We start from the raw sequence: 451,091 nt of genomic DNA on the forward strand, positions 1-451,091 counted from the left end.
TGCGGGCAATCCGCTGCAGATCACCTCGCTGGAAGACCTGCGCCGCCCCGGCGTGCGCTTCGTCAATCGCCTGGAAGGGTCCGGCACGCGGCTGTTGTTCGACCTGCTGCTGCAGGCACGCGGCATCGCACGCGAGCAGATCGATGGGTACAGCAATGGCGAGTTCACCCACGCTGCGGTGGCCGCCTATATCGGCAGCGGCATGGCGGACGTGGGATTCGGCGTGGAAACGGCAGCGCGGCGCTTCGGGCTGGGCTTCGTGCCCGTGCTCAAGGAGCGCTACTTCTTCGCCATCGAGCAGAAGATGCTGCAAAGCCCCGGGCTGGCGCGCGCCGTGGCGGCGCTGCGCAGCGAGAGCTTCCGCGAACGGGTGGACGCCCTGCCCGGCTATGACGCCGCGCTCACCGGCACCGTGCTGACGCTGGAACAGGCCTTTCCCGGCTATGGCAAGGTGGCGGCGTAGCGCCCCGGCTGCGCGCTGCCAGCGGCGCCAGCACTACCTGCAAGCCGGGACTGCGTAGTCAGCCGCGCTCCAGGTAGGGCAGCTTGCCCGTGCGCCGTGCCCAGGCTTCGTGCTCGGGCAGCGGACCCTTGGCCTGCAGCAACGGCGGCCAATCAGGCCGGCGTGACAGCTCGGCATTGAGTGCGATGAAATGGCGCTGCTCCTCGGGCACGTCATGCTCCGAGTGGATGGCGCCGACCGGGCACTCGCCCACGCACATCGAGCAGTCGATGCAGTGGTCGGGATCGATCACGAGAAAGTTCGGCCCTTCATGGAAGCATGACATCGGGCAGACCTCCACACAGTCGGTGTAGCGGCACTGGATGCAGGCATCGGTTACGACGAAGGTCATTGGGGGGGCGGGATACGGCAGGAAAACGGAGGAAATACTGGCCGCGCAGCGCATTCGGCGAGGAATGCACGCACGCGCTGCAGCCCCGACATGCTAGCGCGCGGTGGCTGGCCGCGGCGGGCGGGGTCTTGTAGGAGTCGGTCAAAATCCTTCACGAAGCGGAGGGGGGTGGCGCGAGACGCAGAGCACCAGCCGAAGCCGACAAGATGCGCCAACGCCGCTGGCCAAGCATAGCGTCTTGGCTCCCTCTCCCCTCATGGGGAGAGGGCTGGGGAGAGGGGTGGTCTAGCAAGGCGCCACGTACAGACGAAGCCGTCGGTGTTGTCCAGCACGCCGACGCAAAGAGGAAGCCGTCGGTATGATCCAGCACGTCGCCGTTTGCAAGCGCCTGCCCTCACCCCCGGCCCCTCTCCCGCAAGCGGGAGAGGGGAGCAAACCGGCGCGGGGCGAAACCCAGCGCGCTTGCCGGAGCCGGCAGGATGCGCCAAAACCAACCGCCAAGCATAGTGTCTTGACCCCCTCTCCCCTCATGGGGAGAGGGCCGGGGTGAGGGGTGGTCTAGCAAGGCACCACGTACAGACGAAGCCGTCGGTGTTGTCCAGCACGCCGAGGCAAAGACGAAGCCGTCGGTGTTATCCAGCACGTCGCCGTTTGCAAGCGCCTGCCCTCTCCCCCGGCCCCTCTCCCGCAAGCGGGAGAGGGGAGCAAACCGTCGCGGGGCGAAACCCAGCGCGCTTGCCGAAGCCGGCAGGATGCGCCAAAACCAATCGCCAAGCATAGCGTCTTGGCTCCCGTGCCCCGTCGATTTACCCGTTCCCTACTCAATACACTTCCGGCACGATCATCTCCGCTGGCACCGGCTGCCGCACATAGTCCTTGCGCCGCTCCCGCGCAGGCAGCACCACGTCGACGTGCTCGGTGTCCTCGTAGGGCATCTGCCCCAGCAGATGGTGAATGCAGTTGAGCCGCGCACGCCGCTTGTCCACCGCCTGCACCACCCACCACGGTGCTTCCGGAATGTGAGTGCGTTCGAGCATCACTTCCTTGGCGCCCGTGTAGTCTTCCCAGCGCCGGCGCGATTCCAGGTCCATCGGGCTGAGCTTCCACTGCTTGAGCGGATCGTGGATGCGAGCGAGGAAGCGCAAGTGCTGCTCGTCGTCGGAAATCGAAAACCAGTACTTGATGACCTGGATGCCCGAGCGCACCAGCATGCGTTCGAACTCCGGCACGGAGCGGAAGAACTCTTCGTACTGTTCGTCGGTGCAGAAGCCCATCACGCGCTCCACGCCGGCGCGGTTGTACCAGCTGCGGTCGAACAGCACGATCTCGCCGGCCGCGGGCAGGTGCGAGACATAGCGCTGGAAATACCACTGGGTGCGTTCGCGGTCATTGGGCGCGGGCAGCGCCGCCACGCGGCATACGCGCGGGTTGAGCCGCTGCGTGATGCGCTTGATCACGCCGCCCTTGCCGGCGGCATCGCGGCCTTCGAACAGGATGACGACCTTGTGGCCGGTGGCCACCACCCAGTTCTGCAGCTTGACCAGCTCGCCCTGCAGCCGGAACAGTTCGCGGAAGTAATGGTGCCGCGCCTCGCGCTCGGCGTCATCCGGTCCGGCATTGGCTTCGCTGAGCGACTCCGTCGGCCGGTCTTCCATCTCGAGCTCGATTTCCTCATCGTAGTGGTCGGCCATCTCGCGGTAGATGCGCCTGACCAGCGCCTCGTCAGCTTGTTCCATCGTTTTTCTCCAAGAGTTGGCGTCGGGTCTCCTCCGATGGTAACAGCCGAAGATGTCGGCTTTATGACACACGGGACACACTCAATTCCCGCTCCGCCGGAACGCCCAGCGCCCCGCCAGCACGGTGAAGGTGGCCACCAGCACGACCAGGATCCAGAAGCCGTGCGGGTGGTCGCCCAGCGGAATGCCGCCCACGTTCATGCCGAAGAAGCCGGCCACGATATTGATCGGCAGCGCCAGCACGGTGACCAGCGTCAGCGTGAACAGCGTGCGGTTGGTCTGCTCGTTGAGCTTGGCGGCGATCTCTTCCTGCAGCAGCTTGATGCGCTCGACCAGCGCGGCCAGGTCGTTGAGCACCAAGGAGAACTCTTCGGTGGAGGCGCGCAGCTCCAGCAGGTCGTCCTCGTGGGCCCATTCCGGTGGGCGGTTCAGCAAGCGGAATAGCGCGCCCGGCTCGGGCGCCAGCAGTCGCTGCAGCCGCACCAGGCCGCGCCGCATCGCACCCAGTTCGGCACGATTGCCTTGCAGGCGCTGCGACAGCAACTGGTCCTCGACCTTGTCGACGCTGACGCTGGTTTCGCGCACGATCTGCACCAGCACGTCGGCCTGGTCGCGGAACAGGTGCACCAGCACCTCCAGCGGTGAGCGGAAACGCTCGCCGGCGCGCACCGAGGCGCGCAGCCGGTCCACCGAGCGCAGCGGCTTGGCGCGCGCCGTCACCAGCAGACGGCGGTCGGCGCTGGCCCATAGCGTGGAGATATCGGTGGAAGCGACACCGAAGTTGTAGATGACGTCGTTCACCACGGCCAGCAGCGAGCTGTCGAGCCGCTCGATGCGGGTGGAGCTGGAGCCCTGGCGCAGCGCCTCGAAGAAGTCCTCGGGCAGGCCGAGCTGGGTCCGCAGCCAGCGCTCGCAGGCGCTGTGGGACAGGTTGAAGTGCAACCAGACGAACTCGTTGCCGACACCTTCCTGCGGCTCTCCTTCGCCGTGCCGGTCCGCGCGCGCCCCATTCAGCCAGGCCGCGGCGGCGGCGGCCGAGTCGATCTCCTGTCCGGCCTGCCCGGGGCGGAAACGGAAACCGCTGACGAGACCCACCGGGTCCGAGCCATAGGTGGATTCGACCAGGCCTGCTTGCATATCGGCATCTCGTAAAACACGATGCGCCACCTTAGCACGAGCCGATGACAGGCCGTTGCGCGCGCCCGACTAAGCGCTGGCGCGAGGTGCCGGAGGGCGAGGTTTGCTGCCGGCGAAACTACGGCGGAAAGGCAGCAGCAGAAAGACAACGCCCCGGCCATCTTTCGATGCCGGGGCGATGATGCGATGCATCGCAGGTGGATCAGGCGGAACACCGCCGATCCACGTGCGAAAAGGATCAGCCAGCGAAGTTCTTGCTGACGAAGTCCCAGTTCACGATGTTCCAGAATGCCTCGACGTACTTCGGACGGGCATTGCGGTAGTCGATGTAGTAGGCGTGTTCCCACACGTCGCAGGTCAGCAGCGGCTTGGCGTCGGTGGTCAGCGGGGTGGCGGCGTTCGAGGTGGAGACCAGGTCCAGCGAACCGTCGGCCTTCTTGACCAGCCAGGCCCAGCCCGAGCCGAAGGTGCCCACGGCGGTCTTGGTGAACTCTTCCTTGAACTTGTCGAAGCTGCCCCACTTGGCGTTGATGGCGTCGGCCAGTGCGCCGGCCGGTGCGCCGCCGCCGTTGGGCTTCATCGAGTTGAAATAGAAGGTGTGGTTCCAGACCTGGGCGGCGTTGTTGAAGATGCCGCCGGACGACTTCTTGACGATCTCTTCCAGCGATGCGTTCTCGAACTCGGTACCCTTGATCAGGTTGTTTAGGTTCGTGACGTAGGTCTGGTGGTGCTTGTCATGATGGAACTCCAGGGTCTCCTTCGAGATGTGCGGAGCGAGCGCATCATGTGCGTAGGGAAGCGGGGGGAGAGTATGTTCCATTGTTCTGTCTCTGAGGTTGTGGGTCAGGAATAAAGGATTGTAGGGGACTTGCCAGACCCGCGCAAACGCGCCCGGCAATGTCCCTGCGGCCGTATCCATCGCGTGGGGCGCCGCTGCCTCCGCCTCGGCGGCCTCAGAAGTCGGACAGTTTGGGCTGCACGCTGGCGATCGCCACATCGGCCACGCCTTCGGCCAGGTGCGTCTCCACCACGCTGCCGGCGCGCAGCTCGGACGGCGAGCGCAGGGCGCGGCCGCGCGTGTCGAGCAGCACCGCATAGCCGCGCTCCAGCGTGCGTTGCGGCGCCAGCAGCTCGAGCGCGCCGGCGGCGCGATGCAGCCGTTGCGCGGCCCGCTCCTGCCCGCGCTCGGCCGCGGCCTGCATGCGCATGGCGAGCCGGCCCAGTTCGGCACGTGCGGGCGTGACATCCGGACGCGCCGCCGCCCAGCGCATGCCGAGCAGCTGCTGGCGATGGCGCCGTGCCACCATGGAGTCGCGCAGCGCCGCGCGCAGGTGACGGGCAAGGTTGTCCAGGCGCACCCGATGTTCCTGCAACTGCGCCTGCGGGCTGCGCAGGCGGCGCGCGAGCCAGTCCAGGTGCTGGGCGCGGCGGTCCATGCCGCTGCGCATGGCGCGCGTCAGCAGGTCGCGCTCGCGCGCGGCGTGGCGCAGCAGTTGGGCGCGGTCGGGACTGACCAGTTCGGCGGCGCCGGTGGGGGTCGGCGCGCGGACATCGGCAACGAAATCGGCGATGGTGAAATCCGTTTCGTGGCCGACGCCCGACACCACCGGCAGCACGCTCGCCGCCACGGCGCGCGCGACCACTTCCTCGTTGAAGGACCACAGGTCTTCAATGCTGCCGCCGCCACGGCACAGGATCAGCACATCGCACTCGGCCCGCGTTCCGGCCAGCGCCAGCATGGCGGCGATCCTCTCGGCGGCGCCGGCGCCCTGCACCGGCACCGGGTAGACCACCACCGGCACATGCGGCGCGCGCCGGCGCAGCGTGCTCAGCACATCGCGCAGGGCGGCCGCCTGCAGCGAGGTCACGACACCGATGGCGCGCGGATGCGCGGGCAGCTGGCGCTTGCGTTCCGGGTCAAACAAACCCTCTGCGGCCAGTTTTTCCTTGAGGCGCAGGAAGGCTTCGAACAGGCTGCCGACCCCGGCGCGGCGCATCGCCTCGACATTGAGCTGGACTTCGCCGCGCGCCTCGTACATCGACACCAGGGCCCGCACCTCGACGGCCTCGCCTTCGCGCGGCGCAAAGTCGACATGCTGGTTGCGGCCACGGAACATCACACAGCGGATCTGCGCGCGTGCGTCCTTCAGGGAGAAATACCAGTGTCCGCTGGCTGCCCGCGTGAAGTTGGAGATCTCGCCGCGCACCCAGGCCAGCGGGAAGCTGCGCTCCAGCAGGGTGGCGATGGCGTGGTTGAGCTCCCCGACCGGAATCACGTCGCGCCCGCCGGCGGGCGCAGGGGACCGCATTTCGCGCGGGAAGTTCATGGGTTCAGGCATGCTTGGAGCCCTCGTAAACGGCGGGAAGTGGACATGTCCACAGCATAACGGGTCTGTCAAGTAGGTGGCGGAAATGTGACATGACTTACCCGGATTCCGCATGGAATTCCACAAGCCTTTGATTCTAATGAGGATTCAGCTATGCCAAAAATTAGGCAAGTTAAGCAAATTCCTTATGCGTCAACGACTTACCGGGCACACTCAAGGCTTGTTCACAAAGTTATCCACAGTATCTCTGGAAAACCCTAATACGCCGGCGCGCGGCCGGTGGAAAAGTCGGGAATGGCCTCCGGCAGGCGCCGCGAACGCCGCGCGCCACGTGCGGCAAACGATACGTCACCTCGACGAGATGGCGGCGGGCAGATTGCCCATTTTTTGGGCGGCGACGGCCAAACGTATACCAATCAAGGACTTGCCTCGCCCCTCCCCAAGTTATCCACAACCCGTCCACAGCACTATCCCTTACCGGTGTGGAAAGCCGCCCGGCCAGCGCCGGGCGGTCCAACCCCGGCTCGCCGACGGGTGTAGCGCCAGCGCTGCACATTTTTTAAGCAGAGGCATCACATTCCTTATCAATCAACAACTTAGACGGCTTCTCCGAAGTATTTCCACAACCGATCCACAGCACTGTCCCGCTGCCATGTGGAAATCCGCCACCATGGCGGGGCAAACCACGGCCGGGTGGCCCATCCGCCCCTCGGCCGGCGGATCGCAGACGGCTCCCGACCTCCCGCAGGGCACCGATGCCAGTTCTGCCCATTTTTTAGGCAGGAGTGCACTTTCCTTTCCATATCAATGACTTAGCGTGCTTTTCCGGTGGCTTTCCACAATCCGTCCACAATCCTGTCCCTGTCCTGTGTGGAAAGCGTCGCCCCGCGCAGCGATGCGTGCCGCCGACACTCGCTCACGCCAGCTTGCCCGCCATCTTGGCGCGCGTTAGAGTTGCGCCTGATTTTTCGAGAACAGCCGGCACACGACAGATGGCCGGCGTCATCCAGCAGTCGTTTCCGGGGTTCCACGTGTTTTCCATCATTCAAGCGGCCGGCTGGCCGATCTGGCCCTTGTTGCTGGCCTCGGTGCTGGCGTTGGCGCTCATCGTCGAGCGTTTCCTGAGCCTCAAGCGCAGCAAGGTGCTGCCCCCCAAGCTCTACGACGAGGCCCTGGCCGTTGCGCAGCAACGCCGCGCCACGCCGGAAGCGGTCAACACGCTCGAGCAGAGTTCGCCGCTGGGCCGCGTGCTGGCGGCCGCGCTGCGCCATGTCGTGCTGCAGCCCCAAACCTCGCGCGACGCCGCCAAGGAAGTGGTGGAGGAAGCCGGCCGCGCAGTTGCCCACGAGCTGGAGCGCTACCTGAACGCACTGGGCACCATCGCCTCGGTGGCGCCGCTGATGGGGCTGCTGGGCACGGTGATCGGCATGATCGAGATCTTCGGCAGCCAGGGCGGCACCGGCGCCAATCCCGAGCAGCTCGCCCACGGCATCTCGGTGGCACTGTACAACACGGCGCTGGGCCTGATCGTGGCGATTCCCGCACTGATCTTCTGGCGCTTCTTCCGCCGCCGCGTCGACGATTACGTGGCCGAGCTGGAATTCCGCGCCACGGCCTTCCTCGACGCCATCCTGCCGCAGCGCCGCGCCTAATACCGGAAACCTGCCGCCATGCGCTTCCGTTCCCGCCAGCGGCGCGAGGAGCCGGAGATCAACCTGATCCCGCTCATCGACGTCTTGCTCGTGATCCTGATCTTCCTGATGATCACGACCACCTACTCGCGCTTCACCGAACTGCAGATCCAGCTGCCGACCGCCGATGCCGACCGCGCCCAGCAGCGCCCCGCGGAGATCGTGGTCTCCGTGTCCTCGCGCGGGGTCTACGCGGTCAACAAGGAAGTACTGGAATTCAAGGACGTGACCAGCCTGGCCGACCACCTGCGCAGCGCTGCCGGCCCGGCCGGCACCGGCCAGCCGCCGGTGGTGATCGTCAATGCCGACGCCCAGGCCACCCACCAGGCCGTCATCAATGTGCTGGAGGCTGCGCGGCTGGCCGGACTGCCGCGCCTGACCTTCGCCACGCAAAGCCAGCAGCCACGCTGAGCCCGCGCGAGGGCGGGCGAGCGGGCCCGGCAGTGCCGGGCTTGCAGCATGCGCCGCGCAATGCCCATAATGATTAAGGTCGCCGTGCCCGTATCCGGTGCGCGGCGCCGCCCCGCCCGGCCTCGCGCGTTCCGCACGCGAAGGAGCCGGCCCCTTCCCTGCCACCCTCCTGCCCGCCGCGCCATGCCCGTTCCCCGCCACGCCCTTGCCGACTTCGTCACCGCCCAGTGGCAGCGCCGCGGCTGGTTCGCCTGGCTGATGTGGCCGCTGTCGCTCCTGTTCGGCGTGATCAGCGCCGCGCGCCGGCTGGCGTTCCGGCGCGGCTGGCTGCGCTCGACGCGGCTGCCTGTGCCGGTGGTGGTGGTCGGCAACGTCACGGTGGGTGGCACCGGCAAGACGCCGGCGGTGATCGCGCTGGCGCAGGCGCTGCAGGAAGCCGGGCTGCGCCCGGGCGTGGTGTCGCGCGGCTATGGCGTGACGCTCAAGCATCCGCGCCGCGTCAAGGCCAGCTCGCAGGCCGCCGACGTCGGCGACGAGCCGCTGCTGATCGCGCGCAGCGCCGATGTGCCGGTGTGGGTCTTTCCCGACCGCGTGGCCTGCGCCCAGACGCTGCTGGTCGGCCATCCCGGCGTCAATGTGCTGCTGCTCGACGACGGCCTGCAGCACTACCGGCTGCAGCGCGATTTCGAGATCGTGATGTTCGACACCCGCATGGGCGGCAATGGCTTCCTGCTGCCCGCCGGCCCGTTGCGCGAGTCGCTTTCGCGACGGCGCGACGCCACGCTGATCAACGATCCCGACTTCCGTGCCTCGCCCGAACGGCCCGAGGTCTACGGCATGCGCCTCGAGCCAGGCGATGCCTGGCAGCTCAAGGACCCCGGCATGGCACGCCCGCTTGCCGATTTCGCCGGCCAGCGCGTGCTGGCTGCGGCAGGCATCGGCAACCCCGAACGCTTCTTCGCCAGCCTGCGGGCGGCCGGCCTGGCGCCTGCCACGCTGCCGCTGCCGGATCACTACGACTTCGTGATCGACCCGTTCGGCGACAACGAAGAAGCGCGCGCCGCCGACGCTATCCTGATCACCGAGAAGGATGCCGTAAAATGCGAGCGCTTCGACGACCCGCGCATCTGGGTCGTCCCCACCACGCCCGTGATCGACGCGGGCCTGATCGACAAGATCCGCCGCGCCGTGGCGGCGCGCGCACAGGCAGCCGCCCCGGCCGCCGCCGCGGCCGTAGCGTCGGCGGAAAGCCACACCAAGGAACACCGAGATGGACAACCGGCTGCTTGAAATCCTGGTCTGCCCCCTTTGCAAGGGCAAGCTCGAATACGACCGCAACACCCAGGAACTGATCTGCCACGCCGACAAGCTGGCCTACCCGATCCGCGACGGCATCCCTGTCATGCTGGCCGATGAAGCCCGCCAGACGGTGCCCGGCCGCGTAGTGAATCCCGAGTGAGCCTCGTGCCATGAGCATCCCCGCCTTCACCGTGGTGATCCCGGCGCGGCTGGCCTCGACGCGGCTGCCCAACAAGCCGCTGGCCGACATCGGCGGCAAGCCCATGATTGCGCGCGTTGCCGAGCGCGCGCATGCGTCGTCGGCGCGGCGCACCGTGGTGGCCACCGATGCCGCCAGCGTTGCGCAGGCCTGCCAGGCACATGGCGTGGAAGCGGTGCTCACGCGCGCCGACCACCCCACCGGCACCGACCGGCTGGCCGAAGTGGTGACGCTGCTCGGCCTGTCCGACGATGCCATCGTGGTCAACGTTCAGGGCGACGAGCCGCTGATCGCGCCGCAGCTGATCGACGAAGTGGCCCTGCACCTGGCGGCGCACCCCGACTGTGCCATCAGTACGGCCGCGCATCCGCTGCACGAGATTGCCGAGGTCTTCAACCCGAACGTGGTCAAGGTGGTGTGCGATGCCGCCGGCCGCGCGCTCTATTTCTCCCGCGCGCCCATTCCCTGGGCGCGCGATGCCTGGAGCGGCGTGCCCGGCCAGCCCGCGGCCACCGCCCAGGTGCCGCTGCCGGCCATGCCGGTGCTGCGCCATATCGGGATCTACGCGTACCGGGCCGGCTTTCTGCGCCGCTTTCCGGCCCTGGCGGCGGCGCCGGTCGAGCAGACCGAGGCGCTGGAGCAGTTGCGCGCCATGTGGCACGGCGAGCGTATCGCCGTGCTGCAGACCGACGCCGCCCCCGCGCCGGGCGTCGATACCCAGGCCGACCTGGAGCGCGTACGCGCGCTGTGGGCCGAGTCGATGGCGCAGGAAGGCCCCTGACCCAGGCCCCCGGCGCCGCGCCCCGGGGCGCGCGCGGCATGCGCGCGCCATACACGAAACCCGGTGCCGGCACCTGTATCCAGCGCAAAGATTGCGGTCAGCACAGCTTAACTCCTTTGCACAGGCCGATTTCGCGCTCCCTCGTGGCATAATGCTTGACCATACAGAGCCGCCAGTCGCCGGGAGCGATCGGACAAGGCTCGGTGGGGAGATAGAGATCGAGCCAGTTCGGCGGCGTCGGCCCCTGCCCTTGCGGCAGGCCGCGGGCGTACCGACCGTCACCTGACCTGAACCCGATGCGGCCCGCGGCACCAGACCCGTGGTAAGCCCTGCGTCAAGTTCCGGCGTTATCCTCAGTCTTGATTCCCCCTGCCTGACCAGATTCAAAACTCTGAGGACCCGTAAATGCGTTTGATCCTGTTGGGCGCACCTGGCGCTGGCAAAGGCACGCAAGCCAAGTTCATCTGCGAGAAGTTCGGCATTCCCCAAATCTCCACCGGCGACATGCTGCGCGCCGCGGTGAAGGCGGGCACGCCGCTGGGCGTGGAAGCGAAGAAGGTGATGGACGCGGGCGGCCTGGTATCGGACGACATCATCATCGGCCTGGTCAAGGATCGCCTGCAGGCGGACGACTGCAAGAACGGCTACCTGTTCGACGGCTTCCCGCGCACCATCCCGCAGGCTGAAGCCATGAAGGAAGCCGGCGTGGCGATCGACTACGTGCTGGAGATCGACGTGCCCTTCGACGCCATCATCGAGCGCATGAGCGGGCGCCGCGTGCACGTGGCCTCGGGCCGCACCTATCACGTCAAGTACAACCCGCCCAAGGTCGAGAACGTCGACGACGAGACTGGCGAGCCGCTGATCCAGCGCGACGACGACAAGGAAGAAACGGTGCGCAAGCGCCTGGACGTCTATTCGCAGCAGACCCGCCCGCTGGTGGACTACTACTCGGACTGGGCCGCCAAGGGCGATGCCAAGACCAAGGTGGCTCCGCCGCAGTATCGCAAGATAGAAGGCCTGGGCAGCGTGGATGACATCACTACGCGCGTGTTCGCGGCATTGAAGTAAGCGCGGCCCTTCCCCGCACACCAGAAAAAGCGACCCGTACGGGTCGCTTTTTCTTTGGGCGGTGTTAGGGGTTCGGTACTAGGCAGCGGCTTGCGCCGCAGATCGCTCCGCGTCTCGTCGGCACACCCCCTTGCGCAATGCGCGCCGCCCCGTACAATACCCAGGCATTGACGTTTACGTAAACGTCACAGGAAACGTCACTGCCGGCCGGACCCGCAGGATCCCAAGCAGCAAACCCGAGACGCCAAGCAAAAGGAAGAGACAGCAAATGGAAATCCGCGATAACGCATTCATCGTCACCGGCGGTGCCTCCGGACTGGGTGCCGGCACCGCACGCATGCTGGCCGAGGCCGGCGGCAAAGTGGTGATCGCCGACCTGAACGAGGCTGTGGGCAGCGCGCTGGCGGCCGAGATCGGCGGCCGCTTCGTCAAGTGCGACGTCACCTCGGAAAGCGATGGCCAGGCCGTGGTCGCCGCGGCGCAGGCACTGGGGAAGCTGTCCGGCCTCGTCAATTGCGCCGGCATCGCCACCGCCGGCAAGACGGTCGGCAAGAACGGCCCGCTTCCGCTCGACCAGTTCGACAAGACCATCCGCATCAACCTGGTGGGCACCTTCAACATGATCCGCCTGGCAGCCGCCGCCATGGTGCAGAACGCACCCAACGGCGAAGGCGAGCGCGGCGTGATCATCAACACCGCCTCGGTGGCAGCCTTTGACGGCCAGATCGGCCAGGCCGCCTACGCCGCCTCCAAGGGCGGCGTGGTGGCCATGACGCTGGCCATCGCCCGCGACCTGTCGCGCGACGGCGTGCGCTGCGTGACCATCGCCCCCGGCATCTTCGAGACGCCGATGCTGCTTGGCATGCCGCAGGAAGTGCAAGACGCGCTGGGCCGCTCGGTCCCGTTCCCGCCGCGCCTGGGCCGGCCGGCCGAATACGCCAAGCTGGCGCGCGCCATCCTGGACAACACCATGCTCAATGGCGAGGTGATCCGGCTGGACGGGGCCATCCGCATGCAGCCGAAGTAAGGCCAGCCAGGAAGGCCAACCAGGCCGGCCGTGTTCAGGCCGGCAGCAGCATCACCAGCATCAGCCCCGGCGCCGCCGCGGGCAGCAGCGTCAGCTGTTCAAAATGCAGCAGTCCGCGCGCCGGGTGGCGGAAGCCGCGCCGGCCGCCCTGCCGCTCCTCCACATCCTGCGACAGCCAGTCAGCACGAAAGGCCGCGCTGTCGCGCAGCAGGCCTTCGACCAGCGCCCGCGTCGGCGGCTCGTCCGCGTAGCGGATGCTGTGCGCGCGGAATTCCGCCACCAGCCGCGCCGCCCGGTGCGGCCAGTCTTCGACCAGCGCCTGCAGCGGCGCCGACAGGAACATCGCGCGCAGCAGGTTGCGCTCCTGGCTGGCGGGATCCAGCCAGCCGACGAACAGATCGGCCGCGGCCGCGTTCCAGGCCAGCGCATTCCACTGGCGGTCCAGCACATAGGCCGGCCCGGCAATGGCCCGTACGCTGGCGAGCACCGCCGGCGGCGCTTCTTCATCTCCGCTCAGTTGCGAATCGCGGCGGCCAGCCAGTTCGAACAGATAGGCGCGCTCGGCGCGCGACATCCGCAGCGCCGCTGCCAGGCTCGCCAGCGCCCGCGCCGACAGGGCGACCGCCCGGCCTTGTTCCAGCCAGGTCACCCAGGTCGCGCTCAGCCCGGCCAGTTGCGCCACTTCCTCGCGGCGTAGGCCCGGGGTGCGGCGTCGGCGCCCCGGCGGCAATCCGACCTCGGCTGGACTCAGGCGCTCACGGTGGGCGCGCAGGAAGCCGCCGAGCGCCGCTTCCCGGCTGAGGGGCACGGGCACGCCGGGCAGATCGGTGTCTGCCAAAAGTTCGGCGGCGCTGGCGGCGCTGGCGGCGCTGGGAGCGGGAACCGCGGGAGCAGGCGTGGATGGCTGCATGGCAGGCTAGTGATTCTTATACCAGGATAAATTGCTGACTTGTACCGGGAAACCGGCCTGCTTACATTAAGCCCAGGCCGTGCCGGCAGCAAGACCGGCGGCGCGGCGCACGACGCTCCACGCCCAACCCCACCCAGGAACCGACCATGCAACAACAAGAACTCGTCGCCTCGCAGTTCGGCGCCACCGCCAGCGCCTATCTCACCAGCGCCGTCCACGCCCAGGGCCCGGACCTGCCCCGCCTGGCCGCCGAGCTGGCCACGCTGGCGCAGCCGCGCGTGCTCGACCTGGGCTGTGGCGCCGGCCACGCCAGCTTCGCCGCGGCGCCGGTTGCCGCCGAAGTGACGGCTTACGACCTGTCCGAGGACATGTTGCGCGTGGTGGAACAGGCCGCGCGCGACCGCGGCCTGGCCAATGTGCAGACCCGCCACGGCGCGGCGGAGGTACTGCCGTTCGAGAACGCGGCCTTCGACGCGGTGATCTCCCGCATGAGCGCCCACCACTGGCGCGACGTGCCAGCCGCGCTGCGCGAGGTGCGCCGGGTGCTGGCACCGCGCGGCAAGGTGGTGCTGATCGACATCGCCGGCTCGGTGGACCCGCTGTGCGATACCTGGCTGCAGTCGGTCGAACTGCTGCGCGACCCCTCGCATGTGCGCGACTACACCGGCCCGGCCTGGCTGGAAATGTTCGCTGAGGCGGGCTTCGAGGCCACGCTGTCACCGCTCTGGCGCATCGAGATCGAGTTCGACAGCTGGGTCAAGCGCATGCGCACGGCGCCGGTGGCGGTCGAGGCCATCCGCCATCTGTGGCAGTTGGCTCCGGCCGAGGTGAGCCGCCACTATCAGGTCGAGCCCGATGGCAGCTTCGCGCTGGAGGCGGTGATGGTTACTGCGGTGGTGCGCTAGCCGGCTTCAAGCCGGCAGGGAGCGGGTACGCTCCCAGCGCCCGCGATCATCGCGCAATCGGCGTGTCACGGCGCCGCGGCACATCGGGCATGTCCGGCATCGTGCCACCCAGGGCGGCCAGGCGCCTGGCCGCCTGCACCCGCACGAAGGTCCGGAGGGCCTCACGGAATAGGTCCGCCTTGTCCATCGAGGGATCGGCCAACTCCAGCGCCAGTGCGTAGAGTTCGTCGTCAATCGTGACCGTCGTTCGCATTCTCGCCCCCAGAATCAGGTTTGACGCCATCTTTCATCTAGATGCGCATCACATCAAGTGACTGCCACCTGGGACAGTGCTGAAACAGGGCCACAGCCTCCGCAGGACAATCCGCCGGCGCCGCCGCTTTCCGCCTCAACCCGCACCGGCATCGGCCGGCAACGGCAGCGTGTGCACCATCTGCCACACCGCCGCCGCCGCGGGCGACAGCGAGCGGTCCTCGCGGCGCACCATGACGATGCTGCGCTCCTCCCTTGGCACCAGCGGGCGCCACACCAGGGGCGAGGCCTCGGGCAGCGGCAGTGACAGGGAAGGCAGCACCGAGGCGCCGATGCCAGCCTCGACCATGCCGAACACGCTGGCCGAGTGGCCCAGTTCCTGCACCACCTGCGGCACGACGCCATGCCGCGCCAGAATACGGTCGATCAGGGGCCGGCTGCCCGAGGCGAAATCGAGCAATGCCAGCGGCACGCCATCCAGCGCGCTCCAGGGCACGGTGGCCGCCTGCGCCAGCGGATGGTCGCGCCGACAGACAAAACAGAAGGGATCGGTCGCCAGCGGCTCGATGGTCAGGCCCTCGCGCGCCTGCGGATCGACCAGCACACCGAAGTCCACGGCACCTGCGCGGATCTGCTCGAGACCGCCGGCCTGGACGTTGTCGCGCACCGACAAGCGGATCTCGGGGAACTGGCGCGCACATTCCGCCACATAGAGCGGCATCAGGCGCGCCGAGATGGTGGGCGCGCTGGCAATCACCACCCGCCCGCGATAGCGCTCGCCCAGCTGCCGCGTCTCTTCCAGCGTGTCGTCGAGCTGGCCCAGCAGGCGTTCGAGTGCCGGCACCAGTGCCAGGCCGGCGTCGGTCAGCACGACCTCGCGCGTGGTGCGGTCGAGCAGGCGGACGCCCAACACCTCCTCCAACTCCGCCACGCCGCGGCTGACCGCGGGCTGGGTCAGGCCCACCGCATCGGCCGCGCGGCTGAAACTGCCGTGAGCGGCCACTGCCAGGAAGACGCGCAACTGGCGCAGCGTGTAATTCATACGTTCAGCGCATCAATTGATTAGATAAATGAATTTGCATTCTAGACATCGATGGCGTCCAATACCAGCCAAACTCTCATTGCCGCCCCAGTCCCAATGTCCACGCTGCTTCTGCCCTTCAAGAAACTGTACGACCTGATCGATGGCTTCATCCTGGTGATGCTGACCGCCATCGGCATCGCGCTGCTGGCGCCCGAGATCGGCACCGGCGACGGCCCGCTGCACCTGGGCCTGGTCACCAACCTCGGCGTGGCACTGGTCTTCTTCCTGCACGGCGCGGCCTTGTCGCGCGACAAGCTGGTGGCCGGCGCGCGCCACTGGCGCCTGCATCTGTTCGTGCAGAGCTTCACCTACGTGGTCTTCCCCATCATCGGCCTGGCCTTGATGCTGGGCCTCGGCAAGGCGCTGCCGCCCGAGCTGCTGCTCGGCGTCTTCTACCTGTGCGCGCTGCCGTCGACCGTGTCGTCCTCGGTGGCGATGACGTCGATGGCCCACGGCAATGTGCCTGGCGCCATCTTCAACGCCACCATCTCCGGCCTGATCGGCATGCTGGTCACGCCCCTGCTGATGGGCCTGGTGATCAGCGCCAGCGGCGCCTCGATGCCGCTGGGCAAGGCGCTGATGGGCGTGGCGCTGCAACTGCTGCTGCCGTTCGCGCTGGGACAGCTCGCGCGGCCGCTGATCGGCAACTGGCTGGCCAAGAAGAAGCAGATCACCAACAAGATCGACCGCGGCGTGATCGTGCTGATCGTCTATTCCTCGTTCTGCGACGCGACGGCCGCCGGCCTCTGGCACAAGTATCACTGGCAGACGATCGGCAGCGTGATGGCGCTGGCGGCGGTGCTGCTGTTCGTGATCCTCGGCGCCACCACCTTCACCGCGCGCCGCCTCGGTTTCTCGGTCGAGGACGAGATCACGGCGGTCTTCTGCGGCTCGAAGAAGAGCCTGGCCAACGGCATCCCGATGGCCAAGATCCTGTTCGCCGGCCATCCTGCGCTGGGCCTGTTGGTGCTGCCGCTGATGGTGTACCACCAGCTTCAATTGATTGTCTGCTCGGTGATTGCGGCGCGCTATGCGGACCGGGATCAGGTTAAGGGTGCTGCGCCGGCGCGGGCGTGACGGGTTGGGGTGCGAGCGGTGGCTTCGGCAAGTGCGGCGGTTTGCTCCCCTCTCTCGCTTGCGGGAGAGGGGCCGGGGGTGAGGGCAGGCGCTTGCAAACGGCGACGTGCTGGATAACACCGACGGCTTCGTCTTTGCGTCGGCGTGCTGGACCACACCGCGGGCTTCGTTGTTCGTGGCGCCTTGCTAGACCACCCCTCACCCCGGCCCTCTCCCCATGAGGGGAGAGGGGGTCAAGACACTATGCTTGGCGATTGGTCTTGGCACATCCTTTCGGCTTCGGCTGGCGCGATGGGCCTCGCGCCAGCCGGTGTGCGCCCCTCTCCCGCTTATACCGACGGATTCTTCGACAACGGCGGATTACGCGAAAAATACCCGCGAATACCGCGCAGGATGGCATTGGCAAGCTGCTCCTGGTGGCTGTCGTCATTGAGCTTGCGCTCTTCCTCCGGATTGCTGATGAAGGCGGTCTCGACCAGGATAGACGGGATATCCGGCGCCTTCAGCACAGCGAATGCCGCCTGCTCCACGCTGCCCTTGTGCAGCCGGTTGACACCGCCGATCTCCGACAGCACCGCCTTGCCGAGCTGGAGGCTGTCATTGATCTGCGCCGTGGTCGACAAGTCCAGCAGCACGCGCGCGACCTGGGCGTCCTTGTTGCCCATGTTGGCGCCGCCGATCAGGTCGGATGAATTCTCCTTGTTGGCCAGCCAGCGTGCCGCGGTGCTCGACGCGCCGCGCTCGGACAGCGCGAACACCGAGGCGCCGCGCGCTTCGGGCGACAGGAAGGCGTCGGCGTGGATGGACACGAACAGGTCGGCCTGCACGCGGCGGGCCTTCTGCACGCGCACGTTGAGCGGGACGAAGAAGTCGGCATCGCGCGTCATCATGGCGCGCATATTGGGCTGGGCATCGATCTTCGCGCGCAGGCGCTGTGCGATCTGCAGCACCACGTCCTTCTCGCGCGAGCCCGCCGCGCCGATGGCACCGGGATCCTCGCCGCCATGGCCTGGATCGATCGCCACGGTCAGCAGCCGGCGCATCTTGAAGGGGCGCTCGGACGGGATATTGGCCTGGGCCACCGGGGGCGGTGTCACGGGCGCCGCCGGTGCGGCGGGCGCAGGCGCGGGTGTAGGCAGGAGCGGCTTGGTCCTGGCCGCTGCCAGCGGCGGCAGCGGCGGCACGGCCGGGCCTTTCTCGTCGAAGCGCCGCACCAGGGCGCCGATCGCGTCTTCCTCGGCGCCGGCGCTGGAACCCGCCACGCCGTCCGCGCCCTGCTGCGGCGGGGTCTCGGCGAAGCGGCGCTGCTTGTCCTCGGTCTCCCGCACCAGCTTCCACAGCGGGTCGGGCGGGTTGACCGGGTACAGGTCGAACACCAGGCGGTTGCGGTAGTTGCCGATCGGCGCCAGCGTAAACACCTGCGGCGAGACGTCTTCCTTCAGGTCGAATACCAGCCGGACCACGCGCGGCCGGTTCTGGCCGACGCGCACGCTCTGGATATAGGGGTCGTTCGGGGTAACCTTCGCCACCAGTTCGCGCAGCGTGGGCGAGAGGTCGAGACCATCGACGTCCACCACCAGGCGGTCCGGGTTGTGGACCATCGTGTGTGTGGCGGCCAGCGGCGCATCGGACTCGATGGTGACACGCGTGTAGTCCTCGGCCGGCCACATGCGCACGGCCACGATGCCGGCGCCGCGCGCGATCTGCGGACCGGCCAGCGTCAGCACCACCGTGCCGGCACCCGCCTTCAGGCATTGCGCCATCCATTTGCGGCGGGCCAGCAGCAGGCCGTCAGGTCCATCGGGTCGGTCGGTGGCGAGTCGCTTGATCAGCATGCGTTCAGCAAGGTAAGTCCAGTGGGAGTATAGGCGCGCAGCACGGCGACGCGGCCCTCGGCCGCCACATCGGCCGCCGTCGTGTCCGTTTGAAGCAACAGGTGCAGGTCTGGTTCCCCGAGCAGGCGGCCTGCCTTCTCGGGCCATTCGACCAGGCTCAGCGCCGGTTCGGCGAAGCAGTCGCGGAAGCCGGCATCGATCCATTCCTCCGGATCGGCGAACCGGTACAGGTCAAAGTGGTAGACCGTCAGCGGCGAGCCGTCGGCGCGCGCCACGTGATAGGGCTCGCACAGGGTATAGGTGGGACTGCGCACCTTGCCCGCGTGACCCAGCGCGCGCAGGATGGCGCGCGAGAGCGTGGTCTTGCCCGCGCCGAGGTCGCCGGAAAGCTGCACGTGGATGGCCTGGGCAGGCAGCGCGCGCGCCGCTTGCGCGAGCGCGCTGCCCAGCGCGGCGGTGGCTGCCTCGTCGGGCAGGGGCAGAATGCGTTCTTCAAGCAGGGGCATTGCGTACAATTCAGGGATGATCGACCGAGTCGCAGAAGCGCCAGCCGCCTCTTCCTCATGCGCCGCTGGCACGCCGGCGGCACTCCGCGGCAGCCAGGACGCCCCGCCGGAGCGCGCCGGCGCCGGCGGGCTGGAGACGCTTGTCCGCGACATCCGCGGCTGGGGCGCCGAACTGGGCTTCGACGCCGTGCGCATCGCCGACGTCGATCTCAGCCACGCCGAAGCCGGGCTGCTGGCGTGGCTGGCACAAGGCTTTCACGGCGACATGGATTATATGGCGAACCACGGCCCCAGGCGCGCGCGTCCGGCGGAACTGGTGCCCGGCACGGTGCGCGCCATCGTCGCGCGCATGCCCTACCTGCCGGCCGCCACCGGCGAGGGCTGGCGCCGCCAGGAACTTGACCGGCTGGACGACCCGTCCACCGCCGTGATCTCCCTCTACGCGCGCGGCCGGGACTACCACAAGGTCCTGCGCAGCCGCCTGCAGCAACTGGCCAGCCGCATCGAGGCCGCCATCGGCCCCTTTGGCTACCGCGTCTTCACGGACTCGGCGCCGGTGATGGAGGTGGCGCTGGCAGGCAACGGCGGACTGGGCTGGCGCGGCAAGCATACGCTGCTGCTCGACCGCGCCGCGGGCTCGATGTTCTTCCTGGGCGAGATCCTGGTCGACATCCCCCTGCCTGCCGACCCGCCCGAGCCCGGGCACTGCGGCCAATGCCGGCGCTGCATCGACATCTGCCCGACCCAGGCCATCCTGGCCCCCTACCGCCTGGACGCGCGCCGCTGCATCTCCTACCTGACCATCGAACACAAGGGCGCGATCCCCGAACCGCTGCGCGCGCCCATGGGCAACCGCGTCTATGGCTGCGACGACTGCCAGCTCGCCTGCCCGTGGAACAAGTTCGCGCAGCGCGCCACCCTGCCCGACTTCGACGTGCGCAACGGCTTCGACGCGCCCGACATGGTCGAGCTGTTCGGATGGAGCGAGGCCGAGTTCAACCGCAGGCTCGAGGGCAGCCCGATCCGGCGCATCGGGCATGAGCGCTGGCTCCGCAATCTGGCGGTGGGACTGGGCAACAGCCTGCGCGCGGCCACCGCGGCAGCGCAGACGGCCGATCCCGCGCTGGCGGCACGCATCCGCGCGGCGCTGGCGGCGCGCAGGGAAAGCGCCACGCCGCTGGTGCGCGAACATATCGACTGGGCGCTGGCGCAGGACGGCAACGCGCCCGGCGCAGCCCCGTAGTCCACTGAATCACTGAAATCGGTCGGTGCCTGCCATGCCATGCGGGCTCATCGCGTCGTTGCAAATGCTCGCAATAGCCGTGCTATTGCTGCGCTTTGCGCCTAGCGCTGATTCCCGCACGGCATGTCCTTCACCTCCCATTTCAATGATTCAGCGGACTAACTGACCAGCGCCAGCCAGAACGGCATCGTGAAGATGGCGCCGACCGTCATCGCCGAGATGGTGGCCGCCACCATCGGACCGTTGCCGCCCATGCGCACGGCCAGGATGTAGCAGCTCGACGCGGTCGGCAGCGCAGCATAAAGCACCACGATCTGCAACTGCAGATCGGTCAGCGGCAGGTGGCGGCCGAGCAGCCACGCGAAACAGGGCATGGCCAGCAGCTTGACCGCGGTCCACCACGCCATCGGGCCCACGGAACCATTAGCGGCGCGCAACTGCAGGCCTGCGCCGACCGCGATCAGGCCGAGTGCGGTGGAGGCCGAGCCCAACCGGTTCAAGGTCGTCGCCAGCACCTCAGGGGCGTGCAGGCCGAGCAGGTTCGTGGCCAGGCCGCCGGCCGTGGCGAGGATCAGCGGATTGCGCGCCAGTTCGCGGAGCAGCCGCGATTCGCCTTGGCGGGCCAGTGCCCACACCGCAGCGACATTGCACAGCGGCACGGTGCAACCCACCATCAGCGCCATCATTGCCAGCCCGGAACTGCCGCCCAACCGCGACGCCAGCGCCAGCCCGATATACGAATTGAAGCGGAAGGCCGTCTGCAGGCCGGAGGCGAAGCTGAGCGGCTCCGGACGCAGCACCCATTTGACGCCATAGCCGGCCACTATGCCGAAACCCAAGGTGAGCACAGCCAGGCCCAGCATGGCCGAGGTCGAGGAGAAATCGAACTCCGCGCTGTTCGTGGATTGCAGCAGCAGCGCGGGAAACAGCACGAAATAGACCAGGCGCTCGACGCCGGACCAGAAGACGCGATCGAAGGAGGTGTAGCGCACCAGCAGCCATCCGATCAGGATCAGGCTGAAGTCGGGCAGCAGCAGCAACGCGGAAGACATGTCGGCCTTGTTCTTATAGGTCGGCCGTGGGCGGCCGTGCGGACCTGGGCAGGCCCGGCAGGGGAGCGCACAGCCGCTGTTTCGAAACGTTGTTGCGGAATGTGCGCCCTAGGGCAGATACGGATAGGTATTGTTCCAGATTTCCGGCAGCATGGCACGCCTTGTCGTACCGTTTTCGTCGCAATGTTGTCCGGTAGCACCCCCTCCAAGCCGCTGCGCTCCAGCCGCCGCCTGCTTGCCGCGCTCTGCGCCGGCGCGGCACTGGGCCTGCTTGCGCCCGGCGCGGGCGCAGACACCATCGAGGGCCTGCGGCTGGACGACGCCGCCCGCGTCGGCGGCAAGACGCTGCAGCTCAACGGCGCTGGATTGCGCTCGGGCTTTTTGCTCAAGGGCTATGTCGCCGCCCTCTACCTGCCCGAAAGGGCACGCAACGCCGCCGTGGTGCTCGGCGCCGGCGGTCCCAAGCGCCTGCAGATCCGCCCGCTGCGCGAAGTGGAGCCGGATGCCTTCATCAAGGCGCTGAACAAGGGGCTGCGCGGCAATTTCAGCGAAACGCAGATGCAGAAGCTGAATGACCGCCTGACACAGTTCTCACGGACCATGAACCAGGTCGGCACCGCGCACAAGGGTGACGTGATCGACCTGGACTTCACACCCGACAACGGCATGGTGGTGGCGATCAACGGTACGCCGCGCGGGCGCCCGATCCCGGGCGAAGACTTCTATGAGGCCGTCCTGCGGACCTACCTGGGCAACAACCCGATGGACCGCGAACTCAAGCGCGGCCTGCTGGGCGGCTAACGCCGCCGGCCGGCCACCCCGGGAGCCCGCGGCCTGCACAGACACCGCCGGCGCAGCGCCCGCCACCTGCGAGCGCGGCGCGCCGGTTTTCACACCCCGGGCCTGATCCTGGCCCGGTTTTCAGACGGGAGACACGATCTCATGCAAATGCAGCACAGCAAAATCGCACTGGCCCTGACGCTGGCCGCCTCGGCAAGCTTTGCCCAGGCACAAGGCTTTCCGACCAAGCCGATCCGGCTGATCATTCCCTTCGCGCCGGGCGGCACCACCGACATCGTCGGCCGCGGCGCTGCCGACCAGATGAGCCGCATCCTGGGCCAGCCGGTGGTCGTGGAAAACCGCGCCGGCGGCGGCGGCTCGATCGGCGCCGACGCCATCGCCAAGGCTGCTCCCGACGGCTACACCATCGGCATCTCGACCGTGTCGACGATGGCGGTCAACCCGGCCTGCAACCCGCGCTTGCCGTTCGACCCCATCAAGGACTTCAAGCCCATCACCAACCTGGCTAACGTGGCCAACGTGATCGCGGTCAACCCGAACTTCCCGGCCAAGAACTACAAGGAATTCCTGGCCGTGCTGAAGGCGAACCCGGGCAAGTATTCGTACGCCTCCTCGGGCACCTGCGGCTTCGGCCACATGCTGGGCGAGCAGTTCAAGGTCTCGACCAAGACCTTCATCGTGCACGTGCCCTACCGTGGCGCCGGCCCCGCGCTGAACGACGTGATCGGCGGCCAGGTGCCCATCATGATGGACAACCTGCCGTCGTCCATGCCCTTCATCAAGTCCGGCAAGCTGCGCCCGATCGTGGTGGCCTGGAACAAGCGCCTCGAGTCGATGCCCGACGTGCCGACCTTTGCCGAGATGGGCCTGAAGGAGCCCAACGATCCGGCCTGGTACGGCCTGGTCGCACCGGCCGGCACGCCTGACGACATCATCAACAAGCTGCACGACGCGGCCGTCAAGGCACTGCAGGACAAGGGCCTGCAGGAACGCCTGCGCGCCGCCGGCGCCGAGCCCTCGGGCAACACGCCCGCGCAGCACGCTGCCGAGATCAAGAAGGAATACGACAAGATGAAGAACCTGGTGAAGGTGCAGAACATCAAGCTGGAACAGTAAGTGAAGCAGTAAGGCTGGAGCGATAAGTCCGGCCTGGGCCGCCTCCTGACGGGACGCGGCCGCCTCTTGGGGCCTCCGCGCGGAGGCCCCTTTTTGTTGCCCTCTGTATTGCCCTCTGTGTTACCCCTTTAGGCACCGGGTGCCCGCCCCCTGCCTAAAGGCACTAGAATTCCCGCATGCCAGCCGCCCTGCCTGCCCGCTTCGACGCCGTCTTGCCTGCTCCCTTCGGCAAGGTCGGCGTGCGCGTGGACGAGACCCGCATCCACGAGATCGTGTACCTGCCGCCCGACACGCCGGTGCGGGACAGCACGGCACCGCTGGTGCGCCTGCTGGCCGCGCAGCTCGACGCCTACTACGCCGACCCCGACGCCTCCTTCGACCTGCCGCTGGCGATCCACGGCACGGTCTTCCGCCAGCGCGTGTGGGAAGCCATCTGCGCGGTGCCGCGCGGCGCCGTGACCACCTACGGCGACATCGCCAGGCAGCTCGACAGCGAGCCGCGCGCGGTCGGCCAGGCCTGCGGCGACAACAACCTGCCCATCGTCATCCCCTGCCACCGCGTGGTCAGCCGGCAAGGACTGGGCGGCTTCGCCCACCACTCGGACGGCTACCTGCTGGACGTCAAGCACTGGCTGCTGGTTCACGAAGGCGTGCTGCTGCTATGAGCAATATGCGTGACCTGGGCGAGGTGCTGGCCGCGGTCGAGGCCGCCCCCGCCGACCTGGCGCTGATCGAGCGCTTCTGCGACGCGCTGTGGCTGGAGGACGGACTCTCGCGCAATACCATCGACGCCTACCGCCGCGACCTGACCCTGCTGGCGCGCTGGCTGCACCACACCGGCGCTGGCGCGCTGGCCGGCGTCGACGATACGGTGCTCGCCGCCTACTTCTCCGCGCGGCACCATACAACGCTGGCCTCCTCGGCCAACCGCCGGCTCACGGTGTTCAAGCGTTTCTTCCGCTGGGCGCTGCGCGAGCACCTGATCGAAACCGACCCCTGCCTGCTGCTGCGCCCGGCCAAGCAGCCGCCGCGTTTTCCGAAGACCTTGAGCGAGGCGCAGGTCGACGCCCTGCTCGAGGCCCCCGACACCGCCACCCCGCTCGGCCTGCGTGACCGCACCATGCTGGAGCTGATGTATGCCAGCGGACTGCGCGTGTCCGAGCTGACGCAGATGAAGACGGTGGAGATCGGCTTGAATGAGGGCGTGACGCGCGTGGTGGGCGGCAAGGGCAATAAGGAGCGCCTGGTGCCCTTCGGCGCGCAGGCGGGCGACTGGTTGCGCCGCTACCTGGCCGAGGCGCGCCCCGCGCTGCTGGCCGGCCGTGCCTGCGACGCGCTCTTCGTCACCCAGCGCGGCGAGGGCATGACGCGCCAGACCTTCTGGCACCTGATCAAGCGCCACGCGCGCGAGGCCGGCATCCACGCCCCGCTGTCACCGCACACGCTGCGCCATGCCTTCGCCACCCATCTGCTCAACCATGGCGCCGACCTGCGCGTCGTGCAGCTGCTGCTGGGCCACGCCGACATCTCCACCACGCAGATCTACACCCACGTGGCGCGCGAACGGCTGCGCGAACTGCACCAGCACCACCATCCGCGCGGCTAGTCCGCGCCGCTTCCTGCCTCGCCGGCCGGCTGCAGGCCCAGGGCACGCAGCCGCGCCGTCGAATTGCGGATGTGCTCGCGGGCCAGTCGCTCGGCCTGTTCGCCATCTCCGCTCTCGATCGCCTCCACGATGCGCAGGTGCTCGTCGATGGCGGCGCGCGCGCGGTCCTGCGCAAACAGCACGCGCGGCGCGAAGACTTGCGAGGTCATGTGGACGATGGGCACCTGGCGCGCCAGGTATTCGTTGTCCGCCAGTCCGATGATGGCGGCATGGAACTCGACGTTTGCCGCCGTGTAGGTTTCCGGCTGCCAGGGTGCGAGACTCTCGCGCTGGCGCGCGACGATGGCGCGCAAGGGCGCGCCGGCCTGCCCGCCCAGGCGCTGCGCGGCCAGGCGGGCAGCCAGGCCATCGATCATTTCACGCAGCGCGTAGGCATCCATCAGTTGCTTGAAATCGGCACTGACGACGTTGACGCCGCGCGCCGTCTCGGCGCTGACCAGGCCCTCGCGCTCTAGCAGGCGCAATGCCTCGCGCAAGGGCGTGCGGCTGATCTTGAGGTCTTCCGAGATCTCGACCTGGCGCAGCGGCTTGCCGGGCGGATAGACGCCGCGGTAGATGCGCTCGCGCAATACCTGCGCGACCTCCTCGACCAGGCGTACCCGGCTCTGCCACTCGAACGTTTCCGCCATTTCCCCCTCTTCTCCTGTGTTCTCCCTGTGCGTCTGCTGCCCTGTCCCTGCTTGCGCGGGATCGCCGCCCCGTGGATGCACGCAGTTTACAAGGCCGGTACGCAGGTCTACTATAGACCCGAACACTGGATTCTGGATCCAAAGAACAATATAAAGGCATCAACCAACCAGGGATGCTGACGGCATGGGCACGCCATAGAACACATGGCCTGCCCTGGCTGGACCACGCCGGCGCCGGATTGCCATCCCTCTGCCTTCGGAGACCCCTCGATGCACGAGGACCCCTGCCTCTTGCCCGCCACCGAGCTGCGCGGGCGGATCGCACGCCGCGAACTGTCGCCCGTCGAACTGACCGAGGCCGTGCTGGCGCGCGCGACCCGGCTGCAGCCGGAACTGAACTGCTTCATCACGCTCTGCGCGGAGCAGGCCATGGACGCCGCCCGCGCCGCGGAGCAGGCCGTCATGTCCGGCCAGCCGCTCGGCCTGCTGCACGGCATTCCGTTCACGGTCAAGGACATCGTGAACACACAGGGCGTGCGCACCACCTTCGGCGCCATCTCTCACCAGCACAACGTGCCCGCCCAGGATGCCGTGTCGGTGGCGCGGCTGCGCGAGCAGGGCGCCATCCTGATCGGCAAGACCACCACGCCCGAGTTCGGCTCGAAATGCCTGACCGATTCACCGTTGTTCGGCCGCACCCGCAATGCCTGGAGCGCCGAGCGCACCAGCGGCGGTTCCAGCGGCGGCGCGGCGGTCGCCGTGGCCAGCGGCATCGCGCCGCTGGCGGTGGCCACCGATGGCGGCGGCTCGACGCGCATTCCGGCGGCCTGCAACGGCGTGGTCGGCATCAAGCAGAGCCTGGGCGTCATCCCCCACAGCCAGGCACAGGACCTGTTCGGCAACCAGACCTATGTCACGCCGACCACGCGCACGGTGGCCGACACCGGCCTGATGATGCAGGTCATGGCGGGCGAGCACGGCTGCGATCCGTGGTCGGTCGGCGTGCCCAAGCCAGACTACGTCGGCGCCGCGCGCGCCGAGGGCGACCTGAGCGGCCGCCGCGTGCTGTATTGCCTGGCACCGCCGGGACGGCCGGTCGCGGCGGACGTGGCACGCGCCTTCGAGGCCAGCCTGCACAAGCTCGCCGCGCTCGGCGCCGAGCTGGAGCCGTTCTCCGGCGAGGGCTTCGACGTCGAACCGATCTGGCGCGCGATCAACCATACGGTCTGGCGCACGCGCTTTGCGCCCATCGTGGCTGCACACGGCGAGCAGCTCAGCGATACCTTCAAGCGGCAGATCGAGTCGGCCGCGCAGTTCAGCGGCGTGCAGTACCAGCAGGCCATGTTCGAACGCTCCGCGCTGTTCCTGCGCGTGCAGGCGCTGCTGGAACGCGCCGACCTGCTCGCCATGCCCACGCTGATGCGCACCGCGCTGCCGATCGGGCAGGACCTGTTCGGCACCATCGACATCGACGGCCGTGCCTGCGAGAACGTGCGCGCGCACTGGTTCCCCTGGACCATGCCCTTCAATATGACCGGCCACCCGGCCATCAGCCTGCCCTGTGGCTTCGGCGACGATGGCCTGCCCGTGGGCCTGCAGCTCGTGGGCCGCCTGCGCGGCGATGCCGCATTGCTGCGCGCCGCCGCGCTGTTCGAATCCACCCACGACCTGCTCGCGCGCTGGCCCGCCTGAACGCCGCGCTGCCATCACCCGACCCGCCACCGCACCACCGCCCCCACCATGATGAAGACCGACGCCATCCGCCGCCGATTCCTGATCCAAGCCTTCGCGCTGTCCGCCTGTGCCGCCGCCATCGCCCTGCCGCGCCCGGCGGCCGCCGAGGACGAGGTGCCCACGCGCATCATCGTCGGCTACGCGCCGGGCGGCGCCGCCGACAGTCTCGCGCGCATCTATGCCGAGCAGCTGCGCCAGGACGGCCATGGCACGGTCATCGTCGAGAACCGGCCCGGCGCGTCCGCGCGGCTTGCGCTGGACTACGTCAAGCGCGCCAAGCCCGATGGCAAGACCATCTTCATCGGCCCATCGCCGCTGTTCACCATCTTTCCGCTGACCTACCGCAAGCTGTCCTACGACGCGGACAAGGACCTGGTGCCGGCCGCGCTGCTGACCGAAGTACCGACGGTGGTGGCCGCGGGCGTGCACCAGCCGTACAAGGACATGAAGGAGTACATCGCCTGGGCCAAGCAGAACCCGTCCCGCGCCAGCCTGGGCCTGGCGACCATCGGCAGCGCCGGCCACCTCGGCGCGGTCGCGCTGGGCAAGGCGACCGGCGCGCAGATCACGCCGGTCGCCTATCGCGGCGCCTCGCCGATGCTGGTGGACGTGGTGGGCGGCAATGTGTCGATCGGCTGGGATGCGGTGGCCAGCATGATGCAGCTGTACAAGGGCGGCAAGCTGCGCTTCCTCGGCGTCAGCGGCACGCGGCGCGCGAAGGCGCTGCCCGAAGTGCCCACGCTCAAGGAGCAGGGCTTCGACCAGTTCGAATTCGCCACCAGCTGGTACGGCGCCTTCCTGCCCGCGGGCACGCCGCCGGACGTGGTGGCAGGCGTGGGCAAGATGTTCATCGCCGCCTCGGGCAACACCAGCACCGCGGCCAAGCTGGAAACGCTGGGCCTGGAGGTGGACGCCAAGCCGGGCGCAGAGGCCCTGCGCCGCATCAAGGTGGAACGCGCGGCCTGGAAGCCTATCGTCGAGGCCTCCGGCTTCGTCGCCGAGGACTGAGCCGGCGCCCCGGCTGCCGGCCGGGGCCGGCAGCGCAGGCCCGGCCTCGTGTATCCTTCACGGCATCGGGCAAGCCGCGCCATCATGAGCAAGAACAAACACGTATCCGAAACGCCAGCCACGCAGTTGCTGCGCAAGCACCGCATCGACTTCGGCGAACACCCTTACGAATATGTCGATCACGGTGGCACCACCGAATCGGCGCGCCAGCTCGGCGTGCCCGAGCATCAGGTGGTCAAGACGCTGATCATGGAAGACGAGCGCGCCCAGCCGCTGGTCGTGCTGATGCACGGCGACTGCTCGGTCTCGACCAAGAACCTGGCGCGCCAGATCGGCTGCAAGAGCGTGCAGCCCTGCAAGCCGGAGGTGGCGCAGCGCCATAGCGGCTACCTGGTGGGCGGCACCTCGCCCTTCGGCACGCGCAAGCGCATGCCGGTCTATGTCGAGTCCAGCGTGCTGGCGCTCGAGCGGATCTACATCAATGGCGGCAAGCGCGGCTACCTCGTCAGCCTGGCACCCGCGGCGCTGACCGCGCTGCTGGAGGCCAAGCCGGTGCAATGCGCGCTGCAGGACAGCTGACGGCGGCCGTGCGCCCGCGCCGCCGGAAAAAATAGGGGAAGTCACCAAGGCGGCACCCGCCATGCCGCCCTCCCCGCCGCGCTACAATCGCGCCAGCTTCAGAACACACTCCCCCACATGGCCAATCTGCTCTTCGCCCTCGCCGCCTACCTGATCGGTTCGATCTCCTTTGCCGTCGTCGTCAGCAAGGCGATGGGACTGCCCGACCCGCACACCTACGGCTCCGGCAACCCCGGTGCCACCAATGTGCTGCGCTCCGGCAGCAAGAAGGCGGCCGTGCTGACCCTGCTGGGCGACGCCCTCAAGGGTTGGGTGGCGGTTTGGCTGGCGCAGAAATTCGGCCCGGCCTACGGCGTCGACGACACCGGCTTCGCCATGGTGGCTGCGGCGGTCTTCCTCGGCCACCTGTTCCCCGTCTTCTTCCGCTTCGCCGGGGGCAAGGGCGTGGCCACTGCGGCCGGCATCCTGTTCGCCATCCATCCCCTGCTGGGCGCCGGCACGCTGGCAACCTGGCTGATCATCGCCTTCTTCTTCCGCTACTCTTCGCTGGCGGCACTGATCGCGGCCATCTTCGCGCCCGTCTTCTACGTGATGATGTTTGGCGTCGACGTCATGGCCGGCGCCGTGCTCGCCATTGCGGTGCTGCTGATCGCACGCCACCGCCAGAACATTGCCAAGCTGCTGGCCGGCAAGGAAAGCCGGATCGGGGAGAAGAAGAAGGCGCACTGAGGGGCGGCAGGTTGGAGCCCGGCTGGCTTGCACGCTCGAGCACTGATTGACGCGCCATCGCATCGGCCGGCGCCTGCCCTCTCCCCCGGCCCCTCTCCCGCAAGCGGGAGAGGGGAGCACACCAGCGCGGGGCGAAACCCAGCGCGCTTGCCGAAGCCGGCAGGATGCGCCAAGATCAATCGCCAAGCATAGTGTCTTGGCTCCCTCTCCCCTCATGGGGAGAGGGTTGGGGAGAGGGGTGGTCTAGCAAGGCACCACGTAAAGACGAAGCCGTCGGTGTGGTCCAGCGCGTCGACGCAAAGACGAAGTCGATGGTGTGATCCAGCACGCCGCCGTTCGCAAGCGCCTGCCCTCTCCCCCGGCCCCTCTCCCGCAAGCGGGAGAGGGGAGCACACCGGCGCGTAGCGAAGCCCATCGCGCTTGCCGAATCCAACAAGGATGCGCCAACGCCGCTGGCCAAGCATAGTGTCCTGGCTCCCTCTCCCCTCATGGGGAGAGGGTTGGGGAGAGGGGTGGTCTAGCAAGGCACCACGTACAAACGAAGCCGTCGGTGTGATCCAGCACGCCGAGGCAAAGACGAAGCCGTCGGTGTTATCCAGCACGTCGCCGTTTGCAAGCGCCTGCCCTCACCCCCACCCCCTCTCCCGCGAGCGGGAGAGGGGAGCAAACCAGCGCGGCGCGAATCTCAACGCGCTAGCCGAATCAACGCGCTAGCCGAAGCCGACAAGATGCTCCAACGCCGCTGGCCAAGCATAGTGTCTTGACCCCCTCTCCCCTCATGGGGAGAGGGCCGGGGTGAGGGGTGGTCTAGCAAGGCGCCACGTACAACGAAGCCGTCGGTGTTGTCCAGCACGCCAACGCCAAGACGAAGCCACTAGCACCCACTCAAGCCGCCTGCGCCACCTGCGCAAACGGAAACACCATCTCCACCCGCAACCCGCCCTCGGGCAGGTTGCGCAGCGCCAGCCTGCCGCCACCCTGCCGCACCAGGCGGTCGACGATGGCCAGGCCCAGCCCGGAGTGGGCATTGCCCCCGCGCGCGGGGTCGAGCCGCACGAAGGGCAGCGTGACCCGTTCCATCGCCTCGGCCGGGATACCCGGCCCCTGGTCTTCCACCAGCAGGTGCCAGCCATCGGCCTGGCGCTGGGTGACGATGCGCACTGGCGGCATGCCGTAGGCATAAGCGTTGTCGACCAGGTTGCCGACGATGCGGTCGAGCTGGGTGGCGATCATGCGGAAGCCCTCGCCGGCGCCCAGCGCCAGCTCGACGGGGCGGTCCTGCTCGGCCAGCGAAGCCGCCAGCTCGTGCATGCGCTTGTCCACCGGCACCGGCCGCGCGGTAGGCTCGCCGCTCTGGGCGAAGGTCAGGAACTGCTCGACGATGGCCGACATCGACTCGACGTCGCGCGTGACGCCGGCCGCAGCCTTCGGGTCAGACAGCATCTCGGCACGCAGGCGCAGACGCGCCAGCGGCGTCTTCAGGTCATGGGCGATGCCCGCCAGCATGGTGTTGCGCTCCTGGTCGATGCGCGCCAGGTCGGACATCATGCCGTTGAAGCGCACGATCAGCTGGCGCAGTTCATGGGGACCGCGCTCGCGCAGCGGCGGCACCGCCTGCTGGCGCGCGAGCTGCGCCGCCGCCGCGGCCATGTCGCGCACCGGGCGCTGGATCTGCCAGGCGACGATCAGCGCGAACAGGATGGCGACGCCGACCACCAGGATCACGCCAGGCACCAGCCGATTGTCGGGCGGCGGGTTGACCACCCACAGCATGGGCATGGCGATCCAGTCATGGCGCGTCGGCAGCTTGATCCACAGCCGCGGCGTGCTGTCGTCTTCCACGCGCAGCTCGGTACCCGGCGGCAGCCGCCGCGAGAACTGCTCCACCAGCCGGCGCGAGCGGCCGCCCTTGGGTACCGTCGCGTGCTCGACGGCGCTGGTCGAATTAGCGACCTCGACCAGGCTCGGCAAGGGCGCCGGCGGCCTGGCGTCGAGCGCGCGTTCGATGCTGGTGAGCTGGAACAGCATCTGCTCGACGGAATAGTCCACCTGCTGCTGGCGGCGGTCCAGGCGCAGGATCGCCAGCCAGGAAAAGTGACTGACCACCAGCACGGCCGCGATCAGCAGGGCCATGCGACCGAAAAGCGTATCGATGCGTAGCTTCATCGCGCGCCGGGATCGGCCTCGTCCGGGACGAAGGTATAGCCGCGTCCGCGCACCGTCTGGATATAGCGCGGACGCTGTGCATCCTCGTCGAGCAGGCGGCGCAGGCGCCAGATCTGCACATCGATGCCGCGGTCGCTGATGCCGCTGGCGGTGCCGTACATCAGTTCGACGATGCGCTCGCGCGACAAGACCTCGAGCGGGTGCATCAGCAACAACTTGAGCAGGGCGAACTCGGTGTCGCTGATCGCGACCTCGCTGCCGCTGCGCGCCAGCGAGCGCTGGCGGAAATTGACGCGGAAGGGCCCGAAGCTGATCGCCTCGCGGTCTTCAGGCGCTGCGGCGGCCCGGGGCAGCTTGCGGCGCAGCACCGCATTGATGCGGGCCAGCAGCTCGCGTGGCGAGAACGGCTTGCCGAGGTAGTCGTCGGCGCCGATCTCCAGCCCGACGATGCGGTCGATCTCGTCGCTGCGTGCAGTCAGCAGGATGACCGGGATATCATCGTTCTTCGCGCGCAGGTTGCGCAGCGCGGTCAGGCCGTCGGTCTTGGGCATCATCAGGTCCAGCACGATGAGTGCCGGCCGCTCGCGCTCGAGGCGGGCCGGCAGGCCTTCCCCATCGTGCAGCACGGACACGGCGAATCCCTGCTGGCTAAGATATTCGCGCAGCAGGTCACGCAATTCGGGATCGTCGTCGACGACAAGGATCTGGATAGGCTGGTTGGCTCGCATAAGCAGATGATAATCAGACTGGAACGCACATGCGGCCGCTTTTGTTTCTGCAGATTACACCCGTGAGCACCGCGTAAACATCTGTAATATTTCTCTCGGCGCTAGAAACACATGCGGCCGGGCAGGCACATTATCCTTAGCATAAGTTGGAACCGCCGGGCCGCGCCTGCCGCCTGGCCTCTGCCCTATGCGCCCGAAGGCGCTGACGCGGCACCACGTGGCAAGCCCCCCGCCGACTGGCTGTTCAGCTCGATACGGCATACTTCTGCTTCCTTTTTCTTCAAAACCGTGCCGATGCGCAAGGCGCATCGCCCCCTGGAACCCGGTCATGGCCCACCCTGAACAAGATCCGTCGCTCAATCCGCCTCCGGCAGGCTCCGGGCAGCATGCCCGCTCGCCACGCCGCAAGCTGATCGCAGCCGTCGTGCTTGTGGTGCTGGCGGGAGGCGGCTGGTACTGGCACAAGCACCGCAGCGCCGCCTCGGCCGACGCGCCCGCGGCGGCCGCCGCAGGACGTGGCGCACCCGGCGCATCCGCGGCCGCGGGCGGCAGGGGTGGCCCCGGCGGGCCGGGCGCGGGCATGCCGCGCTCGCCGGTGGTGGTCAGCCGCGTCATCCAGCGCGACATGCACGTCGTCCTGAACGGCCTCGGCAACGTCACCCCGGTCGCCAATGTGACCGTGCGCGTCCAGGTGTCCGGCCCGTTGCTGCGGGTGCTGTTCAAGGAAGGCCAGATGGTCAAGGCCGGCGACGTGCTCGCCGAGATCGACCCGCGCCCCTTCCAGGCCGCGCTCGACCAGGCCGTGGGCACGCTGGCGCGCGACCGCGCGCTGCTGGAGAACGCGCGCCTGGACCAGAAGCGCTACCGTACCCTGCTGTCCCAGGACTCGATCTCCAGCCAGCAGGTCGACACGCAGGATGCACTGGTGCGCCAGTACGAGGGCACGGTCAAGACCGACCAGGCCAATGTGGACAATGCTCGCCTGCAGCTCGGCTACACGCGCGTGCTGGCGCCGGTTTCCGGACGTATCGGCCTGCGCCAGGTCGATCCGGGCAATATCGTCAACACCACCGACACCAACGGCATCGCGCTGATCACCCAGATCTCGCCCATCGCCGTGCTGTACACCATTCCCGAGGACAACCTGCCGTCGGTGCTCAAGCGCCTGAACGCCGGCGAAAAGCTGCCCGTGGTGGCGCTGGACCGCCAGGCGCGCAACCAGCTGGCCGAAGGCGAGCTGCTGACCACCGACAACCAGATCGACACGACCACCGGCACGGTCAAGCTCAAGGCCATCTTCCCCAATACCGACGGCCTGCTCTTCCCCAACCAGTTCGTCAATGTGCGCACGCGCGTGGACACGCTCAAGGACGCCACCGTGATCCCGGTCGCTGCTGTGCAGCGTGGACAGCAAGGCACCTTCGTCTATGTGGTCGACAGCAACAACCAGGTCAAGGTGCAGACCGTCACGCTGGGCCCGGGCGACGAGAGCCACGTGTCGATCTCCCAGGGGCTGCGGCCCGGCCAGCGCGTGGTGGTCGATGGCGCCGACCGGCTCAAGGAAGGCATGACGGTGGTGACGGTGGACCCGGCGGCACGCGCCGCCGAACTGGTGCCGGCCAGCCAGCCGCGCGGACGCCGCCACCGCCGCGACGGCGCCGGAGGTGGCGCCAGCGGCGCCGCCGCGGCTGCCGGTGCGAACGGTGCCAGCGCGCCCGGTGGCGAGGGCGGGCAACGGCGACGCGGCGCCGACGGCGCGGCCAGCGGTGCCGCGGCAGCGCGCGGCGACGCCGCGGCTGCACGCCAGTAAGGATCACGCATGAACCCCTCACGCCTGTTCATCGAGCGCCCGGTAGCCACCGCGCTGCTGATGCTCGCCATCCTGCTGTCCGGCCTGGTGGCCTTCAAGCTGCTGCCGCTGTCGGCGCTGCCGGAGGTGGACTACCCCACCATCCAGGTCACCACGCTCTATCCCGGCGCGAGCCCCGACGTCATGACGTCGTCGATCACCGCGCCGCTGGAGCGCCAGTTCGGCCAGATGCCCGGGCTCAAGCAGATGTCGTCCACCTCGTCGGGCGGCGCCTCGGTGATCACGCTGCAGTTCGAGCTGACGCTGTCGCTCGACGTGGCCGAGCAAGAGGTGCAGGCGGCCATCAATGCCGGCGGCAACCTGCTGCCCGCCGACCTGCCGATGCCGCCGGTCTACAGCAAGGTCAACCCGGCCGACGCCCCCATCCTGACGCTGGGCATCACCTCCGACACGCTGCCGCTGCCCAAGCTGCAGGACATGGTGGACACGCGTGTGGCGCAGAAGATCTCCCAGGTCCAGGGCGTCGGCCTGGTCACGCTCAGCGGCGGCCAGCGCCCCGCGGTGCGCGTGCAGGCTAACCCGACCGCCCTGGCCTCGCTCGGCATGTCGATCGACGACCTGCGCACCGCCATCGGCAACGCCAACGTCAACGGCTCCAAGGGCAGCTTCGACGGCCCCGCGCGGGCGTCCACCATCGACGCCAACGACCAGCTCAAGTCGGCCGACGAGTACAAGCAGATCATCATCGGCTACCAGAACGGCGCGCCGATCCGCATCACCGACGTCGCCAACATCATCGACGGCGCCGAAAACAGCCGGCTGGCGGCCTGGTCCAACGACAGGCCCGCCGTCATCATGAACATCCAGCGCCAGCCCGGCGCCAACGTGATCGAGGTGGTGGACCGCATCAAGACGCTGCTGCCGCAGCTGCAGAAATCGCTGCCGGCGGCCGTGCACGTGCAACTGCTGACCGACCGCACCACCACCATCCGCGCCTCGGTGCGCGACGTGGAGTTCGAACTGCTGCTGGCGGTGGCGCTGGTGGTGATGGTGATCTTCGTCTTCCTGCGCAATGTGCCGGCCACCATCATCCCGGGCGTGGCCGTGCCGCTGTCGCTGGTGGGCACCTTCGGCGTGATGTACCTGGCCGGCTTCTCGATCAACAACCTGACCTTGATGGCGCTGACCATCGCCACCGGCTTCGTGGTGGACGATGCGATCGTGATGATCGAGAACATCATGCGCTACATCGAGCAGGGCGAGAAGCCGATGGCCGCGGCGCTCAAGGGCTCCAAGCAGATCGGCTTCACCATCATCTCGCTGACCTTCTCGCTGGTGGCCGTGCTGATCCCGCTGCTGTTCATGGGCGATGTGGTCGGCCGCCTGTTCCGCGAGTTCGCCATCACGCTGGCGGTGTCGATCCTGATCTCCGCAGTGGTGTCGCTGACGCTCACGCCGATGATGTGCGCGCGCCTGCTGCACCACGTTCCCGAAGAAAAGCTGTCGCGCCTCCACCGCGCCAGCGGCCGCTTCTTCGACGGCGTCATCGCCGGCTACGGCCGCGCCCTCCAATGGGTGCTCGACCGCCAGACGGCCACGCTGCTGGTGGCCATCGGCACGCTGGTGCTGACCGTGCTGCTCTATATGGTGGTGCCCAAGGGCTTCTTCCCGGTGCAGGACACCGGCGTGATCCAGGCCATCACCGAGGCCTCGCAGAGCACCTCCTTCACAGCCATGGGGCAGAAGCAGGAGGCGATCGCCAAGGTGGTGCTGCAGGACCCGGCGGTCGAGAGCCTGTCGTCCTTTATCGGCGTGGACGGCACCAACGCCACGCTCAACGCCGGGCGCATGCTGATCAACCTGAAGCCCAAGGACCAGCGCAGCGACAGCATCGAGGACATCACGCACCGCCTGCAGGCCTCGGTGGAGAAGCTGGGCGGCGTGTCCCTGTACCTGCAGCCGGTGCAGGACCTGACCATCGAGGACCGCGTGGCGCGCACGCAGTACCAGTTCACGGTGCAGGACCCCGATCCCGCCAACCTGGCCACCTGGGTGCCGCGCCTGGTCCAGCGCCTGAAGCAGGAGCCGGAAATGCGCGACGTCGCCAGCGACCTGCAGATCAACGGCCTGCGCGCCTACGTGGAGATCGACCGCGACGCCGCCGCCCGCTTCGGCATCACCACCGCGGTGATCGACAGCGCGCTGTACAGCGCCTACGGCCAGCGCCTGGTGTCGACCATCTTCACGCAGTCGAACCAGTACCGCGTGGTGCTGGAGACCATGCCGGACTTCCGTACCGGGCCGCAATCGCTGTCCGAGCTGCGCCTGCCCTCCTCTTCCGGCGGCCAGGTGCCGCTGGGCTCGGTGGCGCGCATCAGCGAGCGCACCGGCCCGCTGGCGATCAACCACCAGGGCCAGTTCCCCTCGTCGACCATCTCCTTCAACCTGGCGCCGGGCACGTCGCTGGGCGCCGCGGTCGACAAGATCAGCCAGGTCGAGCGGGAGATCGGCCTGCCGATCTCGATGCAGACCGACTTCCAGGGTGCGGCGCTGGCCTTCCGCGCCTCGCTGTCGAACACGCTGTGGCTGATCCTCGCCGCCGTGGTGACGATGTACATCGTGCTCGGCGTGCTGTACGAGAGCACCATCCACCCGGTCACCATCCTCTCCACGCTGCCCTCGGCCGGCGTGGGCGCGCTGCTGGCGCTGCTGGTGTCCGGCGAGGACCTCGGCATCATCGCCATCATCGGCATCATCCTGCTGATCGGCATCGTCAAGAAAAACGCCATCATGATGATCGACTTCGCGCTGGAGGCCGAGCGCGAAGGCGGCATGAAGCCGCGCGACGCCATCTTCCAGGCCTGCCTGCTGCGCTTCCGGCCCATCCTGATGACCACCATGTCGGCACTGCTGGCCGCCCTGCCGCTGATGATGGGCACCGGCATCGGCTCGGAACTGCGCCGTCCGCTGGGCATCACCATGGTCGGCGGCCTGCTGGTGAGCCAGGTGTTGACGCTGTTCACCACGCCGGTCATCTACCTGGCCTTCGACCGCATCGCGCAGCGGCTGGCGGATTGGCGCAAGCGCCATATCGGCGACCCGGGCAAGCCCGATGACGATGGCGACGGCGGCTGGGGCGGCGGCATATCAGAGCCCGTGGAGCCGCGATGAACCTGTCCGCGCTCTTCATCCGCCGGCCGGTCGCCACCGCACTGCTGACGCTGGGCATCCTGCTGGCCGGCATAGCGGCGCTGCGCATGCTGCCGGTGTCGCCGCTGCCGCAGGTGGACTTCCCCACCATCTCGGTGTCGGCGACGCTGCCTGGCGCCAGCCCGGAGACCATGGCCGCCACTGTGGCCACGCCGCTGGAGCGCGCGCTCGGGGCCATCGCCGGCGTCACCGAGATCACCTCGTCGAGCTCGCTGGGCTCGACCCGGGTGACGCTGCAGTTCGACCTGTCGCGCGATATCGACGGCGCGGCACGCGACGTGCAGGCGGCCATCAATGCCGCGCGCGGCACGCTGCCCACCAGCCTGCCGAACAACCCGACCTACCGCAAGGTCAACCCGGCCGACGCGCCCATCATGATCATCGGCCTGACCTCGCCGACCATGACGCGCGGCCAGCTCTACGATGCGGCCTCCAGCATCCTGGCGCAGAAGCTGTCGCAGATCGAGGGCGTGGGCCAGGTCACGGTGGGCGGCGCCTCGCTGCCGGCCGTGCGCGTCGAGCTGAATCCGACCGCGCTGAACAAGTACGGCATCTCGCTGGAGGATGTGCGCACGACCATCAGCGCCAGCAACGCCAACCGGCCGCTCGGCACAGTCGAGAACCGGGACAAGAACTGGCAGGTCTACGCCAACGACCAGAACAAGACGGCGGCCCAGTACGAGCCGCTGATCATCCGCTACGCCACGCCGGGCACCTTTTCGTCCACCTCCGCCGGCGCGCTGATCGCCAGCACGGCCAACGCTACCGCCGGCGGCGGGGTCAGCACCAAGACCGTCAACGGCGTCACCATCACCACCATCACCACCAGCAGCGGCACCACCACCATCAGCACCGGCGCCACCGGCGGCAATGCCTCCGGCAAGGGCCCCAATGCCTTCGCGGTGCCGGTGCGGCTGTCCGACGTGGCGAACGTGATCGACTCGGTGGAAGACATCCGCAATGCTGGCTCGGCCAACGGCAAGCCTTCCGTGCTGCTGGTGCTCTTCCGCTCGCCCGGCGCCAACATCATCGAGACGGTCGATCGCGTCACGGCAACGCTGCCGCAACTGCAGAAGATGATCCCGGCGGCCATCCAGATGGACGTGATGATGGACCGCACGCCCACCATCCGCGCCTCGCTGCGCGAGGTCGAGCACACGCTGATGATCTCGGTGGGCCTGGTCATCATGGTGGTCTTCCTGTTCCTGCGCAATGTGCGCGCCACCCTGATCCCCAGCGTGGCGGTGCCGGTGTCGCTGATCGGCACCTTCACCGTGATGTACCTGGCCGGCTTCAGCCTGAACAATCTCTCGCTGATGGCGCTGACCATCGCCACCGGCTTCGTGGTGGACGACGCGATCGTGGTGCTCGAGAACATCTCCCGCCACGTGGAGGAAGGCATGAAGCCGATGGCCGCGGCGTTCCGCGGCGCGCGCGAGGTGGGCTTCACGGTGCTGTCGATGAGCCTGTCGCTGATCGCCGTGTTCATCCCGCTGCTGATGATGGGCGGCATCGTCGGCCGCCTGTTCCAGGAATTCGCCATCACGCTGTCGGTGGCGATCCTGGTCTCGCTGGTGGTCTCGCTGACGACCACGCCGATGATGTGCTCGCGCCTGCTCAAGACGGCCGAGCCCGAAAAGCAGGGGCGCTTCTTCCGCGCCAGTGAGCGTGTGTTCGACTGGCTGCACCGCGGCTATGCGCGCTCGCTGGACCTGGCGCTGCGCCACAGCAGGGTGGTGTGGCTGATCCTGCTGGCCACGGTGGGCCTGAACGTGTGGCTCTACACCGTCGTGCCCAAGGGCTTCTTCCCGCAGCAGGACACGGGGCGCCTGATCGGCTTCATCCGCGCCGACCAGGCCACCTCCTTCCAGGCCATGCGCACCAAGCTGGACAACTTCATCCACATCGTGCGGTCGGACCCCGCCGTGGTCAACGTAACCGGCTTCACCGGCGGCTCGCAACGCAACACCGGCCAGATGTTCGTCACGCTCAAGCCGCTGTCCGAGCGCAAGGAGACGGCCGACCAGGTGATCGCGCGGCTGCGCGGCAAGCTGGCCAAGGAGCCGGGCGCGACCCTGTTCCTGCAGTCGGTGCAGGACATCCGCATCGGCGGCCGCCAGAGCAGCTCGCAGTACCAGTTCACGCTGCAGTCCGACGACCTGCAGGTGCTGCGTGAGTGGGAGCCCAAGGTGCGCGCCGCGCTGACCAACGTCAAGGGCCTGGAAGATATCGACACCGACACCAACGACAAGGGCTTGCAGACCTCGGTTATCATCAACCGCGACGCGGCCTCCAGACTGGGCGTCACCGTGCAGCAGATCGACGCCGTGCTCAACAACGCCTTCGGCCAGCGCCAGGTGGCCACCATCTACAACCCGCTGAACCAGTACCGCGTGGTGATGGAGCTGAGCCCGGAGTATCTGCAGAGCCCGCAGGCGCTCAAAGACATCTATGTGGTGGTGGGCGGCGGCAGGCGCGTGCCGCTGTCGGCCTTCGCACACGTGGAGCCGACCAGCACGCCCCTGGGCGTGAACCACCAGGGCCAGTTCGCCGCTTCCACCATCTCCTTCAACCTGGCCGAGGGCTTCTCGCTGTCGCAGGCCACCGAGGCGGTGCAGCAGGCGATGGCGCGCATCGGCGCGCCCGAGACGCTGCGCGCCAGCTTCCAGGGCAGCGCGCGCGCCTTCCAGGACTCGCTCAAGAGCCAGCCGCTGCTGATCCTGGCGGCGCTGATCACGATCTATATCGTGCTGGGCATGCTCTACGAGAGCTACGTGCACCCCCTGACCATCCTGTCGACGCTGCCGTCCGCCGGCGTGGGCGCGCTGCTGGCATTGCTGGCCACCGGCACGGACTTCACCATCATCGCCCTGATCGGCGTGATCCTGCTGATCGGCATCGTGAAGAAGAACGCCATCATGATGATCGACTTCGCTATCGACGCGGAGCGCCGCGAGGGCCTGCCGCCGCAGGAGGCGATCTACCGCGCCTGCCTGCTGCGCTTCCGCCCCATCCTGATGACCACGATGGCGGCGCTGCTGGGCGCAGTGCCGCTGGCGCTGGGCCGCGGCGACGGCGCGGAACTGCGCTCGCCGCTGGGCATCTCCATCGTCGGCGGCCTGGTGATGAGCCAGTTGCTGACGCTGTACACCACGCCGGTGGTCTACCTGACGCTCGACCGCTGGCGCCTCAAGGTGCAAGCCTGGCGCCGCCGCCGTGCCGGATCCGGCGCGCGCGCGGCCGGCCTCGAATCCTGAATGCGATACATGAACGCCATCTTCCGTCCCTCCCGACACTACGCCCCGCTGGCACTGGCCTGCGCCCTGCTGCTGGGCGGCTGCGCGGTCGGCCCCGACTACAAGCGGCCCGACGCGCCGATGACGCCCGCCTTCAAGGAAGCCGCGTCCGCGGCCGCGGACGCCGGCACGCCCAGCACACAATGGGGCGAGTGGAAGCCCGCCGATCCGCAGGACGCCAGCGAACGCGGCAAGTGGTGGGGGATCTACCAGGATCCCGAGCTCGACGCGCTGATGTCGCAGGTGCAGATCTCGAACCAGAACATCAAGGCCGCCGAGGCACAGTACCGCCAGGCGCAGGCCCTGCTGCAACAGGCGCGCGCGGGCTACTATCCCACGGTGGACGCCTCGGCATCCGCCAGCCGCGGCCGCAGCGGCACGACCACGGGCGGCGTCGTGCGCATCGCCAACAGCCAGAACGTCACGCTGACCGCGAGCTGGGAGCTCGACCTGTGGGGCAAGGTGCGGCGCCAGGTGGAAAGCAGCGATGCGAGCGCGCATGCAAGCCAGGCCACGCTGGCCTCTACCCTGCTGTCGACCCAGGCCACGCTGGCGCAGACCTATTTCCTGCTGCGCATCGCCGACCAGCAGAAGGCATTGCTCGACCGCACCGTGGGCGACTACGCCCGCTCGCTGCAACTGGTGGAGAACCGGTACGCGGTCGGCACGGCCCAGCGCTCCGACGTGCTGCAGTCGACGACCCAGCTCAAGAGCGCCCAGGCCCAGCAGATCGACATCCAGATCACGCGCGCGCAGCTTGAGCACGCCATCGCCATCCTGATCGGCAAGCCGCCCGCCGAGTTCTCGCTGGCCCCGCGCGACTTCACTGCCAAGGTGCCGCACGTGCCGCTGGCGATGCCCTCGGCGCTGCTGGAGCGCCGCCCCGACATCGCCACCGCCGAACGGCAGATGGCCGCGGCCAACGCCCAGATCGGCGTGGCGCAGGCCGCCTACTACCCCACGCTGACGCTTGCCGCCTCGGGGGGGCTCTCGGCGGCCACGCTGGCGCGTTGGGTGTCGCTGCCGGACCGGGTCTGGTCAATCGGCCCGGCCCTGGCCGGCACGCTGTTCGACGGCGGCCTGCGCAGCGGGGCCAAGGCACAGGCTGTGGCCGCCTACGACCAGTCGGTGGCCAACTACCGGCAGACGGTGCTGGCGGCCTTCCAGGAAGTCGAGGACAACCTCGCCGCCGCGCGCCTGCTGACAGACGAAGCGACGGTGCAGAACGATGCGCTGTACTCCGCGCGCGAAGCCCTCTCGCTGGTCTACAACCGCTATCGCGCCGGCACCGCCGCACTGCTCGACGTGCTGACGGCGCAGACCACCGCCTACACGGCCGAAGTGACGGCGTTGACCATCTACGGACGCCAGTTCACCTCGAGCGTGGTGCTGATGCGCGCGCTGGGCGGCGGCTGGCACGTGGAACCGGTGGATGCCACACTGGGCGCTCCTACTGAGGCGCTCGGCGCGGCCGGCGCCCCCGGCAATCCCGCCGCGAACAAGGCGCAGGGCGCCGGCGCCGCGCTTGCCGTCGATGTCCCCACGTGGACGCCGTTGGCGGCACCGACTGCACCAGCGGCACCGGCGGCACCGGTCTCCCGGGGAGCCCCGTCCGGGGCGCCCGCGCGCGCCGCCACGCAGTCGGTCGCGCAGGATACGCCCGCCGGCCGCGATGCCGGCGCAGGCAGCCGATCGCGCTAGGCCTGCCCGCGCGGGCACAGCAGGCGGCTTACGAAGCCAGCCGTCAGGTGGCCGGCGCCGGCTCCGCGAACACCACACGCACGCGCAGGCCCGCGCCCGCGGCGCCCGCCTGCAACGCCAGCGCGGCACCGTGCGCCGCGGCGATCTCGCGCACGATGGTCAGGCCCAGGCCGCTGCCCCCCGGCCCTGCACCCTTGCCCCGGTGGAAGGGCTCAAGCACCGCCGCGCGCTCCTGCTCGGGGATGCCGGGCCCGTCGTCCTCCACCTCCAGGACCCGCGCCGCACCCTCCGCCCGCGTGCGCACGGTCACGGTGCCGCCGCGCGGCGTGTAGCGCAGCGCGTTGTCCACCAGGTTGACCAGCAGTTCGTGCAGCAGCTCGGTGCCGAGCACCATCTGCGGCCCCATCTCCTCCAGGCCCAGGTCGATGCCCCGCGCGCGCGCCGCCGGCATCAACTCCACGCAGACCTCACGCGCCAGCACGCTCAGGTCCAGCGGCGCTGCCGGCGCGGCACCGCCATGCGCGGCGCGCGCGGTGGACAGCAGCTGGTCGGCCAGGGCCGCCATGCGCGCGCTGCTGTCCGCCAGGCCTTGCGCGATGCGGCGCAGCTCGGCCGGATCCGTCTCGCGTGCCGCAAGCTGTGCCTGCATGCGCAGCACCGCCACCGGCGTGCGCAACTGGTGCGCGGCGTCGGCGATGAAGCGCCGCTGCGCGGCCAGCGCCTGGTCGAGGCGGCCCATATAGCCGTTCATCGCCTGCACCAGCGGGAGCGCTTCGCGCGGCGCAGCGTCCAGCGACAGCGGCGTGGTGGCACCGGGCTGGCGCGCGGCCACGGCATCGCGCAGCGCATCGAGCGGCGCCAGCGCGCGCCGGGTGAACAGCCAGATGACCAGCGTCGCCGCCAGCGTCAGGATCAACTGCCCCCACAGCACTTCCAGCAGGATCTTGCGGGTCAACGCCTGGCGCGAGCCCACCGTCTCGGCCACCTCGATCAAGGCCATGCCGCCGTGCGCGCCGGTGGCATCCATCACCGGCTGGTGCAGGGCGGCCACGCGCACCGGCCGGCCACGGTATTGCGCATCGTAGAAGCTCACCAAGGCCGGGTAGAGCGCGGTGCGCGGCTGTGCGGCGTCATAGGGCGGCAGGTCGCGATAGCCGGAGACGAACTCGCCATGCACACCGGTGACGCGGTAGTACATGGTGGCGTTCATGCCGACCTCGAAGGTATCCAGCGAGATATAGGGCGCGTCCACGCGCACGCCGGCCGGCGTCAGCGAGATGCGCTCGGAGATATTGCGCGCCGAGGCCAGCAGCGTGCGGTCATAGGCGAGGTCGGCCGAGGCCAGTGCCTTGCGGTAGGCCACCACGCCGTAGGCGGCCTGCAGCAGCAGCAGCGGGGGAATCAGCCACCACAGCAAGCGCGCACGCAGGCTGGCGCCGGCGCGCGGCGCGGCCGCGGCGTCAGGCACCGACGGGCTCCAGCAGGTAGCCCAGCCCGCGCAGGGTCACGATGGCCGCGCCCGAGCCTTCCAGCTTGCGCCGCAGGCGGTGCACGTAGACCTCGATCACGTCGGGCTGGGTGTCCTCGGCCAGGGTGAAGATGCTGGCGAAGATCTTGTCTTTGCTGGCGGTACGGCCCGGCGGGCTCATCAGCACCTCGAGCACGGCGTGCTCGCGCGGTGTCAGCGGCAGCGCTTCGCCGTGCACGCTGAAGCTGCGCGCCACGGTGTCGAAGCGCAGTCCGCCGCAGGCCACCTGCGGCAGCTCGGTCTGGCGCGATCGGCGCAGCAGCGCCTTCACGCGCGCCTCGAACTCGGACAGGTCGAAGGGCTTGGCCAGGTAGTCGTCGGCACCGAGGTCGAGGCCGCGCACGCGCTCGCCCACCTCGCCGCGCGCGGTCAGGATCATCACCGGCACGCGGCAGCCGCGCCGGCGCAGCGTGGCCAGCAGGTCGAGGCCGTCGCGATCGGGCAGCGTCAGGTCCAGCAGCACGAGCGCATAGTCGCTGCCCGCGCCGGAGGCGCCGATGCCGCCGCCCGCGTGCATGCTGAACAGCAGGGCCTCGGCAGTGCCGGCGTCGGCCGCGCGCTCCACGGTGAAATGCAGGGCGCGCAGCGCCTGCGCCACCCAGGTGGCGAGTTCATCGTGGTCCTCGACCAGCAGTACTCTCATGACAAGCGCTCCCCCGTTTTTTTCTTGTGCCCGTTCTTGTGCCCGCCCCAGGCCCGCACGCAACCGACGTGGCTTGCGCGCCGTCGCCAGGCGCTATTCTCGCACCGACGCCGGCGCGCACCGGCTTCGCCAGAACCGGCTTCGCTAGAATCTGCCCCGCACCCGCAAGGAAACCGCCGATGATCCACGCCCTCCCCCGCGCGCTGCAGCGCGCCGCCCGCCTGCTGCTCGCCGCCTGCGCGGCGCTGCCGCTGTACGCGGCCGGCGCCGCGGGCGTGCCCGAGTGCATCGTGCCGGCCAAACCCGGCGGCGGCTTCGACCTGACCTGCAAGCTGGTGCGCGCGGCCCTGCCGCTGGTGGTGCCGCAGATGGCGCCGCAGTCGCCGCCCATGCACGTGACCTACCTGCCCGGGGGCATCGGCGCGGTAGCCTACAACACGCTGATCACGCAGCGCGCCGCCGAGCCCGACACGCTCGTGGCCTTCTCCGGCGGCTCGCTGCTGGCGCTGGCGCAAGGCAAGTTCGGAACCTACGGGGTGGATGACGTGCGCTGGGTCGGCACGCTGGGTGCCGACTATGGCGTGATCGCCGTGCGCGCCGACTCCCCCTTCCACTCGCTGCGCGACCTGGTGCGCGCGCTCTCGTCCGATCCCGCCCAGGTAGTGTTCGCCGCCGGCGGCACCATCGGCAACCAGGACTGGATGAAAGCGGCACTGGTGGCACGCGAGGCCGGCGTCGATTTCAAGCGCTTCCGCTTCGTCGGCTTCGAAGGCGGCGGCGAAGCCTTCACCGCGCTGCGGGCCGGCTACGTGCAGGTGGTCTCGGGAGACGCTTCGGAAGCGGTGGCACAGCTTGCCACCGGCAAGGTGCGGCTGCTCGCCGTGCTGGCCGAAGCGCGCTTGCCGGGCCGGCTCGCCGCCGTGCCGACGGCCAGGGAACAGGGCTACGACATCGTCTGGCAGATCGCTCGCGGCGTCTACATGGGCCCGCGCCTGCCCGAGGCGGACTACCGCCGCTGGGTCGACAGGCTGGCGCGGTTGCAGGCCAGCCCCGAGTTCGCCAGGCTGCGCGAGCAAGCGGGCCTCTTCCCCTTCGACCGCCATGGCGACACGCTAGGCGCCTATGTGCGGGAAAGCGTGGCGCGCTACCGCGTGCTGGCGCGCGGCATCGGCCTGGAACCGTAGCCGCCGCAACCGGCGTGCGCCGGCGCACACGGCTGCCCCCTCCCTCCGCTCTTCGGCTTAGTACAAGCGCCTAAGGGCACCCAGGGCATTAAGACATCCGGCGGATTGCGGTGCCGGGTGTCGCCTCCGACACTGAAGATACGGGCAGCAACGATGCTGCCGTCGTCGCACACGCCGCGCATGCCGGCCTTGCGAACGCAATGATGCCGCTTGCCGGGACCGGCGCGCAACAGACGCGCCCCAACCCCGCACCGGCCACCTGACCCCGGGGGATCCAGCCATGACACCCATCAGCCCGTAGCCGGTCGGCCCAGCCCGTCCAGCCCGGCCGGCAGCCAGGTGGCAGCCGGCCGCATTCGCAGCTTTCCAGCCTACGGAGAGAGCTGTCATGGATCGTTCCAGCGAACGCGGCACCCGTGCGTGCGCGCGGCGGACCCGCCATGGCCACGCACCGGTCCGCCCCTGGCTTGCCACGCTGACGGCCTGCCTCGCGCTGCACGCACAGGCGGTATGGGCAGCCGACGCGCCCGCCGCCCCCGAGACGGGTACACACGCCGATGATGTCGCCAGCGATGTCGCCAACGATGTCGCCAACGATGTCGCCAACGATGTCGCCAATGAGAGCGCCAATGAGGGCGCCAATGAGGGCGCGAGCGTGCCCGCCGCGCCCGCCGGCAAGCCGCCGTTCCAGCAGCAGGTCTGGCTCGATGCCGGCTTCCTGTCTTACCACTTCGAGGACAGGGACACGCTCAACGCGTACAACTGGGGGTTCGGCGCGGCATGGCGCTTCACCGAGGACTTCACGCTGGTGGCGGGCACCTATCACAACAGCATGCGCGACCAGTCGACCTACGCCGCGCTGGCCTGGCAGCCGCTGCACCTGGGACCGTTCCGCCTGGGCCTGTTGGCCGGGGTAATACGCGGCTATCCCGATGTGGCGAACGGCGGCTGGTTCCCCATGGCCCTGCCGGTGATCAGCGTGGAATACGGCCGCGTCGGCGTCAACCTGGTGGTAGTGCCGAGCACCAGGGCGACCGGCACGGGCAGCCTGTCATTTCAGATCAAGGTACGGGTCTGGTAGCCGGCGGGCTGTGCATCCTGCCTGGCGCACTCAGGCCGGCGCTCAGGCCGGGAGGGGCTGCCGCAGCGCCTGCGCCGGCCTGGGCAAGGGCTGGCGGCAGATGCGCTCCTTGAGCCAGGCCGCCGCCTTGCCCAGCGGCCGCTGCTTGTGCCAGACCAGTTCCAGCGCCACCGGCCAGTCACGCTCGTCGAAATCCAGCGCGGGCGACACCAGTTGCGCCGCCGCCGGCGAATTGGCCGCCACGTGCCAGGGCACGAAGGCCCAGCCCAGCCCGCGCTTGACCAGTTCGACGATGACCCACTGGCTCTCCACCCACCAGACGTCGGCAGCCACGCGCAGCCGCATCTTCTCCTGGCTGGCCGTGCGCGTGGCCACCATCAGCTGGCGGTAGCGCTTGAGTTCCTCCCAGCCCACGCGCTGGCTGGCGAGCGGATGGTCGGGCGCGCAGATGATCTGCAGCGGCACCCATCCTAGGCCGTGGAAAGCCAGCTCGGGCGGCAGCACTTCCTGCCGCCACATGATGCCCAGGTCCGCCCCGCCCTCGATCACCAGCCGGCTCACGTCCTCCATCAGCGGAAACAGCAGTTCCAGCTCGACCGCGGGAAAGCGCGCGGAGAACTCCTCCAGCAGCACGCCCAGGGTTTCCTCAGGATAGAGCTCGTCGACGGCCAGCACCAGCCGCGTCTCCACGCCTTCGCCCAGGCTGGCAGCCACGCCGCGGAAGTGCTCGCAGCGCTCCAGGATCACGCGCGCCTCCGCCAGCAGCCGCTCGCCGGCCGGCGTCAGCGCGGGGTAGCGGCCGGCGCGGTCGAACAGGGCGTTGCCCAGGTCGATCTCCAGGTTGGACACCGCCGTGCTGACCACCGACTGCGCCTTGCCCAGGCGCCGCGCTGCGGCGGAAAACGAGCCGCAATCGGCCGCGGCCACGAAGGCCTGCAATTGGTCGAGTGAAAGACGCATCACCTTATCCCTTCATCTATCTGCTTTTCAGATATTACCCAACTTGATAGTCAGGGCCCATTGGATAGACTGCCCACCTTCGGCACCCCTGCAGACAAGACCATGAAGATGCGCACCCCCAAGGACAGGATCCGGCACACGATCGGCTTCGAGCTGATCGGCCTGGTGATATTCGCCCCGCTGGGCAGCTGGGTGTTCGGCTACGCCCTGCACCAGATGGGCGTGATGGCGGTGGTAGCCTCGGCCGTCGCGGCGGTCTGGAACTACGTCTACAACGTGCTGTTCGACAAGGCCATGCTGCGGCTGACCGGGCAGCTGCGCAAATCGACGCTGGTGCGCGTGCTGCACGCCATCCTCTTCGAGCTGGGCCTGCTGGTCGTCTTCCTGCCCGCGGTTTCCTGGTACCTGGGCATCAGCCTGCTGCAAGCGCTGCTGATGGACATCGCGGTGGCAGGCTTCTACATGGTCTACGCCTTCTTCTACAACCTGGCCTACGACTATGTGTTCCCGCTGGACGCCGCCGGGTCCGGCGGCCAGGCGGATTCCGTGGCCGCCGCCTCCACCGCCCCCGCCGCAAGCACCAAAGCCGCGAAGACCACCAAAGCCGCCAAGACCGCCAAGACCGCCGCGCTCGGCTGACGCGGCCACGGGTTTCCCCCAATCGTCCCCGGGCTTGCGGCTGTCGATTCGATTGTTATACTGCATAACAATATTTCGACAACCGGATCATCGCCCGCCGCCATCCGGCGCGCCGGGCAGGGGGAGACATCATGAAGATCGCGATCGCAGGCGGCGGCATCGGCGGGCTGGTGCTGGCGCTGATGTGCCATCGCCGCGGCATCGAGGCCGAGGTATGGGAAGCCAGCGAATCGCTGCGCCCGCTCGGCGTGGGCATCAACCTGCTGCCGCACGCGGTCCGCGAGCTGGCCGAACTGGGCCTGCAGGATGCGCTCGCCGAGATCGCCGTCGAGACCAGTTCGCTGTCCTACTACAACAAGCTCGGGCAGCGCATCTGGCACGAGCCGCGCGGCCGCGCCGCCGGCTATGACTGGCCGCAGTTCTCCATCCATCGCGGCGAATTCCAGATGCTGCTGCACCGGACCGCGGTGGAGCGGCTGGGCGCGGACCGCGTGCATACCGGCCATGTGTTCGAAACGGTCGTCGATACCGGCGAAAGCCGCCGCGGCCCGGGCGGCCCGGCCAGCTTCCGCCTGCGCCGCCGCGCGGACCAGGCCGAGGTGATGGCACAGGCCGACGTGCTGGTCGGCGCCGACGGCATCCATTCCGCGGTGCGCCGGCATTTCTATCCCGAAGGCGACCTGCCGCGCTTCTCGCGCCGCATGCTGTGGCGCGCCGTGACCGAGTCGGCGCCCTACCTGGACGGCCGCTCGATGTTCATGGCCGGGCACCAGGACCAGAAGTTCGTCGCCTACCCCATCTCCGAACCGCTGCGCCGGCAGGGGCGCTCGCTGGTCAACTGGATCGCCGAACTGCGCGTGCCGGACCACGTCAGCGATACGCCGCCGCGCAGCGACTGGAACAAGGAGGTCGACAAGTCCGTGTTCCGCGAGGCCTTCGCCGGCTGGCGCTGGGACTGGATCGACATCCCGGCCCTGATCGACGGCGCCGCCGCCATCTACGAGTTCCCCATGGTCGACAAGGACCCGCTGCCGCGCTGGACCTTCGGCAGAGTCACGCTGCTGGGCGATGCCGCGCACCCGATGTACCCGATCGGCTCGAACGGCAGCGCCCAGGCCATCATGGACGCGCGCCACCTGGTCGATTGCCTCGCCGGCAGCGGCGACATCGCCTATGCGCTGCGCGAGTACGAGGCCGAACGGCTGCCGCGCACCGCCGGCATCGTGCTGCGCAACCGGCTCAACGGCCCCGAGCAGGTGATGCAGCTGGCCGAGGAACGCGCGCCGCGCGGCTTCGCCGACATCGAGGCCGTGATCCCGCGCACGGAGCTAGAAGCCATCGCGCTGCGCTATAAGCAGCTCGCCGGCTTTGACCGGCAGTCCTTGCAGGGCGCTGCACGCTAGCCCCCTAGCCCGCTAGCCCGCCAGCCGCGCCGACAACCCACACTAAAAACACGAACGAGGAGACTCCCATGCCGCGCCCCCGCCTTGCCCACCTGCTGTTGTCGCTCGCCGCCAGCCTTGCCTGCGGCGCCGCGCTGGCCGATGTCACGGTCGGCGTCAGCCTGTCCGCCACCGGCCCGTCCGCCTCGCTGGGCATTCCCCAGCGCAACAGCATGCCGCTGCTGCCCGAGCGCATCGGCGGCGAGGCGGTGCGCTACGTGGTGCTCGACGACGCCTCCGACCCCACGCAGGCCACCAAGCTGGCGCGGCGCCTGGTCAGCGAGGACAAGGTCGACATCATCCTGGGCTCGTCTGCCGTGGCGCCATCGATCGCCATCGCCGAAGTGGCAGAGGAGAGCAAGACCGTGCAGCTCGCCTTCTCGCCCATCGAGCTGCGGCCAGGCCACGGCGAGTGGACCTACCGGCTGGCACAGCCCACCGGGCTGATGGCGCAGGCAGTGGCAGCCGCGGCGCGTAAGAACGGTGTGAAGACCATGGGCTTCATCGGCTTCGCCGACGCCTATGGCGAAACCTGGCTCAAGGAATTCAGCGCGGCAGCGGCGGCCAACGGCATCCGCATCGTCGCTACCGAGCGCTACGCGCGCTCGGACAGCAGCGTGACCGCGCAGACGCTCAAGCTGATCGCCGCCCGCCCCGACGCGGTGCTGATCGCCGGCGCGGGCACGGGCGCGGCCCTGCCGCATACGGCGCTGCGCGAACGCGGCTGGAACGGCCCGGTCTACCACACGCATGGCGCGGCCACCAAGGACCTGATCCGCATCGGCGGCAAGGCGGTCAACGGCGCCATCCTGCCCGCCGGCCCGGTCATCGTGGCCGAGCAGCTCGCCGCCGGCACGCCATCCAAGGCGGCGGGACTGGACTACGTGGGACGCTACGAGAAGCAATACGGCGCCGAGAGCCGCACCCAGTTCGGCGCGCACGCCTATGACGCCGGCCTGGTGCTGCAGCGGATCGTGCCGGTCGCGCTGAAGCAGGCGCGCCCTGGCACGCCGGCCTTCCGCCAGGCGCTCAAGGATGCGCTGGAACACGAGCGCGACATCGTGGTCTCGCACGGCGTGCTCAACTACACCGCGCAGGACCATTTCGGCTTCGACCAGCGCGGCCGCGTGCTGCTGACCATCGACAACGGCAACTGGAAACTGCTGCCATGAACCGCGCGTGATCCCGTTCCCGGCGGCCATGCGATACTTTGCGTGACCCAGCGTCCCGCACCGACCTGCTTATCATGACGACAGCTTCGCCACGCCCGCACGGCCACCGCGATCCACTCGCCCCGAACCCGGCACTGCAGGATGCCGGCTTCGACCCGCACCTGCCCGACGTCGACTATGGCGTGCTCGACGGCCTGGTCGGCTATGCCATCCGGCGCGCGCAGATCCGCATCTACGAAGACTTCGTGCAATCGATGGCACCGTGGCAGATCACGCCGCCGCGCTTCTCCGCCCTGGTGATCATCGCGCGCAATCCGCACCTGAAGCTGACCGACCTGGCGCGCATCCTGGGCATCGCGCGTTCGGGCGCGGTGCTGCTGGTGGACGCGCTCGAAGAGATGAAGCTGGTCGAGCGGCGGCCCGCGCCGGCCGACCGCCGCGCGTACAGCCTGGCACTGAGCCACACCGGACGCAAGACGCTGGCCGCCGTGACCGAGGCGGTGCGCGCGCACGACTCTCGCATCGCGCAACAGCTCACGCCCGAGGAACAGGCCACGCTCAAGGCACTGCTGGCGCGGCTCGGGCCGCCGGCAGCGCAATCCTAGTCCACTGAATCACTGAAATCGGTCAATGCCTGCCATGCCAAGCGGCGCGCAAGCCGCCCGGCAGGCACGGCGCCAACTTTTTTCTCGCGGCACGGCACATCGCTGCCTGCCGGCCGTCATCCGGATGCAGGCGGCCGTGCGTTAACATCGGCACCATGCCCAACCGCCCTCTCCTGCTCCGTCGCGGCCTGCTGCCGCTTTGCGCCGCCGCCCTGTTGTGCGCCGGCCACCTCCCCGCCGCCGATGCCAAGGCGCGCGCCGCCAAGCCCCATCACGAAAGCCATGCCAGGAACGCCGAGCCCGTGCAGCGCCTTGGCGGACTGCCCGCCAGCGTGGTGAGCGCGCTGGCGCGCGCCAATGTGCCGGCCTCGGCGGCCAGCTTCTATGTGATCAAGGTCGGTGCGCCGCAGGCGATCGCCAGCTGGAACGCGCAGGCGCCGATGAACCCGGCCTCCACCATGAAGCTGGTGACCACCTTCGCCGGCCTGCAATTGCTGGGGCCAGGCTTCCGCTGGCAGACCTCGCTCTATGCCGACAACCAGCCTGACGCCAACGGCACGATCAATGGCAACGTCTACCTGCGCGGGCGGGGCGATCCCAAGCTGGTTCCGGAGGAGATGGCCAAGCTGGTGGCCAGCGCCCGCACCGCGGGCGCCACCACCATCAACGGCGACCTGGTGCTGGACCGCAGCTACTTCGACGGCGGGCTGGACAACACCAGCACCATCGACGGCGAAAGCCTGCGCGCCTACAACGTGCAGCCCGATGCGCTGCTTTATTCCTTCAAGACCCTGTCCTTCACCGTCTCGCCGGACTCGTCCACGCAGTCGGTGTCGGTATCGGTCACGCCCGCGCTGGCGCAGCTCAAGCTCGACAACCGCCTGACGCTCACGCGCGGCAAGTGCCGTGACGGTGGCGCGCACGCCGATCCCGTGCTCTCATCGCAAGCGGACGGCACCGTGCTGGCCACCTTCGACGGCAACTATGCCGCGGAATGCGGGGAGCACATGGTCAATATCGCCGCGCTCTCGCACAACGACTTCGCCTGGGGCGGCTTCGTCGCGGAATGGCAGCGGGCCGGTGGGCGCTTCGCCCATGCGCCCGCGCTGCGCCTGGGCAAGGTGCCGCCGCGCGCCTACCTGCTGGCGCGGCACTACAGCGCACCGCTGTCCGACATCGTGCGCGACATCAACAAGTTCTCGAACAACGTGATGGCGCGCCAGCTCTTCCTCACCATCGGCGCCGAGCAGGACCACAGCGGCCCGGCCAACACCGCGCGCTCGGCACAGGTGATCCAGCGCTGGCTGCAACGCCAGAGCCTGAACATGCCTGACCTGGTGCTCGACAACGGCTCGGGGCTGTCCCGCGAGGAACGCATCAGCGCCTACGACATGGCACGGCTGCTGCAGCAGGCCGTGGCCAGCGACGTCGGGCCGGCGCTGATCGACTCGCTGCCCATCCTGGGCGTGGACGGCACGCTGCGCCATCGCCTGACGCGCACCAACGCGGCGGGCAACGCCTACCTGAAGACCGGCACGCTGCAGGGCGTGCGGGCGCTGGCGGGCTATGTCGATGCGCTGGATGGCAACCGCTATGTGGTGGTCGCCTATATCAACCACCCCAACGCCGCGCGCGCGCAGGAAGCGCACGATGCGCTGATGCAGTGGGTGTACAGGGGGGCTAAGTAGGAGGGAGGCTGGCGCTTGCTGGCGTTGGGGTGATGGATGACACCGACGGCTTCGTCCTGACGCTGGCGTGCTGGATCACACCGACGGCTTCGTTGTACGTGGCGCCTTGCTAGACCACCCCTCACCCCGGCCCTCTCCCCATTGTATGGACCGGGGACATAGGTAACGAGTGTTCGGAGACATAGGTAACACGTGATCTGCGCGCATCATGATGCGCGCAGATCAATTTCTCCGATCTCGAACCGACTGAACCACACACCAAAGCAGCCATCCTGCGCCTTGGGCCGCAAGGCAATGCGCTGGCCGATGAAGGCCTTGCCGATCCGCAACCGTTGGCGGCCCACCTCGATGCGCGCGGACCTGTCGACTTTATAGACCTTGTCTGAGGACAAGTACTCCACCGCAGGCAACGTTTCCGGATACACCACGACGCTGGCGCGATAGCGCTGCAGCGGCACGGCCATGCCCAACGCCTGATGAGGACGCTTGCCGTTGTACACCTCGCGATATTGATTGAAGGCACGCTGCGCCTGTGCGTTGTCGACAAAGCGCCGATGCTGTAGCAGCTCGACCTTGAGCGTGCGGTGAAACCGCTCGTCCTTGCCCTGCGTCTGCGGATGATACGGTCGCGAATGACTGACCCCGATGCCCAACTGCATCAGCCAGACCGTCAGCGCGGTATAGCCCAGCCCGTCGAGGTCCCCGCCCCAGGGTGGGCCATTGTCCATCGTCATGCGCCGTGGCAGGCCGTAGCGGCGGAATACGGCGATCAGGTGCGGCTTGACCGTGTCGCTGCGCTGGTCTGCGCAGGCGGCCAGGCACAGGTTGAAGCGCGAATGGTCGTCGAGCACCGTGAGCGGATGGCAGCGCCCGTGCTCGTTGAGCACGTAGCCCTTGAAATCCATCTGCCACAAGGCATTGGGCGCATCATGCTCGAAACGCTGGAACGGCCGCTGGCCGCCCGCTGCCCCTTCGCCAAGCCGCCCATGGCGGCGCAGGATCTCGTGCACCGTGCTCGGCGCCGGCACCGACGGCAATCCAGCGTTCTGCAGCAGCCGCGCCAGCTTGCGCGCGCCCCAATACGGATGCGCGTCGCGCAGCGCCAGCACCTGCTGCTCGACCTCGGTGCTCGTCTGCCGCGGACTCGCGGCCGGCCGCCGGCTCTGGTCCGCCAGCCCGTCAGCACCATCCTGCGCATACCGCTCCAGCCATTTGTAGAGCGTCTTGGCCGCGATGCCCCAGCGCCTGGCCAACTCCCGTCGGTTCGCGCCAGGCTGGCTCGCTAGCATCACCAATTCCCTGCGTTGTTCCATGCGTGACACCTCCTTCCATGGCATGGCAGGTCTCCTTAAAGGCACTGCCAACCAGTCTAGATGTGTTACCCATGTCTCCGAACAGGTGTCACCTATGTCCCCGGTCCATACACCCATGAGGGGAGAGGGGGTCAAGACACTATGCTTGGCCAGCGGTGTTGGCGCATCTTGTCGGCTTCGGCTGGCGCGATGGGCTTCGCGCCGCGTCGGTTTGCTCCCCTCTCCCGCTTGCGGGAGAGGGGCCGGGGGTGAGGGCGGGCGCTGGAAAACGGCGACGTGCTGGATAACACCGACGGCTTCGTCTTTGCGTCGGCAAGCTGGACCACACCGAGGGCTTCGTTGTTCGTGGCGCCTTGCTAGACCACCCCTCTCCCCATGAGGGGAGAGGGAGCCAAGACACTATGCTTGGCCAGCGGTGTTGGCGCATCCTGTCGGCTTCGATAAGCGCGCCGGGTTTCGCTGCCGCGCCGGTTTGCTTTACAAATCGAGAAGGCGCAAGCCGCCCGTTTCACGAAAGGGCCAGCCTTGGCAAGGCTGCCGGCAGCCCGTGCCAGCACGCCCACCACGAAACCAGCCACGACCGGCAGGAAGTGGCGGCCAGCCGCGGTAACGGCAGGATGGTCGAACTACTACCGCGGCCCGGCATCAGGGGCGCAGCAATCCATGCTCCCGGCATCGGCAGCGTCGACCACTTTAAGCACCGGACGCGGCAGCGATCAGCAGAGGCGACACGCCCACCTCAGCTGGCGATAACCCAAGCGAGCCTTATTGCTCTGCCCCCGGCAGGGTCTGCTTTCTTTTCGTTAGTTTTCTTTGCAGAACGCAAAGAAAAGTGACCGGCAGCCCCCGAAGGGGGATGTCGTATGGCCTTTGGGTGCAACAGCCAACACCGCTCAGAGCAAGGATGCGATGCAGCCACCTCACGCGATATAGGCAATGCGATATCAGCAACGTCTACTCGAACGCCGCGGCCGCCCGCTGCAGGCGGTCGCGCACACCGTCCCACTCATGCCCCTCGGGCAAGCGTTCAAAGACCAGGCGGACAAACCCTTCCTTATCCAGCCGCCGCAGCAAGCGATACAGCTCGCGCGCGTAGGCCTTGGGATCGGCCGGCGCCTGCACCCAGGTGCAGCGCGCATCAACCGGCGCGGAACTGCCCACCCAGGCGATCCGCGCATCGGCAGGCAACGCGGCCAGTTGCTCCGCCAGCGTGCTGGCATCGGCGAGGAACAGCGGCGTGCGCGGCGCGTAGTGCGCTTTCAGCGTGCCCGAGGCGCGCGGCGCGGCGGCATCCGGTGGCAGCGGCGCGGTGCCCAGCACGGCAGCCATCATCGCCGGCGTGATCGCGCCCGGGCGCAACAGCACCGGCCCCACGCCCTGGTCCAGCCGCGACAGGTCGACGATGGTCGATTCGATGCCCACTTCCACGCCATCGCCTTCCAGCACGTAGACGCTGTCGCCGAACTCGTCGCGCACATGCTGCGCGGTGGTCGGGCTGACCTGGCCGAACTTGTTGGCCGAGGGTGCCGCAATGCCGCCGCGGCCACGCTTGAAGCGCGACAGCAGCGCCTGTGCCACAGGGTGCGAGGGACAGCGCAGGCCGATGCTGTCCTGGCCGCCGGCCACGGCGGCGGGAATGTGCGCGGCACGCTTGAGGATCAGCGTCAGCGGGCCGGGCCAGAAGGCTTCGATCAGCTTGCGCGCGGCCTCGGGCACCTCATCGACCCAGTAGCTGATATCGGCGCCGTCGACCACGTGGACGATCACTGGATGGTTGGACGGGCGTCCCTTGGCGGCAAAGATGCGCGCCACCGCCTCCGGGTTCTCGGCATCGGCGCCCAGGCCGTAGACGGTCTCGGTGGGAAAGGCGACCAGTTGGCCGGCCTCGAGCAGGCGGACGGCTTCGTCCAGTTCAGCGGCCGTGGGCATGCGCGGCGACATGGTGATCCTCGTGATGCGGTGTTCGATGCTTCAATACTGCGGTGTGTCGTCTGGCCGGGGCGGCCGCGGCCCCCTCAGAGCGGGATGTGCAGCGCGGCCGCGGCCGCGGCGAAGGCTGCTGCCGCGTCGGCGGCGTGATCGCCCACGCAGTTGATGTGGCCCATCTTGCGTGCCGGGCGCGCATCGCTCTTGCCGTACAGGTGCAGCTTGGCGCCGGGCTGGGCCACCACTTCGTCCCAGGCGGGCGTGCGTTCCAGGCCGAACTCGTACCAGACGTCGCCCAGCAGGTTCAGCATCTTGCCGGCCGAATGCTGGCGCGTGCGGCCCAGCGGCAGCCGCGCCATCGCGCGCACCTGCTGCTCGAACTGGCTCGTCTCGCAGACGTCCATGGTGATGTGGCCCGAGTTGTGCGGGCGCGGCGCCATCTCATTGGCCACCAGCGTGCCGTCGGTCAACACGAAGAACTCGATGCACAGCACGCCGACGTAGCCCATCTCGGTGGTCACGGTGGCGGCGGCGGCGCGCGCGCGATCGGCGATGTCGTCGGAGACGCTGGCCGACGGCATCACGGTGGAGAACAGGATGCCGTCGCGGTGCACGTTCTCGGCCAGCGGCCAGGTGGCCGTGCTGCCATCGGCGCCGCGCGCGGCCAGCACCGAGACCTCATAGGCCAGCGGCAGCATCTTCTCCAGCACGCAAGGCACGTGCTGCATGGCCTTCCAGGCGGCGCGCACATCCTCGCGCGTCTTCACGCGGGCCTGGCCCTTGCCGTCATAGCCCATGCGTGCGGTCTTCAGGATGCCGGGCAGCAGTTCTTCGGGCAGTTGATCGACGTCGGCGTCGTGCTGGATCACCCAGTGCGGCGCGGGCGGCACGCCGGTGCGCTCGGCGCAGGCGGCGAAGAACTTCTTCTCGCCGATGCGGTTCTGCGCGATCGACACGCAGTAGCCGCGCGGCGCGACGAAGGCGCCGAGCTGCTCGAGCCGGTCCAGCGAGATCGACGGCACGTTCTCGAACTCGGTCGTCACCGCCTGGCACAGCCTGCCCATCTCGGCCAGCGCCGCTTCGTCGGTATAGGGGGCGCAGATATGCTTCTCCGCCACCGAGCCGGCCGGGCTGTCCTGGTCCGGGTCAAGCACGCACACCTTGTAGCCCATCGCCTGCGCGGCGTGGGTGAACATGCGTCCGAGCTGGCCGCCGCCCAGCATACCCAGCCAGGCGCCCGGCAGGATGGGCGCGTCGGGGCGGTCGACGCCGAACTCGGCGCGCGACTCAGGGGTGTGGGCTTCGACCAGGTGGGGATGGATGTCGGTGGGCATGCTTGTATTCCAGGTGGGCGGGTGAAGGGCCGGCGGGTCCGCGCCGGCCTCAGACCGGCAGGGTCATGGCGCGCGCGGCCTCGGTCTGGCGGGCGCGGAAGGCTTCCAGCGCAGCGGCCAGCGCGTCGTCGGTCGCCGCCAAGGTGGCGATGGCGTGCAGCGCCGCATTGGCCGCGCCGGCCTCGCCGATGGCAAAGGTGGCCACCGGCACGCCCTTGGGCATCTGCACGATGGACAGCAGCGAATCCTCGCCGCGCAGGTACTTCGACGGCACCGGCACGCCGAACACCGGCACGATGGTCTTGGCGGCGATCATGCCGGGCAGGTGGGCCGCCCCGCCCGCGCCGGCGATGATGGCGCGCAGGCCACGCGCACGCGCGGTCTCGGCATAGCGGTACATATCGTCGGCCATGCGGTGGGCCGACACGACCTGGGCCTCGAAGGGCACGCCGAAGTCCTTCAGCATGGCCACGGCGTGCTGCATCACGTCCCAGTCGGAACTGCTTCCCATCACCACGCCGACCAGCGGCTTCGCGGTATTGCTCACGTTGGATCCTTCCAAAATCTTACATCCGGCGCCGCGGCAAACGCACCGCGCCGCACTCGGTTTGCTCCCCTCTCCCGCTTGCGGGAGAGGGGTTGGGGGAGAGGGCGGGGGCTTCGTCGAGACTGCGGAGTTGGACAACACCGATGGCTTCGATGTACGTGGCACCTTGCTATACCACCCCTCTCCCCCACCCTCTCCCCATGAGGGGAGAGGGAGCCAAGACCTCGTGCTTGGCACTTGGTGTTGGCGCACTACTTCGGCTTCGGCTGGCGTGGCGCCTTGCTAGACCACCCCTCACCCCAACCCTCTCCCCATGAGGGGAGAGGGGGAACACCTGTTGGCCAGTTCAAACGGCGCTGGCGCATCCTTCCTGGCTTCGGCTGGCGTGGTCCCTTGCTATACCACCCCTCTCCCCCACCCTCTCCCCATGAGGGGAGAGGGAGCCAAGACCTCGTGCTTGCACACGGTCTTGGCCCATCGTCTTACTGCAGTTCTTCGCCGGTCAGGCGCGTCAGCGCCTCGCGGTACTTGGCCGCGGTCTTCTCGACCACGTCTTCCGGCAGCTTCGGCGCCGGCGCGGTCTTGGGCCAGGGCTTGCCGTCGATGCGCACGGCTTCCAGCCAGTCGCGCACGAACTGCTTGTCGAAGGACGGCGGGTTGGTGCCGACCTGGTAGGAATCGGCCGGCCAGAAACGCGAGGAGTCGGCGGTCAGCACCTCGTCCATCAGCGTCAGCGTGCCGTTCTCGTCCAGGCCGAACTCGAACTTGGTGTCGGCGATGATGATGCCGCGCGTGGCCGCGTAGTCGGCGGCTTCCTTGTACAGGCGGATCGAGATGTCGCGCATCTTCTCGGCCAGTTCCTTGCCGATGCGGGCTTCCACCTCGGCGAAGGAGATGTTCTCGTCGTGCTCGCCCATCTCGGCCTTGGCGGCCGGCGTGAAGATCGGCTCGGGCAGCTTCTGCGCGTTCTGCAGGCCGGCGGGCAGCGCGATGCCGCACACGCTGCCGGTGGCCTGGTAGTCCTTCCAGCCGCTGCCGGCCAGGTAGCCGCGCACCACGGCTTCCACCAGGATCGGCTTCAGGCGCTTGACCACCACGGCGCGCCCACGCACCTGCTCCACTTCCTCGGGCTTGACCACGCTCTCGGCGGCCACGCCGGTCTCGTGGTTCGGCACGATGTGCGCCAGCTTTTTGAACCAGAAGTTGGCCATCTGGTTCAGCACGCGGCCCTTGGCCGGAATCGGCTCACCCAGGATGACGTCGAAGGCCGACAGCCGGTCGGTGGTGACGATCAGCAGCTTGTCTTCGCCGACGGCGTAGTTGTCGCGGACCTTGCCGTGGCCCAGCAGGGGCAGCGAGGCGATGGAGGACTCGTAGAGAGCGTTGGACATGGTGATTCCAATCTTGCGTCGCGCGGAGGAAAAGCGAGGCGCTCAAAAATGCGTCGTCCCCGCGCGGGCGGGGACACAGGAAACAGGCTTGCGGCCCCGCCTGGGCGGGGACGGCCGGCCGATCTTACTGGACAACCTGGGCGAGCGTGCCCGCCTTGTATTGCTGGGCGATGTCGGCGAGCGCGATCGGCTTGATCTTGCTTGCCTGGCCTTCGCAGCCGAAGGCGATGTAGCGCGCCTTGCACACCAGCTTGGCGGCTTCGCGGGCCGGCTTCAGGAACTCGCGCGGGTCGAACTTGCTCGGGTTCTCGACGAAGAAGCGGCGGATCGCGCCGGTCATGGCCAGGCGGATGTCGGTGTCGATGTTGATCTTGCGCACGCCGTACTTGATCGCTTCCTGGATCTCCTCGACCGGCACGCCGTAGGTTTCCTTCATGTCGCCACCGAACTGGCGGATCTCTTCCAGCAGCTCCTGGGGCACCGAGGAGGAACCGTGCATCACCAGGTGGGTGTTGGGGATGCGGGCGTGGATTTCCTTGATGCGGCTGATCGCCAGGATGTCGCCGGTGGGCTTGCGGGAGAACTTGTAGGCGCCGTGCGAGGTGCCGATGGCGATGGCCAGCGCGTCGAGCTGGGTGGCCTTGACGAAGTCGGCGGCCTGCTCGGGGTCGGTCAGCAGCATGGAGTGGTCCAGCTTGCCTTCGGCGCCGATGCCGTCTTCCTCGCCGGCTTCACCGGTTTCCAGCGAGCCCAGGCAGCCCAGTTCGCCTTCCACGGTCACGCCGATGGCGTGCGACATTTGCACCACCTTGCGGGTCACTTCGATGTTGTACTCGTAGTCCGACGGGGTCTTGCCGTCTTCGCGCAGCGAGCCGTCCATCATCACCGAGGAGAAGCCCAGGTCGATCGCGGCCTGGCAGACCGCCGGCGACTGGCCGTGGTCCTGGTGCATCACCACCGGGATGTGCGGGTAGGCTTCCACGGCTGCTTCGATCAGGTGGCGCAGGAAGTGCTCGCCGGCGTATTTGCGGGCGCCGGCCGAAGCCTGCATGATCACCGGCGCGTTGACTTCGTCGGCCGCCTGCATGATCGCCTGGACCTGCTCCAGGTTGTTGACGTTGAAAGCCGGCAGACCGTAACCGTTTTCGGCGGCGTGGTCGAGCAGCTGGCGCATCGATACGAGTGGCATGTCAGACTCCTAAAGAAAGAATTTGGGGTGTCTCGGTTTCTTCTACTGATCGTCTAGCGATCGATTCGTCCTGGGCGGCGGGAGCGCTGCGCGCTCAACCGCCGACGCGGACGATCTTCAAGGTATTGGTTCCGCCCGGCTGGCCCATCGGCTCGCCCACCGTCAGCACGATAAAGTCGCCACGCTGCACCACGCCCTGCGCCAGCAGCAGGTCTTCGGCCTGCTGCAGCGCCACGTCGCGGTCCGAGCTGGCGTCCAGCGGCAGCGGCACCACGTTGCGGTAGAGTTGCATCTTGCGCTGCGACGTCAGGTTGGGCGTCATGGCGTAGATCGGCACATGGATGCGATGGCGGCTCATCCACAAGGCGGTGGCGCCCGAATCGGTGAGCGCGGCGATGGCTTTCACCTGCAGATGATAGGCGGTGAACAGCGCACCCATCGCGATCGACTGGTCGATGCGGGTGAAGGTCTGGTTGAGGAAGTCGGTGTCGAGCTGCACGACCTCGGATTTCTCTGCCTCGACGCAGACCGCGGCCATGGCCTCGACGGTCTCGACCGGGAAGCGGCCGGCGGCGGTCTCGGCCGACAGCATCACCGCGTCGGTGCCATCGAGCACGGCGTTGGCCACGTCAGACACCTCGGCGCGGGTCGGCACCGGGTTGACGATCATGCTTTCCATCATCTGCGTGGCGGTGATGGCCAGCTTGTTGGCCTCGCGGGCCAGCCGGATCATGCGCTTCTGCAGCGCCGGCACCGCTGCGTTGCCGACCTCCACCGCCAGGTCGCCGCGCGCCACCATGATGCCGTCGCAGGCCTGCAGGATCTCCTCCAGCACGCCGGGGCGGATCGCCTCGGCACGCTCGATCTTGGCGATCATGCGGGCCTTGTGGTTGTGCGGCTGGCCGGCCACCAGCGCAAGCTGGCGCGCCATCTCCATGTCGGTGGCGTTCTTCGGGAAGCTGACCGCGACATAGTCGGCGCCAAGCGCCATCGCGGTCTTGATGTCTTCCATGTCCTTGGCGGTCAGCGCCGGCGCCGACAGGCCGCCGCCTTGGCGGTTGATGCCCTTGTTGTTGGACAGCTCGCCGCCCACCTTGACGGTGGTGAAGATCTCGCCGCCGAACACGCGCTCGACCACCAGCACGATCAGGCCGTCGTTGAGCAGCAGAAGGTCGCCAGGCCCCACGTCGCGCGGCAGGTCCTTGTAGTCGAGGCCCACCCGCTCCTGGTTGCCCAGGGCGCAGGCGGCGTCGAGGATGAAGGGGTCGCCCGGCTTGAGGGTGATCTTGCCCTGTTCGAACTTGCCGACACGGATCTTGGGGCCCTGCAGGTCGGCCATGATGGCCACCTCGCGGCCGCAGGCGCGCGCCGCGTCGCGCACCAGGCGCGCGCGTTCGAGGTGGTCCTCCGCGGTGCCGTGCGAGAAATTCAGGCGCACCACGTCGACACCGGCCGCGATCATGCGCGTGAGCATCTCCAGCGTGCTGGAGGCGGGGCCGATGGTGGCGACGATCTTGGTCGAACGGGTCATGAACGGGTTTCCTGGTTGACGGCGGCGCGCCCATGCGCCTGCAAGCTCATGTGGCGCGCCCGGTTGTGCCCGGTCGCGCCCTCGCGGCGGACTCAGCCCGCCGCGCGCTGCTCCAGTACCTCGAAGGCGGGCAGCTTCTTGCCCTCCAGGAACTCGAGGAAGGCACCGCCGCCGGTGGAGATGTAGCCCACGCGGTCGGCGATGTTGTACTTGGCGATGGCGGCCAGGGTGTCGCCGCCACCGGCGATCGAGAATGCCGCGGAATCGGCGATGGCCTGGGCCAGCACCTTGGTGCCGTTGCCGAACTGGTCGAACTCGAACACGCCGACCGGGCCGTTCCACACGATGGTGCCAGCGGCCTTGAGCTGCTCAGCCAGTTGCGCTGCGGTCTTCGGGCCGATGTCGAGGATCATGTCGTCGTCGGCCACGTCCTTGACGTCCTTGACCGTGGCCGTGGCGGTGGCGCTGAACTCCTTGGCGCAGACCACGTCGACCGGGATGGGCACCGAGGCGCCGCGCGCGCTCATCACGTCCATGATCGCGCGCGCCTCGGCCACCAGGTCGGCCTCGGCCAGCGACTTGCCGATCGTCAGGCCGGCAGCCAGCATGAAGGTATTGGCGATGCCGCCGCCGACAATCATATTGTCCACCTTGTCGGCCAGCGACTTCAGGATGGTCAGCTTGGTCGAGACCTTGGAGCCGGCCACGATGGCGACCAGCGGCCGCGCCGGCTGGCCCAGCGCGCGGCCCAGCGCGTCGATCTCGGCGGCCAGCAGCGGGCCGGCGCAAGCCACCGGCGCGTACTTGGCGATGCCATGCGTGGTGGCCTCGGCGCGGTGCGCGGTGCCGAAGGCGTCGTTGACGTAGACGTCGCACAGCTTGGCCATCTTCTGCGCCAGCTCGTCGCTGTTCTTCTTCTCACCCTTGTTCACACGGCAGTTTTCCAGCAGCACCACCTGGCCCGGCGCCACCTGCACGCCATCGACCCAGTTCTGCACCAGCGGCACCTCGCGGCCCAGCAGTTCCGACAGGCGTGCGGCGATCGGCGCCAGCGAATCCTCGGGCTTGAACTCACCCTCGGTCGGGCGGCCCAGGTGCGACGTCACCATGACGGCGGCGCCGGCCTTCAGGCAGGCCTCGATCGCCGGCACCGAGGCGCGGATGCGCGTGTCTTCGGTGATATTGCCCGCGTCATCCTGGGGCACGTTCAGGTCGGCGCGGATAAAGACGCGCTTGCCGGAGAGTTTGCCTTGGGAAATGAGATCGGAAAGACGCAGGACAGAGGACATGTCGGTTCGGAGATAGCGGGAAAGGGAAGAATGGAAAAAAATCGGCGTAATCGGGCATTTTAACCGATCGAGCCTCCCGGATCGCGGAATCCGGACGGCCCCGATAATGGGAAGTGGCGATTTCGCCATACCCCTCGGCAGCAATCCCGCCTATCTCTTTTCTCTACCCTCCCAACGTTGGGTTTCGAGAACGAGCGTCCCTCCAAGCGTTGGGATAATGTACGCAAAAGTCTGCACGCACGAACGGGCAGATCCGCTAACTCTCTAAGAAGAGCAGCGATATCCACTAAGAAGAACTAAGAATAATCGGGTTGTGTCGCGTCCGTCATATGCAGTGGACCAGCGCGACCGCCACTGGGAAAAGGGGTCGATGATGAGTGAGCCGGCCATGCACGCGGTCATCCGCGGCTTGTACGACGGCATTCTTGCGCCGGAAGCCTGGCAAGAAAGCCTGCGCATACTGAGCGGGATGGCAGGAAGCGCGCATGCTTCGATGCTGGTGCGGGACACCGTGCAGGACCAGATGACGCACGGCGAGACGTTCAATCCGGTACGCGAGCTCCACGAGCGCTACGAGCAGGAATTCCAGACCATCGACCCGGCCAGGGGCTTCGCCTCCGGCCTGTCGGTGGGCAGCTGGTACGTCGATGCCCGCGACTTCGGCGAGGGCGCGATGGCGCGCCATCCCTTCTACCAGGACTTTCTCCATCCATTCGGGCTGCGCTCCTATATGGCCTGCCTGGTCGAGCGCCAGCCGCACTACGAGGTGTATTTCTCCGTGCAGGGCGCTCGCTCGCGTCCCGCATTCACGCAGGAAGACGCGCGCGTGCTGGATTGGGCCATGCCGCATATGCGCAGCGCCATGCGGCTGCGCGACCGCACGCTGGAAGTGGCGGCGCTGGCCAGCATGGCAGACGCCATCCTGGAACGCCTTGCCTTCGGCGTGATCGTCTACTCCGCGCAGCGGCACGTGCTGATGAGCAACCGCATCGGCGATCGCTGGGCGCGCCGGCTGGATCCGCCCGGCAAGGTCTCGGCGTGGACCTTGTCGCGGCCCTTTGCCGCGATGCTGCGGGCCGCCTGCGATCCGGCCCAGCCGCTCGGGGCACAAGCCGCGCTGGCCGCGGATGGCGCCGGCAACGAGGCACAGGTGATCGTGCTGCCGCTGTCGCCCTCGCACCAGCTTGCCAGCGCGTGGCAGCAACCGGCGGCGCTGGTGGTGGTCCATGAGCGTGGCGCCACGCCGCCGCCGCTGGCAGACGTCCTGCGCGGCCTGTACGGCCTCACGCCGGCCGAGACCCGCCTGGCCTGCGAACTGGCAAGCGGGCAAGGCCTGCCCGAGGCCAGCGCGCGCCTGGGCATCCGCCACGAGACCGCGCGCTCGCAAGTGAAAGCGATCTTCCAGAAGACCGGGGCAAGCTCGCAGCCGCAGCTCGCGCACCTGCTCACGCAGCTCGCCATCGCGTTGGCTCAGGCCTGACGCGGGCACCGGTGCAACGAGGAGGGTCGAGCGGCATGGACGACCGCGAAATGCATGAGACGATCCGGGATCTCTACCTGGGCATCGTCGAACCCGACGCCTGGCAGCGCGGCCTTGACGCGCTCTGCCGGGCCACCGCCAGCGCGCACGGCTCGCTGGTGGTGCGGGACACGATCAACGACCGCTTCACGGTGGACCAGGTGGTCAACCCGAAGCCGGACGCACTTGCCGCCTACGAGCAGCACTTTGAACCGCTCGATCCGGCGCGCCCGTTCACGGCGCGGATGCAGGAGGGCGACTGGTATATCGACACGCGCGAGCTCGGCGGCCAGGCCATGCGCAAGCTGCCGTTCTACGGCGACTTCATCCGTGCCTACGGCATGTCGTCCGTCGCCGGCTGCCTGGTCGATCGCCGCCCCGACTACGATGTCTTGATCGCGCTGCAGCGCGCTGCGGACCAGGATGCCTACCTGCCGGACGAGCTGCGTGCACTCGACTGGGCCATTCCCCACCTGCGGCAGGCCATCGCGCTGCGCGAGCAGGCTCAGGCCAGCCTCGCCATGAACGCGCTGTCGGCGCAACTGCTCGACCAGCTTTCCTTCGGCGTCATCGTGTTCCTGGCGGACGGCAGGCCGCTGTTGAGCAACCGCAATGGCGAGCGCTGGATCCGCTGGCTGCTGCCGTCCGGGAGCAAGAGCGCGGACTGGGTCTTCTCGCAGCCCTTTCGCACCATGCTGCAGGCCGCCTGCGACCCGGCCAGCGCAATGCCGGCGCGCGGCACGCGGGCGCGCGCGGCCGATGGGCGCGAGGCCAGCGTCGTGGTGTTGCCGCTGCCGCCCCAGCACCCGCTTGCCCACCGCTGGCAGCTGCCCTCGGCGCTGGTGGTGATCCACGAGTTCAGCGAGGTGCCGCCGGAGCTGGGTGCCGTGCTGCGCGACCTCTACGCACTGACGCCGGCCGAGATCCGGCTGGCCACCGCGCTGGCCACGGGCGCCGGACTGCCCGAGGCCTGCGAGCGGCTGGGCATCCACCGCGAGACCAGCCGCTCGCAGCTCAAGAGCATCTTCTACAAGACTGGAAGCAGCTCGCAGGCTCAGCTCGCCCACCTGCTGACCCAGCTCGGCACGGGACTGAGCGCCGCGTGAGGACGAGGACGGCGCCGGCAATCTCGCCGACAAGCGCGGCGCAGCGCGCCTCCGTTCTCAGCCGAGCAAACGCAGCGCCGTGTAGACGGCCATGCCGGCCGCGATCATGCCGACCATGCTGCGCGTCACCAGGTAGAAGACGGTCGCGGCGATGCCCGACAACAGCTTGATATTGTCGAGCGCCACGGTGAAATGCCCCTGCCAGGTGAGCAGGTCGGGCAGCACGATGGCGGCCAGGGCCGCCGCCGGCGCATAGCGCAGCGCACGCTGCAGGCGGTCCGGCACGGTCACGCGCTCGCCGGCGATCAGGAAGAAGGCGCGCGTGATGACGGTGACCACGGCCATACCCACCAGCGCGATCCAGATCTCGAGATGGCTCATGCGGCGTCTCCGGCATCGGTTCCGGCGCGGCGCCGGCGCAGCCCGCGCAGCGTGGCGCGCGCGGTCAGCTCGTCGCTGGCCATGCCGGCGGCAATGGCGCCGCACACGGCCACCATCAGCCCAAGCCGGTACGGCAGGTTGAAGCACAGCAGCGCCAGCACGGCCGATGCCGCCACGGCGAGCAGCGTGGAACGCGTCTTGATGGTGGCCACCATCACCGGAATCAATGCCAGCGTGCCGGCCAGGCCCAGGCCCCAGCTGTCCGGGAAGGCGCTGGCCAGCAGGATGCCGACGATCGACGAGACTTGCCAGGTCGCGCAGTTGGTCAGCGCCATGCCCCAGAAATAGCCTTCCTTGCCGGGCTCGTAGCCGGGCGTGGTGTAGCGCCGCAAGAAGTAGACGAAATGCAGGTCGCCGTTGAAGGTGCCCAGCAGCGTGCGCCGCCACAGCGGCAGGTAGCTGAAGTGCGGCTGCAGCGCCGCGCTGAAGATGACGAAGCGCAGGTTGATCACCGCGGCCGTCAGCCAGATGGTCCAGAGCGGCAGGCCCGCGGCGAACAGCGGCAGCACCGCCAGCTGGGCCGAACCGGCATAGACCAGCAGCGACATGCCGATGGCCTCGGGCACCGTCATGACCGACTTGCTCATGGCCACGCCGGTGACCAGGCCCCAGGAAAAGGTGGCCGGCAAGGACGAGGCGAAATAGCGGGCGCCCTCGAAAAAGGTGGCGCGCTCGGCTGGTGCAATGCGATGCCAGGGCCGCAACAGGGCCTGGGGCAGTCGGAAGATCATGTCAGAGGGCGAGGGGCAGCACGCCCGGGGCCACCGGTACCGCGCCACGGGCGCGGCCGGCGCAGCCGGTCGTGAGGGGATGCCGTCCGCCGGACAGCGGACGTCACGCCATTATAGGGCCCGGGAAGTCCCTGCTAAGCGCTCGCTTAAGAATTTGTTGCGCAGCGCGCAGCGTTGCGCGCTGCCCCCCCACCGCGCGGCGAGGGACGAGCCGATCAGTCGATCGAGGCGCCGACCGTCTTGACCACGCCGGCCCATTTCTGGCGGTCGGCCTTCACGGTGGCACGGAACTGCTCGGCGCTCTCGATGCGCGGCGTGTTGCCCGCGTCGATCAGTTTCTGGCGGACGGCGGGGTTGTCCAGCGCCACCTTGACCGCCTCATTGAGCTTGTTGACCACCTTCGGGTCCAGCCCTTTGGGCCCGAAGAAACCGAACCAGATCGAGCTGTTGAAGCCCGGCAGGCCGCTCTCTGCCACGGTCGGCACCTCGGGGATCACCGGCACGCGCCTGGCGGTGCTGACGCCGAGCAGGCGCACCTTGCCGGCGCGGTACTGGGGCAGCACGCTCTGCACCTGGTTGAAGATGCAGCAGACCTCGCCCTTGAGGACGGCCTGCAGCGCGTCGGGGCCGCCCTTGTACGGCACGTGCACCATGTCCAGGCCGGCGCGTGCGTTGAACTCGGCGAAGGCCAGGTGGGTGCCGGTGCCGTTGCCGGTGGAGGCGTAGTTGTACTTGCCGGGGTTGGCCTTGACCTTCTCGATGAACTCCTTGACCGACTTCACGTCGATCACGGCCGGGTTCACCGTCAGCACATTGGACACCTCCACCAGCGGCGCCACCGGGGTGAAATCGGCCTCGGCGTCGAAGGGCAGATGCTTGTACAGCGCCGGATTGATGCCGTGCGTGGCGGCCGTGCCCAGCAACAGAGTATAGCCGTCGGGCTTGGCATGGGCGACCACTTCCGAAGCGACGTTGCCGCCCGCGCCCGGACGGTAGTCGAAGATGATGGTGGCCTTGAGCGATTTCTGCAGCGATTCCTGCAGCGTGCGTCCCACCATGTCCACGCCCGAGCCCGCGGTGAAGCCCGTCAGGATAGTGATCGGCTGGGCGGGCCATTCCGCCCCCTGCGCCCGCGCGGGCGCGGCGGCGATCGACAAGGCGGCCGGCACGGCGGCCAGCAGGGCGAGGGACGAGTACAGGCGGGAAGCGGGACGGTTCATGGGGGCAGCCTGGCTGGATTGGATGAGGTGGTGTGGTGCGGCAGTCGGTTCGGCGGCAGAGCGGCAGAGCGGCACAGCGGCACAGCGGCGAACTAGCCGTGGCCCGGCGCGCTGCCGCGCATTGCGTGTCTTCTTGTCTGTGTTCTTGTCGGTGGCGTTGCGCTTGTCGGCGCTTGCCCCGGCGCCTGCATGCCGCGTCACGGGGCAGAACTGCACGATACCAACGATTGCGCACATCACCAACGACTCTTATCGCTTGACGGTATGCCGTTGCGGCATAAGACGCACATTGATGCAGGCAAGCCACACCCATGTCCCGTGCCTGCCCCGAGCATGCGGCGGGGCATCGAGTCGGGTCAGCTGCGCAGCAGCATCACCAGTTCGTCGACATCCGGCAGCGGGGCTGCCGCGCCCTCGCCCGCCGCGAGAATGCCGTCCGCCAATTCGCGCTTGCCTTGATGCAGCGCGACAATGCCCTCCTCCACGGTGCCGGCGCTGATCAGCCGGTACACCGTCACCGGGCGCTGCTGCCCGATGCGGTGGGCACGCCCCATGGCCTGGTCTTCGGCGGCCGGGTTCCACCACGGGTCGGTGATGATCACGTAGTCCGCGGCGGTCAGGTTCAGGCCGAAGCCGCCTGCCTTCAGGCTGATCAGGAAGACTTCCCCCTCGCCGGCCTGGAAGGCGGCCACTCTCCGGTCACGTTCGGCGGCGGGGGTGGCGCCGTCGAGGTATTGCCAGCACATGCCCACCGCATCGAGCCCGGCACGCAGCAGCTGCAGGAAGTCGACGAACTGGCTGAACACGAGCGCCCGATGGCCCCCCGCGGCCAGTTCGCGCGCCAGTTCCACGAAGGCGCGGACCTTGGCGCCCGGCCGCGTCAGCTCGGGCGTGACCAGCCGGGCATCACATGCGGCGCGCCGCATGCGCGTGAGCTGGGCCAGCACGTGGACGCGTGCCTCGGCCTCGGTGGTGGCGGCGGTGGCGGCGGTGGCTGCCGTGGCCGCGGCCGCGGTAGCGATATCCGCGCCTGGCGCGCCGCCGCCCGCCGTCGTGCCCTGCGCGGCCTTGGCACGCGGCCGCCCGGCGCCGGCCGCGGCACGCAGCGCGCGCTCGGCCGCGTCCTGGGCCTGGCGCCGCAGCGCCTCATAGTGGGCGGCCTCGGCAGAGTCCGGCTCGATGCGCAGCAGCAGCTCGGTGCGGGGCGGCAGTTCCTCCAGCACCTCGGCCTTGGTCCGGCGCAACACGAACGGGGCGATCATCCGGCGCAGCCGCAGGCGCGGCTCGCGTGCCCCGGCCTGTTCGATCGGAGCGGCGAAGTGCTCATTGAAACGGGCCAGCGAACCCAGCAGCCCCGGATTGCAGAAACGCATCACCGACCACAGCTCGGCCAGCCGGTTCTCCAGCGGCGTACCGCTCAGCACCATGCGGAAGTCGGCCTGCAGCGCGAACATGGCCTGGGCACGCTTGGCGCCGGCATTCTTGAAGGACTGGGCCTCATCGGCCACCACGGTATGCCAGGCGCGCGCGCAGAAGGCGGCGCGCGCCTGCTGCAGCAGGGTGTAGGAAACGACCACCAGGTCGCCGGCGCCGGCCTGCGCCAGCACGGCATCACGCCCGTCCACGGCATAGGCGGACACGCGCAGCGCGGGCGCAAAGCGGCGCGCCTCGGCCAGCCAGTTGCCGCACACGGAGGTCGGCGCCACCACCAGCGCGGGACCGCCGGCGGCGCGCGCGGCCAGCACGGCCAGCGCCTGCACGGTCTTGCCCAGGCCCATGTCGTCGGCCAGGCAGGCGCCGAAACCGGCCTGCGCCAGTTGCATGGCCCAGCGATAGCCGTCCTGCTGGTAGGGCCGCAGTTCGGCCGCCAGCGTGGCGGGCAGCGGCGGCGCGGCCTCGCGCGCGCCGCGCAGGCGGGCGACCCGTTCGCGGAAATGGCGGTCGGGGTCGATGCCGGCGCCGGCCAGCACATCGTCCAGCCAGGGCGCGGCCATGGCGGGCACGCGCACGCCGGCATCCCGGGCGGCAGAGCCGGCCATGGCGGACACGGCGGCCAAGTCGCGCAAGCGGCCGCGCAACTCGCGCGTCAGCGCCACGTAGACGCCCTCGCCCATCGGCACGAAGCGCCCGGCATGGCTGGCGGCCCAGGCCAGCAGCCGCTCGAGCTCCAGCACCAGCCCCTCTGCCACGCTCAGCTCGCCCGCCAGCTTGAACCATTCACCGGCGGCGGCGACACGCACCGCCAGCTGCGGCAAGCCGGCGCCCAGCACGCGGATGGCGCGGCCCTTGGGCCATTCCAGCGCCTGCACGCCCGCCAGGCCGGGCAGGTGTTCCAGCACCTCCAGCGCGGTCTCGGGATCGTCCAGCGTCCAGCCCAGTTCGCCGTCATCGGGCGCCAGCGGCACCAGGGCCGGCAGCGCGGCGAACACCTCGGCCACATGGGCGCGCTCGGCGGCCAGGTCGCGCCGCGTGGCGCGCGTCTCACCCTGCAGCGTCGCCATCAGGCGCTCGCGCCCGGCGCCGGGCGCCAGGCGGGGACCGAGCGGCCCCAGCGGCGTCACCACCAGCCGCAGTTCCAGCCCCTGGCCGTGCGGCGCCAGTTCGGCGCGCAGCCGGCTTTCGGGCGCCACCTCCAGCGCCAGCCCGCCGTGGTCGGCCTGCACCTGGAAGTGCACGGCGAGGGCGCGCAGCGCGGCGTCGAGTTCGGCCTGGGCATCCAGCGGCACCGCCAGGCCCTTGGCCAGCACCCGCGCCGCGGCCAGCTGGGCCGGCGTGTGGCGCACCACTCTCAGGCGCTGCGGACCGTCACGCACCACGGTGATCTGGCGCAGGGCCTCCGCCTCCTGGCGCGCGGCCGCATCCAGATAGCCTTCCAGCAGGCGCGACTCGCGCACCGGCGGCCAGGCGCGCAGCAGGTAGCGCCCCGGCTCGCGCACCACCTCCAGCACCGGCTCGCCGGCCACCACGGCCAAGGGCAGGTCGGGCCGGCCGGCCAGCACCACCGCCGGATGGCCCACCAGCGCCAGCATGGCGGCCGCGCGGTCGAGCGTGCAGCGCCGCCCGTAGCCGCGCTCGTGGCGGATCGCGCGCGCCACGCGGGCATCGTCGGGCGTCAGGCTCTCGCTTTCCGCGATGCGTGCCAAGGGCACCGGACGCGGCTTGCTCCAACCGCGCGCGCCCAGGCTCTGCTCGACCGGCTCGACGGCCGCGACGGCGCCGTCCGGGTCCAGGCTCACCATCCAGAGCAGCCGGGTGCGGGGCCCGGCCGGCGCGCCGCCGGCTTCGTCACTTCTGCCCTCGCCTTGCCCGGCAAGCGCGCGCAGCGCTTCGAGCGCCACCCGCCAGTCCTCCGACGGCGCGGCTGGCTGACTGGGAAGCGGGCCTGAGGGCGGCTGGGCGGCGGACATCGGCAATCGGGTGGATTCTGGCGAAGGGATTCTGGCAAAGGCGGCGGACGGGCTGCAGGCCCCGTACGGAGCGCCCCGAGAGACGCAAACGGCACGGGAGCCAACTGCCGATTCTAGCCCGCCGCGCGGCCGTGCGTTGGCACCTCAGCCCCCGCGGCTTACAATGTGGCTTTTGCAACTTCACGGCGGCGGGAGGAAACCATGTCAATGGCAGATCGCGACGGCAAGATCTGGATGGATGGCAAGCTGATCGACTGGCGCAGCGCCAACATCCACGTGCTGACCCACTCCCTGCACTACGGCATGGCCGTCTTCGAGGGCGTGCGCGCCTACAAGACGCCGGAAGGCACCGCAATCTTCCGCCTCAAGGAACACACCCGCCGGCTGTTCAACTCGGCCAAGATCTTCCAGATGCAGGTGCCGTTCGACGAGGCGACGCTGGAGGCAGCGCAGCTGGAGGCCGTGCGCGCCAACCAGCTCGAGTCCTGCTACATCCGCCCGCTGATCTGGGTCGGCTCGGAAAAGCTCGGCGTGTCGGCCCGGGGCAACACCATCCACGTGGCCATCGCCGCCTGGTCGTGGGGCGCCTACCTGGGCGAGGAAGGCATGGAACGCGGCATCCGCGTCAAGACCGCCTCGTTCAACCGCCACCACGTCAATGTCTCGCTGGTGCGCGCCAAGGCGAGCGGCTACTACATCAACTCGATCCTGGCCAACCAGGAAGCGACCGGCCTGGGCTACGACGAGGCGCTGCTGCTCGACACCGACGGCTACGTCAGCGAAGGCTCGGGCGAGAACGTCTTCATCGTGCGCAACGGCGTGATCTACACGCCGGACCTGGCCTCCTGCCTGGACGGCATCACGCGCGACGCCATCATGACCATCGCCCGCGACCTCGGCATCGAGGTGCGCGAGAAGCGCATCACGCGCGACGAGGTCTACTGCGCCGACGAAGCCTTCTTCACCGGCACCGCCGCCGAAGTCACGCCGATCCGCGAGCTGGATGACCGCGTGATTGGCGAAGGCCGCCGCGGCCCGATCACCAAGAAGCTGCAAGACACCTTCTTCGCCGCCGTGGGCGGCACCGACGAACGCTATAAACACTGGCTGACGCTGGTCTGAACCCGGCAGCCGACAACGACAAACCCTCCCTGCAACACCATGACGCAAACCGCCAACGTAATCGAGATCGGCGCAGAAGACATTCCGCTGCATTGCCCCACCAGCAAGACCCCCGCGTGGAACTACCATCCGCGCGTGTTCCTCGACGTGGCCGACACGGGCGAGGTCAAGTGCCCGTACTGCGGCACTCTGTACAAGCTCAAGCCGGGTACCGTCCTGAAAGGCCACCACTGACCGGATCCCACCCGCACGCTCCGCTCGCCCCCCGGCACGCCCTCGCGCGCGCCGGGGTCTTCGCGCTGGCGGCGCGCGCGGTGCATGCAACCCGGCCTGACGTATCCCACTCATGAAGAAAGCCCTCGTCATCGCCCCGAACTGGATCGGCGACGCGCTGATGGCGCAGCCGCTGTTCGCGCTGCTCAAGGCGCGGCACCCGCGCATGCAGATCGACGCGCTGGCGCCCAAATGGGTCGCGCCGGTGCTCGCGCGCATGCCCGAGATCGGCAAGGTCTTTCCCACCGACCTCGCGCACGGCAAGCTGCAGCTCTCGGCGCGGCTGCTGTTCGCGCAGCAGCTCAAGCACGAAGGCTATAGCGCCGCCTACGTGCTGCCCAACTCGCTCAAGTCCGCGCTGATCCCCTGGATGGCCGGCATCCCGCTGCGGGTGGGCTATCGCGGCGAAGCACGCATCGGCCTGCTCAACATCCGCCACGCCAACCCGCCGCGCGACCAGCGCCCGCCGATGGTGGAGCACTATGCGCGGCTCGCCCTCAAGCCCGGCGCGCGGCTGCCCGACGACCTGCCCGAACCGCGCCTGCGCATCGACCCCCAGCGCGTGGCCGCGACCGCGCAGCGCTTCGGCATCCCGCCGCAGACAAGGGTGATCGCCTTCTGCCCCGGCGCCGAGTACGGCCCCGCCAAGCGCTGGCCGGCCGAGCACTTCGCCGAGCTGGCGCAGATGCTGCGCCGGTCCTTCCCCTATGCGCAGATGATCGCGCTGGGATCGGCCAAGGACGCCGAGATCGCCGCCGAGATCGTCAAGGGCGCACCCTTCGTGCGCAACCTGTGCGGCCAGACCTCGCTCGACGACGCGGTCGACCTGCTGGCGCTCTCCGAAGCCGCGGTCTGCAACGACTCCGGCCTGATGCACGTGACCGCGGCGCTGAACCGGCCGCAGGTGGCCGTGTTCGGCTCCAGCGACCCGCGCCACACGCCCCCGCTGTCACAGGCAGCGAGTATCATGTGGCTCCAATTGGAATGCAGCCCGTGCTTCAAGCGCGAGTGTCCGCTCGGCCACCTGCGCTGCCTGAAGGACATCCAGCCAGAAATGGTGTTCGTCGAGCTGCGCAATCTGTTGCAGCAGCCCTGACGCCCGGACCCAGCCGGATCGATTCCCAGACCATCGCCACCATGCCCCGCTTCGCCCGTTTGTTCGATTCCGCCGAAGACATCGTCGACGCCTTCCGCGATGCGCTGAAACTGCGCGACGCCGATGGCGCGCTGCGCTTATGGCTCGACGAGGACTCCATCACCTGCGTGATGCCCGACGGGCAGCGCATCATCGGGCACGAGCAGCTCCGGCTGGCCTTCTCGCAGCTTCTGGAGGAGCAGCCGGTGCTGGTCGACGTGATCGAGACCAGCAGCCACGCCTCGCTCGGCGTGTCGATCTTCGACGTGACCGAAGCCCTGCGCTTCGGCAGCGAGAGAGTCGAGGCCGACCTGTACGTGCACACCACCTACGTGCTGATGCAGAACCACGAAGGCTGGCGCCTCGCCCATATCCACTGCAGCCCGGCCAACGCCACCCAGGTGGCCGGCGCTACAGTCGGCGTGCCCGGCCAGGCGCTGCACTGACACGACCCCGGGGCCGCGCCGGCACCCGGGCCCAGCAGGCATGCGGCACCCGCAGCTCTCCCGACTTTCCCCGCCAACGGCGCCCGATGCCGTGCCGGGCACCGCGCCGGACACCATGCCGGATGCCGCGCCCGGCTTCGGCGCGGGCCTGAGCATGCCCTGGTGGCTGCGCGACGGCCACAGCCAGACCATCATCCCGGCGCGCTTCACGCGGCGGCCGCAGGTGCGCTTCCGGCGCGAGCGCTGGACCACGCCCGACCAGGACTTCATCGACCTCGACTGGACCACCCACGCCGCCGCGCCGGGCACACCGCTGGTGGTGATGTTCCACGGCCTGGAAGGCGACTCCGGCAGCCACTACGCACAGAGCTTGATGCATGCGCTGGGCGAGCGCGGCTGGCAAGGCGTGGTGCCGCACTTCCGCGGCTGTTCCGGCGAGCTCAACCTCGCGCCACGCTTCTATCATTCGGGCGACGCCGAGGAGATCGGCTGGATCCTGGCGCGGCTGCACGCCCTGCACTGCCCGCCGGTGCGCAAGCTGCTGGTGGTGGGCATCTCGCTGGGCGGCAATGCGCTGCTGCGCTACCTGGGCGAGCAGGGCCAGGCCGCAAGCCGGCTGGTCGACAGCGCCGCCGCCATCTCGGCGCCGCTCGACCTGGCGGCCGGCGGCGCGGCGCTGGCGCGTGGTTTCAATCGCGTCTATACCCGCATGTTCCTGCAGACGCTCAAGCGCAAGTCGCTGGCGAAGCTGGAGCAGTACCCGGGCCTGTTCGACCGCGACACCATGCTCGCCAGCCATGACCTGTACGCCTTCGACAACGTGGTCACGGCGCCGCTGCACGGCTTTCGCGACACCGACGACTATTGGGCGCGGGCAGCCAGCAAGCCGGTGCTGTCCAGCGTCGCCGTTCCCACGCTGGTGCTCAACGCGCGCAACGACCCCTTCTTGCCCGCCCGCCACCTGCCCGGCCCCGGCGAGGTCAGCGCCCAGGTGTGGCTGGAGCAACCGGAGAACGGCGGCCACGTGGGCTTCCTGACCCCGCCCGACGGCCTGCTGCGCCACCTGCCGCTGTTGCCGTATGGGGGACACATCGGCTGGCTGCCGAGCCGCATCCTGCGCTTCTTCGACGGCGTCGCCTAGCGCGGCGGACCGGAGGCGCGCGGCCGGCAGCACCACGCAACGCATCGCATCACGCGGGCATCGCGCCCGCGCAGGAGACAAGAAAAATGGATGACATCGTCAAGCAGGCCATGGCCCGCTGGCCCGACGTGCCCAACTGCTACGGCTGGCTGGCGCTGGACCGCCGCGGCCAATGGCGCGTGCACAATGAATACGCACAGCAGCACGGCTTGTCGGGCGACCCGATCCGCCACGAAGCCCTGATCGCCTTCATCGAGCGCAATTACCAGTGCGATGCGCGCGGCGGCTGGTACTTCCAGAACGGGCCGCAGCGCGTGTTCGTCTCGCTGGGCTACGCGCCGTGGGTGGCACGCCTGCACCAGGGACGGCTTGCCACCAGCAGCGGCCGCGCCTTCACGCCGGCATCCTGCTTCGCCGACGAGCACGGCAATGTGGTGCTGGCCGGCGCAGTCGAAGGTGAGAGCGGCGTGCAGGCCGCGCTGCTGCACGACCACGATCTCGACGCCTTCAGCAGCGCCAGCACCTGGCATGGCGAAGCGTGTGGCGCGGCGCTGGGCGTGTTCCACCACGCCGGTCGCGACCTGTCCATCGATCCCATCACGGAAAAGGAAGTGCCCGCGCGCTTCGGCTTCCTGCGCGTGCCGCAGCCGGAATAGTTCGGGTCGGGCCGTCCGGCCCGAGCCGCCTAGTTCGGCATGCCCTTGTTGTCCTGGCGGTCCTCGCGGAACAGGCGCTGCAGCTGGTGCAGGCGCGCATCGACCTCGGACAGCGTGTAGAAATCGCCGTCGCCTGACTTGCGCGCGATCTGCAGCTGCTCGATGGCTTCCTGGTAGGAGCCATCCATCGCATAGCGCTCGGCCAGCGCCTGGTGCTGTTGCAGTTGCAGGCCCTTGCCGGCATAGGCGCGCGCCAGCAGTTCCCACCACTCGGGCCGGGTGTTTTCTTCGCGCGTGCGGTCGCGCAGGTAGGCGATGGCCTCGTTCCACTTGCCGGCGGCGATCAAGGTCTCGCCGTAGCACAGCGCCACCGCATGCGACAGCGGGAAGACGCGCATCGACGCCTGTGCCTGGCTCAGGGCTTGGGGAATACGCCCCTGGGCGCGCGCCAGCTCGATCGCCATGACGTCCAGCATCGGGCTGCCCGACGTCGCGCCGGGAATATTGCCGTAGAGACGGCGTGCCTCGCCCAGCGCAGTCTCCGCGGCAGCGGAGCGTCCGAGGCGCTGCTCCGTGAAGGCGATGCCGTACAGCAGGGCCGGCTGCCGCGCGGGCGTGGCGCTGGCCAGCTGCGTCTGCATCGCGCTGCGCAGGTTCTGCAGGTCGCTGGGCGTGGTCTCCTGCAGCACACGCGCACGCACGCGCGCGAACTCATAGTCAGGCGTGGTGACCACCTTGCGCGCGGCCACGTGGCTGGCGCGGTCCTGCATATCGGCGATACGCTCGGACGTCAGCGGGTGGGTGCGCACGTAGGCGGGCAGCGAGTTCTCGGAGATCCCCATCACGCGCTGCAGGCGGCGGAAGAAGTCCGGCATGCCCTGCGGATCGAAGCCCGCCGCCGTCATGATCTGGAAGCCGACGCGGTCTGCCTCGCGCTCGGCGCCGCGCGAAAAGGACAGCTGGTTGGCCACGGCCATGCCCTGCCCGCCCATGGCCAGCGCCGCCGCGGCATCGCCGCTCTTGGTGGCGGCCAGCCCCGCCAAGGCCATCGCGGCCAGCGCGATCCACATCGACTGGTCCTGCTTGGTGATGCCGCGCGCGATATGGCGCTGCATCACGTGGCCGATTTCGTGGCCCAGCACCGAAGCCAGTTCCGACTCGGTTTCCGCCTGCACCAGCAGGCCGGTGTGCACGCCGACATAGCCGCCCGGCATGGCGAAGGCGTTGATGGTGCGATCGCGCACGGCGAACAGCTCGAAGCCGGTGGCAAAGGTGCCGGCGCCGTTGGCGCCGGAGATGTTCTGCTTGCGCGCGGCCTCCACCAGCCGGTAGCCGAGCGCGTTGAGGTAATCCGACAGCAGCGGGTCGCTCAGGTAGTCGGGATCGCGGCGGATCTCGCGCATGATGCGGTCGCCCAGCCGCTTCTCCATGTCGGGCGACAACGCCGCGCTGGACGGATCGCCCATGTCGGGCAGTTGCGGCCCGCTGCCCTCCACCACCGTGCCGCCGCTGTGCGCGCCGAAGTCCGACTTCTGCCCGGCCTTCACGCTGCGGTTCAGGTTGTCGTAGACCTGGTCGCTCGCTTCCGCAGCGCCCCGCGCGCCGATGTTCAGGCCCGGCGGGGACTGCGACCAGCCGGGCATGGCGAGGCTCAGCGCCAGCAGCAACGCCAGCGGCCGCTTGATGCCGCGCGGCCGCGCGACGGCGTGGCCGGCCGGATTGCGGCCGGAGGCATGCGGGGCGCGGCCGGGGCCGGTGCGGGGCAGTCGAGGCAGTTGCATATTGCTATGATAGCGGCGTTCCGCAGCCGTTCCCACGGGGCATCCCCTGCCCCGGGAACGGCTGCACCGGTCGCGCCGCGCCCCAACCGCCCCTTGCCAAGCCATGAGCCAGCTCACCCATTTCGACACCGCCGGACAAGCCCATATGGTCGATGTCGGCGCCAAGGCAAGTACTCACCGGGTGGCCGTTGCCAGCGGCACCATCACCATGCAGCCCGCCACCTTCGCGCTGGTGCGCGACGGCAGCGCCAAGAAAGGCGATGTGCTGGGCATTGCACGCGTGGCCGCCATCATGGCCACCAAGCGCACGTCCGACCTGATTCCCCTGTGCCACCCGATCGGCCTGACCAAGGTCGCCGTCGACTTCGCGCTCGACGAAGCCGGCGCCAGCATCACCTGCACCGTGCGCACCGAAACCCATGGCCAGACCGGCGTGGAAATGGAGGCGCTCACGGGCGTGCAGGTGGCGCTGCTGACCATCTACGACATGTGCAAGGCGGTAGACCGCGGCATGGTGATGGGCAATGTGCGGTTGATGGAAAAGCACGGCGGCAAGTCGGGAGACTGGGTGGCGGAAGCCTAAGGCCTTGATTTGAAAGCCGACTGGCGCATGCCTGCATTCCGGGCCGCGCACCATCCGCAAACGCAAACGCAAGCGCAACAAACAAGAAACCCGCCGAAGCGGGTTGGTGGGTCGGGTGTCGGAACGAAGCGCAAGTGAGGTTGCGGCCCGATATCGGTGGCCGCCTTGGGTTAGGTTCGTTCCGACGCGAGACCAGTCTACGAGCATCCGATTGCCTGCCCTATTGGGGGAAATCGTGATGGCGAGACCAGGAAGTGATTCCGCGTGATCCACCTCAATCTCTGCAACGAATCTCCGACACATGCGTGCTGTCGTGCAGCCTCGCGCCACGGCTTTGCGTTGCTCCGCCAAGAAGGTCTCACCTAGACTGAACATCTATCAAAGCGATGGGGTAAGCCACGGTCCGGACTGCCGCGATCCGGGGCAGCCCCCACGACCGCACCAAGGAGACCAACCATGCTCACCCAGAAGACGAAGGACATCGTAAAGGCGACCGCGCCGGTGCTGGCCGAACACGGCTACGACATCATCAAGTGCTTCTATAAACGCATGTTCGAGGCGCATCCCGAACTGAAGAATGTCTTCAACATGGCGCACCAGGAACAGGGCCAGCAGCAGCAGGCGCTGGCACGCGCGGTCTACGCCTATGCGGAGAATATCGAGGACCCGAGCAGCCTGATGGCTGTGCTGAAGAACATTGCCAACAAGCATGCGAGTCTCGGCGTGCGGCCGGAGCAATACCCGATCGTCGGGGAAAACCTGCTGGCTGCCATCAAGGAAGTCTTGGGCAGTGCAGCAACCGACGACATCATTTCCGCATGGGCACAAGCCTACGGAAATCTCGCCGACGTCCTGATGGGCATGGAAAGCGAGTTGTATGAACGCTCCGCCGGGCAACTGGGCGGATGGACCGGCTGGCGCACCTTTGTCGTGCGCGAAAAGCGGCCCGAGAGCAGCGTGATCACGTCGTTCATCCTCGAGCCTGCCGATAGCGGGCCGGTGGTGAACTTCGAACCCGGTCAGTTCATCAGCATCGCCGTTGACGTACCTGCCCTGGGCTTGCAGCAGATCCGCCAATACAGCCTGTCGGACATGCCCAATGGGCGCAGCTATCGGATCTCGGTGAAGCGCGAGGGCGGCGGCGCGCAGCCGCCGGGCTATGTCTCATGCCTGCTGCACGATCACGTCAATGTCGGCGACGAGGTCAAGCTGGCCGCACCCTATGGCAGCTTCCATATCGACGTCAACGCCAAGACACCCATCGTCCTGATCAGCGGCGGCGTGGGGCTGACCCCGATGGTCAGCATGCTCAAGCGGGCCATACAGGACCCGCAGCGCCAGGTGGTGTTCGTGCACGGCGCACGAAACAGCGGGGTGCATGCCATGCGCGACCGGCTGCGCGAGGCCGCCAAGACCTATGCCAATTTCAGCTTGATCGTGTTCTACGATGATCCGCTGCCGCAGGACGTTGCGGGCCAGGACTTCGACCACGCGGGGCTGGTCAACGTCAAGTCGATCAAGGATGCGATCCTGTTGCCCGACGCGGACTATTACATCTGCGGCCCGATCCCGTTCATGCGGATGCAGCATGACGCGCTGAAGGAGCTGGGTGTCCGTGAGGCACGCATCCACTATGAGGTATTCGGTCCGGACCTATTTGCCGAATAGGCCCAGGCCAGGAAGCCGGTGGGAAGCCGGTGGGAAGCATTGGTCGTGCCGATCGCTGTTCGGCGCTGTTTTCTACCGGCTCGCTCTGCGCCATTCGACTCGCATGAGCTGACGACGAGGCAAGCCGCCTGATGCCGCACCCATCGGCACTTCCTCTATAGCGCTTCAGCCGAAGCGGCATGGCGCGGGTGCCGCCCCGGCGTCGCCGAATCAAATGTCGTCAGCGGAAGGGAAGCCACGCCCTGCGCCGTTGATTCATCGGACCATTCGCGGCACCGGATACTGTTGCGGCCGGACCCCTTGGCCTCATAGAGCAAGGCATCGGCGGCGGCGATCAAGGACGCTTCGGTCACGTCATCCCCCGCCACCGAAAAATCGACGGACAACACACCAAAGCTGGCCGTGGCTGCGATGCTTCGACCGGGACCATCCATCGTCGGGCTGTCTGCAATCGTCGCGCGTAGCCGTTCCGCAACGTCCAAGGCGCCATCGAGATCCGTTTGCGACAAGACCAGGAGAAATTCCTCGCCGCCATAGCGCACTACGCTGTCGGTGTACTTGCGGGTTGTCGCCTGAAGCGTCGCCGAAACATGCTGGAGCACGGCGTCGCCGGTCTGGTGCCCATGGGCGTCGTTGATCAACTTGAAGTGATCGATGTCGCAAACCACCAAGGTCAACCAATTCTGGTACCGCCGCGCCCGCACGATCTCCGTCGGCAACAGCACCTCATGCAGATGGCGCCGGTTGTAGCACCCGGTCAGGTGGTCGCGTATCGAGAGATGCTTCACTTCCATCAGCCCCCGATACTCGCCGCGCCACAGCCGATGGTAGCGCCGGGCCGCGACAATGCCGAAGCTGTTGGCAAGCAGCAAGAGCATCGACATGGTCAGCGCATCGGAGGGTGTCAGGTTCCCCTTGCTCAGTGCGATCACGATGAAGGCTGCCGTGGCAGCGACAGCGATGCCCTTGGCAATGATCAGCCGATTGGGGATGAAGACGTAGACCACAATCAGCATGATGCACAGGGACATCGCATGCAATAGGATTTCCCTTGGGCGGAACCAGACGATGAGCATGAACGTTGCCATCCCCACCACCTCGGCGGCGCTCGCGACAAGCCAGTGAGCCGCCATCGATTCGGACTCATCGCGGATCAGGTGCAAGCCCATGATTGCCGTGATGGCCACCAGCATGCGGCCTGCGAGCAGGATCAATGCGGCCCGCCCATAACCCAGGGCGGCGACATCCGTCAGGGAAAAGGCCAGGTAGAAGGCAGAACAGAAAATCAGCGTGAGCCGCAAGGACGCATGGCTGACGTTCAGGTGGTGGCGCTGGAAGGCAAGCTCCGTTTCGGCATGACGGAACTCCACGTGCAGCGGCGCGATGGCAAATTTGGATTGGGATTCGGGATTCAAGGTCTTGTGCGGCAACGTCTGCCTTGAAAGGCTTCATACAGCCGGCATTCTACGGCGGACAGCGACGGAAACGGTGATTCGCGAACCGATCTGCGTGCCGGCAACGATCAACGACACGCGACGTCGATGGCGCATCGACACTGCAAACCCGCTCGCGCCCAACCGCAATCCTCCAACCCCGCGGGGACGAGACCAGGCGCTTTCGCCTGTTGAAGAATCTCGTCCGCTTGCGGCATTGGCACCTGCCGATCGTCGGCGTCCTGCAGATCATCAGTCGACCTCAGTCGATCGAGCGCCGCCAGTAGGTCCGGTAACGCCGGCCCAGCACGGGTCCCTTTGGCGTGAACACATTCGGGCCGCTGACGACCGCCTGGTAGTCCTTGTTATCGATCTGCACCGAGATCGGCACCGGCGTCGGCGCAAAGCCACCGCCGGGGAGTACCACATAGCGGGTGTCGGCGCCGCCCGCAGTGACATCAACGTTCGAAGCCCCGGTCAGGTAGCTCACCATGTAAAAGCGGGCCTCGCCAAGGTTCGAGGTGCAGGCATTGGCGGCGACCGTGGCGGGCACGTTGGTGGTGAAATTGACCGTGCCATTCATGGTCGTCGAGCCGCTGACCACCTTTTCTCCCGCACCGAGCGTGATATACCAGCCGCTGGCGTTGGACAGGGCCTGGTTGGCCGCCGCGGCCTGATCCGCGGTCCCCACCTGCACCAGGTTCGAGGTCGCGTCGTACAACTGGCCGGCCACCCCCGTGGTGGACCCTGCCGCGCCTTCGACGATCGGGGTCGAGCGCTGCGCGTACATGGCGTGATCGTCCTTGATCATGTAGTAGCGATTCGTGACGCTCGTGTCGAACGGGTGCTCGCGGTCGCCGGAGCCGATCAGCAGGCTGTCGGTCGGATTCAGCGTGGAGGCGGGAACGATATCCGGCGCGAACAGGAACCTGCGTGCGTTGGCACCGGTGCCCCCCAGCGATGCCAGCTGCGATACGGTCCACTTCGCCGGCGACGGGTCATTGATATTGATGCGCCAGATATTGCCACCGGTGTCGGCCGCGTAGAGGCGGTCGACGTTGCCGTCGCGATTGGAGTCGTAGATCGCGATATTGGCGGGGATCGGGTAGGTCATGCCGGGCACATTCAGGGCATTGGCCCCGGTGGTCACGGCGGGTCCTGCCTGCCAGACGATGGCGCCCGTGGTGGCATTCAGCACCATCACGCCGCGCCCCTGCGGCGCCGTCGGCACCTGGCCGAAGTCATTGACGACAGGGTCATAGCCCAGTCCGAAGATCAGCACGGGGCCGCTCGTCACGGCGGGAATGTTCGCCACGCGCAGGTCCGACCAGGTCTGCCCGAGTTCGCCGAATCCCGCATCGCTCGCGCTATGCTTCCACAGCAGCTTGGGCGTCGAGGGATCGGTCACGTCGAAGGCATACATGACCCGCCCGCCCCGGCGCATCGTCACGAACAGATAGGCCTGCGTGACGGTGCCAGAATTGGCATCGGTCACGGTGTAGACCGTTGGGGAACCGTCGACGAAGTAGGGCTTGGGCGTGCTCGACGTGATCTGCGGCGAATGCTGGTACATCCGCTTGAACTTATCGAAGCCCTCGACCGGCGCGAACGCCCACAGTTCGGTGCCGCCGTTGGTGCCTTGGCCACCGGTGATGGCGTGCAGCATGCCATCGTTGGCGCCGTAGAAGACCACGATGTCGTTCGGGTCCTGGTTCCGATAGTAGTTGACCACCGCCGGCCTGGAATGCAGCACGTCTCCGTGTACGAAGCCGCGGATGTTATAGGTCGTCGGGGCATTGGAGTTGGCCGTCGCGGGATCGTCCTGCAGGACATTGCCCCCGCGCACCCAGTTGATGATGGACGAGGCGCTGATCGTGTCGGTGCTCTGCAAGCCGAGCATCGACGCAACGATCGAGGCATTGCCCGTGCTGAAAGGCGTCGCCGACAGCAGCGATCCATTGGCGCAGTTGCCGGTACAGGTGTAGACCTTGCGGCCGGTCTGGTCAGTCGCGAACGCGGTGCGCAGATACTGCGCCGCTGCACCTTTTTCCACCAGGTCGCCGTCCGGCAAATCGGATTTGCCGCCAGCCCCCTGCGAATTACCGTAGAAGCTGGGGTCCCAGAACGTGGATGCCTTGGTCCAGAAGCTGATCGCTCCCGTCTTGAGGAAGCCGGTGGTGGGGCTCTGGGCGGCAACGTTCTGGCTGTCAGCCAGGTACAGATTGCCGTTGGCATCCGCTGCAAGCTTGTATTGCTTCAAGTTGCCGACCCAGTTGGGGCTGGCATTGGCGTCGGGCCGGAACATGCCCAGGTACACCTGGTTCAGGTAGGTGCCGCGCACGCTTACCGAGACCGGCAGCGAAACCGAGGCGAAGGTCGAGTTCACTGCCTGGATCTGATTCTGGATATCCGTCAGCGCCGCCGCCAGGGCGGAATCGCTGCCGGCCTGGTAGTAGGTGCCCTCGCCATTCTTTGCCATGCGCTTCATCATCGCGGTGAAGTCCGGATTGTTCTGCGCATTGAAGGCGTCGATGGTAAAGGTTTTGACCGCGCCGTTCGCTGCGGCCGCAGTACCGGCGCCGAGATCCGGGCGCTGGTAAAGGAACAGCGTCCAGGCAGCCTGCACATCCGCGATCGAGGAATACCCGGGATACTTTGCCAGCGTCGTGCTGGAGGGATCCGTCGAGGCCGGCGTCGGCGGCAACCCGCCCTGGCGGTTGTTGCCGATGAAGATGATGTAGGTCTTCGCGCAGTTGCTGCCGCTGCCGAGAGGGCTGTTGTAGGCCGAGGTGGCAGCGGAGCCTTTGTAGCCATAGCCGCCGCTCAGGCCGCCAATGCCTGAGGTCGTCAGATTGTTGGCGATCTTGTTACCTTGGACCATGCCCGTGTTGCCCGGGAAGTCCGCCAGCGGGTCCATGCCGGCCCAGCTGTTGGCACCCTTCAGATACAGCCAGGCTTCGTACAGGGCATTGGCATAATCGCCGGAGGCCTGGTCCACCTCCTCTTCGGGCGCGTTGACGTTGATGTTGCTGACGATATTCTGCAGCGCGGTTACATTGGGCTGCTGGCCCATGTCGCGTATGCCATAGCGCAGGTAGCCGCCATCGCGCTTGTTCTGCAGCGTGAACTCCATCAGGCCGACGTTCGCCCGCACCCCCTTTGCGTAGAGGTTGCCCACGAAATTGCTGATGGCCGCCAGTTCGGCCTGCCCCTGTGTCGACATGCCAACCCATTTCTGGGAGCTCTTGGACCAGTTGGACGTGTTGTCCAGGATGAACAGGATATTCGGCGCCGGAGAAGCGACTGCCGGGGGCTGGTTATAGATGTCCGTATCATCACTGCGGCCCGGGATCGAAACCAAGGCCAGCGCAGTCATCAAAACAAGCTTCAGCAGGCTTGTCTTGTTCATGTGAAACCCTCCAGGGCAAGGGAAGTTGTCGGTCAGGCGGGGCACAATGCGGTCGAGTTCATCCGCACCTTGGCGCCCTGGTGCACGGTGACGGTCGCACCGGTGCGGTTGTCCAGCACGGACGCGGTGATGTCCCAATAGGTATCCTTGGGCGCGGACGCGGCGAAGTCGGCACTGTATCCGTCGGCAGCAGTCAGCTGCAGGCATGAGGGCTTGGCCACCTGGACGGTGTAGTCGGCCACGCCATCGTTGTTGATATCGATGTTGAAGGTCTGGGCCGTCGGGTTGTAGAAGCTGTTGGTGGAACTCATGACCTGCTCGATGGCCTGCTGCGCGGCGGCCGTGGCCTCTGCGCTGGCCTGCTGGTTGCTCACCGCGCGCAGGTTGGTCCTGCCCATCCGTACGGCGGACACCACCAGCAGCGTCAGCACCACCAGCATCACCAGCCCCACCACCAGGCTCACGCCTGCCTGCCGCGCAAGGCGTCGGGACGATCCGTGCTTCATCTCACTCTCTCCGGCTGCTGGGATTGACCACGCGCACGGTGCCAGCGTAGACGTGCCGCTTGAAGTTGTCCGAGAAGGGACCGACCGATCCCGCCGCGCCCAGGCTGTAGGTCTTGGTTGCCGTAGTGGCCGCACTGACGGACGCCTCCGTATTGCGTGCCAGCAGGTTGACCTGCACGGCCATCACATTGGGCCAGTCGGTCACGGCTGCCGGCACGGTGAGGAAGGGCACGGCCGGCGAGCCGGAGCCGATGCCGTCGATGCCGTAGTCGAGCTGCAGATTCTCGATGCCATCCACCAGCGGTGTGATGACGAACGCCGGCGCGTTGTTTGCCACGGTGAGCTCCAGGCGCTTGAGGGTCGGCACCGGCTTACCGCTGTCCGCGGCCGCGGTGCAGGTGGTGGCGCCGGCAGCGAAGATGTTGCAGGGGCTGACGAAATAGATGTGCTCGATATAACGTCGCAGCGCGGCCGGCGTGATGCCATCGTTTTGCGTCAGCGTGTAGAGCGAAGGCGCGGTCGGCGTCGGGTCGGGGCCGATGCCGGGCACAACGGCGCTTGGCGTGCTCTGCACATAGACCTGGCCCACGACCGCATTGGCGAGCGTGGGCAGCGTGTCCAACGTTTCCAGTCGCCGCACGACGAGGATATCCGTGCCCGCCACATGATTGGCATCCGCCAGGCACGCCGACAGGGGTGCCGGCACGGTGGCCGGCGCATCGTAGCCCTGCAGCGGCATGGCGAGCGCGTTGGAGATCGAATTCACATCCGTCGCGCAGGGGTCCGGCAAGGCGGTCGGCGGCGTGAAGCTGCCGCCGTACTGCCCGTAGTAGCCGGCATGCTGGATATCATCGCTGAGCAGCGAGAAGGCGTAGCGGCCGTTCTCGATCTGGCGCGCGGCCCTGTCGAGTTCATAACGCTCACCGCTTTGCTGGCTGATGAGGGCGGCAACGCCCGCCATCAGGAACAGGCCGATGGTGATCGCGACCATCAGCTCGATGAGCGAAAGGCCGGTCTGGCGCGCGAGTAACCTGGATGTCTTTGCCATGGCGCCGGACTCAGTTCAGGTTGGCGATCTGCAGCGTCGCGCTGACGACGCGCCGTTGCGTCTCGTCGCCATACAAGCCCATGGCACAGCCCAGCCCGGCGCCCGGGGCGACCGTCTTGCTGTTGCCCTGCCAGGCGACGCTGACGAGGTAGACGCCGCGCACAGCGTCGTAGCTGACACAACCGCGCGCGCCGATCATGGCGCCCACGCTATTTCCGCCCAGCGTCTCCGCGGAGCCGGACAGCAGATTGCTCCAGGTGGCAAGATCGTTGTTGGCCAGCGTATAGGCCTGGGCAGTGCCCAGCGAGCATGCGGGCGCCGCCGCCGCACCCGTGCCGAGATAGGGCACGCCGTTGACGGCGTCGGTGGTAAAGGCATAGCAGCCGGCGGCCACGCGATTGGTGTTGATGCGGTTGACCATGTCCTGCAGCAGGACCAGGGCCTGGGCGCGCTGGTAGGACTCGGTCTCGGCGCGCTGCGTCACCAGCAGCAGGCCGACCAGCCCGAGCAGCCCCACCAGCAGGATGACCAGGGTGACGAGCGCTTCGATCAGCGCGAAGCCGGCTGCGCGGCGGTGGAATTTCGGCGTGCAGACGCGCATCAGCAACTCCCCGCCTGGCTGCTCGGCATGCCGCTGAGCGTGACGCTGACGCAGCGCCCCTGCACCCCGGACGAGCTTGTGCTGATACTGAACGGCGCGACGCCCGCGGTGAGGCGGCCGTTTCCGCCATACACCAGTCCGGCGGTCGGCCCGCTCACCGTAAGCCCGGTCAGCGCCTCTTGCTGCATCAGGGTGGTCGTGCCGCTGGCGACCGTCCACCCGCTCTGCCATCCGCCCGACGCCGCGGTGATGGTGATATTGGCGTTGCGCTTGATCGCCTCGCTGCGCGCGAAGATCAGCGCGGACGTGATGTTGTAGGCTGCGGCGCGGACCTTCTGCCCGACAATGAACTGCGTAAAGAGGGGGGTGGCAATGCTGGCCAGGATGGCAACGACCATCACCGTCGTAAGCAGTTCGATCAGCGTGAAGCCCCGGCCCAGACGCGAGCCGGCAAACCCTTGCCCGATGGCGGAACGCATATTCCCGCTCACCAGCAAGTGGAAACGGTACCGGTACCGCTGACACCCTTGGTGCCGGCCTGATCGACGGTCAGGTTCTGGCAGAGGGTATCGTTGGTGGCTTGTCCACCGATCGGTGTCGCGGTCACCAGATAGGTTGGCGGCGCCACAGCGTTGCTGGCGGCGACGGTGACCGTGTAATTTCTCGCCACTTCAGAAGGAATCGTGGCGTAGCCGAGCGCCGTCATGCTCGTGGCATATTGGCGCGCGTCCATGTTGTACTGCTCTTGCTGGTTGGCCACGCCGAGGATGAAGCTTTGCGCCGCCGAGCGATTGCTGCGCACGATGTACTGCAAGTAGGACGGATAGGCGGCCATCGCGAGGATGGCGACGATCGCCACCGTGATCATCAGCTCGATGAGCGTAAAGCCGGATTGCGCGCTGGTGCCTCGCAACGCCCTTGATGCTTCACCAGCAGTGACGCGGCGCGCAGCGACCCCCGCAACCGATGCCTGGCGGCAAAGGAAGTGACCCATGTTGACCCCACATTTATATTTTTTTGATTTGACTTGCTCATCGGCACAGCAAGTGTGCGCAAGGAGACAGTCTGTCTGCAGATTTAACAACTTTTTTTGTGAATTTGCCACCAGTTTGTGGAGGAGCAGGCCGTTGTACAACATGACGACTCCCTACAGACATGGCCTATCACGCATGTGTCGTGCCATGGAATTCCGGCCATTGGCGCAGCGAACATTGCCCTGACAATGCCTTGGATCCGCAGCGGCTGCGGGAAAATCACGGCGGGGAAGTCGGGGACTGCGTGGCCGCCTGGGGCCGCCGCGAAGAGCGAGGCACCATGCTGCTGTGGTGCCGGCGATTCTTACCCGCCATGTCTCCGACTTACAACATCACAAGCCGCTCTGTAATAAGCGTAACGGCCGATCTCAGCGGCATCGGCGACATGGGTTCGCGCGCTAAATTGGTATTCAATTAGCAGAGGGACAGCCGCACTGCCGCCGCTGTCCAGGGAGTACCGAGGTGAGCATCATGAACGCGCGAAATCTGGGCCGGATCGGCCTGTTGGTTGCGGCGCTTGCCGTGGCCGGCGGCGCAAGCGTGCCAGCACAGGCCCACGGCGGCCACGGTGGCGGCCACGCGCATGTCGGGGTGGGCTTCTACTTCGGGCCGGGTTGGGGTTGGGGCTATGGCTACCCCTATGCCTACCCTTATCCCTATCCCTACTACTATCCCGGCTACTATCCGCCTGCCGCGGCGGCAGTCCCTAGTTCGCCGCCGCAGTATATCGAGCAGGGCGACGTGAACGGCGACATGAGCGGCGACATGAACGGCGGCGAGGCCGCCGGCACCGGCGATCCGGGCGCGACGGCTCCCGGCGTCTGGTACCACTGCCGCAAGCCCGACGGCTACTACCCCTATATCAAGGACTGTCCCGGCGGCTGGGAGGAGGTACCGGCCCAACCGCCTTCGAGCTGAGCGCGCGATCCCGCTCCCGATGACCCACGAATCGCGCCGCTAGCGTGCCGCCACTTCTCCGAGGTATGCAAATGAAAGCCCTACCCCTCTTCGGCCTGCCGCTCGCCGTGCTGGTCTTGAGCGGTTGTACGGTGCTGCCGACCGGGCCGAGCGTGATGGCGCTGCCCGGCACCGGTAAGAACTTCGACCAGTTCCGTGCCGACGATGCAAGCTGCCGGCAGTTCGCCTATGTCCAGGTGGGCGGCGTGACTGCCGACCAGGCGGCGACCCACAGCGCGGTCGGCAGCGCGGTGGTGGGCACGGCGCTGGGCGCTGCCGCGGGTGCCGCCTTCGGTGGCGGCGAGGGAGCAGCCATTGGTGCCGGCGCCGGCCTGCTGACGGGATCGGCAATCGGCTACAACAATGCGGCGTATTCGGGCTACGGCAGCCAGCAGCGCTATGACGCGGCCTATATCCAGTGCATGTACGCCAGCGGCAACAAGGTGCCGGTGTACGGCCACATGGCCACGCAGGTGGCGCCGCACCCCGGCACGGCCTACTACAGGCCGGCGCCGCCGCCACCGCCACCGCCGGGCTACTACGCCACGCCCGCCTATTGATCTCGGATGGATCCCCGATTGATCCCGCCGATTGAACCCGGATTGATCCCGGACCCCGGCCGGGGTCGCTGGCCCCGGCGCGCAGACGCTCAGTCCTCCTGCATCGTCGCGCCCTTGCGGCGCGCCCAGTCGCAGAAAGCCTGCGGCCTGTCCTCGGCGCGCAGGCCGGTGCATGCCTTGTTGACAGTGCCGAACTGCGCCGCCTCGTCGCCCGCATAGTAGAAACGCAGCCGCAGCAGCCACGTACGCGCGCGCGCCTCATCGCCCGTCAGCGCGAGCAGCCAGGCCGTGCGCGCGATCATCTCTGGCGTGGGCAGCAGATGCACCGCCGCGATATGGCCCGGCAGCAACTGCGCGGCATTCGCCGGCGTGATGCGCGCCAGTTCGGCGCGTTCCGCGCCCGCCTGGGTGCAGAACCAGAGGCGCGGCAGCGGCAGGGCCTCGCGCTTGGCGCTGCTGGCGTACTCGCGCGCTTCCAGGCGGCGGTAGTCCTGCCACATCGTCGTCAGCACGGCACCGGCGGCCACGATGAACACTGCCGCCGCCACGCGGCGCAGCCCTCGCGACGGCTGCCAGCGCAGCAGGCCGGATGGCTCCAGCCAAGCGATCAGGAAGCAGAACGGCAGCAGGAAGTAGGCGTAGTGCAGCGGGTATTCGAGCATCGAATGCGCGCACAGCATCGCTAACCAGGTCAGCACCAGCACCGTCTGCGCGCGCTCGTCCGCGCCGGCGCGCCACAGGCGCGCGCGCACCACGCGCCACAGCCAGCCCGCCAGCACCAGCGCCACGCCCAGCGCGCCCACCACGCCGGTCTTGGCCAGCAGGTCGAGCACGCCGTTGTGCGCGTGCAGCGACATCTCCACCGTCACGCCCACTGCCTCGAGCTGCTCGAACTGCGCCCAGCCGAATTCGCCCCAGCCCACCCCCAGCCAGGGATGGGCGCGGAACATAGCCCAGGCATGCGTCCACAGTGCGCCGCGCGCCGAGATCTGGTCGGACGCCTGCAACTGGGCGATGGTATCGAACAGGTTCCAGCCGAACATCTGCCCCGCCGACTTGATCAGCGGCTGCAGCACCAGCAGCATGACGACCAGCGCCACGGCGGCGAAGACCAGGCCGGCCGGACGCGCCATCGGTTCGCCTCGGCGCTCTGCGCTGGACCCGCCGAACATACTGCCGCGCTGAAGACCGCCCAGGCCGCCGCCCGCGCGCGCCAGCCAGGCCGCAACCAGCGCGTAGAGCGTCGCCAGCCCCACGTGCATCACGCCCGTGCGCGAGCCCGACAGCACGATGCCGCTCTCCAGCAGCAGCACCGCCGCCAGCCAGGCCGGCGCGCGCAGCCGCCCGCGCGAGGCCAGCCAGACCGAGGCCGCCAGCGCCAGGCCCTCGACTGTCGCCTGGTGGTTGGGCTGGTTCAGGTTGCCCCAGAGCCGCCGGTTGTCATCGTAGAAGTAGGAAGAGACCAGGCCGAGGCTTGCGGGCTCCATGTGGAAGACCTGGGCCCACTGCGCGACCGTGCCGAGCAGCCCGGCCACCAGCCAGGCCGCAGCGAAGGCGTCGACCAGTTGCCGCCGGCCATCGGCACCCGCGGCCTGCCCGTAGCGCCAGGCCGCGAACATCACCACGGCGGCGAGCGACAGCGACAACTGGGTGGTCAGGCGGTTGCCGGTCAGGTCCGGCATGCCCGCAGCGGCTTGCAGGAAGCCGGTAATGACGAGCCACAGCGGGAACAGCAGCACCCACGGCAGCAGCGGCGCATCGGCGCGATCCGTGCGCCGCGTGCCTGCCCTGCACAGCCCCCAGGCGGTCAGCGCGAACGCCAGTACCGAGGCCCATTCGCCATAGAAGGTGGCGAGTGGCAGGGTGTGCCGGGAAACCAGCGGGGGAAAGGTGACGGCGAGAAATACGGCTAGGGCCGGAAACGAGGTCCTGATCGGCGGCATGCGGGTGCCTGGTGGGGGCAAAGCGGCATGATAGCTTGGGGGGTGGGAAAAGAAAAAGCGCCCCGGAGGGGCGCCTTTTGGCAGGACACGGTCAGGCCGGAGCCTGGAACGCTGATCAGCAGATAGAAGCGCCCGTGCACGTACCGGTCTTCGCCCAGGTCAGTGCGGCAGAACCACCAGCCGCTCCGGCGGTAGGCGTCAGAATGTATGTTTCACCGGACAGCCCATTGACAGCTGCGCCAGCGGCACCAACTGCAGTCGCCGTGATCACACCACCTGCCGTCGTCGTCACCGACGCCACCAAGCCCGCCGAAGCCGTGGTATCCGCCGGAATACCATTCGTCCCCGGTTTGCCACATTGAGTGATGTCATTTGCCATTTCTTGATAGCACGCGTCGACGGCAAGCTTGTACGGCGCGGCAGCGTTCACAACTTCGGTGAATTTTGCCTTCTTGGTGTATTGCTGGTACTGAGGAATGGCAATCGCTGCCAGGATGCCGATGATCGCGATGACGATCATCAGTTCGATCAGCGTGAAGCCCTTCTGGACGCGGCGGCCCAGCTTTTTCATTTGTTGTACCCGTTGCATTTGGATTGACCCCTTGAAGAAATTTTCTTGATGTGACGAAGCATCGTGTTTCATGTGATGCGGGACATGTTTAGCAGGCTTTGTGCCAGCCCTTGCAACCGCCCTTTGTCTGCAAGAAGTGACAATTTTCGGCAGTTCCGACGCCGCCAGCTTTGCGCCAGCGCAAAAAATTGTCACCCATGCTGACAGCTTGCGGCAGCCGATGAAAGCAGTGTTTCATTCAGCATCAAATTTTCTGAAGACCACTTTCCCGATCCGGGAGAGGCTGCAGGAAACGAGAACGGCCGCAATCTGCGGCCGTTCGTGCAGCGGCGCCCGGCAGGCGCCGCCATCCGGATTGGGATTGGCGATCAGGCCGCCTGCGTGGCGCGGCGCTGCATCAGCTTGCCCACCAGCACCACCAGCGCGGCGCCGATCAAGCCGAACACCAGGTGCGCGTGCGACACATTGGCCTCGAACCAGGCATCGACGACCGGATCGGTGACCAGCATCTCGCCGGCCAGGTAGCCCAGCAGGGCGGCGCCCAGCACGATGATGATGGGGAAGCGCTCCATCACCTTGAGCAGCAGGGTGCTGCCGAACACGATCAGCGGGATGGACAGGCCCAGGCCCAGCACCAGCAGCATCAGCTGGCTGCCCTCGGGGCCCTTCTGCGCGGCGGCGGCCACGGCCACCACGTTGTCCAGCGACATCACCAGGTCGGCGATCAGGATGGTGCGGATCGCGGCCCAGATATTGTCCTTGGCGTCGTGGCCGTCCTCGTCGTCATCGCCGGTCAGCAACTGCACACCGATGTAGACCAGCAGCACGGCGCCGACGATCTTCAGGTAGGGCAGGCTCAGCAGCTTGACGGCGGCCACGGTCAGCACCACGCGCATGATGATGGCGGCGGCGCTGCCCCAGAAGATGGCCTTCTTCTGCTGTACGGGGGGCAGGTTGCGCGAGGCCAGCGCGATCACGACCGCGTTGTCGCCCGAAAGCACGATATTGGTCAGGATGATCGATCCCAGCGCGATCCAGAACGCGGTGGAGGACAGCAGTTCCACGGTGAAGCTCCTCGGTTTTTAAGTCTTGATGTTGATGACGGATGACAGCTCGCGCGCCGGCTCAGCGCGCCACTGCGGTATTTCGGATGTCTGAAATCTCAGACATGGAGATGTACCGTACGAACCTTTCGATTTGGTTTCAATCAGGATACCAGCAGACTCGGGAGATACCCTAGGCCCGCGTCCGCCAAAATGACAATGCCCCCGCACGGAGGCGGGGGCAAGGCGATACCGGCCGGGGCCGGCGGCCGCTACCTGTGCCGCGAAACGCGGCGGGCAGCGGTGGGAGGCGCGGAAATTACAGCGCAGCCTTCAGCAGGCGGCCCATTTCGGAGGGGTTGCGCGTGACCTTGATGCCGCACGCTTCCATGATCTCCAGCTTGGCCTGGGCGGTGTCGGCACCGCCCGAGATCAGCGCGCCGGCGTGGCCCATGCGCTTGCCCGGAGGCGCGGTCACGCCAGCGATGAAGCCAACCACCGGCTTCTTCATGTTTTCCTTGATCCAGTAGGCGGCGTTGGCCTCGTCCGGACCGCCGATCTCGCCGATCATGACGACGGCGTCGGTATCGGGATCGTCATTGAACATCTTCATGACGTCGATGTGCTTCAGGCCGTTGATGGGGTCACCACCAATGCCCACGGCCGACGACTGGCCCAGGCCCAGCGCGGTCAGCTGGCCCACGGCTTCGTAGGTCAGCGTGCCCGAGCGCGACACCACGCCGATGCGGCCCTTGCGGTGGATGTGGCCAGGCATGATGCCGATCTTGATTTCATCGGGGGTGATCAGGCCGGGGCAGTTCGGGCCGAGCAGCAGGGTCTTCTTGTTGCCCTTACGCATCTTGTCCTTGAGCTCCATCATGTCGCGCACGGGGATGCCTTCGGTGATGCAGACCACCAGGTCCAGGTCGGCGTCAACGGCTTCCCAGATCGCGGCGGCGGCGCCTGCGGGCGGCACGTAGATCACCGAGACGGTCGCGCCGGTGGCGCCCTTGGCGTCCTTGACGCTAGCGTAGATGGGGATGCCCTCGAAGTCCTCGCCGGCCTTCTTCGGGTTCACGCCGGCGACGAAGCAGTTCTTGCCGTTGGCGTAGTCACGGCAGCCACGGGTGTGGAACTGGCCGGTCTTGCCGGTGATCCCCTGGGTGATCACCTTGGTGTCTTTGTTGATCAGAATCGACATACTGTAATCCTTTGCTTGGCTGCAGGCGGCGCGCGGGCTCAAGCCCGGGCGCGCCGCTCGCGTTCGCGAATGGTTGGCGTTTCTGCGCGGGCTAATTACTTGCCGGCAGCAGCGGCCACCACCTTCTGGGCAGCCTCTTCCATGGTGTCGGCCGCGATGATGGGCAGGCCGGAGTCGGCCAGCATCTTCTTGCCGATCTCTTCGTTGGTGCCCTTCATGCGGACCACCAGCGGCACCGACAGCGACACAGCCTTCGAAGCAGCGATCACGCCTTCGGCGATCACGTCGCAGCGCATGATGCCGCCGAAGATGTTCACCAGGATGGCCTTCAGGCCGGGGTTCTTCAGCATCAGCTTGAAGGCTTCGGTCACCTTCTCGGTGGTGGCACCGCCGCCCACGTCGAGGAAGTTGGCCGGCTCGCCGCCGAACAGCTTGATGGTGTCCATGGTGGCCATGGCCAGGCCGGCGCCGTTCACCAGGCAGCCGATGTTGCCGTCCAGCGAGATGTAGGCCAGGTCGAACTTCGAAGCCTCGATCTCGTTGGCGTCTTCTTCATCCAGGTCGCGGTAGGCGACGATTTCCGGATGACGGAACAGGGCGTTGGAGTCGAAGTTGAACTTGGCGTCCAGCGCGATGACCTTGCCGTCGCCGGTCAGGATCAGCGGGTTGATTTCGGCCAGCGAAGCGTCGGTTTCCCAGAACGCCTTGTACAGGCCTTGCAGCGCCTGGCGCGCTTGCGGCAGGCTGGCGTCGGGCACGCCGATCTTGCGGGCGATGTCATCGGCATCGGCGTCCTGCAGGCCGGCTGCCGGGTCGACGATCAGGGTGTGGATCTTTTCCGGGGTGTGGGCAGCGACTTCTTCGATGTCCATGCCGCCTTCGCTGGAGGCCATCAGGGCCACCTTTTGCGACACGCGGTCCACCACCAGCGAAACGTACAGTTCCTTCTTGATGTCGGCGCCTTCTTCGATCAGCAGGCGGTTGACCTTCTTGCCTTCCGGACCGGTCTGGTGCGTGACCAGGGTCATGCCCAGGATGTTGCTGGCGTAGGTCTTGACCTCGTCCATGCTCTTGGCGACCTTCACGCCGCCGCCCTTGCCACGGCCACCCGCATGAATCTGTGCCTTCACGACCCACACCGGGCCGCCCAGGGTTTCAGCCGCCTTCAGGGCCTCGTCGATGGAGAAGGCCGGAATGCCGCGCGGAACCGGCACATTGTATTTGCGCAGGATTTCCTTGCCTTGGTACTCATGGATATTCATGCGTGTTTCCTTTCGGGTAGGCGTAAAAGGGATAAGTCTGTTGAGACGGGATCCGTGCTGGCGCCGGCCTGTTCAGCCGGCGGTCACAGTGGACCTGCCGGGCAAGGGCCGCGTTTCGCCGGACTGGCCGGCTTCGGGCCGCTGCACCGCGGGAGTCTGCGCCCCCTGGGTCCCGGGCTTGGGTTTCGGCTGGTGACCATACCAGCGCGGGTAAAACTGGCGCACCACCTCGCCTTCGAAGTGCAGGGCATGGCAGCCGTGCAACTGGTAGGGCGGGTCGGTCTGGGTATCTTCCGCGCCGTCGCGGATGCTGATGACATCGCCGGCGAAGGCCTGGATGGCGGTAGTCGGCAGCACCGAGGCCAGCTCGGTCAGGTGGGTGCATCCGGCCACGCCGCCGAGGCGCTCGCGCACGGCCTTGCGGAAGCCCTTCATCAGGTTCAGGCCCACCAGCTTGCGGTAGGCGGGACCGATGGTGTCGCAGTGGCCGGGATAAGGCACCCAGTCGGAGCAGGCGTCGGCGTCGAGCACATTCATGCGCAGGTCGATCGTCACGCGCAGCCACAGGTCATGCAGCGGCTGGCCCTCGGGGCGCACGCGCCCGCCGGCCAGCTCGATCTCGCGCGGCTTGGTGTCGGTCAGGCGGGCCTCGATGTCCCATAGCCCATCTTCCCTGAGATAGGCCTCGGCCGTAATGGCACGGCGATGCCGCAGGGCGCGGTTGACGGGCTGGGAAAGAGGCATGAGACCAGATTGAAGCGAGGACAAATAGGACGGCTCGGCCGGAAAACCGAAGGAGTTTAACATGCCGGGCCGCATTGTCCGGGAACTGCCCACGGCCGGCGCTGTCGGCGGCACATCGTCGGCCCCGGCCGCTTGCCGCGCGGATGCCTGCAACACCCGCACGGCGAAACGTGGCGCGGGCCTGCACGGTCCGAGCCGCCCGGGAATACACCTGATGGCGTCATAGGTATTTCCCAACAGACATGTATGGAAACGCACCCCGAGGGCCAGCACCGCGCCGGCGCCACGGCCGGCCTGCCCGGGCTAGCTGTCGCCTTCCGGCCATTCGTCGGGCAAGGCGTCGCCCTGCCCCATCACCTTGCCGATCACGCTGCGGGAAAAACCGCGCGCCATCATGAAACGGATCTGCTTGGCCTTGGCCTCCGGCGTATCCGGCGCCACGCCGAAGCGCTTCTGCCAGACCGCACGGGCACGCGCCAGCTCGGTGTCGGCCAGGCGCTCCTTCAAGTCTTGCAACTGCTCGCCGCCAAGCTGATGGGTCTTGGCCTCCTGCATCACCCGCGCCGCGCCGTAGCGTGCCGCGCGCCGATGCATCAGGCTGTCGACGAAGCGGGTATTGGACAGCCAGTTTTCCCGTTCGAGAGAGTCGAGCAACTGCTCCACCTCCTCGGCCGACTCGGCGTGCGGCGCCAGCTTGCGTGCCAGTTCGGCGCGGCTGTGCTCGCGGCGCGACAGGTAGCCGATGGCGCGGGCCTTGAGGGAAAGCGGAGGACGGGGTGGCATGGCGGTGGGGCGGGATGCCCGAGGCCGGGCTGACGGGGAGCCGGCGCGGACCGGTCGATGGAAGGAAGTGATAGGAGGGAGCGCCGGCAAGGCCGGCGCCCGGAGGCGGAAAAAGGGGCGCGTTGCCGGCGGGGACCGCCGGCAGCGGGAATCAGCCCTCGACCGCCTCGGCCGCGGCGCTGTTCAGCGGCGCCACGCCCAGTGCCACGCGCACCTTGTTCTCGATCTCGTTGGCGATATCGGGGTTCTCGCGCAGGAACTCGCGCGCGTTGTCCTTGCCCTGGCCGATCTTCTCGCCGTTGTAGCTGTACCAGGCGCCCGATTTCTCGACGATCTTGGCGTCCACGCCCAGGTCGATGATCTCGCCCTGGCGCGAGATGCCCTGGCCGTAGAGGATGTCGAAGAAGGCCTCGCGGAACGGCGGCGACACCTTGTTCTTGACCACCTTGACCTTGGTCTCGTTGCCGATCACGTCATCGCCCTTCTTGATCGAGCCGATGCGGCGGATGTCCAGGCGCACCGAGGCGTAGAACTTCAGCGCGTTGCCGCCGGTGGTGGTTTCGGGCGAGCCGAACATCACACCGATCTTCATGCGGATCTGGTTGATGAAGATCACCAGGCAGTTGGTGCGCTTGATGGTGCCGGTCAGCTTGCGCAGCGCCTGGCTCATCAGGCGGGCCTGCAGGCCGGGCAGCGCATCGCCCATCTCGCCCTCGATTTCCGCCTTGGGCACCAGTGCCGCCACCGAGTCGATCACGATCAGGTCGACGGAACCCGAGCGCACCAGCGCGTCGGCAATTTCCAGCGCCTGCTCGCCGGTGTCCGGCTGCGAGATCAGCAGATCGCCGACGTCCACGCCCAGCTTGCCGGCGTAGTTGACGTCCAGCGCGTGCTCGGCGTCGATAAAGGCGCAGGTGCCGCCCAGCTTCTGCATCTCGGCGACCACCTGCAGCGTCAGCGTGGTCTTGCCGGACGATTCCGGACCGTAGATCTCCACCACGCGGCCGCGCGGCAGGCCGCCCACGCCGAGCGCGACGTCCAGGCCGAGCGAGCCGGTGGACACGACCTGGATGTCCTGTTCGACCTCGCCGTCGCCCAGGCGCATGATCGAGCCCTTGCCGAATTGCTTCTCGATCTGGGAAAGCGCCGCGGCAAGTGCCTTTTGCTTCTCCGCGTTCACGCCTGCGCCCGCCTTCTTGTCGTCCATGGTCGTCCTTCCGTCAATGGTGTATAAATAGCCCGCATATGGCGCGGCGCCTGGTTTTCCGTGGATGCCGCGCCGGCACCGCCGGTGCGCCCACGCCTCAACGCTTCCGTCCTGGCGTTCCCGTTTCCGCTTTACCACGGCGTACCGAATCGCCGCGTACCGAATCGTCGCACCCGGGGGGGGGCGCGGACCCGGCAGGATCGGCTGGGCATGCAGGCCCGCTGCCGGTTCTCACCGGATGTGCGGGTACTGTATAAAAAAACAGTATGCTTGGCAAGTACCGCCTGCACCGCAGATGCACAGAGAGGCATCGACGGCGCGCGGGGCGGGCCAGGGAGGAGACACACCCTATGCGTATTCTCATCGCCGAAGATGACGACGTGCTGGCAGACGGCCTGACACGTTCGCTGCGGCAGTCCGGCTACGCCGTCGACCACGTCGCCAGCGGGCTGGAGGCCGATTCCGCGCTGTCCACGCAGAATTTCGACCTGCTCATCCTGGACCTGGGCCTGCCGCGCATGTCCGGTCTGGAGGTCCTCAAGCGGCTGCGCGCGCGCGGCGCGATGCTGCCCGTGCTGATCCTGACCGCCGCCGACAGCGTCGACGAGCGCGTCAAGGGCCTGGACCTGGGCGCCGACGACTACATGGCCAAGCCCTTCGCGCTGACCGAGCTGGAGGCCCGCGTGCGCGCCCTGGTGCGGCGCGGCGCCGGCGGCGGCGGCACGCTGATCCGGCACGGTCCGCTCACCTTCGACCAGGTCGGGAGAGTCGCCTTCCTGAACGAACAGATGCTGGAGCTGTCGGCGCGCGAGCTGGGCCTGCTGGAAATCCTGCTGGCCCGTACCGGCCGCCTGGTGTCCAAGGAGCAGCTGGTGGACCATCTGTGCGAATGGGGCGAAGAGGTCAGCAACAACGCCATCGAGGTCTATGTCCACCGGCTGCGCAAGAAGATCGAGGTGGGCGGCATCCGCATCGCCACGGTGCGCGGCCTGGGCTACTGCCTGGACAAGTACCAGCCCGCGCTGACGGCGCAGGCCTGAGCGCGGCACAGGCCCGGCCCGGAACAAAGGAAGGCATCCGCACCCCATGAGTCTGCTCGGAATATCTTGGCGTCGCCCCTTGGCGAAGCGGCGGCAAGCGGATGCGGCGGCGAATACAGCGACGGAAGCGGCGACGGATACGGCAGCCGACGACGCCTCCGACGCGGCGCTGGCCGATGCCCTGCCCCACCTCGAAGACGACGCGAACCAGGCGGCGCCGCGCTCGCTGTTCGGCGAGATCCTCGACTGGATGCTGGCGCCGCTGCTGCTGCTGTGGCCGATGAGCATCGCCGTGACCTACCTGGTCGCCAAGTCCATCGCCAACGGCCCCTACGACCGCTCGCTGGAAGCGAGCACCATCGTGCTGTCCCAGCAGGTGCGCGAAGTGAACGGCAGAGTCACGCTGCAACTGCCGCTGTCCGCGCGCGAGATCCTGCGCGCCGACGAGTCCGACAACATCTACTACCAGGTGGTGGGCACGCGCGGCGAATACGTGGCCGGCGACCGCGACCTGCCGCTGCCGGGCGAGGAGGACCAGGGCCACGCTGGCCTGGTCTCGCTGCGCGACGACCGCGTCAAGGGCAACGACGTGCGCGTGGCCTACACCTATGTCGAGCTGCGCAATGTGGCGGGCGACCAGCCGGTGCTGGTGCAGGTGGCCGAGACGCTGGACAAGCGCGCGCGGCTGGCCAACGAGATCATCAAGGGCGTGATCCTGCCGCAGTTCGTGATCCTGCCGCTGGCGGTGGTGCTGGTATGGTTCGGCCTGACGCGCGGGCTGGCGCCGCTGACCGCGATCCAGCAGCGCATCCGCGCCCGCAATCCCGGCGATACCAGCCCCATCGAAGAAGGCACGGCGCCACAGGAGATCACGCCGCTGGTGGCCTCCTTCAATGAACTGCTGGCGCGGCTGGACCAGTCGGTGCAGACGCAGAAGCGCTTCATCGCCGATGCCGCCCACCAGATGAAGACGCCGCTGGCGGGCCTGCGCATGCAGGCCGAGCTGGCGCAGCGCGAGCAGTCGCCGGAAGAACTGCGGCGCTCGCTGGCGCAGATCGCCGGCAGCTCGGAGCGCACCGCGCACCTGGTTACACAGCTGCTGTCGCTGGCGCGCATGGAGAACCTGGCCAGCGGCGCCGGCATGGCGCCGCTGAACCTGGCCGCGCTCGCGCGCGAGGTGGTCAAGGACTGGCTGCCGCGCGCCTGGGAACGGCGCATCGACCTGGGCCTGGACGCCGGCGATCACCCGGTCATGGTGCAGGGCAACCGGCTTATGCTGACGGAGATGCTGAACAACCTGATCGACAACGCCATCCGCTACACGCCGCCGGAAGGCCACGCCACGGTGAGAGTCAGCGCCGATCCCTTCGAGCCCTTCGCCTATCTCGACGTGGAAGACACCGGTCCGGGCATCCCCGTAGCGGAACGCGAGCGGGTGATGGAGCGCTTCTACCGTGTGCTCGGCACCAATACCGAGGGCAGCGGCCTGGGCCTGCCCATCGTGCGCGAGATCGTGCAGCAGCACGGCGGCGAGATCCACATCCTCGACAACGTCTACCAGCAGGAGCCGCGCCGCGCCGGCGCGCGCCTGCATGTCACGCTGCGGCGGCCCGCCGCCGGCACGGACCACTGAGCATGGCCAGCCCCCACGACACACCCGCCGAGCAGCGCGCCTGGCACTGCAACCTGCGCTGGATCGCCGCGCTGCTGGCGATCTGGTTCCTCGTCACCTTCGTGGTGAGCTGGTTCGCGCGCGAACTGCGCTTCGACTTCTTCGGCTGGCCCTTCTCCTTCTGGGTCAGCGCCCAGGGCGCACTGGTGGTCTACGTGCTGATGGCGGCCGTCTACGCCTGGCGCATGAATCGGGCCGACGATGAAGCCGCCGCGGTGCCGACCGCCGTGGACAGCACCGCGCGCGACGATGCTGCGTAGCGGCATGTGACGCGCGGCGCCAGCCGCCTTTTTCCCGCCGATTCCCGTTTGTGCCGTTTGTGGCTTGCGCAACGCAGCAAGAACGCATGCGTGGCAACGCACGCTTCGAACTAGCGCGAACTAGCGTATACCCCGACCTTTCCAGCGCGATTCTTCCGGGAATCTGTCAGAACGCAGTAAGTTTCGCCTCCCACAATCCTTGCAACTTCTGCCGGCCCGGCGCTTCCTGATGCGCTCGCGCGCATCCGCGCCACAACCGGACGAAGACCCCAACGACAATCGGAGGAGACATCATGGCTAATGCGCAGCAGGTTGCGATGCCGCGAGGCAGTGCACAGAACGCACCCATGACCAGCGAGGAAAAGAAGGTCATCCTGGCCTCATCGCTCGGTACGGTGTTCGAGTGGTACGACTTTTATCTGTACGGTTCACTGGCGGCGATCATCGCCAAGCAGTTCTTCGCCGGCCTGGACCCGACCTCCGCCTTCATCTTCGCCCTGCTCGCATTCGCCGCCGGCTTCATCGTGCGCCCCTTCGGCGCGCTGGTGTTCGGCCGCCTCGGCGACATGATCGGCCGCAAGTACACCTTCCTGGTGACCATCCTGATCATGGGCTTGTCCACCTTCATCGTCGGCCTGCTGCCCGGCTATGCGACGATCGGCTGGGCCGCGCCGGTGATCCTGATCGCCCTGCGCATGCTGCAGGGCCTGGCACTGGGCGGCGAGTACGGCGGCGCCGCCACCTATGTGGCCGAGCACGCCCCGCACGGCAAGCGCGGCTCCTACACCTCGTGGATCCAGACCACCGCCACGCTGGGCCTGTTCCTGTCGCTGCTGGTGATCCTGCTGGTGCGCGAAGTGACGGGCGCCGCCTTCGAGGACTGGGGCTGGCGCATTCCCTTCCTGGTCTCCATCCTGCTGCTGGGCACGTCGGTCTACATCCGCCTGTCGATGAGCGAATCGCCCGCCTTCCAGAAGATGAAGGCCGAGGGCAAGACCTCCAAGGCCCCGCTGACCGAGGCCTTCGGCCAGTGGCGTAACCTGAAGATCGTGATCCTGGCCCTGATCGGCCTGACCGCCGGCCAGGCGGTGGTCTGGTACACCGGCCAGTTCTACGCCCTGTTCTTCCTGACCCAGGTGCTCAAGGTCGATGCCAAGACAGCCAACCTGCTGATTGCCGGCGCCCTGCTGATCGGCACGCCCTTCTTCGTCTTCTTCGGTTCGCTGTCGGACAAGATCGGCCGCAAGTGGATCATCATGGTAGGCTGCGCGCTCGCCGTGCTGACCTACTTCCCGCTGTTCAAGGCAATGACCCACTACGCCAACCCGGCGCTGGAGCGCGCCCAGCAGACGGCGCAGATCGTCGTGACCGCCGACCCGTCGCAGTGCTCGTTCCAGGGCAGCCCGATCGCCCGCGAGATCGACTTCCGCAGCTCCTGCGACATCGTCAAGCGCACCCTGGCCCAGGCCAGCGCCAGCTATGAAGTGGTCAGCGCCCCGGCCGGCACCGTGGCCTCGGTGAAGATCGGCGACAAGGAACTCCCCGCCTTCAACGCCGGCCTGACTGCCGATCGCCACAGCTTCGACGACCAGAGCAAGAAGCAGATCGCCGCCTTCAAGAAGTCGGTGAGCGACGCCATGAGCGCCGCCGGCTACCCGAGCAAGGCCGACCCCGCCCAGATGAACACCGTGATGGTGCTGGTGCTGCTGGTCATCCTGGTGATCTACGTGACCATGGTCTACGGCCCGATCGCCGCGATGCTGGTGGAAATGTTCCCCACCCGCATCCGCTACACCTCCATGTCGCTGCCCTACCATATCGGCAACGGCTGGTTCGGCGGCCTGCTGCCCACCATCTCCTTCGCCCTGGTGGCGCAGAACGGCAATATCTACTACGGCCTCTGGTATCCGATCATCATCGCTGCCGTCACCTTCGTGATCGGCGCGCTGTTTATCCGCGAGACCAAGGACGTCGATATCTACGCTCACGACTGAGCCCGGGCAACGCCCGGCGTCCGGCCCAACCGGCCGGCGCCGGGGCGGCTGCCGCCGGCCCGCATCGCACCGCCGGCAGCCGCTCCCAAAAACTTTGCACAAGGCTATTGACAGCGTCTGAAGGCCACGTATAATAGCGGTCTTCCAACGGCGAATTAGCTCAGTCGGTTAGAGCGACGGAATCATAATCCGCAGGTCCGGGGTTCGAATCCCTGATTCGCCACCAGTTTCAAGCGAAAGCCGCGTTCCCGCAAGGGTTCGCGGCTTTTTGCTTAGGCTTGCCGCGCAAGGTGTAGCACACGGGTGTAGCACAACCTATGTCCCGCTACGTTCAGCGCTCCCGCCACGGCACGGCCTACCTCTTCCGAAGGCGCGTGCCGCCGCCGAACTTCCCCCCCCAGGCCAAGCCAGCGCTGCTGGAAAGTCCCGCAGCAAGAACGAACGCCCCGCTTGGCGGGGCATAAGGCAGGGGAAACGGAATGAGAAAGCCCAAGCCGCGGCCGGGGGCCCGGCCGCGGCTTGGCGCGCTAGATCGCGCCGGCCGGCTGCTCGCGCGTGATCTTGGGCCGCATATCGAGCACGCGCCGCACCTTGCCCGCGCCGCTACGGTCGATGCCTTGCGCATCCACCACCTGCACGCGCGTGGTAACGCCGACGTAGGTCTTGATCTGATCCTTCAGCTCGCGCTCCAGCGCCGCCCTGTCGTCGGCGCCCAGCGGGGCCGGGCGATCCGGCCGCGTCTCGACGCGGACCTCGAGCTTGTCCATGTGTCCGTCGCGGGTGACCAGCAGTTGGTACTGCGGCGCCAGCGCCGGGGCCTTCAGGATCAGTTCCTCGATCTGCGAGGGGAACACGTTGACACCGCGGATGATCAGCATGTCGTCCGAGCGGCCGGTGATCTTGCCGATGCGGCGCATCGAGCGCGACGTGGGCGGCAGCAGGCGAGTCAGGTCGCGGGTGCGGTAGCGGATCACCGGCAGCGCTTCCTTGGTGAGGGAGGTGAACACCAGTTCGCCCTCTTCGCCGTCCGGCAGCACTTCTCCGGTCCGCGGATCGATGATCTCGGCGTAGAAATGGTCTTCCCAGATGACCGGGCCGTCCTTGCTTTCCACGCATTCGCATGCGACGCCCGGGCCCATCACTTCCGACAAGCCATAGATGTCGACGGCATCGATGCCGGCACGGGCTTCGATCTCGGCACGCATGGCGTCGGTCCAGGGCTCGGCACCGAAGATGCCGATCTTCAGCGAGCTTTCGGACGGCTCCATGCCCTGGCGGATCATCTCATCGATCAGGTTCAGCATATAGGACGGCGTGACCATGATGATGTTCGGCTGGAACTCGCGGATGAGCTGAACCTGCTTCTCGGTCTGCCCGCCGGACATCGGGATCACCGTGCAGCCGGCCCTCTCTGCGCCGTAGTGCGCCCCGAGCCCGCCGGTGAACAGGCCATAGCCGTAGCTCACATGCACCATGTCCCCGGGACGGCCGCCGGCGGCACGGATGGAGCGCGCGACGATGCCGGCCCAGGTGTCGATATCGCGGGCGGTATAGCCCACTACAGTCGGCTTGCCGGTCGTGCCGCTGGACGCATGCACCCGCGCCACCTTCTCGCGCGGCACGGCAAACATGCCGAAGGGATAGTTGTCGCGCAGGTCCTGCTTGCTCAGGAACGGGAACTTCGCAAGGTCGGACAGCGACTTCAGGTCGTCCGGATGCACCCCGGCGGCGGCAAACGCCTTGCGGTAGTGCGGCACGTTGTCATAGGCATGGCGCACGCTCCATTTGAGCCGTTCGAGCTGCAGCGCCTGCAATTCATCGCGGCTGGCGCGCTCGATCGGCTCCAGCTCGTCGGGGTGGGAAGTGCGTTGGACCATTGTCTACTCCATCATTGTCGTGGCGCCACATGCATAGGGGGCCGGCGCGGGGAACTACCGAACTACAGGCACGGTTCAGATATGGGAACGGCTCTGCACCACGCGGAAACGGTTGGCGACGAAGGCCGCGTCCGACAGCGACGCATTGGCCGCCGGATTGGCGCCGGTGGCATGGAAATCGCTGAACGCCGCCGACTGGTTGACGAAGACAGCGCCGGTCAGGTTGAGCGACAGCGCCACGCCGCCATCCACGGCCGCGTCGCGGATGGCCTCGGCCACGCCGTCGTCGGTGGTGTAGGCGGACAGCGTCAGCGCGCCATGTTCCTTCGCACCGCGGTGGGCGAGCGCGACGCTGTGCGCCGTGTCATCGGTGGCCACCACGAAGGAGATCGGGCCGAACAGCTCCTGCATGATCTTGCCCTCGTCGCTGGCATCCACCTTGAGCACCAGCGGCGTACGCACTCGCGCAGCGGGGAACTCCGGGTGCTGCAGCGTACGGCTGTCGACAACGATCTCGCCCAGCGCGCGCGATGCCTCGATGCGCTGCACCACACCATCGTTCTGGATCGCGCCCAGCAGCTCCACCGCCTTGGCGGGGTCGGCGCCCAGCTTGCCCACGGCCTCGCCGATGGCGCCGGCCACCTGCTCGAAGCTCAGATGCCCCTCGGGTGTTTCGATGCCGCCCTTGGGCACATAGATGTTCTGCGGCGCGGTGCACATCTGGCCCGAATACAGCGACAGCGAGAAGGCGATATTGCGCACCATGCCTTTGAAGTCGCTGGTGGAGTCGATGATGATCTGGTTGACCCCGGCCTTCTCCGTGAACACGTGCGCCTGGTGCGCATTGCGCTCCAGCCAGTCGCCGTTGGCGCTGCTGCCGGTGAAGTCGATCAGGCGCACTTCCGGACGCAGGGCGAGCTTCGACGCCATGCGCTCGGTGGGGTCGTTGGCCACCAGCGTGACGATGTTGGGATCGAAGCCGGCTTCCTGCAGCACTTCGCGGGCCACTTCCACGGTGATGGCCAGCGGCAGGATGGCGCCGGGGTGCGGCTTGACCACCACCGCATTGCCGGTCGCCAGGCTGGCGAACAGGCCGGGGTAGCCGTTCCACGTCGGGAACGTGCAGCAGCCGATGACGAGGCCCACGCCGCGCGGCACCACCGTATAGCGCTTCTCCATGCGCAGCGGCTCATTCTTGCCCTGCGGCTTTTCCCAGACTGCGCGCTGGGGGATACGGCGCATCTCGTCCCAGGCATAGGCCACGGCCTCCAGCCCACGGTCCTGCGCGTGGGGACCGCCCGCCTGGAAGGCCATCATGAAGGCCTGGCCGGTGGTATGCATGACGGCGTATGCCATCTCGAAGCTGCGCCGGTTCAAGCGCTGCAGGATTTCCAGCGATACGCCGACCCAGGCCTCCGGCCCGGCCTTGCGCCAGGCGGGCAGGCCCTCGGCCACGCCGGCGAAGAGCTGGTCGAGATCCGGCTTCGGATAGCTGACACCCAGCTCGATGCCATAGGGCGAGACTTCCTTGCCGGCCTGCCCGATGGTGCCGGGCTGCGTGAGCGCGAACGGCTTGTTCAGGCGGGCTTCGAAAGCGGCCTTGCCATCCGCATTGGCGGTTTCGCCGTAGACCCTGGGGCTCGGCATCTCGGTGAACGGGCTCCAGTAGCCGCGCTCGGCGATGGCCTGGGTGGCTTGTTCGAGCAGCGCCTGGTGACGCGTGAAGAAGGGATGGGACACGGCTTGCTCCGCAATGAAACAGGTTCTGGATTCGGGAAATTGACGGACCGGGAACGCTTCAGGTTTCCTGGTCGAAATCGATCACCAGCTTGTCGGTGACGGCGTAGCTCTGGCAGCTCAGGATGAAACCGCGGGCCACTTCGTAGTCTTCGAGCGCGAAGTTGACGTCCATGTCGACCTCGCCTTCGATGCGCTTGCAGCGGCAGGTCGAACAAACGCCGCCCTTGCAGGAATACGGCAGCTCGATCCCCTGCGCCAGCGCCGCGTCGAGGATGGTCTCCTTGTTCTTGTCCAGCGTGAAGGAGCGCGTGCGCCCGTCCTGGATCACCGTGACCTCGCACTGCTGCTGGCCCAAGGCCTTGTGCGCGTGCGCCGCCGGGCGGGCTGCCGGAATGCTGGTGGCAAACAGCTCCCGCTTGATGCGGGACTTGTCCACGCCGTTATCCTGCAGTGCCTGCGACACCCCTTCCATCATCGACTGCGGGCCGCAGATAAAGGCCACGTCGATATCCTGCGGCTGCACCCAGTGGCGCAGCAGCGCGTTGACCTTGTCGCCATCGATGCGGCCGTTGAACAGCTCGATGTCCAACTGTTCGCGGCTCAGCACGAAGACCAGGTTGAAGCGCTCCAGGTAGCTGTCCTTGAGGTCTTCGAGCTCTTCCTTGAACAGCACTGAGGACGACGCGCGGTTGCCGTAGAACAGCGTGAAGCGGCTGTGCGGCTCCGCCATCAGCGTGGTCTTGATGATCGACAGCAGCGGCGTGATGCCGCTGCCGGCGGCGAATGCCACATAGTGCCGCGCCTGCGCGGACGACAGCGGCACGTGGAAATGCCCCGACGGCGGCATCGCTTCCAGCGTCATGCCCGGCTGCAGCAAGTCATTGGCCCAGTTCGAGAACACCCCGCCATCGACCCGCTTGATTGCCACGCGCAACTGCTCATCCTGCACTGCCGAGCAGATCGAGTAGGAGCGGCGCACGTCCTCGCCGTCGATGCCCGCGCGCAGCGTGAGATGCTGGCCCTGTACGTAGCGAAAGGTCTCCGCCAGTTCTTCCGGCACGGCGAACGTCACCGCCACGGCGTCACGCGTTTCGCGCCTGACCGTGGTCACGGTCAGCTCATGGAATCTGCTCATCTCGTACCTCTTCCTAGTGAGCCTTGAAGTAGTCGAACGGCTCCCTGCACTCGCCGCAGCGATACAGGGCCTTGCATGCGGTCGAGCCGAACTGGCTGACCAGGCGTGTGTGCCGCGAACCGCAGTGGGGACACGTCACCACCAGTGCAGGCGATGCCTTGCGGCTGATGCCGCTGATATCGATCACCTGCTGGGCGGGCGGCGCGATGCCGTAGCCGCTCAGGTTGGCCTTGCCGCGCGGGCTCATCCAGTCGGTGGTCCAGGCCGGCGCCAGGCGCGTCTGCACGCTGACGTGATCGACCCCGTGCGCGGCCAGCGTGCGCTCGATATCCGCGCGGATCGCCGTCATCGCCGGGCAGCCGGAATACGTCGGCGTGATGGTGATGACGCACGCTTCGCCTTCCCACGCCACCGCCCGTACGATGCCCAGGTCCACCACCGAGATCACCGGGATCTCCGGATCGGGCACCTTGTCGAGCCAGGCCCAGACCTGTTCGACGGCCGCGCGCTCTGTGCTTGGCGCCGTCATGATGCTCACCACTGCGCGCCGGGATAGGCGCGCTGCAGGAACTGCATCTCGGCCAGCAGGTAGCCAAGGTGTTCGGTATGGCGCCCATGGCGGCCACCGCTTTGCGCCCAGCCGTCCGCGGGCCGGCGCAGCGTGGCTTCATCGAGCACTTCGCCGACGTGGCGCAGCCACGGCTCGGCCAGCGACGCCGGATCGACGGCAACGCCTTGCGCAACCAGCGCGGCGTCGGCCGCATCGGACTCGAACAGCTCGCCCGTGTACATCCAGAGGTCGTCGATCGCGTCCTGCATGCGGCGATGGCTCTCTTCGGTGCCATCACCCAGGCGCACCACCAGGTCGGCGCTGCGCCGCACGTGGTAGCTCACTTCCTTCAACGACTTGGCAGCGATCTCGGCGATGCGGGCATCGGTCGATTGCTGCAGGCCTTCCAGCACGAAGTAATGCCAGGTGTCGAACAGGAACTGCCTGGCCAGCGTATCGGCATAGCTGCCGTTGGGCTGTTCCACCAGCAGCAGGTTGCGGAACTGGTGCGCATCGCGCAGGTAGGCGAGTTGGTCCGCGCTGCGGCCCGCGCCTTCCACCTCGGCGGCATAGCCCAGCCACAAGCGGGTCTGGCCGATCAGGTCCAGCGCCACATTGGTCAGCGCAATGTCCTCTTCCAGCGCGGGGCCGCGGCCGCACCATTCCGACAGGCGCTGGCCCAGCACCAGCGTGGTGTCGCCGAGGCGGAGCAGGTATTCGAGCTTGTGGTGGTCCATGGTGGAGCGTTCCTTGCGCGTAAAACTAGATGTGCTTGACCTCTTCCGGCATCGGGAAGAAGGTCGGATGCCGGTAGATCTTGCTGTTGGCGGGCTCGAACAGAGGCCCCTTGTCGCCAGGACTGCTGGCGACGACGTCGCCGGCCTTGACCACCCAGACGCTGACGCCCTCATTGCGCCGCGTATAAACGTCGCGCGCATTGTTGATGGCCATTTCGCCGTCCGGCGCATGCAGGCTTCCCACGTGCTTGTGGGCCAGGCCGTGCTGGCTGCGGATAAAGATCTCCCAAAGCGGCCACTCTTTCATGGCAACTCTCCTGTCTCGTTTGCGGTGGTTGGCGGCGCACGTGGCGCCCTGGTGTTCAGGCGGCGGCGCGCTGTGCCTGCCGGTCTGCGTGGACGACCAGCGCCTCGCGGAACCACGCGCCGTCTTCCCATGCCTTCACGCGGGTGCGCAAGCGTTCGCGGTTGCAAGGGCCGTTGCCGCGCAGGACGTTGTAGAACTCGTCCCAGTTGATGGCGCCGAAATCGTAGTGGCCACGCTCCTCGTTCCAGCTGAGGTCCGGATCGGGAATGGTCAGGCCCAGGTACTCAGCCTGCGGCACGGTCTGGTCGACCATCTTCTGGCGCAACTCGTCATTGGAGAACAGCTTGATGCGCCATTGCATGGATTGCGCACTGTTGGGCGAATCCGCGTCCGACGGGCCGAACATCATCAGCGCCGGCCACCACCAGCGGTTCAGCGCATCCTGCGCCATCTGCTTCTGCTCCGCCGTGCCGCGGCACAGGGCGAGCAGGATGTCGTAGCCCTGGCGCTGGTGGAACGACTCTTCCTTGCACACGCGCACCATCGCGCGGGCATAGGGACCGAAGGAGCAGCGGCACAGCGGCACCTGGTTGATGATGGCAGAGCCATCCACCAGCCAGCCGATGGCACCGATATCGGCCCAGTTCAGCGTCGGGTAGTTGAAGATGCTCGAGTACTTGGCCTTGCCGGCGTGCAGGTCGTCCAGCAGCTGGTCGCGTGACACGCCGAGCGTTTCCGCCGCGCTATAGAGATAGAGCCCGTGGCCGGCCTCGTCCTGGATCTTGGCGAGCAGGACGGCCTTGCGTTCCAGCGATGGTGCACGCGTGACCCAGTTCCCCTCGGGCAACTGCCCCACGATCTCCGAATGCGCGTGCTGCGAGATCTGGCGGACCAGCGTCTTGCGATAGGCCTCGGGCATCCAATCCTTGGCTTCGATCTTGATGCCGGCATCCACGCGCGCCTGGAACTCACGCTCCTGCGGGTCCATCTCTTCCATCGCGCGGAGCCGCGTTGCCCCTGTTTCCACCAACTGTGCGTACATCTTCTGCTCCCCACCGTCAGGTCTTGATCTGCATCAACTTCATCGGTTGAGATGGATCATAGTGATACAATTTGATTCAAACAATCGACGTTTGTGTATCACTTTCGAGGCCCGCAATGGCGACAGGTCCCGACGCTGAGCAGGTTTCAGCACAGGTCAAGCGGCTGACGCGAGGCCTGAAGCTTGGCGCCAATTCCATGCTGGTGACGTTGTACGGCGACGTAGTGACGCCGCGGCCGCAGGCCATCTGGCTGGGCAGCCTGATCCGGCTGGCGGCACCGTTCGGCATCAACGACCGGCTGGTGCGCACGGCCACCTTCCGCCTGGCCGCCGACGACTGGCTCAACGCCACGCGCATCGGGCGGCGCAGCTACTACGGCCTGTCGGAAGCCGGGCTGCTCCGCATGGTGCATGCCGGCAAGCGCATCTACGCCGGCGAGGCCCCCGACTGGGACGGCCGCTGGACGCTGGTGTTCGTGCGCAGTGACGCGCGCGCCACGATCCGGCAGCACTTGAAGCGCGAGCTGCTGTGGGAAGGCTTTGGCGCCATCGCCGCGGGCGTCTACGCGCATCCCAACGCCGACCCGGCCTCACTGCTGGAGATCATCCACGCAGCGCACGCGCAGGACTATGTGGCCGTGATGGAGGCACACAGCCTGGAAGCCTTCTCGCTCACGCCGCTGCAGGCGCTGATGCACCAGACCTTCCGCCTGGGCGACGTGGCCAGCGCCTGGCAGGCCTTGCTGCGCCGCTTCTCGCCCATGCAGGAAGAGGCCGCTCGCCTGGCACCGGCCGACGCCTTCTTCGTGAGGACCCTGCTGGTGCATGAGTACCGGCGCGTGCTGTTGCGCGACCCCAACCTGCCCGAGAAGCTGCTGCCGCTGGACTGGCCAGGCCGCATCGCACGGATCATGTGCCGCGACATCTACCTCGCCTTGCTGGAGGCCAGCGAAAACTACCTGCATCGCGTTGTAGAAGTGGCGGATGGCCCGCTCCTGAATGCCGCCCGTGCGCTGCGCAAGCGCTTTGGCGCGGGCAGCTACGCGGAGGCCGGGCGCGACCACACGCTTCCCCTATAACTCACGCAAAGTCTTGACACGCGCGCGCACTTTGCGCATGATTCGGGCCCTGGGTGGCTGCCACGTCGATCAGACGTTCGGTGCCTCTTCGGAAAAAGCAGGTTGCAAGGCGAATTAGCTCAGTTGGTTAGAGCGACGGAATCATAATCCGCAGGTCCGGGGTTCGAGTCCCTGATTCGCCACCAGATTCAAGCGAAAGCCGCGTTCCCGTAAGGGTTCGCGGCTTTTTTGCTTTGGCTTGCCTGCGTGGCTGGACTCAGGCGAGCTTTTCTTTCAGGAACGCCACCAGATACGGGGTAGCGGCTGCGGCCACGGTGGCCGCAGTGCCCGGGTCAATGCCCATTTTCTCCGCAAGCGACTCAGCCACACGGCCGGTCAGGACACCTTGTCCGCCCGCCACCAGTGACTGGAAAAAGCCATCGCCCCTGACCAAGCCGGCTGCGAATGCCGCAAAGAAGCTCTTCCCCGCATGCTCTCCCAAGAGACCGGCGTTCTGTTCTTCAACGTGGGCATGCGCAGTCTCTGCCGCTTGGCTCAGCATCTGCTGTGCATCATCGGCGCCGATGCCCTGCGCCGCCAAAGCCTGGGCCGCTTGGCTCCCATGCTCCGAAGCAAGAAATTCGGAAACGAGTTGCTGTACATCCATGGCACTCCCTCCTGCGAAGGTGACGATCCAGATACCCGAACTGGGGCTGAGGCGACAGGACAGACCTGTGGACGCCGCCTGACAATGCTATCAGCGCTGTGTGAAAGCTGACCGAGCAATGCGCGGCAAGCTCGGAGGGGAAACAGGTCCGGGTCGGTTGCCGTCGGGTGCCAAAGGATGCGGCCGCCGATATGTGCGGACGTGGCCATCTTGCCGGCCTGCTTCCGGCGAGATGGCCACGTAGTCGCACGACGTAAGGCCCGACCGTGAGAACAAAAGCTCACCGCGACGGCGCGCTATGCGTGAACCCGCATTGCTCACGTGGCTTCTTTCGGCGCCGTTTCAGGCTGGCCCCACTACTGGAATGTCAGAGAACCCTGCTGCCCATTGACGGCAAAACCGGTCACCTTTTCCGAAACGAACTGGATGTTACCCATGGTGTCGATGCGCAATGTCAATTGTGCATCCGCGGTCTTGGCGTTGTTGTTGTCGAAATCGGTTTCAATGAACGTGACCAGCAGACTGGAAGACGTATCTGCAGCCACGCTGAAGGCAAGCGTGACGGAGCCGGTCTTGGTCTTTTGGGTGCCGTCGGAGAACTCCGTAGCCGTGACGAGCGTCGCGGCATCGCCCGCTTTTACCGAAGCAGGATACGTGTAGTCCGGAAAGACAATGACCGGACCGCCCAGGTCTTCCAGGACTTCCGCAAAAGTGGCCGGATTCCTGAAAATCGTTCTTGAAACTGAAAACGGACTGGAAACACCATTCGCCGTGACGGTCCCGGAAATCGTCTCGGCTGTCTTGAGGACGGCGACACCATTGAGCGTGGCCGCAACCGCCTTGTCATCCTTCAGTGTGCCAGACCCTGTCACAGGGATAGCCCCGACTGTACCCGATACCGCGAAGTTGACCGTAATGCCGTTATTGACCTCGTTGGCGACGGCAGACTGCAGGGGAACAGAGACGTCCTGCGTCGATGCACCGCCACTGCCACCACCACCTCCGCCACCACCGCAGGCACCAAGAAATATCGCAAAGACGATGGCCATCACGTTAGTCTTGTGCATTGCCGTCTCCCCTTCGATAGTTAATTTTTTTAACCAGTATATGGGGCTGCCGGTCTAGCACAATGTGCTTTACTTTTCCTCAGATCTTCTCGAGATTTACTTTGTAACCTTAATGAAACCGGTCGCCAATGTTGCGAGAGCAATCCATCGAGGATTGATCAAGAATCCGCGCCATTTGAAATTGGAAAATTCCAGCGTGATATGCAGTAACCAGTGAGGTCGTGCTGTGAAGAAAACGGTAGAGCGAACTGCGTACGCGCTGAAGCGCACTTGCCTTCATGAAGCGTCGCGGCACCGCACCCGCTGGGCGTGACGGCCCCGCGGTTCAGCCGGCGCAAGCGGCCTGCATGCATGCGCTGGCCTGGCGATCGCACTCCACACAGTTCCTACCCTTGCGCTTGGCGGCGTAGAGCAGGGAGTCCGCCCTGGAGAGCAGCGCATCCAATGATTCCCCTGCTGCGAGTTCGGCTACGCCGAAGCTGGCCGTGACTCTATGCGTGCCCGGCAGCGCCGCAAAGCGCGACGCCTCCAGGACCTGGCGCAGGCGATCGGCCAGTGCCCAGGCGCTGACCACGCCGGTGTCGGGCAGCATCACGACAAATTCCTCGCCGCCGATGCGGGCAGCGATGTCGCGATGGCGGACGTTCTCGCCGATGATGCCGCCGAACGTGGAGAGCACGACGTCTCCAGCAGTGTGGCCGTAGTTGTCGTTGATGTACTTGAAATAGTCGATGTCACACAGCACCAGGCTCAGCGGCCGGTCATGGCGTGGCGGAATCTCACGACGGGCCAGCCGTTCGAAGCTGCGCCGGTTGCGCAGCCGCGTGAGCGCGTCGGTATCTCGTTCCCTGCGCAGCGCATCGAACACATCCATCGCCGTAGCCGCCAGCAGCGTCAGCGCGAGCATGGCAAAGAACAAGGACACCGCAAAGTGGAAGGCGATCCAGTACGGCGAGTGGCTGAACGTGCAATGCGCATCGTGGGCTGCGTAAGTCTTGAGCACCATGCGCGGCAGGAAGCTGAGGGCAAACAGCAGGAAGATCCAATACAGCGCACGGTCGACCGGGCGGCCGGTGCGCAAGCGGCCGAGCCGGGCGACGCCGACCAGGAAGAACAGCGCGACACCGCCGTTGAGGATGTAGATGCGCGCATCCAGGTCCGGCTCCGCGTAGCGGAAGTAGGCAAGCGCGGCCAATTGCAACGCCGCCAGGATCATCAGCGGAACCGCGTCGAAGCGCGCGTCGGCATACACCAGGATGCCGCGCAGCAGCAGCAGGGTGCTGCTGACGTAGAGCACGACGGACGGCATGGTATTCCACACGGCGTCTTCCGGCGGCCACAGCACCTGCAACGTCGCAGCTACGGCGTAGAGCAAGAAGGCTCCGCCGATCATCAGCAGATAGCGACGCGCCTCTACATACTTCCAGGTCAGAAGGAAACTGAGCGATAGCAGTATGACGAGGGCGGGATTGCTCAAGGCCAGTACTTGGCCGGTGCAAGGCAGCACGAAGAACCCCGAATTTTGTTTTTCTCGATTGGCCGGGTGTGCCGGTGCGGCACACATGAGCAAAGCAGTTCGCGACGCTGCTGCCACGGCATGTCGGCATCGCCGCTGTGCCGGAATGGTCTGCATTCTACCGCCGCCCAGGTGCACGAGGCGCCCGTGTGCGCATGTCAACCGAAAACAATCGCAAACGCCGGCGGGCGGGAAAGCGGCCTGCGTAACGTCGACCTCGCATTGCGCCGCGCGCAGCGGGAAATATGGCATCCTTCACACAAAAAACGAGAAGGGTCATATGTACAAGTTCTTGCTGATCATTGCGGCCGCAGTCGGCGGCCTTCTCTACTACAAGACGCACGCCCCCGTCCCGGCGGATGTGGTTCAGGCCGAGCCGCAGAGGCTGGAGATCGCTGCGGCACCGGTGGTGGCAGACCCTGGCTTCCGCTGCGAGGGAAAGCAGCACTGCAGCCAGATGACCTCCTGTGCGGAAGCTCGCTTCTACCTGAAGCACTGCCCAGGCGTAAAGATCGACGGCGACGGAGATGGCATCCCATGCGAGACGCCGCCCCTCCAATGTGCGTTCTGAGGTAAGCGCTTGGACAGCAGGATCGTGAACCGGTCACGCCGTGAGCGATGCGACCTGGCCTTGTCGGTTGCGCGCAGGCCTCGGCGCGACGCCCGCCGATCCGATTACACCGCTGCAGCCACGTGGAAGCGGCCCTTCCCCTCTGCCTTGGCGACATAGAGCGCGCGGTCTGCGACTTTCAGGATGGCATCCGCACTTTGGCCGTCCGCCGGAACCGGCGCAATCCCGATGCTCACGCTGATCGCCACCTCCGGCCCGTTGCTCAGCATGTAAGGGGCAGCGATCTCGTCCAGCAGCCGCGCGGCCAGCGCCTTCACCTCGTCTTCGCGATGGTCGTGCAGCAGGATGACGAATTCGTCTCCACCGATGCGCGAGACGCGGGCGCCTTCCGGCACGGCCGCCCGCATCCGCTCGGCCACCTGCTCGAGCAGCTCGTCGCCGCAGCCGTGCCCGTGTACGTCATTGATACCCTTGAAGCCGTCGAGGTCCATGTAAAGGAGCGCCGGACGGAGCGCCGCACGTGGCGCCATGGCACGGGCCCGCTCCATTGCCATGCGGATTTCCGCCAGCAGGCTGGCCCGGTTGAGCAAGCCTGTCAGGGAATCGTGGCGCGCGCGATGTGCGTTCTCCCGCTCCGACTGCATGGTCGCGACCAGGATGGCGTTCATGCGAAAGGATGCGCTTGTCATGCTGACCATATAGACGGGCAGCTGAACCAGCGTGAGCAGGAACAGGGGTTCGCGCGCGACGATGGCGCCCAGGCAGCAGGGGCCGAGCGCCAGGAGAATCATCAGCCCGGTCATCCTGGGCGCGCCGAAGTTCCGGAAGCAGATGCCGCCGACCATGGCCGCGGACGAAAGGCAGGCGAGCGCTGCCGACAGCCAGTCACCGCTGACGATGCTCAGGTACGTCCCCAGTCCCACGCTGAATGCCCAGGCCAGGCTGAGCACGATATGCAGGTCGGTGTGCGTCGACCGTCCGGCACGCGCTCTGCGCCGCGCCGACATCAACACGCCGATACGGCTGATGCAGACCAGGCACTCGAGTCCGAGCCACGCGAAGAACTGCACCTTCTGCATGTGCCAGGTAATCAGCGCGGCCACCAGCAGCGTATTGACAACGCCGCCGATGAAAATCGACAGAGTGCCGAACAGGCTGCCGATCAAGGCATGCTGGATATCCGTTGGCACGTCCCGATCGGTCCCCACCAGCCATCTCGTCGAGCGCCAGCGCGGCAGCGTGAAAACCTCGGTCAGTTCGGGCATGAGTGTTGGGGTATCGGCTGGCCGGCTCTGTGTCGTGCCTGGCGGCTCTGGACAGCCTGTGTCGTGACGCGTGAAGCATATCATCCGGCCCCGTCACTTCGCCTCTTCCAGTACGCCGCCAGGGTGCTCGCCGCGCTGGCCGGAGCACCGCCCCCCCTCTGGCACGCGCAGGCGGCTGGCCGCCGTACAGCCGCCGTACAGCCGCCGGACAAAAAGAGAGGGGCCGAGGCCCCTCTCTCCTGCTTTCCTCCACCTTATCCGTTCCGCCCCGCTGCATGGCGCCGTGCGCCGGCATGCAGGACGAAAAGCGCGCTTCACTGGCCGATCTGGCGGCTGACGGCGTTCTCCTGCTGGTTGAGCGCATGCTGCTCCGCACCCGTGACATGGCCCCCGTCGTGGCTGGCCATCACACGTTCTTCCTGGCGGATCTGGTGGTCTTCGTGATGCAGCTTGGCTGCCTCGCGGTGCGACATTTCCCCTTCCCTGACTTCCCTGTCGATGCGCTTGTTCTGCTTGGCCAGGCGATCGTTCACTTGATCCCTGCGCGGATGGTTCTTATCCCACTGCGTCTCGTGTGCCATGGCACCGCCCGCCAGGCCGGCGGCGAGGATGGCAACGGTCAGACCGCCAATCAGTTTGCGCATAAGCATGAAGCACTCCCGGTTCGTTGATGCCGGGCGCGGATCGCCCGTCATGCCCCGACTAACGCCGGCCGAAAATGCCCCGATGACAGCGGACACGCGGTGCTTTGTAACGGTTTATGAACTGCGCGGCGCATCGGCCGCCCGCTCTGCCGCCTGCGCACCCCGCCTGGCGCACCTGATCCCGTTGGCTTAGGACGCCTTGTGGCCTGGCAGACCGACGGCCAGCTTGCCTTTGGCCAGCGAGAGCCCGGCCTGCACCGCGCCGTGGAAGTCGGCCTTGAGGTCCTCGACCGGAATCGACCGCCGGAAGAAGTCTGCCCACACGAACTCGGCAAACGCGGTCGGTGTCTTGTCATACCCGCCCGCATCGCGCACGTAGCCCGCCAGCGAGCGATAGGGATCGTCGATGAGCTTCTCCAGGTGCGAGGGAATCTGCGCGTAATAGTGCCGCACGCCGTTCTCGTCGAGCGGGTGCACCCACAGGTTGTTGTCCATCTCCTGCCAGAAGGCATCCAACGCGCTGCCGGAGAGGTCCGCTTCGACGGTGAAGTAGCCGCTGGCGACGCCCGCCTCCAGCGCCGCACGCCCCAGGTGATGGTGGTCCGTGATGTAGAGCTTGCCGCCCGGCCCCAGCACCGCGGGGATCGGATGGGCCTGCATGAACGCCTGCTGCTCGGCGGCGCTCAAGGAGGCGAGGTGCTTCTTCTTGTCGTGCACCTCGATCATGCCGACCGTGATCTGTGTCGGGTGCAGTTCATGGATCAAGGCTTCGCGGATCTTTGCCATCGCTTCTCTCCGGGCGTGCATCGCGCAGGGCGACGTGGAACGGACCTTCATGGCCCCTGCGCCGTGCCGTTCGCCACCCGCTTCCTATACTGTTGCTGACGGTGGTGCGTATTGCGCGCCCTCCGCCAATTAAAGCCGGCCGGCACGCTGCCGGCATTCAGCCGGCGCAGAGGTGCGCATGAATTCTCATTGGCCGGGCACAGCGAAGGAGACTGTCATGACCAACGCACAAGGCCAACTCATCACCACTTTGAACCACCTGATCGAGCTCGGCAAGGATGGCGAGCTCAGTTGCACGACAGGCGCCCGCGAAGTGAAGAATTCGGAAATCCGGGCCATCCTGACCGGCACGGCGGAATCCTGCCGCGCTTCGGTAAGCGAGCTGCAGGGGCTCGTCACCTCGCTCGGCGCCCAGCCGCGCGACCGGGGCACCATGGGCGGCACGCTGCAACGCGGCTGGATGGAGATACTGCACGTCATCGCGCCGAACAATGACGATGCGGTGCTGCAGCTGTGTGAACGCGGCGAAGAATCCGCCCGGCGGGAATATCAGTCCGCGCTGACGCAGGAGATGCCCGAGGCGATACGCGCCGTCGTGCAGCGGCAGTACGATGGCATGCAGCGGCACCATGAGCGCATCCACGCTATGCGCGGCATGCAGATCCACTGAAACAAGGAAGGCAAGCAAGGCATCGGGCGGCCGGGCAAACCGGCCGCCCGCCGTTATGCCGCGTGCGGCGCGGCACGGTGCGGCGCCGTCAGCGCCGCCGCATAGCCACGAGGTGCAAGGCGCGCCACCAGTACCGCCACCACTGCGACGCAGGCCAGGTGCGCGATCCAGCCCGCCCCGAAACCACCGCTCAGGTCGCGCAGCACTGCCGTGACCCACGGCGCCATCGCCGCGATCAGGAAGCCGCCGCCCTGCATCAGTGCGCTCAGTTCGCCCGCCTGCTCAGGGCTGGGCAGGTGGTCGAGCGCCACGATCATGCACAGGGCGAAGCAGCCGCCCAGTCCCGCACCGCTGATCACCGCCCAGGTGCGTGGCGCCACATCCGGCCAGAACGCGAACGCGGCGAAGCCTGCGGCCTGCAGCGCCAGCGTCAGCCACAACCAGGGCCTGCGGTCCTGCCAGTCCGCCGTCAGCATGGGCAGCAGCAGCGCCGCGCCGGCCTGCGAGAGCGCCATCAGCGCCAGCAGGCTGCCACTGTGCGCGCTGGTCCAGCCGCGCGCCTGGTAAAAGGCCGCCAGCCACGCCACCAGCGAGGCATAGCCGCCGTTGACCAGACCGAAGCAGGCCATCAGCAGCCAGGTACGCGGCCGGCGCAGCAGCGCTGCCGAGGGCGCAGCCGCGACACCGGGGGACGCGGCCCGCCCGGGCAGGACGCGCCATGCCAGCAGCACCGCCAGCCAGGCCGGCAGGGCCCAACCGGCCAGCGCGCCGCGCCAGTCGCCGGACCACTGGGCCAGCAGCGGCGTGATCTGCGCGCCGAGCGCGCCGCCTCCCATCAGGGCGGCGGAGTACAGGCCCATCACGGGCGCCACGTGGCCGGCGAAGCGTTGCTTGATCATGCCAGGGAACAAGGCCTGGATCAGTGCCACGCCAAGGCCGCACACCGCCGCAGTGGCGATCAGCGCGGCGCCGGCCGGCCAGGCCGCGCGCAGTGCGGAGCCGGCGCCCAGCAAGGCCAGCGCGCCCAGCACCGCGTGGCGGGCATCCACGGCCCGCCGCAGCAGCGGCGTCAGCAAGGCGCCCACCCCCATCAGCAGCATCGGCAACAAGGTCAGCCAGGCCATGCCGCGATAGTCCAGGCCGGTGCCGCTATGGATCAGGCCGGCCAGCGGGCCGATGCCGGTCAGGAAAGGGCGCAGGTTCAGGCCGACCAGCACCACCACCGCGAGCCAGGCCCCGCGTGGCACGCGCTGACCCCGATCAGGCACGGCCGCTCCGCGTGCCGTAGAGCGTCATCGCGCTCACGCCCGTGTCCAGGCGCGTGAGCGGCAGCGGCGGTGGCGTCAGCGGCAGGCGCAGGGTGCGGTAGGCCGCTTCGCTCGAGAGGCCGAAGGGCGCCGCATCGTCATTGTCGAAGGCGTAATAGACCGCCTCGACCCCTGCCATCACCATGGCCGCCAGGCACATCGGGCATGGGTGGCCGCTGGCATAGACCACGCTGCCCGACAGGTCAGGCCGGCCCAGCCGCCTGGCGGCGGCGCGAACCGCCTCCATCTCCGCATGGGTGGTCGGATCGTGGCTGTGCACGATGTCGTTCACGCCGGTGGCAACGATCTCGCCGTTCAATGCCAGCACGGCGCCGAACGGACGGCCGCCGCGCGCGCGGTTGTCTGCGGCGAGGCGCACCGCCTCGCGCAACAGTGCTTGGTGTGTGGACATGGAGACTCCCTGCAGGGGCGGCGCGGGCCAGCCGGGGCCCGCCACCGCGGTTCGGACGTCTCGCCGCGGATGCGCAGGAGTGCGCCGGCGGGACAGTGGATAGTCAGGCCATTCTAGGAAGCGCCTTGTCGATTGGGAAATTAAATGATGAAATGAGCGTCAGTGGATTTTCGAATACCCGCCATGCTCGATCCCGTCCTGCTGCGCAGCTTCGTCGCCGTTGCCGACACGGGCAGCTTCACGCGCGCGGCCGACAGCGTCCATCTCACGCAGTCCACGGTCAGCCAGCACTTGCGCCGGCTGGAAACCCAGGTGGGCTGTGAACTGCTGAACCGTGGCGGCCGCTATGTGACGGCCACGCCCGAAGGCGAACAGCTGCTCGGCTATGCGCGCCGCATTCTCCAGCTGATGGACGAGGCGGCAGGCCAGTTGGCACAGGGCGGCGCCCAGGGCGAGATACGGCTCGGTGTGCCGGAGGATTTCGTCGCCCGCACGCTCACGCCGACGCTGGCCGCCTTTGCCGACGCCTATCCGGGTGTGCGGCTCGAAGTGACCAGTGGCCTGAGCCACGAGCTGTGGCAGCGATTCCAGCGCGGCGAGCTGGACCTGGCGCTGATCAAGCAACGCGTGGGCAGCGCGCCAGGACAGGCCAGCTGGCCCGAGCCGCTATGCTGGCTGGACAGCCGCGCCCGCCCCACGCGCATGCGCGACCCGCTGCCGCTGGTGGCATTCCCGCTGGGCGGGCTCTATCGCGGCGAGATGACGCATCTGCTCGACGCCACCGGCCGGCGCTGGCGCATCGCCTATGTCAGCGCGAGCCTGGCCGGCATCCGCGCGGCGGTGGAAGACGGCCTGGGCATCACCATGCTGCCGCGGCGGCTGGCGGCCGAAGGACACCGCGTGCTGGAGGCGGCCGATGGCTTCGAAGCGGCCCCCGCGCTGGAACTGAGCCTGCATGTGCAGGCCGAGACCGCGGCCCACACGCGCGACCTGGCCACGCGGCTGGCCGCGGTGTGCGACCGGGCCATGCGGCAATAAGCCCGCCGAATAAGCCCGCCGCGGCGCCGCTCAACCGAGCATGCGGTCCAGGCGCTCACGGATGATGCGGTGCGCGTCAGCCATGATCTTGTCGATCAGCGCCTTGACCGTCGGCACGTCGTCGATCAGGCCGGCCACCATGCCGCAACTCCAGGCGCCGGCGTCCAGTTCGCCTTCGACCATGACCTTCGGGTAGACACCGGCGACCTGATCGTAGATATCGGCAATCTGCAGCGCCGCGCCCTTCTCCCGCTCGACTTCCAGCAGCCGGTCGACGCCGGCATTGCGCAGCACGCGCTCCGTGTTGCGCAGCTGGCGCATGATCAGGCGCGTGTCCAGCTCGCTGGCCTGGACGATGGCCTGCTTGACCTTCTCATGCACCGGCGCCTCCTGCGTGGCGATGAAGCGCGTACCCATATTGATGCCGTCGGCGCCCAGCGCCAGCGCTGCCACCAGGCTGCGCGCATCCGCCATGCCGCCCGAGGCCACGAACGGAATGCGGAGCTCATCGGCCGCGCGCGGCAGCAGGATCATGTTCGGCACATCGTCCTCGCCGGGATGCCCGCCGCACTCGAATCCATCGACGCTGACGGCATCGCAGCCGATCTGCTGCGCCTTGAGCGCGTGCCGCACCGAGGTGCACTTGTGGATCACCTTGATGCCGGCCGCCTTCAGCGCCGGCATATAGGCCTCCGGGCTGCGTCCGGCGGTCTCGACGATGCGCACGCCGCCCTCGACGATGGCCGCGATGTACTCGGGATACGGCGGCGCGGAAAAGGTGGGCAGGAAGGTCAGGTTGACGCCGATCGGCTGGTCGGTCATCTCGCGGCAGCGTGCGATCTCGCGCGCCAGCAGCTCGGGGGTCTTCTGCGTCAGGCCGGTGATGATGCCCAGCCCGCCGGCGGCCGATACCGCCGCCGCCAGCTCGGCGAAGCCCACATAGTGCATGCCGCCCTGGATGATCGGGTGGCGGATGCCGAATAGTTCGGTGATGCGCGTCTTCATCGTCAGTCTCCTGGTGTCTTCTTCGTGAGGGCCGCCGCCGCGCGGCCGGCCCCTCTCGGGCCATGCTGCCTGCTCGTTTGGCTCAGTCCGGACAAGCGACGGGCGCCGTCGCCGGCGCCCGTCTTCCCCTTGTGTCCACCGCTATCGTAACCGCTATGCCGGTTGCGCTTGCGGCCGGCGTTGGAGCCCGTCCTCTACAAGGGGGGCGCATCCGGCCCACGCACGCCGCCACGGCATCCCGACTACACTAGTCCCCTGAATCACTGAAATTGGTCGGTGCCTGCCACGCGATGCGGGCCGGGTTGACACAGCGGCGTCGTTGCAAATGCTCGCAATAGCACAGCTATTGCTGCGCTTTGCGCCTAGCGCTGATTCCCGCATGGCATGTCCTTCACCTCCCATTTCAATGATTCAGCGGACTAGCGGATGGCGCCACCGGCCCGATCCGTTGCCTGCCCCACTCCGGAGACAACCCGCCCATCATGACAACGACAGACAAGAGCGGTAACCAGACCACGACCCACTCCCTGCGCAGCGCGGCCAGCGTGCTGGTGCTGCGCGACGGCTCCCACGGCCCCGAAGTGCTGATGGTGCGCCGCGCCGAGCGCGACAACGACCGCAGCAGCGGCGCCTACGTCTTCCCCGGCGGCACGCTGGATGCGCAGGACCGGACCATGCATGCCCACGCTGCAGGCCTGGACGACGGCGCCGCCAGCCAACGCCTCGGGCTGGCCGCGGGCGGACTAGATTTCTACCTCGCGGCGGTGCGCGAGTGCTTCGAGGAAGCCGGCCTGCTGTTCGCCTATGGCGCCGATGCGCAGCTGCTGACGCCCGGCCGGCTCGGTGCCGCCCAGCTTGCCCTGCTGCGCGACGCCGCACGCCGCGGCGGCCCCGGCCTGGCGCAGGCCTGCGCGCAGCTGCAGCTGCGGCTGGCGGTCGACCGGCTGGCCTACCACAGCTACTGGCTGACGCCGCCGGGCCTGCCCAAGCGCTTCGACACCCGTTTCTTCGTGGCCATCGCGCCGCCGGAGCAGACCGCCATCCACGACGGCGACGAGGTGGTCGAGCATTGCTGGATCCGTCCATCCGAGGCCATCCATCCGAGCAATGGTCTCAAGCTCGTCAACGCCACGCGGCGCAACCTGGCGGCCATCGCACACTTCGAGAGCGCCCAGTCCTGCTTCGATTTTTCCACGCAGCGGCGCGACATCGCCTGCATCATGCCCCGGCTGGCGAGCGGCCGCGCCGGCGTGCGGCCGGTGATGCCGGACGAGGCCAGCTATGCGGAGATCGGCCGCATCGATCCGCACGGCCGCGCCGACGCGCGCTACGAGCTGGAACCGGGTGCCGCGGTGAGGCTGTCGGAGCGCGTGTGGCGTGTCACTGCCGACAACGGCAGCGTGATGACCGGCCCCGGCACCAACACCTATCTGGTGGGCGACGCCGCGCGCAATGAATGGGCCGTGATCGATCCGGGCCCCGACGACGACAAGCATGTCCAGGCCGTACTGGCCGCCGCGCCGGGGCCGATCCGCTGGATTCTCGCCACCCACACGCATATGGACCATTCGCCGGCAACGGCCAGGCTGCAGGCGGCGACCGGCGCCACCGTGCTGGGCCGCGCCGCGCCCGCAGGCGCCAGGCAGGACGCAAGCTTCGCCCCCGCACGCGAACTGCAGCACGGCGAGCGCGTCATCCTGGGCGAAGGCAGCACGCTGCGCGTGCTGCACACACCGGGGCACGCATCCAACCACCTGTGCTTCCTGCTCGAAGAGGAAAAGATGCTGTTCACCGGCGACCACGTGATGCAGGGCTCCACGGTGGTCATCAACCCGCCCGACGGCGACATGCAGGCTTATCTCGACTCACTGCGCGCGCTGCAGCAGGAAGACCTGGAATGGCTGGCGCCGGGGCACGGCTTCCTGATCCCGCGGCCCGGCGATGCCATCCGCGTGCTGGTGCGCCACCGCCTGCAACGCGAGGCCAAGGTCGTGAGCGCGCTCGCTGCGCTCGGGCCGGCCGACATCGACACGCTGCTGGCGCGCGTCTACGACGACGTGCCGCAGCGCATGCACCCGGTAGCGCTGCGCTCGCTGATGGCGCACCTGCTCAAGCTCCAGGCGGAAGGACGCGCGCAGGAAACGGATGGCCGGTGGCAGGCGCTGGCCGGCGGGCCGGCCGACACGCAAGCCGCCTGAGCGGCCAGGGCGGCCACGGCGGGGCGGCCGCGCGGCGGCCGCGGCCGGCTGTTAGTCGACCGAGGCGCCCGAGGCTTTCACCACTCTCGCCCAGCGCGTGGTCTCGCTGCGGACATAACCGGCCAGCTGCTCCGGCGTGCTGGTACGCACCTCCGCGCCTTCGCCCAGCAGGCGATCCTTGACCTCCGGCATGTGCAGCACCTTGACCAGCTGCGCGCCATAGGCGCGGGCGATCTCGGCCGGCGTGCCCGGCGGCGCGACGATGCTCTGCCAGGCCACGGCTTCATAGGCCGCGGTACCGGGCACCTTGCTCTCCCTGACGGTCGGCACGTCCGGCAGGCTGGGCAGGCGCGCCGCCGATGTCACCGCCAGCGCGCGCAGCCGGCCGGCGCGGATATGCGGCAGCACGGGTGCGAGATCGGCGAACATCACCGGAATCTGGCCTGCCAGCAGATCCGTGAGCGCGGACGAGGTGCCCTTGTAGGGTACGTGCACCATCGACACGCCAGCGTCGGCCTTGAACATCTCCGCCGCCAGGTGCTGCGGGCTGCCGTTGCCTGCCGAGCCGAAGCTCAGCGTGCCCGGCTGCCCCTTGGCCAGCGCCACCAGCTCCGCCAGCGTCGTCGCCTTCACGGACGGATTGACCACGACCACCAGCGGCACCGCGGCCACCAGTCCAACCGGGGTGAAATCGGCCGGCTTGTAGGGCAGCGTCTTGTACAGCGATGGATTGATCGCCAGCGTCGTGCTGGTCGCCATCAGCAGCGTGCTGCCGTCGGCCGGCGCACGCGCCGCCAGCTGCGCCCCGAGGATCGTGCCCCCGCCGGGCCGGTTGTCGACCACGATGGGGCGGCCCAGTCCTTCGGAAAGATGCCGCGCGACGGTCCGCGCCAGGATGTCGGTGGTCCCGCCCGGCGTGTAGGGAACGATCAATGTGATCGGCTTGCTGCCCTGTGCCTGGGCCGTACCCAGCGTGTAGCAGGTCAGCGCAATGGCGAGCGTGCCGGCCCATCTGGCCGGTGTCCGTGGGGGCATGGTGTTGTCTCCTGGTTTTTATTGTCGATCATGGTATGGCAAACGTCGCGGGTGTTCAGGCAGACGGGGCTGCGCCGCGCAGGCGGTCGACCAGTGCGAGCGCGTCCGCGGGCAGCGCATCGCCGCGCCATGCCACGTGCTGGTCGGGGCGCGAGATCAGCAGCGCGTGGCGGTAGGCGGCGGGACGCACCGCGGCGGGCACATCCACCACCGTCAGTGGCAGGCCGCGCTGTGCTGCTGCGGCACGCAGCGGCTCCACGTCGACACCGGCATCGAAACGCAACAGCGCATAGTCGCTGCCCGCCGTGTCGTACAGCGAACTGCCATCCGCCAGCATGAAGTGCGGGGTGCGGCAACCCGGCACCGTCGACGCGGTGAAGCCGCCCATGGTGTAGCCGGGCTGGGCCTCGCCATCGTAGGCGATCAGCGGCGAGCGGTCGTAGTAGTAGCCGAAGTTCAGTCCCGCGCAGCAGTACTGCTGCACGTTGAGTTCGTAGGCGCGCGCGCCCACCTCCTCGCGCAGGCGCGCCGCCTCGGCGTCATCGCCCTCGATGCCGGCCGGCACCGCACCGCGCTCCCTGGCCATGGCGTGGGCATGGTTCATGGCGAAATAAGACACCTGCTCGGTGATCGGCATGCGCTCGCGCTCATAGGCGTCGAGGATGGCCTCGCCGGCCCAGCCATGCAGGCGTGCCGCCAGCAGCCAGGCGAGGTTGGCCGCGTCGGCGATGCCCGCGTTCATGCCGTAGCCCGCGTAGGGCACCCACAAGTGGGCGGCGTCGCCGCAGATGAAGATGCGCCGGTCACGGAAGCGGTTGGCCACCAGCCGGCGGCCGAACCAGTCTTCCTTGCTGATCAGCGTGTACTCGAACGACTCGTCCACGCCGAGGATCTGCCGGATGCAGCGGTCGCGGTCGACAGAGTCGAAGTCCGGCTCGTCATCCTTCAGGTAGTTGTGGACCAGCCACAGCTCCTTGCCGTCGATGGCGTAGACGTTGCCGCAGCGCCGCGGGTTGAGCGAGAAGGTGGCCCACGCCGGCGCGTGGCGGAACAGCTCGATCAGGCGCGGCGCGCGGATGAAGCTGGATTGCACGCGCTGCACCACGGCATCGCCTTCCAGGCGGGCGCCGATGGCGCCGCGCACCAGCGAGCGGCCGCCATCGCAACCGACCAGGTAGGCCGCCGTGTATTCCTGCGCCACGCCGCCGTCGAGGTCGCGCGCCCGCACCGTCACGCCGCCGCCGTCCTGCGCTACCTCGGTAACCTCCACGCGGTTGACGATGCGGATGCCCGGCATCGATTCCGCGTGCGCGAACAGCACCGGCTCCAGGTAGATCTGGTTGATCCGGTGCGGCGGCTCCATCGTCGGCCAGTCGGTATCCGGCCCGGCATCGCCGCGCAGGCGCCCGGCCCGCCCAGGGATGGGGATGCGCGTGAGCTCGGCGCCGGTGGCCGTGGTGCGGTAGGCCACATCGTGCGGGTAGTCGTCCGGCAGGCCGGCCGCGCGCAGGGCAGGCGCCACGCCGAGGCGGCGGAACACCTCCATCGAGCGTGCCGAGACGTGATTGCACTTGACGTTGGGCGGCTCGCCGCGATGGCGCCGCTCGAGGATCGTCACGGCAAGGCCGCGCGAGGCGAGATCCATCGCCAGCGTCAGGCCGACCGGCCCGGCGCCGATGATCAGCACGCTGCTGTTCTGGTCTTGGTTCATGGGGGCAGAGGGAGGGGGCAGAGAGTTGACAGAGTCGGTGTGCAAGACTCTAATGACCGCGATCCATGAGATCAAACGAAGAATATTTCTGAATCCATAAAGTCACTGCATGGATCCGACCCTGCGCCAGCTCAAGGCCTTCGTGCTTACCTACCATCACCGCAACCTGACACGTGCGGCGAGCGACATGTTCATCACGCAGTCGGCGGTCAGCGTGCTGATACGGCAACTGGAAGACGGGCTGGGCGTGCGCCTGTTCGAGCGTACCTCGCGCAGCCTGCGCGCCACCGCGGCGGCCGAGGACATGCTGCCCACCGCCGAGCGCATGCTGCGGGACCTGGAACAGATCAAGGGCAGCGCGCGCACGCTGGCCGAGCGTGAGCGCGGCCACCTCGCCTTCGCCTCCACACCCGCGGTGGCCGCATCGCTGCTGCCCGATCTGATCGCCGAATACCAGCGGCGCTATCCCGGCATCGCGGTACGCATGATCGACGTGCCGCCTGACCAGCTCACGGCGCCCGTGCTGAACGACGACGTCGAGTTCTGCATCGGCACGGTGGGCCGCAAGGCCGAGGGCGTGGAGCTGACCTGCCTGCTGCGCGACCAGCTCAGCGCCATCTGCCGCACCGACTCCGAGATCGCGCAGATGCAGACGGTCACGTGGCGGGACCTGCAGGGGGTGCCTTGCATCACCGTGGCGCGCGGCAACGGCATCCGCGAGCTGATCGACGACTCGCTGGCGCGCGCCGGCGAGCGGCTGCTGCCCGCCTATGAGTTCGTGTTCCTGACCACCGCGCTGGCCATGGCATCGGCAGGACTGGGCGTGGCGGTGCTGCCCAGCTTCCTGCTCGGCTCGCTGCAATACAAGCAGCTGGTGGCGAGGCCGCTGGAGCGGCCCGTGGTCGAACGCTCCATCCACCTGATCACGCGGCCCGGCCATGTGCTCTCGCCTGCCGCGACCGGCTTCCTGGAACTGTGGCGGGCGCGCTTCGGCAACATCGACGGCGCGCAGCCGAGGCGCTGAATGCCAGCGTGAATGCCGGCGGCCCCGTCATGCATAATGCGCATCAGCACTCGGGGAGACCATGGACCTGCGACAACTCCGGCATTTCCAGGCACTGTACCGGCTGCGCAGCTTCGCGCGCGCGGCGGACGAGATGGCCATGAGCCAGCCCGCGCTGAGCCGCAGCATCAAGAACCTGGAACGCGCGCTCGACTGCAGGCTGTTCGACCGCACCACGCACACGGTGACGCCGACCGAGGCCGCGCGCAGGCTGATCCACCAGGCGGAAACCGTGATCGCTGCCGCCGCCGCGCTGAAGGAGGATGCCGAGGCGCTGAAGGCACCGGGCCAGGGCGCGGTACGCGTCGGCTGCGGCGCCTTTCCGCTGCAGCCGCTGCTGACCGAGACGGTCGCCGCCTTCTCGCGCGATCACCCGCTGGTACACCTGACCCTGACCAGCGGCGACACCGCGCCGCTGCTGCAGCGCCTGCTCGACCGCGAGCTCGACCTCGTGGTCTGCGACCGCCGGCGCTTCGATGCCTCGCGCTTCGCCGAAGACATCATCATGATCGCGCTGCCGTCCGAGCCGCTTGCAGTGGTCTTCTCGACGGAGCATGAGGTCGCCCGGCTGCCGGGCAAGGCCATCGACTTCTCGGCCTATCCCTGGGCCCTGCCCAAGGTGCTGGCCGGCGGCGAGCCGGATTTCGCGCCGACCAGCATCGCGATGCGGGCGGGCGGCGCCTTCCCCCAATTCCAGCTGCAATCCACCGCGGCCTGCCTGGATCTCGCGCGCACCGGCGCGGCGCTCACGCTGGTGCCCTTGTCACTGGCCAAGCTCGCCGCGGCCGACGGCCGCCTCGGCTACCTGACCGCCGCGCGGCACCTGAGCACCAACGATGGCGTGCACATGCTCAAGGGGCGCAGCCAGACGCCGATCATGCGGGCCTTCGTCAAGGAGTTGCGCAGCACCGCGCGCCGCCTCGTGCAGCAGCACGCCCTGGCGCCGGACCACGCCGCCTGAGCGCCTGCCAGCACCGCTTTTCGCATGCCCCCGCCTCAATGACTGCTTCAGCAAACAACAGTCTTTGACGGCGCGGCGCCACCCTGCTGCGCCGCACACAGCGTGCCACGCCTTCTCGCGCAAGGCTTGCCTGGCCTGTGGCGGCGCAGGCGCAGCATGCAGCGTCGCTATTTGCTGATGCATGATTTGCATGACAAAACCGCGGTGCCCGCACCTAGAATGGGTTGCTGGAGCCCGCCCCCCGATGACAAGCGACAACGCCCCCGAACCCCGCGTCCTTGCGCGCCACTTGCCCGGCCCAGCCGGCCGGGCATTCGCGGCCCCGGCCACCATGCGGCCGGTCATCACGCACTCCCATGCCTGAAGCGCGGTACGGCTGCGCTTGCACCCCCGGCATGCACGACGGCCCTTCCCTGCGCGATGCCACCGCAACGTCGCCGGGCGGAGGCTGAGCGCCGCCCCTTCCTGCACAACGACATCCACACAACGACCCCGACACGGAGCTACCAAACGATGCAGCACGACGAACAAGGCCAGCACTTCGACCCGGCCTGGCTCAAGGAGAAGTATCGCCAGGAACGTGAGCGCCGCCTGCGCGCGGACGGCAATGCGCAGTACGTCGAGATCGCGGGCAAGCTGTCCCGCTTCGCCGACGACCCGCACGCCGACCCGGCGCTGCGCCGTGCGCCGCTGACCGACACCGTCGAGACCGTCGACGCCATCGTGATCGGGGGCGGCTTCGGCGGCCTGCTGGCCGCGGCGCGCCTGCGCGAGGCAGGCTTCGCACGCATCCGCATCATCGAGAAAGGCGCCGACTTCGGCGGCACCTGGTACTGGAACCGCTATCCTGGCGCGGCCTGCGACATCGAGTCCTATGTGTACATGCCGCTGCTCGAAGAAGTCGGAACCATGCCGAGCGAAAAATACGCCAAGGCACCCGAAATCCTGGCACATACGCAGGCCATCGGCCGCCACTTCGATCTGTACCGCGACGCCTTGTTCCAGACCGAGGCGAAGGCGCTGCATTGGGACGATGCCGAGGCACACTGGACCGTGCGCACCGATCGCGGCGACCGCTTGCGGGCGCGCTTCGTGGTGCTGACCACCGGACCGCTGAACAAGCCCAAGCTGCCCGGCATTCCCGGCCTCGACAGCTTTGCCGGCCACAGCTTCCACACCAGCCGCTGGGACTACGCCTACACGGGCGGCGACCATCGCGGCGGGCTGGACGGCCTGGCCGGCAAGCGCGTCGGCATCATCGGCACCGGCGCCACCGCGATCCAGTGCGCGCCGCACCTGGCGCGCTCGGCAGGCCACCTCTACGTGTTCCAGCGCACGCCCTCCTCGATCGACGTGCGCAACAACCAGCCCACCGACGCGGCCTGGGCCGCCAGCCTCGAGCCCGGCTGGCAGCAGCACCGCATGGACAATTTCAACAACCTCGTGTGCGGCATCCCGCAGGACGAAGACCTGGTCAATGACGGCTGGACGGACATCATGCGGCTGGTGCGGCCCGGCCGCCGTGCTGCCAATGCCATCGAGGCCATGCAGATGGCCGACTACGCCAAGATGGAGCAGATCCGGGCACGCGTGGATGCCGTGGTGCGCGACCCGGCCACCGCTGCGGCGCTCAAGCCCTGGTACAAGCAGTTCTGCAAGCGCCCCTGCTTCCACGACGAATACCTCGATATGTTCAACCAGCCCAATGTGACGCTGGTGGACACGGCAGGGCGCGGTGTGGAGCGCATCACGCCGGCCGGCGTCGTGGTGGACGGCCGCGAGTACCCGCTCGACTGCCTGATCTTCGCCACCGGCTTCGAGGTCGGCACCGGCTTCGCACGGCGCGCCGGCTTCGAGCTGCAAGGGCGCGGCGGCCTGTCGCTCACCGACAAGTGGGCCGACGGCGCATCCACCCTGCATGGCCTGCTGACGCGCGACTTCCCCAACTGCTTCATCGTGAGCGTGACGCAGTCGGGCCAGTCGCCGAACTTTCCGCACATGCTCAATGAGCAGGCCCGCCACATCGCCTACATCGCCAGCCGCTGCCTGGCCGACGGCGCGGACATGGTCGAACCGAGCGCCGCCAGCGAAGCAGACTGGAGCGCGACCATCGTCGCCGCGGGCGCGCGCCGCGCCGCCTACCAGGCAGAGTGCACGCCGGGCTACTACAACGCCGAAGGCGCGCTGTCCGCGCGCGAGATCCGCAACGGCCCCTATGGGCCGGGCGCGGCGGCGTTCATCGACATCCTCGCTGCCTGGCGCGCCAGCGGCGACTGCGCGGGACTCGAGTTCCGCCGCGTGACCGAGGAGGTACGCTGATGATCGCACGACGCGCAATCTTCATCACCGGCGCCGCCTCCGGCATGGGCCGGGAAACCGCGCGGCTGTTCGCCGCGCGCGGCTGGTTCGTCGGCGCATTCGACGTGGACAGCGCCGGGCTGGACAGCCTGGCGCGCGAACTGGGCGGCGAAGGCGGCGAGGCCGGCCTGTTCGCCCCGCTGGACGTCACCGACCGCGGCGCCTATCTCGCCGCGATCGATGCCTTCGGCGCGGCCACCGGCGGGCGCATGGACATCCTCTTCAACAACGCCGGCATCGGCGTCGGCGGCTACTTCGACGAGCAGCCGTGGGAGGCCATCCTGCGCGTGGTCAACGTCAACCTGGTGGGCGTGCTCAGCGGCATCCACGCCGCCATGCCGCTGCTCAAGGCCACGCCGAACGCGCTCTGCTTCAGCACCTCATCGGCCTCGGCCATCTTCGGCGCGGCCGGCATTGCCGTCTACTCGGCGACCAAGCACGCTGTCAAAGGCCTCACGGAGGCGCTGTCGGTGGAACTGTCGCGCCACGGCATCCGCGCGGCCGACGCCCTGCCCGGCCTGATCGACACGCCTATCCTGCCCGAGCGCGTGCGCGCGGGCGCGCCCGCTGAAGGCATGTGGCGCCTGCTGCCGCCCATCGCCGTGGCCGAGGCGGTGTGGTCTGCTTATCACGAAGACAAGCTGCACTGGTACGTGCCGCCGGAACTGGCCGCGCTCGACGTGCAGGTGACCGCCGAACCCGAGCGCGCACGCGACGAGCGCAAGCGCCAGCTGGCCGAACGAGGAGGATTTGCCCCATGAGCGCGACGCCGATGACTTCCACCGCGGTAGCCAACGAGCGCATGGCCCTGGGTGCCGTGTGCTGGTCGCTGTTCGAGGCGGGCCGCAACCCCTTCGTCATGCTGGTGACGATCTACGTCTTCATGCCCTACTTCTCCACCGTGATGGTCGGCGATCCGGTGCAGGGCCAGGCCATGGTCGCCACCTACGGCCAGTGGTCGGGCTGGATCGTGGCGCTGACGGCACCGCTGCTGGGCGCCTCGATCGACCGTGTCGGGCCGCGCAAGCCGCTGCTGCTGCTGGCCACGCTGGTGATGGCGGTGCTGATGATCGCGCTATGGTGGGCGCGACCCGACCGTACCGGGCTAGGCATTCTCGGCGTCGTCGTGGCCGCCACCGTGCTCAACGTCCTGTTCGGCTACACCGAGGTCCTGCACAACGCCATGCTGGCGCAGGCGGCAGGACCGCGCCTCGCACACAAGGCATCCGGACTCGGGCTGGCACTGTCCAACGCCATCTCCGTCGTCGTGCTGGTGTTCGTGCTGTGGGCCTTCGCCCTGCCCGGCAAGGTGGGCTGGAGCTGGATCCCGGCGCAGCCGCTGTTCGGCATGGACCCGGCCGCGCACGAGCCGGAGCGCATCGTCGGCCCGATCTCCGGCGTGCTCTTCCTGGTCGGCGCGCTGCCGATGTTCCTGTTCACGCCCGACGCGGCCCGGACCGGCAACAGTGTGGCGCAGGCGCTGCGCGACGGCGTGCGCACCGTGCTGGGCATGGTCGGCAAGCTGCGCGGCCACCGCGACATGACGGCCTTCCTGCTGGCGCGCATGCTCTATGTCGATGCCATGACGGCGGTGCTGCTGTTCTCGGGCGTCTACGCCGCCGGCGTGATGAAGTGGCATACGCTGACGATGCTGAGCTTCGGCGTGCTGCTGAGCGTCTTCGCCGCGATGGGCGGCATCCTCGGCAGCAAGCTCGACGCGGCGCTCGGGCCGAAGCGCGCGGTGCAGATCGAGGTGCTGATGACGCTCTTGGGCCTGACCGCCGTGATCGGCATGGCGCCGGACCGCATCCTCTACTTCTGGCACTTCGATGCGGCAGCGCACGCCCCGCTCTGGAACGGCCCCTTCTTCCGCACCTGGCCGGAGCTGCTCTATCTGCTGATCGGCTTCTCCAACGCCACCTTCATCACCGCCTCCTATTCCTCCAGCCGCACGCTGCTGCTACGGCTGTCTCCGCCGGGCGAGAGCGGCACCTTCTTCGGCATCTTCGCGCTGTCCGGCACAGCAACGGTGTGGCTGGGCTCCTTCATGGTCCACATCGCCACCGAGACCTTCCATTCGCAGCAGGCCGGCATGGGCGCCATCGCCATCCTGATGGCATGCGGACTGCTGGGCATGTTCTTCGTGCGCGGCGGGGGACGGCTCGGCCATCACGGCTGAGCGGGCGTCGTGCCGACACGGCGTCGGCGGAGTGGACGACGCATGACCGGCTCGTGCCATGCGGGCCGGCCGCCCCTGCAGCGGCAGCGCATCTTTCAACGATGGTGTACCTTGAACGCGTAGCGAGGTGGCCGCGGGCGGCCTCCGGATGCGATCGCCCCACGCCGCCAGCACGTCCGGCCCTTCGCGCCGTCGCGCCGCCGACGATCCCCAGGAGGCCCCGCCGCCACGATGCCGCGTTCCCGCCCCCCGCCTCATGTAACGCACGCCACGCCTGCGGCGCGGGCAGTCTCCCGGCACGTGGCGCACCGACATTGCCGTGCGGCTGGACCGGCTGCCCTGGTCGCGCTGGCATTGGCGCGTCTGCATCGCGCTCGGTGTGGCCTGGGTGCTGGACGGACTGGAAGTCACGCTGGCGGGCTCGCTGGGCGCGGTGTTGCAGCGCCCCGACACGCTGTCGCTGAGTGCGCTGCAGGTCGGCTGGGCCGGCACCCTCTACATCTCCGGCGCCGTCTGCGGTGCCCTCGTCTTCGGCAGGCTGGCCGACCGCCTCGGCCGCAAGCGCCTCTTTCTCGCGACCCTGCTGGTCTATCTGCTCGCCACGCTCGCCACGGCCTTCTCGACCGGCTTCGCCTTTCTCGGCCTGTGCCGCTTCTGCACCGGCCTGGGCATCGGTGGCGAGTACGCGGCCATCAACTCGGCCATCGATGAGTTGGTCCCGGCGAGAGTGCGCGGTCGCGTCAACCTGGCCATCAACGGCAGCTTCTGGCTCGGAGCCGCGCTCGGCGCCGGGCTGAGCCTACTGTTGCTCGACCCGCGCGTGCTGGGACCGGCATGGGGCTGGCGCGCGTGTTTCGGCCTGGGCGCGCTGCTCGCCGTGGCGGTCCTGCTGGTGCGCCGCGAGGTGCCGGAAAGTCCGCGCTGGCTCGCCATGCATGGCCGGGGCGAGGAAGCCGCGCGCGTGGTCGCCGCCATCGAACGCAGCATCGCCGCGCCCGGCGGCGCGCCCGCGCCCCTGCCGGGCGGCGCGCGCTTCGCTGCCGGGCGCCGCACCCCCCCGTCGCTGGCAGAAGTGGCGCGGCTGCTGCTGCACCGCTACCGCGCCCGCAGCATCGTCACGCTGGCGCTGATGGTGTCGCAGGCCTTTTTCTACAACGCGATCTTCTTCACCTATGCGCTCGTGCTCGTCCGCTTCTACGGCGTGGCAGACGCCCGCGTGGCGCTCTACATCTTCCCCTTCGCCATCGGCAATGCGGCCGGGCCGCTCGTGCTGGGGCCGCTGTTCGACCGCATCGGCCGGCGCCGCATGGTGGCCTTCACCTATGTGACGTCCGGCCTCGGCCTTGCGCTGACGGGCTGGGCCTTCGTCGCCGGCTGGCTCGATGCGCGCACGCAGGCGCTGTGCTGGTCGGTGGTGTTCTTCCTGGCATCCGCGGGCGCCAGTTCGGCCTACCTGACCGCCAGCGAGGTGTTTCCGCTGGAGATGCGCGCGCTGGCCATCTCGGTATTCTATGTGGCGGGCACCGCCACCGGCGGACTGGTGGCGCCGGCGCTGTTCGGCCTGCTGGTGGAAAACGGCAGCCGCGGCGCGGTGGCGGCCGGCTATTGCGTCGGTGCGGCGCTGGCAGTGGCCGCGGGCCTGCTCGCCCTGCGGCACGGCGTCGATGCGGAGCGCCGCCCGCTGGAAGAGGTGGCGCCGCCGCTGGGCGCCGACGAGGAGCACAGACACTAGTGGACTCACGCGTCGCGGCGCTTTGAGCACCGGCGCTGAGCGCAGCGGCGGCGCGCTTCAGCCCAGCCCCAGTTCGGAGAGGATCGCTTCGGTATGCTGTCCGAGCAGCGGCGCGGGGGCGCCCGCCACCGGCTGCGAGCGCGACCAGCGCGCCGCCGGTTCGAGCCCGAGGCAGGTGCCGCCTGCCGCGTCCGCATAGGTCCGCAGATTGCTGTCCGGCGCCCGGCGCAGCGCCGCCACCAGCCCATCGAGATCCATCGACTCGGCCACCGGAATATCGGCTTCCGACAGCATCCTCACCCATTCGGCGGTGGCACGCCGAGCGATGTGCGCCTCGACGAAGGCGTAGACATGGTCGACATGCTGCGTGCGGCTGCCCATGGTGCGGAAACGGGCGTCGTCGCGCCACAGGTCGTCGCGGCCCACCAGCCGCAGGAAGGATTCCCAGTGGCGGTCCGTGTAGACGATGGTGCTCAGCCAGCCGTCGCTGGTCCGGTAAGGCTTGCGGTAGCGCGACAGCAGGCGCGGATTGCCTGCCGGGCCGAGCGGCGGCTCGAAGCTGGCCGCGCCGAGATGGTCCGCCAGCACGAAGTTGGCCATGGTCTCGAGCATGGGCACCTCGATGTACTGCCCCTCGCCGCAGCGCTCGCGCTGCAGCAGCGCGGCCAGCACGGCCTGCGCGGCGAACAGGCCCATGGTCTTGTCGGCGATGTTCAGCGGGAGGTATGCCGGCGCGCCGCCGCCCGCCTTCGCCACCAGGTCGGGAATGGCGGCCATGCCCTGGATCAGGTCGTCGTAGGCCGGCTTGCCAGCGTGCCCGCCTTGCTCGGCGAAGCCGGTCAGCTGCACATAGACCAGGCCGGGACGCAGCGAGGCGAGCTGTGCGTAGCCGAGCCCCAGCTTCTCCAGCGCCCGGCTGCGCATATTGGTCAGGAACACATCAGCGGTCTCGACGGCGCGCCGCATCACCTCGGCCGCGCCCGCCGACTTGAGATCGACGCACAGGCTGCGCTTGCCCCGGTTCAGGTTCAGGAAGACCGGCCCCATGCCGGGCTGGCGTGCCGGCCCCATGGCGCGCATGATGTCGCCCTCGGGCGGCTCCACCTTGATCACGTCGGCGCCATACTCGGCCAGCATCTGCGTGGCATAGGGACCCATGATCACGCTGCTCAGGTCGAGCACGCGGATGCCTTGCAATGGCAGTGCGCTCATCGGCGTCGTCCTCATTGCGGCGGGATGTGCGCGGCCTGCACGACGCCATGCCATTTGGCGATCTCGCTGGCCACATAGGCACGGAAGGCGTCGCGTCCCATCTTCCCCGGCGTGGTGCCCTGCTGGGCCAGCGTGGCGCTGAAGGCCGGGTCGTTCATCGAGGCCACTGCCATCGTGTTCAGCTTCGCCTGGATCTCCGCGGGCGTGCCCGCGGGCGCATAGAAGCCGATCCATATCTCGGTCTCGTAGCCGGGCACGCCCTGCTCGGCAATGGTCGGCACCTTGGGCAGCGCGGCATTGCGCTGCGCCGTGGTCACACCGATCGCACGCAGCTTGCCGCTCTCCACGAACTTGGTGGCCGTCAGTGCATCGACGAAGGATGCCTGGATCTGTCCGCCCAGCAGATCGTTGACCGCCAGCGCGGTGCCCTTGTACGGCACGTGCAGGAAGGGCGCACCGGTCCTGGCCGCCAGCAGCTCGCCGGACAGGTGCGTCAGCCCGCCGGTGCCCGACGAGCCGTAGCTGACGCCGCCGGCGCGGCGCGCATAGGCAAGCAGCTCGCCCAGGTTGGCGGCCGGCAGCGACGGGTTCACCAGCAGCACCATCGGCGTGCTGGCCAGCAGAGCGATGGGCGCAAAGTCCTTCTCGGTGTCGTAGGGCAAGCGCTTCGAGATGGATGGGTTGACGACATGCGCGGTCGTAGTGATCAGGAGCGTGTAGCCGTCCGGCTTCGCCTTGGCGACCTGTTCGGCACCGATGATGCCGCCGGCGCCGGGCTTGTTGTCCACCACCACGGCCTGCCTGGTCTGGGCCTGCATGGTGCGGGCGAGCTGGCGCGCCAGGATATCAGTCAGGCCGCCCGCCGCGAACGGCACCACCAGGCGTATCGCCTGGCTGGGATAGTCCGCGGGCTGCGCGGCGGCGGCGGCCGGCAGCACGGCGCAGGCCAGCAAGAGGCGCAGTGCGCGGGTGATTGTTGTTGTCATGGTCTCGTCTCCTCCGGCCGTCTGCTTAGCCGCGCTTGCGCTCGCGCAGGAAGCGCTCCATGTACCGCTTGGGCTCGTCGGAGTCATAGGCGCTGACCAGCCCTTCGATGCCGATGGCGATGGCCTCCTGCGTCGGCATCCGCTCCCAGCGGCGAATCAGGTCCTTCTGGATGCGGAGCGCCAGCGGCGCGCCGCTCAGCATCTCGTGCCGCCACTCTGCCACCAGCGCGTCGAGTTCCCTCCCGTCGGCCACATCGGTGACCAGCCCCCAGTCGCAAGCCTGGCGCGCGCTGACCATGCGCCCGCTCAGCAGCAGGTCGCGCGTGCGGGTCCATCCGATCATGCCGGGCAACATCGCCGCATGGATCACCGACGGCACGCCCAGCTTCACCTCGGGCATGCCGAAGCGGGCATCGGCGGCGGCCAGCTTGATATCGCACATGGCAGCCACCTCCATGCCCGCACCGAGGCAGTAGCCGGAAATCACCGACATGGTCGGGAACGGCAGGTCGCGGATCTGCTCGCACAGCGCGAATACGCTGCGGATGTATTCCTCGATATCGCGCTTGCCCGCGTCCTTCAGGAACTTGATGTCGGCGCCGCCCAGGAAGGCCGCCGGCCCGCCGCGCAGGACCAGCAGGCGGATGCTGTCGTCGTAGCCGAGTTCGCGCAGTGCGCTCGCATAGGTCACGGCGGCCTCGCCCGTGAGCAGGTTGAGGCGGCCGTTGTCCAGGGTCGCGGTCACGACACCGTCGGCCTCCCTGTGGATGTGGCAACGCGGCGTGGCGGTCTGGTTCGCTTGCATGATCGTTCATCGTTCCGGGGGTTGGCTTGCGGACGATGGTACGGCGCACCTACTCATGTAACAATGGAATTGTTCTTATCAATCCAGTCCAGAACGGAATGAATATCACCATCCGCCAACTCCAGGTATTCCTCAAGCTGTTCGAAGTCAGGAGCTTCACGGCGGCGGCCGCCCAGTTGCACATGACGCAGTCGGCGGCGAGCAAGATGGTGGCGGAGCTCGAATCCCAACTCGGCTTCGCGCTGTTCGACCGCACCACGCGCAGAGTCGAGCCGAACGATGCCGCGCGGGAGTTTCACGGCTTTGCCGCCGACATCATGGCCAGCATGCAGGCCGCCACCCGCAGCGTGGTGGAACTGGCCGATCTCAAGCGCGGGCAGATCGGCATCGCCGCCTCGCCGATGATGATCCACGGCTTGCTCGCCGGACCGATCGCCGCATATCGGACGCGCTTCCCGGGTGTCCGCTTCGAGCTGCATGAACTGTCGACCGACGAGACCGTCGACAGCGTGCGCGCGGGCAGGGTCGATTTCGGCTTCGGCGCGGTGGATAGTGAGATACCGGGCATCGAAACCGAACTGGCGTTGCGCGACCGCATGCTGGTGGTCGTGCCGGCGGGACATGCGCTGGCGGCACGCCGCGCCGTGCGCTGGGCCGAGCTGGCCGCGTGGGAGCACATCAGCCTGCGCCAGTTCTACAGCGTGCGGCGCACGCTGGATGAGATCGTTGCCCGGGAAGGCGTCTCCATCCCGAGCCATATCGAGGCCGGCACCCTGACCGCGACGCTGGGCCTGGTCAAGGCGGGAGCCGGCATTGCGGTGCTGCCGGGCTACGCCGCGCGCATCGCGCAGGACTGGGGCATGCAGGCGATCCCTATCAAGGGAATGACCGGCAGGATCCACCGGATCTCGCTGCTGCGCAGGGGCTCGGCCAGGTTGTCCGTGGCCGCGCGCAGCTTCCTTGCCGAACTCATGCCGGCACTGCGCGCGCAGGAGTCAGTGGACGGCTGAGCGCTCCACATCATGGCGCCGTACAACGCGTGAGCCACGGCCTCAACGCAGCAGGTTGTGAAAGCGCGCGAAGTCGGCCAGCTCGATCAGCGAGCCGATGCGCAGCTTGTCCATGATATTGATCTTGTGCGTGCTGACGGTCTTGCTGCTGATCATCAGCTCCTTGGCGATGTCCTTGTTGGCGACGCCCCGGGCCAGGTATTGCAGCACGGTGATTTCCCGTTCTGTCAGCAGGGCGAGCGAGTCGCGTCCGGCGGCATAGGCGTTGAGGCGCGCCGCGCCGAGCGCGTGCAGCGGGAACACCGAGTAGCCGGCCAGCAGGCTGCGCACCGCGCTGATCAGTTCGGCCAGGCTCTGCCGCTTGGCAACGAAGCCGTGCGCGCCGGCGCGCATCGCGCGCGCGCAGGAGAGATCCTCATCCAGTCCCGACAAGACCAGCATGCGCACGGCCGGATAGGCGGCCGCGATCTTCTCGATCAGGTCAATGCCCGATAGCCGGGGAATGCCCAGGTCGACCACGACCAGCTGCGGTTGGTGCTGGCACACGAGTTCGAACGCATCGGCGCCGTTTTCCGCTTCGAGAACCTCGCGGAAGCCGAGATCGCGCTCGAGCCGCGTGCAGACTGCAAGACGGATGGCGGGATGGTCGTCAACGATCAGCGCGTCGGCCATAGGAGGACTTCCTTGCGGCTGGAATGGGGGCGAAGCGCCTTGCATTGCCCGCGCGCCGCGCTGGCAGGCTCTTCCGCCGCGCAGGGGCGGACAGGGCAGGCGACCGGCCTTTTCCTCATCGATCCAGAGGAAGAAGCTGGGACAAGCATAGGACGCCGGCCGAGCCGGCAGCCTGAGCATTCCCCCAAACTGTCGACGAAAAATCCTGCAAATGGGGCCGGAAGCTTCCTATTTCTTGTCGGGCTCCGATGCCGCCTCGCGCGCTGCGGCCTCCAGCACTTCGGCCAGCTTGCGGCTGGCATCGAGCGCCGCGGGGAAGCCGCAATAGACGGCGCTGTGCACCATCAGTTCGCGCAGCTCCTGTGGCGTCACGCCATTGGCCAGGGCGCCGCGCAGGTGGCCGGCCAGTTCCTGCGGCCGGTTCAGCGCGACCAGCATCGAGACGGTCGCCAGGCTGCGCTGCTTGCGGTCCAGCCCCGGACGGGTCCACACCGTGCCCCAGGCGAACTCCGTCACCAGTTGCTGCAGGCTGGTGTCACCCTGGGCCTGGGCGGCATCCAGCGCGCGCTGGACATGCGCGGCGCCGAGCACCTCGGTGCGCACTTGCAGGCCGCCTTCGAAGGCGGGCGTGGGGGTGTAGGCGTGATTGCCTTCGTCTGTCTCTGCGGGCTGCGTCATCGCGGCTCTCCTCGCTTGCTTGGTTTTGGTGGAGCAAGGATAGCCGATGCGTGGCACACACCTGCGCGCACCGCTGGCGCGCAGGTGCTGCGTGCCGGTGTTGCGTGCCGACGGCCTCAGTCCGCGTCTGTGGCGAAGAAGCGCGGCGCCGGGGCCGCGCGTGCGAACTCGCGGCCGTCCAGCGTGTAGCGGCGGAAGGTGCCGCGCGCCGCGTTGTGCGGATGACGCGCCGCCTCTTCCAGGGTCAGGACCGGTGCGAAGCAGACATCGCTGCCCTCCAGCAGATCGCACCAGTAGGCGCTGGGGCGCGCGGCGATGCGCTCGGCAATGCGCGCCTTCAGCGCAGGCCACTGGCTGCTGTCGTACTGCGCAGCGGGATCCACATCGGCCAGGTCGAGCTTCTCCAGCAGCAGGCGGTAGAACTGCGGCTCGAGCGCACCGATCGTGATGGCGCGGCCGTCAGCGCAGGTGAACACGTCATAGAAGGGGGAGTCGTGGAAGGGGCTGGGACGCGGCCCGGCGATGGTGCCGGCGGCGTGGGCCACCTGCGCCAGCGAGCCGATCATGGCGGCGATGTCGGTGATGGCCGCGTCGACCACGCATCCCTGCCCGCTGGCGCGCGCGTGCAGCACGGCGCTGACGATGCCGAAGGCGAGGCCGAGTGCGCCAGCGCCATCGCCGGTCATGGTCGGCGGCACCATCGGCAGCGCGCCCTCACGCGAGGCCAGCGACAGCATGCCAGTCAGCGCCACATAGTTCAGGTCATGCCCCGCGCTGTGGGCGAGCGGTCCGCTCTGGCCCCAACCGGTCATGCGCCCATAGACCAGGCGCGGGTTGCGCCGGTGGCAGTCGGCCGGCCCCAGGCCGAGGCGCTCCATCGTGCCAGGGCGCAGGCCCTCGATCAGCGCATCGGCGCCGGCCACGAGGTCCAGCGCCGCGGCAACGCCCTCGGGCTGCTTCAGGTCCAGGCGCACCACGCGCTTGCCGTGTTCCTGCTCCATCTCCGGCGGCACCGCCGCGCCGCGCAGCACCCGGCGCGCATCGGGCGGCACGGGCCGCGCCACCAGCGTCACCTCGGCGCCCAACCCCGCCAGCATGCTGCCGCACAGGGGCCCTGGCCCGATCCCTTCGAATTCCACCACCTTGACTCCGCCCAGGGGCAGGATGCCTCCTTGTCCACTCATGTCTTGTCTCCGCGATTCTGTCGTTCCGGTCAGGCCGGTTGCTCCGATGCTAGCCGGGGATGTCGCGCTGCGGCAATGGCGGAATGTTTCAATCTAATTGCAAAAACACTCGCATTCCAGCCCCGCGGGGGATTTGATCCAGATCGTGGCATGGGCGGGCGCAAGCTGCCATGATGTTCACAGGTGCGGGAGATGCGGTCCCGCGCCCCACTCTTCAGCCCCCAAGACCAGGAGATGCCATGAGCAATATCGTGCTGGCGACCGACGGCTCGCCCTTCAGCGATGCCGCTGCCCGCTTCATCGTCGAAGGCCGCCTGTTGAAGGACGGCTTCACCGTCCACGTGGTCCATGTCACCCCCGACGTCACCGGCCAGGTACGCGCCTTCGTCAGCAAGGAAACCATCGACGACTGGCACAGGGAAGAAAGCGCGAAGGCGACGCAGTCCGTCTGCGACATCCTCAAGGCCGGCAATATCCCCTTTGAGATTCATCCGCTGCGCGGCTTTGCGCCGGAGCGCATCGTGGCGCATGCCAGCGAGACCAAGTCGGAAGGCATCGTGATGGGCACGCATGGGCGCGGCTCTTTCTTCGATGCGGTGATTGGGTCGGTGGCGGGGCGGGTGCTGGCGATGGCACCGTGTCCGGTGTTGCTGGTCAAGGGGGCGCGTGCGAAGTAATCGCGCAGGCTTTGAGGCTTTGGCCGGCATGCGCCGGCTGGCTTGATGAAGGGGAGGTGTTGCGGGATGCGGCGCCTCCTCTTTTTTCGTTTTGGTGGCGCTTTGACTCGGGCGGTGTTGGTTGGGCGGTGTTAGTTGTTTAGGCCAAAAGCCTGTTTCGACTCCCCTGCGGGGAGCCGACCTACTTTCTTGTCTTGCCAAGAAAGTAGGCAAAGAAGGCGCGCCGGATGCGGCTTAACACCCCCTCGCGGGCTGGCTGAAAGAGCGGCCGGGCCCCAACTCACATCGCCTTACGGCGATGCTCAGACAGGGGGCCCTCTTTTCCGCTCTTTCAGCCAGCCCGCGAGGCGCCGCATACGGCAGGGTAAGGACGCCACGCCTCGCTTCGCATCGGGTGGCAGGTGTTCGGCCAGCTAGCTGGCCGAACACGATGCGTCGGCATGCGACGTCACATCGCATTCAGCAAAGGGAGTCTGGCAGACCGACGATTTGGCCGTTCCCTCCCGTTGTGCGGCGCCTCGCGATTTGCCGTGGCCGCCGATGAAGCCCGTCCGCTGTCTGAGCGGCCGAAGGACGCGAGTTCGGACGGGCGCGGCGGACACGGCAAATCGCGAGGAGTCTTTCGCCGCGCCCGGGTCGCCTTCTTTGCCTACTTTCTTTGGCGAGACAAAGAAAGTAGGTCGGCTCCCCCGCAGGGGGAGTCGAAACAGGCCGTTGGCCCGATCAGCCAGTACCGCCCAGATTCTCGCGAATGGACGTCGAAAACAGGCTCAGGAAATCAACAGCCCACGCCAATCAAACAAAGCGCGTAGACGCCAGACTCCCCCGAACCAACAGTCCCGCTTAAACACTCCAAAGCGGCGGCTCATCCATCAACGCAATCTGCTCCCGCAACTCCAGAATCCGATCCTGCCAATAACGCTGCGTCCCGAACCAGGGAAACGCCGCAGGAAAAGCCGGATCGCGCCAGCGGCTGGCCAGCCAGGCGCTGTAGTGCAGCAGACGCAGCGTGCGCAGCGCCTCCACCAGATGCAATTCGCGCGGCGAGAATTCGGCGAAGTCCTCGTAGCCCGCCAGCACATCGGCCAGTTGGGACTGCATCGCGGCGCGGTCGCCTTCCAGCAGCATCCAGAGATCCTGCACGGCCGGCCCCATGCGGCTGTCGTCGAAGTCGACGAAGTGGGGGCCGGCTTCGGCCCCGCGTGCGTCTTCGGGATCGATCCACAGCACGTTGCCGCGGTGGCAATCGCCATGCAGGCGCAGCAGCGCCACGTCGCCGGCGCGCTCGTAGCAGCGGCGCACGCCGTCGAGCGCCAGGTCGGCGGCGGCCTTCCAGGCCAGCAGCAGGTCGGGCGGGATGCAATCGTGTGCCAGCAGCCAGTCACGCGGCTCCACGCCGAAGGTTTCCACGTCCAGCGCGGGACGCGCCTGGTAGGGCCGGGTCGCGCCGATCGCGTGGATACGGCCGATGAAGCGACCCAGCCAGGTCAGCGTGTCGGCACGCTCGAGCGCGGGCGCGCGGCCGCCGCAGCGGGCGAACACGGCGAAGCGGAAGCCCGCGTGGTGGAGCAGCGTGCTGCCGTCCACCGTCAGCGCGGGCACGGCGGGCACCTCGGCCTGCGCCAGTTCGGCGACGAAGGCGTGCTCTTCCAGGATGGCGGCATCGCTCCAGCGGCCGGGCCGGTAGAACTTGGCGACCAGCGGCGGGCCGTCCTCGATGCCGACCTGCCAGACGCGGTTCTCATAGCTGTTGAGCGCGAGCAGCCGCCCATCGGCGGCGAAGCCCGCGCCTTCCAGCGCGTCGAGGATCAGTTCCGGCGTCAGGCCGGCGTAGGGCAGATCGGCGTCGGCCCCTTCCGGGGTGCCGTTGCCGGCCTGGTTGCCGTCAGTGTCGTGCATCGCCGGCCGCCTCGCGCTCAGGTCGTGGTCTTGCCGCGGCCGCCGAGCAGCGCGGCCTGCGGCGCGGGACGGCGTCCGCGGGCGGGCGCGGGCGCACCGTCCTGCTGCGGACGCGGGGCGGCGTTGCCGCGGCCCGCCGAGCCATTGCGGCTGCCGCCGCGGTTGCCATCAGCCTGGGGGGCGTGATTGCCGCGGCCATTGCCTGCATTACCACCATTACCGCTATTACCGCTATTACCGCCATTGCCGCCCCGGTTGCCGTTGCCGGCACCGTTGCCGCCACGGCCACCCTGGCCACCCTGGCCACCGGCTGCCCGCTGCGGGCTGTTGCCCGCTGCCGGGCGCGGCGCGGCCTGGCCGTCGCCGCGTGCCCGCGCGGGTTGCTGGGCGCCGCCCTGCGGCGCGCGCGCCTGGCGTTCCTGGCCGGGACGGCCACGTCCGCCCTGCCCCTGCCCGCGCTGCTGGCGGCTCTTCTGGATCGGCTCGGGCGCGATGGAGGGATCCACCTCGAAGCCCGGCAGCACGATCTGGTCGAACTTGCGCTTGATCAGGCGCTCGATGTCGCGCAGCAGGCCATGCTCGTCCACGCAGACCAGCGACACGGCTTCGCCCTCGGCGCCGGCGCGGCCGGTGCGGCCGATGCGGTGAACATAGTCCTCGGGCACGTTGGGCAGATCGAAATTGACCACGTGCGGCAGCTGGTCGATGTCGATGCCGCGCGCGGCGATATCCGTGGCCACCAGCAGGCGCAGCGTGCCCGCCTTGAACTCGGTCAGCGCGCGCGTGCGGGCGGACTGGCTCTTGTTGCCGTGGATGGCGAGCGCCGACAGTCCTTCCTTGGTGAGCTGCTCGGCCAGCCGGTTGGCGCCGTGCTTGGTGCGGGTGAAGACCAGCACCTGGTGCCAGTCGTGCTGGCGCACCAGGTGGGCCAGCAGTTCGCGCTTGCGCTCGCGGTCCACCGGATAGACGCGCTGCTCCACCGTTTCGGCGGTCGTGTTGCGGCGGGCCACCTCGATCGAGGCCGGGTTGTCGAGCAGGCGGTCGGCCAGCGAACGGATCTCGTCGGAGAAGGTGGCCGAGAACAGCAGGTTCTGCCGCTTCGGCGGCAGGATGTTCAGGATCTTGCGGATGTCGTGGATGAAGCCCATGTCGAGCATGCGGTCGGCTTCGTCCAGCACCAGGATCTCCACCGACGACAGGTCGATGGTGCGTTGCTGCAGGTGGTCGAGCAGGCGGCCGGGGGTGGCCACGACGATGTCCACGCCGCGCTTGATCTGCTCGATCTGCGGGTTGATGCCGACGCCGCCGAACATCACCATCGAGCGCAGGCGCAGGTACTTGCCGTAGTTGCGCACGCTCTCCTCGACCTGCGCGGCCAGCTCGCGCGTGGGCGTGAGCACCAGGGCGCGCACCGGCACACGTGCACCGCGCGCAGGCGCGGGGGCGGTGGATTCGGACAGGAGTTGCAGCATCGGCAGGGTGAAGCCGGCGGTCTTGCCGGTGCCGGTCTGGGCGCCGGCGAGCAGGTCGCCCCCCTTGAGGATGGCAGGGATGGCCTGCGCTTGAATCGGGGTAGGCGTGGAATAGCCTTGCTCGGCCACGGCACGCACCAGCTTGTCGGACAAGCCTAGTTCGGAGAAAGACATGAAATGACGCTTCGGCCACCCGTTTCGCACAATGGTGCGCCAATCGCTGGGCGGCTGGAATTGACAACCGGCCGGGAGGCCGGCGAGGCAAGGCGACTGCCCCCGCCTCTTTGGAGGAAAGGCCCGTAGTGTACCAGTCCGGCGCGCCGTGATCAGGAAGCCCCTGCGCTATGATGACGGCCACGCCGACGGCCTGGCCGGGCCGGCGGCGCGGCACGGACGCCGACGGACCCGCTTGCCGGGGCCCGCCGGGCGCCGGCGTTCTTTTGTTCCTCCCGGATGCCAGCAACATGCGGTTCAGGTTTCTCGAAGACCAGGAAGTCATTCTGTTCGCGGCGATTCCCGTCGGCGTCGCCGCGGCCGTCGCCACCACCCTGTTCCGGGAAGCCCTGGAGGGCTCCGGTCTGCTGCTGTTCGGCAGCCGCGCCGACGTGGTCCTGGTGTTCGCCAGCCTGGCACTGGGATGGCGGGTGGTGATCCCGGCACTTGGCGGCGCACTGGCGGGCCTCCTGCTGATGCTGTCGTCGCGCATCGACCGCGGTCGCGCCGGCGTCACCGACTACATGGAAGCCGTGGCAAGCGGCACCGGCCGCCTGCCGGTGCGCATCACCTTGCTGCGCTCCCTGTCCTCCTTCTGCTCCATCGTCAGCGGCAGCTCCGTGGGCAAGGAGGGCGCGATGATCCAGCTTGCCGCCCTGTGCGGCTCGCTCTTCCCTTCCGGCCGCGCCGGCGCCGACACCAATATGCGGCGCATGCTGACCGCCTGCGGCGCGGCGGCCGGCCTGGCCTCGGTCTACCACACGCCGCTGTCGGCGGCGGTCTTCGTCGCCGAAGTCGTGTTCGGCGTGCTGGCCGTGCAGCGGCTGATGCCGCTCTTTCTCGCCTCGGTGGCCGGCGCCATGGTCAGCCAGTGGCACAGTGGCCTGGAACCGCTCTATCCCGGGCTCAACGTGGCGGCTGACCTGCACGCGCCGCTGCTGCTGGCCGCCGCGCTGATGGGCGTGCTCGCCGGCGTCAGCGGCGCCCTGTTCCTGCGTGCGGCCGGCATCGCCAAGCGCGTGTTCGGCCGCCTGCCGGGCGGCCCCGTGCCGCGCCTGGCGCTGGGTGGCGCCTGCGTGGGCGTGCTGGCGCTTGCCGTGCCCGAGGTGGTCGGCAACGGCTACTACACCATCCAGACCATCCTGCAGGAGCAGCCGCTGAGCATGCCGGTCGCCGTGGTGCTGGCCGCCAAGCTGGCAGCCACGGTGCTCAGCATGGGTTCGGGCGCCGTGGGCGGCGTGTTCACGCCGTCGCTGTTCATCGGCGCCGCGCTGGGCCAGATGCTCGCGCCGCTGGTGGCCGGCAACGCCTCGCCCGCGCTGCCGCTGGTCGGCATGAGCGCCTTCCTGGCGGCGACCAGCCAGGCCCCGCTGATGTCGGTGCTGATGGTGTTTGAGATGACGCTGGCACCCGCCCTGCTGCTGCCGTCGATGATCGGCGCGGTGGCCGCCTACTACACGGCCTCGCGCTGCCAGACGCTGTCGCTGTACAGCGTGGTGGCCGAACGCACCCAGGCCTCGGCCGCGGCCGAGCGCGCCCGCGCCATGAAGCTGGCCGGGCTGTGTGATCCGACCAACACCACCATCGGCCCCGATGCCACGCTGACCGAGGCCAACGAAAAGTTCGCCGATGCCGGCACGCGCTACCTCTATGTGGTGACGCCGGGCGGCGAGATGCTGGGCGCGGTGTCGATCCACGCCGTGCATCGCGCCCTGTCGCGCGAGCCGGATGCCCAGCTGACCGCGTTGATGGAACGCGACTTCCCGACGCTGACGCCGGAGTCGCAGCTGCACGACGCGCTGGCCCTGTTCTCGGCCAATGCGCTCAATCGCATTCCCCTGGTGCGCGACACGGAGAGCCGGGAACTGCTGGGCATCGTGTCCAAGCGTCGTGTGCTGCAAGAAGCATCCGCGATGTTCTGACCGTTCGCCGGGCCCGGCGGGCGCGGCCCGCGCGGGCAAACCCTCGGCACTGGGGCGCGCAGAGGGTAGAATGTCAGGTTGCTCGCCCGCGCTGGGCAGCGCTCGCCGGTACCGGATCGCCAAGCCGCCCCGCGTCGCCGGGTTGCCCACAAGCGCCAGGCCGTAACCATGCCAACCTTTCGCTCCGCCGGAGTTCCCATGCCTGCTGGCCGTGCCGTGCGCCGCCCCGTCCGTCCTATTGTCGGCATCGTCGGCACCGTGCTTCGCCGATTGGCGCCGCCCGCGTTCGCCGCGGCGCTGGCCACTGCCGCGCTGCTGCCGGCAGCCGTGCAGGCGCAGCCTGTGCGTGTGATCCCGGCCGACGCGGCGGCGGCCAAGCTGGTGATGGCGGCGCCCACGTCCACCGGGCCGCAGACCGCGACCCTCGATGGCAAGACCGTGGGCGTGGCGCCCGGCCTGCGGCTGTTCAGCCCCGACAACCAGCTGCTCACCGTCGCGGCGGTCGCGGACAAGAAGCTGCAGGTGCGCTACAAGCTCGACCTCTACGGCCAGCTGCTGACGGCCTGGATACTGAGCGAGCCCGAGCGCAAGGCGCTGCAGGCCAACTGAGCCGGGCCGGCCGGCGGGCAGGCGAAAAAGAAAGCCCGGAGCACCGAAGGATTGCCGGCGCGTTCCCACCACGCGCGGCGCGCCGGTGCATTGCAACCCCCTGATGCCCCCAGGTCAACCACTGAGATCGGCACCATGAAGAAAGTCTTCGTCAAAACCTACGGCTGCCAGATGAACGAGTACGACTCCGACAAGATGGTCGACGTACTCAATGCCAGCGAAGGGCTGGAAGCCACCGACCGCGTCGAAGAAGCCGACGTGATCCTGTTCAACACCTGCTCGGTGCGCGAGAAGGCACAGGAGAAGGTGTTCTCCGAGCTGGGCCGCATGAAGGCGCTCAAGGCCGCCAAGCCGGACCTGGTGATCGGCGTAGGCGGCTGCGTAGCCAGCCAGGAAGGCGCCGCCATCGTCTCGCGCGCCCCCTATGTCGACGTGGTGTTCGGCCCGCAGACGCTGCATCGCTTGCCCGACCTGATCGCGCGCCGCCGCGAGACCGGGCGTTCGCAGGTGGACATCTCCTTCCCCGAGATCGAGAAGTTCGACCACCTGCCGCCGGCGCGGGTGGAAGGCCCGAGTGCCTTCGTCTCGATCATGGAAGGCTGCTCGAAGTACTGCAGCTACTGCGTGGTGCCCTATACGCGCGGCGAGGAAGTCTCACGCCCCTTCGAGGACGTGCTGGCCGAGGTGGCCGGCCTGGCCGAGCAGGGCGTGCGCGAGGTGACGCTGCTGGGGCAGAACGTCAACGCCTACCGCGGCGCCATGGGCGGCACCAGCGAAGTGGCCGACTTCGCGCTGCTGATCGAGTACGTGGCCGAGATCCCCGGCATCGAGCGCATCCGCTACACCACCAGCCATCCGAAGGAATTCACCTCGCGGCTGATCGAGCTGTACGGCCGCTGCGACAAGCTGGTCGATCACCTGCACCTGCCCGTGCAGCATGCGTCCGACCGCGTGCTGATGGCGATGAAGCGCGGCTACAGCGTGCTGGAGTACAAGAGCATCATCCGCCGGCTGCGCGCGCTGCGCCCGAACATGTCGCTGTCCTCCGACTTCATCGTCGGCTTCCCCGGCGAGACCGAGGCGGACTTCGACAAGCTGATGGCGATGATCGAGGAGATCGGCTACGACACCTCCTTCTCCTTCATCTTCAGCCCGCGCCCCGGCACGCCGGCTGCCAACCTGCACGACGACACGCCGCACGAGGTCAAGCTGCGCCGCCTGCAGCATCTGCAGGCCACCATCGAGGAGAACGTGCAGCGCATCAGCCAGGGCATGGTCGGCACGGTGCAGCGCATCCTGGTGGAAGGCCCGGCGCGCAAGGACCCGACCGAGCTGCACGGGCGCACCGAGAACAACCGCGTGGTCAACTTCGCGCTGCCGGGCGTGCCGCAGGCCAGCCGCGAGCGCCTGGTCGGCCAGATGGTGGAGGTGACCGTCACCGAGGCCTTTCCGCACTCGCTGCGCGGCGAACTGCTGGTGCGCCAATAAGCAACAAGAAGACCGTTTGCAGAAGAAGTCCGGAGCCATCCGCAACGATGAAGATCCCCACCGCTGAATTCGTCGCCCCCAAGGACGACAACGCCCGCCTGCAGAACCTGTGCGGGCCGCTGGACGAGAACCTGCGTCAGATCGAGCAGGCGCTCGACGTGACCATCCAGCGCCGCGGCCACCGCATGACGGTGCGCGGCGCCAATGCCAGCGCCGCCGCCACCGCGCTGGAGCGCTTCTATAACCAGGCGCGCACCACGCTGACGATCGACGACGTACAGCTCGGCCTGGTCGAGACGCGCCAGGTAGGCGCCCACGGCGCCTACCTGCCGGCCGACGCCGGCGACAATGGCGCGCACGACGGCGCGCCCGCCGACGAATCGCCGGTGCTGCACACGCGCCGCGCCGGCCTGCACGGCCGCACCCCTGCCCAGCGCGACTACCTGCGCAATATCCTGTCGCATGACCTGACCTTGGGCATCGGGCCGGCCGGCACCGGCAAGACCTACCTGGCCGTGGCCTGCGCGGTGGACGCGCTCGAGCGCGACGCCGTCAAGCGCATCGTGCTGACGCGGCCCGCGGTGGAGGCCGGTGAGCGCCTGGGCTTCCTGCCCGGCGACCTGGCGCAGAAGGTCGACCCCTACCTGCGCCCGCTCTATGACGCGCTCTACGACCTGCTCGGCTTCGACCGCACGCAGAAGATGTTCGAGCGGCAGATGATCGAGATCGCCCCGCTGGCCTATATGCGCGGGCGCACGCTGAACCACGCCTTCATCATCCTGGACGAGGCGCAGAACACCACGCCAGAGCAGATGAAGATGTTCCTGACCCGCATCGGCTTCGGCTCGAAGGCGGTGATCACCGGCGACACCACCCAGATCGACCTGCCGCGCGGGCAGAAGAGCGGGCTGGTGGAGGCCGCGCACGTGCTGCACGACGTGCGCGGCATCGCCTCGACGCGCTTTTCCAGCGCCGACGTGGTGCGCCACCCGCTGGTGGCGCGCATTGTCGACGCGTACGACGAATATCACGCCCAGCACAAGGACGCCTGACTTGAAATCCCCTACCCCTTCGCGGCCCGCCGCACCCGCCGTCACGCTGTTCGACGCCGACGGCCGCGCGCGCAAGAGCGCCGCCCATGCGCTGCGCGTGCAACTGCCCGATGGCCGCAGCCTGACCATCGACCTGTCGCAGGCCGCCGACGGCGTGGTCGCGCTGCTGGCCGAGCATACCGATACCCGCCAGCAGGCCGGCCTGCTGGTGCGCCCGGACAACCACGATGCGCTTTCCGTGGCCGTCACCGCCACGCCGCTGGTCACCACCACCGGCACGCCGGCCACGCCGCCGGCGCTGGAGCTGGACGTCCAGGCAGGCGACGGCGTGGGCAAGCGCGACGGGCTGCCGCCGCAGCGCAAGATCGAGACCTGGGTCAAGTCGGCGCTGTACGCCGACGCCGCCCTGACCATCCGCTTCGTCGGCGAGGACGAGGGCCGTGCACTGAACCGCAGCTATCGCGGCAAGGACTACGCCACCAATGTGCTGACCTTCGCCTACGCGGAAAGCGCCGACGACCCGGTTTCGGCCGATATCGTGCTGTGCTGCCCGGTGGTCGAGGCCGAGGCCCGCGAGCAGGGCAAGCCGCTCGAGGCGCACTACGCCCACCTGGTCGTCCATGGCGTGCTCCATGCCCAGGGCTATGAGCATGACGAAGATGCCGAGGCAGAGGAGATGGAGGCGATCGAGACCGAGACGCTGCAGGCGCTCGGCTATCCCGACCCCTATCGCAAGGACTGAAGCGATCCGCAGCCTGGCGGGCAAGGCGGCCACGAAGGGCCACGAGGCGCGGCGCCCGCCATATGTGACACATCAAGCACGCACGGTGACATCAGGACCGTCAGGCTTTTAGTGTATCCTTCAGACGATATCCACTACGCGCTCGTCGCGCCATGAACGACCCTTATCCCAGTTCGAAGCCGGTAGATCGACCCAGATCCCTGCTAGAACGCCTCTCGGACTTTATCTCCCCCGAGCCTGAATCCCGTACCGAACTGCTGGAGGTGCTTCAGGACGCGCACACGCGCAACCTGATCGACGCCGACTCGCTCTCGATGATCGAGGGCGTGTTCCAGGTTTCCGAGCTGACCGCGGGCGACATCATGGTGCCGCGCGCCCAGATCGACATGGTCAACGTCGCCGATGCGCCGGAGGCCTTCATCCCCTTCATGCAGCAGACGGCGCACTCGCGCTTCCCGGTCTACGAAGGCAGCCGGGACAACGTCATCGGCATCCTGATGGCCAAGGACCTGCTGCGCTACTTCACGGACGAGCACTTCGACCTGCGCGAGGCACTGCGCCCGGCGGTGTTCATCCCCGAATCCAAGCGGCTGAACATCCTGCTGCGCGACTTCCGCATCAACCGCAACCACATCGCCATGGTGGTCGACGAGTACGGCGGCATCGCCGGCCTGGTCACCATCGAGGACGTGCTCGAGCAGATCGTGGGCGACATCGAGGACGAATACGACCTCGACGAAGACCAGGACAACATCGTGTCGCTGCCGAGCGGCGGCTGGCGCGTGCATGGCCTGACCGAGATCGAGCAGTTCAACGAGACCTTCGGCACGCAATTCTCCGACCATGACGTCGACACCGTCGGCGGCCTGCTCACCAGCCATCTCGGCCATGTGCCGCACCGCGGCGAGATCGTGCAACTGCCGCCGATGCGCTTCGAAGTGCTGCGCGCCGACGCCCGCCAGGTGCACCTGCTGCTGGTGCAGCGCGAAGCCGAGACCGCCGCGGTCTCCGCGGTGGGCGCATGACGGAACCCACCCCGGTGTTGAGCGCCGCGCGCGGCGCGGTCCGTTCGCGTGAGACCGCCGGCCGGCTCGCGCTGGCCGCGCTGCTGGGCGTGGCGCATACGCAAGGCTTCGCACCGCACACCTGGTGGTGGCTGCAGCTGTTGTCGCTGGCCGGCCTGTGCGCCCTGCTGGCACGCGCCCCGCGCGTGCGTGACGCGGCCGCAAGCGGCTACGCCTTCGGGCTGGGCTGGTTCCTGTCGGGCATCTGGTGGCTCTATATCAGCATGCACGTCTATGGCGAGATGCCGGCCTGGATGGCCACGCTGGCCGTGCTGCTGTTCGCCGTCTACCTGTCGGTCTACCCGGCCCTGGCCGCCGCGGCCTGGCATTGGCTGGCAGCACGGTTTCGCCCGCCCGCCCGGGCGGCACCGCGTGCCGGCGCGGTCCTCCTGCTGGCGCTGGCCTTCGGCGCGCTGTGGGGCCTGTCGGAATGGCTGCGCGGCGTGGTCTTTACCGGCTTTCCCTGGCTGTCCGGCGGCTATGCGCATACCGACGGCCCGCTCGCCGGCTACGCGCCGATCATCGGCGTGTACGGCATCGGCGCCCTGTCGGCGGCAACGGCGGCGCTGCTGACCGCAGCCGCCGGCGCACTGGGCCGCGCGGATGGCCGCCGTGCCGGACTGGCGGCGCTGGCGCTGGCGCTGGCGGCCGCGCTGCCGCTGGGCGGCGCCGCGCTCGCTCCGCTGGCCTGGACCCAGCCCGTGGGCAACCCGATCACGGTGCGCCTGCTGCAGGGCAATGTGCCGCAGAACATCAAATTCGAGCCGGTTGGCGTGCAGCACTCGCTGGAGTTCTACCGCGACCTGATCACCGCCGCGCCCGCCGACCTGGTGGTCACCCCCGAGACCGCCTTCCCCGTGATCCTGCAGGACCTGCCGGTGGACATCGCCATCGCCGTCCGCGACTACGTGGAGCACAGCGGCAGCACGGTGCTGTTCGGCGCGGCCGGCGCCGACTCGCCCACGGACTTCACCAACAGCGTGTTCGGCCTGGGCCCGGAAACGCCCCGGCTCTACCGCTACAACAAGCACCACCTGGTGCCTTTCGGCGAGTTCATCCCCTTCGGCTTCCACTGGTTCGTCGACATGATGAAGATGCCGCTGGGCGATTTCCGCCGCGGCGGACTGGACCAGGCGCCGCTGCCGGTGCGCGGCATCCGCGTCTCGCCCAATATCTGCTACGAGGATCTGTTCGGCGAGGAAATCGCGCAGACGCTGCGCGACCAACCGGCGCCCGCCAATATGCTGGCGAACGTGACCAACCTGGCCTGGTTCGGCGACACCATCGCGCTGGACCAGCACCTGCAGATCTCGCGCATGCGTGCGCTGGAAACGCGCCGGCCGATGCTGCGTGCCACCAATACCGGCATGACGGCGGTGGTGCTGCCCGACGGCACGGTGGCGCATCGGCTGCCGACCTTCGCGATCGGCACGCTCGCGGCTACAGTCCAGGGCACACAGGGACTCACCCCCTATGTGCGCTGGGGCAACTGGCCGGTCCTGGCCGCCTGCCTCGCCGTGGCGGCAGTGGCGTTCTGGCGGGCCAGGCGCCGCGCCTGAGCCGGGCGGCTCAGGCCGCCAGGCCGCTGGCGATGGACAGCAGCGCGGCGGCGATCATCACCGCGATGGCCACAAGATAAGGCTTGCGCGAAAGCAACGTCATGATAGGTTGTCCCCCATTTTTGAGTGTTATCGGGCAGCCGGCCCGACCCCTTGCCTGATGTGTCCAGTTTGACCGGCTGTGTATCAATACTGTATACAAAATCCCTATCGGCGCGTATCGAAGGAATCTTGACGGCACCCCGGGATTTACCCGATACGTTGCGATTCCCCGACACCTTTGGCCGCGCCGCCTGCCGCCGCCGGCGGGATGGCGCGCGGCAGCAGCCCTGCGCTGGGGGGAGTGGGGAAAAAAACCGATAGAATTCAGGGTTTGGCACGCGCCAGCCGCGCCCTTGGGCGCACCTGGCCGTGATGGCCGCCCGGCGGCCCCACCCCAAGTCTTCGCTATGCTGACCTTCCAACAAATGATCCTTACCCTGCAGGCCTACTGGGACCGGCAGGGCTGCGCTCTCTTGCAACCCATCGATCTGGAGGTCGGCGCCGGCACCTCGCACGTGCATACCTTCCTGCGCGCGATCGGGCCCGAGCCCTGGCGCGCCGCCTACGTGCAGCCGTCGCGCCGCCCCAAGGACGGCCGCTACGGCGACAACCCCAACCGGCTGCAGCACTATTACCAGTACCAGGTGGTGCTCAAGCCCGCGCCCGAGAACATCCTCGAGCTCTACCTGGGCTCGCTGGAGGCGCTGGGCCTGGACCTGAAGCAGAACGATATCCGCTTCGTCGAGGACGACTGGGAGAACCCCACGCTTGGCGCCTGGGGCCTGGGCTGGGAGGTCTGGCTCAATGGCATGGAGGTGACCCAGTTCACCTACTTCCAGCAGGTCGGCGGCCTGGACTGCAAGCCCATCACCGGCGAGATCACCTACGGCATCGAGCGGCTGGCGATGTACCTGCAGAAGGTCGAAAACATCTACGACCTGGTCTGGACCGAGTGGAGCGAGAACGGCGAGACGCGCCGCCTGACCTATGGCGACGTCTACCACCAGAACGAGGTGGAGCAGTCCACCTACAACTTCGAGCAGAGCAACGCCGAGATCCTGTTCCGCCATTTCTCCGAACACGAAGGCGAGGCCAAGCGCCTGATGGAGGCGGCCGACGGCGCGCCGCGCCTGGCACTGCCCGCCTACGAGCAGGTGCTCAAGGCCGCGCACACCTTCAACCTGCTCGATGCGCGCGGCGCCATCTCGGTGACCGAGCGCGCCGCCTACATCGGCCGCATCCGCAATCTGTCGCGGCAGGTGGCGCAGGCCTACTACGATTCGCGCGAAGCCCTGGGCTTCCCGATGTGCCCCCGCGACGAGGCGCAGGCATGACACGCGCCGTGCGCGCCGCGCTGTGCTGCGCGGCCGCAGCGGCGGCACTGGCCACCGCGCCGCCCGCGGGTGCGCGCTATACCAGCGCGCCCTCGCCGCAGGCGCTCTACCTGCCAGCGACGCTGTCCAATATCTGCGAGGCCGACCCGCAGGCGCTGCAGCAAGCCATCATGCGGCACTGGCAGCCTTCGCTGAAGGCGATCGACCAGTGGACGCAACTGGTGCGTTCGTTCTCCTGCGACCTGTCAGGCTCGAAGGACCTGGGCTGGCACCGTGTGCAACTGCGCGCCTACGAAAGTGCGATCCGCTACCCCTTGAGCTGGATCGAAACCGAGACGCACAACGGCCATACGCGCAAGCGCCTGAAGACCTACTACTCGGCGGCGCAGTTGCCGCCACGCATCGACTTCTGGGTCGGCGGGCAGATCGATGAGATCCGCTATGACCGGCGCGCGCAGCGGCTGGACGCCCGCTTCCCGGCCGGTGCCGGGCGTGGCACCACCGGCACGCCCGGCGAGTGCGCCACCACGCTGCAGTTCCGCCAGCAGAATGGCCTGTGGCTGCTGTCGGGCGTAGAAACTAATACCGGCCCGCGCTGCTGAAGGCGGCGCGCGCCACAACCTGTTGGAAACGATTCATGTCGCAACCCATGACCGACACGCTGCTGATCGAACTGTTCACCGAAGAGCTTCCGCCCAAGGCGCTGGCGCGCCTGGGCGACGCCTTCGCCGAGGGCCTGTTCGCCGGACTGGGCGCGCGCGGACTGCTCGAGGACGGCGCCGCCGTCACGCCCTTCGCCACGCCGCGCCGGCTGGCCGCCCTGGTCTCGGGCGTGCGCCGCTGCGCACCCGATCGTGAACAGCGCGAGAAGGTCCTGCCGCTGTCGGTGGCGCTCGACGCCAATGGCGCGCCGACCGCCCCGCTGGCCAAGAAGCTGGCCGCGCTGGCCAAGTCCACCGGCGTGGAAGCCATCGACTGGCAGACGCTGGAGCGCACCTCGGACGGGAAGGCCGATGCCTTCTTCTACCGCTACACCGCGCGCGGCGCGGCGCTGGCCGAGGGCCTGCAGGCCGCGCTGGACGAGGCGCTGAGCAAGCTGCCCATCCCCAAGTTGATGAGCTACCAGCGCCCGGACGGCAGTACCGTGAACTTCGTGCGCCCCGCGCACCGCCTGGTCGCCCTGTTCGGCGCCGAGATCGTGCCGGTATCGGTGCTCGGCCTGCAGGCCAGCAACCTGACCCAGGGCCACCGCTTCCTGTCGCAGGGCGTGATCGAGATCCCGCACGCCACGCAGTATGCGGCGCTGCTGGAATCGGCCGGCCGCGTGGTGCCCGGCTACAGCGCGCGCCGCGAGCGCATCCGCAAGGAACTGCTGGCCCAGGCCGGCGCGGACCAGGTGATCATGCCGGAGGCCCTGCTCGACGAGGTGAACTCGCTGGTGGAATGGCCGGTGGTCTACCCCTGCCACTTCGAGGAGGCCTTCCTCGAAGTGCCGCAGGAATGCCTGATCCTGACCATGCAGACCAACCAGAAGTACTTCGCGCTGACCGATGCCGACGGCCATCTGCGCAACCGCTTCCTGATCGTCTCCAACCTGGCCACCGAGACGCCGGAATCCATCATCCTCGGCAATGAGCGCGTGGTACGCCCCCGCCTGGCCGACGCCAAGTTCTTCTTCGACCAGGACCGCAAGAAGACCCTGGCCTCGCGCGTGCCGCAGCTGGCCAATGTGGTCTACCACAACAAGATCGGCAGCCAGCTCGACCGCGTGCAGCGCCTGCAGCAGATCGCCGGCCACATCGCCGACGCGCTCGCCGCCGCCGGCGTGCCGGTGGACAAGGCTGCCGCCATGCGCGGCGCCGAGCTCGCCAAGGCCGACCTGCTGACCGACATGGTGGGCGAGTTCCCCGAGCTGCAGGGCACGATGGGCACCTACTACGCGCGCCACGACGACGAAGCCGAAGACGTGGCCCTGGCCTGCTCGGAGCACTACCGCCCGCGCTTCGCCGGCGACGCGCTGCCCGAGGGTGCGGTCAGCACCGCGGTGGCGCTGGCCGACAAGCTCGAGACGCTGGTCGGGATCTGGGGCATCGGCCTGCAGCCCACCGGCGAGAAGGATCCCTTCGCGCTGCGCCGCCATGCGCTGGGCATCCTGCGCATGCTGATCGAGAAGCCGCTGGCGCTGCCGCTGGACACGCTGCTGGCGCTGACCGAGCAGGCGTTCGCCAGCGTGCCCGCGGTCAAGCCCGCGCACGAGGCCATCAGCGACTTCCTCTATGACCGCCTGCGCGGCTACCTGAAGGAAAAGGGCTACACCACCAACGAAGTCGAAGCCGTGGTCAGCCTGCGCCCGCGCACGCTGGACGACGTGCTCGGCCGCGTCGAGGCCGTGCGCACCTTCGCCGCGCTGCCCGAGGCCGAGGCGCTGGCCGCCGCCAACAAGCGCATCACCAACATCCTGCGCAAGAATACCGAGGCCGTGCCGGCGCTGCGCACCGACCTGTTCCGCGAGGAGGCCGAGGGCGCGCTGCACGCCGCCATCGAACAGGCCCGCCCGGGCGTGGAGGCCGCCTTCGCGCGCGGTGACTTCACCGCCGCCCTGCGCGACCTGGCCCAGCTGCGCGACGCGGTCGACCGCTTCTTCAACGAGGTGATGGTGATGGCCGAGGACGCCGCGCTGCGCACCAACCGGCTCGCGCTGCTGGCCTCGCTGCACGCACTGGCCAACCGCGTCGCCGACATCTCCAAGCTGGCGGCCTGAACGCCGCGCCCATCCAACGGACTACGCCGCCCCGACCATGCCGCAGATTCCGCCCAAATTCGTCATCCTCGACCGCGACGGGGTGATCAATCTCGACAGCGACCAGTTCATCAAGTCGCCCGAAGAGTGGGTCCCCATCGAGGGCAGCCTGGAGGCGATCGCCGCGCTGAACCAGGCGGGCTATCGCGTGATCGTCGCCAGCAACCAGTCTGGCATCGGCCGCGGCCTGTTCGAGATGAGCACGCTCAACGCCATGCACGAGAAGATGCACAAGCTGCTGGCGGGCATGGGCGGGCGCATCGACGCGGTCTTCTTCTGCCCTCACACGGCGGCCGACGACTGCGATTGCCGCAAGCCGCGCCCCGGCATGCTGGAGCAGATCTCCACGCGCTTCGGCATCGAGCTCAAGGGCGTGCCGGTCGTCGGCGACTCCCTGCGCGACCTGCAGGCCGGCGTGGCGGCAGGCTGCACCCCCCACCTCGTGCTGACCGGCAAGGGCCGCGGCACGCTCGACAAGGGGGGGCTGCCCGACGGTACCCGTGTCCACGACGACCTGCAGGCCTTTTCACGCTGGCTGATCAACGGCGCCGCCGCACCGTCTGCCGCATCCTGAACCCACGCTACAACCCATGGTCTTTATCCGCTCGCTGCTGTTCGCGCTGTACCTGCTCGTGCTGACGCCGCCCTACGCGTGCGCCTGCTTCCTCGTCTTCCCGTTCATGAGCGCCGAGCGCCGCTTCCTCTTCGTGCGTGGCTGGCCACGACTCGTTGTCTGGGCCGCGCGGGTGATCTGCGGCATCCGCTATCGCTTCGAAGGCTGGGAACACCTCGAAGCGATGAACGACAAACCGGTGGTGCTGCTGTCCAAGCACCAGTCGGCCTGGGAGACGGTGGCCTACATGGCCACCATGCCCAAGCCGCTGTGCTTCGTCTTCAAGCGCGAACTGCTGCTGGTGCCCTTCTTCGGCTGGGCACTGGGCATGCTGAAGATGGTCCACATCGACCGCAAGGAAGGCACCCGCGCCTTCGCCTCGGCGGTGGCACAAGGCCGCCTGCGGCTGTCCGAGGGCGCCTGGATCATCATGTTCCCCGAGGGCACGCGCACGCCGTCGGGCCTGGAAAAGCCGCGCTACAAGAGTGGCGGGGCCCGGCTCGCGGTGGAGACCGGCTCCTGGGTGCTGCCGATGGCGGTCAATTCGGGCCGCGTCTGGCCGCGCAACTCATTCCGCAAGTATCCGGGCACGATCACCATCTCCATCGGGCCTGCCATCGCCACCGCCAACCAGACCGCCGACCAGGTCAACCAGACCGTGCAGAACTGGATCGAGGGTGAGATGCGCCGCATCGACGCAGCCAGCTATCGCAAGGGAGCCCCTGCATGAAGCTGCTGCGCTTCGCGGCCGAGGCGCCGGGCACCCAGCTCGAGCTGCCGCTGGCCGAGGGCCCGCCGGCGGAGCCGCCGGCGCCCGAGCCCAGCGTGCGGCCTTGGCCGCTGCCCCAGCCCAATGCGCGCGCGCTGCAGGTCGGCGAACGGCAGTTGCACTACACGCTCAAGCGTTCGTCGCGGCGCACCATCGGCTTCACCGTCGACGACCGCGGCCTGTCCATCACGGCACCGCGCTGGGTCACGGTGATCGACATCGAGACGGCCATCTTCGAGAAGCAGCGCTGGATCTTCACCAAGCTGGGCGAGTGGCAGCACCGCGAAGCGCGCCGCGTGCTGCCCACCATGCAGTGGCGCGAGGGCGCCAGCCTGCCCTTCCTCGGCCGTTCCATCACCTTGCAGCTCGAGTCGCCTGCCGGCATGCTGCTGTTTGACGCCGACCGCGCCATGCTGCACCTGGCGCTGCCCACGCATGCCGACGAGCAGCAGATCAAGGGCCGCGTGCAGGGCTGGATGCAGCAGCAGGCGCACCGCCTGCTGGCCGAGCGGCTGGACCACTACGCCGACAAGCTCGGCGTGCGCCATAGCGGCTTCGCGCTGACTTCGGCCGCGACGCGCTGGGGCAGCTGCACCGCGGACGGCAAGATCCGCCTGAACTGGCGCCTGCTGCATTTCCCGCTGTCGATGATCGATTACGTGGCCGCGCACGAGCTCTCGCACCTGAAGGAAATGAACCACGGACCGCGCTTCTGGGAAACCGTGGAATCGATCTTCCCGGAGTTCCGCGACGCACGCGCCCAGCTGCGCGCCCATCCGCCCGAACTGCTGCCGACGTTCTGAGGCCGGCCCGCAGGCCATTCCCGGACGCGGCGCCGTCGCCTGCGCCCGTGACGCAACCGGACTAAAATAGCGCCTTTCCCTCCATTCCCGTCACCACGGAAGAAGGCCTATCCCATGCGACTCCTCCACACCATGCTGCGTGTCGGCGACATGCAGCGCGCCATCGACTTCTACACCCGCGTGCTGGGCATGACCCTGCTGCGCGAGAGCGACAATCCCGAATACAAGTACCGCCTGGCCTTCGTCGGCTACGGCCCCGAAAGCGAAACCGCAGTCATCGAGCTGACCTACAACTACGGCGTCGACAAGTACGAGCTGGGTACGGCCTACGGCCATATCGCGCTGGAGACCGACAACGCGGCCGCGGCCTGCGAGCGCATCCGCGCGGCCGGCGGCCGGGTCACGCGCGAGGCCGGCCCGGTCAAGGGCGGCACCACGGTGATCGCCTTCGTGGAAGACCCGGACGGCTACAAGATCGAACTGATCGAGCGCCATTCCACCCGCGACAGCAGCCGTCCCTGAGCGTGGCCATGACGGCGCCCGGCATGTCGCGACGTCCGCTCGACGGCATGGCCGTCGGGCTCATGGTGGCGCTTTGCGCCGTGTGGGGTCTGCAGCAGGTGGTGATCAAGGCCACGGTGCCGATGATGGGCGCCGTGCTGCAGGCCGGGCTGCGTTCCAGCGTGGCCGCGCTGCTGGTGCTTGGCTTCGCCATGTGGCGCGGCACGCCGCTGTGGCGCCGTGACGGCACGCTCGCGGCCGGCCTGGCGGCCGGCCTGCTGTTCGGAGCGGAGTTCTACTGCATCTTCGTCGGCCTGGGCCACACCACCGCATCGCGCATGGCGGTCTTCCTCTATACCGCGCCCATCTTCACCGCGTTGGGGCTGCACCTGACGGTCGACGGCGAAAAGCTGCGGCGCGGGCAATGGCTGGGCGTGGTGCTGGCCTTCGGCGGCATGGCGCTGGCCTTCGCCGACGGCATGGCGGCACAGGGCCAGGGCAGCGCGCTGCTGGGCGATGCGCTGGGCATCCTCGCCGGCGCGCTGTGGGCGGCGACCACCGTGGTCGTGCGCGCCTCGCGCCTGGCCAACGCTCCGGCCAGCAAGACCTTGCTCTACCAGCTTGCGGTGTCGGCGGTGCTGTTGCTGGCGATGGCGCTGGCGAGCGGGCAGACCGCCACCGCGAGAGTCGACGGCCTGGTGCTGGCCAGCCTGTTCTACCAGTCGGTGCTGATCGCCTTCCTCAGCTACCTGACCTGGTTCTGGCTGCTCGGTCGCTACCTGGCCTCGCGCCTGTCGGTGTTTTCCTTCCTGACCCCGCTGTTCGGCGTGGCCTTCGGCGTGCTGCTGATGCACGACTCGGTCGGCCCGCGCTTCGCCGCGGCGGCCGTGATGGTGCTGGCCGGAATCGTGCTGGTCAACCGGCGGGCCTGAGACGGGCGCTACCGGCACGGCTCGCGGCGCGGACAGCCGATGCGCGGCCGTCTCGCGCCAGCGCCGATTCGGCTGGCTCAGCCGGCGGCGCTGATACGCCGCGCCAGTTCGACGTATTCCTCGACCGGGACCTCCTCGGCGCGCCGGCCGAGGTCGAAGCCCATGCCCTCGAAGTCGACCTGGTCGCGCAGCATCGACAGCGTGTTGCGCAGGACCTTGCGCCGCTGCGAGAACGCGGCCGTGACCACGTCGCCCAGCACCGTGATGTCGCAGGCGGGATAGGGCGAGCGCAGGCTGCCATCGTCCTGGCGCGGCCAGGGAATCATCCGCACCACGGCCGAATCCACCTTGGGCGGCGGATTGAAGGACGAGGGCGGCACGTCGAGCACGTGCTCCATGTAGTAGCGCACCTGCAGCATGATCGACAAGCGGCCGAAGGCCTTGCTGCCCGGCTGCGCCACCATGCGCTCCACGACTTCCTTCTGCAGCATGAAGTGCTGGTCGCGCACCTGATCGGCGAAGTCTGCCAGGTGGAACAGCAGCGGGCTCGAGATGTTGTAGGGCAGGTTGCCGACGATGCGCAGCGGCCGACCAGCCTCGTAGAGGCTGCCGAAATCGAATGCCAGCGCATCGCCGGCATGAATCACCAGGCGCTCGCCATAGCGGCGGCGCAGCCGCTCCACCAGGTCGCGGTCCAACTCGACCACCTGCATGCGCGGCAGGCGCTCAAGCAGCGGCTGCGTCAGGGCGCCAAGGCCCGGGCCGATCTCCACCAGCACATCGTCGGGCTTGGGGTCGATGGCACTGACGATGCCGTGGATGATGCCGTCGTCGACCAGGAAGTTCTGGCCGAATCGCTTGCGGGCTACATGGCCCTGGTGCACGTTGGAACGCATGGAATCTCGTTAAGCTCCGGCGCGGCGATGCCGCCCGCTGGCATGGCCCGCCATCTCGGCGGCGCAGCGGATGGCCTCGACCATGCTGCCGTGCTCGGCGCGGCCGCTGCCGGCCAGGTCGAGCGCGGTGCCATGATCGACCGACGTCCGGATGAAAGGCAGGCCCAGCGTGATGTTCACGCCGTGGCCGAAGGTGCCGTACTTGAGCGGCGCCAGGCCCTGATCGTGGTACATGGCCAGCACGCAGTCGGCCTCGCCCAGGTGGCGCGGCTGGAACAGCGTGTCGGCAGGATAGGGGCCGCGCGCGTCGATGCCGGCATCGACCGCCCGCTCCAGCGCAGGCATGATGATGTCGATCTCTTCGCGGCCCAGGTGGCCGCTTTCGCCGGCATGGGGATTGAGCCCCGTCACCAGGATGCGCGGCCGCGCGATGCCGAAGCGATGGCGCAGGTCGGCGTCGATGATGCCGAGCGTCTCCACCAGCATCGGCACGTCGAGCGCGTCGGGCACCTCGCGCAGCGGCAGGTGGGTGGTGGCCAGCGCCACCCGCAGCATGGCGTTGCCGTGCGCCGGCTGCGGGCCGGCCAGCATCATCACCACGCGCGCGACACCCGCGCGCTCGGCGAGATATTCGGTGTGGCCGGTGAAGGGCACGCCCGCATCGTTGATGGTGCTCTTCTGCACCGGCGCGGTGACCATGCCGGCGTACTTCGGCGGCACCGCGCCGCCGGCACAGCCATCCATGGCCGCATCGAGCAGCGCCAGCACATAGCGCCCGTTGCGCGCATCGAGGCGGCCGGGATCGCAGGCCACGGCCAGCGGCATGTCCTCGGTCACCACCTTGCCCTCGGCCTGCAGCCTGTCCCAGGCATGGGTGACGCCCAGCGCCGCGGCGCGCGCGGCCATCATGCGCGCGTCGCCCAGCACGTGGAAGCGTATGTCGCCGTTGCTGCCGATGATGTGCAGCAGGGCGCCGATGGTGATATCGGGACCGATGCCGGCGGGTTCGCCGGTGGTGATAGCGAGGGCGAGAGGCTCTGACATGGCGATAAAGGTGCGCTGGCGGCGCGCAGGCGGCCGGTGGCCGCTCAGCGCTCCCGGTTCAGACGGTACTCGACGTAGGCGGCCTGGCGCAGCTGGCGCACCCAGTCGTCGTAGGCGGCGCGCAGCTTGCGCTCGCGGATCTCGGCGCGGGCGAAGTCGCGCTGCTTCTCGGGCGAGACATCCGTTTCGCGGCGGTTCTGCACCTGGATCAGGTGCACGCCGAACTGCGTGACGATCGGCTCCGAGATCTCACCCGGACGCAGCCGGTTCATGGCCTGCTCGAATTCCGGCACCAGTTCGCCCGGCGATACCCAGCCGAGGTCGCCGCCGGCCTGCGCCGACCCGTCCTGCGAGAAACGGCGCGCGGCGTCGGCAAAGTCGCCGCCGTGCGTCAGGCGGTCGCGCAGCGTGGTCAGCTGGCGCTTGGCCTCGGCTTCCGGCATGTTCGGTCCGGTGCGGACCAGGATGTGCCGGACCTGGGTCTGGGTGATGTGCTGGGGCGCGGCCGGGTCCGCGACCGGACCGGCGCGCTTGGCGACGAGCTTCAGCACGTGGAATCCGTTGGCGCTCTCGATCACCTGCGGCGCCACGTTGCCCACCGGCAGGTCGAGGATCGCATTGGCGAACAGCGCCGGCAGGCGCCCGATCTCGCGGAAGCCGACGTTGCCGCCGCTGGCGGCCTCGGGGCCGTCGGAATTGGACTGGGCCAGCTGGGCAAAGTCAGCGCCCCCCTGCGCCTGCTTGAGCAGGCCCTCGGCCTTGGCGCGCAGCGCCGCCTTCTGCGACTCGCTGGCGTTCTCGGGCACGCGCACCAGGATCTGGGCCACGTTGTATTCGGTCGGGCCGTTGGCGGCACCCTGGCCGCGCGCGGCCAGGTAGTTGTCGATCTCGCCGTCGTAGACCTGGACCTTCGAATCCACCTCGCGCTCGCGCAAGCGGATCACCTGCACCTGCTTGCGCAGTTCCTCGCGATACTTGCTCCAGGTCATGCCGCTGCGCTCCACCTGGGCGCGCAGATCGTTTGCGCTGATGCGGTTCTGCTGCGCCACCGATTCGACGGCACGGTCCACTTCCTGGTCGGTCACGCGGATGCCCGCTTCCTGTGCCGCCTGCGTCTGCACGCGTTCGATCACCAGCCGCTCCAGCACTTCGGAAAGCAGGTCGGCGCGTGGCGGAATCGGGCGATTGGCCGCACGCAGCTGGTTCTCGATCTCGTCGGCACGATCGAGCAGCTCGCGCCGCGTGATCACGCTGTTATTGACGATGGCCACCACTTCATCGACCAGTTGCGAGCGCTTGGCGCTGGCGCCCGGCGTGGTCACGCCCAGCGTGGGCTGGGCCGCCGGGGCGCTGCTCCCGCCGGCCTGCGGCAGGAAGATCCCGCTGGTTCGGCCGGGTGCGGGCGCCTTCAGCTGAGCGCCCGCCGGTGCCGCCACGGCGGCCAGCAACAGGCAGGCCAGCGCGCGGCGCGCCAGGAACGGGGAAGAAAGAGCAGCGAAATCTCGACGTTTCATCATGGTCCGTCATTCATAGTGATCGAGCTGGGAGGGCTGCACGGCCTGGACCGGTACGGGCTCGTAGCCGGGTACGTTCAGGCGCAGCAAGTCCAGCGGATTGGAGCCGATCTTGGACAATCCGCGCAGTTCGACCTGGAAGAAGAAGCGGCCGGTGTAGCCGTTCGTGGTATTGCGGAAGCGCTGGTAGACGAAGCGCCCCACCCAGCAGTCGGCCGCGTACTCGAGGCCGACCAGGCTGTCGACCAGCTGGTCGGCGCTCAGGTCGAAGGCAATGCGGCCGATGCCGTACAGGCGGCGCGTCAGCGGCCACTGGCCCGACATCTCGTACTGGTCCAGCGCGGTATTGTCGGTCACCGAGGTCGCGCGGCGGTAACGGTAGCCGACATTGAGCAGCTTGCGCGACTCGGGCCGCCACGCGAAGCTGACATTGGAGTAGTCGATGCGGTCGGTGTCCGGATTGTACTGGACCGTGGTATCCACGTAGTAGCCACGGAACATCTGCACCGTGGCCGAGCCGATCAGGCCGGAAGGGCCACTATTGGGGTCGATCGCGGGGGTGCCGGCGATCTGCACCTGCTGGCCGGTGAAATTGATGCGCTGGGCCAGCGTGCCACGGAAGCGCTCGATGCCGGTCTCGGCCTCGATCAGCCGCGTGGTGACGCCGACGGTCAGCTTGTTGTTGTCGGCGATGCGGTCGTAGCCCGTGAACGTGTTCTCGGTGAAGATCTGCCCGTAGCCGAAGTCCGACTGAGCCGTATCGAACAGCGGGAACTGGCTCTGGTCGCGGAACGGCGTATAGACATAGAACAGCCGAGGTTCCAGCGTCTGGACGTAGTTGACGCCGAACAGCCGGCTCATGGTCGGCGCGTCGCGTTCGAACGTCATGCCCGAGTCGAAGCTGAAGGTGGGCACCGTGCGCGACAGCGAGTTCGAAAAGCCCGGCGTGTTCGACGACGCCTCCATCTGGTACTGGGTGGCGTTGAAGATGAGCTTGGGCTTGACGTACCAACCCGCCCGCACGATCGGGTAGCTGATCGAGGGCTGGATGAACATGCGGTCGCCCTGCGGCTGCTGGAAACCGGTGGTCGTCAGCGGGACGCGGAAGCGCGAGTAGTCGGTCTCCACCTGTACGTCGAAGCCGCCCAGGTCATAGCGCGCATACTTGACGTTGAGCTGCGGCTCGCGGTTGTATGCCGGCTGGTTGGGCGCCAGCGTCTGGAAGCGCTGCACGCGCGCCAGCACGTTCAGGCCGTTCCAGTTGTAGTTAATGCCCCCTTCCTGCGTGTACTGCAAGGTGGTGGCCTGCGCCAGGCTGCGCGTCAGGTCGTTCGGATAGGTATTGTCCGAGACCCTGTTGAGATTGACGTAGGCGCCCAGCCCCGGTGCCAGCACCTGGTTGTGCTGTACCGAATAGGCCCAGCGGTTGGTCCTGGTCTTCTGGTCGTCCGGCAGGAACTCGCCGCGGATACGGCCCGAATACCCATCCCCTATGTAGCGGAAGTCCTCGCCAAGCTGGAAGCCGCGCCCGGTCATGACACGCGGAAACAGCGTCAGGTCGCGGTTGGGTGCGATATTGAAGTAATACGGGACCGTGACGTCGAGGCCGGATTTCGACCCATAGCCGAACAAGGGCGCCAGCACCCCGCTGCGCCGCTCGGCGTTGAGCGGAAAGCTCATCATCGGCGTGGCGAAGACGGGGACGTCGAAAAAGCGCATCACCGCGCCATAAGCGACACCGACCTCGCGATCATTGTCGATATCGATCTTGCGCGCGCTGAAATACCAGTCCGCGTTATCGGGCGAGCAGGTCGTGTAGCTGGTGCGCTGGATCGTGCTGTGGCTCTTGTCGAGGAAGTCGATGCGCTGGGCCTTGCCGGTGCCGCCGGTCTGCTGGAAATAATAGTCCGGCGACAGCATATAGCCTTCGTTGGCCTCCAGGCGCATACGCGCCTCCGGGCCCACGGCCAGCGTGCCGCCCTGCGACAGGCGCGCATTGCCCTGCACGAAGGCCTCGTCGGTGTCCTGGTCGTAGGTGAGCCGGTCGCCCTTGACCACCTGGCCGTCGTTGCGCAGCTCGGCATTGCCCTGCACCGCCACGCCGCGCTCGTTGTACCCGTCCATCCGGTCGCCGGAGACGAAGACCGGCGGCCGGGCGTCCGGCTCTTTCTTGACGGTCTCGGGTTCGGGCAGCCGTGGCACCAGCTCCCCCGCCACCGGTGGCGGCAGCGGCGCCTGCTCGGCGGCCGGCTCGGCGACCGGCAGGTCGGGAATGGCCGAGCCGACGGCCTGCGCATGCAGGCCCGCGGACCATCCGGCCATTGCCAGCACGAGCGGCCGCAGCGCGCTGGCCGGGAGCCCGCCGGGCCCGCGCGACTTCGCTTGGTTTGACTTCTTGTTCGGTGGTCGTGGTTTAACGGTCATGCGAGCGGGTAGTCAGTCGGGCCGGGGCGGCTCGCGCGAATCGCCGCGCCCCGCCGGAACAGGCTGTCGGACCGCCGGGCGCCCGCTCCCTGGGGCGCCCGGCGCCCGGGTCTGGTCGGGTATTATACGGGGCATCCTATTCTCTACTTCCGGCATGGCAGCACTTCCCCTCGACGCACGCCTGGACGCGCTCAAAACCTGGGTATCCTCACTGGGGCCCGCCTGGTCGATCGACCCCGATTCCTGCACCCCCGCCTCGGCCGACGCCAGCTTCCGGCGCTATTTCCGCGTCCGCAGCGCGCGCCCCGGCTACCCGACGCTGATCGTGATGGATGCGCCACCCTTGCAAGAGGACTGCCGCCCCTTCATCCACGTGGCCGAACTGTTCGGCGCGGCCGGCGTCACCGTGCCGCGTGTGCTGGAACAGGACCTCGGCAAGGGCTTCCTGCTGCTGACCGACCTGGGCAGCCAGACCTACCTGGCGCGCCTCGACGCAGCCAACGCGCGCCAGCTCTACGGCGACGCCGCGGCCGCGCTGGTGCGCATCCAGGCCGCGACGCAGGCCGGCGCGCTGCCGGCCTACGACCGTACGCTGCTGCAGCGCGAGCTCGACCTGTTCCCGGAGTGGTATGTGGCCCGCCACCTCGGGGTGACGCTGAGCACGGTCCAGCAGGCCGGCCTGCGCCAGGTCATGGACACCCTGCTGGCCAACAACCTGGCCCAGCCGCAGGTCTATGTGCACCGCGACTATCACTCGCGCAACCTGATGGTGCTCGAAGGCGAGGCCAATCCGGGCATCCTGGACTTCCAGGACGCCGTGATCGGCCCCATCACCTACGACGCCGTGTCGCTGTGGCGCGACGCCTATATCGAGTGGGAAGAAGAGGAACAGCTCGACTGGCTGATCCGCTACTGGGAACGCGCGCGGCGCGCGGGACTGCCGGTGGCCGCCGATTTCGGCGATTTCTACCGCGATTTCGAGTGGATGGGGCTGCAGCGCCACCTCAAGGTGCTGGGCATCTTCGCCCGTCTCTATCACCGCGACGGCAAGGACGGCTATCTGGCCAACCTGCCGCTGGTGCTGAAATACGCGCGCCAGGTGGCCGGCCGCTACAGCGAGCTGCGCAAGCTGGTCGGCCTGTTCGACGCCCTCGAAGGCGTCGAGCGCGCGCCCGGCTACACCTTCTGATGGACCTGCCTGTAGCCTCCGGGACGACAGCGGCGGCGACCCGCTCCGACGAGTGGTGGGCCGGCGTGCGCGCCCTCGCCCCGATGCTGCTGGGGGTGGCGCCCTTCGGCCTGATCTACGGCGTGCTGGCGGTCAATGCCGGCATGCCGCCCTGGTTGGCCTGCGCCATGAGCGCCATCGTGTTCGGCGGCGCCTCGCAGATGATCCTGACCCAGCTGTGGGCGGCCGGCACCCCGGCGCTGATCATGGCGGTGACCGTGGCCATGGTCAACCTGCGCCACGCGCTCTACTCCGCCACCATGGCGCCCGCGCTGGCACCGCTGCCGCGCAGCTGGAAGGCGCTGCTCGCCTACCTGCTGACGGACGAGGCCTTCGCCGCGATGACGCGCCGGCTGCCCGGCGGCAGCGCCGATCATGGCCCGGCCCCCTACCGCCACTGGTACTTTTTCGGCGCCGGCTTCGCCCTATGGGCGGGCTGGCAGCTCTCGACGCTGGCTGGCGTGCTGGTCGGCGCCCAGGTGCCGCGCGACTGGCCGCTCGACTTCTTCCTGCCGCTGACCTTCATCGCCATCATCGTGCCCGCGATCAAGCACCGCGCCCAACTGGCGGCGGCGCTGGTCGCCAGCGCCCTGGCGGTGGCCTGCCACGGCCTGCCGCACAAGCTCGGCCTGATGGCCGCGGCGCTCGGCGGCATCGCCGCCGGCATGCTGCTGCTGGACCGCGGCGGACGTGCCAGCGCAGGGCAGGCGCCAGGCAAGACGGCCGCCAAAGACAGCCAGGGCGGCGAGGATGGCCGGAGCGGCCAGGACGGCCACAGCGGCCCCTCCGCGCGGAGCACGGCATGAGCGAGCTGACCCTGCTGGGCGTCTTCGTCGGTGCCGGCCTCGCCACCTTCCTGATCCGCCTGTCCTTCATCGCCGTCGAGGGCCGCGTGCGGCTGCCCGCCTGGTTCCGCACCTCGCTGCAGTTCGTGCCGCCGGCGATGCTGTCCGCCTTGATCGCGCCGGACCTGTTGATGCAGAACGGCCACCTCGACCTGAGCCCCGGCAACGCGCGCCTCGTCGCCGGCGCGGCGGCCATCGTGATCGCCGCGCTCACGCGCAGCATCGGCTGGACCATTGCCGGCGGCATGGCCGTGCTGATCGCCCTGGAGAAACTGTTGTGAAAGCGATGATCTTCGCCGCCGGACGCGGCGAGCGCATGCGCCCCCTGACCGATGCCTGCCCCAAGCCGCTGCTGCCGGTGGGCGGCAAGCCGCTGATCGTCTGGCAGATCGAGGCCCTGGCCCGTGCCGGCCTGCGCGATATCGTCATCAACCATGCCTGGCTGGGCGCGCGCATCGAGGCCGAGCTCGGCGATGGCGCGAGCTTCGGCGTGCGGCTGGCCTACTCGCCCGAGCCTGCCGCGCTGGAAACCGCAGGCGGCGTCGCGCAGGCGCTGCCGCTGCTGACGGACCCGGCCGCGCACGGCGAGACAGGCGACATCTTTCTTGCCGTATCGGGCGACATCTTCTGCGACTTCGACTACGCCAGCCTGCTGCCGCGCGCGCGCGCCATGGCCGGCGCGGCCGCGCCGCGCATGCACCTGGTGATGGTGCCCAATCCGCCCTTCCACCCCGGCGGCGACTTCGCGCTCGACGCACAGGGCCGCCTGTGGCTGGACAAGCCGGCCGGCGCAGCTGCCGCGGAGCGCCTCACCTTCGGCAATATCGGCCTCTATGACACGCGCTGGTTCCGGGACATCGTTCCCGGCGACAAAGTGCCTATGACGCCCCTCTACCGCACCGCCATCGCTGCCGGCGCGGCCAGCGGCGAGCGCTTTGACGGCCGCTGGGAGAACATCGGCACCCCCGCCCAGCTCGCCGAACTCGACCGCGAACTGGTCGCGGCGGGGCCCGCCGCACGGGCCTGAAGCCCGGCCTGCCTGCCGAGCCTGGCGGCCCGCTGGGCCGCCAGGGTGCAGGGAACGCGGCAGCGGCGGTAGAATTGAATCCATTCTCCTGACCAGCCCGGCCCTCACATGTCCGCACCCGATTCAGCCCTTCTCGCTGCCTGCCGCACACGCCGCGAGCGCGTGCTGCAGCAACTGCGCGCCGCCGGCGGCGGCGTGGCGATCCTGCCCACCGCGCCGGAAGCCATGCGCAACCGCGACAGCGACTACCCCTACCGGCACGACAGCCACTTCTACTACCTGAGCGGCTTCACCGAGCCCGAAGCCGTGCTCGTGCTGGTGGCCGGCCCTGATGCCGGCGCCGACCGCAGCATCCTCTTCTGCCGGCCCAAGCATGAGGAACGCGAGATCTGGGACGGGTTCCGCTACGGCCCCGAAGGCGCGCGCGCCGCATTCGGCTTCGACGAGGCGCACTCCATCGAAGACATCGATGCCAAGCTGCCGTCGCTGCTGGCCGACCGCGCCGTGCTGGCCTATCCGCTGGCCGCCACCTCGCGCATCGACCGCCAGGTGCGGCGCTGGCTCGATGCCGTGCGCGCGCTGGCCCGTGCGGGCGTGGCCGTGCCCGCCACCGTGCTCGACCTGCATCACGTGCTCGACGAGATGCGGTTGTTCAAGGACGCGAGCGAGCTCGCCGTGATGCGCCGCGCCGGCGAGATCTCGGCCCAGGCCCATGTGCGCGCGATGCGCACCTGCCGCGCCGGGCTGCGCGAGTACCACCTGGAAGCGGAACTGCTCTATGAGTTCCGCCGCCACGGCGCGCAGAGCGTGGCCTACAACTCCATCGTCGCCGCCGGCCCCAATGCCTGCGTGCTGCACTATCGCGCCGGCCCCGCCGAGCTGCACGACGGCGACCTGTGCCTGATCGACGCCGGCTGCGAACTCGACGGCTACGCTTCCGACATCACCCGGACCTTCCCGGTCTCGGGCCGCTTCTCCCCCGCGCAGCGCGAACTGTACGACCTGGTGCTGGCCGCCCAGGAAGCCGCGATCGCCGAGACGCGCCCCGGCGTGCCATACAACGTGCCGCACGACGCCGCCGTGCGCGTGCTGGCCCAGGGCATGCTCGACACCGGCCTGCTCGACCGCAACAAGGAAGGCACGCTCGACGACGTGCTGACAAGCGGCAGCTACCGCCGCTTCTACATGCACCGCACGGGTCACTGGCTGGGCATGGACGTGCATGACGTGGGCGAGTACCGCGTGCCGGGTCCCGCAGCCGCCGGCAGCGAGCGCCCCTGGCGCCCGCTGCAGCCCGGCATGGTGCTGACGGTGGAGCCGGGCATCTATGTACGCCCGGCCGAAGACGTGCCCGAGCGCTATTGGCATATCGGCATCCGCATCGAGGACGATGCCATCGTCACCGATGACGCCTGCGAGCTGATCACGCGCGGCGTGCCGGTCAAGGCCGACGAAATCGAGGCATTGATGCGCGAGGGCGGGCAGTAATGATGTCGTGGTTGCGCAAACTGCTTTCCGGCGGCCGCCCGGCCGCCACAACCCCCAAGGCTGTCCCGGACCAGCCCTTCGTGATCAATCTTTTCGACGATCGCGCCGTGGTGCACCGGCCCGACGGCCAGCGCGAGGAAGTGGCCTGGGACATGCTGGAGCGCGTCGTGGTGCGCGTCTCTGACCGCGCCCCGTGGCGCGGTACGCTCTGGCTGATCCTGGTCGGCGCGCCCGCAAGCGGCCAGGGTTGCGTGGTGCCGGGCAGCGCCGTCAACTATGCGTCCCTGCTGGCCCGGCTGCAGGCGCTGCCGGGCTTCGACCAGCAGAAGCTCGACAACGCGCGGCGCGACGCGCAGGCCGGCAAGGCGCGCTCCGATGCCATCTGCTGGAAGCGCGGCTCCGCATCCGATGCATCCGAAGATTCCGCCGGCCCCGACGCCGGCCAGCCCGATCATGACGCATCCGGCAAACATTGAGTCGGCGCGCGCAGCCGAGACAGGGGCGGCGGACGCTATCACGGACGTCGCCATCGCCGGCGGCGGCCCCGTCGGGCTGGCGCTCGCCTGCCAACTGCTGCTCGCCACCGACTGGCGCGTGACGCTGATCGACGCCGCCACGCCGGCGCGCGCCGCGCAGGATCCGCGCGCGCTCGCGCTGTCGCATGGCAGCCGCGAACTGCTCGAACAACTGGGCGCCTGGCCTGCGCAACTGACCCCAATCGAACACATCCACGTGTCGCAGCGCGGCCGCTTTGGCCACGTCACGCTGCATCACGAAGACTACAACGTGCCCGCGCTGGGCTACGTAGTGCGCTACGGTGACCTCTGCCAGGCGCTGGAGCGGGCCTTGGCGCACGCCGTGCAGACGGCCGGCGCGGGGCGCCTGACGCGCGCCTTCCACACCCGCGTGGATGCGGTCGAGGAAGCCGCCGACGGCCACAGCGATGCGGCCGAAGGCAGCGTGCGGCTCGCCGGCACCGGCCCCGATGGACAGCCCGCCGTGTTCCGGGCCCGCGTCGCCGTGCAAGCCGAGGGCGGCCTGTTCCACCGGCACGCCTCGGCAGCGCCCGCGCCCGCGCGACGCAAGCTGTATCGCGACTACCAGCAGACCGCGGTGATCGGCCATGTCCGCTGCAGCGCGCCGCGGCCAGGCTGGGCCTGGGAGCGCTTCACGGACGAGGGGCCGCTCGCCCTGCTGCCACATGAGGACCATGGTACGTCCGGCTATGCGCTGGTCTGGTGCTGCTCGCCCGAGCAGGCCGCGCGCCGCCTGGCCTTGCCCGAAGCCGAATTCCTGGCCGAACTCGGCACGATGTTCGGCTCCCGCATGGGCCGCTTCACGGCAGTGGGCAAACGCCATGCCTTCCCGCTGGGCCTGAACGCCGCGCCGGTCACGGTGCGCGGCCGCTCCGTGGCGATCGGAAATGCGGCGCAGACGCTACATCCGGTGGCGGGCCAAGGGCTGAACCTCGGCTTGCGCGATGCCTTCGTGCTGGCGGATGCGTTGCGTACCGGCTGCACGCCGCAGAACCTGCAGGACTTCGCCGAGCGGCACCGGCTGGACCGCGCCGTCACCATCGGCGTGACCGACTTCCTGCCGCGCGTGTTCGCCCTGCCCTCGCCGCTCGCGGCGCACGCGCGAGGCGCCTCGCTCGCCGCGCTGGCCTGCCTGCCTCCCCTCAAGCACGCGCTCGCACACCAGATGATGTACGGCATGCGGCGCTGAGCGCGGGTGCTTGGGGCTGCTTGGGGCTGGACAATCGGCTGGATGGCCGGCCCCAGGGGCGCCCTGCTGTGGGCTTGCGGCGTCAACGGTTCACCATGGCAGCACGCGAATATTGCATTCCTGGCGCCTTCCCACCTGCCGTCGGTGCGCAAGATCGATAATTTGCTCAAATCTTGGGCACCCCCCTCCATTTGGCGGTAAAATCCTGCCCTCACCCATGCCCCGACCTCCAGCCGAACGCTGTTTTGGCCGGGCATGCTTTTTCATTTCGCTTCCTGCTCCCGCGCGGCCGGCAGACTGTCCGGCCCACCGGACGCGGTCGGGGAGGCAGCCGGGCCGGGCCCGGCTGCCAGAGCCAACGTTATCGAACTCGAACGCCATCGTGCAGATCGGACCGCATCGCCTTCGCAACAATCTGTTCGTCGCGCCCATGGCCGGCGTGACGGACCGGCCCTTCCGCCAGTTGTGCAAGCGGCTTGGCGCAGGCTATGCCGTCTCCGAGATGGTCGCCTCGAACGCCCAGCTGTGGAAGAGCGAGAAGACCATGCGCCGCGCCAACCACGCCGGCGAGGTCGAGCCGATCGCGGTGCAGATCGCCGGCGCCGAGCCCGGCATGATGGCCGAGGCGGCGCGCTACAACGTGGAGCGCGGCGCCCAGATCATCGATATCAATATGGGCTGCCCGGCCAAGAAGGTCTGCAACGTGGCTGCCGGTTCGGCGCTGCTGCAGAATGAGCCGCTGGTGGTGCGCATCGTCGAGGCGGTGGTGGCCGCGGTGGCCGAGGTCGACCCGCGCGTGCCCGTCACGCTGAAGATCCGCACCGGCTGGAACCGCGAGAACCGCAATGCGCTGCGCGTGGCGCGCCTGGCCGAGGACGCCGGCATCAGCATGCTGACCATCCACGGCCGCACGCGCGCCGACCTGTACCACGGCGAGGCCGAGTACGAGACCATCGCCGCGGTCAAGGCCCAGGCCGGCATCCCGATCGTCGCCAACGGCGACGTCACCACGCCGCAGAAGGCCAGGCAGGTGCTGGCCGCGACCGGGGCGGACGCGCTGATGATCGGCCGCGCGGCCCAGGGCCGGCCCTGGCTGTTCCGCGAGATCGAGCACTACCTGGCCACCGGCGAGCTGCTGCCGCCGCCCGAGGTGGCCGAGATCCGCGCCATCATGAACGAGCACCTGGCGGACCACTACGACTTCTATGGTGAGTTCACCGGCGTGCGCACGGCGCGCAAGCACATCGCCTGGTACACGCGCGGACTGAAGGGGGCCAACCTGTTCCGCCACCACATGAACACGCTGGACAGCAGCACGGCCCAGCTGGCCGCGGTCAACGCCTTCTTCGACGAGCAGGCGCAGTTGTCGGACCGGCTGGTCTACGTCGACGAGGCGCCGCAGGACGGGCAGGATAGCGAAGCCAACAACAAAAACAGGGAGTTGCTTGCCGCATGAGCCGCAACGCGATCGACCAATGCATCCGGGATAGCCTGAATGCCTACTTCCACGACCTGGACGGCGAAGAGCCGTCGAATATCTACAACATGGTGCTGGAGGCCGTCGAACGACCCTTGCTCGAGGCGGTGATGACGCGCGCCGAACGCAACCAGTCGCTGGCCGCCGCCTACCTCGGCATCAATCGCAACACGCTGCGCAAGAAGCTGCAGCAGCACGGTTTACTTTGACGTCTCCCCCCAAGCCATGATCAAGCAAGCACTCCTCTCCGTCTCCGACAAGACCGGCATCGTCGACTTCGCGCGCGAACTGCACGCACTCGGCGTCACGCTGCTTTCCACCGGCGGCACCGCCAAGCTGCTGGCCGACAGCGGCCTGCCCGTGACCGAGGTGGCCGACTACACCGGCTTCCCGGAAATGCTCGACGGCCGCGTCAAGACGCTGCACCCCAAGGTGCACGGCGGCATCCTCGCGCGCCGCGACCTGCCCGAGCACATGGCCGCGCTGGCCGAGCACGGCATCCCGACCATCGACCTGCTGGTGGTGAACCTCTACCCCTTCCAGCAGACCGTGGCCAAGGATGACTGCACGCTGCCGGACGCGATCGAGAACATCGACATCGGCGGCCCCACCATGCTGCGCTCGGCCGCCAAGAATCATCGCGACGTCACCGTGATCGTCGATCCGGCCGACTACGCGCCGGTGCTGGCCGAGATGCGCGCCAACGGCAACAGCGTGGGCTACAACACCAACTTCCGCCTGGCCACCAAGGTGTTTGCGCACACCGCGCAATACGACGGCGCCATCACCAACTACCTGACCAGCCTGGGCCCGGACAAGTCGCACCTGGGCCGCAGCCAGTACCCGCAGACGCTGAACCTGGCCTTCGACAAGGTGCAGGAAATGCGCTACGGCGAGAACCCGCACCAGTCGGCCGCCTTCTACCGCGACCTGAAGGCCGTGGACGGCGCGCTGGCCAACTACGTGCAGCTGCAGGGCAAGGAGCTGTCGTATAACAACATCGCCGACGCCGACGCCGCATGGGAATGCGTCAAGTCCTTCAACCCCGCTGCCGGCGCGGCCTGCGTGATCATCAAGCACGCCAACCCCTGCGGCGTTGCTGTGGGCGCCGATGCGCTGGAAGCCTACAGCAAGGCGTTCAAGACCGATTCCACCTCGGCCTTCGGCGGCATCATCGCCTTCAACGTCGAGCTGGATGAAGCCGCCGCGCAGGCGGTCGCCAAGCAGTTCGTCGAAGTGCTGATCGCGCCGTCGTTCTCCGCCGGCGCGCGCGCGGTGTTCGAAGCCAAGCAGAACGTGCGCCTGCTCGAGATCCCGCTGGGCAAGGGTGTCAACCAGTTCGACTTCAAGCGCGTGGGCGGCGGCCTGCTGGTGCAGGGCCCGGACGCCAAGAACGTGCAGCCGTCCGAGCTGCGCGTGGTGACCAAGCGCCATCCGACGCCCAAGGAAATGGACGACCTGATGTTCGCCTGGCGCGTGGCCAAGTTCGTCAAGTCCAACGCCATCGTGTTCTGCGGCGGCGGCATGACGCTGGGCGTGGGCGCGGGCCAGATGAGCCGCGTGGACTCGGCGCGCATCGCCAGCATCAAGGCGCAGAACGCCGGCCTGGCGCTGGCCGGCTCGGCCGTCGCATCCGACGCCTTCTTCCCGTTCCGCGACGGCCTGGACGTGGTGGTCGACGCCGGCGCGACCTGCGTGATCCAGCCGGGCGGCTCGATGCGCGACGACGAGGTGATCGCCGCCGCCGACGAGCGCAACATCGCCATGGTGCTGACCGGCACGCGCCACTTCCGCCACTGATGCGTTCCCGCTGATGCACTGACTGCGCGCCTCCCTGCCCCGGCGGGGAGGACAGTCAGGCACCGCTCGCGACGAAGGCGCCCGCTCCGTGCGGGCGCCTTGCTTTGCGCGGGCAAACCCGCATCCCTCCCCAGGCGCTACACTAGCGCATCGCCTTTCCTCACCGACCATGCGCATCCTAGGCATCGATCCCGGCCTCCGCACCACCGGCTTCGGCGTGCTGGAGAAGCACGGCAACAAGCTTTCCTACATCGCCTCGGGCACGATCAAGAGCGACGGCAACAGCAGCCTGCCCGAACGCTTGAAGACGCTGTTCGACGGCGTCAGCGAGATCACGCGCACCTATGCGCCCGACTGCGCGGCTATCGAAAAGGTCTTCGTCAACGTGAACCCGCAGTCCACGCTGCTGCTGGGGCAGGCGCGCGGCGCGGCCATCTGCGGCCTGGTGGGCTATGGCCTGCCGGTCTTCGAGTACACCCCGATGCAGCTCAAGGTGGCGGTGGTCGGCTATGGCCGCGCCAACAAGGAGCAGGTGCAGGAGATGGTGGTACGCCTGCTTGGCCTGCCCGGCCGGCCCGGCAGCGATGCCGCCGACGCCCTCGGCGTCGCCATCTGCCACGCCAACGGCGGCGACACGCTGGGTACGCTTTCCGCGCTGGCGCCCGAGCTTGCGCGCCGCGGCGTGCGCGTGCGCCGCGGCCGCCTGGTCGGCTAGCGGCACGCGGCGACCTGCCGCGGGGTCGCCGATTCCAAGGCAGCCAGGAATGTCACCGGCCTGCCTTAGAATCGGGGGCCGATCACTGCTCCCGGACGACCCATGCACACGATACGCTTCGCCAGACTGACGGCGACCGGCCTGATGTCCGCCGTGATGTCCGCCCTGACGGCCGCGCTGCTTGCCGCCTGCACCACCGCGCCGCCCGCCACCGAACAGGCAGCCACGCCGGCTCCCGCGCCTGCCCGCCCCAAGGCCCTGGTGATCGGCCATCGCGGCGCCAGCGCGCTGCGCCCGGAACACACGCTCGCCTCCTACGAGCAGGCCATCGCGGACGGGGCCGACGTGATCGAGCCCGACCTGGTGATAACGCGCGACGGCGTGCTGGTGGCGCGCCACGAAAACGACATCACGGCCACCACCAATGTCTCGGCGCTGCCGCAGTTCGCCGAGCGCAAGCGCATCAAGGTGATCGACGGCGAGCGGCGCACCGGTTGGTTCACCGAGGACTTCACGCTGGCCGAGCTCAAGACGCTGCGCGCGCGGGAACGCATTCCGCAGCTGCGCCCGGCCAATGCACACTATGACGACCGCTTCGAGATTCCCACCTTCGACGAGATCCTGGCGCTGGCCGCGCGCGCCTCGCGCAGCGGCCGCGTGATCGGCGTCTACCCGGAACTGAAGCATCCCAGCTATTTCCGCGGCATCGGCCTGCCGCTGGAGGACAAGCTCGCCCAGGCGCTGCTGGCCAGCCCCTTCGCGCACCAGGCGCCGGTGTTCGTGCAGTCGTTCGAGCCGGGCAGCCTGCGCACGATGCGCGAGCGGCTCGGCAAGGGCCTGCCCAAGCTGAAGCTGGTGCAACTGATCGGCAAGCCGCGCGGGCGCCCGGCTGACTGGCGCCTGCAGGGTGACACGCGTACCTTCGCGGCCATGCTGACCCCCGTGGGCCTGCGCGAGGTGGCGGGTTATGCCGACGCCATCGGCCCCGAAAAGGACAATGTGCTGCCGCGCGATGCGCACGGCGCGCTGGCCTCGCCCACGGCCCTGGTGGCAGAAGCGCATGCCGCCGGCCTGCTGGTCCACCCCTACACCTTCCGCCCCGAGAACAGCTTCCTGCCCACGCCGCTACGCGCCGGCAGCGACCCGGCAACGCGCAATCCGGCCGGCATGGTGAGCGAGGTCCAGGCCTTCCTGGCCACCGGCATCGACGGCTTCTTCACCGACGATCCCGCGCTCGGCCGGCAGGCCGTGGACACGATGGCGCGCTAGCCCCACCCGCATCAACCCGGCACGCGCCGCCGCTGGGCTACACTGGCGGCCACCTTCACCCTGACCCGCACGGGCGCGCCGGCCGCGCCCGGCTTCGAGAACCACAAGACATGATCGGACGTATCGCCGGCACGCTGCTGGAGAAGAATCCCCCTCACCTGCTGGTGGACTGCCACGGCGTCGGCTACGAGCTCGACGTGCCGATGAGCACCTTCTACAACCTGCCGCAGACCGGCCAGCCGGTCACGCTGCTGACGCAGCTGATCGTGCGCGAGGACGCGCACCTGCTCTACGGCTTCGGCACCGCGGCCGAGCGCAATACCTTCCGCGAGCTGATCAAGATCACCGGCATCGGCGCGCGCATGGCGCTGGCGGTGCTGTCGGGCATGTCGGTGTCCGAACTGGCCCAGGCCATCACGCTGCAGGAGGCGGGGCGTCTCACGCGCATCCCCGGCATCGGCAAGAAGACGGCCGAGCGGCTGCTGCTGGAACTCAAGGGCAAGCTGGGTGCGGAGCTGGGCCATGCGCCGGGCGCCACGGCCGCGCACGACAACACGGTCGACGTGCTCAACGCGCTGCTGGCCCTCGGCTACTCGGAAAAGGAGGCCGCCACGGCCATCAAGCAGGTGCCGGCCGGCACCGGGGTGTCCGAGGGCATCAAGCTGGCGCTCAAGGCGCTGTCGAAGTCGTAGTCCACTGAATCACTGAAATCGGTCGGTGCCTGCCGCGCCATGCGGGCTCATCGCGTCGTTGCAAATGCTCGCAATAGCCGTGCTATTGCTGCGCTTTGCCCTTGCAGGGCGCGCACGCGCTGGTAAGCGCGTGCCGCTGCGCAGGCGGATTGCTGTGCAATCCGAATCCCCTGCTCCGCCCTAGCGCTGATTCCCGCATGACATGTCCTTCACCTCCCATTTCAATGATTCAGTGGACTAGGCGCGAACGGCGGCGGGACCGGCGCGCAGCGCGACCGCGCAGGGCGCGGGGCGTAGAATGACGCCATTCCGCATCCGAACACCATGATCGAAACCGACAAGCTTTCCGGCCCCGAACGCGTGATCTCGGCCGCGCCCGCCTCCCGCCACGAGGAGGCCTTCGAGCGGGCCCTGCGGCCCAAGCTGCTCGACGAGTACGTCGGCCAGGAGAAGGTGCGCGGCCAGCTCGATATCTTCATGCACGCCGCGCGCAATCGCCGCGAGGCGCTCGACCACGTGCTGCTGTTCGGCCCGCCTGGGCTGGGCAAGACCACGCTGGCCCACATCATCGCGCGCGAGATGGGCGTCAGCCTGCGCCAGACCTCGGGACCGGTGCTCGAGCGCCCGGGCGACCTGGCCGCGCTGCTGACGAACCTGGAAGCCAATGACGTGCTCTTCATCGACGAGATCCACCGGCTCTCGCCGATCGTCGAGGAGATCCTGTACCCGGCGCTCGAGGACTACCAGATCGACATCATGATCGGCGAGGGCCCGGCCGCGCGCTCGGTCAAGCTGGACCTGCAGCCCTTCACGCTGGTCGGCGCCACCACGCGCGCCGGCATGCTGACCAACCCGCTGCGCGACCGCTTCGGCATCGTCGCGCGGCTGGAGTTCTACACGGCGCAGGAGCTGGCCCGCATCGTCACGCGCTCGGCCGAGCTGATGGGCGCGCACATCGAGCCCACGGGCGCGCTGGAGATCGCACGGCGCGCGCGCGGCACGCCGCGCATCGCCAACCGGCTGCTGCGGCGGGTGCGCGACTACGCCGAAGTCAAGGGCGACGGCTCCATCACGCGCGAGATGGCCGATGCCGCGCTGGCCATGCTCGACGTGGACGGCGCCGGCTTCGACCTGATGGACCGCAAGCTGCTGGAGGCCGTGCTGCACAAGTTCGGCGGCGGGCCGGTCGGCGTCGACAACCTGGCCGCGGCCATCGGCGAGGAGCGCGATACCATCGAAGACGTGCTGGAGCCCTACCTGATCCAGCAAGGCTACCTGCAGCGCACCCCGCGCGGCCGCGTGGCGACGGCCACTGCCTATCGGCACTTCGGGCTGGCCGCACCCGGCGGCGGCGAGCGGGACGAGCTGCCCCCGGCGCCCTGAGCGCCGCGGCGTGTGCGCGTCAGGCCGCCCGGCCTGTCCGCATGCATGCGCGCGGCGTACCGATCGCGGAGTCCATGTGAAAGAAGTGGCGTAGCCGCCGCGGTCTCACCCCGGCGAGCGGTCAGTTAAGCGTTTTCGATGCCCGCTGAAAATTCTTTTGTGCAGCATTGCCCGCAATTGACGGATTGACCACAATAGTTGAGCCGGCTTGCTGGTTATGCGTTACGGATCCGGCGCCCGTCTTTCACCTGGAGACTCAAATGGATCGACGCCGCTTTATCACCAGGCTCTCGGCAACGGGACTTGCCGTCGCCACGACGGCCCTGAGCGCAGGCTGCACCACCACCGGCACCAGCGCGCCAACGGACGTGACGGCCAAACGCCAGCAGATCGACGCGGGTGTGGATGGCGCCCTGAACCGCCTCTTCGGATCGGTGGACGGCTCGCGAGAACTCGCCTCGCGAGCGCAGGGCATCCTGGTATTTCCGCGCGTGATCGGGGCCGGGTTCATTGTCGGCGCGGAATATGGCGAAGGTTCCCTGCGCAGCGGGGGGCAGACCGTGGCCTATTACCGGACCAGTTCGGCCTCGTTCGGATTGACTGCCGGCGGCGAGTCCAAGGCCCTCATCATCATGTTCATGACGCCGGACGCGTACAACAAGTTCCTCGCCAGCAGCGGCTGGACCGCCGGCGTTGACGCGAGCGTGGCGCTGGCCAAGGTCGGTGCCAACGGCAAGCTCGATACCCTGACCGGGCAGCAACCGGTGGTCGCCTTCGTGCAGACCAATGCCGGCCTGATGTTCGACGTCTCGGTGGACGGCACCAAGATCAGCAAGCTCGATCTCTAAGTCGGCCGCCAGGACGGCGCAGCGCGGCAGCCGTCCTGGCGCGGCGAACCATTTTGCGGCCGCCGGCCGCGTCTGCTGCTGCGAATTCGTGATGGCGGCCTTCGTGACCGGGCTGCTGTACTCGAACCGGGTCGGCACGGCCATGGCGGCCAGGGCGGCCTATAGATCCAGACGCGTGCTCAGGGCACGCGCCGGTCCACCTCATCCAGCGTCAGCGCCTCCAGGTGCTGGACATCGCCCCACTGCATCACGGCGAGGCGATTGCCGTCGCTGCGCATGCGGTTGATGCTGGCATTGAGCAGTTCGTGCTGACGCGGCGCTTCCAGCGTCATGTCGGTGGCTTCGCGGTACAGGCAGTCGAGCACGCCGCCGTGCGCCACCAGCGCGATGCGCTCGCCCGGGTGGCGGCGCGTCAGCGCCAGCGCAATCTCCACCGCACGCTCGTGGAAGCCGAGCAGGCTCTCGCCGTGTTGCGGCGCGTAGTCGGGCACCCGTGCCTGCCAGCGGGCGAAGTCCTCGGCACGGCGCTCGGCCACCTCGGCGTAGCTCATGCCTTCGAGCACGCCGTAGCAGCGCTCGCGCAGGCGTGGCTCCGGCCGCACCGCCAGGCCCAGTGCCTCGGCCAGCGGCGTGGCGGTCTGCATCGCCCGCGACAGGTCGCTCGAGTAGACGGCATCGATCGGTTCGCCAGCCAGCGCGCCAGCCAGCGCGCGAGCCTGGACCTGGCCCGTCTCATTCAGCGGGATGTCGAGCTGGCCCTGCAGGCGCCGCTCGCGGTTCCAGGCCGTTTCGCCATGGCGGATCACGATCAGGTGGGTGATGGCCAGCGATTGCGGCCCGAGGCTCTGCGACATGCCGTTTCCTCTATGCGGACGCACCCTGCGGGCGGTCCCTATCCGGTCTTATTGGGCGAGTTTGGGGTTAAGCGTGTAGGTGCCGGTCAGGCTGGCCTGCGCCAGCACGTGGCCTTCCATGGCGGTGCGCACCTGCGCGCCGGTGAAGGTGCCATCGAGCGGCAGCCGGTCGATGTCCAGCGCATAGACGGTGAACACATAGTGGTGCGCCAGCGTGTCGTTCCACGGCGGGCAGGGGCCGTCGTAGCCGAAGTAGTCGCCCTGCATGTCCGGGTCGTTGGCGAACCAGCCGGTATAGTCGTTCAGGCCGTGGCGCAGGCCGCCCGCGGTGGCGGTGCCGCCTGTGGCCTCCGGGCCCGGCTTGCCGCGCGCGATCACGCCGTCGCTGTGCGTACCCGCGCCGATCGAGCGCAGGCCGGTGGGAATGTCGACCAGCACCCAGTGGAAGAAGTCCACGCGCGGCAGCGATGCCGGCACCTCGCGGCCTTCCTGGTTGACGTCGTCGCCGCGGCTGGGCACATCGCGGTCATGGCAGATCAGGACGAAGGAGCGGGTGCCCGCCGGCACTTCGTCCCACTGCAGGTCGGGATTGCGGTTGCTCGACAGCGTCACGTGACTGGCCGCGTCGGGCACGCAGAAGGCGAATTCACCAGGAATCGGCCCGTTGTCCGCGAACGACTTGCTCCAGATCTTCATTTGCTTCTCCTTGCTTCAAACAGCCCGTCGCGCCGTCAGGCCGCGGGCGCCACCCGCAGCCAGAACGTGACCGGCCCGTCATTGGTCAGGCTGACCTGCATCATCGCGCCGAACTCGCCGGTTTCCACCGTCGGATGCTCGGCCCGCGCCCGCGCCACGAAATGCTCGTACAGGCGGCGGCCGTCCTCGGGCGAGGCCGCCGGCGTGAAGCTCGGCCGCGTGCCGCTGTTGGTATCGGCCGCCAGCGTGAACTGCGACACGATCAGCAGCCCGCCGGCACCGCCCTTGCCATCGATATTCTGCACCGGCAGATTCATCTTGCCAGCCTCGTCCGGAAACACGCGGTAGGCCAGCAGCTTGGCCAGCAGGCGCTCGGCCTGTGCCTCGGTGTCGCCACGCTCCGCGCAGACCAGGGCCAGCAGGCCCGCGCCGATGGCGCCCGTAGTGCGCTCGCCCACGGTGACGCGCGCCTGCGAAACCCGCTGGATCAGGGCAATCATGCGTGTGCGCTCCGCGCTCAGTCCAGCGTCACGCGCGCGAAACGGCGCTTGCCGACCTGCACCACGTAGGTACCGGCGGCCACCTTCAGGCCCTTGTCGCTGACGGTGGCGCCATCGATCTTGACGCCGCCCTGCTCGATATTGCGGTTAGCCTCCGAGGTGGAGGGCACCAGGTTGGCCTGCTTGAGCATCTGGCCGATGCCGAGCGGCGCGCCGGACAGGCTGACCGCGGGAATCTCGTCGGGCACGCCGCCGCGGGCGCGGTGGTTGAAGTCCTCCAGCGCCTTCTCGGCGTCGGCCGCGCTGTGGAAGCGCGCCACGATCTCCTGCGCCAGCATCACCTTGCAGTCGCGCGGGTTGCGGCCCAGCGCCACCTCTTCCTTCATCAGGTCGATCTCGGCCATCGGGCGGAAGGACAGCAGGGTGTAGTACTGCCACATCAGGTCATCCGAGATGCTCATCAGCTTGCCGAACATCTCGCCCGGGGCCTCGGTCACGCCAACGTAGTTGCCCTTGGACTTGGACATCTTCTCCACGCCGTCCAGGCCCACCAGCAGGGGCATGGTCAGGATGCACTGCGGCTCCTGGCCGTACTCCTTCTGCAGCTCGCGGCCGACCAGCAGGTTGAACTTCTGGTCGGTGCCGCCCAGCTCCAGGTCCGACTTCAGCGCCACGGAATCGTAGCCCTGCATCAAGGGATAAAGGAACTCATGGACCGAAATCGGAATCCCAGAGCGGAACCGTTTGGTGAAGTCGTCGCGCTCCATCATGCGGGCGACGGTGTACTTGGCCGCCAGCTGGATCATGCCGCGCGCGCCCAGCGGATCGCTCCACTCGCTGTTGTAGCGGATCTCCGTCTTGGCGGGATCGAGCACCAGGCTGGCCTGGCGGTAGTAGGTCTGGGCGTTGGCCTCGATCTGCTCGCGCGTCAGCGGCGGCCGGGTGGCATTGCGCCCGGAGGGATCGCCGATGGTGGAGGTGAAATCGCCGATCAGGAAGATCACCTGGTGGCCGAGGTCCTGCAGCTGGCGCAGCTTGTTGAGTACCACCGTGTGCCCGATGTGGATGTCGGGGGCAGTGGGATCGAGGCCCAGCTTGATGCGCAGGGGCACGCCCGTCGCCTCGCTGCGGGCGAGCTTCTGCGCCCATTCGGATTCGATCAGCAGTTCGTCGCAGCCGCGCTTGGAGACCTCAAGGGCGTGCATCACCGACGGCGTCAGAGGGTATTTGGCCGCGGGGCCCGAGGAAACTTCAGTCATGACGTAAGTCGTTGAATAACATGGGAATTCGACACGGCCGCCGGCAGGGTTTTTGGTATAATCCGCCCTTTCCGGTCTGACGGGAGCCATCCCGCGGCCAACCGCCATTGTAGGCGGCAAATACAAACCGCCCGCGCCGCACCTCGGGGAGCGAAGGCAGACGAAGCAAATCGTCGCGGCAGCGGAGCCCGAACCAAGGGTGAATTTTACGTGATGTGGTCCAGACTCCGCGAAGTTTTCGCGCGTGAGCTGGTGGTTCTCGTCGACCCGACCAACGCCCTGCATGCGCGCCGGCGCAAGCAGCTGACGGCGGCGGTAGGCACGGTGTTCGCGCTGGGCATGGCCGCCGCCATGGGCGTGGCCCCGCGCACGGCCTACGAGGATCCCCAGGCGCCGCGCGTGCTGCAGGCGATGCACCTGCCCGACCTGCGCGATCAGCTTGAAAAGCTGACCGAAACCGACGACGCCACCTATGTGCACCAGGAGCGCATGCAGCGCGGCGACACCATCGCCGCGCTGCTCAAGCGCCTGGGCGTCGACGACCCCGACGCCCAGTCCTTCATCGTCAGGAACCCGACCGCGCGCGGCCTGTTCAACCTGGCTCCTGGCCAGACGGTGCAGGCCGAGACCGACGACAGCAACCTGCTGCTCTCGCTGCAGGCCAACCTGGGCGGTGATGCCGCCACCTCGCGGATGCTGGTGATCGAGCGCGCTGGCGGCACCGAGGAGAACCCCCAGTACAAGGCGCGCGTGCAGACGGTCAGCAACGAAACGCGCTACGAAATGTCATCGGGCGCGATCGGCAGCGCGGGCGGCTTCTTCAAGGCCATGGACGCGGCCAGCGTGCCGGACGACATCGTCAAGCAGATGATCTCCATCTTCTCCGGCGTGATCGACTTCCAGCACGACATCACCAAGGGAGACCGCTTCCGCATCGTCTACGAAGCGGGCTTCCGCGACGGCAGCCTGGTGCGCAACGGCCGCGTGATGGCGGTCGAGCTGATCAACAACAATGCGCTGTACCAGGCGCTCTGGTACGCGCCCGAGGGCGGCAAGACCGGCGCCTACTACACCTTCGATGGCCGCAGCATGCAGCGCCCCTTCCTGCGCGCGCCGGTGGAATTCACGCGAATCACGTCGGGCTTCGGCGGCCGCGACCACCCGCTGCATCACTACTGGGCACAGCACAAGGGCGTGGATTTCGCCGCGCCGGTCGGCACCAAGGTATTCGCCTCGGGTGAGGGCGAGGTCGACTTCGTCGGCCAGCAGAACGGCTACGGCAACCTGGTCATCCTGAAGCACGCCAACGGCTACTCCACCTACTACGCCCACCTGTCCGGCTTTGCCGGCGTGCAGCGCGGCGAGCGCGTGCACCAGGGTCAGGTGATCGGCTTCGTCGGCCAGACCGGCTGGGCCACCGGCCCCCACCTGCACTACGAGTTCCGCTTCAACGACGTGCCGCAGAATCCGCTGACGACGACGCTGATGGAATCGAGCCCGCTCACGGGCCAAGCGCGCCAGCAGTTTCTCAGCTATACCAGCGGCATGCTGAGCCGCATCAACGCGCTGCGCACCTACAACGTGCTCACCGCCAGCAACTAAGCACGACGAGCGGGTCCGCGCCGCGGACCCCGCACCAACACACCAACGCATCGGAGCCGGGCCATGGCAGCCAACGCACGCTTCATCGGCATCATGTCGGGCACCAGCATGGATGGTGCCGACGGCGTGCTGGTCGATTTCTCCGGCCCGCGCCCGGTCGTGCTGGCGGCGGCCCACCAGCCCTTCGACCCGGCCCTGCGCGAAGCCTTCGGCGCGCTGCAGCAGCCCGGCGCCGACGAGATCCACCGCGAGGCGCTCGCCGCCAACGCGCTGGCGCACGTCTACGCCGCCTGCGCCGCCACGCTGCTGCGCGAGGCCGGCCTGCAGGCTGCCGACATCGGCGCCATCGGCGCGCACGGCCAGACCATCCGCCATCGGCCGGGCCTGTACGACGGTATCGGCTACACCCGCCAAAGCCAGCATCCGGCCTTGCTCGCCGAACTGAGCGGCATCGACGTGGTGGCGGACTTCCGCAGCCGCGACGTGGCCGCGGGCGGCCAGGGCGCGCCGCTGGTGCCGGTGCTGCACCAGGCCTTGTTCGGCGACGCCGGCGAGACACGCGTGGCCTGCAATATCGGCGGCATTTCCAATATCAGCATCCTGCCGGCGGCAGCCAGCGGCCGTCCGGTGACCGGCTTCGACTGCGGGCCGGGCAATGCCCTGCTCGACCACTGGATCGCGCGGCACCGCGGCGCTCCCTACGATGCCGGCGGCGCCTGGGGCGTGAGCGGCAGCGTGGACCCGGCGCTGCTGGCCCGGCTGCTCGATGAAGACTATTTCCGCACTGCGCCGCCCAAGAGCACCGGGCGCGACCTGTTCCACCCGGACTGGCTGGAGGTGCGGCTGGCGCAGGGCCCGGCGGTGGCGCCCGCCGACGTGCAGGCCACGCTCGGTGCGCTGACCGCGCAGGCCATCGCCACCGACGTGCGCGCCTACGCGCCCGATGCGCGCCGCCTGATCGTGTGCGGGGGCGGCGCGCGCAACGGCCATGTGATGGGCTGCCTGGCGCGCGAGCTGCCGGGCTTGGCGGTGCAGACCAGCGAGGATTTCGGCGTGCCCGTCTCGCAGGTCGAGGCCATTGCCTTCGCCTGGCTGGCGCGCCAGTGCCTGCACCGCGAAGCCGGCAATGTGCCCACCGTGACCGGCGCGGCCGGGCCGCGCGTGCTGGGCGCGCTCTACCCGCGCTAGCCTCAACGTGGGCCGGGCCGCGCGCCGCGGCCGGTTCTGCCTGCTAGGCCACCACCCCCTCCGCCTCGCCTGATACCTCCCTTGCCCACGCGAAGAAGGCCTGCGCCACCGGCGCCGGCCGCATCGCGGGCGATCGCGCCAGCACCACGCGCTGCGGCGCGACCGCATCGCGCAACGGCCGGCAGGCAATGGGCCTGCCGTCATAGCTGTGGTCGCCCGCCGGCCGCGTGCAGGACAGTGCCACGCCACAGCCATGCGCGACCAGCCCGCGCTGCATCTCGAAGGTGTGCGTGTACTGCAATGCCTGCGGCCTCAATCCCTGCGCCCAGAACAGCGAAAGGAAGTACTCACGCGTCTGCGCGATGTCCTCCAGGATCAGCGTCTGTCCGGCCAGCTCGGCCAGGCTCACGGCCTGCTGGCGAGCCAGCGGATGCTCGGCCGGCAGCAATGCGTGCGGCGCCAGCCGCGCCAGCGTCCAGCGCTCGACGCCCGCGTCGAAGCCGAGGTCATAGGTCAGCGCCAGTTCCGCCTTGCCACTGCCCAGCGCGCGATGGACGCTGGCCAGGTCCGACTCCAGCAAGGTGATCTCCACCGCCGGATGCTGCCGCCTGAAGCCCGCCAGCAGGCGCGGCAGGTAGTAGGGACCGAGATCCTGGAAGCAGGCGATCGCCAGTTGCCCGGCGAGCGGCGCCCGGCCGGCGCCCTCGCCCCCCAGGCCGGCCGCCAGCGCAAGGATGTCGCGCGCACGTCCCAGCAGGCGCTGGCCGGCGGGCGTCAGTTCCAGCCCCCGGCTCACGCGGCGGTGGAACAGCGGCTCGCCCAGCACCTGCTCGAGCTGCGCGATCGCCTGCGACACCGAAGGCTGGGAAACGTGCCGCGCCCGGGCCGCCGCGCTGATGCTGCCCTGCTCGGCGGCTGCGACGAAGTACTCGAGCTGGCGAAAGGAGAAGCCGATCATGATTTCCTATGTTACAGGATAGGAAATATATGCTTTTCCTATGCCTGTGCGCGAACCATACTGTTCCCGCCCGGCCGCTCTGGCCGGAGAACAACATTGGGGGGAACGAGATGGAGATCAGCGCGCAGCAGATCGAGGCCTATCAGCGCGACGGCGCGCTGGTACTGCGTGGCGCCTTCGCCGACTGGGTGGAGCCCCTGCGCGAGGGATTCGCACAGAACCTGGCGCAGCCCGGCCCGTTCGCCATCGAGAATGTCCGCGACGGCGAGCGCGGCCGCTTCTTCGAGGACTATTGCAACTGGCAGCGCATTCCGGCCTTCGAGGACTTCATCCGCCGCTCCCCGGCCGCCGCCATTGCCGGCCGGATCATGCGCGCCAGCGCGGTCCAGGTGTTTCACGAGCACATCCTGGTCAAGGAGCCCGGCACCGACAAGCCCACGCCCTGGCACCAGGACCTGCCGTACTACTGCGTGGACGGCCTGCAGACCGCCAGCTACTGGATCCCGCTGGACCCGGTCGATGCCTCCAACACACTGCGCGTGGTGCTCGGCTCGCACCGCTGGCCCAAGCTGGTGCGCCCCAAGCGCTGGGCCAGCAATGAGAACTTCTATGCCGGTGCCGATGCCTTCATGGACATGCCCGACGTCGAGGATGGCAGCCACGCGATCATTGCGCCGACACTGGCGCCCGGCGATGCGGTGGTATTCGATTTCCGCACCGTGCATGGCGCCGCCGGCAACCAGGGCCAGGGACGGCGGCGCGCCTTCTCGGCACGCTTTCTCGGCGACGACGTGCGCTTTCTGCAGCGCCCGGGGCGCACCTCTCCGCCCTTCCCCGGCATCGACCAGCGCGACGGCGAGCGGATGCGCGAGGACTGGTTCCCGGTCGTCTGGCGCGCGGCAGCCACGCCGGTCTGAGGCCCGCGGGGAATCGAGCCGGCAGGAAAACAAAAAAGCGCACCGTAGTGCGCTTTTTCTTGTCCATGCCGGCGCTAACGCCGGCCGGGCAGGGCAAGACTCAGACCGAGAACGACGAGCCGCAACCGCAGGTGGTGGTCGCGTTCGGGTTCTTGATCACGAACTGGGCGCCGTTGATGTCTTCCTTGTAGTCGATCTCGGCGCCGACCAGGTACTGGTAGCTCATCGAGTCGATCAGCAACGTGACACCGTTCTTCACCATCGTGCTGTCGTCTTCATTCACTTCTTCGTCGAAGGTGAAGCCGTACTGGAAGCCGGAACAACCGCCACCCTGCACGAAGACGCGCAGCTTCAGGTTGGCATTGCCCTCTTCCTCGATCAGCTCCTTGACCTTGTCGGCAGCGCTGTCGGTAAAGACGAACGGGGCCGGCACATCCTCGGTAGCGGGTGCCTCTGCGACTGCGTTCATGGGGTTCTCCTGTTTAGATACGCCAGTATTTTAAGCGCTCTGGAAAGATCGTGCCGAAACCCCGTGAAATCAAGGGGATCTGGCCCGTAGCGCCGCCGTCGGCGCTTAATGTGGCTCAGGCTGCGCCTGGCTGCGGCAATCCGGCGTCGGCGGGCTCGGCGGCATCAGCCGTCTGCACGACCTCGGCCGCCGGAACATCCACCGGCCCCGGCAGCGCCTTCGGCTCGCCCTGCGCGAGCGGCACCAGGCGGCCCTCGACGATGGCGCCCTGCTGCATTTCGAGCGCCGCGTAGTGGACCTCGCCGTGGACGCGGGCCTTCGCCTGCAGTTCCAGCAGCTCGCCGGCGTGCACCGGCCCGGTCACGGTGCCGTTGAGCACGAGATGCGCCACCCGCACCTCGCCCTCCACACGGCCGTTCTCGCTGACCACCAGCATGCTGGGCTGGCCGTCGGCAGCCACCACGTTGCCGCGCACGCGGCCATCCAGGCGCAACCCGCCGGAGAAGGTCAGATCCCCTTCGATCACCGAGCCGTGACCAATCAGGGTATCGATCGTCAGCCCCTTCTTCTTCGAAAACAACATACTTCCCTCCTCTTGCTGTGCCGGCCTGCAAAGCCCCCGCTCTTTACTACGGCAGACCGCGCGGCAATTGTAGCGGCATGGCGTGACGGCATCGCCGTACCCGGCCATGGCTCGTCCGACACAAAAAAAAACCGCACGATGATCGTGCGGTTTTTCTCTCGACCTGCCGGAGCCAGGCTCCGGCAAGCGCGCATCAGCGCTTCGAGAACTGCTTGCGGCGGCGTGCCTTGTGCAGACCGACCTTCTTACGTTCCACTTCACGCGCATCGCGGGTGACGTAGCCGGCCTTCGACAGCGCGGACTTCAGCGTGGCATCGTAGTCGATCAGGGCACGGGTGATACCGTGGCGCACGGCGCCGGCCTGGCCGGTTTCGCCACCACCACGCACGTTCACCTTGATATCGAAGGTTTCACCGTGGGCGGTCAGCTCCAGCGGTTGGCGCACGATCATCAGCGAGGTTTCGCGAGCGAAATACTCTTTGATGGGCTTGCCGTTGACGACGATGTCGCCCTTGCCCGACTTGATGAAGACACGAGCCACAGCGCTCTTGCGGCGGCCAGTACCGTAATTCCAGTTTCCGATCATGGATGGCCCCCTTAGATTTCCAGCACCTTAGGCTGCTGCGCTTCGTGCGGATGCTCGGCTTCGGCGTAAACCTTCAGCTTCTTGATCATCGCATAGCCCAGCGGACCCTTCGGCAGCATGCCCTTCACAGCCTTCTCCAGGGCACGGCCCGGGAAACGCTGCTGCATCTTGCCGAACGTGGTTTCGTAGATACCGCCCGGGTAACCCGTATGGCGATAGTACTTCTTGTCCGTTTCTTTGGTACCCGTGACACGCAGCTTGGCTGCATTGACGATGATGATGTAATCACCGGTGTCGACGTGCGGAGTGAATTCCGGCTTGTGCTTGCCGCGCAGACGGCGTGCCACTTCGCTGGCGACACGGCCGAGGACTTTGTCCGTCGCGTCAATCACGTACCAGTCGCGCTTTACCTCATGAGGCTTGGCGGAAAAGGTCTTCATGATTTTTCCTGAGACTTGTAGAACCTGCCCGTAACTTGCCGTGCCATGCGATATCACTCGCATGCGCCGGCGATCGGCCGGTCCTTGGGACCTGGCCTTCCTGCTTGTGTGTGCAGGCTCTCCCTGAATTCTTCTTCCGCGGGCATGACGGAAAAGCCGACGATTATACTTTGGCAAGCGCAGAATGCACAAGCGAAAGGCTGTTCGACCGTCAAGCCCGGCAGCACCATACCGCAAGATATGGTGCCAGCATCACCCTGACCAGACCTGACCTGACCTGACCGGACCTGACCTGACCTGACCTGACCTGACCTGACCTGACCTGACCTGACCTGACCTGACCGATGCCGGCAGCAGGATCGCACCGGATGGTCCAGGCGAAAAAAAACCCAAGCCGCTAAGCTTGGGTTTGAATCCACCAAAGGAGGAGGGTGGAGGAGACACTTGGAGATCGACGGTGCCGGCGGGCGGTGCGGGTTAAGCGATTCGCTTTCGCACTCTGGCGCGCTGTAGGTGCCGTCGTTCAATGAATGCAATTATACATGAACACTTGTGCGACGCAAGAAAATTTGCAGTGCGAAATGCCTTCTCGCATTGTAAAAAACTGTGATAGCACCGGGGACTGGAACAAATTCCTTACAAATCAACGACTTGATCGATAAATCGAACTGTCACGCGACTGCCATCTTAGAGGAAACCCTCAAATTTTCCCGCGAAGACAGCCGCAAGCGACGTTCTCGTCGTAGACGATATACTGGCAAAAGCAAGACTTAACGATTACGCGTTTCCGAACAAGAACGCACTGATCAGAACTCAGGACGGATGCACATGGAATGCAAAGTGACTTGGACGGGCCCGGAAGGGATGAGCTTCATCGCCCAGACCGGCAGCGGCCACCTGGTGGCCATGGACGGCGCACCGGATGGCGGCGGCCACAATCTCGCCCCGCGGCCGATGGAGATGGTGCTGCTCGGTACCGGCGGCTGCACCGCCTATGACGTGGTGCTGATCCTCAAGCGCGGCCGGCACGACGTGCGCGGCTGCAGCGTCAAGCTGGAAGCGGAGCGGGCGGGCGAGGATCCGAAGGTCTTCACCCGCATCAACTTCCATTTCACTGTCACCGGGCGCAACCTCAACGCGGCCGCGGTCGAACGCGCGATCGTGCTGTCGCACGAGAAATACTGCTCGGCCTCGATCATGCTGGCCAAGACGGCCGAGATCACGCACAGCATGGAAATCGTCGAGGGCTGATCCGGGTGGCTGACCGGATCCCGGCGTGCAATGCGCCGGGGCGCGGCCGATGGCGGCCGAGGACAGCCGGCCGTCCGATGGAAAGAGAAGCAAAGCAGGCCGATAAGCCGGATTCTGTGCGCGCGGCCAGCCTTGCGGCCCGCCGCGCGTGACAACCATTCCTCTAGGCCGGCCGTTACCGGCCGGCTCCAGCTCCCTACCCGCAGGCTCAGCGGGCCGCCTCGATGCCTGCCTATTTGGGATTGCTCCGGGTGGAGGTTACCGCGTTTCACCCTTCCCGCCGGGCGAACCCGATGGGAAGACTCGTCTCTGTGGCCCTATTCCGCACGTCACCGTGGATGGCTGTTAGCCAACACCCTGCCCTTTGGAGTCCGGACTTTCCTCCCCTCGCCTCCTTGCGGAAGCGAGCAGCGATTGTCTGGCCTGCTTTGCGAGGACGGAGTCTAACACCACGGCGCGGCGCGCGCGACCCGGGGCAGGCATCGGCTCGCGCTGCGGGGCCGCGCGGGCGTGGCGATCCGTCTGATCCGCCCTCCGGAGGCTTCGGATTGCGTTCGGGCGGCTGCCCTCCCCGCCTTCCGTCCGTCTAGAATGTCTTACCCACCGCCGTGTCGACTGAACGTCACATCGGCCACACCGGCCACACGGCGGCCACTCTCGCCACCGCTTCGAACACCGCATGCGACTGTCCATCCGAGCCAACACGACACCCCTCACTGCCCTTGCCCTGGCCTGCTGCCTGCTCCTGCCGGCAGCGCCGGTGACGGCGCTCAGTATTGCCGTGCCGCTGGCCGAGAGCGCGCTGCCGGCCAAGGTCACCTCGGTGGAAGGCATCACCGAGTACCGCCTGCCCAACGGGCTGCGCATCCTGCTGGCGCCTGACGACGCGCAGCCGGTCACCACCGTCAACGTCACCTACCTGGTCGGCAGCCGCCACGAGAACTACGGCGAGACGGGCATGGCCCACCTGCTCGAACACCTGCTGTTCAAGGGCACGCCCGCGCTTCCCGGCGACACCATCCCGCGCGAGTTCGCCCGCCGCGGCATGCAGTTCAACGGCACCACCGCCCAGGACCGCACCAACTACTTCGCCACCTTCGCCGCCAGCGAGGACAACCTCGACTGGGTGCTGAAGATGGAGGCCGACCGCATGGTCAACAGCTTCATCGCCCGCTCGGCGCTGGACAGCGAAATGACCGTGGTGCGCAACGAACTGGAGATGGGCCAGAACAATCCGACGGGCGTGCTGCTGCAGCAGGTGGTGGCCGCCGCCTACCAGTGGCACAACTACGGCCATGCGCCGATCGGCGCGCGCAGCGACGTGGAGGGCGTGGGCATCGACCGCCTGCAGGCCTTCTACCGGCGCTATTACCAGCCGGACAACGCGGTGCTGGTGGTCACCGGCAAGTTCGACCAGGTCGCCACGCTGGAACGCATCGCGCGCTACTTCGGCGCCGTGCCGCGGCCCGCGCGGGTCCTGCCGGCCGAACATACGGTGGAGCCGCCGCAGGAAGGCGCGCGCGAGGTGACGCTGAACCGGGCCGGCGACGTGCCGGCGGTGATGGCGCACTACCACATCGCGCCGGGCGCGCACGCTGACACGGCAGCGATGGCGCTGCTGACGGACATTCTCACCAGCGCGCCAGGCGGGCGCCTGTACCAGTCCTTGGTCGAGAGCGGCAAGGCCTCGGCGCAGGGCGCGGTGCTGCGCGCACTCAAGGATCCCGGCTCGGTGATCTTCGTGGCCATGGCCGGCAAGGACAAGCCGCTCGCACCCGTGCGCGAGGCCCTGCTCGCCGAGGTCGAAGGCCTGGCCGCGCGGCCGGTGACGGCGGCCGAACTGGAGCGTGCCCGCACGCGGCTGCTGAACGGCTACGAGGACACCTTGAACGACCCCTCCGCCTACGGGCTGGCGCTGTCCGAGGCCATCGCCAAGGGCGACTGGCGCCTCTTCCTGATCGGGCGCGACCGCATCGCCAACGCCACCCTCGATGATGTGCAGCGCGTGGCGCTCAACTACCTGCGGCCCGCCAACCGCACGCTGGGCCAGTTCGTGCCGACGGAACAAGCCCAGCGCATCGCCATCCCGGCACCGCTCAGCGCACGTGATGTCTCAGCCCTGGTCGACGGCTACCAGGGCAAGCCGGCGGCCGCGCCGGTCGCCGCCTTCGATCCGACGCCGGCCAAGATCGAGGCCGCCACGATCCGCCACACGCTGGGCAACGGTATGAAGCTGAGCCTGCTGCCCAAGCCGACGCGCGGTGGCAACGTGACCGGCGTGCTGTACCTGCGCATGGGCGACACCGCCAGCCTGAACGGCCTGGATGCCGTCGGCGGCATGACTGCCTCCATGCTGATGCGCGGCGCCGGCTCGCGCGACTTCCGCGAGATCGCCGACCGGCTGGAGGCGCTCAAGGCCACCGCTGCCATCAGCGGCGACGCGGAGAGAGTCACGGTCCGCTTCCAGACCCGCCGCGCGCACCTGCCCGAACTGCTGGCGCTCTTGCGCGAGGTACTGCGCGAGCCGCGCTTCCCTGCGAGCGAGCTCGAGACGCTGCGCAACAGAGCGGTGGCGGGACTGCAAAGCCAGCTGACCGAGCCGGGCACGCTCGCACGCACGGCACTGGCGCGCCACGGCAATCCCTATCCAGCCGGCGACCCGCGCCACACGGATACCATCGAAGAACGCATCGCGGCGCTGCAGCGCGTGCGTGTCGACGACCTGAAGGCCTTCCACGCCCGCTTCTACGGCAGCAGCCACGCCGAGCTGGCGCTTGTCGGCGACTTCGACCCCGCCGCCACCCAGGACCAGCTCGCCGCGCTGTTCGGCGACTGGGCCGCGCCGGCCCCGTTCGCCCGCGTGCAGCGACCCTATTTCGACATCACGCCGGCCAGCATCGTGCTGCGCACGCCCGACAAGGCCAGCGCCGTCTACGTGGCGAGCCTGCCGCTCAAGCTGACCACCGACGATGCCGACTTCCCGCTGCTGCTGATCGCCAACCGTGTCTTCGGCGGGGCCAGCCTCAAGAGCCGGCTGGCCGACCGGCTGCGCCAGCGCGACGGCATCAGCTACTCCGCCGCCAGCATGCTGCGCGTCGGCTCGCTCGACGACGCCGGCAGCTTCACGCTGCAGGCCCTCTACGCGCCGCAGAACCTGGACAAGCTGCGCCGCGCCGTCAGCGAGGAGCTGGCACGGCTGGTGCGGGACGGCATCAGCGAGGAAGAATTGGCACAGGCCAAGAGCGGCCTGCTGCAGGAAGCGGCGGTCGGCCGCAGCGACGATGGCGCGCTGGCGGCCAACCTGGCCAACCAGCTTTACCTGGGGCGCACCATGCTGGTCACCGCCGAGCGCGAGGAGAAGATCCGCCAGGCGAGCCGGGACGCGGTCAACGCCGCATTGCGCGCGCATCTCGACCCGGCGCGGCTGACCCAGGTCTATGCCGGCGACTTCCCCGCCTCCGCCGAGGCGCTCGCACAGGGCCAGGCTGAACACCGCTGAGGCCCCCGCGCGCCGGCCCGCTCAGGCGGCGCCGGCCGCGGCGCGGCGTCCCGGCCGGAACACGGCCGTGTCTGCGTAGTAGGCGGGATCGCGATTGTCGTCGCACCAGCCGGGCACGCCCAGCACCGGCAGCGGGGCAAAGCGGCGCGGAGCGAACGCCTCGGCCGTCGATGCGGTGCTGGCCGCAGCGAGCGATGCCGCCAGCACCGCATCGACGGCGGCGTAGTCGGGCGTGCCCGCCGGCGCCTCGTCCGGGCCGGCGCCCGCGGCCACGCCCGCCTGCGCGGGCAACAACGCCAGCGGCCAGGCGTGGGCCGTCACCGACTTGTAGGGTCGCACCAGTTTCTCCAGCAAGGCATGGCCGAAGGGCAGCACGGCGCAGCGGCCGTGCCAGGCGACGCGTGCCTCGATGAAGAGCGCGCGCCAGCCGAAAGCGCGCAAGGCCGTCTCCAGCGCCGGCTCGGCGCTGAGGAACAGCACGGCGTTCTCATCGAACAAGGTGGCCGCGTCGCGCACGGGCCCGCGGCTCGCCTGCACGCCATCCTTGGCGATGGCGGCTGCCTGCAGCCGGTTGAGCAAACGCTTGGTGGCGGGAAAGTGCAGCCACACCAGCGCGTTGAAGAAGTCGTGCAGGTTGTCGCGCGTCGGCACCGCGCCGGTAGCGTAGATGTGCGCTTCGTAGGCGCGCCCTTCGGGCAGCGCCGCCTGTGGCACGAAGCGCAGCGGCAGCCCGCTCTCGTTGCACAGGCCGCGCTGGGCGGCGCGCTCGACCAGCGCATCGCGCAGGTCGGCGCCTGCCGTCACCGCGCGGGCCAGCGGCTCGCCGACGGCGCGCATGGGGGCGAACCAGGGCCGCGACCAGTCGATGCCGGCCAGCGCCAGCGGCAGCGCCGGATCATCGGCCGCCACTTGAACCGCACAGGATGCGGGACCCGGCGGCAACTGCCGCGCCACCTGCCTTACTTCGCTTTCCAGCGCAGCACCTCGCCGCCACGCAGCGGCACCAGCGTGGTGTCGCCGTACGGCAGGTCTGCCGGCAGCGTCCAGTCTTCGCGCACCAGCGTCAGCGTGCCCGCATTGCGCGGCAGGCCATAGAAAGCCGGGCCGTTGAAGCTGGCGAAAGCCTCCAGCTTGTCCAGCGCGCCGGCCGCCTCGAAGGCCTCGGCATAGAGCTCCATGGCGTGCAGCGCGGTGTAGCAGCCGGCGCAACCGCACGCATGTTCTTTCAGGCCGCGCGCATGCGGCGCGCTGTCGGTGCCGAGGAAGAAACGCGGGCTGCCCGAGGTGGCCGCCGCCACCAGCGCTTCGCGGTGCACTTCGCGCTTGAGCACGGGCAGGCAGTAGTAGTGCGGGCGGATGCCGCCGGTGAAGATGGCATTGCGGTTGTACAGCAGGTGGTGCGCCGTGACGGTAGCCGCCACCGGGCCCTCGGCGTCGCGCACATACTGCGCAGCATCCTTGGTGGTGATGTGCTCGAACACCACCTTCAGTTCCGGGAAGTCGCGGCGCAGCGGCGTCATCACGCGGTCGATGAAGACGGCTTCGCGATCGAAGATGTCGATATCGCCGTCGGTCACCTCGCCATGCACCAACAGCGGCATGCCCACGCGCTGCATCGCTTCCAGCGCGGGCGCGCAGCGGCGCAGGTCGGTCACGCCGGCATCGCTGTTGGTGGTGGCGCCGGCCGGGTAGAGCTTGACGCCATGCACGAAGCCGCTGGCCTTGGCCGCCACGATCTCGTCGGCCGGCGTATTGTCGGTCAGGTACAGCGTCATCAGCGGCTCGAACTGCATGCCGGCCGGCAGCGCCGCGAGGATGCGCGCGCGGTAGGCCTCGGCCTGCGCCACCGTGGTCACGGGCGGCTTCAGGTTGGGCATGATGATGGCGCGCGCGAACTGGCGGGCGCTGTCGGGCAGCACGGCGGCCAGCGCCGCGCCGTCGCGCAGGTGCAGGTGCCAGTCGTCCGGGCGGGTGATGGTCAGGGTCTGGGTCATGGCTTGGGGTCTTGCTTGGCCGCCGGCACAGTGGCGGGCCGGTTTCTACGGATCTACAGAATCAGGATAGCGCGGTAGTCGTTCACATTGGTGCGCGTGGGGCCGGTCACGACGAGGTCGCCGATGGCATGGAAGAAGCCCCAGGCATCGTGCGCATCAAGCTGCCGCCGCGCCGGCATGCCGGCCGCTTCGGCGCGGGCCAGCGTATCCGGCCCGGCCACGGCGCCGGCATTGTCTTCGGAGCCGTCGATGCCGTCGGTGTCCGCCGCAATGGCGTGCACGCACGCGGCGCCGTTCAGTTCCAGCGCCAGCGACAACAGGAATTCGGAGCAGCGGCCGCCGCGCGCGCCCTGCAGGCCGGGCGGCAGCGTGACGGTGCATTCTCCGCCGGAGATCAGCGCCACCGGCGCCGCGAAGGGCGCATTGTACGCCCGAATCTCACGCACCAGCGCCGCGTAGACCTGGGCCACCTCACGCGCCTCGCCGGTGACGGTGTCGCCCAGCAGCACGGGCTGGATGCCGTGCGCGCGGAAGCACGCCGCAGCAGCCTCGAGGCTGCCGTGTGCGGTCGCGATCATGCGGTTGTCGACTCTTGCGAAGACAGAGTCGCCCGGCTTCGGGGTTTCGGGCAGCTCGCCGCGCGCGCCGCGTTCCAGATGTGACTGCACCGCCGCTGGCACCGCTGCGCCGTAGCGGCGCAGGATGTCGAGCGCATCCGCGTAGGTGCTGGGATCGGCCACCGTCGGGCCCGAGGCGATGGCGCTGGGATCGTCGCCCGCCACGTCGGAGACGATCAGCGTGGTCACTGGCGCACGGCTGGCCTGGGCCAGCCTGCCGCCGTGGATGCGGGACAGGTGCTTGCGCACGATGTTCATCTCGGTGATGGGGGCGCCGCAGCGCAGCAGTTCGCGCGTGGTGGCCTTCAGGTCGGCCATGGCGATGCCGTCCGCCGGCAGCGACAGCAGGCTGGAGCCGCCGCCGGAAACCAGCACGATCAGGCGATCGTCGGGTCCCAGCGCCTGGACGCGGGCCAGGATCTCGGCCGCGGCCTGCTCGCCGGCCTCGTCCGGCACCGGATGGCCCGCCTCGATCACCCGGATGTGCTCGGTGGGCAAGCCATGCGCATAACGCGTGACGACCAGGCCTTCGAGCGCGGCGCGGCCGGCATAGGCACGCTCCACCGCCAGGGCCATCGATGCGGCTGCCTTGCCGGCGCCCACCACCAGGGTGCGCCCGCCTGCCTGCGGCGGCGGCAGGTGGCCGGCCACCACGCGCAGCGGATCGGCCGCGCCCACCGCTGCCTGGAAGCTCTCCAGCAGCAGCGCGCGGGCGTCCAGCGGCGTGGCAGCCCCGGCGCTCACAGCGCCTCCGCGATCGCCCGGCCGAGGTCGGCCGTACCCGCCGTTCCGCCGATGTCGCGCGTCAGCGGAGCGTGCTGCGGCCCAGCCGCCAGCACCGACTCGATCGCCTGCAGCACGGCCGCGCCGGCCTCGGCGTGGCCGAGGTGCTCAAGCATCATGGCGCCGCACCAGATCTGGCCGATCGGGTTGGCCACGCCGCGCCCGGCGATGTCCGGCGCCGAGCCATGCACCGGCTCGAACAGGCTGGGGAAGGTGCGGTCCGGGTTGATATTGCCCGAGGGGGCGATGCCGATGGTGCCGGTGCAGGCCGGGCCGAGATCGGACAGGATGTCGCCGAACAGGTTGCTGGCCACCACCACGTCGAACCAGTCCGGATGCAGCACGAAATTGGCCGTCAGGATGTCGATGTGGTACTTGTCGACCTTCAGCTCCGGATAGCCCGCCGCCATCGCCTCGACTCTCTCGTCCCAGTAAGGCATGGTGATCGAGATGCCGTTGGACTTGGTAGCCGAGGTCAGATGCTTCCTGGGGCGCTTCTGTGCCAGCTCGAAGGCGAACTTCAGAATGCGGTCGACCCCGACCCGGCTCATCACCGTTTCCTGGATCACCACTTCGCGCTCGGTGCCTGGGAACATGCGCCCGCCGATGCTGGAGTATTCGCCCTCGGTGTTCTCGCGCACCACGTAGAAGTCGATGTCGCCTGGCTTGCGGCCGGCCAGGGGGCAGGGAATGCCGGGCATCAAGCGCACCGGGCGCAGGTTCACATACTGGTCGAAGGCGCGCCGGAACTGCAGCAGCGAGCCCCACAGCGAGACATGATCGGGCACCGTGGCCGGCCAGCCCACCGCGCCGAAGTAGATCGCGTCGTACTTCACCAACGTATCGAACCAGTCGTCCGGCAGCATCTTGCCGTGCCGCGCATAGTAGTCGCAGCTCGAAAAATCGAACTGGTCCCATTGCAGGTCGATGCCGAAGCGGCGCGCGGCGGCGTCCATCACGCGGATGCCTTCGGGCATCACTTCCGTGCCGATTCCGTCTCCGGGAATCACAGCGATCTTGTATTGGCTCATGTCTTGGGGGGCCTGGTGGGTCGGGAAGGACTTGACCGCGCAGGGCCGGGCCGGCGCCGGCCCGGCGGCCGCGCTTGGCAGCGATCCGGCCGCGCGGGATAATAGACGCATTCTATTGCAAAGCGGCAGCCCCCTGTCGCCCCCGGTGCCCTGCCATGTGCCAGTTGCTAGGCATGAATTGCGCCACGCCGACCGACGTGACGTTCTCCTTCACCGGTTTCGCCGCCCGCGGCGGCGTCACCGACCATCACGCCGACGGCTTCGGCGTGGCTTTCTTCGAGGACAAGGCCTGCCGCCTGTTCATCGACAACCAGTCTGCCGGCACCTCGCCCGTGGCCGACCTGATCAAGCGCTACCCGATCAAGTCCAAGAACGTGATCTCGCATATCCGCAAGGCCACGCAGGGCACGGTGCTGCTGGAGAACTGCCACCCCTTCATGCGCGAGCTGTGGGGCCGGCACTGGATCTTCGCCCATAACGGCGACCTGAAGGGCTTCACCCCTTTCCTGTCGGGCGTCTACCAGCCGGTGGGCGACACCGACAGCGAGCTGGCCTTCTGCACGCTGATGCAGGGTCTGCGCAAGCGCTTTCCCGGTTCGCAGCCGCCGCTGAACGAACTGTGCCACGCCCTGGCCGACATCACGCGTGACATCACGCTGCACGGCGTCTTCAACTACCTGCTGAGCAATGGGCAGGCGCTGTTCGCGCACTGCTCCACGCGGCTGTACTACCTGGTACGGCAGTGGCCCTTCTCGACCGCCCACCTGATCGACGCCGACCTGTCGATCGACTTCGCCCAGGTCACCACGCCGGACGACCGCGTGGCCGTGATCGCCACCGCCCCGCTGACCGACAACGAGAACTGGACCGCCTTCGCACCGGGCGAGCTGATCATGTTCGAAGACGGCCACCCCACCATGACGCTGTCGGTGCCGATCCCGCCCGAGGTGCAGGCGAAGAACGCCGCCAACACAGCCTGTACCTGAGCGGCGCAGGAAATGAAAAAAAGGGACGCCGCGGCGTCCCTTTTTTTCATTTCGGCGCAGACTGCGGCCGGCGCTCAGTGATGCAGGATCTTCGACAGGAACTGGCGTGCGCGCTCGGAGCGCGCCTCGATATTGCCGAAGAATTCCTCCTTGGCGCAGTCCTCGACGATCTTGCCGGCGTCCATGAAGATCACGCGGTTGGCCACCTTGCGCGCGAAGCCCATTTCGTGGGTCACGCACATCATGGTCATGCCTTCCTGCGCGAGCTGCACCATCACGTCCAGCACCTCGTTGACCATTTCCGGGTCCAGCGCCGAGGTCGGCTCGTCGAACAGCATGCAGATCGGATCCATCGACAGCGCACGGGCGATCGCCACGCGCTGCTGCTGGCCGCCCGAGAGCTGGCCCGGGAACTTGGCCGCCTGGCTCTTCAGGCCCACGCGCTCCAGGTACTTCAGGCCCTTGGCCGTGGCCTCCTCCTTGGAGCGGCCCAGCACCTTCATCTGCGCGATGGTCAGGTTGTCGGTGATCGACAGGTGCGGGAACAGCTCGAAGTTCTGGAACACCATGCCCACGCGCGAGCGTAGCTTGGGCAGGTTGGTCTTGGGATTGCCCACGGAGGTGCCGTCGACCAGGATGTCGCCCTTCTGGAAAGGCTCCAGCGCGTTCACGGTCTTGATCAGCGTGGACTTGCCCGAGACCCGAGGGCCCGCACACCACCACCACTTCGCCCTTGGCCACCTGGGTGGTGCAGTCGGTCAGCACCTGGAAGGAGCCATACCACTTGGAAACATTGTTGATTTCAATCATATGGCCACCTTTTTCTGGTAACGCCTGACCAGCAGCGAAGCGGAGAAGCAGATCACGAAATACACCAGGCCCGCGGACAGCAGCATCTCGACGATGCGGCCATCGCGTTCGCCGATGCCATAGGACTGGCCGAAGAAGTCAGCCAGCGCGCTGACGTAGACCAGCGAGGTATCCTGGAACAGGATGATGCCCTGCGTCAGCAGCAGCGGCACCATGTTGCGGAAGGCCTGCGGCAGGATCACCAGCCGCATGGTCTGCCCGTAGGTCATGCCCAGCGCCTGCGCGGCGAACATCTGGCCGCGCGACACGCTCTGGATGCCGGCACGGATGATCTCCGAGTAGTAGGCCGCCTCGAACAGCGAAAAGGCCACCAGCGCCGAGGTCATGCGCAGGTCCGACGCCGCCGACAGGTTGAACACCTTCTGCAGCACCTGCGGAATGATCAGGAAGAACCACAACAGCACCATCACCAGCGGCACCGAGCGGAACAGCGTGACATAGCTCTGCGCGAACCAGTTCAGCGGCTTGAAGGAAGACAGCCGCATCATCGCCAGCAGGGTGCCCCAGACGATGCCGACGACCACCGCGGTGACGGTGATCTTCAGCGAGATCTGCATGCCCTCCCACAGCACCGGCAGCGAATCGGCGTTGATCGAGGAGAAGTCGAAATGATATGCCATGGCTTCTCCTTATTTGCTGCTGATGAAGCCGGGCACGCGGCTGCGGCTCTCGACCCAGCGCATGAACAGCATCACCGTCACATTGATCAGCGCATACATCACCGTCACGGCGATGAACGACTCATAGGGGCGCGCGGTGTAGTCCACCAGCTGGCGCCCCTGCGCGGCCAGTTCCAGCAGGCCGATGGTCGACGCCACTGCAGAATTCTTGAAGATGTTCAGGAATTCCGAGGTCAGCGGTGGCACGATCACGCGGAAGGCCATCGGCAGCAGTACGTAGCGATAGGTCTGCGCCAGCGAGAATCCCATCGCCAGGCCGGCGTTCTTCTGGCCGCGCGGCAGCGAGTTGATGCCGGAGCGCACCTGCTCGCACACGCGCGCCGCGGTGAAGGTGCCCAGGCACAGCATGGCTGCCAGGAACTGCTGGGTGAAGGGGTTCATCTGCTTGATGGCATCGCCGCCGGGCAGCAGCTCGGGCGCGACGAAGTACCAGATGAACAGCTGCACCAGCAGCGGAATATTGCGGAACACTTCGACATAGGTCGCGGCGATCCCGGAAAGCAGCTTGTTCGGCACCGTGCGCAGCACGCCGAGCACGGAGCCGATGATCAGAGCAATGATCCACGAGGAGAGGCCCAGCGCCAGCGTGACCTTCAGGCCGGAAATCATCCAGTCCAGGTAGGTCTCGTTCTGCGCAGCCTGCTCGAGGAAAACTCCCCAATGCCAGTTGTAGTTCATGATGCGTCCTCAAAAAGAAACGGAAGGACTCGCCTTCCGTTTCGCAGTCCCGTTCAATCCTGGTCAGTCTAGTGCCTTATCGTTCGGGTTCTTGAAGAGCGCCTTCATATCGTCGGACAGCGGGAAGTCCAGGTTCAGGCCCTTCGGCGGCACGGGCTGCATGAACCACTTGGTGTACAGCGTATTGATGCTGCCATCCTTCATCAGGCCGGCGATCACGCCGTCGGCCACCTTCTTGAACTGTGCATCATCCTTGCGGATCATGCAGCCGTAGGCCTCGCGCGATTGCGGCTTGCCCACCACGATCCAGTCGGACGGGTTCTTGGCCTTGGCGCGCTCGCCATACAGCAGGGCGTCATCCATCATGAACGCCACGGCACGGCCGGACTCCAGCGTCAGGAACGACTGGCCATGGTCCTTGGTGCTGATGATGTTCATGCCCAGTTTCTGGTCATCGTTCATCTTGCGCAGCATGCGCTCCGACGTGGTGCCGGCGGTGGTCACGACGTTCTTGCCCTTCAGGTCGGACCAGTCCTTGATGCCGCCATCCTTCTTCACCATGATGCGGGTGCCGATGATGAAGATGGTGTTAGTGAACGCCACCTGCTTCTGACGCTCGAGGTTGTTGGTGGTCGAGCCGCACTCGATGTCGATGGTGCCGTTCTGCAGCAGCGTGATGCGGTTCTGCGAGGTGATCGGGATTTCCTTGACCTGCAGGTTCGGCAGCTTCAGCTTGTCCTTGACGGCTTCGACGATCTTGATGTTGATGTCGTAGGAATAGCCGACCTGGCGCACGCCACCCAGGTTGTAGTTGAACGGAATGGAAGAATCCCGTACACCAAGCGTGATCACACCGGTATCTTTGATCTTCTTCAGCGTGCCCGTCAGTTCCTCGGCGGCCTGAGCCGTACCGCACAGCAAACCGACCGCCACCATCGCGGTAGCCAACTTGGCAAAATTCATGTGTTCTCCTTGACCATGAAGAGAAGGCGGGTGCCACAAAACAACACCCCGCCGATGGAATAGTATTGCTTAGCTCGTCACTCGAAACAACGGGTTTTCCCCTAATTGCCTCCAAAGCCGGTCAAGGCTTGCGCATCACATCAAACTTGCGCCATAAAGCAAAAGCGGCTGCCGACAGGGTCGGCAGCCGCTTTCCGGTGCGTCATGGCCGGAATTGGTGCAATGCAACATTCCGGCCGCGATCCGCTTTCCGATCAGGGGTACAGGCCACGCATCTCGCGCGCCTGCAGGATCCGCGTGCAGGCCACGATGAAGGCGGCCGTGCGCAGGGTCACCTTGTTGTCCTGGGCAACCTGCCAGATCGCCCGGAAGGCTTCTTGCATGATTCGTACCAGGCGCTGGTTGATCTCCTCTTCGGTCCAGAAGAAGCTGGAGAAGTCCTGCACCCACTCGAAGTAGGACACGGTCACGCCGCCGGCGTTGGCGATCACGTCCGGCGCCACCAGGATGTTGCGCTCACGCAGGACATCGTCGGCTTCCGGCGTGGTCGGGCCGTTGGCGCCCTCGATGACCAGCTTGGCCTTGGTCAGCGACGCCCGCTTGGCGGTGAGCTGCCCTTCCAGCGCGGCCGGGATCAGGATGTCGCAGTCGACCTCCCAGAACTGGTCGGTGCTGATGGTCTCGGCCTTGAAGCCGTCGATGGTGCCGCTGTGCGAGGCGTATTCCATCATCGCCGGCACGTCCAGGCCGGCCGGGTTGTACAGCGAGGTGCGGTGGTCCTGCACCGCCACCACCTTGGCGCCCGCCTCATGGAACAGCTTGGCCGCCACCGCGCCCACGTTGCCGAAGCCCTGCACGGCCACGCGTGCACCCTTGATGTCCATGCCCAGGTTGCGGGCGGCCTCGCTGCCGACCACGAAGACGCCGCGGCCGGTGGCCTCATGGCGGCCCAGCGAACCGCCCAGCGAGATCGGCTTGCCCGTCACCACGCCGGTGGCGGTGCTGCCGGAGTTCATCGAGTAGGTATCCATCATCCACGCCATCACCTGTGCATTGGTGTTGACGTCCGGCGCCGGGATGTCCTTGCTCGGCCCGATGATGATATTGATCTCGCTGGTGTAGCGGCGCGTAACGCGCTCCAGCTCCCCCTGCGACAGCGTGCGCGGATCCAGGCGGATGCCACCCTTGGCGCCGCCGTAGGGCACGTTGACCGCCGCGTTCTTGACCGACATCCAGGCCGACAGTGCCATCACCTCGGACAGGGTCACGTCCTGGTGGAAGCGCACGCCGCCCTTGCCGGGGCCGCGCGACAGGTTGTGCTGCACGCGATAGCCCTCGAAGTGGGCGATGGTGCCGTTGTCCAGCTCGATGGGCACGTCGACGATCAGCGCGCGCTTGGGGCGCTTGAGGGTCTCGACCCAGCGGGCCAGCGAGCCCAGGTAAGGCGTGACGCGCTCGACTTGCTTGAGGTAGATGCCCCAGGGCCCGAGTTCCTCGGGATTCAGGTAGGACGGCAGGGCGTGGTCTGCGGACGGAACGTGAAGCGGTACGGCGGAAGACATCGTTGGTTTCCGGGTGACAAGGTGGCGCTAGCTTAGGCGAGCGTCTCGCGCGGAATCCAATGCCGTTTGCTCATCCCGTCATGCAAATCTTGCATAACCTTGCCAGCCCCCGAAACCTCCCTTGTGCCGCCCGCGGGCGCCTGCCCCGCGGTGGCCGGCTATTCGCCGGTTCCGGATTCGGTCAGGGTGGACCAGACCTGGTCGACCAACTGCCGCTTGCGGCGGGCCGGGCTGCCGCGCCGCTCGGCCCCGCCCTCGCCTGGCTTGGCCCGGTACAGGCGGATCTCCATCTCGATGGACAGCGGCCGCTGGCGCGGCGCTTCGGCGCGCACCAGCCGGCCTTGCGCCACGTCTTCGCGCACTGCGCTCTCGGGCAGGAAGGCGATGCCGTGCCCGGCCAGCGCCATCACCTTGAGCGCCTCGGCCATATCGGTCTCGTAGCACTTGTCGAGCTTGAAGGCCTCGGCGGTGTCGGCCAGCAGCAGGTCGACCATGCGGCCGAGGAAGGCATTGGCCGTGTAGCTGAGGAAGGGCACCGGCTTGCGCTCGCTGCCCGGCAGCCGGAACAGCGGCTTGCCGTCGGCATCCGGCGCGCAGTAGGGCGACAGCCGCTCGACGCCGAGCACCAGCATGTCGTAGTGGGCGGGGTCGAGCTGGATGGCTTGGCGCGCATGGTGGTAGACCATGACCAGGTCGCAGCCGCCCTCCACCAGCATCAGCACCGCATCGTGCACGTTGAGCGCGCGCAGCCGGCACGGCAGCGTGCCCAGCTTGCGCTCCAGCGCCTTCAGCCATTCCGGGAAGAAGGTCAGCGACAGCGTATGCGGCACGGCGAAGTCCAGCACCAGGCCGTTCGACGAGCGCTGGCCGCGCATCAGCGCGCGCGTCTCGCTGACCTGCGCCAGCATCGCCAGGGCCTGCTCGTAGAAGACCTTGCCGGCTTCCGTCAGCCGGGTCGGGTAGCTGGAGCGGTCGATCAGCTCCGTGCCCACCCAGGCCTCCAGCGACTGGATGCGGCGCGAGAAGGCAGGCTGGGTCACATGACGCAGCTCGGCCGAACGCGAGAAGCTGTGCGTCTCGGCCAGGCTGACGAAGTCTTCAAGCCATTTGATTTCCATGAGGCGGCATTATCCACCGGCGGGCACCGAACAGGGAATCGGAAGCCGCGTAGCTCGAACTGAGTATACAATGCTCAATTAGCAACTACGTATAGAATAATTTTCTTCCAATGGCGAAGCTGCGGCCATAGAATGCACGTATGTGCTCCAGACTACCCGCTACCATGGGGGCATAAGTCCAGGAGCCCAGAATGCAACAGAGCCAAGCCATCGGCGCGCCCTTCGCGCCGCTCGCCCACAGCATGGAAGCCGCCTTCGCGCACAGCGCGCGCCAGGTTGCCAGCGGCATCGAGACCCATCTGCCCGACGCCGCCGAGCTGCTGGCGCAGCTGCCGGAATCCGCGCGCGGCGGCAGTGCCGAGACTTATACCCGCCACCTGATCTACGCCGACCCCTTCGAGCGCTTCTCGATGATGCTGCTGGTCTGGCGCCCGGGACAGGCCAGCCCCGTGCACGGCCACCGCTGCTGGTGTGCCTACCGCGTGCTGCAGGGGCAGTTGCGCGAGCGCCACTACCACTGGGATGCGATGGCGGGCCAGGCGCGTTGCGTGGGCCAGGTGGACCGAGCCGCAGGCGACACCTTCAGCGTGCCCGCCGGACTGCAGCACATCCACGCGCTCGGCAACGAGAGCGATTCGGTGGCCGTCTCCCTGCACATCTATGGAGTCGGCCCGCAGCACATCGCCAGCGGCGTGAACCTGCTGGTGGACGCCGCCTGAGCGCCGCGGCGCCGTCGCTGCGCGACCGGCAACCGGCGCAATGAGTGAACGAGGCGATGGACCGCTACGACAAAGAGATACTGGAGATCCTGCAGGAAGACGCCACCGTGCCGGTGGCCGAACTGGGAGAAAGAGTCGGGCTGACTTCCACGCCCTGCTGGCGCCGCGTGCAGAAGCTGGAAGACAGCGGCGTGATCCGCAAGCGGGTGGCGCTGCTCGATGCCGCCCGGCTCAACGTGGGCGTGACCGTGTTCGTCTCGGTTCGCACCAGCCAGCACAACGACAAATGGCTCAAGAGCTTTCACGCGCTGGTCGCCTCCATCCCGGAAGTGACCGAGTTCTACCGCATGGCCGGCGACACCGACTACCTGCTGCGCGTGGTGGTACCCGACATCGCTGCCTATGACCGCGTCTACAAGAAGCTGATCCAGGGCGCGGAACTGGCCGACGTCAGTTCCAGCTTCGCGATGGAGCAGATCAAGTACACCACGGCGCTGCCGCTGGATTACGCCTAGAGCCCCTGGCCGACGGGGGGCTCTCCCTCCCGCAAGCGTTGAGGATTACCGACAAATCAAGGAGGCGGGAGGCGCTCGTTTCACGAGAAGGCCAGCCTTGGCATGGCTGCCGGAGGCTGGTGCCAGCACGCCCACCACGAAACCAACCACGATCAGTAGGAAGTGGTGGCCAGCCTCGGTAACGGCAGGATGGTCGAACCATCACGGCGGCCCGGCATCAGGGGCCCAACAATCCATGCTCCCGGCATTGGCAGCGTCGACCACTTGAGCACAGGGCGTGGCAGCGACCAGCAGAGGCGACACGCCCACCACTGCTGGCGATAACCCAAGAGAGCCTTATTGCTCTGCCCCCGGCAGGGTCTGCTTTCTTTTCGTTAGTTTTCTTTGCAGAACGCAAAGAAAAGTGACCGGCAGCCCCCGAAGGGGGATGTCGTATGGCTGTTGGGTGCAAAGGCTGACGCCGTCCGGAACAAGGACGCGATGTCGCCACATCATGCGAGATCGGCAAGAGGCATTAGATCGTGGCTGCAAGCGCCTGCCCTCTCCCCCGGCCCCTCTCCCGCAAGCGGGAGAGGGGAGAAAACCAGCGCCGCGGCGAACGCATTTGCGTGGAACCCGGCCCAGCCAGAGCAAGATCAGGCGTCCTGCGTTTCGTCGCCGACCTCGATGGCGCGCGCATCGGCGCTGGCGTCCACCCCGCCCTCGCCCTGGCGCGCGCTGCGCGCCTGGATCTCCCACATTTCCGCGTAGCGGCCACCCGCGCGCATCAGTTCGGCGTGCGTACCGCGCTCGACGATGCAGCCACGGTCCATCACCAGGATCTGGTCCGCATGCACGACGGTGGACAGGCGGTGCGCGATCAGCAAGGTGGTGCGGTCTTGGGCGAGCCGCATCAGCTCGGCCTGGATGGCCTGCTCGGTGCGCGAGTCGAGCGCGGAGGTGGCCTCGTCGAACACCAGGATGGGCGGGTTCTTCAGCAGCGTGCGCGCGATCGCCACGCGCTGCTTCTCGCCGCCCGACAGCTTGAGCCCGCGCTCGCCCACCGGCGTGTCGTAGCCCTGCGGCAGCTCGCGGATGAAGGTGTCGATCTGCGCGGCGCTCGCCGCGGCAATGACCTCGTCGTGGCTTGCTTCCGGGCGCCCGTAGGCGATGTTGTAGTAGATGCTGTCGTTGAACAGCACGGTGTCCTGCGGCACGATGCCGATGGCGCGCCGCAGGCTGTCCTGGGTGACCGCGCGGATGTCCTGCCCGTCGACCAGGATCGCGCCCGAGCCGACATCGTAGAAGCGGAACAGCAGCCGCGCCAGCGTCGACTTGCCCGAGCCGCTGTGGCCTACCACCGCCGTGGTCGTGCCGGCGGCGATGGTGAAGTCGACGCCCGACAGGATCACGCGGTCGCGCTCGTAGCCGAAGCCCACGTCGCGGAAGCAGACCTCGGCGCCGCCGCTGCGCAGGGGCTGGGCACCCGGCGCATCGGCCACTTCCTGGTGGGTGCCGAGCAGCACGAACATGCGGTCCATGTCGGTGGTGGCCTGCTTGATCTCGCGGTAGATCACGCCGAGGAAGTTCAGCGGGATGTAGAGCTGGATCATCAGGGTGTTGACCAGCACCAGGTCGCCCAGGGTCAGCTTGCCCGCGGCCACGCCGACTGTAGCGCGCCACAGGATCAGGATCAGCCCCGTGGCGATGATGGCCTGTTGGCCGAAGTTCAGGAAGGACAGCGAGTTCTGCGAACGGATCGCGGCGGTGCGGTAAGTGCGCAGGTTCTCGTCGTAGCGGCTCGCCTCGTATTCCTCGTTGCCGAAGTACTTGACCGTCTCGAAATTGAGCAGCGAGTCGATGGCCTTCTGGTTGGCGCGCGAGTCCAGCTCGTTCATCTTGCGCCGGAAATGCGTGCGCCATTCGGTCACCACCACCGTGAACACGATATAACCCGCCAGGGCGGCGCCGGTGATGCCGGCGAACCAGATGTCGTAGCGCAGCAGGAAGAAGCCCATCACCAGCGCCATTTCCACCAGCGTGGGCACGATGCTGTACAGGGAGTAGGAGATCAGCGACTGGATGCCGCGCGTGCCGCGCTCGATGTCGCGGCTCATGCCGCCGGTCTGCCGCTCCAGGTGGAAGCGCAGCGACAGGCCGTGCAGGTGCCGGAACACCTGCAGCGCGATCTCGCGCACCGCGCTCTGCGTGACCTTGGAGAACAGGATCTCGCGCAGCTCGGTGAACAGCGTGCTGGACAGGCGCAGCAGGCCGTAGCCGACGATCAGCCCGACCGGCACCACCAACAGCGCCCGCGTGTCGCCGGGGGCGATGTTCATGCTGTCGATCAGCTTCTTCATCAGCACCGGCACGCCCAGGTTGGCCACCTTGGCCGCCACCAGGCACGTCAGCGCCAGCATCACCCGCCATTTGTAGTGCCAGACGTAGGGCAGCAGGTTGCGCACCGTCTGCCAGTCGCCGCGCCGGGCGCCCTGGCCGGAAAACAGGGAATGCGAGCCGGCGGCCGGGGCGGGCTCGGCCGATGTGGGGAAGCGTCTCATACGTTAGAATTCAAGCCAATATTTCATTGTCGCAGAGATCGCGGCACCCGGCTGGCACGCATCCCGCGGCCACCCGGCCGGACCCACCGGCCTCGCACACAGCCCCCTCTTTTCACTTCCAGCATCATGACCGAATCCCACGTCGTCCCTGCCCTGCCGGCAGGCAAGAATCCCGCACTACGCGTCGTCCCGATGCCTGCCGACGCCAATGTGCACGGCGATGTGTTCGGCGGCTGGATCATGGCGCAGGTCGACATCGCCGGCTCCATCCCGGCAGTGGAACGCGCCCAGGGGCGCGTGGCCACGGTGGCGGTGAACAGCTTTCTGTTCAAGCACCCGGTCTTCGTTGGTGACCTGGTGAGCTTCTACGCCGACATCGTCAAGACCGGCCGCACGTCGATCACTGTGTCGGTCGAGGTTTATGCGCAACGCATGCGGCACAGCAATGCGATCGTCAAGGTGACGGAGGCGACGCTGACGTATGTGGCTACTGATGAGGATCGGCAGCCTAGGGTGTTGCCGAAGGTTTGAGTTGCGGGACTGGGCTGGGCTGAGTTGAGTTGTGTGTTCGAGCGGTGTGGGTTGATCGGGCCAACGGCCTGTTTCGACTCCCCTGCGGGGAGCCGACCTACTTTCTTGTCTTGCCAAGAAAGTAGGCAAAGAAGGCGCGCCGGATGCGGCTTAACTTCCCCTCGCGGGCTGGCGAAAAGAGCGGCCGGGCCCCAACTCGGATCGCCTTGGCCCGCGGTGCACTACCGCGAACTGCGCTTCCACAGGCGAGCACCACACGCCCGGCCTAATTACCAGCCTTGAATTCCTTGATCGCCCGCTCCCGCGCAGCGTGCCGCTCCTGCAGCAGCCGGTAGGCCGTGTAGTACTTGAAGATATTGCGGACATAGGTGGTGGTCTCGATGCCGATGTCCTCGGCCACCACGATCTCCACATTGTTGAACCACTTGTCGGGATCCAGGCCGCGCTCTGCCGCTTCGGCGCGCATTTTCGCGATATTGCCCGGACCGGCGTTGTAGCTGGCGAAGGCGAAGAGCGGCCGGTCCGCATCCGAGAAATGCGCGTCGGCGAAGTATTTCGTCATCAACAGATCCATGTACTTGGTGCCGGCATGGATGTTGTGCTCCGCGATGCGGATATTGCCGACATTGAGCTGCTTGCCGGTAGCCGGCATGATCTGCATGATGCCTACGGCGCCCACGTGGCTGCGGGCATCCTGGTTCAACCGTGATTCCTGGAAGCCCTGCGCAGCCAGCATCAGCGGATCGAAACTGTAGTCCTTGCCGTACTTCTCGAAGGTGCGGATGGTCTGCTCGAAGCGCTGGTATTCGGCCTGGTTGGTGTTGTTCTTGATCTGCCTGACCCGGTGCATGTACTGCTTGAGCCGGTACTCGGCGATGCCGAGCTTCTTCATGTAGTTGACATCGAAATCATCGAGAGCCTTGCGCAGCAGCGGGCTGTTCTTGCGGAACGCCCACCCGGTATAGCCTTCGTTGCGCACCGCCAGGTCGTGCCGCACCTTGAGCTTGGGCAGGATCTGCGCCCACATATCCGCCTTCCAGCCATCTACCACCACGATGGACAACAGGCCGGCATTGACCATCTCCATGGCGTCCTCGTCCTCCAGCGCATCCGGCAGCAGGGCCAGCTTCATCGGTGGCTTGCCGGCACGGCGCAGCTTGTCGTTCAGTGCGGTCAGGCTTTCGTAGTAGCTGCTGGAGCGCCGCACATATACCGTCTTGCCGGCGAGATCGTTCAGGTGGCTCAGTGCCGGCGCCGTGGGGCCGGTCACCACCAGTTCGCGCACCGGCTTCTGGTGTCGCGGCGCGGCAAAGTCGACCACTTTGAGCCGTTCTTCCGTTTCCGTGAGGTTACCGGCCGCGATGTCACCCAAGCCCGCCTCCAGGTCTGACAGGAGGCGGTCACGTGTGGTGGGGATGATGTAGACGGTCAGCGGCCGATTGCCAAGGCGGCTGGCATAGGTCTTGTTCAGGTACCGCTCCAAATCGCGCACCATCTCCGCGGTCAGACCGCGTTCGTGGCCTCTGTCGCTGAAGTAAAGAGTGCGGCTGTACGGCACCAGCACGCGGATGGTGCGCTGCTCGAGCATCGCGTCGAAGTCCCCTTTCCACGGCTTGTTGGTCAGCTTGAGCTGCCGCACGGTTGTGGCCCCGGCTGCGTTGGCCGGCTTGGGGACGGCAACTGCCGGTGCAGAGGCGGGCGCAGTCTTCTGCTGCGCCACAGCAAACGGCCCCCAGGAACACAGCACCCCGGCCAGGCCGTTCAGCAAGAGGCCTGCCAGGCGAGGAAGACGGCGATGGACTGGCATGACGGGCACCCGCCGCGAACGGAGGATCAAGTGCGGCGCATGCTTCTTGAGTCTAGCCGCGACGCGCGGCCTTACAAGGTCGAGGAAAGACCGCTTCCTGCGGAACAATTCCTCGGCGCGGTCAGCAGCGATGGCCTGGGCCGGGTAAGCCAGCCCAGGCCCACACCATATTTCAGCGGGCCTTGTTACCGGCTCGCCACCGGCTGCCGGAACAGAATCACAAGCGCTGCCCGTACCCCTCGCGCAACTCCCGCTTCAACACCTTGCCGATCGCACTACGCGGCAGCGAATCGGTAAAGTGCAGCGCGGCCAGCCGCTGGGTCTTGCCCAGACGCGCATTGACCCAGGCCAGCAGATCCGCCTCGGTCGTGGTGGCGCCGTCGCGCGGCACCACGAATCCCACCGGTGTCTCACCCCAGGCTTCGGACGGCACGCCGACGACCGCGGCCTCGGCGACGTCCGGGTGCTCGCGCAGTTCGCCTTCCAGATCGCTCGGGTACACATTGAAGCCACCCGAGATGATCATGTCCTTCTTGCGGTCGAGCAGCGTCAGGAAACCGTCGGCATCGAAGCGGCCCATGTCGCCGGTGCGGATAAAGCGCTTGCCGCTGGGGTCATACCATTCGGCCTCCGAGGTCTTGCCCGGCTCGCGGTGATAGCCGTTCATCATCGTGGCCGAGTGGCCGACCACTTCGCCCGCCTCGCCCGGCCCCACCTGGCGGCCCTGCTCGTCGATCAGGCGGATGTCATGCCCGTCCACCGGACGCCCCACCGTGTGCAGCTTGTCCGGGAACTCATGGGCGCGCAGCTCGCACGAGCCGCCGCCCTCGGTCATGCCGTAGTACTCGGTCAGGCGGCCCGGCCAGCGGCGCAGCACGTCGGCCTTGAGCTTGGCGGCGAAGGGCGAGCTGGTGCAGAACTTGGCCTGGAAGGACGACAGGTCATAGCGGTCGAAGTCGGGATGCGCCATCAGCCGCTGGTATTGCACCGGCACCAGCATGCTGTGGGTGACACGGTATTTCTGGGCCAGCTCCAGGTAGCGCTTGGCATCGAACTTGGGCATCAGTACCACGGTGCCGCCGAACGTAAGCGCCGGGAAGAAGCTGACCAGTGTGGTGTTCGAGTACAGCGGCGTGGAAATCAGCGCCACCGCGTCCGGGCTGTAGACCGCACCGCCGGCACGCTTGGCGTAGGACCAGCGCATGCCGTGCGACTGCACGATGCCCTTGGGCGCGCCCGTGGTGCCGGACGAGTAGATGATGTTGAACGGCCATTCAGGCTGGATGGCCACCGGCTGCGGCCGGGCCCCTGCGCCCGCCAGCCAGTCGGCCAGCGGCGCTTCGCCCGGGCCGGCGCCGGCATCGAGCCGGACCCGGCGCGTGCCGAGCTTGTGCAGTTCGTCAGCGTGCGGCGCCAGCGCGGCGGACACGTCGGCATCCAGGAACAACAGGCGCGCCTGCGCGTTGGCGATCATGCCCAGCAGGCCGGCCGGCGTGGACGACGGTGCCAGCGGCGCGACCGCGACGCCGGCGCGCAGGCTGCCGAGGAAGGCCACCGCATAGTCGATCGATGCGGTCGCGCACAGCGCGATGGCGTCGCCGGGGCCGAAACCGTCGCGCTGCAGCGAGGCGGCGAAGCGGTCCGTCATCGCATCCAGTTCCGCGTAGCCGACGCTGCGCTCGTCGAGCACCAGCGCCGGATGGGCGCCTCGCTCGACTGCGTACTGGCGGATCATGTCGGTTACCGGGGTAAAGGCCTGCTCTAGCAGGCTGGCTGCCGTCGTCATCTTGTCTCCTGGAGAGTCGCGGGGGAGCCGGCCGGTGCCGGCCCTTCCGCCTTCTTGTGATTTTCTCTTCGCCCCCCGCGGACGGGCCGGGCAGGGTCGCGCGGGCGTAGAGCTTGCGCCGCGCGCCTGCTTTTTTATCACAGGCGGCCGATCCCTGCAGTGGGCTGCAGTGCCGCGCGGTCCGGCATCGGCTTGCCGCGAATGCCCCGGGGCATCGCGCCTGGCGATGCCCGGACTCAGTCGAAGCGCGAGAAATCCGGCTTGCGCTTCTCGAAGAAGGCTGCGAAGGCCTCCTTGGCTTCCGGCGATTGCAGCATGCGGCGGAACACGGCCCCTTCCTCGGCCATCTTGGCCTCGACCGCGGCGATGTCGCCCCCCTTCATCAGGCGCTTGGTCTCGCGCAGCGACGAGGCGGGCAGCGCCGCCAGCCTGGCTGCCTGCTTGCGCGCGAAGGCCTCCAGCTCGGCCACCGGCAGCACGCGCGTGACCAGGCCGATACGGTATGCCTCCTCGGCATCGAAGGCTTCGCCCAGCATCAGCTTGTCGGCCGCGCGCTGGTAACCCAGCAGGCGCGGCAGCAGCAGGCTGGATGCCGCCTCGGGGCACAGCCCGAGCTGGACGAAAGGCAGGGAGAGTTTCGCGGTCTCCGACGCGTAGACGAAATCGCAATGCAACAGCATGGTGGTGCCCACGCCAACCGCCGGTCCGCTGACCGCCGCCACCAGCGGCTTGCTGGCATGGCTGATCTGATGAAGGAACTGGAACACCGGGGCCTTGGCGGCATCCTCGCCGCTGGCTGGCGGGCGCTGCGCGAAGTCCTCCAGGTCGTTGCCGGCGGTGAAGATCTCGGGCTTGCCGCAGATCAGGATGGCGCGCACGCTGGCGTCGGCCTCGGCCGCACGCAGCGCATCGGCCATGGCCTGGTACATCGCCGCGGTGATGGCGTTCTTCTTGTCGGCGCGATCGAAGGCGATGGTGAGGACGCCCTGCTCGATGTGGGTAAGGATGCTCATGCTTGTCTCTGCTGTTGTCGTGGTTGTAGGGGTTGTCGAGGGTTGCCGTCCCTTGTCTTTTAACGAGGCGCGCCGTGCTCAAGCCAGCGGCGGCGGGTCTGCGGAAAGATAACTCAGGCAAAAGGCCTTGGCACCGACGTTGAGCGCTACAGTCAGGCTCATCGGCGCCAGCATCAGTTCTACACCGTGCTGTTGCGCGGTGGCCTCCAATGCGCGAAAGGCCGGCCAGGCGCGCACCGCCTCGACAGGGCCGGCGTAGCTGCACGCGACTGCCGGCGTGAGCAGGCGGCCGGTGCGGATGCAGGCTTCGGCGTGGGCGAGCACGCGGCGCACACCGTCCTCGGCGCCACGCGCCTTGGCCACCGCCTCGGTCTGGCCGCGGTGCATGCGGATCACTGGCCGGATCTTGAAGGCGCTGCCCATCATGTAGCGGCTCCAGGTAATGCTTTGCTCGCCCTTGTGACGCGCACGCGTGTACATGTAGAGCAGTTCGTCCGGCACCAGGAACATGTGCGCGGCGTCGCGCAGCCGGCCCTCCACGGCGTCCACCACCTCTTGCGCGCCGGCGCCGCCGGCCAGCAGGCGCGCGGCCTCGCGCACGATCAGCGCCTGGCCCGGGCCGATCGCGCCGGTGTCGACCACCGTCAGTTCGAACAGTCCGTGGCGCCCGGCGTCCTTGCGCAGCTTGAAGCTGCGCGCGGCGGTGCCGACCACCGCACCGCTCGCATTGCCGTGGAGTTTGCTGCGGCTGCCGGCGATGGTCAGCAGGATCGCATGGTCGCAACGCGTGACCACGTGGCGCAGCAGGTGTTCCTCCAGCTCCCGCTCCAGCAGCGGGATCGATTCTGCGTAGTGGTCCTGCTTGCCGACCAGGTACTGCGCATAGAGCGCGGGCAGCGCCTGCTCATCGCGCGTATCGGCGATGAAGCGCTCCCCGGCGCGAACCCGGAACGGCACCGTCTCCACCCCGAGCGCATCGAGCATGGCACGCGGCATGTCACAGGCGGCGTCCGCCAGGATGACCGTCTCCTTCATCTTGTCTCCCCCCTTGGCTATCCGGTGATCCGCCCTGCGGGCGGCAGTGTACGGCTTGCTGCGGCACTGCTTTCTTCACCTGATGGAGGAAGGGGCCGGACGGGCCGGCCCCTGGCGGCGCGTTGAAACGCGCTCGAGTTCAGGCGCGTCAGACCCGCTCGAAGATGCCCGCGGCACCCATGCCGGTGCCCACGCACATCGTCACCATGCCGTACTTCAATTGATGGCGGCGCAGCGCATGGACCACGGTGGCGGAGCGGATCGCACCGGTGGCGCCCAGCGGGTGGCCCAGCGCGATGGCGCCGCCCATCGGGTTGACCTTGGCGGGGTCGAGCTGCAGGTCGCGCATCACTGCCAGCGACTGCGCGGCGAAGGCCTCGTTCAGTTCGATCCAGTCGATCTGGTCCTGCGTCAGGCCGGCGGCCTTGAGCGCGGCGGGAATCGCCTCCTTGGGACCGATGCCCATGATCTCCGGCGGCACGCCGCGCACGGCGAAGGAGACGAAGCGGGCCAGCGGCACCAGATTGAACTGCTTGAGGATCTTCTCCGAGACCAGGATCAGCGCGCCGGCGCCGTCCGAGGTCTGCGAGCTGTTGCCGGCGGTGACGCTGCCCTTGTTGGCGAACACCGGGCGCAGCTTGGCCAGGCCTTCGAGCGAGGTGTCGAGGCGCGGGCCTTCGTCCAGCGCGACGGTGCGGTTCTTGACTGCGATCTCGCCGCTGGCCAGGTCGGGAAAGCGCTCGCTGACCTCGATCGGCGTGATCTCGCCGGCGAACTCGCCGGCCTGCTGCGCGCGGATGGCCTTCTGGTGCGAGGCCAGCGAGAAGGCATCCTGGTCCTCGCGGCTGACCTTCCACTGCTGCGCCACCTTCTCGGCGGTCAGGCCCATGCCGTAGGCGATGCCCACGTTCTCGTCGCGCGTGAAGATGGCCGGCGACATCGACGGCGTGTTGCCCATCATCGGCACCATGCTCATCGATTCCACGCCGGCGGCGATCATCACGTCGGACTCGCCCACGCGGATGCGGTCGGCCGCCATCGCCACCGCGCTGAGGCCCGAGGCGCAGAAGCGGTTGACGGTGATGCCGCCCACGCTGTTGGGCAGGCCGGACAGCAGCGCGCCGATGCGCGCCACGTTCAGGCCCTGCTGGGCCTCGGGAATGGCGCAGCCGACGATGGCGTCCTCGATCAGCTTGGGATCGAGAGCGGGCACCTGGGCCAGCGCGGCCTTCAGCACCGTGGCCAGCAGATCATCCGGACGGGTGTTCTTGAACGCGCCCTTGGGGGCCTTGCCGATCGGCGAGCGGGTCGCGGCGACGATGTAAGCGTCTTGCAGTTGTTTCATGATGTCGGTTCCTCGCTTGCCTGTTAGTTGCGCACCGGCTTGCCGGTCTGCAGCATGCCCATGATGCGTTCCTGCGTCTTGGCCGTGCCCAGCAGGTCGACGAAGGCGCGGCGCTCCAGCGCCAGCAGCCATTCCTCGCTGACCAGCGAACCGGCCTCGACGTCGCCACCGCACACCACCTCGGCGATCCGGCTGGCGATCAGGAAGTCGTGCGCCGAGATGAAGCCACCGTCGCGCATATTCACCAGCGAGGCCTTGATGGTGGCGATGCCGGAACGGCCGGCCACCGGCACCAGCGCGCCTGCCACCGGCGGGCGGTAGCCGGCGTCGGCCAGCGCGCGCACCTGCTGCAGCGCCACGTGCAGCAACTCGTGCACGTTGAAGACGATGGGGTCAGACTCCTGCAGGTAGCCGGTCATGCGCGCATCGAGTGCGGACGACGAGACCTTGGCCATCGCCGCCGCCTGGAAGCGGTTGGTGAGGAACTGCAGGATGTTGCTGCTGCCGGCGGCCTGCGCCGCGCGTGCCGCCGCCAGCGCCGCCTCCTTGAGGCCGCCGCCCGCGGGCACCAGGCCCACGCCCACCTCGACCAGGCCGACATAGGTCTCGAGCGCCGCCACGCGACGCGCCGAGTGCAGCATCAGTTCGCAGCCACCGCCCAGCGCAATGCCGGACGCCGCCGACACCACCGGCACCTGTGCGTACTTGACTCTCATCATGCCGTCCTGGAACTTCTTGACGAAGGGCTCGATGCCCTTGGCGCCGCCCATCATGAAGGCCGGCATGGCCGCCTCCAGGTTGGCGCCGGCCGAGAACGGGCCGCCGGGCGCGCCCAGCTGCAGCGAGGTCGGCTGCCACACCACCAGGCCCTTGTACTCGGCCTCCGCCAGGTCGACGGCGCGGGTGAGCGCATCGATCACGTCCGGCCCGATGGTGTTCATCTTGCTCTTGAACGAGATCACCAGCACGTCGTCCTGGCCCTCGGCCACCCAGATGCGCGCGGCGTCGTTCTCCTCGACGGTGCGGCCCGCCTTGCGCGGATCGGCCGCGTCCGTGCCCTTGAGGGCGGCGCGGAAGAGCTGGCGCCGATACACCGGCAGCGCGCTGCGCGCGGCGAAGGACTGTGTGGCGGGTGCCCAGGAGCCGGCGGCGGTGTGCACTCCCTGCGCCTCGGCCACCGGGCCTTCGAACACCCAGGCCGGCAGCGCTGCCTTGGACAGCGCCTTGCCGCCCTCGACATCCTCGCGCACCCATTCGGCCACCTGCTTCCAGCCGGCCGACTGCCAATCCTCGAAGGGGCCGGAATTCCAGCCGAAGCCCCAGCGGATGGCCAGGTCGACATCGGCGGCGGAACCGGCGATCTGCTCCAGGTAGACCGCAATGTAGTGGAACACGTCGCGGAACACGGCCCACAGGAACTGCGCCTGCGGGTTGGACGACTCGCGCAGCAGCTTGATGCGCTCTGCCGGCTCCTTCTTCAGCATGCGCACGACGATCTCGTCGGCCTTCTTGCCCGAGTCGACGTACTGGCCGGTCTTGGCGTCCAGCACCTTGATGGCCTTGCCTTCCTTCTTGTAGAAGCCGGCGCCGGTCTTCTGGCCGAGCGCGCCGGCGTCGACCAGGCCCTTGAGCACGGCCGGCGTCTGGTACACCGGCGCGAACGGATCGTCCTGCAGGTTGTCCTGCATGGTCTTGATCACGTGGGCCATGGTGTCCAGGCCCACCACGTCGGCGGTGCGGAAGGTTGCCGACTTGGCACGGCCCAGCTTGGAACCGGTCAGGTCGTCGACCACGTCGAAGGGAATGCCGTACTTCTCGGCCTCGGCGAACACGGCCAGGATGGAGAAGATGCCGACCCTGTTGGCGATGAAGTTGGGCGTGTCCTTGGCCCGCACCACGCCCTTGCCCAGCGTGGTGGCCAGGAAGGCTTCCAGGTGGTCCAGGATCTCCGGCTGCGTGGTGGCGGTCGGGATCAATTCCACCAGGTGCATGTAGCGCGGCGGGTTGAAGAAGTGCACGCCGCAGAAGCGCGCCTTCAGGCCGGCGTCGAAGCCGTCGGACAGCGCCGTGATCGACAGGCCCGAGGTGTTGGTGGCGAAGATCGCGTGCGGGGCCAGCGCGCCCTGCACCTTCTTGTACAGGTCGTGCTTCCAGTCCATGCGCTCGGCGATCGCCTCGATCACCAGGTCGCATTCGCCGAGCAGGGCGAGGTCATCCTCGTAGTTGGCCGCGCGGATCAGGCCGGCCTCGTCCTTGATGCCCAGCGGCGCGGGCGACAGCTTCTTCAGGTTCTCGATGGCGCGCAGGGCGATGCCGTTCTTCGGGCCTTCCTTGGCGGGAAGGTCGAACAGCACGACAGGCACGCGGGCGTTGACGAGGTGGGCAGCGATCTGCGCGCCCATGACGCCGGCACCGAGCACGGCGACTTTCTTGACGATGAAATTGGACATGCGCGCTCCTTGGGAGATGAGCGTTGAGGTGTGTTGGGGGTAGGAGGCCGGCGCGTCGCCTGCCGCACTGTCAGGGCCGCCCTGCCGGTGTTCTCCCTCTCCCCTCATGGGGAGAAGGCCGGGGAGAGGGGTGGCCTAGCAAGGAGCCACGCTCTTGCATGCCCCCGCCCTCTCCCCCGGCCCCTCTCCCGCAAGCGGGAGAGGGGAGCAAACCCGCGGCGGGCCGCGGCTTCAGGCCGCGCTCCAGCCGCGCCGGATCAGAACAAATCCGCGTCCAGCGCCATCAGCGTGGCCGAGCCGGCGCGCGCCTTGCGGATCTCGGCTGCCGTTTCCGGCAACAGCTTGGCGAAGTAGAAGCGAGCCGTGGCCAGCTTGGCCGTGTAGAACTTGTCGCCGCTGCCTTCTTTTTCCAGCGCGATCTTGGCCATGCGAGCCCAGAAGTAGGAGAACACCAGGTGCCCCACCACGCGCAGGTAGGGCACGGCGGCAGCGCCCACCTCGTCGGCGTTGCCCATGGCCTTCATGCCGATCTCCATGGTCAGCTTCTGCACCTTGTCGCCCAGGTCGGCCAGCGGGTTGATGAACTCCTGCATGGCCTCGTTGGTGCCCTCGGCCTCGACGAATTCCTGCACGATCTTGCCGAAGGCCTTCATCTTGGCGCCCATGTCGCCCAGGATCTTGCGCCCCAGCAGGTCCAGCGCCTGGATGGTGTTGGTACCTTCGTAGATCATGTTGATGCGCGCGTCGCGCACGTGCTGCTCCATGCCCCACTCGGAGATGTAGCCGTGGCCGCCGAAGACCTGCATGCCCTCGTTGGTGGCGGTGAAGGCGTTGTCCGTCAGGAAGGCCTTGATCACCGGCGTCAGCAGCGCCACCAGGTCGGCGGCCTGCTTGCGCACGGTCTCGTCCTGGTGCGACAGCTCACGGTCGATCTGCAGCGCGGTCCAGTAGCTGAAGGCGCGGCCGCCCTCGGCGTAGGCCTTTTGCGTCAGCAGCATGCGGCGCACGTCCGGGTGCACGATGATCGGATCGGCGGGCTTTTCCGGTGCCTTGGGGCCGGTCAGCGCGCGCATCTGCAGGCGATCCTTGGCATAGGCCAGCGAGTTCTGATACGCCACCTCGGTCAGGCCCAGGCCCTGCATGCCCACGCCCAGGCGCGCCGCGTTCATCATCACGAACATGGCGTTCAGGCCCTTGTTGGGCTCGCCCACCATCCAGCCCTGTGCGCCGTCCAGGTTCATCACGCAGGTGGCGTTGCCGTGGATGCCCATCTTGTGCTCGATCGAGCCGCACTGGATACCGTTGCGCTCGCCCGGCTTGCCGTCGGCATCGGGAATGAACTTGGGCACGACGAACAGCGAGATGCCCTTGGTGCCCTGCGGAGAGTCCGGCAGACGCGCCAGCACCAGGTGGATGATGTTCTCGGACAGGTCGTGCTCGCCGGCCGAGATGAAGATCTTGGTGCCGGTCAGGCGGTAGGAGCCGTCGGCCGCGGGCTCGGCCTTGGTGCGCAGGATGCCGAGGTCGGTGCCGCAGTGCGGCTCGGTCAGGCACATGGTGCCGGTCCACTCGCCCGAGACCAGCTTGGGCAGGTAGCGCTGCTGCAGCTCGGGCGTGCCGTGCGCGTGCAGTGCCTCATAGGCGCCGTGCGACAGGCCGGGATACATGGTCCAGGCCTGGTTGGCCGAGTTGAGCATCTCGTACAGCGCATTGTTGACCAGGATGGGCAGGCCCTGGCCGCCGTACTGCGGATCGCAGCCCAGCGCCGGCCAGCCGGCCTCCACGAACTGCTGGTAGGCCTCCTTGAAGCCCTTGGGCGCGCGCACCACGCCGTCGCCCACGTAGGTGCAGCCCTCGCTGTCGCCGCTCTGGTTGAGCGGGAAGATCACTTCGGAGCAGAACTTCCCGGCCTCCTCAAGCACCTGGTTGATGGTGTCCGCGTCGATGTCGGCGTGCGTCGGCATCGCCTTGAGTTCGGCTTCCACGCCGAGCAATTCATGAAGCACGAACTGCATGTCGCGCAACGGTGCGGTGTACTGGCCCATCAAAGACTCCTTCGAGGTTGTGATGCCGCCAGCCCGACCGTGCGCATGAGTGGCACGGAACGCCGCGACGGCTCAGGTACGGTACGACTGGATCAGCTTGTTCAGCGCGACCATGGCAAGCTCGGCGCTGTCCGGCAGGCGCAGGAAGCGGGCGTCATGATGCAAGCCTAGTTCAAGGCTGTACATCTCGAACAGCATCAGGCGCGGATCGCATTCCGCGCGCAGGTGCCCCTCTTCCTTGGCCTGGGCGATGGCACGCTTCAGCGCGGCACGCCAGATGGTGACGCTCTTGACGAGCTCGTCACGTACCGGGCTGCCAGCGCGGTCGTCATACTCGACCGCGCCGCTGATGTAGATGCAGCCGGTGGTCACTTCCTGGATGCGCTTTTCCATCCACCGGCGCACCATTGACCACAGGCGAGGCAGACCGCGCGGCTCCTGCAGCGAGGGGTAGAACACCTCCTGCTCGAAGCGGCGGTGGTACTCGCGCACCACTTCCACTTGCAGGTCTTCGCGCGAACCGAAATGCGCGAACACGCCGCTCTTGCTCATCTGCATGCGTTCCGCGAGCAGGCCGATGGTCAGCCCTTCAAGCCCGTCGCGGGACGACAGCTCCAGCGCGGCGTCCAGAATGGCCGCACGCGTCAGCTCGCCCTTGCGCATGGGCGCGGGCGAGGCGGAAGCGGCGGATTCGAGACGGGCAGACTGGTGTCGCATGATTGGTTTCTCTGTTCTTTTGCAGGGCAGCACAGGCTTGCCTCGCGTTTGACGTTGACTGGGCGGCTGCTTCGGCAGCCATGAATGCACGCAGTCTAAGCCAAAAAAGAACGATCGTTCAGATTATTGTGAAAGGGAGCGCCCGGCAGCAAGCATTTAATTAGACCTCCGTTTCTAAACGGACTGCGGCGCAGCATGGCGGGCGCGCTTGGCGCGCAACATCCCGCGGCGATGCTCGCCAATGCTCGCCGCAGGGCAGCATGGCTCAATAGCGTCCGGTCACGCCCGCGATGACGACGCCCAGACGGAACACCATGTAGGACGCCCAGTTGACGAGGCGGCGCAACGGCGAGCGCCTGGCGTGCGCATCGGCCCGCACCTGGACACTGCGCTGAGAGATGGCATGTTCCAGTTCGGCACGCAGGTCGGCGCAGAAGCCGGCATCGTACACCGCGACATTGGCCTCGCGCGCAAGCAGCAGGCTGAACGGGTCCATATTGCTGGAGCCCACCGTGGCCCAGGCATCGTCGACCACGCCGACCTTGGCATGCAGGAAGCTGTCGTCGTACTCGTGGATCTCCACGCCCGCCTCGAGCAGGGTCGCGTACAGCGCATGGGTGGCGTAGTGCTGCAGGCGGTATTCCACCTTCCCCTGCAGCAGCAGGCGCACGCGCACGCCGCGCCGGCGGCAGGCCAGCAGCGCGCGGCGCAACTTGTGGCCGGGCAGGAAGTAGGCGTTGGCCAGGATCACGTCGTGGCGCGCACTGCCAAGTGCCTGCAGGTAGGCACGCTCGATGGCGCGGCGGTTGCGCAGGTTGTCGCGCAGCAGCAGGGCGGCGCGCGTGCTGCCCGTGGTGTCGTGCCGCTGCGGCGGCGGCAGGTCGGTGATCAGGGGAAACCCGGCGGCCGCGCCGGCCAGGCCCACGGCAAGCATCTCGTCACGCAGCGACAACTGCCACCGGAGCCGCTCGGCGGTCAGGGCGACCTGGTCCACCAGCGGGCCCTCGAAGGACACGGCGAAGTCATAGCGCGGGCCGAGGGCGGCGCCATCCAGCGGGCCGTGGTTGTGATCGTCGATGATGTTGATGCCGCCGACGAAGGCGAAATTGCGGTCGATCACGGCCAGCTTGCGGTGCAAGCGCCGCAGGTGTCGCCGCGCCAGGCGGAAGCCGCGCAGCGGCCGGTAGACCTTGAAGTCGACGCCGGCCTCGCGCAGGCGCGCCGTCAGCGCCGGTGGCATGCCCCCGGCGCCGAAGCCGTCCACCACCACGTGCACGCGCACGCCGCGCTGCGCCGCGCGGACCAGCGCATCGGTCACTGCCGCGCCGATCGCATCGTCGGCGTAGATGTAGGTCTCCAGCGCCACCGAGAACAGCGCGCGGTCGATCGCCGCGATCAGCGCGGGAAAGTACTCGCCGCCGCCGCGCAGCAGCTGTACCTGGTTGCCGCCCACGGGCTTGCCGCGCCGCCATTCCGAGCGCAGCGGCCCGGCATGATGCGGGCGCTGGCCGGGTGCGAACGCCGCCGCCCGGCTCTCCTGCCGCGCAGGCGCCATAGCTTGGGTTGCGGCCGGCGGCCGGTCCAATCCGGCCGGCTTGGTTATCCGTGACATGGGGTGATTATCGGCCACAGCAGCGCAGCAGGCCAGCGCGCACGATGCGCCGCTCGCGGGCGATCTCGATCTGCTATTGTCTGGCCATCTGACAACGCCCCACCACCAGGGAACCCATCTTGAAGGTATTCGGCATCACCGGCTCGTCCGGCAGCGGCAAGACTTCGCTGCTCGATCAACTGATCCCGCGCCTGGTCGGCGCCGGCCTGCGGGTGGCCGGCGTGAAGCATACCCATCACGGCTTCGACCCGGATACGCCGGGCAAGGACTCCTGGCGCATGCGCGAGGCCGGTTGCGAAAACGTGGTGCTGGTCGGCGCCCGCCACCTGACGCTGCTGCGCCGCTATCCGGAGGACCATCCCTCACCGGAGCTGGCCGACGCGCTGGCCGTGCTGCCTGCCGATACCGACCTGGTGCTGGTGGAAGGCTACAAGCGCAGCGGCATGCCCAAGCTGGAGGTCTTCCGGCCCGCACACGGGCGGCCGCCGCTGTGGCCGCAGACGCAGGGGGTGATCGCGGTGGCCAGCGATGTGCCGGCAGCGGTGGCTGCGCAGACCGCGCTGCCCGTCATGGACCTTGCCGACATCGACGCCATCTGTGATTTCGTCCGCGCACACGCGGTGGTCTGGCGCGGACCTGCCTGAGACCAGGCGGGAGACTCAGGCCGCGTCGGCGAAGTCAGACGTGGCGGACGCGGCGCTGCCGACCCGCTCCAGCTCGGCCACCAGCGGCACATGGTCGGAACGCTGGGCCCAGTCGCGCCCGGTCAGCGCCGTCGCACGCTCGATATGGAAGCCGCGCACGTAGATGCGGTCGAGCTGCCACCACGGCATGTGGCTGGGAAACGTGTGCAGGCGCGCGCCGCGTGCATGCGAGGCCTCAAGCACACCCAGGGCGGTGCAGATGTTGGCATCGAGCCGGTGGTTCCAGTCATTGAAGTCGCCGGCGATGACCAGCGGTGCCTCGCGCGGCACCACCTTGCGCACGCGCTCCACCAGGGCCTCGGCCTGGCGGGCGCGGCTGCGCGCGAACAGGCCGAAGTGCACGCAGATCAGGTGGGCCTCGACCCCGTTCACATCCGCCACCGCATGCAGCAGGCCGCGCTGCTCGAAGCGGTGGTCGGAAATGTCGAGGTTCTCCGACATCAGGATCGGATGCCGCGACAGGATGGCGTTGCCGTGGTGGCCGTGGTCGTAGACGGCGTTGCGGCCGTACACCGAGTGCGGGTAGGCATCGGTAGCCAGGTAGTTGAGCTGGGTGTAGTCGGGATCGAACAGCGCGGCGGCGACCAGCCGGTCGTTGCGATCCTGAACCTCCTGCAGGAAGACGATATCCGCGTCCATGGCCTGCAGCCCGTCGCGAACGTTCTGGATGCGCGGGCGGCGCGCGATGCCCGTCACGCCCTTGTGGATGTTGTACGTAACAACGCGAAGCTTCATGATGCGGCCCCACAGGGTGCCACGCGCCAGGCCAGCTGGCGCACCGCCTCGGCATTGCTGCGCGAAAAGCAGCGCTCGGCCGCCTGCTCCCATGGCAGCCACTGCCATTGCAGATGCTCACGCGGAGCCAGTGTCACCTGCAGCGGCTGTGCCACGCACAGGCCGAACCAGTGCTCGGTATTGCGGGTGACACCGGGCGCATAGCGGTGGCGCCACTGCGGGTAGATCTCGTAATCGATGGTGTGATGCCAGTCGGTCAGCACATGCTGGCCGGCGACGATGCCGGTCTCCTCGGCCACCTCACGCGCAGCGGTCAGGGCCAGCGGCTCGTCCGGCGCATCCAGGCTGCCGGTGACCGACTGCCAGAATCCCGGCCGGTCGGCCCGCTCCAGCAGCAGCACTTGCAGGTCGGGCGTGTGGATGACGACGAGTACGGATTCGGGAATCTTGTAGGACATGGATGATGCGGCAGGCAGCGGCGCGACGCGCGGCGATCTTAAGAGCTTACCCCAGATGCGGAGGCACACCAGGAAAAATCGGGCCGGCAGGCAAGCGTGCAAGGCCATGACGGGGCGCATCCGTCATCGTCGCCCTCATCGCCTTGCGCCGCCGCCTCAGATGGCGCTGCAGCTCGCCGCGGCGGCATGCTGGCCATGTCCGGTTTCGGCTGCGCGCCTGCCGGCCGGCGTAGCCAGCCAGGTATCGAGCACGGCCGGCGAGTCGCCATGCCCCCACGCGGCGCGCAGCTGCTGCATCAGCGGCTGCAGTTCGCGGCCATAGCGGCGCGCGCCTTCGCCGGCCCGCAGCGCCAGCGCTTCCGCGATCGCGCGCGCCTCCTGCTGCATCTTCATGCGCTGCTGGGCCACCTCCTTCTCGCGCAAGCCCAGCGCGTTGTACTTCTGGATCAGCAAGCGCTGGTAGTCGCCGCCCTCGCCTGCCGTGGCCTGGGCATTGGCCTGCTCGAAGCGCAGCACGATGGCTGCGGTTTCCTGGTCGATGCGCTCAGCCTCGGCCGTGAGCGCCTGCACGCCGTCCTGCAGGCCCAGGGCCTCGCGGCGCTGTGCCTGCAAGGCGGCCGCCTCGTCCTCGAACACGCGCTGGGCGGCCAGATAGGCCTGTACCAGCGGCTGCGGGGCCACCACCAGCAGCGGGTCGGCACCCGCGCCGCGGCGCCCGCTCAGCAGTGCCTCTTCGGGCAGGCGCAGGTTGCCCAGGTCTTCGAGCCAGCGCTCGCGCGCCATCACGTTGGCCACGGTGTCCAGCGCCACCCGGCGCAAAGCCTCGGCGCGCTGGGTCTCGACCGGCGAGGCGTCCTGCGGGGCCGCATCCTGCTGCGCGGCATGCGCGATATCCGGCACGCAGGCCGCCACCGTGGTGGCAACCGACTCGGCCATGGCCTTGGTGGCGCGACGCACGGTACGCCGCAATTCGAAACGGGCCAGCAGCAGCATTGCCAGCCCGGCCACCAGCCAGGTCAGCAGCGTTTCAGCATGGGCCAGCAAAAACTGGCGAATGAGTTCGACATCCAGGTTCACGAGCACTCCTCCTGTGCGCCGCCTGCAACCTCGTCCTGGGCCTGCGGCCGGCGCGCCTCAAAGCAGAGGGACCGCACGGCACAGGACTTCGTTCCGGCCGGTAACAATTGGAAACCAAGCGCCGCGTTCGCACGATGAAGCACCATGAAAAAAGGCCGCGCATAAGCGCGGCCTTTTGGGTCAGCGTGATGCTGCCGTGGCTCAGCCCGCCTTGGGCTCGGCCTGGCGCAGGCGGATGTGCAACTCGCGCAACTGCTTCTCGTCGACCGGGCTCGGCGCCTGCGTCAGCAGGTCCTGGGCGCGCTGGGTCTTGGGGAAGGCGATCACGTCGCGGATCGAATCGGCGCCGGCCATCATCGTGACGACGCGGTCCAGGCCGAAGGCGATGCCGCCGTGCGGGGGCGCACCGTACTGCAGCGCGTCCAACAGGTAGCCGAACTTAAGGCGTGCCTCTTCGTCATTGATCTTGAGGGCGCGGAACACCTTGCTCTGCACGTCGGCGCGGAAGATACGCACCGAGCCGCCGCCGATTTCCCAGCCGTTGAGCACCATGTCGTAAGCCTTGGCCACGCACTTGCCCGGATCGGTCTCCAGGTATTCCAGGTGCTCGTCCTTGGGGCTGGTGAAGGGGTGGTGCATGGCCACCCAGCGGGCGTCTTCCTCGTCGTACTCGAACATCGGGAAGTCCACCACCCACAGCGGCTTCCAGGTGTCCTCGAACAGGCCGCTGGACTTGCCGAACTCGGAATGGCCGATCTTCAGGCGCAGCGCGCCGATGGCGTCGTTGACAACCTTGGCGCGGTCGGCACCGAAGAAGATCACATCGCCATCCTGGGCGCCGGTGCGCTTGAGGATCTCGGCGATGGCCGCGTCATGCAGGTTCTTGACGATCGGCGACTGCAGGCCGTCGCGCCCCTTGGCCAGTTCGTTGACCTTGATCCAGGCCAGGCCCTTGGCACCGTAGATGGCCACGAACTGGGTGTAGGCGTCGATCTCGCTACGGCTGATCTGTGCGCCGCCGGGCACGCGCAGCGCGACCACGCGGCCGCCTTCGGCGTTGGCCGGGGCGGAGAAGACCTTGAAGTCGACGTCCTTCATGACGTCGGTCAGCTCGGTGAACTCGAGCTTGACGCGCAGGTCGGGCTTGTCCGAGCCGAAGCGGGCCATCGCCTCGCGGAACTCCATCACCGGGAACTTCTCGTCCAGGTCCACCGAAATGGTGTTCTTGAACACGGTGCGGATCATGTTCTCGAACATGTCGCGGATGTCGTGCTCGCTCAGGAAGGAGGTTTCGCAGTCGATCTGCGTGAACTCCGGCTGGCGGTCGGCGCGCAGGTCTTCGTCGCGGAAGCACTTGGTGATCTGGTAGTAGCGGTCGAAGCCCGACACCATCAGCATCTGCTTGAACAGCTGCGGCGACTGCGGCAGCGCGAAGAAGTTGCCCGGGTTGACGCGCGACGGCACCAGGTAGTCGCGCGCGCCTTCCGGCGTGCTCTTGCCCAGCATCGGGGTCTCGATGTCGATGAAGCCCTGGGCGTCCAGGTATTTGCGCACTTCCATCGCCACCTTGTAGCGCAGGCGCAGGTTGTACTGCATCTGCGGGCGGCGCAGGTCGAGCACGCGGTGGGTCAGGCGCGTGGTCTCGGACAGGTTGTCGTCATCGAGCTGGAACGGGGGCGTGACCGACGGGTTCAGCACGGTCAGCTCGTAGCACAGCACCTCGATCTTGCCCGAGGTCAGGTTGGTGTTCTCGGTGCCGGCCGGACGGGCGCGGACCTTGCCGGTGATGCGGATGCAGAACTCGTTGCGAATCTCTTCGGCAGCCTTGAACATCTCGGGACGGTCGGGATCGCACACCACCTGCACCAGGCCTTCGCGGTCACGCAGGTCGATGAAGATCACACCGCCGTGGTCGCGGCGGCGCTGCACCCAGCCGGTCAGGGCCACTTCCTGGCCGATCAGTTGTTCGGTCACCAGACCGCAATAGTGAGTACGCATGGAGGACATAAGGGGATCCCTGGAATGTCGCGGCCGCCCGGGCGGCCGCGGTCAATTGGTGTGCGAAGGGTCGACCGCTTCGGCGGTTTCGGCACGCTCGGCGCCGGCCGGCGCGGCCGCATCCGCCGGGCGGGTGGCGCCCGCGTTCTTGCGCGGCAGCTCCGCCGGTGCCACGACGCCCATCGAGACGATGTACTTCAGGGCGGCGTCGACGGTCATGTCGAGTTCGATCGTGTCGGCCTTGGGCATCATCAGGAAGAAGCCCGAGGTCGGATTGGGCGTGGTCGGCACATAGACGCTGACGAATTCGCCCTGCAGGTGGTTCTGCACATCGCCGCCCGGCCGGCCGGTGAGGAAGGCGATGGTCCACGAGCCTTCGCGCGGGTACTGCACCAGCAGCGCCTTGCGGAAGGCATTGCCGGAGGAAGACAGCAAGGTGTCCGAGACCTGCTTGACGCTGGTGTAGATGGGCCCGACCACCGGAATGTGGCGCAGCAGCGCCTCCCACCAGCGCACCAGCCGCTGGCCGATGAAGTTGTGGGCCAGCATGCCCACCAGCAGGATGAACAGCAGGGTCAGGATGGCGCCCAGCCCCGGCACTCTCCAGCCGATCAGGCGATCGGGGCGCCACGACAGCGGCAGCAGCGCCAGGCTCTGGTCCATCGTGCTGATGACGAGGTTCAGCACCCACAGGGTGATGCCCAACGGCACCAGCACCAGCAGCCCGGTCAGGAACCAGGTCTTCAGGGCTGAAGTCTTGTTGCTCGCCACGATGGATGCAGGCTCAGTGGCAGGCGCAGGAGCCGCCGCAGCTGCCGCCGGCGCTGGCCGTGGTGCTGGAGGCGGCATCGGAGCCGGAGGTGGCGGCCGGCGCCGCAGCGGCGTCGGACGAGGCGGAGGCCGACGCGGTGGCCGGCGCGCTGGTGCCGCCGCTGCCGCCGCGGAAGTCCGTCACATACCAGCCCGAGCCCTTCAATTGAAAGCCGGCCGCAGTCAGCTGCTTCTTGAAAGTGCCAGTTGCGCCACACGACGGGCAGTCAGTAAGCGGAGCATCGCTCATTTTCTGCAGCACATCGCGCCCGTGGCCACAGGCGTCGCAACGGTAGGCATAGATCGGCATGGTGGTTCTATCGTGAAAGACTGGGGGTGGATTTCGGGCAAGCCCCGGCGCCGCAGAGGCGGATCAACGCGCCACAGCGCAGCAACCGGCGATGCAAAGCTTTGAATTATAAACCGTTCACGGCAAAGCTGGCCCGAGGAATAAAGGGGGAAGCCATCGCTTGCTGCGCCACGGCATTTCCGCCTGCTGCAGCGGCGCGGATGTCCCTGGCGAGCAGGCTTTCTTGCGCCTTTGCGCGCCTTGGCGCCCCTACGCGATGTGCACTTCCTTGACGCGCGGATGGTCGCCGATCCACTGCGGCAGCAGCGACCCCACCACCATGCCGCTCACCGAGAACAGCAGGCCGACCATCTGCGGCGGCACTGCCGCCTCGGGGTAGGCCACCTCGCACACCAGCCAGGACGCCAGGCCCAGCAGGATGGCGGCGAGGCCGCCCTGGCGCGTGGCCGGCTTCCAGAACAGGCCGAAGGCCAGCGGCACGAAGGACGACACCAGGGTCACCTTGTAGGCGTTCTCCACCATATGGAAGATCGACAGGTGCGAGTTGAGCGCAAACAGCGTCACCAGCGTCGTGAACGCCAGCACCACCGCCTGCATCACGCGCAGGAAGCGGCGGTCGTCCAGGTGGCGGAAATACGGGCGCAGGATGTTCTCGGCGAAAGTCACCGAGGGCGCCAGCAGCGTGGCCGAGGCGCAGCTCTTGATGGCCGACAGCAGTGCGCCGAAGAACATCACCTGGGCGAACATGGGGGCGTGCTGCAGGATCAGCTGGGGCAGGATCAGCTGCGAGTCCGCGTTGATGTACTTCGCCACCATCTGCGGATCGATCAGCGTGGCCGAGTAGGCCAGGAACATCGGCACGAAGGCGAAGCAGAAGTACAGCACGCCGCCCAGCACCGAGGCGTAGCCGGCGATCTGTTCGGTGCGCGACGAGGTGACGCGCTGGAACACGTCCTGCTGCGGGATGGAGCCCAGCATCATGGTGAACAGCGCCGCCGCGAAGCCGATGATCTGCAAGAGGTCGAACGAGGGCAGGAACTCGAACTTGCCCGCCGCCGCCGCGTGCGACACCACCGCGGCCACGCCGCCCGCCTGGCCGCTGACCTCGTAGCCGATATAGAGCATGCCGACCACGATGATGATCATCTGGATGAAGTCCGTCACCGCCACCGCCCACATGCCACCGAACAGCGTGTACACCAGCACGCTGGCCGCGCCGATCATCATGCCGGCCTCCTGCGACAGCGCGCCGTCGGACACGGTGAAGAAGACCAGACCCAGCGCCTTGATCTGCGCCGCCACCCAGCCGAGGTAGGACACCACGATGCACAGCGTGGTCAGCACCTCGGCCAGCCGGCCGTAGCGGTTGTGGTAGTAGTCGCCGATGGTCAGCAGGTTCATCCGGTACAGCGGCCGGGCGAAGAACAGGCCCACCAGGATCAGGCACAGGGAGGAACCGAAGGGATCGGATACCACACCGGACAGACCCTCGCGCAGGAACACGGCGGGGATGCCCAGCACCGTCTCCGAGCCGAACCAGGTGGCGAAGACGGTGGCGGTGACAATGTAGAACGGCAGGCTGCGGCCAGCGACGGCGAAGTCCGTGGTGTTGCGTACGCGCAGCGCCGCCCACAGGCCGATGCCGACCGAGATTACCCAGTAGATGATGACGAACCAGATCAGCATGACGCGACCCTATGCCCAGGGATGCCCTGTCGGCGAGAAACCGAAAGCCGGCACGGACGGCCGCCAGCCGCTGCTGGCGGGCCTCCGTCTGCCGGAGTCCAATTCATCGGTCGGGGCCGCCTGGGGATTGCGCCTGCCTGCGGTCGTAGCCGAATCAAAACGCGGATTATAACGACGCAGACCGGCACGGGCGAAAAAATTCCCTGCTCCGGGAAGATTCCCGTCCGGCGCGCGTGGCTTTCCGTCCACCACTTGTGCACGCTTGTGCGGCGGACCGGAAATCGGGCAGAACCGGGGGAAGTGCGGGAGGCGTGCGCGGTGAGTCCGGGGCGCCGGGCCGGCAGCGTGGCGCCGCGGGCGCGGCGCCGCCGGACCGCTGCTACCAGTAGCCGGCCAGGCCCAGAATCTGGGTCAGCACGACGCCGGCGACGAAGCCGCCGAGCAGCAACACTGCCGCCCCGACCAGCCGGTTGGTGCGGCGCTGCTCGGCCAGCAGCGCCGCCAGCAGCTTGTCCTGCGCGCCGTCGCTGGTCAGCGCGCGCCGCTCCAGGAACTGGTGGACCAGGCGCGGAAAGTCCGGCAGCATCTTGGCCCATTGCGGCGCCTCGATCTGGATACGCTCCCAGGCACCCTTCCAGCCCACCTGCTCGTGCATCCAGCGCTCCAGGAAGGGCTTGGCCGTTTTCCACAGGTCGAGGTCGGGGTCGAGCTGGCGGCCCAGGCCCTCGATATTGAGCAGCGTCTTTTGCAGCAGCACCAGCTGGGGCTGGATCTCCACATTGAAGCGGCGCGAGGTCTGGAACAGGCGCATCAGCACCATGCCCAGTGAGATTTCCTTCAGCGGCTTGTCGAAATAGGGCTCGCAGCAGGCGCGCACCGCACTCTCGAGCTCCTCCACGCGCGTGTCGGGCGGCACCCAGCCCGACTCGACGTGCAGCAGCGCAACGCGGTGATAGTCGCGCCGGAAGAAGGCGATGAAGTTCTGCGCCAGGTAGTTCTTGTCGAATTCGGAAAGCGCCCCGACGATGCCGAAGTCCAGGGCGATATAGCGCCCGAAGGTCTCCGGCTGCACCGACACCAGGATGTTGCCGGGGTGCATGTCGGCATGGAAGAAGCCGTCGCGGAAGACCTGGGTGAAGAAAATCTCGACGCCCTCCTCCGCCAGCTTGTGCATGTCCACGCCGGCCGCGCGCAGCGACTCGGTGCGCGAGATCGGGATGCCGTGCATCCGCTCCATCACGAAGACCTCGCTGCTGCACCAGTCCCAGAACACCTCGGGCACCAGCAGCAGCTCGGTCTTGGCGAAGTTGCGGCGCAGTTGGCTGGCGTTGGCCGCCTCGATCATCAGGTCGAGCTCGTCATGCAGGTATTTATCGAACTCGGCGACCACCTCGCGCGGCTTCAGGCGCTTGCCATCGGCCCACAGGCGCTCCAGCCAGGTGGCGATATCGCGCATCAGCGCCAGGTCGCTGTCGATCACCGGCAGCATGCCCGGGCGCAGCACCTTGACCGCGACTTCGCGGCCGTGGTTCGGCCCGTCCTTGAGCTTGGCGAAGTGGACCTGGGCGATCGAGGCGCTGGCCACCGGCTGCTGCTCGAATTCCTCGAACAGCACGGACAACGGCCGGCCCAGCGAGCGCTCGATGATCTTCACGGCCACCGCGGAATCGAACGGCGGCACCTGGTCCTGCAGCTTGGCCAGTTCGTCGGCGATATCCTGCGGCATCAGGTCGCGCCGGGTGGACAGCACCTGGCCGAACTTGACGAAGATCGGCCCCAGGCGCGTCAGCGCCAGCCGCAGCCGCTCGCCGCGCGGCATGTCGAGCTTGCGGCCGATGGTGATGACCTTGACCAGGAAACGGATGCGGCGGCTCTTGAAGCCCGACAGCACGAGTTCGTCCAGCCCGTAGTAGAGGACGACGAAGACGATCTTGCAAAGGCGCAGGAAACGGGTCATGCAGATGTAGTCAGAAACAGGACGTGGACCGGCGGAAAAGAGCGGCCGGGCAAGGCCGGGCGGCGCGGCGCCATGGCATCAGCGGTGGGCCGAGGGCAGCGCCCGCGGTCCGCCGCCGCTGCCGAGCTCCAGCCGCTCCAGGCGCTTCTCCAGCCGCGCCAGGTCGTTGCGCAGGTCCGCCACATCGATGCCGAACGCATCGAGCGCGGTGTGGCGCACCAGCATGGGGCGCTCATCGAGCAGGTATTCGGTCACATTTTCCACCAATGCGCGGCGCACGCCGTCGGCCTGTGCGTGTGCCCAGCGCGCGCCCTCCACCAGCCGTTGCGCCATGCTGTCGCCGGCCACGCCGCCCATCAGCACGCGCAGCACGCGGGACAGGTCCTCGGCGGCATCCCAGCGCAGGTTGCGCGCCAGCGTCGACACTGTGTTAGCCAGATCGGCGTCGCCCTCGATGCGCACATGCTTCATGGCCGCCGCCTGGCCGCCGGATGAGACGTCGGCCGCCACCAGCGGCCATTGCTGGAACGGTACGTTCAGGGTCACCGCCGGCTCGGCATCGGCTGGCGCCTCCTCGACCAGGCCGTCGGCGCTCACGCGCAGTGCCAGCGTGAATGCTGCTGCGTCGAAGCGGATCACGCGCCCGGCCGCGGGCGCGAGCATGCCCTGTGCCCAGGGCTCCTGCGTCAGCAGATGGTTCAACGCTGTGATCGCGGGAGTGGCCAGGGGGGTGGGGAGTTGGCTCATGGTGGTGGTTGGGAGGGTACGGCTTGGTGTTGGTTCGGTTGGTTCTAGGTGATGCTTTGCTGCTCTGGTTCCGATTCACCCAGCGCCACAAACAACGGCGAGGGTATGCGAAACAGGCCTTTGCCACGCATACCGATTCCACTAGCAACCAGCAACAACGCCAAACAACCCAAAAACAAAAAAAGCCCACGCTTTCGCGCGGGCCTCCATTCTAAGCCACTCCCCGTCACCGGGGCGGCAATCCCGACCAACGGTCAGGACTGCCAGAACGCTCAGGACGCCTGCTGAATCCCCGCCAGCAACCAGCCACCGCTGCCGGTAGTCGGCTTGGCCAGGTTCCAGACCTCGGTAAAGGGCTGGGCCGGATCGCCGGCACGCTCGCGGATCATGCCGGAGAACTCCACGCTGGCGATATGCTGCGATGGAGCGGACTCGATACCCAGCAGCCGCGCCTCGAGCGTGACCACATCGGTCTTGTTCACCTCGTTGCCGCGCTCGCTCAGGTCCATCTTGATCTCGGCGAACATCTCCGGAGTGGTGAATTCGCGGATGTCGTCGATATTGCCGGCGTCCCAGGCGGCCTGCAGGCGAACGAAGTGCACCTTGGCGTTGCGCAGGAAGGCTTCTGTGTCGAAGTCAGCCGGCACGCCCCAGGGCTGGGTGGCCGCAGCGGCAGTGGCAGCCGCGGCCGCTACCGGTGCCGCGGCGGGCATCGCCACGGGCTCCGGCTCTTGCTGGCGCGTCATCGGCTGGCCGCCAAACCCGCCGGCCGCGCTGTTGCCGGCACCGGCGTAGGCCGGCTGCTGGCGGTTCGCGCCGCCGCGGAACTTGCGGATCAGCCAGATCGCGACGAAGGCCACCAGGGCGATCAGGATCATGTTGGACAGGAAGCTCAGCGCCGCACCACCCAGGCCGAAATGCGACAGCAGCCAGCCGATGCCCAGGCCGGCGGCGATGCCACCCAGGATGCCACCCCAATTGCGCTTGGGCTTGGCGGCCGCCGCGGCGGCGCCCGCCGCTGCGCCCGCACCCACCGGCGCGGCCTGCTGGCCGGGCTGCTGCGCGGGTTGCTGGGCCGGCGGCGTCTGCTGGGACGGCGCCTGTTGCTGGCGCTGCGTCACATTCGACGATTGCTTGCCGAAGCTGCGGGAACCGCCCAGGCGCTTGGCCTCGGCGTTGAACGCGCTGAACGCCAGCACCATCACCAGCGACCCCGCCAGGAATTTCCCGTAAAGTGACGACTTTTTCATCTATCCCCCAATATTTTCGCGCATCGCGAGCAAAAAGTGACCGATCAATACTTTCGCCCGACGTGGAGCGCCACGACTCCTGCCGTCAGATTGAAGTATTCGACCTTCTCCAGCCCAGCTTGTTCCATTAAGCGTACAAGTGAATCCTGGTCTGGATGCATTCTGATCGATTCAGCCAGATAGCGATAGCTCGGGGCATCCCCGGCAATACGCTCACCGAGCCACGGGAGCACCTTGAAAGAATAGACGTCATAGGCCTTCTCCAGCGGCTTCCAGACCTTGGAGAATTCCAGCACCATGACCTTGCCGCCCGGCTTGACCACGCGGCGCATCTCGGCCAGGGCGGCATCCTTGTGCGTCATATTGCGCAGGCCGAAGGCCACCGTGACCACATCGAAATAGTTGTCCGGGAAGGGAATGCGCTCGGCGTCGCACAGGCAGACCGGCGTCACCACGCCCTTGTCGAGCAGGCGGTCGCGGCCCACGCGCAGCATCGACTCGTTGATATCCGTCAGCCAGACCTCGCCGGTAGGACCGGCCTGGCGGGCGAAGGCGCGAGCCAGGTCGCCGGTGCCGCCGGCGATGTCGAGCACCTTGTAGCCGGGACGCACGGCGGCCTGGGCGATGGTGAAGATCTTCCACAGCCGGTGCAGCCCGCCCGACATCAGGTCGTTCATCACATCGTACTTGCTCGCCACCGAGTGGAAGACGCCGGCTACCTTGCCGGCCTTATCGGACTCGTCGACCTTCTCGAACCCGAAATGGGTCTCACTCATATTCTTGACTCCAGGGAAATGCGGGGGCGGCTCAGTGGTGGCCGCAGGCGGGGCCGGAGGCCACCGGCATCGGGGTGTCGCGATCGACGCCGGCCGCGGCCAGGCGCTCCAGATACGCCTGCCACAGCGCCGCTTGCTGGTCGCCCAGGCGGTACAGCAGTTCCCACGAGTAGATGCCGGTGTCGTGGCCGTCGGTAAAGCGGATCTGCACGGCGTAGTTGCCGACCTGCTCGATCGCGGCGATGCCGACCTCGCGCTTGCCGGTCTGCAGCACTTCCTGCCCGGGGCCGTGCCCCTGCACCTCCGCCGACGGCGAATACACGCGCAGGAATTCGAAGGGCAAGCGGAAGGCCCGGCCGTTGTCGAAGCCGATCTCCAGCACGCGCGATTGCGTGTGGACGGTCAGCGCCGTGGGATGAGGGGTGTCTTTCTCTAGGCCTGCCATGATGATTGGCGCGCAGCCGGAAGGCCGCAGTGAACTGGCCGGCCGGCCGGCTCACTACGGCGCGGGCTTCACGCTTCGTGTACAACTCTATAGCTTACCGCAGGCGCATGACCTTGCCCATCCTGCGCACCGTCGGCCGGCAGGTAGCGCAGCCGCTTGCCGTGGAAACGCGCCACCGTGCTGCGATGCGCCACGCTGATGATGGCCGACTGCGGCAGCGCCTGCACCACCATCTCGTACATGGCCGACTCGGTTTCCTCGTCCAGCGCGCTGGTCGCTTCGTCCAGCACCAGGAAATCCGGCTTCTGCAACATGGCGCGGGCGAAGGCGAGCCGCTGCTGCTCGCCCGGCGACAGCCGCAGCGACCAGTTGTCGAGCACGTCGAGCTGGCCCGTCAGTTGGCCCAGCCTGGCTGCGCGCAGCACCTGCTGCAGTGTTTCGCGGCTGTGCGCGGTACCCGCGTCGGGATAGGCGAGCGCATCGGCCAGCGTACCGATGGGCAGGTAGCTGCGCTGCGGCAGGAACAGCATGCGCGCCGCGCGCGGCATCTCGACCGTGCCGCTGCCATAGGGCCAGATGCCGGCCAGCGCGCGCACCAGCACGCTCTTGCCGCAGCCCGAGGGGCCGTTGACGAGCCAGCGCTCGCCCGGCGCGATCGTCAGGGAGAACGGCGCCACCAGCGGAACCTGGGCCGACGCGCTGCGCACCGGCACGGGCAGCGACAGGGCCAGCATGTCCAGCCGGATGCTGGTGTCGTCGGTGCGGACCACCTCGATGTCGCGCACGCCCGTATGCTCCCGGTCCTGGCGCTCGGCCACGCGAATGGCATCCTGGAAATCGATCAGACGGTTGGCCGCCGCCTTCCAGCCCACCAGCGTGGAATAGCTGTCCACGAACCACGACAGCGCGCCCTGCACCTGGCCGAAGGCCGAGCTCATCTGCATCAGGCCGCCCAGCGTCATCTTGCCGGCGAAGTAGCGCGGCGCCGCAACCAGCAGCGGGAAGATGATGGCGAACTGGCTGTAGCCGGAATTGACGAAGGTCAGCCGCCGCGTGTAGCGCATCAGCTGGTTCCAGTTGGCGCGGATACGGCCGAAGCGCGCGCTCAGCCCGGCCTGTTCGGTCGGCTCACCACGGTACAGCGCCACCGGCTCGCTGTTCTCGCGCAGGCGTACCAGCGTGAAGCGGAAGTCCGCCTCGTACTGTTCCTGCTGGAAGCTCAAGCCGATCAGCGGCCGGCCCACGAGGTGGGCCACGAGTGAGCCGATCACCGCGTAGCCCACGGCGAACCACACCATATAGCCGGGGATCACGACCTCGCCGCCGCCCAGCGCGATGCTGATCGGGCCGGACACGCTCCACAGGATGCCGACGAAGGAGATCAGCGTCACCACCGAGTTGAGCAGGCCCAGCGACAGCGTCAGCGCGCCATCGGTGAAGGAGCGCAGGTCATCGGCGATCCGCTGGTCGGGGTTGTCGGTGGCCCGGGTCTGCTCGATCCGGTAGTAGGCCTGGTGGCCCAGCCAGCGGTCCATGAAGCGGCCGGTCATCCAGGTACGCCAGCGCATCTGCAGCATCATCGTGTAGTACTGGCGCGAGATGGCCGCGATGATGTAGAAGCCGGCGATCCAGGAAAAGCGGATCAAGAGCGTCTTGAACGCCACATAGTCATGCTGCTCGAGCGCGTTGTAGAAAACGCGGTTCCATTCGTTGAGCAAGACATTGATGTAGACAATGCCCAGGTTCAGCCCCACCACGAAGAGCAGCAGGCCGAGCCCGGCCGTGCGGTCTTCCGACTTCCAGTAGGGCTTGATCAGCGTCCAGGTGGCAGCCAGGCGCAGCCGGCTCTGGATCTTGAGGGCACGGGCCGGAACGGCCGGGCCCGGCACGGTAACGGAGGTCGGTGTGGACATGGGACCTTTCGCGGGTACGGGCCGCTGCCGATGGCAGGGCCCGCGCATATGGGAACAGAAAGCGGGACGCTGTTAGAAGCCAGACTGGCAGGCGAGGTTCCGCACCAATCCCAACAACGCGGAAAACCGGCCTGGCGTGCACAAATTGCGGTCTCAGCGCAGATCCTGCAGCGGCGCCAGCGCCGTGCGCAGCGCCGGCAGTGCCTGCGCGAGGGCAGCCAGCCGGGCCGGGTCGGCCGCGCGCTGCGCCGGTCCCCAGACCGACTCGGGGAAATGCGTGTCCCAGCGATAGCGCGGGATGATGTGCCAGTGCAGGTGCGGCACCATATTGCCGAAGGCCGCCAGATTGATCTTGTCCGGGGCCATCACCTCACGCAGCGTGCGCTCGACGGCGGCCACCAGGCGCATCAGCCAGGCCTGGTCATCGGCCGACAGGTCGCTCAACTCGGCGACGTGGTCGTTCCAGACCACGCGGCAGAAGCCGGGGAAACGCTCATGCTCGACCAGGATCAGGCGCGCGCGGTCGCCGCGCCAGACAAGCTCGCCGCCATCGGTATCGCACAGCGGGCAGTCAGAAACTTGGGACATTGGAGGGAAGCTCCTGAATGAGGTGGGCCGGGGCCGACAAAATGCGCCAACAACGCCGCCCAAGCACGCGGTCTTGGCTCCCTCTCCCCTCATGGGGAGAGGGTTGGGGAGAGGGGTGGTCCAGCAAGGCGCCAGCCGAAGCCGACAAGATGCACCAACACCGTCGGTCAAGCATAGTGTCTTGACCCCCTCTCCCCTCATGGGGAGAGGGCCGGGGTGAGGGGTGGTCTAGCAAGGCGCCACGCACAACGAAGCCGTCGGTGTTATCCAGCACGCCGAGGCAAAGACGAAGCCGACAAGATGCGCCAACACTGCCGCCCAAGCACGAGGTCCTGACCCCCTCTCCCCTCATGGGGAGAGGGCCGGGGTGAGGGGTGGTCTAGCAAGGCGCCACGCTCAACGAAGCCGTCGGTGTTGTTCAGCATGCCGAGGCCAAGACGAAGCCGTCGGTTTTGTCCAGCACGTCGCCATTCGCAACCGCCCGCCCTCTCCCCCGACCCCTCTCCCGCAAGCGGGAGAGGGGAGCACACCAGCAGACTAGACGAGCACCCGCTCGATGCCACCGGCGTTAGCCTTCTCCACGTACTCCGGCATCCAGTTTTCGCCGAGCAGGTGCTTGGCCATCTCGACCACGATGTAGTCCGCCTCGACCGAGGCATCCTCGTTGTAGCGCGACAGGCCCTGCAGGCAGGACGGGCAGCTGGTGAGGATCTTGACGTCGCCGTTGAAGCCGTCGTCGCGCAGCTTGCCGGCGCCCTTGCGCATTTCCTCTTCCTTGCGGAAGCGGACCTGGGTCGACACGTCCGGGCGGGTCACCGCCAGCGTGCCGGATTCACCGCAGCAACGCTCGTTTTTCTCGATCTTGCCGGCCGCGCCATTGCCGCCCATCAGGTCATTGACGAGCTTGGTCGGGTCCATGGTCTTGATCGGCGTATGGCAGGGATCGTGGTACATGTAGCGGGTACCGCTCACGCCCTCGAGCTTGACGCCCTTCTCGAGCAGGTACTCGTGGATGTCGATGATCCTGCAGCCCGGGAAGATCTTTTCGAATTCATAGCCGGCGAGCTGGTCGTAGCAGGTGCCGCAGCTCACCACCACGGTCTTGATGTCCAGGTAGTTGAGCGTATTGGCCACGCGGTGGAACAGCACGCGGTTGTCGGTGACGATCTTCTCGGCCTTGTCGAACTGGCCGCTGCCGCGCTGCGGATAGCCGCAGCACAGGTAGCCCGGCGGCAGCACGGTCTGCACGCCCACGTGCCACAGCATGGCCTGGGTGGCCAGGCCGACCTGCGAGAACAGCCGCTCCGAGCCGCAGCCCGGGAAGTAGAACACCGCCTCGGTCTCGGGCGAGGTCCGCTTCGGGTCGCGGATGATCGGCACGATCTCGTTGTCTTCGATGTCGAGCAGCGCGCGCGCGGTCTTCTTGGGCAGGTTGCCCGGCATCTTCTTGTTGACGAAGTGGATCACCTGCTCGCGCACCGGCGCGCGGCCCACCGAGGCGGGCGGGTGCGCGGTCTGCTTCTTGGCCAGCTTCTTGAGCACGTCGTTGCCCAGGCGCTGCGCCTTGTAGCCCCAGTCGATCATGACCTTGCGGGTCATGTTGATGGTCTGCGGGTTGGTGGCGTTGAGGAAGAACATCGACGCGGCGGTGCCGGGATTGAACTTCTTCTGGCCCATCTTGCGCAGCAGGTTGCGCATATTCATCGACACGTCGCCGAAGTCGATCTTGACCGGGCAAGGCGTCACGCACTTGTGGCAGACCGTGCAGTGGTCGGCCACGTCCGAGAACTCGTCCCAGTGCTTGATCGAGACGCCGCGCCGGGTCTGCTCCTCGTAGAGGAAGGCCTCGATCAGCAGCGAGGTCGCCAGGATCTTGTTGCGCGGGCTGTACAGCAGGTTGGCGCGCGGCACGTGGGTGGCGCACACCGGCTTGCACTTGCCGCAGCGCAGGCAGTCCTTGACGCTGTCGGCGATGGCGCCGATGTCGCTCTGCTGCATGATCAGCGACTCGTGGCCCATCAGGCCGAAGGACGGCGTGTAGGCATTGCGCAGGTCAGCGCCGGGCAGCAGCTTGCCCTTGTTGAAGCGGCCCTGCGGGTCGATGCGCTCCTTGTAGGCGCGGAAGTCGCCGATCTCGTCCTCGGTGAGGAACTCCAGCTTGGTGATGCCGATGCCGTGCTCGCCCGAGATCACGCCGTCCAGCGAACGCGCCAGCGTCATGATGCGGGCCACCGCGCGGTGCGCGTCCTGCAGCATGTCGTAGTCGTCCGAGTTGACGGGGATGTTGGTGTGCACGTTGCCGTCGCCGGCGTGCATGTGCAGCGCGACGAAGACGCGGCCGCGCAGCACCTGCTTGTGGATCTTCTGCGCCTCGTCGAGGATGGGCTTGAACTCGCCGCCGGTGAAGATCTTGCGCAGCTCGGCGCGCACTTCGTTCTTCCACGACACGCGTATGGTGCGGTCCTGCAGCACGTGGAACACATTGGCGTCCGGCTGCTGCGCCAGGCGCGCGTCGAAGGCCTGGCCGAGCAGGCCCAGGCCGTGGCCGATCAGCGCCGCCTTGGCCGAGGCCAGCGGCGTGTCGAGGTTGTCCCGCAGGAAGCGCCAGCGCGCGCGGATCTCGCGCAGCAGCTGCAGCGCGTGCTGCACGCGGTCTTCCAGCAGCTCGGCGCTGGGGATCTCGTTGGCGTCGTCGCTGCGGCCCAGCGGCAGGTTGCCGCGCGCGAAGAAGCCTTCCAGCGCGTCGACCAGCGCCAGCTTGTTCTTGATCGACAGCTCGATATTGATGCGCTCGATGCCGTCGGTGTACTCGCCCATGCGCGGCAGCGGGATCACCACGTCTTCGTTGATCTTGAAGGCGTTGGTGTGGCGCGCGATGGCGGCGGTGCGCGAGCGGTCCAGCCAGAACTTCTTGCGCGCCTCGGGGCTGACCGCGACGAAGCCCTCGCCGCTCTTGCCATTGGCCATGCGGATGACTTCCGAGGTGGCGCGCGCGACCGCGTCCTCGTCATCGCCGACGATGTCGCCGATCAGCACCATCTTCGGGAAGGCGTTGCGCTTGCTCTTGGTGGCATAGCCCACCGCGCGCAGATAGCGCTCGTCCAGGTGCTCCAGGCCGGCCAGGATGGCGCCGCCAGGCGTCTTCGACTCGGCGTCGAGGAAGTCCTTGATCTCGACGATGCTGGGAATGGCGTCGCGCGCCTGGCCGAAGAACTCCAGGCAGACCGTGCGCATGTGGCGCGGCATGCGGTGCAGGATCCAGCGCGCGCTGGTGATGATGCCGTCGCAGCCTTCCTTCTGGATGCCGGGCAGGCCCGCCAGGAACTTGTCGGTGACGTCCTTGCCCAGGCCTTCCTTGCGGAACTTGCGGCCCTCGATGGAGAGCGTCTCGGTGCGCAGCAGCTTCTCGCCCGGCGCGCGGCTGCCGTCGAACCACTTCAGTTCGAAGTCGGCCACCGGCACGTCGTGGATCTTGCCCAGGTTGTGGTTCAGGCGGGTGATCTCGAGCCAGTTGCCCTCGGGATCGACCATGCGCCACCAGGCCAGGTTGTCCAGCGCCGTGCCCCACAGCACGGCCTTCTTGCCGCCCGCGTTCATGGCCACGTTGCCGCCGATGCACGAGGCGTCGATCGAGGTCGGGTCCACGGCGAACACCAGGCCAGCCTTGTCGGCGGCGTCGGCCACGCGACGCGTGACCACGCCGGCACCCGAGAAGATGGTGGCGACCTTACCGGGCACGCCGGGCAGCTCGCTCTGCTCGACAGGGTCGAGCTGCTCCAGCTTCTCGGTGTTGATCACCGCGCTCATGGGCGTCAGCGGCACGGCGCCGCCGGTGTAGCCGGTGCCGCCCCCGCGCGGGATGATGGTCAGCCCCAGCTCGAAGCAGCCCTTGACCAGCCCGGCGATCTCTTCCTCGCTGTCGGGCGTCAGCACCACGAAGGGGTATTCCACGCGCCAGTCGGTGGCGTCGGTCACGTGCGAGACGCGCGACAGGCCATCGAACTTGATGTTGTCCTTCTCCGTGACACGGCCCAGTACGCGCTGCGTGCGCTTGCGCAGGTCATAGGCCTGGGAGAATTCCTGCTTGAAGTCCTCGATCGCCTGCTTGGCGAAGGCCACCAGCTGCTCGACCCTGTGCGAGCGGTCTTCGGCAGCCGGCTCCGCGTGCTCGGCGCGGTCGGCGGCGCGGCGCTTCTCCACCTCGCTGAGGCGGTGATGCAGCGCGCTGACCAGCATCTCGCGGCGCTTGGGGTTCTCGAGCAGGTCGTCCTGCAAATAAGGATTGCGGCGCACCACCCAGATGTCGCCCAGCACTTCATACAGCATGCGGGCGGAGCGGCCGGTGCGGCGCTCGCTGCGCAGCTCGTCCAGGATGCGCCAGGCTTCCTCGCCCAGCAGACGGATCACGATCTCCCGGTCCGAGAACGAAGTGTAGTTGTACGGGATCTCGCGCAGGCGCGGCGGGGCGTCCTGCGCAGCGAGCTTGGCGTCGAGCACGAGTGGGGCGTTCATGGGGGGAACCGCATCCTGCGGCGCACGGGGACGGTGCGCCAGTCGTCTTTAAAGGGCAATTGTACTTCAAGGCCTGAAATCGCTGCGGCGCAGCATGACAAAGCCCTGATGAGAACGGGAACTTTCATCCCGGAGTGCTGTACAGCTTAGAAAACCTGTTTCAGGAATACCCCTATTTGATGCCAGAAGCCATTCGGAATCCAGAGCAGTGCACTGGTCATGGCCAGGTAGCGCAGGAACTTGCCGATGGCCATATAGGCCACGCTAGGCCAGAAGGGCAGCCGCAGCCACCCCGCCAAAGTGCATAATGGATCACCAATCGCGGGCAGCCAGGACACCAGCAGCGTGGGCGGCCCAAACCGGCGCATCCAGCGGAAATAGCGCTGGTCCAGCACCGGCTTGCGCGGCCGGCGCAGATGCTCGCGATGCTCAACATGCTCCTGGTCATGCAGCCGCGCCTGGCGGTGCCTGCGATAGCGCACCAGCGCCAGCTTGGCGGCGTAGCCCATCCACCAGTCGATCATGCCGCCGATGGTGTTGCCGACCGTGGCCACGATCACCGCAGGCCAGAACATATGCGGGTTCAGCTTGATATAGCCGAACACCGCCGGCTCCGAGCCCAGCGGCAGCAGGGTGGCCGACACCAGGCTGACCACGAAGATGGCAGGCAGCCCCACCTTGGGCAGGGCGACGATGCCGAACAGCCAGTCGATGAAGCCTTCCATGTGATGCGGGGCCGGTAGCAAGCGCGGTGGGGCGCCATTCTAACAGTGCCCCGGCATGGGGCCCGGCCCGCATGGCAGCAGCGGGCGATTTGTGATTAACTGTTAGGGCCTGTCGCGGCCGGGCTTTCGCCGGCCGCCAGGGCCGACGCGCCATCCCTTCCGAGCGCCCTCCCGGGCCCGGCGGCTGCGCCGGCAGCTCCACCCTCACGAAATAGCCGTATCCGCAAGCGGCAGTACCGCGCAGTGGCCAGTCCCGCGCAGTCTCTTTTCGGGATCCGGGTACCGGTCATGCGCGTCCACCCACATGGAGACGAGCATGGCGATTCCGATCCGCCTGACTGTCAACGGCAAGCCCGTCGACGCCCAGGTCGAACCCAACACCCTTCTGGTCCAGTTCCTGCGTGAGCAGCTCCGGCTGACCGGCACCCACGTCGGCTGCGACACCGCCCAGTGCGGCGCCTGCACCGTCCATCTGGATGGTCGAGCGGTGAAGGCGTGCAACATCCTGGCGGCACAGGCGGACGGGGCCAAGGTCACCACCATCGAGGGGCTGGCCTCTGCTGGCGAGCTGCACCCGATGCAGGCGGCCTTCCGCGAATGCCACGGCCTGCAGTGCGGCTTCTGCACACCCGGCATGGTGATGAGCGCCACCGCCCTGGTGCAGGAGCAGCCCGATGCCGACGCCAGCGCCATCCGTGAGCAGCTCGAAGGCAATCTGTGCCGCTGTACCGGCTATCACAACATCGTGCGTGCAGTGCAGCAGGGCCAGGCCGCCATGCGTGCGGCCGGTGCGGCCGGCGCGCCCGCCGCCAGCGCCGAATGAGCGCGAGGAGGACGCCATGAACGCACCCGAGAACACCAAGCGCCTGGTGGGCGCCGCGGTCAAGCGCAAGGAAGACTACCGCTTCCTCACCGGCAACGGCCAGTACACCGACGACGTCACGCTGCCGCAGCAGAGCTACGGCTACTTCCTGCGCTCGCCGCACGCGCATGCGCGCATCCGCGCGATCGATACCGCCGAGGCCAAGGCCTCGCCGGGCGTGATCGCCGTCCTCACCGGCGCCGAGCTGGCCGCCGACAAGGTGGGCGGCCTGCCCTGCGGCTGGCTGATCCACAGCATCGACGGCAGCCCGATGAAGGAGCCGCCGCACCCGGTGATCGCCCACGACAAGGTGCGCCACGTCGGCGACCAGGTCGCGCTGGTGGTGGCCGAGACGCTGCAGCAGGCCAAGGACGCGGCCGAGAAGATCGACGTCGACTACGACGAGCTTCAGGCGGTGGTCAACACCGCGCAGGCCGCCGCCAGCCAGGCGCTGGTGCACGACGACGTGCCGGCCAACACCTGCTACATCTGGGGCCACGGCGACAAGGCCGCCACCGATGCCGCCTTCGCCCGCGCCGCGCACGTGACCACGCTGGATATCGTCAACAACCGCCTGATCCCCAACGCTATCGAGCCGCGCGCGGTCAATGCCAGCTACCACCGCCAGGACGACAGCTACACCGTCTATGTGGCCAACCAGAACCCGCACGTGGAACGGCTGCTGATGGCCGCCTTCGTGCTGGGACTGCCCGAGTCGCGGCTGCGCATCATCGCGCCCGACGTGGGCGGCGGCTTCGGCTCCAAGATCTTCCTCTATCCCGAGGACGTGGCGCTGACCTGGGCCTCGAAGAAGATTGGACGCCCGATCAAGTGGACGGCCGAGCGCTCCGAATCCTTCCTCTCCGATGCGCACGGCCGCGACCACGTGACCCGCGCCGAACTGGCGCTCGACGCCGACGGCAAGTTCCTGGCGATGCGCGTGCACACGGTGGCGAACATGGGCGCCTACCTGAGCACCTTCGCCTCCAGCGTGCCGACCATCCTGTACGCCACGCTGCTGGCCGGCCAGTACACCACCCCGGCGATCTACGCTGAGGTGCAGGCGGTCTTCACCAATACCTCGCCGGTCGACGCCTACCGTGGCGCCGGCCGCCCCGAGGCCACCTACGTGGTGGAGCGCCTGGTCGAGGCCGCAGCCCACGAGCTGAAGATGGACCCGGCCGAGCTGCGCCGCAAGAACTTCATCCGCCAGTTCCCCTATGCCACCCCGGTGGGCCTGACCTATGACACCGGCGACTACGAGCCCTGCCTCGCCCGCGCGCAGGAACTGGCCGACGTGCAGGGCTTCCCTGCCCGCCGCGACGAGGCGAAGCAGCGCGGGCGGCTGCGCGGACTGGGCTATTCCTGCTACATCGAGGCCTGCGGGCTGGCGCCGTCGAACATCGCCGGCGCGCTGGGCGCGCGCGCCGGGCTGTTCGAGGTGGGCGAGATCCGCGTCGACCCGACCGGCACCGTGACGGTCTTCACCGGCAGCCACAGCCACGGCCAGGGCCACGAGACGACCTTCGCCCAGGTGGTGGCGGACCGGCTCGGCATTCCGCTCGAAGCGGTCGAAGTGGTGCACGGCGATACCGGCAGAGTGCCCTTCGGCATGGGCACCTACGGCTCGCGCTCGCTGGCGGTGGGCGGCTCGGCCATCATGAAGGCGCTGGACAAGATCGAGGCCAAGGCCAAGAAGATCGCGGCCCACCTGCTGGAGGCGTCCGACGCCGACATCGAGTTCAAGGACGGCGTGTTCCGCGTGGCCGGCACCGACCGCAGCAAGACCTGGGGCGAGGTTGCGCTGACGGCCTATGTGCCGCACAACTATCCGCTCGACAAGCTCGAGCCCGGCCTGAACGAGAACGCCTTCTACGACCCGACCAACTTCACCTATCCGTCGGGCGCCTATGTCTGCGAGGTGGAGGTGGACCCGGACACCGGCGAGTCGTGGGTGGTCAAGTTCACCGCGGTGGACGACTTCGGCAACGTCATCAACCCGATGATCGTCGAGGGCCAGGTGCACGGCGGCATCGGCCAGGGCCTGGGCCAGGCCATGCTGGAGCGCTGTGTCTACGACGACGACAGCGGCCAGCTGCTGACCGGCTCCTATATGGACTACGCCATGCCGCGCGCGGGCGACCTGCCTGACTTCACCGTGGAAACGGCCAAGGGCACGCCGTGCACGCACAACCCGCTGGGCGTCAAGGGCTGCGGCGAGGCCGGCGCGATCGGCTCGCCGCCGGCCTTCATCAATGCGCTGGTCGACGCGCTGTCGCCGCTGGGCGTGCCCGACATCCAGATGCCCGCCACGCCGCATCGCGTCTGGCAGGCCATCCAGGCCGCCAAGGCACCGTAAGTCCAACGCACGAGGATCCGACATGTACGCATTCAACTTCGAACGTGCCGCGGACGCCAAGGCCGCGGTGGCGAAACTCAAGGCCGACCCCGACGCCAAGTTCCTGGCCGGCGGGCAGAGCCTGCTGGCGGCGATGAAGCTGCGCCTGTCCGCGCCGTCGGTGCTGGTCGACGTGACCCGCATCCCGGGGCTGGCCGGCATCAGCGTCGAGAACGACGCGCTGGTGATCGGCGCCGCCACGCGCCACGCCGACGTGGCCGCCAACGCGGAGGTGCGGCGCCGCATTCCGGCGCTGGCAGCACTGGCCCGCGGCATCGGCGACCGCCAGGTGCGCGCCATGGGCACGCTGGGCGGCTCGCTCGCCAACAACGACCCGGCCGCCTGCTATCCGGCCGCCGTGCTGGGCCTGGGCGCCACCGTGGTCACCGACCGCCGCGAGATCGCCGCCGACGACTTCTTCAAGGGCCTGTACGAAACCGCGCTGGAGCCCGACGAGCTGATCACGGCGGTGCGCTTCCCGGCGCCGGAGCAGGCGGCCTACGTCAAGTTCCGCAATCCGGCCTCGCGCTTCGCGCTGGTCGGTGTGCTGGTGGCACGCGCCGGCGGCGCCGTGCGCGTGGCGGTGACCGGCGCGGCCGACTGTGTGTTCCGCTGCGAGCCGCTGGAGCAGGCGCTGTCGGCCAGCTTCACGGCCGCCGCCGCGCGCGCGGTCAAGATCGACCCGGCGGGACTGAACGGCGACCTGCACGCCTCGCCCGAGTACCGCGCGCACCTGATCCCGGTGCTGGCGGCGCGGGCGGTGGAGGAGGCATCGAAGGGCTAGCCTTGCCCACCGTGGTCTCCCCTCTCCCCCGGGGCCAACGAGGGTTCGGGGTCGAGGGCCGCCGCATGGCTCAGGCCTAGCCGCAAGTGAAGCGCCTGCCCTCTCCCCCGGCCCCTCTCCCGCAAGCGGGAGAGGGGAGCAAACCCGCGGCCATTGCGATCGTGCCGCCAAGCAGACTGGACGCATCCATGCTCCCCGCCTCCATCGACCAGACCATCGCCCGGCTCGAAGCGCAGCAGTACTTCGCTGATCGCGAGACCGCGACCGTGCTCTACCTGGCGCTGCGCATGCAGCGCCCCCTCTTCCTCGAAGGCGAGCCCGGCGTGGGCAAGACCTCGCTGGCCCAGGCCATGGCCGCCGCGCTCGGCACGCGCCTGCTGCGCCTGCAGTGCTACGAGGGGCTGGACGCGGCCAGTGCCCTCTACGAATGGGATTACCCGCGCCAGATCATGGCGCTGCGGCTGGCCGAGGCGCGCGGCGAGCGGCCCGAGGCCCAGTCGCTCTACCGCGACGACTTCCTGCTCAAGCGCCCGCTGCTGGAGGCGCTGCTGCCCGACGCCGCCGCACCCGGCGTGCCGCGCGTGCTGCTGATCGACGAGATCGACCGCGCCGACGAGCCGTTCGAGGCCTTCCTGCTCGAAGTGCTGTCCGAATACCAGGTGTCGATCCCGGAGATCGGCACCATCCGTGCCGAACACCCGCCGCTGATCGTCGTCACCTCCAACCGCACGCGCGAGGTGCACGACGCGCTCAAGCGCCGCTGCCTCTACCAGTGGATGGGCTACCCCTCACGCGAGCGCGAGCTGCAGATCGTGGCGGCACGGGCCCCCGAGGCCGCCACCGCGCTGCAGCACCAAGTGGTGGGCGTGATCCACCGCCTGCGCGCCATCGACCTGTACAAGGCGCCGGGCATTGCCGAGGCCATCGACTGGGCCCGCGCGCTCGCCGCCCTCGGCACCACCGAGCTGGACCCTCAATCGGTGCGCGACACCCTGGGCGTGCTGCTCAAGTACCAGGACGACCTGGCCCGCGTGGACGGCCCCACCATCGCCGAGCTGCTGGCCGCGCCCGAGCTGGCGCGCTGATGACATGGCACGCACGCCCACCGCCGCCCGTCCGCACCACGGCCCGCCGATGCTGGCGCGCAATGTCGCGCACTTCATGCGGCTGCTGCGCGATGCGGGCTTCGCGCTCTCGCCGGCCGTCGCCGCCGACGCGCTGGAAGCGCTGCGGCTGGTAGACCTCGGCCGGCGCGACGAAGTGCGCGCGGCGCTGGCCGCGCTGGTGGTGTCCGGCCCGGACCAGCGCCCGCTCTTCGACGCCGCCTTCGACCTGTTCTGGCGCGACCCCGACTGGGAGGGCAAGCTGCGCGCCCTGCTGCTGCCGCGCGTGGACGCGGGCGCCCCGCCGCCGCGGCGCAGCAACCGGCTGGCCGACGCCCTGGCCGCGCAGCCGCCGCCCGGCCTGCGCGCCCCGCCCGAGCCCGAGGAGACCGAACGTTTCAGCGCGCCGCTCACCTTTTCCGACCAGGAACGCCTGGCCCGGCGCGACTTCGAAACGCTGAGCGCGGAGGAATGGCGCGCGCTGCGCCACCTGGTGCGCGCGCGGCGCACGCGCCTGGCCATGCAACGCACGCGGCGCATGCGCACCGCCGCCAGCGGCTGCCAGGCCGACCTGCGCGCCAGCGCACGCCTGGCCGTGCGCCAGCAAGGCGAGTGGATGCGCTGGAAGTTCCGCCGGCACGCCGAACGCCGGCCGCCGCTGGTGCTGCTGCTCGACATCTCGGGCTCGATGAGCCAGTACTCCCGGGCCGTGCTCTATTTCTGCCACGCCTTGATGCAGTCGCGCGAGCGCCTTTCGGTCTTCCTGTTCGGCACGCGCCTGACCAACATCACCCGCTCGCTGCGCGAGCGCGACCCCGACGAGGCAGTCGAGGCCATTTCCGCGCAGGTGCGGGACTGGGCGGGCGGCACCCGCATCGGCGCGGCACTGGCCAGCTTCAACCGCGAATGGGCGCGCCGCGTGCTGGCCGGGCGCGCCACCGTGCTGCTGGTCACCGATGGGCTGGACCACGAGCACATCGACCTGCTCGCCGCCGAGATGGCGCGGCTGCGCCGCTTCGCCCACCGCATCATCTGGCTCAACCCGCTGTTGCGCTACGCCGGCTTCACGCCGCGTGCGCGCGGCGTGCAGGCCATCCTGCCGCACGTGGATGCACTGCGCCCGGCGCACAACCTGGAGAGCCTGTTCGCACTCGAGACACTGCTGGCCGAAGACACCGGCCGCACCGCTGCACCGCCCCCGCCCGCCCCGCGCATGGCGGAACCACACCCGGAGGAACCCCGACCATGGAAATGAACCAGACCCAGCGCCTGCCGGTGACCAAGCAAGTCGCCTGGGAGGCGCTGAACGACACGGCCCTGCTCAAGCAGTGCATCCCGGGTTGCGAGAGCATCGAGCCGGACGGCGACAACGCCTACCTGGTGGCGCTGACGGCGGCGATCGGGCCGGTCAAGGCGCGCTTCAAGGGCCGCATGGCGCTGCAGGACATCCAGGCGCCCGACAGCTACACTATCCAGTTCGACGGACAGGGCGGCGCGGCTGGCTTCGGCAAGGGTGCCGCCCACGTCAAGCTCGATGCCGACGGCGACGAGACGCTGCTGAGTTACACGGTCCAAGCCCAGGTGGGCGGCAAGATCGCGCAGATCGGTTCGCGCCTGGTCGATGCCGCCGCGCGCAAGATGGCCGACAGCTTCTTCACGCGCTTCACCGAAGCGGTGGGCGGGACCCCGGGCGACGACGCCGCGCAGGCGGATGCCGGCGCGCAGGATGGCAGCGCGCAGGATAGCGGCGACGGGCAGACCAACGAACCTAAGCGGAAGCGATCATGGACAGCGTGGATCTCGAAGTCCTGAAGAGCAGCGTGCGCTGGATGGCCGAGGGCCACCGCGCGCTGCTGGTGACTGTGGTCAGAACCTGGGGCTCCTCGCCCCGCCCCGAGGGCGCCATGCTCGCCGTGCGCGACGACGGCCTCGTGGTCGGCTCCGTCTCCGGCGGCTGCATCGAGGACGACATCATCGACCGCGTGCGCCGCGAAGGCATCCAGGGCGCGGCCGGCGTGCGCCCGGAGGCCGTCAAATACGGCATCAGCGCCGAAGAGGCGCACCGCTTCGGCCTGCCCTGCGGCGGCACCATCGAGCTGGTCTGCGAGCCCCTCGCCCCGGCGCGTGCCGACGACACCGCCCTGCCCGCGCTGCTGCGCGCCGTGGAGAACGGGCGGCTGGTCGGACGCACACTCGACATGGCCACTGGCCGCGCCTCACTCGGCCCCGCGCTGGCCACCGACGGCCTCGCCTTCGACGGCAAGACCCTGCTCACCATCCACGGCCCGCGCTACCGCATGCTCGTCATCGGCGCCGGCCAGCTTTCCAAGTACCTGTGCCAGATCGCCGTCGGCCTGGGTTTCCAGGTCACGGTCTGCGACCCGCGCGAGGAATACACCGAGACCTGGGACATCCCCGGCGTCGCCATGGTGCGCACCATGCCTGACGACACCGTCACCGAGATGAAGCTGGACGAGCGCTGCGCCGTCATCGCTCTCACGCACGACCCCAAGCTTGACGACCTCGCCCTGATGGAGGCCTTGCGCACTCCCGCCTTCTACGTCGGCGCACTCGGCTCGCGGCGCAACAACCAGGCGCGGCGCGAACGGCTCAAGGAGTTCGATCTCACCGAGCTCGAGCTCGCCCGCCTGCACGGGCCGGTGGGCATCTATATCGGCAGCCGCACGCCGCCGGAGATCGCCATCTCGATCCTGGCCGAAGTGATCGCCGCCAAGAACCACGTCTCGCTGCCCGACATCCTGCAGGTGGAGGGCGCCAAGGCCGCGCGCGAGCAGGCGGCCAACACGGCCAGCGCATGCAGCCCGGCGCCTTGAACGCGGGACGCGGCGCCGCGCCGACGAATGCCGAGCTGCTGCCCACTGGCATCCTGCTGGCGGCCGGCTATGGCCGGCGCTTCGACCCTGCCGGCACGCGCGACAAACTGCTCGCCACGCTACCCGGCAGCCAGGCCACGGTGGCCTGGCGCAGTGCGCGCACGCTGGCCGTGGCACTGCCCGGCGCCCTCGCCGTAGTGCGGCCCGGCAGTGCCGCGCTCGCGCAGGAACTGCGCCGCGCCGGCTGCCGCGTGCTGGAAGCGCCCGAGGCCGAGGCAGGCATGGGTGCGGCACTGCGCGCCGCGGTGGCCGCCACCGCCGACGCCAATGGCTGGGTGGTAGCGCTGGCCGACATGCCCTGGCTCAGCCTCGAACTGGTACGCGCGGTCGCGCTGACCATCACCACGCCCGACACCATCGCCGCGCCCTGGCGGGATGGCAGGCGCGGCCACCCCGTCGGCTTCGGCGCCGCTTGGCGCGATGCCCTGCTGCAGCTCGACGGCGACGAGGGCGCGCGCGAACTGCTGAAGACGCAAGCGGTCACGCGCATCGTGACCGAGGAGGACGGCGCGTTCCGCGACGTGGACACGCCGGGCGATCTGCGCTGAGGCGCCGAAACACTGTGGCGCCGCAGCCGCTCAGCCGGCGTCAGTCTCGGCCAGCGTGCGCAGGAACTCTCTGCTCCACCAGTGCACATCCTGCGCGCGGATGCGTTCGAGCAGCTTCTGGTGGCGCGCCTGCCGTTCGGCCAGCGGCATGTGCAATGCCTGCTGGATGGCCTGCGCGGAAGCCCGCGTGTCATAGGGATTGACCAGCAGCGCCTCCTTCAACTGCTCGGCGGCACCGGCGAAGCGCGACAGCACCAGCACGCCCGGGTCGGCGGGATCCTGCGCGGCGACGTATTCCTTGGCCACCAGGTTCATGCCGTCGCGCAGCGGCGTGACCAGCGCCACGCAGCTCGCGCGGCACAGGCCCGGCAGGCGCTTGCGCGAGGTGGTGCGATGGATGTAGCGCACCGGCATCCAGTCCAGTTCGCCATAGCTGCCGTTGATGGCGCCGGTGATGCCCTCCATCTCGCGGCGCAGGTCGGCGTAGGCGTCGACAGTCTCGCGCGAAGGCGCGGCGATCTGCACCAGTGTCGCGCTCATGCGGTTCTCCGGGTACTCAGCCAGCAGCGTCTGGAAGGCCTTGAGCCGCTGCGGCAGTCCCTTGGAGTAATCGAGCCGGTCGATGCCCAGCAGCAAGCGCCGGCGCGCGTACTGCGCCATCATCATCTCGTAGGTCTCGCGCGCCTCTGTGCCGCGGCCCAGCTCGATGAACTGGTCGACATCGATGCCGATGGGAAAGGCCTGGGCCCGCACCGTGCGGTGAAAGGCCCGGTAGCGGTGCTCGCCCATCGGCTCGGCACGCGCCTCGAATTGCACGTAGCGCGAGAAATGCTCCAGGTCGGCCTGGCTCTGGAAGCCGACCAGGTCGTAGGCGAACAGGGCACGCATCAGCCATTCGTGCTGCGGGATGGCCGCCAGGATCAAGGGCGGCGGCAAGGGGATATGCAGGAAGAAGCCGATGCGCTGGCTGCAACCGATGGCGCGCAGCTCGGCCGCAAGCGGGATCAGGTGGTAGTCGTGGATCCAGATGTCGTCGTCAGGGCGAAGCAGCGGCGCCAGCTTGCGCGCGAAGAGCTGGTTCACGCGCCGGTAGATGTTGAGATTCTGGCCGACATCGAAGTCGGCCAGGTCCAGCCGGTAGTGAAAGACCGGCCACAGCACGCCATTGCTGTAGCCCAGGTAGTAGCCGTCGTGGTCCTCGCGGCACAGGTCGACCATTGCCAGCGTGACATTGCCCGCCTGCTGCAGGTGCAGTTCGCCCTCCCCGGGCGTGCCGCCCTGGGCCGTCTCCACTACCTTCCCGCTCCAGCCGAACCACAGACCGCCAGTCACTTTCAGCGCCTCGCCCAGCGCGACGGCAAGGCCGCCTGCAGCGGTATTGCGCGGATCGGCCGTGCGGTTCGATACCGCTACCAGTCTACCCATGGTCTTCCCTGTCCTTGATTGTTGTCAGCCCCCGACTCAAATGACCGAATCCCACGGCGCGGACAAGCGCACCGCTGCGTTGATCAGCCCTACCATCGAATACGTCTGCGGGTAGTTACCCCACATCTGGCCGCTGACGGGATGCGTGTCCTCCGACAGCATCCCGAGCGGGTTGCGCACCGCCAGCATGGCCTCGAAGATCTCGCGCGCCTGGTCGCGCCGGCCGATGCGGGCCAGCGCGTCGATGCGCCAGAAGGTGCAGATGTTGAAGGCCGTCTCAGGCTTGCCGAAGTCGTCCGGCGCCTCGTAGCGGCGCATGTAGGGACCGTCGCACAAGGTCTCCTCCAGCGCCTTCACCGTTGAGAGGAAGCGCGGGTCGAGCGGATCGATGAAACCCACCTCGCTCATCAGCAGCACACTCGCATCCAGCTCGCGCCCGCCGAAGCTTTCGGCGAAGACCTGGCGCGATTCGTTCCAGGACTCGGCGAGGATGCGCTCGCGCATGCGCGCGGCATGCTCGCGCCAGTAGGCCGCACGCACCGGCAGTTGCAGCTTTTCGCCGATCTTGCACAGCCGGTCGCAGGCCGCCCAGCTCATCAGCGCCGACGAGGTGTGCACGCGCGCGCGCGTGCGCAGTTCCCACATGCCGGCATCGGGCGTGCCGAACACGCGCACCGCCTGCTCGCCCACCTGCTCGAGGATGTGGTACTCGGTGGCGCCGCCCCGGTGCAGAAGCCGGTGATCGTGGAACGCCTGCGCCGCGCCCATCACCACGTTGCCATACACATCGTGCTGTAAATGCTCCTGGGCCTGGTTGCCCACCCGCACCGGTCCCATGCCGCGGTAGCCGGGCAGGTACTCCAGAATCGCCTCGGGCAGCTCGCGCTCCAGCCCGATGCCATACAGTGGCTGAATATGGCCGTCGCGCGACTGCATGACCACGTTCGACAGCCAGCGCAGGTAGTCTTCCATGGTGGCCACCTCGGACAGGCTGTTCAGCGCGCGGATGACAAAGAAGGCGTCGCGCAGCCAGCAGAAGCGGTAGTCCCAGGTTCGGCCGCTGTTGGGCGCCTCGGGAATGCTGGTGGTCATCGCGGCGACGATGGCGCCGGTCTCCTCGAACAGCGAGAGCTTGAGCGTGATTGCGGCGCGGATCACCGCGTCCTGCCATTCGCTTGGCACCGCCAGGCGACGCGACCACGCCTTCCAGTAGGCCGTGGTTTCCTGCTCGAAATCGCGCGCGGTCTCCTCCACGCCGCCGCTCAGTGTCTCGTCCGGCCCGAGAATGAAGCTGTAGTCCCGCATGAGCAGGAAGGGGGTGTGCGACAGCACATAGGCCAGCGGCGCATCGGTGGTCATGCGCAGCGTCATGCCGTCACCGACGTAGCGCACGTGGCTGCTGCCGCGCGTGATTTCCGGCACCGTGCGCCCCCAATCGAAGCGCGGCGCGAGCACCACGCGCACTCTCGGCGCGCCGCGCACCGGGCGGATCCGGCGCACCAGCGAGGTGGGACGGAAGTAGCGGCCCAGGCGGAAGAAGCGCGGTGCGAAGTCGGTGATTTCCAGGCAGTTGCCGCGCACATCGGTGAGCCGCGTGCGCAGGATGGCGGTATTGGGCTCGTACCACTGCTTGGCGCGATGGAAGTCCTCGATCTCGATGGAGAAATGGCTGCCGTTCTCGCTGGGATCGAGCAGGGCATTGAAGACCGGGTCGCCGTCGAAGCGCGGCAGGCAGCACCAGACGATGCGGCCGCGCGCGTCGACCAGCGCCGAGAAGGTACAGTTGCCGATCATGCCGAGCGACAGCGACGGGTCGGCATGGCGGCCGGCGGAGCCGGTACCGGCATCTGCGGCGGCGGATGCAGCGGATGCGGCGGATGCGGCTGTCGACGCCGTGGCGGAGGCGGTAGCGGTGGCAGACGCGCTTGCCGTGGAAGATGCGGCGGACACTTGGGTCACAGGGATTCCTCCTTCAAGAAGACATGTCCCGCGCCGGCGTCCCGCCATGCGCGGCCAGCGCCGCGGCGGAGCGGTGCAGCCAGCAGCGCAGCGCGGCCGGCCCGGGCACGCTGACTGTAGCGGCGCTCGGCCGCTCGCCCACCAGCACACCGATGCCGCCCAGCCGCCGCACCGCGACAAACCCAGCCTCATCGGTGACATCGTCGCCGGCAAACATCGGGCGACGCGTGGCGAACGGCGCGGCGCGCATGAAGGCGGCGATCGCGCCGCCCTTGTCGACGCCTGCGGTCTTGATTTCCAGCACCATCTTGCCCGGCAGGACTTCCAGTCCGGGCAGCCCCCGCACCGCCTCGGCCACCGCCTCGCGCACCAGCGGCTCCAGCTGGGGAGCGGCGCGGAAATGCAGGGCCAGCGCGGCCGACTTGGGCTCCAGGCGCAAGGCCGGGTAGGCCTGCGCCAGCGGCCCCAGGCGTGCCAGCAGCGGCGCCAGCGCGGGAAACGGCGGCGCCGCGACGGCCTCGGCGCCGTTGCGGTACTCGGCGCCGTGGACGCCGGCCGCGGGCAGCCGCAAGGGCTGCAGGAAATGGTCGAGCTCCGCGATGGGGCGGCCCGAGATGATGGCCAGGGCGCCGTCCAGCTCCGCGTGCAAGCGGCGCAGCGTGCCCACCAGTTCCGGCTCCACCCGCACCAGTTCCGGGCGCGGCGCGAGATCGGCCAAGGTGCCGTCGAAGTCCAGGAACAGCGCGGTATTCGGTTCGATCAGAGCAAGCGAAGACATCTGCAGACACCGTAGCATGCGTAATCGGCGAGCGTCCACCCGGCGCCGTCCTACACGCCGGATGCCGGCGGCATGGCGTCGGCGCCGCATTGCCTGCCGCCTCGGCCTGCCTTGCCATCCATTATCATTAGCGCTTTGCGCATTTTCCAGGCACTTTGCCGGCTGCTTCCGCCGGCTGCCGTTTTTGCCCGCTTTTTGCCGTTCCCTGCCGCTATTGAGCCGCCCCGCCGGCGCCGACGATGACCCGCAAACCCGATTACCTGAAGAAGATCCTGACCGCCAAGGTGTACGACGTGGCACAGGAAACCGAACTGACCTACGCGCACCAGCTGTCGGCCCGCACCGGCAATGCCGTCTGGTTCAAGCGCGAGGACACCCAGCCGGTGTTCTCGTTCAAGCTGCGCGGCGCCTACAACAAGATGGCCTCGCTGACGCCCGAGGAACTCAAGCGTGGCGTGATCGCCGCATCGGCCGGCAACCACGCGCAAGGGGTGGCGCTGTCGGCGGCCCGGCTGCAATGCCGCGCCATCATCGCCATGCCGGTCACCACCCCGCAGGTGAAGATCGATGCCGTGCGCGAACGCGGCGGCAAGTGGGTCGAGATCGTGCTGCACGGCGAGTCCTACAGCGACGCCTACAACCATGCGGCCACGCTGGAGAAGAAGCACAAGCTGACCTTCATCCACCCCTTCGACGATCCCGAGGTGATCGCCGGCCAGGGCACCATCGCCATGGAGATCCTGCGCCAGCACCCGGCGCCCATCCACGCCATCTTCGTCGCCATCGGCGGCGGCGGCCTGATCTCCGGCATCGCCGCCTACATCAAGGCGGTGCGCCCCGAGATCAAGGTCATCGGCGTGCAGACGGTGGACTCCGATGCGATGAAACGTTCGGTCGACGCCGGCAAGCGCGTCGAACTGAAGGACGTGGGCCTGTTCTCGGACGGCACCGCGGTCAAGCTGGTGGGCAAGGAGACCTTCCGCATCACGCGCGAGCTGGTCGACGACATCATCCTGGTGGACACCGACGCCATCTGTGCCGGCCTCAAGGATGTGTTCCAGGACACCCGCAGCATCCTGGAACCGGCCGGCGCGCTGGCGGTGGCGGGCCTGAAGGCCTACGCCGAGCGTGAGAAGCTCAAGGGCGAAACGCTGGTGGCGATCGCCTGCGGCGCCAATATGAACTTCGACCGCCTGCGCTTCGTCGCCGAGCGCGCCGAGGTGGGCGAGGCGCGCGAGGCGGTGTTCGCCGTCACCATCCCGGAAGAGCGCGGCAGCTTCAAGCGCTTCTGCGAACTGGTCGGCACGCGCAGCGTGACCGAGTTCAACTACCGCATCGCCGACAACAGCGTGGCGCACATCTTCGTCGGCCTGCAGATCAGCAGCCGGGCGGAGAGCGACAAGATCGCCGCCAACTTCCGCCGGCACGGCTTCGACGCGCTCGACCTCTCCAACGACGAGCTGGCCAAGCAGCATATCCGCTACATGGTGGGCGGCCACTCGCCGCTGGCGCAGGATGAGCTGCTGTACCGCTTCGAATTCCCCGAGCGCCCGGGCGCGCTGATGAAGTTCCTCTCCAGCATGAGCCCGAACTGGAACATCAGCCTGTTCCACTACCGCAACCAAGGCGCCGATACTTCGAATATCCTGGTCGGCATCCAGGTGCCGAAGAACGAGAAGCGAGACTTCCGCGCCTTCCTGTCCACGCTGGGCTACACGCACATCGACGAGACCGACAACCCCGTCTACAAGCTGTTCCTGGCCTGAGACAGCCGTCAGACCACCTGAACCCGTTCCTGCCCAGCGCGGGAACGGCAAGCGAGGCAAAGCATGAGCCTTCCCGAACACTCCCCACTGGGCAAGCCTTCGGCCTACAAGGCCGAGTACGACCCCACCCTGCTCTTCCCCATCCCGCGCCAGCCCAAGCGCACCGAGATCGGCCTGCCCGAAGGCAAGCGCGCGCCCTTCTTCGGCGTGGACATCTGGAATGCCTATGAGCTGTCGTGGCTGAACATGAGGGGCAAGCCGCAGGTCGCGCTGGCCAGCTTCATGATCCCGGCCGACTCGCCCAATATCATCGAATCGAAGTCGTTCAAGCTGTACCTGAACTCATTCAACCAGAGCAAGATCGCCTCGGCCGAGGCGCTGCAGCAACTGCTGCAGCATGACCTGTCGGAGGCCGCCGGCGCCACCGTGCAGGTACGCATCACGGCCGAAGCCGCCTTCGGCCAGCAGCGCATGGGCGAACTGGACGGCCTGCTGCTCGACCGCCTCGACATCGAGACCGACATCTACGAGCCCGCGCCGCACCTGCTGCGCGCGGACCAGGACGAATCGCCGGTGGAGGAAACGCTGGTCTCGCACCTGCTCAAGTCGAACTGCCTGGTGACCGGGCAGCCCGACTGGGGCAGCGTGCAGATCCGCTATGTGGGCGCGCCGATCGACCAGGAAGGACTGCTCAAGTACCTGATCTCCTTCCGCAACCACAACGAGTTCCACGAGCAGTGCGTGGAGCGGATCTTCATGGACGTGCTGCGCCAGTGCAAACCGGTCAAGCTGGCCGTCTACGCACGCTATACGCGCCGCGGCGGGCTGGACATCAACCCCTTCCGCACCAACTACAACACGCCCTGGCCGGACAACCGGCGCAACGCGCGGCAATAGGTAGCAGGTAGCAGGCTGGCGCATCGTGGGCGGCCCCGGCCGGGCCGGGGCGGGCCAGCCGGGCGTGCGCCACGCCGGCGCTCAGAACTCGGAGTGGAAACGCACGCCGTAGAACTTCGCCGGCCCGCGCGCCGCGTTGTAGCCCGGATTGCGGATGTACTGGAAGTCCGGGCTGACGCTCAGGTACTTGAAGACCTGGACGCTGTAGAACACTTCGAACACCTGCTCGGGCGCGTAGTCGAGCGCGCCGTCGCCCAGGAAGGCGCCCTGCCCGCCCGCCGCCAGATAGGCGCGGTGGTCCCGCCCCAGCATATTGATCGCCATGGCCAGGCCGACGTTGTCGCGCGGGCGGCCCCAGGCCGTGCCGGCCAGGATGCCGCCGAGCGATACCTGGCGGCCGATCTCGGTAAAGGCGTAGGTCTCGGTCTTGTCGTCGGACATGTTCGCGCGCAGGAAGACGCCCAGCGAATCATTGACCTTCTGCATGAAGGACAGCCCGATGCCGACCTTCGCGTGCTCCTGGCGCACATTGGCCACATCGGGCGTGGTGCCCGTGGCCTGCCCGAAGGCGATGGCGTCGCTGAACGAGCCCATGCGCGCCTTGTTGCGCCAGAGCAGCAGGCGCGCCACGCCGGGCTGGCCCGCCAGCTTGTAGCGGCGCTCGAACTCCAGGATGTCGCCGTAGTGCTCGAACATCCGCGTGTCCAGCTCCAGGCCGTTTGACTCCAGCGGCTGCAGGAAGCGGCCGAAGCGCACCGACCAGTCGTCGCCGATGTACTCCAGCGACAGGCCCCAGTCGTAGCCGCGCGCATCGGCGGGATAGTCGAAGGAACCGTGCGCCATGAAGGACCAGTTCATGAACTGCGTGCGCGGATCCGAACCGTAGTCATTCTGGTCGAACACGTCGAGCACGCTGAAGTTGCCCGCGGTCAGCACCAGGCGGCGCTTGTCCACGCTGCCGGCGAACTGGTTGAAATCGGCCTCCTGCTGTTCCGTGCCGCCACCCAGCCCCCAGGTCTGGCGCAGGAAGGCACGCGCGCGATAGACGGTCGGGCTGGTGCTCGACACCTTGGCCAGTTCCCCGTTGGTCGGCCCGCCCAGGCCGTGCAGGCCGGAAAAGGGCACGCCCTGCGTGACCTCCGGATTCAAGTGGAACTCCGCGCCGTGCCACAGGCGCATGCCCAGATCCAGCGTGGTGCTGAACGAATAGCTCTTCGCGCGTTCCGGCATCAGGCTGTTGGGGCCGGAATAGGCAGCATCGAAAGCTGGCTGGCGCTGCCAGACATAGGTGGCCTGGCCATGGAAGGCGAACCGGTCCTCCTCCGGATTCTGCGCGGGCGTGGCGGCTGCTTCCGCTGCGGCGCCCGTCGAGGAGGCGGCGCCCGTTTCCGCCGACGCCGCCGGAGTTGGCGCCGCCGTGTCGCCCGCCGCCGCTGCCTGGGACCAGGCTGGCGCGGCGCTCAGCGACAGCGCGGCGCTCAGCAGCAGGCAACAAAAGGGGCTGGCCGCCCGAATGGCGTTCTGGGGAAACAGCATGAAAAAAAGGGGGCAGGTTCGGCAGGGCGCGGGTCCGCAGGGCCCATGCGGCTATCGGCGGACGAAGCATAGCCAAGCCGGAATGACATGTCCACCTTGCATTGCTGCAACGCAACATGTGATCGATCCGCAAAGCGTTTTCACCGAGTAGCCCCGGCTGCACCTCCCTGCCATCTCGCCTCCGCGCGGAACCCCACCCTGGCAGGCAGGCAGCCAGGCGGCCAGCCGGATGCGGCTTGAATTAATTAATGCGCCAATTAATATGAATTGATCGCCAGGAGCTGCCCATGCCGCCTGCCCCGTCCACCGGATCCGTGCCCGTACCGGCCGCTGCGCCGGCAGCCGAGGCCTTGCCCGGCGCAACCAGCACCGCGCGCGGAGCCGGTCCGCGCCGCCCCGGGCGGCCGAGCCGGCCTGGCGAAGACAGCCCCGGCCAGCGGGCCCTGCTGCTCGACACGGCAACCGTGCTGTTTGCCGACCGCGGCGTGGCTGCCACGCCCATCAAGGCCATCGCGGCCGCTGCCGGCGTGACGCCGGCCCTGGTGCACTACTACTTCCGCGACCGCGGGCAACTGCTCGACGCCGTGGTCGACGAGCGGCTGCGCCCGCTGATCGAGCAGGTGTTCGCCCCCCTCGATGCGGTCATGGCCGAAGCCGCCGCGGCCCGGGAGCCCGATATCCCGGCACTATTGCGCGGCATTGCCGTGCGCCTGATCCGCATGGCGGCAGCCACGCCCTGGCTTCCCGGGCTATGGATCCGCGAGATCGCCGGCGTGGACGGCCAACTGCGCGAGCGCATGCTGCACCGGGTTGTCCTGCAGCGCGCAGGGCGGCTGATCGCAGGCCTGCAGGCAGCACAGGCGCGCGGGGCGATCGCGCCGGGGCTGGAGCCGCCGCTGCTGATCGTCTCGCTGATCGGACTGACGCTGCTGCCACTGTCCACGGCCCATATCTGGCGCCAGCTCCCGGGGGCGGCCTCGATCGACAGCGAGGCACTGGCCCGGCATGTCGGCGCCTTGCTGGCGCACGGCTTGTCGCCCGCGCCGCCCGTGCCGCCCTCCCCTCGTCGCCACGCCTGAGCCTTGCGCCACGGAACCGCCATGCCAGCCCGAAACCCGACCCCGCCTCCCGCACCGCGGCCGCCTGCGCGATCTGCCCACACCGCCCGCCCCGCCTGGCCGGTGCTGCTTGCCGCCTGCGCGCTCGCCGCGGGTTGCGGCCGGCCGGCAGCGCCGAGCTGGCAGGGCTATGTCGAGGGCGAATTCGTCAATGTGGCGTCGCCGTTCGCCGGCCGCCTCGAGCAGCTTGCCGTCGCCCGTGGCCAGCTGGTGGCTGCCGGGGCGCCGCTCTTCGTGCTGGAGGACGATGATGAGCGCGCCGCGCGCGACCAGGCCGCCGCCCAGTTGCAAGCGGCCCAGGCGCAACTCGAGGACCTGCGCACCGGCAAGCGGCCGCCCGAAGTGGATGTGAATCGCGCCCAGCTCGCGCAGGCGCGCGCCCAGGCCCAGCGCAGCGCCACCCAGTTCGCACGGGACACCGTGCAATTGGCCGCAGGCGGCATCTCGCAGGCCCAGCTGGACGACAGCCGCGCCACGGCGCAGGCCGACGCGGCGCACGTGCGGGAACTGCAGCGCAGCGTCGACGTGTCCCGCCTGCCCGGCCGCGATGCCCAGCGCGAGGCGCAGGCGCGGCAGGTGGAGGCGGTGCGCGCCGCGCTGGCGCAGGCGGAGTGGAGGCTGTCACGCAAGCGCATCGCCGCCACGCAGGGCGGGCTGGTCTATGACACCGTGTTCCGGCTCGGCGAGTGGGTGCCGGCGGGCAGCCCGGTGGTGCGCATGCTGCCGCCGGGCAACGTCAAGGTGCGCTTCTTTGTGCCCGAGGCGGAGGTAGGCAGCCTGCGCTACGGCGAGGCCATCACCGTGCGCTGCGACGGCTGCGCGCGCCCGGTGCCGGCCCGCATCAGCTTCATCTCCAACGAGGCCGAGTACACGCCCCCGGTGATCTACAGCAACGAGACGCGGCGCAAGCTCATCTTCCTGGTCGAGGCCCGCCCGTCGCCGGCCGATGCGCCCGCGCTGCATCCCGGCCAGCCGGTGGCGGTGAGCAGGCCATGAGCACGAGCGAACGGCAAGGCCCCGCGCCGACGGGCGGCAGCAATGGCCGCAATGACAGCCATGGCGGCGGCAGCGCCGACGCTCCCGCCATCGACGTGCGCGGCCTGAGCAAGCGCTACGGCAACAAGCTGGTGGTGGATGCGCTGACCATGCAGGTGCGCCATGGCGAGATCTTCGGCTTCCTCGGCCCGAACGGCAGCGGCAAGACCACCTCGATCCGCATGATGTGCGGACTGCTGACGCCGGACGGCGGCGAGGGTTCCTGCCTGGGCTACGACATCCTGCGCCAGAGCGCCGAGATCAAGCGCCGCGTCGGCTATATGACGCAGAGGTTCTCCTACTGGGAGGACCTCTCGATTCGCGAGAATCTGGATTTCGTCGCGCGCATGTACAGCATGCCACGCCGGCGCGAAGCGGTGGACCGCGCACTGGAGGATCTCGGCCTGGCCGACCGCGCCCAACAGCTCGCGGGCGCGCTGTCGGGCGGCTGGAAGCAGCGCCTGGCGCTGGCGGCCTGCCTGTTGCACGAGCCCCAGTTGCTGCTGCTCGACGAGCCCACCGCCGGCGTCGACCCGAAAGCGCGGCGGGACTTCTGGGAGCAGCTCTACCAGCTTGCAGCGCGCGGCATCGCGGTGCTGGTCAGCACGCACTACATGGACGAGGCCGAGCGCTGCCACAAGCTCGCCTACATCGCCTACGGCAAGCTGCTGGCGCAGGGCACCGCCGCCGAGGTGGTGGCCAGCCAGCAGCTGTGTACGTGGTCGGTACAGGGCGATGATCTCGCCGCGCTGTCGGCACGCCTGCAGGGCGCGCCTGGCGTGGACCAGACCGTGGTCTTCGGCAGCGCACTGCATGTCACGGGCCGTGACGCCGAGACCCTGGCCGCGACGGTTGCACAGGTGGCCGGACCGCGCTATCGCGCCGAGCGCGTCGACACCGGCCTGGAAGACGTCTTCATCCACATGATGAGCCGCGCCGACGACACCATGAACGGCTCGGCCCAGCGCCCGCCGCGCACGGGAGCACAGCCATGACAGAACCGGCCCGCGCTCCCGCGCCACAGCGGTCCGGCTTCTCCGTGCAGCGCTGGTGGAGCATCGTGCTGAAGGAATTCCTGCAGCTGCGCCGCGACCGTGTCACCTTCGCCATGATCGTCGGCATTCCCATCATGCAGCTGCTGCTGTTCGGCTTCGCCATCAACTCGGATCCGCGCCACCTGCCCACGGCCGTGATCAGCGCGGACCAGAGCGAGTTCACGCGCTCCTTCATCGCCGGCCTGCAGAACTCCACCTACTTCCGCGTGACCGGCACGCTGCCGACCGAGGATGCCGGACGCGAGGCCTTGATGAAGGGAGAGGCGCAGTTCGTCGTCAACATCCCGGCCGACTTCTCGCGGCGGCTGCTGCGCGGCGAACGCCCCGCGCTGCTGGTGGAAGCCGATGCCACCGATCCCTCCGCCACGACCGCCGCCATCGCCGCGCTGACACAGATGCCGTTCAGTGTGGCCGACAAGGATCTGCAGGGCGCGTTGGCGCCGCTGGCCGGCGGCAAGCCGCCCTTCGACGTGCTGGTGCACCACCTCTACAACCCGGAGGGCATCACCCAGTACAACATTGTCCCCGGCCTGATGGGCGTGATCCTGACCATGACCATGGTGATGATGACCGGGCTGGCGATGACGCGCGAACGCGAGCGCGGCACCATGGAGAACCTGCTGGCCACGCCGGTGCGGCCGCTGGAGGTGATGACCGGCAAGATCGTGCCCTACATCCTCATCGGCCTGATCCAGGCCACCATCATCCTGCTGGCGGCGCGATGGGTGTTCCATGTGCCCTTCTTCGGCTCCGTGCTGGCGGTCTACCTGGCCTCGCTGCTGTTCATCGCGGCCAACCTGACGGTGGGCATCACGCTGTCCTCGCTGGCACAGAACCAGCTGCAGGCGGTACAGCTGACCTTCTTCTATTTCCTGCCCAACATCCTGCTGTCCGGCTTCATGTTCCCCTTCCAGGGCATGCCGGGCTGGGCCCAGGCCGTCGGCAACGTGCTGCCGATGACCTACTTCCACCGCATGATCCGCGGCATCCTGCTCAAGGGCAACGGCTGGGCCGAGCTGTGGCCGAACGTCTGGCCGATGGCGCTATTCATGGTGGTGGTGATGGCGATTGCCCTGCGCTTCTACCGGCGCACGCTCGACTGATGGGGAGGCGAGCATGAGATTTCCTGCACGATTGCCTGCACGACTCCCTGCTCTGATGCCTGCGCGGTTGCCTGCGCGGTTGCCTGCCGGCGGCCAGGCCCGGTCCGGCACGCGCCTGTCGCCCTGGCTGGCGCTGGCCGCGCCGCTGGCGCTCGCTGGCGGGTGCGCGGTCGGCCCCGACTTCCAGGCGCCGCCCGCGCCGCGCGAGGCAAGCTACACGGCCGCGCCGCAGCCGGCGCGTACCGCACAGGCCGACACCCCGCTTGGCGAAGCGCAGGCGCTGGAGGCCGGCGCCGACGTGCCGTCGCGCTGGTGGACGCTGTTCGGCAGCGCCGAGCTGGACCGCGCGGTAGACACCGCGCTGGCGTCCAGCCCCAGCATCGCGCAAGCGCGCGCCCGGCTGCAGCAGGCGCAGCACGACCTGGCCGCGCGCAGCGGCGCCACGCAATGGCCCTCGGTCGACGCCAAGCTGAACACCACGCGCCAGCAGGTCAACTTCCAGAGCCTGGGCATCAACGCGTTTCCCAGCCCCGGGCCGTTCACACTGTACGGCGCCTCGGTGCAGGTCTCCTATGTGCTGGACCTGTTCGGCGGCCAGCGGCGCGAACTGGAAGGACTGCGCGCGGCTGTCGACTACCAGCGCTTCGAATGGCAGGCCGCACGCCTGTCACTGGCGGCCAACGTGGTCACCGCGGCCATCCGCGAGGCGGGCCTGCGCGCGCAGCTGGCCGAGCTGCAGGCAATCGCCGCCGCGCAGCGGCGCAGCCTGGACATCATGCGGGTGCGCCTTGACGCCGGCGGCGTGGCGAAAGTCGACGTGCAGCGCCAGCAGGGCGAGCTGGACCAGACCGAGGCGCAGCTGCCGGACCTGGCACGCCAGCTCGCAGCCACCCGGCATCAGCTTGCGGTGTACCTCGGCCTGCCGCCGGCCAGTGCCGGCGACACGCCCGGCGTGGAGGACGGCATGGTGCCGGCCTTCCATCTCGAGGCGCTCCACCTGCCGGCCACGCTGCCGCTGAGCCTGCCCTCCACGCTGGCGCAGCGGCGTCCCGACATTGCCGCGGCGCAGGCGCTGCTGCACCAGGCGTCGGCCAATATCGGCGTGGCCACCGCCAATCTCTATCCGCAACTGACGCTGACCGGCAGCGCCGGCTCGCAGAGCGTGTCGGCCAGCGAACTGTTCCACAGCTTCAACGTCTGGAGCCTGGCGGCCGGGCTGGTGCAGCCGGTCTTCCACGGCGGCGAGCTGCTCGAGCGCAAGCGCAGCGCGGAGGCCGCCTACGAGCAGGCCCTCGCGGCCTATCGCCAGGTCGTGCTGCAGGGCCTCCAGGAGGTCGCCGACACGCTGCGCGCGCTCGAAGCCGATGCACTGGCACTGCGCGCGCGCGCCGACGCCGCACGCCAGGCCGGCGCTACGCTGGACATCATCACCGGCCAGTACCGCGCCGGCGGCGTCAGCCAGCTAGCGCTGCTCGATGCTGAGCGGCAATACCGGCAGGCAGTGCAGGACCTGGTGCAGGCCAAGGCCAACCGGCTCGCCGATTCGGCCGCGCTGCTGCAGGCACTGGGCGGGGACGGCTGGCGCGAGGCGGGGCTGGCGTCATCCGCACCGGGCGACAGTTCTCCGGACAGCGCTGCGCCGGCTCAGCGCGCCAGGTAGCCGCGCAGGCGCCGCACGCCCTCGTCGAGCCGCGCCGTGTCGCAGGCATAGCACCAACGCACGAAACCCTCCCCTTCGTCGCCGAAGGCGCTGCCCGGCGCCAGCCCCAGGCCGGCCTCTCGCACCAGCCGCTTGCACAGGGCCAGGCTGTCGCCGGCCCCGGCCAGGCGGAAGAAGATGTACATGGCGCCTTCCGGCGCATGCGCATCCACGCCCGGCAGCGCCGACAGCGCGTTCATCAGGTGATCGCGCGCGGCGCGCAGCCGACTGACCAGATCGCGCGTGAAGGCCTCGCCCTCGCGCACGGCGACCACGCCCGCCTCCTGCACGAAGGCTGGCGCGCACGACGTGTTGTATTCGATCAGCTTGCCCACATCGCCCTCCATGGCCGCGGGCAGCACCATCCATCCGAGCCGCCATCCCGTCATCAGCCAGGCCTTGGAGAAGGAGTTGATGCAGATCACGCGCTCCTCGCGCGAGGCGATGTCGAGAAACGACGGCGCAGCGCCGCCTACGCCGGGCTCGCTGCCGTAGTACAGGCGCTCGTAGACCTCGTCGGCGATGATCCAGATGCCGTGCCGGCGGCAATGCGCCAGCACCGCCTGCTGCGCCGCGCGCGACATGGCCCAGCCGGTCGGGTTGTTGGGTGAGTTGATCAGCAGCGCGCGGGTGTCCGGCGTGAGCGCCGCCAGCAGGCGGTCCAGGTCGAGGGTCCAGCCATCGGCGCCGTAGTCGAGCGAAACGGTCTGCACGGTGGCACCGAGGATCTTCGGGATCTCCACCAGGTTGGGCCACAGTGGCGTGACGGCGACGATGCGGTCGCCCGGCCCGGCCACCAGCTGCGCGGCCAGCATCAGGCCGCTGTCGCCCGAGACTGGTGACCGCGACGTGTGCCACGCTGGTGGGGCCATGCAGCACGCTGACGTAGTCCGCCAGCGCAGCGCGCAGCGGCGTGATGCCGAGGTTGTGCGTGTAGAAGGTGGCGCCGGCCGCCAGCGCGCGGCTGCCGGCATCGCGGATGAAATCCGGCGTAACCTGGTCCGATTCGCCGAACCAGAAGGGCAGCACGTCCGGCAGGCCGATGCCCGCATTGGCGACCTCGCGGATGCGCGAGGCGCGCAACTGGCGCACGGCCTCGCGCGCCTGCGCGGGGAAGTTGGCGGACGGGTGGACCGGGCTGGCGGACATCGGCGCGTCTCCTTGGCGTAGGGCGGGAAAGGCAAGCGTACCTGAAAGTCGCGTGCCGGGCACGCGGGCGCCAGGCGGGCTGCACACGGGCCCACCTTGGGCCCACCAAGGCAGCGCGCCGGCTAGCGCTGGTCGTCGTCGCGCGGCATCAGGCCGAACTTGGGCTTCAGCCCAAAGCTACTGCCGGTGTCCGAGTCGGGTCGCAGCGTGTACTGGCTGGCATGGCTGGAGCGGCTGGAGGCGGCCGCGCCCGTGGCGCCATCCCCGGCGCCGCGCGGCGGCGTTGCGAGGCGGGTACTGCGTGGCTGTGCCGCCGCCGCGCTGGCGGCGGCCGCCTGGCGCCCGGCGCCCCAGGCAGGCACCGCGGCGCACGGCAGCAGCGCTGCCAGCATCAAGTAAAGAATAGGCCTCACGGCAGGATCGCCGGTTGCGGGCCGGCCGGATTGCGAGACCCTCATTGTGACAGGCCTGCGCCCCGCCGTGCGGGCCGCGCACCGGCCTTCGCCATTCAGCCGCGCGCGGCGGGCAGCACCGCGTCCACCGCCTGCGTGAAGCGCTCGACGATGCGCTCGATGTCGGCTTCGGTGCAGATGAAGGGCGGCGCGAACAAGACATGGTCGCCGTGCACGCCGTCGACGGTACCGCCCATCGGATACACCAGCAGGCCCTGCTGCATCGCCGCCGCCTTGAGCCTGGCGTGCGTCTTCTGCGCCGGATCGAGCGTGGCCTTGCTGGCGCGGTCCGCCACGAATTCCACGCCGACGAACAGGCCGCGGCCGCGCACGTCGCCCACATTGGGATGCTCGCCCAGCCTCTCGCGCAGGCGCGCACGCAGCTGCTCGCCGCGTGCCAGCACATTGGCCAGCAGCCCTTCCTCGGCAATGGTGCGCTGGACCGCCAGCGCCGCCGCGCAGGCCGTGGCATGGCCGATATAGGTGTGGCCATGCTGGAAGAAGCCGCTGCCGCCGACGATGGCGTCATAGATGCGATCCGCGCACAGCGTTGCGCCGATGGGCTGGTAACCGGCGCCGAGGCCCTTGGCGATGGTGACGATATCGGGCACCACGCCATCCTCCTCGCAGGCGAACAGATGGCCGGTGCGGCCCATGCCGGACATCACCTCATCCAGGATCAGGAGCACGCCGTACTTGTCGCAGACAGCACGGATGCGCTTCAGGTAGTCGGCCACCGGCGGCACCGCACCGGCGGTGGCGCCGACCACCGTCTCCGCCACGAAGGCAGCAACGCTGTCGGGGCCGAGTTCGAGGATCTTGGCCTCCAGCTCGTCGGCCAGGCGCTGCGCATATTGCACGTCCGTCTCGCCCGCCGCCTGGTCGCGATAGGCATAGCACGGCGACACATGATGCGCCGGCACCAGCAGCGGCAGGAAAGGCTCGCGCCGCCAGGCATTGCCGCCGATGGCCAGCGCCCCCAGCGTATTGCCGTGGTAGCTCTGGCGCCGCGCGATGAAGTGCCGCCGCGCCCCCTGCCCGATCTCCACGAAGTACTGGCGCGCGAGCTTCAGCGCCGCCTCCACCGCTTCCGATCCGCCCGAGACGAAGTAGACATGGTTCAGGTCGCCCGGCGCCGCCTCGGCCAGTTCGGTGGCCAGCGTCTCCGCCACCTCGGTGGTGAAGAACGAGGTATGCGCGTAGGCCAGGGTCTCCACCTGCCGCCGGATCGCCTCGACCACGCGCGGATGCCCGTGGCCCAGGCAGGACACGGCGGCGCCGCCGGAGGCATCGATATAGCGCTTGCCCTTGCTGTCGATCAGTTCGATGCCCTGGCCGCCCACGGCCATCGGAAGGGCCTGGCGCGGATTGCGGTGGAATACGTTGCTCATGGGGAAATAGGGATGGATTGCGCAGGCGCAGGCCTGCTGCGAAGCGGTCAAAGCCAGCCGACAGGCCGCCCGATGCAAGTCGCCAGTATAGGAAAGGCCTCCCAGCTATGCAACATATGTTTCGTTTATATAATCACAGAAACACACATATCATCGGCACGGAGATGCCGCGGGGTGTATCGCCGGTGCAACGGCGATCGCTTGCCGCATTAGTTGTGCAACAATCGTTACACCCACTGATCGACACCCCCAGATGCATCCCGACAGCGCCCTCCCGCCAGGCAGTCCCGAAGAACTGCTCGCCCGGCTACGCACCCTGTTTCCCGAACTCAGCACACAGTTCCAGGGCGGCGCACGCTACCTGCTCGACCATCCGCAGGACATCCCCGTCCTGTCGATGCGCAAGCTGGCCGCCAATGCGGGCGTCCAGCCCGCCACGCTGGTGCGCCTGTCACAGTTTCTCGGGTTCGACGGCTGGCAGAGTCTGCGCGAGCTGTTTGTCGATGCGCTGCGCGCGGGCCCGCAGCCTTATGCCAAGCGCGCCCGCAGATTGGTGCGCGAGAGCGGGTCGAGCCGCATGCTGGCCGAGATGCTGGACGCGCAGCACCAGAACCTCGATCGCATCGCCAACGCCAACGCGCAGACGCTGCCGCGCGCGGCAGACCTGATCGCCGCCGCGCCGAACCTGCACATCGCCGGCTTCCGCGCGTGCTTCCCCATTGCCTTCACCTTTCACTACGTGTACCGGCTGTTCCGCAGTTCCGTGCACCTGGTGCGCGGCGATGCCGGCACCCTGGAAATGGAGTTGCGCGCGATGGCGCCGAAGGACGCGGTGTTCGTCGCCAGCTTCGCACCGTATTCGCAGGAGAGCATCCGCGTGGCGACCGTGGCGCGCGCGGCAGGCTGCACCGTCATCGCGCTGACCGACAGCACGGTGGCTCCGATCGCGCTGGAAGCCGACTGCACGCTGCTGTTCTCGGTGGAAAGCCCGTCCTTCTTCCCTTCCGTCAGCGCCGGCGTGGCGGTGGTCGAAGCCCTGGTCGAGCAACTACTGGCGAAGCAAGGCAAGGACGCCATCCGGGCGCTGGAACTGGCCGAAGGCCAGCTTCACCAGGCCGGCGCCTACGTAGCGGCACACGGCAACTAGCCGGCATCGCTTACTCGAAGGCCTCGTCGCTCGGATTCGCGTAGGCCTTCCTGACCATCTCGCTCATCGGGAAATCGAAGTTGATGCCCTTGGGCGGCACCGGCTTGCTGAACCACTTCTCATAGAGCGCGTTGATCTCGCCGCTCTTCATCATCCCGGTCATCACGCCGTCGACCACCTGTTTGAAGCCAGGATCGTCCTTGGGCATCATGAATCCGTAGGCTTCGAAGGACTGGGGCGTGCCCACCACGACCCAGTCGGCCGGGTTCTGCGCCAGCGTGCGCGCGCCGGACAGCAGCACGTCGTCCATCATGAAGGCCGCCACGCGGCCGGACTGCAGGATCAGGAACGACTCGCCATAGTCCTTGGCGCTCTGGATGGTGATGTTGGCCTTCTTCTCGTCATTGAGCTTGCGCAGGATGCGCTCGGAGGTGGTCCCCGCATTGGTGACCACGGCCTTGCCCGACAGATCGGCAAAATCATGGACCGGGCCGCCTTTCCTGACCAGCAGGCGAGTGCCTGCAACGAAGAACGTGGTCGAGAAGGCAACCTGCTGCTGGCGCGCCTTCAGGTTGGTGGTCACGCCGCACTCGAGGTCGACGGTACCGTTCTGCACCAGGGATATGCGGTTCTGCGAGGTCACCGGCACCATCCTGACCTGCAGCGCGGGCAGTCCGGTTTCCTTCTTGACCTGGGCGATGACACGGTCGCAGATGTCCTGCGAGAAGCCCACGACCTTCTGGTTGCTGTCGTAGTAGGAGAACGGGATCGACGAGGTGCGGTGCCCGATCGAGATCGTGCCGGCCTGCTTGATCTTGCTCAGCGTCGGGCTGGCCGACACATCGGCGGCGCCGGCCGCGCCATGGGCCAGCAGGGAGGCCAGGCATGCCCCCACCAGGCTGGTGCTCTTCACGACTTTCATTGAACGCTCCTTGAATGTGGCATCCACGCGATGCGCCATCGCGATTCGGATGCTAAGCAACGAGCAACAAATGTTCCATCATGGATAACCATGAAACACATGTATAGTCACAAGAAGAAGGACATCATGGGGCACAAAGCGTGGCAAACGGCCAGGCAGATGGTGCATGCAGGCGTTTCCGCCCCATCCCTGGGCTCAACGCTTGTACTGCTAGCGTGCGACAATGCCCGCCCGCCCTTTGCAGCCGCAGCCAGTTCAAAGCCATGTCCAGCACCACGCCCTCGCGCACCGAACGCCTTGTCATGACCGGCTCCGCCGGCCGCATCGAGGTATTGCGGGACCAGCCCGCCGGCGAACTGCGCGGCGTGGCCGTCGTGGCCCATCCGCACCCCGCGCTCGGCGGCACCGCCGAGCACAAGGTGCCGCAGGTGCTGGCCCGCCTGCTCCAGTCGCTCGGCTACCTGACGGTGCGGCCGAACTTCCGCGGCGCGGGGCAGAGCGAGGGCGGGCATGACGAGGGAATTGGCGAGACCGAAGACCTGCTCGGCATCGTGCATGCCTTGCGCGCGGAGCATCCCGGCACGCCGCTGGCACTGGCCGGCTTCTCCTTCGGCGCCTTCGTGCAAGCGCGGGTGGCGGCCCGGCTGGCACAGGACGGCGTGGCGGTGGACCACCTGATCCTGGCCGGCATCCCCGCCGGCACCATCGAAGGCAGGCGCGACTACGACACGCCGGCAGTGCCGGGGCACGCGCTGGTGATCCATGGGGAGAGCGACGAGACGGTGCCGCTGGGCCTCGTGTTCGATTGGGCAAGACCGCAGCAGCTACCCGTGGTGGTGATCCCCGGCGCCGACCACTTCTTCAGCGGCAGGCTGCCCTTGCTGCGCTCGCTGGCAAGCCGCTACCTGCAGCGCCCGGCAACGGCCTAGGATTCCTCGCCGCCACGCTCGCGCGGACGTCGCGCTTCGGTGCGGCCGAGCCGGCGACACGCGGCCGTCCCCTGTGGATAAGCTGTGGAAAGGCCGTGGAAAGGCTGTGCATGCCGTGTGGACATGCGACGCGGAGCCGCACCGCCGACTTGGTCCCTCCCGACGCGACGAGGGCGTCCGCCGGCAACGCGCCTAGCGTGCCGATGCGGAGTCGGGCGATATCACGTCTATTAGCCGCTTCTGGTGGCCTTGACCAGGCATTCCGAGAGCTTGTCGAAGTGGCGCAACGCGGCTGGCGTCAACTCGACCTGCTTGCGCCGCGTGTCCTCGGTATCGGACAGCCGGATCCACCCCTTTTCCCGCATCGACTTCAGCCGCGCGTGCAGCGTGGACGGCGAGCCCAGCTCTGCGTGGTTGATCATGTCGCGCACCGACAACTGGTCCTTCGCCTGGCCCGCCCGGGCAACGAACTCGAGGATGCGCTGTTCCAGCGGATCGAGCGCCGGCAAGGTAGGCAAGCCGCGCACCGCTTCGGCCAATTGCAGAAAGCGCAAGTAGATGTCGGCAGGTCGGGTCATAGAGTCAGGCTTCAGTTCGCGCTAGTCCGCTGAATCATTGAAATGGGAGGTGAAGGACATGCCATGCGGGAATCAGCGCTAGGCGCAAAGCGCAGCAATAGCACGGCTATTGCGAGCATTTGCAACGACGCGATGAGCCCGCATGGCATGGCAGGCACCGACCGATTTCAGTGATTCAGTGGACTCGGGCTTGCGTCGGACTTTGATGCGCTATCATCGGTTCCCCGCTTTCTTTAGCGCGCAGCCCGAATTCTAATCCAATGCCAAACGTCCGCTTGCAAGCCGGCATGGTCATCGCGACAGTCGTGCTGTTCGTTGCAGCGCTGGCGCTGAACGAATGGGTGTTCACGCGCTCCGAGTTTGTGCGCGGCATCAACTGGGTCTATCTTCCCGCCGGGATACGGCTGCTGTGCACACTGTTGTTCGGGGAAGCCGGAGCCATCGGACTGATGATCGCCTCCTGGCTGGTCTGCTTCCTGTACTTCTTCCCGAACGATTTCAGCCGCGCATTGATGGGCGGCATCCTCGCGGCTGTCGCGCCCTATGTCGTGTACAAGCTGGCGCAAGCGCGCTTCGGCTTGCATGGGTCCCTGGCGAATCTCACGTCCAAGCGCCTGCTGGCCTGCATCCTTGCCTACTCGATCGGGGGCCCTTTGCTTCATCACATCTGGTTCTTCCTGCATGGCGACAGGGAGAATCTCGTGCAGGGCTTCCTGGTGATGTTCGCCGGCGACATCACCGGCACGCTGATCGTGATCTACACGATGAAGGGCCTGTTGGCGATTCTGGCCCGGCGGGCGGCGCGGACTCCTTGCTGAGGCAAGGCAGGTAGCGGGGAACGCCGCATCCTACGCCACGACGCCGCGCGCGGTCGGCATCAGCTTGACCAGCGGCAGACGCGCGTCCCTCCCTCCGAAGGCCAGCCATGGCCGCGCGCTGGAAAGGCCCGCCATCACGACACGCGGGACGGCAGGCGATCCGCCCTCGGCAGCTGGCAGCGCGCCATTGCCGGATATCGAACTGTCCTGCAACTGGAACAGTCTTTTGCCGATTCCGCTCTTCGCTTTGCATGGTCGCGCCCATTAGACTCTTTTGCGGTCGGCGGCACCGCCACCTGCCAGCATCAGCTCACGCGCCTTTACCATGCAGTGCAGAAATTGGATTCTTGCAGTTGTCACAGGCAGCCTTTGCGCTGCAGTTCATGCCGCGCCGGCCAAGGCTGGCGATGCCGCGCTGTTCGAGCCCGTCCGCTTTGGTGTCGCGGCCGGCGCTGGAAACGATGCTTCGATGCTTCGGCTCGAAGCGCGCTGGAACCTCGCCCGCGACCTGTGGAGCAGCCCGGCGCAGTCCTGGCGGCTGCGGATGGCGATCGAAGCCTCGGTCGGCGGCTGGAATCCGCACGGGGGGGATAGCACTCTGATGGGCGACATCGGTCTCACTCCGATATTTCGCCTGCAGGGCGGCGGCCGCAGCGGACCGTTCGCGGAGATCGCTGCCGGTCTCCACCTGCTTTCCCGAACCCGGGTTTCCGACACGAAGGCATTCTCGTCGGCGTTCCAGTTCGGCGATCGCCTGGCGATCGGCTACCGCTTCGGCGATGCCATCGATTCGGAGCTCGCGCTGCGGCTGCAGCATTATTCGAATGCCGGCATCAAGGAACCGAATCCCGGCATCAACTTCCTCATGCTGCAGTACTCGGCGCGATTCTGACCGCGCCTGCGCCGCCCGTGATGACCAAGGCCGCGCCGTGGCGCGCATGGTCCCATGGATGCATCGGAGCGAAGCGCCGATCGATTGCAGGAACGACGGCAGCCGGGCACGGTGCCCGGCAACTCCGAGAGAACGCGCTGCGATCAGCCTTGATCGCCGCCGCCGACCGGCAGCACGGTTCCGGTGATGTAGGCCGCTTCGTCCGAGGACAGGAAGAGGATGGCGTGCACCTGTTCGTCGATGGTGCCGTAACGGTGCATCAGGCTGGAAGCAATGGTCTGGTCAACGATGCCCTGGTACCACGCCGCCTCCTGCACGCTTTGCGGTTCCGGATTGCGCGGAATCACCCGTGGCGGGGCTTCGGTGCCGCCAGTGGCCACCGCGTTCACACGGATGCCGTCGCGCGCGTGCTCGAAGGCAAGGCTGGCGGTAAGCGCGTTCACACCGCCCTTGGCAGCCGCGTAGGGTACGCGGTAGATGCTGCGGGTGGCGATCGACGACACATTGACGATCACACCCTGGCGGCGCGCCAGCATGGCGGGCAGGACCGCGCGGCAGCACCAGAGCGTGGGAAACAGCGAGCGCCGGATCTCGGCCTCGATCTGCGCTTCCTCGTAGCACTCGAATGGCTTCGCCCAGATGGTGCCGCCGACATTGTTGACCAGGATGTCGACGTGGCCGAAAGCCGCCTCGGCTTCCCGCGCCATGGCGGTAGCGCCGGCGTAGGTCTCCAGGTCGGCATGCAGCGCGATGGCGCGGCCGCCCTCCCCCTGGATCTGCGCTGCCACCTCGTCGACCAGGGGCGAGCGGTCGACCAGCGCCAGCGCGGCCCCTTCGGCGGCTGCGGCAAGCGCCACGCCGCGCCCGATGCCCTGCGCGGCGCCGGTGACGATCATGGTCTTCCCGGCAAAGCGTGCGGATGTTCTCATGGCATGCTCCTCACTCACGCCGCATTGCTGGCGGAGAACTTCTCGTAGTAGAAGCCCGCGGGTTCGATGCCGCTGTCCTTGAGCCAGCCGCGGACGGCCTCCACCATCGCCACGGGCCCGCAGAGATAGATGTCGACATCGCCGCCGTTCAGCCACTCCGCTTCCACGTGCTGCGTCACATAGCCCTTGCGCGCGTGGCTGCTGTCCGCGCTGGCCACGCAGGTGCGGTAAGTGAAGGCATCCAGCCGTTGTGCCGCGGCGTCCAGCCGGTCGAGCTCGACCAGGTCGATATCATGGGTGACGCCGTAGACCATGCGCAGCGGGTGCGCGCTGCCGCTGGCCGCCAGCACGTCCAGCATCGACAGGAACGGCGCGATCCCCGTGCCGCCGGCCAGCAGCAGCACCGGGCGGACAACCGGGCGCAGATAGAAGCTGCCGTAGGGGCCGGAGAATGCGATGCGCTGGCCGGGCTGCGCTTCCTTGGCGAGGAAGCCGCTCATGCGCCCGTCCGGCACGTTGCGCACCACGAAGTCCGTGCGCGCGCTGCCCGGGGCGGAGCTGAACGAATACGAGCGCGTGAGGTCGCTGCCCGGAATCTCCACGTTCACGTACTGGCCCGGCAGGAAATCCAGGGACGTCGCATCCTCCACGTCGATGGAGAAGCCGATGGTGGAGTCCGACAGCCGCGCCACGCTGGCGATGGCGCCTTCGAAGCGGGTCACGCCGGTCTTGCAGGCGGCGGAAGACGCCGGCACGCGGATCACGCAATCCGAACGCGGGCGCGTCTGGCAAGCCAGCACGTAGCCCTGCGCGGCTTCCTCGGCGGTCAGCGCGTCTTCGATATAGCTGGATGCCGGCAGGTCATATTGACCGGACTCGCACAGCCCGCGGCAGGTACCGCAGGCCCCGTCGCGGCAATCGAGGGGGATGTTGATCTGCTGGCGATAGGCAGCGTCGGACAGCGTTTCGTTCTCGGCGCACGTGATGAAGCGCGTGACGCCATCTTCGAACTGAAGTGCGATCGTGTGTTCCATGGACTAATCCTCCAGTCCGATTGTTCAGATGTGGTAGATGTCGATGACCTGGTTGATGTAGTCGTTCTTCAGCACGACGTACTTGTCCAGGATCTGCGGGCGCTCGCCGGCAAGGTCGATCACGTAGCGCGACATGCCGAAGTAGCTGTAGTTCGTCTGGTAGCGATGGGCGAGCGTGTGCCAGTTGAAGCGCACCGTCACCTGATTACCATCGCAGTGCTCCACTTCCACGTTGCTGATGTTGTGGCTGGTGCGCGTGTCGGGCGTGGTGGCGCTGGAGCGCTCGGTCTTGATGCGGAACACGCGGTCCTCCAGCCCCTGGCGGTTGGGGTAGAAGATCAGCGAGATCTCGCGCTGCGGGTCGGTGACGAGCCGGCCATCGTCGTCCCAGCACGGCATCCAGAACCGTGCGTCGGGGTGATAGCAGGCAAGCCATTCGTCCCACTGCTCATCGTCGAGCAGGCGGCATTCACGGTAGAGGAAGGCCTGGATGGCGGCGATATCGATGGTGCTCATGCCGCGCTCCCGTTGCCGCTTTGCGCAGCGTCTTCCTCGGCCATGGCCTGCTTCATGACGTCCAGCCAATAGCGGTGCTGCACGGTGTAGAGGCCTTCGTCCTCGGTGCGCACGCCGCTCATGAGCGGATTCAGGCCGAGTCGCTGCGCGGTCTCGTCCGGGCCGGCAATCCAGTGCCTGGCGCCGCGGCACATGTCGTTCCAGGGCAGCGCGCTGCCGGCGTAGCCCTGCTGGCAGGCGCGGAACTCCTCCAGGTCATCGGGCGTCGCCATGCCGCTGACGTTGAAGAAGTCTTCGTACTGGCGGATGCGGCGCGCGCGGGCCTCATCCGCCTCGCCCTTCGGCGCGATGCAGTAGATGGTCACCTCGGTCTTGTCGACCGCCAGCGGGCGCAGCAGCCGGATCTGCGAGCCGAACTGGTCCATCAGGTAGACGTTGGGATACAGGCACAGATTGCGCGAGTTCTCGATCATCCAGTCGGCCGTTTCCTCGCCACAGCGCTCGGCAAACTCCGCGCGGCGGCTGAAGTTGGGCCGGTCCTCCGGGTTGGCCCAGCGCGTCCACAGCAGCATATGGCCATGCTCGAAGGCGTAGAAGCCGCCGCCCTGCCGACCCCAGTTGCCGGCATCCATGGCGCGGATCTTGTCCTCCCGCGCATTCTGCTGCTTGCGGTGGCCGGTCGTGGCCGCGTAGTTCCAATGCACTGCGGAGACGTGGTAGCCGTCCGCGCCGTTCTCGGCCTGCAGCTTCCAGTTGCCCTCGAAGGTATAGGTCGAAGAGCCGCGCAGCACTTCCAGCCCGTCGGCGGACTGGTCGACGATCATGTCGATAATGCGGGCGGCATCGCCGAGGAAGACCTTCAGGGGCGGCACGTCGGCATTGAGGCTGCCGAAGAGGAAGCCACGGTAGTTCTCGAAGCGCGCCACCTTCTTCAGGTCGTGCGAGCCTTCCTTGTTGAAGCAGTCGGGATAGCCGGCTTCTTCCGGGTCCTTGACCTTGAGCAGCTTGCCGCTGTTGTTGAAGGTCCAGCCATGGAAGGGGCAGGTGTAGGTGGCCTTGTTGCCGCGCTTGTGACGGCACAGCATGGCGCCGCGATGGCTGCACGCATTGATGAAGGCGTTCAGCTCGCCCTGGCGGTTGCGCGCGATCACCACCGGCTGGCGGCCCATGTAGGTGGTGTAGTAATCGTTGTTGTTCGGGATCTGGCTTTCGTGCGCCAGATAGATCCAGTTGCCCTCGAAGATGTGGCGCATCTCGAGTTCGAACAGGGCCTCGTCGGTGAAGGCGCTGCGGTGCAGCCGGTGGTCGCCGCTCTGCTCGTCTTCGATGAGGAAGCGGTCGAGCGACAGTCGGGGGCGCACGGGGGCCGCCCCCTGGTCCAGGTGGATGGGGATCATGGAATCGTCTCCTGATTCAGTGTCTTGCGGCCCGTTGGACAGGCCGGGGGGCCGCCCCGGCTGGGAAGGCGCCGCTCAGGCGGCGGCGCGGCTGCGCTGCACTTCCGCCGCGGGCAGGTTGTCGTGCTCGGCGTTCAGGCGGAAGTCGAAATCGATCGACGCGAACGGGCGGTCCACGCCGTGCTGGTCCAGCGCGGCGGGATCGGTGACGCGCGTCACCGCCGGCACCAGGCCTTCACGGCTGGCGAAGGCGAAGTCGTCCCACAGGTAGGCATCGCCGTCGATGTTGATCTGCGTCGTCAGCTTGCGGTGGCCCGGCGCCGACACGAAGAAGTGGATATGCGCGGGACGGCGGCCATGGCGCGCCAGCAGGTCCAGCAGCCGCTGCGTGGTGCCTTGCGGCGGGCAACCGTAGCCCATGGGCACATTGCTGCGGAACTGGTAGCGCCCCTGGTCGTCGGTGACGATGGTGCGGCGCAGGTTGAAGTGCGACTGCGTCTTGTCGAAGAAGGAGTAGTTCCCCATCTGGTTGGCGTGCCAGACTTCCACGCGGGCACCCGCCAGCGGCTTGCCATCGCCGCCGTACACGGTGCCCTGCATGAACAGCACCTCGCCTTTGCCGTCCTCGCTGCCGTCGTCCAGGCGCGCAAAGCCCGTGCTTTCCGGCGCGCCGGCCACGTAGAGCGGACCTTCGATGGTGCGAGGCGTGCCGCCGGTGACCCCGGCCTTGGCCTCGGCTTCGTCGGCACGGATATCCAGGAAACGTTCGAGCCCCAGCCCTGCGGCCAGCAGGCCAAGCTCCTGCGTGGCACCGGCCTCGGCCAGGTACTCGATCCCCTTCCAGACCTCGCTCTGGCTCAGGTCCAGGTCTTCGATGGCCTTGAACAGGTCGGCAGTCAGCCTCGTCACGACCTGCTGCACACGCGGATTCGCGGTGCCCTGGGTGGCGGTATCGACGATGAATTGCTTCACCAGCGCCTCGATTTCTGCGTGCGTCATTTGTCTGCTCCGTGGGTGTGATTGTTAAGTCAGTCGCTCTCGAACGCCCGGCCGGATAATGCGTTTCAGGTATCAAGCCTTGCCGTTCGACGTGATACGGAGCATAGTTGAGCCGTATTTTTGCCGTCCAACACCGATTTAGTATCCACTCAATACCTGTGAGGTATATTCTTGGAATTGAGACATTTGCGTTACTTCGTGGCCGTCGCGGAGGAACGCAACTTCACCCGGGCCGCCGAGCGCCTGCATATCGCCCAACCCCCGCTGAGCCGGCAGATCCAGCAACTCGAGGACGACCTGGGCGTGCAACTGTTCGAGCGCAACACGCGCCCGCTGCGCCTGACCGACACCGGCCGCTTCTTCTATACGCATGCAATGCAACTGCTGGCCCAGACCGCGGAACTGGAGGCGATGACACGCCGCGTGGCCAGGATCGAGCGCAAGATGTCGGTAGGCTTTGTCGGCTCCACCCTGTACGGCATGCTGCCGAGGATCATCCGCCGTTTCCGCAGCGAGCATCCCGACATCGAAATGAGCCTGCACGAGATGTCCACGATGGACCAGATCAAGGCGCTCAAGGAGGGACGGATCGACGTGGGCTTCGGCCGCATCCGGCATGAAGATCCGGCCGTGCGCCGCGTGGTGCTGCGAGAGGAACGCATGATCGCGGCGCTGCCGCTGGGCCATCGGCTGGCGGATGACCGCCCCGAGCTGTCCCTGCACGACCTGGCCGATGAAACGCTCATCATCTTCCCCAGGGCGCCACGCCCCAGCTTTGCCGACCAGGTGCTGGCGGCATTCCACGACCGCGCCCTCAGGCCGCGCAAGCTGCAGGAAGCACGCGAGCTGCAGATCGCGCTGGGGCTCGTGGCCGCAGGCGAAGGCGTCGCGGTGGTGCCGAGCAGCGTCTACGGCCTGAAGCGCGACGACGTCTGCTACAAGGAGCTGGACGATCCCAACCTGGTGTCCCCCATCATCATGAGCATGCGCACGCTCGATGAATCCGCGGACCTGCGCGCCATGCAGGAGCTGATCTACCAGCTCTACCAGGACTCCGGAATCCCGTACGCGCTGCCGGGCCATGAGGCCTGACACATGAAGGCAAGGAGAATGCGGGCAGGGTAGGCCAGGCCAGAGCGCCAGAGTGCCGCCACCTGTGCCGGCAATTCCGGCAGGACAAGGAAGCGGGTCCGCACGACGCTACACCGGGCGGATGTAAAAAAGCCCGCGTGAAGCGGGCTCAGGGGTAAGACTTAGCAATAGTGGGAAGGACAGTCTTAGAACGGGTGGCGCTAATAATTAGCAATACCGGCGCCCAGGGCCCAATTTGCAGACCAACAGGTTACCGACTCCCGACCTTGCGCTCAAACTTGGCGCCGGTCTTTTTCAGCCCGGCGCCCATCTCGGGCCTCTACCCGATCTCGCTGGCGTGGAGGCCGAATAGCCAGTACACCAATCAGCAGTCGGAAACGACCATACCATTCCACTCAATGAGTTTCGCTTCCAGGCTGCAACTTCCATCCAATGCCTTGCCGTCATCCTCAAGCGAGAAGACCCAACCATGACGCGGACAGACGAGCTTGCCATCTTCCCTGATCGTGGCGCAACGCAAATCCGCTCCCTGGTGAGGGCAATAGCGATTGATCTCGTAACGTAATCCATCCTTGCCGGAAATCTTGATTCTTTCCTTCGGAATGGCGAGCGTTTTAAGTATGGAATCGCGAAGATTGGAGGCATCGGACATCAGGAATATGTTGACGATGTTGTCAAACCTGTCAGGCTTGCGATATAGCTTTGCCCTCAGCGAGAGGTGAATGTTCTGCCATCTGTCTTGGCCGCACATCAGGGCAAAATATTTTTTGTCCGCGGTAAGCCGCAAGAATTGTGGCATGGAGGCAGGCGGATCAATAACCGCCTTCTCTGATAAATCAATACATATGGATTCACCTTCACCATCGCCCCAGGCTAGGACCAACAGAGAGTCACATGGGAACTCCAAATCCCAAATCTGGTCCAGCCTGTTATTTACTTCATCTACAAGCCTCTCCTTCGAGAAATCGAGATCAAGACTTCCCCAAATATCCACAATATCCTTTCGATAATCGATAATATCGCGTTCCGTCGGCGACGCGATGGGCTCCTGTGGAGTCAATTCATTTATCGCATCCCCTGGCCGTGGATACAGGATATTCTCAATATTTGCGCGCTGCAAATATTGGTGAAGAACTGGTTGATGAATGAAAATATTGTCGTCGCCGCATGACAGGGACATCGGCAGGAAAGGAAAAATTGCGGGCCCCGCTGCCGGGATGAAGAATCTCGGCTTGAGCCTTCGAATCGCGCCGACCACATTATCCAGCTTCTTGATTGATTTTTCCTTACTGACCTCCGCTCGTTCGCTGTCACTGTAATTCTCATAGCAGACCGGATGCCAGATTGCGCCAGAGAACTGAACCGAATAGTACGTTATCGATCTCGGCAGTTGATCAAGTCGATCGAATATCTTGCAATCATTTTGGTTGAAAAAACTGAAAGCAGGCGTTTCAACCAGAAGTGCGCTGTCATGATTGACTCCGATATCCGATATAAAGCAGGTCAGGGTCAACCATTCGCCCACCGCACTTTGTTGGCCATCGAGAAGTTCTATATACTGAAATCCCAGTCTGTCAATCTCGCTTCTCAGGGCGTCATCGTGATACCGCGGAATAACGAACACCGCATCCCTACCGATTTTGCCTAGGGTATCTAGGTCGAAATGATCCTCATGCCCATGGGAGATAAATATCCAGCCCTTCTTCCTTTGGCTGGTCTCTATCAGTTGCGCTTGAAGATGATGATTCTTGGGATACTGGAACCAGCTACCGTGAAATGCACCCTTGTCGGTGAGCCAGGGATCTATCACAAGATATTCCGCGGGCGACTCGACCAGGAATCCGTTATGCCCGAGGAATTTCAGTGAAAACGCATGTTGCACAGCCGCGCCTGTGGTGTTCGCCATCGTCACTTCTCCCTTGTCCAAGCCCCGGAATGGACGCTGCAAGAGGCTCCAATTCACGGAACTTGTTCCGGGCGGCGCCACAGTACCTCCGTCCCACAGGATTCATTTGGAATCACGCCCCGTGGTCTGTCCTTGATGCATGCGGATTAATTCGCTCGTCTCCAATGATCGACTTCACTGACCAGCACCTGCATTTCTCCGGAGAGCGCGACGACGCGTAACCGGAGCGAAGTTGGAGAAAATTATCGGCTCATCTGGAAGTGTTGCAACTGCACAGTGTGCGATTGCGCACCTAGAAGGGAGTTTTGTAAGCAAGACGCCGTTTGTTTTCCAATTGGAAAAGGTGAAGTATTCATCGCGCAAGCGATGAGGCTTTCAGCGCGAGGCTGGTGGGTTCGCTAATTTTCACAATCCGGAAGCCGGGCGTCGCTGCATCGACTTATCCCGCATTCTGGCGCTCGTTTCCGATCTCATCACTGCGATTACTGCAACTGCGGACGGATTTGTTCCAGCGAGCGCATGCGTACGAGGTTGTAGGCGGCCACCGCTGCGCAAAGTTTTGGTCGCGAACCCTGGCGGAGATTTGGCTTGCGGGCGCAATCGCGGCGGGCAGTATCGCGGGCCCAGCTCTTCTTATGCTGGGCCTTAGCAGTACGCCGGCGGCTACCAGTTCGCTGCTGTGAACTTTCAGCGTCTGGCACCGACTTCGGTAATGACGCCATCGACGGAGCTGGAGATGCTGAGTCGGGGCTGCAGCTCGCCGGTGGTCTCGACTAGCTATTTGGCTCTCTGTCATTCCCGCTTGCCGCATGCGCGCAAGCGCTGCACTACGCAGGTCGCCCGGCAGGCTTGAGTTCGTCCGCGCGACGGCAAGGTATTCTTCCTGCGCGGCCACCCAATCCGGCGAGTAGATGACACTGGCCGCGCCTGACTGGGTCCAGGGTGGTCCTGGCGTAGGCGTGCTCAACGAATCCGGCCGTGCGCGCCTGGATGACCTCGATGCCGCGCTCGTTGATGGCGACATTGCCGGGCACCTCCAGCACGGACTCCAGTCGCCCCGACTTGACTTCCACGGTGCGGATGCCAAGGTTCTGCGGGTACGCAGCGAAGAACCATTGCCACTTTCGAGGTTCCGCAACGCTCGCACGCCGATGCCCGCACGCGCTGACAGCGTGACTGCTCCTAGACCACGAAATGAAGTGTGGGGAATGAAAAAGGCCCGCGTCCTCTCGGAACGCGAGCCTCAATCAACAAAAAAGCAATGAAGTGGGTTTTAGAACGGAATATCGTCGTCCATGTCCTCGAAGCCGTTCGACGGCGCCTGCTGCTGGCGGCGCGCGCCGCCAGCCTGCTGGCCGCCACCTTGGCCACCCTGGCCACCCTGGCCGCCCTGACGGCCGCCACCGTAGCCGCCGCCGGACGACTCGCGGCCGCCGCCATAGCCACCGCCCATGTCGTCACCGCCGCCAGCGCCGCCGCCCATGCCCTGGCGTGAGCCGAGCATCTGCATCTGGTCGGCGACGATCTCGGTGCTGTACTTTTCCTGGCCGGCCTGGTCCTGCCACTTGCGGGTGCGGATGCGGCCCTCGATGTAGACCTGGGAGCCCTTGCGCAGGTACTGGCCGGCGATCTCGGCGAGCTTGCCGAAGAAGGCCACGCGGTGCCATTCCGTCAGTTCCTTCATGTCGCCGCTGGCCTTGTCGCGATAGCGGTCGGTGGTGGCCAGGCGGATATTGGTCACGGCGTCGCCGCTGGGCATGTAGCGGGTTTCCGGGTCCGCGCCCAGGTTGCCGACGAGAATGACTTTGTTGACCGATGCCATGTGATTGATCTCCGAAGACCACGCCCTGCGCGAGAAGACAAGTGGCGTGGCAATACCCTGACGATTGCTGAAAGACGTTTGCGCGGCCATGCACGTGCGCCAAGGGGCGTCCCGACGCGCATGGACGAACACGTAAACGAACGACGCGCACCCGGCCAGGAAGTCGGGCGCGCGGTCATGCTAAAGCCTGCTGCTGGCTGGAAACGTTGCAGATCGACGCGATTGGCACGCCATCGCGTTGCACCGGCCGCGGATCGCCCCTGGGGCGGGATCCGCGTGTGCCCGCTCGGCCACGCTGCCTCAGTGCGCCGGCGCCGGCGTGCCGCCCTGGCCTCGGGCCGGCGGCGGCTTCATGCTCCAGGCGATTATAAGCCAGAGCAGCAGGACGGCCGCGCACGAGTAGAACACCGCGCTGTGCCCTTCATGCTTGAGGATCCAGCCGCCCACTGCCCCGCCCAGGAACAGGCCGAGCGCCTGCGTGGTGTTGTAGATGCCGAGCGCCGCGCCGCGCGACGCCGCCGCATAGCGCGAGACCAGCGAAGGCTGCATGGCCTCGAGCACGTTGAAGGCGACGAAGAACAGCAACAGGACGCCAACGATGCTCCAGAAGCCGTGCACGCCCGCGAACAGGAGCTGCACCAGGGTCATCAGCGCCACCGAACACAGCAGCACGGGACGCACCTTGCCATAGCGCTCGGCGGCCATCATCGGCGCCAGCATCAGCAGGAAGGACACCAGCACCACCGGCAGGTAGACCTTCCAGTGCTGGTCGAGCGGCATGCCGGCATCGGTCAGCATGGCGGGCACCACCATGAACATCGCCACCTGGCTGGCATGCAGCGCCAGCACGCCCACGTTGAGGCGCGCCAGGTCGGCATTGAGCAGCACGCTGCGGAAAGGCAGGCGCACCGGATGCGGCGGCGGCGGGCTGGGCACCACGAACAGCGTGACGCCGATGGCGACCACGCCGAGCACCGACATCAGGGCGAAGATGCCATGCATGCCGATGCTGTGCAGCAGCGGCGAGGCGATCACCAGCGACAGCGCAAAGGTCAGGCCGATGCTGCCGCCGACCATGGCCATGGCCTTGGTGCGGTGGCGCTCGCGCGTCAGGTCGGCGATGCAGGCCGTGATGGCGGCCGAGATCGCGCCCATGCCCTGCAGTGCGCGGCCGAGGATGATGCCGGTCAGGCTGTCGGCGAAGGCGGCCACCAGGCCACCCGCAATGAAGAGCAGCAGCCCCGCCACCATGACCGGCTTGCGGCCGATGCGGTCAGACAGCCAGCCGAGCGGAATGTGGAGGAAGGCCTGCATGAGGCCGTAGATGCCCATCGCCAGGCCGACGCGCTGTGCGTCATGGCCATCGGGCAGGCTGCGCGCGTATTCGGCGAAGACGGGCAGGATCAGGAACAAACCCAGCATGCGCAGGGCGAAGATGCTGGCCAGCGACAGGCTGGCGCGCAGTTCGGCGCGGGTCATGCGCTCGCGCGCGGCGCCGGCCTGGACTTCGGGGGCAGCACCTTGGGAAGAAGACGGGATCGACGGCATTGCGGTCGTGGGGAATAGGTCGGACAGATCGGCAGGCGCACGCGCGCGCCACGTCGGCCCGGCTGTTGGCTGCACCGGCAGGTTCGATCGCACCGGCGGCGGGAAGTTGCCTGACCCGCAACATGCTTTGCCTGGGTGATCGATTGGCGGCACGCCGCTGGTGGCGGCATACGGCCCGCGGCCGTGAGGGACAACCTGGGAAACCGAAGTTCGGTATATTAACAGGTTTGCCCCTTCGCGCTTTGCGGGCCACATCCCCGGCCCCGCCTTGAAAACAGGCGTGCCAGGGCACACTTTTTCCGCTGTGCCTTCTGTTGTGCCTTCTGCTGGTTCTGCTGGGCCTGGCCGGTCCGACCGCCACCCCAGCATGCTTAATGAGTCGCATGTAGCACAATACAGAGGGAGCCCGGCGGGAACGGGCGTGAATGCGTGAGAACACTCGGCGTATGGACGAAATCAAGATCCGTGGGGCGCGTACCCATAACCTGAAGAACATCAATCTCGACCTGCCGCGCAACCAGCTGGTCGTGATCACCGGCCTGTCCGGATCGGGCAAGTCGTCGCTCGCCTTCGATACGCTTTACGCCGAAGGCCAGCGCCGCTATGTGGAGTCGCTGTCGGCGTATGCCAGGCAATTCCTGCAGATGATGGAAAAGCCCGATGTCGACCTGATCGAGGGCCTGTCCCCGGCGATCTCCATCGAGCAGAAGGCGACCAGCCACAACCCGCGCTCCACGGTGGGCACGGTGACCGAGATCCACGACTACCTGCGCCTGCTGTTCGCGCGCGCCGGCACGCCTTACTGCCCGGACCACAGCCTGCCGCTGGAGGCGCAGAGCGTGTCGCAGATGGTGGACGCCGCGCTGGCGCTGCCGGAGGACACCAAGCTGATGATCCTCGCCCCGGTCGTCACCGACCGCAAGGGCGAGCACACCGACCTGTTCGATGCGATGCAGGCGCAGGGCTTCGTGCGCTTCCGCGTGCGCTCGGGCGGCGGCACCGCGCACGAGGCGCAGGCCGTCGTCTACGAGGTCGACGCGCTGCCCAAGCTGAAGAAGACCGAAAAGCACACCATCGAGGTGGTGGTGGACAGAGTCAAGGTGCGCGCCGACATCAAGCAGCGCCTGGCCGAGTCCTTCGAGACCGCGCTGCGCCTGGCCGACGGGCGCGCCATCGCGCTGGAACTGGACAGCGGACACGAACACGTGTTCAGCTCCAAGTTCGCCTGCCCGATCTGCTCCTACTCGTTGCAGGAGCTGGAGCCGCGCCTGTTCTCCTTCAACAATCCGATGGGCGCCTGCCCGAGCTGCGACGGCCTGGGCCAGATCACCTTCTTCGATCCGAAGCGGGTGGTGGCCTTCCCCAACCTGTCGCTGGCCTCGGGCGCGATCAAGGGCTGGGACCGCCGCAACCAGTTCTACTTCCAGATGCTGCAGAGCCTGGCGGCCTTCTACGACTTCGACACCGACACGCCCTTCGAGGAGTTGCCGGAAAATGTGCAGAAGGTGGTGCTGCACGGCTCGGGCGAGGAACAGATCCCCTTCTCGTACATCAACGAGCGCGGTCGCACCACGGTGCGCGAGCACGCCTTCGAAGGCATCATCCCCAACCTGGAGCGGCGCTACCGCGAGACCGACTCGGTGGCGGTGCGCGAGGAGCTGGCCAAGTACCAGAACAACCAGGCCTGCCCCGTCTGCCAAGGCACGCGGCTGCGCACCGAGGCGCGCCACGTCAAGGTGGGCGACGGCGGGCAGGCGCGCGCCATCTTCGAGATCAACGGCTGGCCGCTGCGCGACGCGCTGACCTGGTTCCTGACGCTGGAGATGCATGGCGCCAAGCGCGAGATCGCCGACAAGATCGTCAAGGAGATCACGGCGCGGCTGAACTTCCTCAACAACGTCGGGCTGGACTATCTCTCGCTGGAGCGCAGCGCCGACACGCTGTCCGGCGGCGAGGCCCAGCGCATCCGCCTCGCCTCGCAGATCGGCTCGGGCCTGACCGGCGTGATGTACGTGCTGGACGAGCCTTCGATCGGCCTGCACCAGCGCGACAACGACCGCCTGATCGGCACCCTCAAGCACCTGCGCGACATCGGCAATTCCGTGCTGGTGGTGGAGCACGACGAGGACATGATCCGCGCCAGCGACTACGTGGTCGACATGGGCCCCGGCGCCGGCGTGCACGGTGGCATGGTGGTGGCCGAGGGCACGCCCGGCGAGGTCGAGGCCGCGCCGGCATCGCTGACCGGCCAGTACCTGTCGGGCGCGCGCCGCATCGAGGTGCCGGAAACGCGCGCCGCGCCCGATACGGAGCGCATGCTGCGCATCGTCAACGCCACCGGCAACAACCTGAAGAACGTCAGCGCGGAGATCCCGGTGGGCCTCCTGACCTGCGTGACCGGCGTGTCCGGCTCGGGCAAGTCGACGCTGATCAACGACACGCTGTACAACGCGGTCGCGCGCCACCTGTACGGCTCCACCCCGGAGCCGGCGCCCTACGAGCGCATCGACGGGCTGGAACACTTCGACAAGGTCATCAACGTCGACCAGAGCCCGATCGGGCGCACGCCGCGCTCGAACCCGGCCACCTACACCGGCCTGTTCACGCCCATCCGCGAGCTGTTCGCGGGCGTGCCGTCGGCCAAGGAGCGCGGCTACGACCCGGGCCGCTTCTCCTTCAACGTCAAGGGCGGGCGCTGCGAGTCATGCCAGGGCGACGGCGTGATCAAGGTCGAGATGCACTTCCTGCCCGACGTCTACGTGCCCTGCGACGTCTGCCACGGCAAGCGCTACAACCGCGAGACGCTGGAGGTGCTGTACAAGGGCAAGAGCATCTCGGAGGTGCTCGACCTGACGGTGGAGCAGGCGCATGAGTTCTTCGGCGCGGTGCCGGTGATCCGGCGCAAGCTGCAGACCCTGCTCGACGTCGGCCTGGGCTACATCCGGCTGGGCCAGTCGGCCACCACGCTGTCCGGCGGCGAGGCGCAGCGGGTCAAGCTGTCGCTGGAGCTGTCCAAGCGCGACACCGGCCGCACCCTGTACATCCTGGACGAGCCGACCACGGGCCTGCACTTCCACGATATCGAGCTGCTGCTCAAGGTCATCCACAAGCTGCGCGACCAGGGTAATTCGGTGGTCATCATCGAGCACAACCTGGACGTGATCAAGACCGCCGACTGGCTGCTCGACCTGGGTCCGGAAGGCGGCGCGGGCGGCGGCCAGATCGTCGCGCGCGGCACCCCGGAGGACGTGGCGGCCAGCAAGGCCAGCTTCACCGGCCGCTACCTGGCGCCGCTGCTGGCGCGCAGCTAGCGGCTAGCCGTGGGCCGCCCCGGCCGCTTGCATTCGCGGCGGCGGCGCCTACCATGGACTGCACCGGCGCCCCGGGGCGCCGCCCGAGCAGGAGCGCCGCCATGGATGCCGCCGTCAGCCTGAACCTGGTCCAGGTCGCCAAGCCTGAAGCGACCAATTTCATCTTCGGGCAATCCCACTTCATCAAGACTGTCGAAGACATCCACGAGGCGGTGGCCGGCACCGTGCCCGGCGCCCGCTTCGGGCTGGCCTTCTGCGAGTCCTCGGGCAAGCGGCTGGTGCGCTGGTCGGGCACCGAGGAAGCGATGATCGACCTGGCCTGCGAGAACGCGCTGGCGGTCGGCGCCGGCCACAGCTTCTTCCTCTTCCTGGGCGAAGGACTCTTTCCGGTCAATGTGCTGGCGGCGGTGCGGGCCGCGCCCGAGGTCTGCCGCATCTACTGCGCCACGGCCAACCCGACGCAGGTCATCGTGGCGCAGACGGACCAAGGGCGGGCCGTGCTGGGCGTGGTGGACGGCGCCGGCCCGCTCGGCATCGAGACCGAGGCGGACATCGGCGAGCGACGCGGGCTACTGCGCGCGCTGGGCTACAAGCTCTAGTCCGCTGCCGGCGCCTTCACTTCAATCCGCTTGCGTCGACGGCACGCGCGCCGACGGCGGCGCGTCGTCTTCCTTCATGCGGCTGCGATTGAGCGCGCCGGCCTGCTCGAGCACCGCATAAGCCGGCGCGCAGAACAGCGAGTTCAGGCGCTTGAAGTCGCTGATCACGTCGAGGTGCAGCGAACTGGTCTCGATGCTCTCGGCGGTCTGCTCGGCCACGCGGTGCAGGTGGGAGCGCGCGTACTTGAACTCCAGTTCGCGGAAATTGGCCTTCTCCGTCATCAGCTGTTGCGCGCTCTTCAGGTCGCCGTTGAGGAAGACCGACAGGCCGAGGCGCAGGTTGGCCACCAGGCGCGCGTGCATCTCGGCGATCTCCTGCATGCCGGCCTCCGAGAAGGCGAGGTTGTGCGCGATCTTCTTGTCGCGCGCATCCAGCAGCAGGCGCTCGATGATGTCGCCGGCATGTTCCAGGTTGATGGTGAGCGAGATGATCTCGGTCCAGCGCTGGCCATCGCGCTCGTCGAGCGCCTCCAGGCTGATGCGGGTCAGGTAGAGCTTGATCGCCGTGTAGAGGTCGTCGACCTCGTTGTCGATGCGGCAGGTGGCGGCGGCCAGCTTGGCGTCGTTGTTACGCAGCACGCGCAGCATATTGTCGAGCATCTGCTCGATGCGGTCGCCGATGCGCAGGACCTCACGCGCCGCGTTGGCCAGCGCCAGCGTGGGCGTCGACAGCGCGGCCGCATCGAGGTGGCGCGGCGTGACCTGGCTTTCGCCGGTGTTGCGACCCGGCAGCACCGCCTCGCACAGGCGCGCCAGCGGCCCGGTGGCGCCCAGCAGCAAGGTGGCCAGCAGGATATTGAAGAGCATGTGGAAATTGACCACCTGCCGCTGCGCATCGCCGCCCAGCAAGACCAGCAGTTCTTGCGCCTGGCCGAGCAACGGCAGCGCGACCAGGCAGCCAAGCAGGCGCGACACCAGATTGCCCAGCGCCACACGCTTGCCCGGCTGGTTGTTGCCCGACGTGGTCAGCATCGCCGAGATGCCCGAGCCGAGGTTGGCGCCCAGCACCAGCGCCAGCGCCACATGGATCGACACCACGCCGGACGAGGCCAGCGTGCCGCAGAACAGCACGACCGCGAGGCTCGAATAGCACAGGATGGTGATCAGCGCGCCGATCAGCATATCGAGGGAGGGATCGCCGGTCAGCGTGCTGAACAGCACCTTGACGCCGGCGGCCTGCACCACGGGCCGGGTGGCGATCGAGATCAGTTCCAGCGCTAGCGTGATCAGGCCCAGCCCGATCAGCACGCGCCCGACGTGGCCCGGCTTGCTGCCCTTCCAGGACAGGTGCAGGATCACGCCGGCGAAGATCAGCAGCGGCGACAGCCAGGACAGGTCGAGCGAGAAGATCTGCACCATCAGCGCGGTGCCAACGTTGGCCCCCAGCATGATGGCCAGCGCCGGGGCCACGGCGATCAGGCCCTGGCCGACGAAGGAGCTGACGATGACGGCGGTGGCATTGCTGCTCTGTACCAGGCCGGTGACGCCCAGCCCGGCGAGGAAGGCCGTGAAGCGGTTCGATACGCTGACCGACAGCACGTGGCGCAGGTTGGCGCCGTACACGCGCAGGATGCCGACCTTGACGATGTTGGTGCCCCAGACCAGCAGCGCGACGCCCGAGAGGAGATGGAGAAGAACGCCCATGGGAGCCTTGTCGCGACCGGTGCCTGGCAGCCGCGAGCGCAAAGCTGGGCCCGGTCATCGTGTAGTTGTCAATGGGGCATTATGCGCCCCCGACTGGGTGTGGGCAACATCACAAGGAGCGGCAGCGGGCGCTGCGCGGCGCTTGCGCCGCTGCGCCATGCGCGTGTGTCCGGCCAGGGGCATCCGGCCGCCGCGCCCACACCTGCCGCTGGTCCGGGCGGCATGTCCGGGCCGCAAATCAGGGCAGCGACTCAGGGCAGCGCGACCTTGATGCCGAGCGCCAGGAAGATGGCGCCGGCCATGCGGTCCAGCCAGCGGCCGGCGCCGGGCCGGCGCCTGAGCCAGCCGCCGAGCGTGCCGGCGAACAGGGCGAAGGCCGTGAACACCACCGCCGTCTGCAGCATGAACACCACGCCCAGCAGCAACATCTGCCACCCCGCGTTGGCCGCATCGGCACGGACGAACTGCGGCAGGAAGACCAGGAAGAAGAGCGTGACCTTGGGGTTCATCAGGTTGGCCAGCACGCTCTGGCGGAAAATCTTGCCCAGCGGCACGTCGGCGGGGTCGACGCCGCCCGCCAGTGCGCCGCGCGCGCGCAGCGCCTGGATGCCCAGCCAGATCAGGTAGACCGCGCCGGCCAGCTTGATCGCCTGGAAGACGTGGGGCGAGGAACGCAGCACGGCGGCCAGGCCGACCGCGGCCACCATGGTGTGCACCAGGCAGCCGGAGGCGAAGCCGAGCCCGGCGGCCACACCGGCGCGGCGGCCCTGGGCCATGCCGCGCGCCAATACCTGCAGATTGTCCGGCCCAGGCGCCACCGTGATGGCCACCGAGGTGAGAAGGAACAGCAGCAGGTCAGGCATGGTCGGCTCTCCGGATAGGACGGGCAATCGGCAAGCAGGCAGGGACCGCGCCGATCGCGGCATTGTAGAACGGGCGGGACGGCCCGCGCGGCGATGCCTCGGGGCACTACCTGGCGCCACCGCCGCCTCGCCTAGGCCAGCTCAATGTCCGTCGAAGCGGCAGACCGTGAACAGCGGCAGGCCGCCGTCGCGCAGCAGGCGCGAGCCGCCCAGTTCGGGCAGGTCCACGATGGCAGCGCCCTCCACCACCACGCCGCCGAGCCGCTCCAGCAGCTTGCGGCCGGCCATCATGGTGCCGCCGGTGGCGATCAGGTCGTCGATCAGCAGCACGCGGTCGCCCGGCTTGCAGGCATCCGCGTGGATCTCCACAGTGGCACTGCCGTATTCCAGCTCGTACTCCTCGGCCACCGTCTGGAAGGGCAGCTTGCCCTTCTTGCGGATCGGCACAAAGCCGAGATTCAGTTCGTAGGCGACGATGGCGCCCAGGATGAAGCCGCGCGCGTCGATGCCGGCCACAAAGTCGAGCCGCGCATCCATGTAGCGGTGCACGAACACGTCGACCAGCACGCGCAGCGTCTTGGGATCCTGCAGCAGCGGCGTGATGTCGCGGAACTGCACGCCGGGCTGCGGCCAGTCGGGCACGGTACGGATGCGGTCGCGCAGGTAGCTGGAGACGTCGCCCAGTTCGGGCGAGTCGATCTTGATGTCGGACATGGTGTGGGAACCTGGAACGGTGCTGGGAATGCCTTGAAAAACGTCTGCAAGCGTCTGGTAAAGCGTTGTATCGAGCCCTGGAGCCGGATCGGCATGCCGTTGCGGTAGCGGGTTAACACCCGCGCCGCGCCGGACGGCAACACAATGGTTCGCGCCGCAAGACGCGGGGCCGCCGCGCCGGAATGGGTCCGGTGCGGGGCCGTGCAGCCGTAACCATACAGGAGACAGCGATGGCCAAGAAGATTTTGATGCTGGTGGGTGACTATGCCGAGGATTACGAGACCATGGTGCCGTTCCAGGCGCTGCAGATGGTAGGCCACATCGTGCACGCCGCCTGCCCGGACAAGAAGGCGGGCGAGCAATGCGCCACCGCCATCCATGACTTCGAGGGCGACCAGACCTACAGCGAGAAGCGCGGCCACAATTTCACGCTGAACGCCACCTTCGCCGAGGTGGATCCGGCTGCCTACGACGCCCTGCTCATTCCGGGCGGCCGCGCGCCGGAATACCTGCGGCTCAACGCGAGAGTGCTGGAGATCGTGCGCCACTTCGCCGGCGCCGGCAAACCGATCGCGGCGGTCTGCCACGGGGCGCAGCTGCTGGCTGCCGCCGGGGTGTTGGAGGGCCGCAGCTGCTCGGCCTATCCGGCCTGCGCACCGGAAGTGCGACTGGCCGGCGGCAGCTATGCCGAGATCGCCGTCGACCAGGCCCATACCGACGGCAATCTGGTGACCGCGCCGGCCTGGCCGGCCCACCCGGCCTGGCTGGGGCAGTTCCTTGCCGTGCTGGGCACGCGGATCGTACATTAGGGACTTCCGAACGCGGCACGCCGGAATCGCAGCGTGCCGCCGCCTCGCAGGAGCCGCCGATGTGCGAGATCTTCATCCGGGCCAATCCGGATTCCTACCTGTGCCAGTCGCGCTCGCTACGCCTGCACGGCGTGGCTACCAGCATCCGGCTGGAAAAGCTGTTCTGGGAAGTGCTGGAGGAGCTCGCGCAGCGCGACGGCATGACCGTCAACCAGCTGATCACCCGGCTGCATGACGAACTCGCCGCCCACCGCGGCGAGGCAGCGAACTTCTCATCCTTTCTTCGGGTGTGCTGCCTGCGCTACCTGATGCTGCAGGGCGAGGGACGCATTCCGGCGGATCCGCGCGTGCCGATCCGTTCGCTCGATCCCGCTGCCGTGCTGCGCGACCTGCCGCCATCCTGGGTGGAGCCCGCCGGCAAACCCGTCCCGGCCGGCCGCCGCGCGGCGGCCTGAGCGCCGCCGGCAATCCATCCAGCGCGCAGCTAGCCGGCCAGCAGCCGCTGCTCGGCGCCGTCGAGCGCCTCGGGCGGGCCCCGCAGCACCAGGATGTCGCCGGGCTCCAGCACCGTGTCGGTCTGCGGATCGAAGGCCCGGATGCCGCGCCGGCGCACCGCGGTGACCTCCACGCCCATCTGCTCCAGGCCCAGGGCGCCGAGCCGGCGCCCCACCGAGCTCGCCTGCATGCCGAGCGAAATCGATCGCAGGCGCACCGAGTCGCGCTCCACCATGTCTTCCTCGTCATCGCGCCCATGGAAATAGCCGCGCAGCAGGCTGTAGCGCGCATCGCGCGCCTGCTGCACACCGCGCACGACACGGCGCATCGGCACGCCCAGCAGCACCAGGGCGTGCGAGGCCAGCATCAGGCTGCCCTCGATGATCTCGGGCACCACTTCCGTCGCACCTGCCTTCTGCAGCGCGTCGAGCTCGGAATCGTCGACGGTACGCACGATGACCGGCAGCCCCGGCTCCAGTTCCTGGACATGGTGCAGCACACGCAGCGCCGACGGCGTGTTGGCATAGGTGACGATCAGCGCCGCCGCGCGGTGGATACCTGCCGCGATCAGCGCTTCGCGCCGGCCGGCGTCGCCGTAGACCACCGTCTCGCCCGCGCCCGCCGCCTCGCGCACCCGGTCCGGGTCGAGGTCGAGCGCCACGTAGGCGATGCCTTCGCGCTCGAGCATGCGCGCCAGGTTCTGCCCGCTGCGGCCGTAGCCGCAGATGATGGCGTGCTTCTCGGTCTGCAGGCTCTGCGCCGCAATGCGCGTCATATTGAGCGACTGCAGCAGCCATTCGTTGGCCGCGAAGCGCAGCACGATGGCATCGCTGTACTGGATCAGGAAGGGCGCGGCGAGCATCGACAGCAGCATGGACGCCAGGATCACCTGGACCAGCACGGGATCGACCAGGTTCTGCCCCCCGATCTGGTTGAGCAGCACGAAGCCGAACTCGCCCGCCTGCGCCAGGCCCAGGCCGGTGCGCATGGCCACCCCCTGGCGCGAGCCGAAGGCACGCGCCAGCAAGGCGATCAGCACGAACTTGAAGAGGATGGGCAGCACCAGCAGCAACAGCACCAGCCAGATGTGGTCGAGCACCACGCGCACATTGAGCAGCATGCCGATGGTGACGAAGAACAGCCCGAGCAGCACGTCGCGGAAGGGCTTGATGTCCTCCTCCACCTGGTGCCGGTACGGCGTCTCGGAAATCAGCATGCCGCCGATGAAGGCGCCCAGCGCCATCGACAGGCCGAGCCGCTCGGTCAGCGCCGCCATGCCCAGCGTGACCAGCAGCAGGTTCAGCATGAACAGTTCCTGCGAGCGGCGCGCCGCCACCACGTGGAACCAGCGGCTCATCAGGTTCTTGCCGACGAAGAAGATCAGGCTCAGCGCCACCACGATCTTCACCGCCGCCAGCATCAGCGCGGCCGCCATGTCGCCCGGGTTGCGCGACAGCGCGGGAATGACGATCAGCAGCGGCACCACCGCCAGGTCCTGGAACAGCAGCACGCTGATGATGTTGCGCCCGTGTTCGGTCTCCAGCTCCATGCGCTCGGACAGCATCTTGGAGACGATGGCGGTGGACGACATGGCAAGGGCGCCGCCGATGGCGATCGACGCTTGCCAGCTCAGGTGGAACAGCCAGTTGAACAGCAGGCTGGCGGGCACCACCGCCAGCATCGTCAGCACCACCTGCGAGCCGCCGAGGCCGAACACCAGCCGCCGCATCGCGTGCAGCTTGCCGAGGCTGAACTCCAGCCCGATCGAGAACATCAGGAAGACCACGCCGAACTCGGCCAGGTACTGGATCTGCCCCGAATCGCCGGCCAGCCCGAGCGCGTTCGGCCCGATCAGGATGCCCACCGCCAGGTAGCCCAGCATGGGTGGCAGTTGCAGCATACGGAAGGCGACCACGCCGAACACGGCAGCGGCCAGCAGCACCAGGGTGAGTTCCAGCGGAGAATGCATCGAGAGGCTCAGGGTGGGCCGGCCTGGCGCACAGGCCGCCCCTCGCGGGCCGCCCGCCGACGGGACGCGGCAAGCGCGGTTGCCGCCCGGAAACGCCCCCCGGCTGGGGCGGGCCAGACGCCATCGCATTCGTTGGTATACTTCGTCGCCATGATAGCTAATTTCGATGCCGATCGAGCACTTAAGCTCGCTCGCAATACCCTGCAAATCGAGGCCGACGCCGTGGCGGCCCTGTCCGCCCGCCTGACCGACGAGTTCGCGCGCGCGGTGCAGCTCATCCTGCATTGCAGCGGCCGCGTCGTCGTTTCCGGCATCGGCAAGTCCGGCCATATCGGACGCAAGGTGGCCGCCACGCTGGCCTCCACCGGCACGCCGGCCTTCTTCGTGCATCCGGCCGAGGCCAGCCATGGCGACCTCGGCATGGTCACCCGCGACGACGTGCTGGTCGCCTTCTCCAATTCCGGCGAGACGGGTGAGCTGCTCGCCATCCTCCCGATCGTCAAGCGCATCGGCGCCAAGCTGATCTCCATCACCGGCAACCAGGCGTCCACGCTGGCCAAGCTGGCCGACGTGCACCTGGACGCCGGCGTCGAGAAGGAAGCCTGCCCGCTGAACCTGGCGCCGACTGCCAGCACCACCGCGGCGCTGGCCCTGGGCGACGCGCTGGCGGTGGCTGTGCTGGATGCACGCGGCTTCGGTGAGGAAGACTTCGCCCGCTCGCACCCGGGCGGCGCGCTGGGCCGCAAGCTGCTGACCCATGTGCGCGATGTGATGCGCAGCGGCAATGCCGTGCCCGAGGTGCGCGAGACCACACCGCTGGCGCAGGCGCTGATGGAGATCACGCGCAAGGGCATGGCCATGACGGCCGTGGTCGACGCGGACGGCCGCGCGGTGGGCGTCTTCACCGACGGCGACCTGCGCCGCCTGCTGGAAACGCCCCGCGACTGGAAGACCGTGCCGATCGCCGAAGTGATGCACCGCAGCCCGCGCAGCATCGGCCCCGACCGCCTGGCAGTCGAGGCCGTGCAGCTGATGGAGGCCAATCGCATCAACCAGCTGCTGGTAGTGGACGATGACGGACGCCTGGTCGGCGCGCTGCACATCCACGACCTGACGCGTGCCAAAGTCATCTGAGGCAGGACGCGCGACCATGCAGTCCATTCTGTCTTCCCTCAGCCGGCTCGCGATGCGCGCCCTGCCCATGCTGCTGATGGCGCTGGTGGCAGGCAGCACCTTCTGGCTGGTGCAGATCAACTCGCCGCGCGAGAAGGTGGCCGGCCCGCAAGTCAAGCGCCACGAGCCGGACTACTACATGGATCGCTTCTCCGCCACCGAGCTGGACGAAAGCGGCAACACCAAGCTGCGCTTCAATGGCGACAAGATGGTCCACTATGATGACGACCAGACCTACGCGTTCACCCTGCCGGCGATGCGCGCCTACCAGCCCGGGCGCCCGCCGGTGAGCGGCCGCGCGGACCGCGGCAAGATGAATGCGGACGGCTCCATCATCGACCTGTACGACAATGGCTTCGTCATCCGCTCCCAGGGCGCCGACCCGAAACAGGACCCGAAGATGACCGCCGCCTCGGAATACTTCCGGATCCTCGTCAACGACGATATCGTCAAGACGGACAAGCCGGTACAGCTGACGCGCGGCGCATCCGAGATGACAGCCAACGGCCTGATCTTCAACAACGTCACGCGCGAAGTACAATTGCTCGGCAACGTGCGCGGCACGATCATCACCGCGCCGCGCGCCGCGGACGCGCCGAAATCCTAAGCAATGCAACCGCGCGCGGAGCCCTGCTCCCGCCGTACTCTCCTTCGACTCGCCATCATGATTCCTGCCTTGACGACGTGGTTCCGCGCCCGTACCGCGCCCGCCCTGCTGGCCGCGGCCGCGGCGCTCTGCCTGGCGCCCGCTGCCCACGCCGAACGTGCCGACCGTGACAAGCCGCTGGTGCTGGAGGCCGACAACGCCAGCTACGACGACGTGAAGCAGGTCTACACGCTGACCGGCAACGTCGTGCTGACCAAGGGCACCATGGTGCTGAAATCGGACGCCGCCGAGCTGCGCACCGACGCCGAGGGCTACCAGTTCGCGATCGCTACGGCCAGCCCGGGCAAGCTCGCCTACATCCGCCAGAAGCGCGACAACGTCGACGAATACATCGACGGCTGGGGCGACCGCATCGAGTACGACGGCAAGCAGGGCATCTCCAAGCTGATCGGCCAGGCCCGCATGGCGCGGCTGGCCGGCGCCAAGCAGGTCGACGAGATCCGCGGGGCTGTCATCACCTACGACAGCAACAAGGAGTACTACACCGCCACCGGCGGCGGCGACAACAGCACGGCCGGCAGCCCGTCCGGGCGCGTGCGCGCGGTGCTTTCGCCGCGCCAGCCGGCCAGCGCGCCGGCCGCCGCGCCGCTCCAGCTCAAGCCCGCGCCCGCGCCGTCGAAGTCCTGAACCCCTGCCTTACCAGTCTGCCCTCATGACCGATACCCAGTTCGCCCCCGCCACCGCCGCCGCCCAGCTCGCGGAGGGCAGCACGCTGACGGTGCGCCACCTGAAGAAGCGCTACGGCTCGCGCACGGTGGTCAAGGACGTCTCGCTCGACGTCAAGAGCGGCGAAGTGGTCGGCCTGCTCGGCCCCAACGGCGCCGGCAAGACCACCTCCTTCTACATGATCGTGGGCCTGGTGGCGCTGGACGAGGGCGACATCGTGCTCGACGGCCTGCACCTGAGCGGCCTGGCCATCCACGAGCGCGCGCGCATGGGCCTGTCCTACCTGCCCCAGGAAGCCTCGGTCTTCCGCAAGCTCAACGTCGAGGAGAACATCCGCGCCGTGCTGGAGCTGCAGGTGGTGAACGGCAAGCCGCTGTCGCGCGAGGAGATCGACCGCCGCCTCGTCGGACTGCTGGACGACCTGCAGATCACGCACCTGCGCGAAAACCCCGCACTGTCGCTGTCGGGCGGCGAGCGCCGCCGCGTGGAAATCGCGCGGGCGCTGGCCTCTTCGCCGCGCTTCATCCTGCTCGACGAACCCTTCGCGGGCGTGGACCCGATCGCGGTGGGCGAGATCCAGCGCATCGTGAGCTTCCTGAAGGCACGCAACATCGGCGTACTGATCACCGATCACAACGTGCGCGAAACGCTGGGCATCTGCGACCACGCCTACATCATCAGCGAAGGGGCAGTGCTGGCCCAAGGACGGCCCCAGGAAATCATCGCCAACGAGTCGGTGCGCCGGGTCTACCTGGGCGAGAATTTCCGCATGTGACGGGGTGGCCTCGCGCCACCGATGCACGCCGATGTCCACCGTCTACGGCACGGCAAAAGCGATAGCAATTTTCGTTCCATAGCCATGCGGATGGGCATAGAATAGGCCGCATGAAACCGTCGCTTCAGCTCCGCCTCTCCCAGCATCTTGCCCTCACCCCACAGCTTCAGCAGTCGATCCGGCTGCTGCAGCTTTCCACGCTGGAATTGCAGCAGGAAGTCGAGCAGGCGCTGATCGAGAACCCCCTGCTGGAGCGCGAGAACGACTGGATCGAAAGCCCGCTGCGCGTGGCGGCCGATGGCAGCATCAATGTGCAGAGCGCGCCCGCGCCGGCCCCGGCAGATGGCCAGGGCAACGGCGAGGCACGCGCCGACGAAGCCGGCGGCGATGAAGACCGCTACGGCGATGGCGCCGACGACTACGGCAACGACTGGAGCCTGGACGATTTCGCACGCCGCCCCCAGGGCGACGAAGACGAAAAGGCACCGCTGCAACTGCGCGATGCCGATCCGACGCTGCGCGAGCACCTGATGGAGCAACTCGCGCCGCTGAAAATCTCCGCGCGCGACAAGGGCCTCGCCATCTTCCTGATCGAATCGCTGGACGACGACGGCTACCTCAGCGCCACGCTGCAGGAAATCTGCGAAGAACTGCCTGAAGAACTGGCCTTCGAGATCGAGGAAGTGCAGGCCATGCTTGCGCTGCTGCAGAGCTTCGACCCACCGGGCGTGGGCGCGCGCAATGCCGCCGAATGCCTGGCGCTGCAGTTGCGCCGCCTGTCGCATCCGCAGCGCGAACTGGCGCTGGTGATCGTCACCCGCCACCTCGAGCTGCTGGCCGCGCGCGACTACACCCGGCTGAAGAAGGCACTGCAGGTAGACGAGGCAGCGCTGAAGGCCGCGCACGAACTGATCCGCTCGCTCGCGCCCTATCCCGGCCATGCCTACAATCGCCCTCAGGCTGACTTCGTCGTGCCCGACGTGTTCGTGCGCAAGAGCGGCGGCGGCTGGATCGCACAACTGAATCCCGACGTGATGCCGCGCCTGCGCATCAATGACATGTACGCGCAGATCCTGCGTGGCGCCAAGGGGGAATCGGGCGCTGCCGGCCTGCAGCAGAAGCTGCAGGAAGCGCGCTGGCTGATCAAGAACATCCAGCAGCGTTTCGACACGATCCTGCGCGTCTCGCAGGCAATTGTCGAGCGTCAAAGGAACTTCTTCAGCCACGGTGAAATCGCCATGCGCCCCTTGGTTTTGCGGGAGATTGCCGATACACTGGGATTACACGAGTCAACCATCTCTCGGGTGACGACAAACAAATACATGGCCACCCCAATGGGCACGTTCGAGCTGAAGTACTTCTTCGGCAGCCATGTGTCCACGGAAACGGGTGGTGCAGCTTCATCAACGGCAATTCGAGCCCTGATAAAGCAACTGATAGGAGCCGAGGACCCTAAGAACCCTTTGTCCGACAGCCGAATTGCCGAATTGCTGGGCGATCAGGGCTTCGTCGTAGCGCGCCGAACGGTTGCCAAGTACCGCGAAGCTCTCAAAATCCCCGCAGTCAATCTCCGCAAGTCTTTGTAGCCGAGCCGCATCGCCTGCCTGGTGCGGCTCTTTCAGAAGGAGAAGCGCTATGAACTTCAAGATCAGTGGACACCACCTGGACATCACGCCGCCTCTGCGTGAGTACGTGGAAACGAAGCTGGAGCGTATCGTCAGGCATTTCGATCAAGTCATTGGCGTAAGCGTGCTGCTCTCTGTCGACAATCACAAGGAAAAGGACCGGCGCCAGTACGCGGAAATCAATCTGCACCTGCGGGGCAAGGACATCTTCGTCGAAGCCCACCACGAGGACCTGTACGCGGCCATCGACGCCCTCGTCGACAAGCTGGACCGCCAGGTCATCCGCTACAAGGACCGCGTGCAAAGTCACGACCGCGAATCTGTGAAGTACCAGATGGCCGCGGCGCAGATGCAACAATAAAACAATCAGCCTTGAGGCCGTCATCCGGCCTACCTGCACAAAGGCCTGACCACGAACCGCGCATTCTGCGCGGTTTTTTGCTTTCTGGGCCACCGCCGGTGCGCGGACCGCACGCGCCTCGGGGAGTACGCAAGCGGCTCCGCGCGGTGTATGCTCTCCAATACATGAACTGCTGCAACCGTCACGCTCGCCTGCTCGCTGCGCTTGCAGCAGGAAAGGCGCTGGCCAGCCAGCCCGATGGGGCGGCCGGTTGCGCATCGCACAAGGCGACGTGCGGGCTGCTCTATAATTGGCCGGATGCTCCGCATACCGGCGCCCGACCGGCGGAGCGAGCGGATACTCCGCTTCTTTGCCCCCCCGGCCGGACGCAAGGCGCACCGGCCCGCTTATTGGAATTCCTGCGCATCTGCCATGAATCGTTTGGCCAAATTGCTGCCACCCGGCAACATCAATCTCGACGTCAGCGTCACCAGCAAGAAGCGCGTCTTCGAACAAGCCGGGCTCCTCTTCGAGAACAACCATGGCGTGGCACGGGCCACGGTGACCGACAACCTGTTCGCGCGCGAATCGCTCGGCTCGACGGGTCTTGGCGCCGGCGTGGCCATTCCCCACGGCCGCATCAAGGGCCTGAAACAACCGCTGGCCGCCTTCATGCGCCTGGCCGAGCCGATCCCTTTCGAATCGCCCGATGGCAAGCCGGTCTCGCTGCTGATCTTCCTGCTGGTGCCCGAACAGGCAACGCAGCAGCACCTGGAGATCCTGTCGGAAATCGCTCAGCTGCTGTCCGACCGCGACATGCGCGAGGGCCTGGCCACGCTGCCCTCGCCCGAGGATGTGCACCAACTGCTGACCCAATGGCATCCCTGACCTCGCTGCCGCCCGCAGGTGCGGGCCAAGGCACCCGCGGCCGGTCCTAGCATTCCCAAGCCCCCACACGACCTACCCGCATGGAACTCACCGGCGTCTCCTCCCAGTCCATCTTCGATGACAACGCGGCCGACCTCAAACTCTCATGGGTGGCGGGTCTCGAAGGGGCGGATCGCGCCTTCGACGTGGAATTCGCCCGCGAGGCCACTTCTGCCGCCGATCTGGTGGGCCACCTGAACCTGATCCACCCCAACCGCATCCAGGTGCTCGGCAAGCCCGAGATCACCTACTACCAGCGGCTGGACGACGAGATGCGCAAGCGGCAGATGGGAGAGCTGATCCTGCTCGAGCCGCCCTTCCTGGTGGTCGCAGATGGCATGGAACCGCCGCCTGACCTGGAACTGCGCTGCACGCGCTCGTCCACGCCGCTGTTCACCACCCCGGTCTCCTCGGCGGCGGTGATCGACCACCTGCGGCTCTACCTGTCGCGCATCTCCGCGCCGCGCGTGACCATGCACGGCGTGTTCCTCGACATCCTCGGCATGGGCGTGCTGATCATGGGCGAGTCGGGCCTCGGCAAGAGCGAACTGGGCCTGGAACTGATCTCCCGCGGCCACGGCCTGGTGGCCGACGACGCGGTCGATTTCGTGCGGCTGGGCCCGGACTTCATCGAGGGGCGCTGCCCGCCGCTGCTGCAGAACCTGCTCGAGGTACGCGGCCTGGGCCTGCTGGACATCAAGACCATCTTCGGCGAGACGGCGGTGCGCCGGAAGATGAAGCTCAAGCTGGTGGTGCAGTTGGTGCGCCGCAACGACGGCGAGTTCGAGCGGCTGCCGCTGGATTCGCAATACCTCGACGTGCTGGGGCTCCCGATTCACATGGTGAAGATCCAGGTGGCGGCGGGCCGCAACTTGGCAGTGCTGGTCGAAGCCGCTGTGCGCAACACCATCCTGCGCCTGCGCGGCATCGACACCCTGCGCGACTTCATGGATCGCCAGCGGGCCGCCATGCAGGCCGACGCGGTCTCGCGTGGCCAGGGAAGACTGCTCTGACCCCGGCCGGCGCTCCGCCGGCCCGTTTGCAATTGCTTACAGGAACACGGGCGCGATCGTCAACGCAGGCCGGCGGCGCGCGTTGTGTGCGGTAATGGGCATCGGGCCCAGTCACAAGCCGCAACGCCGGCATGGCGGGCGGCATGAAGTCTTCCACAGCCAGGAGAAGAGCATGAAGAAGATGATCGCGATCTGCGCACTGCTGACCCCGCTGTTCGCCACGGGTGCGTTCGCCCAGGGCTCGGCCCCCGCCGCCCCTGCTGCTCCCGCTGCCCCCGCGGCCGCGGCCCCTGCCGCCAACACGCAGCAGGACAAGATGAAGGCATGCAATACGCAGGCAGCCGGCAAGAAAGGCGACGAGCGCAAGGCCTTCATGAAGGAGTGCCTGTCGAACAAGCCTGCCGCGGCACCGATGACGCAGCAGGAAAAGATGTCGGCATGCAGCAAGCAGGGCAAGGGCAAGAAGGGCGACGAGTACAAGTCCTTCATGAAGGACTGCCTGTCCAAGTAAGCGACCGCCTTCGCCAAGAGCACGCGCCTGCGCCACGCAGGCCGTGGGCAGGCCATGGTGGACCCGGGGGTGCGCCATGGCCTATGTGCCGTCCGTCATGACGGAGACACCAGTGGGTGCTATGCTTGCCCTGCTATGCGAATCATTCTTATCACCGGTATATCCGGCTCAGGCAAATCGGTAGCACTGAATGTGCTCGAGGACGCAGGCTACTACTGCGTGGACAACCTGCCCGCGCAATTCCTGCCCGAGCTGGCCCGCTACCTGGCGTCGCAGGGCCATACCCACCTGGGCGTCGCCATCGATGTGCGCAGCCGCGATTCGCTCGACAAGCTGCCCGATGTGCTGGGAGACCTGCGTGCCGAACACCGGGTGCAGGTGATCTTCCTGACGGCCAGCAACGAGGCGCTGGTGCAGCGCTATTCGGAGACACGCCGCCGCCACCCGCTGTCCATCCGCACCGACGACAGCGCGCAGGCCCCCAGCGGCGAGCCGGTCCTGAGCGACACTTCGCTGGTCGAAGCCATCGAGATGGAGCGCGAACTGCTCAATCCGCTGGCCGAGACCGCTCACCGCATCGACACCAGCAGCGTGCGCACCAACACGCTGCGTGCGTGGATCAAAGAGATCATCCGCGACGAGCCGCTGCACCTGACGCTGCTGTTCGAATCGTTCGGCTTCAAGCACGGCGTGCCTAGCGACGCCGACCTCGTCTTCGACGTGCGCTCGCTGCCCAACCCCTTCTATGACCTCGCACTGCGCCCGCTGACCGGGCGCGACACCCCGGTGGTGGAGTTCCTGGAAAGCCAGCCGATGGTGCTGGAAATGGCCGAAGACATACGTGCCTACGTCGAAAAGTGGCTGCCGAGCTTCATTGTGGACAACCGCAGCTACCTGACGGTAGCCATCGGTTGCACTGGCGGCCAGCATCGCTCCGTCTATATTGTGGAAAGGCTCGCCAGCTATTTCCGCGTGCATGGTAATGTGCTGGTGAGGCACCGCGAACTCGTTCCGGCTGGCTGACCGCCGCCGGGCGTTCTCGCTCCCGGCCTAGGCAATCCCGCCTGACGCCCTTGCTGGCTTGCGCATGTCCTCCACCATACCAGGCAGCACCACCGGCCATGCCGGTCCCGACCCGACCCCACTGCAGCAGGCGCTGGAATGCCTGCCGCTCTTTCCACTGCACACCGTGCTGTTCCCGGATGGCCGGCTGCCGCTGCGCGTGTTCGAGGCGCGCTACGTCGACATGGTGCGCACCTGCCTGCGCGACGGAACGCCGTTCGGCATCTGCCTGATCAGCAGCGGAGAAGAAGTGGCAAGCCCGGGCAGCACCACGGTACCCGAGCCGATCGGCTGCCTGGCAGAGATCGTCGACTGCAATATGGAGCAGCTCGGCGTGCTGCTGATCGAGACACGCGGCCGCCAGCGCTTCCGCGCGCTGGAGCACAGCACACGCGAGGATGGCCTGCTGGTGGCGCGCGCCGAACTGCTGCCGCCCGACGTGATCGACTGCAAGCTGGAACTGCTCGGCGAATGCGCGGCGGCGCTGCGCCGGATCGTCGCTGCGATCCATGCCGAGACGCCCGGCAAGAAGCTGTTCGCCGAACCTTGCCAGTGGGGCGACCCGAGCTGGATCGCCAACCGCCTGTGCGAACTGCTGCCGGTGCCGCTCAAGGCCAAGCAGATGCTGATGGCCCTTCCCGACGCCGGCATGCGCATCGAGATCGTGCACCGCTATATGCGGCAGCACCACATCGTTTAGTTTTTAGTTCAGTGGGCTAGGGCCGATCGGCTCGTGCCCCGTAAGCGCCCGGACCTGCCGCCGTCCGGCGCCGGCCATCGCACGGCTCGCGCGCCGAATCAGAACAGCCCGGGCGCCACTTGCGCCAGCAGCAGCTTGCGCACGGGCGCGGGCACGCCCACCTCATCCAGTGCATCCAGGGAAACCCAGCGGCGGCCGGCCGCTCCGGGCTCGGCTGCCGCGTCCCTGACCGCCGTGGCCGCTGGCATGTCGACGCGCACCGCGCGGATCAGCAGGCGGAAATGCGTGAAGACATGGGTCAACTCCCCGGAGAAGACAGCGCGCGTGGGCGCGCCATGGCTGCGGGCATATTCCAGCGCTGCGTACTCTGCGTGCTCGGGATCGAAGGGCACGGTGGTCACGGGTAATTCAGGCAGGCTCCACAGGCCGCCCCAGATGCCGCTGTCCGGGCGCAGCGTCAGCAGGATCTCGCGCCCGCGCCGCAGCAGCAGCATCACCGTGCTGCGCTCGGGCAGGGCCGCGCGCGGCTTGGGACTGGGCAGCACGCCGGTCAGCCCGTCGCGCCGGGCCACGCAGGCATCCGACAGCGGGCAGGCACCGGCATCGGACAGGCAGGCCGGCTTGCCGCGCGAGCAAACGGTGGCGCCCAGGTCCATCAGGCCCTGGGTGTAGGACACCATGTCGCGGTCCTGGCCCGGGCCGGCCGGCGGCAGTGCAGCCTCGGCAAGCCGCCACATGCGCGACTCGATCGCCTTCTCGCCCGGATGCCCGTGGATGCCGAAGAAGCGCGCGAACACGCGCTTGACGTTGCCGTCCAAGATGGGCGAACGCACGCCGGCGCTGAAGGCCGCGATCGCCGCCGCAGTGGAACGGCCGATACCGGGCAGCGTGACAAGGACGGCCGGGTCGGTCGGGAAACACCCCTGGTGCTCGGCCACCACCTGGCGCGCGCACTGGTGCAGATTGCGCGCGCGCGAGTAGTAGCCCAGCCCGGCCCACAGCGCCATCACTTCGTCGGCCGGCGCATCGGCCAGCGCCTGCACCGTCGGCAAGCGCGTCACGAAGCGCTGGAAGTAGTCGATCACGGCGCTGACCTGGGTCTGCTGCAGCATGATCTCCGACAGCCAGATCCGATACGCGTCGCGCGTGTTCTGCCAGGGCAGGTCATGGCGTCCGTGCGCGCGCTGCCAGTTCACCACGCGCATGCCGAAATCGTCGGGCACCTGGGGATCGGGGGTTTCGGTGGGGACAGCAGTGGCAGGCTTGCGGGGCATGGCGAAGAACGGGGACAGCGGGGAATAGCGTGGGATAGCGAGGGACAGCGGGCATGCCGCTCGCCGGCCGCGCCTGCCAGGCTGGCAGATGCGGCGGCCTTGATGCGGCGGACTTCACGGCCGCCACATGATACAGCCTGCGCCCGCCCGCTGCGCTCAGGCTGCCTGCACGCTCACTGCATCCGTCGCCTCCGGCTGCGGTACGTGCTGCGCATAGTAGGCGATGCGTCCGCTGCGCTCATCCAGGCCGTTGAGCACCTCCTCGAGCTGGGCGATGCGGTTCTCCAGCGTGTCGGTGGCCTCGTGGATGCGCTCGATCGAATCGACGCGGCGGCGCAGCTGCTTCTGGTGCTCGCGCACTTGCGCCTCGAGCGGCGTCATCACGGACTTGAGCCAGATCTCGATGTCACGGTTCAGGTCGCGGAAAGAGTCGAGCACACGGCTGGCGATCGTCGCGAAGGCGCTCTGCACCAGTTGCGGACGCGAGCGCGTCAGCATGCTGACCGGGCCGAAGTGGCTGTTCGCCAGCGCCAGGATGTCCTGCAGCTCACTTGCGTAGCGGGCGGTCAGGAACTGGATCGGCGCAGGCAGCGTGAAGCCGTGCTCGGCATTGAAGCGGCGGTACATGCCGTCGGTGAGCTGATGCAGCTCGACGATGCGGCCATTGGCATCGTTCACCAGCGCATTCAGGCGCCCGAACAACGCCTCCATCTCGTCGCGCAGGCCGCGCGAAAAGAAGCGCTCCTTCATCTGCTCGCGCGCGCCGCGCATGATGGCGCGCACGTCGCGCAACTGCAGGCTCTTGATGATCTCGGCGCTGTGGCGGCCGAAGACCATCCGCAAGGCCTGGAACTTGGCGATGCTCTGCTCGAATTCATCCTTCTCCGCCTGCACGCGCAGCAGCATGTGCTTGACCATCGCGTGGTTCTTGCCGCGCAGGCCGCGCAACTCGAACAGCTGCTCGACGATGTCGCGGCGCCGGACCTGCAGCAGTTGCTGCGCGCCGCGCGCCATCTCCTGCACCGAGCGCTCGACCTGCTCGGCGGCGATCTCGCGCCGTTGCGGGATCAACTGCTCGGACAGCACCTGCTCGAAGCGCGGAATGCCGCTGCGCGCGAGCAGCACCTCGTCGTGCGTGACCTTGGCCACCAACCCCTTCTGTGCCGACACCGGATAGACGCGGTCTTCGCCGATGCCCAGCACCTTGGCGCTGCTGCGGATCTGGCGCGCGATTTCCTGCTCGGTCTGCTCGGCGGTGCGCAGCGGATCCCACAGGCCGTCGATCTTGTTGAGCACCGCCAGGCAGCCCTTGCGGTGGCCCGCGGCGACGTGGCTGCGCCACAGTTCCAGGTCGCTCTTGGTCACGCCGGCGTCGGCCGCCAGCACGAACACCACCACATGCGCGTCGGGGATCAGCCGCAGCGTCAGCTCCGGCTCGGTGCCGATGGCGTTGAGCCCCGGCGTGTCGAGGATCACCAGGCCCTGGCGCAGCAGCGGATGCGGGAAGTTGATCACGGCATGGCGCCAGCGCGAGATCTCGACCGTACCGTCGGCGCTGACCGTGCAGGCGGCATCGGGATCGTCCTCGTGGTACAGCCCGAGCGACTCGGCCACGGCACGTGTCACGTGAATGGTCTCGACCACGTGCTGGAAGGCAGCCAGCATGCCCTCCGGCGAGGAGGGATCGAGCGGCACCGTGTGCCAGTGCGAGGTCCCCGCGCCGGCTTCGAGGAAGTCGGCGGTGGAAGCGTCCTGCAGCCGCGTCTCGATGGGCAGCAGGCGGATGCATGGCGCCTCCTGCTCGTCGTAGCGCAGCTCGGTCGGGCACATGGTCGTGCGGCCGGCGGACGAAGGCAGGATGCGGCGGCCATAGTCGGCGAAGAAAATGGCGTTGATCAGCTCGCTCTTGCCGCGCGAGAACTCGGCGATGAAGGCAACCTTCAGCCGGTCGCTCCTGAGCACGTTCTGGATGCGCTGCACGCGCTCTTCGGCCTGTGCGTCATACAGGTCGCACTGCTGCAGCCACGACTGGAATTCGGCCAGGGCGGTCAACACCCCGGTCCTCCAGGCGCCATATTGTTCGAATTGATGGGCGAGAGTCGTCGTCATTGGGCTGGCTCGACTTGATGTCCACTGAGGGTGTCCGCATCGCGCCCCCCGGCGCGTACGGATACCTTTTTGTAACACTCTATGACAGAGCACACGATACATGTTTCCGGCGGCAATTTGTGGATTTCCCGGCAGGCGAGATAAGACTGTTGCGCCGCGCCATCGCCACCTCATTGCTACCCCATTGCCGCCCCGCTTGCGGCCGGTCGGCAGTCCGGATGGCCGCGGCCGGTGTGTCTGATACGCTACCCCGCGCGATCCGGGCGGCTCATCGCTGGCAATGTGGGCAGTAGAAGGTGGAGCGCTGGCCCTGCACGATCTGCCGGATCGGCGTGCCGCAGGTCCGGCAGGGCTTGCCGGCGCGATCATAGACGCAGCAGTCGAGCTGAAAATAACCGCTCGAGCCATCACTGCCGACGAAGTCGCGCAGGGTGCTGCCACCGCGCGCGATCGCCTCGGCCAGGATCTCGCGCACGGCCACGGCAAGCCGTTCGCAGCGCGCCAGGCTCAGCCTGCCGGCGGGCGTGGACGGGCGGATACCGGCACGGAACAGGCTTTCCGAGGCGTAGATATTGCCCACGCCGACGACGATATCGCCGGCCAGCAGCACCGTCTTGATGGCCGCGGTGCGCCCACGCGTATGCCGGTGCAGCCAGGCGCCATCGAAGCCGGCGTCGAAGGGCTCGATGCCCAGGCCGCGCAGCAGCGGGTGGCCCGGCAGTTCCGCCTCGGGCAGCGGGCTCCACAGCACCGCGCCGAAACGGCGCGGATCGCGAAAGCGCAGCACCAGCGGGCCGCCCGGCTGTGCGCCATCGCCGGCAGCCAGTTCGAGGTCGACATGGTCGTGCGGCCCCGGGGGCGGCGCGTCGGGCAGCACACGCAGGGTGCCGGTCATGCCGAGGTGAATGATGAGCCAGCCGCTGTCGGGCGCCGCCCCCGAATTTCCGGGAGCCGGTGGCGCGATACACTCCAACAGCAGGTACTTGCCCCGGCGCTCGATGCGGCGGACCTCGCGGCCCGCCAGCAGCGCCTCCAGCCCCGGTTCCACCGGCCAGCGCAGGCCCCGGTGGCGTACCGTCACCGCAGCGATGCGCCGCCCCGTCACATGGGGCAGCAAACCGCGCCGGGTCACTTCGACCTCCGGCAACTCGGGCATCGAACCTCTCCTTCCGCCAGCGTTCCAATGGATGTTCGCGTACAGCGCCAGTGCAGGCCGCAATGGCGGCGCACAGCATGTCTGCTCGCCGGCATGCACGCAAGCCAGGCATTGTAGCGGCACGCTACAATGCCTTTTACAAATTTCATCCTCACCGAGTGCCGGAGCTCACCTCAATATGTCGGACCGCCAGGACCGTTACCAGATCGACTCCACGCCTCCCGCTCTCGCAGGCGCTGCCCGGAACAGCGGGCCGCGCGCGCAACCTGCCCGACAGGCGCTGCGGCGAGCCTTGATGCTCGGCACGGCCGCCGTGCTCGGCCTGGCCGGGGCCGCCCATGCCGCACCCGCCGCACCCGCCGCCGGCCGACAGGCCGATGAGCAGGCTGCCGCGCAGCGCGCTGCCCGGGCGATGCTGCCCTCGGTACCGCTGAGCTCGGACATTTTCTACCGCGTGCTGGCGGCCGAGATCTCGATGCAACGCGGCCTGATCGGGCCAGCCTACCGCACCTACCTCGACCTGGCGCGCGATACGCGCGACCCGCGCTTCGCACAGCGTGCCACGGAGATCGCCTTCAATGCGCGCCTGTCGCAACAGGCACTCGATGCCGCGCGCCTCTGGACCGACTTGGCGCCGCGCTCCGCGAGCGCACGGCAGGTGCTGTCCATCCTGCTGGTGCTGAGCGGCCGCTGGGACGATGCCGAGCCGCTGCTGGCGCACGAACTGGCAGAAACGCCCGCGGCCCAGCGTCCGGATGCCATCCTGCAGCTGCAGCAGCAACTGTCGCGCACCAGCGACCCGGCCGGCGCGGCCGCCCTGCTGCAGCGCCTGACGGCCGGTGACGCCCGCCTGCCGGAAACGCACCTGGCGCTGGCGCGCGCCCGGGAAGTGGCCGGCGACGTGCCCGGCGCGCTCACCGCGCTGGACGAGGCCCTGCGCCTGCGACCCAATTACGAGGCGGCCGCGCTGATGGCTGCCGAGCTGCGCGCCGACTCGTCGCCCGACGCCGCGATCGCCGGTCTGCAGCACTTCATTGCCAAGACACCCGGTTCGATCAACGGGCACATCATGCTGGCGCGCCTGTACCTGCAGCGCGGCGAGACCGCGCAGGCGCGCAAGGAATTCGAGACCCTGCGCGCCATCGCCCCTAACGATCCCCGCGTGCCGCTGGCGCTCGGCCTGACCAGCCTGCAGGCCAAGCGCTACGACGAGGCCGAGCAATACCTGAAGGAGTACCTGGGCCTGGTCCAGTCGCTGCCCGGTGCCAGCCCCGACATCGCCTACCAGTACCTCGCCGAGATCGCCGAGCAGCGCAAGGACTACCAGGGCGCGCTCAACTGGCTCGACCGCATCGACGACAGCCGCCTGGAGACGGCCGTCGCCGTCAAGCGCGCCCAGTTGCTCGGGCGCATGGGCAAGCTCGACGAGGCCGAAGCCGTGTTCGGCGACATGATCGCCGATGCCGAGGATATCGCCGACCCGGGCCAGCGCGCCCAACGCATGGCCGCGATCCGCCAGACCGAGATCGCGATGCTGCTCGACGTCAAGGCCTATGACCGTGCCCGCAAGGCGCTCAACGAGCGCATCGCGGCCGAGCCCGACAACGCCGACTGGATCTACGAGCTGGCCATGCTCGACGAGCGCGAGAAGCGCTATGACAGCATGGAGAAGGGCCTGCGCAAGGTGATCGCGCTGCTGCCCGACCAGAAGCTCGGCTACAACGCGCTGGGCTATTCGCTGGCCGACCGCAACCAGCGGCTGCCCGAGGCGCTCAAGCTGCTGGAGAAGGCCACCGAACTCGGCCCCGACGATCCCTACATCATGGATAGCCTGGGCTGGGTCAAGTTCAGGATGGGCCAGCTGCAGCCCGCCGTCGTACTGCTCAAGACCGCCTATGCCAAGGCGCCGGGGGCCGAGATCGGCGCGCACCTGGGTGAGGTGCTGTGGCAGCTCGGCCAGCGCGACGAGGCCCGCAAGACCTGGGGCGAGGCCGCCAAGACCGAGCCCGACAACGAAGTCCTGATCGATACACTGCGCCGCTACAACGTGACGCTGTCCAAGTAATCCAATCCGGCCCCGCCGGTCCCGCCCCGGACCGGCGGCCTGCGCCACCCGCGTGGGCCTGCCCATGACCACATGCTCCGATCCCGCCTCGCCCTCGCCTGCCTGCTCGTGCCGCTCTGGCTCGCAGGTTGTGCCAGCCTCGCGCCGAGCCGCAGCTTCGATGCCGAGACTGCCCAGCTGCGCGAATACAGCGGCCGCTTCGCCGCCAACTACGTACGCTACGGCCGCGAAGAAGGCGTGACGGGCAGCTTCCGCTGGCAGGAGCAGGGCCGCAATGTGCGGCTCGACCTGATCTCGCCGCTCGGCCAGACGCTGGCCATCGTCACGGCCACGCCGTCGGGCGCCACGCTCGACCTCCCCAACCAGCCGCCGCGCAACGCGCCCGAGGTGGACTCTCTGCTGGAGGACGCGCTCGGCTTCTCACTGCCAGTCACGGGATTGCGCGACTGGCTGCATGCCCGCCCGGCCCGTGGCCGCCCCGCCGCCGCCACGCGCGACGAGCAAGGACGCCTGTCCACCCTGCAGCAGGATGGCTGGACTGTCCGCTACGTTTCCTGGCAGGATGCGGCCGTCGCCGCGCCGGCGGCCGCGCTGCCGCGCCGTATCGACCTGGCCAGGGACGGCGGCGACCACCCGCTTTCCGTGCGCCTGGTACTCGACCCCGAAAACAAGCCATGAACCTTGCCCTGCCGCCCGCCGAGCTGCGCGACTGTCCCGCGCCGGCGAAGCTCAACCTGTTCCTGCACGTCACGGGCCGACGCCCGGACGGCTACCACACGCTGCAGACCGCCTTCCAGCTGGTCGACTGGAACGACACGCTGCACTTCCTGCGCCGCGACGACGGTGCCGTCATGCGCACCACCGAGATCGCCGGCGTCCCCGCCGAATCCGACCTGGTGGTGCGCGCGGCGCGCCTGCTGCAACAGGCCACCGGCACGCGCTTCGGCGTGGAGATCGCCGTCGACAAGCGCTTGCCGATGGGCGGCGGCATCGGCGGCGGCTCGTCCGACGCAGCCACCACGCTGCTCGCACTGAATCGGCTGTGGGGGCTGGACCTGCCGCGTGCGGAATTGATGCGGCTGGGCCTGGCGCTCGGCGCCGACGTGCCCTTCTTCCTCTTCGGCGAAAATGCCTTCGCTGAAGGCGTAGGCGAGCAATTAAGCCCGATCGCGCTGCCGGAAAGCTGGTTCGTGATCATCCATCCGAAGCAGCACGTGCCGACTGCCGCGATTTTTTCGGATGAGCGCTTGACAAGGAATACACCCATCTCCATAATTGCGGTCTTCGCTGCTTGTGAAAACAAATTCGCTTTCGGTCGCAACGACCTGGAAGCGGTAGCAACAGCGAAGTTCGGCGAGGTCGCCAGAGCCCTTGAATGGCTGAGACAATACAGTCCCCATGCAAGGATGACCGGCTCCGGAGCCTGCGTGTTTGCGCGTTATACTGACGCGTCGACTGCGCAGCAGGTCCTGGAACGGTTGCCGCCCGAGTGGGACGGCAGGTGTGTGAGAAGTCTGGCACAACACCCGCTCGCAGCGTTCGCGAAGTAAGTTTTTCGTTCGGCGTGGCACGCTGTTGGTGCGACGAAGAACGGGCCCGGTTGTGTAGGGGAGTCGCCAAGTCGGTTAAGGCACCGGATTTTGATTCCGGCATTCGAGGGTTCGATTCCTTCCTCCCCTGCCATTAGATCCCTACCGTGTCCTCGCGGATCCGGTTTGTAGGGGAGTCGCCAAGTCGGTTAAGGCACCGGATTTTGATTCCGGCATTCGAGGGTTCGAATCCTTCCTCCCCTGCCATTACATTCCTATAGTGTCCCCACGGACCCGCAAGACTGACTGCCGGCACTGGCCGACAGCAACTCCTTTCCCTCCCCAGCAGCAAGACAGGTGCCCCGAATGAGCAGCGAAGGCTTGATGGTATTTACCGGCAACGCCAACCCCAAACTCGCGGAGGCTGTCGTACAGCACCTCGGCATTCCGCTGGGCAAGGCATTGGTGGGCCGTTTCTCGGACGGCGAAGTCCAGGTCGAGATCCAGGAAAACGTGCGCGGCAAGCACGTCATCGTTCTGCAGTCGACCTGCGCGCCGACCAACGACAACCTGATGGAACTGATGGTGATGGTCGATGCGCTCAAGCGCGCCTCGGCACGCAGCATCACCGCCGCCATGCCCTACTTCGGCTACGCCCGCCAGGACCGCCGCCCGCGCTCGGCGCGCGTGGCGATCTCGGCCAAGGTGGTGGCCAATATGCTGGAAGTCGCCGGCGTCGACCGCGTGCTGACGATGGACCTGCACGCCGACCAGATCCAGGGCTTCTTCGATATCCCGGTCGATAACATCTACGCTTCGCCGGTGCTGCTGGGCGACCTGCGCGAGAAGAACTACGGCGACCTGCTGGTGGTCTCGCCCGACGTCGGCGGCGTGGTGCGCGCGCGCGCGCTGGCCAAGCAGCTGAACTGCGACCTGGCCATCATCGACAAGCGCCGCCCCAAGGCCAATGTGGCCGAGGTGATGAACATCATCGGCGAAGTCGACGGCCGCAACTGCGTGATCATGGATGACATGATCGACACCGGCGGCACGCTGTGCAAGGCGGCCCAGGTGCTGAAGGAGCGCGGCGCCCAGCGCGTGTTCGCCTACTGCACGCACCCCGTGCTGTCCGGCGGCGCTGCTGCCCGCATCGCGGAATCGGCGCTGGACGAAGTGGTGGTGTGCGACACCATCCCCCTGCGCGACGATGCCCGCCAGACCGGCAAGATCCGCCAGCTGTCGACGGCGCCGCTGCTGGCCGAGACCTTCACCCGCATCGTCAAGGGCGACTCCATCATGTCGCTGTTTGCGGATTCCTGATAAAATTTAAAGCTTTGCTGCGTTTTCGGCATCTTTTTGCCGGAAACGTGGCGAAGACGATGCATCCGTTGCATCGGTCATTGGCAAACTCTCGCCGATGACCTTAACCAGGGCTGTCTGGTCGCGGACGGCCCTTCTTACTTTTGGAGCATTTCATGAAAGTCATCGCTTTCGAGCGTAGCGTACAGGGTACGGGTGCGAGCCGCCGCCTGCGCAATTCGGGCAAGACCCCCGGCATCATCTACGGCGGCGCCGCCGAACCAAAGATGATCGAACTCGATCACAACGCGCTGTGGCACGCCCTGAAGAAGGAAGCCTTCCACTCGTCGATCCTCGAGCTGGAAGTGGCTGGCAAGACCGAGAAGGCCCTGCTGCGCGCCTTCCAGATGCACCCGTTCAAGCCGATGGTACTGCACGTCGACTTCCAGCGCGTGTCGGCCACCGAGAAGATCCACGTGAAGGTGCCCCTGCACTTCATCAACCAGGAAACCGCTCCTGGCGTGAAGCTGGGCCACGGCATCGTCAACCACATCGCGAACGAACTGGAAGTGTCGTGCCTGCCGGCCGACCTGCCTGAGTTCATCGAAGTGGATCTGGGCAAGGCCGAACTGAACCAGACCCTGCACCTGTCGGACGTCACCCTGCCGAAGGGCGTGACCGCCATCACCCACGGTGACGAAAACCCGGCCATCGCCAGCATCACGCTGCCGGCCGGTGCCGCATCGGAAGCCGCCGAAGGCGGCGAAGCTGGCGAAACCCCGGCTGCCTAAGCTGTCAAAGGCAAGCCTGGCTGACGCCGGGAAGGTGTCGGGAAGGCGCGCCGGACGTGCTCCGGCGGCTTTCCCCGCCGCTTCCAGCAAGAAAACCGCCGGTGCCCGGCGGTTTTTTTTCGCGTATGCTTGGCGCCTGCCAGCCGGCAAGGCTGCCCTCCCGAACGCATTCCGAACCGTAGTACCGCTATCAGCATGATCAAGCTCATCGTCGGCCTCGGCAATCCCGGGGCGGAATACGAGGCCACCCGCCACAATGCGGGCTTCTGGCTGGTCGACCAGCTCGCCCGCCAGGGCGGCGCGACGCTGCGCGTGGAAGGCCGCTTCCACGGGCTGGCGGCGCGCGCGCGGCTGTGGGACCAGGACATCTGGCTGCTCAAGCCCTCCACCTTCATGAACCGCTCCGGCCTGTCAGTGGTCTCGCTGGCTCGCTTCTACAAGATCCTGCCCGACGAGATCCTGGTCGCGCACGATGAGATGGACCTGCCGCCGGGCTCGGTCAAGCTCAAGCGCGGCGGCGGCGCCGGCGGGCACAACGGGCTGAAGGACATCTCGGCCCACCTGACCACGCAGGACTACTGGCGCCTGCGCATCGGCGTGGGCCACCCGCGCAGCCAGAACGTGGCCAGCGGGCGCGAAGACGTGGTCAACTACGTGCTGAAACCGCCGCGCCGCGAGGAACAGCAGGCCATCGACGAATCCATCGACCGCTGCCTCGCACCGCTGGCGCTGCTGGCCAAGGGCGAGTCGGAACGCGCGATGATGGAGTTGCATACGGGCCGCTGATGGGCCCTGACACGCGCCGCGTGGCCCCAAAGAAAAACCCGCCTCTCGGCGGGTTTTTTCATGCGATGCAGGCAAGCGCCGCCTAGGTGGCGTGCTTGGCGGCCGTCAGCAGCCGATAGCGCTGCATCAACACTTCGTGCGATTCCACGCGGTTGGGGTCGCGCGGAATGCACGCGACCGGGCAGACCTGCTGGCACTGCGGCTCGTCGAAGTGCCCCACGCATTCGGTGCACTTATTGGGATCGATCTCGTAAATCTCCGGCCCCATCGAGATCGCTTCGTTCGGGCACTCGGGCTCACAAACGTCGCAGTTGATGCAGTCGTCGGTGATCATCAGCGCCATGGCATTTCCTCTGCAGCACGACGGACCCGCCGTGCTGGCCATGTCCGTCTCAAAATCGTATTTTATTCCGTCTTGCCGATCTTTTCCTGCAGCCAACGCTCGACCGAGGGAAAGACGAACTTGCTCACATCCCCGCCCAGCACGGCGATCTCGCGCACGAAGGTGCCGGAGATGAACTGGTACTGGTCCGAGGGCGTCAGGAACATGGTCTCGACGTCCGGCAGCAGATAGCGGTTCATGCCCGCCATCTGGAACTCGTACTCGAAGTCGGACACGGCGCGCAGGCCACGCACGATCACGCGCGCGTTGTTCTTGCGCACGAAGTCCTTGAGCAGCCCCGAGAAGCCTTCCACGCGCACATTGGGGTAGTGGCCCAGCACCTCACGAGCGATGCCGATGCGCTCGTCCAGCGCAAAGAACGGGCGCTTGTTGGGACTTTGGGCGACCCCCACCACCAGCTCGTCGAAGATGTTCGAGGCACGGCGCACGAGATCCTCGTGTCCCCGGGTCATGGGATCGAACGTGCCGGGATAGACCGCGACGACCATACTTCCTCCTTGTTCTGCCCGCTGCCGGCCCTGTCCCGGGCCACTTGGTCTGCTGCGTGGCGAGCGTTAGCGACAGCGGCGTAGTGTAACGCTAAATCCGCTGCTTGGAAGCCGTCTGGCAGACAGTTTCGCGGCGGCGCAGCAGAAAAGGCCATTACAAAAAATTGCGGCGGGAAACCCACTTCATGAATCGCGATGGGCTCCCGCAGGCGGAAGAGGCTGCCGGCGAGAGCCGTGACGGGCGCGCCGGCTACGAACGGCGTGCCAGCAGGTGGAAATGCACGGCACCGGCGCGCGCATGGCGCAGCAGCTCCAGGCTGGCAGGCACCGGCACTTCCGGCCCCGTCAGGGCCTTGTCGGTCTCGACGTAGACCAGGCCGCCCGGCCGCGAGAGGCGCGCGGCATGCTCCAGCGCCGGGCCCAGCCAGTCCTCGGCGAAAGGCGGGTCGAGGAAGACCACGTCGAAGCCGGCGGTAGGCATCCGTGCGGCGACGCCGAAGGCATCGCCCTGGATGATCTGCACCTGGGTGGCATCGAGCCGGTACTGGTTGTCGCGCAGCTGCTTGGCCACGCGCGGATTGGCCTCGACCAGCGTGACCTGGGCGGCGCCGCGTGACGCGGCCTCGAAGCCGAGTGCGCCGGAACCGGCAAACAGGTCCAGGCAGGCGAGCCCCGTCAGGTCCTGGCCCAGCCAGTTGAACAGGGTTTCCCGCACGCGATCGGGCGTGGGGCGCAGCCCCTCGGCTTCGAGCACTGGCAGCGACGTGCGCTTCCAGCGCCCGCCGATGATCCGGACCTGCGCCGGCGTGCGGCGCGGCGCCGCGGAAGCAGAAGATGAGACGGAAGCACGCCGCCCGCGCGGGGCGGGCGGCGTACCGGTGGCAGCGGGAGGACGGGAACGCGAATTCATCCCGTGATTGTAGAGCTTGCGGCCGCGGCCGTTCGTCTGCCGCGGCCTGTGATCAGTTCGGCCCGCCGACGATCACCGTGGCCATGGCGTCCGGATGGACGTGGCGCTGGAACGCCTGCCTGACCTGCTCACGCGTGACCTTGGCGATCTGCGCGGTCCAGGTGTCGAGATAGTCGAGCGGCAGCCCGTACCAGCCGATATTGGACACATTGGTCAGCAGCTTGCGGTTGTTGTCGATACGCAGCGGGAAGCCGTTGACCAGGTTGTCCTTGGCAGCCTTCAGTTCCTGGTCGGAGGGACCTTCGGCCACATATTGCGCCAGCACCTTGCGCACCAGTGCCAGCGCCTCGTCGGTCTGCGCCTTCTTGGTCTGCAGGCTGATGGCGAACGGACCGGGCTGCTTGCTGGGCGCGAAGTAGCTCTCGACGTCGTAGGTCAGGCCGCGCTTCTCGCGCACCTCATTGGTCAGGCGCGAGCTGAACCCCCCACCGCCCAGCACGTAGTTGCCGACCAGCAGCGCGAAGTAATCGGGGTCGCCGCGCGCGATGGCGGGCTGGCCGAGCAGCACCGTGGCCTGCTGCGCCGCATGCGGGATGCGCTGCTCGCTGGCGGGGATGACCATCTGCACCTGCGGCATCGCCGGCGGCGTCGCGCCGGCGGGCAGGCCGCGCGTGAGGCGCTCGGCGAGATCCTCCGCCTGCTTGCGATCGATGGCGCCGATCAGCGTCACCACGGCGCGCGATGCCGAGTACTTGTCACGCCAGAAGCGGACGAGGTCGTCACGCGTGATGGCATTGACCGAAGCCTCGGTCGCCGTCACACCATAGGGGTGGGTGGGATAGACAGCCTTGGAAAGCCGCTTGTCCGCGATCACCTCGGGACGCGCATCGCCCTCGCGGATGGCGGTGATCAGGCGCTGCTTCTCGCGCGCGACCACGGCATCCGGATAGGTCGGGGCCTTGATCAGCTGGGCCGCCAGGTCGACCGACTGCTTCAGCTCGGGCTGCGCCGTCAGCGTGCGCAGGCCGATGCCGCCGCGGTCGCTGCCGGCCGAGCCGCCGAAGCCGGCGCCGGTGTCGGCGAACGCATCGGCGATCTGGGCTTCGTCGCGCGCGGGCTGGCCATCGACGCTCGCCGTGCCCTTGTCCAGCAGCGCCGCGGTCAGCGTCGCCAGGCCGGACTTGCCCGGCGGGTCATAGCGGCTGCCCGCGTCGAAGTCGATGTTGATGTCCAGCATGGGGATCGACGGGCTGGGCACGAAATAGACCTGCGCGCCGGTGGAGGCAGTCCAGTGCTCGATGGGCAGGGCGGCCTGCGCGACGGTGGCGCCGAGCAGCGCCAGCGCGCCGCCAACGGCGAGCAGGGCCTGGCGCAGCCAGCGGTTCAGTTGCGGCGACCGAAGTGCCGGGACGGACGAGTGCATCGTGGCTCCTCAGTGCAGGTCAGCGCAGGTCCGCGGGAACCGCGGCCTTGGGCTTGTTGGGGTCGATCGGCTGTGGCAGCAGCGTTGCCACGGTCAGGTTGTCGTCGCTGAAATACTTGGCGGCGACGGCCTGCACCTGCTCGGGCGTGACCGCCTTGATGCGGTCGAGCATGGGATCGAGCTCGCGCCAGGAAATGCCCGACATCTCGGCCACGCCGATCTCCATGCCCTGCCCGGCCACCGAATCGCGCTTGTAGATCTGGCCGGCCACCACCTGTGCCTTGACTCTCTTGAGCTCTTCGGGCGAGACGCCGTTCTTGGCGATGCGCTGGACCTGCGCGATCAGCGCGCGCTGGATCTCCTCGGTGGTGTGCCCCTTGGCTGGCGTGCCGTCGAGCACGAAGATGGACTCGCCGCGGTTGATGCTGTCGTAGCCGACGTTGACGTCATCGGCCAGGCGCTGCTCGCGCACCAGCTCGCGCGGCAGCCGTGAGTTGTCATAGCCGTTGAGCACGGCAGCCAGGACCTCCAGCGCGTAGGGGTCGACGTCCTTCTCGACGTCACGCAGTCGCGGCACCTTGTAGGCCATCACCACATAGGGGTTCTCGGCCGGCGCCTTGACCCAGATACGCCTGACGCCGATCTGCGGCGCCTCGAGCTGGTCCTTGCGCAGCGGCAGCGTGCGCGGCTTCAGCTTGCCGTAGGTGCGCTCGGCCAGGACCTTGACCTGGGCCGGATCGACGTCCCCGGCGACCACCAGCATTGCATTGTTGGGCGCGTACCATTGGTGGTACCAGGCCTGCACGTCGTCGACGCGCATGTTCACCAGATCGTTCATCCAGCCGATCACCGGATGGCGGTACGGCGCGGCGGTGAAGACGGCTGCCAGCAGTTGCTCGTAGACGGTGCCGCGCGCGGAGTCGTCGACACGCATGCGCCGCTCCTCCATCACGACCTTCATCTCGCTGTCGAAGTCGCTCTTCTTGATGATCAGGTTGGCCATGCGGTCGGCCTCCAGCTCCATCACCTTGGGCAGGTACTGCTTGCCGATCTGCTGGTAATAGAGCGTGAAGTCACGGTTGGTCATGGCGTTCTCGCGGCCGCCGAGCGCGGCGATCTGCTTGGAGAACTCGCCCGGCCCGACCTTTGGCGTGCCCTTGAACATCATGTGTTCGAGCATGTGGGACAGGCCCAGGGTGCCCGTCACCTCATCCATGCCGCCGATGTGGTACCAGATCTGCTGCATCACGGTGGGCGCGCGGTGGTCTTCCTTGACGATCACGCGCAGGCCGTTGGCGAGCTTGAACTCGGTGATGCCGGCCGCGGAAGGCGTGGCGGCCCCGGCTGGCGCAGCCGCCGGCATGGTCGCCTTCTGCTGGGGCACGTCCTGCTGGGTCACGTCCTGCGCGTACGCCGTCGGCAGGCACCAGGGCAGCGCAGCGACCAGCAGGGTGGGAATGAGACGCCGGACCAGCCTTCCGGCATCGACCGGAAGCGCACGGGAACGGGTGGAAACGGCACGGGCGGCACCCGTCCGGGACTTGGCAGCGCAATGGTTCATGCGACCCCGTCTGTTAGAATTTTGCCGGTTGATTCTACCGGGGTATTGACCTCATTCCCAATGTTTAGTTTCTGGAAGAAGCGCAAGGCGGAGCCAGCTCCTGCGCCCGCCGAGGCGCCGGCCGCCGCGCCTGCCCCGGCACCCGTGACCGCGCCGGCCCAGCAGGCCACCCCGGCCGCCCAGGCGGCGGTGGTCCGCGACGATGTGGCGCTGCCGGCCCCGAGCCCGGCCCCCGCCCATCTCGTGCCGCCCGCGCCGGCTTCGGCGCCCGAGCCCGCAGCCACCAGCGACGCCTACGAACTGACTGCGCCGCCCCCTCCGACTGCTGAGGCCAAGCAGGGCTGGATGCGCCGGCTGCGCGTCGGGCTGTCCAAGACCAGCCGCAACATCGGCACGCTGTTCCTCGGCGTCAAGGTCGACGAGGCCTTGTTCGAGGAGCTGGAAACCGCGCTGCTGATGGCCGATGCCGGCGTCGAGGCCACCGAATACCTGCTCGGCGAGCTGCGCCGCCGCGTCAAGAGCGAGCGCATCGAGGACGGCGAGGGCGTCAAGGCAGCGCTGCGCACGCTGCTGACGGAACTGCTGCGCCCGCTCGAGAAGACCATGGAGCTGGGCCGCGAGCAGCCGCTGGTGATGATGATCGCGGGCGTCAACGGCGCCGGCAAGACCACCACCATCGGCAAGCTGTGCAAGCACTTCCAGCACTATGGCGAGTCGGTGCTGCTGGCCGCGGGCGATACCTTCCGCGCGGCCGCACGCGAGCAGCTGACGATCTGGGGCGAGCGTAACAACGTCACCGTGGTCGCGCAGGAAAGCGGCGACCCGGCCGCGGTCATCTTCGATGCGGTCAACGCGGCGCGCGCGCGCGGCATCGACATCGTGATGGCCGACACCGCGGGCCGGCTGCCCACGCAGCTGCACCTGATGGAGGAGCTGAAGAAGGTCAGGCGCGTGATTGCCAAGGCCATGCCGACCGCGCCGCATGAGGTCCTGCTGGTGATCGACGCCAACACCGGCCAGAATGCCCTGGCGCAGGTGCGCGCCTTCGACGACGCACTCGGCCTGACCGGCCTGGTGGTGACCAAGCTCGACGGCACCGCCAAGGGCGGCATCCTCGCCGCCATCGCGCGCCAGCGTCCGGTGCCGGTCTACTTCATCGGCGTCGGCGAGAAGGTGGAAGACCTGCAGCCCTTCAAGGCCGACGAGTTCGCCGACGCGCTGCTGGGCTGAACCCCCTGCGTGCCCAAGAAAAAAACCCGGCAGATGCCGGGTTTTTTTCATTGAAGCCCGCGCTCACTCCGCATCGGGCTGGGCCTTGGGCGCCGCGTTCTCGAATGCCGGCATGGCCATGCAGGTCTCATGGATCTTCGCAATGGTCGGAAAGCGAGCCACGTCGACATTGAAGCGTTGGGCATTGAAGACCTGCGGCACCAGGCAGATGTCGGCCAGCGTGGGCGTATCGCCCAGGCAGAAACGGCCGACGCGGCCGCTGCGCGCCAGGTTGGTCTCCAGCGCCGCGAAGCCCTCCTCCACCCAGTGGCGGTACCAGCCGTCCTTGGCCTCCTCGGACACGCCCAGCGTGTGCTTCAGGTACTTCAGCACGCGCAGGTTGTTGAGCGGGTGGATCTCGCAGGCGACTTCCAGCGCCAGCGAACGCACATAGGCGCGCTCCAGCGCATCGCCCGGCAGCAGCGGCGGCTCGGGATGGGTCTCGTCGAGGTACTCGATGATGGCCAGCGACTGCGCCAGCGCGTGGTCGCCGTCGAGCAGCGTCGGCACCAGCGCGTCTGCATTCAGCGCGCGGTATTCCGGCTTGAGCTGCTGGCCGCCTTCCTTGAGCAGATGCACGGGCACGTACTCATAGGGCAGGCCCTTGAGTTGCAGCGCGATGCGCACGCGGAAAGAGGCGGAGCTGCGGAAATAGCTATAGAGCTTCAGCATGGCTCAGACCACCTTGACGGCGAGGTCGCCGACGCCGTCGATATGGCCCTGCATCACGTCACCCTTGACCACGGGGCCGACGCCTTCGGGGGTGCCACTGAAGATCAGGTCGCCCGGCTGCAGTTCAAACAGGCGGGACAGGTAGGCCACCATTTCAGGCACCGACCAGATCAGGTCCGACAGGTCGCCGCGCTGCTTCTCGGCGCCGTTCACGCCCAGGGTCACCGCCCCCTTTTCCGGGTGGCCGATGGCCGACACCGGCACGATCGGGCCGATGGGTGCGGAGCGGTCGAAGGCCTTGCCGGTCTCCCAGGGACGCCCGGTCTTCTTCGACTCGTTCTGCAGGTCGCGGCGGGTCATGTCCAGGCCCACGGCATAACCGAATACATGCCCGGCGGCGTCTTCCACGGGGATGTCCTTGCCGCCCTTGCCGATCGCCACCACCAGCTCGATCTCATAGTGGCAATTGGCGGTGCCCTGCGGGTACGGGAACTCGCCCTGTGCACCGTCCGGCACGTAGCTGACGGCATCGGACGGCTTGCAGAAGAAGAACGGCGGCTCGCGATCGGGGTCCGAGCCCATCTCGCGCGCGTGCGCCGCGTAGTTGCGGCCCACGCAATACACGCGGCGCACGGGGAAGCGGGCGTTACTGCCGCGCACGGGAACGCCAACGGGCGCCGGCGGGGCAAATACGAATTCGGTCATGCATCTCTCCAGGCTTGTTCTATGCTCGGCCGCGCGCCGGTACCCGCTTCGCCATCAGGCGCCCCGCCGCGCGGCAGGGCAACAGCATACACCCGTGCTGCCGGGCAGCCCAGGAGAGGTATGATGAGTACGGGAAAATACGTAAGGCATTACCAGACATTGCCACCCCACTCCCGGCGCGAAAATTGCTTGAGGATCGCCAAGCCCCTTCGACGCCATGACCCGCCATCGCCACCCCGCCGCCGACCAGGCGGCCACCACGCCCCTCACGGCCGCGCCCGCCGCAGCGGCCCGGCCGCTGCGCATCCTGCTGGTACGCGATCCGCACGACACCACCCCGCTGAACGTCGAGACCATCCGCGCCGGCCTGGCCACAGCAGGATTCACCGATGTGGAGACGGTCGACGCCGACCCGCGCCTGCCCGAGGTGGTCCAGGCGCGCCAGCCCGACCTGATCATCATCGCCTCGGAATCGGCCGCGCGCGACACCGTGGAGCATGTCTGCGTGTCCACCCAGCACGCGCCGCGCCCCATCGTGCTGTTTACCGACAACGACGACACCGAGCGCATCAAGGCGGCACTGTCGGCAGGTATCACCGCCTATATCGTCGACGGCCTGCGCGCCGAGCGCGTCAAGACCGTGCTCGACGTGGCCTACGCGCGCTTCGAGCTCGACCAGAAGCTGCGCGCGGAACTGGATGCCACCAGGCTCAAGCTGGCCGAGCGCAAAGTGGTGGAACGGGCCAAGGGCCTGCTGATGCAGGCGCGCGGCATCAGCGAGGACGAGGCCTACAAGCGGCTGCGCAGCATGGCGATGGAGCGCGGCCTGAAGCTGGTGGAAGCGGCGCAGCGCGTGATCGATGTGATGGGCTGAAGCGGCTCGCCCGCCCCGTGCCGGCCGGCACTGCACCGCCTTGGACCGCCTTGGACCGCTCCGCGCTGGTGCGACGCACAAGGATGGCGCCGCGGCCGCCATCCCCGCCCCACTCTGCGCGCGCCTCGCGGCGGCCGGCGCGGCACCACCCGATCGGGTTCTTGCCTGAATGGCGCGCAATCATGAGAATGTGCGCTCGACGCCTGCCAGGGGAAGCACCACGTGCCGTCACGCAGCTTTCTTCATCTCTGGGATGACTGTTTCCTGTACGTCACGCCGGCCATCCAGTCCGGCCTGACCGCCCGTTCCTCGTTCACGCTGCTGATCTCGGTGAGCGGGCGACCGTTCACGCTGGTGCCGGCGGACGGGCGCCCGCGCCGCTATCGCGCCGCGCTGGTCGCGCCCCATGTGGCGCGGCGCCTGGACACCGACGGCCACGGCCTGATCTCCCTCAATCTCGACCCGGCCTCGGCAGACTCGCGCGCCCTCGCAAGCGTGGCCGGCGGCATGGCCATCCAGGCAATCGACGTGCGCCGCTTCGGCCGGTCGCGTGAGTTGTTCGACGGGGCCTTGCACGGCCAGCTCGACCCTTGCGGCCTGCATGCCCTGGCCGCCGGGCTGGTCGGCACGCTGGCGCCGCGCCCGCGCACCGTGCTGGACCGGCGCGTGGCCGCCGTGCTGAGCCAGCTGCGTGCCGCGGCGGGCCGGGTTCCGCTGGCAGAACTCGCGGCATCCGCCCGCCTGTCGCCCGACCGCCTGCGGCACCTGTTCCATGACCAGACCGGGCTGTCGCTCACGCGCTACCTGCTGTGGGCCAAGATACGGCGCGCGGTCGCGCACTTGCACAGCGGCTGCGACCTGACGGCGGTCGCGCATACCGGCGGCTTCGCCGACTCGGCGCACATGAGCCGCACTTTCCAGCGCTACTTCGGCCTCGCGCCATCTTTCCTGGCCAACGCCCGCCAGGTCGAAGTCAGCGCGGCGCAATCCGGCCGCCAAGACGCCTGGCTTGCTGCAGCGCCGCAGGTCGCGTAGCCGCGGCGTTCAATCGGAGACGCCCGGAGCTCTCCTAAGATGTCCCCCGCACGCCACGCAAGGCGGCGCAAAAACTAGAAGAAGGGACAAGGAGACAATCGAGATGAAGCGACTTCACGCGCGCGGCTGGATGCCGCTGTCTGCGTTCGCCCTCGCCATGCTGGCAGCATGCGGCGGCCATGACAACAACAGCGCCGGCAACACGCCGGCTACGCCCGGCACCCCGGAAACGGCGCAGGCGGCCTTCCAGGCCGAGATCCGCCGCACCACCATGGGCGTGCCGCACATCAAGGCCAATGACTGGAGCGGACTCGGCTACGGTTACGGCTACGCGCAGGCACAGGACAATCTGTGCACGATGGCCGATTCTTTCCTGACCTACCGCGGCGAGCGCTCGCGCTACTTCGGCGCCAGCCAGCAACTGGTGGCCAGCAGCACCATCGGCCGGCCCAGGAACATCGATTCTGACTTCTTCCACCGGCACATCCTGTCGGACGACACCATCCAGGCCATGACCAATGCCCAGCCGGCCGAACTGCAGGCGCTGGTCAAGGGTTTCACCGCCGGCTACAACCGCTATCTGCGCGACCTCGGCGCCAACGGCGGCGCCCACGCGGCATGCGCCGGACAGCCCTGGGTCACGGCGATCCGGCCCGAGGACGTCTATCGGCGCATGTACGCCGCGAACCTCGCCGGCGGCTACAGCAACTTCGTGCCCAACATCGCCAATGCTGTGCCGCCGTCCGCGGCGCCCGTCGCGCGTGCGCCTTCGCGCGCCGCGCTGCGCCTGATGGCCCAACGCACGCGCGAACCGGCGCTGCAGGTGGGCGGCAAGGAGGGCGTGGGCAGCAATATGATCGGCTTCGGCACCGGCGGCAGCGCCACCGGCGCACCGCTGCTGTTCGGCAATCCGCATTGGTACTGGCGTGGCCCCGACCGCTTCTATCAGGCGCAGTTGACCATCCCCGGCACAGTGGATGTCAGCGGCACCTCCTTCCTCGGCATCCCGGTCATCCTGATCGGCTTCAACAAAGACGTCGCCTGGAGCCATACCGTCTCCACCGCGCGGCGCTTCGGCTTCTTCCAGCTCACGCTGGCCTCTGGCGATCCCACCAGCTACCTGCGCGACGGGCAGCCGGTGAAGATGAAGGCCGTGCCGATCACGGTGCAGGTCAAGCAGCCGGATGGCAGCCTGTCCAATGTCTCGCGCACGCTGTACCGGAGCGAATACGGCCCGCTGGTGAATCTCGGCCTGCTGAACCCGGCACTGGCGTGGAGCCAGTCCATGGCCTTCGCCATCCGCGACATCAACGCCGACAACTTCCGTACCTTCCGCAACTGGCTGCGCTGGAACCGTGCCAAGTCGCTCGACGAGTTCATCGCCATCCAGCGCGAGGAAGCGGCGATTCCGTGGGTCAACACCGTTGCCATCGGCCGCGGCAGCCAGCAGGCCTGGTATGCCGACATCGGCGCCATGCCCAACGCCTCGCCCGACCTGCTCCGCTCCTGCGCTGCCGCCGTCGCACCGGCGCTGGCGTCGGCGCTGCCGCGCGTGCCGGTCCTCGATGGCTCGCGCAGCGCCTGCGACTGGCAGAGCGACGCGGACTCCGTGCAGAAGGGCGCGATCGGCCCGGCGCGCATGCCCAGCCTTCTGCGCGACGACTACGTCGCCAACATGAACGACAGCTACTGGATGAGCAATCCGAAGGCGCCGCTGACCGGCTTCCCGGACATCATCGGACCGGCGGGTGCGAGTGGCGCCGCGCTCAGCATGCGCACGCGCATGGGCCACCTGCTGGCCCAGCAGCGCATCGACGGCACCGATGGCTACGGCCCCGCCAAGGCGTCGGTCGACAGCGTCAAGCAGATGGTGCTCAACAGCCGCGTGCTGACGGCCGAGCTTTTCAAGGACGATGCGCTCGCCGCAGTCTGCACGGCCCCGCAGATCTCGATCAGCAGCGACCCGCTGACCAATGAGTCCTTCGCGGCGAGCAATGTCGACATCGCTCAGGCCTGTGAGGTGCTGCGCGCCTGGAACAACACGGGCAACACCGAGGCCCGTGGCGCCCACATCTGGGACGAGTTCTGGGCAAGAGTCAGCCTGCTGCCGGCCAGCAAGCTGTACACCGTGCAGTTCGACCCGAACGATGCAATGCGCACGCCCCGCGGCCTGAAGACCGACAACCCAACCGCCCTGCAGCAGGCCTTCGGCGCCGCCGTGCTGAAGGTGCAGCAAAGCGGCTTCGCGCCGGATGCGCCGCGCGGCGACACCTTGTTCGCCACGCGCGGAGGCCAGAAGGTACGGCTGTTCGGCGGCTGCGGCGGCCCGGGCTACTTCACCATCGCATGCTCGGAGAACCGCATCCAGCAGGGCGGCTACAGCATGGACGGCGATCCGAACGGCAACAGCTATATGCAGATCGTCAGCTTCGCCGACGGCAAGGTCGAGACCCATACCTTCCTGACCTTCTCGCTCTCCGACGACCCCGCCTCCGCGCACAACGGCGACTACACGAAGGAATACGCCGCCAAACGCTGGACGAAGATGCCGTTCACCGAGGCGGAAATCACCGGCAACCCGGACTTCCGCACGGTCACGCTGAGGGAGTAATCCCCCCACGGCAGGCGGGCGGGCGCTGCACGCGCCGCCCTGCCAGCAACACAACGCCGCCCGGCCTGCCTGGCGGCGTTTTCACGCCGCACTGCGGCGCGTGCTCCGCTATCATGAAGCGCAAACCCTCCTCCTGCGCCGCATCATGACCCAGCCTGCCACCCCCGCCAGCCCCCCCAGCCCCGATACGCCGTTCCCCGCCGCGAAGTACATCAAGGAGATCGGGCGCGGCGCCCAGGGCGCCCGCGCGCTGCCGCGCGATGACGTCCGTACCCTGTTCGACGCCATGCTCGCCGGAAGAGTCTCCGATATCGAGTTGGGTGCCATCCTGATGGCCTACCGCATCAAGGGCGAGACGCCCCACGAACTGGGCGGCATGCTGGAGGCCGCCCATGCGCACTGCGCGCCGCTGGCCGCGCCGCCCGATACGCCCGTGGTGGTGGTGCCCAGCTACAACGGCGCGCGCAAGCAGCCCAACCTGGTGCCGCTGCTGGCCATGCTGCTGGCACGCGCCGGCACGCCGGTGCTGGTGCACGGCATCCGGCAATTCGCCGGCCGCATCACCAGCCTCGCCCTGTTCGAGGCGCTGGGCGTGCCGCTGTGCGCCAGCGCGCAGGACGCAACGGCGCGGCTGCGCGGTCCGGGCGCGCCGCTCGCCGTGCTGCCGATCGACGTGCTGTCGCCGGCGCTGGCGCGGCTGCTGGACAAGCGCGACATGATCGGCCTGCGCAATTCAGCGCACACCGTTGTCAAGCTGCTGCAGCCGGTGGGCGGGCACAGCCCGGCCGAGGCGCTGCGCCTGTACAGCTACACCCACCCGGAGTACCGCGAAACGCTGACCGATTTCTTCTCCCAGGAGCCGGCCAATGTGCTGCTTGCGCGCGGCACCGAAGGCGAGGTGGTGGCGGACGCCCGCCGCGGCGGGCGCATCGATTGGCTGCACGATGGGCACCAGCGCACGCTGGTCGAAGCCGCCGCCGGCTCGATCGGCGAGGTGCCGGACCTGCCTGCGGGTACGAGCGTGGAGCAGACCGCGGACTGGATCCGCGCCGTGCTGGATGGCACCACGCCGGTGCCGGCGCCGATCGCAGCCCAGGTCGAGGCCATCGGCGCCTGCCTGCGCGAGGGCGCACACGTCAATTGGGCCAGCCCGCTCTGACCCTGCCCTGAGGCCCTGCTGCCGTGCCGCCGTGCGGCCGGTCCCTGTGTCAGGACGGCCGGCGCGCCGGCAGCGGAATGCGCTCGGTCTCGCCGGGCACCGCAGGGAAGTGGTTGTCCTCCCAGCGCTGGGCGGCCGCCTCGATGGCCTCCTTGCTGCTCGCCACGAAGTTCCAGTAGATGAAGCGCCGCCCGTCGAGCGGATCGCCGCCCAGCAGCATCACGCGCGCCGGCGCGATGGCCGAAAGCGTGACCGTTTCATCCGGCAGCAGCGTCGCCAGGTGCTCGGCCGGGATCGGCTCGCCGTCGACCTCCACGCCGCCGTCCACGGCATAGACGCCACGCTCCACATGCTCCGGAGGGATCTCCAGCGTCGCGCCGGCTTCCATGTCGACGGCCACATACAGTGTGCGGCTGAACACATGCACCGGCGACACGGTACCGAACGCGTCCCCCGCGATCACCGTCATGTGCACGCCCGGCAGCTTCAGATGCGGCAGGCTGGCGGCGGAAAAGTGGTGGAAAGACGGCTCCGCGTTCTCATGCGCCTTGGGCAGCGCCACCCAGGTCTGGATGCCATGCAGGTGCGGACCGGCCTGCCGCTCAGACTGCGGCGAGCGCTCGGAATGGACGATGCCGCTGCCTGCTGTCATCCAGTTGACGTCACCCGGGCGTATCACCTGCTCATTGCCCAGGCTGTCGCGATGCACAAATTCGCCCTCGAACAGGTAGGTCACCGTGGCCAGCCCGATATGCGGGTGCGGACGCACGTCCGCGCCCTTGCCCGGCGGCATCGCCACCGGGCCCATGTGGTCCAGGAAAATAAAGGGCCCGACGGTCTGGGCCGCCGCCGCCGGCAGCACGCGGCGCACGGTGAAATCGCCCAGATCCCGCACATGGGGATTGAGCAGGTGTTCGATCACAGACATAGATCCTCCTGGGGAAATGGGGGGGCGCACGACGGCGAAGTGGCTCTTCCGTAGTGTAGACGGCCCGCCCCGGAATGTTGTCCTGGCGCACAGAACCGCAGGGCCCGGACCTGCTCTAATGCTAGGCGTGCGCGCGCCGCGCCTTGCGCGAGGTGCACGATTAAACACATAGCCAGATCGCTATCGAATTTTTAAACTCAATCGTCTGGAACTATTTACCCTCATTGCACGTCGAATTAGCAGCCAATCAGCTTGAGTGCTAATATCTGTTGCAATGCAGTGCGGTCCCTCCTGGAGCCGCACCCCCGGCAGCCCGCCTGCCGGATGCGAAAGGAGCCCATTAGTGAACGCAGTCCTGTCTGCCGATCCGATCCAAAACACCCGCCTGCCCGCCATGCCGCAGCGCGGCGCGAGCCTTGCGCTGGCCGTCCCTGGCAACCTGGGCAATCTCGACAGCTATATCCAGGCTGTCCACCGTATCCCGATGCTCTCCCCGGAAGAGGAGCAGCATCTCGCGCGCGAATTGCGCGATCATGATTCCGTCGCCGCCGCACGCCGGCTGGTGATGTCTCACCTGCGCCTGGTCGTGTCCGTAGCGCGCCAGTACCTGGGCTACGGCCTGCCGCACGCCGACCTGATCCAGGAAGGCAATATCGGCCTGATGAAGGCGGTCAAGCGCTTCGATCCCGAACAGGGCGTGCGCCTGGTGTCCTACGCCATCCACTGGATCAAGGCCGAGATCCACGAGTACGTGCTGAAGAACTGGCGCATGGTCAAGGTGGCGACCACCAAGGCCCAGCGCAAGCTGTTCTTCAACCTGCGCAGCCATAAGCAGGAAGCCCACAACACCTTCACGCCGGAGCAGGTCGAGGCGGTTGCGCGCGAGCTCAACGTCAAGCCCGAGGAAGTGATGGAGATGGAAACCCGCCTGTCGGGTGGCGATCTCGCACTGGAAGGGCAAGTCGACGATGGCGAAGAGGAGTTCGCGCCGATCGCTTACCTGGCCGACAACCACAACGAGCCTACCCGCGTGATGGAGGCCAAGCGCCATGACCGCCTGCAGGTGGAAGGACTCGAAGAGGCGCTGGCCAAGCTCGACGAGCGCAGCCGCCGCATCATCGAAGCCCGCTGGCTGCAGGTGAACGACGACGGCTCTGGCGGCGCGACGCTGCATGAGCTGGCCGCCGAATTCGGCGTGTCCGCCGAGCGCATCCGCCAGATCGAAGTAGCGGCGATGAAGAAGATGAAGGGCGCGCTGCAGGCATTCGCCTGATCCCCGCCCGCGCCAGCGCGGGCAGCCGCCACGAGTGCGAAGGGCCGGTCGATGACCGGCCCTTTCTTTTTTCCTCTGTCCTTTTTCCCTGCCGCGGCGCCGGCGTCAGGACAGCAGCAGCTTGAGGTCGTGCGCGATCGGGGCGGGGCCCTGGCCGTGGCGGATAAACAAGCGCAAGCGCCCCTGCGGGTCGAACACGTAGCTGCCCGCCGAGTGGTCCATCGTGTAGTTGTTCGGCGAGGTACCCGGCACCTTGGCGTAATAGACCTTGAAGTCCTTGGTGACCTTCTGCAGCGCAGCCTGGTCGGCCGGGCGCATGCCCAGGAAACGGGGATCGAAGGCCGGTACGTACTGCGCCAGCAGTTGCTGGGTATCACGCTCCGGGTCGACGGTCACGAACAGCACCTGCACGCGATCGGCATCCGGGCCGAGGGACTCCATCACGGCCTTCAGTTCGGCCATCGTGGTGGGGCACACATCGGGACAGTGGGTGTAGCCGAAGAACATCACCACGGCCTTGCCCTTGAAGTCCGCCAGCGTGCGCACCTTGCCGTGGTGATCGACCAGGCTGAAGTCCTTGCCGAATTCGCTGCCCCCCGTGATGTCGATGTTGTCGAACTTAGGGCTGGACTGGCCGCAAGCGGCCAGCATCAGCGCCAGCAGCGCGAGCACGGCATGGCGGCGCAGATTGCCGAACAGGGAGGGGAGCGGGAAGGGGCGAGGCTTGAACATGGCGCGTGTGGTCGGATGAATCGGGGCAGACCGCTGCGGAGCAATCGGGTGCGTCATGCGCCTCCCGGAGCGGTCCCTCACACCTGCGAGTATCGCGCATTCGCGCGGGGACGCGTCCAGACGCGACAAATTGTCGCGTCTGGACACTGTGCTATCAGAGCGGCAGCACGAACTTGAAATAGTGATCCACCAGCAGCACGGCGAACAGCAGCGACAGGTAGAGGATCGAGAAACGGAAGGTGCGCTGGGCGAGTTCGTCCGAGTAATTGCAGTACAGCCGCCACGAGTAGGACAGGAAGCCGCCTCCCAGCGCCAGCGCCGCCACCAGGTAGATCAGTCCGCTCATGCCATAGATGAACGGCAGCAGCGTGGCCGCGATCATCACCAGCGTGTACAGCAGGATATTGAGCAGCGTGAAGCGTTCGCCGTGGGTGATCGGCAGCATCGGCAGGCCGGACTTGGCGTAGTCGGCGCGGCGATACAGCGCCAGCGCCCAGAAGTGGGGCGGCGTCCAGGTGAAGATGATCAGCACCAGGAACCAGGCCTCGGCGGGCACCGTGCCGGCGACCGCGGCCCAGCCGATGGCCGGCGGCATGGCGCCGGAAAGCCCGCCGATCACGATATTCTGCGGCGTGGCCGGCTTCAGCAGGATGGTGTAGATCACCGCATAGCCGACGAAGGTGGCAACCGTCAGCCACATGGTCAGGTCATTGGTGAAGACGTGCAGCAGCCACATGCCTGCGCCACCGAGCACGGCGGAGAACACCAGGGTCTGCGTCGTGCTGATCTCGCCGGTGGCCGAGGGGCGCCAGGCCGTGCGCCGCATCAGGGCGTCGATCTTCTGCTCCACCAGGCAGTTGATGGCGAAGGCGGCCCCCGCCAGCAGCCAGATGCCGGCCGCGCCGCCCAGCAGCACCGGCCAGGGCACCATGCCGGGCGTGGCCAGGAACATGCCGATGATGGCGCAGAACACGGCCAGTTGTGTCACGCGCGGCTTGGTGAGTGCCGCATACTGGCGCGCCATGTGGCGCATGCGGCTGATTGGATGGGGTTGGGTAGCTGTGGCCACGGGGGGGTTTTTGTCCTTCATGTCGCGCGCGCGGCGGTCGCGGCGCCGGTGGCGGCACCGGCAGGCCGGGTCGCGAGCCCTATATTGTAATTGAGTCGGACCAGAAGCAGCAGAAGCACCGCCGCCCCGCCGTTATGCGCCACCGCGGCGACCAGCGGCCAGTCCAGCACGATATTGGACAGGCCAGTGGCCAGTTGCAGCGCCAGCACCGCCAGCAGCCAGCCGGCCGCACGCTCCAGCCCCGCCACCCGGCGCGCGCGCGTGCCGAACCAGGCGAGGAAGGCGATCACCACGAAGGCAAAGCCTCGATGCACCCAGTGGATGGCCACCAGCGCCGCATGGGGAATATAGTCGCCGTCCGCGGTCATGCCGAGCTGGCGCCACAGCGTGAAGCCGTGCCGGAAGTCCATCTGCGGAATCCATTGGCCGTTGCAGAGCGGGAAGTCGGTACAGGCGAGCACCGCGTAGTTGGTGCTCACCCAGCCGCCCAGGAAGATCTGCGCGACCAGCAGCAGCAGTGCGATGCGTCCCGGCCAGCGCAGCGGGCCGGCCCCCGCCCCGACCGGGTGCAAGGGGTCGTTGCGCGAACCCAGCCAGATCAGCGAGGCCAGCAGGGCCATGCCCAGCATCAGGTGGGTGACGACGATGATGGGCTGCAGCTTCAAGGTCACGGTGAAGGCGCCAAAGGCGCCCTGCACGCACACCAGCAGCAGCACGGCGCTGGCGAACCAGGGCGACTGGCGCAGTTCGCGGCGCTTGACCCAGGCCAGCACCACCAGGGTGATGATCAGGACGCCGACGGCCATGGCGAAGTAGCGGTGGATCATCTCGATCCAGGCCTTGGCCAGCGTCACCGGCCCGCTGGGCAGCGCGGTCTCGGCAGCGCGAATCGGCTCCGTGGCCGCATGGGGGTTGGAGTGGCCATAGCAGCCGGGCCAGTCCGGGCAGCCCAGCCCTGAGTCGGTCAGGCGGGTGAAGCTGCCGAACATGATCAGGTCCAGCGTCAGGAAGGCCGTGATCCAGACCAGCTTGCGGTACTTGTTGCGGTCGCCCTTGACGAGCACGTAGGAAATCGGGATCAGGGCGATCAGAACCCCGATGGTGGCAAGTTGGATCAGCATGGGAAAAACGGGAGTCGCATCGGTCGCATGGTCAGCCGATGCGGGAGTACTTCAGCAGCTTCTTCAGGTCCGAGTTGACGCCCTTGGGGTCAGGATCCTTGGGAAAGCGCATCATCAGATTGCCGAGCGGATCGACCAGGAACAACGTGTCTTCGATGCGGCCGCCGGCCTCGGCAGGCAGCCAGCGGCGCACCGTGTCGGCATCGATGCGCAGGAAGCGGGTGCCCGCATAGGGCTCGTTGTAGGCCGCGGACAGCCGCGGGTCGACGGCGCCGTCGTCGGTGATCAGCCACACCGGCACGATGCGCTCACGCGCTTCGCCCTGGCCCGCGCGCAGCTGGCGCGCAGTGAACAGCTTCCTGGCGCAGGCTTCATCGCAGGTGGCGGAATCCACGCTCAGCAGCAGCCACTTGCCCTTGAATCGTTCGAGGGGCACCGGCATGCCGCGTTCGTCGCGCACTGCTACGGCCGGCAGCGGCCGCTGCGGATCGATCAGGGCACCGTAGTTCGTGGTGCCGCCGGCGGGCCGGAACACGTAGTAGGTCAGGTAGGAAGCGATCACAGGCGACGCGCAGACCAGCAGCAGGAACAACATCTGCAGGCGGCCGCTGCGCGTGCGCGCATCGATGCGCGACCCCGGCGATTTGCCGGAGGCCGCCTGGGCAAGCTCTGCCGCCCGCGCCGAGATGGGATCTTGCGTTTGCATGTGTCGTTCAGTTCATCCGTTATTCTTGTGCCGGCGCCGCCATGCGGGTGCGCCGCCAGCCCAGTGCCAGCAGCAGCACCAGGGTCAGGGCGGCCAGCCCGAACCACTGGAAGGCATAGCCGTAGTGGCGGTCGGCGCCGAAGTCGGCCGGCGCCAAGTCGCGCGCCAGCCCGTCTCCTGTCTCGTTGCTTTGCTCCAGCACCAGTGGCTGGAACATCACGCCAAGCTCCGCCGCATAGGCCGGGAGATCCAGGTTCTGGCGGATCCTCTGGCCGGCTTCGCTGGCGGAGCCCAGATTGTAGACCTTTGGCACGGCGGCGAGTGCCGTGCCCTCGATCACCACCTCGCCGTCCGGGGTAGGAAATGGCGCGATGCGGCTGCGGTCCTGCGCGTCGCGCGGCAGCCAGCCGCGCAGCACGAGCACGCTGGCGCCCTGCCCCGGCTTGCCCGCATCGGCACCTTCGCCGGCGATGCGCAGCGGTGTCAGCACGAGGAAACCGGCGCGCGTGTCCACGCCGTTACCGTGCGGACGGTTGTCGAGCAGCACCGTGTGGGCGGCATCGAAGCGGCCGCGCACGCGCACATGCCGCTCGGCCAGGTCGGGGGACGCTTGCAGCGGCGCCGGCGTCAGCAGCAGCGGTGCCGCGGCGGCCTGTGCCTGCAGGCGCGCGGCGCGCGCGACCTTCTCATGCGCGCGGTTGAGCTGCCAGTTGCCGAGCGCGCAGGTCAGCGCGATCACGATCACGGCGGCGACCGTCGGCACCGGGCGAAAGAAGCCGGCGCTCATCGCGAGCCCCTCACAGTACGGCCGCAGCCGGTGCCATAATGAACGCTTTCGCCTTGCCGAAACCGGTCGCCGCCACCTGCTATGCGCATCGTCATCGTCATTGCCTTCATCCTGATCATCGGCAGTCTCGCCAGCGCGCTCTTCTTCATGATGCGGGATCGCGGCAAGACGCCCAATATGATGCGCTCGCTGATGTTCCGGGTGGGCTTCTCGGTGGCGCTGTTCCTGTTCATCCTGTTCTCGCACTGGATGGGATGGATCCAGAGCACTGGCATCCGCATGGGGCCCTGATCGGCCGGCGCCGGAAATCGACACCACCGCTGACGCCGCCCGCTGACGCCCCCGCTGCCGCGCTATCCGCGGCATCCGCGCTGCATGCCAGCGCAAAAAAGCAAGCGCCGCAGGAATCCAGCCTGCCTGCGGCGCTTGCTTTTTTGTCTTATGCGCTTGCCTGTGCGCCGGCGGCCTGCAAGCTGCCGGCGCGTGCCGCCGTCCGACCAGCGGCACGGCGCTGCATGCTTACAGCCAGTACACGACCACGTACAGCAGCAGCCAGACCACGTCCACGAAGTGCCAGTACCAGGCGGCGCCTTCGAAGGCGAAGTGGTGCTCGGGCGTGAAGTGCCCCTTGAGCACGCGGCCCAGCACCACCGACAGCATGATTGCCCCCATGGTCACGTGGAAGCCGTGGAAGCCGGTCAGCAGGAAGAAGGTCGAACCGTAGATGCCCGAGGTCAGCTTGAGGTTCAGCTCGGTGTAGGCGTGATGGTACTCATAGGCCTGGAAGCCCATGAAGATCGCGCCCAGCAGGATGGTCAGCACCAGGCCCTGGATCAGCTGGCTGCGCTTGCCGGCCAGCAGCGCGTGGTGCGCCCAGGTCAGCGTCACGCCCGAGGTCAGCAGCAGCGCGGTGTTGATGGTCGGGATCGGCCACGGCCCCATGGTCTGGAAGCTCTCCACCGTGCCGGCCGGGCCGCTGTTCGGCCACACCGCGGCGAAGTCGGGCCACAGGATCTTGTTGTTCAGGTCGCCCAGCCAGGGCATGGCGATGCTGCGGGCGTAGAAGAGCGCGCCGAAGAAGGCCGCGAAGAACATCACTTCGGAGAAGATGAACCAGCCCATCGACCAGCGGAAGGACAGGTCGATGTTCTTGCCGTAGCTGCCGCCCTCGGATTCGCTGATGGCATCGCCGAACCAGCTCTTGAGCACGAACAGGAACCAGACCAGGCCGACCGCGAACAGATAGGGCGCCCATGCCTGGCCGTTCACCCAGCCTGCCGCACCGCCGCCGACCATCAGCAGGCCGAAGGCGGCCGTGATCGGATGGCGCGAGGGGCCAGGTACGAAGTAGTACGGCGCGTTTGCGCGATTCGCACTCATGCTTATCTCTCCAGCTCTTAGGTCTCTCTGATACCGCGATTGTTATTCGTCCATCCGGCCTCGTGGGGGCGGGCCGGTGGTCTGTCTTCTTTTTGTCTACCCTGGGCAAGCCGCGGCTCACCCCACAACCAGTCGCACGATGCCGATCAGCACGGCGATCAGGATCGCCACGCCGACCAGCCCCGCGATGATGACGTGGACCGGGTTCAACCGGGCCATGTCGCGCTCGTGCTCCGAACCCTTGCGCAGGCCGATGAACGACCAGAACACCGCCCGCAGCGTCTGCCAGAACGACAACTTGCGCTTGACCGCATCCTTCAGATCATCCACGCCGTCCTGCCTCCTCCAAACTGAAGCTCAACTGCCCTTGCCTGCCGCGCCGGGCTCCGCGTCCAGCGCCCCCTGGGGCGCCTGCGCCACCGGCGTGCCGATCTCGAAGAAGGTGTACGACAGCGTGATGTTCTTCACATCCTTCGGCAGCGCCGGGTCGATCACGAACACCACCGGCATCTCGCGTGCCTCCTTCGCCTTCAGTGTCTGCTGCTTGAAGCAGAAACACTCGATCTTCTTGAAATACTGCGTCGCCTGCTTCGGTGCGTAGCTCGGGATCGCCTGCGCGGAGATATCGCGGCTCTGCCCGTTGGCCACCTCGTAGACGATGGTCGTCATCTCGCCCGGGTGCACCTCCATGCTGTTCTTCACCGGCCGGAAGGCGAACGGCCCGCGCGCATTCGAATCGAACTCCACCGTGACGGTGCGGCTCTTGTCCACTTGCGAGTTCTTGGCCGAGCCGCCGTAGAGATCGCGCGTGGTCAGCACGTTCAGGCCGGTGAGGTCGCAGATCTTGCGATACAGCGGCACCAGCGCATAGCCGAAGCTGAACATCATCAGCACCACCACCACCAGCCTCACCATCATGCTGCGGTTGAAGCGCCGATCGCTGTCGCGCTCCGCCTCTGCTTGCTGCCGGTCTACGCCCATGCCTTCCACCTCGCAGGCTCAGCCAAGAAACACCATCTTGGCGTAGAAACCCAAAAAGAAAACCACCACAATCGAGAAGAGGATCAGCCCGAGGCGCCGATTGGCTGCCTTGCGATCCTGCTGCGATGGATTTTTGTCTGGATCCTGCATTTCGACTGCCATGATCACTGCCTTTGGGACTGTCTTTGCGACTGATTTTCGCGACCGCCATTGCCCTTGCCGCCGGCGCCGGACCGGGAAGCCCCGTCCGGCGCCCTGCCGCGCAGGTATTACTTCACGTGCGGGGGTACCTCGAAGGTGTGGAAGGGAGCCGGCGACGGCACCGTCCACTCCAGGCCTTCCGCGCCCTCCCAGGGCTTGTCGGCCGCCTTCACGCCGCCGCCGCGATAGGTCGGCAGCGCCACGAAGAAGAGGAAATACACCTGCATCAGGCCGAAGCCCAGCGCACCGATCGACGCGATCGCGTTGAAGTCGGCGAACTGCACCGGGTAGTCGGCATAACGACGCGGCATGCCGGCCAGGCCGAGGAAGTGCATCGGGAAGAAGGTGATGTTGAAGGTGATCATCGAGCCCCAGAAGTGGATCTTGCCGCGGGTCTCGTTGTACATGAAGCCCGACCACTTCGGCACCCAGTAGTAGAAGCCGGAGAACAGCGCGAACAGCGAGCCGGCCACCAGCACGTAGTGGAAGTGGGCGACGATGAAGTAGGTGTCCTGCAACTGGATGTCGATCGGCGCCACGGCCGGCATCAGCCCGGTGAAGCCGCCGATGGTGAACACGAAGATGAAGCCGATGGACCACAGCATCGGCGTCTCGAAGGTCATCGAGCCGCGCCACATGGTAGCGATCCAGTTGAAGATCTTCACCGCCGTCGGCACCGCGATCAGCATGGTCGCGTACATGAAGAAGAGCTGGCCGGTCACCGGCATGCCGGTGGTGAACATGTGGTGGGCCCAGACGATGAACGACAGGATCGCGATCGAGGCGGTCGCGTACACCATCGAGCTGTAGCCGAACAGGCGCTTGCGCGAGAAGGCGGGCACGACCTGGGAGACGATCCCGAAGGCCGGCAGAATCATGATGTACACCTCGGGGTGGCCGAAGAACCAGAAGATGTGCTGGTACATCACGGGATCGCCGCCGCCTGCCGCGGAGAAGAAGCTGGTGCCGAAATGGCGGTCGGTCAGCACCATGGTGATGGCGCCGGCCAGCACGGGCATCACGGCGATCAGCAGGTAGGCGGTGATCAGCCAGGTCCAGCAGAACATCGGCATCTTCATCAGCGTCATGCCGGGAGCGCGCATGTTGAGGACGGTCACGATGATGTTGATCGCGCCCATGATGGACGACGCGCCCATGATGTGCAGCGCGAAGATGGCCATGTCCATGCCGGGGCCCATCTGCACCGACAGCGGCGCGTAGAGCGTCCAGCCCGCGGCAGTGGCACCGCCCGGCACGAAGAAGGACAGCGCCAGCAGCAGCGCGGCCGGCGGCAGCAGCCAGAAGCTGAAGTTGTTCATCCGCGCAAAGGCCATGTCCGAGGCGCCGACCTGCAGCGGGATCATCCAGTTCGCGAAACCCACGAAGGCCGGCATGATGGCGCCGAACACCATCACGATGCCGTGCATGGTGGTGAACTGGTTGAACAGTTCAGGACGGAAGAACTGCAGGCCCGGCTCGAACAATTCGAGGCGGATCAGCATGGCCAGCACGCCGCCAGACAGCAGCATGGTGAAGGAGAACAGCAGGTACAGCGTGCCGATGTCCTTGTGGTTGGTGGCCAGCAGCCAGCGGCGCCAGCCGTGCGGGTGATCGTGGGCGTGCTCGTCGTGCCCGTGCTCGTGCGGATGGGCGAGTGCGTCAGGGCTAGCAGTACTCATTACGGAACTCCTGGAATCCTGTTCTTACCTTGCGTCCACGATCAACCGGCCACGCGGTTGCCCGCGAGGCTGGCTTGCTTGCCGGGGGCCTGCTCGGCCGGCTTGTCGGTCTTGGGCTCGGCCGCACCGCCGGGAGCGCCGCCACCCTCGGGGAACTTGCCCGCGCGCGCATCGACGAATTCGCGCGGCTGGATCACCTCGCCGGTATGGTTGCCCCAGTTGTTGCGGGTGTAGGTCATCACGGCCGCCAGCTCGGTGTCGGACAGCTGCTTCCAGATGGGCATGGCGTTCTTGCCTTCGAGCAGGATATGCATCTGGCCGGCATCGGGGCCGTTGACGATCTTGGAGCCGTCCAGCGCCGGGAAGGCGCCGCCGCCCTTGCCGTTGGGCTGGTGGCAGACCGCGCAGTTGGCCAGATAGACCTTTTCGCCGCGCGCCTTCAGTTCGTCCAGGGTCCAGGTCTTGTTGGGATCGTCCGCCTTGGCGGCCATTTCCTTCTTCTTGCCGTCGACCCACTTGCTGTAGTCGGCGTCGGAGACCACGCGCACAACGATGGGCATGAAGGCGTGTTCCTTGCCGCACAGCTCGGCGCACTGGCCGCGATAGACGCCGATCTTCTCGGCCTTGAACCAGGTGTCGCGCACGAAGCCGGGGATGGCGTCCTGCTTGACGCCGAAGGCCGGGATCATCCAGGCGTGGATCACGTCATTGGCGGTGGTGACGACGCGGATCTTCTTGTTGACCGGCACCACCATCTCGTTGTCCACCTCCATCAGGTAGGTGTTGCTCTTGGGCGCCTCGTTGTTGATCTGCTCGCGCGGAGTGGTCAGCGTGGACACGAAGGAGATGCCCTCGCCTTCCCCCTTTAGGTAGTCGTAGCCCCACTTCCACTGGTAGCCGGTGGCCTTGATGGTGACGTCGGAATTGGTGGTGTCCTTCATCGCCACCACGGTCTTGGTCGCCGGCAGGGCCATGGCGATCACGATCAGGAAGGGCACGATGGTCCAGACCACTTCGACCGTGATGCTTTCGTGGAAGGAGGCAGGCTTGGCACCCTTTGATTTGCGGTGCTTGAACACGGAGTAGAACATCACGCCGAACACGCACACGAAGATCACGGTGCAGATGATCAGCATCATCCAGTTCAGCCAGTGAATCTGTTCGGCGATCTTGGTGACCGGCTCAGCCAGATTGAGCTGACGCACGGCGGGGCCGCCTGGCATGTCCGTGACTGCCGGGGCCGCCTGGCTGACGAGCAGGGATGCGCCGGCCAGACATGCTGCGGATGCCTTCTTCCACATTTTCATTTGTTATCTACCCAATTTACAGATTCAAATCTGTCCCTCGCCTAGGTCCGGCGGCCACTCCTCGGAGCGGCGCAGGGCAGTCGCGAGTTCCTGCGCGAACTTCCGGCGCGCATACGGGTCTAGAAATTTCCCGACCTGCACCGCGCGCCCACCCGAGCGCAAAGTCACCAGCGCCCGGAGAGATTCACCTGACTCGACCCGCACCCATGGCGGGTTGAACTCCTGCCGCGACACCTTGCCGGCACTGGCTGTCTCCACGACCAGTATTCCGCCTGCAAGGCTGACACGCTCATAATCCACTGCGTGCCGCGCATACACCAGCAGGGCAATCCCCAGCCCGATCAGGTCCAGGCCGGCAAAAGGCAGCACGAGCCAGTACCCCCACCACGCGATGAGCAGCGCGATGGCGAACGAGATGCAAACGATGGAAAGGTAGAACCAGCCGACCTGGCGCGGAGAAAGCGAGCAATTTCGCTTCATCAGCCAGTCGGTGCACAGCGCCGGTCGAAGCCCGTCAAGACCTGCAACGGACTCATCTCGTGCCGTCTGGATTGCGATACGGAAATCTTGCATCGCCCCACCACTCTGCATCGGATGCGTGCCCGGGACGATTTCACCCAAATTTCAAGGCGCTGATGCGCTGTTATCTGCGGGTGGAATGTGCCAGGGGACCACTGCGACAAACCGACGCATTATATGGCGCTTCGCCGACTCGAACAAGCCGCGGCTTGACCAACGGGCTAGCGCGCGCCCTGAAATTGTGCTTGTACTTTGTCTATCTTGACGAACACGCGCCGCTATGTACGGGGGCGCCCGCGCCCGATCCTGTCGAGCGGAATGACCGCGTTGCCCTGTGCGTCGAGCGGCTGCGCGGCGCGCGGCGGCAGCTTCCAGGCATGGCCGTAGACGATCTCGAAAGTGAGTGCGATCTCACCCTGGGCATTGCGCCGGCGCTCCAGCGCCGCCAGCAGCGCATCATGCCAGCGCCGCCCGCGCAGACCGCCGCTGCGATGGCGCATGCCGCCCATCGCGTGCACCTCGCGCAGCAGGGTCCGCGGGCTCTCGTAGGTCACGGTCAGCGTTTCCATATCCATCACCGGCGTGGACCAGCCGCTGTGCACCAGCATGTCGCCGAGATCGTGCATGTCGACGAAGCGCAGCGTATGCGTGTCGCCATCGACCTCGGCGAAGGCCGCGCGCAATTCCTTCAGGGTGTCCGGCCCGAACATCGAGAACAGCACCAGGCCTTCGGGGCGTGTCACGCGGTGCCACTCCGGGAAGACGAGATGCGGCTCCGGATGCCAGTGCAGGGCCAGATTGGACCAAAGCATGTCAAAGCTGTCGGCGGCAAACGGCAGCGTGGCAAGATCGCCTTGCACCAGATCGAACATCGGACGCTTACCCAGCATGCGACCGATCCAGCCGGGACGGCGCTGCGGGTCGCGCTGGCCCGCCTCGCGCAGCATCGCTGCCGACACGTCGAGGCCGGCGATCTGCGCATCGGGATACTGCGCGCGCAAGGCGGCCAGGCCCTGGCCATGGCCGCAGCCGATGTCCAGCGCCCGGCGCGGCGACAGCCGGATCAGCTGCATGCGCTCCTGCATGCGACGGCTGATCTCGCCGAGCAGGAAGTCGAGCTGGCCGAGAGCGGCGCTGCGCCGGTCAAAGGCGAGCCGGGTCAGCCGCGTGGACGGCAGGAAGGCATCGGGAGAATCGGCGGCATGCAGGGACACGGACAAACCAGGCAGCAGTCAGAAGAGGACAGGGCAACGCTTGCGCCCGGCGACGGCAAGGCGCCGGCCGCGACGCAAGGGGACGGAGCGCAAGTATACGCGCGATGCGCGCATCCGGCCGGCGCCCGCTACGGGCGGCACCTGCGGCGCATCCTCGCCGGCTGCCGGTTGGCGTGCGGGGCGTGGCTGGACGTGCTGCTGCCCTGCGCCTGCGCGCTGTGCGGCCAGGTGCAGGACGAAGTCGTCTGCGCCGGCTGCGCGGCCGACCTGCTGGCGCCGTCGGCGCGCTGCCCGGGCTGCGGGTTGCCGGCCGCACCCGGTGGGAGCGCCCGCCGATGCGCCGAGTGCCGTGCTGCCCCGCTCCCCTTCGATGCCGTGCTGACGCTGGGCCACTATGCGCCGCCGCAGGACAGCCTGGTGCTTGCGCTCAAGTTCGGCGGCGCGCTGCCGCTCGCCGACTGGATCGCTGCGCAACTCGCGCACCGCCTGACACTGGCCGGCCTGCCGCCGCCAGCGCTGCTGGTGCCGGTGCCGCTGGCGCCGCGCCGCCTCGCCGCGCGCGGCTTCAACCAGGCCTGGGAGATCACCCGGCCGCTGGCGCGACGGCTCGGCGGCGTGCCAGCAGACCCGGTGCTGCTGGCGCGCCGGCGCGAGACCGCTGCGCAAAGCGCGCTCGACCTGGATGCGCGCCGGCGCAATATGCGGGATGCCTTCGCACTGAGTGCCCCGTCACGGCTGGACGGGCTGCATATCGGGCTGGTGGATGACGTCATGACCTCCGGGGCAACGCTGGGGGCGGCCGCGCGGACGCTGAAGGCACACGGCGCCGCGCGCGTCACGGCCATCGTCGCACTGCGCACGCCATGAGCGTCGGACAGGCATGGTCGCGGCAAGGTGCGACAAAATGCCGCACCATACGAAAGGCGAGCGGTACCGGAGGGCAGCGCAAGGATGCGATCGAGGGAGTCGGAGTCGGCGCCGCAGGCGAAGCGGTGCCGGGCATGGGACGGCCAGCGTGACAGCGCCTGCCGCCGCGCGGTAAGCTGCGCACCGTATTCCCACCGCCTTACCGCGCCGGGCGCCCGCCCGGCCAGCTGAAATGTTCAACGTCGTCCTGGTCGAACCCGAGATCCCTCCCAATACGGGCAATGTCATCCGCCTGTGTGCCAACACCGGCGCCCGGCTGCATCTGGTCAAGCCGCTCGGCTTCCCGCTGGACGACGCGCGCATGCGCCGCGCCGGACTGGATTACCACGAGTACGCGGCCATGCGCGTGCATGAGAGCTGGGAGGCCTTGCTGGCCGACGAGCGGCCCGATCCCACCCGTATGTTCGCGCTGACCACCAAGGGCTCGACCCCGTTCGGGCAAGTGGCCTTCGCCCCGGGTGACTGGTTCGTGTTCGGCTCGGAAACGCGCGGCCTCGCGCCGGAGCGGCGCGAGTGGTTCCCTCCCGCCCAGCGCATCCGGCTGCCGATGCGGCCCGACAACCGCAGCCTGAACCTGTCGAACACGGTGGCCGTGGTGGTATTCGAAGCCTGGCGCCAGAACGGTTTCGCGGGCGGGGCCTGACCCTGCCCCGCCTAGGCCCGCCTGCGCGCGCTGCGCGCTATTCCGGCTGCACGCCGGCGGCGCGGATCACCTTCGCCCAGCGCAGCTTTTCGCTTTCCATGGTGCGGCGCAGCGAGTCGGGCGCCGTGCCGGCGGGCGCGAAATACTGCGCGCGCATCTTGTCGCGCACATCGTCGCTGCGAATGATGGCGACCAGCTCGCGGTACAGGCGCTCGACAATCGGCGCCGGCGTGCCTGCCGGCACCAGTACCGCCTGCCAGGAAATCGCCTCGAAGCCGGGATAGCCCGATTCCGCCACCGTCGGCACGCCGGGCAGCAAGCCGCTGCGCCCGCTGCTGGTCACCGCCAGCAGCCGCAGCTTGCCTGCGCTGACCAGCGGCATCGCGATGGCCGGGACCATGAAACCGGCCTGCACCTGTCCGCTCGCCATGGCGGTGGTCACCTGCGGGAAGCCCGGATAGGGCACGTGCTGCATCTCGATGCCGGCCATCGCCTTGAGCTGCTCCATGGCGAGATGGGCCGCGCTGCCGTTGCCGACCGAGCCGTAATTGAGCTCGCCGGGCCGCGCCTTGGCCAGGGCCACGAACTCGCGCAGGGTCTTCGCCGGCAGGCGGGCATCGATCACCAGCACATTGGGCGACGTCGCCACCAGGCTGACCGGCTCCAGCTGGCGCGCCGGATCGTAGCCCAGGTGGCGCCACAACATGGGGGAGGTGACCAGCGGCCCATTGATGGTGAACAGCAGGGTGTAGCCGTCCGGCGCCGCGCGCGCCACCATGCCCGTGCCGATGTTGCCGCCGGCGCCGGGACGGTTCTCCACCACCACGGGCTGCCCCAGCGCGATCGCGAGCTTCTCGGACAGGATGCGCGCGATCAGGTCGGGCGAAGTCCCCGGCGGAAAGGGCACGACCATGCGCACGGGGCGCGCGGGCCAGGGCTGGGCGCGTGCGGACGGCGCGGCAGCGGCGGCGCAGGCTGCCGCAAGCGTCAGCAAGGCGCGGCGGCGGGTCATCTGGACATCTCGATGGGACATGGCTGGATAGGCGGGGTAGGCGGAGATTGGAGCGGATTGCGTGCGCAGCAGGATGGACGGCGGCAGCCCGGGGCTTGTTCCGCCGGGCGGCCGGCCGCCCATGACGGGCCGGGCGCGGCCGGCGTCACTCGTCGCGAGCGTCGCGCTGGAGCAGGCGGGACACGGCGTCGGACACGGCCAGTCCCTCGAACAGCACGGCACAGACTGCACGTGTGATCGGCATGTCGACACCGTGGGCAGCGGCCAGCGCCGCCACGGCCTGGGCACAACGCACGCCCTCGGCCACATGGCCCAGTTCGGCAAGGATCTGCGCCAGGGTCTTGCCCTCGGCCAGTTCCCGGCCGACCTTGCGGTTGCGCGACAGGTCGCCGGTGGCGGTCAGGATCAGGTCGCCCACGCCGGCCAGGCCCATGAAGGTCTCGGCACGCCCGCCCAGCGCCAGGCCCAGGCGGGTCATCTCCGCCAGGCCGCGCGTGATCAGCGCCGCGCGCGCGTTCAAGCCTAGCCCCAGGCCGTCGCTGGCGCCGGTGGCGATGGCCAGCACATTCTTGACCGCCCCGCCCACCTCGACGCCGATCACGTCGTCACTGCCATAGATGCGCATGGCGTGGTGATGAAAGGCCGCCTGGGCGAGGTCCGCCAGCGCCGGCGAATTGCCGGCCACAGTCAGCGCGCACGGCAGGCCCAGCGCAACTTCGCGCGCGAAGCTCGGGCCGGTCAGCACGCCGTATTCGACCGCGCCCTCGGCGACGCCGGCAGCCGCCAGCTCTGCGCGCACCATCTGGTGCGGCAACGCCTGCGTGCCGGCCTCGAAACCCTTGCACAACCACAGCATGCGCAGGCGGCCACCCTGGCGCGCGGCCAGCCGCTGTGTCATTTCGCGCAGGCCGGCGACCGGCGTGGCCACCACCACCAGGCCGTCGGGGCTGTCGATGCCGTGCGCGGCGGCACGCTCGAAATCGGGTTCCACCGCCAGCCGTTCGGACAGCGTCACGCCGGGCAGGTAGCCGGCATTGATGCGGGTCGAGGCGATGGTGGCAAGTTGCGCGGCGTCGCGCCCCCAGAGCACCACCTCGTGCGCGGCGGCAGCATGGCTGGCAAGTGCGGTGCCCCAGGCACCTGCGCCGAGGAAGGCAATTTTCATGTCGATCGGAACGGATGGTCTGCGCGCTCGATGGTAGCGCGGGAAGGCGGCGGGCGGAATCCGCGCCCGGGCGCGGCAATGAAAAACGGGGCCGCAGCCCCGTCTTGCCAGCGCTTGCCGGATGCCAGGATCAGTGGCGGGCCTGGCTGCCGTCGGGCATCACGATGCCGCTGCCGCCCTCGGCGGCCTGCGCTTCGGCCATCGCGGCTTGCAGGCGCTGCTCGTAGAGCGCCTGGAAGTTGATTTCCGACAGGTGGATGGCCTGGAAACCGGCGCGCGTGATCACATCGGCGATATTGCCGCGCAGGTAGGGATAGAGGATGGTCGGGCAGGCAATGCCCAGCAGCGGGTCGAGCTGGTCCATCGGCACGTTGCGGATATCGAAGATGCCGGCCTGGTGTGCTTCCACCAGGAAAGCCACCTTGTCCTGGACCTTGGTGGTCACGGTGCCGGTCACCACCACTTCGAAGATGCCTTCCTGCAGTTGCGAGGCACCGACGTTCACCTGGACCTCGACCGAAGGCGCCTCGGATTCCAGGAAGATGGCGGGCGAGTTCGGTTGCTCGAGCGACATGTCCTTCAGGTACACGCGCTGGATGTTGAAGAACGGCTGGTCGTCCTGCTGCTCTTGCTGCTGGTTTTGCTGGTCGCTCATGAAAGGCTTCCGGGATAGGCGTATGGCGCCGGGAGCGGCCGCCGGCGCCTGCTCTGGCGCGCGGCCGGCCCGGGCCGGCGCCCGGGTGGAAAAAGCATATGGTACATGACGCGCATGGCGATTTCACCCGCGCGCCATGCTGCGGCGCTCAGGCGGTCAGCAGCGGCGCCAGGCCGCCCTGGCGATCGAGCGCGGAGAGATCGTCGAAACCGCCGACATGGGTCTCATCGATATAGATCTGCGGCACGGTACGGCGGCCGGTGCGCGCCATCATTTCCTCGCGCTTGCCGGGTTCGCGGTCGATCAGGATCTTCTCGATCGTCTCCACGCCCTTGGACTTGAGCAGGCGCTCGGCCATCTGGCAATAAGGGCACACGACGGTGCTGTACATGACGACTCGTGCCATGCGGCATTCTCCTTGGCTACTTGCGACTGATGCAATCTGACTGGCACCCGTACAACGGGTGCCTACTTCACCACCGGCAGACCGGCCTGCTGCCATGCAGCCAGGCCGCCTTCCAGCGAATAGACCTCACTGTAACCGGCTTCCTTGAGTGCTGCTTGCGCCTTGCCCGAACGCTGGCCGGTCTGGCATACGACGATGATGGGTACGGACTTGTCCTTTGCAAGGCCGGCGGCACGCGCAGCCAGGTCGGACAGGGGCGCGCTCTTCGCCTGCGGGATGTGGCCCTTGGCGAATTCGGCAGCTTCACGAACATCGACCACCACCGCATTGCGCTTGTTGATCAGCTGCGTGGCGATGGTCGTATTGACGCGCTTGCCGCCCGTGCCGCGGGAAATCGCGGGCCAGGCCAGCAGGCCGCCGGACACCACGGCAACGGCGATCAAGGCTAGGTTGTTATAGTCGGCAAAGAAATTCACGTTGGCATTCCGGTGGGTTGGGTCGGCGGCATTATAAAATACGCGGTTTCGCGTCCGCGGCCGCCGCGTGTGCCACCATTGTCTCTTATTTGACACATGGGGCGCCGGCACCGCCGCGGCCGCTGCGGACAGATCACCCACACTCTCGGAAAGCAGCATGTACAAGCTCGTTCTCATCCGCCACGGCGAATCGACGTGGAACCTCGAAAACCGCTTCACCGGCTGGGTCGACGTCGATCTGACCGAAACCGGCGCCGCCCAGGCCCGCCAGGCCGGCAAGCTGCTCAAGGAAGCCGGCTACAGCTTCGATATCGCCTACACCTCGGTACTCAAGCGCGCCATCCGCACGCTGTGGCACGTGCAGGACGAGATGGACGAGATGTGGATCCCGGTGCGCAACGAATGGCGCCTGAACGAGCGCCACTACGGCGCCCTGGCCGGCCTGAACAAGGGCGAGACGGCCGCCAAGTTCGGCGACGAGCAGGTCCTGGTCTGGCGCCGCAGCTATGACACGCCGCCGCCCGCGCTGGAGCCGACCGATCCGCGCGCCTCGTACGCCGACCCGCGCTACGCGGGCGTGCCCCGTGAGCAGATCCCGCTGACCGAATGCCTGAAGGACACCGTAGCCCGCGTGCTGCCGCTGTGGAACGAATCCATTGCTCCGGATATCAAAGCTGGCAAGCGTGTGGTGATCGCCGCCCATGGCAACAGCATCCGCGCCCTGGTGAAATACCTCGACCAGATCTCGGATGACGACATCGTTGGCCTCAACATCCCCAATGGCACGCCGCTCGTGTACGAACTCGATGCCGACCTGCGGCCGCTGCGCCACTACTACCTCGGCGACCAGGAAGCCATCGCGGCTTCGATGGCCGCCGTCGCCAGCCAGGGCAAGTCGCGCTAAGCCCGTCAACGGCGTGCGTGCGCCGGCCAACCGGCCGGCCTGCGCGCGCCATCCCTTTTTGTGCCACCCTCTTATACTGTCGGACATTGCGGGCCGGAGCCCAGCGCCGAGCCAGTCCCGATCCGCCCTAATCCTCACTCGTTCAGGCAGCCCTCATGCGTAAGACGCTAAAGAACATCAGTCTGGTCTCTGCCGGCCTCGTGGCCGGCGTGCTCGCGACGCTGCAGATCTCTGCCACCGCGCAGAACTCGTCCGGGCCGCTGCCGCTCGACCAGTTGCGCCTGATGGCCGATATCTTCGGCCAGATCAAGCGCGAGTACGTGGAACCCGTCGACGACAAGCAGTTGCTGACCTCGGCCATCAAGGGCATGGTCGCCAGCCTGGATCCGCACTCCGCCTACCTGGATGAAAAGGATTTCAAGGAACTGCAGGAAGGCACCCGCGGCCGCTTCGCCGGCCTGGGCATCGAGATCTCGCAGGAAGACGGCCTGGTCAAGGTGATCAACCCGATCGAGGATACCCCCGCCTTCCGCGCCGGCATCCAGCCGGGCGACCTGATCACCCGCATCGACGACAAGCCGGTGCGCGGCCTGCCGCTCGAACAGGCGGTCAAGCGCATGCGCGGCGAGCCCGGCACCAAGGTCACGCTGACCATCTACCGCAAGAGCGATGAGCGCACCTTCCCGGTCACCATCACCCGCGCCGAGATCCAGGTGCAGTCCGTCAAGACCAAGCTGCTCGACCACGACCTCGCCTGGGTGCGCCTGACCAGCTTCCAGGAGCGCACCGTGGCCGACCTCGGCCGCAAGCTCGACGAACTGGCGCAGAAGGATCCCAACCTCAAGGGCGTGATCCTCGACCTGCGCAACAACGGCGGCGGCGTGCTGCAGGGCGCGGTCGGCGTGGCCGCAGCCTTCCTGCAGCCCGACGCCACGGTGGTTTCGACCAACGGCCAGGTGCCGGACGCCAAGCGCGTGTACAAGGCCAATTTCAACAACTACCGCTTGTCCTCGCTGGACGACGATCCGCTCAAGGGCCTGCCGGCGGTGTACAAGACGGTGCCGATGGTGGTGCTGACCAACGCCTACTCGGCGTCGGCGTCCGAAATCGTGGCCGGCGCGCTGCAGGACCACAAGCGCGCGCTGATCATGGGCAAGACCACCTTCGGCAAGGGCTCGGTGCAGACCGTGCGCCCGCTGCCCAATGACACCGGCATCAAGCTGACCATTGCCTACTACTACACGCCGACCGGCAAGTCGATCCAGGCCAAGGGCATCCGCCCGGACATCCCGGTCGACCAGAATCCGGAAGGCGATCCGGACGACGCGCTGATCACCCGCGAAATCGACACCGAGCATCACCTGCACAACAAGCAGGAGTCGGAGGAACCGGAGATGGCCCAGCGCGAACTGCGCCGCGTCGAGGAGCTGCGCCGCCTGGAAGAGGAGAATGCCAAGAAGACGCCGGAAGAGCGCGAGAAGGAGCGCAAGAAGAAGCCCATCGAGTTCGGCACCGCCGAGGACTTCATGCTCCAGCAGGCGATCGCCCAGCTGACCGGCCAGCCGGTCAAGCGCTCCAAGTCCAAGCTGGAACTGGCCGAGGACAAGCCGGCCAAGCCGGCGGTGAAGAAGCCGGCCAGCAAGCCTGCCAGCCCGGCGGCGCCGTCCAACAGCGCGCCGGCAAGCTCGCCGATCGGCGAGCCGCTGGGCACGCCGACCGGCAAGAGGCCCTGAGGCGCACCGTGCGAGCGGCCCTGCGGGGCCGCTTTTTGTTTTCCGCTCCCGCGCCTTCCGGCCCGGGGGCCACCGGAATCCTGGGGACAGCATGTCCGCGGCAATGAACGACGACCAGCTGCTGCGCTACTCGCGGCACATCCTGCTTGACGAGCTCGGCATCGAGGGCCAGGACCGCCTGCTGGCCGGCCACGCGCTGGTGATCGGCGCCGGCGGCCTCGGCACCGCCGCCCTGCCCTACCTGGCCTCGGCCGGCGTCGGCACCATCACGGTGGTGGATGACGATGCGGTCGACCTGACCAATCTGCAGCGCCAGATCCTGCATACGACGGCCAACGTCGGCCGCGCCAAGGTGGAATCGGCGCGCGAGGGCATGCTGCGCATCAACCCTGGGATCGAGGTGCGCACCGTCGCCACACGTGTGGGCGACGCCGAGCTGTCGGCCCTGGCGGCGAGCGCCGACGTAGTGCTGGACTGCTGCGACAACTTCGCCACGCGCCAGGCGGTCAACCGGGCCTGCGTGCGCCATCGCGTGCCGCTGGTATCGGGGGCCGCGCTGCGCTTCGACGGCCAGGTCAGCGTGTTCGACCAGCGCCAGGACGACGCCCCCTGCTATGCCTGCCTGTTCCCCCCTTCCGAGCCGGCGCCTGAGGTGGCCTGCGCCACCATGGGCGTGTTCGCGCCGCTGGTCGGGATGGTCGGCACCGTGCAGGCTGCCGAGGCCCTGAAACTGCTGGCCGGGGTCGGCCGGAGCCTGGCCGGGCGCCTGCTGATGGTCGATGCCCTGAATATGGAATGGACCACGATGCGCCTGGCAAGAGTGCCGGGCTGCGAGGTCTGTGGCGGCCATTGAGGGGCGCCGACGATCCATCGGCGGCCGGATGAGGGGCCGCCGGGACCGCCGGGACTAGGCCACTGAGGGCCACTGAGGGCCACTGAGGGCCACTGAGGGCCACTGAGGGCCATCGAGCGGCCGCCGCCTGAGGGGCGGTCCCGCCGCCGGTGCTAGCGGCCGCTGTGCTCCAGGAGATAAGCGGTCACGGCGGTGCGGTCGCCGCGAAACACGATGCGGGCCTCGCGTGCCTCGCGCTGGTAGGCGTACATCGGATCGTAGTACTCCTGCAGCAGCACCGTGATCCAGCCGCGGTGCAGGTCCACCTCGCCCGTGCCGGCCTGGTGTACCAGCGCCTGCTCCAGCAGGGCCGACAGGCGCTCATAGCGCATCCCGCCGAGCCGCCTGGCAATGCCGGCCATGGCCTCGCGCAGGCGCGCGGCATAGGCCGCGAAACCGGCCTCCGGCCCCAGCTCGACGACGAAGTCGGCGCACAGTCCCTGCACATAGTCGCGCAGCACGCGCTGCACGCGCTCCTCGAACGTTTCCTCCAGCCAGACCAGCGGGCTGCGCTGCATGCGCTCATAGAGCGGCAGCGGCAGCGCACGGCTGCCGATGAAGCGGCTCTCGTCCTCCAGCACCACCGCCCGCCAGCCGGCCTCGCGCTGCCTGAGCAGTTCGATGGCCAGGCTGTTCTCAAAATCGATCTGGCCAGGCTGGGGCTGGGCACGCCGGCCGAAGGCCGAGCCGCGGTGCCGCGCCAGTCCTTCCAGGTCAATGGCGGCACCGACGTCGGCGACGACATCGGTCTTGCCGCTGCCGGTCAGCCCGCCCAGCATCAGCAGGTCGCCGTTGATTGCGCCCTCGGTCGCTTCGATCAGGAAGGTGCGCATCGCCTTGTAGCCGCCGACGACGCGCGGATAGTCGATGCCGGCTTCCTCGCGCAGCCATTGCTGCACGATCTGCGAGCGCAGGCCGCCCCGGAAGCAATACAGGAACCCGTCCGGATGGGCCTGCACATGATTGGCCCAGGCGGCGATGCGCGCCGCCTTGTGCTCGCCCGACACCAGGCGGTGGCCGAGGACGATCGCGGCATCCTGGCCCTGCTGGTGGTAACACAGCCCTACCTGGTGGCGCTCCTCGTCGTCCATCAGCGGCAGGTTGACCGCGCCGGGAAAGGCGCCGCGCGCGAATTCTCCGGGCGCGCGGACGTCCATCAGCGGCACGCCGCCCAACAGCAGGCGGCGATAGTCGGCGCTGTTCTCACGCATCAACGCACCTCGACCGCATGCTCGCCGCGCGCCACCAGCTCGCCGATCGGGGCAAGCGCCAGCCCGAGCTCGGCGCAGACGGCGTGGAAGGCCGCCTCGCCGGCGGGCTCCACGGCCACCAGCAGGCCACCGCTGGTCTGCGGATCGCACAGGATGGCGCGCTGCGCGGGATCGAGCGCGCCGATGCGGTGCCCGTAGCTGTCGAAGTTGCGCTGCGTGCCGCCCGGCACGCAGCCGGCCTCGACATAGCGCGCCACTTCCGGCAGCACCGGCACCGCAGCGAAGTCCAGCTGCGCGGTCAGGCTGCTGCCATCGGCCATCTCGACCAGGTGGCCGAGCAGGCCGAAGCCGGTCACGTCAGTCATCGCGCGCACACCGGGCAAGCGGCCGAAACGGCTGCCGGGACGGTTGAGCACGCACATCCAGTCGCGCGCGAGGTTCACGTCCTGCGGGCGCAGTACGCCCTTCTTCTCCGCGGTGGTCAGCACGCCGATGCCGAGCGGCTTGGTCAGATACAGCCGGCAGCCGGCGACGCCCGTGTCGTTGCGCTTCATGTTGGCGCGCTCCAGCACGCCGGTGACGGCCAGCCCGAAGATGGGCTCGGGTGCGTCGATCGAATGCCCGCCAGCGAGCGGGATGCCGGCATCGTCGCAGGCCTTGCGCCCGCCCGCCACGACCTCGCGCGCCACCTCGGGCGGCAGCACGTTGACCGGCCAGCCGAGGATGGCGATGGCCATCAGCGGATCGGCACCCATCGCGTAGATGTCACTGATGGCATTGGTGGCGGCGATGCGGCCGAAGTCGAACGGATCGTCGACGATGGGCATGAAGAAATCGGTGGTCGACACCACGCCGCGCTCGCCGTCGGGTCCGTCGAGCGCGTAAACGGCGGCGTCGTCGCGCGAAGCATTGCCCACCCACAGGCGTGGATCGGCATGCTGGGCGCCGCTGCCGGCGAGAATCACATCAAGCACCTTGGGGGAAATCTTGCAGCCACAGCCGGCACCGTGGCTGTACTGCGTCAAACGAATGGCATCACCCATGGAAGGCTCCTGGCGGCAACGGGGGAATAAACGCGGGATGAAAGAAAGTCAGAATGGGAACGAGAACCCTTACGGCGAAAAGACAAGCGCCGCGAACGCGGCGCCGATGCGCCGCAACGGGCGCTGCCGCCAGCGCAACGCGCGGCGGCGGACCGGTGGCCCGGCCTGGGCGAATCAGTGCTCGCCCGGCTCCATCTGCGATTGCAGATAGTTCTGCAGGCCAACCTTGTCGATCAGGTCGAGTTGCGTCTCCAGATAATCGATATGTTCTTCGGTGTCTTGCTGGATGTCCACGAAGATTTCACGGCTCACGTAGTCGCCGACGGACTCGCAGTAGCCAATGGCTTCCTTGACGGTCGCGTGGGCGCTCTGCTCCAGCTTCAGGTCGCACTTGAGCATCTCCGGCGTGTTCTCGCCGAGCAGCAGCTTGTGGAGATCCTGCAGATTGGGCAATCCGTCCAGCATCAGGATGCGGTCGATCAGGCGATCGGCGTGCTTCATTTCGCCGATCGATTCCTTGTATTCCACGTCGCCAAGCTTCTTCAGGCCCCAGTGACGGTACATGCGGGCGTGGAGGAAATACTGGTTGATCGCAGTCAGCTCGTTCTTGAGCTGCGCATTCAGGTATTGGATGACCTTCTTATCACCTTTCATTAGCGGCTCCTGTTGCACCGGGCCCCGCGAAAGCGCGATGCGGCGCCGAAGCGCCGCATGCAGTCATGAAAGATGAACGTGCCGAACGTGTGGACGTACCGAATGTACGAGAACGCGCGGCACAATGACCGCGCGTGAGTTCAGGCAACCAGCGCAGAGCGCCGGTCGTTCGCGACTGCCGGATCCCGAGTGTCCATTATGGCACGCGACCCCGACCGCGAACAGGAGGAAATTTCAGCGACCTGGATGACGGCAGTGGCGGTAGTGGACTTCACCGCATCGAGGGCGGCGACGCCTTCGCACAGCACCTGGTGCGCGCACTCGCGGCAACGGCCGCAGCAGGTGCCGACACCCAGCGTTTCCGCCAATTCATCCAGCGTGGCCACGCCCAGCTGGGCGGCACCGTGGATCTCGCGATCCGTGACCTGGTTGCAGATGCAGACGTACACAATTCCCTCCCTGGGGCGGTGGTGACACTGGCATGTCACCCCAATGAGCGCCAGCTTAACAGAGATCAGAAATGATAACAATTCCCATTAAGGCACTTGCGACGCGCATCTGAGAAGCGCCGCAAAGGCCGCCCGCGCGAGCGTCGCGGCATGCACATCACGGGCGGAATGCGAAGAAAAGGCCGCACATAGCGGCCTGTTTCCGATGCAATACCCGCAGTGCTATCAGGGTTGATTAAGCTGGCGCAGGACGGCCGCCTGTTCCTGCGGATCGTAGGCTTCCAGCAGCTGGTCGACCTGCCGCGTGAGCCGGCCGCAGTCGGCGTGCAGCACTTCCTGCTTGACGCGCAGCAGCTGGGTCGGATGCATCGAGAACTCGCGCAGGCCCATGCCCAGCAGCAAGCGGGTCATGGCCGGATCGCCGGCCATTTCGCCGCACACGGCCACCGGCACGCCGGCCTCGTTGGCCTCGCGGATGGTGCGCGCAATGAGCTGCAGCACGGCCGGATGCAATGGATCGTAGAGGTGGGCCACCGCGTTGTCGGCACGATCGATCGCCAGCGTGTACTGGATCAGGTCGTTGGTGCCGATCGAAAGGAAATCCATGCGCTTGAGGAACAGCGGCAGCATCAGGACCGCCGCCGGGATCTCGATCATGGCCCCGATCTTCAGGTTGGGGTCGAAAGGCAGGCCCCGAGAGTCGAGCTGGCGCTTGGCCTGGGCAATCAGGTCCAGCGTCTGGTCGATCTCGCGCGCATGCGCCAGCATCGGGATCAGCAGCCGCACCGGCCCGAAGGCCGAGGCGCGCAGCAGCGCGCGCAGCTGCGTCAGGAACATGGCCGGCTCCGACAGGGACCAGCGGATCGCGCGCAGGCCCAGCGCCGGGTTGAGCGCGGTCTCGAACTCGTCGCGGCCATCCAGCGGCTTGTCGGCGCCGATGTCGATGGTACGGATCGTCACGGGCAGGCCATGCATGGCCTCGACCGCGCCGCGGTAGGCCTGGAACTGCTCCTCCTCGCCGGGCAGTTCGCCGCGGCGGTTCATGAAGAGAAACTCCGAGCGGAACAGGCCGACACCCACCGCGCCGGCGGCCAGCGCCGCGCCGGCATCCTCGGCCATCTCGATATTGGCCAGCAGGTCGACTTCCTGGCCGTCCAGGGTGACAGCAGGTGTGTGCCGCAGCCGCTGCAGGCGCTTCTTCTCCAGCACGCGCTCGCTCTGGCGGTGCCGGTACTCCTCCAGGATGATGGCCGAGGGATCGACGATCACCAGCCCGGCATCGCCGTCGATGATGATCCAGTCCTCCTGGCGGATCAGTTCGCTGGCGCTCGCCACGCCCACCGCCGCCGGGATGTCGAGGCTGCGGGCCACGATGGCGGTGTGCGAGGTGCGCCCGCCCAGGTCGGTGACGAAGCCGTGGAAGGCCGTATGCCGGAACTGCAGCATGTCGGCCGGGGAGATATCGTGCGCCACCACGATCACGCCCGGGGCTTGCACGCCATCGGCGGCCAGCGCAGGCGCGGGGGCCGGCGCGGGAACCAGCAACGGCGCGCCCGCCAATACCTTCAGGATGCGCTCCACCACCTGCTGCAGGTCGGCCTTGCGCTCGCGCAGGTATTCGTCCTCGATCTCATCGAACTGCCGCAGCAGTTCCTCGAGCCGCGTGGTCAGCGCCCACTCCGCGTTGTAGCGGCGCGTGCGGATCAGCGTTTCCGGCTCCTGCGCCAGCATCGCGTCGTCGAGGATCATCGCGTGCACATCGAGGAAGGCGCCCATCTCCTCGGGTGCGTCGCGCGGCAGGTCGCGCTTGAGCACGGCCAGCTCCGTGCGCACCGTGGCGCGGGCGGCGCGCAGGCGCTCGACTTCCGCCTCGAGCTGGTCTTCGTCGACCAGGTAGTGCGACACGTCAAGCGCCGCCGGCGCGAGCAGGTGTGCACGGCCGATGGCGATGCCGCGCGAGACCGGGATGCCGTGCAGGGCAAATGACATGTGCCGCTCCGTCTTGGAACGTTGGTTAAGAATGAATCCGCGAGGCCGCCGGCCTCACTCGCCTTCGCCGAAGCGGTTGCCGATCAGCGTGACCAGGGCATCCATGGCCTCCTGCTCGTCGGGACCCTCGATTTCGATGGTGACCGTGGAGCCGATGCCCGCCGCCAGCATCATCACGCCCATGATGCTCTTCGCGTCGACCTGGCGGCCGTTGCGCGACATCTTGATCTGGCTGACGAAGTTGCCGGCCAGCTGCGTCAGCTTGGCGGAGGCGCGGGCGTGCAGCCCGAGCTTATTGATGATGGTGATGTCCCTCTGCAGCATATTTGTCGGGATGATTGGCGATTTGGTTCTGGACGGTGGTGCTGCCGACCTGCAGTACGCCCTGCGAGCCGCCAGCCAGCGCCTTGGCGGCGAGCTGGTCAAGTTTTTCGCTGCGGTAGCAGATGGCCCGTACCAGCATGGGAAGGTTGACGCCGGCCAGCACCTTGACGTGGCCCGGATCGGCCAGGCGCGCGGCGATATTGGCAGGGGTGGCGCCGAAGATATCGGTCAGCACCAGCGCGCCGTTGTCTTCGCACACGGCGGCCAGGCGCCGCTTTGCTTCGGCCAGCACCACGGCGGGATCGGCGTCGGGAACGACGTCGATCGCCTCGAGCCGCTGCGGCTGGCCACAGTAGACGTGGGCCGCGCAGTCGCGCAGCGCGGAAGCCAGCGGCGCGTGCGCGATGATCAGAATGCCTGCCATGGTGGAAAATCCTTTGGACTGCCCCCGATTGTAGCAGGCACCCCGGCGCGGGCGGCCCTCAGCGCGGCGTCGACGCCACGGCGCGCTCGAGCGCGTCGATGAACATGGCGGCCACGTGGAAGCCCGTCTGCTGGGTGATCTCCTGGAAACAGGTCGGACTCGTCACATTTATTTCGGTCAGGTAGTCGCCGATCACGTCGAGCCCGACCAGCAACAGGCCCCGCTCCCACAGCCGCGGCGCCAAGGCCTCGGCGATGGCACGGTCGCGCGCCGACAGCGGCTGGGCCCGGCCCATGCCGCCGACGGCCAGGTTGCCGCGTACCTCGCCGGCCATCGGCACGCGCGCCAGCGCGTAGGGGACCGGCTCGCCACCGATCAGCAGGATGCGCTTGTCGCCTTCCTTGATCTCGGGGATGTAGCGCTGCGCCATCAGCGTGCGCGCACCGTTGTCGCCCAGGGTCTCGACGACGGCACCCAGGTTCATGCCGTCCGCGCCGACGCGGAACACGCCCATGCCGCCCATGCCGTCCAGCGGCTTGATGACGATGTCGCGATGCTCGGCATGGAAGGCACGGATGCGTGCCATGTCGCGCGACACCAGCGTAGGCGCGGTGAACTGCGGGAATTCGCCGATCGACACCTTCTCGGAATGGTCACGGATCGCGCGCGGCTTGTTGAACACCCGCGCGCCCTGCGCCTCGGCCAGTTCGAGCAGCCAGGTGCTGGTCACGTACTCCATGTCGAAGGGCGGATCCTTGCGCATCAGCACGGCGTCGAATTCGGCCAGCGCCTGCGCGGCCGGATCCCCCACCTCGTACCAGTCATGGCCGTCGCCGCGCAGCGACAGCGGGCGCACCAGCGCCTCGACGCGCTGGTTCACCAGCGATATCTGCGACTGCAGGCAAAAGAACAGTTCGTGCCCGCGCGCCGCCGCCTCGGTCATCATGGCGTAGGTGGAGTCCTTGTAAGTCTTGAAGGTCTCCAGCGGATCGGTAATGAAAAGAATGCGCATCTTGCTGCCCGGTTTCTGGGTTGAGGTGCCACCCGGGGCGCCGCTTAAGCGCGCCGGGTGCGGCGGATGTCAGAGGATCGGGTTGGGATCGGTCTTTTCCAGCTCCACCGAGGCCGCCAGCAGGGCCAGCCGCGCCACCACGCCATACATGTAGAAGCGGTTGGGCACGGCGGCGCCGGGCTTGGCATGCGTGTCCGGGATGCCGTTGGCGGCAAAGGCGAGCGGCACGAAGTGCATGCCAGGCGCATTCAGGTTCTCGTCGTTGCCGCGGCCCGTGTGCACCCGGTAGAAGCCGCCCACCACATAGCGGTCGATCATGTAGACCACCGGCTCGGCGACGGCCTCGTTGATCTTCTCGAAGGTATGCACGCCTTCCTGCACGATGACGTCGTTGACCTCCAGGCCTTCCTTGACGACGCTCATCTTGTTGCGTTCCTTGCGATTGAGGCCCTTGACCTCGGCAGGATCGCGCACCGTCATGATGCCCATGCCATAGGTACCGGCATCAGCCTTGACCACCACATAGGGGGTCTCCTTGATGCCGTACTCGCGGTACTTCTTGGCGATCTTCTTGAGCACGGCCTCGACCGTGTCGGCCAGTTCTTCCTCGCCCACGCGCTCGTGGAAATTGATGCCCGAGCAGCGTGCGAAGTAGGGATTGACCATCCACTGGTCGATGTCGATCAGCTTGGCGAACTTCTTGGCCACCTCGTCGTAGGCGGCAAAGTGGCTGGTCTTGCGGCGAGTCGACCAGCCCGCGTGCAGCGGCGGCAGCAGGTACTGCTCGTTGATGTTCTCCAGGATCGGTGGAATGCCGGCCGACAGGTCATTGTTGAGCAGGATCGAGCAGGGGTCGAAGTCCTTCAGCCCCAGCCGGCGGCCCTTGGCCCCGAGGCGTGCCAGCGGCTCCACCACCAGGCTCTGTCCGTCCGGCAGCTCGATCGGGGTCGGCTCGGTGATTTCCTCGGACAGGGAGCCCAGGCGCACGTTCAGCCCCGCCTGGCGCATGATCAGCGACAGGCGCGCCACGTTCTGCAGGTAGAACATGTTGCGGGTGTGGCGCTCGGGGATCAGCAGCAGATTCTTGGCATCCGGGCAGATCTTCTCGATCGCCGCCATCGCCGCCTGCACCGCCAGCGGCAGCATTTCCGGCGCCAGGTTGTTGAAGCCGCCCGGGAACAGGTTGGTGTCCACCGGCGCCAGCTTGAAGCCGGCGTTGCGCAGGTCCACCGAACAGTAGAACGGCGGCGTATGCTCCTGCCACTCCAGCCTGAACCAGCGCTCGATGGACGGAGTGGCATCCAGGATCTTTTTCTCCAGTTCGAGCAGCGGACCGTTCAGCGCGGTAATGAGATGCGGGACCATATCCATCCTATTGATCGTCTTTATCGTTCGCCCCGATTGTAGAGGAACGGCCAATTGGCTGCAGGGACGCACCTGATAAGGATATGCGCCACCGAGCATAAGGGAAGTCAAGATGGGGGCGGCCGGCCGGAAGTAAAGACCCCGCTCGCAGCAGATGGCGCCGGCGACTTGCCGCAGGCGGAAGCAAAAAAAAAGCGCAGCATGATGCCGCGCTTCGAATAGCCTGACAGATACGGGGAGCGTTCTGCAGGTGGAGGAAACTGCCTCACTGGCACTGTATTTGTATGCCCCCCTAAATACAATTGAAGCTTTTTAAGATCGGATTTAAGCGGCTGGCGAGTAGTTGCCGGAGATGCTGCTGCGGCGAGGCCGACAAGGGAAAAGACCCCGCGCAAGCGCCGGGCAAACCCCCTGAGAGACGATGCCCCATCAGTTCTCCGGCACGAGCCCTTTGCGCTCAGGCTTCGTATCAGACTTCATACGCGGTTTCACCGTGCGAGGTGATGTCCAGGCCCTCGCGCTCCTCTTCTTCCGGCACCCGCAGGCCGATCAGCATATCCACCAGCTTGTAGGCAATGAAGGCGACCGTGGCAGACCAGACGATGGTGGTCAGCACGCCTTGGAACTGAATCCACAGCTGGCCGGCGATCGAGTAGTCGTCGGCGACCTTGTTGGCCACATAGTCGTAGACGCCGGTGCCGCCCAGGCTCGGCGCGGTGAACACACCGGTCAGCAGCGCACCCAGGATGCCGCCCACGCCGTGCACGCCGAACACGTCGAGCGAGTCATCCATGCCCAGCATCCGCTTCAGGCCGGTCACGCCCCACAGGCACAGCAAGCCGGCGATCAGGCCCATCGCGATCGCGCCCATCGGACCGACGAAGCCGGCGGCCGGCGTGATGGCCACCAGACCGGCCACCGCGCCCGAGGCGCCGCCCAGCATGGAGGGCTTGCCCTTGCTGATCCACTCGCCGAAGGTCCAGGACAGCACGGCGGCGGCTGTGGCCAGCAGCGTATTGACGAAGGCCAGGCCGGCAGCGCCGTTGGCTTCCAGGCCCGAGCCGGCGTTGAAGCCGAACCAGCCGAACCACAGCAGCGAGGCACCCACCATGGTGAAGGTCAGGCTGTGCGGACGGATCGCCTCGCGGCCGAAGCCGATGCGCTTGCCGAACAGGAAGGCACCGACCAGGCCCGCCACCGCAGCATTGATGTGCACCACCGTGCCGCCGGCATAGTCGAGCGCGCCCTTCTGGAACAGCCAGCCGCCCTTGGCCGTGGCAGCCGCGCCGGCAGCCGCGTCGGTGTAGGCGTCAGGCCCCGGCCAGAACCACACCATGTGCGCGATCGGCAGGTAGGAGAAGGTGAACCACAGCACCACGAAGACCAGCACCGCCGAGAACTTCGCGCGCTCGGCGAAGGCGCCGATGATCAGCGCGCAGGTGATCGCCGCGAACGCCAGCTGGAAGGCGAAGTAGACCAGTTCCGGCACGACCACGCCCTTGCTGAAGGTGGCTGCCACCGCGTCCACTGTCAGGCCCCTCATGAACAGCCGCTCGGTGCCGCCGAAGAAGGCATTGCCCTCGGTGAAGGCGAAGCTGTAGCCGTAGATGGCCCACAGCAGCGATATCAGCGAGAAGATCACCAGGCACTGCATCAGCACCGACAGCATATTCTTCGACCGCACCAGGCCGCCGTAGAACAGCGCCAGGCCGGGCAGCGTCATCAGGATGACGAAGGCCGTGCAGACCAGCAGCCAGGCCGTGTCACCCTTGTTGGGCGTAGGGGCGGCGGCCGCTGCAGCAGGCGTGGCGGGAGCCGCCGCCGGGGCTGCGGCTGCCGGCGTGGCCGGCGCGGCTGCCGTGGCCGCAGCAGCGTGCGCTGATGCCTCGGCGGTGGCGGCGGACGCTTCGGCCGCCGGCTTGTCCTGCGCCACGGCATGGGTCGAGAGGCTGAAACTTGCCGCGCCGACGGCGAGCGTCAGGGCGCCGGCCGACAGGATTCGCTTGAACCAGGTTTTCATGTGCATACCCTCTTGTCTTGGAGCTGTTGGTTCGTCACAGTGCATCGACGCCGGTCTCGCCGGTGCGGATGCGGATGACCTGCTCGATCGGCGCGACGAAGATCTTGCCATCCCCGATCTTGCCCGTGCGCGCCGCCTTCTCGATGGCCTCGATGGCGCGCTCGACCACCTCGTCGGGCACGGCCACCTCGATCTTGACCTTGGGCAGGAAATCGACGATGTACTCCGCCCCCCGGTACAGCTCGGTATGGCCCTTCTGGCGGCCGAAGCCCTTGACCTCGGTGACAGTGATGCCGGACACGCCCACGTCCGAGAGCGTCTCGCGGACCTCGTCGAGCTTGAACGGCTTGATGATGGCTATGATGAGTTTCATTTGTTCACTCCTTGGAGCGGCCCGGGAAGCTCTCCTTCGGCTCAGACTCGGGACGGTGTCGTTCTTGGATGTCGGATACCTGCGCCAGAACTACCGCAACTGCCGTGCCAGGCTGCGAGTGGCGAGCCTCGGGCAAGGCCCGCATCCGGTGCATGTGGTGGCCGGCTGACGGCCAAAACCCGCTATTCGGGCGTGCCGGCGCGGAAATCGGGTTAAAAGATGTATCCTGCGACGCGCCGGTGCTTTCATGCCGGCGGCGCAGGCGTCATAATCCGGGCAAGCCGGTGTTCGGCGTCGCGTGTGCGGCATTGCCCCCTTCGCCCCAAGCAGGTGCAGGGCCGTGCAAGGGTGCCAGACGCACCACCGGCAATTGCGCACCATCGCGGTGCGAATGTGCGAAAAGGAGTACCACCATGAAACCGACCGATCTCTTCAACGACCTGCAGAGCAAGGTCACCGAGGCCCTGCGCAATTCCCCGGCCAAGGACATCGAAAAAAACGTGCGAAGCATGATGACCCAGGGCTTTGCCAAGCTCGACCTGGTCACGCGCGAAGAATTCGATGTGCAGTCGCAGGTGCTGGCGCGCACGCGCGCACGCCTGGAAGAGCTGGAAGCCCGCGTGGCCGAACTCGAACGGCGCGCCGGCAACACCAGCGACACCTGACCCATGCCGGGACCCAGGCGGCCGCCGGTCTGCGCCCTGCCCCTGGCCCACACAATGGCCGCCGCCCGCCGGCGGCCATTTTCGTTAACAGATCGGTGACATGGGACTGGCCCTGCTTCGCAGCCGCGCGCTGACCGGCATCGAGGCGCGCTCGGTGTCGGTGGAGACCCACCTGGCCAACGGCCTGCCCGCGTTCAACATCGTGGGGCTGGCCGAGACCGAGGTGCGCGAGAGCCGCGAACGCGTGCGCGCCGCCATCCTCAATAGCGGCTTCGAGTTCCCCAACCGCCGCATCACCGTCAACCTGGCCCCGGCCGACCTGCCCAAGGAATCGGGCCGCTTCGACCTGCCCATCGCCCTGGGCATCCTGGCCGCCAGCGGTCAGGTTCCGCTGCAAGGACTGGATGGCCTGGAATTCGCCGGCGAGCTGTCGCTGTCAGGAGAATTGCGCCCAGTGCGCGGCGCACTCGCGATGGCCATGGGATTGGCGCACGACAACCGTGCCCGGCAGGCCGAAGGCGCACCGCCGCGAGCCTTCGTGGTGGCGGCGGAAAACGGCCCCGAGGCAGCGCTGATCTCGGACCTGACGGTCCTCCCGGCACGCACCCTGCTGGCGGTCTGCGCCCACCTGCGGCCCGCCGGACAGGAGCGGCTCGCTGCGGCGGCACCGCTGGCGCTCCCTGCGCAGCCGGCCACACAGGCCGATATGTGCGAGGTCCGCGGACAGGCGCAGGCGCGCCGCGCCATGGAGGTGGCCGCGGCCGGGCAGCATTCGGCACTACTGGTCGGCCCGCCCGGCACCGGCAAGTCGATGCTGGCGCAGCGCTTCCCAGGCCTGCTGCCGCCCATGACGCTGGCCGAGGCACTGGAATCCGCAGCGGTGCTGAGCCTGACCTCCGGCGGCTTCCAGCCTGCGCGCTGGGGCCAGCGCCCCTTCCGCGCGCCGCACCACACGGCCTCGCCCGCGGCGCTGGTCGGTGGCGGCGGCACGCCGCGTCCCGGCGAGATCTCGCTGGCCCACCATGGCGTGCTGTTCCTGGACGAATTGCCCGAATTCGAGCGCAAGGTGCTGGAGGTACTGCGCGAGCCACTGGAATCCGGCCGCATCACCATTTCGCGCGCCGCCCATCAGGCGGACTTCCCCGCGCGCTTCCAGTTCGTCGCCGCGATGAATCCCTGCCCCTGCGGCTATCTGGGCCACCCCCGCCGCCCTTGCCGCTGCACGCCCGACCAGGTGCTGCGCTACCAGTCCCGCCTGTCCGGGCCGCTGCTGGACCGCATCGACCTGCAGATCGAGGTGCCGGCGCAAGAACAGCAGGAGGTGCTGGACGGCCCGCCCGGCGAATCGACCGAAGCGGTGCGCGCCCGCGTGTTGCAGGCTCGCGCCCGCCAGTTGGCGCGCCAGGGCAAACCCAATAGCGAACTGGCGCCCGGCGACACCGACGACCATTGCCCGCTGGCGCCGGCCGCGCAGTCCTTGCTGCGCGAGGCCATGGCCGGGCTGGGCTGGTCGGCGCGCGCCTACTTCCGGGCGCTCAAGATCGCCCGCACCATCGCGGATCTGGACGGCGCCGATGTCCTGGAAACCCCGCACGTGGCCGAGGCCATCCAGTACCGGCGGGTCTTGCGTTCGTCCTGAACGGGCTGGCGGTTGCCCGGGCCCGTCAGGCGGCGGGCGCCGCCTCCGGCGGCTCCACGGGCGGCGACGGAGGCTCCTCGATCGGCGGCAGATCGGGCGGGATGCCGGGCGGAGGCGGATCCTCGATCGGCGGCACGGTATGGACCGGCCTGACGCGCGGCAGCGGGAAGCGGGACATCTGGACTCTCCGGAAGGAAGCTGACCCGTTCATTGAAGCAAACCCGGCCGTGGCCCGCCAGTCTGCGCCAGGCCCGGCCCCGCCTCGGGTGGCGCTGGATGGCGCTCAGCTGGCAGGATGGCGCCGCACGAAGAACAGCGCCGCGCCGACCGCCATCAGCACGCTGCCGAAGAAGCGGTTTTGCCAGCGCACCGCGCGGACATTACGGAACAGCCCTTGCATGCGCGACGCCAGCAGGGCATAGCCATGCATCACGATCAGGTCGACCGCGCACATGGTGACGGCCAGGACTGCCAGCTGTGGCGCCAGCGCGTGGGTCGGATCGATGAACTGCGGCAAGACCGCGACCATGAAGATGATGCCCTTCGGGTTGGTCACATTGGTCAGCAGGCCGGTGGCGAAACGCCGGCGCGGGCTCATCACGGCGGCGCGCGCCCGGCCCTCGCCCTCTTCCGGCGCGGCATCCACCTTGGCACGCCATTGCTGGATGCCCAGGTAGATCAGGTACAGCGCACCAACGGTCTTGACCACGGCGAAGGCATGCTCGGAGGCGATCAGCAGCGCCCCCAGCCCGCCGCCGGCCACCAGCAGGATGATCACCAGCCCCGCCTGCAGGCCGAAGATGGTCGTGCTGGTCTTGCGCAGGCCATAGGAAAGGCCGTGGCTCATCGACAGCACCGCCCCGGAGCCCGGTGACAGGGCGATCAGCCAGCAGGCCGCGAAATATGCCAGCCAGATTTCCACACGCATTGCATTGCTCCTTGCTTGTTCAATGATCTCAATGATCGGTTCTCAGGCTTCCACGCCCGCGCACGGTGCCGCGCTCAGAACGGATGGAAGCCATCGAGGAATTGGGCCACCTGCTCGGACTGGCGCCGGTCGCGCGCGGCATCGCCCGCCTCCAGCACCACCGCCTGGTAGACGTGCCTGCCCGAGGCGACCAGGCGCGCGGTCAAGCGCCGCGGCGATTGGTCCTGCGGCGACACTGCCGCAACCTCCAGTTCCACGCCTTCCAGCGCCACCGGCGGCTGGGCCGCCGACATCACCTTGACCCGGCGGGCACGCGGCGCCTCGCCGGAATGCACGCCCAGATTGGCAAGCAGGCCCGCCTGCATGGCGGCGAGCGCCTCGCTGCGCTGGGCGGCGTCGTCGTCCGGCAAGGTCAGCACCCCCACGGCGAACAGCGTGTCGTCCACCCGCGCTGCCTCCATCGTCATCGGCAGGTGGCGGCCCGCGATGGCCACCTCGCGGGCGGCGACACTGGGCTTGCCCGGGTAGAGCGCGGCGTAGCCGCCTTCATTCGACAGTACCGTGCGCCAGTCGTAGCGCGGCGAACAGGCTGCAATGAAAAGCACCAGCGCGGCCAGCGGCAGGTAGGCGTTTCGGCGAGGGCGGGGCATCTTGGCAGGGTGGCGGAGTCGGGGTTGGGTGGATGGCCGCTGGCGCTACGCGGGGCGGCGCAAGCGGCTATTATCCGGGATTGCCTGCCATCGCGCGCAACCCGACCCAGGCCTGCCCATGCCAGCCGCTGCTCCAATTTCTCTCCGCGCCGCCCGCCCCTCGCTGCACTTGCGCCGGCGATCGGCGCTGCGCCGGTGGCTGGCCCCGCTGGCAAGCCTGGCGCTGGCTGCCTGCGCGGCAGTCACGTCCATGGCGGCCATGGCGGCCACCCCGCTGCCCGCCGCCACCGACCTGGGCGAGCACGGCCGGGAAGCCGGCCGACGCGGCCAGCCGCTGGTGCTGCTGCTGTCGCTGCCGGACTGCAGCTATTGCGAGGCCGTGCGGCGAAATTACCTGGGCCCGATGGCGGCCGCCGGCCAGATCACCGCGCGCGAGTTGGACATTGCCGCCGACACGCCGCTGCGTGGCGCCGACGGCAAGCAGACCACCGCGCGCGCCTGGGCCCGCGCGCGCGGGCAGGCATTCGCCCCCACGGTGCTGTTCCTCGACGCACGGGGGCACGACGCCGCGCCGCCCTTGCGCGGCATGCAGGCCGATTTCTACGGCGCCTACCTGGATCAGCGGCTGGACGAGGCACGTGCCGCGCTGGCCGCACCGCGGTAGCCGCGCCGAGGTAGCCGCGCCTTCCCGGCGCAGCCGGACAGTCCGCGCAGGTCCTGTGTCAGATTGCCGCAGGACCGCCCCCCTGCCGGCGCTCACCGGCAGTCGCGGGCGCAAGGCATTAGAATGTCTGTTGATCGAGGCCGGCGGCACCGCCCGCGCGCCCCGGCCCCCCACATTCCGATGTACCGCACGACCATGACGATGCCTGCCTCTCCTGCCGCCTCGCCCGCCGCGCGCAAGCGCTGGCCGCTGATTGCCACCCTGCTGGTGCTGGCCCTGCTGGGCTGGTTCGGCTACCGCGCCATCGCGCCCGCCAATACCGTGCCGGCGGCCACCTTCACGCTGCTGTCCGGCGAGAAAGTCAGCACCGCCGACCTCAAGGGCAAGGTCTACTTGATCAACTTCTGGGCCACCAGTTGCGCCACCTGCGTCAAGGAAATGCCCGACATGGTGCGGACCTACCAGCAGTTCAAGGACAAGGGCCTGGAATTCGTCGCCGTGGCGATGAGCTATGACCCACCGATGTACGTGATGAACTATGCGCAAACCCGCCAGCTCCCCTTCAAGGTAGCGATGGATTCCAACGGCACCGCCGCCAAGGCCTTCGGCGACGTGCAGCTGACCCCGACCACCTTCGTCGTCGACAAGGATGGCCGCATCCTGAAGCGCTATGTGGGCGAGCCCGAGTGGGATGCGCTGCACAAGCTGCTGGACGGCGCGCTGGCCAAGTCCGCCTGAGCGGCTCTCCGACCAGCCCACGCAAGCCGCCCACCCGGGCGGCTTTTTTGTTGCCGCGCCACGGCGCGGCGGCGTCGGCGCCGCATGCCGGGCGGATCCTGGCGGGCCGGCTTGCGCGCGCATGCTGTATGGATATACAGTTAGCGCCAGCCCGCCTTCACCATGCCCGTGTCTCCGGAACTCGACCTCCCAGCCGCCTCGTCCGCCACACCCGCCGCCGACGCGCGCCCCGCGCCGCCCGCCCACCTGGCGGGCCTGAACCCCGAACAACGCGCCGCGGCCGAGCACGATGGCGCGCGGCCGCTGCTGATCATCGCCGGCGCCGGCTCGGGCAAGACCAACACGCTGGCGCACCGCGTCGCCCACCTGGTGCTGTCCGGTGCCGATCCGCGCCGCATCCTGCTGCTGACCTTCTCGCGCCGCGCCGCCGCCGAGATGGGCCGGCGCGTGGAGCGCATCGTCGACCGCGCGGTAGGCGGCAGCGGTGCCGGCCGCGCGGCGCTGCAGTGGGCGGGCACCTTCCACGCCATCGGCGCGCGCCTGCTGCGCGAGTACGCCGAAACGCTCGGCCTCTCGCCGGCCTTCACCATCAGCGACCGCGGCGACGCCGCCGACCTGATGCACATGGTGCGCCACGACCTCGGCCTGTCCGAGCAGGGCACGCGCTTCCCGCGCAAGGAGACCTGCCTGGCCATCTACTCGCGCGTGGTCAACACGCAGGCGCCGCTGGACGAGGTGCTCAAGCGCCAGTTCCCGCGCTATGCGATGTGGGAAGACGCCTTGCGCAAGCTGTTCGCGGCCTACGTCGACGCCAAGCAGGAACAGCAGGTACTCGACTACGACGACCTGCTGCTCTACTGGGCGCAGGCGCTCGCCGAACCGGCGCTGGCGGCCGACATGGGCGCGCGCTTCGACCATGTGCTGGTCGACGAGTACCAGGACACCAACGCGCTGCAGGCCGCCGTCCTGCTGGCGCTCAAGCCGGACGGGCGCGGCCTGACCGTGGTCGGCGACGATGCGCAGTCGATCTACGCCTTCCGCGGCGCCACCGTGCGCAACATCCTCGACTTTCCCGACCGCTTCACCCCGCCCGCAGCGCGCGTCACGCTGGAGCGCAACTACCGCTCCACCCAGCCCATCCTGGCCGCGGCCAATGCCGTGATCGCCCAGGCCGCCGAGCGCTACAGCAAGGAACTGTGGTCGGAACGCGCCTCGGCCGAAAAGCCGGGCGTGGTGGTGGTGGCCGACGAGGCCGAGCAGGCCCGCTATGTGGTCGAGCAGGTGCTGGCGCGGCGCGAGGCAGGCCTGGCGCTGCTCTCGCAGGCAGTGCTGTTCCGCGCGGCCGACCACAGCGCCCAGCTGGAGATCGAGCTGACCCGGCGCAATATTCCCTTCGTGAAGTTCGGGGGGCTCAAGTTCCTGGAGTCGGGCCACGTCAAGGACGTGCTGGCCGTGCTGCGCTGGCTGCAGAATCCGCGCGACCGCATCGCCGGCTTTCGCGCGCTGCAGCTGCTGCCCGGCTTCGGCCCCAAGACCGCCGGGCGCGCGCTCGATGCCATCGCGATCGCCACCGAGCCGCTCTTCGCGCTGGAGTCCTTTGCGCCGCCGCCCGCTGCCGCGCCCGCCTGGGAAGACCTGCTGGCACTGGCGCGCGCGCTGCTGGCACCGGCCTCGGCCTGGCCCGCGGAGTTCGAACAGGTGGTGGCCTGGTACCAGCCCCACCTGGAACGCATGCACGATGATGCCGCCGCGCGCCAGGCCGACCTGCAGCAACTGGAGCGCATCGCCGCCACCTATGCCTCGCGCGAGCGCTTCCTGACCGAGCTGACGCTGGACCCGCCCGATGCCTCCAGCGACGAGTCCGGCGTGCCGCTGCGCGACGAGGACTACCTGATCCTGTCCACCATCCACTCTGCCAAGGGCCAGGAGTGGAAGGCGGTCTACCTGCTCAATGCGGTGGACGGCTGCCTGCCGTCGGACCTGGCCACCGGCACCACCGAAGAGATCGAGGAAGAACGCCGCCTGCTCTATGTGGCGATGACGCGGGCGCGCGACCACCTCGACGTGGTCGTGCCGCAGCGCTTCTACGTGCACCAGCAGCCCGGCTACGGCGACCGCCACGTGTATGCCTCGCGCACGCGCTTCCTGCCTAACCGCGTGATGGGCAACTTCCACAGCCACGCCTGGCCGCCGCCCCCGCCGGTGGAGGCGGCACCGGCGCGGGCGACCTTGCCGGCGGTGGACCTGGCGGCGCGGATGCGGAAGATGTGGCGTTGAGGGGGAGGGAGGCGCTTGTTGTCTCCCCTCTCCCGCTTGCGGGAGAGGGGCCGGGGGAGAGGGCGGGCGCTTGCGAAAGGCGACGTGCTGGACACAACCGGGGGCTTCGCCTTTGCCTCGGCGGGCTGGATAACACCGAGGGCTTCGATGTTTGTGGCGCCTTGCTGGACCACCCCTCACCCCAACCCTCTCCCCATGAGGGGAGAGGGAGCCAAGACACTATGCTTGACCGACGGTGTTGGCGCATCTTGTCGGCTTCGTCTTGGCCACGGCGTGTTGGACAACACCGACGGCTTCGATGTTTGTGGTGCCTTGCTAGACCACCCCTCACCCCGGCCCTCTCCCCATGAGGGGAGAGGGGGTCAAGACCTCGTGCTTGGCCAACCGTGTTGGCGCTTCTTGTCGGCTTCGTCTTTGCCTCGGCGTGCTGGATAACACCGACGGCTTCGATGTTTGTGGTGCCTTGCTAGACCACCCCTCACCCCAACCCTCTCCCCATGAGGGGAGAGGGAGCCAAGACACTATGCTTGACCGACGGTGTTGGCGCTTCTTGTCGGCTTCGTCTTTGCCTCGGCGTGCTGGACAACACCGACGGCTTCGATGTTTGTGGTGCCTTGCTAGACCACCCCTCGCCCCCGCTCTCTCCCCATGAGGAGAGAGGGAGCCAAGACCTCGTGCCTGGCGATCGGTTTTGGCGTCTCTACAACCCGTACCGCTTGATCTTCTCGTACAGCGTCGCCTTGCCCACCTGCAGCAGGTCGGCCGCCTGGCTGACGGCGCCGCCGGTGCGTGCGAGCGTGTCGGCAATCAGCGCGCGTTCGTAGTGTTCCATGCGTTCCTTCAACGGCGCGCCATCGTCGGCCGCGGCGGCGGCCGCGCCGCCTTCGGGCACGCCCAGCACCAGCCGGTCGGCGGCGTTGCGCAGCTCTCGCACATTGCCCGGCCAGGGCCGCTGCATCAGCGCCTGGCGCTGCGTCTCGGACAAGAGCGGGACGGGGCGCTGGTAGCGCACCGCGGCCACCAGCGTGAAATGCTCGAACAGCGGCACGATGTCCTCGCGCCGCTCGCGCAGCGGCGGCAGCGGGATGGTGACCACGTTGAGCCGGTAGTAGAGGTCCTGGCGGAAGGCGCCTTGTGCGACCAGCGCCTCCATGTCGCCCTTGGCCGCGGCCACGATGCGCACGTCGATCGGGATCGAGGCATTGGAGCCGAGCCGCTCCAGCGTGCCTTCCTGCAGCACGCGCAGCAGCTTGACCTGCAGCGCCAGCGGCATGCTCTCCACCTCGTCGAGGAAGAGCGTGCCGTGCGAGGCGTGCTCGAGCTTGCCGACGCGGCGCTTGCCCGCGCCGGTGAAGGCGCCGGCCTCGTGGCCGAACATCTCGCTCTCGAAGATGGCCTCGGGCACCGCGCCGCAGTTGAGCGCGATGAAAGGCCCGTCGTGGCGGGTGGAGAGCGCGTGCAGGCTGCGCGCCACCAGCTCCTTGCCGGTGCCGGTCTCGCCGTTGATCATCACCGGCACGTCGGTGGCGGCCACGTTGGCCACCAGCGCGCGCACCTGCTCGATGGCCAGCGAGCGGCCGATGATGCGGGTGCCCGCCGCGGGCCCGGCCAGTTCGCGGCGCAGCGCGCGGTTCTCCAGCTCCAGTCCGCGCCGCTCGAGCGCGCGCCGCACGGTGTCGGTCAGCCGGTCGGCGCCGAAGGGCTTCTCGATGAAATCGTAGGCGCCCTCGCGCATGGCCTGCACCGCCATGGTGATGTCGCCGTGGCCGGTCACCAGGATCACCGGCACGCCGGGCGCCGCGTTGCGGCAGTGGTGCAGCAGGTCCAGGCCGCTGGCGCCGGACAGGCGCACGTCGGTGACCAGCACGCCGGGAAAGTCGGCCCCCAGATGCGGCATCGCCGCCTCGGCCGAGGGCAGCGCCAGCACGGAGAAACCGGCCAGTTCCAGGCTTTGCGCCGTGGCCTGGCGCACCAGGGGCTCGTCTTCGACAAACAGGACTCGCAGACCGTCTTGCATGGCAATTCTCAATGGGATACGCCGGCGATATGGCTGGCGCCGGCCGGCTGCTGCCGGGGCGCGCGGCGCAGCGCCAGCAGGAATTCGGCGCCGCCGCCCGCCGGGCTCGCCGCGCTCAACTGGCCGCCGAACTCGCGCACGATGGACGAGGAGATGGCCAGCCCCAGGCCGAGGCCTTGGCCGATCTCCTTGGTGGTGAAGAAAGGTTCGAACAGGTGCGGCAGCGCCTCGGGCGCGATGCCGGTGCCATTGTCGCGCACCGCGACCGTCACGGTGTCCGCCTCGGCGCTGACCGTCAGCGTAATGCGCGGCTGCGCCGGCGCGGCCGCCGCCACGGCATCGAGCGCATTGCCGATCAGGTTGAGCAGCACCTGCTCCAGCTTGAGCTCATCGGCCCAGACCGCGAGCCCCGGCTCGTCCTCCAGGCCGCTGCACTCAAGCCGCACGCCGGCCAGCCGCGGCGCCAGCAAGGCCAGCACGTGGTCGAGCGCAGCCTGCAGCGTGACCGCGTGCCGCCGCTGGCGCGCCTTGCCGGCGAACAGCTTGAGCTGGCCCGTGATCTTGCCCATGCGCTCGGTCAGGTCGGCGATGGCCGCCAGGTTGCCGTCGGCGGCTTCGAGCTTGCCGCGCTCCAGCAGCACGCGGGTATTGTCGGAGAACGTGCGCAGCGCGGCCAGCGGCTGGTTCAGTTCGTGAGTGATGCCGGCCGCCATCTGGCCCAGCGCGGCCAGCTTGCTGGCCTGGACCAGTTCGTCCTGGGTGGCGCGCAGCTCGTTCTCGGCGCGCGTGCGCTCGGCCACCTCGCCCTCGAGCTGCTCGTTGATCGCCATCAGGTCGGCCGTGCGTGCTTCCACACGCCGTTCCAGCTCGTCGTAGGCGGCTTCCAGCAGGCGGCGGCTGTACTGCATGTCGCGCGCGCGCTGGCGGCGCTGGCGCCAGTTGACCAGCAGCAGGCCGACGCAGGCGTAGCCCAGCGCAGCCGCCACCATGGCATTGCGTGCGCCGGCCAGCACCGGGTCGACCGAGGCCATCACGTGCATGGTCCAGTTGGCCGGCCCTACCTTGCGGCTCACTTCCAGGTAGCGCTCGGCGCGCTCGGCGCGCTCGGTGCCGGCGCGCACCGCCTCCGCGGTGCTGCCCGCCACGCCGCCGGCCGCACCGCCCGGCGGCGACACCCGCACCAGCCTGGCGCCCGGGCCCAGCACCGTGCTGCTCAGCCAGCGCGTGACCGGCGAGCTCAGCGCCTCCATCGGCAACGGCCTGACGTCGCGGTCATGGTACTGGCGGCTGGCCGCCAGTTCGGCCTGCAGCCCCGAGGACAAGGGGCGCAGCGTGCGGTACTGCCAGGCCGGCACTGAAGAGAGAAAGATCACGCCGTGGTCGTCGCTGACCATCAGCGGCTCGGCGCGGTCGCCGCCGGCGCGCTGGAACCATTCCAGGTTGAGCTTGACCACGGTCACGCCGATCACGCGGCCGGCCGCTTCGACCGGCTGGGCGATGTAGTAGCCGGGCTCGTCGCTGGTCACGCCGATGGCGTAGTAGCGGGCGATACGGCCGCCCGAGGCGACCTGAAAGTAGGGGCGGAAGCGGTAGTCGGTGCCGACGAAGCTGCCCGGCTCGCCATAGTTGCTGGCCGCCAGCGCGCGGCCGTCGGCCGCGATCACATAGGTGGCCGAGGCATGTGCGCTGCGGTTGACGTCGAACAGATAGCGGTTGGCCGCCGCCACCCGTGCCGGATCGTTGGGCGCTTGCAGCAGCTGGTGAACGAAGGGGTGGAAGGAGACCAGCGCCGGCAGGAACTCGTAGCGGTCCAGCGTGGATTCCAGCGTGGCCGCATAGCGGTCGGCGCGTGTGGCGGTCTCGCGCTCCAGCGCGGCGATGCCGCGCTGCACCGAAATCAGCCAGGTAGCGCAGCACAGCAGCAGCAGGCCGCCGGCCAGCGCGGCGACAAAGCCCCGCCAGCGGCCGCCCTCGCCGTCTGGCGCGGAGGCCAGGCGGTCGGCGGCGGGGTCGTGCACGGCAAGGAAATCGTCGGAATGCGGCATTGGCGCGGGCGAAGGCTCTCGCGCCGATGATACCCGCTGGCCGCGCCCGCCGGCACGGCCGCCGCGGGCCGGGTCAGCGGGCTTGCTGGCCCGCGTCGGCGAGTTCGTCGGAGACATCGCCGCCCTGGCGCAGCATGATGGCAAGCTGCTTGCGGTCAAGTTCGCGTTCCCAGGCCGACACCACCACCGTGGCCACACCGTTGCCGATGATATTGGTCAGCGCACGGCATTCGCTCATGAAGCGGTCGATGCCCAGGATCAGCACCATGCCGGCCACCGGGATGTCGGGCACCACTGCCAGCGTGGCGGCCAGCGTGATGAAGCCCGAGCCGGTCACGCCGCTGGCGCCCTTGGAGGTGATCATCGCCACCGCCAGGATGGTGAGCTGTTGCGTGATGGTCAGGTCGATGCCAGTGGCCTGCGCGATGAACAGCACGGCCAGGGTCATGTAGATGTTGGTGCCATCCAGGTTGAAGGAATAGCCGGTGGGCACCACCAGGCCGACCACCGACTTGGAGCAGCCGAGCTTTTCCAGCTTTTCCATCAGGTGGGGCAGCGCCGCCTCCGAGGAGCTGGTACCCAACACGATCAGCAGTTCTTCCTTGATGTAGCCGACGAAGCGGATGATGGAAAAGCCGGTGATACGCGCCACGGTGCCAAGCACCACCAGCACGAAGATGATGGCGGTGAAGTAGAAGGTGCCGATCAGCTTGAGCAGCGGCACCAGCGAGCCCAGGCCGTACTTGCCGATGGTGAAGGCCATCGCACCGAAGGCGCCCAGCGGGGCGACCTTGGTGATCACGTGGACGATGTGGAAGAAGACCTTGGAGACCTGTTCCACCAGATCGAACACGATGCGCGAACGCTCACCCATGGCGGCCAGCGCGGAGCCGAAGAACAGCGAGACCAGCAGGATCTGCAGGATGTCGCCGTTGGCGAAGGCGCTGAAGATGGTGTCCGGGATGATGTGCATCAGGAACTCGACCGTGCTCGCGCCGTGCGCCTTCGACACGTACTGCGAGATCGACTTGGTATCGAGCGTGGCGGGGTCGATGTTGAAGCCCGAGCCCGGATGCAGCAGGTGGGCGGCGCCCAGGCCGATCAGCAGCGCGAAGGTGGAGATCACCTCGAAGTACAGCAGCGCCTTGCCGCCGACCCGGCCGACCTTCTTCATGTCGCGCATGCCGGCGATGCCCGACACCACGGTACAGAAGATGATCGGCCCGATGATCATCTTGATCAGCTTGATGAAGGCGTCCCCGAGCGGCTTCATCTCGATGCCGGTCTGCGGCCAGAAATGTCCTAGCACGATGCCGACCAGAATGGCGAACAGCACCTGTACATACAGGATCTTGTAAAAGGGTTTCCTCATGATGTCGTCCTCGGTTTTTTGGACCGCGCGAAATGGCCGCGCCGGCCGCACGCGCCGTTGCGGTTGCGGCGCTGCTGGAATAAGCATTGCAACGTGCGTGCCAGCCTGCGCCTGCCGCGCAAACCGTTGATTTGTAAGAAAATCTTGAAGACTCCGCCTAAGGCGGGCTCCGACTTTCCGGAAATCCGGAAATCCGCAATCCGGATTTTCGGAGTACCGAATCGGAATCGAGTGAGCATCGAGTGCCCCTTTCGCTACCTCGCGGCATCGGCACTGCGTCCGATACGTCACCGCGCCGTGGCGGTTCCCCGGATGCGGTGCGCAAGCGTCCCGGCAGACCGCATCGCGGCCCCGGGGCGGCCCGCGCCACGCCGTATAATTCCGAGCTTCCACACCAACCATCGGCCACGCATCGCGGCGGCGCAGCGCCCCGCATGCCACAGCACGCATGAGCAGCTTCTACAAACACCACGTCTTCTTCTGCCTGAACGAACGCGCGCCGGGCGAGGCCTGCTGCGCCACGCACAATGCCAAGGCCATGCAGGAATACGCCAAGAAGCGCTGCAAGGAACTCGGCATCGCCGGCGGCGAAGGCCGCGTGCGCATCAACAAGGCCGGCTGCCTGAACCGCTGTGAACTCGGGCCGGTGCTGGTGGTCTACCCCGAGGCCGTCTGGTACACCTTTGTCGACGAGCAGGACATCGATGAGATCATCGACAGCCATCTGGTGCACGGCAAGCCGGTCGAGCGCTTGATGGTCGATCGCTGAAGCCGGGCGGCGGCGCACCGCCGGCCATGCCAACCGATCCACACCGCTTGACGCAACGCCAACTCGCTACGCCTGTCCCTGCCTCTATGAACGCGCATACCCAGGTTCTCTCCATCACCGGCCCCGTCGGCACGATCGACCTGTCCGTCGACCTGCCCCAAGGCGAATCGCCGCGCGGGCTCGCGCTGGTGGCCCACCCGCACCCGCTGTTCGGCGGCACCAAGGACAACAAGGTGGCGCAGACGCTGGCGCGCAGCTTCGTGCAGCTCGGCTACGCCGCCGTGCGCCCGAACTTCCGGGGCGTGGGCAGCAGCGCCGGCACGCATGACAACGGCGTTGGCGAGCAGGACGACCTGCTCGCCGTGATCGCCTGGATGCGCACGCAGACGGCCTGGTCGCCGCAGGCAGCCACGCTGCCGCTTGCGCTGGGCGGCTTTTCCTTCGGCAGCTATGTGGCAAGCCACGTCGCGCGCCGCATGGCCGAGGCCGGCACGCCGGCGCAGCGCCTGGTGATGGTGGGCACGGCAGCCAGCCGCTGGGAAGTGGCGCCGGTGCCCGCCGACACCATCGTGATCCACGGCGAGCAGGACGACACGGTGCCGCTGGGCAGCGTATTCGACTGGGCCCGCCCGCAGGAGCTGCCCGTCATCGTGATCCCCGGCGCCGATCACTTCTTTCACCGCAAGCTGCACCTGATCAAGCAGCTCGTCGTCAATGCATGGGAGCGGTGACGCCGGCGCGGCCCACTTCCCGAGCGATCTTCTTTTGTCGGAAACTCAAATATGCTGAATAGAGCCACGCCGCTTCTCGCGTCTGCCATCGCCCCCGCCGCCCTCGTGGTCGGCGCAGCCCTTGCCGCCGCGCCCGTCGCGGTGCGCGCCCAGGGCGTGCCCGTGCCGCAGGTGGCCGCCAAGGCATGGATGCTGTACGACGTCACCAGCGGCCAGGCGCTGGCCTCGCAGAATGCCGACGCGCGCGTCGAGCCGGCTTCGCTGACCAAGCTGATGACGGCCTACCTGGTGTTCGAGGCACTGAAGGAAAAGCGCCTGGCCATCGACCAGACCGTGGTGCCGACCAACCTGGTGCTGAAGGTCAAGAGCGATGAGTCGCGCATGTTCATCGAGCCGAACAAGCCGGTCAGCGTGCGCGACCTGCTGCTCGGCCTGATCGTGCAGTCGGGCAACGACGCCGCGCTGGCGCTGGCCGAGGTGACCGGCGGCTCGGAAGAAGGCTTCGTGGCGATGATGAACCGCGAAGCGCAGCGTATGGGGATGAAGAACACCCACTTCGCCAACACCGACGGCATCCCCGACCCGAACCACTACACCACCGCTGCCGACCTGGCGACGCTGACCTCGCGCCTGATCAAGGAATTCCCCGAGTACTACGCCATGTACTCGCAGAAGGAGTTCACCTATAACAAGATCAGGCAGCCCAACCGCAACCGCCTGCTGTACATCGATCCGACCGTCGACGGCTTGAAGACCGGCCACACCAAGTCGGCCGGCTACTGCCTGATCTCGTCGGCCAAGCGGCCGCTGGCCAATGTGCCGGACGGGTCGCGCCGCCTGGTCTCGATCGTGATCGGCACCGCCACCGACCAGACCCGCACGCAGGAAAGCCTGAAGATCCTCAACTACGGCTTCCAGTTCTTCGACACGCTGCGGCTCTACGACAAGGGCCAGGTGCTGGCCACCCCCGACATCTACAAGGGCAAGAGCAGCACCATCAAGATCGGCGTGCAGAACGAGACCTTCGTCACCGTGCCCAAGGGCGCGGGCAGCCGCCTGAAGCCGGTCCTCGAGCGGCAGGAACTGCTGGTCGCCCCGATCACCGCGGGCCAGCAGGTCGGCACGGTCAAGCTGATGGACGGCGCCAACAAGGTGGCCGAATTCCCCGTGGTGGCGCTGGAGGAGGTGCCCGAAGCCGGCTTCTTCGGCCGTCTGTGGGACACCATCCGCCTGTGGTTCAAGCGCAAGTAAGCTGGAGGTAATGGCATGACATCCGACCAATCCGGTGGCGGCAAGCCCGGCGGCCCCGCGCAACAGGAGTCGCTGATCGAGTACCCCTGCCACTTCCCCATCAAGATCATGGGAGTGATGCAGGACGACTTCGCCGAGACCATCGTGGCTGTGGTGCAGGACTTCGACCCCGATTTCCATTCGGGCAAGATGGAAATGCGCCCGTCGCGCAACGGCAACTACCTCGGCCTGACCGCCACGGTCTGGGTAACCAGCCGCGAGCAGCTCGACGACCTGTACCGCGCGCTGACCTCGCACCCGATGGTGAAGATCGTGCTGTAAGGCAACACGCAGGCAGCACGCCGGCGCCGCGGCACGCATTCCTGCGGCGGCGGCCGGCGCCCTCTTCTTTCCCGGCCCTGCCCGCGCCCATGCGGGCAGGGCCTTTCTGTCCGGCGCCGCCGGCCCTGAACGCAAACCACGCAAACCAGGCCCGAGCCCCGCACCCGCGCGAGGCCGGCCCTCCCCGCCCCTCCCGATGAACATCCTCACCCTCAAGCCCGGCAAGGAAAAGTCCCTGCTGCGCCGCCACCCGTGGGTCTACGCCACTGGCATCGCCTCCACCGAAGGGCGCTGCGAAGCGGGCGCCACCGTCATCATCCGCGCGGCCGACGGCCGCTTCCTGGCCAAGGGCGCGTACAGCCCCGAGTCGCAGATCCGCGCGCGCGTGTGGACTTTCGACGAGAACGAGCCGGTCGACCACGCCATGTTCAAGCGCCGCGTGGCCGCGGCCGTGGCGCACCGCCGGCAGTGGGTGAAGGACACCGACGCGGTCAGGCTGATCTTCGGTGAGGCCGACCGCCTGCCCGGCCTGATCGTCGACTACTACGGCAGCGGCGAGCGCGGCCAGCTCGTCTGCCAGTTCAACGCCGCCGGCGTCGAGCAGTGGAAGACCGCGCTGGTGCAGGCGCTGGTCAAGGAAACCGGCTGCCCCAACGTCTACGAACGCTCCGACGCGGCCGTGCGCGAACGAGAAGGCCTGCCGCTGATCACCGGCGTGCTCGCCGGTGCCGAGCCCGATCCGGCGCTCTCCGTCACCGAGCACGGCGTGCGTTACTACGTGGATGTGCGCAACGGCCACAAGACCGGCTTCTATGTCGACCAGCGCGACAACCGCCGCCTGGTGGGCGACCTGGCCCAGGGCCGCGAGGTGCTCAACTGCTTCTGCTACACCGGCGGCTTCTCGCTGGCCGCGCTGCGCGGCGGCGCGGCCTCGGTCACCTCGATCGACTCCTCCGGCGACGCCCTGAAGATCGCCGAGGGCAATGTGGCCCTCAACGGCTTCGACCCGGAGCGCGCCACCTGGATGGACGCGGACGTCTTCAAGTCGCTGCGCCAGTTCCGCACCGAGGGCCGGCAGTTCGACCTGATCGTGCTTGATCCGCCCAAGTTCGCGCCCTCGTCCCAGCACATCGACCGCGCCGCGCGCGCCTACAAGGAGATCAACCTGGTCGGCATGCAGTTGCTGCGTCCGGGCGGCCTGCTGTTCACCTACTCCTGCTCGGGTGCGATCAGCATGGAGCTGTTCCAGAAGATCGTGGCCGGCGCCGCCACCGACGCGCGCGCCGATGCACGCATCCTGCGCCGCCTGTCCGCTGGCACCGATCACCCGATGCTGGCTGCCTTCCCCGAAGGCGAGTATCTGAAGGGGCTGCTGCTGGAGAAGGTGTAGGAACCGGCGTGGGAGGGGAAGGCTGCCGCTGTCGCGGCGGTGTCATATTGCGGCGCTACAGTACGTTCCAGAGAGAGCGGCATTGGCAGGTGTCCTCCTTCTCTTCCTATCAGTCTTCGTGGTCATTGCCCCGCGGTGTCGCGGGGCATTTTTTTTGTTCTGTTTCACCCACGAGGTGATTGCAAGAGTGACACTCCAGGTCGACCACTTTGCGTTTCACTCGCGAGGCGTTTGCAGTAGCGCCCACGCTTCAAGCCGGGGCCACTTCCCTGCAATGAAACCAGCGCCGCTAGGTAGATAGCGGCCATCTGCCCCGGTAACGGCAGATGGTCGAACTACCATTGCCGCCCGCCATCACGGGCAAAGCAATACAAGTCAGGACGGCTGCAAGGACGTAGCCAGTAGCAACGCGACCGGCAGGATCCAGCAGAGCCGACACGCCCACCACAGCTGGCAATAACCCAAGCGAGCCTTATTGCTCTGCCCCCGGCAGGGTCTGCTTTCTTTTCGTTAGTTTTCTTTGCAGAACGCAAAGAAAAGTGACCGGCAGCCCCCGAAGGGGGATGTCGTACGGTCGTTGGGTGCAACCGCCAACGCCGCCCCAAAAAACGCGACACCACGAGCAATCCAACGACAGCGATGTGCAAGCGCATCAGCACATGCCAGCGCCTGCCCTCTCCCCCGGCCCCTCTCCCGCAAGCGGGAGAGGGGAGAAAACCGGCGCGGCGCGAGACGCAGAGCACCAGCCGAAGCCGACAAAATGCGCCAACGCCGATCCCATGCCCCCACCCTCCCCCCACCAAAAACTCCCTATAATCGAACGATCGTTCAAATAGATAGAGGGACACCACGCATCCCTCCCATGGTCCAGGAGACACCCATGCCCGCCGCCAAGCAACTGCCCCCGGCCCTGCAGAATCTGGCCCTGCCCGTCATCGCCTCGCCGATGTTCATCGTCAGCTACCCCGAGCTGGTGCTGGCGCAATGCAAGGCCGGCATCGTCGGCTCCTTCCCTGCATTGAACGCGCGCCCTGCCGAGCTGCTCGACGAATGGCTGACGCAGATGCAGCAGGACCTGGCGGACTTCCGCGCGGCCAACCCCGGCGCCACGGTTGGCCCGATCGCGGTCAACCAGATCGTGCACGCGTCCAACGCGCGCCTGGAGCAGGATGTGCGCGTCTGCGTGGAGCACAAGGTGCCGATCTTCATCACCTCGCTGCGTGCGCCGGTCAAGGAGATGATCGATGCGGTGCATAGCTACGGCGGCATCGTGCTGCACGACGTCATCAGCCTGCGCCATGCCGAGAAGGCGATCGAGGCGGGCGTGGACGGCCTGATCCTGGTGGCGGCGGGCGCCGGCGGACATGCCGGCACGCTGTCGCCGTTCGCGCTGGTGGGTGAGGTGCGCCGGATCTTCGACGGCGTGATCGCGCTGTCCGGCTCCATCGCCACCGGCGACGCTGTGCTGGCCGCGCAGGCCATGGGTGCCGATTTCGCCTACGTGGGCACGCGCTTCATCGCCTCGCAGGAGGCGCACGCGAGCGAGCAGTACAAGCGCTCGATCACCGAGTCCGCCGCCGCCGACATCATCTACACCAACCTGTTCACCGGCGTGCACGGCAACTACATCCGCGAGAGCATCGAGAACGCGGGGCTGGACCCGCAGAACCTGCCGGAGGCCGACAAGTCCAAGATGGACTTTTCCAGCGGCACGTCGAAGGCCAAGGCCTGGAAGGACATCTGGGGCGCCGGCCAGGGCGTGGGCCAGATCGGCGACATCCCCAGCGCGGGTGAGATCGTGGCGCGCATGAAGGCCGAGTACGACTCTGCCAAGGCTCGCCTGGGCATCGTACGCTGAGCCACGTTCGAGGCGCCGCGCCGCCGCCGTCAGCAGGCAGGTGCGGCGGCTGCCGACACGGCCTCACGGCCTCACAGCGGCGCCGGCCCCGATCAATCGTAGCTGCGCGCGTCCTCGATCAGGCGTCCATCCTGCGGCAGGCTCTGCGCCGCCACGAAGCGCACCTCGCCGCGCAGGCGCGTGATGTCGCGCAGCGAGACGGCCACGGCTTCGGCCAGCGCTGCGTCCTGCGCCTCGGCATCGCAATGCAGGGTCATCGCATCTTCGCCTGTGCTCCCCGTCACCACCAGGCGCGCGGCGCGCAATTCCGGATGGCGCCGCATGATCTCCGCCACTTGGCCGGGATGCACGAACATGCCCTTGACCTTGGCAGCCTGGTCGGCCCGCCCCAGCCAGCCCTTGAGGCGGATATTGGTGCGCCCGCAGGGGCTCGCCTGGCGGCCCGACCCGCGCACCACCGCCGACAGGTCGCCGGTGCCGAAACGCAGCAGCGGATAGTCGCCGTTGCCCAGCACCGTCACCACCACCTCGCCGGTCTCACCCTCGGGCATCGGCCGCGTGCCACCCGGCTCGACGATCTCGACCAGCACACCCTCATCCACCACCCAGCCGTCGGCGTCCTCGCTCTCATAGGCGATCAGGCCGACGTCGGCGGTGCCGTACATCTGCCGCACCTGGACGCCGCGCGCGGCGAACCAGCCGCGCAGCGACGGCGGCAGCGCCTCGCCCGACACCAGTGCCTTGGTCAGGCTCGCGCAGGGACGGCCCAGCTCGTCTGCACGCTCCAGCAGGATCTTCAGGAAAGACGGCGTCCCCGCATAAGCCTGCGGCCGCAGGTCTGCCAACGCCTCGACCTGCGATTCCGTCTGGCCCACGCCGGCCGGAAAGACACAGCAGCCGAGCCGGTGCGCGCCCGACTCCATCATCATGCCCGCCGGGGTGAAATGGTAGGAGAAGGTGTTGTAGACCAGATCCCCCGCACGAAAGCCCGCCGCGAACATCGCCCGCCCCACGCGCCACCAGTCTTCCCCATGCCCAGCCGGCTCATGGATGGGCCCCGGGGAGCGGAACACATGGCGCAAGCCGCCCAGCGGCGTCGCGTTGAGGCCGCCCAGCGGTGCCAGCGCGGCCTGGCGCGCAGTCAGATCGGACTTGCGCGTCACCGGCAGCGCCGCCAGCGCCTCGCGCGAAACCACGGCCCGCGCGTCCACCCCTTGCAGCGCCTCGGCAAAGTAAGGCGCATGCGCCTGGGCATGCGCCACCTGGCGCGACAAGGCAGCGAGCAAAGCCTGCTCGCGCAGCTCGGGATCGCGCGTTTCCAGCGAATCGAAATGTTCTGGCATGTGCAGTAAGTCGAAGCAATAGAAGGCCCGGCCCGCCTGCGGCAGACGGGGCGCAATGATGGAATCCGATGACGGCTCCGAGAAGGGGCGAGAGGCCGTAGCGAGCGGGTCGTGGCGGGCCCGAGAAGCGCAGCCGTACATCGGTACGGCGAGCATCGCAGGGCTCGCCACGGCCCGCGCAGTAGGCCTATCGCCCCTTCTCAGGCGAGCCAGCGTTTGCGGCGGCGGTAACTCTTCACGTCCCGGAACGACTGCCGCGCTCCTTCCTCCGCGTCGCCGCCGGCCATGCCGAGGTAGAACTCCTTGACGTCCTCGTTGTCGCGCAGCGCGTCGGCCGTGCCGTCCATCACCACGCGGCCGTTCTCGAGGATGTAGCCGTAGTCGGCATGGCGCAGCGCCACCATGGTGTTCTGCTCGGCCAGCAGGAAGCTGACGCGCTCGCGCAGGTTCAGGTCGCGCACGATCTCGAAGATCTCTTCGACGATCTGCGGGGCCAGCCCCATCGACGGCTCGTCGAGCAGGATCATGCCGGGCTTGGCCATCATGGCCCGCCCGATCGCGCACATCTGCTGCTCGCCGCCGGAGGTGTAGCCCGCCTGCGAGCGCCGGCGCGTCTTCAGCCGCGGGAAGTAGGCATAGACCTTCTCCAGTTCCTCGCGCGTCTGGCTGCGCGACAGGCCGCGCGTGTAGGCGCCGGTCAGCAGGTTCTCTTCGATGCTCAGGTGCGAGAAGCAGTGCCGCCCCTCCATCACCTGGACTACGCCGCGCTGCACCAGCTCGGCCGCCGCCAGCCGCTCGATGCGCTCGCCGCGATAGCAGATATGGCCCTTGGTGACGTCGCCGCGCTCGGCACGCAGCAGGCTGGAGATGGCGCGCAGCGTGGTGGTCTTGCCGGCGCCGTTGGCGCCCAGCAGCGCGACGATGCTGCCCTCGGGCACCTGCAGCGAAACGCCCTTGAGCACCAGGATCACGTGGTTGTAGATCACCTCGATGCCGTTGACGTCGAGCAGCGGTGCGCCCGCGCCGGCGGCCTGTGTGGTGTCCTGGGTATAGGAAGCAATGGTCATGGCATGTCCTGCGGCAGGAAAAGCCGGCTCCGCGAGGGAGCCGGCGGCCGTTTCACATCAGGCGCCGCAGCTGCGGACCTTGACGTTCTTCTCCTTGGCGTACTTCGCGGCGGCTTCCTTGACCATCGGATCCAGCAGCGACTTGTCTGCCTGGTACCAGTCGGAGGCCACCTTGAACTTGGCGCCGTCCCACTGCACGATGCGCGCCCAGTCGTCGCCCTTGTGGTTGGCGCAGGAAGTCTTGACCGGCCGCATGATCTTGCCGAAGCCGAGCTGGTCCAGGCGCGCCTGGGTCAGGTTCAGGTTCTCGAAGCCCCAGCGCACCTGCTCGGGCGTCATCGCCTTGCCCTTGCCGAACTTCTCCTGCGCGGTGCGGATGGCCTCCACCTGCAGCATCGAGATCATCATGCCGCGCGTATGCGCGATGGTGCCCAGCGCGCCGCCCGACTTGTCGCTGCCCTGGCCCTTGTCGTAGACGTACTTCTTCAGCTCGTCGTAGACCTTGTCGTGCTCGGCGCCGCTGTTGTGCACGGTGATGGCGTTGTACCCCTTGGCCACATCCCCCAGGTCCTTGACGTCGCCCTCCGAGCCCGCCCACCAGATCGCGTACATCTTGTCGCGCGGGTAGCCGCTGGCCTGCGCCTCGCGGATGGCGGTGGGCGTCATGATGCCGGCGCTCCACAGCAGCACGTAGGACGGGCGCGCCTGGCGGATCTGCAGCCAGGTGGACTTCTGCTCCACGCCGGGCGCGGTCACCGGATAGAGCAGCAGCTCGAAGCCTTCCTTGGCCGCGCGCTTCTGCAGCAGCGGGATCGGCTCCTTGCCATAGGGCGAGTCATGGTAGACCAGCGCGATCTTCTTGCCCTTGAGCTTGGCGAGCCCGCCTTCCTTCTTGGCGATGTCCTGGATCATCACGTCGGCGGCGGTCCAGTAGGTGCCCAGCAGCGGGAAGTTCCACTCGAACACACTGCCGTCCACCGACTGCGACAGGCCGTAGCCCATCGTTTCCACCGGCACCTTGTCCACCATCGCCTTGTCGCTGACCGCGAAGGTGATGCCGGTGGACTGCGTGTCGAAGCCCGAGGCGCCCACGCCCTTGGACTTCAGCCGCTCGTAGCACTCCACGCCGCGGTCCGTGGCATACGCGGTCTCGCACTCTTCGTAGGCGATCTTGACGCCGTTGATGCCGCCGTCGCGCTCGTTGACGAGCCTGAGGTAATCCAGCTTGCCGTCGGCCCAGGGAATGCCCAGCGGCGCGAACGAGCCGGTGCGGTACACCAGCAGCGGAACGAACTGTTCTTCCGCCGCCACTGCCGGCGCGACGGCTGCACCCAGCGCGCCGCCGAGGGCCACCATCGCGGCCGCCAACTTCAGGTTAAGACGCTTCATCTCCATTTGCCTCCTGCGCGGCGCCCGCGGGGCACCGGGTTGGCCCGGTCTTCAAGCCGGGTGAATGGCCCGGCGTGCGGCCGGGCGTGCGTAGCCGGGCGGCGAGCCGCCCGCGGTTCTTCGAATGCGCTCAGTACGGGAACGGCCAGATGCGCAGCTTCTCCTTACCGATGCTCCACAGCCGCGCCAGTCCGTGCGGCTCGACGATCAGGAAGAAGACGATCAGCGCACCGAACACCATGTGCTCGACGTGCGCGGCGGTATCCACCGACAGCGACAGCCCGAGCAGGTGCGGCACATTGGTCAGCACCACCGGCACCAGCACAATGAAGGCGGCGCCGAGGAAGCTGCCCAGGATGGAGCCCAGCCCGCCGATGATCACCATGAACAGCAGCTGGAAGGAGCGGTTCAGGTCGAAGGCGAGCGGCTCCCATGAGCCGAGATGGATGTAGCCCCACAGCGCGCCGGCCACGCCGACGATGAAGGAGCTGACGGCAAAGGCGGTGAGCTTGGCGTACATGGGTCGGATGCCGATCACGGCGGCCGCCACGTCCATGTCACGGATGGCCATCCACTGGCGGCCGATCGGACCACGTACGAGGTTCTTGGCGATCAGGCTGAACACCACCACCACCGCCAGCACGAACAGGTACTTCTGCTCGGCCGACTGCACCGGCATGCCGAAGAACGACAGCGGCGGCACCGACACGTTGCCCGACGAGGAATAGTTGGTGAAGAAGGGGATGCGCAGGAAGGCCCAGTCGACGAAGAACTGCGCGGCCAGCGTGGCCACCGCCAGGTAGAGGCCGCGGATGCGCAGGCTGGGGATGCCGAACACCACCCCCACCAGCGTGGCGAACACACCCCCGAGCAGGATCTGCGCGAGCAGCGGCATGCCGGGGAAGCGCACGCCGAAGTTCCACGCCGCGTAGGCGCCCACCGCCATGAAGGCGCCGGTGCCCATCGAGATCTGGCCGCAGTAGCCCACCAGGATGTTCAGCCCGAGCGCGGCGAGCGACAGGATCAGGAAGGGGATCAGGATGGCGCGCAGCAGGTAGTCGCTGCACAGCACCGGCACCGCGACGAAGGCGAGCGCCAGCAGCAGGCCGATGATGATGCGGTCCTGGCGGATCGGCAGGATCTGCTGGTCGGCCGCATAGCTGATCTTGAACTGGCCGTTTTCACGATAAAGCATGGCTTGTCTTCCTCACACGCGGTCGATGATCTTCTCGCCGAACAACCCCTGCGGCCGGAACAGCAGGAACGTCAGGGCCAGCACATAGGCGAACCAGATCTCGATGCCGCCGCCCACCAGCGCACCGAGGTACACCTCGGACAGCTTCTCGCCCACGCCGATGATCAGGCCGCCCAGGATGGCGCCCGGCACCGAAGTGAGGCCGCCCAGGATCACCACCGGCAGCGCGCGCAGCGCGGCGGTGGACAGGGTGAACTGCACGCCGAACTTGGAGCCCCAGACGATGCCGGCCACCAGCGCGACCAGCCCGGCCACGCACCAGACGATGACCCAGATGCGGTTGAGCGGGATGCCGATCGACTGGGCGGCCTGGTGGTCGTCCGCCACCGCGCGCAGCGCGCGGCCGGTGGCGGTGTACTGGAAGAACAGCGCCAGCGCCGCCACCAGCAGCGCGGCCACGACGGCTGCGGTCAGGTCCTCCAGGTTGATCAGCAGGCCGCCTTCGAACAGCGACTCCAGCACCATGGCCGGGTCCTTGGGCATGCCGACGTTGATCGAGTACACCGAGCTGCCGAACGCGATCTGGCCCAGGCCATCGAGGAAGTAGCTGATGCCAAGCGTCGCCATCAGCAGCGTGGTGCCCTCCTGGTTGACCAGGTGGCGCAGCACGCAGCGCTCGATCGCCACCGCCAGCAGGAACATCAGCAGCGCGCTGACGGCGAAGGCCAGCAGATTGGCCAGCAGCAGGCTCTCGAAGCCGAGCCAGCGCGGAATCCACTCGGAGAAGCGCGCCATCGACAGCGCGGCCACCAGCACCATCGCGCCCTGCGCGAAATTGAAGACGCCCGATGCCTTGAAGATCAGCACGAAGCCCAGGCCGACCAGGGCGTACATCATGCCGCTCATCAGGCCGCCGAACAGTGTTTCAAGAAAGAATCCCATGCCCGTTCACCCTTGTGCCTTCAGTGCGAGACGCCGAGGTAGGCGCGGATGACCTCCTCGTTGCTGCGCACATCATCCGGCGTGCCGTCGCCGATCTTCTTGCCGTAGTCGAGCACGACCACGCGGTCGGAGATATCCATCACCACCCCCATGTCGTGCTCGATCAGCACGATGGTGGTGCCGTACTCTCGGTTGACCTCCAGGATGAAGCGGCACATGTCCTGCTTCTCCTCGACGTTCATGCCCGCCATCGGCTCATCCAGCAGCAGCAGCGAAGGCTCCGCGGCCAGCGCGCGCGCCAGTTCCACGCGCTTCTGCAGGCCATAGGGCAGCCGCCCCACCGGCGTCTTGCGGATGGCCTGGATCTCGAGGAAGTCGATCACCTCCTCCACCTTGAGCCGGTGCTCCATTTCCTCATTGCGCGCCGGCCCCCACCACAGCGCGTTGGCGAACAGGCCGCTGCGCACCTTGGTGTTGCGCCCGGTCATGATGTTGTCGAGCACGGTCATGCCCTTGAACAACGCGATGTTCTGGAAGGTGCGCGCGATGCCCTGGCGCGCCGCCTCGGCAGGATGCATGCGGCGGCGCTCCTCGCCGCGGAACACGATGCGGCCTTCCTGCGGGTGGTAGACGCCGTTGATCACATTGAGCATCGAACTCTTGCCCGCGCCGTTCGGCCCGATGATGGCGCGGATCTCATGCTCGCGCACATCGAAGGAGATGTCGGTCAGCGCCTTGACGCCGCCGAAGGACAGCGAGATGCGCTGCAGATCGAGCATCACCTTGCCGCTGTCGCGCCCGCGCACCGGGCCGGCCACCTCACCGACCATCGTGCCGGCCATCGCGCCGGCGTCCGCTGGCTGCGCACCGCTCCATTCCGGCTGGCCATCCGGCTGCCGGGTCACGCCTTGCCATGCCATCTGATTCATCCTCCCGTCCCCGCTCATGCCGCACGCACCGCAGGCACCTGGCCGGCCGCGCTTCCTGCCGGATAGCACTGTGCGTCAACCAGTTTCAGCGAGGCCGAGACGCTGCCCTCGCGCCCGTCCTCGAACTTCACCCGCGTCTCGATGAACTGCTCCTGCTTGCCGGCATAGAGCGCATCGATCAGCGGCGCGTACTTGTCTGCGATAAAGCCGCGCCGCACCTTGCGCGTGCGCGTCAGCTCATCGTCATCCGGGTCCAGCTCCTTGTGCAGGATCAGGAAACGCGCCACCTGCGCACCGGCCAGCATCGGGTCGGCGGCCAGGTCGGCGTTCACCTGCGCCACGCACTCGGCGATCATCTCGATCACCTTCGGCTGGCCGGCCAGGTCGACGTAGCCCGCGTACGGCAGGTGGCGGCGCTCGGCCCAGTTGCCGACCGCCTCGAAGTCGATGTTGACGAAGACGCAGACGCTGTCGCGCCCGCTGCCGAAGGCCACCGCCTCCTTGATGTAGGGGAAGAACTTGAGCTTGTTCTCGATGTACTTGGGCGCGAACATCGCACCGTCGGCCAGCTTGCCGACATCCTTGGCGCGGTCGATGATCTTCAGGTGGCCGTCGGCGTCGATCACGCCGGCGTCGCCGGTCAGGAAGTAGCCCTCGTCATTGAGCGCCTCGCGCGTGGCGTCCGGCCGCTTGTAGTATTCCTTGAGCAGGCCCACGCCGCGCACCAGCACCTCGCCGTTGTCGGCGAGGCGGATCTCCATGCCCGGCGCGGCCGGCCCCACCGAGTCGAACTTGACCTTGCCGTCAGGCTGCAGGCAGACATAGGCGCAGGTCTCGGTCTGTCCGTAGAACTGCTTCAGGTTGACGCCGATCGAACGATAGAAGCGGAACAGGTCGGGACCGATCGCCTCGCCCGCGGTGTAGGCCACGCGCACGCGGCTCATGCCCAGCACGTTGCGCAAGGGCCCGTAGACCAGCAACTCGCCCAGCGCGTAGCGCGCGCGCTCCGCCAGCGGCACCGGCCGGCCGTCGAGGAGGTCGGCGCCGCAGCGGCGCGCCACCGCCATCGCCCAGTGGAAGAGCTTGCGCTTTGCCCAGCCCGCATCCTCCATGCGGATCATCACCTGGGTCAGCACGCCTTCGTAGACACGCGGCGGCGCGAAGTAATAGGTGGGGCCGATCTCGCGCAGGTCGGTGGTGACGGTATCGCGCGATTCCGGGCAGTTGACGGTGAAGCCCGTCACCAGCGCCTGCGCGTAGGAGAACAGGTTGTCGCCGACCCAGGCCATCGGCAGGTAGGACAGCACGTCGTCGCCGGCGCTCAGTCCGTCGAAGGCGCTGCCGAAGCGCGCGGCGCCGATCAGGCCGCGATGCGAATGGCAGACGCCCTTGGGCTTGCCGGTGGTGCCCGAGGTGTAGAGGATGATGGCGGTGTCGTCGGGATTGCCCGCCTGCACCGCCGCCTCGAAGAAGCCGGGATGGGCGCGGTCGTAGTCCCGCCCGATCTCGAGCAGGCGGTCATACGACATCAGCGAGGGATGATCGTAGTCGCGCAGGCCGCGCGCGTCTTCGTAGATCAGGTGGCGCACCGCACGGCCCTTCTGCGCGAGCTGGGCCTCGACCTCGAGCAGCTTGTCGACCTGCTCCTGGTCCTCGACCACGGCGAAGGCGATGTCCGCGTCTTCCAGCACGTAGACCATCTCGCCGGCGATCGCATCCTGGTACAGCGGCACCGGCACGCCGCCCAATGCCTGCGCCGCGGCCATGGCCCAGTACAGGCGCGGGCGGTTGTCGCCCACCACGGCCAGATTCATGCCGCGCGCGAAGCCGAGCGCGGCCAGCCCGCAGGCCAGCGCGCGCACCTGCTGCGCGGCCTGCTGCCAACTATAGGTTTGCCAGATGCCGAGATCCTTTTCGCGGTAAGCCGGATGAACCGGCCGCTGCTGGGCGTGCGCCAGCAGCAAGCGCGGAAAGGTCGTTGCCGACGATTCCTGCATCGCTGTCTCCTGTCCCTCCACCATGAGATGTCACGGCGGTGTCATGCGCGCTTCCGGTCGTTCGTTATACTGGGCGGTCCTGCATCGCAGCCCGTCTTCCGCAGCGCACCAAACGCCTCGAGTGTCTGTGTTTGCCCGCCTGCCGGCAGGCACACTTTCGTTGTGGCCGTAAGATAGTCGATGCCTACCCCCGCGGTTGTCACGCCGGTGACAATTCCGGGTTAATCCCTAGCGGAGTCCAATCCAGCCATGCTCAACGATTTTGTCGACCGCTGCGTGTGGGCAGCCGGCCTCAGCGAGGCCCAGCTCGAGCGCGTGCGGCGCGCCGTCTGCGTGCGCGAGTTCAGCCAGGGCGACTACGTCTGCCACAAGGGCGACATCGCCGAGCATTGGATGGGCGTGCTCGATGGCATCGTCAAGATCACCACGGTGTCGCCCTCGGGCAAGTCGGTCACCTTCACCGGCGTGCCTACCGGCGGCTGGTTCGGCGAAGGCGCGGTGCTCAAGTCGGAGATCCGCAAGTACGACGTGATGGCGCTGCGCGCCTCGCGCATCGCCTTCATGCCGCAGGAGACCTTCCACTGGCTGCTCGACACCAGCCTGCCCTTCTCGCGCTTCCTGCTGATGCAATTCAACGAACGCCTGGGCCAGTTCATTGCTGCGGTGGAATACGAGCGCCTGCTCGACATCGATTCACGCGTGGCGCGCGCGGTTTCCTCGCTGTTCAACGAGCACCTCTATCCGGGCCTGGGCACCACGCTGGAGATTTCGCAGGAAGAGATCGGCCTGCTGGCAGGCATCTCGCGCCAGCGCGCCAACCAGGCGTTGAAGGTGCTGGAGCAGCAGGGGCTGGTGCGGGTGGACTACGGCGTGGTGGAGGTGATGGACCTGGAGGGACTGCGGCAGTACGGCGAGTGACACGGTGACACGATGCTACGTCCGCGCAACCACGTCCGCGGAACCCTCCGGCGCCACGCGCATCGAAACAGCAGATCAAGAACGGAGTCAACCAATGACCTTGCACCCAATTTCCCGGATCGCTGCCTGGGCGGCATGCGCGGCCCTCGTCGGCATGGCCGGCATCGCGTCGGCAGCCGATCCCGCTCCCACTCCAGCTCCCGCCACGCCGCGGGTGTCCGCCGACAGCATCAAGATGTTCCCGGCCGCGAAGGCGGGACAGAAGCGCTATGTGATTGCGGTCCCCACCGAGGCGGTGGAGAGCGACTTCCGCGTCGAACTGATGGTGGGCAAGACGCTCCAGGTGGACTGCAACCAGCAATGGTTCATGGGCAACCTCACGGAGCAAACGGTGCAGGGCTGGGGCTACTCCTACTACCAGCTCGCCGACGTGAAGGGACCGGCGACCACCCTGATGGGCTGCCCTCCTGGGCAGGCCAAGCAGGACGCCTTCGTGCAGGTGCGCGGCGAAGGCTTCCTGCTGCGCTACAACAGCCGCCTGCCGATCGTCGTCTATGTGCCGGACGGCTTCGAGGTGCGCTACCGGCTGTGGCGTGCTTCGAACGAGGTGGCCTGGGCCACCGCGCAGTAGACGCAGTAGGCGGGCTGCGGTGCCGCACACCGCGCCCCATGGATCGCAGCAATGAAAACGGCCGCGGGATCGCTCCCGCGGCCGTTTTCATTGTGCAGCGGGGCCGCAGCCGCGCCGCAGGCAGGCGGCTTACTTGCTGTAGACGTACACGCCGCGGCCGGTCTTGCGGCCCAGGTAGCCCGCCGCCACCATCTCGCGCATCAGCATGGCGGGACGGTACTTCGGATCGGCGAACTCGGTGTACAGCACTTCCATCACGGCCAGCATGGTGTCCAGGCCAATCATGTCGGCCAGCGCCAGCGGCCCGATCGGGTGGTTGCAGCCCAGCTTCATGCCTTCGTCGATCTCCTCGGGCGAGGCCAGGCCTTCGCCCAGCACGCAGAAGGCCTCATTGATCATCGGGCACAGGATGCGGTTGACGACGAAGCCCGGGCTGTTCTTCACGGTGATCGGATACTTGCCCAGTGCCTTGGCCAGGGCTTCCACCTTGGCATGGGTGTCGTCGCTGGTCTGCAGGCCGCGGATCAGCTCGACCAGCGCCATCACCGGCACCGGGTTGAAGAAGTGCATGCCGATGAAGCGATCGGCGCGGCTGGTGGCGGCGGCCAGCTTGGTGATCGAGATCGAGGAGGTGTTCGAGGCGATGATCACCTCGGGGCCGACCATCGCGTCGATCTGCTTGAGGATCTTGAGCTTGAGATCGTAGTTCTCGGTGGCCGCCTCGATCACGATGTCCGTGGCCTTCAGGTCCTCATAGGCGGTGGAGCCCTTGATGCGTGCCAGCGCGGCGGCCTTGTCCGCCTCGCTGATCTTGTCCTTCTTGATCAGCCGGTCGAGGCTGCCGGCCACGGTGGCCACGCCCTTCTGCACTGCGGCGTCATTGATGTCGACCATCACCACGTTCAGGCCCACCACGGCACACGCCTGGGCGATGCCGTTGCCCATGGTGCCCGCACCCACGATGCCTACTGTCCTGATGCTCATCTCGTCTTCCTTCTCTTTTGGTTGCTATGTTTTGCTTGCTATGAATTGCTGCGGCCTGCCGTTCGCCATCGAGGGCGGGCGGTTGCCATGGCCGGCCCGATGCTGGCGCCGGCTACGGGCCCAGGCACGGAAATGACTACGAACGCTGCTCCGCCAGCGCGGCCATCACGCGCTCGGCATGCGCCTTGAGCACCGCGGGATCCTGCTTCTCGCCGGCGTGGCGGCGCAGCGGCTGGCCCTCGGTGCGCGGGATGACATGGAAGTGCACGTGCGGCACGGTCTGCCCGGCGGCGGCGCCGTTGAACTGCCCGATGAACAGCCCATCAGGCTGGAAGGCGTCGCGCACGGCGCGCGCCAGGCGCTGCGTGGTGCGAATGGCGGCCTGCGCTGCCTGCTCCGACAGGTCGAAGATCTCGGCGGCGGGCTCCTTGGGCAGCACCAGCAGATGGCCGTCGGCCTGCGGCATGATGTCCATGAAGGCCAGCGTCTCTTCGTCCTCGTACACCTTGATGCAGGGCAGTTCTCCGCGCAGGATTTTGGCGAAGACGTTGTTCGGATCGTACACGGCACTCCTGATTGCGTTGGGTTCGTCGGTGCGCCCGCAGCCGGGCAAGGCGCGGTGGCCCCGCGCGCAAACCCTGAGTTTAACGCAGCGCAGCAACGCCGAGGCGGCGCGTGCTACATATTGCGGCGATACTGTCCACCGACCTCGAACAGCGCGTGCGTGATCTGCCCGAGCGAGCACACCCGCACCGCGTCCATCAGCACGGCGAACACGTTCTGGTCGGCCACCACGGCCTGGCGCAGCCGCTCCAGCATGGCCGGCGCCTCATCTGTGTGCGCGGCGTGGAAGGCCGCCAGGCGGGACAGCTGGCTCTGCTTCTCGGCCTCGCTGGAGCGGGCCAGCTCGAGCTTTTGCGGAATCGGGTCGCCCGCGGGATTGCGGAAGGTGTTGACGCCGATGATGGGCAGGGAGCCGTCGTGCTTCTTCTGTTCGTAGTAGAGCGATTCCTCCTGGATCTTGCCGCGCTGGTAGCCGGTTTCCATCGCGCCGAGCACGCCGCCGCGCTCGGCGATGCGCTCGAACTCCTGCAGCACCGCTTCCTCGACCAGGTCGGTCAGTTCCTCGACGAGGAAGCTGCCCTGGTTGGGGTTCTCGCACCTGGCCATGCCCCACTCGCGGTTGATGATGAGCTGGATGGCCAGCGCGCGCCGCACCGACTCCGGCGTGGGCGTGGTGATGGCCTCGTCATAGGCATTGGTGTGCAGCGAATTGCAGTTGTCGTAGATGGCGATCAGCGCCTGCAACGTGGTGCGGATGTCGTTGAAGTCGATCTCCTGCGCGTGCAGCGAACGGCCCGAGGTCTGGATGTGGTACTTGAGCTTCTGGCTGCGTTCGTTGGCGCCATACTTATCGCGCAGCGTCACCGCCCAGATGCGCCGCGCCACCCGGCCCAGCACGCTGTACTCGGGGTCCATGCCGTTGGAGAAGAAGAAGGACAGGTTGGGCGCGAAGTCGTCGACGTGCATGCCGCGCGCGAGGTAGGCCTCCACATAGGTGAAGCCATTGGCCAGCGTGAAGGCCAGCTGCGAGATCGGGTTCGCGCCGGCCTCGGCGATGTGGTAGCCGGAGATCGAGACCGAGTAGAAATTGCGTACCTCGTGGTGGACGAAGTACTCCTGGATGTCGCCCATCACCTTGAGCGAGAACTCGGTGGAGAAGATGCAGGTGTTCTGGCCCTGGTCTTCCTTCAGGATGTCGGCCTGCACGGTGCCGCGCACGTTCTGCAGCACCCAGGCGCGCACCTTGGCCTCTTCCTCGGCGGTGGGCGCACGGCCGTTGTCGGCATGGAACCTGTCGAGCTGCTGGTCGATCGCCGTGTTCATGAACATCGCCAGGATGGTCGGCGCCGGCCCGTTGATGGTCATCGACACCGAGGTGGACGGGCTGCTCAGGTCGAAGCCGTCGTACAGCGCCTTCATGTCGTCCAGCGTGGCGATGGACACGCCGGAATTGCCGACCTTGCCGTAGATGTCCGGCCGCAGGTCCGGGTCCTCGCCGTACAGCGTGACCGAATCGAAGGCGGTGGACAGGCGCTTGGCCTCCATCCCCTCGGACACCAGCTTGAAGCGGCGGTTGGTGCGGAAGGCATCGCCCTCGCCGGCGAACATGCGCGTCGGGTCCTCGTTCTCGCGCTTGAAGGCGAACACGCCCGCGGTATAGGGAAAGCTACCCGGCACGTTCTCGCGCATCAGCCAGCGCAGCACCTCGCCTTCGTCCTCGAAGCGCGGCAGCACCACCTTGTGCACCTTGGTGCCCGACAGTGTGGTGCTGACCAGTGCGGTGCGGATCTCGCGGCCGCGGATCTTCACCACGTACTCGTCGCCGGCGTAGGCGTGGCGCATCTCCGGCCACTGCGCCAGCAGCGCGCGCTCGGCGCTGCCCAGCGCGGCCTCGCGCTCGGCCTCCAGCGCCTCAAGCCCGTCAAGCCGCGCACCGGCGCCGTCGTCATCTTCCGCCTGGCCAGACTCGCCCAGCATGCGGCGCGCCTCGCGCAGTTGCTGCCGTTCGCGCGCCAGCCGGCTCTGCTCCGCCACGCGCAGGTGGTAGCCGCGCACCGTGTCGGCCAGCTCGGCCAGGTAGCGGCTGCGCGCCGGCGGCACGATGACGTTGCGCCCGGTCGAGACGTGGCCCGCCACCGCGGGCAGCGCGCCGGGCGCCAGCCGCACGCCGCGCGCCGCCAGCGCCTCGCGCAGCCCCTGGTAGAGCATGGTCACGCCATCGTCATTGAAGCGCGAGGCCTGCGTGCCGTAGACCGGCATCTCCTCGGCCTTGGCATGCCACTGGCCGCGGTTGCGCTGCACCTGCTTGGCGACGTCGCGCCAGGCATCCTGCGCGCCCTTGCGGTCGAACTTGTTGATGGCGACGAAGTCGGCGAAGTCCAGCATGTCGATCTTCTCGAGCTGGCTGGCCGCGCCGAACTCGGGCGTCATCACGTAAAGCGACAGGTCGGCGTGCGGCACGATGGCGGCGTCGCCCTGCCCGATGCCCGAGGTCTCCACCACGATCAGGTCGAAGCCCGCCACCTTGCAGGCCGCCAGCACATCGGGCAATGCCTGCGAGATCTCGCCGCCGGAGGCGCGCGTGGCCAGCGAGCGCATGAAGATGCGCGGGTGGTGGATGGCGTTCATGCGGATGCGGTCGCCCAGCAGCGCGCCGCCCGACTTGCGGCGCGAGGGGTCGAACGAGATCACCGCGATCGCCAGAGAGTCGCGCTGGTCCAGCCTGAAGCGGCGGACCAGCTCGTCGGTCAGCGAGGATTTGCCGGCGCCACCGGTGCCGGTGATGCCGAGCACGGGCGTGGCGACGGTGCCGGCCTGCGCGTGCAGCGCCTGCACCAGGCCCGCCTCGGCGGCGCCGTTCTCGAGTGCTGTGATCAGTTGCGCGAGCGCGCGCCGGTCGCCGCCGCGCACGCCGTCCAGCGTGGTGGGCGCGTAGCGCGTCAAGTCGATGTCGCAGCGCTGCACCATGTCGGCGATCATGCCGTCCAGGCCCAGGCGCTGGCCGTCCTCGGGGCTGTAGATGCGGGCCACGCCGTAGGCCTGCAGCTCGCGGATCTCGTCCGGCACGATCACGCCGCCGCCGCCGCCGAACACCTGGATGTGCTCGCCGCCTTGCTGGCGCAGCAGGTCCATCATGTACTTGAAGTACTCGACGTGCCCGCCCTGGTAGCTGGAGACCGCGATGCCCTGCACGTCTTCCTGCAGCGCGGCGGTGACAACTTCGTCGACCGAGCGGTTATGGCCAAGGTGGATGACCTCGCAGCCGTGCGACTGCAGGATGCGCCGCATGATGTTGATCGAAGCATCGTGCCCGTCGAACAGCGATGCCGCGGTGACGAAGCGGATCTTGTTGGCGGGTGCGCAGGGCGCGCCTGGCGCCTGTGCGCCGCGCGTTGCCTGGCGTGCGTCGGAAAGATCGGTCATGTCTCCACCCCTGTGCGGTGTGCCGGCACGCGCACGGCGGGCCATCCATCGCGGATGCGCCGCTCTGTGGCGGCTCAGCGCTCGTCGTGGCGGGACTGCCCGGTCGATTATATGCCGCTTGCCTGAGCGCCACAGCCGGCGCCGAGGCGCGCTGTGCGCCTTGGTGGAGGGGGAAAAGGGGAAAGGGAGGAAAGCCGGCGGCACGCCCCGCCGCCGGCACAGGGGAATCAACGCCCCACCTGCGGGCACTCGCCGAAGGCCGCGGTGCGGTGCCGGCGCAGCCGCCGCCACAGCAGGACGGCGGAGAACACCAGGCGGCGCCAGGACAGCGGTGCCGGCGCCTGCGCCAGCTGGAAGCGGGCGCCGCCGCGCTCGGCCGACAGCCAGACCCTGGCGCCTTCCGGCGGATCGAAGGCTGCCCCGGGCAGCAGCCAGATGTCGGGACTGCCGCCTTCCAGCGTCAGCCAAAGACGGCCTTCGAGCGCGGTCACGCGCTGGCCGTGGCTGGCGCGCCAATTGATGGGCGCGCCCGATCCGTCGAGTTCGAAAGTCCGTAGTTCGCGCATGATCTGCCTCCTTGCTGCGCCACCGAGCTTCCATTATTCATGGCGCAAACTACAATCCCATGCACAGTTGCGGACAGTTTTCGATGGACTGTTCAGCAGTTTTCCCTGACACTTCGCCTTTCGGCCGGGCCGCAGGGCATTCCCGGTGTTTCCGCCATGCTGAAACTGAGCCTCGACCCCGCAGGCGCCGTCCCGCTGACCGAGCAGATCACCACAGCCATCAAGGGCTGGCTGGGCTCGCACGATGCCCGCCCCGGCGCGCGCCTGCCGTCCATCCGCCAGATGGCGGCGGAGCACGGCATCAGCCGCTTCCCGGTGATCGAGGCCTACGACCGGCTGGTGTCGCAGGGCCTGCTCGACTCGCGCCAGGGCTCGGGCTTCTATGTGGCGGACAGCCCCTTGACGCGCCGGGCCGGACGCGGCTGGTCCGACCCCAGCCTGGCCGAGGACCTCTCCGACCACATCATCGAGCAGTTCCACCATCCGAGCGGCACGCTCAAGCTGGCCGGCGGCTTCGTGCCGGAGAGCTGGCGCGACGTGGAAGGACTGACGCAAGCCATCCGCCAGGTGTCGCGCAACGACATCGACAGCGTGATCCACTACGCCACCCCGCTCGGCCACGCCGAACTGCGCCAGCAGGTGCTGATGCGGGTGCGGCAGCTCGGCATCGGCGCCGAGCTCTCCCAGGTGCTGATCACCTCGGGCGCCAGCCAGGCGCTGGACCTGATCGTGCGCCACCTGCTCAAGCCGGGCGACACCGTCTTCGTCGAAGACCCCGGCTACTACAATCTGTTCGGCCTGCTGCGACTGCACGGCGTGCGCCTGGTGGGCGTGCCCCACACCCCCGACGGCCCCGACCCGGAGGCCGCCGAAGCCCTGCTGCGCGAGCACAAGCCCAAGCTGTTCTTCACCAACAGCGTGCTGCAGAACCCGACCGGCTCCACGCTGGCACCCCCGGTGGCGTTCCGGCTGCTGGAACTGGCGCGCCGGCATGGTTTCCGCTTCGTCGAGGACGATATCTTCTCCGACTTCCAGACCCACTTCACCGACCGCCTGGCCACACTGGACCAGCTCGACCACGTCATCTACGTGGGCGGCTTTTCCAAGACGGTGTCGGCCGCGCTGCGGGTGGGCTATGTGGTCGCCGACAAGCATCTCGTCAAGGACCTGGTGGACGTGAAGGTGCTCACCAGCGTGGCGGGCTCGCAGTTTGCCGAGGCGGTGACGGCGGCGCTGCTGGAACGCGGCGCGTATCGCAAGTATGTGGAACGGCTGCGGCTGCGCGTGCGCCAGACCTCAGCGGGCGCGGTGCGGCGCCTGCGCGAATGTGGCTGGGAGGTGTTCTGCGAGCCGGCGGGCGGCAACTTCCTGTGGGCCCGGCCGCCGGGCATCGCCGACTCACGCGAGCTGACCCAGTTGGGCGAGCGCTACGGCGTTGCACTGGCGCCGGGCAATTTCTTCCGCCCCGGCGGCGAAACCACCGCCTGGGTGCGCATCAATGTGGCCTATGTGGAGGAACCGCGCGCGCTGGCCTTCCTGCGGGAAGCTGGGGCGCGCGGCTAGGCGCCGCCGCGAGGAGCGCTGCGGGCAGGAGGCGCCCCCTTGCGGTGGCGCCCCCTTGCGAGGCTAGCGCACGGGGCTGGCGCTGTGCAGCACGGCGTTGCGGCGTGCGTAGAGGAAATAGATGGCCAGGCCCAGCGCCAGCCACACCAGGAAGGCCACCCAGGTCAGCGGCTCGAGGTGCGCCATCAGGAACAGGCAGAAGCCCACCGACAGCAGCGGCACCACCGGCACGCCGGGGCAGCGGAAGGCGCGCGGCAGGTCGGGCCGGGTACGGCGCAGCACCAGCACGGCGATCGAGATCAGCGAGAACGCCGACAGCGTGCCGATATTGATCAGCTCGGCCAGCACCGACAGCGGCACGAAGGCGGCGATCAGCGCGAACACGATGCCGACGGTCCAGGTGGCGAAGAACGGCGTGGCGTGCACCGGATGCACGGTCGACAGCTTGGCCGGCAGCAGACCATCGCGCGACATGGCGAAGATGATGCGGGTCTGGCCGTAGGTCATCACCAGGATCACCGTGGTCATGCCGACGATGGCACCCAGGTCAACGAAGCCCGCCACCCAGTCCTGGCCGGCGACCTGCAGCGCCAGCGACACCGGGTGGTCGATGCCGGCGAACTGGGCGAAGGGCACGATGCCGGTCATGATCGCCGCGACGATCACATACAGCACGGTGCAGACCGCGAGCGAGCCGACGATGCCGATGGGCAGGTCGCGGCGCGGATTGCGCACCTCCTCCGCGGCCGAGGTCACCGCGTCGAAGCCGATGAAGGCGAAGAACACCAGTGCCGCCGCGTTGAAGATGCCATTCATGCCGAAGGGCGCAAACGGGTGCCAGTTGGCCGGCTTCACATGCCAGACCCCGACGCCGATGAAGAGCAGCACCACGCCGATCTTGATCGCCACCATCAGGTTGTTGATGCGCGCCGACTCGCGCACGCCGTAGGACACCACCCAGGTGATGGCCACCATGATCAGGAAGGCCGGCAGGTTGAACAGCGTGTGCGCGCCTGGCACCGCGCCCGGCGCGGCGGTCAGCGCCACCGGCAGGTGCAGGCCGAAGCCGGCCGCCAGCGACTGGAAGTATCCTGACCAGCCCACCGACACCGCCGAGGTGGCCAGGCCATACTCGAGCAGCAGGTCCCAGCCGATCATCCAGGCGATGATCTCGCCCAGCGTGGCATAGCTGTAGGTGTAGATCGAGCCAGACACGGGGATGGCCGAGGCGAATTCCGCGTAGCACAGCGCGGCGAAGCCGCAGGCCATGGCCGCAATGATGAAGGACACCATCAACCCCGGCCCGGCGGTCAGCGCCCCGGTGCCGGTCAGCACGAAGATGCCGGTGCCGACGATGGCGCCGATGCCCATCAGTACCAGGTCCACCGGACCCAGCACCTTTTTCAGTCCACCCACGCGGCTTTCGGCCAGCATGGCGTCGATATCCTTGGTACGAAACAAACTCATGAAAAGGTCTCCTGCATACGCCGCCGCGATCACACCAGACATGGCCCGGCAGGGCGACACCTCGTGCGGACGCAATGGCATCCGGGTCTGCGAGCAGCCGGGTAGACTGCACCGCCCGCCGGCACGCTGGTAGCGCGCCGGCCCCGGTATCTAGTGAATCGCCCGCGCCGCCAAAGCGGCGCGGACGGCTTGTGCCGCGCGGTGCGCCCGCCGGATCACGGCGGCCACGCCGCGAAATGCGGCGGCACCGCCTTCCCGGAGGCCGGGTCGACGGCGAAAAACGCGCTAGTTTACTCCTGCTGGCTGGGCGCCGGCGTCACATGGGCATCACAAGGGTTCGCGAGCCGGGCTGTGCGCTTGGAGATGCAAGCCGCAGCGCGGGCATCGAGAGGCGTGCGGTCCCCTGGGAGTCAGGGCGCGACAGAGCGGCCGAGGCCGGGGAAGGTGGGGGAAAAGGAAGGGAGGGAGAAGGCGGGAGGTAGCGGCACAGATGCGCCGCGCCAACGACACTGACGGCACCGCCGGCGGCGCGGCCAGTGCTGTCAGTGAGGTCGGTGCAGGTCGGCTTACTTCGCCACCGGCATGGTGAATTCAGCGCCCTTGCCGATGCTGTCCGGCCAGCGCTGCATCACGCTCTTGTAGCGGGTATAGAAGCGCACGCCTTCCTCGCCGTAGGCGTGGTGGTCGCCGAACAGCGAGCGCTTCCAGCCGCCGAAGGAGTGCCAGGCCATCGGCACCGGGATCGGCACGTTGATGCCGACCATGCCGATCTGGATCTGACGCGCGAAGGCGCGCGCGATGCCACCATCGCTGGTGTAGCAGGACACGCCGTTGCCGAACTCGTGCGCATTGATCAGCGCCACGGCTTCGGCGAAGTCGTGCACGCGTACCACCGACAGCACCGGCCCGAAGATCTCTTCCTTGTAGATCGTCATGTCCGGCGTGACATGGTCGAACAGCGTGCCGCCGACGTAGAAGCCGTTCTCGTGGCCGGGCACCTTGTGGCCGCGGCCGTCGGTGACCAGCCGGGCGCCCTCTTCCACGCCCTTGGCGATATAGCCCTCGACCTTGGCCTTGTGCGCGGCAGTGACCAGCGGGCCCATTTCCGCATCGGTCTCCATGCCGTTGCGGATCTTGAGCGCCTGCGCGCGCTCGGCCAGCTTCGGCACCAGCTTGTCGGCCACGTCGCCGACCGCCACCGCCACCGAGATGGCCATGCAGCGCTCGCCGGCCGAGCCGTAGGCGGCGCCGACCAGCGCATCGACCGCCTGCTCCAGGTCGGCATCGGGCATCACCACCAAGTGGTTCTTGGCGCCGCCCAGGGCCTGCACGCGCTTGCCGTGCCGGGTGCCTTCCGTGTAGATGTACTCGGCGATCGGCGTGGAGCCGACGAAGGACAGCGCCTGCACGTCGGGATGCGCGAGCAGGGCGTCCACCGCTTCCTTGTCGCCCTGCACCACATTGAAGACGCCGTCGGGCAGGCCGGCCTGCTTGAGCAGGTCGGCGATCAGCAGCGAGGGCGAGGGATCGCGCTCGGAGGGCTTGAGCACGAAGGTGTTGCCGCAGGCCAGCGCCACCGGGAACATCCACATCGGCACCATCACCGGGAAGTTGAAGGGCGTGATGCCCGCCACCACGCCCAGCGGCTGGCGCAGGTTCCAGTTGTCGATGCCACCGCCGATGTTGTCGGTGAAGTCGGTCTTGAGCAGGTTCGGGATGCCGCAGGCGAACTCCACCACCTCGATGCCGCGCGTGACTTCGCCCTTGGCATCGGAGAAGACCTTGCCGTGCTCGCTGGTGATCAGCGCGGCCAGGTCGTCGTGGTGCTGGTCGAGCAGTTCCTTGAACTTGAACAGGATGCGCGCGCGCTTGAGCGGCGCGGTTTCCGCCCAGGCGGGGAAGGCGGCCTGGGCAGCCGCCACGGCCTCGGCCACGTCCGCGCGCGTGCCAAGCACCACGCGGCGAGCGGCCTCGCCGGTGGCGGGATTGAACACGTCCGCGAAGCGCGTCGAGGCCGAGCGCTTCACGGCGCCACCGATGTAATGCTGGACTTCGGCGATCTGCCGGTTTTCTGCGATGTTCACTTGCGTCTTCCTGATGGTTCTGCGCGCGCCCTCACTGCACCTCGTGCAGCACCTTGCGCACCGTGTCGAACATCTCGCCGATCTGCGCCTCGCTGATGATCAGCGGCGGCGAGAAGGCCAGGATGTCGCCGGTATAGCGCACCAGCACCCCGCGCTCCAGGCACTTGAGGAAAGCCTCGTAGCCGCGCGCGCCCGGCTGGCCGGCGCGCGGCTCCAGCTCGATGCCTGCGACCAGGCCCAGGTTGCGGATGTCCTTCACGTGCGGCGCGCCGCGCACGCTGTGCGCCGCCGCTTCGAAGGCGGGCGCCAGCTCGGCCGCGCGGCCGAACAGGTTCTCGCGCTCGTAGATGTCGAGTGCGGCGACGGCGGCCGCGCAGGCGAGCGGATGGCCCGAGTAGGTGTAGCCGTGCGGCAGCTCGATGGCGCCTGCCGCCGCCGCGTTGACCACGGCGTCGTGCACCTCGCGCTTGACCGCCACCGCGCCCATCGGCACCGCCGCGTTGTTGATGGCCTTGGCCATCGTGATCAGGTCGGGCGTCACGTTGAAGCGCTCGGCCGCGGTGGCCGCGCCCAGGCGGCCGAAGGCGGTGATCACCTCGTCGAAGATCAGCAGGATGCCGTGCTTGCTGGTGATCTCGCGCAGGCGCTCCAGGTAGCCCACGGGCGGCACCAGCACGCCGGCCGAACCGGCCAGCGGCTCGACGATGACGGCCGCGACGTTGGACGGGTCATGCAGCGCCAGGATGCGCTCGAGGTCGTCGGCCAGGTGCGCGCCCCATTGCGGCTGGCCCTTGGAGAAGCCGGCCTCGGCGATGTTCAGCGTGGCCGGCAGGTGGTCGGTGCCCGGCATCAGGTTGGCCGAGAACATCTTGCGGTTGCCGCCGATGCCGCCCACCGCCATGCCGCCGAAGCCCACGCCGTGATAGCCGCGCTCGCGGCCGATGATGCGGGTGCGCTGGCCCTCGCCGCGCGCGCGGTGGTAGGCCAGTGCGATCTTCAGCGCCGTGTCGACCGATTCCGAACCCGAGTTGGTGAAGAAGATGCGGTCCAGGCCCGCGGGCATGATCTTGGCCACCTTGGTGGCCGCCTCGAAGGCCAGCGGATGGCCCATCTGGAAGGGGGGTGCATAGTCCAGCGTCTGCAGCTGGCGCGCCACCGCCTCGGTGATCTCGGTACGGCCGTGGCCGGCGGCCACGCACCACAGGCCAGCGCTGCCGTCCAGCACCTTGCGGCCGTCATGGGTGGTGTAGTACATGCCGCTGGCGGAGACCAGCAGGCGCGGTGCGGCCTTGTACTGCCGGTTGGCGGTAAAGGGCATCCACAGGGCGTCGAGATCGGGAATCACGGTCTTGGCAGCGTCCATACGTCCTCCTCGGGGCGGTTGGGTGCGCGGGCGCGCGTTGCATTGAGAATTGTCGGATTCGGCCAATGTAACGATGTGGGCAGGCCGGCAGAATATACGGTTGATAAATCCCCGCCTTACCGTACAGTTTAGGCGCCCGTCACCGTACAGGCCGAAACCGCCACAGCGGCGCCATGGCGCAAGCTTCCGCCCCTGCCGGCAGGTGTTGGGGAGCAGGAATTTCTTGCCACCTGCCGCGCCCGCAGTGGCTTTTTGCGCTGCACTGCATCATTCGCAGGCCGGATTCCCGGCATGTCGCTGGCTCTTCACGCGCCCTGCCAGCTCAGCGTAGACTGTACAGGTCCAAGCCGTCACAAATGCCCCATGCTGAACCTGCAACTGAGCCGCAGCCGCCGTGGCGGCGAAACCCTGACCGAGCAGATCGTCAACGGCGTCGCCGCACTGATCGAGCGCCGCGCCCTGCGCGCCGGTGCCGCACTGCCTTCGGTGCGGCGCTTTGCCACGCAGCACGGGGTCAGCACCTTCACCGTGGCCGAGGCCTACGGCCGCTTGACCGCACTGGGCTACCTGAGCGCGCGCGGCGGCTCCGGCTATACCGTCGCGCACCGCCACACCCCGGCCGGACAGGCGCCGGCGCCGCGCTGGCAGACGCCGGAACTGAACGCGGGCTGGCTGCTGTCCGACGTGTTCGCCGACCACTCCGTGCCGATCAAGGCCGGTGCCGGCTGGCTGCCGGGCGACTGGCTCAACGAGGAAGGGCTGCACCAGGCCATGCGCGCCGCCGCGCGCGTGCCGGCGGCCCAGGTCTCGGGCTACGGCCATCCCTATGGCTTCGGCCCGCTGCGCGAGCACGTGGCGGCCGGGCTGGGCCAGTACGGCATGCCGGTGCAGGCCCAGCAGGTGGTGCTGACCCAGGGTGCGACGCAGGCGTTGGACCTGGTGGTGCGCACGCTGCTGCGCGCGGGGGACACGGTGCTGGTCGAGGCGCCCTGCTACTGCAATCTGCTGCAGATCCTGCGCCTGGCGGGCCTGCGCGTGATCGGCGTGCCGCGCACGGAAGCCGGCCTCGACACCGACGCGCTGGACGATGCCATCCGCGCGCACGCACCGCGCGCCCTGTTCGTCAACACGGTGCTGCAGAACCCGACCGGCGCCTCGCTGACCAGCATGAACGCGCACCGCGTGCTGCAACTGGCCGAGCGGCACCGGCTGCTGGTCGTGGAGGACGACATCTACCGCGAGCTGGCGCCGGCCGGCTCGCCGATGCTGGCGGCCATGGACGGTCTCTCGCACGTCATCTACATCAATGGTTTTTCCAAGACCATCGCCCCCTCGCTGCGGGTCGGCTACCTGGCGGCCAGCCCGGACCTGGCCAAGGCACTGGCGCGCACCAAGATGGCGGTGGGCCTGACCTCGTCGGAAGTGACCGAACGCCTCGTCTACTCGGTGCTGACCAGCGGCCACTACGGCCGGCATGTGGCGGCGCTGGCCGAGCGGCTGCGCGCCCAGCAGGACCGCGTGACGGAAACGATGGAGGCCCACGGCCTGGAGGTGCTGCTGCGCCCGGAGGGCGGGATGTTCGCCTGGGCGCGGATGCGGCCGCAGGAAGCGGCGCGCGGCGGGCCGCCGCCGTCGGGCAACCTGCTCGCCAGGCTGGCGCTGGAACATGGCGTGTGGCTCGCGCCGGGCTCCTACTTCGAGCCGGACGAGACCGATTCGCCGTGGATACGCTTCAACGTGGCCACCAGCGATGCGCCTGCGCTATGGCAGTTCTTCGACGAGATGCGCGCCGCCGGGCCGCGCGCACGCGCGGCCTGACAGCGGCCCGCGCCGCGCCTAGACCTGGAAACAGACCTAGAAACGGTAGCGGACGTAGCCCGTGTAGAAGTTGGTGCCGGGGTTAGGTTCCTTGATCCCGGCATTGGAGATGTGCTGGAAACGGAAGCCGGCCTCGTACTGTCCCCTGGCGCCGAACATGGCGCCCACGCCGACGATCTCGGAAAACTGGAAGGCCGTGCCCGAGCGGTGCTCGTCCGAGGTTTGGGTGCTGCTCATCACCCGCGCGCCCAGTCCGAGTTCCAGGAAGGGCACGATGCCGGCGCCGTGCTTTTCCAGCCGCACGATCGGCGTGAAGCCGAGTTCCGTCACGTTATGGCGGTTGGTTCCGCTGTTGGGGATCCACTCGGCAAGCTCCGCCTCCCACTGCAGGCGCAGCAGCCAGTTTTCCGGGTTGCCCCAGTTAAAGCCGGAGTCCCAGTTCAGGGCGATTTCATACTTGTTGATGTTGTGGCTGGGATCGCGGCCGAACGCTGCCTGGACGGTCGGAGCGGCGCGCGCGGTACCACTCAGGCCCGCTGCCAGCAGGGCGGCGGCAAGCAGCGGGCGCAGCGGGCGCGGGGAGCTTGGCGGTTGAACATGATGTGCACGACCATCTTCTGCTTTTATCATGATCGAAACCCGGTTCAGGATCGTGGCGACTTGCCTGCCCGTCGTGGCGCAAGGGAGGGACGATCAGGTCCAGAGACGTTCGACTATCCAGCTGGCAGTCGCGCAGACGGCAAGCCAGACACCCAAACAGCCAGCAATAAAGCGATACGTCATCTCTGAATCAACAACAAATAGTGCAATAGAAACAAAATCCTTGAGAATTATACATCCATTCGTGAATGTATGTATCGCTCCTTACCACATCCGTATGAACTTTCTCCCCGCTGTGATGCATGTCTGCACAGCATAGGTCACTCAGAGCAAGGTGGTGGTCCTAAGCGTCGCTTGACGACATTGCAGTGTGGCAGCCAGGCGTCAGCCACGACCCAGTCGCACGGATGCGGCCCGCCCCCCTTTCCTTCTTCGCGTTTTCGCGTCTTTGCGGCATGCGCCGGTCGCGCCATCGCTGGCGCGACCGGCCAGGCTCAGACGACCGTGGCGTAGGCCAGGGTCTTCGGCGTCTTGACGATCACTTCCGGTTCGGCGCCCACCACCACCGTGTCGTCCAGGCGGAAGCCGCCGAGTCCATACACATAGAGCCCCGGCTCAGCCGAGTACACCTCGCCCGCCAGCAGTTCGCGCGTGTTGAAGGCCATGTCTTCCGGATATTCGTGCAGCATCAGGCCAACAGCGTGGCCGGTGCGGTGGAAGATGTACTCGCCCAGGCCGGCGCGCTCGATGACCGCCTGCGCGGCGGCGTCCATGTCGCAGACACGGCGCCCGGTGACCGCCGCCTGCACGGCGGCGTCGGTGGCCTGGGCCGCCACCTCGTACAGGCGCGCCTGGCGTTCGTCCGGACGGCCGCAAAACCAGGTGCGCTCGTTCTCGACGTAGTAGCCGTTCAGCCGTGGCAGTATCAGGTTGACGATGGTGTCGCCCGCAGCGATGCGCGCGCCGCAGGCCGCCCCGTCGCCGTGCGGCGATGCCGAGGCGGGGCCGGCCAGGGTCCAGCATTTCAGGATATCGAAATCTTCGCCGGGGAAGCGTCGCGCGGCCTCCTCCACCATCAGCGCCGACATGGCATGGTCGAGTTCCTGCGTCAGGCGCCCGGGGCGGATATTCTCGCGATAGCGGTCCTGCACCCAGTCGGTCAGCGCGCCGAGCGCGCGCATCACCTGCAGTTCCTCCGCATGCTTGACCCAGCGCATCGCCCGCATCTCGGCCAGCGCCGGGCGCAGCATCAGTTCGGGCAGGTAGCGCTGCGCGGCGCCCAGCAGGGGATGCGCCACGTCCACCCCGATACGGCTGGCGCCCAGGCCGCGCGCGGACAGGCGCGCGGCGAGCAGTTCGGGCAACTGCGGCGCCAGCGCAAGCCGCTGGGCCACGCGCGGATGCTCGGCGTAGTAGCTGACGTCGCGCAGCCAGACCGTCTCCCGTTCGGTGGCAAAGCGCATGTGGTTGGTCGACAGCTCGTTCATGACCGCGAAGGGCTCGCCGTCGCGCGGCACCACGGCAAAGACCGGCCGTTCCCAGGGCCAGACGTCGAGCTGGAAATTGGTGGCGAACTGGAAGAAGTCCGGGGTGGTGAAGACAAGGGCATCGAGGCGGCAGCGGTCCATCAACTGGCGCATCATGGCCATGCGGTAGTCGCGCACGGCGGTGGTGATCTTCGGCATGGTGGTCTCCTCTTCTACAGTGCAATGTCGAGTTTGTGGATCAGCGGCGCCCATGCGGCGGCGTCGCGCTGCATGTATTTGGCAACCTCGGCGGGCGGTCCCTGGATGGGATCGAGGAATTGGAAGGCGAGCTTCTCGCGGAAGCTCGCGCTGCCGATCACGGCATTGATGTCCGCGTTGATGCGGTCGATCAGCGCGGCTGGCGTGCCCGCGCGCGCGACGATGGCATACCAGCCGGGCACGGCGATGTCGTAGCCCAGTTCGCGGAAGGTGGGGACATCCGGCAGCGCAGCGATGCGGCGCTCGCCGGTGACGGCCAGCGGCACCAGCTTGCCGCCGGCGATATAGGGCTGCACGCCGGCAATCACGTTCATCATGACCGGCGTGTCGCCTGTCATCAGGCTGGTCGAGCCGCCGCTGCCGTTGAACGGCACGTGCAGCAGTCGCAGGCCGGTGCGCTCGGCCACCAGCGCCATTGCAAGGTGGGTGGAGTTGCCGATGCCGCCCGAGGCGTAGCTGATGGCGCCGGGCTGCGCGCGTGCGAGCTTGACGAAGTCGGCGAAGCTGCGCACCCCGAGCTTGGGCGATGCCACCAGCACGAACGGCGAGTTGGCCAGCATCGCCACGCCGGCCAGGTCACGCTGCGGATCGTAGGGCAGCTTGCGATACATCAGCGGATTGAACGCCAGATTGGACACCCCGGCGAAGAACAGGGTGTAGCCATCGGCCGGCTGTCCCATCAGGTAGTGGATCGCCACCACGCCGTTGGCGCCCGGCCGGTTTTCCACCACCACCGCCTGGCCCCAGCGCTGGCCGAGCTGTTCCGCCAGCGCGCGCGCCAGCACATCATTGCCGGACCCGCCCGCCTGCGGCACCACCAGCCGCACCGGGCGCGCGGGCCAGGTCTCGGCCCAGGCCTGGCCAGCCCCGGCCAGCGCGGCGGCCAGCACCGCGCCCATCATCCATTGCCGTCTCCTCATATTCCTCTCCTGTGGCAGTCATGCACCGGCGCGATCTGCTCCACGCCGCCACGTACCAGTTGGTACATAAACACTGTACCAGATGGTACACGGATCGAGAAAGACGGACATGCATCGGGATCCGGGGAAGGGAACCTGGCGCGGGGTGGCGCGCGATGCAAGAACGGGACGGAGGGTCGGAAGCGGACGACCGCGGCGGTCAGTCCCTCGGATTACTGGGCGGGTGAGGAGGGAGAGGCGGAAGAGGCGGGAGAGGCGGCAAGCCGCGGAATGGACAAAGGCGCCAGCGGCAGGCCCCTGGCGCCGCCGCGCCGCCTCAGCGCGGCGTCACCGACAGCCGCTCGGCGAAGTACTTCAGCGCTGCGGTGGTGCCCTCGCGGTCGCCGGTGGTGACCAGGTCGAGCAGCAGGCCGCGCACGGTGGCCAGCTCCACCCGCGCGCGCAGCCTGGCCTCGGCCGGAGGCAGCCCGAGCTGCCGGTGCAGGCGGTCGGCCATCACGCCCATCCAGCTGCCCACCACATCGTCGAGGAAGGCCTGGAAGCGTGCGCGGTCACGGATGGCGCGGCCGTAGATCTCGAACAGCAGCAGGATGATGGGCAGGTAACTGTCCGCGGAATAGCGTTCCCAAGCCAGTTCGAGCACACGCGCCGGATCGGCCGCATCGGCCGCCAGCGCCGGGCGCACATGCAGTTCGGCATGGCGGATGCGGCGCAGCAGGGCTTCCCAGAAGCCGTCCGCCGAGCCGAAGTAATAGATCAGCATGCGGTGGCTGGTGCCGAGCGCCTCGGCGATCGCGCGCAGCGACAGGTCGCCCATGCCGTGCGCGAGCACGTGGGCCATGGCGGCATCCAGCAACTGCACAGCCTGCTCGCTGGCAGCGCGTCCTTCGGCGGGAGAGTCGGCGGCGATGGTCTTCCTGGACGGCATGGGCGGGGCGTCGGCTAAGGGAGTCGTGTAGGGGAGACCGCAAGTGTAAGGCAGCGCCGGCCCCGCGCCCACCGGCCCCGCCGCCCGGCGCGCTCAGTCCGCCTGCATCAGGAAGGGCAGCACCTCGTCCAGCAGGCGCTGCGGGGCCTCTTCGGCGATATAGTGCCCGCAGGGCAGCGCACGGCCGTGCACGTGCCGCGCCACCTTGCGCCACGCTTCGAGCGGCGCGAAGCACTGCCCCACGGCGCCCTGCTCGCCCCAGAGTGCCAGCATCTCGCATTCGACCAGGCGGCCGGCGGCCAGGTCGGCGCGGTCGTGCTCCAGGTCGATGCCGGCGCTGGCCCGGTAGTCCTCGCACAAGCCGTGCGCCGCGCCCGGCAGCTTCAGGCAGCGCAGGTATTCCGCCAGGGCGGCCTCGGTGAACGGTGCCAGCCCGGCGCTGCGCGCACCCATGGTCTGGCGCAGGTAGAGCGCGGGATCGGCTTCGATCAGGGTTTCGGGAAATGGCGCCGGCCGGATCAGGAAGAACCAGTGCCAGTACGCGCGCGCGAAGGCCTCGCTGGTCTGTTCGTACATGGCCAGCGTGGGCGCGATGTCGAGGGTGACCAGCCGCGCCACCGCACCGGGGTGGTCCAATGCCATCCGGTGCGCGACGCGCGCGCCGCGGTCGTGCGCGAGCACGTGGAAGCGGTCGAAGCCGAGGGCGCGCATCGCCTCGACCTGGTCCTGCGCCATCACGCGCTTGCTGTAGTTGGCGTGGTCCGGCAAGCCGGCCGGCTTGTCGCTGTCGCCGTAGCCGCGCAGGTCGGTGGCGACCACCGTGAAGTGGCGGGCCAGCTCGCCGGCCACCTTGTGCCAGATCACATGGGTCTGCGGATGGCCGTGCAGCAGCAACAGGGCCGGGCCCTGTCCGCCGACCAGCGCGTGGATGCCGATGCCGCCCTCGCCCCCATTGCCTCCATTGCCATCCGCACCGCCGACCTGGACGCGGCGTGACTCGAATCCCTCAAACATTTGACGCCCCTCCTTCCTGCGCACAGGCGCCCTGCCCGTGCAGCCGCGCCATGGTCTTGCCGGCAACATCGTACAACCACGGACTGTCCGCATGGTGGCGCCGCGCGAAGGCGGCGATGGCATCGGCATGGGTCAGCGTCAGCCCGATCACGTCCAGCCCGCGGCGGAACATCTCGCGGTGGCGCGCGCTGAGCTGGAAGCCTGCCGAGAATCCGCCCGCGCGCACCGTCATGTCCGCCAGGTCGATGGCCACCCGCGGTGCCTCGGCGACGGCCAGCGCCTGCAGCAGCCGCGCCACCGCTTCCTGCGGCAGCATGACCAGCAGCAGCCGGTTGTTGAGCGCGTTGGAATAGAAGATCTCGCCGAAGCTGGGGGCGATCACGGCGCGGATGCCGTACTGCTGCAAACCCCAGACCGCGTGCTCGCGGCTGGAGCCGCAGCCGAAGTTCGGTCCCGCCACCAGCACCGCGGCGTCCTGGTAGCGCGGCTGGTTCAGCACGAATTCCGCGCGCGGCCGGCCGTGCTCGTCGAAGCGCATATCGTGAAACAGGCCGCGGTCGAGGCCGGCCTTATCGATGATGCGCAGGAACTGCTTGGGCATGATCTGGTCGGTGTCGAGGTTGGGCAGCGGCAGCGGCGCGGCCACGCCCTCGATGGGCGCGATCCCGGACGGTTCGCGCATGGCGGTGTCAGGCATGGGTGGACTCCAGTCGGCGCACATCGGTGATGCAGCCGGTGACGGCCGCGGCGGCGGCCATGGCGGGACTCATCAGGTGCGTGCGCCCGGCGCGGCCCTGCCGTCCCTCGAAATTGCGGTTGGTGGTCGACGCGCAGCGCTCGCCGGGCGCGAGCACATCGTCGTTCATCGCCAGGCACATCGAACACCCCGGCTTGCGCCATTCGAAGCCGGCCTCGACCAGCACGGCCGCGATGCCCTCCGCTTCGGCCTGCTCGCGCACGGCACCCGAGACCGGGCACCACCATCGCGCGCACGCCGGGCGCGACCTTGCGCCCGCGCGCGATGCCGGCCACGGCGCGCAGGTCTTCGATGCGGCCGTTGGTACAGGAGCCGATGAATACGCGTTGCACCGGCAAGCCCTCCAGCGCGGCGCCGCCCTGCAGCCCGATGTAGGCCAGCGCGCGCTCGGCCGAGGCCCTTGCGCTGGCATCGGCGAATTCGTCAGGCCGCGGCACGCGCGCATCGATCGCGATCACCTGGTCGGGGCTGGTGCCCCACGTCACGCAGGGCACCACGGCGGCAGCGTCGAAGACGCACTCCAGGTCGAAGCGTGCGTCCCCGTCCGAAGCCAGCGCCTGCCAAGCGGCGGCGCGCGCCGCGGGCAGCACCGCGTCGTCGATGTCGGCCGCGCGCGCCAGCACGTAGTCGATGGCGAGTGCGTCCGGCGCGATCAGCGCGCCGCGCGCGCCGGCCTCGACCGCCATATTGCACAAGGTCATGCGCGCCTCCATCGACAAGGCGCCGATGGCCTCGCCACAGAACTCCACCACGTAGCCGCGCGCACCTTGCGCACCGATGCGGCCGATCACGTGCAGGATCAGGTCTTTGGCAGTGGTGCCGGCCGGCAGCGCGCCGTCCACGCGGATGCGCATGTCGCGCGCCACGCGGTACACCAGCGTCTGGGTGGCCAGCACATGCTCCACTTCCGAGGTGCCGATGCCGAAGCCGAGCGCGCCGAAGGCACCATAGGTGGTGGTATGGCTGTCACCGCAGAGCACCACCATGCCCGGCCGGATCATCCCGTGCTCGGGCACGATCACGTGTTCGATGCCTTGCAGCGGGTCGTCGGTGTCGAACAGCGGAATGCCGTGCCGCGCGCAGTTGCGCTTCAGGTTGTGTGCCTGCAGCGCCGAGGCCGGGTCGGCGATGTTCCGCGGCGATTCGGCGTGGGTGGGAATGATGTGGTCGACCACCGCGACCTGCTGGCCCGGCGCCGCCACGGCCCTGCCGCGCTCGGCCAGCCCGGCGAAGGCCTGCGGGCTGGTGTACTCGTTCATGATGTGCAGATCTGCGTAGAGCAGGACGTTGTCCGCGTCGAGCGCGAGCACCGTGTGCGAATCCACCAGCTTGCGATATAGGGTGCGACCTGACATAGGGGGCTGCCTGGGCGAAGGAAAGGGAATTGAATGGCGGGCGGCGTGTCCGGAACCAGCACGGCCTCATTGCCATGCAGGGCAGTTTATCCATGGAATCGATGGATATAATTTCGCCAAGAGACTTTCATTCATTCCCATGATTCACGAATAGGAGGCGGCTGCCCCCATGGACGGATTCTCCGATCTCGCCTTCTTCGTGCTGCTGGTCAAGCGCGGCAGCCTGGCCGGCGCGGCGCAGCAGCTTGGCGTCACGCCTTCCACCGCCAGCAAGCGGCTGGCCGCGCTGGAAGCACGGCTGGGCGTGCGCCTGCTCCACCGCACCACGCGCAGCCTGAGCGTGACGCAGGAGGGCGAGGCCTACCTCGAACAGGGCGGCCGCATCCTGGCCGAGCTGGAGGAGCTGGAGCAGGGGCTGGCCGGCAGCCGCGTGGCGCCGCGCGGGCTGCTGCGGGTCAACGCCACGCTGGGATTCGGTCGCCGGCACCTGGCGCCGGCAGTGGGCACCTTCCTGCTGGCCTGCCCGGAGGTGGAGGTCCAGCTGCAACTGAGCGACCGGCCGCTCAGCCTGGCCGAAGAGGGATTCGATGTCGGCATCCGCGTGGGCGACCTGCCCGACGCGCGCCTGAGCGCGCGCCGGCTGGCACCGAACCGCCGCCTGTTGTGCGCCGCACCCGCCTACCTCGAGCGCCACGGCACGCCGGCCACGCCGCGCGAACTGCAGCGCCACCGCTGCATCGTGATCCGGGAGAGCGACCAAGCCTACGGCAGCTGGCAGCTGCAGTCCGCCGGCCGGCAGGAGACGGTCAAGGTACGCGGCCCGGCGGCCACCAATGACGGCGAGGTGGCGGTGGGCTGGGCGCTGCAGGGACACGGCATCCTGCTGCGCTCCGAATGGGACGTGGCGCCGATGCTGCGCTCGGGCCGCCTGCGCCAGGTGCTGCCGGACTGGGCCGCACCGCCGGCCGACATCTACGCCGTCTACCTGAGCCGCGACAAGCTGTCGGCCAAGGTGCGCGCCTTCGTCGACTTCCTGGCCGAACACTTCGCCGGCCACGACGCCGGCGAGCGCTACGCCGGCTGGTAGCGCCGGCACCACAGTCCAGCCACGGCAGCCCTGTTTCCGGCAAGGATGAGGCCGCAGCGGCGCCGCCTTCCCGACGCTTGAGCACCCGCCACCGAGCGCCTGCGCGAGACGCCCTCAGGGCAGCGCCTGCGCTTGCAAATGGACTACTGGGGTAGCAAACAGGCTACAACACGCACTGCATGCACAGCGCCGGCGCGTCGCCGCCGCGGCTGAACTCGGGCGAGGCGAGCACCTCGGGCGGCAGCCGGGAAGCGGCCACCAGCGAGAAGCCGTAGCGTGCGAAGTAGCTGGGAGAATTGGCCGACAACAGCACGGCGTGGCGGCAGCCGTCCGCGCGGGCGCGCGTCAGCACGGCCTGTACCAGATGCGAGGCGATGCCGCGGTCGCGATAGTCCGGCAGGACCGCCACCGACCTGACCACCATGCTCCTGCCATAGCGTTCGGCGCCGGCACAGCCCACCAGCCGGCCATCCAGCACGGCCACATGGAACCACTGCTGCAGCGGCTGGATATCCGCCGAAGGCAACCCGCAACACTCGAGCAATGCCGCGATGGCGGGCAGGTCCGATGCCTGCGCCCCGCGGAGCTGCAAGTCTCTTGTCATTGGGACATCTCCTTTACCCGCCCGCATGGCGGGGCTCCGCGATGGAGATCTGATTATTGTGACTGCCTGGACTGCTCGATTGCCCCCGGCTGTGGACACACTAGCGCACTTCGCGTCATTGTTCCATAGACGCTGACACACATACCGCGGCGACGGCAGAACGAGCGCCGCGCGGGGAAAGTGGCTGGACAAGGGGAGATTGGAGGCGGGGATACGGAATCGAACCGTCGTGTACGGCTTTGCAGGCCGTCGCATAACCACTCTGCCACCCCGCCTTGGATGGGCTTTGCGCGGCACCGGGAAACAGAAAGCGTCCCATGCGTCATCGCGGGCCGCAGTGTATCCGGAATTCGAAAACTCTGCACAGCCTGCCCCTGCCTCTCCCACAGCTTGCCAGCCCTGCTTTGCATGGGCATGACACCGGTGCGCATTGAATAAATGATGACCATCATCTATGATGCAGCAAGCCACCCCAGAGAGGACCCGTACCCATGGCAAGATCATCACGCGAACAGGCAGACAAGCACCGCGAAGCCATTGAAGCCGCGTCCTCGCGGCTGTTCCGCGAGCGCGGCCTGAAAGGCATCAGCGTGGCCGAGCTGATGGGCTCGGCCGGCCTGACACATGGCGGCTTCTACAGCCACTTCGACTCCAAGGACGCGCTCGCCGCCATCGCCTGCGCACGCGCCTTCGCCGAGTCGGCGCAGCGCTGGGATCACCGCATCGAGGCCGCCGCAGGCGATCGCCAGGCCATGCGCGCGCGGATCGCCGAGCCCTACCTGTCGGCGCGCCACCGCGACGATCCGGGCGGCGGCTGCCCGGCCGTGGCCATCTGCGGCGACGTCGCCCGCGAGGAAGCCGACAAGCCGGTGCGGCAGGCCTTTCGCGAAGGCCTGGAACAACTGGCCGCGCAGTGGGAACGCACCATCGACGAGCCCGAGCCGGCCGCCCGGCGCCGCCGCGCGCTGGCGGAGATCGCCGCGATGACCGGCGCCGTGCTGCTGGCGCGCGCCACACAGGACGACGCCATCTCCGACGAGTTCCTGGCCGGCATGCGCGAGCTGATGCTCGGCACGCCAGACGGCGGCTAGCCCCGGCCGCGGCCGCAGCGACAAGCGGCGACCAACGACAAACCAGAGCGCGCGGGCCCGCACGCCGGATGCCCGCGCCAAACGCCCCCATACCGACCTATGCTCTCCCAGCGACTCAGCCGCAGGCTCGACCGGCGCGGCATTCACTACGCGTGGCTCGTCGCCGCGCTGACCTTCCTGGTCATGCTCACGACCTCGGCCGCGCTCGGCCTGCCCGGCGCCTTCCTGACACCGCTGTCCCGCGAGCATGGCTGGAGCACCGAGCAGATCTCCTCGATCCTGGCGGTGCGCTTCGCGCTGTATGGCCTGATGGCACCCTTCTCGGCCATGCTGATGGACCGCTTCGGCGTGCGCAAGGTGGTCGCCGCCGCACTGGCGCTGATCGCCGGCGGCATGGCGCTTGCCACCGTGGCGCGGGAGCTTTGGCAACTCTTCATCGCCTGGGGCCTGATGCTGGGCATCGGCTCGGGCATGACGGCACTGGTACTGGCAGCCATGGTGGCCAACCGCTGGTTCACCGCGCGGCGCGGCCTGGTGGTGGGCATCCTGACCGCCAGCGCAGCCACCGGGCAGCTCGCCTTCCTGCCCCTGGCCGCCTGGCTGATCGAGCACCTCGGCTGGCGCACGGCTGTGATCCCGGTGCTGCTCGCCTGCTCGGTGCTGACGGCGCTGGTGCTCATGCTGATGCAGAACCGGCCGCGCGACGTCGGGCTGGCAGCCTTTGGCGAAGTGCCCGCTGCAGCGGCGCCGGCGCCGGACTCTCCGCCGCCGCCCGCCAGCCTGCGCACACCCTTCCTGGCGCTGCGCGACGCCGCGCGCAGCCAGACCTTCTGGGTGCTGGCCGGCACCTTCTTCATCTGTGGCCTCAGCACCAACGGACTGATCCAGACCCATTTCATCTCGCTGTGCGGCGATTTCGGCCTGGCCGCCGTGCCTGCCGCCTCGGTGCTGGCAATGATGGGGGCCTTCGACTTCGTCGGCACCATCACCTCGGGCTGGCTGTCCGACCGCTACGACAGCCGCAAGCTGCTGTGCTGGTACTACGCGCTGCGCGGCCTGTCGCTGTTCTGGCTGCCGCACTCCACCTTTACGCTGTACGGCCTGTCGCTGTTCGCGATGTTCTATGGGCTGGACTGGATCGCCACGGTGCCGCCCACGGTCAAGCTGGCCGGCTCCGCCTTCGGCAAGGAACGCGCGCCGATGGTATTCGGCTGGGTCTTCGCCGCCCACCAGATCGGCGCGGCCACCGCGGCCTACGGTGCCGGCCTCAGCCGCACGCTGCTGCTGACCTACACGCCGGCGCTCTACGTGGCAGGCAGTGCCTGCCTGGTGGCGGCACTGCTGGCGCTGGCGGCGCGCACGCGCCCAGAACGGGCGGCGGCCAGCGCCGCGCAACCCGCGCAGGCCTGAACCCGGAGGGCGCCCGGCTGGCGCCCCCGCGGCACCGCAGCAAACCCGGCGCAGTGGCCACGGCAAGCGCGCGCATGCCGACCGTATAATCGCCCGACATGCCGTTTCCGCCCACGTCCATGCCAGGCAAGCACAATTTCCGCATCATCGCGGCCGTCGTCGCCAGCGCCCTGTTCATGCAGAACATCGATGCGACCGTGGTGGCCACCGCGCTGCCCAGCATGGCGCGCGACCTGGGCGTCAACCCGGTGCACCTGAGCAGCGCCATCACCTCCTACCTGATCGCGCTGACGGTGTTCATCCCCATCAGCGGCTGGATCGCCGACCGCTTCGGCGCCAAGCGCGTGTTCATGGCGGCCATTGCGACCTTCACGCTGGCCTCGGTGCTGTGCGCCATTTCCAGCGGCCTGCCCGGCCTGATCGCGGCGCGCGTGCTGCAGGGCCTGGGCGGGGCCATGATGGTGCCGGTCGGCCGCCTGATCCTGTTCCGGCAGGTGCGCCGCGAGGAAATGCTGTCGGCCACCACCTGGCTGACCATGCCCGCGCTGGTGGGCCCCGTGCTTGGCCCCCCGCTGGGCGGCTTCCTGACCGATGCCCTGTCCTGGCGCAGCGTCTTCTGGATCAATGTGCCGGTCGGACTGGCCGGCATGCTGTTGTGCGCTTGGCTGATCCCGCCCTCGGACAGCGAGCGGCCGCCGGCGCCGGACCTGCCCGGCATGGCGCTGGTCGGGCTCTCCTTGACCTCGCTGATGGTGGGCGTGGAAACCCTCGGCCGCGGCGTGCTGCCCGCCTACGTGCCGCTGCTGTGCGTGGTGGCGGGCCTGCTGCTGTTCTGGCTGACGGTGCGGCACTGCCGCCGCGCGCCCAACCCGGCAATCGACTTCTCGCTGCTGACGATTCCCACCTTTCATGCCGCCACCGTGGCCGGCAGCCTGTTCCGCGCCGGCGCCGGCGCCCTGCCCTTCCTGGTACCGCTGACGCTGCAGCTGGGCTTCGGGCTGAGCGCGTCGATGAGCGGACTGATCTCGCTGGCCAGCGCGCTCGGCTCCTTCTGCATGCGGCCGATGACGCGTTTCGCCCTGCACTGGCTGTCGGTGCGCACGGTGCTGATCGCCGGCAGCATCTCGTTCGCGCTGATGCTGGCGATCTGCACGACCCTGTCGCCGGCCTGGCCTGAAGCGGCGATCTTCGCGCTGCTGCTGTTCGGCGGCCTGAGCCGTTCGCTCAGCTTTGCCTCGATGGGTGCGCTGGCCTTCGCCGACGTGCCGGCGCGGCAGTTGTCGGCGGCCACCTCCTTCCAGGGCACCGCACAACAGATGATGAAGGCCGTCGGGGTCGCCATCGCCGCCGGCTCGATGCAAGTCACCATGCTGCTGTCCGGCCGCGTGCACGCCAGCCGCATCGACTTCGCCTGTGCCTTCCTGGCGACCGCCGTGGTCGTGCTCGCCTCGTGGCCGATGTTCGCGGCGCTGCCGGCCGACGCCGGCGAGGGCATTTCGGGCGCGCCGCGCCGGACCTCGGCCTAGTCCGCTGAATCATTGAAATGGGAGGTGAAGGACATGCCATGCGGGAATCAGCGCTAGGCGCAAAGCGCAGCAATAGCACGGCTATTGCGAGCATTTGCAACGACGCGATGAACCCGCATGGCATGGCAGGCACCGACCAATTTCAGTGATTCAGTGGACCAGGCGCACCTCACGATCCGATCGGCTGCGTTCGATGCTGCGGCGCAGCTTATCGAGCGGCCATGCCGCTGCGGGCGCAGCGACAGCGCGAACACGAGTCGTCAGTCGAATGCGCCCTGAATGCGCCTTATCGGGGTTTCTTCTGCTCCCGCTCTATCCGCCGATTGTGCTAGCTTGATTATTCCAGTCTTAGAGGATGCCTTCCTTCCTATGTCCTGGTCCCCGAGCCTGCTGTAGAGACAAGGAGTCGCTGGAAATGATGCGGAATTTGCAGATCCGGGCAGCAGATGTTGCCGATTGGCCGGCCATCGCGGACGTCCTCGGGTGTTGTGGCTTGCCGATCGAGGCCGTCGACCAAGCTCTGCGCTCCTTTCATATTGCACTGCTAGGGGACCACATCGTTGGTTGCGCTTCTGCCGAGCTGTACGGTGCCACGGTCGTGGTCCGGTCAGTTGCTGTACTGCAGGAATACCGTGGGCATCAGATCGCGACCCGCCTCGTTGGCAGTGTGCTCATGCTGGCGTTGACTGCCGGGTGTACTAAAGCCGTACTCGTTACCGCAGGCCGCCTCGGCCTTGCCATCCATCGGGGCGACGCGCTCAAGGGTGAAGAGCCGTTGCCGGAAGAACTGGATCTGACGCAGAAGCTGGTGAACAGGTTTCGCAACTGCAAGGCAATCAAGATTTCCCTGTGCTAGCGGCCGGGGGCCATGGGTAGCCCGGCGCTTTCACACGACTTCGTCGGCGTGCGCCGAAAATCTACGACACCTTCAAATAAAGCCGGGGGTTCGCAGCGGTCTTCCTGCCGTCACCATATCGGATAGCACGCGCTTCGAGTTCACCAAGGCTCAGCTCTGCCATGTTGGTGAGGTCAATCATGCAGTAGAGATGTCGCTGCCTGAACGGTCACTTAGCAATGCAAGCACCAACGTGGCGATTCAATCCCAGGGACTGTGCATATTCCGACCGTCCGGTCATCGATAGGTGATGGCGGTGATGCATTAGGTCGTGAGGCATTGCGTCGTGCATTGCAACACGCCCTAGGCGAAATGGCAGGAATGAGAAGAATGAGGAATTTCTTTAAAAATTCCCCCTTCCGTTTCATTGAATTGTCAAAGAGTGGGAGCTACGATGGTTCCTTACCGCGCAATTGCAAGCACCCACCAGCCCGGCCTGCCCATGACGGCAAAGTAGTGGTCTGCGCAAGCGGCAGACTCGCCGGCATGGATGAAGGTGAGGTCCCGTAGCAAAAATAAATCAATAGCTTAGGAGACGACCGTGCTGAGCCCCCATGAATTCGCCACTCTGGTACTGGTCAGCGATAGCCCGGACGCCGCCGGGCTGGACCGTGTCGATGTAGAGGCATTGCTGACGCACCAACTGATCACACTTGAGCGACGTGGACCAAACCACAGCCGACCGCAGGTCACAATCCAAGGCTATGCCTTTCTCAAGGCCTTGGGGCACGCTCACGCGAAACCGAGTCGAGCCACGCTCGTCTCTTGAAGAACATCTAGCCTCAGCGGGTCAAGGGGCTACCGATGTGGGGCAGGTGCGAATCTTGCACTGCCCACGGAAGCAGTGACATAAAAAAGTTTTTCACCAGAACTGCACGCCGGCGAGTTGTTGTCCGACGAGGCGACCGGCGAGCGCAATCAGGAGACGCAAGATGACGAATTGGTCCCCCGAGAAATTCAGCAAACTACAGGCGACAAACGTCGAAGCCATGACAGGGCTCACCAACAAAATGCTGGATGGCCTGGGCAGATTGCTTGAGCTGAATCTCCAGACAATGCTATCGGCCATGACGGATGTGCAGGAAAGCACCAAGAAGGCTTTGGCCGTTCGCGAACCGCAACAATTCCTTGCGCTTCAAATGGAACTGCTGCAGCCGGCAACGGATAGCGCATTGGCATATCGACGCCAGGCATTCGACATCCTTGCCGCGACACGCGCAGAGTTCGACAAGGTTCTCGAGGCCCAGTATGCGGCAAGCAGGCAGGGATTCCAGGATCTCCTCAATGGCCTGGCGAGCAACGCGCCAATCGGCTCGCCGACACCGCTAGCCGCCTCACCGCTGGCAGCCTGCCAAGGAGTCGTCAACGCGACCAGTGCGTTCTACGAGTCGATGCAGGCGACGATGAAACAGGCAATCCAGGTGGCGGAGAACGGCTTCTACTCGACCGCCGAGGCGGCGTCGAACGGCAAGCGAAATCGTGCGACACCAGCCTCACAGGCAGCCGCGAAGTAGCTTGTTCCAGCACTGGCATGACAGCCGTCGCAGCACTGCGGCGGCCAGATTTCGAGGGAATTGCGGTGATTCTGCCGCCGAGACGTGGCCAGAATCACCGATATCGATACGCCAATACATGGAGATTGAGAAGATGACCAAGAAGCTCGCGCTAGTGACGGGTGGGATGGGCGGCCTGGGTGAAGCCATCAGTATCCGGCTCCACGATGCCGGCTGTACGGTGGCAGTCACGCATTCCCCTGGCAATACCGGCGTCGCAGACTGGCTCAAGCGGATGGAGGAGCAGGGCCGCAGATTCCACGCCTATGCCGTCGACGTCGCCGACTACGATTCCTGTCAGCAATGCGTAGCCACGCTGCGGGAGGAACTGGGCGCAGTCGACATCCTGATCAACAACGCCGGAATCACGCGCGACACCAGCTTCAAGAAGCTGGACAAGGTCAACTGGGACGCCGTGCTGAGCACCAATCTCGATTCCGTGTTCAACATGACGAAGCCGGTGTGCGAAGACATGATGAAGCGCGGCTGGGGACGCATCATCAATGTGTCGTCCATCATCGGCTCCAAGGGTGGCTTCGGACAATCGAACTACGCGGCGGCCAAGGCCGGCATGCATGGCTTCACCAAATCGCTGGCACTCGAGGTCGCCAAGAGCGGGGTGACGGTCAACACGATCTCACCCGGGTTCATTGCCACCAAGATGGTGACCGCTGTCCCGCAGGAAATTCTCGACACCAAGATCATTCCGCAGATCCCGGTGGGGCGCCTCGGGCAACCGGAGGAAGTGGCGGCGCTGGTGGCCTATCTTTGCTCGCCGGAAGCAGCCTTCCTGACCGGAGCGAACATCGCCATCAATGGCGGCCAGCACATGCAGTGAGGTGAAACGCGCGGCGCGGCCGAGGTCGGCACTGGGCCTGGGGCACTATCAATCGTCGTGCCCATGCCGCCCGTGGTCGCGGTGGCCGTGCCCGCGCCATCTCCGCTCACCCTGGTCGTCATCGTCATCATCGCGGCCGCGCCAGTAGGGAGCAGGAGCCACGACAACCGGGCGGGGTACATAGACAGGCCGGGGTTCCACATAAACCGGTTGGGGCGCGACATATACCGGTCGGGGGGCAACATAGACCGGTGCCGGTTCCGCATAGACGACGCCGGGAATGCCTATGCCGATATCGACGTTGACATGTGCGCTTGCAGCCGGAGCGTTTGCGAGAAGTGTGCCGCCAAGCACCGCAAACATGGCAAATTGCTTCATCTTTTCCTCCACCCTGGACGGCTGCAACTCTACTGATTCGCACTGGGCGCCGCGAGGCGAATCCCGTAACGATTTGTAACTTGCGAAGGCCGCTTGATACAACGAGCTGAAAGACTCGCTGCTATGCTTCGCCACCCTGTTGCAGAGCCTTCCTTATGCGTGGCACCCCCTCATTACCCACCCTTGCGTTCCTGTGCCTCATCGCTTCGGCGACCGTCCACGCGGACGATCGCGTGCATCTCGCCCAGTATGGCTATCCCGCCCAAAGCGAGGAGTTGAAGGAAAAGTATCGCAGCGGTCCTTGCGAAGTCGAACGCGAGCAAAAGCGAGACGGCGAGTACAAGATGGAACGCAAGTGCAAGGGCGGTCCGCCTGGCTATGAGCGGAAAGAGAAGTATCGCGATGGGCCTTGCAAAGTAGAGCGCGAGTGGAAGGAAGACGGGGAATTCGAAGAGAAGATCGAATGCAAGCAGTAGTGGTCCCCCGCTTTTGCGTTTCGGCACAGCCGCGCTTTGTCTTTTCTTAGGCAAGCCCCGCCTTGTCGGTCATCCAACCGTCAAGGCGAGGTCACGGCTCAACAGCAGAGGTGACGGCTACTGGCTCTTCCGCAAGCTGGTAACGGTCAGGGCGCCATTGACGTGTTCGGCGACAAAGTCAATGCTGTCGCCTGCTGCCACTTGTTGCAGCATGGCCGGGTCCTTGACGCGAAAGGCCATGGTCATGGCATCCATGCCCAGGTTTTCAAGCGGCCCGTGCTTGATGGTCAGCTTGCCAGCCGGGATATCCACCTTCTTCACCTCGCCGTGCGACGCCTTGTCTGCGGCGACAGTGGCTGCCGGTGCACTGCTCGCCTCCGCGCCGGCAGCAAACGCCGGCGCCGATATCAGGAGGGTGAGGCCGACCAGAATGGGGGCGGTCTTCTTCATCATGATGACTCCTTACTGAAAAAAATGGGCGAGCGGCATGCCCGCCGAATCGCTCAATCGCCGGACAGGTCACCGGTGTACTCATAAGCCACCGTTCCCTTCGGGTGCTTGTACCAGCCTGGGTCCTTGTAGTCGTTGCGGCCCAGTCCCTCCCGGACCTTCACCACGGTAAACATGCCGCCCATCTCGATCGGGCCGAATGGCCCCTGCCCAGACATCATCGGCAAGGTGTTGTCCGGCAGCGGCATTTCCATTGCCCCCATGTCCGCCATCCCCGCTTCGCCCATTCCCATATAGTCCGGTACGAGCTTGTTCATCTTCCTCGCGAGGTCGTTCTGCTTGACGCCAATCATGGTGGGAACCTGATGGCCCATCGCGTTCATCGTGTGGTGCGACTTGTGGCAGTGGAAGGCCCAGTCTCCCGGGTTGTTCGCGACAAACTCGATCGCGCGCATCTGCCCGACTGCCACGTCGGTCGTTACCTCCGGCCAGCGTGCCGCCTTGGGAACCCAGCCACCGTCCGTGCCGGTCACCTCAAAGTCCGCCCCGTGCAGATGGATCGGGTGATTGGTCATGGTGAGATTGCCAATGCGAATGCGCACGCGGTCGCCGAGGCGCACGGGCAAGGAGTCGATGCCTGGAAACACGCGGCTGTTCCACGTCCACATATTGAATTCGGTCATCGTGGCCACACGCGGCGTGTATGAGCCCGGGTCGATGTCGTAGGCCGACATCAGGAACACGAAGTCACGGTCGACGCGCATGAAGGCGGTGTCCTTGGGGTGGACGACGATGAAGCCCATCATGCCCATTGCCATCTGCACCATTTCATCCGAGTGCGGGTGGTACATGAAGGTGCCGGACTTGCCCATCACAAACTCATAGACGAAGGTCTTGCCCGGCTTGATGTGTGGCTGGGAGAGTCCGCCTACGCCATCCATCCCGGACGGCAGCAAGATGCCGTGCCAATGCACGGTGGTGTGTTCCGGCAGTTTGTTGGTCACGAAGATGCGGACCTTGTCCCCTTCCACACACTCGATGGTGGGCCCGGGACTTTGCCCGTTGTAGCCCCAGAGGTGGGCCTTCATGCCTGGCGCGAGTTCGCGCTCGACGGGCTCGGCGATAAGATGAAATTCCTTCCAGCCGTTGCGCATGCGCCATGGCAGCGTCCAGCCGTTCAGCGTGACCACCGGGTTATAGGGACGGCCCGACTGCGGTACCAGCGGGGGTTGAGTCGAGGCCCCCGATTGCAGCGCTGCCTCGGGCAAGGATGCAGCCCCCGCCTTCGAGACGACAGCGGCACCGAGCATCGCGGCGCCGGAGCCTTGCAGGAATTGTCTACGTGAAACCATGATTACTGTCCTTGTCTGTCCGGGGCGCCGGTATTGCTGCCGGTCTTGCCACTCGGGATAGCGGCGGCCGTGTCGCCTTGCGCGGGAAGTTTCCCGCCTAGCGCGGTCTGCAAATCCGTCTCGGCGAGCCAGTAGTCGCGCAGGCTTCCGATATAGGTATTGACGCCGTCGACCTGGGCACGGGTTTCGACCAACAGTTCAAAGACGCTGGCCAGCATGCCGTTGTAGCGCAGCATCATCTCGTCCGTGATGCTCTTGCGGACGGGCACCACTTCGTCGCGGTAGTGCTTGGCAATGTCATAGCTCATCTGATAGCTCGCATAGGACTCCCGCACTTCGGAGCGCGCGTTGATGGCCGTGTGAGCGAGTTGGTTCACCGCCTGCATGTAGACAGACTCGGCACGCGCAACGCGGGCGCTGCCCCAGTCGAACAAGGGAATCTGCACGCTGATTTCATAGCCCGTCTCCCGAGGCGCGTCAGTCAGGCTATTGCGCAAATAAGCGACGTCCAGCACGTTGATGAAGCGCGTTGCCTTCGTCAGCCCGAGGGAGGAAGCGACGCTCTGCGTCTGCATTTTTCCTGCCTGGATATCCAGGCGGTTGCGCATCGCGTAGGCCTCGAGCTCGCTGAGTTCGGGCCGCTCCTTCGGCAAGTCCGGCAAGCGGTCTGGCAGGTTGAAGTTCGCCCCGGTGCCCCACAGGCCGATGGCGCGAATGAGCTTCTCGCGGTCGGCAATGGCCTGACGCCTGGCACGCGCGAGAGCTCCCGCGGTTTCCGCGTAGAAGGCCTGCTCGCGCGCGAGGTCGAGCTTGCTGAAACTGCCGGCGGCGGCCAGCCGCTGGGCGAACGTGGCGCCCGCCTCGGCGCTTTCCTTCACCTGCTCGGCATACAGCGCAAACTGCTGTGCCGCGACGGCGTTGACGTACGCTCTGCGCGCTTCTGCCGCCACCCTCACCGTCTCGTTGGCGACCAGTAGCTTGGTCTGCTCGTAACGCTTGCCCTCGATTTGGGAAACGAATGGCAGCGTCAGAACATTGAAGAAGGCCAAGGCAAAGGTCCGTTCAATGGTCAGGTCGTTCCCGGACTGCTTGCGACTGAAGGTAAATCCAGGGTTGGGCAAGCGGCTGGCCTGGACATAGTCGGCCTCGGAAATACCAAGCTCGGCATAGGTGGCCTGCAGACCACGGTTGTTGAGCAGCGCCAGCTGGACCGCGCCGTCCATCGTCAACGGCTGGGCAAGCAACTCCTGCGAACGCTGGTAGACACCGTCCTGGTCTTGTTCTGACTTGACCCAGGCGGCCTCTTTACCGAGCCGGTCCTTTGCGACTGTCGAGACGGCATCGAAGCCGCCATCCTTGGAGAACGAGGCACAACCACTCAAGAAGACCGATAGCGCCATCGCCAAAGCGCCAAGCCTCAGCGCTTGTGTTGTTCTAGTAGGCATGTCGGGTCCCCGCCTTACATCTGATGGTTCGCGTGACCGGCATGTCCCGCCGGGGCATGACGTGCGTTGCCATTGGGAGGGGTCCCCTCCGTGGATGCCGGGCGGGCCGTTTCCGACACAGGCGCCGGTGAGGCTTCGGGCCTGTTCACATTGCCCATGTCATGCTTCATGGCAGCCCCGCCGCCATGGTTCATGCCGCCGCCCTGGACGCCGGCAGTGGGAGAAACGGCTGAGTTGGTGTCCCGCCAAGGCGCCACTTTCGGTTCCTTGTAGGGAAGGTATTCGTCAAAGGTGCGGGGCACCGTCAGGGTGGTGGCTGGAGCGCTGGGGTCAAGCGGGTCCGGTCGAGGCGCGGAGGCCTGCGCGAAAACCGAGGCCGAGACAAGCGCCAGGCTGGCGCCTGCCAGCAAGCGTGTCGGAGACATGTCAAACCTTGCAAATGGAGAGCTTGTATGCGTGAGCCACGCGTGTGGCCAACGCCCGGTATTGGCGCCCAGAAAATGGACGCACCTAGGGCATCAAGCGAGCAAGGCAGGCGGACGCTGCAGGGCGTCCGGGATGTGGCTGACAAAGGCTTCCATCAGGCTCGAAGGAACCTGGGCTGGCGCATCGTCGAGGTGAACGGAAAGGGGGAAAGCGTAAGGGACAACCGAACAAAGGGAGCAGGCGGCGCAGCCTGGGCACGCATGGCCGGCATGCTTGCCCGTCTTGCCTTGCTGGTCCATACCGACGGCATCCGCATGCCCCAGGCAATGGTCCTCGCCACCATCTGACGATGCGGCCACGAAGTCTTGGTGGCCGCCAGCAGACGTCATCTGTTGACCGGTACCGTCAGACATCGCCGCGCCCTTCACCATCATCGTGGCCGCAGTCACCCCTTGCAGCGGCAGCGCAGCAATGATGAGCAACAGAAGGAGACGCGTGATGGTTCGAAGCATTAGTGGCAGCAGCAGCCCTGTGGCTGCGGAGTCATAGTTTAGCGGATATCAGTTTCCAGTGGCAGCCAGGGTGGCCGCTACCGGCAGTAGGCGGCGACTGGCTCGAGTGAGGTTCGTGGGACAGCACTGATCACATCGGCACGGCGGGACGAACATCACATCGTCGCCGGCGACCTTGAATCTCAATGAAGGTCGCGCTACGCGCCCATGGGCTAATGCACATGGCGGTGGTGGATATCCGGGTAGTGCGGGTGCTTGTGAACCAGTGCCTCGTGCTGGTGGACGTGCACGTGCGGTTCTTTGCCGTCCCATGGGAAATCGTGCTGATGCTGATGGTGTTCATCGTGCCGATGGGCGTGGGAGTGTTCCATCGGCTCATGCACGTGTTCGTGCTCATGTCGCTCGCGCAGATGCAGCCAGACGCCGAGCGCCATCAGGGCTGCCGCACTCCAGAACAGGATGCCTGGAATCGCAGGCCAGATCAGCAAGGAAATCGCCACGCCGAACAGCGGCGCGACCGAGAAGTACGCGCCCGTGCGTGCCGTCCCCAGATGCCGCAGTGCGATGACGAACAGCGCCAGGCTGACCCCATAGCCGGCAAAGCCGACCAGCATGGCCGAGACCAGCGGCAATGCGGGCGGCAGTGCATTGCCGGCTGCGAGCGCAATGCCGGTATTGCAGGTGCCCGCCACCAGGCCCTTGAGGCAGGCGATCAGCACCGCGTCATTGGACGAGACGTTGCGCGTGAGGTTGTTGTCGATCGCCCAGCAGGCACAGGCCGCCACGATCAGCATTGCGCCTGCCGACAGGCTCGCCGCATCCGGCTGCCACGACAGCAGCACGCCCCCCGCGACGATGGCAACCATGCCGAGCACGATCTGCCGGTCGGCATTCTCCTTGAACACGATCCACGCGATCAGGGCGGTAAAGACCCCTTCGACGTTCAGCAGCAGCGACGCCGGCGCGGCGCCGGTCTGGGTCAGCCCGCTCATCAGGAGTGCCGGCCCCAGCACGCCGCCAGCGAGAATCGCCCCGAGCAGCCATGGAATCTCACGACGGGGGATCGCCCCCTCCGCCTGACCCGCTTGCCCCGCTTTCCGGGTCAAACGTCTGACGAGCAGCACCCCTGCCAGGCCCAGGCCGCTACCAAGGTAGAGCAAGCCCGCCAGCAAGATCGGCGAGATCGCCCCGGTCAATGTCTTTGCCAGGGGCGTGCTGGCGCCGAACAACAGCGCGGCCGCGAGAGCGGGAGCAGCGTTACGAACAGACATGTCGGCAATGCAAGGGGAGAACATGGCAATTATCGCGCGTCCCGGGGCAAGCCAGTGCGGATACCCGTTGCACCCGTGCGGTCGTTTGGCTTCCGGACCCTGGGGCTTCCAAGCGGCCAGGTTGATCAGTTGAGCGGTTTGACGCGTCGAAATCCGCGCAGCATCGCGAGGTCATAGGCAATCTTCAGGACGCCGCAGGCAATCAGCGGTGCAGCGACCCACCCGGCTGCCAGCATCGCGCCGGCAAGCGTCGGGCTGATGGCTGCGGCCAGGCTTCTGGGCACCGACGTCAGGCTGGCCGCAGCCGTGCGCTCGGGCGGCGTCACCACCGCCATCACATAGGCCGTCCGGGTCGGCACGTCCAACTGGGAAAGCGCGCTGCGCGCGAGCAGCAACGCCAGGGTCGAGGCAAGCGACGGGGCGAAGGCCGCCGCAATCAGACACAGGCTGGAGGGAATATGGGTGAACACCATCGTGTTGAGCAGGCCGATCTTGCGCGCCAGGGGTACAGCGACAAGCTGGGAGGCGGTCGTCAGCAGCCCGGCCCAGAAGAAGAACCGACCCGCGGCCCCCGGAGACAGTCCAAAGCGCTGCATCAACCACAGCGATAGCAAGGCGTTGACCACTAGGCCACCCGCAAACGCGTCCACGCTGAATAGCAGCGCCAGCCGGACCACGATTGCGCGCGACGGGCCTAGCGGTGTTGCGACGTCGCCAGCCTGCGGATGTGGATCTGGCAGGCGCGCATAAAGCACGCAAAGTGCGGTACCGGTCAAGGCGTAGACAATGAACATCACGCGCATCGCCGCCAGGGCCGACAGGCTTGCATGCGCAGCGAGCCAGCCTGGCAGTGCCGCCGCCAACGCACCGATGGCAGCAGAGAGCGCCCCGATCAGGCTGTATCGGGCAAACAAGGCAGTCCGCGCATCGGGGGTGGATGATTCCGCCAGACGTGCCTGCTCCAGCGGCAGGAACACGCTGACATCCCCGGAGCTTGGGTTGAGCGTGCCGACAAAGGCGACGACCAGCAGCGGCCAGAGGGAAGACAGTCCAGCAAAGCCCACCCCGGTCGCGGCCATCACCGCAGCCGCCAGCATCAGCAAGCGGCGCGGCGCAAAGCGGTTGCCGAGGACGCCAAGCAGTATCGTCGCCAACGCGGAACCGATCAGCGTGGCGCTGCTGATCAGCCCGACGGCCAGTTGCGCGAACCCGAGCGCAAGCAGGTACGCCGGCAACAGCACGGCGATGTATCCGTCGCAGAATCCGCGCAGCGCCCGGCCAATGAGCAGCGGCAAGGCGACGGCATCGACGCCCGACGGCAGAAGCAAGCGGGCGAGCCAGCCCCGAGCGGCATCCACAGCAGCAGATTGGGGCGCGTTCATCCTGGTTTCGTGACGGTGTGAACTATGGTTTGCGGCTTGATGACCTCGCGCAGGTCATGCCGTCGCTCCTTGCGCGAAAAAAGGCCGGTCTTGCGACCGGCCCCATCGTTACCGCGGCGTTGCCTCTGTCGTCACCTGAGGTCGAAGCGGTCCAGGTTCATCACCTTGTTCCACGCTGCCACGAAGTCCTTGACGAACTTCTCCTGGGCATCTGCGCCGCCATACACCTCGGAAACTGCCCGCAGCTCGGAGTTCGAACCGAAGACCAGGTCGACACGCGTGCCAGTCCATTTTGGCGCGCCTGTCATACGGTCGTGGCCTTCGAACACCTCCTGTTCGTCCGACACAGGCTTCCACTCCGTGCCCATGTCGAGCAGGTTCACGAAGAAATCGTTGGACAGCGTTCCAGGGCGCTTCGTGAAGACACCATGCTGCGACTTGCCAAAGTTGGCATCGAGCACGCGCAAGCCGCCTACCAGCACCGTCATCTCGGGCACCGTCAGCCTCAGCAACTGCGCCTTGTCCACCAGCAATTGCTCGGACCGGATCGAGAACTTTCCTTGCAGGTAGTTGCGGAAGCCGTCAGCGATTGGTTCGAGCACCACCATGGCGTCCGGGTCCGTTTTCTCCTGCGAGGCGTCCATGCGTCCCGGCGAGAAAGGCACTGTCACGTTGTGGCCGGCATTCTTCGCCGCCTGCTCGACGCCTGCACACCCGGCCAGCACGATCAGATCCGCCATCGAGACCTTCTTGCCGCCGCTCTGGGCCTTGTTGAACTCGCTCTGGATGCCCTCCAGGATTGGCAGCACCTTCGCCAGTTCGGCGGGCTGGTTGGCGTCCCAGTCCTTCAGCGGCGCCAGGCGGATGCGGGCGCCGTTGGCGCCGCCGCGCTTGTCCGAGCCTCGGAACGTCGATGCCGATGCCCACGCCGTCGACACCAGTTGCGGGATGGTCAGCCCGGAAGCCAGCACCTTGGCCTTGAGTGCGGCAGCATCCTTGTCGTCGACCAAGGGGTGGTCGACCGCCGGGATGGGGTCTTGCCAGAGGAGTTCTTCCTTCGGAACTTCGGGGCCGAGGTAGCGTGCGCGCGGCCCCATGTCGCGGTGGGTCAGCTTGAACCACGCCCGGGCAAACGCATCGGCCAACTCGTCCGGATGCTCGTAGAAGCGGCGCGAGATCTTCTCGTAGATCGGGTCGAACCTTAGCGAGAGGTCGGTCGTCAGCATGGACGGCGAACGACGCTTGGACGGGTCTGCCGGGTCGGGCACGGTACCGGCGCCCGCGTCGCCCTTGGGCTTCCATTGATTCGCGCCGGCCGGGCTCTTCGTCAACTCCCATTCATACTCGAACAGATGCTTGAAGTAGTCGTTGCTCCACTTCGTCGGCGTGGTGGTCCAGATGACTTCCAGGCCGCTGCCGATGGCGTCACCGCCTTTGCCCGTGCCGAAGCTGCTGCGCCAGCCCAGGCCCTGTTCCTCCAGGCCGGCGGCCTCAGGCTCGGGCCCCACATGGGACACGGGACCCGCGCCATGCGTCTTGCCGAAAGCATGGCCGCCCGCGATCAGCGCTACCGTCTCCTCATCGTTCATCGCCATGCGGCGGAATGTCTCGCGGACATCGATCGCGGCAGCAAGCGGGTCCGGGTTGCCATTCGGGCCTTCCGGATTCACGTAGATCAGGCCCATCTGCACCGCAGCCAACGGATTCTCGAGGTTCCGTTTGCCGCTGTAGCGCTTGTCGGCCAGCCACTCGGCCTCGTTCCCCCAGTAGACGGAGTCGTCCGGCTCATAGACGTCCTTGCGCCCCCCGCCGTACCCGAAGGTCTTGAACCCCATCGACTCCAGCGCGACGTTGCCGGCGAGGACGATCAGGTCGGCCCATGAAATCTTGCGGCCGTACTTCTGCTTGATCGGCCAGATCAGCCTGCGCGCCTTGTCCAGGAGGACGTTGTCAGGCCAGCTGCCGGTCGGCGCGAAGCGCTGCTGGCCGGTGCCGGCTCCGCCACGCCCATCGCCGATGCGGTACGTGCCTGCCGCATGCCACGCCATGCGGATGAACAACGGGCCGTAGTGTCCAAAGTCTGCCGGCCACCACGGCTGCGAGTCGGTCATCAACGCCTGCAGATCCTTCTTCACGGCCGCGAAGTCGAGGCTGCTGAATTCCTTCGCATAGTCGAAATCCTCGCCCATGGGATCGGACAATGAGGAGTTCTGGCGGAGGATATGCAGGTTCAGCCGCTCCGGCCACCACTCCTGGAGCGATCGGCCAGCACCTGCCGGATGAAGAAACGGGCACTTTTCTTCCGTTGCCATGTGTGTCTCCTTTGGTCGCCTGTACTCAACGTAACACCATGCTGTGACCATTCGCCCTCATTCGAGGCCAGCCTTGAAGGATCTTCTTCGGATGAGGGACTGAAATGGACGCCACTGTTCGCCCTATCATCCTAGAACGTGATGCCGATGCACCGAAGGAATTAAAGCTGCCGGACGATCTGGACGCGTACGCGTTCCGGATGCCGCTGGCGCCGTGCAGAATTTCTATAATTGTTCGCACAATTGTCGCGATGGGCGCGTCGGAGGATGCAATCATGGCCATGGCTACCACGCTGGCAAGATGCCTTCGCAAAAAGCAAAGCCAGTTCGACACCGTACGTCACCCTGGCAGTTCCGGCAGCATGGCGACGGCACAGGCTGCGCACATCCCCGGGGACCGATTGGCCAAGACAGTCCTGCTGGAAGATAACAGCGGATACGTTGCAGTCGTGATTCCTTCGACTCACCATCTGAAACTGTCGGAAATCTGCTCACAAAGCGGCCGCAAGCTGTCGCTTGCCCATGACTGCGGCGTGCGCGAAGTGTTCAAGGACTGCATCCGCGGGGCGATCCCGCCCGTCGGCATGGCCTACGGGACGCAGACTTGGCTCGACGATAGCCTGCTGACGCACGCCGATGTCTACTTCGAGGCGGGAGACCAGCAGGAACTGGTGCACATGAGCACGGATCAATTCGTCGACCTGATGGCCGACGCACGGCGTGGGCATTTTGCGCACCGGGTTTTATAGGGTCCTATAGCGTCCTATAGAACCCTATAGGACGCTTCTCGAAACCACTCAGCATGAGCGGTGTGAGATGGCACGATGACAGCCATGATCACGCTGCGCACCGACGCCAGCTTCTTCGCGCGTTCAGGAACGCCTTGTGCATACTGAGCGCTTGCCGTATTTGACAAGCCACCAGATGGCGGCCGGAAGCAAGAGAGCAACCAGCAGCCACGCTTCGTCAGCGTCACCGAGCGAATAGGCCAGGCCTTGGCCCAAGCCGTAGCCCGCGCTGGCAATCAGGATTGCCCAGATAATCGCGGCCACCAGGTTCAGAACCAGAAACCGGGACCAGTGCACATTGCTCATGCCGATGGCGATGGGGCCGGCAATGCGCAGCCCGTACAGGAACCGCACGATAAGTATGAGCGGCACGTGATGCTGCTCCAGCAACGCACGCGCACGAGCGGCACGCCGCTCCAAGGAGGGGAACCGTGCCAGCAGTTGCCTGCCGTACCTGCGTCCCAGATAGAAGAAAAACTGGTCACCCAGAAAGCTCGCCAAGGCGGCAATCCCCATGACCGCGGGCAGCCAGAGGTAGCCGTGAAAAGCCGCGGCACCCGCGGCCAGCAGCACGGATTCGCCTTCCAGGAACGTGCCCACGCCAACCGCCGCGTAACCATAAGACTGGATCAAGCCGGCGATGTCCATGTTCAGGTACCTCCCCCTTTTCGCTCACGACCCATTTGGGCTCCGCGCCGCTGGCGACCGAAGCGCCGGCTCAAGCCTTGCCTTGATCTACCGTTGGACATTGCGCTCATGCTGACCCTTCCTGGCGAGTTGGAGAACATGCGCTCCTCAGTTTGGGCGGGCCGGCTTAGCCCAGCCATAGGCTTCCCCTTCGCGGCCCCATCCCAGCGCGATCAGCGCAAGGCGACCAACCAGGGCCCGGGCATCCTGAGAAATAGTGCGAAAGAGACCAGTCAGTAGGTGACCGTGGTCGGCGCGCAAGGGCCGGCGCTGATCAGCCACGCGAAGATTGGCTTGCCCATCCCCTTCGTCCTGTTGCCACAAGGGAAGCAGTACCCCCGGCCTGTTTGAATTGGGTCCTTAGCGCGGCGGCTGGAACGCGTGCCGCCGCGTCCCCGGCGAGGGCCACCCGGCCGATGGCCTGCGGCCGTCCCCTTCTCCTTTCTGTGTCCGATTTGTAAGTTCTTGTACATGCGAATGTAAACCATTATCATTTGCAACTCCATTTGCATTTACGTAGCCATCACCTTGTCTCGGAACCGTCCGCCCCTCCGCTGCCGCTCGATGTCGATCGTTGCCGGCACGCTCCTTTGCCCCTGGCTGTCGCCTGGTAGCGCGATGGCAGAGGAATCCGGGGCGCTGCCCACCATCGTGGTCACCGGCACTCGCTCCGAGAAGCTGGCGGACGAGACGCCGGTGCGGACCGAAGTGGTGGACCGGCGAGAAATCGAGCGCACCCATGCGCGCACGCTGAAGGACGCGCTGGAAAACGTTCCCGGCCTCCAGCTGCGCGAGATCCACGGCAAGTCCGGGTATGAGGTGACGCTGCAAGGCATGTCCAGCGACCAGGTGCTGGTGCTGATAGACGGCCTGCCGATCTCGGCCAGCACGGGCTCGACGGTGGATGTCTCGCAATACCTGCTGACCGAAGTGGACCGGGTCGAAGTGGTCAAGGGCGCGAGTTCCGCACAGTACGGCAGCTCCGCCATGGGCGGGGTCATCAACGTCATCACCCGGCCGGTCGCGCGCGGATTCTCCGGCGCCGCCTCGGTGGATGCGGGCAGCTATGGCGCGCAGAACGCCAGCGGCTCGCCCGGCGCCCTGCACGGCAATGTCCGGCTGGAAGGCGGAGGCGAGCAATGGCGGGCGCGGATCGCGGCGGACGCCCTCGACAACAAGGGCTTCGCGGTCGATCCGGACGGCTGGACGCGTCATGGCGACGCGGTCCGGCGGCAGCAGTACGCGGGCCGCCTGGAATGGCTGCCGAGCGCGGCCGGAAGCCTGTGGATCGACGCCAGCACCTACCGCGAGACGGACGAGCAGCGCTACCGGTACTTCGCCCCGCCCGTGCAGGTGCCGCAGCGCAAGACCGAGGACATCACGCGCGACCGCTTTACCTTCGGCGGGAAATGGCGCTTCGGCAATGGCGTGCAGGCAAGAGTGGCCGGCATGACCGAGGGCTATGACAGCACGACGCAGGAATACTCGAACGCTTTCCGCACCGCGACCCGCGCGTCGTCGCAGCGCACCGATCACCTGTCGCTTCAGTTCGACATGCCGGCATGGAAGTCCCAGCTCTGGCAGTTCGGTGGCGACCTGCACCGCGAGAGCCTGAGCCAGACCGCCAACGGCAACTCCGAACTGCTCGGCAATGCGCGGCGCAGCGCGGCCGAGCTCTACGCGCAGAACGACATCTTCTTCAATGACACCTGGGAGATGGTGGTCGGCCTGCGCGGCCAGCACGACTCGGACTTCGGCAGCCACTTCGCGCCGAAGGTCGGCGTGCGCGCGAATGTGCTGACGGGGGAGGCGTGGAAAGGGGTCGTGCGCGCGAACTACGGACAGGGTTACCGCGTGCCGAACCTGAAGGAGCGCCACTTCCTGTTCGACCACAGCTCGCTTGGCTACATCGTGCTCGGCAACCCGAACCTGAAGCCGGAATCGTCCAACAGCTTCCAGCTGGGCAGCACGCTCAGCTGGCAGGACCGCCTGACGCTGGATGCAAATCTCTTCTACAACCGGGTGACCGACCTGATCCAGACCGACATGAGCAATTTCACGGTGGTCAATGGCATTGCGGTCTACACCTACCGCAACGTGGCCCGGGCCCGCACGCAAGGCATGGAGGCCTCCTTGCGCTGGCAGGCCAGCAGCCGGCTGGGGCTGAACGCCGCCTACACCTTCACGGATACCGAGGACCTGAACACCGGCACGGAGCTGACGCGGCGCCCGCGCAATATGGCGCGGCTGGGCATGGACTGGCGCGTGCTGCCCGCCACGGAGCTGTCCGTGCGCGGCCGCTACCAGAGCAGCGAACTGGTCGACTCGGCCACGGGCGCCCGCTCGCCCGGCTGGACCACCCTCGATCTCGTGCTGAACCAGAAGCTCGGCCGCAACGTGACCGCCTTCATCGGGGTCAACAACCTCTTCGACAGGCAGCGCGACTTCTCGAACGCCAATGACTTCGGGCCCGTGGCAGGCAGGTTCATTTACCTCGGCGCGCGTTTCAGCGTGGATGCCGCCCACTAAGAGCAAGTCAACAGGGGAGAAATTTGAAGATGAAGCATAGATCTGTATCGACATTCGGCGCGGCCATGCTGGCCATCACGCTGGCGGCGTGCGGCGGCGGCGGGGACGACGGCAACGCTGGCAACCAGCCGGGCACCGGGACACCCAATACCAGCAGCTTCACCCAGTCCGCCAAGTGGACGTTCACCTTGCCCGCCGCCGGCACCGCGATCTGCTATGACTTCAATGCCAAGGCGGAAGTCGCGGGCTGCACCGGCAATGCCTGGGACCTGAAGGTCAAGAGCAGCGGCATGACGCCCACGCTGTGGACCAATAGCGGCACCAGCGGCACGGGCGCCGGCGGCGCCTTCGGCGGTCCGTTCGACCACAGCTGGACGGAGCTGCGAGCATGGAAGAACGCCACCACGGATCCGGTGAGCGGCACCATCCCGTCGACCCTCTTCTTCAAGGACGCGGCCAGCGGCGTGTTCTCCGCTTCGAACGACATCGGCTCGGCGTTCCTCGAGTACGGCGTGAAAGGCAGCAGCGACCACCTGCTCTACCCGAACTACCGGACCTTCCTGATCACCACGGACAGCACCAAGGCCGATCCGGTCGGCACGGCGGCCGCGCCTGTCTTCGCACTCCAGATCACCGGCTACTACGGCGGCGCCGGCGGCACCACGCCGGCCAATCCCTCGTTCCGCTGGGTCGACCGCAGCGCGCCCGCCACGGTGCGCACGGCGACGGTCAATGCCGCCAGCGACTGGGTCTACTTCGACTTGGTGGCCGGCGCGCAGACCACGGCGAGCGGCAACTGGCATATCGCCTTCAACCGCTACAACCTCAAGCTGAACGGCGGCGAATCCGGCAGCAGCAAGGTGGCCGGCTTCCTGGCGAAGACGCCTGCAGGCTTCTATGACGCCAACGGCAAGCCGATCGCGGCGAAGTTCACCGATGCGTCCAACCTCGCCGGCACGCAGGCAGACCTGAGCGCGGCGGATCTCGCGGTGCCCGCGAGTGCCAGCAAGTGGGTCAAGGATGCAAACGCTTCGCCGCTGAACCCGACCCAGACCGGCACCTACCCCAATCCCCTGAACTTCGGCTGGTACACGTATTACCCGACTGCGGCTGCCGCCTCGGCGGCAGGGCTGCCGGCGGTGGCGCACCTGATCAAGGCCAACACCGAGGGCGCGAGCCTGCTGCGGGGCGGAGAAGGCCAGACCTATGCGCGCTTCCACGTGGCACAGATCCAGTACGCCGACCCCGGCAACGCCTCGAGCGCGCAGACCTGGACCATTGAATTCGACGTCCAGCCCTGACACCGCGCACCGGCGCGCACCGCGGCCGCCGGCCGCGGCGCGATGACTCGGGCCTTGAATACACAGAAATGGAAGACAACAACATGGAAGCCCTGCGGGAACGCCATCAGCAATTGCTCAGCCAGGAGCCCAAGCTCCGCATCCGCGAGCGCGCGCTTCGCCTGGAGGTGCCGGAGGCCGCGCTGGTCGCTGCCGGTTGCGGCGTGGACGCGCAGGAACTGGCCGGCACGGCCCAGGCGCTGTTCCGCGACCTGGGCGGGCTCGGCCCCGTCATGGCACTGTCGCGCAACGACGCAGCCGTGCACGAGCGCCACGGCCACTACCTGGACATCCAGGCGGAAGGTCCGGTCGGCATCGTGCTGGGGCCGGACATCGACCTGCGCATGTTCTTCGGCGGCTGGAAGTACTTCTACGCCGTCACGGAGAACGGCCGCCAGAGCATCCAGTTCTTCGACAAGAGCGGCGAAGCGGTGCACAAGGTCTACCGCACCGCGCAGACCGACGGGGCGGCATGGGACGCCTATGTGGCCAAGTACGCGGCCAGTGCCGGCACGCCGGTCGTCGCCGGGCGGTTCGCCCCGACCGAGGAGGCGGACGCGCCCGCCGACGCCGGCGCGCTGCGCGCCCATTGGCTGGCATTGACCGATACCCACGACTTCTTCGCGATGCTGTGCAAGTTCAAGGTATCGCGCCTTGGCGCATTGCGCGCGGCGGGCGAGGACCTGGCCCAGCAGGTCGGTGGCGAGGCGGTGGAGACCATGCTCGGCGAGGCGGCCGCTACCGGCCTGCCGATCATGTGCTTCGTGGCCAACCGGGGCATCGTGCAGATCCACACCGGGCCGGTCAAGCGTCTGCTGCGCACCGGCCCCTGGTTCAACGTGCTGGATGACACGTTCAACCTGCACCTGAACACCGAGGCGGTGGCCTCGAGCTGGGTGGTCAACAAACCCACCAGCGATGGCTGGGTCACCTCCCTGGAGCTCTACTGCGCCGGCGGCGAACTGATCGTGCAGTTCTTCGGCGCGCGCAAGCCGGGCAAGCCGGAACTGCCGGCCTGGCGCGGACTGCTGCAGTCGCTGTGCACGCAGCCGCTGGCCGCCTGATTGGCTGACTGATTGATCGACATTCCTTCCTCCTCACCTTGAAGTCCTGATGAAGACTCTTCGCCATGCGCTGTTGTGCCTGCTATGCGTGCTGTGTGCCGCCGGTCTCGCGCACGCGGCGCCACCGGCGCGCGTCGTCGGCCTCGGCGGCCCCATCACCGAGATCGTCTACGCGCTCGATGCGGGGGACCGGCTGGTCGGTGCCGATACATCCAGCCTGTACCCGCCCGCCGCGCTCAAGCTGCCCAAGGTCGGCTACTACCGCGCGTTTTCCGTCGAAGGGGTGGCCAGCCTGAAGCCCGACCTCGTCCTCGCCTCTGACCAGAGCGGGCCGCTGCAGTCGCTCGAACGATTGCAGCGTCTCGGCAGCAAGGTCGTGGTGGTGCCTTCGGCGCCGACGCTTGCAGCCCTGGACCAGCGCATCCTCGGCGTGGCCGCGGCGCTGGATCTGGACTCTCGCGGCGCGGCACTGGTCGACAAGATCCACGCGGCGCTGCGCGAGATCAAGCCCGCCGCCAAGCCGCTGCGCGTGCTGCTGGTCAGCAGCCACACCGGCAAGCTCGAAGCCGCGGGGGACGACACGGCCGCCGCCGCCATGCTCCGGCTGGTGGGGGCCACCAATGTGCTGGCCGCGCAAAGCGGCTACAAGCCATTCTCGGCCGAAGCCGCTGCGGCGCTCCGTCCCGACGTCATCGTCACCACCACGCTGTCCGTCAGCGGCATCGGCGGCCTCGATGCCTTCCTCGCGCAGCCGGGCCTGAGCGTGACACCCGCGGCCAAGGCCAGGCGCGTGGTCGTCATGGATGACCTGCTGCTGCTCGGCTTCGGTCCCCGCCTGCCCGAAGCCTTGCGCCAGCTTGGATCCGGCCTGTCCGCCAAGGCCGCCAAGTCCGCCGTCAGCCGCTGACGTGGACTCCGGCCCCCCCTTATCGGCTTCCCCTTACCCCGCCCCTCGGATCCGCGCTTGATTACGTTTCGCTTCTGCATCCCCCGCCTGCCGCGCCTGCTGCGCCAGTTGCACCCCTCGCCGGTCCAGGTCTTCGCCGCCTTGTGTGTGGGGCTCGCCGCCGTGGCCGTCTGTGCCGCCGCCAGCGGCGCGCTGGCCATTCCGCGCAGCCAGGTCCTGCCCCTGTTGTTCACGCCCGCAGCCGAAGGCGACGCCGCGATGTGGCGCAGCGTGTTGCTGGAGGTGCGCCTGCCGCGCATCGCGCTGGCCATGACCGCGGGCGGCGCGCTCGCGCTGGCTGGCGCCGTGATGCAGGCCCTGTTCCGCAATCCGCTGGCCGAGCCGGGGCTGATCGGCATCTCGCTGGGGGGCGCAGCGGGCGCCGTGGTCGCCATCGTGGCCGGCGCGCAAGGACTCGGCGGGATCGCGCCGGCCGCGTTCGCTGGCAGTCTCGCCGCCACGGCGCTGGCCTATCGCGTGGGCACCCGGCGGCCCGGCGCAGCCAATCTGCTGCTGGCCGGCGTTGCTATCAATGCCATCTGCGCGAGCGTGGTGGGGTTCTTCACCTATCAGGCCAACGATGTGCAGCTTCGCAACCTGACGTTCTGGAACATGGGGAGCCTGGCCGGCGCCAGCTGGCACCTGCTCGCCTGGCTGGTGCCGATGGCGCTCGTGCTGTGTGCGCTGCTGCTGCGCGACTGGCGTGCCATGAACGCCTTGCTGCTGGGCGAACGGGAGGCCCAGCATCTCGGCTTCGACCTGAAACGGCTGCGCCGGCGCCTGATCGTGCTGGCGGCGCTGCTGGTCGGGCCGCTGGTAGCAGTAACGGGCACGATCGGCTTCGTCGGCCTGGTTGTCCCGCACCTGGTCCGCCTCCCGCTCGGCGCCGACCATCGCTGGCTGTTGCCGAACACACTGGCTGGCGGGGCCATCGCATTGACGCTGGCCGATTGGCTGGCGCGCATCGCCGTGATTCCCGCGGAGCTGCCCATCGGCATCGTCACCAGCCTGGTCGGCGGGCCTTTCCTCTTGTGGATGTTGACGCGAAAGGCGGCATGACATGCTATCCGCACGTGGACTGACCTGTCACCGCGGCGCTCGCCGCGTGCTAGAAGGAATTGATCTGGACTTGCATGCCGGCGAGGTGCTGGGTGTGCTGGGCGCCAACGGCGCCGGCAAGACGACGTTGCTGGCAGCGCTGGCCGGCGAGTTGGATGCCAGCCTTGGCGAGGTGACGCTCGCTGGCCGTCCGCTGCGCCAATGGTCCACACAGGCGCTGGCGCGCCGCCGGGCCGTCCTGCCCCAATCTCCCAAGCTCGGCTTCGATCTCTCGGTGCGCGAGGTGGTGGCCATGGGCGCGTATCCGTTTCCCGAACTCGACGCCGCCGACGAGGCAGCGCAGACGGTGCGGGCACTGCGGCTTGCCGATGTCGAAGCCCTGGCGGATCGCCGCTATCCTGGATTGTCGGGCGGCGAGCAGCAGCGCGTGCAATTCGCGCGCACGCTGGTGCAGCTACTCGCCTGCCGAGCGCCTGGCGAATACCGTGTGCTCTTCCTCGACGAACCGATCTCCAGCCTCGACCCGAGGCACCAGTTGCTGCTGCTGCAAGCGGTGCGGTCCCTGAGCCGCTCGGAGAACCTCGCGGTGCTGGTGGTCCTGCATGACGTCAACCTGGCCGCGCGCTGGTGCGACCGGCTTCTGCTGCTCGCCGGCGGCACGTCGGTTGCCCATGGCGCGCCGGCCGAGGTCCTGACGCCCCAGACGCTCGAAGCGGTCTATCAGTTGCCGGCGCAGGTAACGCTCGATGCATCCGGGCAGCCTGCGCCACTCGTATCGTTCAGCCTTCCCTGAGGACCTGCGCGGCGGCCACATATGCTGGCAGGTGCCGATCGCCGACTAAGTGTCGCCCCGCGTAGGAACAACTCTCGGCACCGTGATCCAGCTCGGCGCTGTGAGCGGGCCGCTGGCGGACCGACTGAACGGATTCGTCGTCGACCACCACCAGCGGGCCCCGCGACCCAGACTTACTCCACCGTCACCGACTTGGCCAGGTTGCGCGGCTTGTCGACGTCGGTGCCGCGCGCGCAGGCGGTGTGGTAAGCCAGCAGTTGCAGCGGCACCACGTGCAGGATCGGGGACAGCGCGCCATAGTGCTCGGGCATGCGGATCACCTGGATGCCGTCGCTGGACTGGATCTGCGTATCGCTGTCGGCGAACACGTAGAGGCGCCCGCCGCGCGCGCGCACTTCCTGGATGTTCGACTTGAGCTTCTCCAGCAGCGCGTCATTGGGCGCGACCGTGACCACCGGCATCGCCTCGGTGACCAGTGCCAGCGGGCCGTGCTTCAGCTCGCCGGCCGGATAGGCCTCGGCGTGGATGTACGAGATTTCCTTGAGCTTGAGCGCGCCTTCGAGGGCGATCGGGTAATGCAGGCCGCGGCCCAGGAAGAGCGCATTCTCGCGGCGGGCGAACTCCTCCGCCCAGGCCATGATCTGCGGCTCCAGCGCCAGCACGCCGTGCAGCGCAACCGGCAGGTGGCGCAGGTTGGCAAGTGCAGCGGCCTCGGCCGGCTCGCCGAGCAGGCCGCGCACCTTGGCCAGCGCCAGCGTCAGCATGTAGAGCGCGGCGAGCTGCGTGGTGAAGGCCTTGGTCGAGGCCACGCCGATCTCGGTGCCGGCGCGGGTCAGGAAGCGCAGTTCGGTCTCGCGCACCATGGCGCTGGTGGCGACGTTGCAGACCGCCAGCGTATGTTCATGGCCGAGCGCCTTGGCGTGGCGCAGCGCGGCCAGCGTGTCGGCGGTCTCGCCGGACTGGGAGATCACGATCACCAGCGCGCGCGGGTTCGGCACGGTCTCGCGATAACGGTACTCGCTGGCCACCTCGACCTGGGTCGGGATCCGCGCGATCGATTCCAGCCAATACTTGGCGGTGCAGCCCGAGTAGTAGCTGGTGCCGCAGGCGAGGATCAGCACGCTGTCGATGCCCGCGAAGACCTCGGCGGCACGCTCGCCGAACAGGTCAGGGCTGATGGCATCGATGCCATCCAGCGTGTCGCCCAGGGCGCGCGGCTGCTCGAAGATCTCCTTCTGCATGAAGTGGCGATAGGGCCCGAGCTCGACCGCGGCGGCGTGCGCCTGCACCTCGCGCGCCTCGCGCACCACGGCATGGTCGTGCACGTCGTGAATCTTCACGCTGTCGCGCGTGAGCTCCACCACGTCGCCCTCTTCCAGGTAGATCGCGCGGTTGGCGGTACCGGCCACGGCCAGCGCGTCCGAGGCAAGGAAGGCCTCGTGCTCGCCCAGCGCCACCACCAGCGGCGAGCCGGCGCGTGCGCCGACCACGCGGTCGGGCTGGTCCTTGGCGACGACGGCGATGGCATAGGCGCCGTGCAGCCGCTTGGTGACCGCGCGCACCGAGGCGAACAGGTCGCCGCGCGTGGCGCCGCTCGGGTAGGTGTAGGCCTGGTGGATCAGGTGGGCCACCACTTCGGTGTCGGTCTGCGACTCGAAGCCGTAGCCGACCGCGCGCAGCTCTTCACGTAGCGGCTCGTAGTTCTCGATGATGCCGTTATGCACCAGCGCGATGGTCTCGCCCGAGAAGTGCGGGTGGGCGTTGACGGTGTCCGGCTTGCCGTGGGTGGCCCAGCGCGTGTGCGCCACACCGACGTGGCCCGCCAGCCCCGAGGCCTGGGTCTGGGCATCCAGTTCTGCGACGCGCGACACGGTGCGGGCGCGTTCGAGGGCGCCGTCGCGCACCACGGCCACGCCGCAGGAATCGTAGCCGCGGTACTCCAGACGGCGCAGGCCCTCGATCAGGACCGGAACGATGTTGCGCGAGGAAATCGCGCCTACGATGCCACACATGTCAGATACTCCCTGCGGCGCGCCACGGTGCTGCGCGCGATATTGGATATGCCGTCAGGCACCGACCACAGCGCCTGACGGAATGCATTACTTGCGCGCCTGCTTGACCGGACGCTGCCAGGCGTCGATGGTCAACTGCTTGGCACGCGACAGCGTCAGCTTGTCCGCTGCGGCTTCCTTGGTCAGCGTGGTGCCGGCACCGATGGTGGCGCCGCGGCGCACCGTGACCGGTGCCACCAGCTGCGTGTCGGAGCCGATGAAGACATCGTCCTCGATCACCGTGCGGTGCTTGTTCACACCGTCATAATTGCAGGTGATGGTGCCAGCGCCAATATTGACGCGCGAGCCGACTGTGGCGTCGCCCACGTAGGCCAGGTGGTTGGCCTTGCTGTGCGCGGCGATCTGGCTGTTCTTGACTTCGACGAAGT

398 protein-coding genes, 5 tRNA genes, 1 other RNA gene and 6 pseudogenes (2 of these 410 only partly in view) are annotated in these 451,091 nt (G+C 67.7%); 186 read left to right on the plus strand and 224 right to left on the minus strand.

What is annotated here, in order from left to right; translation table 11 throughout:
- Nucleotides 1-463, plus strand: partial view of a substrate-binding domain-containing protein gene (locus tag AC1Z3O_RS14730; protein ID WP_483516441.1) — the 3' end only. 635 nt of this gene lie to the left of the window's left edge; only the last 463 of its 1,098 coding nucleotides appear in the window; its start codon lies off the left edge, out of view; its stop codon occupies nt 461-463.
- A 58-nt stretch (nt 464-521) separates the two neighbouring features.
- Here the strand turns inward: AC1Z3O_RS14730 and fdxA are convergent, their stop codons facing one another.
- The 5 genes from fdxA to xseA all read right to left on the minus strand — a co-directional run bounded on the left by fdxA (nt 522) and on the right by xseA (nt 6,066).
- The gene (gene fdxA / locus AC1Z3O_RS14735) at nt 522-854 is read right to left on the minus strand and encodes a ferredoxin FdxA (RefSeq protein WP_483516442.1); all 333 of its coding nucleotides are present in this window, start codon (nt 852-854) and stop codon (nt 522-524) included.
- A gap of 821 nt (nt 855-1,675) precedes the next feature.
- Nucleotides 1,676-2,590: a polyphosphate kinase 2 gene (ppk2, locus tag AC1Z3O_RS14740; RefSeq protein ID WP_483516443.1), complete on the minus strand. Its 915-nt coding sequence runs from the start codon at nt 2,588-2,590 to the stop codon at nt 1,676-1,678.
- A gap of 81 nt (nt 2,591-2,671) precedes the next feature.
- Nucleotides 2,672-3,727, minus strand: coding sequence for a transporter (locus AC1Z3O_RS14745; RefSeq protein ID WP_483516444.1), 1,056 nt, complete (start codon nt 3,725-3,727; stop codon nt 2,672-2,674).
- Between the two features lie 238 nt (nt 3,728-3,965).
- On the minus strand, nt 3,966-4,547 hold the full coding sequence (gene sodB, locus AC1Z3O_RS14750; protein ID WP_483516445.1) for a superoxide dismutase [Fe]: 582 nt from the start codon (nt 4,545-4,547) through the stop codon (nt 3,966-3,968).
- A 133-nt stretch (nt 4,548-4,680) separates the two neighbouring features.
- Nucleotides 4,681-6,066: an exodeoxyribonuclease VII large subunit gene (gene xseA / locus AC1Z3O_RS14755; protein WP_483516446.1), complete on the minus strand. Its 1,386-nt coding sequence runs from the start codon at nt 6,064-6,066 to the stop codon at nt 4,681-4,683.
- A gap of 1,019 nt (nt 6,067-7,085) precedes the next feature.
- Here xseA and AC1Z3O_RS14760 point away from each other — a divergent pair.
- The 7 genes from AC1Z3O_RS14760 to AC1Z3O_RS14790 all read left to right on the plus strand — a co-directional run bounded on the left by AC1Z3O_RS14760 (nt 7,086) and on the right by AC1Z3O_RS14790 (nt 12,533).
- Nucleotides 7,086-7,706, plus strand: coding sequence for a MotA/TolQ/ExbB proton channel family protein (locus AC1Z3O_RS14760; RefSeq protein WP_483517613.1), 621 nt, complete (start codon nt 7,086-7,088; stop codon nt 7,704-7,706).
- A gap of 18 nt (nt 7,707-7,724) precedes the next feature.
- Nucleotides 7,725-8,156 (plus strand): ExbD/TolR family protein, encoded by a 432-nt coding sequence (locus AC1Z3O_RS14765; protein ID WP_483516447.1) that lies wholly within the window; start codon nt 7,725-7,727, stop codon nt 8,154-8,156.
- 183 nt (nt 8,157-8,339) lie between these two features.
- Nucleotides 8,340-9,446: a tetraacyldisaccharide 4'-kinase gene (gene lpxK, locus AC1Z3O_RS14770; protein WP_483516448.1), complete on the plus strand. Its 1,107-nt coding sequence runs from the start codon at nt 8,340-8,342 to the stop codon at nt 9,444-9,446.
- Nucleotides 9,427-9,615, plus strand: coding sequence for a Trm112 family protein (locus AC1Z3O_RS14775; RefSeq protein WP_483516449.1), 189 nt, complete (start codon nt 9,427-9,429; stop codon nt 9,613-9,615). The genes lpxK and AC1Z3O_RS14775 overlap by 20 nt, the downstream gene beginning before the upstream one ends.
- Nucleotides 9,616-9,625: 10 nt before the next feature.
- Nucleotides 9,626-10,435 carry a 3-deoxy-manno-octulosonate cytidylyltransferase gene (gene kdsB / locus AC1Z3O_RS14780; protein WP_483516450.1) on the plus strand — a complete coding sequence of 270 codons (810 nt, stop codon included), beginning with the start codon at nt 9,626-9,628 and terminating at the stop codon, nt 10,433-10,435.
- 405 nt (nt 10,436-10,840) lie between these two features.
- Nucleotides 10,841-11,506 carry an adenylate kinase gene (gene adk / locus AC1Z3O_RS14785; protein ID WP_483516451.1) on the plus strand — a complete coding sequence of 222 codons (666 nt, stop codon included), beginning with the start codon at nt 10,841-10,843 and terminating at the stop codon, nt 11,504-11,506.
- A gap of 268 nt (nt 11,507-11,774) precedes the next feature.
- Nucleotides 11,775-12,533 (plus strand): 3-hydroxyacyl-CoA dehydrogenase, encoded by a 759-nt coding sequence (locus AC1Z3O_RS14790; protein WP_483516452.1) that lies wholly within the window; start codon nt 11,775-11,777, stop codon nt 12,531-12,533.
- Between the two features lie 34 nt (nt 12,534-12,567).
- Here AC1Z3O_RS14790 and AC1Z3O_RS14795 read toward each other — a convergent pair whose 3' ends face one another.
- A complete protein-coding gene (locus tag AC1Z3O_RS14795) occupies nt 12,568-13,371 on the minus strand; it encodes an MmyB family transcriptional regulator (protein ID WP_483516453.1) in 804 nt (267 codons plus the stop codon).
- Between the two features lie 218 nt (nt 13,372-13,589).
- Between AC1Z3O_RS14795 and AC1Z3O_RS14800 the strand changes: the two genes are divergently transcribed.
- Nucleotides 13,590-14,348, plus strand: coding sequence for a class I SAM-dependent methyltransferase (locus tag AC1Z3O_RS14800; RefSeq protein WP_483516454.1), 759 nt, complete (start codon nt 13,590-13,592; stop codon nt 14,346-14,348).
- Nucleotides 14,349-14,394: 46 nt separating this feature from the next.
- Here AC1Z3O_RS14800 and AC1Z3O_RS14805 read toward each other — a convergent pair whose 3' ends face one another.
- Nucleotides 14,395-14,601 (minus strand): type II toxin-antitoxin system VapB family antitoxin, encoded by a 207-nt coding sequence (locus AC1Z3O_RS14805; protein ID WP_483516455.1) that lies wholly within the window; start codon nt 14,599-14,601, stop codon nt 14,395-14,397.
- Between the two features lie 135 nt (nt 14,602-14,736).
- Nucleotides 14,737-15,642 carry a LysR family transcriptional regulator gene (locus AC1Z3O_RS14810; RefSeq protein WP_483516456.1) on the minus strand — a complete coding sequence of 302 codons (906 nt, stop codon included), beginning with the start codon at nt 15,640-15,642 and terminating at the stop codon, nt 14,737-14,739.
- Between the two features lie 96 nt (nt 15,643-15,738).
- Here AC1Z3O_RS14810 and AC1Z3O_RS14815 point away from each other — a divergent pair, with 96 nt between their 5' ends.
- Nucleotides 15,739-16,761: a bile acid:sodium symporter family protein gene (locus tag AC1Z3O_RS14815; protein ID WP_483516457.1), complete on the plus strand. Its 1,023-nt coding sequence runs from the start codon at nt 15,739-15,741 to the stop codon at nt 16,759-16,761.
- A 329-nt stretch (nt 16,762-17,090) separates the two neighbouring features.
- Here the strand turns inward: AC1Z3O_RS14815 and AC1Z3O_RS14820 are convergent, their stop codons facing one another.
- Together AC1Z3O_RS14820 and tsaE are read right to left on the minus strand one after the other, a co-directional pair.
- Complete coding sequence (locus AC1Z3O_RS14820; RefSeq protein ID WP_483516458.1) at nt 17,091-18,596, minus strand: N-acetylmuramoyl-L-alanine amidase; 1,506 nt, start codon at nt 18,594-18,596, stop codon at nt 17,091-17,093.
- Entirely contained in the window at nt 18,590-19,102 is a 513-nt protein-coding gene (gene tsaE / locus AC1Z3O_RS14825; protein ID WP_483516459.1) for a tRNA (adenosine(37)-N6)-threonylcarbamoyltransferase complex ATPase subunit type 1 TsaE, read from the minus strand. Before tsaE ends, AC1Z3O_RS14820 begins: the two co-directional genes overlap by 7 nt.
- A gap of 16 nt (nt 19,103-19,118) precedes the next feature.
- Here tsaE and queG point away from each other — a divergent pair, with 16 nt between their 5' ends.
- Nucleotides 19,119-20,345, plus strand: coding sequence for a tRNA epoxyqueuosine(34) reductase QueG (queG, locus tag AC1Z3O_RS14830; RefSeq protein ID WP_483516460.1), 1,227 nt, complete (start codon nt 19,119-19,121; stop codon nt 20,343-20,345).
- A gap of 158 nt (nt 20,346-20,503) precedes the next feature.
- Here the strand turns inward: queG and AC1Z3O_RS14835 are convergent, their stop codons facing one another.
- Nucleotides 20,504-21,397: an AEC family transporter gene (locus tag AC1Z3O_RS14835; protein WP_483516461.1), complete on the minus strand. Its 894-nt coding sequence runs from the start codon at nt 21,395-21,397 to the stop codon at nt 20,504-20,506.
- A 183-nt stretch (nt 21,398-21,580) separates the two neighbouring features.
- On the opposite strand from AC1Z3O_RS14835, the gene AC1Z3O_RS14840 reads away from it, so the two are divergent.
- The 4 genes from AC1Z3O_RS14840 (at nt 21,581) to xerD (ending at nt 24,920) form a co-directional block, all read left to right on the plus strand.
- Nucleotides 21,581-22,198 carry a chalcone isomerase family protein gene (locus tag AC1Z3O_RS14840; protein ID WP_483516462.1) on the plus strand — a complete coding sequence of 206 codons (618 nt, stop codon included), beginning with the start codon at nt 21,581-21,583 and terminating at the stop codon, nt 22,196-22,198.
- A gap of 147 nt (nt 22,199-22,345) precedes the next feature.
- A complete protein-coding gene (locus AC1Z3O_RS14845; protein WP_483516463.1) occupies nt 22,346-23,314 on the plus strand; it encodes a tripartite tricarboxylate transporter substrate binding protein BugE in 969 nt (322 codons plus the stop codon).
- Between the two features lie 176 nt (nt 23,315-23,490).
- Nucleotides 23,491-23,979: a methylated-DNA--[protein]-cysteine S-methyltransferase gene (locus AC1Z3O_RS14850; protein WP_483516464.1), complete on the plus strand. Its 489-nt coding sequence runs from the start codon at nt 23,491-23,493 to the stop codon at nt 23,977-23,979.
- Nucleotides 23,980-23,984: 5 nt separating this feature from the next.
- Nucleotides 23,985-24,920: a site-specific tyrosine recombinase XerD gene (gene xerD, locus AC1Z3O_RS14855; protein ID WP_483517614.1), complete on the plus strand. Its 936-nt coding sequence runs from the start codon at nt 23,985-23,987 to the stop codon at nt 24,918-24,920.
- Here the strand turns inward: xerD and AC1Z3O_RS14860 are convergent.
- A complete protein-coding gene (locus tag AC1Z3O_RS14860; protein ID WP_483516465.1) occupies nt 24,917-25,609 on the minus strand; it encodes a GntR family transcriptional regulator in 693 nt (230 codons plus the stop codon). The two genes, xerD and AC1Z3O_RS14860, sit on opposite strands and share 4 nt — an antisense overlap.
- A 270-nt stretch (nt 25,610-25,879) precedes the next feature.
- On the opposite strand from AC1Z3O_RS14860, the gene AC1Z3O_RS14865 reads away from it, so the two are divergent.
- The 4 genes from AC1Z3O_RS14865 to plsY all read left to right on the plus strand — a co-directional run bounded on the left by AC1Z3O_RS14865 (nt 25,880) and on the right by plsY (nt 29,659).
- Nucleotides 25,880-27,301: an amidase gene (locus AC1Z3O_RS14865; protein ID WP_483516466.1), complete on the plus strand. Its 1,422-nt coding sequence runs from the start codon at nt 25,880-25,882 to the stop codon at nt 27,299-27,301.
- A 48-nt stretch (nt 27,302-27,349) separates the two neighbouring features.
- Nucleotides 27,350-28,351, plus strand: coding sequence for a Bug family tripartite tricarboxylate transporter substrate binding protein (locus AC1Z3O_RS14870; RefSeq protein ID WP_483516467.1), 1,002 nt, complete (start codon nt 27,350-27,352; stop codon nt 28,349-28,351).
- Between the two features lie 84 nt (nt 28,352-28,435).
- A complete protein-coding gene (ybaK, locus tag AC1Z3O_RS14875) occupies nt 28,436-28,930 on the plus strand; it encodes a Cys-tRNA(Pro) deacylase (protein WP_483516468.1) in 495 nt (164 codons plus the stop codon).
- A gap of 117 nt (nt 28,931-29,047) precedes the next feature.
- Nucleotides 29,048-29,659, plus strand: coding sequence for a glycerol-3-phosphate 1-O-acyltransferase PlsY (gene plsY, locus AC1Z3O_RS14880; RefSeq protein WP_483516469.1), 612 nt, complete (start codon nt 29,048-29,050; stop codon nt 29,657-29,659).
- Nucleotides 29,660-30,544: 885 nt separating this feature from the next.
- Here the strand turns inward: plsY and AC1Z3O_RS14885 are convergent.
- Both AC1Z3O_RS14885 and AC1Z3O_RS14890 read right to left on the minus strand, forming a co-directional pair.
- The gene (locus AC1Z3O_RS14885) at nt 30,545-31,825 is read right to left on the minus strand and encodes an ATP-binding protein (protein WP_483516470.1); all 1,281 of its coding nucleotides are present in this window, start codon (nt 31,823-31,825) and stop codon (nt 30,545-30,547) included.
- Nucleotides 31,822-32,553 carry a response regulator gene (locus AC1Z3O_RS14890; RefSeq protein WP_483516471.1) on the minus strand — a complete coding sequence of 244 codons (732 nt, stop codon included), beginning with the start codon at nt 32,551-32,553 and terminating at the stop codon, nt 31,822-31,824. Before AC1Z3O_RS14890 ends, AC1Z3O_RS14885 begins: the two co-directional genes overlap by 4 nt.
- Before the next feature lie 328 nt (nt 32,554-32,881).
- On the opposite strand from AC1Z3O_RS14890, the gene AC1Z3O_RS14895 reads away from it, so the two are divergent.
- Genes AC1Z3O_RS14895 through AC1Z3O_RS14910 form a run of 4 tightly spaced genes read left to right on the plus strand, consistent with a single transcriptional unit; the run spans nt 32,882 to nt 42,570 of the window.
- Nucleotides 32,882-34,363 (plus strand): MdtA/MuxA family multidrug efflux RND transporter periplasmic adaptor subunit, encoded by a 1,482-nt coding sequence (locus AC1Z3O_RS14895; RefSeq protein ID WP_483516472.1) that lies wholly within the window; start codon nt 32,882-32,884, stop codon nt 34,361-34,363.
- Nucleotides 34,364-34,372: 9 nt separating this feature from the next.
- Entirely contained in the window at nt 34,373-37,534 is a 3,162-nt protein-coding gene (locus AC1Z3O_RS14900; protein ID WP_483516473.1) for an MdtB/MuxB family multidrug efflux RND transporter permease subunit, read from the plus strand.
- Complete coding sequence (locus tag AC1Z3O_RS14905) at nt 37,531-40,830, plus strand: efflux RND transporter permease subunit (protein WP_483516474.1); 3,300 nt, start codon at nt 37,531-37,533, stop codon at nt 40,828-40,830. Before AC1Z3O_RS14900 ends, AC1Z3O_RS14905 begins: the two co-directional genes overlap by 4 nt.
- Nucleotides 40,831-40,839: 9 nt before the next feature.
- Nucleotides 40,840-42,570, plus strand: a complete 1,731-nt coding sequence (locus tag AC1Z3O_RS14910) for an efflux transporter outer membrane subunit (protein WP_483516475.1) — start codon at nt 40,840-40,842, stop codon at nt 42,568-42,570.
- Between the two features lie 43 nt (nt 42,571-42,613).
- Here the strand turns inward: AC1Z3O_RS14910 and AC1Z3O_RS14915 are convergent, their stop codons facing one another.
- Complete coding sequence (locus tag AC1Z3O_RS14915; protein ID WP_483516476.1) at nt 42,614-44,038, minus strand: sensor histidine kinase; 1,425 nt, start codon at nt 44,036-44,038, stop codon at nt 42,614-42,616.
- Entirely contained in the window at nt 44,031-44,741 is a 711-nt protein-coding gene (locus AC1Z3O_RS14920; protein ID WP_483516477.1) for a response regulator, read from the minus strand. The genes AC1Z3O_RS14915 and AC1Z3O_RS14920 overlap by 8 nt, the downstream gene beginning before the upstream one ends.
- Before the next feature lie 179 nt (nt 44,742-44,920).
- Between AC1Z3O_RS14920 and AC1Z3O_RS14925 the strand changes: the two genes are divergently transcribed.
- Together AC1Z3O_RS14925 and AC1Z3O_RS14930 are read left to right on the plus strand one after the other, a co-directional pair.
- Nucleotides 44,921-45,925, plus strand: a complete 1,005-nt coding sequence (locus AC1Z3O_RS14925) for a tripartite tricarboxylate transporter substrate binding protein (RefSeq protein ID WP_483516478.1) — start codon at nt 44,921-44,923, stop codon at nt 45,923-45,925.
- A 388-nt stretch (nt 45,926-46,313) separates the two neighbouring features.
- The gene (locus AC1Z3O_RS14930; protein WP_483516479.1) at nt 46,314-47,006 is read left to right on the plus strand and encodes a hypothetical protein; all 693 of its coding nucleotides are present in this window, start codon (nt 46,314-46,316) and stop codon (nt 47,004-47,006) included.
- 42 nt (nt 47,007-47,048) lie between these two features.
- Here AC1Z3O_RS14930 and AC1Z3O_RS14935 read toward each other — a convergent pair whose 3' ends face one another.
- The gene (locus tag AC1Z3O_RS14935) at nt 47,049-47,966 is read right to left on the minus strand and encodes a LysR family transcriptional regulator (protein WP_483516480.1); all 918 of its coding nucleotides are present in this window, start codon (nt 47,964-47,966) and stop codon (nt 47,049-47,051) included.
- A gap of 108 nt (nt 47,967-48,074) precedes the next feature.
- Between AC1Z3O_RS14935 and AC1Z3O_RS14940 the strand changes: the two genes are divergently transcribed.
- From AC1Z3O_RS14940 to dacB, 5 genes are all read left to right on the plus strand, one after another.
- Entirely contained in the window at nt 48,075-48,605 is a 531-nt protein-coding gene (locus AC1Z3O_RS14940) for a PACE efflux transporter (protein ID WP_483517615.1), read from the plus strand.
- A 131-nt stretch (nt 48,606-48,736) separates the two neighbouring features.
- A complete protein-coding gene (locus AC1Z3O_RS14945; protein WP_483516481.1) occupies nt 48,737-50,008 on the plus strand; it encodes a flavin-dependent oxidoreductase in 1,272 nt (423 codons plus the stop codon).
- Nucleotides 50,009-50,076: 68 nt separating this feature from the next.
- Complete coding sequence (locus AC1Z3O_RS14950) at nt 50,077-51,219, plus strand: ABC transporter substrate-binding protein (protein WP_483516482.1); 1,143 nt, start codon at nt 50,077-50,079, stop codon at nt 51,217-51,219.
- A 74-nt stretch (nt 51,220-51,293) separates the two neighbouring features.
- Nucleotides 51,294-51,824 carry a MarR family winged helix-turn-helix transcriptional regulator gene (locus tag AC1Z3O_RS14955; protein WP_483516483.1) on the plus strand — a complete coding sequence of 177 codons (531 nt, stop codon included), beginning with the start codon at nt 51,294-51,296 and terminating at the stop codon, nt 51,822-51,824.
- 155 nt (nt 51,825-51,979) lie between these two features.
- Entirely contained in the window at nt 51,980-53,512 is a 1,533-nt protein-coding gene (dacB, locus tag AC1Z3O_RS14960) for a D-alanyl-D-alanine carboxypeptidase/D-alanyl-D-alanine endopeptidase (protein WP_483516484.1), read from the plus strand.
- A 206-nt stretch (nt 53,513-53,718) separates the two neighbouring features.
- On the opposite strand, the gene AC1Z3O_RS14965 is transcribed toward dacB, so the two are convergent.
- The 8 genes from AC1Z3O_RS14965 to AC1Z3O_RS15000 all read right to left on the minus strand — a co-directional run bounded on the left by AC1Z3O_RS14965 (nt 53,719) and on the right by AC1Z3O_RS15000 (nt 64,032).
- Complete coding sequence (locus AC1Z3O_RS14965) at nt 53,719-54,849, minus strand: IS481 family transposase (protein WP_483515947.1); 1,131 nt, start codon at nt 54,847-54,849, stop codon at nt 53,719-53,721.
- 930 nt (nt 54,850-55,779) lie between these two features.
- Nucleotides 55,780-56,766, minus strand: coding sequence for an L-threonylcarbamoyladenylate synthase (locus tag AC1Z3O_RS14970; protein WP_483516485.1), 987 nt, complete (start codon nt 56,764-56,766; stop codon nt 55,780-55,782).
- Between the two features lie 74 nt (nt 56,767-56,840).
- Nucleotides 56,841-58,085 carry a 5-(carboxyamino)imidazole ribonucleotide synthase gene (locus AC1Z3O_RS14975; protein ID WP_483516486.1) on the minus strand — a complete coding sequence of 415 codons (1,245 nt, stop codon included), beginning with the start codon at nt 58,083-58,085 and terminating at the stop codon, nt 56,841-56,843.
- 49 nt (nt 58,086-58,134) lie between these two features.
- The gene (purE, locus tag AC1Z3O_RS14980) at nt 58,135-58,632 is read right to left on the minus strand and encodes a 5-(carboxyamino)imidazole ribonucleotide mutase (protein WP_483516487.1); all 498 of its coding nucleotides are present in this window, start codon (nt 58,630-58,632) and stop codon (nt 58,135-58,137) included.
- A 482-nt stretch (nt 58,633-59,114) separates the two neighbouring features.
- On the minus strand, nt 59,115-60,023 hold the full coding sequence (locus AC1Z3O_RS14985) for a phosphoribosylaminoimidazolesuccinocarboxamide synthase (protein WP_483516488.1): 909 nt from the start codon (nt 60,021-60,023) through the stop codon (nt 59,115-59,117).
- A 124-nt stretch (nt 60,024-60,147) separates the two neighbouring features.
- On the minus strand, nt 60,148-61,212 hold the full coding sequence (gene fba, locus AC1Z3O_RS14990; RefSeq protein ID WP_483516489.1) for a class II fructose-bisphosphate aldolase: 1,065 nt from the start codon (nt 61,210-61,212) through the stop codon (nt 60,148-60,150).
- Nucleotides 61,213-61,306: 94 nt separating this feature from the next.
- On the minus strand, nt 61,307-62,743 hold the full coding sequence (gene pyk / locus AC1Z3O_RS14995; RefSeq protein ID WP_483516490.1) for a pyruvate kinase: 1,437 nt from the start codon (nt 62,741-62,743) through the stop codon (nt 61,307-61,309).
- 92 nt (nt 62,744-62,835) lie between these two features.
- Complete coding sequence (locus AC1Z3O_RS15000) at nt 62,836-64,032, minus strand: phosphoglycerate kinase (protein WP_483516491.1); 1,197 nt, start codon at nt 64,030-64,032, stop codon at nt 62,836-62,838.
- A 373-nt stretch (nt 64,033-64,405) separates the two neighbouring features.
- Here AC1Z3O_RS15000 and AC1Z3O_RS15005 point away from each other — a divergent pair, with 373 nt between their 5' ends.
- Both AC1Z3O_RS15005 and AC1Z3O_RS15010 read left to right on the plus strand, forming a co-directional pair.
- Entirely contained in the window at nt 64,406-65,512 is a 1,107-nt protein-coding gene (locus AC1Z3O_RS15005) for a helix-turn-helix transcriptional regulator (protein WP_483517616.1), read from the plus strand.
- A 35-nt stretch (nt 65,513-65,547) separates the two neighbouring features.
- Nucleotides 65,548-66,657, plus strand: a complete 1,110-nt coding sequence (locus AC1Z3O_RS15010; RefSeq protein WP_483516493.1) for a helix-turn-helix transcriptional regulator — start codon at nt 65,548-65,550, stop codon at nt 66,655-66,657.
- A gap of 57 nt (nt 66,658-66,714) precedes the next feature.
- Here the strand turns inward: AC1Z3O_RS15010 and AC1Z3O_RS15015 are convergent, their stop codons facing one another.
- The 4 genes from AC1Z3O_RS15015 to AC1Z3O_RS15030 form a co-directional block, all read right to left on the minus strand.
- Nucleotides 66,715-67,038 carry an AzlD domain-containing protein gene (locus tag AC1Z3O_RS15015; protein WP_483516494.1) on the minus strand — a complete coding sequence of 108 codons (324 nt, stop codon included), beginning with the start codon at nt 67,036-67,038 and terminating at the stop codon, nt 66,715-66,717.
- Complete coding sequence (locus AC1Z3O_RS15020; protein WP_483516495.1) at nt 67,035-67,829, minus strand: AzlC family ABC transporter permease; 795 nt, start codon at nt 67,827-67,829, stop codon at nt 67,035-67,037. Before AC1Z3O_RS15020 ends, AC1Z3O_RS15015 begins: the two co-directional genes overlap by 4 nt.
- A gap of 215 nt (nt 67,830-68,044) precedes the next feature.
- Nucleotides 68,045-69,049 (minus strand): Bug family tripartite tricarboxylate transporter substrate binding protein, encoded by a 1,005-nt coding sequence (locus tag AC1Z3O_RS15025; protein ID WP_483516496.1) that lies wholly within the window; start codon nt 69,047-69,049, stop codon nt 68,045-68,047.
- 356 nt (nt 69,050-69,405) lie between these two features.
- Nucleotides 69,406-72,456, minus strand: coding sequence for a DEAD/DEAH box helicase (locus AC1Z3O_RS15030; RefSeq protein WP_483516497.1), 3,051 nt, complete (start codon nt 72,454-72,456; stop codon nt 69,406-69,408).
- Nucleotides 72,457-72,657: 201 nt separating this feature from the next.
- Here AC1Z3O_RS15030 and AC1Z3O_RS15035 point away from each other — a divergent pair, with 201 nt between their 5' ends.
- From AC1Z3O_RS15035 to AC1Z3O_RS15060, 6 genes are all read left to right on the plus strand, one after another.
- Nucleotides 72,658-73,578 carry a branched-chain amino acid transaminase gene (locus AC1Z3O_RS15035; protein ID WP_483516499.1) on the plus strand — a complete coding sequence of 307 codons (921 nt, stop codon included), beginning with the start codon at nt 72,658-72,660 and terminating at the stop codon, nt 73,576-73,578.
- 39 nt (nt 73,579-73,617) lie between these two features.
- Nucleotides 73,618-73,812 carry a zinc-finger domain-containing protein gene (locus tag AC1Z3O_RS15040; RefSeq protein WP_483516500.1) on the plus strand — a complete coding sequence of 65 codons (195 nt, stop codon included), beginning with the start codon at nt 73,618-73,620 and terminating at the stop codon, nt 73,810-73,812.
- 112 nt (nt 73,813-73,924) lie between these two features.
- A complete protein-coding gene (gene waaF / locus AC1Z3O_RS15045; RefSeq protein WP_483516501.1) occupies nt 73,925-74,947 on the plus strand; it encodes a lipopolysaccharide heptosyltransferase II in 1,023 nt (340 codons plus the stop codon).
- 41 nt (nt 74,948-74,988) lie between these two features.
- The gene (locus tag AC1Z3O_RS15050) at nt 74,989-75,432 is read left to right on the plus strand and encodes a YybH family protein (protein ID WP_483516502.1); all 444 of its coding nucleotides are present in this window, start codon (nt 74,989-74,991) and stop codon (nt 75,430-75,432) included.
- Between the two features lie 115 nt (nt 75,433-75,547).
- Nucleotides 75,548-76,573, plus strand: coding sequence for a YheT family hydrolase (locus AC1Z3O_RS15055; RefSeq protein ID WP_483517617.1), 1,026 nt, complete (start codon nt 75,548-75,550; stop codon nt 76,571-76,573).
- An 86-nt stretch (nt 76,574-76,659) separates the two neighbouring features.
- A complete protein-coding gene (locus AC1Z3O_RS15060) occupies nt 76,660-77,229 on the plus strand; it encodes a DUF2946 family protein (RefSeq protein ID WP_483516503.1) in 570 nt (189 codons plus the stop codon).
- Nucleotides 77,230-77,258: 29 nt separating this feature from the next.
- Here the strand turns inward: AC1Z3O_RS15060 and AC1Z3O_RS15065 are convergent, their stop codons facing one another.
- Nucleotides 77,259-78,872 carry a beta-barrel assembly-enhancing protease gene (locus AC1Z3O_RS15065; protein WP_483517618.1) on the minus strand — a complete coding sequence of 538 codons (1,614 nt, stop codon included), beginning with the start codon at nt 78,870-78,872 and terminating at the stop codon, nt 77,259-77,261.
- A gap of 241 nt (nt 78,873-79,113) precedes the next feature.
- Here AC1Z3O_RS15065 and moaC point away from each other — a divergent pair, with 241 nt between their 5' ends.
- Nucleotides 79,114-79,593, plus strand: coding sequence for a cyclic pyranopterin monophosphate synthase MoaC (gene moaC / locus AC1Z3O_RS15070; protein WP_483516504.1), 480 nt, complete (start codon nt 79,114-79,116; stop codon nt 79,591-79,593).
- 456 nt (nt 79,594-80,049) lie between these two features.
- A complete protein-coding gene (gene hmpA, locus AC1Z3O_RS15075) occupies nt 80,050-81,261 on the plus strand; it encodes an NO-inducible flavohemoprotein (protein ID WP_483516505.1) in 1,212 nt (403 codons plus the stop codon).
- A gap of 155 nt (nt 81,262-81,416) precedes the next feature.
- Here the strand turns inward: hmpA and AC1Z3O_RS15080 are convergent, their stop codons facing one another.
- The 7 genes from AC1Z3O_RS15080 to AC1Z3O_RS15110 form a co-directional block, all read right to left on the minus strand.
- On the minus strand, nt 81,417-82,676 hold the full coding sequence (locus AC1Z3O_RS15080; protein ID WP_483516506.1) for a GGDEF domain-containing protein: 1,260 nt from the start codon (nt 82,674-82,676) through the stop codon (nt 81,417-81,419).
- Nucleotides 82,677-82,956: 280 nt separating this feature from the next.
- A complete protein-coding gene (locus tag AC1Z3O_RS15085) occupies nt 82,957-86,103 on the minus strand; it encodes a pilus assembly protein (RefSeq protein WP_483516507.1) in 3,147 nt (1,048 codons plus the stop codon).
- Between the two features lie 32 nt (nt 86,104-86,135).
- The gene (locus AC1Z3O_RS15090; RefSeq protein ID WP_483516508.1) at nt 86,136-86,609 is read right to left on the minus strand and encodes a hypothetical protein; all 474 of its coding nucleotides are present in this window, start codon (nt 86,607-86,609) and stop codon (nt 86,136-86,138) included.
- 1 nt (nt 86,610) lies between these two features.
- The gene (locus AC1Z3O_RS15095; RefSeq protein ID WP_483516509.1) at nt 86,611-87,657 is read right to left on the minus strand and encodes a PilW family protein; all 1,047 of its coding nucleotides are present in this window, start codon (nt 87,655-87,657) and stop codon (nt 86,611-86,613) included.
- 10 nt (nt 87,658-87,667) lie between these two features.
- Nucleotides 87,668-88,258, minus strand: a complete 591-nt coding sequence (gene pilV / locus AC1Z3O_RS15100; RefSeq protein WP_483516510.1) for a type IV pilus modification protein PilV — start codon at nt 88,256-88,258, stop codon at nt 87,668-87,670.
- Nucleotides 88,258-88,737, minus strand: a complete 480-nt coding sequence (locus tag AC1Z3O_RS15105) for a GspH/FimT family pseudopilin (protein ID WP_483516511.1) — start codon at nt 88,735-88,737, stop codon at nt 88,258-88,260. The genes pilV and AC1Z3O_RS15105 overlap by 1 nt, the downstream gene beginning before the upstream one ends.
- A gap of 8 nt (nt 88,738-88,745) precedes the next feature.
- Nucleotides 88,746-89,396, minus strand: coding sequence for a type IV pilin protein (locus tag AC1Z3O_RS15110; protein ID WP_483516512.1), 651 nt, complete (start codon nt 89,394-89,396; stop codon nt 88,746-88,748).
- A 367-nt stretch (nt 89,397-89,763) separates the two neighbouring features.
- Between AC1Z3O_RS15110 and AC1Z3O_RS15115 the strand changes: the two genes are divergently transcribed.
- Both AC1Z3O_RS15115 and AC1Z3O_RS15120 read left to right on the plus strand, forming a co-directional pair.
- The gene (locus AC1Z3O_RS15115) at nt 89,764-90,210 is read left to right on the plus strand and encodes a hypothetical protein (protein ID WP_483516513.1); all 447 of its coding nucleotides are present in this window, start codon (nt 89,764-89,766) and stop codon (nt 90,208-90,210) included.
- A 71-nt stretch (nt 90,211-90,281) separates the two neighbouring features.
- Complete coding sequence (locus AC1Z3O_RS15120; RefSeq protein ID WP_483516514.1) at nt 90,282-90,809, plus strand: YMGG-like glycine zipper-containing protein; 528 nt, start codon at nt 90,282-90,284, stop codon at nt 90,807-90,809.
- Nucleotides 90,810-90,898: 89 nt separating this feature from the next.
- Here the strand turns inward: AC1Z3O_RS15120 and AC1Z3O_RS15125 are convergent, their stop codons facing one another.
- The 8 genes from AC1Z3O_RS15125 to recA form a co-directional block, all read right to left on the minus strand.
- A complete protein-coding gene (locus AC1Z3O_RS15125) occupies nt 90,899-92,752 on the minus strand; it encodes a PglL family O-oligosaccharyltransferase (protein WP_483516515.1) in 1,854 nt (617 codons plus the stop codon).
- A 115-nt stretch (nt 92,753-92,867) separates the two neighbouring features.
- A complete protein-coding gene (locus AC1Z3O_RS15130) occupies nt 92,868-93,341 on the minus strand; it encodes a pilin (protein WP_483517619.1) in 474 nt (157 codons plus the stop codon).
- Between the two features lie 350 nt (nt 93,342-93,691).
- Nucleotides 93,692-94,387: a TerC family protein gene (locus AC1Z3O_RS15135; protein WP_483516516.1), complete on the minus strand. Its 696-nt coding sequence runs from the start codon at nt 94,385-94,387 to the stop codon at nt 93,692-93,694.
- Between the two features lie 298 nt (nt 94,388-94,685).
- Nucleotides 94,686-95,567 carry a succinate--CoA ligase subunit alpha gene (gene sucD / locus AC1Z3O_RS15140; RefSeq protein WP_483516517.1) on the minus strand — a complete coding sequence of 294 codons (882 nt, stop codon included), beginning with the start codon at nt 95,565-95,567 and terminating at the stop codon, nt 94,686-94,688.
- A gap of 95 nt (nt 95,568-95,662) precedes the next feature.
- The gene (sucC, locus tag AC1Z3O_RS15145) at nt 95,663-96,829 is read right to left on the minus strand and encodes an ADP-forming succinate--CoA ligase subunit beta (protein WP_483516518.1); all 1,167 of its coding nucleotides are present in this window, start codon (nt 96,827-96,829) and stop codon (nt 95,663-95,665) included.
- Nucleotides 96,830-96,901: 72 nt separating this feature from the next.
- On the minus strand, nt 96,902-97,573 hold the full coding sequence (locus AC1Z3O_RS15150) for a DUF2889 domain-containing protein (protein ID WP_483516519.1): 672 nt from the start codon (nt 97,571-97,573) through the stop codon (nt 96,902-96,904).
- Between the two features lie 303 nt (nt 97,574-97,876).
- Nucleotides 97,877-98,356 carry a recombination regulator RecX gene (recX, locus tag AC1Z3O_RS15155; RefSeq protein ID WP_483516520.1) on the minus strand — a complete coding sequence of 160 codons (480 nt, stop codon included), beginning with the start codon at nt 98,354-98,356 and terminating at the stop codon, nt 97,877-97,879.
- A 151-nt stretch (nt 98,357-98,507) separates the two neighbouring features.
- Nucleotides 98,508-99,563 carry a recombinase RecA gene (gene recA, locus AC1Z3O_RS15160; RefSeq protein WP_483516521.1) on the minus strand — a complete coding sequence of 352 codons (1,056 nt, stop codon included), beginning with the start codon at nt 99,561-99,563 and terminating at the stop codon, nt 98,508-98,510.
- Between the two features lie 350 nt (nt 99,564-99,913).
- Here recA and AC1Z3O_RS15165 point away from each other — a divergent pair, with 350 nt between their 5' ends.
- The 5 genes from AC1Z3O_RS15165 (at nt 99,914) to AC1Z3O_RS15185 (ending at nt 104,755) form a co-directional block, all read left to right on the plus strand.
- Entirely contained in the window at nt 99,914-100,603 is a 690-nt protein-coding gene (locus tag AC1Z3O_RS15165; protein WP_483516522.1) for a response regulator, read from the plus strand.
- A gap of 46 nt (nt 100,604-100,649) precedes the next feature.
- Nucleotides 100,650-102,236 carry a sensor histidine kinase N-terminal domain-containing protein gene (locus AC1Z3O_RS15170; protein WP_483516523.1) on the plus strand — a complete coding sequence of 529 codons (1,587 nt, stop codon included), beginning with the start codon at nt 100,650-100,652 and terminating at the stop codon, nt 102,234-102,236.
- Nucleotides 102,237-102,238: 2 nt separating this feature from the next.
- A complete protein-coding gene (locus tag AC1Z3O_RS15175; protein ID WP_483516524.1) occupies nt 102,239-102,535 on the plus strand; it encodes a DUF4212 domain-containing protein in 297 nt (98 codons plus the stop codon).
- 293 nt (nt 102,536-102,828) lie between these two features.
- A complete protein-coding gene (locus AC1Z3O_RS15180) occupies nt 102,829-104,529 on the plus strand; it encodes an MFS transporter (RefSeq protein ID WP_483516525.1) in 1,701 nt (566 codons plus the stop codon).
- A gap of 149 nt (nt 104,530-104,678) precedes the next feature.
- Nucleotides 104,679-104,755, plus strand: a tRNA-Met gene (locus tag AC1Z3O_RS15185).
- Between the two features lie 301 nt (nt 104,756-105,056).
- Here AC1Z3O_RS15185 and paaK read toward each other — a convergent pair.
- From paaK to paaA, 7 genes are all read right to left on the minus strand, one after another.
- On the minus strand, nt 105,057-106,406 hold the full coding sequence (paaK, locus tag AC1Z3O_RS15190; RefSeq protein ID WP_483516526.1) for a phenylacetate--CoA ligase PaaK: 1,350 nt from the start codon (nt 106,404-106,406) through the stop codon (nt 105,057-105,059).
- A 75-nt stretch (nt 106,407-106,481) separates the two neighbouring features.
- Nucleotides 106,482-108,146 carry a phenylacetic acid degradation protein PaaN gene (paaN, locus tag AC1Z3O_RS15195; RefSeq protein WP_483516527.1) on the minus strand — a complete coding sequence of 555 codons (1,665 nt, stop codon included), beginning with the start codon at nt 108,144-108,146 and terminating at the stop codon, nt 106,482-106,484.
- Nucleotides 108,147-108,204: 58 nt separating this feature from the next.
- Nucleotides 108,205-109,281: a 1,2-phenylacetyl-CoA epoxidase subunit PaaE gene (gene paaE, locus AC1Z3O_RS15200; protein ID WP_483516528.1), complete on the minus strand. Its 1,077-nt coding sequence runs from the start codon at nt 109,279-109,281 to the stop codon at nt 108,205-108,207.
- Between the two features lie 13 nt (nt 109,282-109,294).
- A complete protein-coding gene (gene paaD / locus AC1Z3O_RS15205; protein ID WP_483516529.1) occupies nt 109,295-109,810 on the minus strand; it encodes a 1,2-phenylacetyl-CoA epoxidase subunit PaaD in 516 nt (171 codons plus the stop codon).
- A gap of 5 nt (nt 109,811-109,815) precedes the next feature.
- Nucleotides 109,816-110,568 (minus strand): 1,2-phenylacetyl-CoA epoxidase subunit PaaC, encoded by a 753-nt coding sequence (paaC, locus tag AC1Z3O_RS15210; RefSeq protein ID WP_483516530.1) that lies wholly within the window; start codon nt 110,566-110,568, stop codon nt 109,816-109,818.
- A gap of 25 nt (nt 110,569-110,593) precedes the next feature.
- Entirely contained in the window at nt 110,594-110,875 is a 282-nt protein-coding gene (gene paaB, locus AC1Z3O_RS15215) for a 1,2-phenylacetyl-CoA epoxidase subunit PaaB (RefSeq protein ID WP_483516531.1), read from the minus strand.
- Nucleotides 110,876-110,930: 55 nt separating this feature from the next.
- A complete protein-coding gene (paaA, locus tag AC1Z3O_RS15220; RefSeq protein WP_483516532.1) occupies nt 110,931-111,917 on the minus strand; it encodes a 1,2-phenylacetyl-CoA epoxidase subunit PaaA in 987 nt (328 codons plus the stop codon).
- Nucleotides 111,918-112,033: 116 nt separating this feature from the next.
- Here paaA and paaX point away from each other — a divergent pair, with 116 nt between their 5' ends.
- Together paaX and AC1Z3O_RS15230 are read left to right on the plus strand one after the other, a co-directional pair.
- Nucleotides 112,034-112,996 carry a phenylacetic acid degradation operon negative regulatory protein PaaX gene (paaX, locus tag AC1Z3O_RS15225; protein ID WP_483516533.1) on the plus strand — a complete coding sequence of 321 codons (963 nt, stop codon included), beginning with the start codon at nt 112,034-112,036 and terminating at the stop codon, nt 112,994-112,996.
- A 108-nt stretch (nt 112,997-113,104) separates the two neighbouring features.
- Nucleotides 113,105-113,181 (plus strand) — tRNA-Met (locus tag AC1Z3O_RS15230).
- Between the two features lie 71 nt (nt 113,182-113,252).
- On the opposite strand, the gene AC1Z3O_RS15235 is transcribed toward AC1Z3O_RS15230, so the two are convergent.
- From AC1Z3O_RS15235 to AC1Z3O_RS15245, 3 genes are all read right to left on the minus strand, one after another.
- A complete protein-coding gene (locus tag AC1Z3O_RS15235; RefSeq protein ID WP_483516534.1) occupies nt 113,253-113,642 on the minus strand; it encodes a hypothetical protein in 390 nt (129 codons plus the stop codon).
- 356 nt (nt 113,643-113,998) lie between these two features.
- Complete coding sequence (locus tag AC1Z3O_RS15240; protein ID WP_483516535.1) at nt 113,999-114,709, minus strand: hypothetical protein; 711 nt, start codon at nt 114,707-114,709, stop codon at nt 113,999-114,001.
- Between the two features lie 325 nt (nt 114,710-115,034).
- Complete coding sequence (locus AC1Z3O_RS15245) at nt 115,035-116,363, minus strand: GGDEF domain-containing protein (protein WP_483516536.1); 1,329 nt, start codon at nt 116,361-116,363, stop codon at nt 115,035-115,037.
- 142 nt (nt 116,364-116,505) lie between these two features.
- On the opposite strand from AC1Z3O_RS15245, the gene AC1Z3O_RS15250 reads away from it, so the two are divergent.
- A complete protein-coding gene (locus tag AC1Z3O_RS15250; protein ID WP_483516537.1) occupies nt 116,506-116,796 on the plus strand; it encodes an excalibur calcium-binding domain-containing protein in 291 nt (96 codons plus the stop codon).
- Between the two features lie 104 nt (nt 116,797-116,900).
- Here AC1Z3O_RS15250 and AC1Z3O_RS15255 read toward each other — a convergent pair whose 3' ends face one another.
- The 3 genes from AC1Z3O_RS15255 to AC1Z3O_RS15265 form a co-directional block, all read right to left on the minus strand.
- Nucleotides 116,901-118,061 carry a diguanylate cyclase domain-containing protein gene (locus AC1Z3O_RS15255; protein ID WP_483516538.1) on the minus strand — a complete coding sequence of 387 codons (1,161 nt, stop codon included), beginning with the start codon at nt 118,059-118,061 and terminating at the stop codon, nt 116,901-116,903.
- Between the two features lie 314 nt (nt 118,062-118,375).
- Nucleotides 118,376-118,705, minus strand: a complete 330-nt coding sequence (locus AC1Z3O_RS15260) for a hypothetical protein (protein WP_483517620.1) — start codon at nt 118,703-118,705, stop codon at nt 118,376-118,378.
- Nucleotides 118,706-118,894: 189 nt separating this feature from the next.
- On the minus strand, nt 118,895-119,491 hold the full coding sequence (locus AC1Z3O_RS15265) for a ParB-like protein (RefSeq protein ID WP_483516539.1): 597 nt from the start codon (nt 119,489-119,491) through the stop codon (nt 118,895-118,897).
- 217 nt (nt 119,492-119,708) lie between these two features.
- On the opposite strand from AC1Z3O_RS15265, the gene AC1Z3O_RS15270 reads away from it, so the two are divergent.
- A complete protein-coding gene (locus AC1Z3O_RS15270) occupies nt 119,709-120,161 on the plus strand; it encodes a PA2169 family four-helix-bundle protein (protein WP_483516540.1) in 453 nt (150 codons plus the stop codon).
- A 53-nt stretch (nt 120,162-120,214) separates the two neighbouring features.
- On the opposite strand, the gene AC1Z3O_RS15275 is transcribed toward AC1Z3O_RS15270, so the two are convergent.
- On the minus strand, nt 120,215-121,429 hold the full coding sequence (locus tag AC1Z3O_RS15275) for a cyanate transporter (protein WP_483516541.1): 1,215 nt from the start codon (nt 121,427-121,429) through the stop codon (nt 120,215-120,217).
- Entirely contained in the window at nt 121,422-121,880 is a 459-nt protein-coding gene (locus AC1Z3O_RS15280) for a nucleoside deaminase (RefSeq protein WP_483516542.1), read from the minus strand. The genes AC1Z3O_RS15275 and AC1Z3O_RS15280 overlap by 8 nt, the downstream gene beginning before the upstream one ends.
- Nucleotides 121,881-122,063: 183 nt before the next feature.
- On the opposite strand from AC1Z3O_RS15280, the gene AC1Z3O_RS15285 reads away from it, so the two are divergent.
- Entirely contained in the window at nt 122,064-122,918 is an 855-nt protein-coding gene (locus tag AC1Z3O_RS15285) for a LysR substrate-binding domain-containing protein (RefSeq protein ID WP_483516543.1), read from the plus strand.
- Between the two features lie 30 nt (nt 122,919-122,948).
- On the opposite strand, the gene AC1Z3O_RS15290 is transcribed toward AC1Z3O_RS15285, so the two are convergent.
- The gene (locus AC1Z3O_RS15290; protein WP_483516544.1) at nt 122,949-123,923 is read right to left on the minus strand and encodes an NAD(P)H-dependent flavin oxidoreductase; all 975 of its coding nucleotides are present in this window, start codon (nt 123,921-123,923) and stop codon (nt 122,949-122,951) included.
- A gap of 482 nt (nt 123,924-124,405) precedes the next feature.
- Between AC1Z3O_RS15290 and AC1Z3O_RS15295 the strand changes: the two genes are divergently transcribed.
- Nucleotides 124,406-126,121 (plus strand): MBL fold metallo-hydrolase, encoded by a 1,716-nt coding sequence (locus AC1Z3O_RS15295; RefSeq protein ID WP_483516545.1) that lies wholly within the window; start codon nt 124,406-124,408, stop codon nt 126,119-126,121.
- Between the two features lie 51 nt (nt 126,122-126,172).
- Here AC1Z3O_RS15295 and AC1Z3O_RS15300 read toward each other — a convergent pair whose 3' ends face one another.
- Nucleotides 126,173-127,156, minus strand: coding sequence for a Bug family tripartite tricarboxylate transporter substrate binding protein (locus AC1Z3O_RS15300; protein WP_483516546.1), 984 nt, complete (start codon nt 127,154-127,156; stop codon nt 126,173-126,175).
- A gap of 55 nt (nt 127,157-127,211) precedes the next feature.
- The gene (locus tag AC1Z3O_RS15305; protein ID WP_483516547.1) at nt 127,212-128,867 is read right to left on the minus strand and encodes an FAD-dependent oxidoreductase; all 1,656 of its coding nucleotides are present in this window, start codon (nt 128,865-128,867) and stop codon (nt 127,212-127,214) included.
- Between the two features lie 109 nt (nt 128,868-128,976).
- On the opposite strand from AC1Z3O_RS15305, the gene AC1Z3O_RS15310 reads away from it, so the two are divergent.
- The 6 genes from AC1Z3O_RS15310 (at nt 128,977) to AC1Z3O_RS15335 (ending at nt 137,160) form a co-directional block, all read left to right on the plus strand.
- A complete protein-coding gene (locus AC1Z3O_RS15310; protein ID WP_483516548.1) occupies nt 128,977-129,891 on the plus strand; it encodes a LysR family transcriptional regulator in 915 nt (304 codons plus the stop codon).
- 61 nt (nt 129,892-129,952) lie between these two features.
- Nucleotides 129,953-130,891 carry a LysR family transcriptional regulator gene (locus AC1Z3O_RS15315; RefSeq protein WP_483516549.1) on the plus strand — a complete coding sequence of 313 codons (939 nt, stop codon included), beginning with the start codon at nt 129,953-129,955 and terminating at the stop codon, nt 130,889-130,891.
- 513 nt (nt 130,892-131,404) lie between these two features.
- Nucleotides 131,405-133,210, plus strand: coding sequence for a flavin-containing monooxygenase (locus AC1Z3O_RS15320; RefSeq protein WP_483516550.1), 1,806 nt, complete (start codon nt 131,405-131,407; stop codon nt 133,208-133,210).
- Nucleotides 133,210-134,010 (plus strand): SDR family oxidoreductase, encoded by an 801-nt coding sequence (locus tag AC1Z3O_RS15325; RefSeq protein ID WP_483516551.1) that lies wholly within the window; start codon nt 133,210-133,212, stop codon nt 134,008-134,010. Before AC1Z3O_RS15320 ends, AC1Z3O_RS15325 begins: the two co-directional genes overlap by 1 nt.
- Nucleotides 134,007-135,428 carry an MFS transporter gene (locus tag AC1Z3O_RS15330; protein WP_483516552.1) on the plus strand — a complete coding sequence of 474 codons (1,422 nt, stop codon included), beginning with the start codon at nt 134,007-134,009 and terminating at the stop codon, nt 135,426-135,428. The genes AC1Z3O_RS15325 and AC1Z3O_RS15330 overlap by 4 nt, the downstream gene beginning before the upstream one ends.
- A gap of 319 nt (nt 135,429-135,747) precedes the next feature.
- Nucleotides 135,748-137,160 carry an MFS transporter gene (locus AC1Z3O_RS15335; protein WP_483516553.1) on the plus strand — a complete coding sequence of 471 codons (1,413 nt, stop codon included), beginning with the start codon at nt 135,748-135,750 and terminating at the stop codon, nt 137,158-137,160.
- Between the two features lie 57 nt (nt 137,161-137,217).
- Here AC1Z3O_RS15335 and AC1Z3O_RS15340 read toward each other — a convergent pair whose 3' ends face one another.
- The 3 genes from AC1Z3O_RS15340 to AC1Z3O_RS15350 are packed head-to-tail and all read right to left on the minus strand — an operon-like array spanning nt 137,218 to nt 140,163.
- Entirely contained in the window at nt 137,218-138,372 is a 1,155-nt protein-coding gene (locus tag AC1Z3O_RS15340; protein WP_483516554.1) for a CaiB/BaiF CoA transferase family protein, read from the minus strand.
- A gap of 11 nt (nt 138,373-138,383) precedes the next feature.
- Nucleotides 138,384-139,358 (minus strand): tripartite tricarboxylate transporter substrate binding protein, encoded by a 975-nt coding sequence (locus tag AC1Z3O_RS15345; protein ID WP_483516555.1) that lies wholly within the window; start codon nt 139,356-139,358, stop codon nt 138,384-138,386.
- Nucleotides 139,359-139,383: 25 nt separating this feature from the next.
- The gene (locus tag AC1Z3O_RS15350) at nt 139,384-140,163 is read right to left on the minus strand and encodes an enoyl-CoA hydratase-related protein (protein ID WP_483516556.1); all 780 of its coding nucleotides are present in this window, start codon (nt 140,161-140,163) and stop codon (nt 139,384-139,386) included.
- Nucleotides 140,164-140,261: 98 nt separating this feature from the next.
- Here AC1Z3O_RS15350 and AC1Z3O_RS15355 point away from each other — a divergent pair, with 98 nt between their 5' ends.
- Nucleotides 140,262-141,173 (plus strand): LysR family transcriptional regulator, encoded by a 912-nt coding sequence (locus AC1Z3O_RS15355; RefSeq protein WP_483516557.1) that lies wholly within the window; start codon nt 140,262-140,264, stop codon nt 141,171-141,173.
- Between the two features lie 42 nt (nt 141,174-141,215).
- Here AC1Z3O_RS15355 and AC1Z3O_RS15360 read toward each other — a convergent pair whose 3' ends face one another.
- From AC1Z3O_RS15360 to AC1Z3O_RS15370, 3 genes are all read right to left on the minus strand, one after another.
- Nucleotides 141,216-141,845: a response regulator gene (locus AC1Z3O_RS15360; protein ID WP_483516558.1), complete on the minus strand. Its 630-nt coding sequence runs from the start codon at nt 141,843-141,845 to the stop codon at nt 141,216-141,218.
- 228 nt (nt 141,846-142,073) lie between these two features.
- Nucleotides 142,074-142,523 carry a carboxymuconolactone decarboxylase family protein gene (locus AC1Z3O_RS15365; RefSeq protein ID WP_483516559.1) on the minus strand — a complete coding sequence of 150 codons (450 nt, stop codon included), beginning with the start codon at nt 142,521-142,523 and terminating at the stop codon, nt 142,074-142,076.
- A gap of 116 nt (nt 142,524-142,639) precedes the next feature.
- Nucleotides 142,640-143,707, minus strand: a complete 1,068-nt coding sequence (locus AC1Z3O_RS15370) for a CaiB/BaiF CoA transferase family protein (RefSeq protein WP_483516560.1) — start codon at nt 143,705-143,707, stop codon at nt 142,640-142,642.
- 239 nt (nt 143,708-143,946) lie between these two features.
- Here AC1Z3O_RS15370 and AC1Z3O_RS15375 point away from each other — a divergent pair, with 239 nt between their 5' ends.
- Nucleotides 143,947-144,384 carry a universal stress protein gene (locus AC1Z3O_RS15375; RefSeq protein WP_483516561.1) on the plus strand — a complete coding sequence of 146 codons (438 nt, stop codon included), beginning with the start codon at nt 143,947-143,949 and terminating at the stop codon, nt 144,382-144,384.
- A gap of 843 nt (nt 144,385-145,227) precedes the next feature.
- On the opposite strand, the gene AC1Z3O_RS15380 is transcribed toward AC1Z3O_RS15375, so the two are convergent.
- Together AC1Z3O_RS15380 and AC1Z3O_RS15385 are read right to left on the minus strand one after the other, a co-directional pair.
- A complete protein-coding gene (locus tag AC1Z3O_RS15380; protein ID WP_483516562.1) occupies nt 145,228-146,283 on the minus strand; it encodes a serine/threonine protein kinase in 1,056 nt (351 codons plus the stop codon).
- A gap of 17 nt (nt 146,284-146,300) precedes the next feature.
- Entirely contained in the window at nt 146,301-147,929 is a 1,629-nt protein-coding gene (locus tag AC1Z3O_RS15385) for a DEAD/DEAH box helicase (RefSeq protein WP_483516563.1), read from the minus strand.
- A gap of 290 nt (nt 147,930-148,219) precedes the next feature.
- Between AC1Z3O_RS15385 and AC1Z3O_RS15390 the strand changes: the two genes are divergently transcribed.
- The 15 genes from AC1Z3O_RS15390 to AC1Z3O_RS15460 all read left to right on the plus strand — a co-directional run bounded on the left by AC1Z3O_RS15390 (nt 148,220) and on the right by AC1Z3O_RS15460 (nt 164,198).
- Nucleotides 148,220-149,890 carry a ClcB-like voltage-gated chloride channel protein gene (locus AC1Z3O_RS15390; RefSeq protein ID WP_483516564.1) on the plus strand — a complete coding sequence of 557 codons (1,671 nt, stop codon included), beginning with the start codon at nt 148,220-148,222 and terminating at the stop codon, nt 149,888-149,890.
- Between the two features lie 198 nt (nt 149,891-150,088).
- Nucleotides 150,089-150,499 carry a hypothetical protein gene (locus tag AC1Z3O_RS15395; protein ID WP_483516565.1) on the plus strand — a complete coding sequence of 137 codons (411 nt, stop codon included), beginning with the start codon at nt 150,089-150,091 and terminating at the stop codon, nt 150,497-150,499.
- 135 nt (nt 150,500-150,634) lie between these two features.
- Nucleotides 150,635-151,987: a tRNA (N6-isopentenyl adenosine(37)-C2)-methylthiotransferase MiaB gene (gene miaB, locus AC1Z3O_RS15400; RefSeq protein WP_483516566.1), complete on the plus strand. Its 1,353-nt coding sequence runs from the start codon at nt 150,635-150,637 to the stop codon at nt 151,985-151,987.
- A 47-nt stretch (nt 151,988-152,034) separates the two neighbouring features.
- Entirely contained in the window at nt 152,035-153,039 is a 1,005-nt protein-coding gene (locus tag AC1Z3O_RS15405; protein ID WP_483516567.1) for a PhoH family protein, read from the plus strand.
- Between the two features lies 1 nt (nt 153,040).
- Nucleotides 153,041-153,781, plus strand: a complete 741-nt coding sequence (gene ybeY, locus AC1Z3O_RS15410; protein WP_483516568.1) for an rRNA maturation RNase YbeY — start codon at nt 153,041-153,043, stop codon at nt 153,779-153,781.
- A 152-nt stretch (nt 153,782-153,933) separates the two neighbouring features.
- The gene (locus tag AC1Z3O_RS15415; protein ID WP_483516569.1) at nt 153,934-154,806 is read left to right on the plus strand and encodes an HlyC/CorC family transporter; all 873 of its coding nucleotides are present in this window, start codon (nt 153,934-153,936) and stop codon (nt 154,804-154,806) included.
- Nucleotides 154,803-156,404, plus strand: a complete 1,602-nt coding sequence (gene lnt / locus AC1Z3O_RS15420; RefSeq protein WP_483516570.1) for an apolipoprotein N-acyltransferase — start codon at nt 154,803-154,805, stop codon at nt 156,402-156,404. Before AC1Z3O_RS15415 ends, lnt begins: the two co-directional genes overlap by 4 nt.
- Before the next feature lie 449 nt (nt 156,405-156,853).
- Nucleotides 156,854-157,780, plus strand: a complete 927-nt coding sequence (gene glyQ, locus AC1Z3O_RS15425) for a glycine--tRNA ligase subunit alpha (RefSeq protein ID WP_483516571.1) — start codon at nt 156,854-156,856, stop codon at nt 157,778-157,780.
- Complete coding sequence (locus tag AC1Z3O_RS15430) at nt 157,777-158,382, plus strand: hypothetical protein (protein WP_483516572.1); 606 nt, start codon at nt 157,777-157,779, stop codon at nt 158,380-158,382. Before glyQ ends, AC1Z3O_RS15430 begins: the two co-directional genes overlap by 4 nt.
- A gap of 35 nt (nt 158,383-158,417) precedes the next feature.
- Nucleotides 158,418-160,541 (plus strand): glycine--tRNA ligase subunit beta, encoded by a 2,124-nt coding sequence (glyS, locus tag AC1Z3O_RS15435; RefSeq protein ID WP_483516573.1) that lies wholly within the window; start codon nt 158,418-158,420, stop codon nt 160,539-160,541.
- Between the two features lie 37 nt (nt 160,542-160,578).
- Nucleotides 160,579-161,154 (plus strand): D-glycero-beta-D-manno-heptose 1,7-bisphosphate 7-phosphatase, encoded by a 576-nt coding sequence (gene gmhB / locus AC1Z3O_RS15440; RefSeq protein ID WP_483516574.1) that lies wholly within the window; start codon nt 160,579-160,581, stop codon nt 161,152-161,154.
- Between the two features lie 16 nt (nt 161,155-161,170).
- A complete protein-coding gene (locus AC1Z3O_RS15445) occupies nt 161,171-161,923 on the plus strand; it encodes a lysophospholipid acyltransferase family protein (RefSeq protein ID WP_483516575.1) in 753 nt (250 codons plus the stop codon).
- Nucleotides 161,920-162,765: a M48 family metallopeptidase gene (locus AC1Z3O_RS15450; protein WP_483516576.1), complete on the plus strand. Its 846-nt coding sequence runs from the start codon at nt 161,920-161,922 to the stop codon at nt 162,763-162,765. Before AC1Z3O_RS15445 ends, AC1Z3O_RS15450 begins: the two co-directional genes overlap by 4 nt.
- A 114-nt stretch (nt 162,766-162,879) precedes the next feature.
- Nucleotides 162,880-163,287 (plus strand): lactoylglutathione lyase, encoded by a 408-nt coding sequence (gene gloA, locus AC1Z3O_RS15455; RefSeq protein ID WP_483516577.1) that lies wholly within the window; start codon nt 162,880-162,882, stop codon nt 163,285-163,287.
- An 8-nt stretch (nt 163,288-163,295) separates the two neighbouring features.
- Entirely contained in the window at nt 163,296-164,198 is a 903-nt protein-coding gene (locus AC1Z3O_RS15460) for a DMT family transporter (RefSeq protein ID WP_483516578.1), read from the plus strand.
- A gap of 77 nt (nt 164,199-164,275) precedes the next feature.
- On the opposite strand, the gene rsmA is transcribed toward AC1Z3O_RS15460, so the two are convergent.
- The 4 genes from rsmA to AC1Z3O_RS15480 are packed head-to-tail and all read right to left on the minus strand — an operon-like array spanning nt 164,276 to nt 170,076.
- Nucleotides 164,276-165,094 (minus strand): 16S rRNA (adenine(1518)-N(6)/adenine(1519)-N(6))-dimethyltransferase RsmA, encoded by an 819-nt coding sequence (gene rsmA / locus AC1Z3O_RS15465; protein ID WP_483516579.1) that lies wholly within the window; start codon nt 165,092-165,094, stop codon nt 164,276-164,278.
- Nucleotides 165,095-165,103: 9 nt separating this feature from the next.
- Complete coding sequence (gene pdxA / locus AC1Z3O_RS15470) at nt 165,104-166,138, minus strand: 4-hydroxythreonine-4-phosphate dehydrogenase PdxA (protein ID WP_483516580.1); 1,035 nt, start codon at nt 166,136-166,138, stop codon at nt 165,104-165,106.
- Nucleotides 166,139-166,182: 44 nt separating this feature from the next.
- Nucleotides 166,183-167,652, minus strand: coding sequence for a peptidylprolyl isomerase (locus AC1Z3O_RS15475; RefSeq protein WP_483517621.1), 1,470 nt, complete (start codon nt 167,650-167,652; stop codon nt 166,183-166,185).
- A gap of 9 nt (nt 167,653-167,661) precedes the next feature.
- Nucleotides 167,662-170,076, minus strand: a complete 2,415-nt coding sequence (locus AC1Z3O_RS15480; protein ID WP_483516581.1) for an LPS-assembly protein LptD — start codon at nt 170,074-170,076, stop codon at nt 167,662-167,664.
- Nucleotides 170,077-170,230: 154 nt separating this feature from the next.
- Here AC1Z3O_RS15480 and AC1Z3O_RS15485 point away from each other — a divergent pair, with 154 nt between their 5' ends.
- The 15 genes from AC1Z3O_RS15485 (at nt 170,231) to AC1Z3O_RS15555 (ending at nt 184,573) form a co-directional block, all read left to right on the plus strand.
- Entirely contained in the window at nt 170,231-171,265 is a 1,035-nt protein-coding gene (locus AC1Z3O_RS15485; protein ID WP_483516582.1) for an aminoglycoside phosphotransferase family protein, read from the plus strand.
- The gene (locus tag AC1Z3O_RS15490; protein WP_483516583.1) at nt 171,265-172,110 is read left to right on the plus strand and encodes an AzlC family ABC transporter permease; all 846 of its coding nucleotides are present in this window, start codon (nt 171,265-171,267) and stop codon (nt 172,108-172,110) included. Before AC1Z3O_RS15485 ends, AC1Z3O_RS15490 begins: the two co-directional genes overlap by 1 nt.
- Entirely contained in the window at nt 172,107-172,430 is a 324-nt protein-coding gene (locus tag AC1Z3O_RS15495; RefSeq protein ID WP_483516584.1) for an AzlD domain-containing protein, read from the plus strand. The genes AC1Z3O_RS15490 and AC1Z3O_RS15495 overlap by 4 nt, the downstream gene beginning before the upstream one ends.
- Nucleotides 172,427-173,176, plus strand: coding sequence for an N-acetylmuramate alpha-1-phosphate uridylyltransferase MurU (gene murU / locus AC1Z3O_RS15500; protein WP_483516585.1), 750 nt, complete (start codon nt 172,427-172,429; stop codon nt 173,174-173,176). Before AC1Z3O_RS15495 ends, murU begins: the two co-directional genes overlap by 4 nt.
- Before the next feature lie 108 nt (nt 173,177-173,284).
- Nucleotides 173,285-174,664 (plus strand): aminopeptidase P N-terminal domain-containing protein, encoded by a 1,380-nt coding sequence (locus tag AC1Z3O_RS15505; RefSeq protein ID WP_483516586.1) that lies wholly within the window; start codon nt 173,285-173,287, stop codon nt 174,662-174,664.
- Nucleotides 174,664-175,140 carry a hypothetical protein gene (locus tag AC1Z3O_RS15510; protein WP_483516587.1) on the plus strand — a complete coding sequence of 159 codons (477 nt, stop codon included), beginning with the start codon at nt 174,664-174,666 and terminating at the stop codon, nt 175,138-175,140. The genes AC1Z3O_RS15505 and AC1Z3O_RS15510 overlap by 1 nt, the downstream gene beginning before the upstream one ends.
- Nucleotides 175,118-176,389 (plus strand): UbiH/UbiF/VisC/COQ6 family ubiquinone biosynthesis hydroxylase, encoded by a 1,272-nt coding sequence (locus AC1Z3O_RS15515; protein ID WP_483516588.1) that lies wholly within the window; start codon nt 175,118-175,120, stop codon nt 176,387-176,389. The genes AC1Z3O_RS15510 and AC1Z3O_RS15515 overlap by 23 nt, the downstream gene beginning before the upstream one ends.
- 382 nt (nt 176,390-176,771) lie before the next feature.
- Nucleotides 176,772-177,845 (plus strand): tRNA dihydrouridine synthase DusB, encoded by a 1,074-nt coding sequence (dusB, locus tag AC1Z3O_RS15520; protein WP_483516589.1) that lies wholly within the window; start codon nt 176,772-176,774, stop codon nt 177,843-177,845.
- A complete protein-coding gene (locus tag AC1Z3O_RS15525) occupies nt 177,842-178,075 on the plus strand; it encodes a Fis family transcriptional regulator (protein ID WP_483516590.1) in 234 nt (77 codons plus the stop codon). The genes dusB and AC1Z3O_RS15525 overlap by 4 nt, the downstream gene beginning before the upstream one ends.
- A 16-nt stretch (nt 178,076-178,091) precedes the next feature.
- On the plus strand, nt 178,092-179,666 hold the full coding sequence (gene purH, locus AC1Z3O_RS15530; protein WP_483516591.1) for a bifunctional phosphoribosylaminoimidazolecarboxamide formyltransferase/IMP cyclohydrolase: 1,575 nt from the start codon (nt 178,092-178,094) through the stop codon (nt 179,664-179,666).
- 169 nt (nt 179,667-179,835) lie between these two features.
- A complete protein-coding gene (gene ruvC / locus AC1Z3O_RS15535) occupies nt 179,836-180,381 on the plus strand; it encodes a crossover junction endodeoxyribonuclease RuvC (RefSeq protein WP_483516592.1) in 546 nt (181 codons plus the stop codon).
- 102 nt (nt 180,382-180,483) lie between these two features.
- Entirely contained in the window at nt 180,484-181,650 is a 1,167-nt protein-coding gene (locus AC1Z3O_RS15540) for a glycerophosphodiester phosphodiesterase (RefSeq protein ID WP_483516593.1), read from the plus strand.
- A 110-nt stretch (nt 181,651-181,760) separates the two neighbouring features.
- Nucleotides 181,761-182,342, plus strand: coding sequence for a Holliday junction branch migration protein RuvA (ruvA, locus tag AC1Z3O_RS15545; RefSeq protein WP_483516594.1), 582 nt, complete (start codon nt 181,761-181,763; stop codon nt 182,340-182,342).
- A gap of 324 nt (nt 182,343-182,666) precedes the next feature.
- The gene (gene ruvB / locus AC1Z3O_RS15550; RefSeq protein WP_483516595.1) at nt 182,667-183,725 is read left to right on the plus strand and encodes a Holliday junction branch migration DNA helicase RuvB; all 1,059 of its coding nucleotides are present in this window, start codon (nt 182,667-182,669) and stop codon (nt 183,723-183,725) included.
- A 260-nt stretch (nt 183,726-183,985) separates the two neighbouring features.
- Complete coding sequence (locus tag AC1Z3O_RS15555) at nt 183,986-184,573, plus strand: BPSL1445 family SYLF domain-containing lipoprotein (protein WP_483516596.1); 588 nt, start codon at nt 183,986-183,988, stop codon at nt 184,571-184,573.
- Between the two features lie 179 nt (nt 184,574-184,752).
- Here AC1Z3O_RS15555 and AC1Z3O_RS15560 read toward each other — a convergent pair whose 3' ends face one another.
- The 4 genes from AC1Z3O_RS15560 to tyrS are packed head-to-tail and all read right to left on the minus strand — an operon-like array spanning nt 184,753 to nt 187,882.
- Nucleotides 184,753-185,427: a histidine phosphatase family protein gene (locus AC1Z3O_RS15560; RefSeq protein ID WP_483516597.1), complete on the minus strand. Its 675-nt coding sequence runs from the start codon at nt 185,425-185,427 to the stop codon at nt 184,753-184,755.
- Nucleotides 185,428-185,475: 48 nt separating this feature from the next.
- Entirely contained in the window at nt 185,476-186,123 is a 648-nt protein-coding gene (locus AC1Z3O_RS15565) for a YbhB/YbcL family Raf kinase inhibitor-like protein (protein WP_483516598.1), read from the minus strand.
- 35 nt (nt 186,124-186,158) lie between these two features.
- Nucleotides 186,159-186,623 (minus strand): D-aminoacyl-tRNA deacylase, encoded by a 465-nt coding sequence (gene dtd, locus AC1Z3O_RS15570; protein WP_483516599.1) that lies wholly within the window; start codon nt 186,621-186,623, stop codon nt 186,159-186,161.
- A 17-nt stretch (nt 186,624-186,640) separates the two neighbouring features.
- A complete protein-coding gene (gene tyrS, locus AC1Z3O_RS15575; protein ID WP_483516600.1) occupies nt 186,641-187,882 on the minus strand; it encodes a tyrosine--tRNA ligase in 1,242 nt (413 codons plus the stop codon).
- Nucleotides 187,883-188,095: 213 nt separating this feature from the next.
- On the opposite strand from tyrS, the gene AC1Z3O_RS15580 reads away from it, so the two are divergent.
- Together AC1Z3O_RS15580 and AC1Z3O_RS15585 are read left to right on the plus strand one after the other, a co-directional pair.
- Complete coding sequence (locus AC1Z3O_RS15580) at nt 188,096-189,484, plus strand: peptidoglycan DD-metalloendopeptidase family protein (RefSeq protein ID WP_483516601.1); 1,389 nt, start codon at nt 188,096-188,098, stop codon at nt 189,482-189,484.
- 63 nt (nt 189,485-189,547) lie between these two features.
- Nucleotides 189,548-190,672 carry an anhydro-N-acetylmuramic acid kinase gene (locus AC1Z3O_RS15585; protein ID WP_483516602.1) on the plus strand — a complete coding sequence of 375 codons (1,125 nt, stop codon included), beginning with the start codon at nt 189,548-189,550 and terminating at the stop codon, nt 190,670-190,672.
- A gap of 43 nt (nt 190,673-190,715) precedes the next feature.
- Here AC1Z3O_RS15585 and AC1Z3O_RS15590 read toward each other — a convergent pair whose 3' ends face one another.
- On the minus strand, nt 190,716-191,630 hold the full coding sequence (locus tag AC1Z3O_RS15590; protein WP_483516603.1) for a LysR substrate-binding domain-containing protein: 915 nt from the start codon (nt 191,628-191,630) through the stop codon (nt 190,716-190,718).
- A 110-nt stretch (nt 191,631-191,740) separates the two neighbouring features.
- Here AC1Z3O_RS15590 and AC1Z3O_RS15595 point away from each other — a divergent pair, with 110 nt between their 5' ends.
- Nucleotides 191,741-192,547, plus strand: coding sequence for a phytanoyl-CoA dioxygenase family protein (locus tag AC1Z3O_RS15595; RefSeq protein WP_483517622.1), 807 nt, complete (start codon nt 191,741-191,743; stop codon nt 192,545-192,547).
- Between the two features lie 100 nt (nt 192,548-192,647).
- On the opposite strand, the gene erpA is transcribed toward AC1Z3O_RS15595, so the two are convergent.
- The 4 genes from erpA to rplM all read right to left on the minus strand — a co-directional run bounded on the left by erpA (nt 192,648) and on the right by rplM (nt 194,625).
- On the minus strand, nt 192,648-193,016 hold the full coding sequence (gene erpA, locus AC1Z3O_RS15600) for an iron-sulfur cluster insertion protein ErpA (protein WP_483516604.1): 369 nt from the start codon (nt 193,014-193,016) through the stop codon (nt 192,648-192,650).
- A 115-nt stretch (nt 193,017-193,131) separates the two neighbouring features.
- A complete protein-coding gene (locus tag AC1Z3O_RS15605; protein ID WP_483516605.1) occupies nt 193,132-193,599 on the minus strand; it encodes a bactofilin family protein in 468 nt (155 codons plus the stop codon).
- Between the two features lie 193 nt (nt 193,600-193,792).
- Nucleotides 193,793-194,185 carry a 30S ribosomal protein S9 gene (rpsI, locus tag AC1Z3O_RS15610; protein WP_483516606.1) on the minus strand — a complete coding sequence of 131 codons (393 nt, stop codon included), beginning with the start codon at nt 194,183-194,185 and terminating at the stop codon, nt 193,793-193,795.
- A gap of 11 nt (nt 194,186-194,196) precedes the next feature.
- Nucleotides 194,197-194,625 carry a 50S ribosomal protein L13 gene (rplM, locus tag AC1Z3O_RS15615; RefSeq protein WP_483516607.1) on the minus strand — a complete coding sequence of 143 codons (429 nt, stop codon included), beginning with the start codon at nt 194,623-194,625 and terminating at the stop codon, nt 194,197-194,199.
- A gap of 828 nt (nt 194,626-195,453) precedes the next feature.
- Here rplM and AC1Z3O_RS15620 point away from each other — a divergent pair.
- Nucleotides 195,454-195,876, plus strand: a complete 423-nt coding sequence (locus tag AC1Z3O_RS15620) for an OsmC family protein (protein ID WP_483516609.1) — start codon at nt 195,454-195,456, stop codon at nt 195,874-195,876.
- Nucleotides 195,877-195,963: 87 nt separating this feature from the next.
- Here AC1Z3O_RS15620 and rnpB read toward each other — a convergent pair.
- Nucleotides 195,964-196,306: RNase P RNA component class A (gene rnpB, locus AC1Z3O_RS15625), an RNA gene on the minus strand.
- 249 nt (nt 196,307-196,555) lie between these two features.
- Here rnpB and AC1Z3O_RS15630 point away from each other — a divergent pair.
- A complete protein-coding gene (locus AC1Z3O_RS15630; protein ID WP_483516611.1) occupies nt 196,556-199,375 on the plus strand; it encodes a M16 family metallopeptidase in 2,820 nt (939 codons plus the stop codon).
- A 21-nt stretch (nt 199,376-199,396) separates the two neighbouring features.
- Here the strand turns inward: AC1Z3O_RS15630 and AC1Z3O_RS15635 are convergent, their stop codons facing one another.
- The 4 genes from AC1Z3O_RS15635 to AC1Z3O_RS15650 all read right to left on the minus strand — a co-directional run bounded on the left by AC1Z3O_RS15635 (nt 199,397) and on the right by AC1Z3O_RS15650 (nt 203,800).
- The gene (locus tag AC1Z3O_RS15635) at nt 199,397-200,212 is read right to left on the minus strand and encodes a DUF3025 domain-containing protein (RefSeq protein ID WP_483517623.1); all 816 of its coding nucleotides are present in this window, start codon (nt 200,210-200,212) and stop codon (nt 199,397-199,399) included.
- 122 nt (nt 200,213-200,334) lie between these two features.
- The gene (pyrC, locus tag AC1Z3O_RS15640) at nt 200,335-201,369 is read right to left on the minus strand and encodes a dihydroorotase (RefSeq protein ID WP_483516613.1); all 1,035 of its coding nucleotides are present in this window, start codon (nt 201,367-201,369) and stop codon (nt 200,335-200,337) included.
- Nucleotides 201,370-201,422: 53 nt separating this feature from the next.
- Nucleotides 201,423-202,730, minus strand: coding sequence for a glycerate kinase type-2 family protein (locus AC1Z3O_RS15645; RefSeq protein ID WP_483516615.1), 1,308 nt, complete (start codon nt 202,728-202,730; stop codon nt 201,423-201,425).
- Nucleotides 202,727-203,800 (minus strand): tartrate dehydrogenase, encoded by a 1,074-nt coding sequence (locus AC1Z3O_RS15650; RefSeq protein WP_483516617.1) that lies wholly within the window; start codon nt 203,798-203,800, stop codon nt 202,727-202,729. The genes AC1Z3O_RS15645 and AC1Z3O_RS15650 overlap by 4 nt, the downstream gene beginning before the upstream one ends.
- 155 nt (nt 203,801-203,955) lie before the next feature.
- On the opposite strand from AC1Z3O_RS15650, the gene AC1Z3O_RS15655 reads away from it, so the two are divergent.
- Complete coding sequence (locus AC1Z3O_RS15655) at nt 203,956-204,786, plus strand: class II glutamine amidotransferase (RefSeq protein ID WP_483516618.1); 831 nt, start codon at nt 203,956-203,958, stop codon at nt 204,784-204,786.
- A 74-nt stretch (nt 204,787-204,860) separates the two neighbouring features.
- Here the strand turns inward: AC1Z3O_RS15655 and AC1Z3O_RS15660 are convergent.
- From AC1Z3O_RS15660 to AC1Z3O_RS15685, 6 genes and pseudogenes are all read right to left on the minus strand, one after another.
- Nucleotides 204,861-205,596, minus strand: a pseudogene (locus AC1Z3O_RS15660) (amino acid ABC transporter ATP-binding protein).
- On the minus strand, nt 205,593-206,276 hold the full coding sequence (gene gltK / locus AC1Z3O_RS15665; protein WP_483516619.1) for a glutamate/aspartate ABC transporter permease GltK: 684 nt from the start codon (nt 206,274-206,276) through the stop codon (nt 205,593-205,595). Before gltK ends, AC1Z3O_RS15660 begins: the two are co-directional and overlap by 4 nt.
- 9 nt (nt 206,277-206,285) lie before the next feature.
- On the minus strand, nt 206,286-207,014 hold the full coding sequence (locus AC1Z3O_RS15670; RefSeq protein ID WP_483516620.1) for an amino acid ABC transporter permease: 729 nt from the start codon (nt 207,012-207,014) through the stop codon (nt 206,286-206,288).
- Nucleotides 207,015-207,077: 63 nt separating this feature from the next.
- A complete protein-coding gene (locus tag AC1Z3O_RS15675) occupies nt 207,078-207,977 on the minus strand; it encodes a glutamate/aspartate ABC transporter substrate-binding protein (protein ID WP_483516621.1) in 900 nt (299 codons plus the stop codon).
- A gap of 254 nt (nt 207,978-208,231) precedes the next feature.
- The gene (locus AC1Z3O_RS15680) at nt 208,232-209,539 is read right to left on the minus strand and encodes a Glu/Leu/Phe/Val family dehydrogenase (protein ID WP_483516622.1); all 1,308 of its coding nucleotides are present in this window, start codon (nt 209,537-209,539) and stop codon (nt 208,232-208,234) included.
- Nucleotides 209,540-209,697: 158 nt separating this feature from the next.
- The gene (locus AC1Z3O_RS15685) at nt 209,698-210,657 is read right to left on the minus strand and encodes a LysR substrate-binding domain-containing protein (protein WP_483516623.1); all 960 of its coding nucleotides are present in this window, start codon (nt 210,655-210,657) and stop codon (nt 209,698-209,700) included.
- 191 nt (nt 210,658-210,848) lie between these two features.
- Between AC1Z3O_RS15685 and AC1Z3O_RS15690 the strand changes: the two genes are divergently transcribed.
- Together AC1Z3O_RS15690 and AC1Z3O_RS15695 are read left to right on the plus strand one after the other, a co-directional pair.
- Nucleotides 210,849-211,376, plus strand: a complete 528-nt coding sequence (locus AC1Z3O_RS15690) for a cysteine dioxygenase family protein (RefSeq protein ID WP_483516624.1) — start codon at nt 210,849-210,851, stop codon at nt 211,374-211,376.
- A gap of 56 nt (nt 211,377-211,432) precedes the next feature.
- Nucleotides 211,433-211,891, plus strand: a complete 459-nt coding sequence (locus AC1Z3O_RS15695; protein ID WP_483517624.1) for an Lrp/AsnC family transcriptional regulator — start codon at nt 211,433-211,435, stop codon at nt 211,889-211,891.
- A gap of 635 nt (nt 211,892-212,526) precedes the next feature.
- Here AC1Z3O_RS15695 and AC1Z3O_RS15700 read toward each other — a convergent pair.
- Nucleotides 212,527-214,431, minus strand: coding sequence for an ABCB family ABC transporter ATP-binding protein/permease (locus AC1Z3O_RS15700; RefSeq protein ID WP_483516626.1), 1,905 nt, complete (start codon nt 214,429-214,431; stop codon nt 212,527-212,529).
- Between the two features lie 126 nt (nt 214,432-214,557).
- Here AC1Z3O_RS15700 and AC1Z3O_RS15705 point away from each other — a divergent pair, with 126 nt between their 5' ends.
- Nucleotides 214,558-214,962: an acyl-CoA thioesterase gene (locus tag AC1Z3O_RS15705; protein WP_483516627.1), complete on the plus strand. Its 405-nt coding sequence runs from the start codon at nt 214,558-214,560 to the stop codon at nt 214,960-214,962.
- 265 nt (nt 214,963-215,227) lie between these two features.
- On the opposite strand, the gene AC1Z3O_RS15710 is transcribed toward AC1Z3O_RS15705, so the two are convergent.
- The 9 genes from AC1Z3O_RS15710 to clsB form a co-directional block, all read right to left on the minus strand.
- Nucleotides 215,228-216,769, minus strand: coding sequence for an MltF family protein (locus AC1Z3O_RS15710; RefSeq protein WP_483516628.1), 1,542 nt, complete (start codon nt 216,767-216,769; stop codon nt 215,228-215,230).
- Between the two features lie 217 nt (nt 216,770-216,986).
- Nucleotides 216,987-218,555, minus strand: a complete 1,569-nt coding sequence (locus AC1Z3O_RS15715; RefSeq protein WP_483516629.1) for a class I adenylate-forming enzyme family protein — start codon at nt 218,553-218,555, stop codon at nt 216,987-216,989.
- A gap of 236 nt (nt 218,556-218,791) precedes the next feature.
- Complete coding sequence (locus tag AC1Z3O_RS15720) at nt 218,792-219,568, minus strand: enoyl-CoA hydratase (protein WP_483516630.1); 777 nt, start codon at nt 219,566-219,568, stop codon at nt 218,792-218,794.
- A 78-nt stretch (nt 219,569-219,646) separates the two neighbouring features.
- Nucleotides 219,647-220,603: a DegV family protein gene (locus AC1Z3O_RS15725; RefSeq protein WP_483516631.1), complete on the minus strand. Its 957-nt coding sequence runs from the start codon at nt 220,601-220,603 to the stop codon at nt 219,647-219,649.
- 148 nt (nt 220,604-220,751) lie between these two features.
- On the minus strand, nt 220,752-221,951 hold the full coding sequence (locus AC1Z3O_RS15730) for an acetyl-CoA C-acyltransferase (RefSeq protein ID WP_483517625.1): 1,200 nt from the start codon (nt 221,949-221,951) through the stop codon (nt 220,752-220,754).
- Nucleotides 221,952-221,971: 20 nt separating this feature from the next.
- Nucleotides 221,972-224,398, minus strand: a complete 2,427-nt coding sequence (locus AC1Z3O_RS15735; RefSeq protein ID WP_483516632.1) for a 3-hydroxyacyl-CoA dehydrogenase/enoyl-CoA hydratase family protein — start codon at nt 224,396-224,398, stop codon at nt 221,972-221,974.
- Nucleotides 224,399-224,655: 257 nt separating this feature from the next.
- Entirely contained in the window at nt 224,656-226,443 is a 1,788-nt protein-coding gene (locus tag AC1Z3O_RS15740; RefSeq protein WP_483516633.1) for an acyl-CoA dehydrogenase C-terminal domain-containing protein, read from the minus strand.
- 72 nt (nt 226,444-226,515) lie between these two features.
- Nucleotides 226,516-227,106: a TetR/AcrR family transcriptional regulator gene (locus AC1Z3O_RS15745; RefSeq protein ID WP_483517626.1), complete on the minus strand. Its 591-nt coding sequence runs from the start codon at nt 227,104-227,106 to the stop codon at nt 226,516-226,518.
- Between the two features lie 319 nt (nt 227,107-227,425).
- Nucleotides 227,426-228,772: a cardiolipin synthase ClsB gene (gene clsB, locus AC1Z3O_RS15750; protein WP_483516634.1), complete on the minus strand. Its 1,347-nt coding sequence runs from the start codon at nt 228,770-228,772 to the stop codon at nt 227,426-227,428.
- Nucleotides 228,773-228,891: 119 nt separating this feature from the next.
- On the opposite strand from clsB, the gene mobB reads away from it, so the two are divergent.
- A complete protein-coding gene (gene mobB / locus AC1Z3O_RS15755; protein WP_483516635.1) occupies nt 228,892-229,416 on the plus strand; it encodes a molybdopterin-guanine dinucleotide biosynthesis protein B in 525 nt (174 codons plus the stop codon).
- Nucleotides 229,417-229,431: 15 nt separating this feature from the next.
- Here the strand turns inward: mobB and AC1Z3O_RS15760 are convergent, their stop codons facing one another.
- The 17 genes and pseudogenes from AC1Z3O_RS15760 to AC1Z3O_RS15840 form a co-directional block, all read right to left on the minus strand.
- Nucleotides 229,432-230,211 carry an endonuclease/exonuclease/phosphatase family protein gene (locus AC1Z3O_RS15760; RefSeq protein WP_483516636.1) on the minus strand — a complete coding sequence of 260 codons (780 nt, stop codon included), beginning with the start codon at nt 230,209-230,211 and terminating at the stop codon, nt 229,432-229,434.
- Nucleotides 230,208-230,669: a dihydroneopterin triphosphate diphosphatase gene (gene nudB / locus AC1Z3O_RS15765; protein WP_483516637.1), complete on the minus strand. Its 462-nt coding sequence runs from the start codon at nt 230,667-230,669 to the stop codon at nt 230,208-230,210. Before nudB ends, AC1Z3O_RS15760 begins: the two co-directional genes overlap by 4 nt.
- 156 nt (nt 230,670-230,825) lie before the next feature.
- Nucleotides 230,826-231,746 carry a hypothetical protein gene (locus AC1Z3O_RS15770; protein WP_483516638.1) on the minus strand — a complete coding sequence of 307 codons (921 nt, stop codon included), beginning with the start codon at nt 231,744-231,746 and terminating at the stop codon, nt 230,826-230,828.
- Nucleotides 231,747-231,947: 201 nt separating this feature from the next.
- Nucleotides 231,948-233,753 carry an aspartate--tRNA ligase gene (gene aspS / locus AC1Z3O_RS15775; RefSeq protein WP_483516639.1) on the minus strand — a complete coding sequence of 602 codons (1,806 nt, stop codon included), beginning with the start codon at nt 233,751-233,753 and terminating at the stop codon, nt 231,948-231,950.
- Nucleotides 233,754-233,795: 42 nt separating this feature from the next.
- Nucleotides 233,796-234,515, minus strand: coding sequence for a DUF502 domain-containing protein (locus AC1Z3O_RS15780; RefSeq protein WP_483516640.1), 720 nt, complete (start codon nt 234,513-234,515; stop codon nt 233,796-233,798).
- A gap of 13 nt (nt 234,516-234,528) precedes the next feature.
- Complete coding sequence (locus AC1Z3O_RS15785) at nt 234,529-234,864, minus strand: FmdB family zinc ribbon protein (protein ID WP_483516641.1); 336 nt, start codon at nt 234,862-234,864, stop codon at nt 234,529-234,531.
- 249 nt (nt 234,865-235,113) lie between these two features.
- Nucleotides 235,114-236,550, minus strand: a complete 1,437-nt coding sequence (locus tag AC1Z3O_RS15790; RefSeq protein WP_483516642.1) for a high affinity choline transporter 1 — start codon at nt 236,548-236,550, stop codon at nt 235,114-235,116.
- A gap of 379 nt (nt 236,551-236,929) precedes the next feature.
- Nucleotides 236,930-238,507, minus strand: a complete 1,578-nt coding sequence (gene ubiB / locus AC1Z3O_RS15795) for a ubiquinone biosynthesis regulatory protein kinase UbiB (protein WP_483516643.1) — start codon at nt 238,505-238,507, stop codon at nt 236,930-236,932.
- A gap of 78 nt (nt 238,508-238,585) precedes the next feature.
- On the minus strand, nt 238,586-239,254 hold the full coding sequence (locus AC1Z3O_RS15800) for a ubiquinone biosynthesis accessory factor UbiJ (protein WP_483516644.1): 669 nt from the start codon (nt 239,252-239,254) through the stop codon (nt 238,586-238,588).
- Between the two features lie 272 nt (nt 239,255-239,526).
- Nucleotides 239,527-240,504: a Tim44 domain-containing protein gene (locus AC1Z3O_RS15805; RefSeq protein WP_483516645.1), complete on the minus strand. Its 978-nt coding sequence runs from the start codon at nt 240,502-240,504 to the stop codon at nt 239,527-239,529.
- 44 nt (nt 240,505-240,548) lie between these two features.
- Nucleotides 240,549-241,280 (minus strand): bifunctional demethylmenaquinone methyltransferase/2-methoxy-6-polyprenyl-1,4-benzoquinol methylase UbiE, encoded by a 732-nt coding sequence (gene ubiE / locus AC1Z3O_RS15810; RefSeq protein ID WP_483516646.1) that lies wholly within the window; start codon nt 241,278-241,280, stop codon nt 240,549-240,551.
- 31 nt (nt 241,281-241,311) lie between these two features.
- Nucleotides 241,312-241,725: a gamma-butyrobetaine hydroxylase family protein gene (locus AC1Z3O_RS15815; RefSeq protein WP_483516647.1), complete on the minus strand. Its 414-nt coding sequence runs from the start codon at nt 241,723-241,725 to the stop codon at nt 241,312-241,314.
- 68 nt (nt 241,726-241,793) lie between these two features.
- Nucleotides 241,794-243,638: an ABC transporter ATP-binding protein/permease gene (locus AC1Z3O_RS15820; RefSeq protein WP_483516648.1), complete on the minus strand. Its 1,845-nt coding sequence runs from the start codon at nt 243,636-243,638 to the stop codon at nt 241,794-241,796.
- Between the two features lie 153 nt (nt 243,639-243,791).
- Entirely contained in the window at nt 243,792-244,226 is a 435-nt protein-coding gene (locus AC1Z3O_RS15825) for an HIT family protein (RefSeq protein WP_483516649.1), read from the minus strand.
- A gap of 537 nt (nt 244,227-244,763) precedes the next feature.
- Nucleotides 244,764-246,728, minus strand: a pseudogene (locus tag AC1Z3O_RS15830) (DUF3400 domain-containing protein); the annotation flags it as partial.
- Between the two features lie 68 nt (nt 246,729-246,796).
- A pseudogene (locus tag AC1Z3O_RS15835) lies at nt 246,797-248,738 on the minus strand (DUF3683 domain-containing protein); the annotation flags it as partial.
- A 146-nt stretch (nt 248,739-248,884) separates the two neighbouring features.
- Complete coding sequence (locus tag AC1Z3O_RS15840; protein ID WP_483516650.1) at nt 248,885-249,463, minus strand: YqaA family protein; 579 nt, start codon at nt 249,461-249,463, stop codon at nt 248,885-248,887.
- 316 nt (nt 249,464-249,779) lie between these two features.
- Between AC1Z3O_RS15840 and AC1Z3O_RS15845 the strand changes: the two genes are divergently transcribed.
- The 8 genes from AC1Z3O_RS15845 (at nt 249,780) to AC1Z3O_RS15880 (ending at nt 258,052) form a co-directional block, all read left to right on the plus strand.
- Nucleotides 249,780-250,286 (plus strand): (2Fe-2S)-binding protein, encoded by a 507-nt coding sequence (locus tag AC1Z3O_RS15845; protein WP_483516651.1) that lies wholly within the window; start codon nt 249,780-249,782, stop codon nt 250,284-250,286.
- 16 nt (nt 250,287-250,302) lie between these two features.
- Nucleotides 250,303-252,684, plus strand: coding sequence for a xanthine dehydrogenase family protein molybdopterin-binding subunit (locus tag AC1Z3O_RS15850; protein ID WP_483516652.1), 2,382 nt, complete (start codon nt 250,303-250,305; stop codon nt 252,682-252,684).
- A 22-nt stretch (nt 252,685-252,706) separates the two neighbouring features.
- The gene (locus AC1Z3O_RS15855; protein ID WP_483516653.1) at nt 252,707-253,507 is read left to right on the plus strand and encodes an FAD binding domain-containing protein; all 801 of its coding nucleotides are present in this window, start codon (nt 252,707-252,709) and stop codon (nt 253,505-253,507) included.
- Nucleotides 253,508-253,695: 188 nt separating this feature from the next.
- Nucleotides 253,696-254,592: an AAA family ATPase gene (locus tag AC1Z3O_RS15860; protein WP_483516654.1), complete on the plus strand. Its 897-nt coding sequence runs from the start codon at nt 253,696-253,698 to the stop codon at nt 254,590-254,592.
- Between the two features lie 4 nt (nt 254,593-254,596).
- Nucleotides 254,597-255,865, plus strand: coding sequence for a vWA domain-containing protein (locus AC1Z3O_RS15865; protein ID WP_483516655.1), 1,269 nt, complete (start codon nt 254,597-254,599; stop codon nt 255,863-255,865).
- The gene (locus tag AC1Z3O_RS15870; RefSeq protein WP_483516656.1) at nt 255,856-256,422 is read left to right on the plus strand and encodes an SRPBCC family protein; all 567 of its coding nucleotides are present in this window, start codon (nt 255,856-255,858) and stop codon (nt 256,420-256,422) included. Before AC1Z3O_RS15865 ends, AC1Z3O_RS15870 begins: the two co-directional genes overlap by 10 nt.
- Nucleotides 256,395-257,444 (plus strand): XdhC family protein, encoded by a 1,050-nt coding sequence (locus AC1Z3O_RS15875; protein ID WP_483516657.1) that lies wholly within the window; start codon nt 256,395-256,397, stop codon nt 257,442-257,444. The genes AC1Z3O_RS15870 and AC1Z3O_RS15875 overlap by 28 nt, the downstream gene beginning before the upstream one ends.
- Nucleotides 257,426-258,052 carry a nucleotidyltransferase family protein gene (locus AC1Z3O_RS15880; RefSeq protein WP_483516658.1) on the plus strand — a complete coding sequence of 209 codons (627 nt, stop codon included), beginning with the start codon at nt 257,426-257,428 and terminating at the stop codon, nt 258,050-258,052. Before AC1Z3O_RS15875 ends, AC1Z3O_RS15880 begins: the two co-directional genes overlap by 19 nt.
- A 30-nt stretch (nt 258,053-258,082) precedes the next feature.
- Here the strand turns inward: AC1Z3O_RS15880 and AC1Z3O_RS15885 are convergent, their stop codons facing one another.
- Genes AC1Z3O_RS15885 through otsB form a run of 3 tightly spaced genes read right to left on the minus strand, consistent with a single transcriptional unit; the run spans nt 258,083 to nt 262,214 of the window.
- A complete protein-coding gene (locus AC1Z3O_RS15885; RefSeq protein WP_483516659.1) occupies nt 258,083-259,477 on the minus strand; it encodes an alpha,alpha-trehalose-phosphate synthase (UDP-forming) in 1,395 nt (464 codons plus the stop codon).
- Nucleotides 259,478-259,513: 36 nt separating this feature from the next.
- The gene (locus AC1Z3O_RS15890) at nt 259,514-261,427 is read right to left on the minus strand and encodes a glycoside hydrolase family 15 protein (RefSeq protein ID WP_483517627.1); all 1,914 of its coding nucleotides are present in this window, start codon (nt 261,425-261,427) and stop codon (nt 259,514-259,516) included.
- 22 nt (nt 261,428-261,449) lie between these two features.
- Nucleotides 261,450-262,214, minus strand: coding sequence for a trehalose-phosphatase (gene otsB, locus AC1Z3O_RS15895; RefSeq protein ID WP_483516660.1), 765 nt, complete (start codon nt 262,212-262,214; stop codon nt 261,450-261,452).
- A gap of 239 nt (nt 262,215-262,453) precedes the next feature.
- Between otsB and ilvA the strand changes: the two genes are divergently transcribed.
- Both ilvA and queF read left to right on the plus strand, forming a co-directional pair.
- A complete protein-coding gene (gene ilvA / locus AC1Z3O_RS15900; protein WP_483516661.1) occupies nt 262,454-263,980 on the plus strand; it encodes a threonine ammonia-lyase, biosynthetic in 1,527 nt (508 codons plus the stop codon).
- A 63-nt stretch (nt 263,981-264,043) separates the two neighbouring features.
- Entirely contained in the window at nt 264,044-264,877 is an 834-nt protein-coding gene (gene queF, locus AC1Z3O_RS15905) for an NADPH-dependent 7-cyano-7-deazaguanine reductase QueF (RefSeq protein ID WP_483516662.1), read from the plus strand.
- A gap of 81 nt (nt 264,878-264,958) precedes the next feature.
- Here queF and AC1Z3O_RS15910 read toward each other — a convergent pair whose 3' ends face one another.
- The gene (locus tag AC1Z3O_RS15910) at nt 264,959-266,413 is read right to left on the minus strand and encodes a carbohydrate porin (RefSeq protein ID WP_483516663.1); all 1,455 of its coding nucleotides are present in this window, start codon (nt 266,411-266,413) and stop codon (nt 264,959-264,961) included.
- A 350-nt stretch (nt 266,414-266,763) separates the two neighbouring features.
- Between AC1Z3O_RS15910 and AC1Z3O_RS15915 the strand changes: the two genes are divergently transcribed.
- From AC1Z3O_RS15915 to AC1Z3O_RS15935, 5 genes are read left to right on the plus strand one after another with little or no spacing between them, the layout of a single operon-like run.
- Nucleotides 266,764-267,492: a TetR/AcrR family transcriptional regulator gene (locus AC1Z3O_RS15915; RefSeq protein WP_483517628.1), complete on the plus strand. Its 729-nt coding sequence runs from the start codon at nt 266,764-266,766 to the stop codon at nt 267,490-267,492.
- 21 nt (nt 267,493-267,513) lie between these two features.
- Nucleotides 267,514-268,527 carry an HlyD family secretion protein gene (locus AC1Z3O_RS15920; RefSeq protein ID WP_483516664.1) on the plus strand — a complete coding sequence of 338 codons (1,014 nt, stop codon included), beginning with the start codon at nt 267,514-267,516 and terminating at the stop codon, nt 268,525-268,527.
- Nucleotides 268,524-269,561, plus strand: coding sequence for an ABC transporter ATP-binding protein (locus tag AC1Z3O_RS15925; protein ID WP_483516665.1), 1,038 nt, complete (start codon nt 268,524-268,526; stop codon nt 269,559-269,561). Before AC1Z3O_RS15920 ends, AC1Z3O_RS15925 begins: the two co-directional genes overlap by 4 nt.
- The gene (locus AC1Z3O_RS15930; RefSeq protein WP_483516666.1) at nt 269,558-270,724 is read left to right on the plus strand and encodes an ABC transporter permease; all 1,167 of its coding nucleotides are present in this window, start codon (nt 269,558-269,560) and stop codon (nt 270,722-270,724) included. The genes AC1Z3O_RS15925 and AC1Z3O_RS15930 overlap by 4 nt, the downstream gene beginning before the upstream one ends.
- Before the next feature lie 55 nt (nt 270,725-270,779).
- On the plus strand, nt 270,780-272,384 hold the full coding sequence (locus AC1Z3O_RS15935; protein WP_483516667.1) for an efflux transporter outer membrane subunit: 1,605 nt from the start codon (nt 270,780-270,782) through the stop codon (nt 272,382-272,384).
- Here the strand turns inward: AC1Z3O_RS15935 and AC1Z3O_RS15940 are convergent.
- The 3 genes and pseudogenes from AC1Z3O_RS15940 to AC1Z3O_RS15950 all read right to left on the minus strand — a co-directional run bounded on the left by AC1Z3O_RS15940 (nt 272,369) and on the right by AC1Z3O_RS15950 (nt 275,415).
- A pseudogene (locus AC1Z3O_RS15940) lies at nt 272,369-273,572 on the minus strand (pyridoxal phosphate-dependent aminotransferase). The gene AC1Z3O_RS15935 and the pseudogene AC1Z3O_RS15940 overlap by 16 nt on opposite strands.
- 122 nt (nt 273,573-273,694) lie before the next feature.
- On the minus strand, nt 273,695-273,985 hold the full coding sequence (locus AC1Z3O_RS15945; protein WP_483516668.1) for a hypothetical protein: 291 nt from the start codon (nt 273,983-273,985) through the stop codon (nt 273,695-273,697).
- Nucleotides 273,986-274,080: 95 nt separating this feature from the next.
- Nucleotides 274,081-275,415, minus strand: coding sequence for an aspartate aminotransferase family protein (locus AC1Z3O_RS15950; RefSeq protein WP_483516669.1), 1,335 nt, complete (start codon nt 275,413-275,415; stop codon nt 274,081-274,083).
- A 253-nt stretch (nt 275,416-275,668) separates the two neighbouring features.
- Between AC1Z3O_RS15950 and AC1Z3O_RS15955 the strand changes: the two genes are divergently transcribed.
- Nucleotides 275,669-276,562, plus strand: coding sequence for a MurR/RpiR family transcriptional regulator (locus AC1Z3O_RS15955; protein ID WP_483516670.1), 894 nt, complete (start codon nt 275,669-275,671; stop codon nt 276,560-276,562).
- Nucleotides 276,563-276,572: 10 nt separating this feature from the next.
- On the opposite strand, the gene AC1Z3O_RS15960 is transcribed toward AC1Z3O_RS15955, so the two are convergent.
- A complete protein-coding gene (locus AC1Z3O_RS15960) occupies nt 276,573-277,484 on the minus strand; it encodes a transporter substrate-binding domain-containing protein (RefSeq protein WP_483516671.1) in 912 nt (303 codons plus the stop codon).
- A gap of 263 nt (nt 277,485-277,747) precedes the next feature.
- Here AC1Z3O_RS15960 and AC1Z3O_RS15965 point away from each other — a divergent pair, with 263 nt between their 5' ends.
- Nucleotides 277,748-278,413, plus strand: a complete 666-nt coding sequence (locus AC1Z3O_RS15965; RefSeq protein WP_483516672.1) for an alpha/beta hydrolase — start codon at nt 277,748-277,750, stop codon at nt 278,411-278,413.
- Between the two features lie 230 nt (nt 278,414-278,643).
- On the opposite strand, the gene AC1Z3O_RS15970 is transcribed toward AC1Z3O_RS15965, so the two are convergent.
- A complete protein-coding gene (locus AC1Z3O_RS15970; protein WP_483516673.1) occupies nt 278,644-278,991 on the minus strand; it encodes a winged helix-turn-helix domain-containing protein in 348 nt (115 codons plus the stop codon).
- Nucleotides 278,992-279,251: 260 nt separating this feature from the next.
- On the opposite strand from AC1Z3O_RS15970, the gene AC1Z3O_RS15975 reads away from it, so the two are divergent.
- Together AC1Z3O_RS15975 and AC1Z3O_RS15980 are read left to right on the plus strand one after the other, a co-directional pair.
- A complete protein-coding gene (locus AC1Z3O_RS15975; RefSeq protein ID WP_483516674.1) occupies nt 279,252-279,809 on the plus strand; it encodes a hypothetical protein in 558 nt (185 codons plus the stop codon).
- A 325-nt stretch (nt 279,810-280,134) separates the two neighbouring features.
- Nucleotides 280,135-280,701: an acyloxyacyl hydrolase gene (locus AC1Z3O_RS15980; RefSeq protein ID WP_483516675.1), complete on the plus strand. Its 567-nt coding sequence runs from the start codon at nt 280,135-280,137 to the stop codon at nt 280,699-280,701.
- A gap of 143 nt (nt 280,702-280,844) precedes the next feature.
- Here AC1Z3O_RS15980 and AC1Z3O_RS15985 read toward each other — a convergent pair whose 3' ends face one another.
- The 5 genes from AC1Z3O_RS15985 to catA form a co-directional block, all read right to left on the minus strand.
- Nucleotides 280,845-281,630 carry a 1,6-dihydroxycyclohexa-2,4-diene-1-carboxylate dehydrogenase gene (locus AC1Z3O_RS15985; RefSeq protein WP_483516676.1) on the minus strand — a complete coding sequence of 262 codons (786 nt, stop codon included), beginning with the start codon at nt 281,628-281,630 and terminating at the stop codon, nt 280,845-280,847.
- Between the two features lie 14 nt (nt 281,631-281,644).
- Entirely contained in the window at nt 281,645-282,664 is a 1,020-nt protein-coding gene (gene benC / locus AC1Z3O_RS15990) for a benzoate 1,2-dioxygenase electron transfer component BenC (protein WP_483516678.1), read from the minus strand.
- A gap of 24 nt (nt 282,665-282,688) precedes the next feature.
- A complete protein-coding gene (gene benB, locus AC1Z3O_RS15995) occupies nt 282,689-283,180 on the minus strand; it encodes a benzoate 1,2-dioxygenase small subunit (RefSeq protein ID WP_483516679.1) in 492 nt (163 codons plus the stop codon).
- Nucleotides 283,177-284,577 (minus strand): benzoate 1,2-dioxygenase large subunit, encoded by a 1,401-nt coding sequence (benA, locus tag AC1Z3O_RS16000; protein WP_483516680.1) that lies wholly within the window; start codon nt 284,575-284,577, stop codon nt 283,177-283,179. The genes benB and benA overlap by 4 nt, the downstream gene beginning before the upstream one ends.
- A gap of 75 nt (nt 284,578-284,652) precedes the next feature.
- Nucleotides 284,653-285,576: a catechol 1,2-dioxygenase gene (gene catA, locus AC1Z3O_RS16005; RefSeq protein ID WP_483516682.1), complete on the minus strand. Its 924-nt coding sequence runs from the start codon at nt 285,574-285,576 to the stop codon at nt 284,653-284,655.
- Nucleotides 285,577-285,747: 171 nt separating this feature from the next.
- Between catA and AC1Z3O_RS16010 the strand changes: the two genes are divergently transcribed.
- Nucleotides 285,748-286,668, plus strand: coding sequence for a LysR family transcriptional regulator (locus AC1Z3O_RS16010; protein ID WP_483516683.1), 921 nt, complete (start codon nt 285,748-285,750; stop codon nt 286,666-286,668).
- 364 nt (nt 286,669-287,032) lie between these two features.
- Here the strand turns inward: AC1Z3O_RS16010 and AC1Z3O_RS16015 are convergent, their stop codons facing one another.
- From AC1Z3O_RS16015 to AC1Z3O_RS16030, 4 genes and pseudogenes are all read right to left on the minus strand, one after another.
- A complete protein-coding gene (locus AC1Z3O_RS16015; RefSeq protein ID WP_483516684.1) occupies nt 287,033-288,574 on the minus strand; it encodes a Rieske 2Fe-2S domain-containing protein in 1,542 nt (513 codons plus the stop codon).
- A gap of 693 nt (nt 288,575-289,267) precedes the next feature.
- Nucleotides 289,268-289,668, minus strand: a pseudogene (locus AC1Z3O_RS16020) (efflux RND transporter periplasmic adaptor subunit); the annotation flags it as partial.
- 179 nt (nt 289,669-289,847) lie between these two features.
- On the minus strand, nt 289,848-290,396 hold the full coding sequence (locus AC1Z3O_RS16025) for a single-stranded DNA-binding protein (protein ID WP_483516685.1): 549 nt from the start codon (nt 290,394-290,396) through the stop codon (nt 289,848-289,850).
- 300 nt (nt 290,397-290,696) lie between these two features.
- Nucleotides 290,697-291,944 carry an MFS transporter gene (locus AC1Z3O_RS16030; RefSeq protein WP_483516686.1) on the minus strand — a complete coding sequence of 416 codons (1,248 nt, stop codon included), beginning with the start codon at nt 291,942-291,944 and terminating at the stop codon, nt 290,697-290,699.
- Nucleotides 291,945-292,390: 446 nt separating this feature from the next.
- Here AC1Z3O_RS16030 and uvrA point away from each other — a divergent pair, with 446 nt between their 5' ends.
- Entirely contained in the window at nt 292,391-295,255 is a 2,865-nt protein-coding gene (gene uvrA / locus AC1Z3O_RS16035) for an excinuclease ABC subunit UvrA (protein WP_483516687.1), read from the plus strand.
- Between the two features lie 101 nt (nt 295,256-295,356).
- The gene (locus AC1Z3O_RS16040) at nt 295,357-295,854 is read left to right on the plus strand and encodes an adenosine-specific kinase (RefSeq protein ID WP_483516688.1); all 498 of its coding nucleotides are present in this window, start codon (nt 295,357-295,359) and stop codon (nt 295,852-295,854) included.
- A 21-nt stretch (nt 295,855-295,875) separates the two neighbouring features.
- Here the strand turns inward: AC1Z3O_RS16040 and AC1Z3O_RS16045 are convergent, their stop codons facing one another.
- The 3 genes from AC1Z3O_RS16045 to AC1Z3O_RS16055 all read right to left on the minus strand — a co-directional run bounded on the left by AC1Z3O_RS16045 (nt 295,876) and on the right by AC1Z3O_RS16055 (nt 299,135).
- A complete protein-coding gene (locus AC1Z3O_RS16045; RefSeq protein ID WP_483516689.1) occupies nt 295,876-297,558 on the minus strand; it encodes a Na/Pi cotransporter family protein in 1,683 nt (560 codons plus the stop codon).
- A gap of 251 nt (nt 297,559-297,809) precedes the next feature.
- Complete coding sequence (locus AC1Z3O_RS16050) at nt 297,810-298,421, minus strand: LysE family translocator (protein WP_483516690.1); 612 nt, start codon at nt 298,419-298,421, stop codon at nt 297,810-297,812.
- Nucleotides 298,422-298,562: 141 nt separating this feature from the next.
- Nucleotides 298,563-299,135, minus strand: coding sequence for an adenine phosphoribosyltransferase (locus tag AC1Z3O_RS16055; protein ID WP_483516691.1), 573 nt, complete (start codon nt 299,133-299,135; stop codon nt 298,563-298,565).
- Between the two features lie 230 nt (nt 299,136-299,365).
- Here AC1Z3O_RS16055 and AC1Z3O_RS16060 point away from each other — a divergent pair, with 230 nt between their 5' ends.
- Both AC1Z3O_RS16060 and AC1Z3O_RS16065 read left to right on the plus strand, forming a co-directional pair.
- Nucleotides 299,366-299,944 carry a DJ-1/PfpI family protein gene (locus tag AC1Z3O_RS16060; RefSeq protein WP_483516692.1) on the plus strand — a complete coding sequence of 193 codons (579 nt, stop codon included), beginning with the start codon at nt 299,366-299,368 and terminating at the stop codon, nt 299,942-299,944.
- Between the two features lie 59 nt (nt 299,945-300,003).
- Nucleotides 300,004-300,399 carry a ribbon-helix-helix domain-containing protein gene (locus AC1Z3O_RS16065; protein WP_483516693.1) on the plus strand — a complete coding sequence of 132 codons (396 nt, stop codon included), beginning with the start codon at nt 300,004-300,006 and terminating at the stop codon, nt 300,397-300,399.
- Between the two features lie 29 nt (nt 300,400-300,428).
- Here AC1Z3O_RS16065 and AC1Z3O_RS16070 read toward each other — a convergent pair whose 3' ends face one another.
- Nucleotides 300,429-302,408 carry a monovalent cation:proton antiporter family protein gene (locus AC1Z3O_RS16070; protein ID WP_483516694.1) on the minus strand — a complete coding sequence of 660 codons (1,980 nt, stop codon included), beginning with the start codon at nt 302,406-302,408 and terminating at the stop codon, nt 300,429-300,431.
- A 150-nt stretch (nt 302,409-302,558) separates the two neighbouring features.
- On the opposite strand from AC1Z3O_RS16070, the gene AC1Z3O_RS16075 reads away from it, so the two are divergent.
- The 11 genes from AC1Z3O_RS16075 (at nt 302,559) to AC1Z3O_RS16125 (ending at nt 311,867) form a co-directional block, all read left to right on the plus strand.
- Entirely contained in the window at nt 302,559-303,542 is a 984-nt protein-coding gene (locus AC1Z3O_RS16075; RefSeq protein ID WP_483516695.1) for a KpsF/GutQ family sugar-phosphate isomerase, read from the plus strand.
- Nucleotides 303,543-303,558: 16 nt separating this feature from the next.
- Nucleotides 303,559-304,188, plus strand: a complete 630-nt coding sequence (lptC, locus tag AC1Z3O_RS16080; protein ID WP_483516696.1) for an LPS export ABC transporter periplasmic protein LptC — start codon at nt 303,559-303,561, stop codon at nt 304,186-304,188.
- Between the two features lie 57 nt (nt 304,189-304,245).
- Nucleotides 304,246-304,875 carry a lipopolysaccharide transport periplasmic protein LptA gene (gene lptA, locus AC1Z3O_RS16085; protein ID WP_483516697.1) on the plus strand — a complete coding sequence of 210 codons (630 nt, stop codon included), beginning with the start codon at nt 304,246-304,248 and terminating at the stop codon, nt 304,873-304,875.
- Between the two features lie 25 nt (nt 304,876-304,900).
- Nucleotides 304,901-305,689 carry an LPS export ABC transporter ATP-binding protein gene (gene lptB / locus AC1Z3O_RS16090; RefSeq protein WP_483516698.1) on the plus strand — a complete coding sequence of 263 codons (789 nt, stop codon included), beginning with the start codon at nt 304,901-304,903 and terminating at the stop codon, nt 305,687-305,689.
- A 110-nt stretch (nt 305,690-305,799) separates the two neighbouring features.
- Nucleotides 305,800-307,275, plus strand: a complete 1,476-nt coding sequence (locus tag AC1Z3O_RS16095) for an RNA polymerase factor sigma-54 (RefSeq protein WP_483516699.1) — start codon at nt 305,800-305,802, stop codon at nt 307,273-307,275.
- 49 nt (nt 307,276-307,324) lie between these two features.
- Nucleotides 307,325-307,675: a ribosome hibernation-promoting factor, HPF/YfiA family gene (hpf, locus tag AC1Z3O_RS16100; RefSeq protein WP_483516700.1), complete on the plus strand. Its 351-nt coding sequence runs from the start codon at nt 307,325-307,327 to the stop codon at nt 307,673-307,675.
- Nucleotides 307,676-308,086: 411 nt separating this feature from the next.
- Entirely contained in the window at nt 308,087-308,542 is a 456-nt protein-coding gene (gene ptsN, locus AC1Z3O_RS16105; RefSeq protein ID WP_483516701.1) for a PTS IIA-like nitrogen regulatory protein PtsN, read from the plus strand.
- A gap of 80 nt (nt 308,543-308,622) precedes the next feature.
- Nucleotides 308,623-309,594, plus strand: coding sequence for an HPr(Ser) kinase/phosphatase (gene hprK, locus AC1Z3O_RS16110; RefSeq protein ID WP_483516702.1), 972 nt, complete (start codon nt 308,623-308,625; stop codon nt 309,592-309,594).
- Between the two features lie 172 nt (nt 309,595-309,766).
- Complete coding sequence (locus AC1Z3O_RS16115; protein ID WP_483516703.1) at nt 309,767-310,105, plus strand: PsiF family protein; 339 nt, start codon at nt 309,767-309,769, stop codon at nt 310,103-310,105.
- A 135-nt stretch (nt 310,106-310,240) separates the two neighbouring features.
- Entirely contained in the window at nt 310,241-311,128 is an 888-nt protein-coding gene (gene rapZ / locus AC1Z3O_RS16120; protein WP_483516704.1) for an RNase adapter RapZ, read from the plus strand.
- 64 nt (nt 311,129-311,192) lie between these two features.
- A complete protein-coding gene (locus tag AC1Z3O_RS16125; RefSeq protein ID WP_483516705.1) occupies nt 311,193-311,867 on the plus strand; it encodes an LON peptidase substrate-binding domain-containing protein in 675 nt (224 codons plus the stop codon).
- Nucleotides 311,868-311,965: 98 nt separating this feature from the next.
- Here AC1Z3O_RS16125 and mutY read toward each other — a convergent pair whose 3' ends face one another.
- The 3 genes from mutY to mutM form a co-directional block, all read right to left on the minus strand.
- On the minus strand, nt 311,966-313,141 hold the full coding sequence (gene mutY, locus AC1Z3O_RS16130) for an A/G-specific adenine glycosylase (RefSeq protein WP_483516706.1): 1,176 nt from the start codon (nt 313,139-313,141) through the stop codon (nt 311,966-311,968).
- Nucleotides 313,142-313,297: 156 nt separating this feature from the next.
- Nucleotides 313,298-315,250, minus strand: coding sequence for a dynamin family protein (locus tag AC1Z3O_RS16135; RefSeq protein ID WP_483516707.1), 1,953 nt, complete (start codon nt 315,248-315,250; stop codon nt 313,298-313,300).
- A gap of 268 nt (nt 315,251-315,518) precedes the next feature.
- On the minus strand, nt 315,519-316,406 hold the full coding sequence (gene mutM, locus AC1Z3O_RS16140; RefSeq protein ID WP_483516708.1) for a bifunctional DNA-formamidopyrimidine glycosylase/DNA-(apurinic or apyrimidinic site) lyase: 888 nt from the start codon (nt 316,404-316,406) through the stop codon (nt 315,519-315,521).
- A 178-nt stretch (nt 316,407-316,584) separates the two neighbouring features.
- Between mutM and AC1Z3O_RS16145 the strand changes: the two genes are divergently transcribed.
- From AC1Z3O_RS16145 to pth, 8 genes are all read left to right on the plus strand, one after another.
- A complete protein-coding gene (locus tag AC1Z3O_RS16145) occupies nt 316,585-318,471 on the plus strand; it encodes a tetratricopeptide repeat protein (protein WP_483516709.1) in 1,887 nt (628 codons plus the stop codon).
- A gap of 72 nt (nt 318,472-318,543) precedes the next feature.
- Nucleotides 318,544-319,149, plus strand: a complete 606-nt coding sequence (gene lolB, locus AC1Z3O_RS16150) for a lipoprotein insertase outer membrane protein LolB (protein ID WP_483516710.1) — start codon at nt 318,544-318,546, stop codon at nt 319,147-319,149.
- Nucleotides 319,146-320,021 (plus strand): 4-(cytidine 5'-diphospho)-2-C-methyl-D-erythritol kinase, encoded by an 876-nt coding sequence (ispE, locus tag AC1Z3O_RS16155; RefSeq protein WP_483516711.1) that lies wholly within the window; start codon nt 319,146-319,148, stop codon nt 320,019-320,021. The genes lolB and ispE overlap by 4 nt, the downstream gene beginning before the upstream one ends.
- Before the next feature lie 56 nt (nt 320,022-320,077).
- A tRNA-Gln gene (locus AC1Z3O_RS16160) sits at nt 320,078-320,154 on the plus strand.
- Between the two features lie 36 nt (nt 320,155-320,190).
- A tRNA-Gln gene (locus tag AC1Z3O_RS16165) sits at nt 320,191-320,267 on the plus strand.
- Between the two features lie 99 nt (nt 320,268-320,366).
- Nucleotides 320,367-321,320: a ribose-phosphate pyrophosphokinase gene (locus AC1Z3O_RS16170; RefSeq protein ID WP_483516712.1), complete on the plus strand. Its 954-nt coding sequence runs from the start codon at nt 320,367-320,369 to the stop codon at nt 321,318-321,320.
- A gap of 155 nt (nt 321,321-321,475) precedes the next feature.
- Nucleotides 321,476-322,090 carry a 50S ribosomal protein L25/general stress protein Ctc gene (locus tag AC1Z3O_RS16175; protein WP_483516713.1) on the plus strand — a complete coding sequence of 205 codons (615 nt, stop codon included), beginning with the start codon at nt 321,476-321,478 and terminating at the stop codon, nt 322,088-322,090.
- A 195-nt stretch (nt 322,091-322,285) separates the two neighbouring features.
- Complete coding sequence (gene pth / locus AC1Z3O_RS16180; protein WP_483516714.1) at nt 322,286-322,876, plus strand: aminoacyl-tRNA hydrolase; 591 nt, start codon at nt 322,286-322,288, stop codon at nt 322,874-322,876.
- An 82-nt stretch (nt 322,877-322,958) separates the two neighbouring features.
- On the opposite strand, the gene AC1Z3O_RS16185 is transcribed toward pth, so the two are convergent.
- From AC1Z3O_RS16185 to AC1Z3O_RS16205, 5 genes are all read right to left on the minus strand, one after another.
- Nucleotides 322,959-323,219, minus strand: a complete 261-nt coding sequence (locus tag AC1Z3O_RS16185) for a YfhL family 4Fe-4S dicluster ferredoxin (protein WP_483516715.1) — start codon at nt 323,217-323,219, stop codon at nt 322,959-322,961.
- A gap of 62 nt (nt 323,220-323,281) precedes the next feature.
- Nucleotides 323,282-323,767, minus strand: coding sequence for a pantetheine-phosphate adenylyltransferase (gene coaD, locus AC1Z3O_RS16190; protein ID WP_483516717.1), 486 nt, complete (start codon nt 323,765-323,767; stop codon nt 323,282-323,284).
- A gap of 250 nt (nt 323,768-324,017) precedes the next feature.
- Nucleotides 324,018-324,677 (minus strand): 16S rRNA (guanine(966)-N(2))-methyltransferase RsmD, encoded by a 660-nt coding sequence (gene rsmD / locus AC1Z3O_RS16195; protein ID WP_483516718.1) that lies wholly within the window; start codon nt 324,675-324,677, stop codon nt 324,018-324,020.
- Nucleotides 324,678-324,729: 52 nt separating this feature from the next.
- Entirely contained in the window at nt 324,730-326,100 is a 1,371-nt protein-coding gene (locus AC1Z3O_RS16200) for a M16 family metallopeptidase (RefSeq protein ID WP_483516719.1), read from the minus strand.
- Nucleotides 326,101-326,119: 19 nt separating this feature from the next.
- The gene (locus tag AC1Z3O_RS16205; protein WP_483516720.1) at nt 326,120-327,661 is read right to left on the minus strand and encodes a M16 family metallopeptidase; all 1,542 of its coding nucleotides are present in this window, start codon (nt 327,659-327,661) and stop codon (nt 326,120-326,122) included.
- 60 nt (nt 327,662-327,721) lie between these two features.
- Between AC1Z3O_RS16205 and ftsY the strand changes: the two genes are divergently transcribed.
- Nucleotides 327,722-328,891 carry a signal recognition particle-docking protein FtsY gene (gene ftsY / locus AC1Z3O_RS16210; RefSeq protein ID WP_483516721.1) on the plus strand — a complete coding sequence of 390 codons (1,170 nt, stop codon included), beginning with the start codon at nt 327,722-327,724 and terminating at the stop codon, nt 328,889-328,891.
- Between the two features lie 63 nt (nt 328,892-328,954).
- On the opposite strand, the gene maiA is transcribed toward ftsY, so the two are convergent.
- Complete coding sequence (gene maiA, locus AC1Z3O_RS16215) at nt 328,955-329,599, minus strand: maleylacetoacetate isomerase (RefSeq protein WP_483517629.1); 645 nt, start codon at nt 329,597-329,599, stop codon at nt 328,955-328,957.
- 6 nt (nt 329,600-329,605) lie between these two features.
- Nucleotides 329,606-330,307 carry a fumarylacetoacetate hydrolase family protein gene (locus tag AC1Z3O_RS16220; protein ID WP_483516722.1) on the minus strand — a complete coding sequence of 234 codons (702 nt, stop codon included), beginning with the start codon at nt 330,305-330,307 and terminating at the stop codon, nt 329,606-329,608.
- A 217-nt stretch (nt 330,308-330,524) separates the two neighbouring features.
- Here AC1Z3O_RS16220 and AC1Z3O_RS16225 point away from each other — a divergent pair, with 217 nt between their 5' ends.
- From AC1Z3O_RS16225 to ybiB, 4 genes are all read left to right on the plus strand, one after another.
- Nucleotides 330,525-331,181 (plus strand): ANTAR domain-containing response regulator, encoded by a 657-nt coding sequence (locus AC1Z3O_RS16225; protein ID WP_483516723.1) that lies wholly within the window; start codon nt 330,525-330,527, stop codon nt 331,179-331,181.
- Between the two features lie 222 nt (nt 331,182-331,403).
- Entirely contained in the window at nt 331,404-332,216 is an 813-nt protein-coding gene (locus tag AC1Z3O_RS16230; RefSeq protein WP_483516724.1) for a helix-turn-helix transcriptional regulator, read from the plus strand.
- Nucleotides 332,217-332,319: 103 nt separating this feature from the next.
- Nucleotides 332,320-334,827 (plus strand): penicillin acylase family protein, encoded by a 2,508-nt coding sequence (locus AC1Z3O_RS16235; protein WP_483516725.1) that lies wholly within the window; start codon nt 332,320-332,322, stop codon nt 334,825-334,827.
- Between the two features lie 145 nt (nt 334,828-334,972).
- Nucleotides 334,973-335,986, plus strand: coding sequence for a DNA-binding protein YbiB (gene ybiB / locus AC1Z3O_RS16240; protein WP_483516726.1), 1,014 nt, complete (start codon nt 334,973-334,975; stop codon nt 335,984-335,986).
- A gap of 49 nt (nt 335,987-336,035) precedes the next feature.
- Here ybiB and AC1Z3O_RS16245 read toward each other — a convergent pair whose 3' ends face one another.
- The gene (locus AC1Z3O_RS16245; protein WP_483516727.1) at nt 336,036-336,914 is read right to left on the minus strand and encodes a pirin family protein; all 879 of its coding nucleotides are present in this window, start codon (nt 336,912-336,914) and stop codon (nt 336,036-336,038) included.
- A 394-nt stretch (nt 336,915-337,308) separates the two neighbouring features.
- On the opposite strand from AC1Z3O_RS16245, the gene rpoH reads away from it, so the two are divergent.
- On the plus strand, nt 337,309-338,187 hold the full coding sequence (rpoH, locus tag AC1Z3O_RS16250) for an RNA polymerase sigma factor RpoH (protein WP_483517630.1): 879 nt from the start codon (nt 337,309-337,311) through the stop codon (nt 338,185-338,187).
- Nucleotides 338,188-338,292: 105 nt separating this feature from the next.
- Here the strand turns inward: rpoH and AC1Z3O_RS16255 are convergent, their stop codons facing one another.
- The 5 genes from AC1Z3O_RS16255 to AC1Z3O_RS16275 form a co-directional block, all read right to left on the minus strand.
- On the minus strand, nt 338,293-338,919 hold the full coding sequence (locus AC1Z3O_RS16255) for an SCO family protein (protein ID WP_483516728.1): 627 nt from the start codon (nt 338,917-338,919) through the stop codon (nt 338,293-338,295).
- Nucleotides 338,920-339,073: 154 nt separating this feature from the next.
- The gene (locus AC1Z3O_RS16260) at nt 339,074-340,009 is read right to left on the minus strand and encodes a heme o synthase (protein WP_483516729.1); all 936 of its coding nucleotides are present in this window, start codon (nt 340,007-340,009) and stop codon (nt 339,074-339,076) included.
- Nucleotides 340,006-341,109, minus strand: coding sequence for a COX15/CtaA family protein (locus tag AC1Z3O_RS16265; RefSeq protein WP_483516730.1), 1,104 nt, complete (start codon nt 341,107-341,109; stop codon nt 340,006-340,008). Before AC1Z3O_RS16265 ends, AC1Z3O_RS16260 begins: the two co-directional genes overlap by 4 nt.
- A 31-nt stretch (nt 341,110-341,140) precedes the next feature.
- Nucleotides 341,141-341,815 carry an SCO family protein gene (locus AC1Z3O_RS16270; protein WP_483516731.1) on the minus strand — a complete coding sequence of 225 codons (675 nt, stop codon included), beginning with the start codon at nt 341,813-341,815 and terminating at the stop codon, nt 341,141-341,143.
- Nucleotides 341,816-341,834: 19 nt separating this feature from the next.
- Nucleotides 341,835-342,602: an SURF1 family protein gene (locus AC1Z3O_RS16275; RefSeq protein ID WP_483516732.1), complete on the minus strand. Its 768-nt coding sequence runs from the start codon at nt 342,600-342,602 to the stop codon at nt 341,835-341,837.
- Between the two features lie 81 nt (nt 342,603-342,683).
- Here AC1Z3O_RS16275 and AC1Z3O_RS16280 point away from each other — a divergent pair, with 81 nt between their 5' ends.
- Nucleotides 342,684-342,893 (plus strand): twin transmembrane helix small protein, encoded by a 210-nt coding sequence (locus AC1Z3O_RS16280; RefSeq protein ID WP_483516733.1) that lies wholly within the window; start codon nt 342,684-342,686, stop codon nt 342,891-342,893.
- A 228-nt stretch (nt 342,894-343,121) separates the two neighbouring features.
- Here AC1Z3O_RS16280 and AC1Z3O_RS16285 read toward each other — a convergent pair whose 3' ends face one another.
- From AC1Z3O_RS16285 to AC1Z3O_RS16320, 8 genes are all read right to left on the minus strand, one after another.
- Nucleotides 343,122-343,982, minus strand: coding sequence for a cytochrome c oxidase subunit 3 (locus AC1Z3O_RS16285; protein WP_483516734.1), 861 nt, complete (start codon nt 343,980-343,982; stop codon nt 343,122-343,124).
- A gap of 117 nt (nt 343,983-344,099) precedes the next feature.
- The gene (locus tag AC1Z3O_RS16290; RefSeq protein ID WP_483516735.1) at nt 344,100-344,312 is read right to left on the minus strand and encodes a DUF2970 domain-containing protein; all 213 of its coding nucleotides are present in this window, start codon (nt 344,310-344,312) and stop codon (nt 344,100-344,102) included.
- A gap of 27 nt (nt 344,313-344,339) precedes the next feature.
- Nucleotides 344,340-344,963: a cytochrome c oxidase assembly protein gene (locus AC1Z3O_RS16295; protein ID WP_483516736.1), complete on the minus strand. Its 624-nt coding sequence runs from the start codon at nt 344,961-344,963 to the stop codon at nt 344,340-344,342.
- 18 nt (nt 344,964-344,981) lie between these two features.
- Complete coding sequence (locus AC1Z3O_RS16300) at nt 344,982-345,113, minus strand: cytochrome oxidase small assembly protein (protein ID WP_483517631.1); 132 nt, start codon at nt 345,111-345,113, stop codon at nt 344,982-344,984.
- 119 nt (nt 345,114-345,232) lie between these two features.
- On the minus strand, nt 345,233-346,843 hold the full coding sequence (ctaD, locus tag AC1Z3O_RS16305) for a cytochrome c oxidase subunit I (RefSeq protein WP_483516737.1): 1,611 nt from the start codon (nt 346,841-346,843) through the stop codon (nt 345,233-345,235).
- A gap of 41 nt (nt 346,844-346,884) precedes the next feature.
- Complete coding sequence (gene coxB, locus AC1Z3O_RS16310; RefSeq protein WP_483516739.1) at nt 346,885-348,150, minus strand: cytochrome c oxidase subunit II; 1,266 nt, start codon at nt 348,148-348,150, stop codon at nt 346,885-346,887.
- A 24-nt stretch (nt 348,151-348,174) separates the two neighbouring features.
- Nucleotides 348,175-348,723, minus strand: a complete 549-nt coding sequence (locus AC1Z3O_RS16315; protein ID WP_483516740.1) for a DUF2244 domain-containing protein — start codon at nt 348,721-348,723, stop codon at nt 348,175-348,177.
- Between the two features lie 224 nt (nt 348,724-348,947).
- Nucleotides 348,948-349,883 carry a methyltransferase domain-containing protein gene (locus AC1Z3O_RS16320; protein WP_483516742.1) on the minus strand — a complete coding sequence of 312 codons (936 nt, stop codon included), beginning with the start codon at nt 349,881-349,883 and terminating at the stop codon, nt 348,948-348,950.
- Here AC1Z3O_RS16320 and AC1Z3O_RS16325 point away from each other — a divergent pair.
- Entirely contained in the window at nt 349,872-350,750 is an 879-nt protein-coding gene (locus AC1Z3O_RS16325) for a ComF family protein (RefSeq protein ID WP_483516743.1), read from the plus strand. The genes AC1Z3O_RS16320 and AC1Z3O_RS16325 overlap by 12 nt on opposite strands.
- A gap of 232 nt (nt 350,751-350,982) precedes the next feature.
- Nucleotides 350,983-351,453: a tRNA (uridine(34)/cytosine(34)/5-carboxymethylaminomethyluridine(34)-2'-O)-methyltransferase TrmL gene (gene trmL, locus AC1Z3O_RS16330; protein WP_483516744.1), complete on the plus strand. Its 471-nt coding sequence runs from the start codon at nt 350,983-350,985 to the stop codon at nt 351,451-351,453.
- Between the two features lie 37 nt (nt 351,454-351,490).
- Here the strand turns inward: trmL and AC1Z3O_RS16335 are convergent, their stop codons facing one another.
- From AC1Z3O_RS16335 to AC1Z3O_RS16355, 5 genes are all read right to left on the minus strand, one after another.
- Nucleotides 351,491-352,465 carry a Bug family tripartite tricarboxylate transporter substrate binding protein gene (locus AC1Z3O_RS16335; RefSeq protein ID WP_483516745.1) on the minus strand — a complete coding sequence of 325 codons (975 nt, stop codon included), beginning with the start codon at nt 352,463-352,465 and terminating at the stop codon, nt 351,491-351,493.
- A 145-nt stretch (nt 352,466-352,610) separates the two neighbouring features.
- A complete protein-coding gene (locus AC1Z3O_RS16340; RefSeq protein WP_483516746.1) occupies nt 352,611-353,630 on the minus strand; it encodes an NAD(P)H-dependent glycerol-3-phosphate dehydrogenase in 1,020 nt (339 codons plus the stop codon).
- Between the two features lie 130 nt (nt 353,631-353,760).
- Nucleotides 353,761-354,285, minus strand: a complete 525-nt coding sequence (secB, locus tag AC1Z3O_RS16345; RefSeq protein WP_483516747.1) for a protein-export chaperone SecB — start codon at nt 354,283-354,285, stop codon at nt 353,761-353,763.
- Between the two features lie 148 nt (nt 354,286-354,433).
- A complete protein-coding gene (grxC, locus tag AC1Z3O_RS16350; RefSeq protein ID WP_483516748.1) occupies nt 354,434-354,691 on the minus strand; it encodes a glutaredoxin 3 in 258 nt (85 codons plus the stop codon).
- 62 nt (nt 354,692-354,753) lie between these two features.
- Nucleotides 354,754-355,167 carry a rhodanese-like domain-containing protein gene (locus AC1Z3O_RS16355; RefSeq protein ID WP_483517632.1) on the minus strand — a complete coding sequence of 138 codons (414 nt, stop codon included), beginning with the start codon at nt 355,165-355,167 and terminating at the stop codon, nt 354,754-354,756.
- Nucleotides 355,168-355,324: 157 nt separating this feature from the next.
- Here AC1Z3O_RS16355 and gpmA point away from each other — a divergent pair, with 157 nt between their 5' ends.
- The 3 genes from gpmA to AC1Z3O_RS16370 all read left to right on the plus strand — a co-directional run bounded on the left by gpmA (nt 355,325) and on the right by AC1Z3O_RS16370 (nt 358,657).
- Nucleotides 355,325-356,071 carry a 2,3-diphosphoglycerate-dependent phosphoglycerate mutase gene (gpmA, locus tag AC1Z3O_RS16360; RefSeq protein WP_483516749.1) on the plus strand — a complete coding sequence of 249 codons (747 nt, stop codon included), beginning with the start codon at nt 355,325-355,327 and terminating at the stop codon, nt 356,069-356,071.
- A 155-nt stretch (nt 356,072-356,226) separates the two neighbouring features.
- The gene (locus tag AC1Z3O_RS16365) at nt 356,227-357,804 is read left to right on the plus strand and encodes a S41 family peptidase (protein ID WP_483516750.1); all 1,578 of its coding nucleotides are present in this window, start codon (nt 356,227-356,229) and stop codon (nt 357,802-357,804) included.
- Between the two features lie 103 nt (nt 357,805-357,907).
- Nucleotides 357,908-358,657 carry a HesA/MoeB/ThiF family protein gene (locus AC1Z3O_RS16370; protein ID WP_483516751.1) on the plus strand — a complete coding sequence of 250 codons (750 nt, stop codon included), beginning with the start codon at nt 357,908-357,910 and terminating at the stop codon, nt 358,655-358,657.
- Nucleotides 358,658-358,809: 152 nt separating this feature from the next.
- Here AC1Z3O_RS16370 and mnmH read toward each other — a convergent pair whose 3' ends face one another.
- The 11 genes from mnmH to AC1Z3O_RS16425 form a co-directional block, all read right to left on the minus strand.
- On the minus strand, nt 358,810-359,907 hold the full coding sequence (gene mnmH, locus AC1Z3O_RS16375; protein ID WP_483516752.1) for a tRNA 2-selenouridine(34) synthase MnmH: 1,098 nt from the start codon (nt 359,905-359,907) through the stop codon (nt 358,810-358,812).
- Nucleotides 359,907-360,950: a selenide, water dikinase SelD gene (gene selD / locus AC1Z3O_RS16380; protein ID WP_483516753.1), complete on the minus strand. Its 1,044-nt coding sequence runs from the start codon at nt 360,948-360,950 to the stop codon at nt 359,907-359,909. The genes mnmH and selD overlap by 1 nt, the downstream gene beginning before the upstream one ends.
- A gap of 174 nt (nt 360,951-361,124) precedes the next feature.
- Nucleotides 361,125-361,604: a bacterioferritin gene (bfr, locus tag AC1Z3O_RS16385; RefSeq protein ID WP_483516754.1), complete on the minus strand. Its 480-nt coding sequence runs from the start codon at nt 361,602-361,604 to the stop codon at nt 361,125-361,127.
- Nucleotides 361,605-361,744: 140 nt separating this feature from the next.
- A complete protein-coding gene (locus tag AC1Z3O_RS16390; protein WP_483516755.1) occupies nt 361,745-362,053 on the minus strand; it encodes a (2Fe-2S)-binding protein in 309 nt (102 codons plus the stop codon).
- 225 nt (nt 362,054-362,278) lie between these two features.
- Nucleotides 362,279-364,042 carry a phosphoenolpyruvate--protein phosphotransferase gene (gene ptsP, locus AC1Z3O_RS16395; RefSeq protein ID WP_483516756.1) on the minus strand — a complete coding sequence of 588 codons (1,764 nt, stop codon included), beginning with the start codon at nt 364,040-364,042 and terminating at the stop codon, nt 362,279-362,281.
- Between the two features lie 54 nt (nt 364,043-364,096).
- On the minus strand, nt 364,097-364,366 hold the full coding sequence (locus AC1Z3O_RS16400) for an HPr family phosphocarrier protein (protein ID WP_483516757.1): 270 nt from the start codon (nt 364,364-364,366) through the stop codon (nt 364,097-364,099).
- Complete coding sequence (locus AC1Z3O_RS16405) at nt 364,335-364,790, minus strand: PTS sugar transporter subunit IIA (protein WP_483516758.1); 456 nt, start codon at nt 364,788-364,790, stop codon at nt 364,335-364,337. Before AC1Z3O_RS16405 ends, AC1Z3O_RS16400 begins: the two co-directional genes overlap by 32 nt.
- Nucleotides 364,791-364,848: 58 nt before the next feature.
- On the minus strand, nt 364,849-365,802 hold the full coding sequence (gene gshB, locus AC1Z3O_RS16410) for a glutathione synthase (RefSeq protein WP_483516759.1): 954 nt from the start codon (nt 365,800-365,802) through the stop codon (nt 364,849-364,851).
- Between the two features lie 69 nt (nt 365,803-365,871).
- Nucleotides 365,872-367,167 carry a glutamate--cysteine ligase gene (gshA, locus tag AC1Z3O_RS16415; protein ID WP_483517633.1) on the minus strand — a complete coding sequence of 432 codons (1,296 nt, stop codon included), beginning with the start codon at nt 367,165-367,167 and terminating at the stop codon, nt 365,872-365,874.
- A gap of 469 nt (nt 367,168-367,636) precedes the next feature.
- On the minus strand, nt 367,637-369,187 hold the full coding sequence (locus tag AC1Z3O_RS16420; protein ID WP_483516760.1) for an ammonium transporter: 1,551 nt from the start codon (nt 369,185-369,187) through the stop codon (nt 367,637-367,639).
- 34 nt (nt 369,188-369,221) lie between these two features.
- Nucleotides 369,222-369,560 (minus strand): P-II family nitrogen regulator, encoded by a 339-nt coding sequence (locus tag AC1Z3O_RS16425; protein ID WP_483516761.1) that lies wholly within the window; start codon nt 369,558-369,560, stop codon nt 369,222-369,224.
- 413 nt (nt 369,561-369,973) lie between these two features.
- On the opposite strand from AC1Z3O_RS16425, the gene AC1Z3O_RS16430 reads away from it, so the two are divergent.
- Nucleotides 369,974-370,225 carry an accessory factor UbiK family protein gene (locus AC1Z3O_RS16430; protein WP_483516762.1) on the plus strand — a complete coding sequence of 84 codons (252 nt, stop codon included), beginning with the start codon at nt 369,974-369,976 and terminating at the stop codon, nt 370,223-370,225.
- Nucleotides 370,226-370,325: 100 nt separating this feature from the next.
- Nucleotides 370,326-371,864 carry a YifB family Mg chelatase-like AAA ATPase gene (locus AC1Z3O_RS16435; RefSeq protein WP_483516763.1) on the plus strand — a complete coding sequence of 513 codons (1,539 nt, stop codon included), beginning with the start codon at nt 370,326-370,328 and terminating at the stop codon, nt 371,862-371,864.
- 25 nt (nt 371,865-371,889) lie between these two features.
- Here AC1Z3O_RS16435 and AC1Z3O_RS16440 read toward each other — a convergent pair whose 3' ends face one another.
- The 3 genes from AC1Z3O_RS16440 to AC1Z3O_RS16450 form a co-directional block, all read right to left on the minus strand.
- Entirely contained in the window at nt 371,890-372,042 is a 153-nt protein-coding gene (locus AC1Z3O_RS16440; protein ID WP_483516764.1) for a hypothetical protein, read from the minus strand.
- A gap of 105 nt (nt 372,043-372,147) precedes the next feature.
- Nucleotides 372,148-372,792, minus strand: a complete 645-nt coding sequence (locus tag AC1Z3O_RS16445; RefSeq protein ID WP_483516765.1) for a LysE family transporter — start codon at nt 372,790-372,792, stop codon at nt 372,148-372,150.
- Nucleotides 372,793-372,866: 74 nt separating this feature from the next.
- A complete protein-coding gene (locus AC1Z3O_RS16450; protein ID WP_483516766.1) occupies nt 372,867-373,442 on the minus strand; it encodes a hypothetical protein in 576 nt (191 codons plus the stop codon).
- 118 nt (nt 373,443-373,560) lie between these two features.
- Here AC1Z3O_RS16450 and AC1Z3O_RS16455 point away from each other — a divergent pair, with 118 nt between their 5' ends.
- The 3 genes from AC1Z3O_RS16455 (at nt 373,561) to AC1Z3O_RS16465 (ending at nt 377,121) form a co-directional block, all read left to right on the plus strand.
- On the plus strand, nt 373,561-374,106 hold the full coding sequence (locus AC1Z3O_RS16455) for a thioredoxin domain-containing protein (RefSeq protein ID WP_483516767.1): 546 nt from the start codon (nt 373,561-373,563) through the stop codon (nt 374,104-374,106).
- A gap of 195 nt (nt 374,107-374,301) precedes the next feature.
- Nucleotides 374,302-374,844 carry a TlpA disulfide reductase family protein gene (locus AC1Z3O_RS16460; protein ID WP_483517634.1) on the plus strand — a complete coding sequence of 181 codons (543 nt, stop codon included), beginning with the start codon at nt 374,302-374,304 and terminating at the stop codon, nt 374,842-374,844.
- A gap of 162 nt (nt 374,845-375,006) precedes the next feature.
- On the plus strand, nt 375,007-377,121 hold the full coding sequence (locus AC1Z3O_RS16465; protein WP_483516769.1) for an ATP-dependent helicase: 2,115 nt from the start codon (nt 375,007-375,009) through the stop codon (nt 377,119-377,121).
- A 700-nt stretch (nt 377,122-377,821) separates the two neighbouring features.
- Here the strand turns inward: AC1Z3O_RS16465 and AC1Z3O_RS16470 are convergent.
- The 3 genes from AC1Z3O_RS16470 to AC1Z3O_RS16480 all read right to left on the minus strand — a co-directional run bounded on the left by AC1Z3O_RS16470 (nt 377,822) and on the right by AC1Z3O_RS16480 (nt 382,555).
- A complete protein-coding gene (locus tag AC1Z3O_RS16470) occupies nt 377,822-379,138 on the minus strand; it encodes a sigma-54-dependent transcriptional regulator (RefSeq protein ID WP_483516771.1) in 1,317 nt (438 codons plus the stop codon).
- Between the two features lie 8 nt (nt 379,139-379,146).
- Nucleotides 379,147-381,183, minus strand: a complete 2,037-nt coding sequence (locus tag AC1Z3O_RS16475) for a sensor histidine kinase (protein ID WP_483516772.1) — start codon at nt 381,181-381,183, stop codon at nt 379,147-379,149.
- A 73-nt stretch (nt 381,184-381,256) separates the two neighbouring features.
- Entirely contained in the window at nt 381,257-382,555 is a 1,299-nt protein-coding gene (locus AC1Z3O_RS16480) for a dicarboxylate/amino acid:cation symporter (protein ID WP_483516773.1), read from the minus strand.
- Nucleotides 382,556-383,003: 448 nt separating this feature from the next.
- On the opposite strand from AC1Z3O_RS16480, the gene AC1Z3O_RS16485 reads away from it, so the two are divergent.
- From AC1Z3O_RS16485 to AC1Z3O_RS16510, 6 genes are all read left to right on the plus strand, one after another.
- Entirely contained in the window at nt 383,004-383,324 is a 321-nt protein-coding gene (locus tag AC1Z3O_RS16485) for a (2Fe-2S) ferredoxin domain-containing protein (RefSeq protein WP_483516774.1), read from the plus strand.
- Between the two features lie 86 nt (nt 383,325-383,410).
- Entirely contained in the window at nt 383,411-384,055 is a 645-nt protein-coding gene (locus AC1Z3O_RS16490; protein WP_483516775.1) for an alpha/beta hydrolase, read from the plus strand.
- 51 nt (nt 384,056-384,106) lie between these two features.
- Nucleotides 384,107-385,306: a D-alanyl-D-alanine carboxypeptidase family protein gene (locus AC1Z3O_RS16495; protein ID WP_483516776.1), complete on the plus strand. Its 1,200-nt coding sequence runs from the start codon at nt 384,107-384,109 to the stop codon at nt 385,304-385,306.
- A gap of 15 nt (nt 385,307-385,321) precedes the next feature.
- Nucleotides 385,322-385,627, plus strand: coding sequence for an HP0495 family protein (locus tag AC1Z3O_RS16500; protein ID WP_483516777.1), 306 nt, complete (start codon nt 385,322-385,324; stop codon nt 385,625-385,627).
- 196 nt (nt 385,628-385,823) lie between these two features.
- Entirely contained in the window at nt 385,824-387,017 is a 1,194-nt protein-coding gene (locus AC1Z3O_RS16505) for a class I SAM-dependent rRNA methyltransferase (protein WP_483516778.1), read from the plus strand.
- An 880-nt stretch (nt 387,018-387,897) separates the two neighbouring features.
- A complete protein-coding gene (locus tag AC1Z3O_RS16510) occupies nt 387,898-388,875 on the plus strand; it encodes an NAD(P)H-dependent flavin oxidoreductase (protein ID WP_483516779.1) in 978 nt (325 codons plus the stop codon).
- Between the two features lie 92 nt (nt 388,876-388,967).
- Here the strand turns inward: AC1Z3O_RS16510 and AC1Z3O_RS16515 are convergent, their stop codons facing one another.
- The 7 genes from AC1Z3O_RS16515 to AC1Z3O_RS16545 all read right to left on the minus strand — a co-directional run bounded on the left by AC1Z3O_RS16515 (nt 388,968) and on the right by AC1Z3O_RS16545 (nt 397,737).
- Nucleotides 388,968-390,218: a phenylacetate--CoA ligase family protein gene (locus tag AC1Z3O_RS16515; RefSeq protein WP_483516780.1), complete on the minus strand. Its 1,251-nt coding sequence runs from the start codon at nt 390,216-390,218 to the stop codon at nt 388,968-388,970.
- A 200-nt stretch (nt 390,219-390,418) separates the two neighbouring features.
- Nucleotides 390,419-391,285: an ABC transporter ATP-binding protein gene (locus AC1Z3O_RS16520; protein WP_483516781.1), complete on the minus strand. Its 867-nt coding sequence runs from the start codon at nt 391,283-391,285 to the stop codon at nt 390,419-390,421.
- A 57-nt stretch (nt 391,286-391,342) separates the two neighbouring features.
- Entirely contained in the window at nt 391,343-392,680 is a 1,338-nt protein-coding gene (locus tag AC1Z3O_RS16525) for an ABC transporter substrate-binding protein (RefSeq protein ID WP_483516782.1), read from the minus strand.
- A gap of 124 nt (nt 392,681-392,804) precedes the next feature.
- Nucleotides 392,805-393,869 (minus strand): branched-chain amino acid ABC transporter permease, encoded by a 1,065-nt coding sequence (locus AC1Z3O_RS16530; protein ID WP_483516783.1) that lies wholly within the window; start codon nt 393,867-393,869, stop codon nt 392,805-392,807.
- A 12-nt stretch (nt 393,870-393,881) separates the two neighbouring features.
- Nucleotides 393,882-394,811, minus strand: a complete 930-nt coding sequence (locus AC1Z3O_RS16535; protein WP_483516784.1) for a branched-chain amino acid ABC transporter permease — start codon at nt 394,809-394,811, stop codon at nt 393,882-393,884.
- Nucleotides 394,812-394,831: 20 nt separating this feature from the next.
- The gene (locus tag AC1Z3O_RS16540) at nt 394,832-395,740 is read right to left on the minus strand and encodes an ABC transporter ATP-binding protein (protein WP_483516785.1); all 909 of its coding nucleotides are present in this window, start codon (nt 395,738-395,740) and stop codon (nt 394,832-394,834) included.
- A gap of 14 nt (nt 395,741-395,754) precedes the next feature.
- Nucleotides 395,755-397,737: an AMP-dependent synthetase/ligase gene (locus AC1Z3O_RS16545; RefSeq protein WP_483516786.1), complete on the minus strand. Its 1,983-nt coding sequence runs from the start codon at nt 397,735-397,737 to the stop codon at nt 395,755-395,757.
- A gap of 249 nt (nt 397,738-397,986) precedes the next feature.
- On the opposite strand from AC1Z3O_RS16545, the gene AC1Z3O_RS16550 reads away from it, so the two are divergent.
- On the plus strand, nt 397,987-398,655 hold the full coding sequence (locus tag AC1Z3O_RS16550) for a Crp/Fnr family transcriptional regulator (RefSeq protein WP_483516787.1): 669 nt from the start codon (nt 397,987-397,989) through the stop codon (nt 398,653-398,655).
- 94 nt (nt 398,656-398,749) lie between these two features.
- A complete protein-coding gene (gene eco, locus AC1Z3O_RS16555) occupies nt 398,750-399,286 on the plus strand; it encodes a serine protease inhibitor ecotin (protein WP_483516788.1) in 537 nt (178 codons plus the stop codon).
- A gap of 129 nt (nt 399,287-399,415) precedes the next feature.
- On the opposite strand, the gene AC1Z3O_RS16560 is transcribed toward eco, so the two are convergent.
- From AC1Z3O_RS16560 to AC1Z3O_RS16575, 4 genes are all read right to left on the minus strand, one after another.
- A complete protein-coding gene (locus AC1Z3O_RS16560; RefSeq protein WP_483516789.1) occupies nt 399,416-400,270 on the minus strand; it encodes a 3-hydroxybutyryl-CoA dehydrogenase in 855 nt (284 codons plus the stop codon).
- 136 nt (nt 400,271-400,406) lie between these two features.
- On the minus strand, nt 400,407-400,847 hold the full coding sequence (locus AC1Z3O_RS16565) for an HIT family protein (RefSeq protein ID WP_483517635.1): 441 nt from the start codon (nt 400,845-400,847) through the stop codon (nt 400,407-400,409).
- Nucleotides 400,848-400,948: 101 nt separating this feature from the next.
- Nucleotides 400,949-404,257: a fused isobutyryl-CoA mutase/GTPase IcmF gene (gene icmF, locus AC1Z3O_RS16570; RefSeq protein WP_483516790.1), complete on the minus strand. Its 3,309-nt coding sequence runs from the start codon at nt 404,255-404,257 to the stop codon at nt 400,949-400,951.
- A 227-nt stretch (nt 404,258-404,484) separates the two neighbouring features.
- Nucleotides 404,485-404,823: a DUF2917 domain-containing protein gene (locus AC1Z3O_RS16575; RefSeq protein ID WP_483516791.1), complete on the minus strand. Its 339-nt coding sequence runs from the start codon at nt 404,821-404,823 to the stop codon at nt 404,485-404,487.
- A gap of 159 nt (nt 404,824-404,982) precedes the next feature.
- Between AC1Z3O_RS16575 and AC1Z3O_RS16580 the strand changes: the two genes are divergently transcribed.
- Nucleotides 404,983-406,386 carry an aminotransferase-like domain-containing protein gene (locus tag AC1Z3O_RS16580; protein ID WP_483517636.1) on the plus strand — a complete coding sequence of 468 codons (1,404 nt, stop codon included), beginning with the start codon at nt 404,983-404,985 and terminating at the stop codon, nt 406,384-406,386.
- A gap of 63 nt (nt 406,387-406,449) precedes the next feature.
- Here AC1Z3O_RS16580 and bcaP read toward each other — a convergent pair whose 3' ends face one another.
- From bcaP to aptA, 3 genes are all read right to left on the minus strand, one after another.
- Nucleotides 406,450-407,853: a branched-chain amino acid transporter BcaP gene (bcaP, locus tag AC1Z3O_RS16585; RefSeq protein ID WP_483516792.1), complete on the minus strand. Its 1,404-nt coding sequence runs from the start codon at nt 407,851-407,853 to the stop codon at nt 406,450-406,452.
- 566 nt (nt 407,854-408,419) lie between these two features.
- Nucleotides 408,420-409,937 (minus strand): CoA-acylating methylmalonate-semialdehyde dehydrogenase, encoded by a 1,518-nt coding sequence (locus AC1Z3O_RS16590; RefSeq protein WP_483516793.1) that lies wholly within the window; start codon nt 409,935-409,937, stop codon nt 408,420-408,422.
- A gap of 31 nt (nt 409,938-409,968) precedes the next feature.
- Nucleotides 409,969-411,300, minus strand: a complete 1,332-nt coding sequence (aptA, locus tag AC1Z3O_RS16595) for an omega-aminotransferase AptA (RefSeq protein ID WP_483516794.1) — start codon at nt 411,298-411,300, stop codon at nt 409,969-409,971.
- A gap of 363 nt (nt 411,301-411,663) precedes the next feature.
- On the opposite strand from aptA, the gene AC1Z3O_RS16600 reads away from it, so the two are divergent.
- A complete protein-coding gene (locus AC1Z3O_RS16600) occupies nt 411,664-413,118 on the plus strand; it encodes an aminotransferase-like domain-containing protein (protein WP_483516795.1) in 1,455 nt (484 codons plus the stop codon).
- A gap of 36 nt (nt 413,119-413,154) precedes the next feature.
- Here the strand turns inward: AC1Z3O_RS16600 and AC1Z3O_RS16605 are convergent, their stop codons facing one another.
- The 7 genes and pseudogenes from AC1Z3O_RS16605 to leuC form a co-directional block, all read right to left on the minus strand.
- A complete protein-coding gene (locus AC1Z3O_RS16605) occupies nt 413,155-413,748 on the minus strand; it encodes an acyloxyacyl hydrolase (protein ID WP_483516796.1) in 594 nt (197 codons plus the stop codon).
- A gap of 464 nt (nt 413,749-414,212) precedes the next feature.
- Nucleotides 414,213-415,403 carry a M24 family metallopeptidase gene (locus AC1Z3O_RS16610; RefSeq protein WP_483516797.1) on the minus strand — a complete coding sequence of 397 codons (1,191 nt, stop codon included), beginning with the start codon at nt 415,401-415,403 and terminating at the stop codon, nt 414,213-414,215.
- Nucleotides 415,404-415,417: 14 nt separating this feature from the next.
- Nucleotides 415,418-416,383, minus strand: a complete 966-nt coding sequence (locus AC1Z3O_RS16615; protein WP_483516798.1) for a Bug family tripartite tricarboxylate transporter substrate binding protein — start codon at nt 416,381-416,383, stop codon at nt 415,418-415,420.
- Nucleotides 416,384-416,699: 316 nt separating this feature from the next.
- On the minus strand, nt 416,700-417,311 hold the full coding sequence (locus AC1Z3O_RS16620) for a TetR family transcriptional regulator (protein WP_483516799.1): 612 nt from the start codon (nt 417,309-417,311) through the stop codon (nt 416,700-416,702).
- Nucleotides 417,312-417,404: 93 nt separating this feature from the next.
- On the minus strand, nt 417,405-418,325 hold the full coding sequence (locus AC1Z3O_RS16625; RefSeq protein WP_483516800.1) for an alpha/beta fold hydrolase: 921 nt from the start codon (nt 418,323-418,325) through the stop codon (nt 417,405-417,407).
- A complete protein-coding gene (leuD, locus tag AC1Z3O_RS16630; RefSeq protein WP_483516801.1) occupies nt 418,318-419,022 on the minus strand; it encodes a 3-isopropylmalate dehydratase small subunit in 705 nt (234 codons plus the stop codon). The genes AC1Z3O_RS16625 and leuD overlap by 8 nt, the downstream gene beginning before the upstream one ends.
- A pseudogene (gene leuC / locus AC1Z3O_RS16635) lies at nt 419,015-420,437 on the minus strand (3-isopropylmalate dehydratase large subunit). Before leuC ends, leuD begins: the two are co-directional and overlap by 8 nt.
- A 169-nt stretch (nt 420,438-420,606) precedes the next feature.
- On the opposite strand from leuC, the gene AC1Z3O_RS16640 reads away from it, so the two are divergent.
- Nucleotides 420,607-421,524: a LysR family transcriptional regulator gene (locus tag AC1Z3O_RS16640; RefSeq protein WP_483516802.1), complete on the plus strand. Its 918-nt coding sequence runs from the start codon at nt 420,607-420,609 to the stop codon at nt 421,522-421,524.
- Between the two features lie 163 nt (nt 421,525-421,687).
- Here AC1Z3O_RS16640 and AC1Z3O_RS16645 read toward each other — a convergent pair whose 3' ends face one another.
- Entirely contained in the window at nt 421,688-422,128 is a 441-nt protein-coding gene (locus AC1Z3O_RS16645; protein ID WP_483516803.1) for a GNAT family N-acetyltransferase, read from the minus strand.
- A 200-nt stretch (nt 422,129-422,328) separates the two neighbouring features.
- Nucleotides 422,329-422,403: transfer RNA gene (locus AC1Z3O_RS16650), tRNA-Cys, on the minus strand.
- A 216-nt stretch (nt 422,404-422,619) separates the two neighbouring features.
- Between AC1Z3O_RS16650 and AC1Z3O_RS16655 the strand changes: the two genes are divergently transcribed.
- The 6 genes from AC1Z3O_RS16655 (at nt 422,620) to phbB (ending at nt 429,441) form a co-directional block, all read left to right on the plus strand.
- Nucleotides 422,620-423,219, plus strand: coding sequence for a TetR/AcrR family transcriptional regulator (locus AC1Z3O_RS16655; RefSeq protein ID WP_483516804.1), 600 nt, complete (start codon nt 422,620-422,622; stop codon nt 423,217-423,219).
- Nucleotides 423,220-423,318: 99 nt separating this feature from the next.
- A complete protein-coding gene (locus tag AC1Z3O_RS16660) occupies nt 423,319-424,629 on the plus strand; it encodes an MFS transporter (RefSeq protein ID WP_483516805.1) in 1,311 nt (436 codons plus the stop codon).
- 119 nt (nt 424,630-424,748) lie between these two features.
- Nucleotides 424,749-426,155, plus strand: a complete 1,407-nt coding sequence (locus AC1Z3O_RS16665) for an MFS transporter (RefSeq protein WP_483516806.1) — start codon at nt 424,749-424,751, stop codon at nt 426,153-426,155.
- A gap of 415 nt (nt 426,156-426,570) precedes the next feature.
- Nucleotides 426,571-427,011, plus strand: a complete 441-nt coding sequence (locus AC1Z3O_RS16670) for a GNAT family N-acetyltransferase (RefSeq protein WP_483516807.1) — start codon at nt 426,571-426,573, stop codon at nt 427,009-427,011.
- A gap of 971 nt (nt 427,012-427,982) precedes the next feature.
- Nucleotides 427,983-428,564 carry a phasin family protein gene (locus AC1Z3O_RS16675; RefSeq protein WP_483516808.1) on the plus strand — a complete coding sequence of 194 codons (582 nt, stop codon included), beginning with the start codon at nt 427,983-427,985 and terminating at the stop codon, nt 428,562-428,564.
- Nucleotides 428,565-428,697: 133 nt separating this feature from the next.
- Nucleotides 428,698-429,441, plus strand: a complete 744-nt coding sequence (gene phbB / locus AC1Z3O_RS16680; protein WP_483516809.1) for an acetoacetyl-CoA reductase — start codon at nt 428,698-428,700, stop codon at nt 429,439-429,441.
- Between the two features lie 48 nt (nt 429,442-429,489).
- Here the strand turns inward: phbB and AC1Z3O_RS16685 are convergent, their stop codons facing one another.
- Entirely contained in the window at nt 429,490-429,819 is a 330-nt protein-coding gene (locus AC1Z3O_RS16685) for a PXPV repeat protein (protein ID WP_483516810.1), read from the minus strand.
- Between the two features lie 155 nt (nt 429,820-429,974).
- Between AC1Z3O_RS16685 and AC1Z3O_RS16690 the strand changes: the two genes are divergently transcribed.
- Nucleotides 429,975-430,295, plus strand: a complete 321-nt coding sequence (locus AC1Z3O_RS16690; protein WP_483516811.1) for a hypothetical protein — start codon at nt 429,975-429,977, stop codon at nt 430,293-430,295.
- Between the two features lie 117 nt (nt 430,296-430,412).
- On the opposite strand, the gene AC1Z3O_RS16695 is transcribed toward AC1Z3O_RS16690, so the two are convergent.
- The 7 genes from AC1Z3O_RS16695 to katG all read right to left on the minus strand — a co-directional run bounded on the left by AC1Z3O_RS16695 (nt 430,413) and on the right by katG (nt 439,445).
- Nucleotides 430,413-430,748: a copper-binding protein gene (locus tag AC1Z3O_RS16695; protein ID WP_483516812.1), complete on the minus strand. Its 336-nt coding sequence runs from the start codon at nt 430,746-430,748 to the stop codon at nt 430,413-430,415.
- Nucleotides 430,749-430,798: 50 nt separating this feature from the next.
- Entirely contained in the window at nt 430,799-432,097 is a 1,299-nt protein-coding gene (locus AC1Z3O_RS16700; protein ID WP_483516813.1) for a multicopper oxidase domain-containing protein, read from the minus strand.
- A gap of 2 nt (nt 432,098-432,099) precedes the next feature.
- On the minus strand, nt 432,100-433,542 hold the full coding sequence (locus AC1Z3O_RS16705; protein ID WP_483516814.1) for a TolC family protein: 1,443 nt from the start codon (nt 433,540-433,542) through the stop codon (nt 432,100-432,102).
- A 518-nt stretch (nt 433,543-434,060) separates the two neighbouring features.
- Nucleotides 434,061-434,480, minus strand: coding sequence for a hypothetical protein (locus AC1Z3O_RS16710; RefSeq protein ID WP_483516815.1), 420 nt, complete (start codon nt 434,478-434,480; stop codon nt 434,061-434,063).
- Between the two features lie 212 nt (nt 434,481-434,692).
- The gene (locus AC1Z3O_RS16715) at nt 434,693-435,751 is read right to left on the minus strand and encodes a DMT family transporter (RefSeq protein ID WP_483517637.1); all 1,059 of its coding nucleotides are present in this window, start codon (nt 435,749-435,751) and stop codon (nt 434,693-434,695) included.
- 125 nt (nt 435,752-435,876) lie between these two features.
- A complete protein-coding gene (locus AC1Z3O_RS16720; protein WP_483516816.1) occupies nt 435,877-437,133 on the minus strand; it encodes an MFS transporter in 1,257 nt (418 codons plus the stop codon).
- Nucleotides 437,134-437,264: 131 nt separating this feature from the next.
- Nucleotides 437,265-439,445: a catalase/peroxidase HPI gene (gene katG / locus AC1Z3O_RS16725; RefSeq protein ID WP_483516817.1), complete on the minus strand. Its 2,181-nt coding sequence runs from the start codon at nt 439,443-439,445 to the stop codon at nt 437,265-437,267.
- Between the two features lie 275 nt (nt 439,446-439,720).
- On the opposite strand from katG, the gene AC1Z3O_RS16730 reads away from it, so the two are divergent.
- Nucleotides 439,721-440,194: an aminoacyl-tRNA deacylase gene (locus AC1Z3O_RS16730; RefSeq protein ID WP_483517638.1), complete on the plus strand. Its 474-nt coding sequence runs from the start codon at nt 439,721-439,723 to the stop codon at nt 440,192-440,194.
- A 123-nt stretch (nt 440,195-440,317) separates the two neighbouring features.
- Here AC1Z3O_RS16730 and AC1Z3O_RS16735 read toward each other — a convergent pair whose 3' ends face one another.
- The gene (locus AC1Z3O_RS16735) at nt 440,318-440,881 is read right to left on the minus strand and encodes a DedA family protein (RefSeq protein ID WP_483516818.1); all 564 of its coding nucleotides are present in this window, start codon (nt 440,879-440,881) and stop codon (nt 440,318-440,320) included.
- Nucleotides 440,882-441,484: 603 nt separating this feature from the next.
- Between AC1Z3O_RS16735 and AC1Z3O_RS16740 the strand changes: the two genes are divergently transcribed.
- The 6 genes from AC1Z3O_RS16740 (at nt 441,485) to AC1Z3O_RS16765 (ending at nt 448,651) form a co-directional block, all read left to right on the plus strand.
- Nucleotides 441,485-443,449: a TonB-dependent receptor plug domain-containing protein gene (locus AC1Z3O_RS16740; protein WP_483516819.1), complete on the plus strand. Its 1,965-nt coding sequence runs from the start codon at nt 441,485-441,487 to the stop codon at nt 443,447-443,449.
- A gap of 29 nt (nt 443,450-443,478) precedes the next feature.
- Nucleotides 443,479-444,750, plus strand: coding sequence for an HmuY family protein (locus AC1Z3O_RS16745; RefSeq protein WP_483516820.1), 1,272 nt, complete (start codon nt 443,479-443,481; stop codon nt 444,748-444,750).
- A 68-nt stretch (nt 444,751-444,818) separates the two neighbouring features.
- The gene (locus tag AC1Z3O_RS16750) at nt 444,819-445,853 is read left to right on the plus strand and encodes a hemin-degrading factor (protein ID WP_483516821.1); all 1,035 of its coding nucleotides are present in this window, start codon (nt 444,819-444,821) and stop codon (nt 445,851-445,853) included.
- A gap of 49 nt (nt 445,854-445,902) precedes the next feature.
- Nucleotides 445,903-446,760: a heme/hemin ABC transporter substrate-binding protein gene (locus tag AC1Z3O_RS16755; protein ID WP_483516822.1), complete on the plus strand. Its 858-nt coding sequence runs from the start codon at nt 445,903-445,905 to the stop codon at nt 446,758-446,760.
- A 108-nt stretch (nt 446,761-446,868) separates the two neighbouring features.
- The gene (locus AC1Z3O_RS16760; protein ID WP_483517639.1) at nt 446,869-447,858 is read left to right on the plus strand and encodes a FecCD family ABC transporter permease; all 990 of its coding nucleotides are present in this window, start codon (nt 446,869-446,871) and stop codon (nt 447,856-447,858) included.
- 1 nt (nt 447,859) lies between these two features.
- Nucleotides 447,860-448,651, plus strand: coding sequence for a heme ABC transporter ATP-binding protein (locus AC1Z3O_RS16765; RefSeq protein ID WP_483516823.1), 792 nt, complete (start codon nt 447,860-447,862; stop codon nt 448,649-448,651).
- Nucleotides 448,652-448,824: 173 nt separating this feature from the next.
- On the opposite strand, the gene glmS is transcribed toward AC1Z3O_RS16765, so the two are convergent.
- Nucleotides 448,825-450,663, minus strand: coding sequence for a glutamine--fructose-6-phosphate transaminase (isomerizing) (gene glmS / locus AC1Z3O_RS16770; RefSeq protein WP_483516824.1), 1,839 nt, complete (start codon nt 450,661-450,663; stop codon nt 448,825-448,827).
- 87 nt (nt 450,664-450,750) lie between these two features.
- On the minus strand, nt 450,751-451,091 hold the 3' end of the coding sequence (gene glmU, locus AC1Z3O_RS16775) for a bifunctional UDP-N-acetylglucosamine diphosphorylase/glucosamine-1-phosphate N-acetyltransferase GlmU (RefSeq protein WP_483516825.1). It continues 1,024 nt past the right edge of the window; only the last 341 of its 1,365 coding nucleotides appear in the window; the start codon falls outside the window, past its right edge — the gene reads right to left on this strand; it ends in the stop codon at nt 450,751-450,753.

This window comes from Cupriavidus sp. 09_S30 (assembly GCF_056930435.1).

What these genes read in the sequence shown, in the direction of transcription:
- fdxA (WP_483516442.1), bottom strand. Translation starts at nt 854, where the DNA reads ATGACCTTCGTCGTAACCGATGCCTGCATCCAGTGCCGCTACACCGAC.
- ppk2 (WP_483516443.1), bottom strand. Translation starts at nt 2,590, where the DNA reads ATGGAACAAGCTGACGAGGCGCTGGTCAGGCGCATCTACCGCGAGATG.
- AC1Z3O_RS14745 (WP_483516444.1), bottom strand. Translation starts at nt 3,727, where the DNA reads ATGCAAGCAGGCCTGGTCGAATCCACCTATGGCTCGGACCCGGTGGGT.
- sodB (WP_483516445.1), bottom strand. Translation starts at nt 4,547, where the DNA reads ATGGAACATACTCTCCCCCCGCTTCCCTACGCACATGATGCGCTCGCT.
- xseA (WP_483516446.1), bottom strand. Translation starts at nt 6,066, where the DNA reads ATGCCTGAACCCATGAACTTCCCGCGCGAAATGCGGTCCCCTGCGCCC.
- AC1Z3O_RS14765 (WP_483516447.1), top strand. Translation starts at nt 7,725, where the DNA reads ATGCGCTTCCGTTCCCGCCAGCGGCGCGAGGAGCCGGAGATCAACCTG.
- lpxK (WP_483516448.1), top strand. Translation starts at nt 8,340, where the DNA reads ATGCCCGTTCCCCGCCACGCCCTTGCCGACTTCGTCACCGCCCAGTGG.
- AC1Z3O_RS14775 (WP_483516449.1), top strand. Translation starts at nt 9,427, where the DNA reads ATGGACAACCGGCTGCTTGAAATCCTGGTCTGCCCCCTTTGCAAGGGC.
- kdsB (WP_483516450.1), top strand. Translation starts at nt 9,626, where the DNA reads ATGAGCATCCCCGCCTTCACCGTGGTGATCCCGGCGCGGCTGGCCTCG.
- adk (WP_483516451.1), top strand. Translation starts at nt 10,841, where the DNA reads ATGCGTTTGATCCTGTTGGGCGCACCTGGCGCTGGCAAAGGCACGCAA.
- AC1Z3O_RS14790 (WP_483516452.1), top strand. Translation starts at nt 11,775, where the DNA reads ATGGAAATCCGCGATAACGCATTCATCGTCACCGGCGGTGCCTCCGGA.
- AC1Z3O_RS14800 (WP_483516454.1), top strand. Translation starts at nt 13,590, where the DNA reads ATGCAACAACAAGAACTCGTCGCCTCGCAGTTCGGCGCCACCGCCAGC.
- AC1Z3O_RS14805 (WP_483516455.1), bottom strand. Translation starts at nt 14,601, where the DNA reads ATGCGAACGACGGTCACGATTGACGACGAACTCTACGCACTGGCGCTG.
- AC1Z3O_RS14810 (WP_483516456.1), bottom strand. Translation starts at nt 15,642, where the DNA reads ATGAATTACACGCTGCGCCAGTTGCGCGTCTTCCTGGCAGTGGCCGCT.
- AC1Z3O_RS14815 (WP_483516457.1), top strand. Translation starts at nt 15,739, where the DNA reads ATGTCCACGCTGCTTCTGCCCTTCAAGAAACTGTACGACCTGATCGAT.
- AC1Z3O_RS14820 (WP_483516458.1), bottom strand. Translation starts at nt 18,596, where the DNA reads ATGCTGATCAAGCGACTCGCCACCGACCGACCCGATGGACCTGACGGC.
- tsaE (WP_483516459.1), bottom strand. Translation starts at nt 19,102, where the DNA reads ATGCCCCTGCTTGAAGAACGCATTCTGCCCCTGCCCGACGAGGCAGCC.
- queG (WP_483516460.1), top strand. Translation starts at nt 19,119, where the DNA reads ATGATCGACCGAGTCGCAGAAGCGCCAGCCGCCTCTTCCTCATGCGCC.
- AC1Z3O_RS14835 (WP_483516461.1), bottom strand. Translation starts at nt 21,397, where the DNA reads ATGTCTTCCGCGTTGCTGCTGCTGCCCGACTTCAGCCTGATCCTGATC.
- AC1Z3O_RS14840 (WP_483516462.1), top strand. Translation starts at nt 21,581, where the DNA reads ATGTTGTCCGGTAGCACCCCCTCCAAGCCGCTGCGCTCCAGCCGCCGC.
- AC1Z3O_RS14845 (WP_483516463.1), top strand. Translation starts at nt 22,346, where the DNA reads ATGCAGCACAGCAAAATCGCACTGGCCCTGACGCTGGCCGCCTCGGCA.
- AC1Z3O_RS14850 (WP_483516464.1), top strand. Translation starts at nt 23,491, where the DNA reads ATGCCAGCCGCCCTGCCTGCCCGCTTCGACGCCGTCTTGCCTGCTCCC.
- xerD (WP_483517614.1), top strand. Translation starts at nt 23,985, where the DNA reads ATGCGTGACCTGGGCGAGGTGCTGGCCGCGGTCGAGGCCGCCCCCGCC.
- AC1Z3O_RS14860 (WP_483516465.1), bottom strand. Translation starts at nt 25,609, where the DNA reads ATGGCGGAAACGTTCGAGTGGCAGAGCCGGGTACGCCTGGTCGAGGAG.
- AC1Z3O_RS14865 (WP_483516466.1), top strand. Translation starts at nt 25,880, where the DNA reads ATGCACGAGGACCCCTGCCTCTTGCCCGCCACCGAGCTGCGCGGGCGG.
- AC1Z3O_RS14870 (WP_483516467.1), top strand. Translation starts at nt 27,350, where the DNA reads ATGATGAAGACCGACGCCATCCGCCGCCGATTCCTGATCCAAGCCTTC.
- ybaK (WP_483516468.1), top strand. Translation starts at nt 28,436, where the DNA reads ATGAGCAAGAACAAACACGTATCCGAAACGCCAGCCACGCAGTTGCTG.
- plsY (WP_483516469.1), top strand. Translation starts at nt 29,048, where the DNA reads ATGGCCAATCTGCTCTTCGCCCTCGCCGCCTACCTGATCGGTTCGATC.
- AC1Z3O_RS14885 (WP_483516470.1), bottom strand. Translation starts at nt 31,825, where the DNA reads ATGAAGCTACGCATCGATACGCTTTTCGGTCGCATGGCCCTGCTGATC.
- AC1Z3O_RS14890 (WP_483516471.1), bottom strand. Translation starts at nt 32,553, where the DNA reads ATGCGAGCCAACCAGCCTATCCAGATCCTTGTCGTCGACGACGATCCC.
- AC1Z3O_RS14895 (WP_483516472.1), top strand. Translation starts at nt 32,882, where the DNA reads ATGGCCCACCCTGAACAAGATCCGTCGCTCAATCCGCCTCCGGCAGGC.
- AC1Z3O_RS14900 (WP_483516473.1), top strand. Translation starts at nt 34,373, where the DNA reads ATGAACCCCTCACGCCTGTTCATCGAGCGCCCGGTAGCCACCGCGCTG.
- AC1Z3O_RS14905 (WP_483516474.1), top strand. Translation starts at nt 37,531, where the DNA reads ATGAACCTGTCCGCGCTCTTCATCCGCCGGCCGGTCGCCACCGCACTG.
- AC1Z3O_RS14910 (WP_483516475.1), top strand. Translation starts at nt 40,840, where the DNA reads ATGAACGCCATCTTCCGTCCCTCCCGACACTACGCCCCGCTGGCACTG.
- AC1Z3O_RS14920 (WP_483516477.1), bottom strand. Translation starts at nt 44,741, where the DNA reads ATGAGAGTACTGCTGGTCGAGGACCACGATGAACTCGCCACCTGGGTG.
- AC1Z3O_RS14925 (WP_483516478.1), top strand. Translation starts at nt 44,921, where the DNA reads ATGATCCACGCCCTCCCCCGCGCGCTGCAGCGCGCCGCCCGCCTGCTG.
- AC1Z3O_RS14930 (WP_483516479.1), top strand. Translation starts at nt 46,314, where the DNA reads ATGGATCGTTCCAGCGAACGCGGCACCCGTGCGTGCGCGCGGCGGACC.
- AC1Z3O_RS14935 (WP_483516480.1), bottom strand. Translation starts at nt 47,966, where the DNA reads ATGCGTCTTTCACTCGACCAATTGCAGGCCTTCGTGGCCGCGGCCGAT.
- AC1Z3O_RS14940 (WP_483517615.1), top strand. Translation starts at nt 48,075, where the DNA reads ATGCGCACCCCCAAGGACAGGATCCGGCACACGATCGGCTTCGAGCTG.
- AC1Z3O_RS14945 (WP_483516481.1), top strand. Translation starts at nt 48,737, where the DNA reads ATGAAGATCGCGATCGCAGGCGGCGGCATCGGCGGGCTGGTGCTGGCG.
- AC1Z3O_RS14950 (WP_483516482.1), top strand. Translation starts at nt 50,077, where the DNA reads ATGCCGCGCCCCCGCCTTGCCCACCTGCTGTTGTCGCTCGCCGCCAGC.
- AC1Z3O_RS14955 (WP_483516483.1), top strand. Translation starts at nt 51,294, where the DNA reads ATGACGACAGCTTCGCCACGCCCGCACGGCCACCGCGATCCACTCGCC.
- dacB (WP_483516484.1), top strand. Translation starts at nt 51,980, where the DNA reads ATGCCCAACCGCCCTCTCCTGCTCCGTCGCGGCCTGCTGCCGCTTTGC.
- AC1Z3O_RS14965 (WP_483515947.1), bottom strand. Translation starts at nt 54,849, where the DNA reads ATGCCATGGAAGGAGGTGTCACGCATGGAACAACGCAGGGAATTGGTG.
- AC1Z3O_RS14970 (WP_483516485.1), bottom strand. Translation starts at nt 56,766, where the DNA reads ATGTCGCCGCGCATGCCCACGGCCGCTGAACTGGACGAAGCCGTCCGC.
- AC1Z3O_RS14975 (WP_483516486.1), bottom strand. Translation starts at nt 58,085, where the DNA reads ATGCCCACCGACATCCATCCCCACCTGGTCGAAGCCCACACCCCTGAG.
- AC1Z3O_RS14985 (WP_483516488.1), bottom strand. Translation starts at nt 60,023, where the DNA reads ATGTCCAACGCTCTCTACGAGTCCTCCATCGCCTCGCTGCCCCTGCTG.
- fba (WP_483516489.1), bottom strand. Translation starts at nt 61,212, where the DNA reads ATGCCACTCGTATCGATGCGCCAGCTGCTCGACCACGCCGCCGAAAAC.
- pyk (WP_483516490.1), bottom strand. Translation starts at nt 62,743, where the DNA reads ATGACCCGTTCGACCAAGATCGTCGCCACCATCGGCCCCGCCTCCAGC.
- AC1Z3O_RS15000 (WP_483516491.1), bottom strand. Translation starts at nt 64,032, where the DNA reads ATGTCCTCTGTCCTGCGTCTTTCCGATCTCATTTCCCAAGGCAAACTC.
- AC1Z3O_RS15005 (WP_483517616.1), top strand. Translation starts at nt 64,406, where the DNA reads ATGAGTGAGCCGGCCATGCACGCGGTCATCCGCGGCTTGTACGACGGC.
- AC1Z3O_RS15010 (WP_483516493.1), top strand. Translation starts at nt 65,548, where the DNA reads ATGGACGACCGCGAAATGCATGAGACGATCCGGGATCTCTACCTGGGC.
- AC1Z3O_RS15015 (WP_483516494.1), bottom strand. Translation starts at nt 67,038, where the DNA reads ATGAGCCATCTCGAGATCTGGATCGCGCTGGTGGGTATGGCCGTGGTC.
- AC1Z3O_RS15020 (WP_483516495.1), bottom strand. Translation starts at nt 67,829, where the DNA reads ATGATCTTCCGACTGCCCCAGGCCCTGTTGCGGCCCTGGCATCGCATT.
- AC1Z3O_RS15025 (WP_483516496.1), bottom strand. Translation starts at nt 69,049, where the DNA reads ATGAACCGTCCCGCTTCCCGCCTGTACTCGTCCCTCGCCCTGCTGGCC.
- AC1Z3O_RS15030 (WP_483516497.1), bottom strand. Translation starts at nt 72,456, where the DNA reads ATGTCCGCCGCCCAGCCGCCCTCAGGCCCGCTTCCCAGTCAGCCAGCC.
- AC1Z3O_RS15035 (WP_483516499.1), top strand. Translation starts at nt 72,658, where the DNA reads ATGTCAATGGCAGATCGCGACGGCAAGATCTGGATGGATGGCAAGCTG.
- AC1Z3O_RS15040 (WP_483516500.1), top strand. Translation starts at nt 73,618, where the DNA reads ATGACGCAAACCGCCAACGTAATCGAGATCGGCGCAGAAGACATTCCG.
- waaF (WP_483516501.1), top strand. Translation starts at nt 73,925, where the DNA reads ATGAAGAAAGCCCTCGTCATCGCCCCGAACTGGATCGGCGACGCGCTG.
- AC1Z3O_RS15050 (WP_483516502.1), top strand. Translation starts at nt 74,989, where the DNA reads ATGCCCCGCTTCGCCCGTTTGTTCGATTCCGCCGAAGACATCGTCGAC.
- AC1Z3O_RS15055 (WP_483517617.1), top strand. Translation starts at nt 75,548, where the DNA reads ATGCCGGATGCCGCGCCCGGCTTCGGCGCGGGCCTGAGCATGCCCTGG.
- AC1Z3O_RS15060 (WP_483516503.1), top strand. Translation starts at nt 76,660, where the DNA reads ATGGATGACATCGTCAAGCAGGCCATGGCCCGCTGGCCCGACGTGCCC.
- AC1Z3O_RS15065 (WP_483517618.1), bottom strand. Translation starts at nt 78,872, where the DNA reads ATGCCCGGCTGGTCGCAGTCCCCGCCGGGCCTGAACATCGGCGCGCGG.
- moaC (WP_483516504.1), top strand. Translation starts at nt 79,114, where the DNA reads ATGAGCCAGCTCACCCATTTCGACACCGCCGGACAAGCCCATATGGTC.
- hmpA (WP_483516505.1), top strand. Translation starts at nt 80,050, where the DNA reads ATGCTCACCCAGAAGACGAAGGACATCGTAAAGGCGACCGCGCCGGTG.
- AC1Z3O_RS15085 (WP_483516507.1), bottom strand. Translation starts at nt 86,103, where the DNA reads ATGAACAAGACAAGCCTGCTGAAGCTTGTTTTGATGACTGCGCTGGCC.
- AC1Z3O_RS15090 (WP_483516508.1), bottom strand. Translation starts at nt 86,609, where the DNA reads ATGAAGCACGGATCGTCCCGACGCCTTGCGCGGCAGGCAGGCGTGAGC.
- AC1Z3O_RS15095 (WP_483516509.1), bottom strand. Translation starts at nt 87,657, where the DNA reads ATGGCAAAGACATCCAGGTTACTCGCGCGCCAGACCGGCCTTTCGCTC.
- pilV (WP_483516510.1), bottom strand. Translation starts at nt 88,258, where the DNA reads ATGCGCGTCTGCACGCCGAAATTCCACCGCCGCGCAGCCGGCTTCGCG.
- AC1Z3O_RS15105 (WP_483516511.1), bottom strand. Translation starts at nt 88,737, where the DNA reads ATGCGTTCCGCCATCGGGCAAGGGTTTGCCGGCTCGCGTCTGGGCCGG.
- AC1Z3O_RS15110 (WP_483516512.1), bottom strand. Translation starts at nt 89,396, where the DNA reads ATGTTGTACAACGGCCTGCTCCTCCACAAACTGGTGGCAAATTCACAA.
- AC1Z3O_RS15115 (WP_483516513.1), top strand. Translation starts at nt 89,764, where the DNA reads ATGAACGCGCGAAATCTGGGCCGGATCGGCCTGTTGGTTGCGGCGCTT.
- AC1Z3O_RS15120 (WP_483516514.1), top strand. Translation starts at nt 90,282, where the DNA reads ATGAAAGCCCTACCCCTCTTCGGCCTGCCGCTCGCCGTGCTGGTCTTG.
- AC1Z3O_RS15125 (WP_483516515.1), bottom strand. Translation starts at nt 92,752, where the DNA reads ATGCCGCCGATCAGGACCTCGTTTCCGGCCCTAGCCGTATTTCTCGCC.
- AC1Z3O_RS15130 (WP_483517619.1), bottom strand. Translation starts at nt 93,341, where the DNA reads ATGCAACGGGTACAACAAATGAAAAAGCTGGGCCGCCGCGTCCAGAAG.
- sucD (WP_483516517.1), bottom strand. Translation starts at nt 95,567, where the DNA reads ATGTCGATTCTGATCAACAAAGACACCAAGGTGATCACCCAGGGGATC.
- sucC (WP_483516518.1), bottom strand. Translation starts at nt 96,829, where the DNA reads ATGAATATCCATGAGTACCAAGGCAAGGAAATCCTGCGCAAATACAAT.
- AC1Z3O_RS15150 (WP_483516519.1), bottom strand. Translation starts at nt 97,573, where the DNA reads ATGCCTCTTTCCCAGCCCGTCAACCGCGCCCTGCGGCATCGCCGTGCC.
- recX (WP_483516520.1), bottom strand. Translation starts at nt 98,356, where the DNA reads ATGCCACCCCGTCCTCCGCTTTCCCTCAAGGCCCGCGCCATCGGCTAC.
- recA (WP_483516521.1), bottom strand. Translation starts at nt 99,563, where the DNA reads ATGGACGACAAGAAGGCGGGCGCAGGCGTGAACGCGGAGAAGCAAAAG.
- AC1Z3O_RS15165 (WP_483516522.1), top strand. Translation starts at nt 99,914, where the DNA reads ATGCGTATTCTCATCGCCGAAGATGACGACGTGCTGGCAGACGGCCTG.
- AC1Z3O_RS15170 (WP_483516523.1), top strand. Translation starts at nt 100,650, where the DNA reads ATGAGTCTGCTCGGAATATCTTGGCGTCGCCCCTTGGCGAAGCGGCGG.
- AC1Z3O_RS15175 (WP_483516524.1), top strand. Translation starts at nt 102,239, where the DNA reads ATGGCCAGCCCCCACGACACACCCGCCGAGCAGCGCGCCTGGCACTGC.
- AC1Z3O_RS15180 (WP_483516525.1), top strand. Translation starts at nt 102,829, where the DNA reads ATGGCTAATGCGCAGCAGGTTGCGATGCCGCGAGGCAGTGCACAGAAC.
- paaK (WP_483516526.1), bottom strand. Translation starts at nt 106,406, where the DNA reads ATGGTCCAACGCACTTCCCACCCCGACGAGCTGGAGCCGATCGAGCGC.
- paaE (WP_483516528.1), bottom strand. Translation starts at nt 109,281, where the DNA reads ATGAGCAGATTCCATGAGCTGACCGTGACCACGGTCAGGCGCGAAACG.
- paaD (WP_483516529.1), bottom strand. Translation starts at nt 109,810, where the DNA reads ATGACGGCGCCAAGCACAGAGCGCGCGGCCGTCGAACAGGTCTGGGCC.
- paaC (WP_483516530.1), bottom strand. Translation starts at nt 110,568, where the DNA reads ATGGACCACCACAAGCTCGAATACCTGCTCCGCCTCGGCGACACCACG.
- paaB (WP_483516531.1), bottom strand. Translation starts at nt 110,875, where the DNA reads ATGAAAGAGTGGCCGCTTTGGGAGATCTTTATCCGCAGCCAGCACGGC.
- paaA (WP_483516532.1), bottom strand. Translation starts at nt 111,917, where the DNA reads ATGTACGCACAGTTGGTGGAAACAGGGGCAACGCGGCTCCGCGCGATG.
- paaX (WP_483516533.1), top strand. Translation starts at nt 112,034, where the DNA reads ATGGCGACAGGTCCCGACGCTGAGCAGGTTTCAGCACAGGTCAAGCGG.
- AC1Z3O_RS15235 (WP_483516534.1), bottom strand. Translation starts at nt 113,642, where the DNA reads ATGGATGTACAGCAACTCGTTTCCGAATTTCTTGCTTCGGAGCATGGG.
- AC1Z3O_RS15240 (WP_483516535.1), bottom strand. Translation starts at nt 114,709, where the DNA reads ATGCACAAGACTAACGTGATGGCCATCGTCTTTGCGATATTTCTTGGT.
- AC1Z3O_RS15250 (WP_483516537.1), top strand. Translation starts at nt 116,506, where the DNA reads ATGTACAAGTTCTTGCTGATCATTGCGGCCGCAGTCGGCGGCCTTCTC.
- AC1Z3O_RS15255 (WP_483516538.1), bottom strand. Translation starts at nt 118,061, where the DNA reads ATGCCCGAACTGACCGAGGTTTTCACGCTGCCGCGCTGGCGCTCGACG.
- AC1Z3O_RS15260 (WP_483517620.1), bottom strand. Translation starts at nt 118,705, where the DNA reads ATGCGCAAACTGATTGGCGGTCTGACCGTTGCCATCCTCGCCGCCGGC.
- AC1Z3O_RS15265 (WP_483516539.1), bottom strand. Translation starts at nt 119,491, where the DNA reads ATGGCAAAGATCCGCGAAGCCTTGATCCATGAACTGCACCCGACACAG.
- AC1Z3O_RS15270 (WP_483516540.1), top strand. Translation starts at nt 119,709, where the DNA reads ATGACCAACGCACAAGGCCAACTCATCACCACTTTGAACCACCTGATC.
- AC1Z3O_RS15280 (WP_483516542.1), bottom strand. Translation starts at nt 121,880, where the DNA reads ATGTCCACACACCAAGCACTGTTGCGCGAGGCGGTGCGCCTCGCCGCA.
- AC1Z3O_RS15285 (WP_483516543.1), top strand. Translation starts at nt 122,064, where the DNA reads ATGCTCGATCCCGTCCTGCTGCGCAGCTTCGTCGCCGTTGCCGACACG.
- AC1Z3O_RS15290 (WP_483516544.1), bottom strand. Translation starts at nt 123,923, where the DNA reads ATGAAGACGCGCATCACCGAACTATTCGGCATCCGCCACCCGATCATC.
- AC1Z3O_RS15295 (WP_483516545.1), top strand. Translation starts at nt 124,406, where the DNA reads ATGACAACGACAGACAAGAGCGGTAACCAGACCACGACCCACTCCCTG.
- AC1Z3O_RS15300 (WP_483516546.1), bottom strand. Translation starts at nt 127,156, where the DNA reads ATGCCCCCACGGACACCGGCCAGATGGGCCGGCACGCTCGCCATTGCG.
- AC1Z3O_RS15305 (WP_483516547.1), bottom strand. Translation starts at nt 128,867, where the DNA reads ATGAACCAAGACCAGAACAGCAGCGTGCTGATCATCGGCGCCGGGCCG.
- AC1Z3O_RS15310 (WP_483516548.1), top strand. Translation starts at nt 128,977, where the DNA reads ATGGATCCGACCCTGCGCCAGCTCAAGGCCTTCGTGCTTACCTACCAT.
- AC1Z3O_RS15315 (WP_483516549.1), top strand. Translation starts at nt 129,953, where the DNA reads ATGGACCTGCGACAACTCCGGCATTTCCAGGCACTGTACCGGCTGCGC.
- AC1Z3O_RS15320 (WP_483516550.1), top strand. Translation starts at nt 131,405, where the DNA reads ATGCAGCACGACGAACAAGGCCAGCACTTCGACCCGGCCTGGCTCAAG.
- AC1Z3O_RS15325 (WP_483516551.1), top strand. Translation starts at nt 133,210, where the DNA reads ATGATCGCACGACGCGCAATCTTCATCACCGGCGCCGCCTCCGGCATG.
- AC1Z3O_RS15330 (WP_483516552.1), top strand. Translation starts at nt 134,007, where the DNA reads ATGAGCGCGACGCCGATGACTTCCACCGCGGTAGCCAACGAGCGCATG.
- AC1Z3O_RS15340 (WP_483516554.1), bottom strand. Translation starts at nt 138,372, where the DNA reads ATGAGCGCACTGCCATTGCAAGGCATCCGCGTGCTCGACCTGAGCAGC.
- AC1Z3O_RS15345 (WP_483516555.1), bottom strand. Translation starts at nt 139,358, where the DNA reads ATGACAACAACAATCACCCGCGCACTGCGCCTCTTGCTGGCCTGCGCC.
- AC1Z3O_RS15350 (WP_483516556.1), bottom strand. Translation starts at nt 140,163, where the DNA reads ATGCAAGCGAACCAGACCGCCACGCCGCGTTGCCACATCCACAGGGAG.
- AC1Z3O_RS15355 (WP_483516557.1), top strand. Translation starts at nt 140,262, where the DNA reads ATGAATATCACCATCCGCCAACTCCAGGTATTCCTCAAGCTGTTCGAA.
- AC1Z3O_RS15360 (WP_483516558.1), bottom strand. Translation starts at nt 141,845, where the DNA reads ATGGCCGACGCGCTGATCGTTGACGACCATCCCGCCATCCGTCTTGCA.
- AC1Z3O_RS15365 (WP_483516559.1), bottom strand. Translation starts at nt 142,523, where the DNA reads ATGACGCAGCCCGCAGAGACAGACGAAGGCAATCACGCCTACACCCCC.
- AC1Z3O_RS15370 (WP_483516560.1), bottom strand. Translation starts at nt 143,707, where the DNA reads ATGAGTGGACAAGGAGGCATCCTGCCCCTGGGCGGAGTCAAGGTGGTG.
- AC1Z3O_RS15375 (WP_483516561.1), top strand. Translation starts at nt 143,947, where the DNA reads ATGAGCAATATCGTGCTGGCGACCGACGGCTCGCCCTTCAGCGATGCC.
- AC1Z3O_RS15380 (WP_483516562.1), bottom strand. Translation starts at nt 146,283, where the DNA reads ATGCACGACACTGACGGCAACCAGGCCGGCAACGGCACCCCGGAAGGG.
- AC1Z3O_RS15385 (WP_483516563.1), bottom strand. Translation starts at nt 147,929, where the DNA reads ATGTCTTTCTCCGAACTAGGCTTGTCCGACAAGCTGGTGCGTGCCGTG.
- AC1Z3O_RS15390 (WP_483516564.1), top strand. Translation starts at nt 148,220, where the DNA reads ATGCGGTTCAGGTTTCTCGAAGACCAGGAAGTCATTCTGTTCGCGGCG.
- AC1Z3O_RS15395 (WP_483516565.1), top strand. Translation starts at nt 150,089, where the DNA reads ATGCCTGCTGGCCGTGCCGTGCGCCGCCCCGTCCGTCCTATTGTCGGC.
- miaB (WP_483516566.1), top strand. Translation starts at nt 150,635, where the DNA reads ATGAAGAAAGTCTTCGTCAAAACCTACGGCTGCCAGATGAACGAGTAC.
- AC1Z3O_RS15405 (WP_483516567.1), top strand. Translation starts at nt 152,035, where the DNA reads ATGAAGATCCCCACCGCTGAATTCGTCGCCCCCAAGGACGACAACGCC.
- AC1Z3O_RS15415 (WP_483516569.1), top strand. Translation starts at nt 153,934, where the DNA reads ATGAACGACCCTTATCCCAGTTCGAAGCCGGTAGATCGACCCAGATCC.
- lnt (WP_483516570.1), top strand. Translation starts at nt 154,803, where the DNA reads ATGACGGAACCCACCCCGGTGTTGAGCGCCGCGCGCGGCGCGGTCCGT.
- glyQ (WP_483516571.1), top strand. Translation starts at nt 156,854, where the DNA reads ATGCTGACCTTCCAACAAATGATCCTTACCCTGCAGGCCTACTGGGAC.
- AC1Z3O_RS15430 (WP_483516572.1), top strand. Translation starts at nt 157,777, where the DNA reads ATGACACGCGCCGTGCGCGCCGCGCTGTGCTGCGCGGCCGCAGCGGCG.
- glyS (WP_483516573.1), top strand. Translation starts at nt 158,418, where the DNA reads ATGTCGCAACCCATGACCGACACGCTGCTGATCGAACTGTTCACCGAA.
- gmhB (WP_483516574.1), top strand. Translation starts at nt 160,579, where the DNA reads ATGCCGCAGATTCCGCCCAAATTCGTCATCCTCGACCGCGACGGGGTG.
- AC1Z3O_RS15445 (WP_483516575.1), top strand. Translation starts at nt 161,171, where the DNA reads ATGGTCTTTATCCGCTCGCTGCTGTTCGCGCTGTACCTGCTCGTGCTG.
- AC1Z3O_RS15450 (WP_483516576.1), top strand. Translation starts at nt 161,920, where the DNA reads ATGAAGCTGCTGCGCTTCGCGGCCGAGGCGCCGGGCACCCAGCTCGAG.
- gloA (WP_483516577.1), top strand. Translation starts at nt 162,880, where the DNA reads ATGCGACTCCTCCACACCATGCTGCGTGTCGGCGACATGCAGCGCGCC.
- AC1Z3O_RS15460 (WP_483516578.1), top strand. Translation starts at nt 163,296, where the DNA reads ATGACGGCGCCCGGCATGTCGCGACGTCCGCTCGACGGCATGGCCGTC.
- rsmA (WP_483516579.1), bottom strand. Translation starts at nt 165,094, where the DNA reads ATGCGTTCCAACGTGCACCAGGGCCATGTAGCCCGCAAGCGATTCGGC.
- pdxA (WP_483516580.1), bottom strand. Translation starts at nt 166,138, where the DNA reads ATGTCAGAGCCTCTCGCCCTCGCTATCACCACCGGCGAACCCGCCGGC.
- AC1Z3O_RS15475 (WP_483517621.1), bottom strand. Translation starts at nt 167,652, where the DNA reads ATGAAACGTCGAGATTTCGCTGCTCTTTCTTCCCCGTTCCTGGCGCGC.
- AC1Z3O_RS15480 (WP_483516581.1), bottom strand. Translation starts at nt 170,076, where the DNA reads ATGACCGTTAAACCACGACCACCGAACAAGAAGTCAAACCAAGCGAAG.
- AC1Z3O_RS15485 (WP_483516582.1), top strand. Translation starts at nt 170,231, where the DNA reads ATGGCAGCACTTCCCCTCGACGCACGCCTGGACGCGCTCAAAACCTGG.
- AC1Z3O_RS15490 (WP_483516583.1), top strand. Translation starts at nt 171,265, where the DNA reads ATGGACCTGCCTGTAGCCTCCGGGACGACAGCGGCGGCGACCCGCTCC.
- AC1Z3O_RS15495 (WP_483516584.1), top strand. Translation starts at nt 172,107, where the DNA reads ATGAGCGAGCTGACCCTGCTGGGCGTCTTCGTCGGTGCCGGCCTCGCC.
- AC1Z3O_RS15505 (WP_483516586.1), top strand. Translation starts at nt 173,285, where the DNA reads ATGTCCGCACCCGATTCAGCCCTTCTCGCTGCCTGCCGCACACGCCGC.
- AC1Z3O_RS15510 (WP_483516587.1), top strand. Translation starts at nt 174,664, where the DNA reads ATGATGTCGTGGTTGCGCAAACTGCTTTCCGGCGGCCGCCCGGCCGCC.
- AC1Z3O_RS15515 (WP_483516588.1), top strand. Translation starts at nt 175,118, where the DNA reads ATGACGCATCCGGCAAACATTGAGTCGGCGCGCGCAGCCGAGACAGGG.
- AC1Z3O_RS15525 (WP_483516590.1), top strand. Translation starts at nt 177,842, where the DNA reads ATGAGCCGCAACGCGATCGACCAATGCATCCGGGATAGCCTGAATGCC.
- purH (WP_483516591.1), top strand. Translation starts at nt 178,092, where the DNA reads ATGATCAAGCAAGCACTCCTCTCCGTCTCCGACAAGACCGGCATCGTC.
- ruvC (WP_483516592.1), top strand. Translation starts at nt 179,836, where the DNA reads ATGCGCATCCTAGGCATCGATCCCGGCCTCCGCACCACCGGCTTCGGC.
- AC1Z3O_RS15540 (WP_483516593.1), top strand. Translation starts at nt 180,484, where the DNA reads ATGCACACGATACGCTTCGCCAGACTGACGGCGACCGGCCTGATGTCC.
- ruvA (WP_483516594.1), top strand. Translation starts at nt 181,761, where the DNA reads ATGATCGGACGTATCGCCGGCACGCTGCTGGAGAAGAATCCCCCTCAC.
- ruvB (WP_483516595.1), top strand. Translation starts at nt 182,667, where the DNA reads ATGATCGAAACCGACAAGCTTTCCGGCCCCGAACGCGTGATCTCGGCC.
- AC1Z3O_RS15555 (WP_483516596.1), top strand. Translation starts at nt 183,986, where the DNA reads ATGGATCGACGCCGCTTTATCACCAGGCTCTCGGCAACGGGACTTGCC.
- AC1Z3O_RS15560 (WP_483516597.1), bottom strand. Translation starts at nt 185,427, where the DNA reads ATGTCGCAGAGCCTCGGGCCGCAATCGCTGGCCATCACCCACCTGATC.
- AC1Z3O_RS15565 (WP_483516598.1), bottom strand. Translation starts at nt 186,123, where the DNA reads ATGAAGATCTGGAGCAAGTCGTTCGCGGACAACGGGCCGATTCCTGGT.
- dtd (WP_483516599.1), bottom strand. Translation starts at nt 186,623, where the DNA reads ATGATTGCCCTGATCCAGCGGGTTTCGCAGGCGCGCGTCACCGTGGGC.
- tyrS (WP_483516600.1), bottom strand. Translation starts at nt 187,882, where the DNA reads ATGACTGAAGTTTCCTCGGGCCCCGCGGCCAAATACCCTCTGACGCCG.
- AC1Z3O_RS15580 (WP_483516601.1), top strand. Translation starts at nt 188,096, where the DNA reads ATGTGGTCCAGACTCCGCGAAGTTTTCGCGCGTGAGCTGGTGGTTCTC.
- AC1Z3O_RS15585 (WP_483516602.1), top strand. Translation starts at nt 189,548, where the DNA reads ATGGCAGCCAACGCACGCTTCATCGGCATCATGTCGGGCACCAGCATG.
- AC1Z3O_RS15590 (WP_483516603.1), bottom strand. Translation starts at nt 191,630, where the DNA reads ATGATCGGCTTCTCCTTTCGCCAGCTCGAGTACTTCGTCGCAGCCGCC.
- AC1Z3O_RS15595 (WP_483517622.1), top strand. Translation starts at nt 191,741, where the DNA reads ATGGAGATCAGCGCGCAGCAGATCGAGGCCTATCAGCGCGACGGCGCG.
- erpA (WP_483516604.1), bottom strand. Translation starts at nt 193,016, where the DNA reads ATGAACGCAGTCGCAGAGGCACCCGCTACCGAGGATGTGCCGGCCCCG.
- AC1Z3O_RS15605 (WP_483516605.1), bottom strand. Translation starts at nt 193,599, where the DNA reads ATGTTGTTTTCGAAGAAGAAGGGGCTGACGATCGATACCCTGATTGGT.
- rpsI (WP_483516606.1), bottom strand. Translation starts at nt 194,185, where the DNA reads ATGATCGGAAACTGGAATTACGGTACTGGCCGCCGCAAGAGCGCTGTG.
- rplM (WP_483516607.1), bottom strand. Translation starts at nt 194,625, where the DNA reads ATGAAGACCTTTTCCGCCAAGCCTCATGAGGTAAAGCGCGACTGGTAC.
- AC1Z3O_RS15620 (WP_483516609.1), top strand. Translation starts at nt 195,454, where the DNA reads ATGGAATGCAAAGTGACTTGGACGGGCCCGGAAGGGATGAGCTTCATC.
- AC1Z3O_RS15630 (WP_483516611.1), top strand. Translation starts at nt 196,556, where the DNA reads ATGCGACTGTCCATCCGAGCCAACACGACACCCCTCACTGCCCTTGCC.
- AC1Z3O_RS15635 (WP_483517623.1), bottom strand. Translation starts at nt 200,212, where the DNA reads ATGCGCGCCGTCGGCGAGCCGCTGGCCCGCGCGGTGACGGCAGGCGCC.
- pyrC (WP_483516613.1), bottom strand. Translation starts at nt 201,369, where the DNA reads ATGACCCAGACCCTGACCATCACCCGCCCGGACGACTGGCACCTGCAC.
- AC1Z3O_RS15650 (WP_483516617.1), bottom strand. Translation starts at nt 203,800, where the DNA reads ATGAGCCAATACAAGATCGCTGTGATTCCCGGAGACGGAATCGGCACG.
- AC1Z3O_RS15655 (WP_483516618.1), top strand. Translation starts at nt 203,956, where the DNA reads ATGTGCCAGTTGCTAGGCATGAATTGCGCCACGCCGACCGACGTGACG.
- gltK (WP_483516619.1), bottom strand. Translation starts at nt 206,276, where the DNA reads ATGGCATATCATTTCGACTTCTCCTCGATCAACGCCGATTCGCTGCCG.
- AC1Z3O_RS15670 (WP_483516620.1), bottom strand. Translation starts at nt 207,014, where the DNA reads ATGAACTACAACTGGCATTGGGGAGTTTTCCTCGAGCAGGCTGCGCAG.
- AC1Z3O_RS15675 (WP_483516621.1), bottom strand. Translation starts at nt 207,977, where the DNA reads ATGAATTTTGCCAAGTTGGCTACCGCGATGGTGGCGGTCGGTTTGCTG.
- AC1Z3O_RS15680 (WP_483516622.1), bottom strand. Translation starts at nt 209,539, where the DNA reads ATGTCTTCCGCCGTACCGCTTCACGTTCCGTCCGCAGACCACGCCCTG.
- AC1Z3O_RS15685 (WP_483516623.1), bottom strand. Translation starts at nt 210,657, where the DNA reads ATGGAAATCAAATGGCTTGAAGACTTCGTCAGCCTGGCCGAGACGCAC.
- AC1Z3O_RS15690 (WP_483516624.1), top strand. Translation starts at nt 210,849, where the DNA reads ATGCAACAGAGCCAAGCCATCGGCGCGCCCTTCGCGCCGCTCGCCCAC.
- AC1Z3O_RS15695 (WP_483517624.1), top strand. Translation starts at nt 211,433, where the DNA reads ATGGACCGCTACGACAAAGAGATACTGGAGATCCTGCAGGAAGACGCC.
- AC1Z3O_RS15700 (WP_483516626.1), bottom strand. Translation starts at nt 214,431, where the DNA reads ATGAGACGCTTCCCCACATCGGCCGAGCCCGCCCCGGCCGCCGGCTCG.
- AC1Z3O_RS15705 (WP_483516627.1), top strand. Translation starts at nt 214,558, where the DNA reads ATGACCGAATCCCACGTCGTCCCTGCCCTGCCGGCAGGCAAGAATCCC.
- AC1Z3O_RS15710 (WP_483516628.1), bottom strand. Translation starts at nt 216,769, where the DNA reads ATGCCAGTCCATCGCCGTCTTCCTCGCCTGGCAGGCCTCTTGCTGAAC.
- AC1Z3O_RS15715 (WP_483516629.1), bottom strand. Translation starts at nt 218,555, where the DNA reads ATGACGACGGCAGCCAGCCTGCTAGAGCAGGCCTTTACCCCGGTAACC.
- AC1Z3O_RS15720 (WP_483516630.1), bottom strand. Translation starts at nt 219,568, where the DNA reads ATGAGCATCCTTACCCACATCGAGCAGGGCGTCCTCACCATCGCCTTC.
- AC1Z3O_RS15725 (WP_483516631.1), bottom strand. Translation starts at nt 220,603, where the DNA reads ATGAAGGAGACGGTCATCCTGGCGGACGCCGCCTGTGACATGCCGCGT.
- AC1Z3O_RS15735 (WP_483516632.1), bottom strand. Translation starts at nt 224,398, where the DNA reads ATGTCCAATTTCATCGTCAAGAAAGTCGCCGTGCTCGGTGCCGGCGTC.
- AC1Z3O_RS15740 (WP_483516633.1), bottom strand. Translation starts at nt 226,443, where the DNA reads ATGGGCCAGTACACCGCACCGTTGCGCGACATGCAGTTCGTGCTTCAT.
- AC1Z3O_RS15745 (WP_483517626.1), bottom strand. Translation starts at nt 227,106, where the DNA reads ATGCGCAAGGGCGAGCTGACGCGTGCGGCCATTCTGGACGCCGCGCTG.
- clsB (WP_483516634.1), bottom strand. Translation starts at nt 228,772, where the DNA reads ATGTCACGGATAACCAAGCCGGCCGGATTGGACCGGCCGCCGGCCGCA.
- AC1Z3O_RS15760 (WP_483516636.1), bottom strand. Translation starts at nt 230,211, where the DNA reads ATGAAGCTTCGCGTTGTTACGTACAACATCCACAAGGGCGTGACGGGC.
- nudB (WP_483516637.1), bottom strand. Translation starts at nt 230,669, where the DNA reads ATGTCCTACAAGATTCCCGAATCCGTACTCGTCGTCATCCACACGCCC.
- aspS (WP_483516639.1), bottom strand. Translation starts at nt 233,753, where the DNA reads ATGTCCTCCATGCGTACTCACTATTGCGGTCTGGTGACCGAACAACTG.
- AC1Z3O_RS15785 (WP_483516641.1), bottom strand. Translation starts at nt 234,864, where the DNA reads ATGCCGATCTATGCCTACCGTTGCGACGCCTGTGGCCACGGGCGCGAT.
- AC1Z3O_RS15790 (WP_483516642.1), bottom strand. Translation starts at nt 236,550, where the DNA reads ATGCTGATCTGGTTCGTCATCATCTACTGGGTAATCTCGGTCGGCATC.
- ubiB (WP_483516643.1), bottom strand. Translation starts at nt 238,507, where the DNA reads ATGACCCGTTTCCTGCGCCTTTGCAAGATCGTCTTCGTCGTCCTCTAC.
- AC1Z3O_RS15800 (WP_483516644.1), bottom strand. Translation starts at nt 239,254, where the DNA reads ATGAGCCAACTCCCCACCCCCCTGGCCACTCCCGCGATCACAGCGTTG.
- AC1Z3O_RS15805 (WP_483516645.1), bottom strand. Translation starts at nt 240,504, where the DNA reads ATGAAAAAGTCGTCACTTTACGGGAAATTCCTGGCGGGGTCGCTGGTG.
- ubiE (WP_483516646.1), bottom strand. Translation starts at nt 241,280, where the DNA reads ATGAGTGAGACCCATTTCGGGTTCGAGAAGGTCGACGAGTCCGATAAG.
- AC1Z3O_RS15815 (WP_483516647.1), bottom strand. Translation starts at nt 241,725, where the DNA reads ATGGCAGGCCTAGAGAAAGACACCCCTCATCCCACGGCGCTGACCGTC.
- AC1Z3O_RS15820 (WP_483516648.1), bottom strand. Translation starts at nt 243,638, where the DNA reads ATGTCCACACCGACCTCCGTTACCGTGCCGGGCCCGGCCGTTCCGGCC.
- AC1Z3O_RS15825 (WP_483516649.1), bottom strand. Translation starts at nt 244,226, where the DNA reads ATGTCCCAAGTTTCTGACTGCCCGCTGTGCGATACCGATGGCGGCGAG.
- AC1Z3O_RS15840 (WP_483516650.1), bottom strand. Translation starts at nt 249,463, where the DNA reads ATGGAAGGCTTCATCGACTGGCTGTTCGGCATCGTCGCCCTGCCCAAG.
- AC1Z3O_RS15845 (WP_483516651.1), top strand. Translation starts at nt 249,780, where the DNA reads ATGGCGATTCCGATCCGCCTGACTGTCAACGGCAAGCCCGTCGACGCC.
- AC1Z3O_RS15850 (WP_483516652.1), top strand. Translation starts at nt 250,303, where the DNA reads ATGAACGCACCCGAGAACACCAAGCGCCTGGTGGGCGCCGCGGTCAAG.
- AC1Z3O_RS15855 (WP_483516653.1), top strand. Translation starts at nt 252,707, where the DNA reads ATGTACGCATTCAACTTCGAACGTGCCGCGGACGCCAAGGCCGCGGTG.
- AC1Z3O_RS15860 (WP_483516654.1), top strand. Translation starts at nt 253,696, where the DNA reads ATGCTCCCCGCCTCCATCGACCAGACCATCGCCCGGCTCGAAGCGCAG.
- AC1Z3O_RS15865 (WP_483516655.1), top strand. Translation starts at nt 254,597, where the DNA reads ATGGCACGCACGCCCACCGCCGCCCGTCCGCACCACGGCCCGCCGATG.
- AC1Z3O_RS15870 (WP_483516656.1), top strand. Translation starts at nt 255,856, where the DNA reads ATGGAAATGAACCAGACCCAGCGCCTGCCGGTGACCAAGCAAGTCGCC.
- AC1Z3O_RS15875 (WP_483516657.1), top strand. Translation starts at nt 256,395, where the DNA reads ATGGACAGCGTGGATCTCGAAGTCCTGAAGAGCAGCGTGCGCTGGATG.
- AC1Z3O_RS15880 (WP_483516658.1), top strand. Translation starts at nt 257,426, where the DNA reads ATGCAGCCCGGCGCCTTGAACGCGGGACGCGGCGCCGCGCCGACGAAT.
- AC1Z3O_RS15885 (WP_483516659.1), bottom strand. Translation starts at nt 259,477, where the DNA reads ATGGGTAGACTGGTAGCGGTATCGAACCGCACGGCCGATCCGCGCAAT.
- otsB (WP_483516660.1), bottom strand. Translation starts at nt 262,214, where the DNA reads ATGTCTTCGCTTGCTCTGATCGAACCGAATACCGCGCTGTTCCTGGAC.
- ilvA (WP_483516661.1), top strand. Translation starts at nt 262,454, where the DNA reads ATGACCCGCAAACCCGATTACCTGAAGAAGATCCTGACCGCCAAGGTG.
- queF (WP_483516662.1), top strand. Translation starts at nt 264,044, where the DNA reads ATGAGCCTTCCCGAACACTCCCCACTGGGCAAGCCTTCGGCCTACAAG.
- AC1Z3O_RS15910 (WP_483516663.1), bottom strand. Translation starts at nt 266,413, where the DNA reads ATGCTGTTTCCCCAGAACGCCATTCGGGCGGCCAGCCCCTTTTGTTGC.
- AC1Z3O_RS15920 (WP_483516664.1), top strand. Translation starts at nt 267,514, where the DNA reads ATGCCAGCCCGAAACCCGACCCCGCCTCCCGCACCGCGGCCGCCTGCG.
- AC1Z3O_RS15925 (WP_483516665.1), top strand. Translation starts at nt 268,524, where the DNA reads ATGAGCACGAGCGAACGGCAAGGCCCCGCGCCGACGGGCGGCAGCAAT.
- AC1Z3O_RS15930 (WP_483516666.1), top strand. Translation starts at nt 269,558, where the DNA reads ATGACAGAACCGGCCCGCGCTCCCGCGCCACAGCGGTCCGGCTTCTCC.
- AC1Z3O_RS15935 (WP_483516667.1), top strand. Translation starts at nt 270,780, where the DNA reads ATGCCTGCGCGGTTGCCTGCGCGGTTGCCTGCCGGCGGCCAGGCCCGG.
- AC1Z3O_RS15950 (WP_483516669.1), bottom strand. Translation starts at nt 275,415, where the DNA reads ATGAGCAACGTATTCCACCGCAATCCGCGCCAGGCCCTTCCGATGGCC.
- AC1Z3O_RS15955 (WP_483516670.1), top strand. Translation starts at nt 275,669, where the DNA reads ATGCATCCCGACAGCGCCCTCCCGCCAGGCAGTCCCGAAGAACTGCTC.
- AC1Z3O_RS15960 (WP_483516671.1), bottom strand. Translation starts at nt 277,484, where the DNA reads ATGAAAGTCGTGAAGAGCACCAGCCTGGTGGGGGCATGCCTGGCCTCC.
- AC1Z3O_RS15965 (WP_483516672.1), top strand. Translation starts at nt 277,748, where the DNA reads ATGTCCAGCACCACGCCCTCGCGCACCGAACGCCTTGTCATGACCGGC.
- AC1Z3O_RS15970 (WP_483516673.1), bottom strand. Translation starts at nt 278,991, where the DNA reads ATGACCCGACCTGCCGACATCTACTTGCGCTTTCTGCAATTGGCCGAA.
- AC1Z3O_RS15975 (WP_483516674.1), top strand. Translation starts at nt 279,252, where the DNA reads ATGCCAAACGTCCGCTTGCAAGCCGGCATGGTCATCGCGACAGTCGTG.
- AC1Z3O_RS15980 (WP_483516675.1), top strand. Translation starts at nt 280,135, where the DNA reads ATGCAGTGCAGAAATTGGATTCTTGCAGTTGTCACAGGCAGCCTTTGC.
- AC1Z3O_RS15985 (WP_483516676.1), bottom strand. Translation starts at nt 281,630, where the DNA reads ATGAGAACATCCGCACGCTTTGCCGGGAAGACCATGATCGTCACCGGC.
- benC (WP_483516678.1), bottom strand. Translation starts at nt 282,664, where the DNA reads ATGGAACACACGATCGCACTTCAGTTCGAAGATGGCGTCACGCGCTTC.
- benB (WP_483516679.1), bottom strand. Translation starts at nt 283,180, where the DNA reads ATGAGCACCATCGATATCGCCGCCATCCAGGCCTTCCTCTACCGTGAA.
- benA (WP_483516680.1), bottom strand. Translation starts at nt 284,577, where the DNA reads ATGATCCCCATCCACCTGGACCAGGGGGCGGCCCCCGTGCGCCCCCGA.
- catA (WP_483516682.1), bottom strand. Translation starts at nt 285,576, where the DNA reads ATGACGCACGCAGAAATCGAGGCGCTGGTGAAGCAATTCATCGTCGAT.
- AC1Z3O_RS16015 (WP_483516684.1), bottom strand. Translation starts at nt 288,574, where the DNA reads ATGGCGAACACCACAGGCGCGGCTGTGCAACATGCGTTTTCACTGAAA.
- AC1Z3O_RS16025 (WP_483516685.1), bottom strand. Translation starts at nt 290,396, where the DNA reads ATGGCATCGGTCAACAAAGTCATTCTCGTCGGCAACCTGGGCGCGGAC.
- AC1Z3O_RS16030 (WP_483516686.1), bottom strand. Translation starts at nt 291,944, where the DNA reads ATGCCGTCGATCCCGTCTTCTTCCCAAGGTGCTGCCCCCGAAGTCCAG.
- uvrA (WP_483516687.1), top strand. Translation starts at nt 292,391, where the DNA reads ATGGACGAAATCAAGATCCGTGGGGCGCGTACCCATAACCTGAAGAAC.
- AC1Z3O_RS16040 (WP_483516688.1), top strand. Translation starts at nt 295,357, where the DNA reads ATGGATGCCGCCGTCAGCCTGAACCTGGTCCAGGTCGCCAAGCCTGAA.
- AC1Z3O_RS16045 (WP_483516689.1), bottom strand. Translation starts at nt 297,558, where the DNA reads ATGGGCGTTCTTCTCCATCTCCTCTCGGGCGTCGCGCTGCTGGTCTGG.
- AC1Z3O_RS16050 (WP_483516690.1), bottom strand. Translation starts at nt 298,421, where the DNA reads ATGCCTGACCTGCTGCTGTTCCTTCTCACCTCGGTGGCCATCACGGTG.
- AC1Z3O_RS16055 (WP_483516691.1), bottom strand. Translation starts at nt 299,135, where the DNA reads ATGTCCGACATCAAGATCGACTCGCCCGAACTGGGCGACGTCTCCAGC.
- AC1Z3O_RS16060 (WP_483516692.1), top strand. Translation starts at nt 299,366, where the DNA reads ATGGCCAAGAAGATTTTGATGCTGGTGGGTGACTATGCCGAGGATTAC.
- AC1Z3O_RS16065 (WP_483516693.1), top strand. Translation starts at nt 300,004, where the DNA reads ATGTGCGAGATCTTCATCCGGGCCAATCCGGATTCCTACCTGTGCCAG.
- AC1Z3O_RS16070 (WP_483516694.1), bottom strand. Translation starts at nt 302,408, where the DNA reads ATGCATTCTCCGCTGGAACTCACCCTGGTGCTGCTGGCCGCTGCCGTG.
- AC1Z3O_RS16075 (WP_483516695.1), top strand. Translation starts at nt 302,559, where the DNA reads ATGATAGCTAATTTCGATGCCGATCGAGCACTTAAGCTCGCTCGCAAT.
- lptC (WP_483516696.1), top strand. Translation starts at nt 303,559, where the DNA reads ATGCAGTCCATTCTGTCTTCCCTCAGCCGGCTCGCGATGCGCGCCCTG.
- lptA (WP_483516697.1), top strand. Translation starts at nt 304,246, where the DNA reads ATGATTCCTGCCTTGACGACGTGGTTCCGCGCCCGTACCGCGCCCGCC.
- lptB (WP_483516698.1), top strand. Translation starts at nt 304,901, where the DNA reads ATGACCGATACCCAGTTCGCCCCCGCCACCGCCGCCGCCCAGCTCGCG.
- AC1Z3O_RS16095 (WP_483516699.1), top strand. Translation starts at nt 305,800, where the DNA reads ATGAAACCGTCGCTTCAGCTCCGCCTCTCCCAGCATCTTGCCCTCACC.
- hpf (WP_483516700.1), top strand. Translation starts at nt 307,325, where the DNA reads ATGAACTTCAAGATCAGTGGACACCACCTGGACATCACGCCGCCTCTG.
- ptsN (WP_483516701.1), top strand. Translation starts at nt 308,087, where the DNA reads ATGAATCGTTTGGCCAAATTGCTGCCACCCGGCAACATCAATCTCGAC.
- hprK (WP_483516702.1), top strand. Translation starts at nt 308,623, where the DNA reads ATGGAACTCACCGGCGTCTCCTCCCAGTCCATCTTCGATGACAACGCG.
- AC1Z3O_RS16115 (WP_483516703.1), top strand. Translation starts at nt 309,767, where the DNA reads ATGAAGAAGATGATCGCGATCTGCGCACTGCTGACCCCGCTGTTCGCC.
- rapZ (WP_483516704.1), top strand. Translation starts at nt 310,241, where the DNA reads ATGCGAATCATTCTTATCACCGGTATATCCGGCTCAGGCAAATCGGTA.
- AC1Z3O_RS16125 (WP_483516705.1), top strand. Translation starts at nt 311,193, where the DNA reads ATGTCCTCCACCATACCAGGCAGCACCACCGGCCATGCCGGTCCCGAC.
- mutY (WP_483516706.1), bottom strand. Translation starts at nt 313,141, where the DNA reads ATGCCCCGCAAGCCTGCCACTGCTGTCCCCACCGAAACCCCCGATCCC.
- AC1Z3O_RS16135 (WP_483516707.1), bottom strand. Translation starts at nt 315,250, where the DNA reads ATGACGACGACTCTCGCCCATCAATTCGAACAATATGGCGCCTGGAGG.
- mutM (WP_483516708.1), bottom strand. Translation starts at nt 316,406, where the DNA reads ATGCCCGAGTTGCCGGAGGTCGAAGTGACCCGGCGCGGTTTGCTGCCC.
- AC1Z3O_RS16145 (WP_483516709.1), top strand. Translation starts at nt 316,585, where the DNA reads ATGTCGGACCGCCAGGACCGTTACCAGATCGACTCCACGCCTCCCGCT.
- lolB (WP_483516710.1), top strand. Translation starts at nt 318,544, where the DNA reads ATGCTCCGATCCCGCCTCGCCCTCGCCTGCCTGCTCGTGCCGCTCTGG.
- ispE (WP_483516711.1), top strand. Translation starts at nt 319,146, where the DNA reads ATGAACCTTGCCCTGCCGCCCGCCGAGCTGCGCGACTGTCCCGCGCCG.
- AC1Z3O_RS16170 (WP_483516712.1), top strand. Translation starts at nt 320,367, where the DNA reads ATGAGCAGCGAAGGCTTGATGGTATTTACCGGCAACGCCAACCCCAAA.
- AC1Z3O_RS16175 (WP_483516713.1), top strand. Translation starts at nt 321,476, where the DNA reads ATGAAAGTCATCGCTTTCGAGCGTAGCGTACAGGGTACGGGTGCGAGC.
- pth (WP_483516714.1), top strand. Translation starts at nt 322,286, where the DNA reads ATGATCAAGCTCATCGTCGGCCTCGGCAATCCCGGGGCGGAATACGAG.
- AC1Z3O_RS16185 (WP_483516715.1), bottom strand. Translation starts at nt 323,219, where the DNA reads ATGGCGCTGATGATCACCGACGACTGCATCAACTGCGACGTTTGTGAG.
- coaD (WP_483516717.1), bottom strand. Translation starts at nt 323,767, where the DNA reads ATGGTCGTCGCGGTCTATCCCGGCACGTTCGATCCCATGACCCGGGGA.
- rsmD (WP_483516718.1), bottom strand. Translation starts at nt 324,677, where the DNA reads ATGAATTCGCGTTCCCGTCCTCCCGCTGCCACCGGTACGCCGCCCGCC.
- AC1Z3O_RS16200 (WP_483516719.1), bottom strand. Translation starts at nt 326,100, where the DNA reads ATGCACTCGTCCGTCCCGGCACTTCGGTCGCCGCAACTGAACCGCTGG.
- AC1Z3O_RS16205 (WP_483516720.1), bottom strand. Translation starts at nt 327,661, where the DNA reads ATGAACCATTGCGCTGCCAAGTCCCGGACGGGTGCCGCCCGTGCCGTT.
- ftsY (WP_483516721.1), top strand. Translation starts at nt 327,722, where the DNA reads ATGTTTAGTTTCTGGAAGAAGCGCAAGGCGGAGCCAGCTCCTGCGCCC.
- AC1Z3O_RS16220 (WP_483516722.1), bottom strand. Translation starts at nt 330,307, where the DNA reads ATGACCGAATTCGTATTTGCCCCGCCGGCGCCCGTTGGCGTTCCCGTG.
- AC1Z3O_RS16225 (WP_483516723.1), top strand. Translation starts at nt 330,525, where the DNA reads ATGACCCGCCATCGCCACCCCGCCGCCGACCAGGCGGCCACCACGCCC.
- AC1Z3O_RS16235 (WP_483516725.1), top strand. Translation starts at nt 332,320, where the DNA reads ATGAAGCGACTTCACGCGCGCGGCTGGATGCCGCTGTCTGCGTTCGCC.
- ybiB (WP_483516726.1), top strand. Translation starts at nt 334,973, where the DNA reads ATGACCCAGCCTGCCACCCCCGCCAGCCCCCCCAGCCCCGATACGCCG.
- AC1Z3O_RS16245 (WP_483516727.1), bottom strand. Translation starts at nt 336,914, where the DNA reads ATGTCTGTGATCGAACACCTGCTCAATCCCCATGTGCGGGATCTGGGC.
- rpoH (WP_483517630.1), top strand. Translation starts at nt 337,309, where the DNA reads ATGCCGCAGCGCGGCGCGAGCCTTGCGCTGGCCGTCCCTGGCAACCTG.
- AC1Z3O_RS16255 (WP_483516728.1), bottom strand. Translation starts at nt 338,919, where the DNA reads ATGTTCAAGCCTCGCCCCTTCCCGCTCCCCTCCCTGTTCGGCAATCTG.
- AC1Z3O_RS16260 (WP_483516729.1), bottom strand. Translation starts at nt 340,009, where the DNA reads ATGAAGGACAAAAACCCCCCCGTGGCCACAGCTACCCAACCCCATCCA.
- AC1Z3O_RS16265 (WP_483516730.1), bottom strand. Translation starts at nt 341,109, where the DNA reads ATGCTGATCCAACTTGCCACCATCGGGGTTCTGATCGCCCTGATCCCG.
- AC1Z3O_RS16270 (WP_483516731.1), bottom strand. Translation starts at nt 341,815, where the DNA reads ATGCAAACGCAAGATCCCATCTCGGCGCGGGCGGCAGAGCTTGCCCAG.
- AC1Z3O_RS16275 (WP_483516732.1), bottom strand. Translation starts at nt 342,602, where the DNA reads ATGAGCGCCGGCTTCTTTCGCCCGGTGCCGACGGTCGCCGCCGTGATC.
- AC1Z3O_RS16280 (WP_483516733.1), top strand. Translation starts at nt 342,684, where the DNA reads ATGCGCATCGTCATCGTCATTGCCTTCATCCTGATCATCGGCAGTCTC.
- AC1Z3O_RS16285 (WP_483516734.1), bottom strand. Translation starts at nt 343,982, where the DNA reads ATGAGTGCGAATCGCGCAAACGCGCCGTACTACTTCGTACCTGGCCCC.
- AC1Z3O_RS16295 (WP_483516736.1), bottom strand. Translation starts at nt 344,963, where the DNA reads ATGGGCGTAGACCGGCAGCAAGCAGAGGCGGAGCGCGACAGCGATCGG.
- AC1Z3O_RS16300 (WP_483517631.1), bottom strand. Translation starts at nt 345,113, where the DNA reads ATGCAGGATCCAGACAAAAATCCATCGCAGCAGGATCGCAAGGCAGCC.
- ctaD (WP_483516737.1), bottom strand. Translation starts at nt 346,843, where the DNA reads ATGAGTACTGCTAGCCCTGACGCACTCGCCCATCCGCACGAGCACGGG.
- coxB (WP_483516739.1), bottom strand. Translation starts at nt 348,150, where the DNA reads ATGAAAATGTGGAAGAAGGCATCCGCAGCATGTCTGGCCGGCGCATCC.
- AC1Z3O_RS16315 (WP_483516740.1), bottom strand. Translation starts at nt 348,723, where the DNA reads ATGCAAGATTTCCGTATCGCAATCCAGACGGCACGAGATGAGTCCGTT.
- AC1Z3O_RS16325 (WP_483516743.1), top strand. Translation starts at nt 349,872, where the DNA reads ATGCAGGGACACGGACAAACCAGGCAGCAGTCAGAAGAGGACAGGGCA.
- trmL (WP_483516744.1), top strand. Translation starts at nt 350,983, where the DNA reads ATGTTCAACGTCGTCCTGGTCGAACCCGAGATCCCTCCCAATACGGGC.
- AC1Z3O_RS16335 (WP_483516745.1), bottom strand. Translation starts at nt 352,465, where the DNA reads ATGACCCGCCGCCGCGCCTTGCTGACGCTTGCGGCAGCCTGCGCCGCC.
- AC1Z3O_RS16340 (WP_483516746.1), bottom strand. Translation starts at nt 353,630, where the DNA reads ATGAAAATTGCCTTCCTCGGCGCAGGTGCCTGGGGCACCGCACTTGCC.
- secB (WP_483516747.1), bottom strand. Translation starts at nt 354,285, where the DNA reads ATGAGCGACCAGCAAAACCAGCAGCAAGAGCAGCAGGACGACCAGCCG.
- grxC (WP_483516748.1), bottom strand. Translation starts at nt 354,691, where the DNA reads ATGGCACGAGTCGTCATGTACAGCACCGTCGTGTGCCCTTATTGCCAG.
- gpmA (WP_483516749.1), top strand. Translation starts at nt 355,325, where the DNA reads ATGTACAAGCTCGTTCTCATCCGCCACGGCGAATCGACGTGGAACCTC.
- AC1Z3O_RS16365 (WP_483516750.1), top strand. Translation starts at nt 356,227, where the DNA reads ATGCGTAAGACGCTAAAGAACATCAGTCTGGTCTCTGCCGGCCTCGTG.
- AC1Z3O_RS16370 (WP_483516751.1), top strand. Translation starts at nt 357,908, where the DNA reads ATGAACGACGACCAGCTGCTGCGCTACTCGCGGCACATCCTGCTTGAC.
- mnmH (WP_483516752.1), bottom strand. Translation starts at nt 359,907, where the DNA reads ATGCGTGAGAACAGCGCCGACTATCGCCGCCTGCTGTTGGGCGGCGTG.
- selD (WP_483516753.1), bottom strand. Translation starts at nt 360,950, where the DNA reads ATGGGTGATGCCATTCGTTTGACGCAGTACAGCCACGGTGCCGGCTGT.
- bfr (WP_483516754.1), bottom strand. Translation starts at nt 361,604, where the DNA reads ATGAAAGGTGATAAGAAGGTCATCCAATACCTGAATGCGCAGCTCAAG.
- ptsP (WP_483516756.1), bottom strand. Translation starts at nt 364,042, where the DNA reads ATGTCATTTGCCCTGCACGGCATCCCGGTCTCGCGCGGCATCGCCATC.
- AC1Z3O_RS16400 (WP_483516757.1), bottom strand. Translation starts at nt 364,366, where the DNA reads ATGCTGCAGAGGGACATCACCATCATCAATAAGCTCGGGCTGCACGCC.
- AC1Z3O_RS16405 (WP_483516758.1), bottom strand. Translation starts at nt 364,790, where the DNA reads ATGGCAGGCATTCTGATCATCGCGCACGCGCCGCTGGCTTCCGCGCTG.
- gshB (WP_483516759.1), bottom strand. Translation starts at nt 365,802, where the DNA reads ATGCGCATTCTTTTCATTACCGATCCGCTGGAGACCTTCAAGACTTAC.
- gshA (WP_483517633.1), bottom strand. Translation starts at nt 367,167, where the DNA reads ATGGTCCCGCATCTCATTACCGCGCTGAACGGTCCGCTGCTCGAACTG.
- AC1Z3O_RS16420 (WP_483516760.1), bottom strand. Translation starts at nt 369,187, where the DNA reads ATGAAAACCTGGTTCAAGCGAATCCTGTCGGCCGGCGCCCTGACGCTC.
- AC1Z3O_RS16425 (WP_483516761.1), bottom strand. Translation starts at nt 369,560, where the DNA reads ATGAAACTCATCATAGCCATCATCAAGCCGTTCAAGCTCGACGAGGTC.
- AC1Z3O_RS16430 (WP_483516762.1), top strand. Translation starts at nt 369,974, where the DNA reads ATGAAACCGACCGATCTCTTCAACGACCTGCAGAGCAAGGTCACCGAG.
- AC1Z3O_RS16435 (WP_483516763.1), top strand. Translation starts at nt 370,326, where the DNA reads ATGGGACTGGCCCTGCTTCGCAGCCGCGCGCTGACCGGCATCGAGGCG.
- AC1Z3O_RS16440 (WP_483516764.1), bottom strand. Translation starts at nt 372,042, where the DNA reads ATGTCCCGCTTCCCGCTGCCGCGCGTCAGGCCGGTCCATACCGTGCCG.
- AC1Z3O_RS16445 (WP_483516765.1), bottom strand. Translation starts at nt 372,792, where the DNA reads ATGCGTGTGGAAATCTGGCTGGCATATTTCGCGGCCTGCTGGCTGATC.
- AC1Z3O_RS16450 (WP_483516766.1), bottom strand. Translation starts at nt 373,442, where the DNA reads ATGCCCCGCCCTCGCCGAAACGCCTACCTGCCGCTGGCCGCGCTGGTG.
- AC1Z3O_RS16455 (WP_483516767.1), top strand. Translation starts at nt 373,561, where the DNA reads ATGCCAGCCGCTGCTCCAATTTCTCTCCGCGCCGCCCGCCCCTCGCTG.
- AC1Z3O_RS16460 (WP_483517634.1), top strand. Translation starts at nt 374,302, where the DNA reads ATGACGATGCCTGCCTCTCCTGCCGCCTCGCCCGCCGCGCGCAAGCGC.
- AC1Z3O_RS16465 (WP_483516769.1), top strand. Translation starts at nt 375,007, where the DNA reads ATGCCCGTGTCTCCGGAACTCGACCTCCCAGCCGCCTCGTCCGCCACA.
- AC1Z3O_RS16470 (WP_483516771.1), bottom strand. Translation starts at nt 379,138, where the DNA reads ATGCAAGACGGTCTGCGAGTCCTGTTTGTCGAAGACGAGCCCCTGGTG.
- AC1Z3O_RS16475 (WP_483516772.1), bottom strand. Translation starts at nt 381,183, where the DNA reads ATGCCGCATTCCGACGATTTCCTTGCCGTGCACGACCCCGCCGCCGAC.
- AC1Z3O_RS16480 (WP_483516773.1), bottom strand. Translation starts at nt 382,555, where the DNA reads ATGAGGAAACCCTTTTACAAGATCCTGTATGTACAGGTGCTGTTCGCC.
- AC1Z3O_RS16485 (WP_483516774.1), top strand. Translation starts at nt 383,004, where the DNA reads ATGAGCAGCTTCTACAAACACCACGTCTTCTTCTGCCTGAACGAACGC.
- AC1Z3O_RS16490 (WP_483516775.1), top strand. Translation starts at nt 383,411, where the DNA reads ATGAACGCGCATACCCAGGTTCTCTCCATCACCGGCCCCGTCGGCACG.
- AC1Z3O_RS16495 (WP_483516776.1), top strand. Translation starts at nt 384,107, where the DNA reads ATGCTGAATAGAGCCACGCCGCTTCTCGCGTCTGCCATCGCCCCCGCC.
- AC1Z3O_RS16500 (WP_483516777.1), top strand. Translation starts at nt 385,322, where the DNA reads ATGACATCCGACCAATCCGGTGGCGGCAAGCCCGGCGGCCCCGCGCAA.
- AC1Z3O_RS16505 (WP_483516778.1), top strand. Translation starts at nt 385,824, where the DNA reads ATGAACATCCTCACCCTCAAGCCCGGCAAGGAAAAGTCCCTGCTGCGC.
- AC1Z3O_RS16510 (WP_483516779.1), top strand. Translation starts at nt 387,898, where the DNA reads ATGCCCGCCGCCAAGCAACTGCCCCCGGCCCTGCAGAATCTGGCCCTG.
- AC1Z3O_RS16515 (WP_483516780.1), bottom strand. Translation starts at nt 390,218, where the DNA reads ATGCCAGAACATTTCGATTCGCTGGAAACGCGCGATCCCGAGCTGCGC.
- AC1Z3O_RS16520 (WP_483516781.1), bottom strand. Translation starts at nt 391,285, where the DNA reads ATGACCATTGCTTCCTATACCCAGGACACCACACAGGCCGCCGGCGCG.
- AC1Z3O_RS16525 (WP_483516782.1), bottom strand. Translation starts at nt 392,680, where the DNA reads ATGGAGATGAAGCGTCTTAACCTGAAGTTGGCGGCCGCGATGGTGGCC.
- AC1Z3O_RS16530 (WP_483516783.1), bottom strand. Translation starts at nt 393,869, where the DNA reads ATGCTTTATCGTGAAAACGGCCAGTTCAAGATCAGCTATGCGGCCGAC.
- AC1Z3O_RS16535 (WP_483516784.1), bottom strand. Translation starts at nt 394,811, where the DNA reads ATGGGATTCTTTCTTGAAACACTGTTCGGCGGCCTGATGAGCGGCATG.
- AC1Z3O_RS16540 (WP_483516785.1), bottom strand. Translation starts at nt 395,740, where the DNA reads ATGAATCAGATGGCATGGCAAGGCGTGACCCGGCAGCCGGATGGCCAG.
- AC1Z3O_RS16545 (WP_483516786.1), bottom strand. Translation starts at nt 397,737, where the DNA reads ATGCAGGAATCGTCGGCAACGACCTTTCCGCGCTTGCTGCTGGCGCAC.
- AC1Z3O_RS16550 (WP_483516787.1), top strand. Translation starts at nt 397,987, where the DNA reads ATGCTCAACGATTTTGTCGACCGCTGCGTGTGGGCAGCCGGCCTCAGC.
- eco (WP_483516788.1), top strand. Translation starts at nt 398,750, where the DNA reads ATGACCTTGCACCCAATTTCCCGGATCGCTGCCTGGGCGGCATGCGCG.
- AC1Z3O_RS16560 (WP_483516789.1), bottom strand. Translation starts at nt 400,270, where the DNA reads ATGAGCATCAGGACAGTAGGCATCGTGGGTGCGGGCACCATGGGCAAC.
- icmF (WP_483516790.1), bottom strand. Translation starts at nt 404,257, where the DNA reads ATGACCGATCTTTCCGACGCACGCCAGGCAACGCGCGGCGCACAGGCG.
- AC1Z3O_RS16575 (WP_483516791.1), bottom strand. Translation starts at nt 404,823, where the DNA reads ATGCGCGAACTACGGACTTTCGAACTCGACGGATCGGGCGCGCCCATC.
- bcaP (WP_483516792.1), bottom strand. Translation starts at nt 407,853, where the DNA reads ATGAGTTTGTTTCGTACCAAGGATATCGACGCCATGCTGGCCGAAAGC.
- aptA (WP_483516794.1), bottom strand. Translation starts at nt 411,300, where the DNA reads ATGGACGCTGCCAAGACCGTGATTCCCGATCTCGACGCCCTGTGGATG.
- AC1Z3O_RS16600 (WP_483516795.1), top strand. Translation starts at nt 411,664, where the DNA reads ATGCTGAACCTGCAACTGAGCCGCAGCCGCCGTGGCGGCGAAACCCTG.
- AC1Z3O_RS16605 (WP_483516796.1), bottom strand. Translation starts at nt 413,748, where the DNA reads ATGATAAAAGCAGAAGATGGTCGTGCACATCATGTTCAACCGCCAAGC.
- AC1Z3O_RS16610 (WP_483516797.1), bottom strand. Translation starts at nt 415,403, where the DNA reads ATGCCGAAGATCACCACCGCCGTGCGCGACTACCGCATGGCCATGATG.
- AC1Z3O_RS16615 (WP_483516798.1), bottom strand. Translation starts at nt 416,383, where the DNA reads ATGAGGAGACGGCAATGGATGATGGGCGCGGTGCTGGCCGCCGCGCTG.
- AC1Z3O_RS16620 (WP_483516799.1), bottom strand. Translation starts at nt 417,311, where the DNA reads ATGCCGTCCAGGAAGACCATCGCCGCCGACTCTCCCGCCGAAGGACGC.
- AC1Z3O_RS16625 (WP_483516800.1), bottom strand. Translation starts at nt 418,325, where the DNA reads ATGTTTGAGGGATTCGAGTCACGCCGCGTCCAGGTCGGCGGTGCGGAT.
- leuD (WP_483516801.1), bottom strand. Translation starts at nt 419,022, where the DNA reads ATGCCTGACACCGCCATGCGCGAACCGTCCGGGATCGCGCCCATCGAG.
- AC1Z3O_RS16640 (WP_483516802.1), top strand. Translation starts at nt 420,607, where the DNA reads ATGGACGGATTCTCCGATCTCGCCTTCTTCGTGCTGCTGGTCAAGCGC.
- AC1Z3O_RS16645 (WP_483516803.1), bottom strand. Translation starts at nt 422,128, where the DNA reads ATGACAAGAGACTTGCAGCTCCGCGGGGCGCAGGCATCGGACCTGCCC.
- AC1Z3O_RS16655 (WP_483516804.1), top strand. Translation starts at nt 422,620, where the DNA reads ATGGCAAGATCATCACGCGAACAGGCAGACAAGCACCGCGAAGCCATT.
- AC1Z3O_RS16660 (WP_483516805.1), top strand. Translation starts at nt 423,319, where the DNA reads ATGCTCTCCCAGCGACTCAGCCGCAGGCTCGACCGGCGCGGCATTCAC.
- AC1Z3O_RS16665 (WP_483516806.1), top strand. Translation starts at nt 424,749, where the DNA reads ATGCCAGGCAAGCACAATTTCCGCATCATCGCGGCCGTCGTCGCCAGC.
- AC1Z3O_RS16670 (WP_483516807.1), top strand. Translation starts at nt 426,571, where the DNA reads ATGATGCGGAATTTGCAGATCCGGGCAGCAGATGTTGCCGATTGGCCG.
- AC1Z3O_RS16675 (WP_483516808.1), top strand. Translation starts at nt 427,983, where the DNA reads ATGACGAATTGGTCCCCCGAGAAATTCAGCAAACTACAGGCGACAAAC.
- phbB (WP_483516809.1), top strand. Translation starts at nt 428,698, where the DNA reads ATGACCAAGAAGCTCGCGCTAGTGACGGGTGGGATGGGCGGCCTGGGT.
- AC1Z3O_RS16685 (WP_483516810.1), bottom strand. Translation starts at nt 429,819, where the DNA reads ATGAAGCAATTTGCCATGTTTGCGGTGCTTGGCGGCACACTTCTCGCA.
- AC1Z3O_RS16690 (WP_483516811.1), top strand. Translation starts at nt 429,975, where the DNA reads ATGCGTGGCACCCCCTCATTACCCACCCTTGCGTTCCTGTGCCTCATC.
- AC1Z3O_RS16695 (WP_483516812.1), bottom strand. Translation starts at nt 430,748, where the DNA reads ATGATGAAGAAGACCGCCCCCATTCTGGTCGGCCTCACCCTCCTGATA.
- AC1Z3O_RS16700 (WP_483516813.1), bottom strand. Translation starts at nt 432,097, where the DNA reads ATGGTTTCACGTAGACAATTCCTGCAAGGCTCCGGCGCCGCGATGCTC.
- AC1Z3O_RS16705 (WP_483516814.1), bottom strand. Translation starts at nt 433,542, where the DNA reads ATGCCTACTAGAACAACACAAGCGCTGAGGCTTGGCGCTTTGGCGATG.
- AC1Z3O_RS16710 (WP_483516815.1), bottom strand. Translation starts at nt 434,480, where the DNA reads ATGCTTCGAACCATCACGCGTCTCCTTCTGTTGCTCATCATTGCTGCG.
- AC1Z3O_RS16715 (WP_483517637.1), bottom strand. Translation starts at nt 435,751, where the DNA reads ATGTCTGTTCGTAACGCTGCTCCCGCTCTCGCGGCCGCGCTGTTGTTC.
- AC1Z3O_RS16720 (WP_483516816.1), bottom strand. Translation starts at nt 437,133, where the DNA reads ATGAACGCGCCCCAATCTGCTGCTGTGGATGCCGCTCGGGGCTGGCTC.
- katG (WP_483516817.1), bottom strand. Translation starts at nt 439,445, where the DNA reads ATGGCAACGGAAGAAAAGTGCCCGTTTCTTCATCCGGCAGGTGCTGGC.
- AC1Z3O_RS16730 (WP_483517638.1), top strand. Translation starts at nt 439,721, where the DNA reads ATGGCCATGGCTACCACGCTGGCAAGATGCCTTCGCAAAAAGCAAAGC.
- AC1Z3O_RS16735 (WP_483516818.1), bottom strand. Translation starts at nt 440,881, where the DNA reads ATGGACATCGCCGGCTTGATCCAGTCTTATGGTTACGCGGCGGTTGGC.
- AC1Z3O_RS16740 (WP_483516819.1), top strand. Translation starts at nt 441,485, where the DNA reads ATGTCGATCGTTGCCGGCACGCTCCTTTGCCCCTGGCTGTCGCCTGGT.
- AC1Z3O_RS16745 (WP_483516820.1), top strand. Translation starts at nt 443,479, where the DNA reads ATGAAGCATAGATCTGTATCGACATTCGGCGCGGCCATGCTGGCCATC.
- AC1Z3O_RS16750 (WP_483516821.1), top strand. Translation starts at nt 444,819, where the DNA reads ATGGAAGACAACAACATGGAAGCCCTGCGGGAACGCCATCAGCAATTG.
- AC1Z3O_RS16755 (WP_483516822.1), top strand. Translation starts at nt 445,903, where the DNA reads ATGAAGACTCTTCGCCATGCGCTGTTGTGCCTGCTATGCGTGCTGTGT.
- AC1Z3O_RS16765 (WP_483516823.1), top strand. Translation starts at nt 447,860, where the DNA reads ATGCTATCCGCACGTGGACTGACCTGTCACCGCGGCGCTCGCCGCGTG.
- glmS (WP_483516824.1), bottom strand. Translation starts at nt 450,663, where the DNA reads ATGTGTGGCATCGTAGGCGCGATTTCCTCGCGCAACATCGTTCCGGTC.